General features: G+C 42.3%; 310 protein-coding genes, 2 tRNA genes, 1 other RNA gene and 4 pseudogenes (2 of these 317 cut by a window edge). 131 read left to right on the top strand and 186 right to left on the bottom strand.

What is annotated here, in order from left to right; all coding sequences use genetic code 11:
- Positions 1-224, top strand: the end of a protein-coding gene (locus AC2SLO_RS08230; RefSeq protein ID WP_486543699.1) for an NTP transferase domain-containing protein. It extends 541 nt beyond the left edge of the window; 224 of the gene's 765 nt are visible here — the last part of the coding sequence; the start codon falls outside the window, past its left edge; the stop codon is at positions 222-224.
- Between the two features lie 120 nt (positions 225-344).
- On the opposite strand, the gene AC2SLO_RS08225 is transcribed toward AC2SLO_RS08230, so the two are convergent.
- Complete coding sequence (locus AC2SLO_RS08225; RefSeq protein WP_486543698.1) at positions 345-1,097, bottom strand: YebC/PmpR family DNA-binding transcriptional regulator; 753 nt, start codon at positions 1,095-1,097, stop codon at positions 345-347.
- 381 nt (positions 1,098-1,478) lie between these two features.
- On the opposite strand from AC2SLO_RS08225, the gene AC2SLO_RS08220 reads away from it, so the two are divergent.
- The 4 genes from AC2SLO_RS08220 (at position 1,479) to AC2SLO_RS08205 (ending at position 5,112) form a co-directional block, all read left to right on the top strand.
- A complete protein-coding gene (locus AC2SLO_RS08220) occupies positions 1,479-2,309 on the top strand; it encodes an ion transporter (protein WP_486543697.1) in 831 nt (276 codons plus the stop codon).
- Positions 2,310-2,470: 161 nt separating this feature from the next.
- A complete protein-coding gene (locus tag AC2SLO_RS08215) occupies positions 2,471-3,775 on the top strand; it encodes an ABC1 kinase family protein (RefSeq protein ID WP_486543696.1) in 1,305 nt (434 codons plus the stop codon).
- A gap of 310 nt (positions 3,776-4,085) precedes the next feature.
- Positions 4,086-4,763 (top strand): YoaK family protein, encoded by a 678-nt coding sequence (locus AC2SLO_RS08210; protein ID WP_486543695.1) that lies wholly within the window; start codon positions 4,086-4,088, stop codon positions 4,761-4,763.
- A gap of 70 nt (positions 4,764-4,833) precedes the next feature.
- The gene (locus tag AC2SLO_RS08205) at positions 4,834-5,112 is read left to right on the top strand and encodes a YbfB/YjiJ family MFS transporter (RefSeq protein ID WP_486543713.1); all 279 of its coding nucleotides are present in this window, start codon (positions 4,834-4,836) and stop codon (positions 5,110-5,112) included.
- A gap of 83 nt (positions 5,113-5,195) precedes the next feature.
- Here AC2SLO_RS08205 and AC2SLO_RS08200 read toward each other — a convergent pair whose 3' ends face one another.
- The gene (locus AC2SLO_RS08200) at positions 5,196-5,693 is read right to left on the bottom strand and encodes an Lrp/AsnC family transcriptional regulator (RefSeq protein ID WP_486543694.1); all 498 of its coding nucleotides are present in this window, start codon (positions 5,691-5,693) and stop codon (positions 5,196-5,198) included.
- Positions 5,694-6,074: 381 nt separating this feature from the next.
- Here AC2SLO_RS08200 and leuA point away from each other — a divergent pair, with 381 nt between their 5' ends.
- Positions 6,075-7,829, top strand: a complete 1,755-nt coding sequence (gene leuA / locus AC2SLO_RS08195; RefSeq protein ID WP_486543693.1) for a 2-isopropylmalate synthase — start codon at positions 6,075-6,077, stop codon at positions 7,827-7,829.
- Positions 7,830-7,927: 98 nt separating this feature from the next.
- Here leuA and AC2SLO_RS08190 read toward each other — a convergent pair whose 3' ends face one another.
- The 5 genes from AC2SLO_RS08190 to AC2SLO_RS08170 form a co-directional block, all read right to left on the bottom strand.
- Complete coding sequence (locus tag AC2SLO_RS08190; protein ID WP_486543692.1) at positions 7,928-8,185, bottom strand: YfhL family 4Fe-4S dicluster ferredoxin; 258 nt, start codon at positions 8,183-8,185, stop codon at positions 7,928-7,930.
- Positions 8,186-8,251: 66 nt separating this feature from the next.
- Positions 8,252-9,034, bottom strand: coding sequence for a YdcF family protein (locus AC2SLO_RS08185; protein WP_486543691.1), 783 nt, complete (start codon positions 9,032-9,034; stop codon positions 8,252-8,254).
- 237 nt (positions 9,035-9,271) lie between these two features.
- Entirely contained in the window at positions 9,272-9,673 is a 402-nt protein-coding gene (locus AC2SLO_RS08180) for an ACP-like domain-containing protein (protein WP_486543690.1), read from the bottom strand.
- A 416-nt stretch (positions 9,674-10,089) separates the two neighbouring features.
- Positions 10,090-11,526, bottom strand: a complete 1,437-nt coding sequence (gene trhP / locus AC2SLO_RS08175; protein ID WP_486543689.1) for a prephenate-dependent tRNA uridine(34) hydroxylase TrhP — start codon at positions 11,524-11,526, stop codon at positions 10,090-10,092.
- A 260-nt stretch (positions 11,527-11,786) separates the two neighbouring features.
- Positions 11,787-12,911 carry an S-(hydroxymethyl)glutathione dehydrogenase/class III alcohol dehydrogenase gene (locus AC2SLO_RS08170; protein ID WP_486543688.1) on the bottom strand — a complete coding sequence of 375 codons (1,125 nt, stop codon included), beginning with the start codon at positions 12,909-12,911 and terminating at the stop codon, positions 11,787-11,789.
- A gap of 137 nt (positions 12,912-13,048) precedes the next feature.
- Here AC2SLO_RS08170 and AC2SLO_RS08165 point away from each other — a divergent pair, with 137 nt between their 5' ends.
- On the top strand, positions 13,049-13,933 hold the full coding sequence (locus AC2SLO_RS08165; RefSeq protein WP_486543687.1) for a LysR family transcriptional regulator: 885 nt from the start codon (positions 13,049-13,051) through the stop codon (positions 13,931-13,933).
- 85 nt (positions 13,934-14,018) lie between these two features.
- Here the strand turns inward: AC2SLO_RS08165 and AC2SLO_RS08160 are convergent, their stop codons facing one another.
- The 5 genes from AC2SLO_RS08160 to AC2SLO_RS08140 form a co-directional block, all read right to left on the bottom strand.
- On the bottom strand, positions 14,019-14,906 hold the full coding sequence (locus AC2SLO_RS08160) for a mechanosensitive ion channel family protein (RefSeq protein WP_486543686.1): 888 nt from the start codon (positions 14,904-14,906) through the stop codon (positions 14,019-14,021).
- Positions 14,907-15,091: 185 nt separating this feature from the next.
- The gene (locus AC2SLO_RS08155) at positions 15,092-16,549 is read right to left on the bottom strand and encodes an aminoacyl-histidine dipeptidase (RefSeq protein WP_486543685.1); all 1,458 of its coding nucleotides are present in this window, start codon (positions 16,547-16,549) and stop codon (positions 15,092-15,094) included.
- A 330-nt stretch (positions 16,550-16,879) separates the two neighbouring features.
- Positions 16,880-18,049, bottom strand: a complete 1,170-nt coding sequence (locus AC2SLO_RS08150; protein WP_486543684.1) for a nucleotide sugar dehydrogenase — start codon at positions 18,047-18,049, stop codon at positions 16,880-16,882.
- 298 nt (positions 18,050-18,347) lie between these two features.
- Positions 18,348-18,587, bottom strand: a complete 240-nt coding sequence (locus AC2SLO_RS08145) for a hypothetical protein (protein ID WP_486543683.1) — start codon at positions 18,585-18,587, stop codon at positions 18,348-18,350.
- A gap of 32 nt (positions 18,588-18,619) precedes the next feature.
- A complete protein-coding gene (locus tag AC2SLO_RS08140) occupies positions 18,620-19,132 on the bottom strand; it encodes a DUF305 domain-containing protein (RefSeq protein WP_486543682.1) in 513 nt (170 codons plus the stop codon).
- Positions 19,133-19,329: 197 nt separating this feature from the next.
- Between AC2SLO_RS08140 and AC2SLO_RS08135 the strand changes: the two genes are divergently transcribed.
- The 3 genes from AC2SLO_RS08135 to nhaC all read left to right on the top strand — a co-directional run bounded on the left by AC2SLO_RS08135 (position 19,330) and on the right by nhaC (position 54,661).
- Entirely contained in the window at positions 19,330-19,686 is a 357-nt protein-coding gene (locus AC2SLO_RS08135; RefSeq protein WP_486543681.1) for a hypothetical protein, read from the top strand.
- 632 nt (positions 19,687-20,318) lie between these two features.
- Positions 20,319-52,859 carry a GA-like domain-containing protein gene (locus tag AC2SLO_RS08130; RefSeq protein ID WP_495637064.1) on the top strand — a complete coding sequence of 10,847 codons (32,541 nt, stop codon included), beginning with the start codon at positions 20,319-20,321 and terminating at the stop codon, positions 52,857-52,859.
- Positions 52,860-53,200: 341 nt separating this feature from the next.
- Positions 53,201-54,661: a Na+/H+ antiporter NhaC gene (nhaC, locus tag AC2SLO_RS08125; RefSeq protein WP_486543098.1), complete on the top strand. Its 1,461-nt coding sequence runs from the start codon at positions 53,201-53,203 to the stop codon at positions 54,659-54,661.
- Between the two features lie 546 nt (positions 54,662-55,207).
- Here nhaC and AC2SLO_RS08120 read toward each other — a convergent pair.
- Positions 55,208-56,194 carry a glutathione S-transferase family protein gene (locus AC2SLO_RS08120; protein WP_486543096.1) on the bottom strand — a complete coding sequence of 329 codons (987 nt, stop codon included), beginning with the start codon at positions 56,192-56,194 and terminating at the stop codon, positions 55,208-55,210.
- A 367-nt stretch (positions 56,195-56,561) separates the two neighbouring features.
- Here AC2SLO_RS08120 and potA point away from each other — a divergent pair, with 367 nt between their 5' ends.
- From potA to AC2SLO_RS08100, 4 genes are read left to right on the top strand one after another with little or no spacing between them, the layout of a single operon-like run.
- Positions 56,562-57,710: a spermidine/putrescine ABC transporter ATP-binding protein PotA gene (gene potA, locus AC2SLO_RS08115; protein WP_486543094.1), complete on the top strand. Its 1,149-nt coding sequence runs from the start codon at positions 56,562-56,564 to the stop codon at positions 57,708-57,710.
- Entirely contained in the window at positions 57,703-58,608 is a 906-nt protein-coding gene (potB, locus tag AC2SLO_RS08110) for a spermidine/putrescine ABC transporter permease PotB (RefSeq protein WP_486543092.1), read from the top strand. The genes potA and potB overlap by 8 nt, the downstream gene beginning before the upstream one ends.
- 10 nt (positions 58,609-58,618) lie before the next feature.
- Complete coding sequence (potC, locus tag AC2SLO_RS08105) at positions 58,619-59,395, top strand: spermidine/putrescine ABC transporter permease PotC (protein WP_486543090.1); 777 nt, start codon at positions 58,619-58,621, stop codon at positions 59,393-59,395.
- Between the two features lie 9 nt (positions 59,396-59,404).
- Complete coding sequence (locus tag AC2SLO_RS08100) at positions 59,405-60,565, top strand: ABC transporter substrate-binding protein (protein WP_486543088.1); 1,161 nt, start codon at positions 59,405-59,407, stop codon at positions 60,563-60,565.
- A 33-nt stretch (positions 60,566-60,598) separates the two neighbouring features.
- On the opposite strand, the gene AC2SLO_RS08095 is transcribed toward AC2SLO_RS08100, so the two are convergent.
- Both AC2SLO_RS08095 and AC2SLO_RS08090 read right to left on the bottom strand, forming a co-directional pair.
- Positions 60,599-62,029: a heavy metal sensor histidine kinase gene (locus tag AC2SLO_RS08095; protein WP_486543086.1), complete on the bottom strand. Its 1,431-nt coding sequence runs from the start codon at positions 62,027-62,029 to the stop codon at positions 60,599-60,601.
- Positions 62,029-62,730, bottom strand: a complete 702-nt coding sequence (locus tag AC2SLO_RS08090; RefSeq protein ID WP_486543084.1) for a heavy metal response regulator transcription factor — start codon at positions 62,728-62,730, stop codon at positions 62,029-62,031. Before AC2SLO_RS08090 ends, AC2SLO_RS08095 begins: the two co-directional genes overlap by 1 nt.
- A 257-nt stretch (positions 62,731-62,987) precedes the next feature.
- Between AC2SLO_RS08090 and AC2SLO_RS08085 the strand changes: the two genes are divergently transcribed.
- The 5 genes from AC2SLO_RS08085 (at position 62,988) to AC2SLO_RS08065 (ending at position 67,553) form a co-directional block, all read left to right on the top strand.
- Complete coding sequence (locus AC2SLO_RS08085) at positions 62,988-63,278, top strand: hypothetical protein (RefSeq protein WP_486543082.1); 291 nt, start codon at positions 62,988-62,990, stop codon at positions 63,276-63,278.
- Between the two features lie 38 nt (positions 63,279-63,316).
- A complete protein-coding gene (locus AC2SLO_RS08080; protein ID WP_486543080.1) occupies positions 63,317-63,883 on the top strand; it encodes a c-type cytochrome in 567 nt (188 codons plus the stop codon).
- 171 nt (positions 63,884-64,054) lie between these two features.
- Positions 64,055-64,729, top strand: a complete 675-nt coding sequence (locus tag AC2SLO_RS08075; protein WP_486543078.1) for a DUF411 domain-containing protein — start codon at positions 64,055-64,057, stop codon at positions 64,727-64,729.
- 92 nt (positions 64,730-64,821) lie between these two features.
- Positions 64,822-66,495 carry a copper resistance system multicopper oxidase gene (locus AC2SLO_RS08070; RefSeq protein ID WP_486543076.1) on the top strand — a complete coding sequence of 558 codons (1,674 nt, stop codon included), beginning with the start codon at positions 64,822-64,824 and terminating at the stop codon, positions 66,493-66,495.
- Between the two features lie 32 nt (positions 66,496-66,527).
- Entirely contained in the window at positions 66,528-67,553 is a 1,026-nt protein-coding gene (locus AC2SLO_RS08065; RefSeq protein WP_486543074.1) for a copper resistance protein B, read from the top strand.
- Positions 67,554-68,268: 715 nt separating this feature from the next.
- Here the strand turns inward: AC2SLO_RS08065 and AC2SLO_RS08060 are convergent.
- On the bottom strand, positions 68,269-71,079 hold the full coding sequence (locus tag AC2SLO_RS08060; protein WP_486543072.1) for a TonB-dependent receptor domain-containing protein: 2,811 nt from the start codon (positions 71,077-71,079) through the stop codon (positions 68,269-68,271).
- A gap of 385 nt (positions 71,080-71,464) precedes the next feature.
- Positions 71,465-72,661, bottom strand: a complete 1,197-nt coding sequence (locus AC2SLO_RS08055) for a sugar transporter (protein ID WP_486543070.1) — start codon at positions 72,659-72,661, stop codon at positions 71,465-71,467.
- Positions 72,662-73,015: 354 nt separating this feature from the next.
- Between AC2SLO_RS08055 and AC2SLO_RS08050 the strand changes: the two genes are divergently transcribed.
- The gene (locus AC2SLO_RS08050) at positions 73,016-74,509 is read left to right on the top strand and encodes an MFS transporter (protein WP_486543068.1); all 1,494 of its coding nucleotides are present in this window, start codon (positions 73,016-73,018) and stop codon (positions 74,507-74,509) included.
- A 112-nt stretch (positions 74,510-74,621) separates the two neighbouring features.
- Here AC2SLO_RS08050 and AC2SLO_RS08045 read toward each other — a convergent pair whose 3' ends face one another.
- Both AC2SLO_RS08045 and AC2SLO_RS08040 read right to left on the bottom strand, forming a co-directional pair.
- Positions 74,622-75,275, bottom strand: coding sequence for a response regulator (locus tag AC2SLO_RS08045; RefSeq protein ID WP_486543066.1), 654 nt, complete (start codon positions 75,273-75,275; stop codon positions 74,622-74,624).
- A 51-nt stretch (positions 75,276-75,326) separates the two neighbouring features.
- Positions 75,327-77,315: a histidine kinase gene (locus AC2SLO_RS08040; RefSeq protein WP_486543064.1), complete on the bottom strand. Its 1,989-nt coding sequence runs from the start codon at positions 77,313-77,315 to the stop codon at positions 75,327-75,329.
- 271 nt (positions 77,316-77,586) lie between these two features.
- Between AC2SLO_RS08040 and AC2SLO_RS08035 the strand changes: the two genes are divergently transcribed.
- From AC2SLO_RS08035 to AC2SLO_RS07995, 9 genes are all read left to right on the top strand, one after another.
- Complete coding sequence (locus tag AC2SLO_RS08035) at positions 77,587-78,951, top strand: NarK family nitrate/nitrite MFS transporter (RefSeq protein ID WP_486543062.1); 1,365 nt, start codon at positions 77,587-77,589, stop codon at positions 78,949-78,951.
- Positions 78,952-79,334: 383 nt separating this feature from the next.
- A complete protein-coding gene (locus AC2SLO_RS08030) occupies positions 79,335-83,105 on the top strand; it encodes a nitrate reductase subunit alpha (RefSeq protein ID WP_486543060.1) in 3,771 nt (1,256 codons plus the stop codon).
- A 36-nt stretch (positions 83,106-83,141) separates the two neighbouring features.
- Entirely contained in the window at positions 83,142-84,680 is a 1,539-nt protein-coding gene (narH, locus tag AC2SLO_RS08025; protein ID WP_486543058.1) for a nitrate reductase subunit beta, read from the top strand.
- A 1-nt stretch (position 84,681) separates the two neighbouring features.
- Positions 84,682-85,545, top strand: a complete 864-nt coding sequence (narJ, locus tag AC2SLO_RS08020) for a nitrate reductase molybdenum cofactor assembly chaperone (RefSeq protein WP_486543056.1) — start codon at positions 84,682-84,684, stop codon at positions 85,543-85,545.
- Positions 85,546-85,558: 13 nt separating this feature from the next.
- Positions 85,559-86,284 (top strand): respiratory nitrate reductase subunit gamma, encoded by a 726-nt coding sequence (narI, locus tag AC2SLO_RS08015; protein ID WP_486543054.1) that lies wholly within the window; start codon positions 85,559-85,561, stop codon positions 86,282-86,284.
- 261 nt (positions 86,285-86,545) lie between these two features.
- A complete protein-coding gene (locus tag AC2SLO_RS08010; protein ID WP_486543052.1) occupies positions 86,546-87,727 on the top strand; it encodes a globin domain-containing protein in 1,182 nt (393 codons plus the stop codon).
- Between the two features lie 135 nt (positions 87,728-87,862).
- The gene (locus AC2SLO_RS08005) at positions 87,863-88,816 is read left to right on the top strand and encodes a peptidylprolyl isomerase (protein ID WP_486543050.1); all 954 of its coding nucleotides are present in this window, start codon (positions 87,863-87,865) and stop codon (positions 88,814-88,816) included.
- A gap of 9 nt (positions 88,817-88,825) precedes the next feature.
- Positions 88,826-89,281: a hemerythrin domain-containing protein gene (locus AC2SLO_RS08000; RefSeq protein ID WP_486543048.1), complete on the top strand. Its 456-nt coding sequence runs from the start codon at positions 88,826-88,828 to the stop codon at positions 89,279-89,281.
- Positions 89,282-89,362: 81 nt separating this feature from the next.
- Entirely contained in the window at positions 89,363-89,572 is a 210-nt protein-coding gene (locus tag AC2SLO_RS07995; protein WP_486543046.1) for a TehB-like domain-containing protein, read from the top strand.
- A gap of 88 nt (positions 89,573-89,660) precedes the next feature.
- On the opposite strand, the gene AC2SLO_RS07990 is transcribed toward AC2SLO_RS07995, so the two are convergent.
- A complete protein-coding gene (locus AC2SLO_RS07990; RefSeq protein ID WP_486543044.1) occupies positions 89,661-90,365 on the bottom strand; it encodes a fumarylacetoacetate hydrolase family protein in 705 nt (234 codons plus the stop codon).
- Positions 90,366-91,352: 987 nt separating this feature from the next.
- Between AC2SLO_RS07990 and AC2SLO_RS07985 the strand changes: the two genes are divergently transcribed.
- Together AC2SLO_RS07985 and AC2SLO_RS07980 are read left to right on the top strand one after the other, a co-directional pair.
- The gene (locus AC2SLO_RS07985; RefSeq protein ID WP_486543042.1) at positions 91,353-93,341 is read left to right on the top strand and encodes a hypothetical protein; all 1,989 of its coding nucleotides are present in this window, start codon (positions 91,353-91,355) and stop codon (positions 93,339-93,341) included.
- Between the two features lie 77 nt (positions 93,342-93,418).
- On the top strand, positions 93,419-95,260 hold the full coding sequence (locus AC2SLO_RS07980) for a hypothetical protein (RefSeq protein ID WP_486543040.1): 1,842 nt from the start codon (positions 93,419-93,421) through the stop codon (positions 95,258-95,260).
- A gap of 203 nt (positions 95,261-95,463) precedes the next feature.
- Here the strand turns inward: AC2SLO_RS07980 and AC2SLO_RS07975 are convergent, their stop codons facing one another.
- Positions 95,464-95,901, bottom strand: coding sequence for a cytochrome b (locus tag AC2SLO_RS07975; protein ID WP_486543038.1), 438 nt, complete (start codon positions 95,899-95,901; stop codon positions 95,464-95,466).
- A gap of 431 nt (positions 95,902-96,332) precedes the next feature.
- Here AC2SLO_RS07975 and AC2SLO_RS07970 point away from each other — a divergent pair, with 431 nt between their 5' ends.
- Positions 96,333-96,707, top strand: a complete 375-nt coding sequence (locus AC2SLO_RS07970) for a nuclear transport factor 2 family protein (RefSeq protein WP_486543036.1) — start codon at positions 96,333-96,335, stop codon at positions 96,705-96,707.
- A gap of 211 nt (positions 96,708-96,918) precedes the next feature.
- On the opposite strand, the gene AC2SLO_RS07965 is transcribed toward AC2SLO_RS07970, so the two are convergent.
- The 3 genes from AC2SLO_RS07965 to AC2SLO_RS07955 form a co-directional block, all read right to left on the bottom strand.
- A complete protein-coding gene (locus AC2SLO_RS07965) occupies positions 96,919-97,680 on the bottom strand; it encodes a M48 family metallopeptidase (protein WP_486543034.1) in 762 nt (253 codons plus the stop codon).
- A 19-nt stretch (positions 97,681-97,699) separates the two neighbouring features.
- Positions 97,700-101,032 (bottom strand): type I restriction endonuclease subunit R, encoded by a 3,333-nt coding sequence (locus AC2SLO_RS07960; RefSeq protein ID WP_486543032.1) that lies wholly within the window; start codon positions 101,030-101,032, stop codon positions 97,700-97,702.
- 178 nt (positions 101,033-101,210) lie between these two features.
- Positions 101,211-101,648, bottom strand: a complete 438-nt coding sequence (locus AC2SLO_RS07955) for a hypothetical protein (protein WP_486543030.1) — start codon at positions 101,646-101,648, stop codon at positions 101,211-101,213.
- Positions 101,649-102,115: 467 nt separating this feature from the next.
- On the opposite strand from AC2SLO_RS07955, the gene AC2SLO_RS07950 reads away from it, so the two are divergent.
- Both AC2SLO_RS07950 and AC2SLO_RS07945 read left to right on the top strand, forming a co-directional pair.
- Positions 102,116-102,328, top strand: coding sequence for a hypothetical protein (locus tag AC2SLO_RS07950; protein WP_486543028.1), 213 nt, complete (start codon positions 102,116-102,118; stop codon positions 102,326-102,328).
- A gap of 3 nt (positions 102,329-102,331) precedes the next feature.
- Positions 102,332-103,165 (top strand): hypothetical protein, encoded by an 834-nt coding sequence (locus AC2SLO_RS07945; RefSeq protein WP_486543026.1) that lies wholly within the window; start codon positions 102,332-102,334, stop codon positions 103,163-103,165.
- Positions 103,166-103,490: 325 nt separating this feature from the next.
- Here the strand turns inward: AC2SLO_RS07945 and AC2SLO_RS07940 are convergent, their stop codons facing one another.
- From AC2SLO_RS07940 to AC2SLO_RS07925, 4 genes are all read right to left on the bottom strand, one after another.
- On the bottom strand, positions 103,491-104,726 hold the full coding sequence (locus AC2SLO_RS07940; protein WP_486543024.1) for a DUF6161 domain-containing protein: 1,236 nt from the start codon (positions 104,724-104,726) through the stop codon (positions 103,491-103,493).
- The gene (locus AC2SLO_RS07935; protein ID WP_486543022.1) at positions 104,726-106,015 is read right to left on the bottom strand and encodes a restriction endonuclease subunit S; all 1,290 of its coding nucleotides are present in this window, start codon (positions 106,013-106,015) and stop codon (positions 104,726-104,728) included. Before AC2SLO_RS07935 ends, AC2SLO_RS07940 begins: the two co-directional genes overlap by 1 nt.
- Positions 106,005-107,534 (bottom strand): type I restriction-modification system subunit M, encoded by a 1,530-nt coding sequence (locus AC2SLO_RS07930; RefSeq protein WP_486543020.1) that lies wholly within the window; start codon positions 107,532-107,534, stop codon positions 106,005-106,007. Before AC2SLO_RS07930 ends, AC2SLO_RS07935 begins: the two co-directional genes overlap by 11 nt.
- Positions 107,535-107,857: 323 nt before the next feature.
- Positions 107,858-108,334 (bottom strand): hypothetical protein, encoded by a 477-nt coding sequence (locus AC2SLO_RS07925; protein ID WP_486543018.1) that lies wholly within the window; start codon positions 108,332-108,334, stop codon positions 107,858-107,860.
- A 437-nt stretch (positions 108,335-108,771) separates the two neighbouring features.
- Between AC2SLO_RS07925 and AC2SLO_RS07920 the strand changes: the two genes are divergently transcribed.
- The 3 genes from AC2SLO_RS07920 (at position 108,772) to AC2SLO_RS07910 (ending at position 113,011) form a co-directional block, all read left to right on the top strand.
- The gene (locus AC2SLO_RS07920) at positions 108,772-109,980 is read left to right on the top strand and encodes an alanine racemase (RefSeq protein WP_486543016.1); all 1,209 of its coding nucleotides are present in this window, start codon (positions 108,772-108,774) and stop codon (positions 109,978-109,980) included.
- A complete protein-coding gene (locus tag AC2SLO_RS07915) occupies positions 109,968-111,305 on the top strand; it encodes a D-arabinono-1,4-lactone oxidase (RefSeq protein WP_486543014.1) in 1,338 nt (445 codons plus the stop codon). Before AC2SLO_RS07920 ends, AC2SLO_RS07915 begins: the two co-directional genes overlap by 13 nt.
- 599 nt (positions 111,306-111,904) lie before the next feature.
- On the top strand, positions 111,905-113,011 hold the full coding sequence (locus AC2SLO_RS07910; RefSeq protein ID WP_486543012.1) for a WG repeat-containing protein: 1,107 nt from the start codon (positions 111,905-111,907) through the stop codon (positions 113,009-113,011).
- A 105-nt stretch (positions 113,012-113,116) separates the two neighbouring features.
- On the opposite strand, the gene AC2SLO_RS07905 is transcribed toward AC2SLO_RS07910, so the two are convergent.
- The 5 genes and pseudogenes from AC2SLO_RS07905 to AC2SLO_RS07885 form a co-directional block, all read right to left on the bottom strand.
- A complete protein-coding gene (locus AC2SLO_RS07905; RefSeq protein ID WP_486543010.1) occupies positions 113,117-113,746 on the bottom strand; it encodes a glutathione S-transferase family protein in 630 nt (209 codons plus the stop codon).
- A gap of 26 nt (positions 113,747-113,772) precedes the next feature.
- Entirely contained in the window at positions 113,773-114,450 is a 678-nt protein-coding gene (locus tag AC2SLO_RS07900) for a type 1 glutamine amidotransferase domain-containing protein (RefSeq protein ID WP_486543008.1), read from the bottom strand.
- A 76-nt stretch (positions 114,451-114,526) separates the two neighbouring features.
- Positions 114,527-115,574 (bottom strand): annotated as a pseudogene (curA, locus tag AC2SLO_RS07895) (NADPH-dependent curcumin/dihydrocurcumin reductase).
- Positions 115,575-115,738: 164 nt separating this feature from the next.
- On the bottom strand, positions 115,739-116,947 hold the full coding sequence (locus AC2SLO_RS07890) for an iron-containing alcohol dehydrogenase (protein ID WP_486543006.1): 1,209 nt from the start codon (positions 116,945-116,947) through the stop codon (positions 115,739-115,741).
- Between the two features lie 438 nt (positions 116,948-117,385).
- Positions 117,386-118,000, bottom strand: coding sequence for a TetR/AcrR family transcriptional regulator (locus AC2SLO_RS07885; RefSeq protein ID WP_486543004.1), 615 nt, complete (start codon positions 117,998-118,000; stop codon positions 117,386-117,388).
- 423 nt (positions 118,001-118,423) lie between these two features.
- On the opposite strand from AC2SLO_RS07885, the gene AC2SLO_RS07880 reads away from it, so the two are divergent.
- Positions 118,424-123,298: an NAD-glutamate dehydrogenase gene (locus tag AC2SLO_RS07880; RefSeq protein WP_486543002.1), complete on the top strand. Its 4,875-nt coding sequence runs from the start codon at positions 118,424-118,426 to the stop codon at positions 123,296-123,298.
- Between the two features lie 24 nt (positions 123,299-123,322).
- Positions 123,323-123,529: a hypothetical protein gene (locus AC2SLO_RS07875; RefSeq protein WP_486543000.1), complete on the top strand. Its 207-nt coding sequence runs from the start codon at positions 123,323-123,325 to the stop codon at positions 123,527-123,529.
- A gap of 378 nt (positions 123,530-123,907) precedes the next feature.
- Here AC2SLO_RS07875 and AC2SLO_RS07870 read toward each other — a convergent pair whose 3' ends face one another.
- The 5 genes from AC2SLO_RS07870 to AC2SLO_RS07850 all read right to left on the bottom strand — a co-directional run bounded on the left by AC2SLO_RS07870 (position 123,908) and on the right by AC2SLO_RS07850 (position 135,906).
- Entirely contained in the window at positions 123,908-125,860 is a 1,953-nt protein-coding gene (locus tag AC2SLO_RS07870; protein ID WP_486542998.1) for a DUF3857 domain-containing protein, read from the bottom strand.
- Between the two features lie 268 nt (positions 125,861-126,128).
- Positions 126,129-130,229 (bottom strand): AAA family ATPase, encoded by a 4,101-nt coding sequence (locus tag AC2SLO_RS07865; RefSeq protein ID WP_486542996.1) that lies wholly within the window; start codon positions 130,227-130,229, stop codon positions 126,129-126,131.
- A gap of 311 nt (positions 130,230-130,540) precedes the next feature.
- Positions 130,541-131,878, bottom strand: a complete 1,338-nt coding sequence (locus tag AC2SLO_RS07860) for a reverse transcriptase domain-containing protein (protein ID WP_486542994.1) — start codon at positions 131,876-131,878, stop codon at positions 130,541-130,543.
- A gap of 1,100 nt (positions 131,879-132,978) precedes the next feature.
- Complete coding sequence (locus AC2SLO_RS07855) at positions 132,979-134,091, bottom strand: Fic family protein (protein ID WP_486542992.1); 1,113 nt, start codon at positions 134,089-134,091, stop codon at positions 132,979-132,981.
- 174 nt (positions 134,092-134,265) lie between these two features.
- Positions 134,266-135,906 (bottom strand): exonuclease SbcCD subunit D C-terminal domain-containing protein, encoded by a 1,641-nt coding sequence (locus tag AC2SLO_RS07850; RefSeq protein WP_486542990.1) that lies wholly within the window; start codon positions 135,904-135,906, stop codon positions 134,266-134,268.
- A gap of 249 nt (positions 135,907-136,155) precedes the next feature.
- Between AC2SLO_RS07850 and AC2SLO_RS07845 the strand changes: the two genes are divergently transcribed.
- Together AC2SLO_RS07845 and AC2SLO_RS07840 are read left to right on the top strand one after the other, a co-directional pair.
- On the top strand, positions 136,156-137,343 hold the full coding sequence (locus AC2SLO_RS07845) for a methyltransferase (RefSeq protein WP_486542988.1): 1,188 nt from the start codon (positions 136,156-136,158) through the stop codon (positions 137,341-137,343).
- A gap of 126 nt (positions 137,344-137,469) precedes the next feature.
- On the top strand, positions 137,470-138,060 hold the full coding sequence (locus tag AC2SLO_RS07840; protein WP_486542986.1) for a hypothetical protein: 591 nt from the start codon (positions 137,470-137,472) through the stop codon (positions 138,058-138,060).
- Between the two features lie 164 nt (positions 138,061-138,224).
- Here the strand turns inward: AC2SLO_RS07840 and cysG are convergent, their stop codons facing one another.
- The 5 genes from cysG to AC2SLO_RS07815 form a co-directional block, all read right to left on the bottom strand.
- Entirely contained in the window at positions 138,225-139,691 is a 1,467-nt protein-coding gene (cysG, locus tag AC2SLO_RS07835; protein ID WP_486542984.1) for a siroheme synthase CysG, read from the bottom strand.
- A gap of 196 nt (positions 139,692-139,887) precedes the next feature.
- Positions 139,888-141,107 (bottom strand): IS3 family transposase gene (locus AC2SLO_RS07830; protein ID WP_486541189.1). Its coding sequence is split into 2 segments (ribosomal slippage): positions 139,888-140,771 and positions 140,771-141,107, totalling 1,221 coding nucleotides; the frame shifts between segments, so codons are not numbered across the junction.
- Positions 141,108-141,231: 124 nt separating this feature from the next.
- Positions 141,232-141,876, bottom strand: a complete 645-nt coding sequence (locus AC2SLO_RS07825; RefSeq protein ID WP_486541187.1) for a phosphoadenosine phosphosulfate reductase domain-containing protein — start codon at positions 141,874-141,876, stop codon at positions 141,232-141,234.
- Between the two features lie 77 nt (positions 141,877-141,953).
- Positions 141,954-142,583, bottom strand: a complete 630-nt coding sequence (locus AC2SLO_RS07820; protein ID WP_486541185.1) for a DUF934 domain-containing protein — start codon at positions 142,581-142,583, stop codon at positions 141,954-141,956.
- Positions 142,576-144,258: a nitrite/sulfite reductase gene (locus AC2SLO_RS07815; RefSeq protein ID WP_486541183.1), complete on the bottom strand. Its 1,683-nt coding sequence runs from the start codon at positions 144,256-144,258 to the stop codon at positions 142,576-142,578. The genes AC2SLO_RS07820 and AC2SLO_RS07815 overlap by 8 nt, the downstream gene beginning before the upstream one ends.
- A 189-nt stretch (positions 144,259-144,447) precedes the next feature.
- Here AC2SLO_RS07815 and cls point away from each other — a divergent pair, with 189 nt between their 5' ends.
- Together cls and AC2SLO_RS07805 are read left to right on the top strand one after the other, a co-directional pair.
- Positions 144,448-145,887: a cardiolipin synthase gene (gene cls / locus AC2SLO_RS07810; protein WP_486541181.1), complete on the top strand. Its 1,440-nt coding sequence runs from the start codon at positions 144,448-144,450 to the stop codon at positions 145,885-145,887.
- A gap of 175 nt (positions 145,888-146,062) precedes the next feature.
- Positions 146,063-147,025 carry a WG repeat-containing protein gene (locus AC2SLO_RS07805; RefSeq protein ID WP_486541179.1) on the top strand — a complete coding sequence of 321 codons (963 nt, stop codon included), beginning with the start codon at positions 146,063-146,065 and terminating at the stop codon, positions 147,023-147,025.
- Positions 147,026-147,115: 90 nt separating this feature from the next.
- Here the strand turns inward: AC2SLO_RS07805 and AC2SLO_RS07800 are convergent, their stop codons facing one another.
- The 4 genes from AC2SLO_RS07800 to AC2SLO_RS07785 all read right to left on the bottom strand — a co-directional run bounded on the left by AC2SLO_RS07800 (position 147,116) and on the right by AC2SLO_RS07785 (position 151,471).
- Positions 147,116-147,655, bottom strand: a complete 540-nt coding sequence (locus tag AC2SLO_RS07800) for a hypothetical protein (protein WP_486541177.1) — start codon at positions 147,653-147,655, stop codon at positions 147,116-147,118.
- 275 nt (positions 147,656-147,930) lie between these two features.
- Entirely contained in the window at positions 147,931-149,913 is a 1,983-nt protein-coding gene (locus AC2SLO_RS07795) for a bifunctional metallophosphatase/5'-nucleotidase (protein WP_486541175.1), read from the bottom strand.
- A 228-nt stretch (positions 149,914-150,141) separates the two neighbouring features.
- Positions 150,142-151,029: a universal stress protein gene (locus AC2SLO_RS07790; protein WP_486541173.1), complete on the bottom strand. Its 888-nt coding sequence runs from the start codon at positions 151,027-151,029 to the stop codon at positions 150,142-150,144.
- Between the two features lie 139 nt (positions 151,030-151,168).
- A complete protein-coding gene (locus AC2SLO_RS07785; RefSeq protein WP_486541171.1) occupies positions 151,169-151,471 on the bottom strand; it encodes an ArsR/SmtB family transcription factor in 303 nt (100 codons plus the stop codon).
- A gap of 240 nt (positions 151,472-151,711) precedes the next feature.
- Here AC2SLO_RS07785 and AC2SLO_RS07780 point away from each other — a divergent pair, with 240 nt between their 5' ends.
- The 3 genes from AC2SLO_RS07780 (at position 151,712) to arsH (ending at position 154,516) form a co-directional block, all read left to right on the top strand.
- Positions 151,712-153,016, top strand: a complete 1,305-nt coding sequence (locus AC2SLO_RS07780; protein WP_486541169.1) for an arsenic transporter — start codon at positions 151,712-151,714, stop codon at positions 153,014-153,016.
- A gap of 130 nt (positions 153,017-153,146) precedes the next feature.
- Positions 153,147-153,656 carry an arsenate reductase ArsC gene (locus AC2SLO_RS07775; RefSeq protein WP_486541167.1) on the top strand — a complete coding sequence of 170 codons (510 nt, stop codon included), beginning with the start codon at positions 153,147-153,149 and terminating at the stop codon, positions 153,654-153,656.
- Between the two features lie 104 nt (positions 153,657-153,760).
- Positions 153,761-154,516, top strand: coding sequence for an arsenical resistance protein ArsH (gene arsH, locus AC2SLO_RS07770; protein WP_486541165.1), 756 nt, complete (start codon positions 153,761-153,763; stop codon positions 154,514-154,516).
- A 288-nt stretch (positions 154,517-154,804) separates the two neighbouring features.
- Here arsH and AC2SLO_RS07765 read toward each other — a convergent pair whose 3' ends face one another.
- From AC2SLO_RS07765 to AC2SLO_RS07755, 3 genes are all read right to left on the bottom strand, one after another.
- Positions 154,805-155,548 (bottom strand): proteasome-type protease, encoded by a 744-nt coding sequence (locus tag AC2SLO_RS07765; protein WP_486541163.1) that lies wholly within the window; start codon positions 155,546-155,548, stop codon positions 154,805-154,807.
- 247 nt (positions 155,549-155,795) lie between these two features.
- A complete protein-coding gene (locus AC2SLO_RS07760) occupies positions 155,796-156,581 on the bottom strand; it encodes a transglutaminase family protein (RefSeq protein WP_486541161.1) in 786 nt (261 codons plus the stop codon).
- A 3-nt stretch (positions 156,582-156,584) separates the two neighbouring features.
- Positions 156,585-159,026 (bottom strand): circularly permuted type 2 ATP-grasp protein, encoded by a 2,442-nt coding sequence (locus AC2SLO_RS07755; RefSeq protein WP_486541159.1) that lies wholly within the window; start codon positions 159,024-159,026, stop codon positions 156,585-156,587.
- Positions 159,027-159,331: 305 nt separating this feature from the next.
- On the opposite strand from AC2SLO_RS07755, the gene AC2SLO_RS07750 reads away from it, so the two are divergent.
- Complete coding sequence (locus tag AC2SLO_RS07750) at positions 159,332-160,051, top strand: YidX family protein (protein ID WP_486541157.1); 720 nt, start codon at positions 159,332-159,334, stop codon at positions 160,049-160,051.
- A gap of 163 nt (positions 160,052-160,214) precedes the next feature.
- Here AC2SLO_RS07750 and gdhA read toward each other — a convergent pair whose 3' ends face one another.
- From gdhA to AC2SLO_RS07725, 5 genes are all read right to left on the bottom strand, one after another.
- Positions 160,215-161,561 carry an NADP-specific glutamate dehydrogenase gene (gene gdhA, locus AC2SLO_RS07745; RefSeq protein ID WP_486541155.1) on the bottom strand — a complete coding sequence of 449 codons (1,347 nt, stop codon included), beginning with the start codon at positions 161,559-161,561 and terminating at the stop codon, positions 160,215-160,217.
- Between the two features lie 159 nt (positions 161,562-161,720).
- On the bottom strand, positions 161,721-163,136 hold the full coding sequence (locus tag AC2SLO_RS07740) for a DHA2 family efflux MFS transporter permease subunit (protein ID WP_486541153.1): 1,416 nt from the start codon (positions 163,134-163,136) through the stop codon (positions 161,721-161,723).
- A gap of 147 nt (positions 163,137-163,283) precedes the next feature.
- The gene (locus AC2SLO_RS07735; RefSeq protein WP_486541151.1) at positions 163,284-164,723 is read right to left on the bottom strand and encodes a DHA2 family efflux MFS transporter permease subunit; all 1,440 of its coding nucleotides are present in this window, start codon (positions 164,721-164,723) and stop codon (positions 163,284-163,286) included.
- Between the two features lie 201 nt (positions 164,724-164,924).
- Entirely contained in the window at positions 164,925-165,785 is an 861-nt protein-coding gene (locus AC2SLO_RS07730; protein ID WP_486541150.1) for an alpha/beta fold hydrolase, read from the bottom strand.
- An 80-nt stretch (positions 165,786-165,865) separates the two neighbouring features.
- Positions 165,866-166,141 carry a hypothetical protein gene (locus tag AC2SLO_RS07725; protein ID WP_486541149.1) on the bottom strand — a complete coding sequence of 92 codons (276 nt, stop codon included), beginning with the start codon at positions 166,139-166,141 and terminating at the stop codon, positions 165,866-165,868.
- A 369-nt stretch (positions 166,142-166,510) separates the two neighbouring features.
- On the opposite strand from AC2SLO_RS07725, the gene yghU reads away from it, so the two are divergent.
- The 3 genes from yghU (at position 166,511) to AC2SLO_RS07710 (ending at position 169,588) form a co-directional block, all read left to right on the top strand.
- Complete coding sequence (gene yghU / locus AC2SLO_RS07720) at positions 166,511-167,380, top strand: glutathione-dependent disulfide-bond oxidoreductase (RefSeq protein WP_486541147.1); 870 nt, start codon at positions 166,511-166,513, stop codon at positions 167,378-167,380.
- Between the two features lie 371 nt (positions 167,381-167,751).
- Complete coding sequence (gene csdA / locus AC2SLO_RS07715; protein WP_486541145.1) at positions 167,752-169,263, top strand: DEAD/DEAH box helicase CsdA; 1,512 nt, start codon at positions 167,752-167,754, stop codon at positions 169,261-169,263.
- Positions 169,264-169,420: 157 nt separating this feature from the next.
- Positions 169,421-169,588: a hypothetical protein gene (locus tag AC2SLO_RS07710; protein ID WP_486541143.1), complete on the top strand. Its 168-nt coding sequence runs from the start codon at positions 169,421-169,423 to the stop codon at positions 169,586-169,588.
- Between the two features lie 182 nt (positions 169,589-169,770).
- Here AC2SLO_RS07710 and AC2SLO_RS07705 read toward each other — a convergent pair whose 3' ends face one another.
- Positions 169,771-170,232 (bottom strand): hypothetical protein, encoded by a 462-nt coding sequence (locus AC2SLO_RS07705; protein WP_486541141.1) that lies wholly within the window; start codon positions 170,230-170,232, stop codon positions 169,771-169,773.
- Between the two features lie 40 nt (positions 170,233-170,272).
- Positions 170,273-171,793: an L-serine ammonia-lyase gene (locus AC2SLO_RS07700; RefSeq protein WP_486541139.1), complete on the bottom strand. Its 1,521-nt coding sequence runs from the start codon at positions 171,791-171,793 to the stop codon at positions 170,273-170,275.
- 251 nt (positions 171,794-172,044) lie between these two features.
- Here AC2SLO_RS07700 and AC2SLO_RS07695 point away from each other — a divergent pair, with 251 nt between their 5' ends.
- The 4 genes from AC2SLO_RS07695 (at position 172,045) to AC2SLO_RS07680 (ending at position 176,286) form a co-directional block, all read left to right on the top strand.
- Positions 172,045-172,884, top strand: a complete 840-nt coding sequence (locus tag AC2SLO_RS07695; RefSeq protein WP_486541137.1) for an amino acid ABC transporter substrate-binding protein — start codon at positions 172,045-172,047, stop codon at positions 172,882-172,884.
- Positions 172,881-173,618, top strand: a complete 738-nt coding sequence (locus AC2SLO_RS07690; RefSeq protein ID WP_486541135.1) for an amino acid ABC transporter permease — start codon at positions 172,881-172,883, stop codon at positions 173,616-173,618. The genes AC2SLO_RS07695 and AC2SLO_RS07690 overlap by 4 nt, the downstream gene beginning before the upstream one ends.
- A 39-nt stretch (positions 173,619-173,657) precedes the next feature.
- Complete coding sequence (locus AC2SLO_RS07685) at positions 173,658-174,401, top strand: amino acid ABC transporter ATP-binding protein (protein WP_486541133.1); 744 nt, start codon at positions 173,658-173,660, stop codon at positions 174,399-174,401.
- A 463-nt stretch (positions 174,402-174,864) separates the two neighbouring features.
- On the top strand, positions 174,865-176,286 hold the full coding sequence (locus AC2SLO_RS07680; RefSeq protein ID WP_486541131.1) for an aldehyde dehydrogenase family protein: 1,422 nt from the start codon (positions 174,865-174,867) through the stop codon (positions 176,284-176,286).
- Positions 176,287-176,507: 221 nt separating this feature from the next.
- Here AC2SLO_RS07680 and AC2SLO_RS07675 read toward each other — a convergent pair whose 3' ends face one another.
- The 4 genes from AC2SLO_RS07675 to AC2SLO_RS07660 all read right to left on the bottom strand — a co-directional run bounded on the left by AC2SLO_RS07675 (position 176,508) and on the right by AC2SLO_RS07660 (position 179,836).
- Complete coding sequence (locus tag AC2SLO_RS07675; protein ID WP_486541129.1) at positions 176,508-177,158, bottom strand: anthranilate synthase component II; 651 nt, start codon at positions 177,156-177,158, stop codon at positions 176,508-176,510.
- A gap of 67 nt (positions 177,159-177,225) precedes the next feature.
- Complete coding sequence (locus tag AC2SLO_RS07670; RefSeq protein WP_486541127.1) at positions 177,226-178,653, bottom strand: anthranilate synthase component I family protein; 1,428 nt, start codon at positions 178,651-178,653, stop codon at positions 177,226-177,228.
- 61 nt (positions 178,654-178,714) lie between these two features.
- Positions 178,715-179,023: a Trp family transcriptional regulator gene (locus AC2SLO_RS07665; protein ID WP_486541125.1), complete on the bottom strand. Its 309-nt coding sequence runs from the start codon at positions 179,021-179,023 to the stop codon at positions 178,715-178,717.
- A gap of 207 nt (positions 179,024-179,230) precedes the next feature.
- Positions 179,231-179,836, bottom strand: a complete 606-nt coding sequence (locus AC2SLO_RS07660) for a hypothetical protein (RefSeq protein ID WP_486541123.1) — start codon at positions 179,834-179,836, stop codon at positions 179,231-179,233.
- A 175-nt stretch (positions 179,837-180,011) separates the two neighbouring features.
- On the opposite strand from AC2SLO_RS07660, the gene AC2SLO_RS07655 reads away from it, so the two are divergent.
- Positions 180,012-181,130: a porin gene (locus tag AC2SLO_RS07655; protein WP_486541201.1), complete on the top strand. Its 1,119-nt coding sequence runs from the start codon at positions 180,012-180,014 to the stop codon at positions 181,128-181,130.
- 101 nt (positions 181,131-181,231) lie between these two features.
- Here the strand turns inward: AC2SLO_RS07655 and AC2SLO_RS07650 are convergent, their stop codons facing one another.
- On the bottom strand, positions 181,232-183,493 hold the full coding sequence (locus AC2SLO_RS07650; protein ID WP_486541121.1) for an ornithine decarboxylase: 2,262 nt from the start codon (positions 183,491-183,493) through the stop codon (positions 181,232-181,234).
- 365 nt (positions 183,494-183,858) lie between these two features.
- Between AC2SLO_RS07650 and AC2SLO_RS07645 the strand changes: the two genes are divergently transcribed.
- Together AC2SLO_RS07645 and AC2SLO_RS07640 are read left to right on the top strand one after the other, a co-directional pair.
- Positions 183,859-185,109 carry a DUF819 family protein gene (locus AC2SLO_RS07645; protein WP_486541119.1) on the top strand — a complete coding sequence of 417 codons (1,251 nt, stop codon included), beginning with the start codon at positions 183,859-183,861 and terminating at the stop codon, positions 185,107-185,109.
- Between the two features lie 32 nt (positions 185,110-185,141).
- The gene (locus tag AC2SLO_RS07640) at positions 185,142-185,885 is read left to right on the top strand and encodes a M90 family metallopeptidase (protein ID WP_486541117.1); all 744 of its coding nucleotides are present in this window, start codon (positions 185,142-185,144) and stop codon (positions 185,883-185,885) included.
- Between the two features lie 242 nt (positions 185,886-186,127).
- Here the strand turns inward: AC2SLO_RS07640 and AC2SLO_RS07635 are convergent, their stop codons facing one another.
- Entirely contained in the window at positions 186,128-186,937 is an 810-nt protein-coding gene (locus AC2SLO_RS07635) for a sulfite exporter TauE/SafE family protein (RefSeq protein ID WP_486541115.1), read from the bottom strand.
- Between the two features lie 123 nt (positions 186,938-187,060).
- On the opposite strand from AC2SLO_RS07635, the gene AC2SLO_RS07630 reads away from it, so the two are divergent.
- Positions 187,061-187,432, top strand: coding sequence for a MerR family transcriptional regulator (locus AC2SLO_RS07630; protein ID WP_486541113.1), 372 nt, complete (start codon positions 187,061-187,063; stop codon positions 187,430-187,432).
- Here the strand turns inward: AC2SLO_RS07630 and AC2SLO_RS07625 are convergent.
- The 3 genes and pseudogenes from AC2SLO_RS07625 to AC2SLO_RS07615 form a co-directional block, all read right to left on the bottom strand.
- Positions 187,429-188,142, bottom strand: a pseudogene (locus tag AC2SLO_RS07625) (aspartate/glutamate racemase family protein). The gene AC2SLO_RS07630 and the pseudogene AC2SLO_RS07625 sit on opposite strands and share 4 nt — an antisense overlap.
- 79 nt (positions 188,143-188,221) lie before the next feature.
- A complete protein-coding gene (locus tag AC2SLO_RS07620; RefSeq protein WP_486541111.1) occupies positions 188,222-188,908 on the bottom strand; it encodes a LysE family translocator in 687 nt (228 codons plus the stop codon).
- Between the two features lie 156 nt (positions 188,909-189,064).
- Positions 189,065-189,739 (bottom strand): LysE family translocator, encoded by a 675-nt coding sequence (locus AC2SLO_RS07615; RefSeq protein ID WP_486541109.1) that lies wholly within the window; start codon positions 189,737-189,739, stop codon positions 189,065-189,067.
- A gap of 456 nt (positions 189,740-190,195) precedes the next feature.
- Here AC2SLO_RS07615 and AC2SLO_RS07610 point away from each other — a divergent pair, with 456 nt between their 5' ends.
- A complete protein-coding gene (locus AC2SLO_RS07610; protein WP_486541107.1) occupies positions 190,196-191,629 on the top strand; it encodes an aminotransferase-like domain-containing protein in 1,434 nt (477 codons plus the stop codon).
- 559 nt (positions 191,630-192,188) lie between these two features.
- On the opposite strand, the gene bioD is transcribed toward AC2SLO_RS07610, so the two are convergent.
- From bioD to AC2SLO_RS07560, 10 genes are all read right to left on the bottom strand, one after another.
- A complete protein-coding gene (bioD, locus tag AC2SLO_RS07605) occupies positions 192,189-192,923 on the bottom strand; it encodes a dethiobiotin synthase (RefSeq protein ID WP_486541105.1) in 735 nt (244 codons plus the stop codon).
- Positions 192,924-192,981: 58 nt separating this feature from the next.
- Positions 192,982-194,295, bottom strand: coding sequence for an adenosylmethionine--8-amino-7-oxononanoate transaminase (bioA, locus tag AC2SLO_RS07600; RefSeq protein ID WP_486541103.1), 1,314 nt, complete (start codon positions 194,293-194,295; stop codon positions 192,982-192,984).
- A gap of 312 nt (positions 194,296-194,607) precedes the next feature.
- Positions 194,608-195,321, bottom strand: coding sequence for a DarT1-associated NADAR antitoxin family protein (locus AC2SLO_RS07595; RefSeq protein ID WP_486541101.1), 714 nt, complete (start codon positions 195,319-195,321; stop codon positions 194,608-194,610).
- A gap of 420 nt (positions 195,322-195,741) precedes the next feature.
- Positions 195,742-196,980, bottom strand: a complete 1,239-nt coding sequence (locus AC2SLO_RS07590) for an OmpP1/FadL family transporter (RefSeq protein WP_486541099.1) — start codon at positions 196,978-196,980, stop codon at positions 195,742-195,744.
- A 101-nt stretch (positions 196,981-197,081) separates the two neighbouring features.
- Positions 197,082-198,764 carry an AMP-binding protein gene (locus AC2SLO_RS07585; protein ID WP_486541097.1) on the bottom strand — a complete coding sequence of 561 codons (1,683 nt, stop codon included), beginning with the start codon at positions 198,762-198,764 and terminating at the stop codon, positions 197,082-197,084.
- A gap of 436 nt (positions 198,765-199,200) precedes the next feature.
- Positions 199,201-200,898, bottom strand: a complete 1,698-nt coding sequence (locus AC2SLO_RS07580) for an AMP-binding protein (protein WP_486541095.1) — start codon at positions 200,896-200,898, stop codon at positions 199,201-199,203.
- 330 nt (positions 200,899-201,228) lie between these two features.
- Positions 201,229-202,299, bottom strand: a complete 1,071-nt coding sequence (locus AC2SLO_RS07575) for a CaiB/BaiF CoA transferase family protein (RefSeq protein ID WP_486541093.1) — start codon at positions 202,297-202,299, stop codon at positions 201,229-201,231.
- Positions 202,292-204,463: a 3-hydroxyacyl-CoA dehydrogenase NAD-binding domain-containing protein gene (locus tag AC2SLO_RS07570; protein ID WP_486541091.1), complete on the bottom strand. Its 2,172-nt coding sequence runs from the start codon at positions 204,461-204,463 to the stop codon at positions 202,292-202,294. Before AC2SLO_RS07570 ends, AC2SLO_RS07575 begins: the two co-directional genes overlap by 8 nt.
- Before the next feature lie 101 nt (positions 204,464-204,564).
- Positions 204,565-205,773, bottom strand: a complete 1,209-nt coding sequence (locus AC2SLO_RS07565; RefSeq protein ID WP_486541089.1) for an acetyl-CoA C-acetyltransferase — start codon at positions 205,771-205,773, stop codon at positions 204,565-204,567.
- 151 nt (positions 205,774-205,924) lie between these two features.
- Positions 205,925-207,076, bottom strand: a complete 1,152-nt coding sequence (locus AC2SLO_RS07560) for an acyl-CoA dehydrogenase family protein (protein WP_486541087.1) — start codon at positions 207,074-207,076, stop codon at positions 205,925-205,927.
- A gap of 193 nt (positions 207,077-207,269) precedes the next feature.
- Here AC2SLO_RS07560 and AC2SLO_RS07555 point away from each other — a divergent pair, with 193 nt between their 5' ends.
- The 17 genes from AC2SLO_RS07555 (at position 207,270) to AC2SLO_RS07475 (ending at position 228,474) form a co-directional block, all read left to right on the top strand.
- Positions 207,270-207,926, top strand: coding sequence for a TetR/AcrR family transcriptional regulator (locus tag AC2SLO_RS07555; RefSeq protein WP_486541085.1), 657 nt, complete (start codon positions 207,270-207,272; stop codon positions 207,924-207,926).
- 266 nt (positions 207,927-208,192) lie between these two features.
- Positions 208,193-209,470, top strand: a complete 1,278-nt coding sequence (locus AC2SLO_RS07550; protein WP_486541083.1) for an NRAMP family divalent metal transporter — start codon at positions 208,193-208,195, stop codon at positions 209,468-209,470.
- A 92-nt stretch (positions 209,471-209,562) separates the two neighbouring features.
- Positions 209,563-210,825 carry an NRAMP family divalent metal transporter gene (locus tag AC2SLO_RS07545; protein WP_486541081.1) on the top strand — a complete coding sequence of 421 codons (1,263 nt, stop codon included), beginning with the start codon at positions 209,563-209,565 and terminating at the stop codon, positions 210,823-210,825.
- A 237-nt stretch (positions 210,826-211,062) separates the two neighbouring features.
- A complete protein-coding gene (locus AC2SLO_RS07540) occupies positions 211,063-211,803 on the top strand; it encodes a hypothetical protein (RefSeq protein ID WP_486541079.1) in 741 nt (246 codons plus the stop codon).
- Between the two features lie 97 nt (positions 211,804-211,900).
- Positions 211,901-212,857, top strand: coding sequence for a LysR family transcriptional regulator (locus AC2SLO_RS07535; protein ID WP_486541077.1), 957 nt, complete (start codon positions 211,901-211,903; stop codon positions 212,855-212,857).
- 342 nt (positions 212,858-213,199) lie between these two features.
- On the top strand, positions 213,200-214,093 hold the full coding sequence (prpB, locus tag AC2SLO_RS07530) for a methylisocitrate lyase (RefSeq protein WP_486541075.1): 894 nt from the start codon (positions 213,200-213,202) through the stop codon (positions 214,091-214,093).
- 141 nt (positions 214,094-214,234) lie between these two features.
- Positions 214,235-215,365 (top strand): bifunctional 2-methylcitrate synthase/citrate synthase, encoded by a 1,131-nt coding sequence (gene prpC / locus AC2SLO_RS07525; protein WP_486541073.1) that lies wholly within the window; start codon positions 214,235-214,237, stop codon positions 215,363-215,365.
- Positions 215,366-215,675: 310 nt separating this feature from the next.
- Positions 215,676-218,330, top strand: coding sequence for a Fe/S-dependent 2-methylisocitrate dehydratase AcnD (acnD, locus tag AC2SLO_RS07520; protein ID WP_486541199.1), 2,655 nt, complete (start codon positions 215,676-215,678; stop codon positions 218,328-218,330).
- A gap of 160 nt (positions 218,331-218,490) precedes the next feature.
- Entirely contained in the window at positions 218,491-219,714 is a 1,224-nt protein-coding gene (prpF, locus tag AC2SLO_RS07515; RefSeq protein ID WP_486541071.1) for a 2-methylaconitate cis-trans isomerase PrpF, read from the top strand.
- A 28-nt stretch (positions 219,715-219,742) separates the two neighbouring features.
- Complete coding sequence (locus AC2SLO_RS07510) at positions 219,743-220,285, top strand: GNAT family N-acetyltransferase (RefSeq protein ID WP_486541069.1); 543 nt, start codon at positions 219,743-219,745, stop codon at positions 220,283-220,285.
- A 42-nt stretch (positions 220,286-220,327) separates the two neighbouring features.
- Positions 220,328-220,858: a GNAT family N-acetyltransferase gene (locus AC2SLO_RS07505; protein WP_486541067.1), complete on the top strand. Its 531-nt coding sequence runs from the start codon at positions 220,328-220,330 to the stop codon at positions 220,856-220,858.
- A gap of 17 nt (positions 220,859-220,875) precedes the next feature.
- Positions 220,876-221,376, top strand: coding sequence for a GNAT family N-acetyltransferase (locus AC2SLO_RS07500; protein ID WP_486541065.1), 501 nt, complete (start codon positions 220,876-220,878; stop codon positions 221,374-221,376).
- Positions 221,377-221,735: 359 nt separating this feature from the next.
- Complete coding sequence (locus AC2SLO_RS07495; protein ID WP_486541063.1) at positions 221,736-223,583, top strand: ABC transporter ATP-binding protein; 1,848 nt, start codon at positions 221,736-221,738, stop codon at positions 223,581-223,583.
- A gap of 20 nt (positions 223,584-223,603) precedes the next feature.
- Entirely contained in the window at positions 223,604-224,194 is a 591-nt protein-coding gene (locus tag AC2SLO_RS07490) for a GNAT family N-acetyltransferase (RefSeq protein ID WP_486541061.1), read from the top strand.
- Positions 224,195-224,452: 258 nt separating this feature from the next.
- The gene (locus AC2SLO_RS07485) at positions 224,453-225,790 is read left to right on the top strand and encodes a DUF2868 domain-containing protein (RefSeq protein ID WP_486541059.1); all 1,338 of its coding nucleotides are present in this window, start codon (positions 224,453-224,455) and stop codon (positions 225,788-225,790) included.
- A gap of 19 nt (positions 225,791-225,809) precedes the next feature.
- Positions 225,810-226,754 (top strand): sterol desaturase family protein, encoded by a 945-nt coding sequence (locus tag AC2SLO_RS07480; RefSeq protein WP_486541057.1) that lies wholly within the window; start codon positions 225,810-225,812, stop codon positions 226,752-226,754.
- Between the two features lie 58 nt (positions 226,755-226,812).
- Entirely contained in the window at positions 226,813-228,474 is a 1,662-nt protein-coding gene (locus AC2SLO_RS07475; RefSeq protein WP_486541055.1) for a GTPase/DUF3482 domain-containing protein, read from the top strand.
- Positions 228,475-228,484: 10 nt separating this feature from the next.
- Here AC2SLO_RS07475 and AC2SLO_RS07470 read toward each other — a convergent pair whose 3' ends face one another.
- From AC2SLO_RS07470 to AC2SLO_RS07460, 3 genes are all read right to left on the bottom strand, one after another.
- Complete coding sequence (locus AC2SLO_RS07470; protein ID WP_486541053.1) at positions 228,485-229,480, bottom strand: ArsA family ATPase; 996 nt, start codon at positions 229,478-229,480, stop codon at positions 228,485-228,487.
- A gap of 82 nt (positions 229,481-229,562) precedes the next feature.
- On the bottom strand, positions 229,563-229,829 hold the full coding sequence (locus AC2SLO_RS07465) for a cory-CC-star protein (protein WP_486541051.1): 267 nt from the start codon (positions 229,827-229,829) through the stop codon (positions 229,563-229,565).
- A 220-nt stretch (positions 229,830-230,049) separates the two neighbouring features.
- Positions 230,050-231,717, bottom strand: a complete 1,668-nt coding sequence (locus AC2SLO_RS07460; RefSeq protein ID WP_486541049.1) for a carbon starvation CstA family protein — start codon at positions 231,715-231,717, stop codon at positions 230,050-230,052.
- 586 nt (positions 231,718-232,303) lie between these two features.
- Between AC2SLO_RS07460 and AC2SLO_RS07455 the strand changes: the two genes are divergently transcribed.
- Positions 232,304-232,969, top strand: a complete 666-nt coding sequence (locus AC2SLO_RS07455) for a hypothetical protein (RefSeq protein ID WP_486541047.1) — start codon at positions 232,304-232,306, stop codon at positions 232,967-232,969.
- A gap of 86 nt (positions 232,970-233,055) precedes the next feature.
- Positions 233,056-233,625: a hypoxanthine-guanine phosphoribosyltransferase gene (locus AC2SLO_RS07450; protein ID WP_486541045.1), complete on the top strand. Its 570-nt coding sequence runs from the start codon at positions 233,056-233,058 to the stop codon at positions 233,623-233,625.
- Positions 233,626-233,707: 82 nt separating this feature from the next.
- On the opposite strand, the gene recD is transcribed toward AC2SLO_RS07450, so the two are convergent.
- The 3 genes from recD to AC2SLO_RS07435 all read right to left on the bottom strand — a co-directional run bounded on the left by recD (position 233,708) and on the right by AC2SLO_RS07435 (position 245,151).
- On the bottom strand, positions 233,708-236,056 hold the full coding sequence (recD, locus tag AC2SLO_RS07445) for an exodeoxyribonuclease V subunit alpha (RefSeq protein WP_486541043.1): 2,349 nt from the start codon (positions 236,054-236,056) through the stop codon (positions 233,708-233,710).
- 68 nt (positions 236,057-236,124) lie between these two features.
- Complete coding sequence (locus AC2SLO_RS07440) at positions 236,125-240,555, bottom strand: UvrD-helicase domain-containing protein (protein WP_486541041.1); 4,431 nt, start codon at positions 240,553-240,555, stop codon at positions 236,125-236,127.
- An 87-nt stretch (positions 240,556-240,642) separates the two neighbouring features.
- On the bottom strand, positions 240,643-245,151 hold the full coding sequence (locus AC2SLO_RS07435) for an exodeoxyribonuclease V subunit gamma (protein ID WP_486541039.1): 4,509 nt from the start codon (positions 245,149-245,151) through the stop codon (positions 240,643-240,645).
- 282 nt (positions 245,152-245,433) lie between these two features.
- Between AC2SLO_RS07435 and AC2SLO_RS07430 the strand changes: the two genes are divergently transcribed.
- The gene (locus AC2SLO_RS07430; protein ID WP_486541037.1) at positions 245,434-246,195 is read left to right on the top strand and encodes a hypothetical protein; all 762 of its coding nucleotides are present in this window, start codon (positions 245,434-245,436) and stop codon (positions 246,193-246,195) included.
- A 20-nt stretch (positions 246,196-246,215) separates the two neighbouring features.
- On the opposite strand, the gene truC is transcribed toward AC2SLO_RS07430, so the two are convergent.
- Both truC and ppiC read right to left on the bottom strand, forming a co-directional pair.
- Positions 246,216-247,013 (bottom strand): tRNA pseudouridine(65) synthase TruC, encoded by a 798-nt coding sequence (truC, locus tag AC2SLO_RS07425; RefSeq protein ID WP_486541035.1) that lies wholly within the window; start codon positions 247,011-247,013, stop codon positions 246,216-246,218.
- A gap of 118 nt (positions 247,014-247,131) precedes the next feature.
- Entirely contained in the window at positions 247,132-247,410 is a 279-nt protein-coding gene (gene ppiC / locus AC2SLO_RS07420) for a peptidylprolyl isomerase PpiC (protein ID WP_486541033.1), read from the bottom strand.
- A gap of 144 nt (positions 247,411-247,554) precedes the next feature.
- On the opposite strand from ppiC, the gene AC2SLO_RS07415 reads away from it, so the two are divergent.
- Positions 247,555-247,630: transfer RNA gene (locus tag AC2SLO_RS07415), tRNA-Arg, on the top strand.
- Positions 247,631-247,802: 172 nt separating this feature from the next.
- Here the strand turns inward: AC2SLO_RS07415 and AC2SLO_RS07410 are convergent.
- Together AC2SLO_RS07410 and AC2SLO_RS07405 are read right to left on the bottom strand one after the other, a co-directional pair.
- A pseudogene (locus tag AC2SLO_RS07410) lies at positions 247,803-248,084 on the bottom strand (hypothetical protein); the annotation flags it as partial.
- Between the two features lie 38 nt (positions 248,085-248,122).
- Entirely contained in the window at positions 248,123-249,139 is a 1,017-nt protein-coding gene (locus AC2SLO_RS07405; protein ID WP_486541031.1) for a virulence RhuM family protein/type II toxin-antitoxin system death-on-curing family toxin, read from the bottom strand.
- 885 nt (positions 249,140-250,024) lie between these two features.
- Between AC2SLO_RS07405 and AC2SLO_RS07400 the strand changes: the two genes are divergently transcribed.
- Complete coding sequence (locus tag AC2SLO_RS07400; RefSeq protein ID WP_486541029.1) at positions 250,025-250,657, top strand: class I SAM-dependent methyltransferase; 633 nt, start codon at positions 250,025-250,027, stop codon at positions 250,655-250,657.
- A gap of 19 nt (positions 250,658-250,676) precedes the next feature.
- Here the strand turns inward: AC2SLO_RS07400 and AC2SLO_RS07395 are convergent, their stop codons facing one another.
- The 6 genes from AC2SLO_RS07395 to AC2SLO_RS07370 all read right to left on the bottom strand — a co-directional run bounded on the left by AC2SLO_RS07395 (position 250,677) and on the right by AC2SLO_RS07370 (position 258,229).
- Positions 250,677-251,972, bottom strand: coding sequence for a Y-family DNA polymerase (locus AC2SLO_RS07395; RefSeq protein WP_486541027.1), 1,296 nt, complete (start codon positions 251,970-251,972; stop codon positions 250,677-250,679).
- Between the two features lie 213 nt (positions 251,973-252,185).
- Entirely contained in the window at positions 252,186-252,644 is a 459-nt protein-coding gene (umuD, locus tag AC2SLO_RS07390; RefSeq protein WP_486541025.1) for a translesion error-prone DNA polymerase V autoproteolytic subunit, read from the bottom strand.
- A gap of 234 nt (positions 252,645-252,878) precedes the next feature.
- Positions 252,879-253,442, bottom strand: coding sequence for a biliverdin-producing heme oxygenase (locus AC2SLO_RS07385; protein WP_486541023.1), 564 nt, complete (start codon positions 253,440-253,442; stop codon positions 252,879-252,881).
- Between the two features lie 135 nt (positions 253,443-253,577).
- Complete coding sequence (locus AC2SLO_RS07380; protein WP_486541021.1) at positions 253,578-256,037, bottom strand: TonB-dependent hemoglobin/transferrin/lactoferrin family receptor; 2,460 nt, start codon at positions 256,035-256,037, stop codon at positions 253,578-253,580.
- A 287-nt stretch (positions 256,038-256,324) separates the two neighbouring features.
- Positions 256,325-256,756: a DUF454 family protein gene (locus tag AC2SLO_RS07375; protein ID WP_495637100.1), complete on the bottom strand. Its 432-nt coding sequence runs from the start codon at positions 256,754-256,756 to the stop codon at positions 256,325-256,327.
- Positions 256,757-257,086: 330 nt separating this feature from the next.
- Positions 257,087-258,229, bottom strand: coding sequence for a M14 family metallopeptidase (locus tag AC2SLO_RS07370; RefSeq protein ID WP_486541019.1), 1,143 nt, complete (start codon positions 258,227-258,229; stop codon positions 257,087-257,089).
- A 220-nt stretch (positions 258,230-258,449) separates the two neighbouring features.
- On the opposite strand from AC2SLO_RS07370, the gene dnaE reads away from it, so the two are divergent.
- From dnaE to cysE, 7 genes are all read left to right on the top strand, one after another.
- A complete protein-coding gene (gene dnaE, locus AC2SLO_RS07365) occupies positions 258,450-262,088 on the top strand; it encodes a DNA polymerase III subunit alpha (RefSeq protein WP_486541017.1) in 3,639 nt (1,212 codons plus the stop codon).
- An 884-nt stretch (positions 262,089-262,972) separates the two neighbouring features.
- Positions 262,973-263,677, top strand: coding sequence for a hydrolase (locus AC2SLO_RS07360; protein ID WP_486541015.1), 705 nt, complete (start codon positions 262,973-262,975; stop codon positions 263,675-263,677).
- Between the two features lie 140 nt (positions 263,678-263,817).
- Positions 263,818-264,042 (top strand): DUF1427 family protein, encoded by a 225-nt coding sequence (locus AC2SLO_RS07355; protein ID WP_486541013.1) that lies wholly within the window; start codon positions 263,818-263,820, stop codon positions 264,040-264,042.
- 387 nt (positions 264,043-264,429) lie between these two features.
- The gene (locus AC2SLO_RS07350) at positions 264,430-266,316 is read left to right on the top strand and encodes an amidohydrolase (protein ID WP_486541011.1); all 1,887 of its coding nucleotides are present in this window, start codon (positions 264,430-264,432) and stop codon (positions 266,314-266,316) included.
- Positions 266,317-266,800: 484 nt separating this feature from the next.
- Entirely contained in the window at positions 266,801-267,163 is a 363-nt protein-coding gene (locus tag AC2SLO_RS07345) for an Hpt domain-containing protein (protein ID WP_486541009.1), read from the top strand.
- Positions 267,164-267,214: 51 nt separating this feature from the next.
- On the top strand, positions 267,215-268,150 hold the full coding sequence (locus AC2SLO_RS07340) for an RNA methyltransferase (RefSeq protein WP_486541007.1): 936 nt from the start codon (positions 267,215-267,217) through the stop codon (positions 268,148-268,150).
- Between the two features lie 61 nt (positions 268,151-268,211).
- Positions 268,212-269,114 carry a serine O-acetyltransferase gene (gene cysE, locus AC2SLO_RS07335; RefSeq protein ID WP_486541005.1) on the top strand — a complete coding sequence of 301 codons (903 nt, stop codon included), beginning with the start codon at positions 268,212-268,214 and terminating at the stop codon, positions 269,112-269,114.
- Between the two features lie 80 nt (positions 269,115-269,194).
- On the opposite strand, the gene AC2SLO_RS07330 is transcribed toward cysE, so the two are convergent.
- From AC2SLO_RS07330 to pheA, 6 genes are all read right to left on the bottom strand, one after another.
- Complete coding sequence (locus AC2SLO_RS07330) at positions 269,195-269,812, bottom strand: hypothetical protein (RefSeq protein ID WP_486541003.1); 618 nt, start codon at positions 269,810-269,812, stop codon at positions 269,195-269,197.
- Positions 269,813-269,864: 52 nt separating this feature from the next.
- Entirely contained in the window at positions 269,865-270,227 is a 363-nt protein-coding gene (folB, locus tag AC2SLO_RS07325) for a dihydroneopterin aldolase (protein WP_486541001.1), read from the bottom strand.
- 59 nt (positions 270,228-270,286) lie between these two features.
- Positions 270,287-271,252 (bottom strand): EamA family transporter RarD, encoded by a 966-nt coding sequence (gene rarD / locus AC2SLO_RS07320; RefSeq protein ID WP_486540999.1) that lies wholly within the window; start codon positions 271,250-271,252, stop codon positions 270,287-270,289.
- 171 nt (positions 271,253-271,423) lie between these two features.
- Entirely contained in the window at positions 271,424-273,718 is a 2,295-nt protein-coding gene (locus tag AC2SLO_RS07315; RefSeq protein ID WP_486541195.1) for a bifunctional prephenate dehydrogenase/3-phosphoshikimate 1-carboxyvinyltransferase, read from the bottom strand.
- Between the two features lie 102 nt (positions 273,719-273,820).
- The gene (gene hisC, locus AC2SLO_RS07310) at positions 273,821-274,924 is read right to left on the bottom strand and encodes a histidinol-phosphate transaminase (RefSeq protein WP_486540997.1); all 1,104 of its coding nucleotides are present in this window, start codon (positions 274,922-274,924) and stop codon (positions 273,821-273,823) included.
- A gap of 160 nt (positions 274,925-275,084) precedes the next feature.
- Positions 275,085-276,227, bottom strand: coding sequence for a prephenate dehydratase (pheA, locus tag AC2SLO_RS07305; RefSeq protein ID WP_486541193.1), 1,143 nt, complete (start codon positions 276,225-276,227; stop codon positions 275,085-275,087).
- Between the two features lie 359 nt (positions 276,228-276,586).
- Between pheA and AC2SLO_RS07300 the strand changes: the two genes are divergently transcribed.
- Complete coding sequence (locus AC2SLO_RS07300) at positions 276,587-277,534, top strand: transaldolase (protein WP_486540995.1); 948 nt, start codon at positions 276,587-276,589, stop codon at positions 277,532-277,534.
- A gap of 102 nt (positions 277,535-277,636) precedes the next feature.
- Here the strand turns inward: AC2SLO_RS07300 and AC2SLO_RS07295 are convergent, their stop codons facing one another.
- A complete protein-coding gene (locus AC2SLO_RS07295; protein ID WP_486540993.1) occupies positions 277,637-278,212 on the bottom strand; it encodes an adenine phosphoribosyltransferase in 576 nt (191 codons plus the stop codon).
- A 208-nt stretch (positions 278,213-278,420) separates the two neighbouring features.
- On the opposite strand from AC2SLO_RS07295, the gene AC2SLO_RS07290 reads away from it, so the two are divergent.
- The 3 genes from AC2SLO_RS07290 to AC2SLO_RS07280 all read left to right on the top strand — a co-directional run bounded on the left by AC2SLO_RS07290 (position 278,421) and on the right by AC2SLO_RS07280 (position 280,794).
- Positions 278,421-278,585 carry a rubredoxin gene (locus AC2SLO_RS07290; protein WP_486540991.1) on the top strand — a complete coding sequence of 55 codons (165 nt, stop codon included), beginning with the start codon at positions 278,421-278,423 and terminating at the stop codon, positions 278,583-278,585.
- Positions 278,586-278,656: 71 nt separating this feature from the next.
- The gene (locus AC2SLO_RS07285; protein ID WP_486540989.1) at positions 278,657-279,634 is read left to right on the top strand and encodes an alpha/beta fold hydrolase; all 978 of its coding nucleotides are present in this window, start codon (positions 278,657-278,659) and stop codon (positions 279,632-279,634) included.
- Between the two features lie 149 nt (positions 279,635-279,783).
- Entirely contained in the window at positions 279,784-280,794 is a 1,011-nt protein-coding gene (locus tag AC2SLO_RS07280; RefSeq protein ID WP_486540987.1) for an alpha/beta fold hydrolase, read from the top strand.
- Positions 280,795-280,931: 137 nt separating this feature from the next.
- Here AC2SLO_RS07280 and AC2SLO_RS07275 read toward each other — a convergent pair whose 3' ends face one another.
- The 8 genes from AC2SLO_RS07275 to cysS form a co-directional block, all read right to left on the bottom strand.
- Positions 280,932-281,336 (bottom strand): DUF4377 domain-containing protein, encoded by a 405-nt coding sequence (locus tag AC2SLO_RS07275; protein ID WP_486540985.1) that lies wholly within the window; start codon positions 281,334-281,336, stop codon positions 280,932-280,934.
- Between the two features lie 179 nt (positions 281,337-281,515).
- Complete coding sequence (argJ, locus tag AC2SLO_RS07270) at positions 281,516-282,757, bottom strand: bifunctional glutamate N-acetyltransferase/amino-acid acetyltransferase ArgJ (protein WP_486540983.1); 1,242 nt, start codon at positions 282,755-282,757, stop codon at positions 281,516-281,518.
- 61 nt (positions 282,758-282,818) lie between these two features.
- Positions 282,819-283,634, bottom strand: coding sequence for an exodeoxyribonuclease III (gene xthA, locus AC2SLO_RS07265; RefSeq protein ID WP_486540981.1), 816 nt, complete (start codon positions 283,632-283,634; stop codon positions 282,819-282,821).
- A 115-nt stretch (positions 283,635-283,749) separates the two neighbouring features.
- The gene (pdxH, locus tag AC2SLO_RS07260; RefSeq protein WP_486540979.1) at positions 283,750-284,397 is read right to left on the bottom strand and encodes a pyridoxamine 5'-phosphate oxidase; all 648 of its coding nucleotides are present in this window, start codon (positions 284,395-284,397) and stop codon (positions 283,750-283,752) included.
- Between the two features lie 162 nt (positions 284,398-284,559).
- Positions 284,560-285,918 carry a phosphoglucosamine mutase gene (gene glmM / locus AC2SLO_RS07255; protein WP_486540977.1) on the bottom strand — a complete coding sequence of 453 codons (1,359 nt, stop codon included), beginning with the start codon at positions 285,916-285,918 and terminating at the stop codon, positions 284,560-284,562.
- 275 nt (positions 285,919-286,193) lie between these two features.
- Positions 286,194-287,666 (bottom strand): IMP dehydrogenase, encoded by a 1,473-nt coding sequence (gene guaB, locus AC2SLO_RS07250; RefSeq protein WP_486540975.1) that lies wholly within the window; start codon positions 287,664-287,666, stop codon positions 286,194-286,196.
- Positions 287,667-287,894: 228 nt separating this feature from the next.
- Positions 287,895-289,841 carry a mechanosensitive ion channel family protein gene (locus tag AC2SLO_RS07245; RefSeq protein ID WP_486540973.1) on the bottom strand — a complete coding sequence of 649 codons (1,947 nt, stop codon included), beginning with the start codon at positions 289,839-289,841 and terminating at the stop codon, positions 287,895-287,897.
- A 217-nt stretch (positions 289,842-290,058) separates the two neighbouring features.
- Positions 290,059-291,564 carry a cysteine--tRNA ligase gene (gene cysS, locus AC2SLO_RS07240; RefSeq protein WP_486540971.1) on the bottom strand — a complete coding sequence of 502 codons (1,506 nt, stop codon included), beginning with the start codon at positions 291,562-291,564 and terminating at the stop codon, positions 290,059-290,061.
- Between the two features lie 395 nt (positions 291,565-291,959).
- Between cysS and AC2SLO_RS07235 the strand changes: the two genes are divergently transcribed.
- Positions 291,960-292,568 carry a cob(I)yrinic acid a,c-diamide adenosyltransferase gene (locus AC2SLO_RS07235; RefSeq protein WP_486540969.1) on the top strand — a complete coding sequence of 203 codons (609 nt, stop codon included), beginning with the start codon at positions 291,960-291,962 and terminating at the stop codon, positions 292,566-292,568.
- A gap of 123 nt (positions 292,569-292,691) precedes the next feature.
- Here the strand turns inward: AC2SLO_RS07235 and AC2SLO_RS07230 are convergent, their stop codons facing one another.
- A complete protein-coding gene (locus AC2SLO_RS07230; protein WP_486540967.1) occupies positions 292,692-293,684 on the bottom strand; it encodes a hypothetical protein in 993 nt (330 codons plus the stop codon).
- Between the two features lie 359 nt (positions 293,685-294,043).
- On the opposite strand from AC2SLO_RS07230, the gene AC2SLO_RS07225 reads away from it, so the two are divergent.
- The 8 genes from AC2SLO_RS07225 (at position 294,044) to AC2SLO_RS07190 (ending at position 305,352) form a co-directional block, all read left to right on the top strand.
- The gene (locus tag AC2SLO_RS07225; protein WP_486540965.1) at positions 294,044-294,895 is read left to right on the top strand and encodes a glycerophosphodiester phosphodiesterase; all 852 of its coding nucleotides are present in this window, start codon (positions 294,044-294,046) and stop codon (positions 294,893-294,895) included.
- A 238-nt stretch (positions 294,896-295,133) separates the two neighbouring features.
- Positions 295,134-296,555 (top strand): acyl-CoA desaturase, encoded by a 1,422-nt coding sequence (locus AC2SLO_RS07220; protein WP_486540963.1) that lies wholly within the window; start codon positions 295,134-295,136, stop codon positions 296,553-296,555.
- A 406-nt stretch (positions 296,556-296,961) separates the two neighbouring features.
- Positions 296,962-298,560 carry a protein adenylyltransferase SelO gene (locus AC2SLO_RS07215; RefSeq protein WP_486540961.1) on the top strand — a complete coding sequence of 533 codons (1,599 nt, stop codon included), beginning with the start codon at positions 296,962-296,964 and terminating at the stop codon, positions 298,558-298,560.
- 362 nt (positions 298,561-298,922) lie between these two features.
- Positions 298,923-301,265, top strand: coding sequence for an NADP-dependent malic enzyme (locus tag AC2SLO_RS07210; protein WP_486540959.1), 2,343 nt, complete (start codon positions 298,923-298,925; stop codon positions 301,263-301,265).
- Positions 301,266-301,360: 95 nt separating this feature from the next.
- Entirely contained in the window at positions 301,361-302,599 is a 1,239-nt protein-coding gene (locus AC2SLO_RS07205) for a tRNA nucleotidyltransferase/poly(A) polymerase-related protein (protein WP_486540957.1), read from the top strand.
- Positions 302,600-302,693: 94 nt separating this feature from the next.
- Positions 302,694-302,770, top strand: a tRNA-Ile gene (locus tag AC2SLO_RS07200).
- A gap of 145 nt (positions 302,771-302,915) precedes the next feature.
- Positions 302,916-303,851, top strand: a complete 936-nt coding sequence (locus tag AC2SLO_RS07195; RefSeq protein ID WP_495637094.1) for an IS256 family transposase, variant Zn-binding type — start codon at positions 302,916-302,918, stop codon at positions 303,849-303,851.
- A gap of 199 nt (positions 303,852-304,050) precedes the next feature.
- On the top strand, positions 304,051-305,352 hold the full coding sequence (locus AC2SLO_RS07190; RefSeq protein ID WP_486543871.1) for an IS4 family transposase: 1,302 nt from the start codon (positions 304,051-304,053) through the stop codon (positions 305,350-305,352).
- 51 nt (positions 305,353-305,403) lie between these two features.
- On the opposite strand, the gene AC2SLO_RS07185 is transcribed toward AC2SLO_RS07190, so the two are convergent.
- The 16 genes and pseudogenes from AC2SLO_RS07185 to AC2SLO_RS07110 all read right to left on the bottom strand — a co-directional run bounded on the left by AC2SLO_RS07185 (position 305,404) and on the right by AC2SLO_RS07110 (position 349,035).
- Complete coding sequence (locus AC2SLO_RS07185) at positions 305,404-325,548, bottom strand: Calx-beta domain-containing protein (protein WP_495637063.1); 20,145 nt, start codon at positions 325,546-325,548, stop codon at positions 305,404-305,406.
- 55 nt (positions 325,549-325,603) lie between these two features.
- Positions 325,604-326,527, bottom strand: a complete 924-nt coding sequence (locus AC2SLO_RS07180) for an OmpA family protein (protein WP_495637062.1) — start codon at positions 326,525-326,527, stop codon at positions 325,604-325,606.
- A gap of 861 nt (positions 326,528-327,388) precedes the next feature.
- Positions 327,389-327,625 (bottom strand): annotated as a pseudogene (locus AC2SLO_RS07175) (DDE-type integrase/transposase/recombinase); the annotation flags it as partial.
- Between the two features lie 400 nt (positions 327,626-328,025).
- Positions 328,026-330,440, bottom strand: coding sequence for a TonB-dependent receptor (locus AC2SLO_RS07170; protein ID WP_486541209.1), 2,415 nt, complete (start codon positions 330,438-330,440; stop codon positions 328,026-328,028).
- Positions 330,441-330,688: 248 nt separating this feature from the next.
- The gene (locus tag AC2SLO_RS07165; RefSeq protein WP_486541211.1) at positions 330,689-331,354 is read right to left on the bottom strand and encodes an RraA family protein; all 666 of its coding nucleotides are present in this window, start codon (positions 331,352-331,354) and stop codon (positions 330,689-330,691) included.
- Positions 331,355-331,364: 10 nt separating this feature from the next.
- Positions 331,365-333,602: an IucA/IucC family protein gene (locus AC2SLO_RS07160; RefSeq protein WP_486541213.1), complete on the bottom strand. Its 2,238-nt coding sequence runs from the start codon at positions 333,600-333,602 to the stop codon at positions 331,365-331,367.
- 70 nt (positions 333,603-333,672) lie between these two features.
- Positions 333,673-335,703 carry an IucA/IucC family protein gene (locus AC2SLO_RS07155; protein ID WP_486541215.1) on the bottom strand — a complete coding sequence of 677 codons (2,031 nt, stop codon included), beginning with the start codon at positions 335,701-335,703 and terminating at the stop codon, positions 333,673-333,675.
- 175 nt (positions 335,704-335,878) lie between these two features.
- A complete protein-coding gene (locus AC2SLO_RS07150; protein ID WP_486541217.1) occupies positions 335,879-337,414 on the bottom strand; it encodes an MFS transporter in 1,536 nt (511 codons plus the stop codon).
- Positions 337,415-337,492: 78 nt separating this feature from the next.
- Entirely contained in the window at positions 337,493-338,101 is a 609-nt protein-coding gene (locus AC2SLO_RS07145; protein WP_486541219.1) for a GNAT family N-acetyltransferase, read from the bottom strand.
- A gap of 121 nt (positions 338,102-338,222) precedes the next feature.
- Positions 338,223-339,647 (bottom strand): lysine N(6)-hydroxylase/L-ornithine N(5)-oxygenase family protein, encoded by a 1,425-nt coding sequence (locus AC2SLO_RS07140; protein WP_486541221.1) that lies wholly within the window; start codon positions 339,645-339,647, stop codon positions 338,223-338,225.
- Between the two features lie 48 nt (positions 339,648-339,695).
- Positions 339,696-341,504 carry an IucA/IucC family protein gene (locus AC2SLO_RS07135; RefSeq protein WP_486541223.1) on the bottom strand — a complete coding sequence of 603 codons (1,809 nt, stop codon included), beginning with the start codon at positions 341,502-341,504 and terminating at the stop codon, positions 339,696-339,698.
- Positions 341,505-341,508: 4 nt separating this feature from the next.
- Positions 341,509-343,068: a pyridoxal phosphate-dependent decarboxylase family protein gene (locus tag AC2SLO_RS07130; RefSeq protein WP_486541225.1), complete on the bottom strand. Its 1,560-nt coding sequence runs from the start codon at positions 343,066-343,068 to the stop codon at positions 341,509-341,511.
- A gap of 78 nt (positions 343,069-343,146) precedes the next feature.
- Complete coding sequence (locus AC2SLO_RS07125) at positions 343,147-344,496, bottom strand: diaminobutyrate--2-oxoglutarate transaminase family protein (protein WP_486541227.1); 1,350 nt, start codon at positions 344,494-344,496, stop codon at positions 343,147-343,149.
- A gap of 592 nt (positions 344,497-345,088) precedes the next feature.
- On the bottom strand, positions 345,089-347,179 hold the full coding sequence (gene fhuB, locus AC2SLO_RS07120; RefSeq protein ID WP_486541229.1) for a Fe(3+)-hydroxamate ABC transporter permease FhuB: 2,091 nt from the start codon (positions 347,177-347,179) through the stop codon (positions 345,089-345,091).
- Positions 347,166-348,257 (bottom strand): ABC transporter substrate-binding protein, encoded by a 1,092-nt coding sequence (locus AC2SLO_RS07115; protein WP_486541231.1) that lies wholly within the window; start codon positions 348,255-348,257, stop codon positions 347,166-347,168. Before AC2SLO_RS07115 ends, fhuB begins: the two co-directional genes overlap by 14 nt.
- 13 nt (positions 348,258-348,270) lie before the next feature.
- Positions 348,271-349,035, bottom strand: a complete 765-nt coding sequence (locus tag AC2SLO_RS07110; RefSeq protein ID WP_486541233.1) for an ABC transporter ATP-binding protein — start codon at positions 349,033-349,035, stop codon at positions 348,271-348,273.
- A 224-nt stretch (positions 349,036-349,259) separates the two neighbouring features.
- Between AC2SLO_RS07110 and AC2SLO_RS07105 the strand changes: the two genes are divergently transcribed.
- Positions 349,260-350,606 carry an SIP domain-containing protein gene (locus AC2SLO_RS07105; protein WP_486541235.1) on the top strand — a complete coding sequence of 449 codons (1,347 nt, stop codon included), beginning with the start codon at positions 349,260-349,262 and terminating at the stop codon, positions 350,604-350,606.
- A gap of 100 nt (positions 350,607-350,706) precedes the next feature.
- Here the strand turns inward: AC2SLO_RS07105 and AC2SLO_RS07100 are convergent, their stop codons facing one another.
- The 4 genes from AC2SLO_RS07100 to AC2SLO_RS07085 form a co-directional block, all read right to left on the bottom strand.
- Positions 350,707-351,621, bottom strand: a complete 915-nt coding sequence (locus tag AC2SLO_RS07100; RefSeq protein ID WP_486541237.1) for a lantibiotic ABC transporter permease — start codon at positions 351,619-351,621, stop codon at positions 350,707-350,709.
- A gap of 602 nt (positions 351,622-352,223) precedes the next feature.
- Complete coding sequence (locus AC2SLO_RS07095) at positions 352,224-352,751, bottom strand: peroxiredoxin (RefSeq protein WP_486541239.1); 528 nt, start codon at positions 352,749-352,751, stop codon at positions 352,224-352,226.
- 315 nt (positions 352,752-353,066) lie between these two features.
- Entirely contained in the window at positions 353,067-354,314 is a 1,248-nt protein-coding gene (locus AC2SLO_RS07090; protein WP_486541241.1) for an enoyl-CoA hydratase/isomerase family protein, read from the bottom strand.
- Positions 354,315-354,589: 275 nt separating this feature from the next.
- Positions 354,590-356,260: a fatty acid--CoA ligase gene (locus AC2SLO_RS07085; protein WP_486541243.1), complete on the bottom strand. Its 1,671-nt coding sequence runs from the start codon at positions 356,258-356,260 to the stop codon at positions 354,590-354,592.
- A gap of 323 nt (positions 356,261-356,583) precedes the next feature.
- Between AC2SLO_RS07085 and xseA the strand changes: the two genes are divergently transcribed.
- The 8 genes from xseA to AC2SLO_RS07045 all read left to right on the top strand — a co-directional run bounded on the left by xseA (position 356,584) and on the right by AC2SLO_RS07045 (position 365,145).
- Positions 356,584-358,131 (top strand): exodeoxyribonuclease VII large subunit, encoded by a 1,548-nt coding sequence (xseA, locus tag AC2SLO_RS07080; RefSeq protein WP_486541245.1) that lies wholly within the window; start codon positions 356,584-356,586, stop codon positions 358,129-358,131.
- Between the two features lie 89 nt (positions 358,132-358,220).
- Positions 358,221-358,493 (top strand): exodeoxyribonuclease VII small subunit, encoded by a 273-nt coding sequence (xseB, locus tag AC2SLO_RS07075; RefSeq protein WP_486541247.1) that lies wholly within the window; start codon positions 358,221-358,223, stop codon positions 358,491-358,493.
- A gap of 44 nt (positions 358,494-358,537) precedes the next feature.
- Positions 358,538-359,737 carry a glycerate kinase gene (locus AC2SLO_RS07070; protein ID WP_486541249.1) on the top strand — a complete coding sequence of 400 codons (1,200 nt, stop codon included), beginning with the start codon at positions 358,538-358,540 and terminating at the stop codon, positions 359,735-359,737.
- 219 nt (positions 359,738-359,956) lie between these two features.
- Positions 359,957-360,169 (top strand): hypothetical protein, encoded by a 213-nt coding sequence (locus AC2SLO_RS07065; RefSeq protein ID WP_486541251.1) that lies wholly within the window; start codon positions 359,957-359,959, stop codon positions 360,167-360,169.
- 199 nt (positions 360,170-360,368) lie between these two features.
- Positions 360,369-362,135 (top strand): gamma-glutamyltransferase, encoded by a 1,767-nt coding sequence (gene ggt, locus AC2SLO_RS07060; protein ID WP_486541411.1) that lies wholly within the window; start codon positions 360,369-360,371, stop codon positions 362,133-362,135.
- Positions 362,136-362,245: 110 nt separating this feature from the next.
- On the top strand, positions 362,246-362,464 hold the full coding sequence (locus AC2SLO_RS07055) for a hypothetical protein (RefSeq protein WP_486541253.1): 219 nt from the start codon (positions 362,246-362,248) through the stop codon (positions 362,462-362,464).
- A 111-nt stretch (positions 362,465-362,575) separates the two neighbouring features.
- Positions 362,576-363,454, top strand: coding sequence for a prolipoprotein diacylglyceryl transferase (locus AC2SLO_RS07050; protein ID WP_486541255.1), 879 nt, complete (start codon positions 362,576-362,578; stop codon positions 363,452-363,454).
- A 41-nt stretch (positions 363,455-363,495) separates the two neighbouring features.
- Positions 363,496-365,145 carry a radical SAM protein gene (locus tag AC2SLO_RS07045; protein ID WP_486541257.1) on the top strand — a complete coding sequence of 550 codons (1,650 nt, stop codon included), beginning with the start codon at positions 363,496-363,498 and terminating at the stop codon, positions 365,143-365,145.
- A 101-nt stretch (positions 365,146-365,246) separates the two neighbouring features.
- On the opposite strand, the gene AC2SLO_RS07040 is transcribed toward AC2SLO_RS07045, so the two are convergent.
- The 10 genes from AC2SLO_RS07040 to AC2SLO_RS06995 form a co-directional block, all read right to left on the bottom strand.
- A complete protein-coding gene (locus tag AC2SLO_RS07040; RefSeq protein ID WP_486541259.1) occupies positions 365,247-367,145 on the bottom strand; it encodes a DUF4178 domain-containing protein in 1,899 nt (632 codons plus the stop codon).
- Complete coding sequence (locus tag AC2SLO_RS07035) at positions 367,142-368,173, bottom strand: SPFH domain-containing protein (RefSeq protein WP_486541261.1); 1,032 nt, start codon at positions 368,171-368,173, stop codon at positions 367,142-367,144. The genes AC2SLO_RS07040 and AC2SLO_RS07035 overlap by 4 nt, the downstream gene beginning before the upstream one ends.
- A gap of 135 nt (positions 368,174-368,308) precedes the next feature.
- Positions 368,309-368,716 (bottom strand): DUF350 domain-containing protein, encoded by a 408-nt coding sequence (locus AC2SLO_RS07030; RefSeq protein WP_486541263.1) that lies wholly within the window; start codon positions 368,714-368,716, stop codon positions 368,309-368,311.
- Positions 368,717-369,218: 502 nt separating this feature from the next.
- The gene (locus AC2SLO_RS07025) at positions 369,219-369,791 is read right to left on the bottom strand and encodes an S-adenosylmethionine decarboxylase family protein (RefSeq protein ID WP_486541265.1); all 573 of its coding nucleotides are present in this window, start codon (positions 369,789-369,791) and stop codon (positions 369,219-369,221) included.
- 157 nt (positions 369,792-369,948) lie between these two features.
- Positions 369,949-371,559, bottom strand: a complete 1,611-nt coding sequence (locus tag AC2SLO_RS07020) for a polyamine aminopropyltransferase (RefSeq protein WP_486541267.1) — start codon at positions 371,557-371,559, stop codon at positions 369,949-369,951.
- Between the two features lie 96 nt (positions 371,560-371,655).
- Complete coding sequence (gene msrAB, locus AC2SLO_RS07015; protein ID WP_486541413.1) at positions 371,656-373,347, bottom strand: bifunctional peptide-methionine (S)-S-oxide reductase MsrA/peptide-methionine (R)-S-oxide reductase MsrB; 1,692 nt, start codon at positions 373,345-373,347, stop codon at positions 371,656-371,658.
- 410 nt (positions 373,348-373,757) lie between these two features.
- Positions 373,758-374,639, bottom strand: coding sequence for an ATP-binding cassette domain-containing protein (locus AC2SLO_RS07010; RefSeq protein ID WP_486541269.1), 882 nt, complete (start codon positions 374,637-374,639; stop codon positions 373,758-373,760).
- Positions 374,640-374,709: 70 nt separating this feature from the next.
- Positions 374,710-376,635 carry a glycine betaine ABC transporter substrate-binding protein gene (locus tag AC2SLO_RS07005; RefSeq protein WP_486541415.1) on the bottom strand — a complete coding sequence of 642 codons (1,926 nt, stop codon included), beginning with the start codon at positions 376,633-376,635 and terminating at the stop codon, positions 374,710-374,712.
- A gap of 252 nt (positions 376,636-376,887) precedes the next feature.
- A complete protein-coding gene (arfB, locus tag AC2SLO_RS07000) occupies positions 376,888-377,304 on the bottom strand; it encodes an alternative ribosome rescue aminoacyl-tRNA hydrolase ArfB (RefSeq protein ID WP_486541271.1) in 417 nt (138 codons plus the stop codon).
- Between the two features lie 208 nt (positions 377,305-377,512).
- The gene (locus tag AC2SLO_RS06995; protein WP_486541273.1) at positions 377,513-378,925 is read right to left on the bottom strand and encodes a coniferyl aldehyde dehydrogenase; all 1,413 of its coding nucleotides are present in this window, start codon (positions 378,923-378,925) and stop codon (positions 377,513-377,515) included.
- 347 nt (positions 378,926-379,272) lie between these two features.
- On the opposite strand from AC2SLO_RS06995, the gene lipB reads away from it, so the two are divergent.
- From lipB to AC2SLO_RS06975, 4 genes are all read left to right on the top strand, one after another.
- Positions 379,273-380,121 carry a lipoyl(octanoyl) transferase LipB gene (gene lipB, locus AC2SLO_RS06990; protein ID WP_486541275.1) on the top strand — a complete coding sequence of 283 codons (849 nt, stop codon included), beginning with the start codon at positions 379,273-379,275 and terminating at the stop codon, positions 380,119-380,121.
- Between the two features lie 3 nt (positions 380,122-380,124).
- On the top strand, positions 380,125-380,832 hold the full coding sequence (locus AC2SLO_RS06985; protein ID WP_486541277.1) for a hypothetical protein: 708 nt from the start codon (positions 380,125-380,127) through the stop codon (positions 380,830-380,832).
- A gap of 168 nt (positions 380,833-381,000) precedes the next feature.
- Entirely contained in the window at positions 381,001-382,905 is a 1,905-nt protein-coding gene (gene ilvD / locus AC2SLO_RS06980) for a dihydroxy-acid dehydratase (protein WP_486541279.1), read from the top strand.
- Between the two features lie 236 nt (positions 382,906-383,141).
- Positions 383,142-384,389: a cation:proton antiporter gene (locus AC2SLO_RS06975; protein ID WP_486541281.1), complete on the top strand. Its 1,248-nt coding sequence runs from the start codon at positions 383,142-383,144 to the stop codon at positions 384,387-384,389.
- 65 nt (positions 384,390-384,454) lie between these two features.
- Here the strand turns inward: AC2SLO_RS06975 and AC2SLO_RS06970 are convergent, their stop codons facing one another.
- From AC2SLO_RS06970 to AC2SLO_RS06955, 4 genes are all read right to left on the bottom strand, one after another.
- Entirely contained in the window at positions 384,455-385,816 is a 1,362-nt protein-coding gene (locus AC2SLO_RS06970) for a serine hydrolase domain-containing protein (RefSeq protein ID WP_486541283.1), read from the bottom strand.
- 218 nt (positions 385,817-386,034) lie between these two features.
- Positions 386,035-386,538, bottom strand: coding sequence for a protein tyrosine phosphatase family protein (locus AC2SLO_RS06965; RefSeq protein ID WP_486541285.1), 504 nt, complete (start codon positions 386,536-386,538; stop codon positions 386,035-386,037).
- Positions 386,539-386,621: 83 nt separating this feature from the next.
- Positions 386,622-387,524: a MaoC family dehydratase gene (locus tag AC2SLO_RS06960; protein ID WP_486541287.1), complete on the bottom strand. Its 903-nt coding sequence runs from the start codon at positions 387,522-387,524 to the stop codon at positions 386,622-386,624.
- A 183-nt stretch (positions 387,525-387,707) separates the two neighbouring features.
- Complete coding sequence (locus tag AC2SLO_RS06955) at positions 387,708-389,108, bottom strand: 3-oxoacyl-ACP reductase (RefSeq protein ID WP_486541289.1); 1,401 nt, start codon at positions 389,106-389,108, stop codon at positions 387,708-387,710.
- 782 nt (positions 389,109-389,890) lie between these two features.
- Between AC2SLO_RS06955 and AC2SLO_RS06950 the strand changes: the two genes are divergently transcribed.
- Positions 389,891-391,717: an acetyl-CoA C-acetyltransferase gene (locus AC2SLO_RS06950; RefSeq protein ID WP_486541291.1), complete on the top strand. Its 1,827-nt coding sequence runs from the start codon at positions 389,891-389,893 to the stop codon at positions 391,715-391,717.
- 174 nt (positions 391,718-391,891) lie between these two features.
- On the opposite strand, the gene AC2SLO_RS06945 is transcribed toward AC2SLO_RS06950, so the two are convergent.
- The 8 genes from AC2SLO_RS06945 to rsmG all read right to left on the bottom strand — a co-directional run bounded on the left by AC2SLO_RS06945 (position 391,892) and on the right by rsmG (position 400,445).
- On the bottom strand, positions 391,892-392,242 hold the full coding sequence (locus AC2SLO_RS06945; protein WP_486541293.1) for a PilZ domain-containing protein: 351 nt from the start codon (positions 392,240-392,242) through the stop codon (positions 391,892-391,894).
- Positions 392,243-392,296: 54 nt separating this feature from the next.
- Complete coding sequence (locus AC2SLO_RS06940; protein WP_486541417.1) at positions 392,297-393,424, bottom strand: DNA polymerase III subunit; 1,128 nt, start codon at positions 393,422-393,424, stop codon at positions 392,297-392,299.
- Between the two features lie 60 nt (positions 393,425-393,484).
- Positions 393,485-394,351 carry a 3-deoxy-manno-octulosonate cytidylyltransferase gene (kdsB, locus tag AC2SLO_RS06935; RefSeq protein WP_486541295.1) on the bottom strand — a complete coding sequence of 289 codons (867 nt, stop codon included), beginning with the start codon at positions 394,349-394,351 and terminating at the stop codon, positions 393,485-393,487.
- Positions 394,352-394,407: 56 nt separating this feature from the next.
- A complete protein-coding gene (lpxK, locus tag AC2SLO_RS06930) occupies positions 394,408-395,529 on the bottom strand; it encodes a tetraacyldisaccharide 4'-kinase (RefSeq protein WP_486541297.1) in 1,122 nt (373 codons plus the stop codon).
- A gap of 129 nt (positions 395,530-395,658) precedes the next feature.
- Entirely contained in the window at positions 395,659-397,527 is a 1,869-nt protein-coding gene (gene msbA / locus AC2SLO_RS06925; RefSeq protein ID WP_495637061.1) for a lipid A export permease/ATP-binding protein MsbA, read from the bottom strand.
- Between the two features lie 80 nt (positions 397,528-397,607).
- The gene (locus AC2SLO_RS06920) at positions 397,608-398,666 is read right to left on the bottom strand and encodes a ParB/RepB/Spo0J family partition protein (RefSeq protein WP_486541301.1); all 1,059 of its coding nucleotides are present in this window, start codon (positions 398,664-398,666) and stop codon (positions 397,608-397,610) included.
- 276 nt (positions 398,667-398,942) lie between these two features.
- The gene (locus AC2SLO_RS06915; RefSeq protein ID WP_486541303.1) at positions 398,943-399,713 is read right to left on the bottom strand and encodes a ParA family protein; all 771 of its coding nucleotides are present in this window, start codon (positions 399,711-399,713) and stop codon (positions 398,943-398,945) included.
- A 57-nt stretch (positions 399,714-399,770) separates the two neighbouring features.
- Positions 399,771-400,445: a 16S rRNA (guanine(527)-N(7))-methyltransferase RsmG gene (gene rsmG / locus AC2SLO_RS06910; protein ID WP_486541305.1), complete on the bottom strand. Its 675-nt coding sequence runs from the start codon at positions 400,443-400,445 to the stop codon at positions 399,771-399,773.
- Between the two features lie 178 nt (positions 400,446-400,623).
- On the opposite strand from rsmG, the gene AC2SLO_RS06905 reads away from it, so the two are divergent.
- From AC2SLO_RS06905 to AC2SLO_RS06895, 3 genes are all read left to right on the top strand, one after another.
- Positions 400,624-402,870 carry a Lon protease family protein gene (locus tag AC2SLO_RS06905; protein ID WP_486541307.1) on the top strand — a complete coding sequence of 749 codons (2,247 nt, stop codon included), beginning with the start codon at positions 400,624-400,626 and terminating at the stop codon, positions 402,868-402,870.
- A 232-nt stretch (positions 402,871-403,102) separates the two neighbouring features.
- A complete protein-coding gene (locus AC2SLO_RS06900) occupies positions 403,103-404,167 on the top strand; it encodes a helix-turn-helix transcriptional regulator (RefSeq protein WP_486541309.1) in 1,065 nt (354 codons plus the stop codon).
- Between the two features lie 333 nt (positions 404,168-404,500).
- Positions 404,501-405,190 (top strand): TerD family protein, encoded by a 690-nt coding sequence (locus AC2SLO_RS06895; protein WP_486541311.1) that lies wholly within the window; start codon positions 404,501-404,503, stop codon positions 405,188-405,190.
- Between the two features lie 323 nt (positions 405,191-405,513).
- Here the strand turns inward: AC2SLO_RS06895 and AC2SLO_RS06890 are convergent, their stop codons facing one another.
- The 3 genes from AC2SLO_RS06890 to aceE all read right to left on the bottom strand — a co-directional run bounded on the left by AC2SLO_RS06890 (position 405,514) and on the right by aceE (position 411,406).
- Complete coding sequence (locus tag AC2SLO_RS06890) at positions 405,514-406,509, bottom strand: ion transporter (protein WP_486541313.1); 996 nt, start codon at positions 406,507-406,509, stop codon at positions 405,514-405,516.
- Between the two features lie 176 nt (positions 406,510-406,685).
- Complete coding sequence (locus AC2SLO_RS06885; protein ID WP_486541315.1) at positions 406,686-408,428, bottom strand: 2-oxo acid dehydrogenase subunit E2; 1,743 nt, start codon at positions 408,426-408,428, stop codon at positions 406,686-406,688.
- Positions 408,429-408,580: 152 nt separating this feature from the next.
- The gene (aceE, locus tag AC2SLO_RS06880) at positions 408,581-411,406 is read right to left on the bottom strand and encodes a pyruvate dehydrogenase (acetyl-transferring), homodimeric type (protein ID WP_486541317.1); all 2,826 of its coding nucleotides are present in this window, start codon (positions 411,404-411,406) and stop codon (positions 408,581-408,583) included.
- Positions 411,407-411,984: 578 nt separating this feature from the next.
- Between aceE and AC2SLO_RS06875 the strand changes: the two genes are divergently transcribed.
- Positions 411,985-412,494, top strand: a complete 510-nt coding sequence (locus tag AC2SLO_RS06875) for a hypothetical protein (RefSeq protein ID WP_486541319.1) — start codon at positions 411,985-411,987, stop codon at positions 412,492-412,494.
- Positions 412,495-412,618: 124 nt separating this feature from the next.
- Here the strand turns inward: AC2SLO_RS06875 and zapE are convergent, their stop codons facing one another.
- Both zapE and AC2SLO_RS06865 read right to left on the bottom strand, forming a co-directional pair.
- Positions 412,619-413,728, bottom strand: a complete 1,110-nt coding sequence (gene zapE, locus AC2SLO_RS06870) for a cell division protein ZapE (RefSeq protein ID WP_486541321.1) — start codon at positions 413,726-413,728, stop codon at positions 412,619-412,621.
- 99 nt (positions 413,729-413,827) lie between these two features.
- Positions 413,828-414,493, bottom strand: coding sequence for an alpha/beta hydrolase (locus AC2SLO_RS06865; protein ID WP_486541323.1), 666 nt, complete (start codon positions 414,491-414,493; stop codon positions 413,828-413,830).
- A gap of 297 nt (positions 414,494-414,790) precedes the next feature.
- Between AC2SLO_RS06865 and AC2SLO_RS06860 the strand changes: the two genes are divergently transcribed.
- Positions 414,791-415,174, top strand: a complete 384-nt coding sequence (locus tag AC2SLO_RS06860; RefSeq protein ID WP_486541325.1) for a hypothetical protein — start codon at positions 414,791-414,793, stop codon at positions 415,172-415,174.
- Positions 415,175-415,214: 40 nt separating this feature from the next.
- Here the strand turns inward: AC2SLO_RS06860 and AC2SLO_RS06855 are convergent, their stop codons facing one another.
- The 6 genes from AC2SLO_RS06855 to AC2SLO_RS06830 all read right to left on the bottom strand — a co-directional run bounded on the left by AC2SLO_RS06855 (position 415,215) and on the right by AC2SLO_RS06830 (position 422,697).
- A complete protein-coding gene (locus AC2SLO_RS06855) occupies positions 415,215-416,225 on the bottom strand; it encodes an ABC transporter permease (RefSeq protein ID WP_486541419.1) in 1,011 nt (336 codons plus the stop codon).
- A 93-nt stretch (positions 416,226-416,318) separates the two neighbouring features.
- Positions 416,319-417,389, bottom strand: coding sequence for a microcin C ABC transporter permease YejB (locus tag AC2SLO_RS06850; RefSeq protein WP_486541328.1), 1,071 nt, complete (start codon positions 417,387-417,389; stop codon positions 416,319-416,321).
- A 118-nt stretch (positions 417,390-417,507) separates the two neighbouring features.
- Positions 417,508-418,287, bottom strand: a complete 780-nt coding sequence (gene gloB / locus AC2SLO_RS06845; protein WP_486541329.1) for a hydroxyacylglutathione hydrolase — start codon at positions 418,285-418,287, stop codon at positions 417,508-417,510.
- 226 nt (positions 418,288-418,513) lie between these two features.
- Positions 418,514-420,364, bottom strand: a complete 1,851-nt coding sequence (locus tag AC2SLO_RS06840; protein WP_495637060.1) for an ABC transporter substrate-binding protein — start codon at positions 420,362-420,364, stop codon at positions 418,514-418,516.
- Between the two features lie 32 nt (positions 420,365-420,396).
- Positions 420,397-421,524 carry a 3-phosphoserine/phosphohydroxythreonine transaminase gene (gene serC / locus AC2SLO_RS06835; protein WP_486541331.1) on the bottom strand — a complete coding sequence of 376 codons (1,128 nt, stop codon included), beginning with the start codon at positions 421,522-421,524 and terminating at the stop codon, positions 420,397-420,399.
- A gap of 273 nt (positions 421,525-421,797) precedes the next feature.
- On the bottom strand, positions 421,798-422,697 hold the full coding sequence (locus AC2SLO_RS06830) for a hypothetical protein (protein WP_486541333.1): 900 nt from the start codon (positions 422,695-422,697) through the stop codon (positions 421,798-421,800).
- A 381-nt stretch (positions 422,698-423,078) separates the two neighbouring features.
- On the opposite strand from AC2SLO_RS06830, the gene AC2SLO_RS06825 reads away from it, so the two are divergent.
- Positions 423,079-423,918 (top strand): carbonic anhydrase, encoded by an 840-nt coding sequence (locus tag AC2SLO_RS06825; protein WP_486541335.1) that lies wholly within the window; start codon positions 423,079-423,081, stop codon positions 423,916-423,918.
- A gap of 117 nt (positions 423,919-424,035) precedes the next feature.
- On the opposite strand, the gene AC2SLO_RS06820 is transcribed toward AC2SLO_RS06825, so the two are convergent.
- The 4 genes from AC2SLO_RS06820 to AC2SLO_RS06805 form a co-directional block, all read right to left on the bottom strand.
- Positions 424,036-424,938 carry a MetQ/NlpA family ABC transporter substrate-binding protein gene (locus AC2SLO_RS06820; RefSeq protein ID WP_486541337.1) on the bottom strand — a complete coding sequence of 301 codons (903 nt, stop codon included), beginning with the start codon at positions 424,936-424,938 and terminating at the stop codon, positions 424,036-424,038.
- 56 nt (positions 424,939-424,994) lie between these two features.
- Complete coding sequence (locus AC2SLO_RS06815; protein ID WP_486541339.1) at positions 424,995-425,678, bottom strand: methionine ABC transporter permease; 684 nt, start codon at positions 425,676-425,678, stop codon at positions 424,995-424,997.
- Between the two features lie 3 nt (positions 425,679-425,681).
- Complete coding sequence (locus tag AC2SLO_RS06810; RefSeq protein ID WP_486541341.1) at positions 425,682-426,437, bottom strand: methionine ABC transporter ATP-binding protein; 756 nt, start codon at positions 426,435-426,437, stop codon at positions 425,682-425,684.
- 293 nt (positions 426,438-426,730) lie between these two features.
- Positions 426,731-426,937, bottom strand: coding sequence for a DUF2905 domain-containing protein (locus AC2SLO_RS06805; protein ID WP_486541343.1), 207 nt, complete (start codon positions 426,935-426,937; stop codon positions 426,731-426,733).
- A 263-nt stretch (positions 426,938-427,200) separates the two neighbouring features.
- Here AC2SLO_RS06805 and purD point away from each other — a divergent pair, with 263 nt between their 5' ends.
- Positions 427,201-428,481 carry a phosphoribosylamine--glycine ligase gene (gene purD, locus AC2SLO_RS06800; protein WP_486541345.1) on the top strand — a complete coding sequence of 427 codons (1,281 nt, stop codon included), beginning with the start codon at positions 427,201-427,203 and terminating at the stop codon, positions 428,479-428,481.
- Positions 428,482-428,935: 454 nt separating this feature from the next.
- The gene (locus AC2SLO_RS06795; RefSeq protein WP_486541347.1) at positions 428,936-430,414 is read left to right on the top strand and encodes an ABC1 kinase family protein; all 1,479 of its coding nucleotides are present in this window, start codon (positions 428,936-428,938) and stop codon (positions 430,412-430,414) included.
- A 67-nt stretch (positions 430,415-430,481) separates the two neighbouring features.
- Here AC2SLO_RS06795 and AC2SLO_RS06790 read toward each other — a convergent pair whose 3' ends face one another.
- Positions 430,482-431,255, bottom strand: coding sequence for a class I SAM-dependent methyltransferase (locus tag AC2SLO_RS06790; RefSeq protein ID WP_486541349.1), 774 nt, complete (start codon positions 431,253-431,255; stop codon positions 430,482-430,484).
- Positions 431,256-431,432: 177 nt separating this feature from the next.
- Between AC2SLO_RS06790 and AC2SLO_RS06785 the strand changes: the two genes are divergently transcribed.
- Both AC2SLO_RS06785 and AC2SLO_RS06780 read left to right on the top strand, forming a co-directional pair.
- Positions 431,433-431,624 carry a DNA gyrase inhibitor YacG gene (locus AC2SLO_RS06785; RefSeq protein WP_486541351.1) on the top strand — a complete coding sequence of 64 codons (192 nt, stop codon included), beginning with the start codon at positions 431,433-431,435 and terminating at the stop codon, positions 431,622-431,624.
- Between the two features lie 142 nt (positions 431,625-431,766).
- Positions 431,767-432,954: an aspartate aminotransferase family protein gene (locus tag AC2SLO_RS06780; RefSeq protein ID WP_486541353.1), complete on the top strand. Its 1,188-nt coding sequence runs from the start codon at positions 431,767-431,769 to the stop codon at positions 432,952-432,954.
- A 105-nt stretch (positions 432,955-433,059) separates the two neighbouring features.
- Here the strand turns inward: AC2SLO_RS06780 and ruvA are convergent, their stop codons facing one another.
- From ruvA to AC2SLO_RS06765, 3 genes are all read right to left on the bottom strand, one after another.
- Complete coding sequence (gene ruvA / locus AC2SLO_RS06775; RefSeq protein ID WP_486541355.1) at positions 433,060-433,698, bottom strand: Holliday junction branch migration protein RuvA; 639 nt, start codon at positions 433,696-433,698, stop codon at positions 433,060-433,062.
- 202 nt (positions 433,699-433,900) lie between these two features.
- The gene (locus tag AC2SLO_RS06770; protein WP_486541357.1) at positions 433,901-434,329 is read right to left on the bottom strand and encodes a prolipoprotein diacylglyceryl transferase; all 429 of its coding nucleotides are present in this window, start codon (positions 434,327-434,329) and stop codon (positions 433,901-433,903) included.
- A gap of 144 nt (positions 434,330-434,473) precedes the next feature.
- The gene (locus tag AC2SLO_RS06765) at positions 434,474-435,682 is read right to left on the bottom strand and encodes a phosphoglycerate kinase (RefSeq protein ID WP_486541359.1); all 1,209 of its coding nucleotides are present in this window, start codon (positions 435,680-435,682) and stop codon (positions 434,474-434,476) included.
- A gap of 417 nt (positions 435,683-436,099) precedes the next feature.
- On the opposite strand from AC2SLO_RS06765, the gene AC2SLO_RS06760 reads away from it, so the two are divergent.
- Entirely contained in the window at positions 436,100-436,429 is a 330-nt protein-coding gene (locus tag AC2SLO_RS06760; protein ID WP_486541361.1) for a TraR/DksA family transcriptional regulator, read from the top strand.
- A 116-nt stretch (positions 436,430-436,545) separates the two neighbouring features.
- On the opposite strand, the gene AC2SLO_RS06755 is transcribed toward AC2SLO_RS06760, so the two are convergent.
- On the bottom strand, positions 436,546-437,589 hold the full coding sequence (locus tag AC2SLO_RS06755) for a serine hydrolase (protein ID WP_486541363.1): 1,044 nt from the start codon (positions 437,587-437,589) through the stop codon (positions 436,546-436,548).
- 677 nt (positions 437,590-438,266) lie between these two features.
- On the opposite strand from AC2SLO_RS06755, the gene AC2SLO_RS06750 reads away from it, so the two are divergent.
- Entirely contained in the window at positions 438,267-438,902 is a 636-nt protein-coding gene (locus AC2SLO_RS06750) for a response regulator (RefSeq protein ID WP_486541365.1), read from the top strand.
- A gap of 111 nt (positions 438,903-439,013) precedes the next feature.
- Here AC2SLO_RS06750 and AC2SLO_RS06745 read toward each other — a convergent pair whose 3' ends face one another.
- Positions 439,014-440,501 (bottom strand): S41 family peptidase, encoded by a 1,488-nt coding sequence (locus AC2SLO_RS06745; protein WP_486541367.1) that lies wholly within the window; start codon positions 440,499-440,501, stop codon positions 439,014-439,016.
- A gap of 129 nt (positions 440,502-440,630) precedes the next feature.
- Entirely contained in the window at positions 440,631-442,223 is a 1,593-nt protein-coding gene (gpmI, locus tag AC2SLO_RS06740; protein WP_486541369.1) for a 2,3-bisphosphoglycerate-independent phosphoglycerate mutase, read from the bottom strand.
- A gap of 418 nt (positions 442,224-442,641) precedes the next feature.
- Between gpmI and ssrS the strand changes: the two genes are divergently transcribed.
- Positions 442,642-442,836: non-coding RNA, 6S RNA (ssrS, locus tag AC2SLO_RS06735), on the top strand.
- A gap of 158 nt (positions 442,837-442,994) precedes the next feature.
- Here the strand turns inward: ssrS and AC2SLO_RS06730 are convergent.
- Positions 442,995-443,624 carry an FxsA family protein gene (locus AC2SLO_RS06730; protein ID WP_486541371.1) on the bottom strand — a complete coding sequence of 210 codons (630 nt, stop codon included), beginning with the start codon at positions 443,622-443,624 and terminating at the stop codon, positions 442,995-442,997.
- A gap of 274 nt (positions 443,625-443,898) precedes the next feature.
- On the opposite strand from AC2SLO_RS06730, the gene ruvC reads away from it, so the two are divergent.
- Complete coding sequence (gene ruvC / locus AC2SLO_RS06725; protein ID WP_486541373.1) at positions 443,899-444,483, top strand: crossover junction endodeoxyribonuclease RuvC; 585 nt, start codon at positions 443,899-443,901, stop codon at positions 444,481-444,483.
- 142 nt (positions 444,484-444,625) lie between these two features.
- Here ruvC and AC2SLO_RS06720 read toward each other — a convergent pair whose 3' ends face one another.
- From AC2SLO_RS06720 to AC2SLO_RS06690, 7 genes are all read right to left on the bottom strand, one after another.
- Positions 444,626-445,456 carry an META domain-containing protein gene (locus AC2SLO_RS06720; RefSeq protein ID WP_486541375.1) on the bottom strand — a complete coding sequence of 277 codons (831 nt, stop codon included), beginning with the start codon at positions 445,454-445,456 and terminating at the stop codon, positions 444,626-444,628.
- A 116-nt stretch (positions 445,457-445,572) separates the two neighbouring features.
- Positions 445,573-446,205 carry a glutathione S-transferase family protein gene (locus tag AC2SLO_RS06715; protein WP_486541377.1) on the bottom strand — a complete coding sequence of 211 codons (633 nt, stop codon included), beginning with the start codon at positions 446,203-446,205 and terminating at the stop codon, positions 445,573-445,575.
- Positions 446,206-446,434: 229 nt separating this feature from the next.
- Entirely contained in the window at positions 446,435-447,076 is a 642-nt protein-coding gene (locus AC2SLO_RS06710) for a peroxiredoxin (RefSeq protein WP_486541379.1), read from the bottom strand.
- Positions 447,077-447,344: 268 nt separating this feature from the next.
- Positions 447,345-448,847: a hypothetical protein gene (locus AC2SLO_RS06705; RefSeq protein WP_486541381.1), complete on the bottom strand. Its 1,503-nt coding sequence runs from the start codon at positions 448,845-448,847 to the stop codon at positions 447,345-447,347.
- 424 nt (positions 448,848-449,271) lie between these two features.
- Positions 449,272-449,985, bottom strand: coding sequence for a DUF2057 family protein (locus AC2SLO_RS06700; RefSeq protein WP_486541383.1), 714 nt, complete (start codon positions 449,983-449,985; stop codon positions 449,272-449,274).
- 155 nt (positions 449,986-450,140) lie between these two features.
- Positions 450,141-450,953: a DnaA regulatory inactivator Hda gene (gene hda / locus AC2SLO_RS06695; protein ID WP_486541385.1), complete on the bottom strand. Its 813-nt coding sequence runs from the start codon at positions 450,951-450,953 to the stop codon at positions 450,141-450,143.
- Positions 450,954-451,204: 251 nt separating this feature from the next.
- Entirely contained in the window at positions 451,205-452,305 is a 1,101-nt protein-coding gene (locus AC2SLO_RS06690; RefSeq protein ID WP_486541387.1) for an AI-2E family transporter, read from the bottom strand.
- 616 nt (positions 452,306-452,921) lie between these two features.
- Between AC2SLO_RS06690 and purM the strand changes: the two genes are divergently transcribed.
- Together purM and purN are read left to right on the top strand one after the other, a co-directional pair.
- A complete protein-coding gene (gene purM, locus AC2SLO_RS06685; protein WP_486541389.1) occupies positions 452,922-454,013 on the top strand; it encodes a phosphoribosylformylglycinamidine cyclo-ligase in 1,092 nt (363 codons plus the stop codon).
- 1 nt (position 454,014) lies between these two features.
- Positions 454,015-454,710, top strand: coding sequence for a phosphoribosylglycinamide formyltransferase (gene purN, locus AC2SLO_RS06680; protein ID WP_486541391.1), 696 nt, complete (start codon positions 454,015-454,017; stop codon positions 454,708-454,710).
- A 79-nt stretch (positions 454,711-454,789) separates the two neighbouring features.
- Here purN and AC2SLO_RS06675 read toward each other — a convergent pair whose 3' ends face one another.
- From AC2SLO_RS06675 to AC2SLO_RS06650, 6 genes are all read right to left on the bottom strand, one after another.
- Positions 454,790-455,446 (bottom strand): LysE family translocator, encoded by a 657-nt coding sequence (locus AC2SLO_RS06675; protein WP_486541393.1) that lies wholly within the window; start codon positions 455,444-455,446, stop codon positions 454,790-454,792.
- Between the two features lie 35 nt (positions 455,447-455,481).
- Entirely contained in the window at positions 455,482-456,213 is a 732-nt protein-coding gene (locus tag AC2SLO_RS06670; protein ID WP_486541395.1) for an ABC transporter ATP-binding protein, read from the bottom strand.
- Positions 456,214-456,261: 48 nt separating this feature from the next.
- A complete protein-coding gene (locus AC2SLO_RS06665; RefSeq protein ID WP_486541423.1) occupies positions 456,262-457,227 on the bottom strand; it encodes an ABC transporter substrate-binding protein in 966 nt (321 codons plus the stop codon).
- 108 nt (positions 457,228-457,335) lie between these two features.
- Complete coding sequence (locus AC2SLO_RS06660) at positions 457,336-458,013, bottom strand: ABC transporter permease (protein WP_486541397.1); 678 nt, start codon at positions 458,011-458,013, stop codon at positions 457,336-457,338.
- Positions 458,014-458,631: 618 nt separating this feature from the next.
- Positions 458,632-460,023, bottom strand: a complete 1,392-nt coding sequence (locus AC2SLO_RS06655; RefSeq protein ID WP_486541399.1) for an NAD-dependent succinate-semialdehyde dehydrogenase — start codon at positions 460,021-460,023, stop codon at positions 458,632-458,634.
- Between the two features lie 425 nt (positions 460,024-460,448).
- Positions 460,449-461,373, bottom strand: the 3' portion of a protein-coding gene (locus AC2SLO_RS06650) for a LysR family transcriptional regulator (protein ID WP_486541401.1). Its footprint extends 65 nt past the window's final position; the window shows 925 of its 990 coding nt (coding positions 66-990); the start codon falls outside the window, past its right edge; the stop codon is at positions 460,449-460,451.

The following is a 461,373-nucleotide window of genomic DNA, read 5'->3' as shown; positions in this document are numbered from 1 at the left end:
AGTTTCCAGACGATGAGCAGTCTATTATCGGTCTGCCCATCAATATTGACTATGAGTTATTAAAAAAGTGGCAGCCAATGCTTGCCGGTGATAAAGGTCTGCGTCATTTAATCAGAAGCTTGACTAGTCATGATCTTAGTGTGATTGAGAGTCCCAAGCTTAGTTTAGATATAGATACGCCAGAGCAGTTAGAATTTGCGAGACAAAAAGGTTGGCTAGATTGACTTTCAATTAACATCAGCAAAGACATAACTCTTAAACGAAAGCCGCCCACAATTAAATTAAATTGGGGGCTGCTTTTTTATTGTCATGTGAGCGCCAGGTACACACAAATACGTTATAGATTATTCAGCATCTAATTGTGCTAGGATTTCATCGGAGAAATCAACGTTGGTATGCACATCTTGCACATCGTCTATGTCTTCTAACATATCGATCATCTTCATGACCTTTTCAGCGTCTTCGATATTATCAATAACAGCGCTGGTTGAAGGTGACATGGTGACTTCTGCGTTGCTCGACTCATAGCCTGCTGCATTTAGCGCATCTTTTACCGCCCCGAAGCTTTCAGGTTCTGTAATAACCAATAAGCTTTCGCCGTCATTTTCGATATCAACCGCACCAGCATCTAACGCCACTAGCATGATTTCATCTTCGAGCGATACATCATCAAAAATAATTTCACCGCGCTTGGTGAATAGATACGCCACCGAACCTGCGGTCCCTAAGTTACCATCATATTTGGTAAAGGCGTGACGCACTTCACTTACGGTACGGTTTACGTTATCGGTCATGGTTTCGACCAATACCGCCACACCGCCAACGCCGTAACCTTCATAGGTCAGCTCATCCATTTCGCCGCCTTCTGTGTTGCCGGCGCCGCGCTCAATGGCACGTTTGATAGTGTCTTTGGTCATATTGGCAGACAAGGCTTTTTCTACCGCTGCACGTAAGCGTGGGTTGGTTTCTGGATCTGGATCGCCTTGTTTGGTGGCTGATACCAATTCACGGATGATTTTGGTGAAGATTTTGCCACGTTTGGCATCTTCTTTGGCTTTTTTGTGCTTAATATTTGCCCATTTAGAATGACCCGCCATAATATATTTATCCTTATCAATTACGTTGAAAATATAGGTTAATAAAGCGCTGCGTTAAAATAAGTCTGTTAATAAACACGCCAAGCAGTTAAAGAAATTCATTTAACCATTATGCTCATAGTGCGTTTTGGTTCAGTGGATTTAAAGCCATGTGCTATCAATTATGCATACAAAATAATATGTTTGCCCTCACGATACTGGTCAATAATTGGTCGTGAAAAGGGGGCTAGATTATAGCAGAGATTGACCTGTGATGAGATAGGGTAGTGGTCAACTTAACACACAAAAGACAGTGATAAAAAACAAAGTTTGCGTAAGGGGTAACATTGCTGTTTTAATCACGTATAATGACCCAGTATTATAGACCAGTTACCCGTATTTATGAAAAAAGTTACCTCAAATACGCTAAATAGCTTACGTAATCGTATCCATATCATCATTGAAGGTACAGATACGCCACTTGGTAAGTTATTTGATATCATATTGCTTGTTGCTATTGCAGCCAGTGTAGGCATTGTCATGCTTGATAGTGTGCTGTATCTGCGTTTGCAATTTGGCACGGTGTTTTTCTATGCCGAATGGTTTTTCACAATACTGTTCACCCTAGAATACATACTGCGACTGTTCTCTGCACCCAACCGCTTGCGTTATGCGTTTAGCTTCTTTGGTATCGTTGACTTATTATCCGTGTTGCCGAGTTATTTAAGCCTTATCTTCGGCGGCGTACAGTATCTACTTGTCGTACGTATTCTTCGTATCCTGCGCGTATTTAGGGTATTGAAGCTCAAATCTTATATGCAGCAAGCGGGCTTCTTGGCCGCCGCATTAAAGACCAGCCAACAAAAAATCACCGTGTTCTTTTTATCGCTACTGTTATTGGTGACGATTTTCGGATCGGTTATTTATGTGGTAGAGGGCCCTGAGAACGGATTTACCAGTATTCCAGTTTCTATCTACTGGGCGATTGTGACGCTGACCACGGTAGGCTATGGTGATATGTCACCCAAAACGCCACTGGGTCAGGCGATAGCAAGTATGGTGATGATCACCGGTTACTCGATTATCGCAGTACCGACTGGTATCTTTACCTCCGAGCTTGCCAAAAGCATGCGCCCGCAGTTGCATCCGATTGTTTGTCCGAACTGCGGTAAATTCGGTCATGCCGCCGCTGCTCAGTTTTGTGACCGCTGTGGTCATGACCTGCACATCTAGGTATGCTTTAATCGTATGGCTTTTCTCTATAATAAGTAGGGAGCTTACTATGCGCTATGCAAATATAATGTCGTTAAATACAAATCACCCCCCCCATTATTAAGACAGTCATTTGATTGTATTTAAAGCCTATTCTTTTTTATTAGTAGACTCAAAACCCTATGCAAAATTTATTGAAAAAATCCTTCAATGTTGTGAATCGTGTCCGCCATACTGCCAGTGTGGCGGGATTGTCTGCACTGCGTGTTGCTAAAGGTGAGCGCCCTGATGCAGTATTGCTGCGTGAGACATTTGAGCAATTGGGCACGACGTATATTAAGATAGGTCAGTTTATCGCCAGTACGCCGTCACTGTTTCCGCGTGAATACGTCATTGCCTTTCAAGATTGCCTCGATCAGACCACACCTCTGCCGTATAAATATATTGAGGGCGTGCTAAAAGAAGAGCTGCTTGAAGACGGTCAGAGCCTAGATGACTTTTTCTCAAAAATAGAAGAGAAGCCATTGGCATCGGCCAGTATTGCACAGGTACATGCGGCAACCTTAAAAGATGGCCGTGACGTAGTGCTCAAAGTACAAAAGCCTGGTGTCGGCACTATCATGCAGACAGATTTGGGAGTGCTACATGCAGTGACTAAGGTGATGGAGCGCTTGATGCCGCAGATGCGTTTTGCCAGTATTTCACCAATTATTGATGAGATTCGCACCCGCATGTTGGCGGAAACAGACTTTATTGCAGAAGCGTCTAATATACGCGACTTTCAGCAATTTTTACAGATGACCGGCAACAAAAAAGTCGTTGCGCCTGACGTGGTAGACGAATTAACCACCAAGCGCGTGTTAACCATGAGCCGCTTGCACGGTATCTCTATGGTTGATGAAGTGGCGATGCGTCAATACAGCGCCGACCCTGCTCAAGTGATGGCCGATACGCTAAATACTTGGTTTGCAAGTCTGATGTTCTGTAATAGCTTCCATGCCGATTTGCATGCCGGTAACTTAATGTTATTGACCGATGGTCGTATTGGTTTTATTGACTTTGGTATTGTTGGTAAGCTCAAGCCAGAAAGCTGGCAGGCGTGTATGGGTATGATGCAGGCGCTCCAAAATAATGATTACGTAACTATGGCCAGTTGTATGATTGACATGGGCATGACTTACGAGCGTGAACAGGTGAATCAAGCGCAATTGGCCGCTGATTTGGCAAAAATGATTACCCGTATTATGGCGGAAGATAAGACCTATACCAGTGGCAAGCCATTTAATACCAAAGAGCAGGCAGATGAGCTAAATAAAATGATGCTTGAGATTGTCGAAGTCGGTAAGCGTCATGGCATTCACTTCCCGCGCGACTTTGCCTTATTAACCAAGCAAATGCTGTATTTCGACCGTTTTATGCGTACACTTGCACCGGACATGGATATGTTTACTGATGCCCGAGTCAATTTATTAGGTCAGCCTACTTAGGGCGTGTCCTCATTTTGAAAATGGGGATAAAAATAAGATAAATCGCAGTCAGACAAGGAACATAATGCCGTAAATATCGAGATATTTACCCGTTATTTGAGGCAGTATGACAAGATTTAGCTATTTTTAGCTCATTTAAATGTAATCGTCCGAATTGAGGACACGCCCTAATCTAAGAAAAATATAAATTGTTGAAGTAGCTTAAGTAGCTAAGACTCAAAGTAGGCGATGCGGCTTATAATGAATTAACTTTTTATTTAGAATTCGGATGCACGTTTGATTTAGTACAGACTCTATAAAAGTGGCCCCTATGATAACCAAACTACCCAGATGGATATTAGTAGGCGGGGCGGTACTAGCCTTTAGTGCCGGCTGCGTCAACATCATTGCCCTTAGTGGATTTACCAATCTTTCAGTCTCGCATGTGACCGGTAACGTCAGCCTGTTTTCAGCGGCGATTGCTCAAATGGACTGGTCATCGATTGGCTTTATTGGTGCCTCATTATTATCATTTTTGGCGGGCGCTATCTTAAGTGGCTATCTGGTTGGTCAGCATTCATTGAAACTGGGTCGTCAATATGGAATGGCGTTGTTTGCTGAAGCGTCTTTGCTTTTTTGCAGCTTTTTATTGTTTTTCCATCATGATTATTTTGGTCAGTTATTAGCGGCTATGGCGTGCGGTCTGCAAAATGCGATGGTAGCGACGTACAGTGGCGCCGTTATTCGTACCACTCATTTAACTGGTTTGACCTCAGATATGGGCGCAGCCATTGGTAATTGGCTTGCCGGCCGCAGTGTCAGCAAACCGACATTAGGCTTTCAAGCGGTTATTTGGTATAGCTTCTGTGGTGGCGGTGTAGTAGGCGCTTATGGCTACTTCAAGCTTGGCTATATGGCGATGTTATTACCCATCACCATTGTTTTGTTATCAGCGATTTTCTATCAAGTTGCCTCAAGCCGTTTACCCGAAAAGCGTGAGTTTAAATAGACAGTCTACAGCCGTATGCAGTCATTTAGGAATGTAGCAAAATATAATCGTTATATGAGCCAATGGTTAGATAAATAAGCAGGGGCCGCTAATTTTTAGCCGCTCCTTTATTGGCATCATGTCATTAACGCTGATTTTATTAAAAGATATCAATCCCAAATGTGCCAATTTGTTATTGGGATTGGCGACGGTTATGTATAGCACTGGTCAGTTTGCAGGGCCTATCGTAACGGTCGTGATATCCGGCTCTAATGACGGCTTTAACCCTGGATTGATGGTAGCAGGATTTAGCTTATTGACTGCTTCGGGGCTAATGTTGTTTGTGGTGCTAACAAGAGACCGTCTGTAATCGGGTTGGTCCTAATCAGAACTAATGAGAGCAGATAGAACTGTCTAGTTAAGATTAACTGCCGAATGGATTTAACAAATAGTTTATCTAATAACACCGCGATTGAATACCTCACGCAGCTCAAAACTGGTATGTACTTGACTGACGCCTTCAATACGATTCAGACGGTGTAATAAAAACTCTTCATAATGCGCCATGTCACGGACGACAACCTTTAATAAATAATCCTCGCTACGCCCTGTCACAATACTGCAGCTGACGACCTCATCAAAGCTTTGAATCTTATCTTCAAATTCAGCAAAGCGTTCGGCAGTGTGCCTATCCATACTCACAGCAATAAATATAGCCAAGCGATAGCCCAATTTCTGCGAATCTACCAAGGTATGATAACCCGTGATAATTCCAACTTCCTCTAAACGCTTAATACGTCTGGCACAAGGCGTAGCAGATAAATGAACGGCCTCAGCAATATCTGTGACACTCATGCGCGCATCTTGCTGCAATAAGGTCAGAATTTGTCTGTCTGTGTTATCGATATCATAAGAATTATTATTGCTATTTGATGCAGTGCTTCTAGGCATTTACAGTACTCCGTTAGCCATAAGTAGAGAATTAGTCTAATTTTATGCTAATTATTAGTGATAACATCTAATTATAACTTAAAAAAGGCTTATTTTTGCAGGATTATTTGCTAAAGACTTTGTTATGATAGTCAGCATAGATTAATATATGTCACCTTCTAAAGCTTAAAGTACATTATAAGACGTGTTGTTAAGTCTTGGATGTCAGTATTTAAAAGTACTTAATTTCGCTGACTTAACCGTGACTTTAGATTAATTGACTATAAGATAGGGTGAAAATAGCTGCACTATCTGATTGATAAGATTCAACAAAGATAGCCAAACTGTAAAGCCTAACCCAACCTAATGTAATATAAAATAATAGACCAAAGAGGGCACTCCATGAGCCAAGTTACTAGCCAATCATCATCTGTCGAACCCAAAGTCAAACCAAAATTTGATGCGTTTGATTTCCGTAAATATCAGCCATTTGCGTTTGCGCCAATTTTGCCAGACCGCACTTGGCCGGCTAAGCGTATAGAAAAAGCGCCAATATGGGCGAGTGTTGATTTACGTGATGGTAACCAAGCTCTGATTGATCCGATGACCATTGAGCAAAAAATGCAGTTTTTTAAGCTGCTTGTTGAAGTTGGCTTTAAAGAGATTGAAATTGGTTTCCCATCAGCGGCGCAAGTGGAGTTTGATTTTGCGCGTAAGCTTATTGAGGAAGGTCATATCCCTGATGACGTCACCATTCAGGTATTGGTGCAGGCGCGTGAGCATTTGATTGAGCGTACCTTTGAGGCGTTGGAAGGCGCTCGCCGCGCGGTAGTACATGTGTACAATTCTACGAGCCGAGTACAGCGCGATAAGGTGTATGGTAAGAGCAAAGATGAGATTAAACAGATAGCGATAAGTGGCGCAAAAATGCTTAATGAATATGCTGACAAGCATCCAGATACACAATGGGTATTTCAGTATTCTCCAGAAAGCTTTAGCCAGACTGAAACGGACTTTGCAATTGAAGTATGTGATGCAGTAATAGAAGAATGGCAGCCGCAAAACGGTCGAGAAGTTATTATCAACTTGCCCGCAACCGTTGAGTCTTCAATGCCAAATATTTTTGCCGATCAAGTTGAGTATTTTTGTCGTCACCTAAAACAGCGTAGTGATGTCATCATTAGTTTGCATACTCATAATGATAGAGGAACCGCTATTGCAGCGGCTGAACTTGGCATGCTTGCCGGAGCAGACCGTATTGAGGGTACTTTGCTTGGTAATGGTGAGCGTACGGGTAACATGGACATCATGGTCATGGCGATGAATTTGTTCAGTCAAGGCGTTGACCCAGAGCTTGACTTTAGTGACATGAGTAAAATCGTCAATATAGTCAGTGAGTGTAATAACTTGCCTGTGCATCCTCGTCATCCTTATGTGGGCGAATTGGTATTCACGGCGTTTAGTGGATCGCACCAAGATGCCATTAAAAAATCTTTGGATTATAACGAGAAAAATCACGAAGCGACTCAAAATATCTGGGATGTGGCTTATTTACCCATAGATCCTGCGCATATTGGGCGTAGCTATCAAGATGTGGTACGTATTAATAGCCAGTCTGGTAAAGGCGGTGTGGCTTATATCCTACAGCGTAATTATGGCTTTAACTTGCCGCGCTGGATGCAAATTGACTTTAGCCGCGTAGTACAACAAAAAGCAGAAGACGTGGCACGTGAGCTTAAAAACGAAGAGATTTTGGAGGCATTTGAGACCACTTATCTGCAAAATGATGGCTATGAATTGCTAGACCATAGCGTCAATAACAAAGGCGGTGAAGTCGAGTTTACTGGTCAAATCGTCTTAAACGGTGAGACAGTCGATGTATCAGGAACGGGTAACGGTCCGTTATCCTCGTTCATCGATGGCGTGGCGCGTCATACCGGCAAACAGCTGCACATTATTAACTATTCTGAGCATGCGATTAGCCCACAGCAAGTAAATAATGGTAATGACCAGAATGATGATAAAACCAACGCCAGTGCTGCCGCTTACATTCAGTTGAATGTCGATGGTGAGATTTATTCAGGTATTGGTACGCACACCAGTACGGTGTCGGCAATGCTAAGAGGGGCATTATCTGCCTTATCGCAGGCGGTTTAATTCATCTGTATAGCTGGACACTATAGCTAAATCAATTCATTAATGTATAAAAAAGGCCTATCAATCGACAGGCCTTTTTTGTGCTTAAACTTTGCGGCTTATTTCGCCCAAATTCTTTTGTGCTTTTGTAGCAGCTCTTCATTACTCTCAATACGGTCAGGGTCAGGAATAATGCAGTCAATAGGGCAGACCTTATCGCAGGTTGGTTCATCATAAAAGCCGACACACTCGGTGCATAGATTAGGATCAATCACGTAAGTCTTTTGCCCTCTTTGATCATAACTGATGGCTTCATTCGGGCACTCCGGCTCACAAATATCACAGTTGATACATTCCGAGGTAATTTTAAGGGCCATAGTCGCTGTCTCCTAAATAGGGGCTGCTAACGAATAGATTTTATGGGTAGATTGATATGGATAAGCTTAATATTCACCTAACAACCAACCGCTAATATAAGCAAAATATTCACGGAACCACGCATTATAACGTATCGATAACGGCGTTGGGCTGGCAAGCGGGATGATATTTTTATAGCCTTGATGTTCAGAAATGGCCTTAGAGCGAGGTATGTGAAAGTCGCTGGTGACAATAGCAATTGGATCATTTAGCGCCACACCGTTTTGGATTAATACCATCTGGCTGTATAAGAAGTTTTCATCGGTACTGGTGCTTTCACCCTCAAGCGAGATATGCGACAACGCAATATCATGCTGGTCATACAAGTACTCAGCCATGGCTTGCGCTTCGCTTACAGTCTCACCAATACCGATGCCGCCACTGGTAATCACCACTGCATCGGGCTGTTCTTTGATAAGTGGTGCAGCGGTGTCTAATCGGTTGGCCAAAGTAGGCGTTGGTTTGCCATTTTTAATACCGCCACCGAGGACGATAATAGCATCGACTGGTGCGTAAGCTTCATCTACCTTTTTGATATTGTTATTGAGCGATACCGCAAAAACGATAAAGCTAATCAGCCAAATACTAAAGACTGCCCACAATCCTTTCCACAATATCTTAAGCCCATGACTGTGCGTCAAGATTATTTTAATTCGCGGCCAAAATAGAGCATGAACTAAAAAGATAATACCGATTAAAAAGGGCATAACGGTACCAAAATTAATGCGATTGCTGCCAATTAAGGTGACGCAATCGGTCACTAGAATTAAGCCCACAACGAATAATAAGAGTCGCAATAATTTTGGCATAAGATAAACGCAGAGTTTTGGGTTAAGTTGGATTTGGGTTAAGGTAGATAAGCCTTCAAAAAAGAGACTTGTAAAAAGGGTTAATTAAATAATGCGCCATATTATACGTTAAATAGACAGTGATAGGGGTAATAGGGGAAAAGCAAAAAGCTTGATTACTGAAGTAACCAAGCTTTTTGCTTTTGTATTGAAGAAGATAGGTCATCTGATATAGGATGTCCTAGCTGAAAATAATGATTAACTGCCGCTATTGGCCTGACAATCTTGGAAAATAGTCTTATTGCTTGCATTTGAAATATCGACGTTTTGTGCGAAAAGTGTGTTCTCATCTGAGATACTAGCATTTAAGCGGTAACCATCATCCGAGGTAAATACCAAAGCGTTTTGGCTACTTTCAGATGGGCTGATTTTTAAATGTTTTACATCGCCTTGTGCTTGTTCAAATATAGCCTCAGTGGGTACACCTGATTCATTGAATGCATAATTTACGATGACTGACTTGTCCTGCGCACACTCATAAGAGGCCGCGGCTTGTTGAGGAGTCTGACTATTGGAGGTGGTTTGAGCAGTTTCTGCTGCCATTGCTGATGTACCAAAAATAGTAGATAGACCGAATAATGTAATTGCTAATTTTTTCATAATAACACTCTTCAAAATAAGTCAAAAAGTTCAAATAATTAAATCGCACATCACCTAAGCCCAAACAAATTTAAGTTATACAAAGTTTTAAGTTATTGAATGCTTAGGCCGTAAACCACAATCGTGTTTATTTAAAATCTATTTTAGATAAACCAACGTGTTCTCTGTGATGGCCATTAAATATTAAGTCGATTATTTGAGCAGAAAAACGCAAGCTTTGTAAGGGTGTGTTAAAACGAGAAAACTAACTTGTTGAATTATTTATATGGGGCGTTCTGTGTAAAAAAACGCCCCATATATGACTTAATACTGGCTAATAATACTTTTTAGATATCGAGTGTTTCTATAAAATTGCTAGCCACATTAATTATTTAAATCAATATTGACGCAGAAACTATTTTGGATTAAAAGGCCTTTTAGCTGAAAATAGCCTTTTTTACATTCTTCATGACTAGGGCAAATTGCAGCATATCTTGATCAATGTCTTTGAACGGGTTATTGATTTGTGCTGTCCAGCCAGAGCCTAACGCTGCGTCAATAGGGTTGCCTTTTTTGTCCCACATTTGCTCAAGCTCGTAGGTCAAGTTACCTTTTGGCGTCATGATTTCGATGGTGTCACCGACTTCAAGCTTGTTTTTGATATCAAGCGTGAGACGATCGGTACAGATATCAGTCACTTCAGCCACAAATTGTTGTTGGTCGGTTTTTGAGGCGCCGTATTCGTAGTTTTGATAATCGCTGTGTACATGGCGGCGTAGGAAGCCTTCGGTATAGCCGCGGTTGGCCAGACCATCTAGCGCACCAACTAATGAGTCATCAAATGGCTTGCCGGCCACTGCATCGTCAATGGCTTGACGGTAAACTTGGGCGGTGCGTGCCACATAATAATGCGACTTAGTACGGCCTTCAATCTTTAAAGAATGAACACCCATTTGGGTTAATTCTGGTACCAATTCAACGGCGCGCAAGTCCTTAGAGTTCATGATATAAGTACCATGCTCATCTTCGTACATCGCCATTAGCTCACCAGGGCGATTTTGTTCTTCAAGCAGTACCACCTCATCGCTTGGCGCTTGCACATAATCATCACCCATGACCACATCACCGTTTAAGTTAACGGTCTCGATTTGCTTATCATCTTGCTGAACCTGTTGATTAGGGTCAAAGGTTTGCACCGGTACAATGTCGCCGGTTTCATTTTCTTCAGCTTTGTAAGTGTTATAGCGCCAGCGGCAGGCGTTGGTGCAGGTGCCTTGGTTGGCATCACGTTTGTTGATATAGCCTGACAGCAAGCATCGACCAGAGTAGGCCATACATAGCGCACCGTGAACGAAGACCTCGATTTCCATGCCAGGGACTTCATCGATAATCTGCTTAATCTCTTTTAATGACAATTCGCGTGAGACAATCACACGGCTCACACCCATTTGCTTCCAGAACTTCACGGTTGCCCAGTTCACCGCATTGGCTTGTACCGATAAATGGATTTCCATATCAGGGAAATTCTCACGCACCATCATAATCATGCCAGCATCTGACATAATCAGCGCATCAGGATTCATCTCAATCACAGGGCGGATATCTTCAATAAAGGTTTTGAGCTTGGCGTTATGCGCTTGGATATTGACCACCACATAGAACTTTTTGCCAAGGCTATGCGCATAGTCAATACCGCAGCGCAGATTATCCTCATCGAAGTCATTATTACGCACGCGTAGGCTATAGCGGGCCTGACCGGCATAGACCGCATCGGCGCCATAGGCAAAGGCATACTGCATATTCTTAAAAGTGCCTGCAGGGCAAAGTAGCTCTGGGGTACGCGGGACTTGGGTCATCTGATTGGCTTGAGTCATATTATTACCTATGCTTGAGTCAGAAAGTCGAGTGGGAGTGTGCAAAAAATAACCCTATATTATAGAATATTTGACTGGCTCATTAAATGACTACACCTCTTTTCTATCTCTATTAATGGTCTTTTTACTGACTGAGCTTTAGTTCGTATCTCATTTAATTTTAGAGAAACTAAGTCACCAGAATATTATTAAGACTCTGACATAAAAAAGACCACTTACATCGTATAAGTGGTCTTTTTGACATCTTAAGTATGCCTTATTTAGAAGTTCACAACGCTACGGATGCTCTTACCTTCATGCATCAGTTCAAAGGCTTCATTCACCTCTTCAATTGGCATGGTATGGGTAATAAAGTCCTGTAATGGAATTTCGCCGGCTAGATAACGCTCAACATAACCAGGCAACTCAGTCCGGCCTTTAACACCGCCAAAGGCTGAACCTTTCCAGACGCGGCCGGTTACCAATTGGAACGGGCGGGTTGAAATCTCTTCACCTGCGCCGGCAACACCGATAATAATGGATTCACCCCAACCCTTGTGGCAGCATTCAAGCGCTGAACGCATCACATCAACGTTACCGATACATTCAAATGAATAGTCGACGCCGCCATCGGTTAACTCAATAATGATATCTTGGATAGGGTGGTCGTAGTCTTTTGGATTGATAAGATCAGTTGCACCTAATTTTTTGGCCAGCTCAAATTTGCTTTCATTAATATCGATACCAATAATACGTTTCGCGCCTGCCATAACCGCACCGATAATCGCTGCTAGACCAATGCCGCCAAGACCGAAGATGGCAACGCTTGAACCTTCTTCAACTTTTGCGGTGTTCATCACTGCGCCCATACCGGTAGTCACGCCGCAGCCCAATAAGCACACTTCATCAAGCGGCGCTTCTTTGTTCACCTTAGCCAGTGAAATCTCAGGCAATACGGTATATTCGGAGAACGTTGAGCAGCCCATATAGTGATAAATTGGCTCACCGTCTTTATAGAAGCGAGTCGTACCATCTGGCATCAAGCCTTTGCCTTGGGTTTCGCGAACCGCTGAGCATAGGTTGGTCTTGCCTGAGCGGCACATTTTACAAACGCCGCACTCAGCTGTATATAGTGGAATTACGTGGTCGCCGACTTCAACACTGGTCACGCCTTCGCCAACTTGCTCAACGATACCGCCACCTTCGTGACCTAAAATCGCAGGGAATACACCTTCAGGGTCTGCGCCCGATAGGGTATAAGCATCGGTATGACACACGCCGCTCGCAACTATTCTGACCAATACTTCACCTTTACGCGGCAGCATGACATCGACTTCTTCCATTTTTAGTGGCTCATTTGGGCCCCAAGCGACGGCTGCTTTTGATTTAATAAATTTATCTGACATCGTCTTTCACCTTTTTATGATTAAGCGTTTACTTAACGTTTTATGATTAGTGGGTAGGTACGAATGATTATAGATTATCTCATATTAGATGATAATATGACGCTTTGACAAAAAACTTTTACATAATGGTAATAATCATGAAGTGGGATGGCATCAGCGAATTTGTATACGTGGCAGAATACGAAAGCTTCACTCGTGCGGCAAAAGAGCTCGGCATCTCTATTGCACAAGTAAGCCGGCAAGTAGCTGCATTAGAAAAACGGCTCAATGTTAAACTGCTGTATCGCACTACTCGGAAGATATCTCTGACCGAAGAGGGCCGAATATTTTATGAGCATTGCCGAGCGGTATTAGATGGGCTAGATGTGGCCGAACAAGCGATCAATCGTTTGCACTCTAAGCCGCAAGGTAAGATTAAGCTGACGGCACCGGTGACCTATGGCGAGCAGCAATTATTGCCTCTCATTAATGATTTTATGGTGCAATACCCTGATATAGAGGTGACTGCTTTGTTGAGCAATCAAAAGGTCGACTTGGTAGAAGGTGGTTATGATTTAGCGATACGTATCGGTAAGTTAAGTGACTCGACACTAATGGCAAAAAAGCTTAGTCACCGTACTAATTATATCTGCGCTGCGCCGAGTTATATTGATCGCTATGGCGCACCGCAAAGCCTCAAAGAATTAGGTGGGCATAACTGTCTGCTCGGAAGTCTGGATTATTGGCATTTCAAAGAAGGTGATAAAGAGCGAAATATTCGGGTGAGTGGCAGTATTCGTTATAACAGCGGTTACAGTTTGGTTGATGCGGCACTCAAGGGACTGGGGATTGTGCAATTGCCTGATTATTATGTGCAAAAGTACTTAGAATCTGGAGAATTGGTTAGCCTGCTAGATAATTACCGAGAGTCCGAAGAGGGGATATGGGCAGTATATCCTTATAACAGGCAATTGTCTGCCAAAATTAAACTGTTGATACAGTATTTGCAGCAACATTTGTCAGTGCGTACTAGCCTGCCATAAAAACGCCCTTGTTCATTGGTGTAAACAAGAGCGGTCGGTTTATTAAAGCACATTATTTTAAGATAATCAGGCAGGATGATTTTTATTAATCATTCACCGGTTTGTTGGTAATAGTCACGCCACTGTCTGTGGTTTCTTTATTAATTAAGCTATCTAGACCACTGACATGAATACTGCGCTGCGGGAAGGGGATATCAATCTTATTGTTATCAAGTGCAATTTTGAACTCTTCTAATAGGTCACACTGCATTGCCCACCAGTCATCGTTTGAGGTCCAAACGTTGATGGTTAAATCAACCGAGTTATCACCGAGATTGGTCACACGAATCACAGGCTCTGGGTCAGTAAATGCCATTGGATTGGCTTTTGCTGTGGCTAGCAATACGTCTTTAGCGACTTTAAGGTCCGCATCATAACCGACACCAACAGTGATATCGACGCGGCGATTTGGTAGTGATGTATAGTTAATGATGGCTGATGTGCTGATGTCACTGTTAGGAATGACCACATCATGGTTATTGGTGGTGGTGATATGGGTGTTAATGAGGCTGATGTCTGTGACTGTACCGGTGTAGCTGCTAATTTGCACAAAATCTCCACGTATAAATGGGCGGAAGATAACGATTAAAATCCCAGCAGCAAAGTTAGACAACTGATCTTTTAGTGCCAGACCGACTGCTAACGCTGCACCACCTAAAATGGCCACAACCGAGGTGGTTTGCACGCCAACCTTACTCAATGCAGCCAAGATAACAATAATTAGCAATACGCCATATAATAAGCGTCCTAAAAAGCTAGATACTGTGTCATCTAAATGGCTACGCTGCATAACACGGTTAGCAATATTAACAATCTTGCCCGCAATCCAGCGACCAATCACAAAGATTAATATGGCCAGCGCTACTCTTACGACTAGATCTAAGGCGCTACCTGTTAGTGCAGCGACATCGACCGTAAAGCCTAAAAACTCCATATGTCTTCTCTCTCTATTAGGATAATTATGAAAATGGTTTAGTGATAATAAAAAAGGGACTAATACAATCTTAGCCCCTACATTTATAGATATCATAACATTGACACCTAAGCGTACCAAAATCCAAAACCCATTTGATACGCTCTTTATACGATAAGATGGTTAGCTCCAAATGAACTGATACCTTATTGCTTTAACGAGCCTAGAACAGCAATCAACCACTCCCAGAATTTCTCAACACTTTCAATATTAACCCGCTCATCAGGGGAGTGCGGCATTTCAATGGTCGGGCCAAACGAGACCATTTGCCACTGCGGATAGTTTTGACCTAATAAGCCGCATTCAAGGCCAGCATGAATAACGGTCACATTCGGCTCTTTGCCTAAAATCTTATGACCTTGTTGAATCACCGTATCAGTCAGTCCTAAGTTAGGCGCCGGTTTCCAGCCAGGATATTCCCCGTCTAATAGGACAGTCGCGCCAAAGCTTTCAAACAAGCGCTTCATTCTATCTGCCAAATCATCGCGCGCATCGTCATCTAGTGAACGCAGTAAATTTTGAATCTCTAAATGATTATCCTGCGTCTCAATACGTGCCAAGTTCACTGACGTTTCGACCACACCTTCGGTATCCATGCTCATTCTATCGACACCATTGGGGCACAAACGTAGGGCAGTTAGCAAGGTCTCTTGAGTCTCTGGTGTCCAAACTTGTTTAGGTAAATCAGCTACCTCAAGAGTAACGCTCATTGCGCGGTCTTCTTCTGGTAGACCACGACGAATAATATCAGCTTCTGCCATGATTTGTTCAGTTAATGCAGACGCGTCGGCATCACTGACGAAGATAGCCACAGCTTCACGCGGAATAGCATTACGTAGATTGCCGGCGTTAATAGAGGCGACCTGTAAATTATATGAGGCAGTATCAAGAAGTCTAGACACGATCAGCGCAGCATTACCACGCTGCTTGATGATATCGATACCTGAGTGTCCACCTTTAAGACCGCGGACAGACAAGGTGTATGCTTGTTTAGATGAAGTATCTTGCCAGTTAATTGGCAATCTAAACGTAGCGTCAACACCGCCGGCACAGCCAATACAAATATCCCCAAGCTCCTCGGTATCAAGGTTTAATAGTAAATCGCCTTGTAACCAGCCGCCTTGCAAACCTTTTGCACCGTCCATGCCCGTTTCTTCTGTGGCAGTAAATAAGGCTTCTAATGGACCATGAGCGATGTCGTCAGAAGCTAATATTGCTAACGCAGACGCTGCACCAATGCCATTATCAGCACCAAGAGTAGTCCCATTTGCGGTTACCCATTTAAAGTCTCTTTCTGGATCGATATAAGCCTGAATAGGATCGGTACTAAAGTTATGTTCGCTGTCATCGTTCTTTTGCGCTACCATATCTAAATGGTTTTGCAAAATAACGCCAGGTGCATTTTCCATGCCTTTGCTGGCAGGTTTACGTACTAGCACGTTGCCTACCGCATCACGCTCTGCCCAAAGTCCTAAACGGGCGGCCTCATCGAGTACATATTGCTGCACCGCTTCTTCTTCATAAGAGGGGCGTGGAATTTGAGTCAGTGCCTCGAAGTAGTACCAAACTTTTTGAGGGGCAAGCTGTGATAGGGTATTTGACATAATAAAATCCTAGGTTTGTGATAAGCGGTGATTGGTTAACCGGTTCTTATTTTGATATGTGTCTTCGATTAGATGATAAGCGCATCGAATCGAGTGTTAGCCACCGCTATCATAATTCATAGAAAAAGAGTGATTGAGTGAAAATAGTCATCGATTAAAAGAGGTCTATTTTAGGAGAGGTTTGGCGGGGTTTCAACGAAAAAAGGTTTGAAAGTGTATATATACCTTCAAACCTTTTGTCTGGTTATTTAAGCATTTAACGACTAAAGACTAATATAATCATACTCTATAAGCCATGAGCCATCTGGTTAAGTAGGCGCTTTTTACTTTTTACTCATCACCACCGAAGATATCTCGAGTATAGACTTTATCTAATACGTCTTCTAAGTCACTAGAGAGGCGGTTGGTGACAATCACATCGCTTAACCGTTTGAACTCTTCCAAATCGTTAATAACGCGAGATTTAAAGAATTCAGGCTCATCTAAGACCGGCTCATAAACAATAACCTCAATGCCTTTGGCCTTGATACGTTTCATGACTCCTTGAATCGCTGAGGCTCTAAAGTTATCCGATCCGCTTTTCATTACTAAGCGATAGATACCAACCACGCTAGGATTCATTGCCAAGATAGAGTCGGCGATAAAGTCTTTGCGTGTACGGTTGGAATCTACAATGGCTTTAATAAGATTGTTCGGAACTTGATTATAATTGGCCAATAATTGCTTGGTGTCTTTTGGCAAGCAGTAGCCGCCATAACCAAGAGACGGGTTATTATAATGGTCGCCAATACGCTCATCTAGACAGACGCCCTCGATAATCTGACGTGTATCTAAGCCAAAAGACTGGGCATAAGAGTCAAGCTCATTGAAGTAGGCAACACGCATGGCAAGGTAGGTGTTCGAGAATAGTTTAATGGCTTCAGCTTCAGTAGAGTCGGTAAACAGGACAGGGCAGTCCTTCTTAATCGCGCCCTCAATTAACATATCTGCAAATTGCTTAGCGCGATCTGATTGCTCACCAATCACGATACGAGATGGGTAGAGATTGTCATGTAGCGCTTTACCTTCACGCAAAAACTCAGGCGAGAAGACAATGTTTGGATTATTAAACTTCTCTCGTAGACTGACAGTAAAGCCCACAGGCACAGTTGATTTTATAATGATAACCGCATCAGGATTAATAGCCTTTGCTTGCTGAATCACTGACTCAACGCTTTGGGTATTGAAATAATTGGTTTTGGGATCATAATCTGTGGGCGTAGCAACAATAATAAAATCAGCATCGCTATAAGCCACATTAGCATCTGTTGTCGCTTGGAAGTTTAGGGTTCGATTAGAGAGAAACTCTGATATATCAGCGTCCACAATAGGCGATATCTTGTTATTCAGCATCCCAACTTTTTCTTCAATGATATCAAGAGCAACAACTTCATTATGCTGAGCAAGGATCATGGCGTTAGAGACACCCACGTAACCAATGCCTGCGACTGCGATTTTCATAAACATGCCCTATTTTTATCTTATTTATTATATTTTAACTGCCAACGCCAATGAACATCTAGTAATAGGAATGGATAGCGTAATGGCTGGCGAGTAATGATTATTTCATGATTTTATCGCTAAAATATGACAATAGCGAATAGCGTTTGTTGCAACGCAGGCTAGACACGTATTTTCTTGGATTTTATAAGGCTGCCTATTCAAGATAATAGCTATCAACGAGCATAGTTTGACGCATACGAAAATAGGCTTGGTATTACCAAGCCTATTTATTGTCAAAAATGAGAGTCGTGTCAGATTAATGAAAGCTTAATAGCATCTCTATGTCTCTAACCGTCACATTTTTGAATAACGCTTGCTCATCAACGGGCATACGATTCATATGCTCCTTAATCATCGGGTGTAAGCTGCGAGCAATATCGGTAGTGGATGAATAATATAAGTTAGGATCGGTTTTAATCAGCTTTTGCAAATACTGTTGCACCAAGCGTTTCTTTTTATCATTGTCTAATTCAGGGTTAGCGCTTTTATTTGGCATAAATTACTCCTAATGGTTACCTATAAGGTAGCTTATTCTAACTCAGCGACCAAGTCTTGCATCTCTTTAATTTCACGCTCTTGTGCCTCAATAATATCGTTTGCAAGTTTGCGGACTCTTGGGTCTTCAATATCGGCACGTGAACTGGTTAATATGGCGATAGAGTGGTGGGGAATCATCGCCTTCATCCAATCGACTTGGTTGACAGTTGCTTGCGAGCGGACGCCCCAAATACCTAATGCAAATAGCACCACGCTCAGGCCATAAATCAACAAATTTAGCTTGGTTTTTTTGTACATATTACTCATAAACGCCAGCATTAATATAGCCATACCTGCGCCCATATATAACGCCATATATGCACGGGTCTCACTAAAATAAACGTGATCCCAAGCATAGGTATTAAAATACATCATCACATACATCACCAAAGTTGAAGTAATAACCATCAATGTAAATTTTAAATATGGATTCATGCCATGATTACCCACGCTTGATTTGTCAGAATGAGGTGAGTGAGCAGTCTGTTGCGTTGATTGTGACATATATATCCTTAATTATTATGGTTATGAATATCTTGTATCGAAGATTAAGTATAGCGAGAGGTTCGCGCGTCATTTACCCAAGTTAAGTAAGTGTTATTAACGGAATGTTAATGAGGCTAGTATTATGCACTACCAATACATACACTAAGCTTATACATCTATACCAAAAACAAGACTTATACAACCTAGGAAAAACCATGATTATTGTTGAGTTAAATGAAGGGCGTGAGACGCTGCATGATATTGAAAGAATTTGCGAACATCTGATTGAACATGAAGACCTGTCTAAGGCGATGACTGAGCAGCAACATGATGACATTATGTATATCTTGCGACCCACGTTAGATGCGGACCAAAATGAGACAGAGAAACGCGCACATTGGCAGAGATTGTTAAATGAATTTGTTATAGAAACACTAGATGGCGATAAGCTGCGTTTTCATCGAGATGAAAAGTTCCAAAGACTTTATTTTGGTGATAAAGAAGGGTTTGAAACTATCGAAACCTTGGTTGAGAATGAGAATCCGATTACTGCAAGCAACAGTCGGTTCTAATTAGTAGGCATAAGTTTGTTATTTTAAAGTCATAAACTTATATAAAAAGCGACCAAAGGGTCGCTTTTTCATTGATAACATCACTGTACTAATAAAATGAACATGTGTTTAGTTTTGTTTCTATTTATTCGGTCTATGTAAGCCACCTAGTACAAGGGTTGATCTAAGATATTTTTAATAAATACAGTTATTTACGAATTATAATTTTTCTTCTTTTAATGTGTGTAACTATAGTTGATAGTTAAAATTTAACTTATAATATAGCTTGGATAAGGTAGAATTATATATAGTAATTAACCCCAAGATTACAATATATTTTATTAAAATATGTTTGGTTATTCTAAGGGTATTTCTAGCTCTTATTGGTTCCAGAAGTTGAATAAGAATTATATTAGATTTGTAATTAATATCCTTCTACTTTCTAATAATTAAAAATATATTCCTAAGATAGAGAGTATTTTATTTATTGTACAAATATTCAAATAGACTCCTTAAGGAACACCTTTCAAATTAACTATGTGCATTAACTTGAACTTGTACTAGTTATACCTATCTAGACTGCTAAAGAGCAATCCTATATTCAATTCATATAATTTCAAATTCAAATTTCCATTCTAAAATTAGGGCAAACTATGAAAACCATTATCGTTAAAGTAAATAATGCGACTCAAACAATCGCTGAGCACACTGTTGTTACTCAAGATGGCAAGCCAACTGTCATTAAGGCAGTTCAGAAAGTAAATTACGAGTTGTTCGATGAGGCTACAGGGCGTGCGCCGAATCATATTTTTACCAAACGGGTAGGTGATGACCTTCATGTCTCTATGGAGGATGAAGGCCAAGAAAGCGACCTAATCATCGAAGGGTTCTATGATTATTCCGAGAGTGCATTAATTGGGTTATCTGAAGATGGTCAATATTACTATTACGTTCCAGATTCAGGTGAAGTCATTGATTACGTCACTGAATTGCAAATTGGCGAAATCGAAGGTCAGGCCTTAGGTGGAGAGAGTCAGGTTACTCCATGGTGGGTAGGAGCTAGTGAGTCAGACTTTAATGCATTTCCTTGGTTAGTTGGTCTAGCTGGAGTAGGCATTGTTGGTGCTACTTTGGGAGGGAGTAGTAGTTCGAGTAATGATAATCACACCGATAATTCAAATGCAATTCAGAAAGCAACCGATCTGGTTGAAAAAGCTGAACAGGCCGAGCAAGCTGCCGAAGATGCGCTAAAAGATGCCAATGATGATGGCGTTATTACGCTTGAAGAAAATAAAAAGCTGGAAGAATTAAATCAAGCGGTTACCGATGCCAAAGATGAAGCACAGCAAGCGGTAGACAAGCTTCCAGAGAGTGATGAGAAAACCGAGCTTAACAATCGACTCGAACAGATTGATGGGATAGTTGTGCCTGCGGTTACCGATGCCAATGGTGACGGTGTTGACGATGCGGCAGCACAAGACGTACAAGACGCTATCGACAAGGCAAAAGATGCCGAACAAGCGGCGGAGCAGCAAAAAGACAATGCTGAACAAGATGGGGTGATTACTCCAGAAGAGCAAAAAGACATTATCGATGCTAACCAAGCTGTAGAAGATGCCAAAGCTGACGCGCAAGACAAGATCGATCAGTTGCCACCAAGCAGCACTAAAGAAGACTTTCAAGATCAGCTAGATCAAATTGGCGGCGTTGATGTGCCAGAAGTTAGCGATAGCAACGGCAACGGTATTGATGATGCGCTTGAGAACACAGCAACCGATCTGGTTGAAAAAGCTGAACAGGCCGAGCAAGCTGCCGAAGATGCGCTAAAAGATGCCAATGATGATGGCGTAATTAGCGATACTGAGCAACAGCAGTTAACCGACTTAAACCAAGCCGTTGCTGAGGCTAAAGCTGCCGCACAAGCAGTGGTTGATACGCTACCTGACAGTGATGTGAAATCAGGTTTGAACGAGCGTTTAGATCAGATTGACGGGATTACTGTGGCTGCGGTTACCGATGCCAATGGCGACGGTGTTGACGATGCGGCAGCACAAGACGTACAAGACGCTATCGACAAGGCAAAAGATGCCGAACAAGCGGCGGAGCAGCAAAAAGACAATGCTGAACAAGATGGGGTGATTACTCCAGAAGAGCAAAAAGACATTATCGATGCTAACCAAGCTGTAGAAGATGCCAAAGCTGACGCGCAAGACAAGATCGATCAGTTGCCACCAAGCAGCACTAAAGAAGACTTTCAAGATCAGCTAGATCAAATTGGCGGCGTTGATGTGCCAGAAGTTACTCCGCCTAGTAGGCCAACTGTTGATAGTATTACTAATATTGATACAGATGGCGATGGTGAACCAAACACTACAACCATTGAAGGCCAAGCTGAGCCTGATACTTTGATTAAAATTACTGATATCAATGGTGTTGTTATTGGTGAGACAACTACGGATACTAATGGTAACTATATAGTTACTGTTCCTGCGCTTGATAAAAATGAAAGAGTCGATGTCATATCAACTGATAAAGATAGCAATAAAACTTCTCAATCCACACCCGCAGTAGGTACGGGTGACACCATTGCACCAAATGCACCGACAGTGACTATTGGTAATGGTGATAACACTGTAACCACAGATGAGCTCGACTCAAATGGTGATGTCGAGGTGACCATTATTTTACCTGGTAATGTTCAGGTAGATGACATCTTAACTGTCAATGGTGACAGAGTTTTGGTTACTCAAGATATGCTTGATAATGGCTATGTGACAAGTGTCGCTAAACCTATTGATGGTGAGCAAGTTTCTGTTACTGCAAGTGTTACTGATAAAGCCGGTAATGTATCGGGTTCTGTTACCTCAATAGCCAAAATTGATATAAACAATACTCCATTATTAACGTTTGAGAACACCATTGGCAGCATCACAGAAGATGCAGCAGAGGTAGTTGCAGGCTTAGCAGTGACCAAAGCGGTTGCTTCTGATGAAGATGGCGACACCTTGAGCTATAGCCTAAATAACACTGATGGTTTCTATGAGATTGATGCCAGCAGTGGTGTTGTCACCTTAACTGACGCAGGTGCTGCTCATGTGAACGCCGGTAATGACTTACCAGCGGTTGATGTGACAGTAACTGATGACAGTGGTGCGGCGAATAACACAGCAAGCGGTAGTGAAACACTGCCTGCGACGACTGATGTCAATGATGCGCCAGTATTAACGATTGCAGATGTTGAAGCGCCAGTAGAAGATAGCGCCTCAGCAGGTCAGCTATTAACCACAGCGACAGCGACGGATGAAGATGGTGATGAAGTTACCTTTAGCATCACTGATGGCACAGATCCAAACGGCTACTATGCTATTGATGCAAATACCGGTAACGTAACCTTAACTGACGCGGGCGCTAATGCGGTGAATGCAGGTGAGAACTTACCTGACATACAAATCACTGCAACAGATGGCACTGCTGAAACCCAAGAGACAGCGACTGTTCCAGCGACCACACAGGTGAATGATGCACCGGTATTAACTATCGAGAATATCAACCCACTAACTGAAGATGCCAGTGAAACGGTAGCCGGTGCAGTTGTCGCAACATTTAGCACTGACGATCAAGACGGTGATAGCGTTAATGTTCAGGTCAGTGACACAGATAACTATGCGATAGACGGAAACACTGTAGTGTTAACTGCAGCGGGAGCTGAGTTATTAAATAGTGGTCAAGCATTACCAAGCTTTACGCTGACGCCAAATGACGGTACTGAAGATGGAGCTGCGGTAAACGTCACGCCAGAGTTTAGCTTTGTCAATGATGCGCCGACCATAAGCTTTAAGGACACGATAAGTGAGATTACAGAAGGCGATGCTGTCGCTGGACAAATCATCACCGATGCACAGGGACAAGTTGAAGATGGCGACACCCTAAGCTATAGCCTAAACAACACAGACGGCTTCTATGAAATAGATGCTGTTTCAGGAGTGGTACGTCTAACCGAAGCGGGTGCTGACCATGTCAATGCAGGTAATACCTTACCAGCGGTTGATGTGACTGTGACTGATGACAGTGGGGAAGCCAATAACACAGCCAATAATACTCAAGAGCTTCCAGCGACCACACAGGTGAATGATGCACCGGTACTAACGTTTGAGAACACCATTGGCAGCATCACAGAAGATGCAGCAGAGGTAGTTGCAGGCTTAGCAGTGACCAAAGCGGTTGCTTCTGATGAAGATGGCGACACCTTGAGCTATAGCCTAAATAACACTGATGGTTTCTATGAGATTGATGCCAGCAGTGGTGTTGTCACCTTAACTGACGCAGGTGCTGCTCATGTAAACGCCGGTAATGACTTACCAGCGGTTGATGTGACAGTAACTGATGACAGTGGTGCGGCGAATAACACAGCAAGCGGTAGTGAAACACTGCCTGCGACGACTGATGTCAATGATGCGCCAGTATTAACGATTGCAGATGTTGAAGCGCCAGTAGAAGATAGCGCCTCAGCAGGTCAGCTATTAACCACAGCGACAGCGACGGATGAAGATGGTGATGAAGTTACCTTTAGCATCACTGATGGCACAGATCCAAACGGCTACTATGCTATTGATGCAAATACCGGTAACGTAACCTTAACTGACGCGGGCGCTAATGCGGTGAATGCAGGTGAGAACTTACCTGACATACAAATCACTGCAACAGATGGCACTGCTGAAACCCAAGAGACAGCGACTGTTCCAGCGACCACACAGGTGAATGATGCACCGGTACTAACGTTTGAGAACACCATTGGCAGCATCACAGAAGATGCAGCAGAGGTAGTTGCAGGCTTAGCAGTGACCAAAGCGGTTGCTTCTGATGAAGATGGCGACACCTTGAGCTATAGCCTAAATAACACTGATGGTTTCTATGAGATTGATGCCAGCAGTGGTGTTGTCACCTTAACTGACGCGGGTGCTGCTCATGTGAACGCCGGTAATGACTTACCAGCGGTTGATGTGACAGTAACTGATGACAGTGGTGCGGCGAATAACACAGCAAGCGGTAGTGAAACACTGCCTGCGACGACTGATGTCAATGATGCGCCAGTATTAACGATTGCAGATGTTGAAGCGCCAGTAGAAGATAGCGCCTCAGCAGGTCAGCTATTAACCACAGCGACAGCCACAGATGAAGATGGTGATGAAGTTACCTTTAGCATCACTGATGGCACAGATCCAAACGGCTACTATGCTATTGATGCAAATACCGGTAACGTAACCTTAACTGACGCGGGCGCTAATGCGGTGAATGCAGGTGAGAACTTACCTGACATACAAATCACTGCAACAGATGGCACTGCTGAAACCCAAGAGACAGCGACTGTTCCAGCGACCACACAGGTGAATGATGCACCGGTATTAACTATCGAGAATATCAACCCACTAACTGAAGATGCCAGTGAAACGGTAGCCGGTGCAGTTGTCGCAACATTTAGCACTGACGATCAAGACGGTGATAGCGTTAATGTTCAGGTCAGTGACACAGATAACTATGCGATAGACGGAAACACTGTAGTGTTAACTGCAGCGGGAGCTGAGTTATTAAATAGTGGTCAAGCATTACCAAGCTTTACGCTGACGCCAAATGACGGTACTGAAGATGGAGCTGCGGTAAACGTCACGCCAGAGTTTAGCTTTGTCAATGATGCGCCGACCATAAGCTTTAAGGACACGATAAGTGAGATTACAGAAGGCGATGCTGTCGCTGGACAAATCATCACCGATGCACAGGGACAAGATGAAGATGGCGACACCCTAAGCTATAGCCTAAACAACACAGACGGCTTCTATGAAATAGATGCTGTTTCAGGAGTGGTACGTCTAACCGAAGCGGGTGCTGACCATGTCAATGCAGGTAATACCTTACCAGCGGTTGATGTGACTGTGACTGATGACAGTGGGGAAGCCAATAACACAGCCAATAATACTCAAGAGCTTCCAGCGACCACACAGGTGAATGATGCACCGGTACTAACGTTTGAGAACACCATTGGCAGCATCACAGAAGATGCAGCAGAGGTAGTTGCAGGCTTAGCAGTGACCAAAGCGGTTGCTTCTGATGAAGATGGCGACACCTTGAGCTATAGCCTAAATAACACTGATGGTTTCTATGAGATTGATGCCAGCAGTGGTGTTGTCACCTTAACTGACGCAGGTGCTGCTCATGTGAACGCCGGTAATGACTTACCAGCGGTTGATGTGACAGTAACTGATGACAGTGGTGCGACGAATAACACAGCAAGCGGTAGTGAAACACTGCCTGCGACGACTGATGTCAATGATGCGCCAGTATTAACGATTGCAGATGTTGAAGCGCCAGTAGAAGATAGCGCCTCAGCAGGTCAGCTATTAACCACAGCGACAGCCACAGATGAAGATGGTGATGAAGTTACCTTTAGCATCACTGATGGCACAGATCCAAACGGCTACTATGCTATTGATGCAAATACCGGTAACGTAACCTTAACTGACGCGGGCGCTAATGCGGTGAATGCAGGTGAGAACTTACCTGACATACAAATCACTGCAACAGATGGCACTGCTGAAACCCAAGAGACAGCGACTGTTCCAGCGACCACACAGGTGAATGATGCACCGGTATTAACTATCGAGAATATCAACCCACTAACTGAAGATGCCAGTGAAACGGTAGCCGGTGCAGTTGTCGCAACATTTAGCACTGACGATCAAGACGGTGATAGCGTTAATGTTCAGGTCAGTGACACAGATAACTATGCGATAGACGGAAACACTGTAGTGTTAACTGCAGCGGGAGCTGAGTTATTAAATAGTGGTCAAGCATTACCAAGCTTTACGCTGACGCCAAATGACGGTACTGAAGATGGAGCTGCGGTAAACGTCACGCCAGAGTTTAGCTTTGTCAATGATGCGCCGACCATAAGCTTTAAGGACACGATAAGTGAGATTACAGAAGGCGATGCTGTCGCTGGACAAATCATCACCGATGCACAGGGACAAGATGAAGATGGCGACACCCTAAGCTATAGCCTAAACAACACAGACGGCTTCTATGAAATAGATGCTGTTTCAGGAGTGGTACGTCTAACCGAAGCGGGTGCTGACCATGTCAATGCAGGTAATACCTTACCAGCGGTTGATGTGACTGTGACTGATGACAGTGGGGAAGCCAATAACACAGCCAATAATACTCAAGAGCTTCCAGCGACCACACAGGTGAATGATGCACCGGTACTAACGTTTGAGAACACCATTGGCAGCATCACAGAAGATGCAGCAGAGGTAGTTGCAGGCTTAGCAGTGACCAAAGCGGTTGCTTCTGATGAAGATGGCGACACCTTGAGCTATAGCCTAAATAACACTGATGGTTTCTATGAGATTGATGCCAGCAGTGGTGTTGTCACCTTAACTGACGCGGGTGCTGCTCATGTGAACGCCGGTAATGACTTACCAGCGGTTGATGTGACAGTAACTGATGACAGTGGTGCGGCGAATAACACAGCAAGCGGTAGTGAAACACTGCCTGCGACGACTGATGTCAATGATGCGCCAGTATTAACGATTGCAGATGTTGAAGCGCCAGTAGAAGATAGCGCCTCAGCAGGTCAGCTATTAACCACAGCGACAGCCACAGATGAAGATGGTGATGAAGTTACCTTTAGCATCACTGATGGCACAGATCCAAACGGCTACTATGCTATTGATGCAAATACCGGTAACGTAACCTTAACTGACGCGGGCGCTAATGCGGTGAATGCAGGTGAGAACTTACCTGACATACAAATCACTGCAACAGATGGCACTGCTGAAACCCAAGAGACAGCGACTGTTCCAGCGACCACACAGGTGAATGATGCACCGGTATTAACTATCGAGAATATCAACCCACTAACTGAAGATGCCAGTGAAACGGTAGCCGGTGCAGTTGTCGCAACATTTAGCACTGACGATCAAGACGGTGATAGCGTTAATGTTCAGGTCAGTGACACAGATAACTATGCGATAGACGGAAACACTGTAGTGTTAACTGCAGCGGGAGCTGAGTTATTAAATAGTGGTCAAGCATTACCAAGCTTTACGCTGACGCCAAATGACGGTACTGAAGATGGAGCTGCGGTAAACGTCACGCCAGAGTTTAGCTTTGTCAATGATGCGCCGACCATAAGCTTTAAGGACACGATAAGTGAGATTACAGAAGGCGATGCTGTCGCTGGACAAATCATCACCGATGCACAGGGACAAGATGAAGATGGCGACACCCTAAGCTATAGCCTAAACAACACAGACGGCTTCTATGAAATAGATGCTGTTTCAGGAGTGGTACGTCTAACCGAAGCGGGTGCTGACCATGTCAATGCAGGTAATACCTTACCAGCGGTTGATGTGACTGTGACTGATGACAGTGGGGAAGCCAATAACACAGCCAATAATACTCAAGAGCTTCCAGCGACCACACAGGTGAATGATGCACCGGTACTAACGTTTGAGAACACCATTGGCAGCATCACAGAAGATGCAGCAGAGGTAGTTGCAGGCTTAGCAGTGACCAAAGCGGTTGCTTCTGATGAAGATGGCGACACCTTGAGCTATAGCCTAAATAACACTGATGGTTTCTATGAGATTGATGCCAGCAGTGGTGTTGTCACCTTAACTGACGCAGGTGCTGCTCATGTGAACGCCGGTAATGACTTACCAGCGGTTGATGTGACAGTAACTGATGACAGTGGTGCGGCGAATAACACAGCAAGCGGTAGTGAAACACTGCCTGCGACGACTGATGTCAATGATGCGCCAGTATTAACGATTGCAGATGTTGAAGCGCCAGTAGAAGATAGCGCCTCAGCAGGTCAGCTATTAACCACAGCGACAGCGACGGATGAAGATGGTGATGAAGTTACCTTTAGCATCACTGATGGCACAGATCCAAACGGCTACTATGCTATTGATGCAAATACCGGTAACGTAACCTTAACTGACGCGGGCGCTAATGCGGTGAATGCAGGTGAGAACTTACCTGACATACAAATCACTGCAACAGATGGCACTGCTGAAACCCAAGAGACAGCGACTGTTCCAGCGACCACACAGGTGAATGATGCACCGGTATTAACTATCGAGAATATCAACCCACTAACTGAAGATGCCAGTGAAACGGTAGCCGGTGCAGTTGTCGCAACATTTAGCACTGACGATCAAGACGGTGATAGCGTTAATGTTCAGGTCAGTGACACAGATAACTATGCGATAGACGGAAACACTGTAGTGTTAACTGCAGCGGGAGCTGAGTTATTAAATAGTGGTCAAGCATTACCAAGCTTTACGCTGACGCCAAATGACGGTACTGAAGATGGAGCTGCGGTAAACGTCACGCCAGAGTTTAGCTTTGTCAATGATGCGCCGACCATAAGCTTTAAGGACACGATAAGTGAGATTACAGAAGGCGATGCTGTCGCTGGACAAATCATCACCGATGCACAGGGACAAGATGAAGATGGCGACACCCTAAGCTATAGCCTAAACAACACAGACGGCTTCTATGAAATAGATGCTGTTTCAGGAGTGGTACGTCTAACCGAAGCGGGTGCTGACCATGTCAATGCAGGTAATACCTTACCAGCGGTTGATGTGACTGTGACTGATGACAGTGGGGAAGCCAATAACACAGCCAATAATACTCAAGAGCTTCCAGCGACCACACAGGTGAATGATGCACCGGTACTAACGTTTGAGAACACCATTGGCAGCATCACAGAAGATGCAGCAGAGGTAGTTGCAGGCTTAGCAGTGACCAAAGCGGTTGCTTCTGATGAAGATGGCGACACCTTGAGCTATAGCCTAAATAACACTGATGGTTTCTATGAGATTGATGCCAGCAGTGGTGTTGTCACCTTAACTGACGCAGGTGCTGCTCATGTGAACGCCGGTAATGACTTACCAGCGGTTGATGTGACAGTAACTGATGACAGTGGTGCGGCGAATAACACAGCAAGCGGTAGTGAAACACTGCCTGCGACGACTGATGTCAATGATGCGCCAGTATTAACGATTGCAGATGTTGAAGCGCCAGTAGAAGATAGCGCCTCAGCAGGTCAGCTATTAACCACAGCGACAGCGACGGATGAAGATGGTGATGAAGTTACCTTTAGCATCACTGATGGCACAGATCCAAACGGCTACTATGCTATTGATGCAAATACCGGTAACGTAACCTTAACTGACGCGGGCGCTAATGCGGTGAATGCAGGTGAGAACTTACCTGACATACAAATCACTGCAACAGATGGCACTGCTGAAACCCAAGAGACAGCGACTGTTCCAGCGACCACACAGGTGAATGATGCACCGGTATTAACTATCGAGAATATCAACCCACTAACTGAAGATGCCAGTGAAACGGTAGCCGGTGCAGTTGTCGCAACATTTAGCACTGACGATCAAGACGGTGATAGCGTTAATGTTCAGGTCAGTGACACAGATAACTATGCGATAGACGGAAACACTGTAGTGTTAACTGCAGCGGGAGCTGAGTTATTAAATAGTGGTCAAGCATTACCAAGCTTTACGCTGACGCCAAATGACGGTACTGAAGATGGAGCTGCGGTAAACGTCACGCCAGAGTTTAGCTTTGTCAATGATGCGCCGACCATAAGCTTTAAGGACACCATTACTGATATTACAGAAGACACAGCTATCGCTGGACAAATCATCACCGATGCCGATGGAGAAGATGAAGATGGCGATACCCTAAGCTACAGTTTAAACAACAACACAGACGGCTATTATGAAATAGATGCCGTGTCAGGAGTGGTACGTCTAACCGAAGCGGGTGCTGACTATGTCAATGCAGGTAATAATTTACCAGCGGTTGATGTGACTGTGACTGATGACAGTGGGGAAGCCAATAACACAGCCAATAATACTCAAGAGCTTCCAGCGACCACACAGGTGAATGATGCACCGGTACTAACGTTTGAGAACACCATTGGCAGCATCACAGAAGATGCAGCAGAGGTAGTTGCAGGCTTAGCAGTGACCAAAGCGGTTGCTTCTGATGAAGATGGCGACACCTTGAGCTATAGCCTAAATAACACTGATGGTTTCTATGAGATTGATGCCAGCAGTGGTGTTGTCACCTTAACTGACGCAGGTGCTGCTCATGTAAACGCAGGTAATGACTTACCAGCGGTTGATGTGACAGTAACTGATGACAGTGGTGCGGCGAATAACACAGCAAGCGGTAGTGAAACACTGCCTGCGACGACTGATGTCAATGATGCGCCAGTATTAACGATTGCAGATGTTGAAGCGCCAGTAGAAGATAGCGCCTCAGCAGGTCAGCTATTAACCACAGCGACAGCGACGGATGAAGATGGTGATGAAGTTACCTTTAGCATCACTGATGGCACAGATCCAAACGGCTACTATGCTATTGATGCAAATACCGGTAACGTAACCTTAACTGACGCGGGCGCTAATGCGGTGAATGCAGGTGAGAACTTACCTGACATACAAATCACTGCAACAGATGGCACTGCTGAAACCGAAGGGACAGTGATTGTTCCAGCGACCACACAGGTGAATGATGCACCGGTATTAACTATCGAGAATATCAACCCACTAACTGAAGATGCCAGTGAAACGGTAGCCGGTGCAGTTGTCGCAACATTTAGCACTGACGATCAAGACGGTGATAGCGTTAATGTTCAGGTCAGTGACACAGATAACTATGCGATAGACGGAAACACCGTAGTGTTAACGACAGCGGGAGCTGAGTTATTAAATAGTGGTCAAGCATTACCAAGCTTTACGCTGACGCCAAATGACGGCACTGAAGATGGGGCTGCGGTAAACGTCACGCCAGAGTTTAGCTTTGTCAATGATGCGCCGACCATAAGCTTTAAAGACACCATTACTGATATTACAGAAGACACAGCTATCGCTGGACAAATCATCACCGATGCCGATGGAGAAGATGAAGATGGCGATACGCTAAGCTACAGTTTAAACAACAACACAGACGGCTATTATGAAATAGATGCCGTGTCAGGAGTGGTACGTCTAACCGAAGCGGGTGCTGACTATGTCAATGCAGGTAATAATTTACCAGCGGTTGAGGTGACAGTGACTGATGACAGTGGTGCGTCAGCGACAGGCACACAAGCTGTTCCAGCGACCACACAGGTGAATGATGCACCGGTGTTAACGTTTGAGAACACCATTGACAGCATTACAGAAGATGCAGCAGAGGTAGTTGCAGGCTTAGCAGTGACCAAAGCGGCTGCTTCTGATGAAGATAGCGACACCTTGAGCTATAAACTTAATAACACTGATGGTTTCTATGAGATTGATGCCAGCAGTGGTGTTGTCACCTTAACTGACGCGGGTGCTGCTCATGTGAACGCCGGTAATGACTTACCAGCGGTTGATGTGACAGTAACTGATGACAGTGGTGCGGCGAATAACACAGCAAGCGGTAGTGAAACACTGCCTGCGACGACTGATGTCAATGATGCGCCAGTATTAACGATTGCAGATGTTGAAGCGCCAGTAGAAGATAGCGCCTCAGCAGGTCAGCTATTAACCACAGCGACAGCGACGGATGAAGATGGTGATGAAGTTACCTTTAGCATCACTGATGGCACAGATCCAAACGGCTACTATGCTATTGATGCAAATACCGGTAACGTAACCTTAACCGAAGCGGGCGCTAATGCGGTGAATGCAGGTGAGAACTTACCTGACATACAAATCACTGCAACAGATGGCACTGCTGAAACCGAAGGGACAGCGACTGTTCCAGCGACCACACAGGTGAATGATGCACCGGTGTTAACTATCGAGAATATCAACCCACTAACTGAAGATGCCAGTGAAACGGTAGCCGGTGCAGTTGTCGCAACATTTAGCACTGACGATCAAGACGGTGATAGCGTTAATGTTCAGGTCAGTGACACAGATAACTATGCGATAGACGGAAACACCGTAGTGTTAACGACAGCGGGAGCTGAGTTATTAAATAGTGGTCAAGCATTACCAAGCTTTACGCTGACGCCAAATGACGGCACTGAAGATGGGGCTGCGGTAAACGTCACGCCAGAGTTTAGCTTTGTCAATGATGCGCCGACCATAAGCTTTAAAGACACCATTACTGATATTACAGAAGACACAGCTATCGCTGGACAAATCATCACCGATGCCGATGGAGAAGATGAAGATGGCGACACCCTAAGCTACAGTTTAAACAACAACACAGACGGCTATTATGAAATAGATGCCGTGTCAGGAGTGGTACGTCTAACCGAAGCGGGTGCTGACTATGTCAATGCAGGTAATAATTTACCAGCGGTTGAGGTGACAGTGACTGATGACAGTGGTGCGTCAGCGACAGGCACACAAGCTGTTCCAGCGACCACACAGGTGAATGATGCACCGGTGTTAACGTTTGAGAACACCATTGACAGCATTACAGAAGATGCAGCAGAGGTAGTTGCAGGCTTAGCAGTGACCAAAGCGGCTGCTTCTGATGAAGATAGCGACACCTTGAGCTATAAACTTAATAACACTGATGGTTTCTATGAGATTGATGCCAGCAGTGGTGTTGTCACCTTAACTGACGCGGGTGCTGCTCATGTGAACGCCGGTAATGACTTACCAGCGGTTGATGTGACAGTAACTGATGACAGTGGTGCGGCGAATAACACAGCAAGCGGTAGTGAAACACTGCCTGCGACGACTGATGTCAATGATGCGCCAGTATTAACGATTGCAGATGTTGAAGCGCCAGTAGAAGATAGCGCCTCAGCAGGTCAGCTATTAACCACAGCGACAGCCACAGATGAAGATGGTGATGAAGTTACCTTTAGCATCACTGATGGCACAGATCCAAACGGCTACTATGCTATTGATGCAAATACCGGTAACGTAACCTTAACCGAAGCGGGCGCTAATGCGGTGAATGCAGGTGAGAACTTACCTGACATACAAATCACTGCAACAGATGGCACTGCTGAAACCGAAGGGACAGCGACTGTTCCAGCGACCACACAGGTGAATGATGCACCGGTACTAACGTTTGAGAACACCATTGACAGCATTACAGAAGATGCAGCAGAGGTAGTTGCAGGCTTAGCAGTGACCAAAGCGGCTGCTTCTGATGAAGATGGCGACACCTTGAGCTATAAACTTAATAACACTGATGGTTTCTATGAGATTGATGCCAGCAGTGGTGTTGTCACCTTAACTGACGCGGGTGCTGCTCATGTGAACGCCGGTAATGACTTACCAGCGGTTGATGTGACAGTAACTGATGACAGTGGTGCGGCGAATAACACAGCAAGCGGTAGTGAAACACTGCCTGCGACGACTGATGTCAATGATGCGCCAGTATTAACGATTGCAGATGTTGAAGCGCCAGTAGAAGATAGCGCCTCAGCAGGTCAGCTATTAACCACAGCGACAGCGACGGATGAAGATGGTGATGAAGTTACCTTTAGCATCACTGATGGCACAGATCCAAACGGCTACTATGCTATTGATGCAAATACCGGTAACGTAACCTTAACCGAAGCGGGCGCTAATGCGGTGAATGCAGGTGAGAACTTACCTGACATACAAATCACTGCAACAGATGGCACTGCTGAAACCGAAGGGACAGCGACTGTTCCAGCGACCACACAGGTGAATGATGCACCGGTACTAACGTTTGAGAACACCATTGGCAGCATCACAGAAGATGCAGCAGAGGTAGTTGCAGGCTTAGCAGTGACCAAAGCGGTTGCTTCTGATGAAGATGGCGACACCTTGAGCTATAGCCTAAATAACACTGATGGTTTCTATGAGATTGATGCCAGCAGTGGTGTTGTCACCTTAACTGACGCGGGTGCTGCTCATGTGAACGCCGGTAATGACTTACCAGCGGTTGATGTGACAGTAACTGATGACAGTGGTGCGGCGAATAACACAGCAAGCGGTAGTGAAACACTGCCTGCGACGACTGATGTCAATGATGCGCCAGTATTAACGATTGCAGATGTTGAAGCGCCAGTAGAAGATAGCGCCTCAGCAGGTCAGCTATTAACCACAGCGACAGCCACAGATGAAGATGGTGATGAAGTTACCTTTAGCATCACTGATGGCACAGATCCAAACGGCTACTATGCTATTGATGCAAATACCGGTAACGTAACCTTAACTGACGCGGGCGCTAATGCGGTGAATGCAGGTGAGAACTTACCTGACATACAAATCACTGCAACAGATGGCACTGCTGAAACCGAAGGGACAGTGATTGTTCCAGCGACCACACAGGTGAATGATGCACCGGTATTAACTATCGAGAATATCAACCCACTAACTGAAGATGCCAGTGAAACGGTAGCCGGTGCAGTTGTCGCAACATTTAGCACTGACGATCAAGACGGTGATAGCGTTAATGTTCAGGTCAGTGACACAGATAACTATGCGATAGACGGAAACACCGTAGTGTTAACGACAGCGGGAGCTGAGTTATTAAATAGTGGTCAAGCATTACCAAGCTTTACGCTGACGCCAAATGACGGCACTGAAGATGGGGCTGCGGTAAACGTCACGCCAGAGTTTAGCTTTGTCAATGATGCGCCGACCATAAGCTTTAAAGACACCATTACTGATATTACAGAAGACACAGCTATCGCTGGACAAATCATCACCGATGCCGATGGAGAAGATGAAGATGGCGATACCCTAAGCTACAGTTTAAACAACAACACAGACGGCTATTATGAAATAGATGCCGTGTCAGGAGTGGTACGTCTAACCGAAGCGGGTGCTGACTATGTCAATGCAGGTAATAATTTACCAGCGGTTGAGGTGACAGTGACTGATGACAGTGGTGCGTCAGCGACAGGCACACAAGCTGTTCCAGCGACCACACAGGTGAATGATGCACCGGTGTTAACGTTTGAGAACACCATTGACAGCATTACAGAAGATGCAGCAGAGGTAGTTGCAGGCTTAGCAGTGACCAAAGCGGCTGCTTCTGATGAAGATAGCGACACCTTGAGCTATAAACTTAATAACACTGATGGTTTCTATGAGATTGATGCCAGCAGTGGTGTTGTCACCTTAACTGACGCGGGTGCTGCTCATGTGAACGCCGGTAATGACTTACCAGCGGTTGATGTGACAGTAACTGATGACAGTGGTGCGGCGAATAACACAGCAAGCGGTAGTGAAACACTGCCTGCGACGACTGATGTCAATGATGCGCCAGTATTAACGATTGCAGATGTTGAAGCGCCAGTAGAAGATAGCGCCTCAGCAGGTCAGCTATTAACCACAGCGACAGCGACGGATGAAGATGGTGATGAAGTTACCTTTAGCATCACTGATGGCACAGATCCAAACGGCTACTATGCTATTGATGCAAATACCGGTAACGTAACCTTAACCGAAGCGGGCGCTAATGCGGTGAATGCAGGTGAGAACTTACCTGACATACAAATCACTGCAACAGATGGCACTGCTGAAACCGAAGGGACAGCGACTGTTCCAGCGACCACACAGGTGAATGATGCACCGGTGTTAACTATCGAGAATATCAACCCACTAACTGAAGATGCCAGTGAAACGGTAGCCGGTGCAGTTGTCGCAACATTTAGCACTGACGATCAAGACGGTGATAGCGTTAATGTTCAGGTCAGTGACACAGATAACTATGCGATAGACGGAAACACCGTAGTGTTAACGACAGCGGGAGCTGAGTTATTAAATAGTGGTCAAGCATTACCAAGCTTTACGCTGACGCCAAATGACGGCACTGAAGATGGGGCTGCGGTAAACGTCACGCCAGAGTTTAGCTTTGTCAATGATGCGCCGACCATAAGCTTTAAAGACACCATTACTGATATTACAGAAGACACAGCTATCGCTGGACAAATCATCACCGATGCCGATGGAGAAGATGAAGATGGCGATACGCTAAGCTACAGTTTAAACAACAACACAGACGGCTATTATGAAATAGATGCCGTGTCAGGAGTGGTACGTCTAACCGAAGCGGGTGCTGACTATGTCAATGCAGGTAATAATTTACCAGCGGTTGAGGTGACAGTGACTGATGACAGTGGTGCGTCAGCGACAGGCACACAAGCTGTTCCAGCGACCACACAGGTGAATGATGCACCGGTGTTAACGTTTGAGAACACCATTGACAGCATTACAGAAGATGCAGCAGAGGTAGTTGCAGGCTTAGCAGTGACCAAAGCGGCTGCTTCTGATGAAGATAGCGACACCTTGAGCTATAAACTTAATAACACTGATGGTTTCTATGAGATTGATGCCAGCAGTGGTGTTGTCACCTTAACTGACGCGGGTGCTGCTCATGTGAACGCCGGTAATGACTTACCAGCGGTTGATGTGACAGTAACTGATGACAGTGGTGCGGCGAATAACACAGCAAGCGGTAGTGAAACACTGCCTGCGACGACGGATGTCAATGATGCGCCAGTATTAACGATTGCAGATGTTGAAGCGCCAGTAGAAGATAGCGCCTCAGCAGGTCAGCTATTAACCACAGCGACAGCGACGGATGAAGATGGTGATGAAGTTACCTTTAGCATCACTGATGGCACAGATCCAAACGGCTACTATGCTATTGATGCAAATACCGGTAACGTAACCTTAACCGAAGCGGGCGCTAATGCGGTGAATGCAGGTGAGAACTTACCTGACATACAAATCACTGCAACAGATGGCACTGCTGAAACCGAAGGGACAGCGACTGTTCCAGCGACCACACAGGTGAATGATGCACCGGTACTAACGTTTGAGAACACCATTGACAGCATTACAGAAGATGCAGCAGAGGTAGTTGCAGGCTTAGCAGTGACCAAAGCGGCTGCTTCTGATGAAGATGGCGACACCTTGAGCTATAAACTTAATAACACTGATGGTTTCTATGAGATTGATGCCAGCAGTGGTGTTGTCACCTTAACTGACGCGGGTGCTGCTCATGTGAACGCCGGTAATGACTTACCAGCGGTTGATGTGACAGTAACTGATGACAGTGGTGCGGCGAATAACACAGCAAGCGGTAGTGAAACACTGCCTGCGACGACTGATGTCAATGATGCGCCAGTATTAACGATTGCAGATGTTGAAGCGCCAGTAGAAGATAGCGCCTCAGCAGGTCAGCTATTAACCACAGCGACAGCGACGGATGAAGATGGTGATGAAGTTACCTTTAGCATCACTGATGGCACAGATCCAAACGGCTACTATGCTATTGATGCAAATACCGGTAACGTAACCTTAACCGAAGCGGGCGCTAATGCGGTGAATGCAGGTGAGAACTTACCTGACATACAAATCACTGCAACAGATGGCACTGCTGAAACCGAAGGGACAGCGACTGTTCCAGCGACCACACAGGTGAATGATGCACCGGTACTAACGTTTGAGAACACCATTGGCAGCATCACAGAAGATGCAGCAGAGGTAGTTGCAGGCTTAGCAGTGACCAAAGCGGTTGCTTCTGATGAAGATGGCGACACCTTGAGCTATAGCCTAAATAACACTGATGGTTTCTATGAGATTGATGCCAGCAGTGGTGTTGTCACCTTAACTGACGCAGGTGCTGCTCATGTAAACGCAGGTAATGACTTACCAGCGGTTGATGTGACAGTAACTGATGACAGTGGTGCGGCGAATAACACAGCAAGCGGTAGTGAAACACTGCCTGCGACGACTGATGTCAATGATGCGCCAGTATTAACGATTGCAGATGTTGAAGCGCCAGTAGAAGATAGCGCCTCAGCAGGTCAGCTATTAACCACAGCGACAGCGACGGATGAAGATGGTGATGAAGTTACCTTTAGCATCACTGATGGCACAGATCCAAACGGCTACTATGCTATTGATGCAAATACCGGTAACGTAACCTTAACTGACGCGGGCGCTAATGCGGTGAATGCAGGTGAGAACTTACCTGACATACAAATCACTGCAACAGATGGCACTGCTGAAACCCAAGAGACAGCGACTGTTCCAGCGACCACACAGGTGAATGATGCACCGGTATTAACTATCGAGAATATCAACCCACTAACTGAAGATGCCAGTGAAACGGTAGCCGGTGCAGTTGTCGCAACATTTAGCACTGACGATCAAGACGGTGATAGCGTTAATGTTCAGGTCAGTGACACAGATAACTATGCGATAGACGGAAACACTGTAGTGTTAACTGCAGCGGGAGCTGAGTTATTAAATAGTGGTCAAGCATTACCAAGCTTTACGCTGACGCCAAATGACGGTACTGAAGATGGAGCTGCGGTAAACGTCACGCCAGAGTTTAGCTTTGTCAATGATGCGCCGACCATAAGCTTTAAGGACACGATAAGTGAGATTACAGAAGGCGATGCTGTCGCTGGACAAATCATCACCGATGCACAGGGACAAGATGAAGATGGCGACACCCTAAGCTATAGCCTAAACAACACAGACGGCTTCTATGAAATAGATGCTGTTTCAGGAGTGGTACGTCTAACCGAAGCGGGTGCTGACCATGTCAATGCAGGTAATACCTTACCAGCGGTTGATGTGACTGTGACTGATGACAGTGGGGAAGCCAATAACACAGCCAATAATACTCAAGAGCTTCCAGCGACCACACAGGTGAATGATGCACCGGTACTAACGTTTGAGAACACCATTGGCAGCATCACAGAAGATGCAGCAGAGGTAGTTGCAGGCTTAGCAGTGACCAAAGCGGTTGCTTCTGATGAAGATGGCGACACCTTGAGCTATAGCCTAAATAACACTGATGGTTTCTATGAGATTGATGCCAGCAGTGGTGTTGTCACCTTAACTGACGCAGGTGCTGCTCATGTGAACGCCGGTAATGACTTACCAGCGGTTGATGTGACAGTAACTGATGACAGTGGTGCGGCGAATAACACAGCAAGCGGTAGTGAAACACTGCCTGCGACGACTGATGTCAATGATGCGCCAGTATTAACGATTGCAGATGTTGAAGCGCCAGTAGAAGATAGCGCCTCAGCAGGTCAGCTATTAACCACAGCGACAGCGACGGATGAAGATGGTGATGAAGTTACCTTTAGCATCACTGATGGCACAGATCCAAACGGCTACTATGCTATTGATGCAAATACCGGTAACGTAACCTTAACTGACGCGGGCGCTAATGCGGTGAATGCAGGTGAGAACTTACCTGACATACAAATCACTGCAACAGATGGCACTGCTGAAACCCAAGAGACAGCGACTGTTCCAGCGACCACACAGGTGAATGATGCACCGGTATTAACTATCGAGAATATCAACCCACTAACTGAAGATGCCAGTGAAACGGTAGCCGGTGCAGTTGTCGCAACATTTAGCACTGACGATCAAGACGGTGATAGCGTTAATGTTCAGGTCAGTGACACAGATAACTATGCGATAGACGGAAACACTGTAGTGTTAACTGCAGCGGGAGCTGAGTTATTAAATAGTGGTCAAGCATTACCAAGCTTTACGCTGACGCCAAATGACGGTACTGAAGATGGAGCTGCGGTAAACGTCACGCCAGAGTTTAGCTTTGTCAATGATGCGCCGACCATAAGCTTTAAGGACACGATAAGTGAGATTACAGAAGGCGATGCTGTCGCTGGACAAATCATCACCGATGCACAGGGACAAGATGAAGATGGCGACACCCTAAGCTATAGCCTAAACAACACAGACGGCTTCTATGAAATAGATGCTGTTTCAGGAGTGGTACGTCTAACCGAAGCGGGTGCTGACCATGTCAATGCAGGTAATACCTTACCAGCGGTTGATGTGACTGTGACTGATGACAGTGGGGAAGCCAATAACACAGCCAATAATACTCAAGAGCTTCCAGCGACCACACAGGTGAATGATGCACCGGTACTAACGTTTGAGAACACCATTGGCAGCATCACAGAAGATGCAGCAGAGGTAGTTGCAGGCTTAGCAGTGACCAAAGCGGCTGCTTCTGATGAAGATAGCGACACCTTGAGCTATAAACTTAATAACACTGATGGTTTCTATGAGATTGATGCCAGCAGTGGTGTTGTCACCTTAACTGACGCGGGTGCTGCTCATGTGAACGCCGGTAATGACTTACCAGCGGTTGATGTGACAGTAACTGATGACAGTGGTGCGGCGAATAACACAGCAAGCGGTAGTGAAACACTGCCTGCGACGACTGATGTCAATGATGCGCCAGTATTAACGATTGCAGATGTTGAAGCGCCAGTAGAAGATAGCGCCTCAGCAGGTCAGCTATTAACCACAGCGACAGCGACGGATGAAGATGGTGATGAAGTTACCTTTAGCATCACTGATGGCACAGATCCAAACGGCTACTATGCTATTGATGCAAATACCGGTAACGTAACCTTAACCGAAGCGGGCGCTAATGCGGTGAATGCAGGTGAGAACTTACCTGACATACAAATCACTGCAACAGATGGCACTGCTGAAACCCAAGAGACAGCGACTGTTCCAGCGACCACACAGGTGAATGATGCACCGGTATTAACTATCGAGAATATCAACCCACTAACTGAAGATGCCAGTGAAACGGTAGCCGGTGCAGTTGTCGCAACATTTAGCACTGACGATCAAGACGGTGATAGCGTTAATGTTCAGGTCAGTGACACAGATAACTATGCGATAGACGGAAACACTGTAGTGTTAACTGCAGCGGGAGCTGAGTTATTAAATAGTGGTCAAGCATTACCAAGCTTTACGCTGACGCCAAATGACGGTACTGAAGATGGAGCTGCGGTAAACGTCACGCCAGAGTTTAGCTTTGTCAATGATGCGCCGACCATAAGCTTTAAGGACACGATAAGTGAGATTACAGAAGGCGATGCTGTCGCTGGACAAATCATCACCGATGCACAGGGACAAGATGAAGATGGCGACACCCTAAGCTATAGCCTAAACAACACAGACGGCTTCTATGAAATAGATGCTGTTTCAGGAGTGGTACGTCTAACCGAAGCGGGTGCTGACCATGTCAATGCAGGTAATACCTTACCAGCGGTTGATGTGACTGTGACTGATGACAGTGGGGAAGCCAATAACACAGCCAATAATACTCAAGAGCTTCCAGCGACCACACAGGTGAATGATGCACCGGTACTAACGTTTGAGAACACCATTGGCAGCATCACAGAAGATGCAGCAGAGGTAGTTGCAGGCTTAGCAGTGACCAAAGCGGTTGCTTCTGATGAAGATGGCGACACCTTGAGCTATAGCCTAAATAACACTGATGGTTTCTATGAGATTGATGCCAGCAGTGGTGTTGTCACCTTAACTGACGCAGGTGCTGCTCATGTGAACGCCGGTAATGACTTACCAGCGGTTGATGTGACAGTAACTGATGACAGTGGTGCGGCGAATAACACAGCAAGCGGTAGTGAAACACTGCCTGCGACGACTGATGTCAATGATGCGCCAGTATTAACGATTGCAGATGTTGAAGCGCCAGTAGAAGATAGCGCCTCAGCAGGTCAGCTATTAACCACAGCGACAGCGACGGATGAAGATGGTGATGAAGTTACCTTTAGCATCACTGATGGCACAGATCCAAACGGCTACTATGCTATTGATGCAAATACCGGTAACGTAACCTTAACTGACGCGGGCGCTAATGCGGTGAATGCAGGTGAGAACTTACCTGACATACAAATCACTGCAACAGATGGCACTGCTGAAACCCAAGAGACAGCGACTGTTCCAGCGACCACACAGGTGAATGATGCACCGGTATTAACTATCGAGAATATCAACCCACTAACTGAAGATGCCAGTGAAACGGTAGCCGGTGCAGTTGTCGCAACATTTAGCACTGACGATCAAGACGGTGATAGCGTTAATGTTCAGGTCAGTGACACAGATAACTATGCGATAGACGGAAACACTGTAGTGTTAACTGCAGCGGGAGCTGAGTTATTAAATAGTGGTCAAGCATTACCAAGCTTTACGCTGACGCCAAATGACGGTACTGAAGATGGAGCTGCGGTAAACGTCACGCCAGAGTTTAGCTTTGTCAATGATGCGCCGACCATAAGCTTTAAGGACACGATAAGTGAGATTACAGAAGGCGATGCTGTCGCTGGACAAATCATCACCGATGCACAGGGACAAGATGAAGATGGCGACACCCTAAGCTATAGCCTAAACAACACAGACGGCTTCTATGAAATAGATGCTGTTTCAGGAGTGGTACGTCTAACCGAAGCGGGTGCTGACCATGTCAATGCAGGTAATACCTTACCAGCGGTTGATGTGACTGTGACTGATGACAGTGGGGAAGCCAATAACACAGCCAATAATACTCAAGAGCTTCCAGCGACCACACAGGTGAATGATGCACCGGTACTAACGTTTGAGAACACCATTGGCAGCATCACAGAAGATGCAGCAGAGGTAGTTGCAGGCTTAGCAGTGACCAAAGCGGTTGCTTCTGATGAAGATGGCGACACCTTGAGCTATAGCCTAAATAACACTGATGGTTTCTATGAGATTGATGCCAGCAGTGGTGTTGTCACCTTAACTGACGCAGGTGCTGCTCATGTGAACGCCGGTAATGACTTACCAGCGGTTGATGTGACAGTAACTGATGACAGTGGTGCGGCGAATAACACAGCAAGCGGTAGTGAAACACTGCCTGCGACGACTGATGTCAATGATGCGCCAGTATTAACGATTGCAGATGTTGAAGCGCCAGTAGAAGATAGCGCCTCAGCAGGTCAGCTATTAACCACAGCGACAGCGACGGATGAAGATGGTGATGAAGTTACCTTTAGCATCACTGATGGCACAGATCCAAACGGCTACTATGCTATTGATGCAAATACCGGTAACGTAACCTTAACTGACGCGGGCGCTAATGCGGTGAATGCAGGTGAGAACTTACCTGACATACAAATCACTGCAACAGATGGCACTGCTGAAACCCAAGAGACAGCGACTGTTCCAGCGACCACACAGGTGAATGATGCACCGGTACTAACGTTTGAGAACACCATTGGCAGCATCACAGAAGATGCAGCAGAGGTAGTTGCAGGCTTAGCAGTGACCAAAGCGGTTGCTTCTGATGAAGATGGCGACACCTTGAGCTATAGCCTAAATAACACTGATGGTTTCTATGAGATTGATGCCAGCAGTGGTGTTGTCACCTTAACTGACGCAGGTGCTGCTCATGTAAACGCAGGTAATGACTTACCAGCGGTTGATGTGACAGTAACTGATGACAGTGGTGCGGCGAATAACACAGCAAGCGGTAGTGAAACACTGCCTGCGACGACTGATGTCAATGATGCGCCAGTATTAACGATTGCAGATGTTGAAGCGCCAGTAGAAGATAGCGCCTCAGCAGGTCAGCTATTAACCACAGCGACAGCCACAGATGAAGATGGTGATGAAGTTACCTTTAGCATCACTGATGGCACAGATCCAAACGGCTACTATGCTATTGATGCAAATACCGGTAACGTAACCTTAACTGACGCGGGCGCTAATGCGGTGAATGCAGGTGAGAACTTACCTGACATACAAATCACTGCAACAGATGGCACTGCTGAAACCCAAGAGACAGCGACTGTTCCAGCGACCACACAGGTGAATGATGCACCGGTATTAACTATCGAGAATATCAACCCACTAACTGAAGATGCCAGTGAAACGGTAGCCGGTGCAGTTGTCGCAACATTTAGCACTGACGATCAAGACGGTGATAGCGTTAATGTTCAGGTCAGTGACACAGATAACTATGCGATAGACGGAAACACTGTAGTGTTAACTGCAGCGGGAGCTGAGTTATTAAATAGTGGTCAAGCATTACCAAGCTTTACGCTGACGCCAAATGACGGTACTGAAGATGGAGCTGCGGTAAACGTCACGCCAGAGTTTAGCTTTGTCAATGATGCGCCGACCATAAGCTTTAAGGACACGATAAGTGAGATTACAGAAGGCGATGCTGTCGCTGGACAAATCATCACCGATGCACAGGGACAAGATGAAGATGGCGACACCCTAAGCTATAGCCTAAACAACACAGACGGCTTCTATGAAATAGATGCTGTTTCAGGAGTGGTACGTCTAACCGAAGCGGGTGCTGACCATGTCAATGCAGGTAATACCTTACCAGCGGTTGATGTGACTGTGACTGATGACAGTGGGGAAGCCAATAACACAGCCAATAATACTCAAGAGCTTCCAGCGACCACACAGGTGAATGATGCACCGGTACTAACGTTTGAGAACACCATTGGCAGCATCACAGAAGATGCAGCAGAGGTAGTTGCAGGCTTAGCAGTGACCAAAGCGGTTGCTTCTGATGAAGATGGCGACACCTTGAGCTATAGCCTAAATAACACTGATGGTTTCTATGAGATTGATGCCAGCAGTGGTGTTGTCACCTTAACTGACGCAGGTGCTGCTCATGTGAACGCCGGTAATGACTTACCAGCGGTTGATGTGACAGTAACTGATGACAGTGGTGCGGCGAATAACACAGCAAGCGGTAGTGAAACACTGCCTGCGACGACTGATGTCAATGATGCGCCAGTATTAACGATTGCAGATGTTGAAGCGCCAGTAGAAGATAGCGCCTCAGCAGGTCAGCTATTAACCACAGCGACAGCGACGGATGAAGATGGTGATGAAGTTACCTTTAGCATCACTGATGGCACAGATCCAAACGGCTACTATGCTATTGATGCAAATACCGGTAACGTAACCTTAACTGACGCGGGCGCTAATGCGGTGAATGCAGGTGAGAACTTACCTGACATACAAATCACTGCAACAGATGGCACTGCTGAAACCCAAGAGACAGCGACTGTTCCAGCGACCACACAGGTGAATGATGCACCAACTGCGCCTCATATTACTGATTCAGCGAACTTAGAGCGTGGTCAAGCTGTTGCTGGTGATCTTGTGGCGACTGCATCAGGCTCTACAGATGAAGATGGTGATGAGATTACTTATCAGCTTGAGGCCTCATCTAAAGAAGACTATACCATTAACCCACAAACCGGTGAGATTACGCTAACAGCTGCAGGCGCTGATAAAGTGAATGCTGGGGAAAGCTTAGCGGCTCCGATTGTTAAAGCCAATGATGGTGAGCTTGACAGTCCGGTGACGGTAGGTACGGCACCTAGCATTGTTGATACAACAGTTCCTACTGGTGAAGTAAGAAGTGTTCATATTACTGTAGATGCAAATAATGACGGTTATATCAATTCAAATGAGCTAAATGGTGCTAATTCCACCCAAATTAGAGTTGATTTTGATAGTAAAGTTGAGATTGGAGATATTATAAGCTTAGATTCAAAAAATGACGGCACTTATGACAAGAAAATTGTTGTCACTCCAGAACAAATCAGCCAAGGTTATGTGATATTTAACGGTGTAGATTTACCAACAGAGGGAAATAGTCTAACGGTCAAAGCTGCTATTATTAATGATGAGTCAAATAATACAGTTACTGACCCAGTGGCAGTCGATGACAGTGCTCAGATTGATACGATTGCGCCAACACCAACTATCAGTATTAATGAGATTACAGACGATAACATCATCAATGAAGTAGAGGCACTAGCACCGACTATTAATGTCAGTGGTAATGTTACTGGAGAATTTAGTAAAGGCGACGTGGTCACTCTAACAGTTGGTAACAATACATATATTGGTACACTAGATACAAATGGCAATTACATTATTGATGTTCCTACCTCAATTTTAATTGCTAATAGTACTATTAGTACGACTGTAGCTGCAACAGATACCGCGGGCAACATAGGCAGTGCGTCTAATGATAGAACTTACATTGTGGATACCACAGCGCCAACGATTAATATCAGCATCAAAGATATTACTGGAGATGACATCATCAACAGTGATGAAGCTGTTCAAGACATCACCACTATTAGTGGTGTGGTGTCAGGTGAGTTTAATGTTGATGATACTGTAACCATTACGATTGGTGATAATGAGTACACTACTAAGGTTACCGATGAACAAGGCAACTACAGCGTAGAAATAGAAACAAGTGCACTAGTTTCTAACAACGCTGTGACAGCTAGTATCGGCACAAGCGATGGAGCAGGTAACGTCGCTCGCTCAGAAACTACTCGTGATTACAGCGTAGATACAGAAGCTCCTTCTCCAGCAACCATTGAATTACTAGGAGATGAGAATAACGACAGTATTTTCAATATTAAAGAATTAGGTCAATCAGGCACAATTTCAGCTAAAGTAACTGCACCAGAAGATGCAAAGATTGGCGATACAATTTTAGTTACTGATGGAAATAATAATGAAGTAGCAAAATTAGTAGTTGGAACTGATATTTTGATTAATGGTCAAGCTATAGTTAATGTGCCTATCAACGAAGACGGACAAGCTATAAAAGCAACAGTTAGTATTTCAGATGTTGCTGGAAATACTACGGTAGGAAATACTGAAGAAGCTTTGATTGATATTGATATCAGTAATACAACCGTTTCAATTGATTCAATTTCTGAAGATACTGGCGATAGAAACGATGACTATTTAACTAATGATCGAAACATAGTAATCTCAGGCTCAATTGGAAGTGAATTGAAGAGTGACGAAACCGTTCAAATTAGATTAAATGGCGGTGAGTGGCTGAATGTTACTTACTCAGATTTACAATGGAGCTATGACAATAACGCAATAACTCTTGAAGATGGAACTTATGATTTAGAAGCTCGTATTGTGGATAATGCGGGCAACCAATCAGCTTTCGATAATCAAACACTAATTGTCGATACTCAAGTGACACGACCAAATATAAGTATTGATAGAATTACCGATGATACTGGTGATGCTCATGATTTTGTTACCACAGATGCTACGTTAGAGTTTATGGGTTCCATTGGTGTTGATTTAGCTGAAGATGAACGAGTTCAAATCAGTCTTGATAATGGACAAAATTGGCTTGATACAGTTGTTGAGGGTAGAGAGTGGCGTTATGATAATTCAGGTCAATCTTTATCTGAAGGTGTTCATACCATTAAGGCCAGAGTCATAGACAGTGCGGGTAATCAAAGTGATATTCAGGCCGTTCAGAATATTGAAATTGACCAGAGTATTACCCGTACAACTATTAATATTTCAGGTATTTCTGACGATAATGGTTTAATGGATGATGACTTTATTACAAATGATCAAACCTTAGTGTTATATGGTACTTTGGGTCAAGAATTAGCTCCTGATGAAACGGTTAAAATAAGTGTTTCTGATCTTAATGGGGATGTAACGTGGGTTGATGCCAAAGTAGAAGGTACCAAATGGTCTTATGATAATACTCAGATGATTATACCGCATGATACATATAAGGTGAGTGTCATGATTATGGATCAGGCGGGTAACATAAGTAGTAAAGCCGAGAAAACTATTACAATTGATAATGAGTTTTCCAACCCTACTATTACTATTGACTCCATTAATGACGATACAGGTATAGCTAATGATTTTATCACTTTTGACGATACGCCAATTATAAAAGGTACTCTAAGTTCTGAGCTTAAAGATGATGAGAGGGTACAAGTTAGTTTCGATGGTGGACGCTCTTGGAAACTTGCTGAGGCCACCGGTACAACATGGACATACGATAGTAGTCAGACAGTTATAAGAAGTGGCACTTATGATTTTCGTGCTCGTGTGACTGATGTTGCCGGTAATATCACATCGATTGATAATCAGGCTAAACAAGAAATAGTTATTGATACAACGGTTACTAATACTGATTTAAATATTAGCGGTATCACTGTAGATAGTGGTCTTAGCAACTCAGACTTTATAACCAATAATCAAAACTTGATTATCACTACTACTGTATCGAATACATTGCAAGAAAATGAGAAGGTTCAATTAAAAGTTGATCCAGTTAATGGAGGTGAAGGCAGTAGCTGGATGGATGCCACTTTATATCCTAATGGTGAATGGACTTTAGATTATTCTAATACTACGTTAGCTATGGGCGAATATATGGTTCATGCTCGAGTCATTAATGCTGCTGGGAAAGTAGGGGCTTCCGCCGATCAGTCGCTTACTATTGATACGGAGCTTAGCTCAGCGCCAGATATTTGGATTAAGGGAATATCAGATGATACTGGAACTCCTGATGACTTTATAACAAATGATACCACCTTGACGTTTTTTGGAACTTTAAGCGAACCACTTGATCCTGTTGAATTCGTTGAGGTTAGTATAGATGGCGGTAAAACTTGGTATAAAGCGACTAGTGAAGTTACTACTGATACTAATGGGAATGTAACGAATGTAGAATGGTCCTATATTAATAAAGATATATTGAGTGAAGGTGAATATACGCTTCAAGCTCGTGTGTCCGACTTAGCAGGTAATACTCGTGCGGATAAAGCTAAATCCCAAGTCTTCAAAATACAAACTGAACCTGATCGAATTGATGTGCTTATAGATAGTATCAGTGAAGACACAGGAGCCAATAATGTTGATTTTTATACTAAAGATCAAGAGCTTATATTGAATGGAGATTTAAGCCGTGAACTTAAAACGGGTGAACGACTCGAAATTAGTATTGTTAATGAAAATGATACGCCAAGTTATGTTGAAGTAACTAATTTTACGACCGATGAATCAGGTACCCACTGGCATTATGATAATACTAATAGCACACTTTCAGAAGGCAAATATTCTGTAGATGTTAGAGTGGTTGATAATGTAGGGAATATAAGCGGTTCAGCACAACAAAGTTTAACTATAGATACGACTGTTCTAGTACCAAGTATTACTATTGATAAGGTTACAGAAGACAATGGTGAAGATGGTAGCGATTTTATAACCAATGATAGTACACTGATTTTTTCAGGGAGTTTAGGTACTGAATTTACACATGATGAAATTGCTCAAATTAGTCTTGATGGAGGTAAAACTTGGAATAAAGTCAGCGTGTCTGGTACAACTTGGACATATGATGATACAGGTGAGTCTCTTGCAGATGATGTTTACGAAGTTATAGCGCGCATTGTCGATATTGCGGGCAATGAGCGTCGTTCTGAAACTCAACAGATTAAAATTGACACTCATTCTTCGGGAACATTAATTGATATTACTGGTATAACAGAAGATAACGGTATCAGTGGGTCAGATTTTATTACCAATGATGCTGGGCTAATATTTAAGGGTACTTTAGATGGCAAATTAGCCAGTAATGAGAAGATTCAAATCCAGATTGATGGTGGAGAATGGCAGACTGTCACCGACTACGATGCTACTACTTGGCGTTATGACAATTCTGGAAACAATTTATCGAATGCTGAACACACAGTTAATGTTCGTATCATTGATACAGCTGGTAATATTAGTGGTAAAGATACCCAAATGGTAGTGGTTAAGACTACTCCTGTCACTAATACAACGATAACCATTGATTCAATTAGTGAAGATACGGGTTTATCTCCTACTGACTTTATTACTCAAGATCATTCGCTTGTTTTCTCTGGACATTTAGGGACGTCATTACAAGAAGGAGAGCAGGTACAAATACGATTTAAGATGGGTGCTAACGATTGGGACAATTGGGTAGCGGCTACAACACTTGAGGGTACTAATTGGTCGTATAGCAATCCAAATAGACCTTTTGCAGATGCGACCTACCAAGTACAGGTTAGAGTCAGTGATTTAGCGGGTAATGCTACCCCTGATAATCAAATTGCTACTCAAAAGGTAGTTGTTGATAATGAAACATCTAAAGCCACAATATCTATTGCTGGTATTTCTGAGGATACGGGCATTAGTAGTAATGACTACATTACTAACGATCTAACCCTTGGAATCAGAGGGACAGTTAATAAAGAATTAGCTCCCGATGAGGTGGTTCAAGTGAGTCTTGATAATGGCAAAACTTGGAAAAAAGTTACTTTGAATGGAACAGATTGGAATTATCAACCAACTGAAACTGATTCATCACTACCTGAAGGTGTGAATATAATTAAGTCACGCATTATTGATAATGCAGGTAATATAGCCAGTGTAGTTGAAAAGGCCATTAATATTGATATATCTAAACCCGTATTTGGAGCAGTGTCACAAAATCAGACAATTATTGACAAAGGCAGCGCTTATGGCGGATCTGAAGCCAATACCTTAGGTTATTTTGAAGGTTTAAAAGCTGTGGATAGTTTGCTGGGTACTATTTCAGCAAAAGATAACGCCTCAACCTCAGGTTACAACTCAGGTATCGCAAGTTATTCATGGGATACAAGTGTCGGTACTAGTGACCAACGTAGTTGGTATAAACTTGACCCTAAAACTGGTGAAATATCAATGACCGCACAAGGTATTTCGAGCACAATGAATGACTACGATGATAGTGGTTCTAATGCACTTAATAAATTAACATTACGCGCTAAAGTGACTGATGTAGCGGGCAATGTCAGTTATCAGGATGTCAATTTTGAAGTTGGCAATGTCATCGCTTTAAAACGAGTGGAAGATAAGCTTGATAAAAATGTCGGTTTAACGATTGAGGGTCAGTATGAGCCTTCCACGCCAGATGCAGATAGACAAAAAACTTCAGACCGTGCTGATAAGATACTGGTGGGTATGAATGAGGATGGAACACCATTCACCTCTGGCGCCAATATTGGACGAATTAGTAATAGAGATGTATCAGGGGGTTCAAATGGAGAGTATCGTCCCTCAGTATTTGCTTATGATGGGGATGATTATTTGTTTGTTAGCTCAGATATTCAAGAATATTCTAGAGTTTATATGGGTAGAGGGAAGGATACCGTTAATATTTTGGGTTCTGTGACGGGTACCAATCTTAGCGAAAGTGGGAATACCTCAGCTATTTTCTTAGAACAAGGTAATGATAAATTAAATATCGGTGAAAATACTGATGGCGGTTATATCTTTGCTGGTAGTGGCTCTGACTCGTTGGTTTTTGGGCAACAATTGCAAGGTACTGCTCTGGTAGATTTAGGTAGTAATACCCCATTAGATAGAAATGGAAATATTGCTTTACCATACCAACTATATACTAGTAATAATCTAGGTTCAGATAATAATAGGGATAGTGTAGATGATATAAATACGTTAACCATAAACAGTTATGTTGAAGATGACGTAGTGATACGAGGTGGTGATGGACAAGATAATATCACTATTAGTGAGTTTATCCGAGAGTATGTTCACATAGATTTGGGAGGAGGTAAAAACTCTATCACTGTTGGAAGCTATATCGATGGTTCAGGATCAAATAGAACTTCTATAAAAGCTGGATCGGGTAATGACACCTTAGTCGTTGGTAGTTATATTGACGACTCATCAATAGATTTAGGTAATGGCGATAACAATATTATAGTTAAAGGTAGTACAACAAATACTGTGCGAGATACTACTACTATTACTTTAGGTGATGGTAATGACACAGTCAGTATAGTAGGTAATGGCGATTTGAATAGCACTTCTGGTGAAATTCTAAATTCAACAGTACACCTTGGCGATGGTAATAATACGATTACTGTAGGGTTCCGGCTTGATGGCTCAAGTATAATTTCCGGTAGTGGTAACGACACCTATATTCAAAACCATACCGATTCTGCAATGATAGGTCGTTCTAGTATTAATCTTGGTGATGGAAATAATATCATTCATATGAAAGGGTTAATTTCATCAGATTCATCAGTCATAACTGGAAAAGGTAATGATACCTTTAGTTATGAATATAGAGCGCTAGATGGTAGGGTTGAATTAGGTGCAGGGAACGATACCTTTAACTACAGAGGTGGTGATATGAGTGGTAGCGTGAATGCAGGGGCTGGTAAAGACACCTTTAATTTTACAGGTAGTAGCCAGCAGGTTTGGGCTAATGATACTCCAGGCTTTGAGGTATTTGATATGAAGGGCTCTGGTGGGACCTTACATATTACATTAAGCGATATCACAACTGCTGAAGGTAACAAGGTATTTGTCAACGGTGGTAGTAATGATACAGTTGATGTGACTAATCTAAAATTGAACCAGTCAAATCAAACAGTGACTGACCCATTTGGTAATACAGGTACCTATAATGTATATACGGGATCAGGTAGTGATAATATTTTGTATATAGATACTGACATTACGAATATTATTTAATTGTTATTTTGTTTCACATAAACCGTCCTTAAAAATAGGGCGGTTTTTATTACTAACCCAAAAGCTGCCTAGCTATAATTATATTACGGTTTAAAACGTCAGTTTTTTTAGTCTAACACTTGATAACTCACATAAATTTTTATACCCTTATGACTCTTTTAACCAAACAATTGTCCATTAATAAAACTACTAGATGCATACTCTATTAGAGATAAGGAGTTGAGTTATAGGTACTAATAGTTGCTAAACGCTCAATCATAAGTTGCTATTGTATTTAATAAACTATGGATCCGGCTAAACCTTTTAAGTGTTCAACAGACCCTAAGGAGAACCTATCGGTTATGATCAAAAACAAGCCCTACGATCCTGAGGTAAAGGGCTATAGAGCCTCATCAAACTTTTTATTAGATATTGCCCCTCTTGTACTCACCGCCATGATATTGATGGTGCAGTTCTTCATCTTTAAAGACTTTACCCCTCACATCCCGTTAGCCTGTGGTATCTTAATTACAGCTGTTTTTATGGCAGCGCGTGGTCGTAGTTGGGAGGGTATGGAGTCACGATTTTTACGTGTTATCCGAGTCGGCCTACTAGCTATTATTATACTGATGGGCGTCGGTATGTTAGTCGGCTCTTGGATTATAGCGGGTACCGTGCCGACTATTTTGTATTACGGATTTGACATATTTAGTCCTTCATCCTTTTTAGTTTCGGTTTGTATTATTTGTGCCATTATTTCCATAGCAACGGGCTCTTCATGGGGTACGGTTGGTACAGTCGGTCTGGCAATGATGGGTATCGGAGTAGGGCTGGGTTTACCGCCTGAGTTAACGGGTGGCGCGATTGTATCAGGTGCCTTCTTTGGTGATAAGATGTCGCCACTATCAGACACTACAAATTTAACGCCAGCGGCAGCAGGAATAGATATCTGGGACCATATCAAGGGGTTATTACCAACTACCTTGCCAGCGCTGGTGATTGCACTGGGTTTATATGCTTGGATAGGCAGTAGTTATAGCTCTGACTCAGTAGATATGTCGTCAGTGAGGCAGATGCAGGCTACGCTTTCTGCCAACTACAATATCAGTGTTATAACGCTCTTGCCAGCTGTGGTGGTGATTGGCGCTGCAGTGATGAAATTTCCAGCCATTCCCACTGTATTGATAGGGGTGTTTGTGTCGTCACTCATCGCTTTCTTTTTACAAGGGGTCGGCGTACATGACATCTTTACAGTATTGCAAGATGGTTATGTCAGTAAAACGGGCATAGAGACCGTTGATCAATTACTGACCAAAGGCGGCGTCATGTCGATGACGTGGGTGGTGACGTTGACTATTTTCGCGTTGGCATTTGTTGGCTCTCTTGAGCACTACGGTACCCTAAAGGCCATCATGGCAAAGCTCAACAAAATAGTGAAGACCAGATTCGGTTTGGTAGGGTCGACCTATGCCATCGTATTAGGCGTGGGTACTATCATTGGCGATGTATATACGACGCTTGTGTTACCGGGGCGTTTAATGAAAGACAAATACAAGCAAATGGGCTTTAATCGAACCACCTTGACCCGTACAATCGAGGACGCTGGTACTTTATTATCACCCCTCATTCCTTGGAATATGGGTGGTAGTTATGTTGCGGCAACGTTGGGCGCCGCCACACTCACTTATGCACCGTATGCCTTTGTGTGTTGGATTTCACCGCTGATTGGTTTGCTGTGGCTAGTCCTTAATAAGTTCATTCCACGTGAAGAACCGCAACGCGTCGAGGCGATGGAGAACTTAGTACATCCAGACGCTCGTTAATTTAACTGGGTGTGTTAGTTAAGACATTATTAGATTAATTCATCAAGTCAAGCATAAAAAAGCCACTCTCACTATGAGAGTGGTTTTTTTATACTTGCAGTTTTTGACGGCTTATATTGCATGTTTTATGAAGGTATACGTTATATTATGATAATTAAAACTACTCATTGTAATTTAGTTTTAATTAATAAAATGATTCTTAGTTGCTGATGTTTTTGATACTGGATAATATATCCAATGTCTATAAGGATACTCTTGCTGATAGTACTGCCTGTATCGTTGAGGCTCGGGTCAAAGGTACTAAGTCAAGCATGAGTAATGATATTTTAACGAATGATAATGCTATCAATACACCATCAATCTACTGTTTTATATTAACCAAAAAAACCCAGCTGCGCTATGTGGAGTGGAGCGGCAACTGGGCTGAAGGAAAGGGCTGCTTTTTTTATTAAATCATTATTATGTTTTTATTAAAGGCCATTTATTTTTTAGTATTATTTTATTGAGCCTATTTTTATTGGGTTTTATTTTAATCGTATCAGCGATTTATGCCGATAGCTTTTCACGACCATGTGATGTCATAAAATCAATCTCTGGGCCAACCGGTACGACTAAGGTTGGGTTAATAGTGTCATGGCTTGCATAATAATGGGTTTTGATGTGATCTATATTCACTGTTTCTGCCACGCCCGGTACTTGATACAGGTCGCGTAAATAGCCCCATAGGTTAGGGTAGTCTACGATGCGTCTGATATTACATTTAAAATGACCGACATACACAGGGTCGAAGCGGACTAAAGTCGTGAACAAGCGCCAGTCTGCTTCCGTAATAGTATCCCCAGTTAAGTAACGGCGAGTCGCTAAGCGCGCCTCGATTTTATCCAGTGCTTCAAATAGACTAACCACTGCTTCTTCATACGCTTCTTGGGTAGTTGCAAAGCCTGATTTGTATACACCATTGTTGATATTTGGGTAGATGTAGTCGTTTAGCTCATCAATCTCACTACGTAAATCTTCTGGTAAGAAGTTAACCTCTTTGTTAGCGCCCACGTCATCAAACGCTGAGTTAAACATACGAATGATTTCTGATGATTCGTTGCTTACAATGGTGTTGTTCTTTTTATCCCAAAGCACAGGTACGGTGACTCGGCCGGTATAATCTGATTTCGCTTTGGTATAGATTTGATGCATATAATCAGCATTAAAGATTGGATCAGGGATAACGCCATCACCTTCATTAAATGTCCAACCATGCTCATGCATTAAAGGATGTACGACAGACACTGAAATCATGTCTTCTAGACCTTTTAACTTACGATAAATGAGCGTACGGTGCGCCCAAGGGCAGGCTAATGAAACATAAAGATGGTAACGATTTGGCTCTGCTTTAAATCCCTCAACACCGCTAGGGCCTGCGCTGCCATCAACAGTAACCCAACTTCTAAAGCGAGAGATATCTCGCTGGAAGCGGCCACCGGTTGCTTCTGTATCGTACCACTGGTCGTGCCATTTACCTTCAATTAATAAACCCATGTTGAGCTCCGTAATTAATGTTAGTGACTTCAATAGATTGATATGAATAAATTAAAAAATTAACTTAAAAGTGAGAGTTGTAAAATTATTGTTATGTCTTTTTAATCTCAGCATCTGTATGGTACCCCTTCGTTTGGTAACAATAAACAGGTGTTATGGCAATTAATTGTTCTGATTTTTAGAACACATCCAAATGGTCTGAACGACAGCAATCACCTTATAATAGCTTTATAAACAGCCACACTTGAATAGGCGGTTTGACACACAAATCGCCTAACATAAATGTACCCACATCTGTTGATTTTTGTGACAGGTCATGTACGATAAGCACCTCGCTATTTTACCCCCTTGATATGAGATCGCTGCTATGTCGCTTAACGAATCTTCTGCACACACTTCAGCAAATCCGACAGAAAAAAAGTCATTGCTGCGTATCCGTGGGCTAAATAAAGCCTACGATGATACTCAGATTTTAAAGAGTATCGACTTAGATATTTATGACGGTGAGTTTTTGACCTTATTAGGACCTTCTGGCTGTGGTAAAACCACCTTGCTGCGCCTAATTGGCGGGTTCGAGATGCCAAATGCCGGTACGATGTCACTTGATGGTGTTGATATTACTGGCTTGCCCGCTGAGAAGCGTCCGATTAATACCGTATTTCAGCAGTATGCATTATTTCCGCATATGAATGTGTTTGACAATATTGCGTATGGCCTCAAGCTTAAAAAGGTACCAAAAGCGGAGATTAAAGAGCGTGTGCAAGAGGCGCTAGCCATGGTGCAATTAGAGCATGTCATTAACCGCCGTGCTCAAGATTTATCCGGTGGTCAGCAGCAGCGTGTGGCGATTGCACGCGCGGTAGTGAATCGTCCTAAAATGCTGTTATTGGATGAGCCACTATCTGCACTTGATGCCAAAATGAGGGTGCAAATGCAGTCGGAGCTAAAACGTTTGCAGCGTGAGCTTGGCATTACCTTTGTGTTCGTGACCCACGATCAAGAAGAAGCGCTATCGATGTCAGATAGAATTGCGGTAATGAAAGCAGGTGAGTTCCAGCAAATCGATTCACCCATTCGTATTTATGAGAGTCCGGCGAACTTATTTACCGCAAACTTTATTGGCGAGACCAACTTATTCAAAGCGCGTGTACTTGAGGTGAATGAAAGCCGTATTAAGGTTGAAGTTATCGAACAAAAAGAGGGTTTTCATCCGATACGAGATTTGCCACGTCCGAAGTTTGAGGTGCAAGTGGGGCAGAGTATTAACCTGTTATTACGCCCAGAAGATATCCGAGTCTACTATTTAAACGAAGGCTATGATGGTCTAGTCGGACACGTGATTGATAGTGCGTATAAAGGCAGTACCCTTGATTCGGTGATTGAGCTGCAAAACGGCAATAAGATTAAAGCCTCTGAGTATTTCAATGAAGATGACCCAAACTTTAACTATAAGCTTGGCCAAGAGGTCAGAGTAGACTGGGTCGACGGCTGGGAGTGGATATTGCCTGATGAATAAATCAACCTTACCAACCCCCTCGGCAGTCAATAACAAAAATAGTGGACGTACTTTTCAGCGCGTTACCTTGTTTGTGATATGGGCATGGCTGATTATTTTTGCATTAATTCCTAATATCCTGGTAGTACTGGCAAGTTTTCTGACCCGTGATGACGATACCTTTTTAGCACTGCCTTTGACGTTGGATAGCTATCTACGCTTTGTAGACCCTCTGTATGTCAAAGTGTTTTTGCATTCGCTTAGCATGGCAGCCATTACCACTATTATTTGTTTAATATTAGGCTATCCATTTGCTTGGTTAATTAGCCGTGCCTCCAAACGATGGCAGTCGTTTTTGATGCTGCTATTAATCATTCCATTTTGGACCAACTCTTTAGTGCGTCTGTATGCGGTAAAGCTGATTGTCGCCGCTAACGGTCTGTTAAGTACTGCATTAATTGGTATGGGATTCATAGATGAGCCGTTACAAATTCTGTATACCCAAAAGGCGGTAATCGGCGGGCTAGTTTATTTGTTATTCCCATTTATGGTATTGCCGTTATATGCCGTATTTACTGATTTGCGTGAGGATATTGTCCTCGCATCAAAGGACTTGGGTGCCAATAAATATCAGACCTTTTGGCATATTATCTTGCCATTGACCACACCGGGTATTATCTCGGGCGTGCTGCTAGTATTACTGCCTGCGATGGGCATGTTCTATGTTGCTGATATTTTGGGCGGCTCACGTAACTTACTGGTGGGTAATATTATCAAGTCGCAGTTCTTAGATGCGCGCGATTGGCCATTTGGTGCCGCTGCCAGTGTGTTATTAACACTGACCATGGCGATATTGATAGCCGCTTATTACGCCAGTAGTAAGCGTATCGGCAAAACTGACCATCACGAAGTGACTTAGGGAGTAGGGTATGAGTGGTTTATTTAAATGGCTGGCACGCCTCTATTTAACCCTGATTTATTTGGTGATGTTTGCACCTATCTTGGTGATGGTGGTGTTCTCGTTTAACGCCTCCAAAGTCGGTTATCACTGGGGCGGTTTTAGTTTTAATTGGTATCATGAGCTGTTTAATAACGAGGCAATGATACAAGCTGCGATTAATTCTGTGTTATTGGCGGTGGTCGCCGCAACAGTGACCACAGTGATAGGAGGACTGACCGCCTTATCCTTTCAGCGCTATGACTTCAAAGGCAAAGGCGTACTTAAAAGTTTACTATTTGTGTTAATGATGTCCCCTGAGATTGTTTTAGCGATATCACTGCTCGCGTTATTCTTAATCATAGGCATTGAGCTTGGCTTTGTGACCTTGTTATTGGCTCACATTACCTTTTGTCTGCCCTTTGTGGTGATTACCGTTTCTGCTAGATTGAGCAGCTTAGATAATAGTGTGCTTGAAGCCGCCCGTGATCTGGGCGCCAGTGAATTTACTATGATCCGCACTGTACTAGTACCGATTATCCTGCCTGCGGTGATGGCGGGCTGGGTATTGGCATTTACCTTATCGCTAGATGATGTGGTGGTGTCTACCTTTAATACTGGTGCAAGCTTCGAGATTTTGCCGTTACAGATCTACTCTATGGTTCGGGTAGGGGTCAAGCCTGAAGTCAATGCGGTGGGCACAATTTTATTGGCAGTCTCGTTAGTTGGACTCGTCATTTCACAATTATTGTTACTCAAAAAACGTTAAGGAGCGCATATGTCATCAAATAATGGGTATTCACGCAGACGTTTTTTGGGCATGTCCGGGGCAGGACTTTTAGCCTTATCCGGCCTGAGTTTGACGGCTTGCCAGCCCTCTAACACAGGCTCAAATGGTAATGAATCAGATTCTGACCCATCAGATGCTAATCAGTCCTCAACTAATAACGCATCGGGTAACAATGTAGTCAACGTCTATAACTGGACGGAGTACATCTCCGACAGTGTGCTCAAAGCATTTACCGCTGAGACCGGTATTGATGTTATTTATAGTACCTTTGACTCAAATGAGGCCATGTACGCCAAGCTTAAACTGACTAAGGGTAGTGGCAACTATGATGTTATATTCCCCGGCACTGACTTCGTCGATAAGATGCGAAAAGAGAATCTACTTGAGACGATAGATCATAGTAAATTATCGAACTTTAAGCACTTAAACCAAGCCTTTTTAGATGCTGAATTTGATCCAAGTAATAAATTTAGTGTCCCTTATTTATGGGGGTCATCAGGTATAGCGGTCAATACACAGCGTATAGATAAAGCTTCTATTGCCTCATGGGATGATATATGGCGTCCTGAATATGAAGGCCGCGTCATGCTTATGAATGACTTACGCGATGTCTTTACCATGGGGTTATTAACCTTAGGTTACCCACCAAGTACTCAAGACCCAAACCATATTAAAGCGGCTTATGAAAAGTTATCAAAATTGATGCCCAATGTTCGCACATTCAACTCTGACGCACCACGTATGCCGTTTATGGAAGGGGAGACCTATTTAGGGCTGGCATGGAATGGCGAGGTCATCATGGCTCAAGACCAAGGTATGCCAGAGCTTGATTTTGTCTACCCAAAAGAGGGGGCAATTATGTGGATGGATAATATGGCCATTCCAAAAAATGCCAAGAACCTTGAAAATGCTTATACCTTTATCGATTTTATTTTACGTCCAGAAAATTCAGCCATTATCAGTGAAGAGATTGGCTATGGCACACCCAATAAAGCAGCCATCGCACTCATGCCGGAGGAAATAGCGAATAATCCTATTATCTATCCGCCTGAAGACCAACTCGGTCATGCCTTATTTCGTCAAGATGTAGGCGACGCTACGATGGCGTTGTATCAGCAATACTGGGACCGCTTAAAGGTGGATATGTAGGCGGTTAATCAGAGCTGCGTTTAATTATGGGCATTAGCTGCGGCGCAAAGTAATGGTCATTTCAAATAGCATTGGCTTAATGACGTTAACACTTACCTGACCGTTATGTGCCTTGGCGATTGCTTTGACAATAGACAAGCCCAAGCCGGTACCGGCTTGGGTTTTACTGTTTTTATGATGCCGATAAAAGCGCTCAAATAAGCGATTGGCTTCCGCTTGAGTAATAGGCTCATCAAGCTCATTGCTAATCACAATTGTCACCGTATTTTGCGGTGATAGATTTGACTGGCTAGATGAGTAGGCTTCTATATTAATTGTGCTGTCATTTCTGGCATAGTAAATGGCATTAGACAGTATATTGGCAAATAGACGTTGTAGCAGGCCTTCATCGCCTTTGACGGAGCCATAATTGCCTTGAGTGATAAGGCGAATGTCTCTCTCTTCAGCGATAAATTCATAATACTCCACAAGCTTGGCAAGCAGGCTGTCTAAATTAACCTCTTTTAACTGCGAATCGCTCAGCCCTTTTTGTGTTTTTGCCAATAGCAGCATGTTATTAATCAGCCCAGATAACTGCTCTAATGCGCTATGCTGATGGTGAAGCTGCTCAATGTAGTCCTCAGTACTGCGGGGACGACTTAACATGACTTGAGTTTGGGTACTTAAGCTTGCAATCGGAGTACGCAGCTCATGCGCGATATGGTCAGAGAAGCGTGATAGTGATTCAAAATTGTCTTTTAGCTTATCCATCATCACGTTATACGATTCGGCTAAAGGTCGCAGTTCGCTCGGCATATCACTCACTATAATGCGCTCATCAAGCTGCTCTGTGCTGATGCCTTTCATCTTCTGCACAAAGGTAGAAAGTGGAGAGAAGCCCCAATACACACTTAACGCGGCAACCGATATCAGCAGTAAAGTAATTGCCGCTAAAATTAATCTAAGTTGAAAATTAAACTGATTTAAATATAAATGATGCACATCAATGGGCAGGGTTATTAGATATAACGTCTGCCGATTATTGATGATAATCGCGCGGTAATGTCGCTGCTGTAAGGACAAATCAAACTGCCTGTCGCCATGTTGTTGATATAGGCTGCGAATATCTAGTTTTCGAAATAGCTTATCATTTGACGAGCCGCTGGTATCCGCGCTGGCAGGGTGCGAAAGGGGTTGACCGCTTGTATCAAAGGCGAAAAATTGAATGTCATAATTAAGCCCTGCGCTGTGATTGTGATTGGTACTGTTTTGGATGAGGCTGGCTTGATTTTGCTCATTAGCTGCCTTACGCAGATTGTAGGCTGCATGGGTTAATATCTCGGCATCCATCACCTCAAAGTGCTCACTCACCGAGCGCTGAATCCAAAAATACACCATCACTTGGCTAATCACCACAAATAGGGTGATTAAAAAGATGGTACGCCACAATAGAGATATTCTGGTGCTGATCGGACTACTGGGCATTAAGGCTTATCCTGTGCTGCACTGTCTAAGACCGCTAACTTATAGCCCATACCGCGCACCGTATGAATGAGCTTGGGCTCAAAATCCTCATCAATTTTTAAACGCAGGCGCCGTATAGCCACATCAATGACGTTGGTGTCACTGTCGAAGTTCATATCCCACACTTGAGAAGCAATCACTGAGCGCGGCAGCACTTCGCCCTCTCGCTCCAGCATAAATTGCAGTAGGGCAAACTCTTTTGAAGTCAGCTGAATGGGCGTGTTGCCCCTATGTACTGTGCGCTTGGCAATATCGAGTGTTAAGTCAGCCAGTTCAATTAAAGTACTCTTATAATTGGACTGATTGGCGCGTCTTAGCAAGCTTTTAATACGTACTACCAATTCTGCAAAAGCAAAAGGCTTGGTTAGATAATCATCACCCCCAATCTCAATCCCTTTAATACGGTCTTCCAAATCATCTTTGGCGGTCAAAAATAGTACGGGCGTAATGTGACCGGCGGTGCGGTAGTTTTTTACCAAATCAAACCCGCTAACATCTGGCAACATGACATCCATGATAATCACATTGTAGGTTTCAGACATTAGCGCATGATAGCCGTCCAAACCATTTAGCTTATGGTCAACCAGAAAGCCTGATTCAGTTAGGCCTTTTTCTATGTATTCGCCCAGCGTGACTTCGTCTTCTACTAATAAAATCTTCATGCCTGCCTCATATCTTTGTGCAATCAATAGCTATTTTGCTTCCCTAAGCGCTGTAGGGCATGGTGCTATATTAGAGTATATGCTGCGAGAATAACATCCTGCCGTTTGAAGATGACAAATTTGTAATGTTGGCGTCATGTTGATGTCATTTGCGAACCGATATGATGAGTGTCAGATGGTGTTTTCTTTTTTAAAATGTTCTGTTGCCACACTATTTATCGACCCGCAACAGAAACACATAACTCAAGGCGACTTAAATGAAATCTCTTAAAATTTTATTAGCGGCAACGACTGCTTTCACCATCGCAACCACTGCTATGGCGCATGATCCTAAATTGCATGCCAAAAAAGATCAGATGAACTGTGAAAAAATGGGCAAACACATGCAAATGATGAAAAACATGGACCACAGTAAAATGGATATGAATGATTCGGTAATGAAGTCTATGATGACCAATATGAGCAAGATGAAGCAAATGTATGCCAAACACTGTGTGAGTCAAGGCGACCAGGCTGATAATGTAGATCACGTAGGCATGCAGCACTAATTAATCACCGAGCAAATACTTACAATGAGGGGTAGTAAATGAAGTTTTTGCTAGGGATGGTGAGTGGTTTATTGCTGTTGGCAGTGGGCATGGCGGTCATCGTATTCAGTGGTCGCATCAATATAGGCGCAGATCATGAGCACAGTCCGCTGGTGTATGGTGTGTTAGAAAAAGCGCGTATCCGCTCTATTGAATATGCCAGCCGTGACATTGATGTGCCAAAACTCGATGAAGCAGCAAGCATCAGTGCAGGCGGTGCCGATTATAAAGACATGTGTGCTAGCTGTCATTTATCACCGGGTGTCGAGCAAACGGATTTGAGCACGGGTTTATACCCAAGACCGCCTAACTTTACAGATGCTGATGTTGTCAGCCGTTTTGCTACTGATGCAGGCGCAAGACAAGGCTTTTGGGCCATTAAGCATGGCATTATGGCTTCAGGTATGCCAGCATGGGGTGCGTCGCATGATGACAAACGACTTTGGGATATGGTTGCTTTTATCAGAGAACTGCCAGAGCTTGATAGCAATCAATACTCCATCCTGACCACTCGATTTGATGATGCGATGATGATGGATGCTTTTGACAGTGAGACGGCTCAGTGATATTTGTCAGTGCTATTTATCACCGTGCTGAATGAGTAGATGTTGAATGAGTACCTATGACGCACATGGATAGACGACAATCGCTAGTAGGCATTATCCGTCAATAATAATGCCTATCTTTACCAGTAAGTTTTAGCAACAAGGCCAGTTATAAACTAATAAGGTGACGATATGAAACTAACAGGTCATTATTATTCAGATTTGGATAAAAACTTAACCCATAAAACCACTCGTTGCTATCGCAAACGGGTATTTGGCAGTTCTGTGCTATTTGCCGTTGTGGCCACCTTGTCAGCGTGTAACTCGCCAAGCCAAACCGAGTCCCAGCCTATGGTTGACTCTGCTGCCAACTCACAAACGGTAGAGGCAGAAGTCATGCCAATTCAAGCGAACACACCATTTACTCAAACCACCAGTCACAATCAGCAAAGTACTCCACTGCTCCAAAGCGTCTCTGCCACTGTCTACAAAGATCCTAATTGTGGCTGTTGTACTGAGTGGATAGCCTATGCCGAAGAATCCGGTATGCATGCGTCAGTACAACACCCAGAGAATCTATCTGTATTTAAAGACCGCTATGGTGTGCCGCAGCAGATGCGCTCATGTCACACCACAGTGACCAATGACGGCTATGTGTTTGAAGGGCATATTCCAGCTAAATTTATGGCACAGTTTTTGGATAATCCACCAAGCAAAGCCATTGGCTTGGCCGTACCGAGCATGCCGGTTGGTAGCCCTGGTATGGAATATGAGGGCAAGTTTATGCCGTACAAAGTCTTCCAATTAAACAAAGATGGCTCATATGAAGAATTTGCGGCAGTTGATACGCCCCAGCAGCAACTGTAAATCAAAAAGTACAACTTAAATGACTATCAAATAGCATAATGCATCACATTAAAAAAAATGCATTAGACCACCTCTTTGAATTAGGTTTTCTCATGAATAACATTAATAACGTCAACAGACGTAAGTTTCTCTCTGGCGCAGGACTCGTCGCAGGCTCAGCAATGATTGCGCCTGTGTGGGCGGGCACTGAGTTTAAAGGTGACTATAATCCGGCTGCCAAAGAAGCGCCAATACTAACCGGCAATGAATTTGATTTGTATGTCAGCAAAATACCGGTAGTTATTAATGGGCGAAACACGACAGCGACCTTGATTAATGACTCCCTGCCTGCGCCTACTTTGAAGATGAAAGAGGGCGAGACGGTCACCATTCGTGTGCACAACGAAATGGATGAAACCACCTCAATTCATTGGCATGGGCTGATTGTGCCTTATCAAATGGATGGTGTGCCCGGCATTAGCTTTGATGGTATTCCGCCCAAAAGCACCTTTACTTATACCTTTAAATTGCAGCAATCAGGTACCTATTGGTATCACTCACATTCAGGCTTCCAAGAGCAAACCGGCATGTTTGGTGCGATTGTGATTGAACCCAAAGGCCGTGAGCGTCACCCTGTGTCAGAAGACCATGTTGTTATGTTAAGCGATTGGACATACAAAAATCCGCATACCTTGTTAAAGCTGTTAAAACAGCGCGCTGACTTTGATAACTATCATCTGCCAGATTTTAAAAAGCTATTGTCGGATATTGCCCAAACCGATTTAAAAACGGCGTTGGACAAGCGCAAGATGTGGAATCAGATGCGTATGATGCCCACAGACTTTAGTGATTTGACCGGTGAAAATACCTTTACCTATTTGATAAATGGCAGAGCCTCTGGCGATAGTTGGTATAAAAAGGTTAAAGCGGGTCAAGCGGTAAAACTAAGATTTATTAATGCGTCTGCCCAGACTATTTTTGATGTACGTATTCCGGATCTAAAAATGACGGTAGTTGCCACCGATGGTATTGATGTCGATCCGGTATCTATTGATGATTTTCGTATCGGGGTGGCTGAAACCTTTGATGTCATTGTCAGGCCAACTCAAGATGCGCACACTATTTTTGCTCAAAATGTGGACCGCACCGGTTATGTGACCGCAACCTTAGCGACCAAAGACAATACCCGTGCTGCTGTGCCGACTATGGACGGCGTAGAGTGGTTGACCATGGCGGATATGATGGGGGATATGGAAAATGGCTATCATGCCAAGCACGCCCGCACCGAATATGATTTCAAAACGGATATGCGTGTCGATATGCCACGTACTAACTTAGATGATCCAGGTATTAATTTGCGTAATATTAAGCGCGATGTCTTAACCTACGATCGCTTGCGCAGCGTTGATGAACAAATTTTTGCTGAACAGCGAGCGCCGACCCGTGAAATTGAGCTGCATTTGACTGGCAATATGGAGCGTTATATTTGGGCGTTTGATGGGGTTAAGTTTGCCGATGCGACACCGGTGAATATTAGGCCGGGCGAACGTGCTCGAATCACCTTGGTGAATGACACCATGATGATGCACCCGATGCATTTGCATGGTATGTGGAGCGATATGAGAGCGGCTACCGGTGAGTTTCAGGTGCGAAAACACACCATGTTGGTTCATCCGGCACAAAAGATAAGCTTCGATGTCACAGGTGAAGCGGGCAGATGGGCGTGGCATTGTCATTTGCTGTATCACATGGAAGCTGGCATGTTCCGTGAAGTTGCCGTTATTTAATTTAAGCTTGCAAGTTTGCAAAAGGTAGATCAATGAAAATACATAACACAGGTTGTCACTATCTGGGATTGGCCTCCCTGTTGTATCTAGTGCCTTCACTGGCAATTGCAGCAGAGCCGATGGCTATAATGAACCATGATGATATGGATCACAGCTCGATGGATATGTCAGATATAGATTACGGTTCAATGGATATGTCGGATATGGATCACGGTTCGATGGATATGTCGAATATGGATCACAGCTCGATGGACATGTCGGATATGGATCACAGCTCGATGGACATGTCGGGCATGGATCACGTTTTGATGGACCATGACTCAATGAATATGTCGAATATACAAGGGGGCAAAGCGCCTGCGGATGCGCGCAGCCCTGACTATTCAAACGGAATCGGCTATGGCAAATTCGGTCAACCCATGATGATGGGAGATATGCCAACGTGGGGCGTGTCTGTTTCTGACTTGGGGTATGACTTTGATGAAGACGTGGTTAACTTTGAAGCCGACGCTTGGTATGGTAGTGATGAGAAGCGTCTTCTATTTAAGACTGAAGGCAGCTTCGATACCAAAGACGGCAATGATATTGATAGCTTAACGTCATTATCTTATTGGCAACCGACTGGCATTTTTTGGAATGTGCATACGGGTCTTGCTTATGATACTGCAGTGGATAAACCAGCAATCATGGCAGGTATTGAAGGCACAGCGCCTTATTTTATTGAAACAGATGCCGATATGTATGTGTATTCCGATGGTCAGATTAGGCTAAACGCCGGTGCGGAATATGAATGGCGTTTAAATCAACATTGGGTAGTTATCCCTGAAGCGGAAATAACGGCATTTGTTAAAGATGATGATAAGCAGCACATTGTTAGAGGGGTTAACGAATTAGAAGCCAAAGTGCGACTCACTTATGAGACACTAAACCGTCAAGTAGCGCCTTATATTGGTGTCAGTTATCAAACAGCACTGGGTGCAAACCGAGGACAGCGTAGAGCACATGATGAATCGGTGGATTCAAGTAGTGTGATAGCAGGGTTAAGTTTCTGGTTTTAATCGTTTATTTAGGTATCATCCTAAGTCTCTTTGAAAAGATAAGTCTCTTTGAGAAGAATAGCTGACAGTTTATATCAAAACTAAAAGGCAGTCGTCTGTGTCAGTGATTGGTAATGCACTGAGGTTACGTAGCTTAAAGTTATAAGCGATGACCGAGCCTACCTAATGAATGATGAGCAAGGCCCTAAATTCTGCATAATCTGACTATCAGTTATCAACTTGCCTTCACTATCAACGGTGAATTTAGGAGGAATAGAGTGAAATTTTCCCATATAGTCATCAGAGCATAACGCCTGCTTCCTTTTATAGTCTTGCTCTATGTCTTCTAATGTCATGGTCGAACAACCCGTTATGCTTGCAATCATAACGCATAAAACAACAGGTGAAATCATTTTAATCATCAACAAATTCCTTATAGTCTAGGAAGTCAGGGGCCCTTAAATATTGTTCAGGCTTTGATAAATATTACTCTTGAATTTTTATCTTTTGATAACGATTATCACGAAATTATTTGAGGTACATAGGGTATAAAAAATGGTTATTATTAGCCGACAGTCTTTGAATTAATTAAGTAAAGTTGGTTATGATTACCGGTTCACATTATACCGCAGGTTTTATCGATAAATAAAAAGAGCAGCACTGATTTTATATATTTATCATATATAAAGTCCATGCCACTCTTATGACTGATTGACGCTATAACTATGAAATTATTCTAAAACTTAACATTTAATCCTAACGTGAAGTTACGTCCCATTTGCGGAACATACGGTAGGAACGAATTATGAATATATACTTTCTCATCCAACACGTTATTAGCACGTATTGATAAGGTATAGTCAATATTACGGTAATTACTCTCATAATCGGCACCAAGATTTAATAAATTATAGCCTTCTGTTTTGTTCTCTGTAACAAATCTCGGTTTCATCAATAACGAATTATTCTCATACTGAAGCTTGTTACCGTCCTCATCATACTCCAAAGGCTTGATAGCAATGGTTGACGTAGATACTTTGTTTTGTTCAAAGACGTGACTATAATCCATATTAACTGACCATTTGTCAGTTAGGTGGTTATTGTAGCGAAAGCCTAATCTAGCAGGTGGTACACGCGGTGCATTGGTAGCAGGACGTTTTAAAATATCTGTACCAAGTTTCTTGTAAATAAAATCAACACACCAAGGCATCTCTTCAGGGTCCGACATAAGATCAGCATCGCACCATTCATAGAAGTTGATTTCAGGTGGATTCTCAACTTCAGACATCAAGATACATTCAGATATTCGACCACTTTCTTTTATCTCCTGACCGCTCAAGCCCTGACAGCTATCAGCTAATCCATATATCTCAGGGGTATCAGAGAATATATTTTTCCCAATAATAGGGTCTAATGCACCGATTTTACCGCGCACAAAATCACCAAAGAAAGTCACCTCTTGACTTGGGCTAATGCGATAGGTCAAATCGCCTTCAAGTCCATAAAAATCAGCAGTTGTTTGATTGTAACGGCGCATATATAAGTCGCCAAATTTGGTGATATTCTCATTATAGATATAGTTATCAAAATCATTGTAATAACCACTGATATTATAATCCCAGTTATCACCAAAATATGACAATCCTAGCTCAAAGTTATTTGATCGTTCTTTCTCAAGGTTTTTGTTACCGTATTCAAATGAGTTGGTCGCCAAATGCTTACCGTTATAGTAAAGCTCCATTGGTGAGGGAATACGCTCATTATGAGATGCGGTGAAAGACAAGCGGTAATTTGAATTTAAATCCCATAATACACCACCAGCATAAGATACCGCATTTTCTTCATAGGGGCTTAAATCAGGGTGTTCAGCCTTGGTAGAGTCAAGGGCTGGGAATCCGTTTTTAAGCCATTCTAGTTTACGTTGTAATAATTCTTTGTCATATTTAACGGGTGTTTTTTGTCTTTCCCAGCGCGCTGCGCCCTCAAAGGTGAAGTCGCCAATTTGATATTGCTCCAACCCAAATACACTCAAGTTTTTGTTGGTATGTGGCACAAGTAAATATCGAGGATCGGCCTTAGATGTATCACCCCAGCTGGGTAGATAAGGCACTTCGGCGTTCATATCTTGCTTTTGATATTGGAGGCCGAGCATACCTTGTAGCCCATTGATAGGCGTATGGTAGGCTTCTAATCGACTATTAAAACCTTTGTTTTTGAAAATCGCAGACGCATATCCTCTATCAAGGGTTGGATCAAATCCTTCTGAAATACCTGTGGTACGTTCGGGGTTGCCAGGGTCTTTTTCATCATGATAATAATCGGCATGAGTTAGGCTTAATTTAACTTTATCAATGCCTTTGATGGGGTCTCTTAGCTCACCACGTACATCGTAGCGATCTGAAGTCATATCTACCCAAGGGCCTTTGTGGTTATGATTATGCTCAAAGCCAAATGGATTATCAGTATTGTGTTCATGGCCATGGTCATCTGCATGACCACCCACGTGACAGCCGTCAAAATGAGGGAAGTCGATGATGTCATCGTCATCCATTAAATGCGGATAAGCATTTAGATAATATCGGCCATGAAACCCAGTCTCTGTTGAACCTAGCCAATTGATAAAATGACCATAACAGCTGTCATAATTATGATTGTGACCGGGAATACCATAGACGTCTTCTCGGCGACTATAAGAGGCGCCAAGATAACCTTGATCTCCTATCCATGACAGACCGACGGTACCAACTTTTGATCGATTATAAGCGTCCGGTAAATAATCTAATTTCTTATCTGAATTGAATTCAGGCACTTCGTAATTATTTGCATCTCGGCTTAATCCTTCAACTCGCATGGCAATATGATCACTGAGTGCAAAGGTTGCCCCTGCTGTGGCCAATTTCTCGTTACTGTTGGTGTTATAACGGAGTAGAGCTTCTCCTTCGACCTTATCGCTGAAATTGCCACTGGGCATCTTATCTGGAATACGCTTATCCACCACGTTGACTACGCCTGCTGATGAGGCGGTACCGTACCGTAATGTAGACGGGCCTCGCACTAGCTCGACGCGCTCGGCAAGTAAGGTATCGGTGGCAATCACGTGATCCGGCGATATATTAGACACGTCTATCACGTCTGTACCATTTTGTAAAACTTTGACTCGCACGCCGTCTTGCCCTCGAATCACAGGCGCTGATGAGCCGCCACCAAAGGGATTGCTATGAATGCCAAGCTCTTCAGACAATGCATTACCTAAAGTAGCTGAGCGCTTATTTAACTGCTCACGATTGACCACCACATCACTGGCTTTTTGAGTATTATCGAAGGCCAATGCGCTTGGCCGGCTATGAGTATCGGCTATAACGTTTATGGTATCTAGCTGCGTGATAGGCGCTTGCTCATCTGTATTTAAATTAGCACCAGATGAAGGGTTTGAATCAGAGGGCGGGACATAATCGCTACCTATGGTATTGCTCTGAGCCTGTTGGGCGTGAGCGGTAAGAGAAAGTAGCGTTAACGAGATAGCAAGGGATAACGGATGTTTCTTCATAATTGACCAATTAGTAGACAAGTAATAAAAATAAAAAGCCATCCTTTAGCCCGAGCCGTGTGACTACAGAAACTAAGAATGACGATAGACAAAAGCCACAGTACGGATGAACAACAATGTCAGATTAGTGACAAAGCGTAAGTTACTGTTATAAAATGTTATGTTATAATATAACAATAAAAATGAAACGCAATATTAATTTTTAATTTTTTGATACGGAAGTTAACTAAATCGGAGCTAGAGCTGAAAATCTAACAATAAAAAAGCCAGTCCTAATAAGGGCTGGCATCTAATTGTAGAAGAGAGATATGCTGAATGGAACGCACAGGATTATTTTAATAATTGGTCATACCTATCCTGATTTTATTTTTAGTTAAAAGTTAGCTCAGAGTATATTTGGCATAAAATACCGCTTTGACATAAATAAAATCAGCAACAGTGCTAAAAAGCTTACTGCTGCGCCCACAAAGCCAACGCTAGAAAGAGAAATATGAACCACGGCATAACCACCGATAAGTGCACCTGCACCAATACCTAGATTAATGATACCGGAGAACATCGACATCAGCATATCTTGAGCATGCACATCGACCATCAGTACTTTTGCCTGCGCGGCAATAATCAACAGCATCAATGCCGTACCCCAGATGACAGCATTTAAACTTAAAGCCCAAGGAGAGGCTATCACTGGCAGTAATGCGAGCGTAGAAATCAGCATAACAATGGCGGAGATTATCATTAACAGCGTACTGTGGCGATCCCCCCAACGGCTAAAGATGACACTGCCTAAGATACCGGCACCCCCGAATAGCAGCAGCACAAAGGTTGCAAAGTTTTCACTGATTTCGCCCACTTGACGCATAAACGGCTCGATATACGAGTAGGCGGTGTAATGCGCGGTGAAGACCAAAAATATAAACAAGTATAAGCACACCAAGAGTGGATTTTTAAGCAGCTCTGGTACTTTTCTAAATGAGCCTTGAAATAAACTGGGCAAATTAGGCAGCAGTCTGGCTTGTAGTAAAAATACGACGGACGCTATAACCCCAATAGCACCAAACGTCGCGCGCCAGCCAAACCATTGGCCTATTAAACGTCCAATCGGTACGCCTAATACCATTGCAAGCGACGTTCCTGTCGCCACAACACTAAGCGCAAAGGCCTTCTTGCCCTCAGGTGCTACCCGCAGTGCAATCGCCGCGGTAATTGACCAAAATATCGCATGCGCAAAAGCGATGCCCACACGGCTGATGAGTAAAATATTAAAGCTCCATGCCATGACAGAGAGCACGTGGCTGGCAATGAATAAAGCAAAGATACCAAGCAGCAACCGCTTACGCTCGAAGTTTTTAGTCATGAGCATCAGCGGCAAGGACATGGCCGCCACAATCCATGCGTATATGGTCAGCATCCAGCCGGTTTCGGCCGGCGTAATCGCAAAATCTTGTGCAATATCACTGAGTAACGCCACTGGCACAAATTCAGTGGTATTCATAACAAAGGCACTCACGCCCATTAATATCACCTGAATATACTGAGTTCGGCGGGAGAGTGGCACCTCCGCCTCATTGTGATATGTCATAACGCCCCATACAAAAACGCAATAATAAGTGGCTCAAGATAACAAGGGAATAATAATAAAGAAAGTTGTTCTTTGATAAAAATTAACACATTATATGAGTAGGTGCTTAAGGTAAAGCCAGTCTTAAAGGTTAGGGTTATTGATTCATATATTCTATATCACCCTAAAGTAGTATATAAGCAGACTTTCATACTGCTAACGCCTGATATATCTCTAATAGCATTGCCAGTATATTGATGCTATTACAAGGAGCATGAGTACTAGACTGCCTCAACAGATGATTTGGTACTCAACTAAAATCAAGTTATCACTCTAGTAACCGTGCTTTTGCCACCTTATGTGAGGAGAGATATCATGCATGCAAAAGAGCTGCTTGAACTTGAACGCCGAGATATTAGAGCGCTGCATTATACGTGGATTGCTTTTTTTCTAACCTTTTATGTTTGGTTTAATATGGCACCGTTAGCAACATCTATGTTAGCGACAGAAAATTATTTAACCGATGATCATATCAAACTATTTTTAATTGCAAACGTTGCATTAACCATTCCAGGTCGAGTAGTGGTTGGTATGGCACTTGATAGGTTTGGTCCGCGACGTGTATTCTCAGTCTTAATGGTCGTGATGGCGATACCCACATGGTTCTTCGCCTTTGGTGACTCTGCCATGCAATTATTCGTTTCACGTCTGTTTATGTCGATTGTCGGTGCTGGCTTTGTAGTGGGTATCCATATGACCGCACTTTGGTTTAAGCCAAAAGATATCGGTTTTGCTGAAGGGTTTTACGCCGGTTGGGGTAACTTTGGTTCTGCTGCTGCCGCTATTACTATCCCAACAGTCGCTTTACAGTTTTTTGGTGGTGATGATGGCTGGCGCTGGGCAATTGCCTTATCAGGCTTAATCATGGCAATTTATGGTGTGGCTTATTGGTTTTTAATCACTGACGGTCCGACTGCTGATACTCATAAACGCTCTAGAAAATCAGGGGCACTAGAAGTATCCACATGGCGTGATTTATGGCTTTACTGCCTATTTACTATTCCGCTATATGGTATTTTAGGTGTATTGGTATACCGTACTCAATCGATGGGTTTTTTAGGTGAGACAGGTGCAATCGTTTGTTATGCGGTGATTGCTTTAATAGTAATCTATCAGATTTATAAAGCTTTAAGTGTCAACATCCCGATGCTAAAAGAGGGCATTCCTGAAGATGATAAATACCCATTTACATCTATTGCGGCACTAAACGTGACCTACTTTGCCAACTTCGGTGCTGAGCTTGCAGTGGTGTCTATGTTGCCCATGTTTTTTGCAACAACGTGGGATTTAAATCCGACAACAGCAGGTCTGGTTGCGTCAACTTTTGCTTTTGTTAATCTATGGGCACGTCCGTTAGGTGGCTATATTTCAGATAAAATCGGCAACCGACGTTTGGTCATGCTGATTTATATGTTCGGTATTTGTATTGGCTTTGCGTTAATGGGATTACTCAATGAAAGCTGGCCTTTATTTATTGCTGTCGTATTTACCATTTTATGTTCGGTATTTGTGCAAGGTGCAGAGGGTGCAACCTTTGGTATTATTCCTGCTATCAAACGCCGTCTAACAGGTCAGATATCCGGTATGGCGGGTGCTTATGGTAACGTGGGTGCAGTATTCTACTTGTTCATATTCACATTCGTCAATCCAAACCAGTTCTTCTTTATTATTGCCGGTGGTGCATTTTTATCATGGATAGTTTGCTACTTTTGGTTGAAAGAGCCCGAAAATGCCTTTGGTGACGAATATGCTATGTCATCGGTTGACCGCCGAATTGCAGAAGAAGAAAGATTAGTGAATCAAAAATAATCAGAATTACATTATTTAGTACTAAAAAGTACTTCAATTGAATATGGGCTGAAAGCTAACTTAAATCAAGTTGGCTTTTAGCCCATAGTTTATTTAGAAAGCTATTAATTGGTTATATATTATTGACGGCCCATACGGCCACATCAACACGGGTACGCAGGTTGGTTTTGTTCAAAATATGCTTAACATGCACTTTTACCGTAGACTCTGAAATACCAAGTTCGTTGCCAATCATTTTATTGCTGTGACCTTTGGCAATCATTTTGACCACTTCAAGCTCGCGACCAGTTAGGTTGCTGACGATATCATCAATGTTAGGTGTGCGTAACGCCTGTGCTAATACTGCTGCCAAACGTGAACTCACAACTAGCTCGCCACGTAAAGCTTTTCTTATATCCAGAGCTACTTGAACAGGTTGCATATCTTTAAGCAAATAACCATTTACACCAAGTTTTAACGCATTATGTATATCGTCACCACTGTCAGAGACTGTAAACATCAAAATTTTTGTATTAAAACCTTGCTCATGGATACGCTTAAGTGTGTCCAGCCCGCTTAATCCTGGCATATTTTGATCTAATATAATCAGATCCACTTCGTTATCTTGAAGGTAACTCAGCGCTTCCTCTCCGCTGCCCACATCAGCAACCACATCAAAGTCAGACTCTAAACTCAGCAAATCTGCCATGCCATGTCTTAGCATAGGGTGATCATCGACTAGTAGAATCTTAGCAGGGGATGTTGATGTATATATTTTAGGGCTCATAAGGACTCATATATTTAAGGTGAAAGATAGGAAGTGGTGTCAGTGAATTATTTACTTATTAAAAAAATCTGGAGAAAACTGGGCTTCTATAATCGTACCTTTAGGCGTATTTTCTTTCACGATTAACTGACCACCGAGACTATTTGCACGCTCTTGCATAATCATTAGTCCGTGATGATGGGTCTGATCAAAATCGTGGGAAATCCCCACACCGTTATCTGCTATACGTAGCAAGGTGTCATTGCTATTAGGTACATATTTAAAACTAACATCTACTTGAGTGGCGTTAGCATGCCTACAAATATTTGATAACGCCTCACGAACAATTTGAATGATATTCACTTGCTCTAAAGCGCTTAAGTTCAATGACATCACTTGATTGTTAATATGATAGTTAAAGCCACCTTTTTCGGCAAACTCTTGTACTGAATTGAGCAGGGCCTCGTCAAAGCTATCATCATCTAAACTTAAGCGAAAAGTAACCAATAAATCTCGCAAATGCTGATAGGCTGAATTTAAGCCATCTTTAATATTAACAATAGAATCAGTCAGGGTTGTATAGTCTGGGCTGGTACAGTGGGTGTTATCGAGTCTTTTTTCCAAAATGGCAACCTGAATTTTAAGATACGACAAAGACTGTGCCAGTGAGTCATGCAATTCACGAGCAATGGTAGCACGCTCTTCTAATAAAATAATCTGGTGCTCATGTTGACGCTGTTGAACCAAAAACATAGCGGTGCTAATCAAATTGGTTAAAGCGATGATGGCCTCATTATTGATAGCAATAGGGTCTATTTCAATATGGCTTAACTTATCTTTAGATATATCTGGGTCAGTTATAGGGTTGACAAATACAGTGGTTTCATCTACCAGAGGAATTTTGTTTTTGTCATCTTTCATTGTAGGAGCGGTTGCACGAACTCGAAGTTCACCAAAGAGGATATCACGATGCGCAACTGGATAGCTTTCAATCTCTTTTGCTAGGTTGACATGGCAGGTGTCGCAGGTATTAGACGCACAGATCTCACTAATTTTATTTCCATATATAGCAATGGAATCCTTACTGCCTAATGCATCATATTGTAAGCATAGGGTTAGATTAATTCCCGGAATAATCGCCTCAAAGTCTGAAATGAGACGATTTAGTTGGGTGAGACCAACTTGTTCTGTGGTGAGGTGACGAGCAAAGTCATACAGCAGTGACAGCACCTTATTGGCTTGTGTTAAGTTTACAGTTTTAACGGCAACTTCTTTTTCCAAGGATTTTTGATAAGAGTCTATGGTCGCGGCCATATCGTTGAAAGAGACTGCCAAGCTGTTAAATTCCCTATAGCCGCTGGCAGGAATGCGACTATCTAAATGACCACGCCGAAATTCCTTGGTTGCTTTTATTAGCGAATTTACTGGTCTGAGTACCTTTTGTTTTAGTTCTCTAAGTCCTGCAAGCATGACCAGTACTGCTAAGATTAATGAAAAAAACTGTAAAATCTGCTGCCACTTTTGGCGTTGTTCATTACGATACTGGAGCTGATTGGCTAGATTATCAACGTCAAAAATATAGGTTAAAGAGGCTTGGTAGAAGCTACTCATATCTTGAGATGCCAGCGCTGGCTGTAATATGGTTTGCCACTGATTATCAATTTTTTTAAGCTGCTGATCTATCTCAAAGTCGTTATTTTTGTGATTGTTTTGATATTGATATAAGTCACTTAGGCGGCGCTGCATGTCTTTGATGAGATAGTCGATAGCTTGATGATGATATAGATGTGAATCTTCTGATTGTTTGCTATCAAAGTTGTCATCGGTAAGATCAATAAATTCAGGATAGTCGAAATCTGATGCCAACAAAAAGTTAACACGATAAGTGGCCATTCGAATCGAGCCTGCTGTATTCACAGCTTTAGCATCTTCTTGTGATACCCATGCCAAATATCCACTACTCATTGCTGACATCAAAAATAAAAAGGTAACAGTAATCACTGCCAGCCAAGCACGGGTCGGCAGTGAATCAGATAGCATGTTGCTGACAGTTTTTAGCATAACGGCATAGATCTTAATATCAATGAATACAAACAGTAGTTTAGCTGCGCCTAGAATAGCACTATATTATTTAAAGATAATACTACCAAAGAGGTAGTCACCTTTAGTTAGGTGTATTTACTCCCATTAAGCTACTGTTATAAACCCATATATGCATAGGAATAAACCACATAACCCCTTACTGTTAGTGCTGACATAAATTTATTGTAGCTTGTGTGCCAGCAGGCTATTAAATTTTAAATCAAAGCTATGAATTATAAGGTAGGGAATTATGAGTAACAAAGAGGCACTAAAAGGGGGTAAGGTCATTACTGACTGGCGTCCTGAGATGGAAGATTTTTGGGAGAATGGCGGTAAGCAAGCTGCTAGACGCAACTTATGGATTTCTATTCCCGCTTTATTATTAGCATTTGCGGTATGGATGGTATGGAGTGCGGTTATTGTACGATTACCTGATATAGGTTTTAAGTTTGATCAAGCTCAATTGTTTTGGCTGGCCGCATTACCTGGTCTATCAGGTGCAACGCTGCGTATTTTTTACTCATTTATGGTACCTATCTTTGGAGGACGACGCTGGACAGCAATCTCTACCGCTTCATTACTCATTCCCGCCTTATGGATGGGGTTTGCAGTACAGACTCCAGATACACCGTTTAGCGTGTTTGTCATTATTGCACTGTTATGTGGTTTTGGTGGTGGCAACTTTGCATCCTCGATGTCAAACATCTCTTTTTTCTACCCCAAAGACAAACAAGGTACTGCCCTCGGTTTAAACGCAGGGTTGGGTAATCTTGGTGTTTCTGTGATGCAGTTTTTAATACCTGTAGTTATTGGGTTTGGTGTTTTTGGCGCACTCGGCGGTGCACCACTACTAACTGATACAGGCAAAGAGCTGTATTTGCAAAATGCAGGTTTCGTCTGGGTGCCTTTTATCTTATTAGTTTCAGTGGCAGCTTGGTTTGGTATGAACGACCTATCATCCGCTAAGGCATCATTTAAAGATCAAGCGGTTATCTTTAAGCGTAAACATAACTGGATTATGTGTATCCTTTATATGGCGACATTTGGTTCGTTTATTGGCTTTGCAGCAGCGTTTCCAATGTTGATTAAAACATCTTTTCCAGAAGTGGATGTACTAAAGTTTGCCTTTTTGGGTCCCTTCGTAGGGGCGATTTTCCGTCCATTTGGAGGCTGGATTGCTGATAAGTTTGGTGGGGCAAAAGTTACATTCTGGAATTTTATTGTGATGGTTGTTGCCGTTATTGCGGTGATGTATTTTTTACCAAGTGAAACATCAGCAGGTAGTTTTGTAGGTTATTTTATCTCGTTTATGGTGTTGTTTATTGCAACAGGTATTGGTAATGGTTCTACATTCCGTATGATTCCAGTTATCTTTAGAACATTCCATGAAAAATTAGGTACCAAAGATGTGGTTACTGAATCAAATAAAGAGTCAGCGGCGGTTGTCGGCTTTACCTCTGCATTTGCCGCTTACGGTGCTTTCTTTATTCCTAAGATGTTTGGTTCAAGCTTGGGTGCACAAGGTACGTTTATTAGTTTGATAGTGTTTTATATCGTATGTATTATATTGACATGGTGGTATTACAGCCGTAAGAATGCTGAGTACCCTTCATAGAGCAGTCAATCAAATACTGAATACAATTTTAGTTAGCAGGCGTCACTTTTAAAGTGGCGCTTTTTTTATCTACGGCATAAGTGTATTTAAAATAACAAATAGCCTAAGCATATTCGTAGGGACAATCATTTAGTTACAAGAAAAATTAAAACACTATGTTTAATTTGCCAAAGGTTTGAAAATTTATCGGAATAAAAACTTACTGTCACCTAACCCTAAAGTGGTAGGCAATTGCCTATGTTAGCCAATATTCAGTTTGTATTATCCCACCTACAATACTCAATATCGAATGATATCTATTGCTCATGCATTGACAGCATTAAGGACATAGGCTGCTGCTCTGAGCGTTTTTGTACTGAAGTCTTAACCTAGAGGATAGCAATATGAGCCATTTACTCGACCAATTCCGTTTTTTTAAACGTAAAAAAGGGGAGTTTTCTAACGGCCATGGTGAATTGCGCGATGAGTCGCGTGGATGGGAAGATGGTTACCGTAACCGCTGGCAGTATGACAAAGTGGTGAGATCTACGCATGGCGTAAACTGTACCGGCTCTTGTTCTTGGAAGATCTTTGTTAAAAACGGTCTAGTGACCTGGGAGACGCAGCAAACCGATTATCCACGAACGCGCCCAGACCTACCAAATCATGAACCGCGCGGATGTCCTCGTGGTGCAAGCTATAGCTGGTATATGTACTCAGCCAACCGTGTTAAATATCCAAAAGTGCGTAAGCCATTATTAAAGCTATGGCGTGCAGCCACAGCTCAATATACCGATCCAGTTGATGCATGGGCAAGTATCGTGGAAGACCCGGCCAAAACCGTTGAATACAAATCAAAGCGCGGTATGGGCGGCTTTATTCGTTCTACTTGGAGCGAGGTGAACGAAATCATCGCTGCTAGTAACGTTTACACTGCCAAAACCTATGGCCCTGACCGTATTATTGGTTTCTCACCAATTCCAGCGATGTCTATGGTTAGCTATGCTGCTGGTAGCCGCTATTTGTCGCTCATCGGCGGTGCATGCTTGTCTTTCTATGACTGGTACTGCGACTTACCACCAGCGTCACCGATGACATGGGGTGAGCAAACTGACGTGCCTGAATCAGCAGACTGGTACAACTCAGACTACATTATCGCATGGGGTTCTAACGTACCGCAGACGCGTACGCCTGACGCTCACTTCTTCACTGAGGTGCGTTATAAGGGTACCAAAACAGTCTCTATCACACCTGACTATGCTGAAATCTCAAAGCTAACCGACCTTTGGTTAAACCCAAAACAAGGTACAGATGCAGCTGTGGCTCAAGCGTTCTGTCACGTGATTATAAAAGAGTTTTACCTAAAACAGCCAAGCGATTATTTCATTGACTATGCCAAGCGCTACACTGACATGCCTATATTAGTCATGTTGGAAGAAGATGAAAGCGGTAGTCGTCGTCCGGGCCGTTATCTACGTGCGTCAGACTTGGTTGATGGATTAGGTGAAGAGAACAATCCAGAATGGAAAACCATTGGCCTAAATAACGATGGTGAACTTGTATCACCACTGGGCTCAATAGGTTATCGCTGGGGCGAAAAAGGCAAGTGGAACTTAGAGCAAAAGAGCGGCTCAACGGGTAAAGACATCGACTTAACTCTAAGCCTGAAATCTGATAGCAATGAGCAAGAAGTGTGTGATGTGACCTTTGACTACTTTGGTCATACCGAGCACCCATACTTCACAGCGGTACCAGGTGAGGCGCTACAAGTTAAACGTATTCCATGTAAGACGATTACTTTAGGAGACGGAAGTACTGTCAAAGTTGCAACTGTCTTTGACTTAACTGTTGCCAACCTAGGCGTCGATAACGGTCTAGGCGGCAAGCACGTGACGGACGATTATAACGACCCTACCGTACCTGGCACGCCAGCATGGCAAGAAGTTATCACCGGTTTATCACGTGAAAAAGTTATTCAAGTGGGTCGTGAGTTTGCGGAAAACGCACATAAAACGCATGGTAAATCGATGATTATCATCGGTGCTGGCATGAACCACTGGTATCACCTTGATATGAACTACCGCGGCGTAATTAATATGCTGATGCTATGTGGTTGTATCGGTAAATCAGGTGGCGGCTGGGCGCACTATGTGGGTCAGGAAAAGTTACGTCCTCAGACTGGCTGGTTGCCATTGGCATTTGCTCTAGATTGGCACCGTCCACCACGTCACATGAATGGCACGAGCTTCTTCTACAACCACAGCTCACAGTGGCGTCATGAGACAGTATCGGCGCACGAAATCCTATCGCCTCGTGTGAATAAGAAGTTCTTCCCAGAGCATATGCTTGATTACAACATTCAAGCTGAGCGTGCGGGTTGGTTACCATCAGCGCCTCAGCTCAACCGTAACCCGCTATCTATTGCGGCTGCTGCTAAAGCGCAAGGTAAAGAAATTGAAGAGTATGTCGTGGATTCACTACATGAGGGCAGCTTACGCTTTGCGTGTGAATCACCCGACAATCCTCAAAACTTCCCACGCAATATGTTTATCTGGCGTTCAAACTTACTTGGATCATCAGGAAAGGGTCATGAATACATGCTTGAGTACTTCTTAGGCACCAAAAACGGCCTAATGAGTGAAGAGAATCTACCAGATGGCTTACGTCCTAAAGAAGTGGATTATGTGGAAGAGGGGCCAAAAGGTAAGCTTGATTTGGTAGTAACCCTAGACTTCCGAATGTCGTCAACTTGCTTATATTCAGATATCGTGTTGCCAACTGCAACGTGGTATGAAAAAGATGACATGAACACCTCAGACATGCATCCGTTCATCCACCCATTAACCGCAGCGACTGACCCTGCTTGGGAATCAAAAACAGACTGGGAAATCTATAAAGGTATTGCTAAAGCCTTCTCAGAGGTATCAGTGGGTCACTTAGGTGTTGAAACGGATGTGGTAACACTACCGATGCAACACGATAGCCCAGGCGAATTGGCACAGCCATTTGGCGGTACTGACTGGAAAACAGCTGGCGAAAAACCAGTACCCGGTAAAAACTGCCCAATGATTAAAGTGGTTGAGCGTGATTATCCTAATACGTATGCCAAATATACCTCTCTAGGTCCTGCGCTTGAGAAGTTAGGTAACGGCTCAAAAGGCTTGAACTGGGATATGACCAAAGCAGTCAAAGACTTAGGTGATTTAAACCACCGAGTGACCACGCCGGGTGTATCAGAAGGCCGTCCTCAAATCTTTACTGCCATTGATGCATCAGAAACCATCTTAATGCTAGCACCTGAGACTAACGGTGAGGTAGCTGTAAAAGGTTGGAAAGCATTGGAAGCCTTTACCGGTCGTGAGCACGCACATTTAGCAGCATCGAGTGCACACGAAAAAATTCGTTTTAGAGATATTGTTGCGCAGCCACGTAAGATTATTTCAAGTCCAACTTGGTCTGGTCTAGAATCTGAATCGGTAAGCTATAACGCCGGCTATACCAACGTCCATGAGCTGATTCCTTGGCGCACTATTACTGGTCGTCAGCAATTTTATCAGGATCATCCTTGGATGCAGGCGTTTGGCGAGCAGATGCAGCAGTATCGTCCACCGATTGATACCAAAACCACAGACATCATGAAAGACGCTAAGCCCAACGGTAACAAAGAGATTGTACTGAACTTCTTAACACCGCACCAAAAGTGGGGTATTCACAGTACCTACTCTGAAAACTTGTTAATGCTAACGCTTAGCCGTGGTGGTCCTATTGTTTGGTTGTCAGAAAATGATGCGAAGTCAGCTGGCATTGAGGACAACGATTGGATTGAAGTTTTCAACGTCAACGGTGCGATTACGGCGCGTGCGGTTGTCAGTCAGCGTGTGAAAGATGGCATGACCATGATGTATCATGCGCAAGAGAAACTGGTCAACATTCCAGGCTCTGAGCAGACCGGTACTCGTGGCGGTATTCACAACTCAGTGACCCGTACTATCTTGAAGCCAACGCACATGATTGGTAGCTATGCGCAGCAATCATACGGCTTTAACTACTACGGCACAGTGGGCTGTAACCGTGATGAATTTGTTGTGGTTCGTAAGATGTCGAAAATCGACTGGTTAGAGGACAAGCCAGACGATTCATTACCACAACCATTACCAACGACTTTGGAAGGTTAAGACAACCTTAAACACTTTAATTTGGAGCACACACCCATGAAAATCAGATCACAAGTAGGCATGGTGCTTAACCTCGATAAATGTATCGGTTGTCACACCTGCTCAGTTACCTGTAAGAACGTTTGGACCAGCCGTGAAGGTATGGAATACGCTTGGTTTAATAACGTTGAGTCAAAACCGGGTATTGGTTATCCCAAAGAATGGGAGAACCAAAACAAATGGAAAGGCGGCTGGATCCGTAATGCCAACGGCACGATTAACCCGCGTATCGGCGGTAAATTTAGAGTATTAGCGAACATTTTCGCTAATCCAGATTTACCAGAGATTGATGATTACTATGAGCCGTTTGACTTTGATTATCAGCATTTGCAAACTGCGCCAATTAGCAACCACCAACCGATTGCTCGCCCGCGCTCTGTCATTACTGGTAAGCGTATGCAGAAAATCGAGTGGGGTCCTAACTGGGAGGAAATCTTAGGCTCAGAGTTTGAAAAGCGCCGCCGTGACAAAAACTTCGATAACGTGCAAGCAGATATCTATGGCGAGTATGAAAATACCTTCATGATGTATTTGCCACGTCTGTGTGAGCACTGCTTAAACCCAACCTGTGTCGCGTCTTGCCCAAGTGGTGCAATTTATAAGCGTGAAGAAGACGGCATTGTACTTATTGACCAAGACAAATGCCGTGGCTGGCGTATGTGTATCTCAGGCTGCCCCTACAAGAAGATTTACTATAACTGGAAGTCAGGTAAATCTGAAAAATGTATCTTATGTTATCCACGTATTGAGGCTGGCATGCCAACGGTATGTTCTGAGACCTGTGTTGGCCGTATCCGCTACCTTGGCGTGCTTTTATATGATGCCGATAAGATTGCAGAAGCGGCTGCAACGCCAAACGAGCAAGACTTATATCAAGCGCAGTTGGACGTATTCTTAGATCCAAACGATCCAGAAGTGATCGCTCAAGCATTAAAAGACGGCGTACCACAGTCAGTGATTGATGCGGCTCAAAAATCACCCGTTTATAAACTGGCGATGGATTGGAAACTGGCACTGCCATTACACCCTGAGTACCGTACGCTACCTATGGTGTGGTACGTGCCCCCATTATCACCGATTCAAAACGCAGCAGAAGCAGGCAAAGTAGGCATGGACGGTCTGATTCCAGACGTAGATAGCTTACGTATCCCACTGCGTTATTTGGCCAATATGTTAACCGCTGGTGATGAAGAGCCAGTCCGTATGGCACTAAAACGCCTACTTGCGATGCGTAGCTACAAGCGCATGCAATTGGTTGAGAAGCAAGAAGTACAAAGCATCTTGGATGATGTGGGTTTAACTAAGCTGCAGATCGAAGAGATGTACCGCTACTTAGCGATTGCCAACTATGAAGACCGTTTTGTTATTCCAACGGCACACCGCGAAGAGGCCATGAGCGATGCGTTTGCAGAGCGTAATGGTTGCGGCTTTACCTTTGGTGAAGGCTGCTCAGGCAGTAGCGATACCAGCATGTTCGGTCAGAAGAAGGCCACGCGCCGTGACTTTATTGACACCGTTCAAAAGTGGGAGGTGTAGCATGACAGACGTTATTCAAAAAACACCTTTTGATACCAATGTTGAAGAAAGCGGAACAGCAATGCCAACCATTGCAGACTCTGACATGAAAATCCTTAAAGTATTGAGCCTGCTGATTGATTATCCAACCAACGAGCTGTTTGAAGGTGAAACTCTGGCAATGTCGAAAGATATTGTTAGCACATCACCGCTTATCAGCCCAGAGGTGCGCGCTCAAATCGTAGCCCTCATTGATGAAATGATTGAGATGGGCTCACTTGAGGCACAAGCTCAATACGATGGCTTGTTTGAGCGTGGTCGCTCACTGTCTTTATGGTTGTTTGAACATGTGCACGGCGAATCACGTGACCGCGGGCAGGCCATGGTCGATTTGATGGGTCAGTATGAAGAAGCTGGCTTTGAGATTGATCAAAAAGAGCTGCCTGATTATCTGCCGATGTATTTAGAGTTTTTGGCTTATCAAGCAGCGGTCACTGGCGATGAAATCAAAATCCGTATGGATATCGCTGATGTTAGCCATATCATTGCGCTACTTGCGGCAAGACTCAAAGACAGAGACAGTTTGTATGAAGGCTGTTTTAACGCACTGCTACAAATAGCGGGCAAGCCACTGGATGCAGTGGATGCATTAGAGGAGCAAGTGCAACAAGAGCAGCGTGACGATACGTTTGAAGCCCTGGACCAAGAGTGGGAAGAAGAGGTGGTTGATTTCTTGGGGGCGCAGCAAGAAGAGCGCTGCCCATCAAGCACTCAAAACCTTGCAAAAGGTATTGCGATAGACCGCAATGTGGTGCCACCAAAACAAGTCGATGCCCCTGTGCATTGGGTAGATTTCGATACGTCGAAACCTGTTAAACAGCCTTAAGGAGAGAGAGGACATGAATATTGCAGATCCTGGTGTACAGTCTTTGGCCAACTTAAGCTGGCTACAAATATTTTTATTTGGTATCTATCCATACATTGCATTAGTGGTTGCTATCGTGGGTACATGGGCACGTTTTGACTTGTCACAATACTCATGGAAAACTGGCTCATCTCAGATGCTACGTAGCAAGAACATGCGCCTTGCCAGCAACTTATTCCATGTGGGTATCATTGTTGTTCTGCTGGGTCACTTGGTGGGTATGTTAACGCCGCATTTTATTTATGAGCCGTTTATCAGCGCTGCACATAAGCAAATCCTAGCTGTGGTGGTGGGCGGTATTGCTGGCGTGGCATGCTGGATAGGGATGGTGATATTGATGATACGCCGCTTTACCGATGATCGTATCTCGCATACCTCATCATTTAGTGACAAATTAGTATTGATACTGCTGTTTATCCAGCTCAATCTAGGTCTGATATCTATCTTTACCTCAATGCATCATCTTGATGGCTTGACCATGATGAACCTCGCTGGCTGGGCACAAGATATTACGGTCTTAAGACCTTGGCATGCAGCGGCTCGTATCGAACAAGCAGACCTGATTTATCAGCTGCATATGGCACTGGGTATTACCCTGATTATGATTTTCCCATTCACACGTTTGATTCATATTATCAGTGCACCAGTGTGGTATTTGGGTCGCCGTTATCAGATTGTTAGACAAAAACAATCGCAATAGAAAGCCTTACCAAAGTGATACAGGATTGGGTTGGTAGTATAAGTTTATAACATGAATTTAAAATGAATGTTATGATAAATAGTCGGTAATTTAGATAGGCATCTAATTTATGTCGCTAGTCATCACTAAGCTTGATAGCGACATACTTAACCCACCAACTCATGATTGCATCACTTTTATCGATACGCCTAACCGTTATTGAAACAGATATTAAAACGTTAATAAGCGGCTTATCGATTAGCAATCATTAAGGATATAACGATGGTTTCTCCCAAAACACTAGAGGTTGTTAAAGCAACGGTTCCTGTACTCGAAGAGCATAGCAATACGATTACCACAGTTTTTTATCAGAATATGTTTGCTGAGCACCCTGAGCTACTGGATATCTTTAATGAGACCAACCAAAAGCTTGGGCGACAGCAGACCGCACTAGCGACAACAGTATTGGCAGCGGCTAAACATTTAGAAAACCTAGAAGTGTTATTGCCACAAGTGATGCAAATTGGTCATAAGCACCGTGCATTACAGATTAAACCAGAGCATTATCCAATCGTTGGCCAGCACTTATTGGGCGCGATTAAAGAAGTGCTAGGCGATGTGGCAACCGATGAGATTATCGATGCTTGGGCTGAAGCCTATGACGAGATTGCTTCTGTCTTTATCAAGGTCGAAGCAGATATGTATCAAAACGCCATGTGGTCAGGCTTTGTACCTTTCAAAGTCATTAAGAAAGAAATCACAGGCTCAGATATCGCCGCTTTCACTGTTCAGCCTGAAGAAAATGGCTTCGATGTCAGTAAGCTGCCATTAACAGCCGGTCAATACATTACGGTCAAAACCGACCCTAAAGACAGTGACCATATTGCCTTACGACATTACTCATTGTATTCAGTCGATAGTAGCGGCGGTCTAAAATTTGCGGTACGCCGTGATAATAAAGACGAACATCGTGGACTGGTATCCAACCACTTGCACGACAACGTTGAAGTTGGCGACACCTTATATCTCTCAGCGCCAGCAGGCGACTTTGAGCTTAATCAGTCACTGATTGAGCAAAATGATGTGCCACTAGCACTTATTAGTGCGGGCGTAGGCATCACACCCGTACTTGCCATGTTAGAGGTGCAGGTTAAAACCAATCCTAAGCGTCCTATTATCTGGGCTTATGCCTGCCAAAATCAGGAGCACTATGCCTTTGATGAGCGTGTGAATGCGTTGCTTGAGCAAGCAGAGCAGGTTCAGAAAAACACGTTTTATTCTGAAGACAATCAGCGCTTAGATGAGACGTGGCTAAAAACATTACCCAATCCTGCTGATGTCTATGTGTGCGGTTCGATGACCTTTATGGACAGTATGATTGATGGGCTAATGACGTTAGAGCACAGTGGTGACAATATACATTATGAGCCATTTGGTCCAAAAATGAGCCTAAGCGCAAGATAAACCAATTTACTAAATAATCATTAAAGCTGTTCACTTATACAGCGCCATTATAAAGCCGACTAAGCGTTAAATGCAGGATAAAGCATTCATTGCCCAATCGGCTTTGTGGTGGATTATGACTCAATGGAGTACAACATGACGGCAACGACTTACGATCCAAGACAAGCGGCTGATGACAACATTCGTATTATGCCAACCTCTGATGATTTGAAGAAACCACATTCAGATCAAGAGTTTATCGAAAAAGCATTGGCCGAAGAGCGTAGTAATCATAAAAACCTGATTGCTTCTAGCCGTGAAGAGTTGCCTACCGTGACTGTCAATGGCGTGATGATTGACAAGCAAGTTATTGCTCAAGAATTGCAGTATCACCCAGCACCGACCAAAGAAGATGCATTGTTCCTAGCGACTCAAGCCTTAGTAGTGCGTGAGCTACTAAAAGATGCGGTGCATAATGATGAGTCACTTGGCCAAGACGCTTGGGATAGCAACGAAGAACAAGCCATTTCAGATTTGATTGATAAAAATGTAAACGCAGCCACACCTGAAAATGAGGTGTGTGAGCGTTACTACGAGCAAAATAAATCTGATTATAAAACCGCACCGATTATGTCGGTACGTCATATCTTGCTAGCCAGTCTTCCTGAAGATGGCGAGGAGCGCTTGGCACTTAAAAAGCAAGCATACGAGCTGATTGAGCAAATCAAAAACAGCAATAACCCTAGTGCTGAGTTTATTGAATTGGCTCGCCAGTATTCAGCATGCCCATCAAAAGAGCAGGGCGGAGAGCTGGGTGTACTTAGCCAAGGTCAAACGGTTCCAGAATTTGAGTCTGTGGTATTTACTATGGATGAGGGGTTAGCACCAAGTCCTGTCGAGACCCGTTATGGTTTTCATATTGTCGATGTGATGGATAAGCAGCCGGGTGTTCAGCTTAACTACTTGCAAGCCAAACCTGCTATTGCTAATAAACTGGCGCAGCAAGCCTTCCATCATGGGCTATGTGATTATCTATATGCGCTTGCTGAGCAAGCGGATATTGATGGCATTCAAATGGAGCTTTCTCAAGAAAACGTATACCGAGGTTAAAGGACAACCATGAAACGCATCGAACAACTTCAGCCATTATCCCGAGAGCATCATCAAAGACTGGTAATTTCTCGGCATGCCAAAGAATGCGCCAATGACGTTGAAGAGATAGCCAAGCATTGGACGGCGCTCACCGAATATGTGAATCATAATATGAGCAATCACTTGAAAGTAGAAGATGATTTGATATTGGCCAAGCTGGCTGCTTATGAGTCTGAGCATCCAGAAGTAGCAGAGGTTATGGCGGAAATTGAGGCGCATCACAGCAAGCTATACGAGCTAGTAAATACGCCGAGCCTAAGTGCGTCACACGTACAAGAGTTTGCAACGCTGCTATATGATCACATTCGCTATGAAGAGCGTGAGCTGTTTCCTTTGGCACAACAGCTTCTGTCCGAGCAGGAGCTACAGGCGATATATGATGCCAGCTCTGCAAATGTGAAGCGTGAAGATGAAAACCGCTAATTAATCAGTGTTCGACAACGGTTCAATAGCGATTAACCGTTAATGATTAGTCAATAAGCGAGCAATTTATAAGGAAGTATTATGAGTCATATCGTGATTCCTAGCCTTTGGCGTACCAAACGCTCTACGCCATTTTTCACCAAAGAAAATGTGCCACCGCCATTATTAACGCATCACAATACAGCCGCTGGTATCTTCGGTCAGATATGGGTGATGCAAGGCACGGTAATCTTTTATGGTTTTGCTGATGAGCAAGCGACTGAACCTGAGAAAAAAATTGTGTTTAGTTAATGCTGTTAACAAAAACAAAGTCTGTCCAATTGAGTAGGATAAAAATTTGATCAGACATAATTTTTATAGATTTCTGTGATTATAACGGCTACGTAATATTAACCGTAATACTGCTAAGTCCATCAATATGTGCCGTCATGATATCGCCGACATTAACCGGACCAACACCTGCCGGCGTACCCGTCATAATTAAATCTCCCGGTTTTAATTCAAAAAGCTCAGATAAGCGAGATATTACTTCCGATACACTCCAAATAAGATGTTTTAAATCACTATCCTGACGAATTTCATTGTTGACCTTTAACTGAATATGACCTGATGTTAACTCGCCAGAATCTATAATCGGTGTCAACTCGCCAATGGGGGCAGCATAATCGAAAGCCTTACCAATCTCCCATGGGCGACCTTTTTCCCGCATATTTGCCTGCAAATCACGACGAGTCATATCTAGCCCAATGGCATAGCCATAGATAGCCTTCTTTGCCTCTTCTACAGAGATATTTTTAGCACTTTGGCCAATTGCCACAACAAGCTCAGCTTCATAATGGTAGTTTTTAGTGAGTGGCGGATAGGGGATGGGTATAATGCCATCTTTTGCAGCAGCAACAACAGAGTCGGCATCTCCTGGTTTACAGAAGAAAAAAGGCGGCTCACGATCAGGGTCAGACCCCATTTCGCGGGCATGCTCTGCATAATTACGCCCGACACAATAGACGCGGCGAACAGGGAAGGTGTCTTCGCTCCCTTTAACAGCTAGAGCTGCGGGTTCTGCCGGTTCGATAATATAAGCCATCAAATACTCCTTTTATTCTTAATTAAATATTAGGGCGTGTCCTCATTTTGAAAATGGTGATAAAAATAAGATAAATCGCAGTCAGACAAGGAAAATAATGCGGTAAATATCGAGATATTTACCCGTTACTTGAGGCAGTATGACAAGATTTAGCTATTTTTAGTCCATTTAAATGTAATCGTACGGATTGAGGACACGCCCTAGATACATCAGCGGTATAGATTGGCTAGTATAAAGCCATTCACCTAGAATACAGCACATCAAAATTATTATTGTCTTGAAATAGCCTAAGCAAATAAAAGCTATTTATACAGTAAAGGTTCTTTTTGACACTAATCGAAACATTATAATAACTATTACTTCTATAGTATTCATATGACTGTAAGTGGGCATGTTTAAGACAAAATCGACAACCGCCGTTTGGTTATGCTGATTTATATGTTTGGTATTATTCCTGCTATTAAACGCCGTTTAACCGGTCAGAATAAATGCGATAGCAAGCTTAGAGTAACGAGGGGGCGGGGCAGTAACAGCACGGTTAGATTTGAAAAGTCGCATATATTCCTCCGATACATGAACACGTCATTGGTTCTTATAACATTCATTTAAAATGAATCTTTAAGATGTATATTAAATGAATCTTTTAATTAAATCGACAGCTTTTGACTTAACAATGAGTGATTTTTAGCACCAATAAGTTACTTTTTTTAATTAACTTTTGTAAACCTTTGTGCTAGCAGGGTATTAGGATTTATTTCAAATAACGAGGAGTGAGGACAGGTTTCAAAAAAAGGGGAGAAGTCCTTTAAAACTAGGTAACCCAAATTTTTCTACAATGTAATCTTCTGTATTTTTACTAAATAAGGTACTATCTATCATCAGTTATCTATTTGCAAAACATCATTAGATAATCACAATGCTCTAAACAGTCAATTAACTCATATTCAAGAAAACGTATATCCCCATATTAATAGGAAGCACTGTGTTATGACTCATCTAGACAAAGTATCTAAACCCATCATACCATCGTTATTTAAAATGAGTCAATCAAATAGACTGTTATCTTTAGCTCTGCATAGTGCAGTTATCGGTAGTGCGGCGCTGGCTTTGAGTGCATGTCAATCAACTCCGAATATGACCACAGCATCGCAAACATCACCAATCATCGACTTTAGTGTTGCAGATACTCAAGCCAATCGAGCACAAAGTCATCTCTTCAATACTGGAATCGACGCGAATAATGCAAATTACGAGCGTTTGTTTGACCAAGCGCAGTATCCTAATGGAGATAATCTCGCCAAGCAAAAGCTGGTGTCGGCCATACGTCAGCATTTGGCCACTGAGCATGTGGCAGTTGCAAAAGCCAAGTATCATCTGTCACCGCTGGTTAATCCCGATAGCATTGATGCAGGCTCAAGTAGCTTGTTTCAGACTGCCATTGAGGTGATTGCTTATCAAGAATCTATGAAAGAGGACGATTACGACAGCTATGACGATGAAGACTTTGAGGATTATGAAGACACAGAGGAGTATGAATACGATGAAAATGCTTATGATTGCAATAATGAAGTGTGCATAGTAGATGTTTTAGAACTTGCAGAGACTGACGATGATATAGAGCTGGCTCAGGATGAATGTAATATCTGTGATGACGACTATGAATCCTTTGATGCCTATGAAGAGGTTTATGCTGAGGAAGAGTATAACTATGAAGAAGAATATGCTTATGAAGATTTAGAGGAATATGACGACGAGTCAGATTATGATAAAGCGTTAGGTTCAATCAAAAGTGTCAAACCATCGAGCATCTTTGAAGCGTATGAAGCGGTTCAATTGGCCAAGCAAAACAATGAAAGTGCTGGAGACAGTGACAACATGGCAGACTCAGGCATTTTAAATTTGATGCTGGGTATGATGCAAAAGACACCAGAGCAACTTGACGCTCGCAATGCCTATCAAATGCGCTATTTAACCCTTAATAGCGTCAGCCAATATCAACCAAATCAGCGACAATTCAAAAGCGTCTATAGTTATGACTATGCAGCGCCAACCGTGAGTGCCTCGTTTCAGTTGCCAGTAGCATTGGATTTTGATACAAGCCGATTAATCATTGACGCCTCAGCATTTATGCCGTTGATGGCTTTGGTTAGTCCCGAAAACACACCGCTACCAAATGAGATGGTATCGCATACAGTCGATATTGGATTGCCAGAGGTGGTCACAGAACAGATACCGTCAGCGGTTATCTATGATGCGACTATCAGTGCGGTGCAAGCCAGTCTCGCTGAGCTAGACCCTAAGCTGTTCAGCCTAATAGACATAAGCGGTGATGATTTTGCCAAGCAAGTTGGCGCAGCTCAAGGCATCAAAGTGTATTTTGGCAGTCACCAAACAGGCGAGGTGGTTGGCAAAATATTCAAGCATGTCAGCCAAAGCCTAGAGCAGCATGTTGATGCCAATCCCACTCAATATCCTGATGGTGCATTGCTCAAGAGTGCCATACGTAAAGTTCAGCTGTATAACAAGGGATATCAGAGCGATGATGTTGGCAGCCTATTGCAACTAATTGAAGCCATTATGCCCATCTCATTTAACCAAGTGAACTATTACTATTTAGACAGTGCAGGGCAATTACTGGGCAAGCAGCAACGTATCTATATGGGAAGCAACTTGGCCGATATGCAAGTGACCACGCTGAACCAGATACGTTACGACCATAAGAGCTATCAGTCACATAGTTTAAAGCCACTACTTGAACAGTCCTTTGGCGATGCAGCACCCAAGCCAATCGATGGCAATGCATGGCTCAAAAATAAAAAACAGAAGCAAGATAAAATTGATATAGCCCGTGAAGCCCGCTATGTATACTTTAATGATGAGAACGAGAGCTTTGCGAGCTATGATGTTGAGAAGTATGACCTTGAAAGCGACGACCTCGAAAGCAGCAATAATGACGATATAAGCCTTGAGTATTGAGTAGGCAATAAGCCATAACATTATTGACGACTCAAATAAAACAACTACAAAACCAAAAGTGCTATCAAGGACATCTAATGACTTCTAATAATCATTCAAAAACACGAACCAAAGCTTTTAGCCACACAACTTCAAATACCAAAGTATGGGCTACCAAAACTCTGCCTTTATCAATGACTATGTTGGCAGGCTGTTTAATACTTGCAGGTTGTCAGACAACCGCAGTCAGTCAAACCTCTAATAACACGCCAGCGATGGCTAAAAGTACGCTGCAAAAAGCACTACAAAAGCAGCGTATGAGCGCATTTAGCTATCACAGTGATGTAAAAATTAAACACAGTAAGCCGGTTAACAATGCAGGTGATGCGCCAATTACCTCAAAGTATTTGGATACGTATTGTGAAGACACTCACGACGCGTCTTATGTTGAACTACTCGAGCAGGCGGATGAACAAGGCAAGGATATCGACTCTGCCGAATTCGCCACACAGCGTAATACGATTAAGAGTGAGTACTTGGCATGTAGTGAAGCGTATGAAGCTTGGGTGGCCAACAAAGCATCTGAATATAATGATTACGAATACTATGAGTATGATGACCAAGATGATACGGAATTTGATACTGACACAGAGTTCGAGACGGACTCTGAGTTAAGTGCTGAGTTTGACAGTGAGGATGGCTATGTAATAAATGCGGATAACGCTGATGATATTGATGACGTTGAAAGTGAGCAACAGCCTGTCTCGCCTTATTATCAAGACATATTTGATAACTTTGATGACAAGCCAAAAGTTTTGGATGCCAAAAAATCAAAGCTACTCAATGAATATCTGCTAAAGCCATTGTCTATCAATGCACAAGGTAGTTATCAGCCGGCAGCAGGCAAGTTTACGATGCTAACCAGTGCGCAGTACTTCGCCCGTAATAATCGTATGACTATCAATCAGCCGATATACTTTGATGCCAGTACGGGTAGCTTGTATCTATGGGCAGATACTTTTGCGTTTATAACATCAGAATACTTAGACGAAAAACTAGGCACATCTTGGCAAAATAAATGGCTTAAGCTCATCCTAAATGACGGCACATTACCGAGCGGGTTTGGCCACTCCTTAATTAAAGCGCACTTTGAAGCGATGGATCGCATTTATGATTCAGCACCGACTGCGCAGTTTGATATGGTGCCTTCATCACAATTAACATCGGTACTGCCTAATCTCGATGAACAGCGATTTAAGCCAATGGCATCCTCTCGCCAAATCGTTCGCCGCGTGCAGACGCCGCAAGAGTTTAAGCAGTATCATCAGGATTATCTGACGACACTGTACGATATTATTGCTGCGCGATATCCGCAATTGGTTGTCGATACTGACGAAGCACAATCTGATTATTCAGCAATTGATGATCAAAGGTTTACCAGTAAGGCTTTGGTTGAGAAGATACTCATGCAAATGAAAGCCTTGATTGATATGGAAGCCGATAGACGCGTTTACGGTGCCATGATTGGGGAAGACAGTATCGAAGATGAGACCACCCAATTAACCGGCTCAATTCAAGAGCTATACGGGCTGGATAACCGCGGTCAGATAAAATGGAAGCATACACACAATCAAACGGCCAATGTACAGTCTAATGACGGTGTGACCTTTGATGTTATGCAGCGATATGAGCCGTTGTCATCGAGCAATATAGACTTCCCAAATCTACCTAAAGACAGACAACAGCCTAATGAGAGCAACACCGTTGACGTCAGAGAATATCAGCGTGATTTAGTCGCTCGCTACAAGCAGGGCGAGGGCACTGCTATCGGAAAGTTATTGTTCCAAGGTTTCTTCGATGCTTTAACCTCATTATCTGACGCATCTGATTATGATGTTGATGAAGAGAATGATAGCGATACAGTTGATATGGATAATTAAATTGTTGTTTTTTGGCTGGCTAGAATCAACCTAATCAGTCAATAAATATCTGATTATTCAATAAAAAGTCCCGTATTAATATACTTAATACGGGGCTTTTGTTTATATTAATATGAGCTATGGCAGTGGCTATATCCACATTCTTTTAAATACGTTCACTTTGTCTTTTAGATAATGAAAGACACCACCCAATACATGAATAATTAATAACGCAAAAAAACTTTTCCCAGTGCTTCATGAATATCATAAAGGCTATCAAACACCGCTTTATTAGGGCCGAGCAGTAGTGGGAAATCTACCATTCCAAATAGTGTAACCGGATTGCCTTTAGCGTTACTAATAATCCATCCCAAAATGGATTGTAAAAAGATTAAGATAAACAATAAGATGTGAACTGCTTTTTCGATAATATACTGCCATGATTTTGGTGAATTAATCGAAGGCGGTGTCTTGCTGGTATTTAAGAGTCGCACAAACACTCGGATACAGCCAAAAATTAACAGCAACGCACCAAGCGAGACATGTAAATCCTTATAATCTGCCAAAAAATAGCAACCAATCATCAAGACTGCGACAATATGATGCAACCAAATCATCGAAGTGGGATATTTGGTGTAAGCGATGTCTTTAGTATTGCTCATTGCCGTCACTTAATCTTTGAAGGTTTATCATTTAGATACTAAGAACCTGTATTCACAAGCTATAATTGGCTCTTTTTGCCTAAAACAAGCCACTACTTTGTTAAAATTCGGCTCGAATAGAATGACTATTCAACCCAATTTTGCCTCGTATTGTCTCATTTTATTCTAAAAATAACCTAACTGTAGCTTATGAATACAGGTTCTAAAAACGTTATGAATGCTTTTATGCTTATGAGATGGGTTTATCTAATTGTAGAAATGGTAGGATGGGAGTTATGAGTTAAAGAATTGGCTTCATCAATATTGACTAAATATGATATTAACAGTGCATTATGACTGTGCTGTTAATTAGAATTAAAAAAGGGCAGCTGTATATAAGAAGGCTACCAATCTGAGAATTAATACTAAATAATAGGTAAGGGGAGACACATATGAATACGGCATTACACGATAAAATTAACGAACTTGAGCAGCAGCGTTTTAATTATTTATTAAACAAACAGTATGATGAATTTGCGGCCATGTGTGACGAAGAGCTACGTTATGTGCATAGTAATGGTGCAATTGATGACCTAGGTTCTTATATAAAGCAGCTAAAGTCGGGCTTTTATGAGTATCAAGAGCTGGATTATCAGATAGGCAATGTCATCGATATGCAGGAATATGTGATGGCAACGGGCGACTTTTTTGCCAAAGTATTGGTCGATGGACAGCCGCGTACTCTAAAAAACCGCACTGTTTCTGTTTGGAAAAAACAGGGCGACCAATACAAGTTCTTTATGTATCAAGGTACGCCATTTGAATAAGTTGTTTAGATAACTTTTGATATATGGAGCACTGTTTAGGATACAAAATGACAGTGCTCTTTCATCTAGGCTGCTGATTTTAACGGACTAATCATTCTTACTTTGTTGGATGCAAAGAACAAGTCAGACAGATAATAAGTGAGGGTTAATGACAGCATCACTGAGTGTTTTAGCTTATCCACCGAAAAGTCTATTGGTAATAGCTGCTCTACTACTCATTCAAATAAAACTCAGCCATACCGTCGAGCTGAGTTTTTATTTGTCTCCAGTTAGGCATGACTTGGGTAAGTAATCGCCAAAATCGCTCACTGTGGTTATGCTCTGCAATATGACACAGTTCATGCAATATGACGTAATCAATACATTCTTTTGGCGCTTTGACCAAATGCGGATTAAGGACCAAGTTACCTTGAGCTGAGCAGCTGCCCCATTGTTTCTTCATGGTTAACAGCTTAAAGGGTGGGGGTGAGCTTACCCAGCTTGCTTTGGGTAATACAGTATTTAGACGTTCATCAAATACGACCTTCGCCTTTTGTTGATACCAGTCATTAAGCAGTGACTTTGCTTGTTTGGCACGTTCATCTGCATCATCGATAGCTTCATTAAGGGTCACTGTAAGCTTACCACGCATCAGCTTAACGTTAGGTGCCTCATCAGGATTAACAACCACTTTAAGCATGTAACGCCTTCCCAAATAAAATTGAGTTTCGCCACTGACATAACGTCTTGGTAGTACATCATTGGTCTGACTTTTGAAGTCTTGTAGATGCTGCCAGATCCACCGAGCACGCTTTTGAACAGACGATTCAATAAAGTCATCCGTTGTATGCGGCGGCACAATGACTTCTACGCGCTCATCAGGGTGTACCTTGATACGCAGCTTACGGGCATTGTCTTTATGTACCAAGGTATAGGCAATCTGATGCTCACCGTAATATAATATCTGAGCTTGATGATTTTTATCGTTATTCATGAGTTATCAGTCGTCATCATTAGCTTCTCGATAGACCCAGACGCGCGATATTAATCACTTCATCTGCCAGCTGTTTCGCATTGTCCATTCCGATTGCTTTAAACAACATCGGAATGAGCTTTAAGCGAATGTCTTTTTCCATCTGAGCAGGATTTAATGAGTTCTCGTTAACCGCTGTATTCACCGCTTCGTCGATGTCAAAAGCGTATTTGACCATGGTTTCTTCATCAAGTCCGTTATCAGACAGATACTCGGCATCAAACAGATGTTTAAATAAACCAAAGTACGCCTGCGCATGTTTGTTGTGTTTACCCGATTCATCAACAAACCTATTAGGCACATCAGGCATATTGCGCTCTTTTACGTCTTGCTCAAAGTCCGCAAACATCATGTATTGTTTGACAGGGGCATCAAACATAGCTTTGGCTTCTTCGATAGCCTGTTTTAACAGCTTGGAGAAGTGCTCCTGAGCATAAGGGTCATCCGCCAAGTCTTGCTCAATCATTTTGGTCACACGACTGGTAATCTTATCGGTCTGGTTGCGTGCTTCAGCGTCACTCATCTGCTCAGGCTTGATGTCTTTACCTAAGTTATTCACCAGATAAGCACCTTCTGGCTCTTTGACTTCAAGACCTGCGATATGTTTATTAAGTAGGTTCCGGATATCCTCTTCATACTCATCAAAGTTAATGGTCTCATTGGCATCTTCACGCACTTGTCTACGTAGCTCGACAAAGGCTTTTAAGTCTTGTTTATATTTATCTCGCTTACCGTCAAAAGCAGGATCTTCAAAGTAGGAGGCAGATTGTAGCGCCACTTTCATGGCATTACTAAACTCGGTTAAGGCCGCATAAAAGTCATCACGCTTTTTAAGATTGGCATCGACAATCACACCCTCTCTTTCTTGCATTTTTGGCGATAACGACTGACGCAGTGCTTGACCGTCTTGCTTGTTACGGACTTCGGAGAAGATGCCCCAGACCTTTTTGTGTAGCATGGGCAGTTTCTTGTATTCAGTATCCATATCACGATACATGCCTGCCAAATCATCGATATCAAAGCCGCCTTGCGTACGCTCTGCTAAGTCTTGATACTTCTCAATAGTGGTATCCAGCTCTTTTAAGATGCCTCGATAATCAATCAAATACCCAAACTGCTTCTTTTCATGCAGTCGGTTTACTCGCGCTATTGCTTGAATCAGGTTATGACTTTTGAGCGGTTTATCGATATACAGCACGGTGTTTTTTGGTTCATCAAAGCCGGTTAACAGCTTATCGACCACTATCATAATATCTGGGCCATCGTCTTTACCAAAGGCGTCGATAATGTCTTTGGTATAGGTGGTGTCATCCATGCCGTATTTGGGCGCGACATTCTCCTGCCACCAGTTTTGGACAATATCTTTGCTTTCTGCATCGACCACTTCATGACCTTCACGGGTGTCAGGGGGTGACATAGCGACCACAGAGGTGACTTTGCCAATCGCATCGAGAGCTTGCTTGTAGCGAATGGCCGAGGCTTTGGAATCACATGCCAGCTGACCTTTTAAACCCAGCTGCTTAAAGTTTTGAAAATGATCAGAGATATCATGCGCAATCAGTTCAATACGACCTTCAACTTGATAGACTTGACCTTTACGAGAAAACTTACGTTTTAAGTCCGTTTTTTGATCTATGGTTAGCTTTTGGGTAATGCGGTCAAACCACTTGTCTATCGCCGCATCATTGGTATTAAGCTCAGGTATGCGCTCTTCATAGAGTAGGGGCGTCACCGTCTTGTCGGCTACGGCTTGCTGCATAGTATAGGAGTGGATAATCTTACCAAACTTGTTTTCGGTTTTATCGTCTTTGAGTAGCGGCGTACCGGTAAAGGCAACAAAAGCGGCATTAGGCAACGCTTCCTGCATACGAATATTATTCTCACCATTTTGACTACGGTGACCTTCATCGACAAGTACAATAATATTTTCACTAGGGTTGTAAAACTCATCATATTTGGCCGCAGCACTAAATTTATTGATGATAGAGAACACGATACGCTCGTTACTCTTCCCGACTTTTTTTGCCAAGTCACGACCGGACAGTGCTTTAGCAAGGCGACGGTCTTTGTCGCTAAGTGCACCAGCTGAGATAAAAGTACGCGCAATCTGGTTTTCCAAATCAATACGATCAGTCACCACAAACACACGGCATTTAGCCAGCTCTGGCATCCATATCAGTGCTTTGGATAAAAACACCATGGTAAATGACTTACCACTGCCTGTGGTATGCCAGATAACACCACCCTCACGGCTACCTTTGCTGTCGATTTGACTGACTCGCTTAACCAGTGCTTTAATGCCGAATACTTGCTGATAGCGCGCCACAATCTTGCCCGCTTTATTATCAAATAAGGTATAAAAGCGGGTCATATCCAGCAGCCTATCAGGACGAAGTAGGCTAATAATTAATCGGTCTTGATCGGTCACTGTCAACTCACCGGCGTCAATCAGTGAATCATACTCATGCCTATCGCTAGCTTGACGATGAGCGAACAGGGTTTGTAATCCATCCTCGTCTATACACTCATTTTTAAGACGTTGAAACTCAGCTTCACTAATCTCCTCTTCAATCCATTTCGACCAAAATTTCTCAGGGGTATGACAGGTCGCATACAAACCCTCATAGCCATTAACTACCAATAGCAATTGGCTATAAGCAAACAGATGCGGAATGTACTTTTGACCTTGATTGCGCAGATGCTGTGAGATGGCTTGGCTATTGGTAGATTGATTGGGGTGATTAGAGTCAGGGCGTTTGGCTTCTATCACCACCAGTGGCAGACCATTCACAAAGCAGACAATATCAGGTATCACATTACCGGTAGCATCAGTGTTTTGTACCACCATCTCTTCAGTGACGTGATAAGCGTTATTATCGATGTTTTCCCAGTCGATTAACTGAATGGTCGGCGAAGTGCGTTTACCCTCAATAAACTCAGTCACACTCACGCCATATACCAATGCATCGTATATTTTTTCATTCGCTTGCACTAAGCCTAAGTTCATCTGCGGATTAAGCTCGCTTATGATTTTATCAATGCTTTTATTTGATAAGTGATGACGCTTACCCTCAAACATAAAAGTTTGCTGACTTAAAAACTCACGCAGCACAGGCAATAGCATTACTTGGTTAGTGCTAATTGTCGTGCTGCCAGTATTGGTGCTTGTCGCTTGAGCATTTAGTTTGGACTGGCGCAGCATCAAGCACTGCTCAGGCGATAGGTAGCGATAACCCAAAGTCATTAATAGGGTTAACGCAGGAATCTTGGCGCTAAACTCCTCTTTAAAGTTAATGCTTGGGTTGGTGTGCATATCAATATCAAGTCCCGAATAAATTATCATCAATTACTAGCACTGCGCTCAACGCTGGTAGGGCTGGGTCGGTGTGCTTAGGTGTGTTATTCTCATTATCTCTAAATGAACCGCTTTAAACAATGTGTCCTTATACAAGGTGTCCCCAAGTGACGCTTTTATCGTGCGCATCAATGGCTTATCTCGACAGCCGTCTATCCAGCCAATAATAACAACCGGCACATATTACACCACTTACGACAATAATCGTCAGCAGTATAATGTCATCAACCGATACGCTGCTGCCACGTCTGCTAAACAACAGCGGCGACAGCCCATAGACAAAGCCGCTAACCAGCACAGTCACCAGACTAAGCTTGCCAAATACTTTTAGCAACGTCAGGTAAATAAAAAATGGAATATAAACCAATATATAGAAGAAATAAAATACATATAGCGTTTTGACAAAGCTGATAAGCTCTGCGCTAAAGGGCAGCTCAAGGCTCTGTATCAGGCTATCAAACTGCAGACTAATGACATAAGCGATAGCGAGCACGAGCGCACCCACCAAAGGCGGTATAAAGAATTTATTAACAGTATTAACGACAGTTTTGAGACGGTTCTTTTTAGTGGGCAAGTTAGGTCATCCTTGATTTGTTTAATGCCTAGATTTATTTAAGATAAGCAAGCGTACCTTATCATAATATTTATGTGACGATATAGCCAAAAGCACGATGTCTATAAGTCACTATTCAGAGCGTATAGCACTGCCTAAGTAGCCAATCCCGCTTTTCGCTATATCTGCTTGCTTATACTCGGCGTTGGCTAAGTGTTGGCATGTCTCTTGCTTCGCGTAGCCACGCCAGCACTTGCCACCGCAAATCGCCTATTCAAGCAGTATACCGCTGCAATCGGGGCTAAACCGCACCTAAGGCAAAGTTTGCAGCTACAAATTCAAAAGGTTTAACAAGTAGTTTTTTTAAAATTTACTTTAATTATTCTGCAATGACACACAAAATTAATATTGCTTGTTGCCCCAAATAGTAGTGTAATAGCTAAGATATATGAATACCATCGTAGAATATATTTATAAAGGAGATGGATATGAAAAATTCAAGAGAACGTAACTTCATAGAAAAAGCATTTGGAATTAATAAACCGAAGGTTAAGTTAAGTCGTAATGGTAAGCTCTTAATTGATGAATATGGAAATGTTAGATCTAACTACAATAATCCAGAAGTGAGAGCTAAATTAGAAAGCCAAATATCAATACAAGCAAAAATGTCATCACTGTCGCCTGCTTATGAAGACAGTTAAACTATGGCTGTTCTCGTTGTTCTTTTAATTCTCTTGCTTGGGTATAGAATAAACGCAAAGGTAGATGAAAAGAACTACAAACTAAAGCGAAGTTCTGGTTGGGTTTCATATGTCATGCTAGGTGCTGATGGTGCAATTTCAGTTGCCATAGCTAGTTCAGTGTTAGTAATGATATATATTATTCTTTTATTTATAGGTAGCCTACTATCGTGGGATATACTTAATTTAAACGTGTTTGAACCTCATATAATAACGCTTATTAATAACAGTTACGTAAAACTAATTTTCGGTCTTATAGTCTTGATAGCGTCTTTGATCGTTAATGAAATACGTTTGAACCTACTAGATGCCGCACCAGATTTAAGTGCTTTAAAAAAGTTAGATGGCATGATGAGCATTATCATAACAGCGCTTGAAAACTCTTCCTATCTCAAAATATCTCTTAGTTCAGGCAAGGTGTATGTCGGTGTCTTACTCAAAGAAGACTTTAAGAGTGGACCTGATGAAACCTTGATTATATTACCTATGTTAAGTGGATACCGTGCCAAAGAAAACCTACATATGCACTTAGACTGTAATTATTTAGAGGTCTATCTAAAACATGGCATTGTTAAGAAAACATCTAAAGGCATCTGTTACAATCCAGAACGTGCTGATAAGGCTTCAATGCTGATTCCTGTAAGCGAGATTGAGTCAATATCGTTTTTTGATATCAATATGTATCAGGACTTTAAAATAGGTAGTGACACTGTTGACCAGTTTAGATCTCTTCAAACACCAGAGCCAGACTCACCTATACACTTTGATATTATGAATTATCTCTGTAGAAATAAATAGCAATTTCCAATGTTTTAAATACCATTTGATTACACATCCAACCTATTTGGCAGTCCAACCTAATTCATAATTACAGCCTATAAATATTACAGTCAAATTCGGATTATTTTTATGGGGCGTCATAGTGCCCTGTTACCATTTTTGAAATGCAGTATAGACTTTGGTGAATAATTTTCTGGACTTCATACTCATCACTGTGTGCAAACTTCTATAATTTTAAACGGTAGGGTGCGCCCAGCCAGCGCACCATTAAGCGTGTTATGTTTATCGGTGCGCGGGGCGCAACCTACGCAACTAAAGCGGAATAGTTGCTAGTCTCATATAATCAGTTTTTCGAAGATGATGCTTTTATAATTTCATGTAAGCCTGGCATGGCAGGGCTAGAGTCGCCAGAAATCAATCCCGAATCTACACGACTAAATAAGGACTGTAATACAATATTACGAGCATCGCTATCAAAGCTTTCGTTTTCGTGTGTCAACGATAAATACAGATAAGTCAGTTGTTCGCGCTCTTCTGCATCACGCTGCAAATGATAAGAGCTAAACACCATTTTCGAAATTGATTTGATTGCAAAAGCATATATAGATAGTACAGTAATGAATAGTAAAACACCTTGTAAGCTATCCATACTGATAGGTGTACCTTGTGATTGAACCCATATATAAAATAAAATACCAAAACCTAAAATGCCTATGAAAAGAATACCCGCAAGAATCCAAGCCCAGCGGTTACCTAACTTATTATATTCGTTTGCTTTAGTTCTCCAGTAGTTTGCCGCAGGTTCTAAACGTAACTTTTCCCTGTAGGTATCCTCAAGGTTATTAATTTTATCCTGCCACCCTTCATACTGGTGATTGAGTCTAGAGTTATATTCTTCATTATCTTCGTAGATTTCAGCCTTTATATCTAGAAGACTATTTTTTAAGTCAACAATTGATTCTTTTTCGAAATCAACTCTATTTTTAAGTAAATTTTTATCCTGAATCTGGAATTCAAAGGCTAATAGGTACCCTTTTAAAGCATTAAAGTTATTTATTTCTACATTATTTGTACTTTCAAAAAAAGCTTTTAAGAAATAGTCCGCAATATTTACACTTAACGATTGTGAAACCTCTAAAGCTTTTAACCAGATTGGATTTTTAGAATATATCCAGTTTTCAACTCTAACAGAATTTATTTCTGACTCAATATCTGAAATAATTTCGTACCTTTTAAGGTTAAAACCTTCTTTGTCAGTACCAAAGTTGCTCTTTTCTAGAGTAGTATGGTTTAAATTATCTAATAAATTTTTAAAATACAGCCCATTCAAAATAGTTTTATCGAAAAGATCTAACTCAATGTAACTTGAGTTATTAGCAGGGTCAGTCTCATATTGAATATTTATAAGTTCATTGCTATCAACAGAGTTACTTAAAGTATGCCAATAACTTGCCTCTTCTCTTAAAAAGCGAATAAACTCTAAATGAGTTTTAAAGTTATAGACAGCATTGGTAGAATCTTTAATACTTATAACGGAACGATTCTTATCCGCCATTTTTTTTAAGTCTGATAATTCCATCAATCCACCTTCACCCGAACTTTCCCTGTCAACAACACTTGCATTAATGCCTTTTTTTCTTGCTTTAAATCTGCAAGCTGTTGTTCAAGTAATTCGATTTCTTTATCGGAACTGGTTAATACCGCAGCGATTTTTTGTTGTTCTTCAAAGCTAGGCATAGCAATAAAACATTTACTAACGTGAGAAGGTCCAAAATTAAGTTGAGCCGAACCAGTAATCTGTCTTCTAATTTGGTTTTTAAATAGAGGAGACATCATAAAGTATCGCAAATACTCTAAGCTAGCTTGAATGTTTTCTTTAACCTTAAAACGCATTGTGCTTGTATTCATGCAAAGAGGTAGGTGATCCTCTTTTAAAAAACCAATTTTCTCATCAAATCTATCAACTGATATACCAGAACAGGCGATAATTAAATCTCCCGCATCTGCAAGAAAGTGCTTATATGGACCATAGGCTTGCTCATTAGAAATGTGGGTATTAGTATTTGATAAATCTACTTTAGAGTCTTGAATATTAGTACCATTCAGAAGTTTAACGCCCTCACGAGTAAACTGACTTTTTCGAACACCAGGACCTTCTTGAAACCAAAAGTACTCTAGGAATAAGGATAAATCCCAGTCGTTTGGTAAAGGTCCTAGTTTTCTCTCAGCGAAACCATCTCTAATACCAAAGCCACTATTAGACTGTACTAAACGCTTTTTACCGGTCAGCAACTGCTGCATTAACGATTTTTTCTGCTGTTTGCTGTTGTCAATCAAACGCTCAGTGGTTGTAATTGCTTTATCCCAAGTTGATAGAATTTTGGCGATTTTTTGTTGTTCAGTTAGGGGTGGAAGTAATACTGGTAATTCCTTGACTAAAGTTCCACTTAAATTACTTTGACCAGCTGAGTTACTCCAATTACGGATTCTTTCGTATAAAGAGCCTAAGTAATTAAAATAGAATAAAGGGCTATGATTTTTCTTTAATTGAATAGTTGCACAATTTTGGTTTGTACTTGCTTCAAAGTTCAAAAGTGCAACTTGACCTCTTGTTTTTCCTTGACCAATCATAGCCATCAATAGTGTACCCTTAGGCACTAATTTAGCTGATGAATTATTTAATCCATCACTAGTTATAAACTCTTGAACATCTTCAAAATTTAGAACGCAGTTTTGAACTTCTGTAGTTCGTATCCAAGGTATATTGCCATTATCCCAATACTTAGGTTCTTTTCGGCTAGGTGTACCGCCCGATGAAATAGTGGCAATATCGCCTAACTTTTTAACCTCCCATCCACTAGGCACCATAACCAAGCTCCTTAAGATAACTATCCATCTCAGTCTCTAAGCTGGCAAGCTCAGCCTTAAGTGCCAAACGCTCCTCACGTACCGCCATTAAGTCAATCTCCGCCTCAGGCTCAAAGGTATCGACATAACGAGGGATGTTTAAATTAAAGTCGTTCTCTTTTATCTCATCAAAGCTGGCAACATACGCATATTTATCAATGAACGCACGTTTATGATACGCATCTACGATTTTTGCTAAGTTCTCATCGGTCAGCTTATTTTGATTTGAGCCAGAGTCATACTCACGACTGGCATCGATAAACAGTACAGAGTCATCAGTTTTGTTCCTCTTAAATATCAAAATCGCCGCTGGAATACCCGTACCAAAGAACAGCTTTTCAGGTAAACCAATCACTGTGTCTAATAAATTTTCCTCAATCAACTGTTGACGGATTTTACCCTCACTAGAGCCACGAAACAGCACCCCATGCGGTACGACCACACCCATACGACCTGTATCTTTCTTTAGGGTTTCAATCATATGAGTGATAAACGCATAATCACCTTTGGTCTTAGGCGGTAACCCCCGATGGAAGCGTCCATAAGGATCATCTTGCGCCGTATCATAGCCCCATTTGCTTAGCGAAAAAGGTGGGTTGGCAGTGACCACATCAAAATGAAGCAAGTTGTCCTTATCATCAACCAATAACGGATGGCGTAATGTATCGCCCCATTCGATACGGTGATTGTCCTCCCCATGCAAAAACATATTCATCTTTGCCAATGCCCATGTCGAACCAATGGCTTCTTGACCAAATAGCTCATAGTTTTTTGAGCCAGAGTTTTTGCGTACCATAGCGCCGCATTTTATCAATAGCGACCCCGATCCGCAGGCAGGATCACAAATGGCATCACCCTCAGTAGGCTCAAGTAGGGTGGCCAGTAAGGTAGACACCTCGGGCGGCGTATAGAACTCGCCAGCACTAGCACCAGAATCCGCGGCGAAATGCTTAATCAAGAATTCGTAAGCATTACCAATCACATCAAGGCTACCCACACGCGATGGACTAAGGTTCATCACCTCTTTACCGAAGTCCTCAAGCAAGTGGCGTAGTAGCTCGTTTTTCTTCTTCTCATTACCTAGCTTATCAGTGTTAAAGCTAATATCTTGGAAGACATTTTTAAGCTTATTGCCATTGGCTTCCTCTATTGCATGTAGCGCTTCATCGATACGCTGACCATTACCAGGTTGGTGCCGCTTTTCATACAAGTCCCAAAAGCTAGCGCCATCAGGGAGTACAAAGCGTTGGTTTGACATGAGCTCTTTAACCACCTCAGCATCTTCATATTCTGCCATTAAGCTGTTGTACTCATCTCGGTACACATCGGATAAATACTTCAAAAATAGCATGGTTAAGATAAAGTCTTTGTACGTGTCGGCGCTAATCACACCGCGGAAGGTATCACAGGCATTCCAGACGGCTTTGTTAATCTCGGATTGACTGATTTGGGTACTAGTATGTAAATCGGTGACGGTCATGTAATGATATTTCCTTAAACGAACTAAGTGTTAATGATTGATTAGGGCGTGTGGAATATTCGACCATGGCACTGGCGGCGACTATTTTTTAGTCAATATGCAGTGAAATTTTTGACGCTTAGTCATTCTAAGTTAGACAATTTCGCAATATATTGGTAAAAAAGAGTCCCGCCCCGCAGGGCTGATGCTAAAATCGCCCCAGACGTTGTTGCAAACCTAGTCAAGGTCTAGACATTAACTACGGTTTACGCCTAGTCTGAAACAATTTTAGCTATCAGCAGTGCTAATTTGCGAATGTTCCACACGCCCTAATATAGGAATTATTATTGACTCAACGCCTCATAGCAAGACTCTAACGTCATGGTCACTTTGGCAATAGGGCGGAAATTCTGATCTGAATAAGAATAAATAAGGGTGTAATTGTTCGCAAGCATGAACTCATGAGGAATATAATAATCAATACAAGCGTTTTGAAGTACCTCTTTTGAAGACAGCTCCTGTGCAATGGCTGCTTTATCTTCATCATTAAAAGGGATAGTATAGATTGCCTCAAAGTTACCCAAATAAGGCGTCATCATTGCGCTATACATTTGGATAAAGCTATTCAGATTTGTTGGCAAGGATTGTGCATATTGATTCGTGGTGTATCTAAAAAACTCTGTCACCAAAGCCTCGTCATCTATATATACATAGTTCTCGTCAACCAGACCGATAGATTTTAACGTTTGATCGACATCCGATTCAGCAATCGCAGTATGGCAGGTAAATAGGCTGAATAAAAACAAACATCCCTTTTTCATTGCATGGTCCAATTATGTAGTTATTAAACAGGTATTGGGTCATCATTTATCAAGCGGTTTATCAGGCGGCTTATAGAATAAATAACAGGGTTTGCCTATGATAAGCGACAGCACCGCTTTAGTCTATGTTTAGAAGAATATTGAAAGCCGAAGACAGTTATCCACATTGTGCATAAAAATTCGAGGCTCAGTGGTAGAGAGATAAGATTGAGGCTTTACTTAAGTGACACAACGACAGTTAGCGCTTGTTTGTGTAATTGCTGTACTAATAAATATTGACAACAAAAAGCGCTTTATAAGGGTATTTTATGATGTCAATCGTATTTAATGGAAAAAGCCCTAAAGCTTATGTAGGAAAAACATTTATTTTTTAGTATCATGCTTAAGCAACAATATAAACACTAGTCTGTGTTTTAGAATCATAAAAGGACCGTAAAATGGATTTTACGAAAATAACCCCACCTAATGCCCCCAGTGCGTGGCTCGATATGGACGCACTTGACCACAATATTAAGCAGGTCAATCGACAAACCAAAGCCGTTCATCTGCGCCTAGCTACCAAGTCAATTCGCTCTCTTGACGTTCTTAACTATATCCGTGATAAATCGCCGCATTTTATAGGGCTGATGTCTTATGCTGCCGATGAATCGCTGTATCTATTGCAAAATGGATTCGACAATATTCTCTGCGCGTATCCTACGATAGATGTCCAAAGCGTGGTTCAAACTTTTGAATATACGCAGCAAGGCGCGACCATGGTGTGGATGGTAGATCGCCCTGAGCAAGTAGACCTGTTAAGCCAAGTAGCCAGAGAGCACAATACAACCATTGAGGTATGTTTGGATATTAATATGTCCATGCCGCTGCCTAAGCTGTATTTTGGCACCAAGCGCTCGGCGCTCATGAACAAAAAAGATGTTAAGAATTTACTCAAATATATCAATAATCATCGTCACATCAAAGTAGCAGCACTCATGGGCTATGAGGCTCAAATTGCTGGTCTTCCAGAGCATCTACCGGGCAAAACCATGCTCAGCCCTGCTATCAAAATGCTCAAACAGCGCTCTAAAAAACAAGTCAGTCAGCGCCGTGGGTCACTGGTCAAATGGATTGCTAAGCAAGGCTATGACTTAAAGATTGTCAATGGCGGCGGTAGTGGCAGTATGGATTTCACGTCTAGTCAGCCAGAAGTGACAGAGATTACCGTGGGCTCTGCTTATTATAAGCCGGCTTACTTTGATTATATGGACAGTATGAATGAGTATAAGCCTGCAGCAGGTTTTGTATTGCCAGTAACCCGCCAGCCTGAGAAGAAGGTCATAACTTGTCACGGTGGCGGCTTTATCGCATCAGGCGCAACCGGTATAGACAAAGCGCCTGTGGTGCAGCACCCCAAAGGACTATCTATCTTATCGGATGAAGGGTATGGCGAGGTGCAGACACCCTTTGCTGTAGATATAAAGCAGAGGCCAAATGGGCAAGTGCCGGCAATCGGCTCATATGTCTGGTGTCGTCATGCGAAGGCAGGCGAGCTGTGTGAGCACTTTAATGAGCTGGTTTGCTACCGCAATTCACAAACTGTAATGGCAGAAGGATCTGCCCGTACTATGACAACGTATCGAGGAGAGGGAAAGTGTTTTCATTAAAACAGTGGCAAAGCAGTAATCATTGGGAGAATTGGGTCAGTTACGTCACTGCCGAGCCAGAACAAAAGCTGACACCATCGTCGGTCGAAGAGCTACAACAGATTATTAAAACAGCGCGCGCAGAGAATAAGCGAGTACGAGTTACTGGTGCGGCGCATTCATTTAGTGGCTGCGCCAAGCCTGAAGAGATAGCAGTTAGCTTGCATAACATGCGTGGTCTAATCTCTGTTGATAAAGAGAATAAGCTTGCGACCTTGCATGCCGGCACTTATTTATATGAGATCGGTGAGGCACTAGGAGAGTATGGCTTTGCGCTTGAGAATATGGGTGATGTGCAAGCACAGACTATTGCTGGCGCTGCCAGTACGGCGACGCATGGCACCGGTATTACTCTAGGTTCTATTGCCAATCAGGTCGTGGCGTGGGAATGGGTAGATGGGCGCGGTGAAGTGCATACGCATAGACGCGGTGACCCAAAAACCGATGAGCTGGGCAATGCGCTGCATGCAAGTCTGGGTATGCTTGGTGTATTTACCAAGTTGACCATTAAGGTGGTTGATTTGTATGGTCTACGCGAATCAAATGAGCGGTTAGAGTTTAAAGAAGGGCTGGGAGGGTTTCATGATGCCGCACGAAGCCATAGACATATGGAATGGTTTTTATTCCCTGGTACCAACAAGCTACAGCAAAAGACCTTATCAGTGATACCACCGCAGCCGATGAAGCGCAGTCAAAAAATTAAAGATGGCTTTGACAGCATAGTGACTTTAAACGGTGCCTTTTACTTGTTATCAGAAATAGCACGCATGAATCCTAAATTGACCAAAAAGGTTAGCCAAATATCTGCAAACTCTATCCCGAACACGTACCGTGAAGGCTATAGCTATGAGGTTTTCCCGACGCCGCGTGGGGTAAAGTTTAACGAGTCTGAGTACTTTATTAAACTATCAGACTTTGATGCCTGTATCACCGAGGTCAATGATATTTTGCTCGCTGATAATAAAAACTCGCATTTCCCAATTGAGGTGCGCACCCACAAAGGCGAGACTGGTATGCTAAGCCCGACTCAAGGCGAGGACTGTGCGGTATTGTCCTTTCACGTCTATAAAGGCATCGACAGTGAGCCGCTGTTTAACTGGGTCTATGAATATATGAAAAAATGGCAGGGCAGGCCGCATTGGGGTAAGGTCAATAAGCTAACCACTGATGAGTTGCACGCCTTATATCCTAATTTAAACCGCTTCTTGCAAATTCGTAGCGAGTACGACCCTGACAATGTGTTTATGAACACTTGGTTTGAACAGAAATTTTTTAACAAAAGATAGCGCTCTGATAGCCAATTAGCTAAAGGAATAAGCCCTTATATTAGAAAGCCTGATTTATCTATCAGGGCCTTCTTTAGGGCGTGTGGAACATTCGACCATGGCACTGGCGGCGACTATTTTTTAGTCAATATGCAGTGAAATTTTTGACGCTTAGTCATTCTAAGTTAGACAATTTCGCAAACTATTGGCAAAAAAGAGTCCCGCCCCTGAGAACGGATTAAGCAAAGCACTGCTTTGCCCGTTCGCAAGGCGAGAGCTGTGCTCGAGTGAGGCTGATGCTAAAATCGCCCCAGACGTTGTTGCAAACCTAGTCAAGGTCTAGACATTAACGACGGTTTACGCCTAAGTCTGAAACAATTTTAGCTATCAGCAGTGCTAATTTGCGAATGTTCCACACGCCCTAGTATTGCTTAATTGAAATAAATTAATAAGAGGGTGGCTTACACACTCTATTTCTGTTATTTTTATTATGATAGGCGAAGCAGGCGTACGCTGAGTATGTGCTTCGTCTTTTTTTTAGCAAAATTTCTGTTCGCTAAACAGTATTTAGTTTCGATTGCTTTATCCATTCTCAAGACACCCGTAACACTCAATATATTATGATGCCAAAATCTGTCAATAACCGACGCATGACTTTTAAATTCAACAAGGGCCCTGCTTATGCAGTCGCTCTCAAAGTACTGGCCATCAGTGCCAGTCTTGGCGCGCTTAGCACGCCTGCTTATGCCTGTCAGATTCCCAAAAGCTATTACTCCAATGTGTTTTGTACTGCCAGTGACAGCTATTATTTGGCACTAAAGGACTCTGGTCAGCCAGTCGCCTTGATTAATAAGCAAGGGCGTAGAGTGGCGGATTTATCACGCTATAATGCTGTGGATGTCAGCAAAATTAATAGTGGCCTGTTGCCAGTACAAAGAATGGGGCGTGTGGGCTATGTCAATATGTCTGGCCGCGAAGTGATTCCTGCGATTTACGATATGATTAGAGGTGACAATCAGACCAAGGGTTGGTCACGAGCGGTGAGTAATAACCGTATTGTGGTCAAAAAGGGCGGCAAATTTGGGGTCATTGACACCAATAACCGTGTTATTGTGCCGTTTTCGTCCAATTACCAAAGCATCAGCGACTATACCAATAACCTCGCTAGAGTGAGTACTCGCAATGGCGTTCAGTGGTTTGATAATCAGGGTAAGCCAACTGCGGGACCGAATAGGCCCATTGTTGCTGCCAGTCGACCTGCACCTACGCCCGCGCCGACAGTGAGCCATGACTTGAAGCCTGTGACTCGTACGCCGGCTGCTGTCGTTCGCTCAGAGCCGGCATCTACTGCGGTTATTGAGCGACCGATGCCAAGCTCGATGGGCAGAGAAGTAGAAGTGTGGCAACCGGAGAAGCGTGATGGTAAATGGGGTTTTGTGAATAGAAACAGCGTACCTATGATTACCTTCTCTTTTAATCAGGTCATGCCTTTCTCTGAGGGTCTTGCCGGCGTGCGTATGGATGATAAATGGGGCTTTGTGAATTTGGCAGGCGAGCTGGTCATTCCTTTTGATTATAATGAGTCGGCCGTTAACCGCAGTAGAGACGCGACGTATAAAGGCGCTCAGCCGTTCGTCTTCACTGGTGGCAAGGCTTGGGTGGGCAATGCTGCAAATGGAGCGCAGATGTGTATTAACCTAGAGGGTAGATATGTCAGCTGCCAGTAGAACGCCTGTTTGCCGATACTAAAGAAAACGAGCTTGCGTAAAAAAGCAGACCCATTTTAATGAGTCTGCTTTTTTTAACGCTATATAAGTGATATCAAATGCCCATTACTTTGACGTATCGTACTTCGCCTCAAGCTCTAAAGCACGTTGGTGGCTCTCAAGCTTGGCCAAGTTTTGTGCATAGGCTTTGATATTTGGATACTCATCCAACAAGCCGCGTTGATCAAGCATAATTAAATCAAAGGACAGCATAAAATCAGCACCGGTTAGTTTATCGCCAACGATGTAGCTTTTACCCTCTAACTCATCGTTTAAGTAGCTAAGCAAATTATGCTTCTCTTTAGCGATATAACCGTTCAAGAAGTCATTATCAGTCACACCAGCTGATTGAGTAAATAGCTCAAGCAATAAAGGAACCATCAGCGAGCTTTCTGAAAAGTCCATCCATTGCAAGTAGCGTGCATAATCTTTGCTATCGATAGCAGGGCGCAGACGATCAGCATCAAATCGCTCAATCAATACTTGGGTAATGGCGCCTGATTCAGCAATCACTTGACCATCAAGCTCAATAACAGGCGACTTACCCAGTGGATGAATCTCTTTTAAGCTTTCAGGCGCTAAGTGAGTCTCCGCATTACGCTGGTAGCTGACCACGTCATAAGGCTGACCCAATTCTTCAAGTAGCCATAAGATACGTAGCGAGCGTGATTGATTTAAATGATGTAAGGTAATCATAAAATAATTCCGAGTAGAGGTATTAATTAAGCTTGTAGTTTTTTGATTAAGCGTTTGGCAACGTCTTCAGATGAAGCAGGGTTTTGACCAGTTATTAGTAGGCCATCTTCTACCACATATGACTGCCAATCCGCGCCTTTCTCATACTTACCGCCATTGTCTTGCAGTGCATCTTCTAATAAAAACGGCACCACGTCAGTCAGACCAACGGCCTGTTCTTCGGTATTACTAAAGCCGGTTACTTTCTTATCTTTTACTAAATACTCACCACTGACTTTTACATTTTTAAGTGCCGCAGGCGCATGGCAAACGAAGGCTACTGGCTTATCGGTATTTACAAAGTCTTCAATTAATGAGATTGATTTTTCATCAACTGCTAAGTCCCACATTGGGCCATGACCGCCTGGGTAGAATACCGCATCATAATCGGCAGCATTGATATCAGCCAGTTTATGAGTGGTCGCTAATTGCTCTTTTGCCGCAGTGTCTTGCTTAAGGCGCTCGGTAAATTCAGTCTGAGCGTCTGGCATATTGCTGTTTGGATCAAGGGGTGGTTGACCGCCGGCAGGTGAGGCCAAAGTAATATCTGCACCGGCCTCTTTAAATGCATAGTATGGAGCAGCAAATTCTTCTAACCAAAAGCCAGTTTTCTTACCAGTATCGGCAAGACGTTCGTGTGAGGTTAATACCATTAAGATTTTCATAATTATCCTTCTCATCTCTTCTTATGTAACTGCTTATGCCCAGTGATGTGTGTTAAGCGCCATGTTGCTTCTCGGGTTACTCTGGATCAGCAACTTTAACTACGGTCTTACCGAAGTTATTACCCTCTAGCATATCGACAAAGCCTTGTGACGCATTGCCTAGACCCTCAACGACGTGCTCTTTGGTTTTTACTTTGCCCTCAGAGACCCATTTACCCATGGTTTGCAAAAACTCTGGGAAGTGATCACCATATTCTTCAAAGATAATAAAGCCTTTAACGGTTAAGCGCTGTCTTAAGATAGTGCTCATCAGTAAGCTTAAACGGTCTTTACCATCTGGCAGCTCAGTTTGATTGTAGTGTGCGGCAAGGCCACATACTGGAATACGTGCATGGGCATTGAGTAGTGGTAATACCGCATCAAACACACGGCCACCGACGTTTTCATAATAGATGTCAATGCCGTCAGGACATGCTGCGGCTAACTGCGCTTCAAAATCGTCAGCGCGGTGATTAATACAAGCATCGAAGCCTAATTCTTCAACCGCGTATTTGCATTTATCTGCACTACCGGCAACACCGACAACTCTTAGGTCATGTAGTTTACCTACTTGACCGACCGTTGCACCCACAGGGCCTGTTGCTGCCGCTACCACTAAGGTTTCGCCTGCTTTTGGTTTACCGATATCAGTGAGACCCATATAGCCTGTGAATCCTGGCATACCAAGTACGCCCAAGCCATATGATGGATTGGTCATGTCGTTGGTTAATTTATAAACGCCCTCGCCATTGCTGACGCAGTAGTCTTGCCAGCCTGAATAAGCAATGACGATATCGCCTTTGCTAAAGCCATCTACATTAGATTCGACCACTTGAGAGACGGTCGCGCCTAACATCACATCACCCACGGCTAGCGGGTCAGCGTAGCTTTTGGCATCGCTCATGGCCACGCATATAAGGGTCAAGTGATAGATATAAGGTGCGCAGTAGCATCTCATTATCGCCGGCACTAGGAATCTCTGAGGTTGTTAGTTCAAAGTTATCATCAACTGGCTTACCCTGTGGACGGCTGGCAAGTTTAACTTGACGGTTGGTGTTATTTGATTGAATTTTGTCAAAACTCATGGTTTTTATCCTTATTATTTATAGTATTTCTTATATGAATTGTACGGAGTAACCAGCACCCTGCTAATTGGCTCAATGGTCATTGTAGGTCAGCCAATTAGCAGGTCTGTCGTGCTTTTGTTGGACTATGCACAAGTCTAGTAACAGTGCCTAACGTATTTCTATTAAGCTTGTGCAGCACGTTGTAAGATACGGCGTGATACTTCTAAATCATTGGCTTTATGTTCACCAAGCTTAGTCATACCATGTGCTTTTAGCTGGTTAACGATAGGTTCAATCGCAGTATCATCTAAATCAGCATCCGCAAGATTGATAGGCAATCCTAACTCTTTAAAGAAGCTTTCAGTACGTACAATCGCTTCTTCAATCACAGCATCGTCGTCTTTACTATCATCAGCATTGATGTTCCAAACTTGACGTGCATATTGAAGTAGCTTGTCTTTTTTGCTGTCTTTTAATTCACGCATTAATGAAGGAAGTACGATAGTCAACGTACGGGCATGGTCAATACTGTGTAATGAGGTTAGCTCGTGGCCAATCATGTGTGTGGTCCAATCTTGAGGCACGCCAGTACCGATTAGGCCGTTTAATGCCATAGTTGCAGTCCACATGATGTTTTTACGTACTTCTAAATCATCTGGGTTTGCTTTAACGGCTCTACCTTCACTGATAAGAATTTTTAGTAAGCTCTCTGCAAAGGCGTCTTGTACTTTAGCATTCACTGGGTATGTTAAATACTGTTCCATCACATGTACAAAGGCATCAGCCACGCCATTCATCACTTGACGCTCAGGAAGCGTTAAGGTTTTGGTAGGATCTAAAATTGAGAACTTAGGATAGGCGAGTGGGTTGCCAAACGGAAGTTTTGCTTGACGTTCGCTATAGTTGATTACGCCGCCTGAGTTCATTTCAGAACCGGTTGCAGGAATGGTCAAAACCGCACCCAAATCAACCGCTGAATCAATATCTTTGGTATAGCTGGTTAGGGCATCCCATGCTTGATCACGAGAGACAGTGCCATCTTCTTCTTTTAGATGAGAAACCAACGCCACAAATTTACTGCCATCAATTACTGAACCACCACCGACTGCTAAGATAAAGTCGATGTTGTTTTCATTAACCATATCTGCTGCTTTCATTAGTGTGGTGAACTCAGGATTTGGCTCAATACCACCAAACTCAAACACTTCACGAGCGTTCTCACCAGTATTAAGGGCGTCTTTTACTTCATCTAAAGTACCAGTACGTTTGGCTGAGCCACCGCCGTAAGTGATTAAAACACGGGCATCGTTAGGCACTAGGTTTGATAATTCTTTGATTTGACCTTCACCGAAGACAATGCGAACTGGGTTGTAGTATTGAAAATTGTTCATAAAAAATCCTTAAGATTTGGGTTGATTCTAAAATAAGCTTTTATTAAAGGGGCTTGATAGCTTTGTCTGTCACTAAAACCAGTTGCGGTATGTAGTAGACGGCTTTGCTAGTCATCAACTGACAATGCTATGAAGAGATAGCTATCTATAACATAGCTGCTTATCATATTGTCGGTATAATACATTATTAATAGACCGGTCGGCTAGTGGCTTTACAAAACGACATAATTAACGTTCTATTGTTGAGCGTCAATCAGGTAGAACAGAAGTCAGTATAGATTGATAGAGCAGATGATAATGTGACATTAAGTCTAATTAGCCTGCTTAGTCAATTAGGCTAAGTGTGAGGGGTTAAGCTGATAGGTTAAGCGAGAAAAGTTAACAGATAAAGACAAGGAATACGTTATTCGGCTGGCAAGTTAATCCCAAAATATGAGATTAATGGCCAAGCTCAGAGGTAGTCATCTGCCATACTTCAGTCAGTGAGTCATTAGAGCGACTGGTCTTGGCAATCAGACTGGCGCCAAGCCATGCATAATACCAACGTTTAGCAATACTCTCTGCCGCAATATCTTCGGTTTTGGGTATTGAGCCATCTTCCCAGCCATCTTTGATTTGCTCGCTAATCCAGTTGATAGTTTGCATATAGCCGCCGGCCAATGCCTCACGCATCGGGTCTGAGATATCAGATACTTCACCACTTAGCTTAACGACTAAGCACTTCTCATGGTCGCAGCCATTTTGCTGAGTGTTATACCAGTATTGAAAATAGTTATATAGCTTTTGCTGAGCGCTGATATCTTCGCCAGATATAGACTCAAGACGGCTTTTATAATACTCAAAGTAGCCTTTGATAATGGCTTCACCAAACGCCTCTTTAGAGGCAAAATAATGATAGAACGAGCCCTTAGGCACGCCAGCGGTGTCTAAAATTTGCTTAATACCGACTGCAGTAAAGCCTTTATTGGCAAGCAATTGGTAGCCAGTTGCCAATAAGTGGGATTTTGTATCTCCTACAGGGGCGTGTAAAAAATCCGAGTTATTGGAGCTCATAATCGTGTCCTTAAATTAAACACTTTTATTGATAAAGGTGTTTATGCAATAGAGTGATAGTTGTTAATTTATGGGGTAAATAAGAATTTTCAAGATAGTAGAGTTTAGACGAATCGTTTATTAACTAACCATTTTAACATAATAAGCAGTTGTATAATCAGCTATAAAGATTTACAAAGGTAAGCAGTAATTTGGCACTATCTGAGTAATTCGACAATTTCAAGAACAGTTTGTTTGCTAACCCCCTACTAATAATTATGATTGGGCGGGGTATTGATGAAACATTGTTAAACGCTTTAGTATCAACCGAACACGGAGTAGAATCTAGACCTAAAGCTCATGTAATTATGGCTCTATAATAATTTGTTTTTATAACTAATAATCAAAAAACCAAACAATAAACAATCAACAAAGGGATCTCTAATGAAAAACACGCTTTCTTTAGGCGCTGAACGTCTTGAAAATATAAGCAATATTGCCTGCGGCTATGTCAGTAAAGACAAAGAGCTGCTACAAGACTTTATTTCTGTCTATTATCGAAGCCTAGCCGCACGTGCTGCCGAGCGCGAGTCTGATGTCGACTTAGCCGGCATGGCGCTTCACCATTTTGTGTTATTAAAATCCTATCAAGACAATCAGCCCGCACTAAGATTATTTAACCCAAGCGTGGAGGAGCAGCATTTCCACAGTAGCCGTACTGTGCTGCAATTGGTTGCTTACAATAGGCCGTTCTTAGTGGATACACTCACCATGTGTATTGAAGCGGAAGGTCTAGAAGTGCACCGTATTCACAATACCATTGTTGATATCGAGCGAAATGATGCGGGCGAAATCACCGGTATTGAAGATGTACAAGATAGCGATACTCGCTATTTTTCATTAGTGCACTGCGAGATTGAGCGTACCGATGATCAGACCATGGAGGATCTGGGTAATACTATTAAAGATAGGATATCTACCTTAGATACCGTGGTTGGCGATTGGCAAGCCATGCGCAGTAAACTTAAGCAGATTACTGATGAGCTTGATATGGTACCTGTGCCAGAGGTCTATCATAGCGCGCAAGAGATTAAAGCGTTTTTAGAGTGGATTGCCAATGACAACTTTATCTTCTTAGGCTTTAGAGAGTACCGTATTGAAGGGGGTGAAAACTTACACCCTAAAGATATCGATGCGTCAACAGGATTATCTGCCGATGCCGCAGCGACTATTGATTTGATTTCGGTAGCTAATAGCGGTTTGGGATTATTAAATGGCGTGACCAAAGACACCCCGTCAAGAAGCTTTGCACAGCTGCCAGATAGCTTAAAAGCCTTAATCATCATGCCGCGCGTGGTTCTGCTGTCTAAATCTAGCCAACAATCACCGATTCATCGTCCGGTGTATATGGATTTTCTAGGGATTCATAAATATGATGAATCAGGCCGTCTGATTGGCGAATACCGCTTTATTGGTCTATTAACCTCACAAGCGTATCAGCTTAGCGTACAGCAAATCCCATTACTGCGCGAAAAAGCCAACAAAATCATGGAGCAGGCTGATTTCCCTAAAAATGGCTATAACTATCACAAGTACATGCACATCATTAATACCTTGCCACGTGATGACTTATTCCAGGCAAGTATTGATGAGCTGTATCCGATTGTTTCAGGCATTGCCCAGTTAAAAGACAAAAAGCGTTTACGTCTGTTTAGTCGTGTCGATCATTATCAGCGCTTTGTATCCTGTCTCGTTTATATTCCACGTGATAAATTCAACACCAACATGCGCTTGAAGGTACAGCAAGCATTGGTGGATGCCTTTAATGGGACCTCTTCTGGATTTACTACGGAATTTGATGAATCGTACCATGCCCGCGTGCACGTGCATGTGCGTACTGAGCCAGGTCAAGTCAATGAGGTCGATTTAGAACAGTTAGAAGATGAGCTCAATGGCTTAATGGAAGATTGGAGCGATCAGTATCAACAAGTGATGGTAGCAGCCTTAGGTGAGCAAAAAGCCAATAGCCTACTAAAACGTTATTTGAATACCATTCCTGCTGCTTATAAAGAGCGCTTTGATGTGCGCACTGGTGTGGCAGATACCAAGCGTCTGGCCTCATTAAGTGACAGCAATCCAATGATTTGGAAGCTGTATCAGTCAACTGGCGATGACAGTAATCAGCTGCATCTTAAGTTATACGGTCTTAATCAGCCGACAATCTTGTCTAATATCCTACCGATTTTAGAGAACTTCGGTGTGCTGGTGGTTTCTGCGCAAACCTACGAGTTTGATGTTCCTGAGCAGCCAATGTGGCTACAAGAGTATGAGCTGACACTGCACAATGCAAAAACCATTGATTTAGCTGTTGTGCGTGAGCAATTTGAAGATAGCTTGGCGCAAATTTGGGCAGGGCGAGTAGAGAGTGACTCACTAAATGAGCTTGTGTTAGCGACTCGTTTGGGGACTTTTGAAGTGGTGGTACTGCGTGCATTAATGCGATATATACGACAAGCCAAAGCACCATTCTCAAGTCAATATATTCAGCAGACTTTGGTGAAAAATGGCGACATCGCAGTGATGATTGCGGACTTATTTGATGCACGTATGAACCCTGAGTACTCAGAGGACGTGCGAGCAGACAAGTCGCAAGCCTGCCAAGAGCAATTAAAATCGGCGCTGGCCAAGGTAGAGAGCTTAGATGAAGATAGAATTTTGCGATGGTACTTAGATTTAATTAACGCCATGTTGCGTACCAACTTCTATCAACGTGATAATGAGGGTAATCGTAAAGATAGACTGTCCTTTAAGTTTGCCGCCGATAAGATACCAAACCTTCCTAAGCCAAAACCTATGTTCGAGATTTTCGTCTACTCACCACGTGTTGAAGCCATTCATTTACGCGGCGGTAAAGTGGCACGTGGCGGCCTGCGTTGGTCAGATCGTATGGAAGACTTCCGCACCGAAGTATTGGGTCTGGTGAAAGCACAAATGGTCAAAAATGCGGTCATTGTGCCAGTAGGTTCAAAAGGTGGCTTTATTGTTAAGCAAAAAAGTCCTGCTGATGGCCGAGAAGCGTTCCAAAAAGAGGGTATTGAATGTTATCAAACCTTCTTACGCGGTATGCTTGATGTGACTGATAACTTAGTCGATGGTGAGGTCGTACACCCAGACAACACTGTGCGTCACGATGAAGATGATCCATATCTAGTTGTGGCAGCCGATAAAGGCACCGCTAGCTTCTCAGACATTGCCAACGGCGTGGCGGCAGAATATGGCTTCTGGCTTGATGATGCGTTTGCCTCAGGCGGTTCGGTCGGTTATGACCACAAAGCGATGGGTATCACTGCCCGCGGTGCTTGGGAGTCGGTCAAACGTCACTTTAGAATGCTTGGCCTTGATATCCAAAATAAAGATGACTTTACCGTGGTCGGTATCGGCGATATGAGTGGTGACGTGTTCGGTAACGGCATGCTGTTATCAAAGCATATCAAACTACAAGCCGCCTTTAACCATCTGCATATCTTTATCGACCCGAATCCCGACACTCAGGCGTCATACGAAGAACGTGAGCGTCTGTTTAATCTACCGCGCTCAACGTGGGATGATTATAACAAGTCATTGATTAGCCAAGGTGGCAGCGTATTCTCTCGCTCGGATAAGTCCATTAGCATTACCGATGAGATGAAAGAAGCGTTTGATATCGAGGAAGACAGCCTAACACCGAACGAGCTGATTAGCCGTCTATTAACTGCACCGGTTGATTTGATTTGGAATGGTGGTATCGGTACTTATGTGAAGAGCCGTGAAGAGAGTCATGCCGATGTGGGCGACCGTGCTAATGATGCGGTGCGCGTTAACGGTGAAGATGTGCGCTCTAAAGTATTTGGTGAGGGGGGTAACTTAGGCTGCACGCAGCAAGGCCGTATTGAATATGCTTTACACGGTGGCCCTGATGGTAAGGGTGGTCATTTATATACTGATGCTATCGATAACTCAGGCGGCGTAAACTGTTCGGACCATGAAGTTAATATCAAAATCTTACTTGGCAAAGTGGTCGAGCAGGGTGATATGACCACTAAACAGCGCAACGACTTGTTAAAGAGTATGACCGATGAAGTGGCGCAACTGGTACTACGTCAAAACTACTTGCAGCCACAAGCGCTAGAGCTTAGCCATTTAGATGGTGCAGATAATCTAACCGATCATAAGCGTATTATTGATTATCTAGAGGCGCAAGGTCGTCTTGATAGAGCGATTGAGTTCCTGCCTAGCGATGAGGTTATTGAGCAGCGCATGAAAGCGGGTACAGGCATGAGCCGTCCTGAGCTTGCGGTTATCTTGGCTTATGGCAAAATGTGGGTGTATGAGCAGCTATTAGAGTCAGACTTACCTGACGATTCGTACTTTGTGAATGAGCTGCGCAAGTATTTCCCAGATGAGCTGGCAAGTCGCTTCTTTGATGAGATGACTCGTCACCGTTTACACCGTGAAATTATCAGTACTTATTTGACCAACAGTGTGGTTAATCGCCTTGGTATTGAAGCTATCTTCCGTCTGTTTGAAGAGACCAATCAAGGTGTAGCCACTTTAATCCGCGCTTATGCGATTGTACGCGATATTTTTCAAGTAACCGACAGTTGGAAGACGCTTGAATCGCTGGATAATGAAGTTGATGCGGTCACTTTACTACAGTTAGAGATGCGCATCCGGGCGGTGTTAGAGCAAGGTATCGTATGGCTAGTCAATGCCTTTGGTAGTGACTTGCAAGTGGCATCAACTATTGATCGCTTCAAAAATGGCGTCTCTGAATTAACCCAGTCGCAAGGTATTATTGCGCAGCAGTTTGAAGCGCATTTAAAAGAAGATGTATCAGAGCTAACCGATTTAGGTCTAGAGAAGACGCAAGCACAAAGCTTTGCTATACTGCCATACGCTATCGATGCCCTCGATACAGCTTTATTAGCTGAGCAGTATGATCGTCCGGTGGATGAGATTGCGGAGCTGTATTTTGAGGTGTATCAGAACTTGCATATTGACTGGTTAATGCTGCAAGTTGAGCATCTACCGCAGCAAGACCACTGGGACAGACGTGCTCGCTATGCGCTGCTAAATGAGCTGACACGTAGCCTGCGTCAGATGATGAATAAACTGTTGTCGCAAGAAAAGCCAGCTGATGCACTTGAGCAATGGCAACAAGCGCATCAGCAATCTATTCAAGATATGGCCAATCAGATGTCTAAGCTCAATGGTACAGAAGTTGGTTTATCAGCGTTATCAGTGATGATTAGCGAGATTAACAAGCTGATTTCTGAATAATTCACGTCAGTTAAAGGATTCATAATGCAAAAATTGAAAGCTAAAGAAAAATTTGCGGTTATTTTTGCCTTCGGTGTGTTGGGTATTCTTGGTTTTGGCCTAGTTTACAATGATAGCGATGTTGGTGATAAAGTCGAAAGCATGGATACGGACTACGTTGTTGCTAATGAACAGCGCTCTGATCAGGTTGACCAAAGTCGTTTAACTCAACCAAACCAAACCAAGCAATGACTAATCAATCGACTAATAATAGCCAAACGGTCACTGTTAGTAGCAGTCAGTAGATTAGGGTTTAATACCACTCTGGTGAATAACCCTTTAAGATGCAAATTCATGTATGCAAAAGCCACGCTAATAGCGTGGCTTTTGTTTGTTATAACAATCAAAGTATTCAGCTGCCCCAATTTCTTTAGGATTATCTCTAAAGAGAATTAATCCTTAATCATAGAACACCCTGCACCGCTAATCTGACTGTGCCCACCTGATATCTTTTCTACTTTTATTTGAGTCAGTATTCGCTCTTTTAAGCTCTGTACGTGCGAAATTATCCCAATTAGCTTGCCTTCGGCTTGCAGGTTGGTCAAGGTATTTTACGTTTTAATCTGTTTTCTACGGGTTAGCTCCCACCAAATTATAGACGACTGGACGTTTAAAATCCCGATGAATTTGATTGTTGAGTTCTTGTAGTGCACCGTATTTACTAGCAGGTATAATTGGCTGTTCCCATTTAAACGCTAAGTTTCGGCTAACTGTAATTTCATTGTCACCACGTTTATATTGAACTGTATAATCAGCCAACTCATTACTAAAATTAATATTTTTAGGTATTCTAGTAATCTCAATGTTATTGGGTATTTTATAATGCCAAGTTGAGCTAAATATGGCATTGGGTAATATCATAGCTGTGTTACGAGAAGACGTTGTTGTCCAGTAATTGAGTAAGTTTGGCGTCATATTTAAACTTGCGCCAGCTCCAAGGGGTAAAACAAACGCCAGAGATTCTTTATTATCATAGACATCTGTCAACTGATAGTGTGTGGTGGTAATAAAGGGTTTTGTTAGGTCTTGAGGATCACTAAAACTCAAACTACCTTCACCAATTTGATTGGATTCCTGTAAATAATTTTTCATTATTTGATGGCCCATACTTGGCTGCACACCTTTTAACCTTTGTCTTGAAAGGATATCAAGGCTGCCCCGATATTGGGTTACATTCGTACCTTTTGCTCCACCATCTGCTAATATTTCAATGTTAATTTCTTCATCTGAGCGATTGTCCTGAGTTTGCAAAGGCAACGTAACCAACTCACCTTGTTCCTGAGCATTGTGGGTTATTAGTGCAGGTTTACCAGTTTCCATATCGGCAAGGCTGCCAAAAGGGGCTAGACCAATGGTTGAATCCACATATTTATCAAACTCAGGAATGTAAGTTATCACATGGTCAAAGGTACCTGGCATTGTTGCTACCTTAGGAACATCATAAAAACTATTACTGATACCCACCAATACGGGAACACTTTTTATCCCTTTGGCAGCAAGTAAGGCTTCTAGCAATACAACATGATCCTTACAATCCCCATAACGATTGGCTAGTACATCTGAAGCCTGATGAGGAACAAGTGAACCATTACCAAGATAAACGGCAACATAACGAATATTACGACTCACCCAATTATAAAGCGCTTCAGCTTGCGCAAGTTTATTCTTAGGATTAATATCTTGTGTGATGGCATCTGCTTGCTGTTGAATTTCTGGGGTAACTTGAGCTTTCTTTATGTGATTATTGTAGTAACTATTAGCCACATCGTTGTAGCCTTTAAGATTGGAGGCAAATATGTGGGGTAAGGTTCTAATCGTATAGGCACTTTTAGGTTCCGGTAGTTGCGCAGTATGATTATCAAGCGATAATTGCCAAGTTTCAGTGTGTTTATCTGAACTATGGTTAACTATCAAGCCTTCATCTTGTATTTGTAGATGTAAACTTTTTGGAGCGCTAATAGTATAGTTTGATCGGATGATTTCAGCAGACGGGTCTATGATTTCGATTATATTTATTTGTTTATCAAGTAAGGGCTTGCGATGCACTTTTTGCTTTAATACTAAGGTATCCCCAATACTGGTATCGGCATATACCACAGTTTTGACTTTATTTTGATTAAACATGGGCGCATAGGTGCTGCTAGCAGCTTGGCTGGTAATAATTTTATCGGGCGTTACTGGGATTTTGCGTCCATCTGCTTTTTGAGTGTAAGCCTCAACAATATCTAAGGTTTCATAATCAGGATTATATTCTAGTGGGATTTGGCTACCATATTCTACTCCCTGCTGATCATTAATTTTTAGCTTTAAATCAGATTGAATGTCTATTGTTGAATCTGGATTGATTTGGTAGGAGATATTTTTTTCTAAAATAGATTGCGAGGGTTGATAGTTAGCCGTTAGAGTTTGGTTAGACTGAATCTCTAAATTTGGTTCTTGTGGTGTTGTTATGGCATAAACATTCGTAGAACAAATCAATGCTATTGAGAGTTTTAAAACAGTGCCGTTGAATGGATGTTTCATAATGGGCTTCCGAATAACAGAGTCTATTGACCATAATAAAAATGCTATAAAGTTCTATACTGTCCTTTTAACTCTCTTATTAGACCTTTTTCGAAACTAAAAATACAATTAGCCAAGAAAAATACCTAAAGAATCTAAAAAGTAGCAAGATAGACAGAGATCTATTAAAAAAGGTCAAAAAATACTTTATATAAGAATTAACTTTAAAAATCAATACTTTAAGAAATTATACCAGTTTTATGAAATGGCATATAATATCTTAAGTGCGCTAACTTCCCATAGCGTAACACCCTGCACCAACAATCTTGCTGTACCCACCAGATATTTTATCAACTTTAATTTGAGTTAATATACGCTCTTTTAAACTCTGTACGTGCGAAATTATCCCAATTAGCTTGCCTTCGGCTTGCAGGTTGGTCAAGGTATCAAGAGCAATATCGAGTGATTCCTCATCAAGCGTACCAAATCCTTCATCCAAAAATAACGAGTCTACGCTGATATTTTGACTCGCCATTTTGGACAATCCAAGCGCCAACGCCAAACTAATAATAAATCCTTCACCGCCCGACAAATTCTTGGTACTACGAATCTCGCCACCTTGATAGTCATCAATGACGTTTAGCTCTAGCGGATTTTCCTCATCACGGGTAAGCAGGTAACGGTCACTCATCTTTTTAAGCTGGGTATTGGCGTTACTGACCATGATTTGGAAGGTCAAACCTTGCGCAAAGGTGCGATATTTTTTGCCATCAGCCGACCCAATGAGCTCACGTAAATTACGCCAAACTGCAAATGATTGTTGTTGCGCTTTAATTGCCTCAAGTTGTGCCTGTTGATTGGCTTTATTGGCTTCATTGTCTTTAAGCTTCTGTTCAAGTGCACCGATTTGTTTATTAAGCTCTGATATCTCACCGTCTATTGCTAACAGTTTGGTCGTAAGTGTAGCTTTAACGGTTTCATTATCTTCATAGTCTTCACCATGCTCAACTAATGGATTAGCCAGTTTTTCTTCAAGTTGCTTTTTGGTATCCTCAAGTCTATGTTGCGCAATTTTTAAATCACTGTCTATCTGCTGTTGTTGTCTGGCTAATGCCTCACGAGTCTCACGCTCTAACATGGCCTCTTTAAACTCACTTTCATCGGCAAAATCATTGTCTTTTAACAAACCAGCGAACACAGTTTGTTGCTGGTCTAACTTTTCACTGGTTTCTGCTATTACTTTATCCAGTTTTAACCCTTGTTGCTTAAGTTGTTCGATACGCTGTTGGTTATTATTATAGTGTTCTTTCACTTTAGATAGCGTTAGTCTGGCATTATCCATTGTCAAACGTAGGCGTTTATCAATGGCGTCTATGTCGGCAACTACATAAGCAGGAGCTTCTTCGTTGTTGTTTTTATCAATACCATCAACATCCTCAACACTGGGCACCTTAATATTAAGCTCACTAACCATCTTCTGATAGTGCGTTTGTCTGTTGCCTTGTAGTGTTGTTAGCTTAGCTTGCAAATCATTAATTGCAGTAGATAAAGAATCGCGTTCACTTTGCAACTGTTCAAGCTGACCCACTAAGCTTTTGATTTTGATAGCACTATTGCTGATTTCACTGTTAAGCGATTGGCTAAGTTTTCGATGTTTGTCATAGTCCTTTTGAAGTTGTTGCATTCCTCTACAATAGTTGCGCAGAGTTTCTATATACGTTTCAGACTCAAGTGGGGTTAGAACTTGTTTATTCGTTATAGAGTCACTTAATTCATCCAATTTAGTAGCAAGGATTGTCCACTTATCCTTATCATCACCCTTATAGGGACTGGCTAAATGACGGATAGACTGAATCAAACGCTCAATCTCTGTAAAATTACTCTCGATATAAGCGTCATCACTGGCAACTTGTTGTTGACTCAGTTTAATCTTAGTTTCGATATCATTTATTTCTTGCAAAGCAGAGTGGGCGTTATCTTGCAAAGCTTTAAGTGCCGTTTCGCTTTGGTTAATGTCGTGCATTAACCTATCGTTATCATCAAGCACCGTGTTTAGCGAGTCCTTTTGCGATGATAAATTTTGCATAACACTTTGCAATAGTGATATCAAGTCATCGGCTGTCGCTTTAATATTTATTAGCGCTTTGTTAGAGATATCACTAGCAGGTTTATCAAAATCAGGCTTATTTAAATCAGCTTCCAAAGTCTTTTGCGATTCATTGAGTTGCGTCACTAATGAATATTTATCAAAAATCTCTACAAGCTTAGGGCTAACGTTATTTAATCGTTGTTTAAAGGTCGCTATCTGTGATGCATTATCAACGACTAATTTTGATACTTGAGCTAACTGCTCACTCAACTGTTTTTGATATCCGTTCAGCTCATTTTTTGAAGTTGCCAAATTAATTTTATCTTCAGCAATAAGCCTCTCGATATCCTTAATTTCAATCGATAATTCAGCTAAACGGTTTTTAAGTTCAGCAATGGGTGAGGGCTTATCCAAACCATCTTGTGACGTGTTTTCTAACAACGGATGATTGCTCGCATAAGGATGCTCAAGCGACCCACACAGCGGACAAGGTTCATCGTGTTGCAACAAATCAATAAAATCTTCAAGCTTAGCGACTTGTTGCAATAGCTCTAAATTGCTCTTTTTATCCTCATACTCGGTATTCAGTCTATCTAGCGTTTGTTCATTCGTCTCAATACGCTGCTGAAACTTATCAATCTTGGCTTGACTACTCGGTAGCAAAGAAAGAGACGCTTGCACTTGTGAGGTAAGCTCACCTATTTGACTAAATTGCGCACGAATTTCACTAAGCTGTTTGTCACTTTGTTCGATATGGTTTAGTTGATGACGTAGCGATTGTACAGTTTGCCCTTGTAATAAATTACGATGTTGTGCCTTTAAAGATTCAACCTCTTGTTTTTTACGTTCAATTTGAGCATCCGCTTGTTGCTGGCTACTCTTTAGCGTTTGAAGTTTCTGGGTTAACTGCGCCAAGTCACTCAACGTCTGACTTCTATTTAACGCCTTATCCGCATTATTGCTTAACAAGCTTTTAATCTGCTTCCCAAGCTGATGAAATGACTCAATATGGCTGACAAGTTGCTCATGATGCGAGTGAGTAGCAAGATAATCGGTTGCTTGATCCAGCTGAGTCTGCAATTGCGCTTGATTAATTTTAGATGTATTTATAGAAGCATTTAACGCATCAATATTGGTGGTCAGCGAATCATAACGAGTCTTTTGGTCATCCAAACGCTGTTGAGTCTGCAAAATTTGACCATTGAGTCCCCTTATATCACCAATTAGAGGTTGTGCTTTCTCATACTGATCAGACGCCTTTTGCTCAGCTGATAGGGCATGGTCTAAATCAACTTTATTTTGGCTAAGCTGACCCTCAGCCTCCGTCAAATCTTTTTTACATTGATGCTGGTCTGATTTTACACTTTCCAATTGCTGACGATAGATCACCAGTTGATTAAAATCATTACTAATCTCAAGCGCCTTATTCGCCTTATCCAAACGTTTGGCATCCGCAGTAAATTCCAACTTCGCTTGCTCAGCATTCTGCACATCTTGCTGATACTGTCTTTGCTTAGCTTGCAAATCCGCAACCGCATCCAGCCACTTAATTTGCGCCTCAAACCCTGCCTGCGTGGCTTTCTTACTATCTAGCTCACCACTCTTAGTGCCAATCGTCTCTCGATACTCCGCCTCGGTATTGGCATCTAACAGCGACAAACTATTTGCCACCGCTTGCATCCGCTCAAGTTCTTCTTTCTCGATACGAAACTTCTCATGCACGTTTTTAGAGATATCAGCATAAATTTCGGTGCCGGTAATCTTCTCTAAAATATCAGCACGTTCGTCCGCTTTTGCTTTTAAAAATGCTGAAAAACTGCCCTGTGCCAGCAAAATAGAGCGGGTAAACTGCGAAAAGTCCATTGACGTCAGCTCAATAATTTTTTTCTTAGTCTTCGTAATAGAGCTTTCTAATATTTCATCTCCTTTTGAAGGGTCATTAAGGTTAACCTTAGCCACTTCATGTGTCGCACTTTGCAAATTACCATCAGACTTACCATACGCTCGGCGTTGACCCCAACGGCATCGGTACTGCGCCCCGTTCAACTCAATTACCACTTCGGCATAACATTCCCCCGTTTGCCGTGTCATCACATCATTGGTCGACGTAATCTCACCAAGGCGAGGGGTCGCCCCATACAGCGCCAAACAAATGGCATCCAAAATAGTGGTCTTACCCGCACCCGTCTGCCCCGTAATGGCAAAAATTCCTTCATTCACAAACGCCGAATCGCTAAAGTCGATACGCCATTCGCCCTTCAAGGAATTCAAATTTTTAAGTCGTAGTTCCATTAGGCGCATGATGGTGTCTTATAAATAATATTTGAAATTAGAAGTTAAAAGGGTGCTTTGAAGTTAATCAGGATTGGTAGCTAATCTCGCTTTCCGTTCCTATCTTGTCATCTTACAGGGGCGAGCACTAAAGCCAGAGTCGTTCCTGACTCAGCGATAACGCCTCTAGCTAAGTGCTCGCACCCTGTAAGCTAACAAGGATATACACTACAATCGAGGCTAAACCGCTCCTTCGATTTGACGTTAGCTTATAACTCAAAGGTTATTTAATATAGCTACTTTGTTAGTGGTTGATAGGGTGCGCCCTACGGTTTGAATTCTTATTTCACACCAAAAAAGAACATCTTCTTACTATTCGAACCAATTTTTTCAAATTCTATATTTAAGTTATCTGTAATTAATTTTTTTCTAGCCATCTTAGAAGCTTTGTTTAGCTCTCTATCAAATTTCTTACCATTTACAGCTAATTCCTTGCTGTAAAAGTTTGTATAACCTGAAATTAACGAATTAAGATAGTCACTGAAGTCCAAATAGTTTGCACGATGTCCAAACGCTCGTTTTATTTTAGTTATTGAGTCAAAGCTATTGATCCTACCTATCGCTCTATCAAAAACTGGTTGTGGTATATGTCTTTGATATGTATTTAATTTAGAAGAGTATGCTATATCAAATCCTAGATAGGAAAAGCGCTGCTTATTACCGTGAATTTCTGTCTTTGATTCACCATAATTTTTCTCGATAGCTAAACCAATATTTCTTAGGTTAGTTTGCACATGTTCTTTTAGTTGACTAGCTTTATTATAGGAATCACTAAAAATTAAAAAGTCATCTGCGTATCGTATGTATGGAATATTATTCTTAACTATCAGATTGTCGAATTCGTGCAAGTACATCGAAGAACATAATGAGGCGATAGGCATACCTTGACGCACACCTTTACCAGCAAGCTCATTCAGATATGTTTGAATTAATTTCTCATGCTTTCTGTCTCCGTATTCTAACTTCGCATCGCAATACACGAAACTTTTGAATATATCTACTAGCTCCTTATCTTCTGTTAGACCTAAGAATTCCTTTTCAAATTTCGTGACAGCAATTTCTCTATTAATATTATCGAAGAATTTAACTACATCAGCTTTTAAGACGTATTTATACTTGTTCCGATATTCTATGACATCATCTAAAGCCTTACGTATTCCATATATAGTTTTTTTTGATAGTTGTCCACTATCATTAAATATGTCAATAGTCTTTGTATTAATATCTTTATTTAAGGCATGGTCAAACTCACAAAACTTATTATAAATTTTTTTATAGTAAGCTTTAAGGTATTGAATAAATAGTCGTTGTAGGACTCTATCTTGTACTGAAGGAACACAAACCAGACGTGTATTCTCTACCGTCAAAGATGATTTTCTAAGACAATTAGTTTTTGGAAGTATGATAGGTGTTAGTGACTCACAATGATATTGACACTTAGCTAACTTAATGCATATAGCGTCTAAAGTAGAATCATTAAAAGAATGTTTATAGTCATTGATAGATATATAATTAGAATGGTAGATATTATCAGCTTTGAGCTTATTTTTAGATAATAATTTGAGTTGTTCTTTGAAGTGTTTACGAACGTAAGATGAGAATTTAACCTTGTCTGTCATAACAGTCTCCCTTGCTTCTATTTAACCAAACCTTTTGCAAAAAACTATATTTAATTTATATGAAAATAGTTTATGTAAAAGGTCTAATCACTAGACAGTTATGACGAAGGTGCAGTGCTACACGCAATCTATGAGCTAGCTTACTTAAGCGTTGACCGAGGTCGCCACTTATGCATATCGTACTTTTGAGCCAGTACGACACATAGCTGTCATATGGTGTGACAAGCTCATAAATAATAACTTTACAATTTATTAAATTGTTGACGTTATTTTGAGCTATTGCCACTAAATCTGCGATTTTGATACGGATTATTTCACTGTTATATATTAACACAAATGCGTGCGCAATTGTTATCAATACTGCTACAAATATGTATATTTCTGTAACAAAAGGAGCTGTTAGCGATAGTGCGCCGTTTATCAGCACCACTCTTTCGAGCCATGTAAGTGGTTCGATGAGTTTATTTAACAGTAAAACTGATTTCGATATACCTGCCATGTCATCACCATTTGATATTATTTCGTCCTTTTGAGTGTATGGTAGCAAGGGCAAAAGTGCTACACGCAATCTATGAGCTAGCTTACTTAAGCGTTGACCGAGGTCGCCACTTATGCATATCGTACTTTTGAGCCAGTACGACACATAGCTGTCATATGGTGTGACAAGCTCATAAATAATAACTTTACAATTTGTTAAATTGTTGACGTTATTTTGAGCTGTGTTAATTATAGCATTAAAGTTAAAGCCTATGAATAAAATTTAGCAACATTAAGCTGGGCTTTCAGCCCAGCAGATTAATTATATCAGCTTCATTCGTAATCCATATCTAAACTGTCCATCATACCATTGCACCCCCAACCAGTAGGATAACTCCCAATTTAAATAAACCTATGAATGGTCGGACATTCCAAACTAATCTACTTAAAATACGTTTAACAAGTAATAAATTTTATTATGTAAAAGGTGCGCGGGGCGCACCCTACGGGAACTATAATTAACTTTAATCCGCATCCACCATCTCACTTTTCGACTTTCTTTGACCAAAATCTAAGTTAATATCAATACCCAAGTTTGCATTCTTATGTTATTGCTGGTGATATTAAAATTGATGGGGCAAACGATATTTTCTAGCTTTGCGCTCGCCGCTGGCGACTAATAAATCTTGCTGAACTAAAGCGTTTAGGTAGCGTCTGACGGTAGAGGCGGATTTGCGTATCAAGATTTGAGCGTCACTATTACTAATACTCGAATTTGTCTGTAAGAATTCGCTAATCAACAAATAGGCTTGTTTTTCGTTGTCAGTCAGTTTACTTAATTTATCGCTCACTATATCAACTTTATCGCCCATTTCGCTATCTTTATCGCTCAAATCATCATTCTTATCGCTCATTTCTACCGATTTATCGCTCACATCAGTGGTTTTGGCGTTATCAGGATTATAGCTAACGTCTTTATCAGTACCCTCATTAGTGTAGGCATTGACCATATTCAAAATAGCATCAAGCATAAACTCAATAAACACAGTGCAGTTATTGGCTTTATCTGCGAGCCCTAGTACTCTATAATATTGTGCTTGGTTTTCATAGACAATCGTCTCTACTGGCAACCATGCAAACACAGGGTTTTGAAGACTTAATAATACGGTTTGCCACAACCTACCCATGCGTCCATTTCCATCACTAAAGGGATGTATGACTTCAATTTCATAGTGCATCACCGCACTTTTTATTAAAATAGGCGTGTCCTCGGTTTTTGCCCAGTTAAATAAATCCGTCATGAGCTTAGGGACAAACTGTGGGCGTGCTCCCATATGGATAAGGTTGCCTGAACTGTCATAGATGCCAATATCGCTTTGTCGCCATTCCCCTGAATAATCTGCCAAGCCCTTTGTCATCATCCCATGTGCGGTTAAAAAATCATTGATGCTATAAGGGTCAAAGTTTAAGATTTGCTCATACGCATCATAGGCGTTTTTAACCTCTTGAATTTCTTTAGGGTTGCCAAGCACCCGTTTACCGTTGATAATATCAGTCACTTGCGCTAGTGTTAATGAGTTATTTTCTATGGCTAATGAAGACTGAATAGAACGCAGACGATTGTCTTTTCTTAGGTGCAGTTGCCTTTCATAGGCTACTTCTAATCGTCCTATCTGTTGTGAGATTAGCACGATTTGATTAAGCATGGTATTGGTGAGGGTAAAGGGCGGTTTCATAGCATATCCAAATTTTACAACCTGTATGTATGTTTATATTGGTTGGGGTTTTATAGGATAAACCATCAGGGTGTTATTTACGAGTTAAGAGTATTTAAGACGACTAGATGCGGTGTTGATAAGCGTTAATTAGTTTTCTTGAAGATTTGACTGTTTAAATACGTCTTACTCAATTCAAACCTCACCCGAATTAACATCCTCATGAGTCGCTTCATGCAATATCTGCTGATAAGCATCCCGAAGCTCATCCTTTTGTGACTCAGAGATATCATGCACCGTCATACAGCGCTCAAAAACTTCCATCACATTCAGGTCCTGTAGCGTCTCAGTGCTATCTTGAGCTTCTAAAACTTTATTATAATTATTGGGATTGGGGGTTTTAAGCGCTACCAGTAATGTATCTTCAATCAACTCGCTTACTAATTCTTTAAAGTTACTAACGATTTCATTACCTTCATAGATAACTTCCAACCATATAACCTCATCTTTCGGTAGCGCATTTATGGACTGCTCAATATGAGTCATATCTCCTTTAATCTGCATTAACTTTTGAAAAGTAGGGATGGGTATAGAGGTAATCTGCATCTGCTTATCGTGATCGTGATAAACAAGAGTAGGCGAATCGATGCCATTTGTATCAAAGCTATCTATATAAAAACTATCTACATTAGCTGGATCAGTTGTAATAGTTTCAGTCGGGATTTCTTCAGACAATTTATCGGTATTATCTTGCTCGTTTTCACTTTCATTAAGTTCATCATCAAGACCTGCAAACAAATCATCAATAAATAGAGCGTCTTGATTTTTAAGTTTAGGCTTAACCGATGTTTTTGAGCGCGTTTCAGAAGTAGATATTTCTGACGTAGATGTTTGTAAAACTGGTGTGATAACAGTTTCATTTGGCTTAGTTGTTAACTGTTGACTATCCTCAAAACGCTCATCTATCGAGTCGCCAAACCGAATCAATAAAACTTGCTTTTGTTGGCGAGCCTCCCCAAAACCCATTGGAATCGGCGAACCACTATATCGAATGTGCTCACGTCCACCGACACGTTGTGGTACATGCAAATGACCAAGCGCCACATAATCAAAACAGTCTGCAAACATATCAGCTGATATTTTACCCAATGAGCCAACGTATAAATTGCGAACTCCGTCATCATCTGTGGTACGTCCATTTGATGCAAACAGGTGACCGGTAGCAATAATCGGAATATGACGTTGGTATTGTTCAGTAAGCTTATCTTGTTGGGCTTTGGCAATTTCTGCCACGCCATCGTAATGGGCTTTGATACCTTCAATGACTTTGCTGTCTTTATCACTATCAGATTCACCAGCACGGCTACTGCGCACATCACGATCACGCAGATAAGGGACAGCAGTTATGATACAACAGGGAGTGCCTTCGCTATCATTGAGGGTCAACACCTCGGCTTCTAAATCCTCACAAGCTGTTCCGACGACATGCACATTTAAGAACTTTAATATATTGCTGGGCGCATCAAGAAAGGTAGGGGAGTCGTGATTGCCTGCAACGATGATGATATGTTGACAGACTGAATGCGCAACCCGTCCCAAAAATTCATAATACAGCGATTGTGCTCGATTGCTCGGTGTCATGTTATCGAATATATCACCTGCGACAATAAGAACATCGACTTGATAGCGGCTGATTGAGTCTTCTAACCATGCTAAAAAAGCCTCAAATTCCTCATAGCGCATCTGACCATATAAGCGACGACCTAAATGCCAGTCTGAGGTGTGCAGTATGGTTAAAGGTTTTGGAGGGGTAGACGGTTCGGTGGACTTTGACATATAGAGTATTACAACGCTTAAGTAGTTTAGAGGATGACTTAATCAACAAAAGATTTAGGATGAAATAATCATACCATAAATAGTTTTAAGCAGGCTTATAAGCAGCTTTAAGAAGTTGATATGCTATTTCTTAACATCTTTATAAGAAGGTTGCTAACAATTTTGAATACTTACCTTCTGGTGTTGCGAAGTTGGCTCGTCAATAGTGTATGATATGGCCATCAAATTAATAAGTGAAAGGCATAATAAGTGTTAGAACCAACAAAGCAGTATGTAAAGTGGCAAGAGAACGGATCAGAGCATCAAGCACGCTGGCTATCGCAAAGCGGCTATGATGCACCAAAACGTATGGTAATTATTGATGATACGACAACAGCAGGTGAGGCTTATCGCTTAGCGAATGCTGGCACGTCTATGCTATGGAGAGGTGATTTTCAAAACGCTAAACAGCTTATTCAAGCGCTACAAAGACGTATTGACCGTAATGAGCTGCGCAAAAGTGAGAAAGCAGCCAAAAAAGCGGCTCAAAATGAAAGTGGTTCAAATCAGACTTTAGATTCAGAGGCTTTACCGAATCTATTCCATAAAAATCGTTTGGCTCAAAGTCAGCGCTCTCGAATATTAAGCCGTCTGCTTTTACAGTTGGATGCTGGATATATTAGTCAATTACGCCGCACGCCTGATGTGAGTGCTGCATGTACTGCTGCTTTTGGTGAACTGAATGAATCGTGCGTATTGTCTTTACGCGAGTTACAAGGGGCATTAGGTGCAGCGCAGTGGCGTAAAAAAGGTGTACCTGTTAAAGCCTTGGGGGTATCGGTTCACCCGCACTATGGTGTGTTTGCACCCACTCGCCAAGAATATGTGCAATTGCTGCTTGATGCACCGCTACCTGACAGTCGTAATATTGCTTATGACATTGGTACTGGCACAGGATTACTGGCCATTGTACTTGCCAAACGTGGCTTTAATCAGATCATAGCGACGGACTTAAGCCCTCGAGCGTTGGACTGCGCTCAGGATAATTTGAATCGTTTAGAGTTAGCGAACGTGCAATTGCAACAGGCGGACTTATTCCCAACAGATGCGCCTGCTGCCGACTTAATCGTCTGTAACCCACCTTGGATACCGGCTAAGCCAAGCTCACCATTAGAGTATGCTATTTATGATGCGAACAGTACCATGCTACGTGGGTTTTTGATGGGTGCAAAGCAGCACCTAGCAGAAAATGGCGAGGTTTGGTTGGTTCTGTCTGATTTAGCAGAGCACCTTAAATTACGAACGCGTGAAGAGTTATTAGGTTGGTTTGAAGAGGCTGGATTGACAGTAAAATATCGACTAGATACTGAACCGACGCATAGTAAAAGCCAAGATGAAAATGATCCGCTATATGTAGCACGAAGTGCTGAGGTCACTTCGCTATGGTGTTTGGTTTAATTTTAATTTGTTTAAACCTAATTGTAGTATATTTTCTTCGTATTTCCATGATTAATTCAAATTAGACAGTTAGTATAAAAACATCATCTAATGATAGAAGCAATCATTTAATACTGAGGAATAACGATGTCATCCGCTACAACCAAGAAATCAACGCTTAAGGATAAATCTGTCGAAAATAGAAATTCTATCGATGGGTCAGCAAGAACTATTAACCTACTTAAAACCAGTGTGGATAAAACACCCTCTAACATAAGATCAGTTGAAATATTTAATTATAATACAATCAGTGAAAGCTCGCGCATTATTAGTTGTTATGCGCTATTAGGTGGTGGAGTAGGTGGGCTGGTGCTATGGTTAGTTATTTCATTAATAGCCATGTACCCTTGGTTTGCAGTGCTACCGTTTGCATTCATTGGTGGATCAGTGATTGGCTTTATTCCTTCACTTATCACTGCGATGATACTGCTTAAGCGCAAAACCATTCTTAATCATCCTTCTAAATGGATTGAACTCTTTATCATTGGTGCTGTAGTTTGCGCTCTGTATTCAGTGATTTTAATAATTGTATCAAGCTATTTGAATGCGATTCCTTTACTGGAAGGTTTTTCAGATCTAATCTTTATTGCATTGGCGATGGCTGGTATAGGTGGTATTAGTAGTTTTATAATTGGTGGTTTTGTGTTTCCAAGACAGTCGTATTGCGTTAATAAGTAGAAGGTGCATTATCAATTCATTAATTTAATGCCTTAAAAATATGTCTAAACTTTTGATTGAAAATACAGATAAAACTTAATTTTGAAATTAAGAAAAACATATTATGGAACGCCTTCTAATTTAAATTAAAAGGCGTTTCTTGTTTTAGCAGTATAGCTAAGACTTTAAACCATATTTAGCGCATGTGCCTGCTGATCCGTATCCGCAATGTGCTCACCATACCACGCCAACTCATCATGCAGTTTTGCCACTTCACCGACGATTAGCAGAGCAGGGGTAGGTAGGGGATTGGCGTCATGTTTGGCAACGATGTCTTGAAGTGTGCCCGTCACGACTTGCTGTGTCGGAAGGCTGGCTTGGGATATGATGGCGATAGGGGTATCAGCATCTCGTCCTGCATCCATTAATCCTTTTGTTAAGCGCTCGATTGAATGTAGTCCCATATAAAACACTATTGTCTCATTGGGATTAGTCAATGAGTCAAAGCCATTATTAGGCTCTCCAGATTTTAAGAAGCCTGTGACAAAACGCACCGATTGTGAGTGATCACGGTGGGTAAGCGGTATACCAGTATAGCAAGCGGCGGCGCCGGCTGCGGTAATACCAGGTACGACTTGATAGGGAATATTTGCTGCACGTAGCGCTTGTATTTCTTCACCGCCACGTCCAAATACAAACGGGTCACCTCCTTTTAGGCGCACCACACGCTTACCAGATTGCGCTGCATTGATCATGAGTTGATTAATGCCTTGTTGAGCCACCGCATGATTGCTGCGTTTTTTACCAACAAAGACTTTATCAGCATCACGTCGGCATAAATCAAGCACCTCAGCGGATACCAACGCATCATAATAAACGATATCGGCTTGTTGCATTAAGCGTAAAGCTTTGAAGGTCAAAAGCTCAGGATCACCAGGACCTGCACCAACGATGTACACTTCACCCACAGGCTGCACTTTAGTTTGCTCGCCATCGTCTTGCTTATTTGATAACTGCTGATGGGTTTGCTCTAGCTGTTGCTTTAGTGCTTGCTTTGCATCCGAAGTACGACCGGCAAACATAAGCTCGCTGACTTTACCTTCAAATGCTTTTTCCCAAAACTGACGACGACCAGTAAGCGTCGGAATCTTAGACTTTACCTCATCGCGCATATCACCAGCGAGCTTGGCTAATCTTCCGTAGCCTTGTGGAATTAAGGTCTCTAAGCGGGCACGTGTTAGGCGAGTAAGTACTGGCGCTTTACCGTTAGACGATATCCCAATCACAATTGGACTTCTATCAACAATGGCTGGGAAGATAAAGTCACATAGTGGCGGCGTATCGACCACGTTAACAGGTATGTTTAGCGCCTTACAATCGGCATATACTTGGTGATTTAAGGCCTCATCGTCTGTACCCGCTATGACAATACGCTTGCCGGTTAGATACTGCTTATCGTATTCGGCAGTAATGAGCTGGTGCTTGTCATCATTAAGTAGCTCACGAATCTCATGGCTAATCTCTGGCGCAACAATAGTTATATGCGCGCCGGCACGTGACAGCAGGTCTGCTTTACGTTGAGCGACTTCGCCGCCACCCACAATTAATACGGGCTGATCTGTTAGTTTGAAAAACAAAGGAAAGGTATTCATAATCGGTATACTGTTTATTATAAGATGCCCTCATTATGGCGTATTAGCCGCCAACAAGTATGGAAGGATTTGATATTACTTAATTCAAGATTGTCATAACAGGCTATTAACTAAGCTATTTTATGAATTTATTGTCTCGTCCTAAAATAGGTTGATGATTTAAAACAAGCCAGATACCCCGTGTATCTGGTTTTTTCTATGCAGAACACCCATAACTTTGATGAAACTCGAAAGGCGTTCTCATATTCAAACTTAAATGCGGTCTCATATGATTATAAATATAAACCGACTCATCAACGAGCACTCTTAGCTCATCTAACGTATTACACTGATGAATTAAAAACTCATCCTTTAAAATGCCATTAACGCGTTCAGCTAAAGCATTTTGATAACAGTCATAGCCATCTGTCATAGACGGTCTAATGTTGTTCTTCTCAAGCACGTCTTGATACTCTTTAGCACAATACTGTAAACCTCTATCAGAATGATGAATGGCATCATGCTGATAGCATCTTGATCTAACCGACATATCTAATGCTTTAACCACTTCACCAACTGGCATCGTATCACTGACATGATAGCCCATAATTCGTCTTGAATAAGCATCTGTCACTAAAGATAGATAATGCGTACCTTGCCTTGAGCGCACATAGGTTATATCTGCAACTAAGGTTTGTTCTGGTCTGACAGGCGCTGGTGCGTCTTTCGTTAAGTTAGGATGCTTTTTCATCCAGTGCTTGCTAAACGTCGTTTTAGTATAGCTTCGTCTAGGCTTTACTAATAGTTTGTGCACTCGTAGATAGTCAAAGAATGCATCACGACCCATCTTTATCTTTTGTGCGATAAGTTTAGGTTTGATCAGCCAGTATAGCTTTCTGCCACCTAATCGAGGCATAAACATTCGATAGTCTTGTACCCACTGCTTGATACAAGATAGCTCTTGCGCTCTTTTATAACGACGCTCCCGATACTGGTAAATAGCTTGAGGGCTGATGTTTAATATACGACATCCTTCGGCTAGACTCATTTGCTTGTCTTCTTTGAGTTGCCAGAGGATGTCGTAGGTGACTTTTTTATTTTGTTGACTCCGTTTGTACTCTCTAGCGCTTCAACTATCTTGCCAAGTAGTAGCGTACGTTTTTTTTCATCAGCCAGTTGTCGCTCAAGTCTTTTTATGATTTGGGCTGGGGTTTCTTTGTGTGGCATTCTTAGGCTCTTTGGCGGTGTATTCCAGTCTAATGTACCATGTTTCCTAAGCCAAGTTAGGACGGTACTACGTCCTTGTATGCCATAGTGCTTTTGGGCTTGTTTGTAGGTCATGTCGCCTTTTTCTACTTGCCCTACCACAGCTAATTTAAAGCCTAGTGTGTAATCTTTCTGTGTTCGTTTAATCCTTGATCTTTCTGCTTTGTCCATTTATAAGCTTCCTTTTCGTAAACTTATTTTAGGACGGGACATAATGATAAAAAAAGCCGCTTAACTTGGGTTAAGCAGCTTTTTATACAATACAGTAAGAGAGGTTATAGCACAGTAAAAGAAATTACAGCTGAGTATGTAGACCACACTCACGGTTCTCTTCTACTTTGGTCGGATCAAAATAACGCTTTTCATCCGGCAAACCATGTTTGGCAATATAATCCAACTGATCTTGTTTTGACCAATGATAGATAGGCGCCACCTTTAGGATACCTTGAGAACTGCGACTTAAGATATCAAGCGATTTACGAAAATCGGTTTGATCACCTCGAATACCGGTTATCCAAGTATCTGGTTTGAACTCATCCAATGCTTTTTGGAAAGGATCAATTTTTACCAGCTTAGTAAATAGCTCATGATCATCATCGTTAGGTGTCGGAATACCTTCACGGCGAAACTGCTGTAATCGCTCAGTTTCTTCTGGATGACGCACATGCAGATTCAGCTTTAATAAATCTGTAACTCTTTGTGCATATTCCAAAGTAGGGTCTACGTTATATCCCGTATCTACCCATAGCACAGGAATATCGGGAATAACTTGAGTAACCAAATGCAAAATAGCAGCGGTATGGGGACGAAAGTTAGTCGTCAATATTGGATTCTCTGCATGCTCTGCTACCCACTCTACAATCTGAGTGGGTGTTTTGCCTTGCAACTGATGATTATAATCATCAATATCCAAGCTTTGAGTCAATGTAGGCTGTGACATAGTAGTCCCTTAATATGGACAAATTTAAATGTTTAGTGCTGTATGGTAAAAGACAAGCGCTTATTCAAACCAAACGCTTATCTAAACATGGGTAATTGACTGGCTACGCTACCGTCGTATGAGGAGGGGAGAGCGCTAAATAGGAACTCAATATTCTCTGTCAGCTTATCATCAGCAATGACAAAAGTATCCACGCCAGCACGCTTTAAATAGGCGATTTGATCAAGGCCAAAGTCGCCAGTGATACGAATTTCACCTGTAAAACCTTGCTGACGTAAATGGCGGGCCTGACTAAAGCTTCGTCCATCAACAAAAGAGGGTTGATATAAGACAATTAAGTCAAGATTATGAAGCAGTGTGCGGTCCGCGTCTTTGCAAGCTTGTAGTAAATCATCAAGCTGCTCAGTACTGACATCAGTATCCGCCCATAAACCTATACGACTTGAGCGCGTTGCAATTAAAGCTAATAGCTCACTTAATAAGCCTGTCGGCATACTTGAGCTAGCTGATTTAGCATTTTCTCGTGACCCAACCACTTCATTAAAAGGCAGTATCACATCTAAGCGCTCTTCTTTATGAAGTAGCTCACTGAGATGGATGCTTTTGATCGCCACAGACTCTGGAAGCTCAGGCGTCTCGATGGCATACCAGCTGTCGTCAGAGGTTATGTTGACAGCGTCATTATTTAAGACATGATAATTACCCATATACTGCCTCCTTGAAGGGTTTGATACCCACACGTTGTACGAAGTCAGCAAAAGGCTCGGTGCTATCGCCCTCGACATGACGCTGATCGGTATAGACGTTTAAAATTTTCTCAAGTGTTGGCGCGACCTCTTCTGTCGCAACTGAGCGACCAAGGATGTTGCCAAGACGGGTGTCCTTCTTCGAGCTACCACCTAGGCTTATTTGATACCAATGTTCGCCTTTTTTATCGACACCCAAGATACCGATATCGCCAACATGGTGATGAGCGCAGGCATTCATACAGCCAGACATATTGAGCTGAATATCACCTAAGTCATACAGATAATCTAAGTTATCAAAGTGCTTCTCGATTTGCTCAGCGATGTTGTAAGTGGTGGCGTTCGCCAGCGAGCACAAATCAAAACCTGGACAAACAATCATATCGGTTAAAGTACCAATATTTGGACGCGCAAGATTGATTTCAGTTAATGCCTCCCATAGTGCATATAGATCGGTCTCTTTTACATCAGCAAAAACTAAGTTTTGTTGATGGGTTGCTCTAATTTCACCGAAGCTATAGCTATCAGCAAGATCGGCAATGCGATCAAGTTGATACTCCGTGACATCACCTGCCGGTACATATTTACCGTCTACCAGTCCTGCCTTTAAGGACACTATGACTGCCCGATAGCCTGCCACTTTATGAGCGACCGTATTACGAGAATACCAGTCAGCAAAGGCCTTTTCTTGCAAATGCTTGTTAAGCTCAGTTTTGCTCGCTAGCTCATCAATATTGTCATAATCAAATTCTGGGAAGTAGCTTTTGGCAGTGTCAAAGTTGTCTTCGGTCAGCGTCAAAGGCCCATCTTTGGTGAAGGATTCCCACTCTTTTTCGACTAATTTGCCAAATTCCCTAGCGCCCATACTGTCTACTAGGATTTTGATACGGGCTTTATATTTATTATCACGACGTCCATGTAAGTTATACACACGTAAGATGGCATCTAAATAGCTTAATAGATGCTGACGCGGCAAAAATTCACGGATGGTTTTACCGATAATGGGGGTACGACCTAGACCACCACCAACAATCACCTCAAAGCCGATCTCACCTTCTTCATTTTTTATCACGTGTAAACCGATATCATGGACCTGAGTGGCTGCACGGTCCTCATAAGTACCAATCACCGCAATTTTGAACTTACGCGGTAGGAAGGCAAATTCAGGATGGAAAGTTGACCACTGACGGATAATTTCGCAATAAGGACGGGGGTCTTCAATCTCATTGGCATTAACGCCTGCATAAGGATCAGTAGTCGTATTTCGGATACAGTTACCAGATGTTTGAATCGCATGCATCTGTACCGAAGCCAATTCAGCTAGGATATCAGGCACTTCTTCAAGCTTCGGCCAGTTTAATTGTAAGTTAGTACGTGTGGTAAAGTGTCCATAACCGCGGTCATATTTACGAGTAATCTCTGCAAGCTTACGAATTTGGTAGCTTGCCATAAGGCCATAAGGTACGGCGATACGTAACATGGGCGCATGACGCTGGATATATAGGCCATTTTGCAGGCGCAGTGGCAAATATTGCTCTTCGGGTAATTCTCCCGCTAGGAAACGACGAGTTTGATCGCGAAATTGCTCAACTCGCTCGTCAACCATGGCTTGGTCCGCATGAGTGTATTTGTACATAATTAATATGCCTTTAGATAAATAAAAATCATGGCCTTATAGTACCTATGCTTCAGGTCTTTTATAAATTCATATCTGACATATACATATACAAAGTAGGCATAGGTTAATAATAAGAGGCTTCTTAAGCCTATGAATATCCTATAATAGGTATAAAAAACTTTGTTTACTTTTACTTAGGCGTTATTTATGTTACTAAACCTCCTATTAACCTTACATTTTCTGCTTTGGCTAGTTATCTCATTACGGGTACTGGCCCGTCATGACTTATCATCACCGGCGCGCCTTGCTTGGATGGTGGTTCTGTTTATCTTGCCCTATGCAGGCGTGATTGTATATTGGATGTTCGGTGAGGTGCATTTAGGGCTTAACTTTAATTATCGCAACGATCATATTAAACAGCAGCTATATGACAATTTTCCGGATATTTTTGGCAACGACAGTACTCTAAAAGAGGTAGTGAAACGAGAACATCAACCTGCCTTGGCCTATGCCTCTGCAGTGACAGGATTTAAGACCACCTTAGGTAACAAGGCAGAGTTAATGGCAGATGCAAAGGCAACGCAAGAACGAATGATTGCCGACTTTGATGCCGCTACCGATCATATCCATGTAATGTACTACATCTGGTTAGAGGATGGTATGGGTACAGCGGTTGCCGAAGCCTTGATTCGTGCGGCAACGCGTGGAGTCAAATGCCGAGCGATGGCAGATGGAATGGGGTCACGCCACTTAATACGCTCTAATCTTTGGCAGCGTATGAAAGATGCTGGGGTTGAGATGAGTGTTGCTCTACCGATTAGTAATATCATAAAGGTTATCTTATTTAGCCGTATTGATTTGCGTAATCACCGCAAGATTACTGTTATCGATGGCAAGATTGGTTATGTGGGTAGCCGTAATAGCGCCGACCCTGAGTTTCGGGTTAAGCCAAAGTACGCGCCTTGGGTCGATATTATGCTAAGGGTAGAAGGCCCAGTGGTTGCTCAAAATCAGATGTTATTTGCCAGAGATTGGCTAATGGAGAATCCAGAGACACCTCTTGATAGCTTCCCTTATATCATTAATCCGCAGCAATATGGCTATCCGGCACAAGTATTCGCCGATGGTCCCAGTCAGCGTCAAGGCACAACGCCGCAGTTTTTAAGTACCTTGATGAGTCAAGCTCAGCACAGTCTCATTATCTCAACCCCTTATTTTGTGCCTGACCATACCCTGATTAACATGATATGCGCTGCTGCCTATCGTGGGGTAGAGGTGACGATGATATTCCCCAAAAAGAATGACTCCTTTATTGTCGCCGCCACCAGTCACAGTTATTACTATCAGTTGCTAGAAGCTGGCGTAAAAGTCTATGAATATAAGCCTGGACTATTACACGCTAAGACACTTACAGTTGACGGTCAGATTAGTCTCATCGGCTCGACCAATTTAGACTTACGCAGTTTTGATTTGAATTATGAAAATAACATGCTTTTTTATGATCAAGGCCTAACCGCTGAAATCGTCAAACGTCAATATCAATATATTGAAGACTCTGACGAGGTCAGCAGTGCACAGGTCAGAGACTGGCCGTTATATTACCGAATTTGGAACAACATTGTGGCAACCATGGGGCCGGTTCTATAGCTTTTAGAGTATCTATATACCAATTAGAAGATGAATTGCCCTTTGGTGGTTTTATTATTGACGATTATCAAAAAACTTTGTTTAATTAAACCAAGGTTAATAAAATTTTTACTATAAAATTAATAAAACTAATCATATTTCCCTCATGCTCTCACCTCCAAAAGGAGTTTGTCCCATGCCAGAAACGTCCTCTTCCTTTATTAAGCTCATCCCTTTATTTGCTATATTAGGCGGTATATTTATTGCATTGCCTGCTCAGGCTTATGAAGAGTGTAAACCACCCAAAGCCAAGTATGCACAAATAGACTGTACGTCTGACAAAAACTACTTTATTGGTTCTGATAAAAACTATAATCGCCAAGCTTTATTAAATAAACAGGGTAAGGCGGTCGCAAACCTAAAAGGATATGATTACGTCAGTTGGACGATTAGTGAGGGCGTCTTTGCAGTAGAGAAAAACGGCAAAGTCGGCTATATGAATACACAAGGTAAATTGGTCGTACCCACCATCTATGACAACTTAATTGATCCTAATGACAAATACGATGAATCTTGGGCCAATGACGTGTCAGAAGGTCGTATTGTGGTGGCTAAAAATGGTAAATATGGCATTATTGATACCTCAAATAGGGTAGTGCTACCATTTACTAGCAAATATAGCAGCATTGAAGGCATGACTGAGGGTATGGCGCCTATTATGTCTAAGTCTGGCAAATGGGGCTTCTTAAACAAGGACGGTAAAGAAGTAATACCGCCTAAGTATGAAGGTATTGACGGAGATTTTGGTGGTGTATATGGGTTTAGACAAGGCCTAGCAGGCGTGTATGACGGTAAGAAATGGGGCTTTATTACTAAGACAGGTAAAGTAGCTGTTCCGTTTGTATACGATGAAATCAGATCTTTTAGTGAAGGTCTTGCTGGCGCGCTAAAAAATGGCAAATGGGGCTTTATTAATGGTGCGAATAAAACCATCATTCCCTTCCAGTATTCTGATAAGAATGTAGAGCGTTATAGTGTGAACTATATGGGTGCTAATTACTTTGTATTTAATGATGGGATTGCTGAGGTAGCGACGATAAATGATAAGACGGTATGTATCAACAAGTCTGCCAAGAAAGTCGCTTGTCCTAGCTATTAGTCTTATTGACGCTCTTTCTAAATCTATATCCCCTAAACACCCTCCATGCCAAAGGCAGAAACAAGACAGTGGTTCGATGGTTTAAATTGGCTATTTAAGTCGACGATAATCGCCTTTTAATGAGGCATCTTGCGCGCAATACTGAGTTAATGCCTGTGGGTTATTACTGTCTATAGATAGAAGGTGGTCTTTAAAGCGGAAGAATACCAAACCATCTTCTTCGCTTTGTGAAGTAGCGTTCTTGTTGACCGGCGCAGTATAAACAACACCGTGTAAGGCATCATGACCCATTAAACTGGCAGTGGCTTGATATTGGCAATTGGGGGTGGTGTTACCTTGAGTGCCGATAGTAATGGTAATGTCTTTGGCTGGTACCAACAAGCCATGAGTCGATACCTCAATCACCACGCCCTGATATTCATTATTCATGACCTGATGGCTTGGGTTGATATACAGACCGGCAATCTTAGTCGCGGCCTTCTTGTCCATCTTGGTTTGCGTAAGCGGCTGCTGATCGGCAGGTTTGGCATTAGAGTTTGGCAATATCTGACAGCCTAACAATGAGCTGGCAAGTAGCGCACCAAGAAAATAAAGCTTTACATAACCGTTCTGTTTGACCATTCGACTCATATCTATACCGCCTTGTATAACACCGCAATGTAACTATCATTTGCCCATATTATGCCATAATCTTACTTATTAATCTTCCCTAAGCTCTTTATTGGATATGAGTTTTAGGTGTTAATATCAAAATTTAGCAGGACAATAAGCCCTTTATATTCGTTTTATTTACTACGAATGGTTTTTACAGGCGCTCATCTAACTTGAGTTTAATAAAAAGCACCTGATTTAATCAGGTGCTTTTTATTGCATATAGAGTATTAATCGACTAAAAACATCCTTTATTAAGGATTAAGCATTTTTCCATCAGCGGTAATGACTGTTTTATGAGAATACTCATCACGGTGAGGACGTTCGATAGTACCCACTTTGCTGACATAATCAATAAAAGACTGCGTGTATAAAAGCTTGGTGTCTTCAACCTTGCTCTTATCGGCAAAGATAGGACCTAGCGTTGTATAACCGTCGCGGCCTTCGGCAATATAGTCATTGGTGACCATTACATAGGTTTTATTTAAATCAATATTAGACCACATACCCGTTTTACGATCGCGCACTTCAACATTACGAACACGATTGCCTTTAGCTTGGGTTAAATCTAAGTCCCAGCGCAAGCCATCGGCATAAGGATGTGAGCCAGATGAGCCATCCATTTCTAAATGGTTTGAAATTGCATCTTCTAAGGTATCGATAACTTGTTGACCGGTGATATCAAGATTAACCAGTGTATTACCGAATGGCAGCAGGGTATAAGCATCGTTATACGTTAAGTTGCCTGCTGGAATCGTTGTACGTACGCCGCCTGCATTTTGTAGTGCGAAGTCTGCACGTAACGCACCATCTAAGAATGCCTTTGCAACGACTTGCGCAATATCGCTGCCTCGAGCACTGTTAGCCGTATCCTCACATCCAGCAATGTCTGCTGAGCGTGTGGTGCCTGGAACACGCACCAAACATAGCGCTTGATTAGACTGTCCGATTTTCTTGGATAAATTATCATCTAGAGCATTGGTATAAGTTGCTAACACACTAGCGGCTTGCTCATTTTCCTTAAATGGTACGATAAGGTCTTTGCTTAAAAAATCTACCTTACCGTCTAATAAACGCTGTAGTAAGCTTTGATTGTTTTGGGCATCTAATGGCTCGAACGCAGATGTTGACTCGTTGTATTTCTCAAACGTTTCCGCCACAGGAATAATGGCTGAGCCCTGACAGTTAAGTACTTTACCTTGATCGTCAAAGCTGATATCCATTAAGCCAACCGCTTTTGTATACTCCCATGCTTGACCGATACAGACAGTATCACCGTCCTTATTGGACGTCACAGTAGGATACTCACCCTGTGCGCCAAAATTATCATCTGCAGAGGCGCCGTAGCGTGTGAAATCACCTAACAAGGTATGAGAGTCACCGCCAATGATAACGTCTACGCCTGAGAGTTCAGTGGCTAACTGCTTGTCATTGTCATAGGTGTAATGCGTTAATAAAACAATATGCTTAACGCCTTTATTCTGCAGCTCATTAATATAGTTCTGAGCGGTTGTTTTCTCATCAAGGAACTCAGTTGTACTTAAAGGACGAGAAGAGTTTTTAGTTTTACCGGCAATGTCTATCCCGATAATACCCACTTGCACACCCTCTTTGGTGGTTTTAATAACATAAGGCTTAATGTAATCATCCGCTTGGCTCGCAGCTAATGGAGTGCCAAGAGCGGGCTTAACGTTTGCCCCTAAAATTGGTGTATTACAATTGGTCGTATTGCCTTCGGTACCGTTTAATCTATCAATAAATGTCTTTAAGCCCTCGTCACCTTCATCAAACTCGTGATTACCAAGGCTAAACGCATCAAAACAGATGGTATTCATCATGTCAGCGTCAGCATTGCCTTTATAAAAGCTAAAGTAACGAGTGCCTGTAATGGCATCACCGGCATGTAGTTTTAAGAAGTTTCCATTTCCGTAGGTTGCTTCTAACTCATTGAAGACCGTTTTAATACGTGCAAAACCACCTCGGTCAGCACGATAAGTAGATCCATCAATGACAAAGCTTTGTTTGCCCTCAGGCTCTAGATGTGAATGATGGTCGTTAATATGAGCGATGGTTAGATTAATGGGTTTTACGGTTGTATCCGCTGGTGAGTCTTGTAAAGGACGATAGCCATCCGAGTCATCGTCATTACAGCCGCTTAGTAATAGAGCTGAGGTTAAGGTAAGTGCGCTTATAAGAGCGGAGTGTTTTATTGAATTATTTTTTTTATTAATTATCATATTGGTCACTTTTTCCTAAATGGAGTCTAATTAAAGGAGGAACTCTTAACTAGGCAGATTTTGAAGAATAAGCATGACAAAATGATGAAACAAATAGATACGTTGTTTAAATACTTATGAAATAAAGGTAATAGAAAGTATATAAAAAAGCCCTGAATATCTTGTTCAGGGCTTTTATGTTGTTTAATCAACAGTGTTATGTTATTTAATAATGATCTTAAAAGGATTCTATCTTAATAGGATAACTGGAGCTGTGGTTTTTGATAATAGCTTGGTTGTGGTGCTACCCACAAAGAATTGGCGTAATTTTGAATGACCATAGGCGCCAATCACGAATAAACTAATTTCATTTTCTCGGCGAAATGCGGTTAATGCCGATACCACATCGTTATGACCATCGGCTTTGCTCTTAATAGTATGCGCTGTGACATCTAGACCGGCATCATTCATTTTCTTCTGTGCTTTATATAAGGCCGTCTCGTACTCGGTCTCTTTGTGATCGACCATAACGATATGACCTTTTAAGGTTTTGGCGATTTCATTTTGGCAAATAAGATCAACTGCTTTCTTAGCGGTTGGACTGCCATCGAACGCTAACATATATGAATCAGGTTTTATAAACGCCTCCGAGCAGACCATAATCGGACGATGCACCGCACGAACAACACTTTCAATTTGACTACCAATATTGACTCTATCATTCTGATGGTCCTGACCACGGCGACCTAAAATAATTACCCGAGTGTCATTAACAAAATGCTCAATCGCTGGCAGTAACTTACTACGGCGTAGATGCATTTGTACTTGAACGTTGCTGTTGGTTTTTAGGATATGTTCTTTTGCGTCTTCTACCAGTGCTTCACCATGCTTATTGGCGATGCGTGCTGTTTGCTCATCAAGTAACGTAAGCTCGCGCATCAGATGCTTACGACTGTCCATACCAATGGCGCCGCTTAAGTCATGACGATTGGATTTAGGCACATCAATCACGTGCAGCAAAGATATAGGTAAGTTCAATTCACTACCATACCAAGCGGCGTAGTCACAGACAGATTCGGTCACATTTGAGCCATCAATACAAGCCAACACAGTGTTATTCAAAGCAGGTTTAAGCATGGTGCTGTCCTCTTAATTATCAGTTTAAAACGTTATGGGGTAGTTAGTTATCTGTTCTTATTGTTATTCGGTTTTAGTAATAAAGAAGGAAAATATTTGTTCATATAATTTATTTTTGTGATTCCTATATGCACTTTATTTATGAGCAGCTTTTTTCGGAGGCTATTGGAATATCACTTTCTATACTATTAATCACATCAAGGCACCAATTCGGCATATCTTGATTGATACCATACCACATCCAATTTCCACGGCGCTCACAGTGAACCAGACCTGCCTTTTTAAGATGGCTTAAATGACGTGAGATGGTAGGCTGTGGCTGTTCCAACTGAGTCGTTAAATCACAAACACATAAAGAGTCATGATGCTTTAACTGCATAATCAGATTAAGCCGAGTTGGGTCTGCTAAGGCCTTAAAAAATAAAACAGGCTGCATTGTCATATACCTCTTATATTTTGATGCTATTGTTATCGGTTAAAGCAGCTTGCTAAAGAATAATGATATTAAACTGTATTCGCTTATCCGAATATAGTACAATTAAATGCACCCAATCACTGTAATAGAATGGTAGCACACCGCCTCTATATCTACTATCTACCGCTGAGTAGATAGAGTGTCTATCCTTTAATTATGGTCAATACTTATTCAAGAGTTAATCGCTAACCTGAAGTTGAGTTTACCATGCTTATTGCCGCGCTAATTTTTATCATTACTCTCATATTGGTTATCTGGCAGCCCCGCGGGTTAGGTATCGGTGTTAGCGCTACCTTTGGCGCATTACTAGCGCTGCTGGCAGGCGTAATTCAAATCAGTGATATCCCTGTTGTGTGGGATATCGTATGGAATGCGACCTTTGCCTTTATTGCTATTATTATTATTAGCTTATTGCTTGATCAGGCTGGATTCTTTGAATGGGTAGCACTACATGTGGCACGTATGGGCGGTGGTAGTGCCACAAAGCTGTTTGCATTGATTGTACTGCTTGGTGCCGTGGTGGCTGCATTATTTGCTAACGATGGCGCTGCGCTCATCTTAACGCCTATTGTAATAGCCATGCTGCTAAAGATGCGTGTCTCTGCAGCAACGACACTGGCCTTTATTATGGCGGCGGGTTTTATTGCTGATACAGCAAGCCTGCCGTTGGTGGTCTCCAATTTGGTAAACATTGTTTCGGCTGATTTCTTTAATATCTCTTTTGATCGTTATGCTCAAGTAATGGTGCCGGTCAATATCGTATCGGTCCTTAGCTCACTGGCTGTCCTGTATTTCTTTTATCATAAAGATATTCCAAAGTCATATAACGTGGGTAGTCTGCCGCAGCCGCATACAGCGATTAAAGACAGTACTACCTTCTATATGGGATGGGTAGTATTAGCGGCATTGCTGATGGGGTTCTTCGTGTTAGAGCCAATGGGTATTCCTATTAGTGCCATTGCTGGAGTAGGGGCGCTGGTGCTGGTTGTAACCGCGATAATGAATAAGAAGCTGTCTGTCACCAATGTGCTTAAAGATGCGCCGTGGCAAGTGGTTATATTCTCTCTGGGTATGTATCTGGTGGTTTATGGCCTTAAAAATGAAGGGCTAACCACGTATCTGACCTCAGGACTTGAAGCTTTGGGTCATCAAGGTATTTGGACTGCGACCATTGGCACTGGCTTTATGTCGGCTGGCTTGTCATCGATTATGAATAATATGCCGACGGTTTTGATGCAGTCATTAGCGATTGCCGATATCAATCAAGCCAATATGGCTGAGCCGGAGCTGATCAAACAAGCCATGGTCTATGCCAATGTGATTGGCTCTGACTTAGGGCCTAAAATTACGCCGATTGGATCATTGGCTACCTTACTATGGCTGCACGTACTGGCAACTAAAGAGGTGAATATTACTTGGGGCTATTACTTTAAGGTAGGTATTATATTAACCACGCCGGTACTACTAACTACTTTGGTCGCTTTAGCGATTTGGCTACCTGTGGTCAGTTAAAGCAGGCAGACTAAAATTATAGAGTAGTTATTAACTATCACACGAATGATAAAAATAGCCTAAGCAAATTAAAGTAACTTAATCTAAATAAGCAACATCAACCTTCAATCAAACACGAAGCCAAAATCTTATGACACTACCAATAAACATCCTATATATATGTACCCATAACCGTTGCCGCAGTGCCTTATTTGAGGCGATAACCAATCAAAATGGTTATAAAGAGGGGCAACAAAGACTCATTGCCAAGAGTGCAGGCAGTGCGCCGGCGGGTGAGGTGCATCCTTTGACTTTAAAATATCTCAAGCAGGCAGGCTATTCGGTAGATGGCTTAACCAGTAATTCTTGGGAGGATGCAGAGTATATGGGTGACTTTGAGCCTGATCTGTTAGTGACGGTTTGTGATAACGCCGCTGGCGAGAGTTGCCCAATATGGTTAGGACAATTGCCTGAATTGACCAAGCTGCATTGGGGGTTAAGCGATCCATCAAAGAACACTGCAAATGAGGCACAGACCGAGCAGAATTTCATTAATACCATCGATATTATCGAGAAGAGGGTTCAAAAGTTAATGCAGGTTGCAGACTTACCCGCTAGTGAGCGAAAAGCTGCATTATCAAAGCTGAGTGATATCAGCTAAGCCTAGCTATTTTTGTGATATATAAACGATAAAATAGCCTAAGCAAAGAAGCTATTAACCTTGTAATGCCAAGTTAAAAATCTAAATCAATATCGAGCAAAACTATGTCGAATAACAACTCAAATCCAATATCAGATTTACCAAATATTCAAGAACAAGCGTTCAAGATACCAAGCATAGACCACTTTAAAGCGCCTCATTCTACACACAAGCCAAAGTTTGTCTTATTGTATGGCTCACTGCGTGAAGTCTCCTATAGCCGGTTACTGATCGAGGACTGCGCCCGTATTCTGACTGCTATGGGGGCTGAAGTTAAGATATTTAATCCGGCTGGACTGCCGCTACCTGATAGTGAAGAGGTGAGCCATCCTAAAGTTGTAGAATTACGTGAACTAGTACAGTGGTGTGAGGGAATGGTCTGGTGCTCACCTGAACGTCACGGTGCCATGACCGGCATTATGAAAGCACAAATTGACTGGATTCCACTCTCGGTGGGGGCAGTACGTCCCACTCAAGGTAAGACCTTAGCGGTGATGCAGGTCAATGGCGGTTCGCAATCTTTTAATACCGTTAATCAACTGCGTATTCTTGGACGCTGGATGCGAATGTTAACCATACCCAATCAATCTTCTGTGCCAAAAGCCTTCTTAGAGTTTGAAGATCAAGTAGACGTTCAGGGCAATACCATTAAGCGTATGAAGCCATCTGGCTATTACTTGCGTGTGGTAGACGTGCTAGAAGAGCTGGTACGCTTTACCTTGCTAACACGTGATCATGCAGAGTATTTGGTAGACAGATACTCAGAACGAGTAGAGAGCGCAGAAGAGTTGATGAAGCGTGTTAACCAAAAAGCTCTTTAAACAAAGGAATCTAAGTTACATAAATAGCCTAAGCAATTAAAAATTTTCTAATAATTAACTTAATACTAGCAGTTATAGAATATAAACTTACAGCTAAATTAAAAATCATTTTTATATAATAACCAATTGAACTTAAAAAACCCGTTCTCAACTTATTAAAATTCACTGTAGGCTGGTGCTTTTAGGTCAGCAAACAAGATCTTTAATAGGAAATGCTATGTTAAAACAACAGTCTACGTCAAGAGTTGAGAATGAGGTGCTTAAATTATTATAGGGCAATCACACTCTCTAAACTTTCCAATAATCTTCAGGATAGTCTGGTAGACTCAATAATATGCTAGATAAGGCTTCAGACCATAGTTTGCTCAACTCGCTATAATACTCATCGTTTTCACATATACGGCGAATAACAGGTTTCTTAAAATTGTCATTTTTGTAAATAACCATATCAATGGGCATACCCACTGATAAGTTTGAGCGTATGGTCGAATCAAAAGATAGCATAAGCGCTTGGGCAGCATGATGTAAATCTATATCGAACTTAACCGACCGATCTAAAATAGGTTTGCCGTATTTACTTTCCCCTAACTGAAAAAATGGGGTATCTTCGGACGCGCGAATACAGTTACCTTCTGGGTAAATCATATACAACTCTGACTTTTGTCCTTTAATCTGACCCCCTAATAAGAAGGTACTATCAAATGTGGAGCTAACATTGTCATTGGCAACACTGCGAGATTTGGCAATGACCTCACGTACTAACTCGCCAACCATCTCGGCGGCGTCAAACAGCGTTAATACTGTCAGTAAATTTTGATCAAGGCGTTGATAAATTGCATTTTGCAGTTTGGTAAAAACGGCTTGCGATGTCGCAAGGCTACCAGCCGTTTGAATCACAATACTTCTTTCACCGTCGATACCATATGAATATAACTTACGGAATGTTGAGATATGGTCAACACCGGCATTTGTACGAGTGTCACTTGCGAAGACCATACCGTCTTTTATTCTTAATGCAGCACAATATGTCATATAAATCCTAATAATAGAGTAGGGGGTAAGGGGCTAACTGCTAGGTTTTAAGTGCACAATTAAGGAATTTAGCTATAAAACGCTATCACAACGCTATAAAACTTAGTTGAAATAGATAAGTGTACTCTAAGGCACGCTAAAGCATATAAACTGAAGCGCATTTTAATCAAATTTAAATAATTTAATAGCCAATATTTGTTAGTTATTGTATGTTCAGTCGTTCTAGAGTTAAGTGCTAGCATCACTTTTAATTTATACGATTAACCATTACTTGACTGTAAAGATTTTCATAACCACCACCGATACGGACACCGCGAACGGGGGCTGCATCAAGATAGTCACGCCCTATAGCCACATAAACATGATTACTAGGCGTAAATAATTGGTTTGAGATATCAAAGGTATACCAATATCCATCTAGGTACGCTTCAGCCCAAGCGTGACTTGACATATGATTTTGATCAGGATCATAAATATAACCAGACACATAGCGCGCTGGAATGAGAAAGTCTCTTAGGCAACCTAAAAACACATGAGTATGGTCCTGACAAACACCCGCACCTATCTCAAAACTTTCTTTAGCAATCGTACCAACATGCGTTACATTAGGCGTGTAGGGCATTTGAGAAATGAGCGCCTTTGCAAACTCTTTAAGACTGTCATGATTCGGTGAAGTCAAATAAGGTGAAGCGAATTCACGCATTTCTGGTGAGCAAAAAGTGAGCGGTGTTTGAACGGTGAACAGTAAATAAGGAATCTCTCCAGTATCTTGTATGCTTTGAGTTGACGTATCAATTTCAACGACGCCAGATGCTTGCATCTGTAAATTATCATGCAACTCATTACGACTTAATGTGAACCAAGTATTGCCAAAGCCATCCTTTAAAGAGGTGGCAAGTTTCGGTAACATTACCGTCCATTCATGCACCGTTTGATGAGGTAAATGCATCGGCGACATTCTTATATATTGCACACTACGCTGAGCAAGCTCTGCATAATAATAATTCGTTTGATGATTAATATTGAGTTTCATAGTCTATACACCTTGCTGTAGTAAAGAGTTGAATTCTTGGCTTAATTGACTGTATTCATCATATGCTTGTGACTGCATTAATTGATTGGTCAATCGAATCAGCTCTCTCCATCGTGTATTTTGCGGTAAGTTGTTCACACACTCTTTAAAGTGGATACAGATATTAGTAACCTCTTCGCCCAACAACACCATACGTTCTAACTCTTCAAAGTAGCGACCCAGTTGCCAAAAGCAGGCGACCGTGGGATGCTCTTGCTTCATAGCAGCGTTACATGCCTTAAGCTGAAGGGTTGCCGCACGGTACGTGCCAGCACTTGAAAGGCGCTTAATTAAGTTATATAACTCAGCAGTATCTTTACCAAGCACACCTTTTGCTTCTTGAACATTGGCTTCAATCGCCTCGATAACACTTGGTATTTTTACGCTTTCTAAATCTTGCAATACACCTAGTATGGCGGACTTTGCGTTGTAATAATCGTTTTGCGAACTATCAGCATTAAAGCCTAGATGATCGACAAGTTTATTGATATCGGTATCATTTAGCTCATTTTTGATGAGTTTATTCATTACCGCATCGTAATAGTGCAATCGTTCACTATATCTACCTAACCAAACAAGATGATTGGCAGTAGACAGTAGCAGTATCATTGGTGCATCATCATTACTCTCATAACCCACTTCAACAGGATACGCGGTCACATTGCGATAGGTATGACGTGCCGCAATCGAGTCAATAATTAAATCTTTAGTGTCATTTTGCTGACTGCTATTGTTTGATACGCTAACAGAGTCATCGACAATCCAAGTATCTTTTACACCGCCACCTTGAGATGAGTTAACCACCAGCGATCCTTCAACCATTGCAACCCGAGTTAGACCCCCTGGGACAATGCCTACACTATTATCGCCATGGCTTAAGATAAAGGGACGTAGGTCAATGTGACGTGGAGATACCCCATCAGCTACAGTAGTAGGGTTGGTTGACAATGAAATAGTCGGCTGCGCCACAAATCCTGCTGGATTATCAAGTAAACGCTTACGATAATCCTCAATCTCTTGCTTAGTGGACGTCGGACCAATGAGCATGCCATACCCACCAGAGCCTTGAGTCTCTTTGACCACCAGTTTGTCAAGATTGCTCAACACATATTTGAGATCATCAGGCTTGCGACATTGGTAGGTAGTGACATTAGGCAGAATCGGATCTTCATCGAGATAAAACTTAATCATGTCGGGTACAAACGGATATAACCCTTTGTCATCTGCGACACCGGTACCTGGAGCATTGACAATGACTACATTGCCTGCACGGTAGGCGCTCATTAATCCTGAAACCCCTAGTATCGAATCAGACTTAAAGGCGAGGGGATCTAAAAAAGGATCATCAATACGGCGATAAATAATATCAACCTGTACTTTCCCGCGAATACCTTGCATGTACACCTTGCTATCTTCAACGATTAAATCGTAGCCGTGAACTAAGGGGACGTGCATCTCATTTGCTAAATAGGCATGCTCATAATAAGCACTGTTAAATCTGCCCGGTGTTAAAATAACGATTTGGGGATCGTACTTATCTGTAGAGCTTGCCAAACAAGCTTTAAGACGCTGCGGATAATCATCAACGCTTAAGACAGAAGCATTATGATATAGCTCTGGCAGTAGCATTTTGGATATGTTACGACTTTCAAGCATATAAGACACACCAGATGGGGTGCGCAAATTGTCTTCTAACACACAGAATTTGCCATCTTCATCACGAATTAAGTCGATACCACTGATATGCGAATAGATAGGTTTGTCTAATTTGATGTTCATCATCCACGGCTCATAGCAGCCACTGGCATAGACGTAAGAGTCTGGTACGACGCCAGCTTTCATAATATGCTGCTCATGATAAATATCATCCAAGAACATATTCAGCGCATTTATTCGCTGTTTGCAGCCTTTTTCAACCGTTTGCCATTCACTTAGACTGATTATCCTTGGGATGATATCAAAAGGTATCATCCGTTCAATATTTTGCGCATCGCTATAGACTGTAAAAGTAACGCCTTTTCTATAGAATATATCGGCCGCTTTGTCATTATACTGAGTCAGCTCATCAAGATTAGAGCTTTCTAACCAGTCACCTACTTTCTTAGCGACATCGCGATACTCTGATTCACTGGCTTTGACTTCATCATAGCTAGGTCGCTTAAAAAATTCAGTTGGATAATGCGACTGAGTCTGCGATTGGGTTTGAGACTGATCTTGTGATTGTCTTTGCGATTGATTCTGACTTTGCGACTGGCCTTCAGAATGAGATGTGTCTGTATCGTTTACACTGAAATTGCCGTTTGAATCGGGGATGCTATCAGGGATAACTGAATCAGGATAGTCTGAACGTGAAGTAGACTGATTTTGAGACTGAATACTATTTTTTGAAGATGCTTTTGAAGACATAATTAACTTCCTTTAAAGTCTAAAGCTTTTGTATCCTTACTTATTCATTATTAATATTATAATATCGTTTAAAGTAAGGAAAATCTAACATTGTTTAGGATATTTGCGTTTAGGCTCTTTGCCTTAGTATCAATATTGCATGCAAATTTCATTCCAAATATTGTTTTAAAATAGCCAGTAGTAAAAATTAAGATCGCAATACCCTAATATGGACGAAATATAAATGCTTAGCCTTTATAAAATATTAGTCATAATGTCACAATAATAGTATGACAGTGATTCTCAACTAGCACCAAAGGAGTATGATGTTAAACACAAACTATAAATCGGATTGTTTAAATACTCTAAGTTTTAAAGCCACACTTATAATGATGATTACCATATCAACTCTATTTATGAGTAGTTGTGTATCTATAATTAAAAATAATATTGCAAATATCGATACTAGTTATGATGATGTGACAACAGATGTTATTCGTAATTTTGGATATCCGATGTATCAAGGAGTAAGGCAAAAGGGCATGGTATTAATGGGGGATAAATATTCCTACTTAATTTCATCAGGTGACGAGGAACTTGAGCGGTTAATGACATTAGACTCTCATAACGTACAATTAAAACAACCTATTTTTGTTGATAAATACCCTGACAATAGCGTCAGAATAACCTTCAATGTCAAATTTACACCGTCATCTGATGATTTTAAAACAATGGCACACTCAGATTTTGAGTCGCTATGTCTTAATAATGATACGAACGTGCAAAATCTTTTAACGATTCAGTCGAATTTGGAATTAGTGTACGAGTGCCAACTGCATTTAGAAGGCGGTATGTACCAGCCATTAGCAACTGTTCAAGGCAGTTATAAATTGGATGACGGTATTGCAGCGAACATTCGATCGTTAAATAATGAAAGACTGCCAAACCAAGCTGAAGTAGGGGTGATTCCTAGGGGAGTGGTCGTAGAAGCTATTAATATCCCTCTACAACTATTAATCATAGGCAAGAATCTGGGCGGGTTATAATAGAACGACTGAATGATTATTTACTATTGAAAAACTCTGCACTCCTAAAGCGACTAGGTCATAAAGTTATAAAGAAGTATACATAAAAAAGTGAGCGATTAAACGCTCACTTTCAATTTTCAAATACTTTACAATATGAACACCCTAATTTATAGAATAGGTATTAGTTCAATATGCCATAGGCGATCAACGCATTTGCCACTCGCTTATATCCTGCGATATTAGCACCTGACATATAGTCAATGCAGTCATCACAACTAAACCCATATTCTTCAGCGGCAGCAGCCGAATCATCATGGATATTTTTCATAATAATTTGCAGCTGCTCGTCCACTTCATGGAAAGGACGGTACTGACGTACTGAGTTTTGAGACATCTCTAAACCAGATACGGCAACCCCGCCAGCATTTGCCGCTTTACCAGGGGCGTAATGCATCTTTTTCTCACGTACATAGTCGATGGCAGCAGCATCTAATGGCATGTTTGCGCCCTCTACCACGTAACGGATGCCATGCTCATACATATTCTTGGCATCGGCTTCTGTTACTTCATTTTGGGTGGCACAAGGGATAGCAATATCACCATCAAATTGCCATGGTTTTTGACCAGCTAGCCATTCACCGCCAAATTTCTCAACATATTCTTGTAGAGGTTTTCGGTTGCTCTTTTGCTGTTTAACCCATTCAATTTTCTCTTGGTTAAAGCCGTCAGCATCATACAAAGTACCTTTTGAATCAGACAAAGTGATGACTTTAGCGCCTAAGTTAAAGGCTTTTTCGGCTGCATGAACGGCAACGTTACCGGCACCAGAGACAAGAACTGTTTTATCGACAATCTTATCGTTACGTGCATTAAGCATGTTTTGTAAGAAGTACACAGCACCATAACCTGTGGCTTCTAAGCGACCTAAACTACCACCAAAGCCAACGCCTTTACCGGTCAATACACCGGTATATTCATGGCTTAAGTTTTTGTACATGGCAAACATATAGCTAACTTCTTTACCGCTGACACCAATATCACCTGCCGGCACATCCATATCTTTACCGATATAGTGGTGTAATTCACGGATAAAGGCATAACAGAAACGGCGTATCTCATTGTCTGATTTACCGTGAGGGTCAAAGTCAGAACCGCCTTTGGCTCCGCCCATCGGTAGACCGGTTAGCGCATTTTTGAAGATTTGTTCAAAACCTAAAAATTTTAACACTGATTCGTTAACGGTCGGGTGGAAGCGGATACCGCCTTTGTAAGGGCCTAGAGCATTATTAAATTGAACGCGCCAGCCTCGGTTGATTTGTACATTGCCGTTATCATCTTCCCAATTTATTCGAAAGCTAATAATACGGTCAGGCTCGGTCAGGCGTTCAAAAACTTTATATTTCGCATAGTTCGGATCACGATCATAAACAACGTCAATAGTGCTCGCTACCTCTTTAACTGCCTGAATAAATTCAGGTTGATGCGGATAACGTTCTTCAATGCGTTTAATGACGTCTTGCATGCTCATAAGCCCTTCCTTATTTAATCAAAGTACTACAGTGAAAATAACGTCAGTATAATTATCTGATCGACTATGAAAATTACCTGAAAGTTAATAAAAATTCAATAAACTTATCAATACGCATCGACCTATAACTTATATTTTTAACAATGTCTTAGTATTCGTTTAGTATAAACCCTCACCATCTTGTGGCTTTAGACGCAAGAAGTGGAAACCAGTTAAGATAGTAAAAATGCCTAAGATATAAAAAGTCGTATGGAAGGCAGTTAATGTCTCAAAATCAAAGCGATCATTAAACACAGACAGCAATGTTGCGCCTAATGCCAAGCCAAAACTGATGGCTAATTGTTGGTTAACCGTCATCAAGCTATTACCGCTACTGGTTTCCGGACCTTCTAAATCACCAATAGTAATCGTGTTCATAGCGCCAAATTGTAGCGAGTTACAGGCCCCCATAATGAATAGCACGGGTAGGAACCAGTACCAAGCGATAGAAGGGTTAAACTGCGCCAGCACAATAATAAGACCACCCATAAAGAAGGTGTTCACGATAAGCACTCGGCGATAGCTGAATTTTTTAACGATGGGGCTAATGAATGGTTTGATTAAAATAGCACCGGCTGCAATTGGGGTTAATAACCAGCCTGCCTGCGATGGGGTATAATGGAAAACTACCTGTAATAGTAATGGCAGCAAGTAGGGGATAGCACTGATACCCAGACGCGTAAATAAGTTACCAGCAATACCGACTCGGAAGGTGCGAACTGAGAACAAAGATAATGGAAATATCGCGTCTGACTTTTTACGGCGCGCATGAGCGACATATAATCCCAATAGCACGATTGAAACCACTGCCAAACCAAGACTTAAGCTCTCTTGGCCCGAGCGAGATATCATTTCTACCGCTAAAGTTAATAAGGCAGCGGCTAAAGCAAATAATATAAATCCTGTCCAATCTAACTTGCCAGCCTTCTCGGTGAAGTCAGGGATAAGTTTAAAGGCTAGCGCCAGTCCTATTAACCCCATAGGTACGTTGATTAAGAAAATCCAGTGCCAGCTTGCGTATTCAACCAAATAACCACCGATTAAGGGACCAATAAGCGGCGCAACTAAGGCAGGAATTAACGCATAGTTCATAACCGTTAATAACTTGCTACGTGGATAGGATTTAACCAATACCAAACGTGCAACTGGTGTCATCATCGCGCCGCCAATACCTTGGACTACCCGGAAGGCAACCAACGTTGATAGATTGGGCGAGAAGGCGCACAGCACAGAGCCTAAACAGAAGATGATAACTGCTAATAAGAATATTTTGCGTGTACCAAATTTATCTGCCAAAAATCCGCTGACTGGAATAAAGATAGCCAGAGTTAGGGCGTAACTAATAATTGTCCACTGCATTTTGAGCGGGGAGGCATCTAAAGCGACTGCCATCTGCGGTAAGGCCGTGTTTAAAATAGTCGAGTCCAAAATTTGCATAAATAAGGCAACAGCAAGGACGGCTGGTAACCATTTTTCTTGTATAGGACTCAATATAGAGTTTGAAAAATCTTGAGAGTTAGGTGAGGTTTCTGACATAGGACGTCCAAAGGATGTGTTATCTGAGAGTAAGGGTTATCAAAATTATAGGAACTATTCATACAACTACGCTAGACAACCACAACCTATTCAAACAATACTCACGCTCATTAACCTAATTTTGTGAACCCAGTGAACAGCATATGCTTAATACATACCCTGGCCATCATCAGAATTAAGGCGTAAGAAATAGAGACCCGAGAGAATGGTCGTGATGCCCATTACCCAAAAGGTGCTGCTAAAGGCCAGTGTGGTCTCAAAGTTAAAGCGGTCACTAAAGACAACCAACACTGCTGCCCCAAAGGCCAAACCAAAGCTCATCGCGAGCTGCTGGTTAACGGCCATTAAGCTATTGCCGCTACTGGTCTGTGTGCCTTTAAGGTCGCCAATAGTAATAGTATTCATCGCACTAAACTGTAATGAGTTACAACCACCCATAATGAATAGTACAGGCGCGAGCCAATACCACGGCATTGTGGCGTCGAAATAACCGATAGAGATAATTAGTAGACCGAGCAAGGTAGTGTTTGCCACCAAGACTTTACGATAAGTAAATTTGCGAATAATTTTACTAACCCAAGGCTTTACTGTCATTGAGCCGGCAGCAATGGGCATTAGTAACCAGCCTGCCTGCGACGGCGTATAACCAAAGGCAACCTGTAGTAACAACGGCATTAAATAGGGCACCGCACTGATACCTAAGCGGGTAAATAAGTTACCCGTAATGCCAACCTTGAAGGTACGTATAGAGAATAACGACAACGGGAATAACGGTGACTTAACACGCTTAGCATGCCAAACATAAACGCCCAATAGCGCAATACCAATAATAATCATGGTGACACCTAGCAAGGTATCTTCTGGTCTAGAGACCATCTCAACCGCCAAGGTTAATAAAGCGGCTGCAAAAGCGAATAATCCAAATCCAGTCCAGTCAAATTTAGCGACCAGTTCGGTTAAGTTAGGAACAAATTTAACCCCGATAATCAGACCTAGAATACCCATCGGGATATTAATCAAAAATATCCAAGGCCAACTGGCGTACTGTACGATATAACCGCCCAATAATGGACCAATTAACGGTGCAATCAGCGCAGGTATTACTGCATAGTTCATAACCGTTAGTAATTTATTGCGCGGATAAGACTTAAACAAGATAAGTCGCGCAACTGGCGTCATCATTGCACCACCAATACCTTGCAGTACTCGAGAGGCTACTAAGAAATCCAGTGTCGGTGATAACGCGCACAGTAAAGAGCCGAGCACAAAGATAACAATTGAAGAGAAAAACACCTTACGGGTGCCATATTTATCTGCTAAAAATCCGCTCACCGGAATAAAAATTGCCAAGGTTAACGCATAGCTAATAACTGCCCACTGCATTTTTATAGGTGATTCGCCAAGTGCGATGGCCATTTTGGGTAATGCGGTATTTAAAATAGTCGCATCCAAAATTTGCATGAACAAAGCTACTGCCATCACAAAGGGCAGGAATTTGTACTGCGAAGGAGTAAGCGTCACCTTAGGTTCTGTGCTATTCGTTGACGTTTGGGTTACGGGCGCTTCTTGGGCTGAATTATTAGACATAAGATTGCGACCTAATGGTTTAAGGCTGTTTATTTATCGGTAAACATAGCAAGGCCACATATTATCATGAAGCCTGCCCGCAATATTTAGTGTTAATGTTAGTGAGCTTACACTTTGGATTGAAACTTTAAATGACTTTTTTATTTCAAAATTTGCATATAAACCTGGTATTTAACTTTGGAATTTTATTAATCATCCCATTTAATCAGTAATTGCCCCTAAGCGAACACTGATAGCGTCGATTATTTTATCTGGTCTTTTAACCCAAATGCCGTGCTGATTGCCTTTAAGATCAGCATCAAGCTTAACTCTAATAATTTTAGAATGTGCACATAGTTCGGCTAGGTGTTTGGTAGCTGATAAGGGCGCATAATCATCCCCTATAATATTGATATATAGTCCATGACCTTTGCTACTGTCCATTTTCTGGGTGATAAAATCAAATTTACCAGTGAGCGCAGTTCGGCACCAATTTTGCATCATAGTTTTGGCTTCACGCTCTCCCATACCTATCTTATAACCTGGCAGAAATCCATATAAGCTTATCAAAGATTGAATCACGGCAACCGCCGACAATATCCTAATACGTCCACGACCTTTCCAGCTTTTATAATAGGTACTACCACAAGCGATACCTATAACAGGTACATTGTGAATGGCAGAATAAATAGTACCAAGATGCCCACCTAGACTATGACCTATTAAAACGATATCATTGTCAGGCGTATGGTCTTTGGCTATTTGAACTAAATCATGCACAAAATGATTCACCAGCTCATCGTAGCCATAATCAATGCCACGTTTTATATGTGGCGTATTTTCACCGCAATTTGGATAATCGGCACTGATAACAGTAAACCCTTTTTCAGTTAAACCATTTATAAGCTTGCTATATTTTCGTAAGGGAACGCCTACTGCATTTAGAAATATGATGGTTATTTTTGATGCTTTATCGATTAATGCTTGGTTTGAGCTGAGTTCAGTCGATTCAGTTGATAAGGAAGATATTTTTACGTTGACAGGGTAGGCGCCATTAGTAGTTTCAAATAGAAAACTGCTCATAGTAGATTGTCCTTAATCTTGTTTTAAGCAATCATAGCATTATAAAATTCATAATTAAGATAATTTATTACTCAATCGCATTAATATACTTTAAAAACCCCCTGTCTTAGGAGACTTATGTACAAGCCAGCATTATTATCAAGGTTGTCAGATTGATCATATACTCGTACTAAACCAGATTTCAGCAAGAACATACTTTTTACTGCTTGGCCTTTGCTATAAATACGCTGGTTCTTATCAAATTTGATTAGCGGTAATTTTGGTAATGGATTGATTGACTCAATGAGTTTAGTGATATGTCGCTCATTCATATCAGGAAAATACAGCGAGAATAGCTCTTTTAAATAATTATCCATTACTATCAATTCCTTGTGTGGAGCTTATCAATAAAATTTAGTATAGCTACTCGGCACTGTAGCTATTTATTTTCTAAATCAGTTAATAAAGATGCCATTAAAATAAACTAATTAGGACTTACGCAAAATACGATTTCACGGATTTAAAAGCGACTGGTTATTATTTATGGGGCGTCTGGCTCAACCTCTAGAGGATTCTTAATAATTACCAGTTGTCATAAAATCTACTCGTGCTAAGGTCTTACAAATGAGCTTACTAACTATTCAAAACAATTGGTTTAAAAAACTGTACTGCTTTTGATGTATTGAGAGACTATCATCCTATAATAGTATTGCTAACAGATCGTTAATAAAAATTAGGACAAAATTATGAACACCACTTCTATTAATGAATCAAACAAACAGTCAAGTAATCAGACCACTATTAGCAATACCGACTATACACTGCCAAAAGTATGGCAGCCTGTTGAAGGCAATGGTGGTAAGTTTGCCAATACAAACAAGTCAACGGCGGGTGCTCGCCAGAAGCAAACCTTGCCTGTGGGTGATAAGCCCTTACAGCTGTATTCACTGAACACGCCTAATGGTGTGAAGGTGAATATTTTATTAGAGGAGTTGGCAGAGTTAGGTATTCAAGGAGCGGCGTACGATGCCTATAAAATAGATATTATGGAGGGCGATCAATTTGGGTCTGATTTTGTCGATATCAACCCTAACTCGAAGATTCCCGCTTTGGTTGACTATAGTGACAAACAACATCCAGTGAAATTATTTGAATCGGGTGCTATCTTAATGTATTTGGCAGATAAGTTTCAGAATTTTGCCCCTGATGCCTCGGATAAAAAGAAGCATGCTACCTTTTTAAGCTGGGTAATGTGGCAAATGGCGAGTGCGCCTTATGTGGGCGGCGGCTTTGGTCACTTCTTTAACTATGCACCGTATCCGATGCAGTATCCGATTGATCGCTTTACGATGGAGACTAAGCGTCAGTTAGACCTACTAGATAAGCATCTGGCCAATAACGAGTACATGATTGGTGATGGAGATGATAACTATAGTATCGTCGATATGCTTATTTGGCCATGGTATGGTCGTTTGGTACTAGATGAGTCGTACGAGCGAGCAGGGGAGTTCTTACAAGTAGATGAGTATACGCATCTACAGCAATGGGCGAAGCAAATTGCGAGCCGTCCCGCCGTTCAGCGAGCGGTTAACCTTGAGCTTAAGCCTTTATCATGAAGGGCGTTAAGCATGTATAAAGAGACGTAGGTGGATGTTTTTAAAGATAATTTTAAAATAATCCACCTATTTAAAATTGTTGTGTTATACTAGCGCCTTGCTGATTGATAACATCGCCCGCAATTGTCGTCTGGAGAAGACACCTTTTAAAATTGTTGCCGATGATTTTGTTATTAGCCTAACGAATGACATATTGTCATGCTTAGCTAATATACTCACGGTAACAACCACCAAAATACGTCGTTAACCTGTACATTGGATGTACTGCTTAATCGAACGCTTATCTGTGTTGTGCCTAAAACCTTAACCGATCATTTCTGCCATCAGCATTGGCAACCTATTCGTGACGGTAATTTAATGGACACACATTTATGTCAAATTTAGACACCCTTCTTAACACTGCTGCAGACGAAGCCCAAGGTATTATTAAAGCTGATGATGATTTAAGCTTTGTAGACCTAGAGCTAGCGCCAGAATTAATCGATGCGCTTACCGCTAGTGGCTACACCATGCCTACCCCAATTCAAGCACAAGCTATTCCACCTGCTATGGCCGGTCGTGACTTATTACTGTCTGCCCAAACCGGTAGTGGTAAAACAGCTGCTTTCGTATTGCCGATGCTTGATAAAATCATTCGTGAAAAAGCAACCAACAAAGTTGTGCATACTGTTATTCTAACGCCGACCCGTGAACTTGCTAACCAAGTTAGCGACAGCGTTCGTCAGTATAGCTCAAAAACTCGTAACATCTTTAGTGTGCCTCTAGTAGGCGGCGCGCCTTACGGCGGTCAAATTCGTGCACTTAATAAAGGTGTTCAAGTTATTATTGCAACGCCAGGTCGTTTCATCGATCACATGAACTCAGGTCGTATCGACTTATCAGAACTAGACATTCTAATTCTTGATGAAGCCGATCGCATGTTAGACATGGGCTTTGCAGACGATATCGAAAAAGTAATGTCAGCGGCACCAAAAACCCGTCAAACTATTATGTGTTCTGCAACTTGGGATGGTCCAGTAGGTAAAATCGCTGCCAGTTTCACCAACAACCCAGAACGTATCGATATTAAAGCAGAAACGAAGCATATTGATGAGTCTGTGTATTATGCAGATGATTTTAATCATAAAAACCGTCTTCTAGATGCACTATTGACTCAAAAAGATGTGAATCAAGCGATTATCTTCGCTGCTACCAAACGTAGCTGTGAGACATTAGCTAAGAGCCTAAAAGAGCAGGGCCATAAAGCCAGCTTCTTACATGGTGATTTACCACAAGCCAAGCGTAGCCGCATCATTAATGATGTGAAAGCGGGAAAAATCACTATCCTAGTAGCAACTGACGTTGCTGCTCGTGGTATTGATGTGAGCGGTATTACTCACGTATTCAACTATGACTTACCACGTCAAACAGAAGATTATGTGCATCGCATCGGTCGTAGTGGTCGTGCCGGCCGTACCGGTATTGCAATCAACATCTGTAGTATCGATGACCGTCCACAACTTGAAGCCATCAACCGTTATTTAAAACGTACGATGTCAGTAGAAGAAATCGAGGGCATGGAGCCTAAGAAAAACACTAAAGATATGAAAGTTGGTAGTGGTGCCGGTCGTGGTCGTGGCGGTAATCGCCGCGGTGGTAACGGTGGTGGTCAACGCCGTGGTGGAAACGCTGGCGGTGGCTATCGTGGTAAAACAGGCGATAACGCTTCTGGCGAAAAACGTGGTGCAGGCGCAGGTACGGGTCGTCCGAGTGGCAAGCCAGCCGGTCGCCGCTTCGGTGGTAAACCTGCCGGTGCAGGTACTGGCAAACCAGGTGGCCAACGCCGCAGTGGACCAGCTCGCTCAGGCGAAGGCCGTCCAGCCCGCCGTAGCAACAATGGCTAGTTAATCGGCTCATACTGATTAACCGGTTATAAAAAAGACCAACTTTAACGAGTTGGTCTTTTTTTATGCCTGATAGATAATAAGGCTTACGGTTAACAGGGAACCCATTTAACTCGCTACTGATAAACCATATATTATGAAGTGAGCTTATTTATGTATGTTGGGTGTTCAAAGTGTGCCTTATTTTGTAATCAACAATAAATATTCGATTCCAGGTGCGATGGCGCAAGCGGATTTTGAAAATGCGTTGAGGCAGATTTATCAAGAATCGTTAGATAGTGCTATAGGGGTTAATGCTACTAGCTGTAATATTAAAGGCAAATAGTAGCTCCTATTAAATCAACAACCTTTCTAGATAAGATGACTGTCTGAATCACTTTTAGAAAGCACCTCCCAGATGATGCCAAACTTTTTGCATCATCTATTACTAGAATTTTTACCTGAATACTTTAACTGGTTTTGCAACAACAGTTGATTGATGATGTATCTGCTTCTAACTGACTGTCATTACTCTATCTTAGAAGTCCAACTAGCCTGCCTATCAATCACTATAAAAATTAGCTTAATCACGACTAAGCTATATAACAGGAGGTAAAGACCAAACCAAAGAATATAGTTCCAATTTTTAGCAATAAAAACAGTTGAGTAACTGATACTGATGAAGGGCGCCGTTTCCATTAATCCTAGCAGCATGGATGATAATATGAGCCAAAAAAGAAAGAGGGTGTATTGAACACCCTCCCATGAAGACTTGATAAGTGCGGTACCACAAAATGTGATTAATAACAGAAAGCTGCTAATGATAACTAAAATAAAAACAGAGCCGCCAGTGCCTTGCAACTGTGAGATTTGATATAAATCATCTTCTACAATATAAGATGAAATAGTTAATCCGCCACCAGACTCAACGTAGAGGCTGGTTATAAATAACAGCAACGTTAATAGCACCAAGCCTAATCTTAATACCATAAATATGGAAACCCTTAAAGTATGACCCAGCTAGAGCAGCCTAACACTGCGGATAACCCACACCGACCTCAACCATCTCAATACGTGAGTCATCAATGCTGCCATCTTTAGGGTTATAAGCATGCACAGCTAACCCGCCCATAGCAGTCTCTTTATATTTATCCATCATGTCCTCTCCAGTCGCTTTCATCGTAGCGATTGCCTTATCTAATGAGACATGATGCTCGCCATCACCACGCGCGGCAAGTCGCGCTGCGTTAATAGCTTTCACCGCAGCCATCGCATTACGCTCAATACAAGGTACTTGAACCAGCCCGCCGATAGGGTCACAGGTTAAGCCTAAATTATGCTCAATGCCAATTTCTGCCGCATTAGTAGACTGCTCAGGCGTTAATCCCAGTACTTCTGCAAGACCTGATGCCGCCATAGCACATGCAGAGCCAACTTCACCCTGACAGCCGACTTCTGCGCCAGAGATAGAAGCATTTTCTTTGATAATAGTGCCAATCGCTGCTGCAGCCAGTAAGAATTTCCGAGCGCCTTGTTGACTGTAACCAGGAATAAAGTCGCGATAATAATGCATCACTGCAGGGATAATGCCAGCCGCGCCATTTGTCGGTGCAGTGACCACACGGCCGCCATTGGCATTCTCTTCATTGACAGCTAGCGCATATAAATCGACCCAGTCCATCGCCATTAATTTATCTGAATCATTACGAATATCTTTTTGTTCTTGTAACAACTCTTGATGCAGTTTTTTAGCACGGCGTCTTACCTTTAGACCACCTGGCAGAATACCTTCGCCGTTACAGCCGTTGCGCACGCACTCTTGCATCACATTCCAGACTGCATCTAAATGCCCATTGATAGCAGTTTCGTCGCGAATTGCTAATTCGTTTGCCATCATTACTTCGCTGATACTTAGATTATGGGCTTCACACTGATTCAATAATTGCTGACCCGTTTTAAATGGATAGGGTACACGGCTATCGCTAGTAATGGCGACACTGTCAGCAGAGGTGTCTGATTCAAGCTTGATACCTAAGGTATCATCTAAGATGTCTTTTGTTGCTTGTTGGCTGCTGGTCGTATATTCATCTTCAGTAGCAACAAAACCGCCACCAATAGAGTAATAGATACGGCTTATTTGTTCACCATCTTGAGTAAAAGCCGTAAAGCTCAAACCATTTGGGTGATGTGGCAAATTTGTCTGCGGGTGCCACACAATATCGGTATCGTAGTCAAAGCGTAGCGGGTAGCTATGCGCCAAATCTAAAGTCTTTTCGTTAAAGACCGGCGCCAGATAATCGGCGACTTTGGTGGTATCAATATTGTCCGCTTTAAAGCCAAGTAAACCAAGGATACAGGCGGTATCGGTCGCGTGCCCTTTACCAGTAGATGCTAACGAGCCGAATAAGTCCACTTGAATGCGGCTAATCTCTTCTAAGGAATAGTGCTTAGCGACCTCATCAATGAACCTACCAGCGGCGACCATAGGCCCCATGGTATGTGAGCTTGATGGACCAATACCAATTTTGAACATATCAAATAAACTAATCATTTTTGCTGCATCCTTAACTATTATTCTGTATTTATATATACAAATATTGATGATTATTATAACTAATTGTTGGCAGTAACGATAATGCTTTAGTTATTTAGGGTTCGTCCTTATCTTAAGTTAGTAGGTGTATGGTAATGTTGCTGTCGTGGATCGCTCGTAATTTGTTACAATATGCCTAATTGGCTGTCAGTTACCGGTAAGGATTTGGGCAGCTTATCTTTTATTTGTCTAATATTGAAGGACAGTTTATGAAATTTTCAGCATTTAGAAATATAACCACAATTGCTGCAGGCGCCGTATTGCTTGCTGCTTGCAATCAAAGCCCATCTACGGATACCGAAACGGCAGCAGACGCTACATCGAACAGCAGCTCAGATTTACTGGAGCGTATCACCAATGGTGGCACCATTAATGTGGGCACAGAAGGTACATACCCTCCTTATACTTTCCATGATGAGCAAAACAATTTAACCGGCTATGACGTTGAGGTTACTCGCGCTGTAGCGGATAAGCTTGGGGTAACGGTCGATTTTAAAGAAACCCAGTGGGATGCGATGCTTGCCGGCCTAGATGCTAAGCGCTTTGATATGGTGGCTAACCAAGTGGCATTGACCACACCTGAGCGCCGAGCGAAGTATGATATCTCTGAGCCTTATAACTGGTCTGGTGCTGCAGTATTGGCACCTAAGTCAGACAGCCGTTTTAACTCTTGGGAATCATTGAAAGGATTAAAATCAGCCCAATCACTAAGCAGTAACTACGGTGAGTTGGCTCAGAAATATGAAGCAGAAGTCGTACCTGTTGACGGTATGGCTCAAGCGATTGAGCTGGTTAAACAGGGCCGTGCTGATGTTACGTTAAATGACCAATTGGCGATTCTTGATTACTTAAATAAATTCCCAAACAGTGATCTTGAAATAAAACTGGTTGCACCAGCCGAAGAGAAAAATGGCTCAGGTATTGTGATGTTAAAAGGCAATGACGCAGTATTAGACAAAGTGAATGAGGCCATGACCGAACTTCACGAAGATGGTACATTGACCCGCTTAAGCGAAAAATACTTCGGTGCGGACGTTAGCAAAAAATGATGTCATCACTGCTAACCGCTTTAAAAAGTCTGCTCGCCATGCTGCCCTTTATGTCGCCTGCGCGGGCTGAGATTGTGGTGCAGTCTTTTTGGCCGATGCTAAAAGGGGCTATTTACTACTCAATACCACTGGCGATTGCGTCGTTTATTATTGGAATGTGTATTGCACTAGTAGTAGCACTGATTCGCATTGTGCCACGCAATGCATTATGGCATAAGATTGCGTATCGCTTCGCACGGGTGTATGTGTCTGCGATTCGCGGTACGCCAATGTTGGTCCAGCTGTTTATCATTTTCTACGGTCTGCCCAGTATTGGAGTGAAGCTCGAGCCATTCCCTGCAGCAATCATTGCTTTCTCACTAAATATTGGTGCTTATGCCTCTGAAACAGTGCGTGCGTCTATATTATCGATACCTAAAGGCCAATGGGAAGCTGGCTCGACAGTTGGGCTTACCTACTTGCAGACCTTTCGTCATGTTATCTTGCCGCAAGCGTTGAGAGTATCTGTGCCGCCGCTGTCTAACACCTTTATCAGTTTGGTCAAAGATACGTCATTGGCCTCGCTTATTTTAGTAACAGAGATGTTTAAGCAAGCGCAGATTATTACGGCGCGTAACTACGAGTTTATGCTGGTGTATACCGAGGCTGCGCTAATTTATTGGGTTATTTGTCTGCTATTAAGCACCGCGCAAAGCCGAATAGAAACCCGTTTGGAACGCTATGTGGCCAAGTAAGCAGCATTGATGCGAAATAGTGTTTATCAGGATAAGACAATGATAAAAATAACCAATATCCAAAAAGCCTTTGCTGATAACGAAGTATTAAAAGGCATTGACTTAAATATCGAAAAGGGCAGTGTGGTGGTCATACTCGGGCCTTCTGGCTCTGGTAAAACCACCTTTTTAAGATGTCTCAATGCGCTTGAAGTACCAGAGAAGGGCGTTATTGAATTCACAGACGACAGCTTAAAAGTTGATTTTGAGGCTAATCCATCTAAACAGCTAATGCGCAAACTTCAAAAAAAATCTGGCATGGTGTTTCAATCGTATAATCTATTCCCTCATAAAACAGCGTTAGAAAACCTTATGTTAGGGCCGGTGGTCGCTCAAGGTAAAGACAAACAAGAAACTCGGCAAAAGGCGTTAAAACTCCTTGATAAGGTAGGTCTTTCAGACAAAGTAGATTTATATCCCTTTCAATTATCAGGTGGTCAACAACAGCGAGTGGGGATTGCACGAGCCCTTGCAATAGAGCCTGATTTATTATTGTTTGATGAACCCACTTCTGCACTAGATCCAGAGCTGGTCAATGAGGTATTAAAAACCATGCAACAGCTCGCAGCTGAAGGTTGGACAATGGTTGTTGTGACCCATGAAATTAACTTTGCTCGTAATGTCGCTGATGTGGTGATGTTAATGGAAGATGGCTATGTCGTTGAAGTCGGTCCACCTGAGCAACTGTTTGAGCACTCTAAACATCCTCGAACCAGAGCGTTTTTACAGCGTATTAAGGTTTAGTGAAGATTTCATTCATAAATTGAGTTATTTGACAGATTGTACTAAATAGTAAAGTTGGATTATCAACTGATGCCCTTAAACGGTATTTGATAATATGATGACAAACAGACGAAATGGATTTCGTCTTAATAAACTGGATACATAGTTAGTTTGACTAACGTCACACTTCGAATACCAACACTTCAACTAAAATCTCAAGTTATCCGCCTTATTCCCTCCATAACTTATTAACAAAACCTTTTAATAGCAGGATTGCTCTTACTTTAAGCTCTGAAGACATTAGGTAAGTAATATTTATTAAAATATTTTAACGCCAACTTGCAAATCTTTAATATACGTCCTTGACTCTTAGAGCTTATACTATTGTGTACCGGATATTAAATTTTTCGGTATAACGTTAAGATATATTTATTAATATTTAAAAAAAGAACTGATTAATTAATAAAAATAAGGATTTTACAATATGAAAGAGTATAAATTAATTATTAATGGAAATTTAGTCGATACCACTGACTATTTTGATGTAATAAACCCAGCTGATAAATCTGTTGTTGCGCGAGCTCCATTAGCGACTGAAAAAGAGTTAAATGACGCTGTTGCTGCTGCAAAAGAAGCTTTTCCTAGTTGGTCGGCGTTGGAACATTCAGAGCGTCGTGAGATGTTATTAAAGCTTGCTGATGCGGTTGAAGAGAATGCCGATGAGTTGAAAACTCTACTAACCAAGGAACAGGGTAAACCATTAAAAGGGTTTGGTGATTTAGGTGCAGGATTTGAGTTTGATATGACTCTAAACTGGATCCGTACGACAGCAGATTTTGAATTACAGCCTGAAATTATTGAGGACAATGATACTTATAGAGTAGAGGTACACCATAAACCGTTAGGTGTTGTCGGCTCTATCACACCATGGAACTTCCCTTTAATGATTAGCATATGGCACATCATTCCGGCTATGCTAGCAGGTAATACTGTAGTAATGAAACCCTCAGAAATGACGCCTTTAACTATGCTGCGCTTTGGAGAAATTGCTCAAAAAGTTCTTCCTCCTGGTGTGCTAAATATTGTTTCGGGTGCAGGTGAGCTTGGTTCATTTATAACAGGTCATGAAGATATACGTAAAATTGTATTTACGGGCTCCACTCCTACGGGTAAAGCTATCATGAAAAGTGCCTCAGGTAACTTAAAACGATTAACGCTCGAGCTTGGTGGTAATGATGCTGGTATCGTGTTGGACGATGTGGATGTTGAAGAAGTCGCTCCTAAGATTTTCGGTTCTTCATTTATCAACAACGGACAAACTTGTGCTGCACTAAAACGTTTATACGTGCACGAATCTGTACATGATGAGTTATGTGAAGCGCTTACTAAGATCGCAACTAGTATGAAAAATGGTAACGGTTTAGAGGATGATACCGACTTAGGCCCCCTTCAAAACGAAAAGCAACTTAATATTGTTAAAGATCTCGCGGAAGATGCCAAGAAACAAGGGGCAACTTTCCTTTGTGGTGGTGAAATCGTTAATGAAGAAGGTTTCTTCTATCCACCAACACTGGTTAGCAATATTAAAGACGGTACTAAACTGGTGGATACTGAACAGTTCGGTCCTATATTACCCATTATTAAATTTAGCACCATTGAAGAAGCTCTTGAGGGTGCAAATGGCCTTGAGATTGGCCTTGGAGGTTCTGTTTGGTCAAAAGATCTGGTTAAAGCCAATGAAGTCGCTGAGAAAATGGAATGTGGTACAGTTTGGATTAACAACCATGCTGCGGTATTACCGATAGCGCCTTTTGGGGGTGTCAAGCAGTCAGGTTTCGGTGTTGAATTTGGTGAAGAAGGGTTAGCTGAATACACTTCTGTTCACACGATTCATACTTATAAATAATTCATTTATGATTCGATGGCTTTTTTTGTTGATCGTTTTAAATCATTGAATTGTTTTTAAATAAAAAAGGGTTAGTGCCTTTAGGCACTAACCCTTTTTTATTTTGCCTCAACCCCTGTCTAAATGATAAAGAAAGAGAAAAAAAGGTTAGTCAATCCAGAAAATTGTCAGGCATTAGAGCGTTATTTTTCTGTATGAGATATACGTTTTTCTGCTTGTCATTACTTTTGCAGTAAAAAGTTTGCCAATAATCTTTTAGCGCCTTCAGTAGCAAAGGACTCTGGGTGGAATTGAACGCCTTGAATAGGGTAGTCTTTATGACGCAGCCCCATAATTTCCTCACCATTCTTCACGCACTCTATTAAGCTTTGATTGGCATAAGCCTCATTAGAGACAACAGAGGTAACCTCTAGGCACTGAGGTAAAGTATCGGCTTTGACCATCAATGAATGATAACGCATGATGTCGATGTCTTGTGGCAAACCATTATAAACACCTTGTTGATTATGACGAATAGGGGAGGTTTTACCATGCATGGGCACGCCAGCACGTATCACATCTCCACCGAACACATGGGCAATGCCTTGCATACCTAAGCACACGCCTAATAGTGGTATGGTTGGGCCAAGCTCACGAATTACTTCAGCGCAAACACCAAAATAGGCTGGGTCATCTGGAGAGCCTGGGCCAGGGGAAATAATAATGCGATCGTAATTGGCATTTTTTATATCCTCTAAGCTGACCTCATTGTTACGCTTGACCGTTACTTGAGCCGCACTGTTTTGTGCCAATTCTGTCTGTAATATTTCGCCCACATATTGATATAAATTAAAGGTAAATGAGTCGTAGTTGTCTATGATAAGTACATTCATGGGTAGTCCTTGAAGATTTAGCTGTGTCTTTTTTTAACACTAAGATTTGGGTTGATTGAGAGTCAGGTTAGCTATTTGAACCCTCTTTATTGATAAAACTATCTAGTACCACTTTCATCGCAGATAATTTGCGCTGAATCTCCAAATACTCATCTTCAGGGTTTGAGTCATAGACGTTACCCCCGCAAGTTTGCGCATATGCCGTTTCGCCATTGATAAATAGACTGCGAATAGGAATTGCAAAAATACAGTCACCATTGAAATTAAATGAACCAAGCGCACCGCCGTAAGCACCGCGGCCATCGGGTTCTAATTCGTTAATAATTTTAATCGCTTCAATCTTTGGCGCACCTGATAACGTGCCAGCAGGAAAGTTGCTTGCCAATGCAGTAAACATATCCTCGTCTGGATGCAAAATACCCACAATCTCAGAGGAGATGTGTTGTACGTGTGAATAGCGTTTGATATCCATCAAGTTGCGGACTTTTACGGTACCAAAACGTGCCACTCGGCCAATGTCATTGCGGTGTAAATCAACCAGCATGTTGTGCTCGGCAATCTCTTTGGCATCGTTTAGTAGGGCACGAGCAAGTTGACGGTCTTCCACCTCATCTTTGCCACGCTTGGCGGTACCTGCCAGCGGGTAGGTTTCCATCTCACCTTGACGTAAGCGGAATAATAACTCAGGTGAGGCACCGATAATGCGCTGCTCGCCAAATTTCATAAAGTACATGTGCGGTGACGGATTCACCTGACGCAGCTTTTCATAGATAGGAATATGATCGCCGCTGATTTTATAGTTAGACTTAAACCCCACCTCGCACTGGAAGATACGCCCTGAGATAATATCTTCTTTAACCTGCATAACCGCTTTGGCATGCTGCTCGCGGCTCATTCCATCGCCTAAGAACTCAATATCCGGGTCAGTGTAGGCTGGCACCTCTTGTTGTAATAGCGCCTGAACCTTCTCAACACGGTTGTCTTGTTGCTCGGTTGGATAATAGAAATAGAAGATTTCACCGGTCATCTTATCGAGCGTCAGCCCATCTAAATAGACACCAAACTTAAAAGCTTCAAAATGCTCACTGGCTTTGGCATTCAAGCTTGGCTCAAAAAAGTTAACGCTGTCATAACCAAGATAACCAACGAGCCCGCCAGTCTGCTCACGGGCGATAACATGCTGCGGGGTAATGGTGCGTAGTAGTTGATACGGATTTTCGGTTGTAAAGTCAGTTACCTCACCGTTTTTATTATCAGTAATACGTAGGGTGTTACGATCAGGAGCGGCTACCGTCATTATTGGCGAGAAGCCAATCGCATGATGACGTGCCATATGACCTTCTGCGCCCAAAGACTCAAGCAAATAACAGGTATCAAACTCGGCTTCAATACGCTTAAACAGCTCAAAGAAGTCAATATCTTGGGTAAGCTTGATACGTATGGGTTTACTTGGAATATTAATAGGATGTGGCTGATTAGAAGTCGCTGTACTCATAAAGAATGTCCAAAATAGTGGCTAAAGTATTTAAATTTAAGGGTTAACCTATTAATTGTTATTAGGTACCTTTTGCATCGGGTTTGCTCTGTCGGTGCGTGGTCAATAATTTATAAATAGCATTATTATCTTGCTGCTGTAAGGCTTTAGCGCCTCGTGATACGGTAGCAATACCAACTCCTAATTGCTGCGAGATAGCGCGCTGGGTGATGCCTTGCTCTAATAAATCAAAGATACGAATACGATTGGCAATGTCTTGTTGCTCTTTGTCCGTCAGTAGCGCAGACAATACCGCATCAATCTCCTCATCTTGTGTAAGCTGAGATAAATGGGTCAGTAGGCTTTGATACGCTAAATTATGGGTTGTCATAATAAATCACTGTCTGTTAAATTTAATCAAAGATAGATATCTCTCGTCGTTATGTTTCAGTATTCTAGTACAGTAGTACGATAATGTAAACCTTAAATATCATAAATAGTTGATATATAGATGGGATATAGGCGCCATAAAAAAGGCAACCGTATTGGCTGCCTTAATGTTACTAATCTGTCTATACAGAGCAGGTAGCCTATCTACTTATTTTACGCAGCTTGAATCGAAGTCTTCATTGATTAAGATAGTGCGGCTGATACGACCTTGCTCATCTTTTTCATAATCGATAATAACCGGACGCCCTAAATCAGGGTCACAATTGGCTACCAAGATTTTTGGCGTCACATAGCGCATGCTGACGATATGAGCATCGTCAGGGATGCTAGCAGCGTTTTTAAACCAGTTTTTGTTTAAGCTATCAAAAGATTCGCCATAGAAGTCATCTCCATAGGCGAATAACTCATTACTTTGTGCCAAAAAGCAGCGGTTTGTTTGATCCAATGACGATAACGGCTTAGGAGTGCGCTCATATAGATTGACCCACGTATTGTCTAAACCATATTTCTGGCCTTGTGCGGTAAGCTTGGTTAAATCGCAGCTGCCAGCCTGAAATGCAGCACTGATGTCTTTAATTTCTGCAGCACTAAACGCTTTCGGCTTACTTGGTGCGACTTTTATTGTGGTGGATGAGGTAGAGGCGGGCGTGTTAATAGCGCCTTCAGATGGGGTGTTTGGCGTGGTGGCGCAGCCTGTCATTGCCAATAATAGCGGAGCATAACTGAGATAGTGCAAAGCATTAGGATAGTTCATGGATGATTCTCAACAACAGATTTAAACAGATACAGTCTGCGAACGACTAGACAATAAAATGGCATAATTATACTCAATAGCAGACTTTTTTGTGATTTATTAAAGGCGCTTTGGTTATAAAGCTTCTATATTTACATGTTATGATGAATTTTTGTTGCCTTTTATATTTATATTAATGAGTTGTCTTATGAAAAAGCAGGTTCTCGTTTCCGCTCTTACATGTTTATGCGCTTCACTTACCCATGCTGAGCCCAATTTATATGGCCGAATTTTTATGATTGGGGATTATAGCGACAATGAATTTGACAGTAATAATGACCGTCAATTAGGTAATGTACGCGGTGATGTCGACGAAGATAACTTTGAAATCAGCTCACATAAATCGGTTATTGGCTTAGAGGGCTCTGAACCAATGACTGCGACAACCGATGTGGTGTATAAGCTTGAGTATCAAGTCGATGTGGATGGTGACAGTGATACACTAGAGCATCGCACCACCTATCTGGGTTTAAGTAATAAAAACTATGGTGATGTCTTGGTGGGCCGTTATTTCTCGCCAGTGGATCAGATTAATAATGTAAGTGTAACCCAAGGTTATTGGGATAATCTAGGTACTACTGCATTACCGAGTGATAGTCGCCGGGTTGAAGCGCTGAATATGATAGATGCACCGCCTCGTGTGTCAAACTCAGTGACGTGGATGTCGCCTGAGTATGACAATCTACCGCTTAAATTTGTGGCTATGTATGTAGCCAATGAGACCTTCGATGACGAAGGCGGTGATGAGGGTTACGGGGGTGCGATTACCTTTGATCAAGGTAAAGGATTAACGGCCAGTATCGGTTATGATAAAGATATTGAGCTTGCCGGAGACTTGGTACGCGGCACGGTCACTTATGACTTGAGTAAAGTGACAAAGTTGCCAGTGACTTTGGGCGCTTTATATCAGCAAGCAGATTATGATAACCACTCGAAAAAAGAGAAGGGCTATGTGCTAAGCGCTAATATGGATGTCGATCGCTTCTCGCGACCGGCGACCGTCTATGTACAATACAACAACAGCTCAAACTTAGATGGTGTGGATAATGCCGACTCTGAGCAGGTTGTAGTCGGTGGTACTTACAATATCCGCAAAAATATCGTTGCTCACGCTTATGCCGGTTACAACAGCGCTGATGATGTGACAGGCGTGGTAGATATCACTCAAGATGCCAATGGTAATGAGCGGTTTATAACTGCCAACGGTGATACAGAGGTGCTAGCCATTGGCGCTGGCTTGCAGTACTTTTTCTAAAAGCAGCACACAGTATAAGTAATATAAAATAAGCAATATAATATAGGCACTTAGAACTCTAAGTGCCTATATTATTGTCAATCAGACTCATTCAATACATATTACACATGACCAAAGGGGGTTAATGCCTCTTGTCTGTCTTCAAAAGTCGCCGGATCATCGTAAGGATCGGCAGGCTCAGGCTCTTTAAACGGTGGCTCAGAAGATTCAATAGAGGGATCCTTCAGCACATACGCCCATGCCTGTTTGCGACCATTTTGGTCATATTCCCAGTAAACGCCTTGTACTTCTGGCTCAAACCCTGGCAGTGAGTTAACCCCTTCCTCGAGCGCCAAGAAGTAATCCAGAACGGCGCCGTCCCAAACCTCCCCAGGTACAATACAGTAAACGCCTGGCGGATAGGGAAGCGCACCTTCCATCGCAATACGGCCCTTAATTCTTGCTAATGGCACCAACTCGATATCATTACGGATAAAGGCATTATGTGCATCAAAGGCACGCATTGCAAACTTAGGACGGTGCTCACGTTTGAACATCTGCTGCTGCAATAGGTTTAGCTTATGTTTGGCATAAAAATCATGCAGACGCTGACACAGCTCATTGATACCTAAGCTGCGATATTGCGGATACGCTTTAGCCAATGACGGCAATACTTCACTCACTGGGCTATTTGACTTAATATGTGCCTCAAAACGCACAATACGTGCTACCAGATGTTGGAACTTCGCTAAAGTCTCAGCAGGGGTTAACAAGAATAAGATAGAGTTTAAATCCGCTTTCTCAGGAATGACCGAGCTTTCACGTAGATAATGCGCCAGTAATGGGGCTGGCACGCCGGTTTCTTCATATTCGCCAGTATCCATATTGATACCCGGTGTGGTCAATAACAGCTTACATGGGTCGATAAAGTACTGTTTGTCAGAATACTGTTCGAAATCATGCCAGCGATCACCTTCTTTAAATTCAAAGAAACGGATGTCATTGGCGATTTGCTCAGTTTCATAGTCCTGCCATAGCTTGCCATCAATTGTTGGCGGTACAAAAGGTTTTATCATGGTGCAAGTATCAAGCAGCATTTTACGTGCTTCAATACCACCGACAACGCACTCATGCCACATACGTTGACCAGCCTTGCCCTCATGCATTTTGGCATTAACATCTAATGAAGCAAACAGCGGATAAAAGGGGCTGGTTGAGACATGCATCATAAATGAATTGTTAAAGCGCTTATGGTTTACATAACGTGCCTGTCCACTGATATGGTTGTCTTTTTTGTGAATTTGCGACGCTTGTGAGAAGCCTGCTTGCTGCTTATGCACCGATTGTGTGACGATAATACCCGGATCTTCTGGGGTTAACTCAAGTAATAAGGGGGAGCAATCACGCATCATTGGAATAAACTGCTCATAACCTACCCAAGCACTGTCAAATAGGATGTAATCACATAAATGACCAATCTTATCGACCACTTGGCGCGCGTTATAAATAGTACCATCATAGGTACCAAGCTGAATCACCGCCAAACGAAATGGACGCTTCGCATCAGCACGCTCAGGTGCTACCTCTTTAATACGCTCGCGAATCTCTGCCTCATCGAAGCAGTGTGAGGCAATACCACCAATCAAACCATACGCATTGCGGTCAGTCTCAAGATAGACAGCGGTGCCGCCACTCATCGACAGTGCACTTTGATAAACAGACTTATGATTATTACGATCAAATAATACCAAATCGCCATGAGCAACCAATGCCCCAATGGCGATTTTGTTCGATGACGATGTACCATTTAAAACAAAGTAAGTTTTATCGGCGTTAAATACTTTTGCCGCATGCGCCTGTGCTTGAAAAGCAGGACCTTCATGGATTAGCAAATCACCTAAACCTACGTCTGCATTACACGAGTCGGCACGGAATAACGTCTCTCCGAAGTATAAGAAGAAGCGACGACCTGAAGGATGACGACGAAAGAATTGACCGCCTTGGTGACCGGGGCAATCAAAAGCAGCATTACCGTAGTCAGTATATTCTCTCAAAGCTTGAAAGAAAGGCGGGTCTAGAGTTTCTATATAATGAGCCGCGGCAGCATTCACTAATTGCCCGTTATAGTATTTTTGGTCATCTGCAAGCTCCAGCACACCGTATACATGCGGCAGCCATTCATCGGGTACACTATCACCATATTTGATCGCCACAAAAATAGGAATGGTAAAGCCTAAGTCTTCAATCTCAGCATGTGCGGTCGGCAAATCTTCCATGGTGACCACAATGGCTGCAATATTGGTAAAATCAGTGGCTTCAACTTCCGTCAGACGGTAGTTACAGTTAAGTGCATAGTCGATGCCTTCGCTGACGGCTATCTTCATTATAAAATCCTTTGGTTCTTCAATTTAAAAATGGGCTTAAACATATCTTATAGGGATTAGTGTATTATTTCCAACCCGTCATTGTTTGATAGTTATTTAATAGCTAGGTATAAGATGGCTAACAAAAGTTATTTATCAAATGCTTAGCTGCTTTGGATGACCATTTTACGCTAAATAAATTACCGATTTATAGCTATATATGGTCTTATCGACATAAAGATTGGCCGGCTAGTTAAGTACGCTGATTTGTTACGGCTCATAGAGCACTTCTTTATACTGACCTGTTTTTTTATGCTACCTTTATACCTTATTTTTGACCATATTATTATTACTTTTGTACGCTTAGTTTCCGCTGGAGTCAGCACATGTCCGACGCATCAACGTTTATAACGGCTATCGATAGCTTGCCATTAGCCTTTGGCGTTATTATGGCGATTATTGGCTTGGTATTTTATACCCAAGGATTACCGGGTAAATTTTGGCGCCGATTTTATGCGGTACTGCCCGGTATTGTCTTGTGCTGCTTTATTCCGGCCATATTAAACAGCGTAGGCGTATTTGCCGATGGCATTGGCTCACAAATCTACGGCTTTACAGCGACTTATCTATTACCTGCCAGCTTATTATTAATGACACTTTCAATGGATGTGCCGAAGATTTTGGGTTTGGGCTGGAAAGCAATTGCTATGTTTTTGGCAGCGAGTTTTGCCATTATCATTAGCGGTCCGATTAGTCTCGGTATTGCCAAATGGATATCGCCTCAGATGTTTATGGACGATACGCTATGGCGCGGATTCTCGGCAGTGGCAGGTAGCTGGATTGGCGATGCAGCGAACCAAGCCGCGATGAAGGAGCTGTTTGGTGTCAGCGATGATTTGTTTGGCATGATGATACTGGTTGATACTACCAATGCATCAATATGGCTATTGGCCATCTTAGTTATGGCCAAACACAGTGCCAAGATTGACCGTTTATTGAAAGCAGATACCGGTAGTATTGATAAAGTTGTCGCGGCGGTAGAGAGCTATGAGCGAGAAAATGCACGACCTGCCAGCCTAAATGACTTAATGACCATGTTTGGTCTATGCTTTGCTATGGTAGGCCTTGCGCATTTTATAGGTGGTAAAATTGCAGATTACTTTGCGCCATATTCGTGGGCGGTACAGTATAGTTTTGCAAGTTCGTTCTTTTGGATGGTGGTGATAATTACCCTAATCGGTATTTGCTTTTCATTCACCAAGATACGCAGGCTAGACCACATTGGTGCCTCAAAGGTCGGTACAGTATTTATCTTTGTATTAATCGCCGCTATCGGTATGCAGATTAACCTGAATGGCTTAGTATCGCAGTGGCGACTGCTGCTCATAGGCTTATTATGGATGAGTATCCATGTGATGATTATCTTTATGGTGGCCAGACTTATTCGAGCGCCTTTTTTCTTCTTGGCAGTCGGCTCTAATGCCAATACTGGCGGCGCATCTTCAGCACCTATTGTGGCAACAGCGTTTCATCCGTCTCTGGCACCAGTCGGGGTATTCTTAGGTATTTTGGGCTATGCGGTCGGTACGGTGGGCGGCTATGTTTGCACCCAATTGATGCGCTTGGTAGTTGGGTAAGCCGGATAAGCAAATAATTAAAGGACAGTACTATGTTTGGCTTGATTAAAGATTGGCGAGAGCAGTGGATATTAGAGCATAGCCCGTGTACGGAAGATGACTGGCGCAAAATCGCTGGCAAGATAGCCATATTAGATAGGCTTAGCGATGAGGATTTAGTGCGATTAATAGATTTGGCGACGCTATTCTTGCATGACAAATCTATCTCTGGGGTACAGGGTTTTGAGGTCACTGATATTATGCGTCAATCGATTGCGCTACAAGCCTGTCTACCTATCCTGAATCTAGGTATTGAATGGTATAAAGGTTGGTCATCTATTCTAATTTACCCCAATACCTATATTAGCGAAACGACGACGACCGATGAGATGGGCATTGTGCATCAAGGGCATCAACACCGCAGCGGCGAGGCATGGCTTAAAGGCCCAGTGATTCTATCGTGGGAGGATGTAGAAGATGCTGGCAAGCGTGATGGGCATAATGTAGTTATTCATGAATTTGTGCATAAGCTAGATATGCTAAACGGCCGTGCGAATGGCTTTCCGCCGATACAGTCAGATATGGACCCTAGCGAATGGACCAAGGTTATGGAGGAAGGGTTCGCTGATTTTCAGCACAATCCTAAAGCCGGTATCGATGATTATGGCGCCACTAATCCTGCTGAATTTTTTGCGGTATTAAGTGAAGTATTTTTTGAAAGGCCGCAGGATTTACTCAATGCATTCCCTGATATTTACCAGTTAATGGTTGAGTTTTTTAAGCAAGTTCCGTTGTAAATTCATTCAGTCTTTATCTTAAACCGAGTTCGGGATAAGGGCTGTTGTAAACCATTGTATTTATTTAAATTTAAAACCCATCCCCAACCCCTCCTTTAAAAAAGAAAGGAAGCCAAACCTTTCAAAGTTAAAGAAAAGGGTCATCTATTGGACAATGGTTAAATGGATTGGCTGGCACGGTGATGTTGTATTTTTCAGCGATGTTATTGACGTATGACGCTAAAAAAGGGTTAAGAGTTCATTCAAAACATTGAATACAGTAACTTAATACTTAACAACACACATATCACCCCTAAAATTTGTTTAAGTCTTTTATTTGGTAAGTTGTGCGAAACGTTCGCACCTATGGGTACCATGATTACGCTAGATAAGGTGACCAAAACTAATGCAGGTAAATATATATATCCTAAGCTGTAAGTTATGACGTTGATACTTTGTGGACTTGAAAAGAGATAACCAAAAGTTGCTAAGGTAATGGCTACAAAACCTATTGCAGAAGAGGTTCCGATGGCTTTTTTTAAATCTATATTGTTATAAGTAAGATAAAGTATCGTGAAAAAAGCGCCCCCAACAGAAATAAGCGCTGAAATTATGCCAATACAGACCCCGCTAATTATTGAAGAAAATCCCAGCATAGGCTTCTCTTTTGACTTAGGTTGCCAGTTTGAAAACATTTTCACCGCAACAATCATCATAAAAAAAGCAAAAAATAACGCAAGATATTTTCCGTCTATATTAATGGAGATTATTATGCCAATTAAAGAACCAACGGCGATACTAGGGCTAACCAACTTAACAATACGCCAAAGCACAGCGCCTTTTCCATGGTGCGAATAGGCACTTGTGGCTGTAATCGGCAATGAGCAAGCCAGTGAAGTACCTAGAGCCATTTGCATAATATTATCTTTATCCATACCTTGGTAGGTAAAAATTGAGACAAGTAGGGGCACTAAAATACCCCCGCCCCCAACGCCTAAAAGCCCTGATAAAAAACCCACTACTGCGCCTAATGACACATACATCATTAAATAAAAAATTAAATCCATATCCATTTTAACACCTTAAAATGACCCAATATGCGTTCAGGCACTATAAAAAACTTGACTTGTAGCAGTCTACAACCTAAAGTCAACTTCAAGTCAAGCTCTTTTTTTATTATATAGAAGGTTTAAGATATGGACATCGGAGAGGTCGCTAAAGAAACGGGGTTAACGCCAGCGACATTAAGATATTATGAAAAATTTGGTCTCATTCACTCCATTGGACGCAATGGGTTACGAAGGGTGTTTGCTGAGAGTGTCGTCAAGAAGCTGAAACTTATTATTTTGCTTAAAAACAATTGCTTTACATTACATGAAATAAAAGAGATGGCGGATAGAGACCAAGTTGACCGTGAGTTTATATCAGTAAAAGCAGAAGAGATAAGTGGTAGGATTCAAGAGTTAACAGTGGTTTATAATACTCTAAACCATATTGTACAGTGTCCCGAGCAAGACCACTTTAACTGTGATAGTTTTAAGAAGTTGTTAAATACGCAAGATGCTTAACCTACATATCCAAGCAAAAACTGAACCCCAGCATTCGCATGAATCTGAGTCGTATCAAAAACAGGAATTGGACTATCCTCTGGCTTAATTAATAGTCCAATTTCAGTACAGCCTAAAATCACACCTTGAGCGCCTTGCTTAGCCAAGTCATTTATTACCTCAATATAGTACTCATGAGATTCGTTTAATAACTGACCTTGGCAAAGCTCGTTATAAATTATGTCATGAATTTTGTCTTGCGCCTTTGATTCAGGAACTAGCACCGTTAATCCTGCATCTATAAGTCGTTGTTGGTAAAAGTGTGGCTCATTATTCATCGTAAACTTGGTTCCCAGTAGCGCCACCGTTTTTAGCTTCTGATTTAAGATAGCTTGTGCCGTTGCATCAGCGATGTGAATCAACGGTAAATCGACTGCTAGTTGCACTTGCTCAGCAACTTTGTGCATGGTGTTAGTTGCTATTAATAATCCTTCCACGCCAGCACGCTTTAAGCGTAGTCCACTATCGATAAGTATGTCGGCTAGTTCGTTCCAGTCATCTTTAGCTTGTAGGTCAGCGATAGGGGCAAAGTCCAAACTGTGCAGGATAATATCAGCGGAATGCAATCCGCTAAGCTCCTCATTAACGCCTTGATTAATGAGTTAATAATACGTTTGTGTACTCTCCCAACTCATTCCACCGATAATGCCCAATGTTTTTTGAGTTCTCATATTTTAATCCTGTTTTAAATTATTCTAATAGTTAAGGATGTTATCATTAATACAACTAAGCTTAAAATAATTAACCAACCTAAATCCATAAAGTAACCGCACAATATAAAGTCATTACCACTATGATGATATGAATCAGTTTCATTAACTTAGGATTATGTACTAAACGCCGCAACCATTGCCCGCCAGCTGCCCATACGGCTATAGATAAAAGACTTACGATCATACACAATATTATTAATGGCCAATTCTCCAACCATGCGTATTTTGCGCCAGTATCCTCAGTATGTATTAGTGCAATACTGGGTAGCATGACCGTCATTGTCCAAGTCTTTGGATTTAACCATTGAAACAACGCTGCTTGCCAAAAGGTAAGATGCAGTTCTCCAAATTTATTTTTAATCTTTGCATCCGCATTCCCAGAAGACTCAAGTTGCAAAGCCTCAGTGACCATCGCACTAAAGTCACTAATCGCCATTTGATAAGTTAACCATAATAGATATGCCGTACCCAATATTTTTATACCTAACATAAGGGTAGGGTGGTCAACGACGATAGCGGCCATCCCCCAATAGCTTAACCACGTCATCACGCCTGCACCAAACGTTATGCCTAATACGTGACCTCGACAGCCCCATAACCCTTTTTTGATACCACCATGCAATAGCATTAAATTATTTGGCCCCGGAGTTATGGAGTTGATAAGTATAAATACGGCTAAAGCAAAAACGCTACCTTCTAGTCCAGTCATCATATTGGTTAACATCGGTTAATATAACTCCAAGTATGCGGGAAAATTAACAAATATTATGTATTATCATTTAATAGTTATAGAGATATTTTAACGAAATTAGTCTAATTTTAGGGTTACAAACTTAATTTTTTAATCTCCCTAGAAAACCGAATCGTTACAATTACCGACCTACATCCATAAGGCAAGCGCACAATAAACAACCATCAATACGATAATGACATGCACTATTCTCATTATTAAAGGCCTTTTAACCAGTCTTCTCAATTGCTGCCCACCTGCTGACCAAAAGCTAATACAGGTTAAATTAATCGCCATACACATTAAGAGTAGGGGCCAGTTATTGAGTCCAAACTTTAATTGTCCCATCTGAACCGCAAACACTTTGCTACTCAAAATAGCCAAAGTAGGGGCGACCATAGTCATCGTCCACGCCTTGGGATTTAACCACTGAAACAGCACAGCCTCCCAAAAACTTAACGGTAACTCTCCAAAACGTTGCTTATTGGCGATATCTCCATCCTTGCTTTCTAGCGCTAATCTCACTATCTCCGCAAAGTTACTTTTGGCCATATGGTAAGCCAGCCATAACAAATAGCTCGTTCCCAATATTTTAATTATCAGCATCATAGTAGGGTGATTAACAATGACGGCTGCCATACCCCAATAACTCAGCCACAACATAATACCGACACCAAAACTAACACCCAGCAGATGCCAACGGCATCCCCAATAGCCCCGTTTAAGACCACCTTGCAAAAGCATAATATTGTTTGGGCCAGGTGTAATTGAGTTGATTATCATAAGCACGGCTAAAGCTATAACACTACCCTCAATGGTCATCATATCTAATTCCCTTAATAGCTAAGACCTAAACACCACGTATTATTTCAAATCCGTTTAAACGAGCTATATAGCCTATTACCAAGACAATACCTATACAAAATAAATAACAGTTAACAAAGTGTACTGATAAATAAATCATGACAATTTTTTAGAGAAAAATAATTTTAGAAATCTTTGTGAATTAATAATCTATACAGTATCAATACAGTCATTAAAAGTGCCTATAAAGTGTTAAGATTAATGTTCAATACAGTTCAATTTAACTATCTATTAGATTCACACTATTTAAAGCTAATAATGAGTTTGAAATAACCATATTTTAAAGAACCATATTCTTAAAACCACAACCATAAAAACCATAGGCTTAATAACCGTAGTCTTAACAACCATAGGCTTAATAACCGTAGTCTTAACAACCATAGATATAAAACCGTATTCATAAATATGGACAAAGTCATGTCAGAAACTTATACCCTTAATCCACGCTTAACCAAAACAGAAGCCATCATCGAATGGATCAATAAGCGCATTGAATGGCACGTTTACAAGACAAATCAGCGGGTGCCTTCGGTCAGGAAATTAGCGAAATTATTAGGGGTTTCAAGTTTTACCGTGTCGCAAGCTTATGAGCAATTGGTGGCTACTAATGTATTAACGGCCAAGCAAGGCTCGGGCTATTATGTGAATACCCAAATTATTGAGGAAACCCTGACCGCAGAAAGCATAAAAGAAGTAGATAAGAATCCTGAGATTGATACAAAGTGGTTAGTACGACAAATGTTCAGCAAAACGCCACTAGATAGAGCCCCTGGTTCAGGCGTTTTGCCATTGGAGTGGGTACGAAATGATAAAATGGAATGGGCAATACGGCAGATTGCCAAGCAAGCGGATGACTTCATATATGACTACGGAGATATACAGGGTTTCCTACCCTTAAGACAGCAACTGGTTCAATATTTGGGTCAGTTAGGCATGCAAACGACCCCTGATCATGTCATTACCACCGCTGGTATTTCTCAAGCCGTGTTAATAGTTTCTCAAGTGTTGTTAAGCGAAGGGGATACCGTACTCGTTGATGAGCCGGGTTGGTTTTGGCTATCGAGTAGCTTACAGCGTCAAGGACTGAAGGTAGTGAGCGTAAGGCGTGATCATCAAGGGCCTGACATTGAACAAATGACTCAAATATTTGAACGTCATCGTCCTAAGATGTATTTAACCAACAGCGTGCTTCACAATCCAACGTCTTATAATCTGCATCCTGCACGAGTGTATCAAGTGCTCAACCTTATTCACAAATACGATGCTTATATCTTTGAAGATGATTTGTACGCCGCCTTATTACCCGAGGACAATGCGCTGAGGTATTCTAGTCTAGATCAGTTTGAACGGGTATTTTATGCTACGGGATTTTCTAAATATATGGCATCGGGTTGGCGAGTCGGGATGTTGGTTTGTCCTGATAAATTCATTGATGAGGTCATTGGCGTAAAAACGTTAAGTAATATGACAACGCCAGAGTTTGGCGAGAGAGTGATACATAAGCTCTGGACGCATGGCGAGAGCCGTCGCCAACTCAAGAAGCTACAACAACATCTATATACGACCCATCAACAGCTTCGTCAAAAACTGACCACTATGGAACTTGAATATCCTGAACACACGCAGGCAGGGATGTTTGTTTGGATTAATGCCAAATGTGATACCGCAAAGCTTGCCCTTAAAGCGCATAATGACGGCTGGCTTATAGCACTGGGGCAATTGTTTAACCCAAATGGTGAATATTCGACACACCTACGCTTAAACGTTGCGACAACCAGTGATGAGTTTTTGCAGTGGTTAGAGAGGAATATATCTGATACGAAGGGTTATATCTCTGATGCCAAAAAATAGTGAACACACAATTTGAAGCTAATCCTGCCTTCCGCTTCTATCTTACTTACCCACTGGAGCGGTGTCTAATAGCTAAAAGTGTTCCTGTTATCTCGATACCACTTTAAGCTAAGTCACCGCAACCAGTGGTCAAGCAAGTATATCCTCTTCAGAAAATCCCCTTTAAGCGATTTTCTCTACGCCCCTAAAATTGCAATGCAATTTTTAACGGGTCTCAGGGCTAAGACGCTCCTTCGAGTTAACGTTTAACGTTCGATTGAATCTACGAATCATTTAATCTGAAAAAAATACAAACTTAAACCCAATTATCCAGTTTTAAATAAGGCACTTGTTCAAAGTTTTTGGTGATATTTTCTTCTAAATCTATACTGCGGATACAGCTTTGCGACTGGCTAAATATTTTGGGGGTAGTGCCCAGTTTTGGTTAAACTTACAATTGACCTATGAACTAAGGCTGATTGAAAGTCAGAACCCATCCTTTTTAGATAGTATTGAGCCTAATGAATATGCTTGATGCTATTAATCTATAAATTGTATTAATAAGTTAACTCCGTAACTCCTAAATCAAACGCTCGGCATAGCTATCAAGAGAAGAATTGCGGTCTGAATCTGTCATATCACCTGTATTAATTCCTAATTTATTAGGCAAATCAACCCAATAAGTATCAGGATAATTCTTAGCTAAGTAAGACTGTAAATAATTTTTGGTGCTATCCACAATCTCTACGTCAGGCTCATAATTAGACGCTAAATGTTTGTCAGGTTGCCAATGATTATAAAGGATAGCATGTAAGTGTAGTGAACGAGATTTGATAGCCTCAATGCTCATTAGCGTATGATTAATACTACCCAATCTGCCAGAAGTGACCAAAATAACAGGATAATTTTGAGAGGCAATATAATCCAAAGTTAATAACGAGTCAGTAAGTGGCACCATAAGCCCACCAGCGCCTTCTAAGACCACAATGTCATATTCTTGTTTCAGCGTATTGGTAACATTAGTAATGTATTCAGGCTCAATTATTTTATTTTCAAGTTTTGATGCTAAATGGGGCGAAGCGGGTTTTTGGAATACATAGGGACAAGTCGTCATGTCTTTATCACGAGACTGTAAGTCTATGCCCATCATTTCTCTATGCGTCATAATATCTTCAGCGATGCCGTCACACCCTGTTTGCACCAACTTTTGAGTGATGACTCTACAGCCTTTTTGATGTAAAACTCTCGCTAAGCTACCAGTAGCAATAGTTTTACCAATATCTGTATCAATCCCTGTTATAAAATACACACTCATAATTTCATTAATCCAATATTATAATCAAAGACCTATTCGCTATAGGATACTCTAGACTTTAAAGCGACTGAAAATAACTCGTTAGTACCTGCATTAACCTATCACATAACAATAGAACTTCATCATCCGTTATAATAATTGGTGGCATAATATAGACCAACTTTCCAAAGGGTCTGATCCAAACCTTTTTTTCAATCAACAAACGCTGAAACCTTGGCATATCAACGGCTTCATGCAACTCAATAACGCCAATAGATCCAAGGATGCGCACATCTGCAACCTGATCAAAAGCTATCAATGGTTGCAAATATTGATTAAGTTGCTGTTCAATATGTAACGCCCGTTTAGGATAATCATGCTCAATAATGAGCTCAATTGACGCCAAGGCCACAGAGCAGGCGAGGGGATTGCCCATAAACGTAGGGCCATGCATTAAAGCAGGATATTCGCTACTGGCAATGCTTTCAGCAACGTGACGCTGACACAATGTCACAGCAAAGGTCATATAGCCACCCGTCAGCGCTTTACCTACTGTCATAATATCAGGTGAAATATCTGCATACTCGCATGCAAACATCTTACCAGTACGCCCAAAACCTGTTGCAATCTCATCGGCAATTAACAAAATGTCGTAGTCATCACATAATTTACGTAGCAGCGTTAAATACTCAGGATTGTAAAACCGCATACCGCCAGCACCTTGAACCACGGGCTCTATAATAAAAGCGGCTATATTTTGCTGATTTTGTTCAAAAAAGTCTGCTAATTGATTTTTAATATCATCATCTAAAGGTGTCTCAAATCCAGATTGAGGCTTATCAATAAATAGCTGTATTGGCAACTGTTTGCCGTAGATATTGTGCATACCTGTAACAGGATCACAAATACTCATAGCATGCCAAGTGTCGCCATAATAGCCAGATCGGGTGGTCGCTATTTTATTGCGTTCTGGTTTATGTTGCGCCAATTGATACTGTAGTGCCATTTTTAGGGCAACTTCAACCGCTATACTGCCGCTATCTGCATAGAATATTGCATCGAGACCATTAGGTACTATAGTAAGAAGTTTTTGACCCAAATCAATGGCAGGCTGATGTGTAAGGCCGCCAAACATGACATGAGCCATATTAGACAATTGAGCGGTAATAGCAGTATTTAATTTAGGGTGATTATAGCCGTGAATTGCTGCCCACCAAGATGACATGCCATCAATAAGTTGTTCACCAGATTTTGTATAAAGATACACATCATCAGCGTGATCAATGACTATGTTTGGATATTGCGGTGGCAATGTTGCGTACGGATGCCAGAGATGATTTTGATCAAAGTCATTAAAGCTTTGGTCAGACAAATTAGAATTATTATTTGGCATAGTATTAGATAAATAGTTATCAAAAAGTGATTGTAGAAAACAAAAACGAAAATGAAAAACTTATATGTTAGCATCAATTTATAGACAGAATATAGTCAACAAGATGATTAATAGAGTCTTAAGTCAATTGTATTGAAATTTCTAAAAGCAATTAGTTTCTTTTCGCATAATGTATATTATGTTAAATAAGAAATATAAGCCTAATAGTCGCTGATTTATTCTTGCGCTTTTGAGGTACGCTTTAGATAAGAGACACGTAATTCATGCACAAACATTTTCAAAGAGTCTCACCTTATTATAAATAATCAGCTATCAAAACCACCCTTCTTCCAATAGATGCTCTGTATTACTTAAATCAAACCTAGCAACCAGATCATAAAACGTCCCTGGATCTTCGATACCGTCTAATAGTTCGCGTTTATGCAGAGCCACGAACATCGCTAGCGAATAGGCAGGACAATGAACATTCTTTTTTGGGTTAAATGAGATGTCTGTAAAGGCTTGATACTGAAGCACTTCTTCATGTAGTTGTGGATTTTGTTTTAGCGCATTGACATACAGCCAGTCATAAAAGGCAGTTAAAGGCTCTAAGCCCCAAACCATACCAAAGTAATCATAACCTGTTATATCACCTGAATTAATCAGACGCTCGTCTTTTTTGGCCTGTCTTGGCGCGGTATCTAATAAATCAACGAAGGGTCCACCTTTTGTAAAGACTTTGCTGGCTTGATAGGCATTTTCAACGCTATACTGCTTGCCATCTTCTTCATTGGTTATCTTTAGGCTATCTGGGCTAAGCGGAAAGCTCAACTTATTGCCTGACTTGCTAGACAGCTCCAATACATTCTTAAAGCCATATTTCTTTTTAATGACTCGGTGCAGATCGTTGATAGTCTTTTTCTTCTGTCGAGTGGCAAACCCCACATGATGCTCAATTCTAACCATGTCAGTTTTTACAAGGCTGTCACTGCCGACTCTTGGCATGAATACTGGTTTTTGTTCTGTAGGGGTTGGTGCTAGTTCCATAACGAGGTGCCTTTAGCTTTAATGCTTGGTATCAATAAATAAATATTATGTCATCTTAGCGAGGCAGTTTAGCGTATTCTGAGCGATTAATCTTGTGGCATTTCTTAAGTCTATAGTAAAAAGTCAAAAAACGTAATCATTATAAAAGTCTGATTAAATTTTGAATAACTACTAAGGTGGCTGTATTTGCATAACGCGGGGCAACTACCCTACTTTTAATATTCCTGTACAAATACAGCCAAACTAAGTGCTATTCAAATAGTATTCAGATGATGAAATATTCTTTGAAACTGTTATTTCTACATCTAAATGGTGAAATTGCTACGTATTTAACAATACTATTTTCTATGATCCAATTTTAATGTTAACAATACTTTTGGTATTCATTCTAAAGAATGATCATGGCAGCTTAGTATTCAGCTATTTTGAAGCGTATTCTAATTTCATACCGACCACATAAGCATCGTTATCTTCAAACTTACCCATAGGTGCTTTGGTTGAAGATAACTGAGTATCTGCATCACCTAACATAAGATATTTACCACCTAACGCAACAGACCATTCTGGAGTAACATTATATTTAGCACCCAAACCAATGCTGTAATAGCCTTCAGCGGGACCTAGTACTGTGACAGGATTACCAGCGCCTTTATCCCAACCAATTGTTCCAGAGATCGCAAGTGCTGGAGATAAGCGCTTACCCAAGCCTAACTCAATCATATAAGAATCATCTGAGTAGGCAACTAAAGGCGCTTTAGCAGTTTGAGCTAGTGTCTTAACATTCTTTTCTAATAAAGGCGGCGTGATTTCAAAGCTTCCCCAAGGTACCCAGCGCGCCTTTGCCGTCAATAACGTTGTAGGGTTAAGACCAGTTTGAAAATCAATATTTATAGATTCTGGTAATTCCAGCGCCGCATGTTCATCGGTACGCGATACTAATCCAAGTTGCTGAAGTTGAGGGTTGAAATTCACATAATCAATAGCTGGCATATGTTCACCAAACTTGACATCATGCTTTATCTTGGAACGATAGGTTATAGCCGCTTTTAAGCCAATCTCAGGCTTGACGAAAGCTGCGCCAACCATATAACCATATTCTTGATCTTTTGGGAGATATAAATTATAACCATTAATAAGTGATAAGTTTTTTAAATTGCCAGATGTTTCACCGCTCGCTAAATTTAACTTACCTTCAAGCTTGCTTAGGACAGGACCACCATACAGTCTAAAATTATCATGTTGGCCAAGCTTAAAGTTCACTAAACCTGTAAAAGTATCAGACTTTACACTTGCTTTGGTATGGACATCTCCATTCACCAAAGGGTTGTTATCACCTTCTACTTCAATTTCGGCACCAAAGGGCTGATCATAAAAAACCCCAACACTAACTTTATCGTTTATATCAGTTTTTACACCATACCCATAGCCGTTATAGTCTTGAGCAACACCCTCATATTTTCTAGTAACGCCATTATCTGTATATTCACCATCGGTTTCAGGGCTAATACGATAAGCACTAGCGTAGGCATAAGTACCTTCTTTAGTAAACTCAGCACTAGGTTGACCAGAGCGATCAAGACCAGCAGCGCCAGCGATTGAAGCGAAAGACACTAATGCTAAAGCACTAGCAAGTTGATTAAGAGTGAAAGTTTTTGACATTGTACATTCTCCATTGCAGTATTATTAGCCACATCCATTGCGACTAAATGAGGGTAAATAACAACATATTTACCTGATTAGAATCATTGTTTAACTATCTATTATTTATTGCTTAACGTTCGTAATTTATGTCTTAATATTTTACCGACAGTAGACTTAGGTAACTCATCGATAAATTCAATATAACGTGGACATTTATAGCCAGCTAGATTTTTCTTACAGAACTCGTAAACCTCTTTTTCCGTTAAGCTCTTATCGTCTTTAACGATAAATACTTTGACTGATTCACCTTGGGACTCGTCATCTACACCCACTACAGAGCACTCTCTTACTTTAGGATGCATTTCAACGACACTTTCAACTTCATTGGGATAGACGTTAAAGCCACTCACAATAATCATGTCTTTTTTTCTATCAAAGAGTTTGACATATCCCTTTTCATCGATAGATCCAACATCCCCTGTTTTAAGGTAACCATCTTTGGTAAAAAACTTACTATTATCGAGGTTATGATAGCCGGAGATAACATTACCGCCTTTGATGACAATCTCACCAATCTCGCCAATACCTAGCGGATTCTCATTATCATCATAGATTTTAAGATCGATACCACATAACGGAATACCTATCGACCCCGTAAATTCCTTATTCGTTAAGGGGTTTGCAGTGCCAACGCCGAGTGTTTCTGACATCCCCCACCCTTCAATAATAGGGACGCCTGTTGCTTCATACCATTTTCTCGCCATTTCAGGTGTCGCTGCCATCCCTCCAGCCAATGAAAGCTTAAGCTGGGAGAAATCAATATCTTTAAATTTTGGATGTAAAAGTAATGCGTGAAATAAGGTATTAACGGCAGGAAACAAATTTACCGGCTCTTTACTTAATAGCTTGACAAAGGCATCAATATCCCTTGGGTTAGTGACGAGTAGAAGGTGTTGTCCTTTACGTATTCCTAAGAAAGATATGATTAAGGCAAAAATATGATACATCGGCAGAGCAACTACACACGTAAGCTGGCCCATATTATTTAAATCATCATATATTGGATTAAACCATTCGTCGTACTGTTTGGTCCCATATACCACATTGCGATGACTAATTAATATACCTTTAGCAACACCTGTAGTCCCGCCGGTATACTGAATCATCGCTAAGTCATCAGGCTTTGGTTGAGGGCGGGTATATTTTAGATTATTGGACTCATTTAAAATGGATTTAAAGTGAAGTACGGCATATTCAGAAGTGGTCTTGATATGGTATTTAGGTACCATTTTTTTGACATATTTAGCCGCAAAGTTAACAATTGCGCCCTTGGTAGTACCAAGCATATCCCCTATTGAACTTACGACGACGGTTTTAACTGGGGTCTTTTCAATGATACTATCCATAGAATGGCAAAATGGCTCTAAAATAAAGATCATTTTGGCATCAGAATCTATAAGTTGATGTTTAAGTTCACGAGGAGTATAAAGAGGATTGACTAAAGTCAGTACCATACCGGCTCTTAGTGCTCCAATAACTATGGGTAGATACTGATGTACATTAGGCATCATGACCGCAATGACTGAACCTTCAGGTAGTCCAGTACTTTGTATCCATGCAGCTATGTTACGAGACATCTGATCGACTTGTTTATAAGAGTAAGATACGTCCATATTGGTCATGAATTTATCTTTAGCAAACTCATTTAACGATTTTTCAAATAGATCGATCAGAGTATCATTATCAAAGGGTACGTCAGCGGCAACACCTTCAGGGTAGTTCTGGGTCCAAAATTTATCCATTATTCACCTTCCATTGGTAATTAAGCTTAATTAAGCTCGCCTCTTCAGTGAGGCAAATGTAATGTCAAACCTTCATAAATTTATGTCTTTATAAGACATAAATTTATGAAATTGTGCAACTTCTTTATAATAGCCAAAAAACGATGTTTTTACACTATTTTTTTTAAGATATTTAATAAAAATATATTAATATTTTTTATAATTAAAGTTAGCATCAGTAGGAAATTAATTCACAAATTTCGATGAATTAATTGTATATAGCTCCTAACCCTTTCGATTATAAAATATAAAAAAGGAGCTAAATTTAATGAAAAAAATTAGCCCCTTTACATGATATGAATGTATATTCACAACCTATTACTGGCTTTTTTTCTAAATCCCTATTTACTTTAGCTTCTAAATATAGGTTAAAAAATATAAAATGATAATATTAAATTTAAGCCTTTTCAGCTACGTCTTGACTCTCTGAACGAAGTTGATGTCTTAGAATCTTACCAACAGTAGACTTCGGAAGTTCATCTAAAAACTCGATATGACGTGGGCGTTTATAGCCAGCAAGGTTCTTTTTACAGAACTCATGTATCTCATTTTTAGTTAAGCTTGGGTCGTCTTTAACTATAAAAACTTTGACTGACTGACCTTGTGAGTCACTATCAACACCGACTACAGAGCATTCTCTTACTTTAGGATGCATTTCTACGACACTTTCAACTTCATTCGGGTAGACATTAAAACCACTCACGATAAGCATGTCTTTTTTTCTGTCATATAATTTGACATACCCTTTCTCATCAATAGCGCCCACATCACCAGTTTTAAGATAACCATCTTTTGTGAAAAACTGACTATTATCGAGATTGTGATAGCCTGAAATGACATTTCCACCTTTAATAACAATCTCACCGACTTCACCAATATCAAGCGGATTTTCATCTTCATCATAGATTTTGAGATCTATGCCACAGATTGGCATGCCTATTGAGCCTGTAAACTCTGTATTTGATAAGGGGTTAGCTGTCCCTACTCCAAGCGTTTCTGACATGCCCCAGCCTTCAATAATAGGGACACCTGTGGTTTCCTGCCATTTTCTCGCCATTTCAGGGGTCGCCGCCATACCGCCTGCTAAAGAAAGCTTAAGCTGGGAGAAATCAATATCATTAAATTTAGGATGTAATAGTAGGGCATGGAATAAAGTATTTACTGCTGGTAGCAAATGTACAGGCTCTTTACTAAGCAGTTTTACAAAGGCATCAATATCCCTTGGATTGGTGACTAGCAAAAGATGTTGACCAGTGCGTAAGCCTAGTAAAGATATAATAAATGCAAATATATGGTACATCGGTAATGCAACGACACAAGTTAGTTGATCCTTACTATTTAGACCCTTATGAATTGGCTTAAACCATTCATCATATTGCTTAGTACCATAAACAACATTGCGATGACTAATTAAAATCCCTTTTGCAACACCAGTGGTACCTCCTGTGTATTGAATCATAGCCAAGTCATCGGGCTTAATATCAGGACGAGTGTATGTCATCTTTTTAGATTGTTTCAAAAGAGTTTTGAATTCTAAAACTTGATGATTTGAATTGGATTTAATGTGATATTTAGGCACCATTTTTTTGATATGTTTGGCTGCTAAATTTATTAGGGTACCTTTCGCAGTGCCAAGCATATCGCCTATGGTGCTAACGACGACCGTTTTAACAGGCGTTTTTTCAATAATATTATCAAGACTATGACAAAAAGGCTCTAAAATAAACAGCATTTTGGCATCGGAATCAATAAGCTGATGCTTAAGCTCACGCGGGGTATACAAAGGATTAACTAGTGTCAAAACCATACCAGCACGAAGCGCCCCTATTACAATAGGTAGGTACTGATTCACATTAGGCATCATGATAGCTACGGTTGAACCCTGAGGAAGACCAGTACTTTGAATCCAAGAAGCAATCGAATGAGACATCTGATCAACTTGAGCATAGCTGTATGACACATCCAAGTTTGTCATAAATTTATTTTTAGCAAACTTAGTTAAAATACTATCAAAAAAATCAATGAGAGTTTCATTATCGAAAGGAATATCAGCGGAAACACCTTCAGGATAATTATTGGTCCAAAATTTAGTCATCGTTAACCTTCCGTGGGCTATTAATTAGAGTCTCGAATAAGAGGTACTCAGTAATTTTATTTAAACGTGTAAATCTATAGGTTATATTGACATTTAATTCATACTGCCTATAAAAATAAACAACGTTGCGAATATAATTTAAGGACAAGCCTCTAGGAGTAAGGCGGAATGATCGGCCTTACAAAAAGTTTAGGTATGAAAAGTTTGTAAATATAATAAAAATGTATAGTGAGTTATGATAAAACAGTATTAAAGTAGCTCTAGAACGTTTAATTAAAACAAGATGTAAAGCTACTTTAACCTTAATGCCATCCCTAGCTAACCTCTAACCTAGCTTACGACTTGCCATCCTGCTGTCGCCCCATATTCGTCCTGATGAGCAAAAAGAGGATGATTTTGAGCCTCTGCAAGCGTTAAAACTGGAGTTACGCACACATCCACCTGCTCAAAAAGACTTGACCAGTGTGATAAGGGTTGACTTGCAAACGTTTCAGTAATGGTCTGCATTGCTGATCGACTTTCAGGCATATTTGGTAAAACACCACGTTGCCAATGCGTATTTTTTAAATCTGGAAGATCTAAAACGTTGCATAACCCTTGCCAAAACTTTAACTCAAGAGAACCGACCGCCATATATCTATCGTCTTTGGTTTTATAAAGACGATAACAAGGCAGTAAGCCGCCTAAGAAGTCATGCTGCGGAGCCGGTTTCTTACCTGACATCTGTTCAATCAATTTACCAGTTGCTTTTGGCATGACTAGATGATTGTACAAACTGTGAGTCATGCTGGTGTTAATGTGTCTACCTTTACCGGTATTTTTCGCAGCAATCACAGCCGCTAAAAGTGCGATAACGGCCGTATCACTTCCACCTGCTAGATCTGCAAACTGCACATTAGGCATCGCTTGATCACCGTCGGATGATTTAAGCTGATCTAGCACACCACTTAGCGCCATAAAGTTAATATCATGTCCTGCTTTATTGCTCCAATCATGGTTAACATCATCACCTTCAGTGACGCCGTAACCCGTAATAGATACAATAACCAGTTTGGGGTTAATGTCATGCAAAGTAGTTGCATCCAATCCCATGCCTTCTAAGACGCCTGGACGGAAACTATCTAGCATAACATCTGCATTTTTGAGATGCTCTTTAATAGTAGCAATGCCTTCTGGATCACGGAAATCGACTTTGAGTGTCGTTTTTCCGTGATTTAAAGCATTGAATAGCTCACCAAATGCACGCGCAGGATCACCATTCATAGGTTCAATTTTGACAATTTCTGCACCTAGATCTGCAAGTAATCTGGTTGCAAAGGGTCCAGGTAGGTTGCGAGTTAAGTCAACAACCTTTAAACCTTGCAAACAGTAAGCCATTGGATTTGATAACTTGCTAGTCATCGTTAAACTCCTGATTAGCATCCGCCATCTTAACTAAAATAGCAGCAGGCTCAAAACGTTCACCATGAGCAGCAGCTAATTCGCGACTACGTTCGACAAATCGCTTAACGCCAATCGAGTTAATAAATTGTAGCGTGCCGCCTTGATTTGGCGCGAAACCCCACCCAAAGATTGAGCCTACGTTAGCATCCGCAACTGAGCGGACAACATTTTCTTCATAGCACTTAGCCGTTTCATTGGCTTGTACGTATAGCAGGCGATCTACTAAATCTTGTTGCGACGGTTGCTCATCTTTTGTTGGATACAGGTCAGTTAATTCAGGCCACAAGTGTTTTTCACCATTTTCAGGATAATCATAAAATCCTTTACCAACCTTTTTACCTTCACGACCTAACTCTTGGACCATTTTTTCAATCACTGGTTGAGCAGGATGCGCGGTAAAAGTCTTACCTTCCGCTTCTAAAGCTCGTTTAGCCTGCTGCATAACGTGTAATGACAGACTTAATGACACTTCATCTTGTAGTGCTAAAGGAGGCATTGGCATACCAGATTTCATACCTGCCACTTCAATACTGCGTGGATGAATACCTTCACCTAGCATTGCAATGCCTTCAGATACATAAGTACCAAATACGCGTGATGTATAGAAGCCGCGGCTGTCATTTACCACAATTGGCGTTTTTGAAATTTGACCCACAAAATCGAAGCTTTTTGCTAATGTGGCATCGTCTGTCTTTTCACCAACGATAATCTCGACCAATGGCATTTTATCAACAGGTGAGAAGAAGTGCAGACCGATAAACTGATTGGGTCGTTTGCTGGCTTGTGCCAACTGAGTGATCGGTAGCGTTGAGGTATTAGACGCATAAATTGCTGTTTCTGGAATGACAGCTTCTGCATTACGGGTACATTCGGCTTTAATATCAATGTCTTCAAATACCGCTTCAATAATTAAATCGCAGCCCTCTAAATCGTCATAAGATACTGTGGTCTCGATACGTGATAACAAGGCCTCTTTTTTCTCTTGGTTTGAACGGCCACGGCTGATAGCTTTGTCTAGCAAATTGGTCGAATAGCTCTTTCCTTTTTCGGCACCTTCGATACTGGTATCTAATAGGACGACATCAATACCTGCTTTAGCTGAAACATAGGCAATACCAGCACCCATCATACCGGCACCTAGAATACCAACCTTGCTAACTTTAGATCTCTCAAACCCTTCAGGTCGTGATTGACCTTTTTTGATATTGTTCAGCTGCTTCCACAAGGTGTTAATCATGTTAGTAGATTCAGGAGACAATGCACAAGCGACAAAATAACGAGACTCAATTTCAAGTCCATTATCAATATCTACTAAGCAGCCTTCAAACACACATGACATGATATGAACAATTGCAGGATAATTGCCATGTGATTTTTGATTTGCCATAGCAGGTGCAATCGAGAAAACCTGTGCAACTTTAGGATGCTTACTATCACCACCGGGTATTTTAAACCCTTTTTGATCCCAAGGCTGACTAACTTTAGGGTTATCTTTAATCCATTGTTTTGCTTGAGCAAGCATATCTTCTTTGTCGCTAGCAACCGCATTCAATAGACCGATTTCAAGCGCTTGCTGTGGACGTAGCTCTTTGCCTTGGGTCATCATCTCTAACGCTTTTTGAATACCAACAATGCGTGGTAAACGCTGAGTACCGCCACCACCGGGTAGCAAGCCAAGTTTAACTTCTGGCAATCCAATTTTTGTTTTTGGTGAATCAACGGCAATACGATAATGACAGGCTAAAGCCAGCTCCAAACCGCCACCTAAGGCCGTACCAGTAAGAGCAGCAGCAACAGGCTTACCCGCTTTCTCAAGTTTACGTAGACTGGTTTTCAAGTCTTCGACCAAATCAAAAGCTTGTTCAGCAGTTTCAATTTCTGCCAGTTGGTCAATATCAGCACCGACCACAAAGGTAGATTTTCCAGAGGTTAAGATCAAACCTTTGGCTTCTTCGTCCGTAATAAAAGCATCAGTTAAAGAGGCAAAAGCTTCATTAAAGCCCTCACCAATAACATTCATTTTACGATCTGTTTGATCGATAGTAACCGTAACAACACCGTTGTCAGCTTCTGCTGTAAAGTTATTTAGGTCGTTAATGGCCTTTACGCTAGCTATACTCATTTTATATCCTTATTCATTATGCGCTAATTCAATATGCGTACGTGATTTCCATGTCTTGGATTCACTAAATATTAGGGTCAAGCTCTTAGACACGTTTAATATTACACACGCTCAATAATAGTTGCGATACCCATACCACCACCAACACATAGTGTAATCATGGCGGTATTTAAGTCACGACGTTCAAGTTCATCTAGTACCGTTGTCACTAGCATCGCTCCAGTAGCACCTAAGGGATGTCCCATAGCAATAGCGCCGCCATTAACATTGACTTTATCAAGCGACACACCTAAGTCTAAAGCTGTATTCATTGGAACGACAGCAAACGCTTCGTTAATTTCCCATAAATCAATGTCACTGGCCGTCATACCCGCTTTAAGAAGTGCTTTCTGACACGCTGGCGTTGGACCTGTTAACATAATAGTTGGTTCAGAACCGATGACTGAAGCCATAGTGATCTTAGCACGCGGTTTAAGGTTTGCTTTTTCGCCTGCCGCTTTGCTACCGACTAAGCATAGTGCCGAGCCGTCTACAATACCTGATGAGTTACCTGCATGATGGACATGATTTACTTTTTCGATAGTGGTATATTTATCAAGTATCACACTATCAAAGCCCATTTTACCAGGCATAATAAAGGAGGGATTTAGACCCGCTAAGGTCTCAACGGAAGTATTAGGACGGATGGTCTCATCTTTATCCAATAACAGCATACCGTTAATATCCGTTACTGGAACGACGGACTTATCATAATAGCCCTTCTCCCAAGCAGCAGCGGCTCTTTTATGAGATTCAGTAGCAAAGGCATCAACGTCTTCACGCGTAAAACCACGTAACGTTGCAATAGCATCTGCGCCAACACCTTGGGGTACAAATTGCGTTGCATCATTAACACGGGGATCCATATACCAAGCCCCACCGTCTGAACCCATAGGTACACGGCTCATTGATTCTACACCGCCAGCCACAACCATATCTTCCACACCAGACATAACTTTAGTAGCGGCTAAGTTGATAGACTCTAAGCCTGATGCACAAAAACGAGATAGTGTAACGCCTGCCACACTTTCATCCCAATCAGCATCAATAATTGCAATACGGGCGATATCAGAACCTTGCTCACCCACAGGAGTAACACAACCTAATACCAGATCATCGACCAAACTGGTATCAAGATCATGACGTTTCTGCATCTCTTTTAATAGGGTGCGCACCAACCATATTGGCGTTGCTTGATGTAGTGAACCCTCTTTTTTACCTTTGCCACGTGGTGTACGAATGGCATCATAGATATAGGCAACTTCAGTCATATAAATCCTTTTTTAAATCCGTTTAAATTGTTTAAAATCGTTTATGAAATTTTGTAAGCGACACGTTTCAATCGCTTACAAAATTAGCGATGTAGCACCATGCTAATAAGTCTGAAAACTTTCATAAAAACTTACTAGAAAGCTTTAATGATTACATAAAGCGTGATGCAAGCTCTTTCATGATCTCATTGGTGCCACCGTAGATTTTCTGGACTCTTGAATCAGCATACATCCGCGCAATTGGGTACTCACTCATATAGCCATAACCACCAAATAATTGCAAGCATTCATCCATGACGTTGCACTGTTTTTCAGTTACCCAGTATTTAATTAATGATGCCTGAGGTGCTGTTAATTTGCCTTCTATCATCGCTTCAATAGCAGAGTCACATAATGCTTTCACTGCTAAATAGTCTGCTTGAACTTCGGCAAGCTTAAAGCGGGTATTTTGGAACTTCCAAATTGGGCGACCAAATGCTTCACGCTGTTTAACGTAATCTAAAGTAAGCTCTAAAGCTAGTTTGATAGCACCACAACCGCTTAATGCAATAATGAGACGCTCTTGAGGCAGTTCTTGCATCATTTGGATAAATCCAAGACCTTCAACGCCACCAAGTACATTTTTTTGAGGTACACGTACATTACTAAAGAATAACTCTGAAGTATCTTGTGCAGATAAGCCGGTTTTCTTAAGATTGCGTCCCCGCTCAAAACCTTCAAGCCCATCTGTTTCAACGCCGATAAGTGAAACGCCCTGAGCACCCTTTTCACGGTCAGTTTTACAGGCTAGTATAATTAAGTTGGCGTGTTGACCGTTAGTAATAAATGTTTTTGAACCGTTGATAATATAATCATCACCATCTTTAACGGCATACGTTTTAATGGCTTGTAGATCTGAACCTGTTGTCGGTTCAGTCATAGCGATTGCGCCAACAAATTCACCCGTTGCCATTTTTGGTAGCCATGCTTTTTTCTGCTCTTCAGTACCATGCTTCAAAATATAAGGGGCAACGATACCAGAGTGAACCATACCACCAAATCCAGCTTGGTTAGCTTGAGCCTGAGCAAGAAGAATCGCTGCTTCGTGACCGAAGTCACCACCGCCGCCGCCGTACTCTTCTGGCATTGATGCACATAAGAAGCCCATTTCACCCGCTTCATTCCATGCTTCACGATCGATCATACCGTTCTCACGCCATTGCTCGTCTTTATCTTCCCAACTTTGGAACAACTTTAAGGCACTGTCATATACCATTTCATGTTCTTCAGTCATCCAATTGCTTTTAAACGTATCAATAGCCATTTCGTTAATCCTTAACCCATAAATTAGTTTATTGTATTAATGGTAATAATTATTACCAAAAATGATTACAATAGATTTGGAGCAAAACTCATATCTATCATTACTTACCGTTCAATATTACAAAAGTTTATTTTGCTAAGCAATCACTAGCTATAAAATAGTAATTATAATTACTATTAATTAAGGGGCTTTAATGAAAACAACTCAACATGATCATCATGACACTCTATTAAATGAAAAAGCGTTAGCACCTTTATCAAAAATTCGTCCTGCGACCCTTGATAAAATAGAAAAAGCGGTTCACGAGTTATTTGCTGGCGCCAATGCTCAAGATGTCACAATGATTCAAATCGCTAATGCAGCAAATGTCTCATTGCAGACCTTATATAAATACTTTGGCGATAAGCACACGGTATTCCAAACGATTATGGATATCGTACTTGGGCGGCTTGCGAACCGAATGATGGATCATCTACAAGGTATTGATAGTGTTAAAGAGCGTCTGAGAAAAACCTTGTGGGTTTGTTTTGATTTTGTGGACTCTCATCCTGATGCTGTGATGGTCTTAACCTCTGTATCTACCTCAGATATTCGCAAAATATCTATTTACGAAAATAAAGAGCTGATTGATGCCTTTACCAGTGTTTTAGCTGACGGTCAACGTCGAGGGGTGCTTAATGATAAAGTACCGCTTTATGTCTTATTTGATGTGTTTATGGGATTTGTGATGCGTATTGGTACCATGCAGGTCATTCGTCACTCACCAATGCCGTTGACTGAAAACTTTGATGACTTATTCTCCATGTTATGGCGTGCTATCTCTAAGCCTGATATTGATACAAAAAGTTAAGCTTATACAAAAAATAATTTATAAGATTACCTAACTATTTTTGCAATTATCGATTGACGATTTATTGTGCTCACGTTATATAATACCCCTTCGTTTTTTTGATAGGCATGTTGCCATTTTAATCAAACTCAATTTTTTTAATTTTATAAACACACATTATTAATGAGTTCTTTGACATCACTCGTTAAGTTATAGATGTACTTAACGACTGATACCAGCTGTAATGGTAAACAGATCTTATTATCAACTGACTCATAGATGAAATTATGAAGAGAGTTATTCATGCAACTAAAGAGGATTTAAACATCAAAAAGAAGGATAAACTAAGCTGGCGTATCTTTGGCCCAGGGATACTATTAGCAAGCGGTGCCGTCGGTGGCTCTCATCTCATTTCATCTACTCAGGCTGGTGCCATCTATGGTTGGCAATTGGCGATTATAATTATTCTAGCGAACTTTTTTAAATATCCTTTTTTCAGATTTAGTACAGATTACGTCTATGACAAAGGCGAGTCATTAATTGCAGGATATGCCAGAAAGTCGCCAGTTTATTTGTGGGTTTACACTATTTTAATGATTGGATCTGCCGTCATTAGTGTGGGTGCCGTTACCCTACTATGCTCTGTTATTTTGGGGTTTATGATTCCAGAGCAATTTACGCCATCTGCTACTCTATTATCAATAATCGTCATAGGGGTGTCATGGTTGATGTTAATTGTCGGTCATTACAAGCTGCTAGACCGTTTTAACAAGTGGATTATGGCATCGCTAATTATTACCACCTTGATTACAGTCATTATTGCAGCGGGGAATCCTACTCCAATTGCACCAGATTTCGTTGCCATGTCACCTTGGAATATGGCTTCTTTAGGATTTATAGTGGCGTTAATGGGCTGGATGCCAGCGCCATTAGAGTTTGCTGCTATTACCTCGATGTGGACCGCTGAAAAAGTTAAAACGGATCAGACAACTTACTATCAAGGTTTGGTTGATTTTAATGCCGGCTATATTTTTAGTGCTATTTTAGGTCTGTGTTTTTTAGCCTTAGGCGTCTTTGTTCAATACGGTTCAGGTGTTGAGATTAAAATTCAGGGCGGTGACTATGTCACCCAGTTAATCAATATGTACACCGCCACCATCGGTGACTGGTCAAGATTATTGGTTGCCTTTGTGGCATTCATGGTAATGTTTGGCACGACGATTACCTTAATTGATGGCTATGGTCGAGCCCTTGCAGAGTCTACCCGTCTCATTAAAGGTGAATCAAAGGTAAGCGACCCGCAAATCCTATTTTGGACCAGTTATTCTGTTATTGGTTCATTAATTATTATTGTCTTCTTCAAAGGTCAGTTAGGGTCTATGTTGAAGTTTGCCATGATTACGGCGTTTTGTTTTGCGCCAATCTTTGGTTGGCTGAATTATAGCTTAATTAAGAGCGAGCAAAAGCTGTCTAAATCAATGACGTTTTATACTATAGCTGGGCTACTATTCTTAGCCGCGGTTGCCCTATTATTTGTAGTACAGTTGTTAGGTTTTATCGAATAACCCGCTTATAACCCTCTTATGTCAAAGCAATCAGGCGACTTATACTACCTTGTCTTTCACACAATCCAACCTTAACTTAAAGGCATTATGTTATGACTCACCCTAATTCAGCAGCGTCTACTGCACACTCTGAAAATGTACGATGGCGCACTTTTGGACCAGGAATCTTATTGGCAACAGCTGCTATTGGCGGCTCACACCTTATATCCTCAACGCAGGCAGGGGCGATTTATGGCTGGCAATTGGCGATAATGATAATACTAGCTAACTTTTTTAAGTATCCATTCTTTAAGTTTGGCACAGATTATGTCTATGAAACAGGTGAGTCATTAGTTGCTGGTTATGCCAAAAAGTCGCCAGTTTATTTATGGGCGTTTTTTATACTGTCTTTAGCGGCTTCTGTGATTAGTACAGGTGCGGTAGCGCTCATTGCAGCTACTATTTTAGGATTTATGTTGCCTGAAAATCTAGGAATATCCACCACAATTTTGTCTTTGATCGTCATGGGTGTGTCTTGGTTAATCCTAATTTTAGGTCATTATAAAATGCTTGATAGAGTGACCAAATTAATCATGGTGGCATTAACTATAGCAACCTTGGCTGCTGTAATCATTGCCGCTGGCAAGCCTACAGTGATGGCGCCTGATTTTGTCGCGCCCTCCCCTTGGAACATGGCGACACTTGGCTTTATAGTAGCGTTAATGGGATGGATGCCCGCGCCATTAGAATTCTCTGCGATCAATTCAATGTGGATATCAGCTAAAGTAGAAGCAGATCACACAACACATCGTCAGGGTCTGGTTGACTTCAATGTGGGCTTCATTTCTACTGCGCTTTTAGCGTTAGTATTTTTGGCGTTAGGTGTCTTTGTACAATATGGCACTGGGGTCGAGATTCAGACACAAGGTGGTGCGTATATTAGCCAGTTGATCAGCATGTACACCGCTACTATTGGTGAGTGGTCAAGACTTTTAGTGGCCTTTGTGGCCTTCATGGTGATGTTTGGTACGACGATCACTTGCGCAGATGGCTATGGCCGAATTAATGCAGAAAGTTGGCGTTTAATTAAAAATGACGTCAAAATGGATGAAAAGCAGCTTTTATTTTGGATCACCTACACCGCTGTTGGCGGGTTCATCATCATTACATTCTTTACCGGTCAGCTTGGTGCAATGCTGAAGTTTGCTATGATTTCTGCCTTCGTTTCAGCCCCTATTTTTGGATGGCTTAATTACTCATTGGCAAAAAATCATCAGAATCTTTCCCCTAGTATGAAATTATATAGTATTGCAGGCTTGATCTTTTTAGGTGGTATCGCATTGTTATTTATGGCTCAATTATTAAAGATCATTTAATGGGCTAATATATAGGGTTATTTGCAAGACTCATAAATAAGGGCTGTTTGATGACAGCCCTTATTTATGAAGTACTGTCTATTGTTTTAGGTCACTGTATTAAATAGTTGTGGTGCATCGCAGCTATTTCATTGTATATTTGCTTATGCAATCTTTAATCTGCATTTTACTTTTAAAAGGAATTGCTTTTAATAGCAATAGTAACATGCCGGTTTTTACAGGGAGTTTAAGAATTAAATGAAAATTATTAAAGCTAACTCTAATTACTCGAAACATCAAGTTGGTGTTCGTTTATTACACAGGAACCGTCATTTATTATCCGGTTTCTTTATATTATTTGCAGCACTAGGGTGTGATACACAAAGTAATCACCATAAAAGTCAAACTGTGCCCATTGAATTTGAAAATTGGCAGGGTGTGATTCAGGATGCTTATAACGATTTATCTAACGATGAGCAGCAGTTACTGAGTCGTTATATGCAGCGTATGCAATTAAGTGACGCTCAACAACAAGGCGCTACAACTCAAGTCACTATTGACGAGGCCATTGAACAGCAGCGCAAATATGAAGAATTGCACCCGAATAATCCTATAGGTCAGAAGACGGATGAAAACAGGGAGTTACAACGGGATCAATACCCTATTACTTTACTGCCTTATAAACCGAGTGACACTGATACTTTAAATAACGTAAAACTGTCTTTTGTTATGACGAATAAGAGTAATGTCCCTGTTAATGGCTTTAAAGGGACGTTAATGCTTAACCATCCTGATTTTGCAAAACCTAAACCCGTGGTTATATCGCTGGTAAACTTCGACCCACCTCTGGCACCCAATGCGAACTATGAGTTCGACGCTGACGTTAATATTTCCGATGCCAAAGTATATGAGGCGATCAAACATCCTCAAAATATCAGCATAGAGGTCACTAAGGGCAGTTTAACCTTAAAAGATGGGCACACAATGGATTTTGAATAAGCTATTTTTAATAGTAGCTATCATAAACAGCAGCTATAGCTATTTTAGGTCAATAAAGCGGGTTCTTGATAATTATCGGCACCTTTAAGAGAAGTTAATGCAATTAAAAAGATTAAAAGCATTTCATACTGTGGCGCAACTAGGAAGCTTTAGTGAAGCAATTGATGTTACGGGGCTTTCACAGCCGACATTAAGCCGGCTAATTAAGCAGCTTGAGGAGAATATTGGAGTAGAGCTTATCGATCGCTATCATCGCCCTCTGGAGCTGACCCCTGCTGGAGCATTCTTTTATGAAAAGGTTGATTCTATATTAAGGGAGCTTGACAGTAGCGTAACTCTTACTCAAAAACTGGCTTATCCACCTGACAACCTAAACATAGGCTTTGTCCCTTCAGTGTTATACGGCCTACTCCCTACCGTGATTTCAAGGTTAAAGCTGCGTTTACCTAGTTTAGATATTCATCTAAAAGATATCAGCTCATTCAGACAAGTTGACGCATTAAAAGCGGGTGAAATTGATGTCGGTTTCGGGCGTTTTGCACATGATGATGCTAATTTAAACCAGATATTATTGCGTCATGAGCGTTATGTAGCCGCTTTACCTAAGACACATGAATTAGCAAACCAGAGTGATATTCACCTCAAGCAATTACAAGATAGCCGTATAATCTTATATCACCAGACGCATCTGCCTGTATCCAATGTATCCATTACAGTTTCTGATAATAACGATGCGCCTTTATTGATTAGTGAGCCTTTACTGCATCTATTTTCAAAACAGTCAGCTTTACCCCACCATACTACTTCAGTTAGTGATATACAGGTTGCATTAGGTCTTGTAGCAGCAGGTGAAGGGATAACCTTGGTGCCTGATAGTCTTAAATCGGTACGTTCAGATCAAATTAACTACCGCTCATTAATCCATGAAGATGCAACCTCTCCTATATATCTTTGTGCGCTACAAGCGCCCACACATCCCGCATTTTCAATACTTTTAGACGTTGTATATGATATATATGAAGAACGCGGTATTACCTATCGGCGGATAAAGTAGTCAGATTTTAATTGTAACTAAATATAAATTAAATTTAATTAAGTTTAAGGTTTTAATTTCATGTTCTGAATAATAATGCTTCGGAATCACTCAAATACGAATTTAAGTATTTAAAAAATAAATAATTTTAATTTATATTAAATAATAATAAATATTAACTTATTATTATTTAGCTAGCTCAATAGTCTAACCTCTTTTATCTAATTCATTTTGCAGGTACTCTACCAATATTCTACTTCTATTTTAAATTTATGGATATATATCCTATTAATTAATTTTCTAGTAGCTATCATTAATTTGAAAAAGAGTTATTCTAACTCACATACAATAAAAGGAATGCCCATGAGTACTGAATCTGCTGGCAAGCGCTTTCGTAATGCCATCTCTGAACAAACGACTAATAATCAACCGCTACAAATCGTCGGCACTATCAATGCTTATACAGCAATGATGGCGACTCAAGTTGGTCACAAGGCAATATATTTATCGGGTGCTGGTGTAGCGAATGCCTCTTATGGACTGCCTGATTTAGGTATGACCAGCTTAGACAATGTATTAGAAGATGCCAGCCGTATTACCAATGCGGTACAAACGCCGCTATTAGTCGACATCGACACTGGTTGGGGCGGTGCTTTTAATATCTCCCAAACCATCAAAAAGATGGAAAAAGCAGGCGTGGCAGCTGTTCATATCGAAGACCAAGTGGCACAAAAACGCTGTGGTCATCGTCCTAATAAAGAAATCGTGTCTACCAGTGAAATGGTGGATCGTCTAAAAGCGGCTCTTGATGCCAAAGTAGATCCTGACTTTGTGGTTATGGCGCGAACAGATGCGTTATCTGTTGAAGGATTAGAGGCAGCTGTTGAACGTGCCGTTGCTTTTGAAGAAGCTGGCGCAGATATGATTTTCGCAGAAGCGTTAACTGATATTGAGATGTATCGCAAGTTTACCGACGTGTTAAATATTCCAGTATTGGCTAACATGACAGAGTTTGGACAAACGGATCTGTATACGACTGAACAGTTATTTAATGTCGGTGTTGAAATGGTGCTCTACCCACTATCAGCTTTCCGTGCGATGAATAAAGCGGCGCTCAATGTTTATCAACATCTACTTGATGACGGTACTCAGGAAAATGTCGTCGACACTATGCAAACCCGTATGGAATTATATGATTTCTTAAACTATCATGAATTTGAGCGGAAGCTTGACGAGCTATTTGCTCAGAAGAAGTAATGTTTATCAAAACTAGTCTAAAAAGATATTTGATATCAATCAAAAGTCTTATATAACATATTTTTATATAGCTAATAGTTTTAGTACCATTTATCACTATAATATCTACACTAACGCAACCTAAATTTAAAGGAAAGTATCATGGCAGCAGGCAAGCAACTATCAGGCGCAGGTTTACGTGGACAAATTGCTGGACAAACCTCACTATCTACGGTTGGTAAATCCGGATCAGGATTAACTTATCGTGGATATGATGTCAAAGATTTAGCAGAAAATTGCATCTTTGAAGAAGTGGCTTATCTATTATTATATGGTGAGCTTCCTACTCAGACACAACTTGATGACTATAAAGCAGAGCTCAAAAAGTTACGTGACTTACCGCAAGCTTTAAAGGATGTATTAGAGCGTATACCTCAATCTGCACACCCGATGGATGTGTTAAGAACGGGTTGTTCAATGCTAGGTAATTTAGAGCCTGAAGAAAGCTTTGATCAACAGCTTGATAAAACCAATCGTATGTTGTCCGCTTTCCCAGCAATTATCAATTATTGGTATCGTTTCAGCCATAATGGTGAAAAAATCGATTGTATGACTGATGCTGAAACGCTTGGTGGTCATTTCTTACAATTGCTTAAAGGTGAGAAGCCAAGCGAATTGCATGAGCGCGTAATGAATGTGTCTTTAATTCTATATGCTGAGCATGAATTCAACGCTTCTACGTTTACTGCCCGTGTTTGTGCCTCTACTCTATCGGATCTTTTCTCTTGTATTACTGGGGCAATCGGTACGCTACGTGGACCTTTACACGGTGGTGCTAACGAAGCCGCTATGGAGTTGATTGAAGGCTTTGAGTCTCCTGAAGCTGCTGAATCAGGCTTGATGGGCATGCTAGAGCGTAAAGAAAAGATTATGGGCTTTGGTCATGCTATTTATAGTGATTCTGATCCTCGTAATGTCATTATTAAGCAATGGGCTGAAAAATTAGCCGCAGATGTGGGTGATGACGTGTTATACCCTGTATCAGTAAGATGTGAAGAAGTAATGTGGCGTGAGAAGAAACTATTCTGTAACGCTGATTTCTTCCATGCGTCAACTTATAACTTTATGGGCATACCAACGAAATTGTTCACGCCAATATTCGTTTGTTCACGCTTAACTGGCTGGGCAGCTCATGTGTTTGAGCAACGTTCTAACAACCGCATTATTCGCCCAAGTGCCGAATATATTGGTGAAGAACCAAGAGAAGTGCCCCCTATCGCTGAGCGTGGTTAATACTCTCTAAATTGGTAAAAAGGCTTCATCTTTATTATAAAATATTATGAGGATGCGGCCTTTTTAATTTTTAATACGCACTATTTCATCATCTAATACCTAGTCTATAAATCAACCGATATAAACCCTACAAACAGAACTAAATGACAATGACGTTATAGCTTAACGAGCTTATCGATATATATTAAATAGTTTTTATAAATATCTTATAAATCATATTAAATTTGCAATGAGTTTCATATTATTCTAAGGACAGCCAACTATGCCAAATCCCAATCAGCCCGTTCTCACTCACAAACACCCACAACCAATGAATTCCGACTTCAAAAAACCATTACCTCTGCCTAATGGTGAAGACAGTGGGTTATATTATTTTGACGTTGAACAAGCGGTTAATGATATTGAACCTGGTGCCTATGCCAAGCTACCTTTTAGCTCAAAGGTATTATGTGAAAATTTAGTACGTCGTTGCCCGCCAGAAGATTTAACCGAAGCCCTTTCGCAACATATTTATCGTAAGCAAGATCTAGATTTTCCTTGGTATCCAGCGCGTGTTGTTTGCCATGATATCTTAGGACAAACGGCATTTGTGGATCTTGCAGGTTTGCGAGATGCTATCGCTGAAGAAGGAGGTGACCCATCAAAAGTAAACCCAATCGTTCCTACTCAGCTTATTGTTGACCATTCATTAGCGGTTGAACATGCAGGCTATGAAGAGAATGCTTTTGAGAAAAACCGTGCGATTGAAGAACGTCGTAACGAAGATCGTTTCCATTTTATCAATTGGTGTGAATATGCCTTTGATAATGTCAACGTTGTGCCTCCCGGCAACGGTATTATGCACCAAATTAATTTAGAAAAAATGTCTCCTGTGATCCAAGTAATTGCGGATAAAGCGGATGGTAAACCCGTTGCTTATCCAGACACTTTAGTCGGTACGGACAGTCATACTCCAATGGTTGATGCTCTTGGCGTTATCTCAATTGGCGTGGGTGGATTAGAAGCTGAAAGCGTTATGTTAGGTAACCCTTCTTACATGCGTTTGCCTAATATCGTTGGTCTAAATTTAACAGGTAAATTACAGCCGGGTATAACGGGTACTGATTTAGTACTAGCCATGACCGAGTTCCTACGTAACGAAGGGGTTGTATCCGCGTATGTTGAATGCTTTGGAGACGGCGCAAGAAGTCTGTCAGTAGGCGATAGAGCGTCAATATCGAATATGACACCTGAATATGGTGCAACTGCCGTCATGTTCTCAATTGATGAGCAAACCATTGATTATTTACGTCTAACGGGTCGTACTGAACAACAAATTAGTGTTGTTGAAGCATATGCTAAGCAAACTGGGTTATGGGCAGACGGCATGAAAGATGCTGAATATGACCGTGTATTAAATTTTGATTTATCAAAAGTGGTGCGTAATATCGCAGGGCCTTCACGTCCGCATGCCCGTGTTTCTACCACTGATTTAGCGGAAGTCGGTATTGCTCACGCTGCTGACCAACCGCTTGTTGAGCCAGAAGATGGATTGATGCCTGATGGTGCCGTAATTATTGCTGCCATTACCAGTTGTACCAATACCTCAAATCCACGCAATATGATTGCAGCGGGTATCGTTGCCCGTAATGCGTTAGAGAAAGGTTTGGTTCGTAAGCCTTGGGTGAAGTCTTCATTAGCACCCGGATCAAAAGCGGTAAAACTGTACTTAGAAGAGGCTAATTTACTGCCCGATCTACAGCAACTTGGCTTTGATGTGGTTGCTTTTGCCTGTACGACTTGTAATGGTATGAGTGGCGCCTTAGAACCAGAAATCCAGCAAGAAATCATTGACCGTGATCTATTCTCTACAGCCGTATTATCGGGTAACCGTAACTTTGACGGTCGCATTCATCCCTATGCAAAACAAGCCTTCCTTGCTTCTCCACCATTGGTAGTGGCTTATGCAATAGCGGGTACCATTCGTTTTGATATCGAAAAAGACTCATTAGGTAAAGATAAAGAGGGCAATGATGTCTATCTAAAAGACATTTGGTTTGATGATGCCGAAGTTGATGCGATTGTTGCCTCTGCGGTGAAGCCTGAGCAATATAACAAAGTTTATATCCCCATGTTTGACGAAGGTATTGTCGATGCAGAACGTCATGATGCTATTACCAATCCACAGTACAACTGGCGTGAGATGAGTACGTATATCCGTCGCCCACCCTACTGGGAAGGCACAATGGCTGAAGCCAATAAGCTTAAAGGCATGCGTCCGCTAGCGGTATTGGGTGATAACATTACTACCGACCATATGTCGCCTTCTAATGCTATTATGCCTGATAGCGCCGCTGGCGAATATTTAGATAAAATGGGACTACCTGCTGAGGATTATAATTCTTACGCTACGCACCGTGGTGATCATTTAACCGCTCAACGTGCTACATTTGCTAATCCTAAACTATTAAACGAGATGGTACGGGATGACAAGGGCGAGGTGATTCAAGGTTCACTTGCTCGAGTAGAGCCTGAAGGTGAGGTGATGCGTATGTGGGAAGCCATTGAAACCTATATGACTCGTAAACAGCCCCTTATCATAATTGCTGGTGATGGCTATGGTCAAGGTTCAAGCCGAGACTGGGCTGCTAAAGGCGTTCGTTTAGCAGGGGTAGAATGCGTGGTCGCTGAAGATTTTGAACGTATCCATCGTCAAAACTTAGTAGGAATGGGCGCCCTTCCCGTTCAATTTAAAGAGGGTACTACCCGTAAGACGTTAAATATTGATGGTTCTGAAGTATTTGATATTGAGGGCGAAGTATCAGCTGGTGGTGAGATGACCCTTGTTATTCATCGTACTGACGGTACAGTTGATAAAACGCCAGTAATTTGCCGCTTAGATACGGCAGATGAACTTAAAATGTACAATTCCGGTGGTATGCTACAGCGCTTTGCTAAAGAGTTTTTGGAAGGTAGTGTGGCTTAATTTGAATTCATAATGAGCTTATAAGTCGCATTTGACTAAGCGCACAAGTCACTACTCATTGTGCTTGTGCGTTTTTTTATTAAAAATTTTTGAAAACAAACAACTACCCTAAAACTAAAATTTATATCTAAAGCTATAAACTCTATTTAGGAAAACTATTATGACACAACATGTATTCACCCCCCAAATACCTGTCCCCGCCACCTATATGCGTGGTGGCACCTCAAAAGGGGTGTTTTTCAATCTAAATGATTTACCTGAACGCTGTCAGCAACATGGCAAAGCTCGAGATAATTTCTTATTAAGAGTTATCGGTAGCCCAGACCCTTATGGTAAGCAAATCGACGGCTTAGGCAATGGTTCATCAAGTACATCTAAGACCGTTATCCTATCAAAGTCTGATAAAGACGGTCACGATGTTAACTACCTATTTGGACAGGTCAATATTAGCAAACCTATGATTGATTGGGCCGGTAACTGCGGTAACTTAACGGCCGCTGTTGGGGCGTGTGCGATTAATATGGGCTTGGTAGATGCAGATAAAGTAGCCGCTAGTATCGATACTGGTATTTGTGAGGTTAATATTTGGCAGCAAAATATCAATAAAACCATTATCGCCCATGTGCCTGTCTATCAAGACAAACAAGGCGATGTACAAGTTCAAGAAACGGGTGATTTTGAATTAGATGGCGTCACCTTCCCTGCCGCTGAAGTTAAAATTGAATTTATTGATCCGGTTGATGCATCAAGCGCAATGTTCCCTACGGGTAACTTGGTGGATGACTTTGATTTATCAGGTTGTGGTCTAGATAAAGCGGGTGTTCAAGCGACGTTTATCAATGCCGGCATTCCTACCATCTTTATGAATGCTGAGGATTTAGGCTTTACAGGCACAGAACTGCAACCTGATGTTAATAGTAATTCAGAGCTACAAACTAGACTTGAGAAAATCCGAGCTAAAGGTGGTGTGGCGATGGGTATATTTAAGGATGTCAGCGAGGCTGAAAAGAGCCAACATATTCCAAAAATCGCTTGGGTTGCTCCAGCACAAAGCTATACGGCCTCAAGTGGTAAAGCCGTTGATAAACAGGACATTGATTTGGTGGTACGCGCCATGAGTATGGGGCAATTACACCACGCCATGATGGGTACAGCAGCGGTAGCCATTGCTGCGGCAGCAACCACGCAAGGCACGTTAGTAAATAAAGCAGCTGGCGGTGGTAATTTGTCAGAAGTTCGTTTTGGTCATCCATCAGGCACACTACTCGTGGGCGGTAAAACAGAACAAGTGAATGGTCGCTGGCAAGCTAAAAAGGTATCTATGAGCCGCTCTGCTCGCCGAATTATGGTGGGTGAAGTGTTTGTACCTGCCGATAGCTTCTAAACCCTAAACTCTCAGAAAAGAAAAGAACATGTTCATTAAAAAAATAGATAACAACCTCACGCTGGCTCTGATTCACCCCAGCTTTGCCGAGCCCTTATATGCAATCGTCGACGAGCAGCGTATTGAATTGTCTACCTTTCTACCTTGGGTAGCACAGGTAAAAGACGCCTCTTTTCTTGCGGAATTTGCGACCAATATGCTGTATGCTTATGCCAAAGGTGAGGCGGTGACCTGCGCTATGCTTTATGACAATGAGGCAGTTGGCATTATCGGTATCAACTCAATCGACACCAGTTTGCAAAAAACTAATTTAGGCTATTGGTTAAGCCAGCATTACCGAGGTCGTGGCATTGTTACCAAAGCTACCCAAGCGATGATGGATATTGCGTTTAATGATTATGGGTTAACCAAAATTGAGATTAAAGCTGCTGTTAATAATCATGCCAGCCGTGCTGTTGCCGAGCGTTTAGGCTTTACTTTAGAGGGCGTTATTACCCAAGATGAAAACGTCAATGGTGCACTGCTTGATAAAGCAGTTTATGGGTTACATAAACAGGTTTTACTGGTTTAAATAGTTAGCGAACACTTTCAGACAAGTCAAAGGATTTGAGTCATGTTTACTAGAAAAATAGATGATGAGTTATCTCTTGCCTTAGTGCAATCCAGCTTTGCTAAAGACTATTTACGTATCATTGCACCCAATCAAGCAGACTTTGCAACATTTTTGCCGTGGGCATCCGCAGAGCTGACCGAAGACTTTTTCTTAGGATACGTAAACAAGTCGTTGCACAGTTATGCAGAGGGTAGTACGCTCCCCTGCTCTATTTTTTATCAAGGCAAGCTAGTAGGTAATATTGATTTTCATCAGATAGACCCGTCTCTTAAAAAGGCCAAAATCGGCTATTGGCTTGACCCTAACTTTAGAGGTCGTGGCATTATCACCAAAAGCGTACAGGCGTTGATTGATATTGGCTTTAATGAGATGGGACTAACTAAGATTGAGATTTGGGCGATTACTGAGAATAAAGACAGCCGAGCAGTGGCAGAGCGTTTGGGCTTTACGCAAGAGGCGATTATCACTCAAGACAGTATCGTGGCTGACAAGCTATATGATAAAGCAGGTTATGGGTTAAAAAAACCATAGAAACAAGGTTAGACAATATGCTAATAAGACAATTAGTATCAAAAGATTCCGAAGCGTATTATGCTTTGAGGCTGGAAGCTCTACAAAACCATCCAGACAGTTTTGGTTCAAGTTTCGAGGAAGAAAGTTCCCAAACAGCCCAAAGATATGAAGAAAGCTTTGCGACGCCAACTTACGTTTTTAATTTTGGGGCTTTAGAAGATGATGAGCTTATGGGTATGGTCACATTAGTAAAAGAGAGTTTGTTGAAATTAAGCCACCGTGCGAACATCGTTGCAATGTACGTTAAACCTAACAAACGAGGGTCTGGCATTGGCAAAGCGTTGCTAAATACTGCTATTGAAAAAGCACGCTCAATTGATGGTATAGAACAGATTTATTTAACGGTTGTCACGACCAATGCCCCTGCTAAAAATCTGTATAGTTCGCTGGGTTTTAAAGTATTTGGGTATGAGAAACATGCGCTAAAATATCAAGACACGTATTACGATGAGGAACATATGGTGTTGTTTGTGTAGTTATAATATGACAATCCAAATATTTTAAATTACAGGATCTGTTGAATACTCGCAAAATAGACATTGGGCTATCTCTTGTCCTATAAGTAAGAAGTTTGCTTTTGTGAGAGGGACGAGCACTGAGCTGAGCTTTTAAAGACAAACAGGGTATTGACCCGCATATTTCGATGGTTATAAATGCTCGGTGTCGAGGCTAGTTTTTTAAAGCCTTTGCTTGTTATATTTACCGCTTCCTACTTACACGCCTCACCCACAACACTTACTTTATACATTTTTATGCTATAGCGGTAATGGCGAACTGGTTAGAATAAGGTCAACCACACCGTGACCTTGTACCTATTATCAATAAAAGAAATGTTATGGCCTCACCTCCCAAACGTGTTCCGCTTGACCTAAAGCCACCCTCCAAACCCAAAGACCGTGGTCGCCTGCTTTGGTATATCCTAAAGCGATTGGCGGTGTTCGCCCGTCCCTATCGCACGCTGTTTATATTAACCTTGATATTAACGGTACTAGGCTCATTTACGGCTCAGGTTAATGCTTTCGTACTGCAATATACGATTGACTCTTTAACCGGTATCACGGACTTGCCTGACCCTTGGGTCGAAGGCCTCAAGCTATTAACACTAATTAGTTCGGTACTATTGGTTAAAGAGATCCTTAATGTATTCATCACCTTTGGTCAGCGCTATTTTGGTGAACGTATTCGAATCAACCTGTCACGTGATTTATCACAAAAAGTGGTTGAACGAATTTTGACCTACAAAATGGCGTTTTATACCAGTGATGAAAATGCCAGTGGTAAGCTGCAGACCCGTATCGACTTGGGTGTGGGCAGCTTGACGCAGTTGGTACAGAACTTCTTTATCGATATGCTGCCGCTGTTTGCCAGTGCCATCGTATCCTTGATTATTATGTTTAATGCCAACTTCTGGGTGGGCATGGTCGGCCTGATTATTGTGCCGATTTACTTCTTTGTCAGTCAAAAACAGGCCAATCGCTTACAAGGTTTTCGTAAGCAGATGCGCCAATACCGTGAGACCAAAAGTGGGCTAGTTATCTCAATTATTGACTCTATCACGGTTATTAAATCTTTTGTGCGTGAGCCAATCGAGTCTAATAAGCACTGGGAAATCCAAAAAGATATGACAACCAATCAGCTTCGTATTCGCAGTATTGCGTTTATGTATAATGCTGGCAAGAGCTTTATTGAACAGATTGGCGTGGTGGTCATTATCGTCTTGACTGCCTACTTTGTGCTAAATGGTCAGATGACCATTGGTGCGATTATGTTCCATGTGCTGTTATTCCAAAACGTCGCTGCCCCTATTCGTGAGCTTCACCGTATTTATGACCAGATTAATAATGCCCTAACCTATGCAGAAGGTTTCTTCGATATTCTAGATGACGATGATGCCATTGAGAGCGAAGGTGAGATTGAGTGTACTGATCTTAAAGGCCATATTGAGCTTAAAGATGTCAACTTCTCTTACCCTAATGGCAAAAAAGCGCTACATGATGTGAGCTTTGAGATTCACCCGAATCGCATTACTGCTTTAGTTGGCCTAAGCGGCGCAGGTAAAAGCACCATTATTAATCTACTGGTTAAATTCTATGACCCAAGTAGTGGTACAATCTGCCTAGATGGTCGTAATTTAAACGATTACAGTACCCATAATCTGCGTGAACAAATTGGTCTGGTACTACAGAAAAACCATATTTTTTCTGGTACCATCGCTGACAATATTCGCTATGGTAATATGGATGCCACTGATGAAGAGATTATTGAGGCGGCCAAGCAGGCCTCTATTCATGATCAAATCGTCGGTATGCCAGAGGGTTATAATAGCGAGGCGAAGATGCTTTCAGGCGGTCAGCAGCAGCGTATTGCACTGGCACGTATGTTCCTAAAAGACCCACCGATTGTATTCTTGGATGAGCCTACTGCAAGCCTTGATGCGATTGCCACGCAGCAGATTAAGAAAAGTTTAGACTTAATCAAAAAAGACCGTACCGTTATTATTGTCTCGCATAATATCTCGCAAATTATTGATGCCGATGACCTAATCGTTATTGATGATGGCCGTGTGGTTGAGACTGGTACCCATGAAGAGCTGTATGCGAAGCACGGCGCTTATTATGATATCTTTAACGCCATGTCAGACAGCTTAAACTTAGATAAAATTAGCCAGACATTAAATGGCTAATCATCGATAAGACCCGTACTATGAGTGTTAGTTTTTCTATAAAAAAGTTCGATGAGCTAAGCACCATTGATGTGTATTATATCTTGCAGGCACGTGCTCAGATCTTTGTGGTCGAACAGCACTGCGCCTATCAAGATATTGATGATTTGGACTTAGATTCGCTGCATTTGGTGGCGCATAAAAACAAAATGTTAATTGGCTACTGCCGGATTATACCGCCTGGTGTTGCTGAATCCGCCACTATTAGCGCACCGCATCCCAATACCCGTATTGGGCGTGTGCTAGTATTGCCTGAGCATCGCGGTAGTGGGCTGGCACGTCAGATAATGACACGTGCAATTAAGCATTGCCGTAGCAAATATGGCAAGGAACCCATTGATATCGCTGCTCAAACCTACTTGATTGATTTTTATCAATCGCTTGGGTTTAAAGCGGTGGGCGAGCCTTATTATGAAGACGGTCTCGAGCATATTGATATGGTATTGCAAGAGCCGAAACGTAAGGTTGCCTTACCTGCGGTGAGTAATATTAGTGCTAAAAGTGTGCTGATTAATCTGCTGCTATTAATCGTTGCGGTTGGGATTATCGGTATGCTTTATTTGCTGATATAGACTCATTGCTAGCGGTTTATAAATAAGCTGCTGATTAATAATTAATAGGTGAAATTAAGGCCTCTAAAACCTATCACTCCCACTGGATTGATAGGTTTTTTAATGTCATATACTAGTAGCAAGTCACATTGCTGTCACAACTTAGCGGTTTTTTGAGTACAATAGATACATTCATTCTTTGATTTATCATTTACTATCTGTACTCTTAATTAGACGCTGCCACCAATCGTACAGTGCCATTAGACAAGTAGGACCATCATGCTATCAAAACAAGACCAATTGACGGAGCTGGTACGTAAGCTTGAGACTGGAAATCATGTGTTTGCGACAGATCCGCTGCTGATTACCGAAAAGATGCAAAGTGAAGAGGGCTCAAACCTACAAAAGCTGCATCGCCGAGCGGAACGTATTGATAGCAATAATGCATTGGCAAATATCCTTAGTAAAATTGATGGCCGTATCAAAGGCATTATTTTAGTAATGAGTATCTTGTGGTGTGTTTCAGGCTTTCTGGGGCTGTTTACCCTGCTGCAAGCCAATGTAGTGAACTTCTTTTATGTGTTGGTCTGTCTACTTGGGTTTCACACCGTAATGCTGCTTGGCTGGCTTGTTTTTACCTTGATTAATCGTGGGAGCCAGTCACCAAGTATTATTACGAGCTTTATCAGTCCTAAGGCATTAATCCGTGGTAAAGATGATGTGACTCAAGCAGCGGTTGAGCTTTATACTCAACAACTGCATCATACTGGTATGCGTTGGTATCTAAGTAAGTTTAGCCATCAGCTGTGGCTTGCGACCTTAACGGGGATGCTGTTTGCGATTATCTTTTTGCTGATTGTGCGTCAATATAGCTTTAGTTGGGAGTCGACTTTACTGTCTAATGAGGCATTAATGGGTTTAACCCATGCGCTTGGTTGGCTACCGAGTATGGTTGGCTTTAATGTGCCCGATGCGGATGCCATTACTCAGAGCCGATTGGCAACAGAAGCTATGCCTCTATCTATTGCCAGACAATGGGCCAGTTTACTTATCGGCAGCCTACTTATGTACGGCATCGTGCCACGGGCGATTGCATGGGCATTTTGTGCGCTGATGTTTAATCGTCAAAAAATGAAGCTCGATATCAATCAGCCTTATTATCAAAAAATACTAAACTTTTGGCAACGCAAAGTGATTGATGAGGATGATTTTGTAGAGAAAGTTCAGCCCGTCGCTCTTGTCGCAAAAGTTGCTCATGGCCGCAAACTGGTCGCATTATTAGAATATCCACATTCGGACAATACTTGGTATCATCATGCCGGTAGCGAGTTTTCTGATAATAATATTGAGAATTTTGGTATTGTCGATGATCGCGATGATATGGATAAACTGCTTAACTATTTGCAGATGCATGACGTACAGGTATTGCTTGGCATTCACGCTAGTGCCTTACCTGACCGCGGAACGATGCGCAAATTAGATAAGATTGCCACGCAGGCCAAACACGGTCTCATTGTACAACTGCTAGATAATACGGATGAATCAACAGACGATAGTGTACGCAGACAACAGTGGCAAACAGCCTTGGCGGAGCGTAATATCGGTCTGGTAACATAATTTAAAATAGAGAATGAACATGGATAGTATCGCTGGGCAATTGGATGCCCTAAAAGAGCAGATTAATCATAGTATTATTAATATTAGCCCTGAGGGCATTCAGCCTTTATTAATACGCATCCTGCCTGAACACTGGCAAGAATGGCTACTACCTTTGTTAGGCGGCCCCTTTCTGCTGGTGTTTATTGCAGAATGGATATATCAAAAACGTCATAACCATACCCAAAGCTTCAGTCTGCGCCGTGCAGTTACTAATTTTAACTTAGGCGGCTCGTATATTGCCTTTGAGATGGTGATTCAGGCGTTAGTGGTGCTGCCAATTTGTCTGTGGTTATATCAATTTCGACTGTTTACAATTGAGGTTAATTGGTTCACTGCCCTACCTGTATTTTTGGCAGTAGAGTTTTGCTATTACTGGTTCCACCGTGCCTCGCACCGCACGAACTGGTTTTGGTCGGCGCATATCGTGCACCATACCGATGATAGGATGAATTTATCGACGGCCATGCGTCAGAGTCTACTGTACTCTGTCACTGGCTGGTGGCTGTTTTTCACGCCTTTAATGCTGCTTGGCGTGCATCCGGTCTGGGTGTTCTTCTTTTATGCACTAGATTTGGTTTATCAGTTCTTTATCCATACCGAAACCGTGGGTAAACTGCCAAAATGGGTAGAATATATTTTTGATACGCCCTCAAATCACCGTGCTCACCATGGCATGAATGCTGATTATATTGATAAAAATTATGGTGGCGTACTCATCATATTTGACCGCTGGTTCGGCACTTACGTCGAAGAAGATACCGTAAATAACCCTGTACGTTATGGCGCTTATGGTGAAGTCAGTAATGATAGTATGTTTAGTCTGATATTTTCGTTTTTTGCTCGTATGTGGGTTAAGTTCTTTACGGTCAAGGGACTGAAAAATAAGATTAAAGCCTTTATCGGCCCACCAAGCACCTTATAATTTAAAATAGACTCACTTTCAACAGTCCCTTTTATTTATTCATATATTTGAGCTTTTTATGACTACCCAAAATAATCAAAATCCACAATCATCATCAGGCGGATTATTCAGCGATAAGGCATTTAACTCTGATGCGAATACGCCGCCTTCTCAGCACAGTCAGTCAAACAATCAGCCCGTACAAACCCGTACAGACTCACAGACCGCTGAGATAAACCATACTGACCTTGAAACGTTGGCAGAAAACACGTCTGGCAAAAGCATGAGTGATTATATCCATAATATTCCGCAAAAGACGCTGGCAGGTGGCGAGCCATTAAAACTAGCCGTCGTCGGTCATACCAATACTGGTAAGACCTCTATTTTGCGTACTTTACTGCGTGATATGTATTTTGGTGAAGTCAAAAATGAGGCGGCCACTACCCGCCATGTCGAGCGCGCGCTGATTAGCGATAGTCAAACGGGTGAATCTTTGGTGGCACTATTTGATACTCCAGGTCTAGAAGACGCTTCGGGGTTAATGGATTGGCTTGAGGATAATACGGCTAGTCGCCGTGATGGTATTGAGCGTTTGCAGCAGTTCTTAGCCAGTGATATTGCAAAAAGTGATGCACAAGACGGTAGTACGACTAGCCATTTAGACGATTATTCCCAAGAAGCCAAGGTGATTCGTCAATTACTGGCCAGTGATATGGCGATTTACGTGATTGATGCGCGTGAGCCTGTGTTGGGTAAATATAAAGACGAGCTGGCAATATTATCTTGGTCGGCCATTCCCGTGATGCCTGTGTTTAATTTTACTGATAGTCAAGATGCCAATATCAGCGACTGGCAGACCATGCTGGCACGTCGTAACCTGCATATTTCAACGCGCTTTGATTCGGTGGCCTTTGAATTCGAAGATGAGATGACGCTTTGGCAGAATCTTGCCACCATGCTGACACATCCTGAGATTTTAAATCAGCTGATTGAGCGTCGCCGTGAAGATTGGGCGCAGCTGTATGAACAGGCAAGCATTATCATTGCTCACTTTTTGTTAGAAGTCGGCGCTTATGTGCGTGAGATTGATGAGGATGATGACCCATTGCCGGTCTTGACTGAGATGCAAGAAGCAGTGCGTCAGTCTGAGCGCGCGATGCAGAGTAAATTGCTAAATCTATATAAGTTTTATGACAATACAGCGGTGGTTACCCCGCTTGAGCTTAATGAATATCAACAAGATCCATTCGACCCTGAATTATTAAAAAGCTACGGCTTGCGTACCACATCAGGAGCTGCTGCTGGCGCGTTATTAGGCTTAGGTATTGATGCCGCTGCGCTAGGTACAACATTAGGACTGGGCGCGGCTATTGGCGGTATCGCAGGCGGCATACTATCAAATACCAGTAGCATCGCTGATAAGTTAAGCGGCGTAAAGCGATTGTATATTGATCCAGCAACCCTAACTTTATTGGCAACGCGCTCGCTAGATTTATTGGCTTCACTGCGTCACCGTGGTCATGCAGCCACAGAAGATACGCCCATTACGGAGCTGCAAGAAACAACAACGCCGCCTTGGGACCCGAATAAATTACCTAGCGAGCTCAAAAAAGCACGTGGTAAACCGCAGTGGAGCGGTCTATCTAGTGGCAAAAGTGATGTCGCGGCAGAACTCAGAGCAGATGCTGCATGGTCACTATCCGATAAATTAAAACGCTCTAGACAGGAAGATAAACAGTAGCGCTCTTATTCTAAATAAGTCTTTCAAGCGCATCGACACCACGAATATCAGACGGCTGCAAATATACCTCATATAATGGATACGCTCCAAAGAACTGCTTGATATCTGCAAGCAGTCTTTGCTGGCGGGCTGCTCTATTTTTCCAGAAATCGTCACTTTGCTGCGGGGAAATTAGCTGATTAACCACCAATGCCGCCGGTGCCAAATGCGCCTCAGTTAATTGCTTAGCGGATCGGCGCGTCTCCTCTATCGGTAAATTATCTGCGGTTAATACCAATATCACAGCCGTTTTTGAACGGTCCTGCAATAACGCACCTGCTTTTTGGAATAATGCCTTGCGCTTATTGAGCACATCGACAGCTTGTTGCCATTTGTCGACCGGCTTTGCATCAGCAAAGGGATTGGTTAATGCGGATTTTGGCTTGTGTGGGCGTAAATTATCGGCTGCGCCTTTTAACTTGGCTTGACGGCGCTGCTGAGTCAGCAAACCATCCGTCCATGCCTCCATCATCTCAGGTAGCATCAGTAGCCGTAAGGTATGCCCTGTCGGTGCCGTATCAAAAATGATATGCTCATACATATCACTTTCTAAGGTATCCACCAAATAACGACAAATAGCCTCAAGCATGGCCGCCTCTTGCGCGCCTGGTGCACTTTTTGACAGCTGTAGATGCTGCTTAATCTTCGGCATCATGTCAGGATTGGCATAGCTGCTGATAGTACGCTCTACCCGAGCAAAGTGCTCATCGATAATAATAGCTGGATCCAACTCTAACGCATCAAGATTCGGTGTCAGTGCGGTAATGGAATGACTCAAAGATTGGTTAAACACGTCACCTAGACTGTGTGCTGGATCGGTTGAGATAACCAAGGTTTTTTCACCGCGCGCGGAAAACTGAGAGGCTAGCGCAGCCGCTGTTGTGGTTTTGCCAACGCCGCCTTTACCGCCAATAAATATAATAGGTGTTTGCTTTAATTGATTAACCAAGTGGGACAATGTTTGCATAGGATATAACTTATGTTTATTGTGTATAAGAAAGGCTTTTGATAGATAAGGGTTAAGTGTTAAATGTCTTCTTCATTAATGGCTAGCAACAGCCGCCATGCTGTAGTGGACAGCGCGGCATTCCCATACGAATATGCCAGTCGTGGAATTTCTCTAAAAATATAGGTTGCAGCTCTAAAGTATAAAAGCTGGCAGGATTATCGATACCAAGACTCTCTGAGAATAGCAGTAACATAAATAAATCTTCTTCATCACGAGCCGCACGTGCTAGAGTCTGACGGTATGGCGCATGATAAAACTCATTTAACCCCTCAACAAATCGCTTCCATAAGCCTGGTTCAATACCCATCGTATCCTCGCAGATTGAATTATTTGCTCTGATTTATTCTAGTGATAATTTATCTTGTTTCGTTTCATTATATTAGAATTTACCGTTAGCTGCTGACTTTCGGTTGGTTCCTTCTTTTATTCTAATTTTCATGATTGTTGGATACTAATTTCGTGCAACAAAAAACGCTAACCTAAGTCAGCGTTTTTTTGATTATTATCAATGACTATTTCCTAATAACTTAGACTCTATGTTGGCGCCATTCACGACGTAATACAGAGAAGCTCTCAAAAGTTACCAATACAGTGGCAATCAAGATAATAATGTCTAGAATGATAAGTAACCAGTTACCATCGGTATAGAAGCTCTTCAGTTGTAGAATCAGTGCAAAGATTGCCATGATTAACAAAAATGACAATGGCGCTAAGGTATACCAAACGGTTCTACCTTTACGTAACAAGATAACCGTGACAATCATTAGTGTCAATGCCGCCATTAATTGGTTGGTTGTACCAAATAGTGGCCAGATTAACATACCGCCTGACCCATCAATACCACCAGCACCAAAGGCAATTAATAGACAGCTACCCACGGCAAGTAATGTCGCTACCACACCTTTTCTAAGCACTGGCAAGTTGTAAACCTCACCAAACTCTTGGAAAATATAGCGCTGTAGACGCACCCCTGTATCCATTGTAGTGCCCGCGAATAAGGCGGCCATTACCGTTAAGATAGTTTGCGATAACACTACCTCAACACCCATACCAGCATTTAAGATCGCCGCGCCACCATCGATAAAGGCACCGACTGAACCATCACCGAACTTTTGATAGACGGCTTCCCAGTCGCCTAAAGTGGCGAAACCTGCGGTTGCTGCTAATATTGCGCCTAAGGCTAATAGACCTTCACCGACTGCACCGAAATAACCAACAAAGCGCACATCTTGCTCTTTATCAATCTGTTTTGAGGTGGTACCGGTTGCGACCAATCCGTGGAAACCAGATATCGCACCACAGGCTACAGTTACGAATAGTAGCGGTATAATCGATGGCGTATTAACTGGCAAGTTATGGTTAATTGCAGGCGCTACAACGTCTGGTGTTGCAATTAAAATCGCACCATATAGCAAAATCAAACCAACAAACAACTGCAAACCATTTATATAATCACGAGGCTGCAATAACATCCAAACGGGTAACAACGAGGCGACCGCTGCGTAGATGAATAAGAATAGAATCCATACCGCATTGTCAGGTAAACCCATGATGGTTTCTGGAATCACAATCGGGAACAGGGTGCCTAAATAGATAAGGCCATACAGCGCAATCACACCAAGTAAAGATACCAAAGGCAGATTCATCTTAAAGCGGTAAATACATTGCCCGATAATAAAGGCCACTACCAAAGCGCCCCATACTGGCAACACAGCGGTTGGTGTTTTGATCATCATGTTAGCGATAACTACGCCGAACACCGCATTTACCATCAATAGCAGTAAGAAGATGACGACCATCATAAGTGCACGAACGCGGCCACCCATCACAGAGCCGGCAATTGAGCCAATAGACTGACCTTTGTTGCGCATACTGGCCCAAACCGCAGACATATCATGAATACCGGCCATAAAAATAGTGCCAAATACCACCCATAATACAGCCGGTACCCAGCCCCAAATAACAGCGATTGCAGGGCCAATAATAGGTGCTGCACCTGCTACTGAGGTAAAGTGATGCCCCCATAATACGTACTTATTGGTTGGTACATAATCAATCCCATCTTTCATCGTATGGGCAGGCGTGAGCGTAGAATCATCTAGCCCCAAAATATGTTTTGCAAAATATCTGGAGTAAAATAAATAGCCACATAGCATAGCTAATACCCCAAACAGTAAAATAATTGCACTGTTCATCTGTCGCTCCTTGGACATTCTAAATTTGTCATAACCTCATTGCAGCAACCCATCTTTCTTGACTTACAAGACAGATGTTGCATCTAAAAGCTAATAAAATTTAATGGGATTGCGGTAAAGTGAAAGATAAGCTCTAAACATCCTAATATTTATAACAGCATCCTTACTAAATGGTTAAAGCTTAATAACGCATTATAAAGAATAATAGTAGGCTTAACCATTACCGTATTAGGGTGATACTTGAAAAAATATAGTATCTTAGACCTGCTCTATTAATCGTATCTATACTATTTGCTGGCTAGTGCAATCATAGCTAAAGCATGGATATTGATTTAACAGTATTTATTTATTGCACAGAATAAAATTTTGTCTTTTAAACATCTTGAACAAACTGATAAGAATATATATGCTATTAAACCTTAAAGTCACTTAAAATTAAGTAGCTGTGCTATTTGAATGCTATTATCAATTCTCGATAAGAGCATTTAGTCACATTCAAACTTACTAATATATTGCCGTTAATTTTTTGCAACGGTGCTCGACACACCCTACCTTATTTTTCAGTACTGTCATAAAAGGATTTAACATGACTAAATATTTCGGATTCAAACCAACAGACAAGCTTTCAAACATGATCGATCAGGCTGAACAAACCATTCAGTCAAACAGTGACGAACCTTACTATCCACTGCGTAACGATATCTCACACCAGATTGGTCATGAAATTATCGATAGTTTGTTGGTTAATCTAATCAGCGTAATTCCTGATGAAGAACGCAAAGCAAAAATGAAAGGCATCGTCAACAAAATTGAGGGCGTAACCGACACTATGCTGAATATCTTACTTGGCAAAGACAGCAATAAAGAGGTCATGCCAAACTTTGATTATCTAAAAAATGAAACGGTTCATGAAGATAAGAATGGTGAGATGCGTATTGGCTTCGTTCTAGATGACGCGACTGCAAAAACAATTAATGATGGCTTTGATTCAGTAACTGAAGACTCAGTTGATAAAGAAAAATTGCAAGCAGCGTTAATGGCCATGAATCATGCAGTAATTGATCACTTTATTACTCGTTTTTCTGAGACCTTGCCACTGGGAATGTTCAAGCGTAAATCAATACCTGTCGCCAAAGCGGGAATTAATAAAGCACTTGAAATGGCTATCAATAAATTGTTCCCACAATTGCCACTTGATTCTTTAAACCGTCTGGTCGCCTTTTATAAGCCATTTATTTTTGAAAAGAAATAATATTTAGCCGTTATTGTTAACGAGATTGGCTCAAATTCGCGAATCCTGCTAAAATAACGCCTTTTACATCAAGATGTGACGCTATTATGAGCCAAATCAGCAACCAAGAAATCGAAAAAACACTGCGTAACTCAGAATGCTTAATCAGTAGTATTGAAGTCGCTGCTGCCTATGAGCGTTTGGCTGCCCAGTTAAACCTGCATTACGCCGGTCTTAATCCTATCGTGATGGTCGTGATGAATGGTGGATTAATTCCAGCCGGTCAACTTTTGACCCATCTAACCTTCTATCACCGTATGCATTATATTCATGCGACGCGCTACCGTGATAACCAAGGTACTAATGATTTGATGTGGGCATTTAAGCCAGATGTAGATATCGAAGGCGAGCATGTGTTGTTGATTGATGATATTTTTGATGAAGGCATCACTCTAAAGGCCATCGTTGAAGAGCTCAAGAAAGAAAACCCAGCGTCAGTTGACTGCTGTGTATTACTGAATAAAAATCATGATCGCAAAGTAAAAGGCTTTGAAGTTGACTTTGTTGGTTTAGATGTTGATGATAGATACGTCTATGGCTGTGGTATGGACTTCCATGGTTATCTGCGTCATCTGCCAGGCATCTATGCTATTAAAGAAGATAAAATCCCGAATTAAATAAACCTCTTAACCAAATAGATTTTATTTAATTAAAAAGCACCTAATCACTAGGTGCTTTTTTATATCTAAACTTTGGGGATTACGAAGAATACGAAGAACTTACTTTGTGCTGATCAAATTGTAGTGCTAGACCAGTATAACGCTGCGTCGGCGTCTGGACAGCCTTTTGTAAGGCATGCTTGGTGCTGTAAATACTCACCTTTTGCTTTGCACGGGTTACCGCGGTATAAATCAGTTCTTTGCTAAGCAGTCGACTGTTGCTGTTATCAAAGGTAATTGCAACATGATCAAACTCGGATCCCTGCGACTTGTGAATGGTCATCGCATAAGCAGTGGCTATCAGCTCATCATTTAACAAATTGACGGCAATGCCTTGGGTTTTATTCTCAAAGAATACTTCGAGACGACTGCCCTCACCTTTCTGCTGTGTCTGCAAGCAAATTCCTATATCTCCGTTGAATAGATCCAGTTCGTAATTGTTCTGTAGAACCATAACCGGTCTACCATGAAACCAAGGGCTTTTACCCAAAGGTAGCTTCAATTCCGTCATATGCCACCGAGTCAGGTAATCATTGATATTGTGATCACCCCACTCTCCGTTGTGCCCTGCTGTTAATATACGAAATTTATTAAACTCGTTCATAAGCTCTGAAATTGTATTGCTTACTTTTGTTGGCACAGATTTCGCTATTGGATTTATCAGTTGTAAATGAATTTTTTTTATATATAAGGTGTAATTTTGGGTTAATTTTGACAATATTTCTTTATTGCTTAGGCTATTTACTAATTGAGTATTAGAAGATACTTCCTTGTTTGCCTCTGTTCCAGAGTCTATAGAATTACCGCTTTGAATATTCACGCTTTGGAACTTTAATGCTTCATCGTTGTTTAATAATTGCCACACTTGATGCATATCTGCAACGCTTTTATTAATTTCAGTAGCCAATTTACCAATACCAGAATCCGCATGGAAACGACGGCTCTCGGTCAGTTGGGCATGAACCGGTTGTAGCGCATCGATACGGCACAAATCAGAGAGCACCGCCCCAGCATCTACTGCAGCTAGTTGATTGGCATCACCTAATAAAATCAGGCGAGCGCCTGGCTTAATAGCACTAACCAGATAGTTAGCAAGCTCCACCCCAAGCATTGACGCTTCATCGACAATAACGATATCTTCACCCAAAGGGTTACCAGCATGGTAACGCGGTCTACCGTCTCTACCAATACCGAGCAAGCGATGAATGGTCTTCGCTTCTTGTAGCTGTACTTCCACTTGCGCACTATCTAAAGCTTCTTGTAGTGACTCTTGCATACGCTGCGCGGCCTTCCCTGTGGGTGCCGATAAGGCAAGTCCAGCGCTGTCTGTGCTAAACCGAATGGCTGCGCCCTCCCCTAACGCTTGCTTTGCATTACTGGCTGCTTGGGCCTGCTGTAAAGCAATAACCAATTGCGCCACAGTATAAGTCTTACCGGTACCTGGCCCCCCAGTGATGATACTAAATGCATTTTCATTGGCGACTTTAACTGCCTGCACCTGCTGAACATTAAGATTATCAGGAATATTAATATCTAATGGCTTAATAGACTGATTTAGGATGTTTTTTATGGTTTTCGTAAGGTTGAACTCCGCCTGCCAAGTGCGGTGTAGCCAAAAAATGATTTCGGTTTTTTGATTTATTTGACTGGTTTGATAGATGATGGGTGTTTGTTTTGAAATTATATTATTTTTGCTTAGGCTATTTTCTTTTTCTGTTTGTTGTATTAATAGTTGGGTAAAAAGCGGATGCTTATCGATATGCTGGATGAATTTGCTTAGGCTATTTTCTGTATTTGCTTCCCCTGAAACCTTCACTTTATTATTATAAAGCTGCATTAACTCAAATAACTGCTGGACCAGTTTAAAACGTTCAACCAACTGTGCTTTATTGCTATTAGACAGATTTAACTGCAACCACAGCTGTGTGCCACGAGTGATTAAAATATTCAGTAAATTGAAGATAGGGTCACCGTTATCGAACTGTAACAGCTCACTCTCATTGTCACCTTGATTTTGTGTCACAGCTGCCAAAGCTGTGGCGCTATCAATCAAATCAAACAAAGGTGCGGCCAAGCTCTGTAATACATCGTGCTGCCAACCGTAAAGCGTCGCAACCTTACCCTCTACCCTACCTTGTAAGGCTAATTCACACTCTTCTTGGCGTAGCGTTAAAACGGTATGCCCTTCTTCCAATTGTTTAGCGAGCACCATAAATATGGCTTTAAACAGATAACTGTCAGTCTCTACCAATTGTGCTGAGGTAGTCGTATCGCTTGGCTGAACATAAGCGGAATAAGTCTGAGCTCGGCGCTGTAAAATGTAGTCACTAATTGTGCCCGCCCAGCTCTCTTCAACACGAGTGTTAGCAGTATTATTATTGGTTTTCATTAAGTTATCAGACCTATAAATGGAGTTAAAATTTAAATCGTAATGGCTAAGAGCAATAGCTGACCTTACTACTGAGGCTTACCGAACAGCTCGTCCAATGCTTTGACGAACTCAATGGGAATATCCCAAGTAACCAGTCCATAGCGAGTATTACTGCCAGCGCCTTGAGTCTCTGCTGAAGGACTATAAGCCCCTCGTAAAAACACATACTCAACAGGACCTAAATACTTGGCCTCATTGCCTTTATAGTCAGCAATGCGCATGGATAAAAAGCGGTGCAGCGCCACTTGGTAAATCGCCGCTTGCAACCAGTAGCCGGCTTTGCTCATGGCCAACTTTAAGGTAGCTTCATCGTAATTGCTTAGGCTATCTCCTAAAAAGTTACTCTTATAATCCACCACATAAAACTTGCCAGCATGCTCATAAACCAAGTCAATTTCACCGCGCAGATAACGGTATAATTGGCTACTACTTTGGGCAGTTAAACGGATGTGTTTGTCAGTCTCATAGGGCAAATGCTTCTCAAACAGGGTGTTAATCTGCTGCGCTTTAAAGGTTTCAGATAATCCCATATTAAAGCCCATCTCTGCAAAACGCTGCTTAGATGAGATATCTACCAGCTTCTGTCCTGATGCAAGTAAGGGGGTATGCAGCACCTCATTAATCCATGTTATTAACGCTTGGTGCTGAAGCCCTTGCTCATCAATGTTGTAATTTTTACTATTAGCGCCTTGTCTACTACCCTCTAAAATACGCTTTTGATACGCCACACTGGCATATACCAAAGGCAGCTGGTAGCCACTGACTGCTCTATCTATGACTGCCGGCCACTGCTCAGGGTCCGTGAAATGAATCTTCTCAAATATCTCATGCAAAAACGTACCGGCATTAGCGCCTTTCACAAAGCTAAAACGAATGTCATCTACCGCTTTAATGGGTATATTATGATCGTCTGCCTGAGCACTTATAGCGGTATCGGACTCACTAATATCAATATAGGTAGCATCATCGATACGCTCATCAACCACAGCCATTGCCTGTGTTGACTCATCTAATTGACGTGCTAAAGCCGTAAAGCTGGTCTTGGCCCAACCATAGAAATAATTGACCCGCATCACATCCGAGAAGTCGTCGTATTTAATAGGCTCTATATCAGCCTCACCTTTAATAGCCTGCACGCTGTCTTGTGGGTTCTGAGTTTTAGTTTTAGCATAGTTGTCTTCATAAAACTCATGCACTTTTTGCCCACGCACCATACCTATTGTGTTTTTAAGCCTATCAGGTAGCTCAAACTTTGGCTCGGTTGAGTCAAACCAATAAAATACTGGCTTTAAATCAAACCCTTTCTTATCCTTGGGGTCTTGTAGCACGACATAAAGCAGCTCACTGGCACGGGTAAAAGCCACATAACCAAGACGACGAAACTCCTCGAAATCCTCCTGAGTCTCGATATCGGTGTAATAGCCTAGCGTGGTGGCGGAGTCTTTCACCGGTGAAAAGCGGCGCTGATTACCGGATGAGCGTGCCAAAGTATTGGCCGCTTGTTGGGCGTTATACAGATACAAGCCGTAGTCTTCTTTATTGCCCGACTTGCGACTGGCACTTCCCATACCTAGCACATAGACGATGGGAAACTCCAAACCTTTTGATTTATGAATGGTCATCAGCTGCACACCAGACTCTGTAGGCAGTGGATACTGTTTGGCCCAGTCACTGTTGGGCGCAGCATCTATGTTTTGTCTAAACCATGCCAGCAGCTCATGTTCACCCATACCAATACCATATTGCGCCAAGATATCCATCACATGGCGCAAATCCATGATATATCGATCGCCTTCAGGGTGGGCAGCTAAAGCCTGCCAAACGCCTTGGGGCTGTACTGGGCTTTTATCTAGTAAATAATGCATGGCCGATAAAATGCCAAAGTTTTGCCAGCGCTGAGCCCCTTCTTTAAGATAGCTGATAAAGTCTTGATAGCTTTTTTTGCTAGTATCAGCAAAGCTATCGTTACTGCTAACAATCCCTTTAACAGGCATCTCATCGCTTTGTGCAATGCCGGACTCATGATCAGTCATCATGGCTTTGACTTCTTGAATGCTCAGACCATACAGATGACTGGTCAGCACCCGATTGATCATGTCATGACGGTATGGATAGAGCATGGCACTAAGCAGAGCTGCCACGTCTTCGGCCATAATGGTCTCAAAAATACTGACATCACTGGTAGTCAAAGTAGGCACATTTAATTTGACCAGTTCATTTTCTACCTGTTTTAAATCTTTTTTGGCACGTGCCAACACCCCGATGTCGCTAGGCTGAATAGGCTTTCCTTTTAGGGTCTGACCACTGTTTAATAAAGCGGCAATATGACGGGCCGTGACTTCATGCTCATCGTATTCAAGATCATTATCATAAGGCAGATGCAGTAAGCTCACAGGTTTTGTAGAGAGCACGTCGGTGACTATATCAGGCTTAACTACTGATGGATCGTCTTGTGCAGAGGCCTGATTGCTTTCTAATTCATTAAACCAAGACAGTTGCTTCTCTAACTTGTCGGCAGTAATGTGTTGATAGTAAATTTGACTACCTAATTCAGCAAATTTATTGTCACCCGTTGCCGGTATCGGCCTGCCAAACCAGCAGTTTAATGCCTCAATAACCCCTTCATTGGAACGGCGATTAGTATCTAACGTCCACAGGCTACTTTTATCAAATTGAGACTTCATGTAGTTGTAGTTGGCCACATCGCCACCGCGGAATCCATAAATAGCCTGCTTTGGATCACCTACCAGTAGCAAAAACTCTTGATTGGACTTGCTGCTAGTAGACTGCTTATCACTCTTTGCCTGCTGACGCTTACTCTTTGGCAAATAGATATTTTCAATCATAATGGCCTGCTCGCCATTGATATCCTGCGACTCATCAATAAGTGCGACTGGGTAGTGATGACGAATGTAACGTGCCAACTTTTCACCCTGACGACCGGTTAATGCCTGATTGAGACGAACCATCTGTAGGCTAAAGGTAGTCTCACCACGCTCTTCTAAAATTACCGGTAATCTCTCGCGAACTGCCAATACGATATGACGGTTTAGATTGGCCAGTAATAATAAAACATGCTGATTTAGACCATACATCTGATCCATAATTACCATTAATTGGCTGATGGTCTCTAGCTCAAAAAAAGTTTGGTGCTGCTTTTCTTTGTTCTTATTAAAGTTCTTTATTTTTCCGTCTTCATTAGGAAACTGAGCGTCTCTTAATGACCCTAGCAGCTTCTTAGCATCTGCACTTAAGTGGCTTTCAAAATTCAAACCTCTTTCGGAGATTACCTCATGAATCTCATTAATATACTCAAATCGAGTGTGTAAACTAGATCGACCATTAAACCCTTGTGACTTTCTATAATCAGGATTTAAATACGGCTTAATATCGCTCAAGTCCAGCTGAGAAAACGCTTCTATTAGCTCCTCAAATCCAGCAAAGTCAAAAGCTTCATTCAGCGATACATCATCAATGGGTGCAGAAATAAAGTTAAGCGAGCGATTCACATACGACTTATGATCGCCAACTGCCGTCAGTTTACCTTGCTGCTCCATTAGGGCATACAGTTTCGGCTGCTCATGATACAAACGGCTTTGAAACTGACGCAACTCATCATGAATAATGCTATCGGTCACCTGCTCAATACTACTGTCTTCGATAATCGCCATGCCTTGCTGATGACCCGTCTCACTGCTGTATTCCGCTAACCATTTTTGCGCCAAACTATCGAGTGTGCCCACAAACAATTTATCGAGCGTGGTTAATACCAATGCGGTGCGGCGAATGGCGTCTGTCATCGGATAACTATACACATGATCTAACAAATAACCCACCAAGTGAAGGTTAATTGGGTCCTGCATGATGTCATCAAGACCAGCAAACTTAGCCTGTTCTATTAACCAATTGTCACGAGCTGTTTTGGCAGTGGCTTTTTGCTCTGCCTCTTGCTGTTTGTCATGCTCTATGTCTTGATTCAGTTCATCGGCCCCGAGACTAACCTTTTTTGCATCTTCCTCTGTCTGATTGTCCTTACTGCCCTCAGGGGTGACTTGCAAGATAGCTGGGTATAAATTTTCTTTATTAGCTAGATCTGCACTTAGGTTATTGACCCATTGCAATAATTGATAGAAATTCACCAAACGATCATGAATACGCTGACGCATTTCTGCCGCTGCCGCGCGAGTAAAAGTGGTAGCAATGATTTGTTCAGGTGCACGCCGCGCTTCTATAAGCAAGCGCAGTACAATACCGGTTAACGTCCACGTTTTACCCGTCCCTGCTGAGGCCTCAATAAGGTGGCGGCCACTTAAAGCGACATCGACTGCAGGTACCACCTCTTTATTGTCCGGCTGATGTGCTCGAGTAGGTGCATCTGTGGTAACGGATGCCTCCTCATCTTGCTGTGAGGTTGGATAAGATGGGTATAATTTATTGGTATCGGTCATGTCTGTCATAAGGGGATATGCTTTTATTATTATCTATAAAGCCAAAGGGGCTGATCAAATCATCAAGAGATTAGCTTTAGCAAAATTAGTTTAAATTTAGCCTTCTAATCCATCAAGCGCAGCAAACATAGGCTCATACAAAGGCTGAGCCAAGGCTGTTAAAGAAGCCGTTAATGCCTTAAACGCATCTTGATCGCGTAGAATATATTGCCAAATGGCATGTTGCGAGCAAGTATCATATATCGTATCTGACGTATAATTTGGGAATAGCCACTCTGAGAAATCACCTCGTTTTGGCCAATAATCAGCACTCTCTTCTTCTTGAGCTTTTAGGCAATTGTCCAAATAACCAAGTGCATACTCTGGCAATAAGGTAAGCGGTACTTGACCCGATAGCTTGGCGAAAACGGCCCATTTAATCAGCTCAATCACAGCATCTTCATAAACAACAGGACTTAGCTTATAGGCAGTCGCTTTTTCAAGCTTTTTAACTTTAGTGCCTGACTTATTAAAACGCCAAATACTCATGCCGTCATTTAGCGCCACCTGCTCAGCTGTGGTGCGTCTAGCCACCTGCCAATACAGATGGGATAACCAAAACTTAAGCAAATGTCTGGGGCTAGCGGAGTTAGGCAAGATATTAAACCAGTGCTTAGGCGACTGCTTGGCATACGACACGCCTGAATTTAGATATGCGCCATCTTCATTAACCTGTATCGGTACCATACCTTTAATCTTAATCGTTTTCGGCAAAAAGGATAACAGTGTAGTCTCCCCTTTTTGATTAAACACACTTGCCAGTTCAATCTGTACGGGATGCTCGATAATGGGCGTAATAATTGGCAGCTCTGTGTTCGATTCTTCAATATCAACACCATTAACAATCAATTGTTCTTTAAAAGCCTTACACTGTTGTTGTAGCTTTTGCTGTTGATTGGGCAAGGTAGTATGGCGGGCTACCCCCGCAGGCATTATTTTTTGATACAGTAAAATTGGCCTGTCTTGAGATTTCGTGTCTACCTGACTCTCCGAATTATCCGAATCATCTAAGCTATCTGACTGATTAGCGACTGAAGCATTGGCTAATTCATGAATTAAATAGTCTTTAATCTGATAGGTGGTCAAGTTATCCAAAAACAGCGGCTCTTGGTTCGCCATTGCCTCCTCACCCTGTACGATATGCACCTGTTGTGTGCGCAAAAAGGCTTTGGCTGGGTGACGCACTTGATAAGCCAACACCCCTTCAACATCAATCTCACCAATATCAAATAAGGCTTGAGCCAAGGCTTTATTTTGTTCATTTGGATCTAGTTTGGCATCAATCGCTAATAAGTCATTCAGAGCGTCCAAGTTTTGAGAGTTGATATCTCCTAATTGACCTAACCCACTGCCTAATAGCTGAGCGATTGCCTGATAATGGGCTTGATTCGGTAATTTGACCAACTGCGGATGTTCGCTAGAGTCTCTAGATTTTAGAGTGTGAAACACTGCCTGCCACAAAGGTGCTGGCGGGAACTGACGCTGCTGAGCCAGTTTGGTTTTTTGCATTGCTTTATCTAATATACCCTCTAAAGCATCAAAATCAGAAGGCTCTTTATTCGAGTCGTTTAAGTCAGTCGATGCTGCCTGCTGATTTGAGTCTTTATTTTTAATGCTTAGGCTATTTTCTCGTAAGGGTTCATGCTCTTTTAAACTCGTCTCAGACTCACTATCTTCTACCGCTTGCTCAAACAAACGCTTATCAAAAGGCAATGCTGGATGCTCGGTAACCAGCCACTGTTTGACCAGCTTAGGCAGATGACGTTTTAGACTTTCGGTGGTTGGGTCTACCAATTCTGGTAGACTATCGAGCGAATTGACCTGCCATTGCACCTCCCCTTGCAAGAATTGCAATAGCTCGCTGACTGGGTTGGCCGGCAAGTGCTCGTGGGTATCGGTCAGGCTTTGACCGTTATAAAATATCCAGCAAGCACTGCGCGCGCACAATAAGGCATCCAAGAACGCCCCATTGTCATCGTCCTCACTCACTCGGTCACCGCGGCGTGAAATAGTCGCTTTCATCAAATCATAACGATTATCACGGTCACGCGCTGGGAACTCAGAGAGGTTCATATTGAGCATGACCACCAAATCAAACGGCACATTTCTCAACGCCCCGAAGCGGCCGAAGGTAATCACGCCAGTTGGCTCAGCACTCACTTGCTGACTTTCAAGCTCCGCCTCAATACTATCGAGCATAAAGCTTAGCTTTAGCGGTAATTGCTCAACTCTCGCCAGCCTTTGCTCAACTTCTCGGTTATCGGAGTTATCACTACTGGCATATTGTCTATAATGACGGTTGGCGCGCAGGCTCGACTTAAAGCCGTTCATGGCGTTATAAATGGCGCGCATACTGCGGGTCTGGTCCACATCACCAAAATAACGATGAATCACTTGGCGCTCAATTTGATCGAGCCAATCCTCAGCTTTTAACTTTTGTTTGTGGTCATCACGGCGGGCAAGCAGGCCACTATAAATGCGGCACAGCGCTTCAATAATAGGCGCATCATTAAGACTTACCTCAGACAATGGCAAGCTCATCTCAGCAATCGCCGTACTTGGCCATTGCTGCGTCTCAAGCGGATACAGGCAGTCGCTCATTTGCGCTTCGGGCATAATTAGCCCCAAGGTTAATCTGTCTAACGCTTGGGCAAAGCTAAAGCGGTAATCAAAGTCATTACCATCTAACGTCTGCTTCAGATGCCACTCGTCAAAACCACGAATAAAGCCCGCCTCAACCAATAAATCACAGCCACGGCTCATCTGATCATGGGTCAAACCAAAGCTTTCGTATAGTGGCGGCAGCATTAACCAGTCTAATACTTCAGCAGCTTCAAAGCGGGCGCTGTCACTACCAAGTAGCTTATAGAACCCAATAATCGCCTCCCATAATTGACGAATGGAGGCATCAACCACACCCGTTACCTTTGCTGGTAGAGTCAGGCCATCTTGACCTTTACCATTAACAAAGATTGAGCTAATTAACGCATAATGACGCTCTACATCGGGTAGTAGCACCACGATATCTGAAATGTGACGCTTTTTTGCACCAGGCGGTAATGGCTCATTCAACCAGCGCCCAATCATAATGCGCAGCACCTCAAGTTGACGCTGCAGACTGTGGCACGAATGAATGCTTAGGCTATTATCTTGAGACGACATTGACCACAGGCGCTCTTTTTCAAAGCGTTTATTCTCAAGTACCTCATCTTCATACCAAGCAGCCGTGTCTAGATTCTTATCATTATCATGAGTGCTCGTTTCTGTATCCGTGTTACCATCAGAACTTAGTTCAATGTGATCACTAATGGCTTGTGACACTTTAACTGCAGTCGCTTGCTGCGTTGAGCGTTCATCAAGCATCAACACATCATTTTGCAAGCGTCTTAATAAACTGGGGCTGTTTTGGGTTTGAGAAGCTGAATCTTGATCAAAGTCATTGATAAAATCCTCAGACAACTCAACGTCAAAATTATCCTGCCAATCCACAACCGCATCTTTATACAGCTCATTACCGGACAAATTAGCGAGCATGGCAAAGGTGTCTCGGGACTGCTTGCCCAGACGCGATAACAGACTATGCCCATAGTCACGTAAAAACACGCTTTCAGGGTTAATAATTTGCTGACGCTGTAACCACGACTTATCGACGATGTCCGCCCAAAACAGCTTAGAAGGGTTGTAGTGCAGTAACGTGATATCCATGTAAAGAGATAGACGCTGCAAAAAATCAAGCTCAGTCTGTGGCAGCTGCTGAATGGTAAAAATACGCAGTACTTTGGGTAACTGTTCGCGCTCGCCAGCCTTATCGCTCTCTAAAGCTTCCCAAAAGCTCTTTTCTAATTCAGCACGATACTGATGCACATCAGCGAACAGGTGCGACCACAGATAACGCTGAGCTGCTTCCAACTCAACATAATGATCAACCAACCATTCTGGGGTGCCGCGTGCATATTTATCAAAGTGCAAAGCTAAGGTATCTTTTTCTGCAATCAATGTGTCCACATCAAGTGGCTTATTATCCGACCACAGACTTAACCAATCCTCACGGTGGGTCAAATAACGGTTAAACACTCGTGCCAAATCACTTGCCAGCTGCCAAATCCTTGCATCTTGCTGCGCCTTATCCGGCTCAACGCCTTCTTGTGGCTCATCAATTAATGACGACAGCAGCGGATACACGGGATGCTTATCATCCTCGATAATAGTTTGCTGATAATAAGTGAGATAACCAAACAGACGCCACTGCATCACAGTCGGTGACAGCACCGCTACTTCAGGCACATTGAGCACAGTCTCATCAGGGTTATTTTGCAGTAGATAAGCATTGTGGCGACTTAACACATCTTGCATCAGCGTCCACTGATATTGACCCCAGAACTTAGTCATCACAAGGGTGCTGATACCAGCACGGCTAGCAATGGTTTTATCGAGCCAATCGCCCAAAACCATTGACGGCACAATAACCACAAAGGGATCAAAAATAGACTGCTGCACAGATTGATATTCGACCAGCAGTTCATCGACTAAGTTTTCGGTGCGATGCGATTGGATAATCTTGAACATAGAGGGTTTTTCTTTTTTTAGATGTTTTATAAGGAGCTGTGGGTATAAGCATAACTGATTATTTGCTTAAGAAAACCCTTGATTAATTTTAAACGTCAGCAACTGTCGTAAGTATTGCCATCAGAACCATTTCAGCGACTGATAAAGTCAATATAAGACCGCTTTACTATGTTTACTCAAGTAACAAAACTTTCACCTAACGCCATTGTGCGATAAGCTGTAGCTTATTCGCCTAAAATGACCATTCTCTCTCATCCATACCGACCTACTGAGCCTTGCTTTATGAAACGCTTACACAAACCTTTGTCTTTTTACCTGCTATTGGTCGTTGGATTAATCGTGCTGATCATTGCAGTGCTATTTAGCATTTTATGGTATCAAAATCAGCATATATCGCATCCACTGCCATTCACAGACAGTGATAATATTTCGGTCAGTGAGAATGCAGGATCTACCCAATCTAATCAAACCATTCACATTGTTGTCCGTGCAAACCTTGAGCCATCTTTGGATTCCATTATCAACAAATTCAATGAGTATTATCCGCATATCACCACCCATGTGAGCTATGTGGGCGCAGATGAGCTACCAGATTATGTGCGTAGTCACTCGCCGGTACACGTTGTGATTAGTGATGCCGATGCGATAGAGGGTTTATATCATCGTCAGTCTAATCGTTCTAATGACACGCTAGAGACTCAGGTAGATGAGATACCTTTTGATTTTGCATCATTAAAGACCCAGACGGCAAACGCTGAGCAAACAAAGTCTATTAAGATTCAGGGGTATATCTTGGATTCAGACAGTCATGTCTCGAGCCCTGTAGCGGACAATGAGCCAGTAGCGGGGAACAATTCAGCGACGGATTTATTTAAGCGCTTCTTGCTAGCCAGCAGTGTGCAAAAACGGCTACAGTCATCCAAGCTTGATGGCGCATCTATGCTTGACAGTATAGAGAACGATGACAATACCGTAGATGAACTGTTTAACAAAAACGCTGACTCTGATGTTAAGGGTGTGTCGATGAAAGGGATTTTTGAGTAACTATTATAGTCAGCGAACTACTAAAATATTACGGCGTTAAGCTTAGCGTTATCTACCCAATCAAACGCATCCAAGATGCGGTTCCATTGATCATCGAATCCCGCTTTTAATAATAACGGCTCACCGGTAACGGGATGATCAAGTGCTAAAGTCTGAGCGTGTAACATCATGCGCGTGCAATCATATTGAGTACGGAAAAATTTATTGTGGCGTCCATCGCCGTAGCTAGTATCTCCTACTATCGGGTGAAACAGATGTCTCATGTGACGACGCAGCTGATGTTTTCGCCCAGTTTCAGGCATTAAGCGTATTAGACTATAACGGCTGGTATTGTGCTTTTTTGATACGGCAAATGGCAGCTCAATTTGGGCTAAGCTCTGCCAATGAGTCACTGCTTGTTGAGCAGGTTTGTCTAAATCAGCAAATTTATCAGCGATGGCATCCGGCTTAAAGCTTAACGCATAATCAACGGTGCCTTTTTCTGGCATAAAGCCGCGCACCACAGCCAAATACTGCTTAGCAACTCTGCGTTCAGTGAAGGCTTCGGTGATGCTGCGAGCCACAGCAGAGCTCTTAGCGAATAATAATACGCCCGAGGTTGGTCTATCTAATCTGTGTACCGGAAATACATGACAACCTACAGCATCACGGGTGAGCTGCATAGCAAAGCGCGTCTCCCCTTTATCAAGCCAACTGCGATGCACCAATAGACCCGCTTCTTTATTGATGGCTACTAGATGCTCATCTTCATAGACAATCTCTATCGGGTTATCTATTTGTGTATCTGTTTGACTATCAGTGCCGCTTTCAATATCCATCTTTATCCATTTTTTCATTGCTTCAATTTTAGATAGATTTGCTTTGAAACCTATCCTTATCTTTACTGTCTTAAATACATAGCCTTTACCATCAAGCCTTTGGCTTTGGCTCTAGCGCTTAGTTTCTGTAAAGTACCTTAACCACATGCCACCCAAACTTGGTTTTTACTAAATGCGGAGTTAAAAGCTCGCCATTAAAGCAGACTTTATCAAATGCTGTCACCATTTGGCCTTTTCTAAATTCACCTAAATCGCCGCCCTTTTTACCGGATGGGCATGTAGAGTGCTTCTTGGCTAGCACATCAAAATGTGCACCTTTTTTCAGCTTGGTAATAATCTCTTCAGCCAGTTCTTTGTCTTTTACTAAAATATGTAATGCGCTAGCGGTGCGTGCCATGATGTAAACCCTTCATAAATATCGATTATGGCGGTATTATAGCACTAGTCACTTATAGTACGGATGCTACGCTTATAAAAGTGGGGCAAACACCTGATTAATTATGATAAAATAATTCTCCTTTCTATCTCCATTTCAATCTATGCGCTTATAGCTCAACAGGACAGAGCAGTCGCCTCCTAAGCGATCGATCGGGGTTCGAGTCCCTGTGGGCGCACCAATCAATGTACTTTGGAATAACCTCGTGTAACTATCCCCTAAAATAACACAGCTCAAACGTAGAATTTCTTATAAAACACCCATAAGGAGTTTTGATATGAGCAAACGAATGACTGAGACTCAAATAGTATCGATATTAAAATAAGCTGATGCAGTGTTACCCGCTAAAGAGCTGTACCGTAAGTACGTGAGGCTCTATCCGTGGCGTGCTCACTAGCTTTATTAAGCTGTTTGACCAGTTGTTTAATAAACTCGCGTTCTGGATCTTGTGGAAATAATCGACAAAACTTGTCCCATTCATCCGCTTGAGTGCGTTGTACGTAATCAAGTGCATCACGCTCATACAAGGCGGTTTCACGATGATAGCCTGAGTTCGTGCCTTGTACCCAGCCATTGGCCACCATCTTATTGATGATGTCATTTTGAAAGGTTGATTCCCGCGTGATATCCGTCATGGTTCGTCCGTTTGGTTGTTTTGTTTATCGCAAATGTGTTAAATCGTATTTTCAAGTGACAGCATATTCATAATTAGCTTAATAAGCGTCTCTTTTTGGTCGGGGTCAGACTCTGCAACAAGTAACGTCAGTGCAGCAAGTCCTGTATCATTAATCACCATATCGCCCTGACTATTCAGCAGGCGATGATTGCGGTGCAAAAAGTCCACAAACATAAACGCACCACTTCGCTTGTTGCCATCGGTAAACGGATGATTCTTAACCATAAAATACAATAGATGTGCTGCCTTGCTCTCAATAGAGGGGTATGCAGGCTCGCCAAATACCGTTTGTTCAAGCGTACCTAGCACACTTGCCAGCCCATCACCCCGAGGGTTTGCAAACAGCTCGGTCGCCTCACCCTTATCCATAAGCTGTGCTTTTAACTCATTTAACATTGCCATTGCCTCATCAGGGCTTGGCAACACACCGCCCACCTCAACATCTGGCTCATCGAGCAAACCCTCATCATAACGCTGCAACCACAAAAAGGTTTGCGTATAACGACTGATAATCTCCACCAGTCCGCGCCCCTCATCCGTCTTTAACGCTGGGCTTTGTGCTGTCTTCTTAATCAATACCAATGCTTGTTGCAACTCATCTGCATTTTTCTCAAAGCGCTGTTTATCTATGATATAACCTTGCTGTAAGTATTCCTTTAAACGATTGGTCGCCCATATCCGAAACTGCGTACCTTTCTTAGAATTTACCCGATAGCCTACCGAGATAATCGCATCTAAATTATAAAAACGAATCTTACGCCGTACCTGTCGATTGCCTTCTTGACGAACTACCGAGGATTCCTCGGTAGTTGCTTTTTCATCCAGCTCACCTTCTTTATAAATATTCCTCAGATGCAAGCCAATCGTATCGGTATCTTTATCAAAAAGAGTCGCCAACTGTGCTTGAGATAGCCACAACGTCTCTTTCTCTAAGCGAATCTCTATATTCGCTTGCCCATCGTCCAATTCATAAATTTCAATGCTTGCGCCATCCGTCTTATGGTTATTTGTCATCCTTTGCGCCTGTTTTAGGGTTTATAAACACTGTTCTGTCGACAGCTGTGATTTTTGTGATATTTTTGACACCATTTTATCCGTAGCCAATCCTGCCCTTAGCCACCATCTCTTTGATGATGTCGTTTTGAAAGGTTGATACACGCGTTATGTCGGTCATGGTTTATCAATTATCTTTTAAAATTTGAGAAGGGTCGCGAAGGTCTGTATTAGAGACAGTACTGCTTCACTGTCTTATCTACTCTTAATACATTTCGCATTCATACAAAGCAGGCCTGTTACTTCTTAAAACATTCTTTATATATTCCATAATTTATATAGAGGAACAAGACATAAAGTCCTGTAAATCCAAGCAAACTAGTGATGTTGATATGTTGACGTTGAAAATCACCCACAATCATAACGAATAGCAGTAAAAAACTCGGTAATAGATAGCGCAGGTACCTGTTTGACCAGAAACGAGCAGATATTACTGAATAACCTAGCACGAAAATAAATAAGATTAACTTAATACGAATAAACTCCATGGCTTTTGTTAAATACGATGACTAAACGCTATCAACATATCATAAGTGTACTATCTTTCTAATATCGTAAAACGCAAACTTATAAAGGGACACTGAAATCTCTTCATTTATTATGACTAGTGAAGGTATTATGCTACCTCCTTTTTATAATCGTCATGTTTCTTCCATAAGCTTACCCACTTAGAGTGGCGTTTGCGGCGGTTGATGCCTCGAATTTTGCGATATCTTGTCTTATGTTGCTTCATAGCTTATGCTTTAATATTCAATATCGTATGCTGCTACACCAAGGCTCATTAAATCAAAATATAGTAGAGTCTCACCTTGACATGTTGGGGGTTTAATATGCAGGTAGATAAATATGAAAACCACAGAGACTCTAAACTACTATAACCAAAACGCTAAAACTTATAGAGAGCAAACGAAAAATCTCCGAACTAATGATTTGTGTGATCAGTTTGTTTACCAGTTGCCATTTCATCTCGGTATTCCTCATCATGTCTTAGATGTGGGCTGTGGCTCTGGTCGAGATGCTTTTTGGATCTCCAATAGATATGCGATGAATGTTACCGCTATCGATGGTAGCTCAGAGATGATTAAGATTAATAAGAAAAACTATAAGCTCAGTGAGGTTAAGTGGCTAAACGTCCTGTTTGATGAGATTAAAGTCCAAGGTTGGGAAGATAAGTACACGGGGATCTGGGCTTGCGCCTCTTTATTGCATGTTCCTTTTAAATCACTGCCTTACCTGATGATGGATTTAATCAAAACCTTAAAATTCGAGGGCATTATGTACGCCTCTTTTAAGCATTGCACGGGTGAGAGAATGGACGGAGAGCGCTTTTTCTGTGATATGAATGAAGAGCGATTGTTAGAGGTGCTGCATCAGCTTTATGTTGTTTGTACGATTGAGTATGATTGCTGGATTACCTCTGATCTAAGAGAGAATCGAGATGATGAATGGTTTAATGTGATGATGACGAAAAAGGCTTAGGTCAATTCAATTGACCACCTTATTTCGCCACAATCACATCACTCACTCTGGTTGTATAACAAGGGCTTAATAACTCACGACTCATCTGCCACCCCTGTGCCTCCTTTATCCCCTCACTGGCTATAAACAGAGCGCTTTGCTGATGCCGGTCTGCTTGGTACTTGCTATTTAGCTCATCCATCACCGCCATAAGTGCCTGTTTTTTATTATAAGCTTCAGCATCAACGCCTGCACTAAATAAATCCAGCTGCACCTCATCATACTGACAAATGCCTGACAGCATAACCCCTGCTTTTGCATAACGAATGTTGTCTTTGTAAATCTTTGCCATTACTGCTCTAGCTGCTGTAACTAGATCTCTAGTATCCGCAGTTGGTGTTTCAAACTGATATTGACCTGATATGGGTGTGTATTTCTCGTTTTTATTAAATGCACTGTTTTTAGCAAATACAGTCATAAAGCGACATACGCTGTTTTGCTGACGCAGTTTATTAGCAGCACGTGCGGCATGTGCGCATACTGCTTCTGCCAAATCATTTTGCGACGTGATACGTGTTGAGAAAGATCGGGATGAGATGATTTGCTTTTTGGGCTCAATGGTTGCAATATCGAGACAAGGTTGTCCGTTTAGCTCTAGGCATGTTCGCTCTAATACCACGCCAAAGTGCTGACGTATTTTTTTAGGCTCACAAATTGCCAGTTGGTATACGGTCTCAACCCCCATTGCTTTGAGTCTGTTTTTATAACGCCTGCCTACGCCCCATACCTCACCGACATCTGTAATCTGCATCAGTCGCCTAATCCATCTTGAATTGGTTAATACACATATTCCTCTAGTAGCGGGGTATTTCTTAGCAGCATAGTTAGCTAACTTCGCTAGTGTCTTTGTTTCTCCAATTCCCACACCAACCGAAATACCTGTATACATCTCAACGATTTGCTTAATCTTTTTGGCATAGGCATCTAAATCTTGCATAGCCACTGGATAATCTGCCAAATATAAAAAGGCTTCATCAATCGAATACACCTCAACCGTAGGACACAGCGACTCCAAGGTGCTCATCACTCGGTGTGACATATCTGCATACAGCGCATAATTTGAGCTAAACACTGCAACGTCATGTTGAGTACAAAAGTCTTTGACTTGATAATAAGGCACGGCCATTTTAATGCCTAAGGCTTTAGCTTCTGGTGAGCGCGCCACCACGCAGCCGTCATTGTTAGATAAAACAACAACAGGTTTGTTTTTAAGGTCAGGTCTAAACAGCTTTTCGCAGGAAGCGTAAAAGCTATTGCAATCAATCAGAGCATACATAGGCTAGTTTCAATCTAATTGATACTAAGGATAATGAATAAAGAGCTTTTGTAGAATAAGCCTCTCACCAAATAGATACATCACTAAGATAGCAGAATTGAGTAAGGAATGAGTAGATCTAACAAATGATTTGCGACGAGGATTGTCGCTTAACACTTAAAAAGATAAGATGAAAGGCTGTGATTGATAGATAATGAGGGTCAGATATTTAGTTTAGAAGTCAAAACGTCGCTGTTGACCACGGCCACGCTTCACTTCGCGGATGATGTTTTTGACCACACCGAATACTTCAAACTCAATGTCATCACTTAAAGGAATATCATCAAAGTCATCGTTATAAGCCACCAACTTAGGCTCTGGCTCAAGACACAGCTCTTTGACCGTAAACTCACCGTTAACAGCACAAACAATGATGTCACAATGCTGCGCCTCAAGGCTTCGGTCGACAACGAGTAAATCTTCTGGATAAATACCAGCATCTATCATAGATAACCCGCCAGCGCGAACCAAGAAGGTGGCATTGGGATGACTGATACATAGCTCGTTAAGGTCAATGCTGGCTTCTATATAGCCCGATGCAGGCGAAGGAAAGCCTGCCGGTACCTTTTCGATAAAGTATGGCAACGGGCTGTATCTTGACGGGTGTAGTTTGCCTAGTATTTTGGTGGTCATGGTGTTTTGGCTTATTAATTGGAGTGTAAAGAATATATAGTATCAGGTCACATCTATTACATTAATAATAATCACTAATAGTTTATACTCAAAATACTATTTGGCAGCTTGGTTCCACTAAAGTGGTGTTTTCAATTTGGGGGCATTTCCCTCCTTATGGGTATTTTAAAAGAAGTTCTACGTTTAAGCTGTGTTATTTTAGGGGATAGTTACACCTAAACTGGCCTAATATCATCAGGCATATACTTGATGGATTACTCGTTTGAAAAATGCGAATGCATCTTCAGACCCTTGTAACGCTTGCTGACGCTGTTCTGATGTCAACTCTAAACCATCTAGCTGCTCTTTAAATTTGCGCCAATGTCTCATTCGACCCTCTTCATGCGCAGCCAAATGCCTTGCTCCATAACACTCACTTAGATTAAGATTTTGTGCTTCTTTATACAAAATTGCTGCACCCAAATTTGAGCCTTCAGCACAATAAAGCCAGCCAATAGCCTCAAAACCATTAGGATCTGGCTGCTCCTCAGCTATTGAAACCGGACTAACGTTAAGGTCTTGCATGTCCTTAGCGACTTGATCTAAGCGTGACAGATGACTCAGACCTTCGATTTTATCGTTCCAATCAAGGTCGTCATAAATAGGCTTTAGAACCTCGTGAAAGACATTTTGTGCCTGCAAAAATCTACTATAATTCTCAACAGATGCAAACGGATGCATAGATAAAACGAGCGCATCTACACTATCATGTGTTTGACGGGAATGCCTTTTTAATGCATCACTAAGCGGTAAGTTCATAATAGGTCCTCTTATATATATCGCTTATATTAAAAGCGTGTTGTTGTTTTTGGATATGAGTGTTCTTGAATGTTATGATGCCGTGTGCAAAGTTATCCTGCCTTGCACAAGACTGTACTGATTAAGGCTTATTCGCTAAAACTCGTACGTTAGACCCACCTTATAATTCCTACCTGGTGCTGTGAATCTCTCAATACCAACGCCTTTATCATCTACCATAGAATTGACGTTTAATTCTGCCAATGAGCGTAGGCTGTCCCACGGAACATATTTGGTATCAAATACGTTAAATATCCCTGCTGACAGTTTTAAGTGTGAGCCTATTTTTTTACTGCCATAGACATCATAGACGTATGCTGATTTGGACTTATCAATATGTTCGTAAGGTGCTATATACCCCTTAGCAGGTGAATTAAAGCCATTGGATTCTAAATTAACAACCTTTGCATCGTTAGCATGCTTTCTGCCTAAATACCTTAGGTTTCCTGATAATTGCCAATCTTTTTCAGAAGATTCATAGCCTATCCCTAACGTCGCATTCAACGGCTGAGTAGCCAGTAGGTTGGTTCCTTTATCACTTTTATCTTTGGCATAATTTAAATGAGCAAATAGCTTGATATCGCCTTGTGCATCCACCATTTGTCCAACATCCCACGTGCCGCCCAAACGTATACCATACGTCTTTGCATCACCGATATTTTTAGCGCCAATCAGATTGATTGTGTGCGGGGAACATATGGGCTCACCAGTCCAAGAATCTTCGTAGCATCTTTCTTGTTCTTCTTGATAATTTAATAAGCTAATAAAGTCGCTATATTTCGTATAAAAACCAGTGGCTTTAAAACTAAAGTCTTTAAAATCACCTGCCAAACTTAATTCGTGGTTAAGTGACTTCTCAGGCTTTAGATGAACATTAGGCGTTAAATTGTTTCCCATCATCTCAAATGCGGAGTACATTTGGCTCGTCGCAGGCGCCATAAAACCTGTCGACACTTGATACTGCGCTTGCAAGTCAGGGGTTAGTTCGTAATTAACGGAGAACATTCCGCCCACGTTATCCATTTTTTTATTGTGATCAAATTCACCGTTTTCGTAGGCAATACGCACAGGATAATATTTGCTTGATTTTTCAAGCCCTTTTTTATTAATCTCGTCCATATAGGGCTGATAGTTATAATTGTCATACCGAATGCCAAGTACTGTATCTAGCTTATCGGTAAGATTAATCTTGTCCTGAATAGCGATATTGAATACATCTTGTTTAACCGATGGACCAAGGAAATCGTACCAAGATTCGGCTACACCCGAAGAAGGAATAAATGATTCCTCTAATATAAGCTTGTGATCTTTTTTTGCATACTTTGTATTTGCTGAAAATGTATGCGTACCGAACTTTTCAGTTTGTACAGGAAAGCTGCTCGCCGCGATACTTAGCTGTAAAGTCCTATCCTTTTGAGGACGATGCTTTAAACCGTCTATTAAGTAATTATCCGTCCCCCACTCTTGGCTATAGGTTTCTGTATTTGCCGCGGCTTCAACCTTCTGATAGGTTAGATTGGTATCTATTTGGTCGATTAATTGACTAGCAGAAGTAAGGTATCTATGACTGATGCCATAACTTTCTAAATCGACGTTGTCTTTACCGATTCTTGGTGAATAGAGCTTTCTTGAAAAGTTATTAGACAGCGTATCTGTTTTTTGCTTTGTGACATGAAAGCCCAACCTATTCTCTTCATTCAAATTGATATACAGTTTCGCTAACGCCGCCTCTGTCTCATAAGTCAAGGGATCAGGTAGTATCGCTGCTCTATTGTCTTTATAGCCGGTGGATGGATAGGCATAGTCTGGATCATTTAGAAAGTCGTATGCAGGATTAAGCTTCTTTTTTTCAAAATCTATCATCCGATGATTTTTTGTTTCATGGCCTCTACGATGAACATAGTTAATCAAGGCCTCAATTTTGTCATTTTTTCCCGCAAGACCTATAGCTTTACTAAACTCTTCATTGCTGCTGCTGTAGCCCGTTTTGACATAGCCGCCTATTTGCTCGTTAGGCTTTATTAAGTCATTAGGATCTTTTGTCTTGAAATTTACCGCCCCACCCATTGCACCGCTGCCTGAGTTGAAAGAGTCAGACCCGACCTCAAATCCTACCTCGGACAAAATCTCTACATCAGGAGACAATCGACCTTCAAACATATAGCCATAGGCTGAAAATATCTCATTGACCTGCTTGTCCGGTAAGCTGACACCATCTAAGTTCAAGGCCACTCTATTGCCATCCACCCCTCTGATAGCAAAGCCATTATTCCCATATCTGCCGGCATCAGCCACACTAATATCTGGGTTATAACGCACCAAGTCCTCATGACTATCGATTAGATTATCTGCTATTGTTTTTGTGGTTTTTATATTGTCTGCGACTGTTATGGATGGCTGTTCATTGGCATAAACGTCAATGGCTTCCAAGCTAGCAACAGGGGTATCTACCTCTTGCTCAGGCTCTTGGTTAAGCGTATCAGCCATTGCTGATTGATACATACAAAGACTAATAGCAATACTTAATAAGGTTCTAGATTTTGTAATAGCAGACATGTGAGGTGACTGCTCCTTAATTAAGGTTACGCGCATTTTAAACGTCCTGTAAGAAAATTGAGCACCATTTTGTGCTGATTAATACTGCCCTTAAATAAAAACTGCCCTTAAATAAAATAAACGTATCAACTGTTAACATTGCTGATAACTTCAGAATATAATATGACATTTATAATACATTGTAAATAATAATCATTCTCATCTAATAAAAATATTTGCTCCTCGAATATTTTAGATAAATACCTCTAAGTCTATAAAAGCAAGTATTCGTTGAAAGTAGCTAAGGATTATGCATCCGGTAATCGGGACATCCAAACAGCAACGGTGAGACAAACAAGAGTCGTTAGCCAAGCCAGCCAATACCAATTATCAGATAATCGGTAAAACAACATTCCGCAAGAAACAGCCATCATCGACCAAGCCAGATATTTTGCACGGCGGGGAATAGCGCGATGCTGCTGCCAGTTAAGTACTATTTTGCCAAATACCTTATGATTAAGAAGCCAGTGATTAAACTTGACGGATCCTTTGGCCCAACAGGCAGCAGTAAGTAAGATAAAGGGAGTGGTAGGTAGCACTGGAAGAACAATTCCGATTAGACCTAATAGAAAAAAAACAGAGCCTAGAAACATGAAGATTAGGCGAACCACACGGTTATGGTGTATTTGATTGTGGGCTACTTCTTTTTGTAACGTCGGTTGCTTGGAAGAGGAATGCATATTGTCCATAAAAAAGCAGCTCGATAATCATGCGGTAGATAGCAGTTATTCACCAAGTTCCTAGTTATCTAACTAAAGCATAGATAAATAGAGACTTAGCATTAAATTATAAATGATAATCATTATTACTAGCAAGCAAAAATTTAGATTCCCCGATTTTAAAGTCTTGGTGTGTCATAGTAGCTCCTTTATCTTCAAATCTGATTACTCGTTAATAATAATAAATGTTGAGCACAATCATCATGGCTTATTTGATTTATTGCAACGAAAAAGCCCTCCAATCTAAGCTTAGAGGGCTTTAATATTTTATGAATGACTCAAGCTAATAAACTAGCGCAGCTCATCTACCATAGCAAGCATCGCCACTAATGATGCCTCACCCAATTTCATTGAACGCTCCGGCGACCAGCCTGTCTCTGCATTAGGCGCATTAGCATTGTCTTTAAATGGCATCTCTAACGTATTGGCCAGACAGTCAAAGCGCTCAGCCACCCAGTTAGTGGCTACCGTCATATTGGCCTCACCGGGTGCATCAATCTCATAACCGTATTCAGTCTGAAAGTCAGCGCTGGCCAGTTTCAATACATCAGAGAACTTCTCACGCAGTTGTGCCAGTCGGCTATCGTAACTTGGCGTGCCTTGCGAGCCAGCTAAGAACACATAAGGCAGCGCCTCATCACCGTGCACATCATAAAACAGATCGACACCTGTCTTCTCCATTTTATTAATGACATGATACACCTCAGGGCTTCTCTCTAGACTCGGATCTTGCCATTCACGGTTTAAGTTAGCACCGACGGCATTGGTACGTAGATGTCCGCGCACGCTGCCATCTGGATTCATATTGGGCACAATATAGAAGTTGGCTTTCTCTAACAATAATTTGGCAGTGGTATTGTCACTGTCTAATAAGCTATATAGCAGACCCTCTATCAGCCACTCTGCCATGGTCTCACCCGGATGCTGGCGAGCAATTATCCAAATATTACGTTTATTTTCTTGATTTTCAGTACTGTCATCGCTGACTTTTACCAAGGTCAAATCACGTTTATCAAGCGTCTCACCCAAGTGCTCTAAGGTCACCAATGGATGAGTTTGAACGGCGGCCAACAAATCTTGATGACGCTCATAGCTATACGGCGCAAAGTAGGCAATCTGAATAGAGTCATAATCAAGCTCAACCTCGATGCTAAGCTTGCCACCTTGATAAGTGGTGGGCAGACGGAACCAATAATCACGGTCGTAGGAAGCAACCGCTTGATAATCCTCCCAACCTTCTACATACGAGGACTCACCAGCATTCAAAATATTAAGCACATATTGCTCGCCAACATCACCAGTCAGTCGAAAGTTAAACCACTGAAAAAACTCATCGCCAAAGTCGGGACTGATTTTTAACTGAATGTCTTTTTTATCTTCTAAACTGATAACTTCGATATTACCAGCATCAAAATTAGCGGTGATATGCATCATATTTCCTTAATAAATTTAAATTATTTTTTATACATATGGGGTAACATCATAAAGTGTAACACCTCGCTTGACTATGGCTCAATATGGCTAAAAATGCTATAGTTACCCTCTTACTTTTTGGCTTGTTTAATACAAATAATCCGCATCTTTCTAGCGCTATACTCTACACAGCGTAGCTCCACAGTCTCATCTCTATCTTAATTAGTTAATCAGGTCGTTTATGGCGTTTGTACATCTTGGTATTCACAGCGAATTTTCTATTACGGATTCTATTATCCGTATCAAACCTATGGTCAAGGCTGCCGCCGCTGACGGACAGATGGCGCTGGCACTGACAGATTTATCCAATTTGTATGCCACCGTTAAGTTTTACCGTGCCTGCCTAGATGCCGGTATCAAGCCTATTATTGGCGCTGAGATTATTCTGGATGATGAGAACACACGCTTAACGCTGCTGGCGATGAATAATGAGGGTTATCAGAGTATTACCCGTATTGTCTCATTAGGCTTTACCGAAGGTCGAATGAACCCTGAAAATAGAGGCACGCCCATTGTTAGCAAAGAGCATCTGTTAGCAAATAGCGAGGGCGTGATTGTTTTATTCACCGAAAAATCCGATGTCGGTCAAGCTTTAACAGGTTCTAACCCAGAACGTGCGGATCAGCTGATTACTGACTATCAAGACACATTTGGCGACCGTTTATACTTTGCCATTAAGCGTACCAATCGCCCTGGCGAAGATGCCTTTATTTATCAAGCCATTACTATTGGTGGCAAGCATGGCATTCCAATTGTTGCCCATAATGATGTGCGTTTTTTAAATGAAGAAGATTTTGATGCTCACGAAGCGCGTGTGTGTATTGCTACCTCTTATGTATTAGCGGACCCTAATCGCCCGCGCAATTATTCAAACCAGCAATACTTGAAAACACAGCAGCAGATGGAAACTTTGTTTGCTGATATTCCGCAAGTTATTGCTAACACCATTAGCCTTGCACAGCGCTGTAATGTGACCCTGACTTTGGGTATTAATGTATTGCCAGAATTCCCCATACCTAAAGGCGAGACAATTGAAACCTTCTTCCGCGGAGAGTCGGAGCGCGGCTTGGATGCGCGTCTAGATAAGCTTTATCCTGTTGAGGAGCGCGATGACACTTGGCCAGAGATTCGTAAGCCTTATGACGAGCGCTTAAACCATGAGCTAAATATCATCTTGGAGATGGGATTCCCCGGCTACTTCTTAATCGTTATGGACTTTATCCGCTGGGCCAAGGCCAATGGCGTGCCAGTAGGCCCAGGTCGTGGTTCGGGTGCCGGCTCGCTTGTGGCTTATGCGTTAAACATTACCGATTTAGACCCGCTGCATTACGACTTACTGTTTGAGCGCTTTTTAAACCCTGAACGTGTGTCCATGCCCGATTTTGATATCGACTTCTGTATTGAAGGCCGTGACCGCGTGATTGAATATGTGGCCAGTCAATATGGCCGTGAAGCGGTATCGCAGATTATTACCTTTGGTACCATGGCTGCAAAAGCGGTGGTGCGTGACGTGGCACGCGTGCAAAGTAAGTCATACGGTCTAGCGGATAAGATATCGAAGCTTATTCCAAAGACACCGGGTATTTCATTACAAGATGCGGTATTAGAAGAGCCACAACTCAAAGACTTACTGTCTAATCCAGATAATATGGATTATGAAGATGCCAATGAGATTTGGGAGATGGCGATTAAGCTTGAGGGTATCACCCGTAATGTCGGTAAACATGCTGGTGGTGTACTCATTGCACCTAACAAAATCACCGATTTTAGTGCCATTTATTGTGATGAAGAAGGTCACCGTGTCAGTCAATACGATAAAGACGATGTTGAGGCCGTTGGTCTGGTTAAGTTTGACTTCTTAGGCCTACGTAACTTGACTGTTATTAATGCGGCAGTGAAGAACATCAATGAACGACGTGCCCGCGAAAACAAGCCAGCTTTAGAGCTTGAAGATTTGCCGCTTGATGATAAAAACGCCTATAAATTGTTGCAGGATGCTAAGACCACAGCGGTATTCCAGTTAGAAAGCTCGGGTATGAAAAAGTACCTTGCTAAGCTTCAGCCCACCAATATTGAAGACGTTATTGCTATGTGTGCGTTATATCGTCCCGGCCCATTAGATGCTGGCATGGTAGAGATGTACATTGACCGCAAACATGGCCGTGAGGAAGTGGTCTACGATCATCCGAACTTAGAGCCTATTTTAGAGAATACCAACGGCGTTATTGTCTACCAAGAACAGGTAATGCAAATCTCGCAGGTCATGGCAGGCTACAGCTTAGGCGGTGCTGATATGCTACGCCGTGCAATGGGTAAGAAAAAGCCGGAAGAGATGGCCAAACAGCGCGATATCTTTGTAACCGGTGCCACAAATCAAGGCATCGACCCCGTGATATCCGGCGGTGTATTTGACTTGATGGAGAAGTTCGCCGGTTACGGGTTTAACAAATCGCACTCGGCAGCTTATGGCGTACTCGCTTATCAAACCGCCTATTTAAAATATTACTACCCTGCTGAGTTTATGGCAGCGGTTCTGACCTCGGATATGAACAACACCGACAACGTGGTGTTCTTCATTAATGATTGCCGTGAGAACTTTGATTTAACAGTTGATAATCCTTCAGTAAACCGCAGTGAATGGCATTTTGTAGCTGATAGTCCGACCAATATTATTTATGGCCTAGGCGCAATTAAAGGCGTTGGTGAAGGTGCGGTTGAATCTATCGTACAAGCCCGCAGTAGCGGCGGTAAGTTTACCGATTTATATGACTTTTGCCGCCGCGTCGATATCAAAAAGGTCAATAAGCGTACGTTAGAGGCATTAATTAAATCTGGCTGTTTTGACGATTTTGCTATTACGCTACGTCCTGATTTAGACGCCGATCAGCGTCATCAGATTCGCGGTGCGCTAATGGTACAGCTACCAAGTGCTGTGCAGGCTGCTGAGCAAGAGCGCCAGAATAATGAAATGGGCATGATGGATTTGTTTAGTGAAGTCGATAATGCCACTACTGCACCGCCTCTACCGACTGGAAGCAATCTGATTTGGGGAGACAAACACCGTCTTAAAGCCGAAAAGGACACCTTAGGGCTTTATCTAACCGGTCACCCTATTGATCAGTATCGTAAAGAGGTCGCGGTTTATACCTCCAATGCGCGTTTGGATAATTTATCAGACACCGGCTATAACGGCAACACTATGTTTGCTGGCTTGATTATGGATATCGCTAACTTCGGTAACCGCTGTGTGATTACCCTAGATGACGGTACTGCCCGTTTAGAGGTCAGCTGCTATGCTGAGCGCTTTAACCGAATCAAAGACAAGCTTAAAGTTGACGAAGTGATTGTTATCAAAGGGGGTATTCGTGACCGTGATGGGCGCTTGTTTGCTCGATTAGATAATGCGTATACACTCCTTGAATGCCGCCAGCGTTGGGTGAAGAAAGTCAGTATTAAGATTCATAGCCAAGATATACAGCTGCTCGACTCCCTACAGCCGCTACTTAAGCCGGCTCAGCTAGATAGCATACCCAATCTATCTGCGCCTGCGTTTGAAGAGGATATGGATGCAAAAGGCTCAACAGATGCCTACTATAATGATAGCGTGGCCTATGATGAGTCAGGTAATATGCTAGCACCGACCGCCGCCTCTACTTATCAGAACGATGGCTGTATACCCATTGCGTTAAATGTCTATACAGAGTTTGCTATTGCAAATGTTGCATTAAATGATGACTGGCGTTTGTATCCTACTGATGACAACTTAATGCAGCTAAGCAATATTGTTCCTGATGAGAACTTATACTTCCATTACTCTTAGCTATACAGCAAAGATAAGACTAAAACAGCTACTATCGGCTCCAATCTCTTACTTAAACCATATCCTGCTTAAGCATTGACTCAGTGCTTAAGCTTTTTTTACGCTTTTTTTAGATAATAACCCTTTATAGGCCACGCTTATCCAATATTTAGAGGAATTCTACTACCTTCTACTCTCTTTACTCGTTTGTATGCCAATTTTTAGCGTTATTTATATCTCTGCAACCCTAAGTTTTGTTGTTCTAATATTAACAAGTTAGCAGGCTCAAGTGGCTAATAATTGAAAAAATCTCAGTATTTATACTTGTTTAGAGGTATATGGAAGCAAAATATAAATTAGTTAAATGATTAAAGGTGAATAGAATTACTAAACAATTCTCGTTATTTATTTGGTCGAAATATTCTATGAGGCGATTTTATAATACTAATTGCCATCATAGTTTCAGCATTATACTGTTTAATAATTCTAAATAACACAATCTAGATAAATTGTAAAATAATAAAACATTAAACGTCACTATTATTTAATTAATCGTATTAATAACAATTTTCGAAGATGAATAATTTAATAATAAAAATCGCTAATATTCTTAAATTAACATGGTTTACTTTGTGTTACAACGCCTGTATAAGTCTTGATTCGCCTAATTTACGATAATATACTATCTCGCAACAGAGCTTAACAGGCTATTGCATGAGTCATTCTCAAAATAGTGTTAAGTTCTTATTTTAGTTAAGCTAACCTATTTAATAGCTGCTTGCTTAACTAATTAATTTAAATGTAGTAACGTTTGCTTATATACATTTTTTATCGCTTTTATAAATGATAACTAATTAATTTTATAAAAGTTTAATAATCCCAATAATAAAATAGGAATAACGACCATGACTAAGTCTAACGCATTATTAGAACTATTAACTCCTGACAACTGTCAAGTTATCTTTATCGATCAGCAACCACAAATGGCTTTTGGCGTACAGTCTATTGACCGTCAAACTCTAAAAAACAACGTTGTTGGTCTAGCTAAAGCAGCTAAAGTTTTCAATATCCCAACAACTATTACAACCGTTGAGACTGCAAGCTTCTCTGGTAACACGCTTCCAGAACTATTAGAAGTCTTCCCAGACAACGATCTTCTTGAGCGTAGCTCAATGAACTCTTGGGACGATCAAAACGTTCGTGATGCTTTAGCAGAAAATGCTAAAAATGGTCGTAAAAAGATTGTTGTTTCAGGCCTATGGACTGAAGTATGTAACCTATCTTTTGCTCTATCTTGCCTACAAGACACTGACTACGAAATCTATATGGTAGCTGACGCATCAGGCGGTACTACTGCTGAAGCGCATCAGTGGGCAATGGAGCGTATGCTTCAAGTGGGCGTTGTTCCTGTAACTTGGCAGCAAGTTCTTCTTGAATGGCAACGTGACTGGGCTAACAAGACCACTTATGATGCAGTAATGGACATCGTACGTGAGCATTCTGGTGCTTATGGTATGGGTGTTGACTATGCTTACACTATGGTTCATAAAGCGCCTGCACGTTTTGCAGCGAAAAACACCATTGGCCCAAACCCAGCACCTAAAAAATAATAAGATTTAACTAATGACTAGTTACTCTTATTTATTAGGTTAAAAAAGGATTAATCGAGTTGAACTGTGACGTTATTTTATAACACTTAGTTTTGCTTGGTTAATCCTTTAACGTTTTAATAGCATAGAGATTATAAATTATGAAAATTTATATCTATTCACTCATTGTCGGTATTGTTGTAGGCGTTATTTACAACCTCGTTAACGTCCGCTCACCTGCTCCTCCAACATGGGCGCTGGTTGGCTTATTAGGTATGCTTATTGGTGAACAGGCCATTCCGTTTGCAAAACAGCATTTTTTTAATAATGCTACGACGACTCAACAAACCACACAAACCTCATCTGATGTTGATAATAACCATTAATAAACCGAGTCAAACAGACGTTAGAAACTATCCTGTTAGTTAAAAATAAATTGTATTGGGTAGCTTTCTAAAGCCATGATTCAAGTTCGACCTATATTTACCTTTTTTAATGATATTGTGTCATTACTGTTAAACGTAACGCTAAGCCGCTCTTTAACATGACATTACAGCTAATTTTAGCTTTGTATGTGTTTGGCAGTGTTATGTAACATCTAAATCTTCCTTCTTGTATGACAACAATATTTTATATACGATTTATTCGGGTAATACCTAAATAATAAGGATAAGTATTTGCCCCGATGACGATAAATCTATAAATAAAAAAGTTAATCCATAGGCAATTTTTTATCCCAATCTAATTGGTATTCATTTTAATAGGACAGTATTATGACTTCTCCTGACATTATTTATTATAACGGTAATATAACAACACTCGATACCGCTAACCCTACAGCTACCGCAGTTGCTATCAAGGATGGCCGCTTTACTAAAGTCGGTACTGATTCAGAAGTACTTGACCTTGCGGGAAGCAATACCAAATCAATCAACCTAAAAGGCCGCAGTGTACTGCCGGGTCTTTTTGATAACCATACTCACGTTATCCGTGGTGGTCTAAACTACAATATGGAACTACGTTGGGACGGCGTTCGTACATTAGCAGATGCTATGGCGATGCTAAAACAGCAAGTAGATAACACGCCGGCTCCTCAGTGGGTTCGCGTTGTTGGTGGTTTCACTGAAAACCAGTTTGCTGAAAAACGTCTACCCACACTTGACGAAATCAATGCAGTTGCCCCAGATACTCCAGTATTCATTCTACATTTATATGACCGTGCGTTACTAAACGCAGCTGCACTACGTTCAGTAGGCTATACAAAAGATACACCAGAACCACCAGGTGGTGAGATTCAGCGTGATGCTAACGGTAATCCAACAGGTTTACTACTAGCAAAACCAAACGCAAGTATCCTTTATGCAACGCTTGCTAAAGGCCCAAAACTTCCATTTGATTATCAGCTCAACTCTACCCGTCACTTTATGCGTGAACTTAACCGCTTAGGTGTGACTGGTATTATTGACGCAGGTGGTGGTTCTCAAAACTTCCCAGACGATTATGAAGTCGTACAAAAGCTTCATGAAGAAGATCAGTTAACGGTTCGTATGGCTTATAACTTATTTACCCAAAAGCCAAACGAAGAGAAAGAAGACTTCTTAAACTGGACCTCTTCTGTTACCTATAAACAAGGTGATGACTACTTCCGTCACAACGGCGCAGGCGAGATGCTTGTTTATTCAGCAGCCGACTTTGAAGACTTCCGTCAGCCACGTCCTGAAATGCCAGCAAATATGGAAGAAGACCTTGAAGAAGTTATCCGTATCTTGGCTCAGAACAAATGGCCATGGCGTCTACACGCAACATATGATGAAACCATTGAGCGTGCGCTAAATGTTTATGAAAAAGTAAACGAAGAGATTCCATTCGAAGGTTTAAACTGGTTCTTTGACCATGCTGAGACTATTTCTCAAAGAAACATCGATCGTATCGCAGCATTAGGCGGTGGTATTGCAGTTCAGCATCGTATGGCTTACCAAGGTGAGTACTTCGCTGAGCGTTATGGTACTGCAGCCGCTTCTAACACCCCACCTATTAAGCAAATGCTTGATAGCGGTGTAAAAGTATCTGCCGGTACGGACGCGACACGTGTTGCCTCTTATAACCCATGGGTATCTCTATCATGGCTAATCAGTGGTCAAACTGTTGGCGGCATGCAGCTTTATGATCAAGACAACCTATTAGACCGCGAGACAGCTCTACGTATGTGGACTGAGAAAGTTGCCTGGTTTACAAACGAGGAAGGCAAACGTGGCCGTATCGAAGAAGGTCATTTAGCTGACTTTATCGTACCGAATAAAGACTTTTTCAAAGTGCCAGAAAATGAGATTCCTTACTTAACCTCTGATCTAACCGTTGTTGGTGGTAAGCCTGTATTCGGCGCTGGTGAGTTTTCTGACTATGACTCTCCAATACCCCCAGCAATGCCAGACTGGTCGCCAGTTAATCAATATGGCGGTTATGCTGCTTGGGGTGACCCAGAAGGTGCTGGTAAAAACTCTCTTGCTCCTCAAGGTGCTGCTATGGCCGCTTCTTGTGGTTGTTCAAGTGCGTGCGCTTTACATGGTCACAATCATGCTAAAGCTTGGAAATCTAATGCCCCTGTATCAAACATGAAAGATTTCTTCGGCGCGTTCGGTTGTTCTTGCTGGGCGGTATAAACTGCTAGTCTTTGGCTTTATGCGTTAAAGTGAAGCTAATTAAACCACAGCTTATAAAGCTTAGTAATAAAAAGAAGCCCGCTAAATCTAGCGGGCTTCTTTTTTTGATGGTGTGTCAAAAAGTATGCTGATTAAAATTTAAACAATTTTGAAGCTTTGAAAACCATATAGAATCAGGGAACTTAGCCTAAACTTCCTATTGACTTTTAGCGCCAGCATACTATTTAGAACACCATCCTTTTTTGTCTGTTATTTATAAACCTCTTATGTGATTAGCCTCTATTGTGTCCCTTAGGTAACATCAGCCGCTCTAGAACGCTTGGGCATAGATTTTACAATCATTTTTCATTAAACTTGCTTACGGCAATTTTTACTAACAACATAATGATATCTTTATTGTACGCCAACTTCGGCAACAGCTCCTCAATTGAGTAGCTTACTTAATATACAGCCGCAATCAAAACTCATCTGGAAACTATCACTTATGACCGGCCGGCCTCCTACTCTTAGCAAGCATATAGATGATAACGTCTTTTATGAGATGAAGACGCTACTTGCTGAGGACTTTGCTCCATTACTTAATGAATATCTGCATAATAGCGCGCATTACTTTCAACAATTGACCCAAGCAATCGCTGATAAGCAAATACATACTGCGTTAGATATTGCACACACTTTAAAGGGTGCCAGTTTAAATTTGGGACTACATAGATTGACTGCGCTGTGCCAACAGATTGAAGACGCTCTTCATCAGCAGCACTCACAAAAATTAGATAAGTTACTGACTCTCATCAAAGATGAAATAGACGGCTCTAATACAGAAATTTATCACCGCTTGAATACCTAATCATCAATCTATAACCAGCTACCTTTTTTGTTTTATAACTGTTGAGACTCTATGACTGCTCCGAATAAATCACTAACGATTAATAATTCCTCTAACCATCAGAATCACTCTAACCAAGCAGATGATGACGCCCCTTTATTGGACGATTGGCTTACAAACATTCGGATTGTCATGGTCAATACCACTTTGCCAGCAAATATTGGGTCAGCAGCCAGAGCCATGCTCACCATGGGCTTAACTGACTTGTTCGTGGTTAACCCTAAGCATCCTATTGATGATACTAGTATCTCCCATGCTGCCGGTGCAAAAGGTGTATTAGATGATTGTCAGGTCGTAGAGACACTTGAACAAGCCATTGCAGATTGCCAATTGGTATTTGCCGCCAGTAGTCGCCAGCGCCACATTCCGCGTCCTGTGGTGACACCAGATCAAGCTGCTCAGCTGATTTTGCAACGTCACAGTCTAATTGATGCCACTAAGACTGATAGCACAGGCCATACAAAAGTGGCTGTATTGTTCGGACGTGAAGACCGAGGCCTTACCAATGATGAGCTGGCGTTAGCAGACTATCATATTCAAATTGATGCCAATCCTAACTATCCTGTATTAAATGTGGCCTCAGCGGTACAGGTGATTTCTAGTTTCTTTTATAGCCGGTTTTTGCAGCATGAACAGCAAATTATTGCTGATGGTTCTGAGAGTATTGAAAACGTTGAGGTCGGTCAGTCATATCAAAACCAGCCGGTTATTGATATTATGCTAAGACAGCTTTGGGACACGCCAGCGATCAACCAACAACAAAAGCTAAGCCTACAATCTCGCATTATTGAACTCATGCATACGCTAAATTTGGTTGAAAGCACAGATACTCAAGCGCTTAGAGACTTGCCTAGCAGATTATCAAGACTGCTTTCACGACTGCAATTAGACCAAAAAGAATATGAATTATTAAATGCTATTATTGCCAAAGTGGCACTTAGACTCTAGAATTAAAGGTTATCTAAGCTTTTGCTTGTTATATCCCAATACCTAACCATAAGATATCGCTATGAGAATCATTAAAGCCATTCGTAAAGCCAAATCATCATTACAAGAAGATATCTCTGCCGTATTTAGCCGCGACCCTGCAGCGCGCAATAGCGTAGAGGTACTTTTGACCTATCCAGGTATCCATGCGCTTATTATGCATCGCGGCGCACATTATCTATGGCAAAAAGATTATAAGTTTTGTGCGCGCGCCTTATCTTATGGTTCACGTATGGTGACGGGTATTGAGATACACCCCGCGGCTCAAATTGGCCGTCGCTTTTTTATTGATCACGGTATGGGTGTGGTGATTGGAGAAACGGCTAAAATTGGAGATGATGTCACGCTATATCATGGCGTCACGTTAGGTGGTGTATCGCTAGGTCAAGGCAAACGTCATCCGACGTTAGAGGACGGCGTGATTGTGGGTGCCGGTGCTAAGGTACTCGGTCCATTTACAGTTGGCAAAAACGCGAAAATCGGCTCGAATGCAGTAGTGGTCAAAGAAGTGCCTGAAGAAGCCACTATGGTCGGTAGTGCGGCACGTATGATTGCCCCTGTCTCAAACGAGGCTCAAGAACAAAGCCTAGTAGAGGCTGAGAAGCAAAACGCCAATAATAAACAGTCTGATGAGGAGTGTTTATCTTGCCCAGATGACGCTTTGGTAGAAAAAGAGCGTAAACATAACCGAGACCAATATGAAAAACGCTTGTCTGAGCGCTTAGACTTTAGTGCTTACGGCCTTAATCCTAATTCAGAAGACCCCGTTGCTGAAGCCTTTACCAAGGTACTAAACCATATCCAGCAATCGGAAACCCGTATCAGCGAGTTACAGGACGCTATCTGCAAACTTGATCCTAGCTTTAAGCCAAAAGACTGCCATAAAATCAGCGCCGATGAATTAGAAGACGTTATTAATAACTAATTAAGCATTGTTAAAAGCAGGATCTTATCAAAAACCTTATTAAAGCGAACGGCACAATTATAAAGCCATAGATCATCGGCTCATAAATAGTTTAATTCTATCAACTCATTTATCCCTACCCATTCATGCTTTTTGAATGGGTAGCGCTCCGCAATAGCAATCAGTTCTGATTGTTCATTCTTAATGCCAAGTACATCAATATCGATAATTACCTGACGGTTTTTAGGCTCTTTGATATTGTCAATCACATCAACCACATCTTGCTTAATCAGCTTTTGTGCTGCATAAAAGTCATGCTGAATATTCTTCTCAATAACCTTAGTCGTTTTGATGACCTCACCTAGATTTGCAGTCACATCAGAGGCATCAAACACTAGATAGCCGCATTGATTGGTATAATCCGGCTTAGGATTATCAGGCGTCGCTGTATAATCAGGGTTTATGAACTCGGTTGACCATATCGTCTGTGAGCATAAATCAGCCAATGCTTCTCTAGCCTGTGCTAAATGCGCTGAGGCATTCTGATTACTACCCAATGCTACCAAATAGCCCTGTATATGACGCCCTGTTTTTAGAGTACATAGCTTTTTGATAGATTTAATAGCGGTTAGGATATTTGAATTATCTAGATGGGCGTTATTAGACTGATTACTTATGCTTAGGCTATTTTTTTGGCTGGCTGGCTGCTGATGGTTCATGTTCCCTATTCCTCTTCTGCCCTATCTTTACTCTCAGCTCACGCAATGACGACTAATTGGCCGTGCGCACAATATGAACCGCTACTGCATCTGCCTGCTCAATGGCTGTTGGCTTAGCCACCGTTACTTCAACCTCAGTGGTGTTATATTTCTCTAAAATATTTGTCGCAATCAATTCAGCCAGTCGTTCAATCAATAACGCTTTGGTGTCTTGGCACCAAGCAGTAATGTCATCACACACTTCTTTATAATTAATAGCATGAGTGAGATCATCGGTATTGGCCGCTTCACTGATATCGGTTGTCATTGTCACATCAATGACTAAAGGCTGAGTGATTGCACGTTCCCAATCAAAAACACCAATGATAGCATCAACCTTTAACCCTATGATTTTTACTTTATCTGCTTTACTCATGTCATCTCACTTTATCAAAAGAGTGGATAGCGATTCGCCATACACTAAGCATCTATCTGTTATGCATTATTTTGTTTAGGGGCCATTTTTTTAAGGACTTTACTGGGTCGATTACGCCACAAATCGATACTAAACAAAGCCAGTCCCAGCCAAATGAGTCCAAATATAATCAACCGGTGACTGTCAAAAGGCTCACGATAATAAAACACCGCCAAGAAGAAAATAATGGTTGGTGTTAAATAATTCATAAAACTAATGATACTGTACGCCACCATTTTAGTAGATTTATTAAATAGCAACAGTGGTATTAAAGTGATTGGGCCTGCCAGCATCAAGAACCAAATATTATCACTCCACCAAAAGGACAGATTTGAGCTCACCACATCTGAGGTCATAAACCACCAAATGCATATAGGCACCAATAAAGCAGTCTCTAAAAATAGCGCATCCAGCGCTTGTAGCGGAGTACGCCGCTGCATGACCCCATAAACGCTGAAGGACATTGCCAAAATCAGCGATACCCACGGCAAGCTACCAAGCATAACGACCTGAATAAGTACCGAAGATATGGCAAAGCCGACCGCTATCCACTGTAAAAGACGCAAGCGCTCCTGTAAAAACACCAAGGATAATAAAATACCCACCAAGGGGCTGATGAAATAACCGAGACTGGCTTCTAGAATTTGATTGGCATTAACCGCCCATACGTAAGTCAGCCAATTGGCGGCGATAATCAGGCTGGATATAAAGGTAATAACAATAAGGCGAGGGTTTTGCTTAATGGTAGTAAGCCATTGCCAGCGCTTGGTCAATATCAGTACCAAACTTAAACACACGAAGGTCCAGACAATACGATGACCGATAATTTCGACCGCATTGTATTCGCCTAACTGTTTAAAATAGAAAGGAAAACAGCCCCATATTGAAAAGGCCAATAAGGCAGTAATAATACCTTTGTTAGTGGTTTTGACAACGACGGGTTTTGGCTTTGGAGTGTTGCCATTGGTAGGCGTGGCTAGTGACATAACAATTATCCTAAGGATTTATTTATAACACTAAATCCTTTCTTTAAAGGCTATTACCTGAGTAGATCAGATTGCTAAAAATTACTGAAAAACAAAGCCATCCTTAAAGCGGATGGCCTTAAATAATTATCGACCTAATTTAACTAAGTTTAATCACAAGATGCGATTCATTTATTGGGTCTTTATCGTCATACCTATCTTATTGGCTAGGTCAGCAAACCCTGGGAAGCTGGTATTAACCGTTTCAACACCTTGGATAGTTATGGTGTCGTTGGCTCGCAGACTTGCCACAGAGAAGCTCATCGCAATACGGTGGTCATGATGTGAATATATTTCACCGCCACCAAATACAGGCTCATGCGACTGACCATCGCCTTTACCTTCGATAGTAATACCGTCGTCAGTCACCGTACAGTCTACGCCTAATTGGGTTAACCCATCTGCCATGACCGCAATACGATCTGACTCTTTAACACGCAGCTCTTTAGCACCGGTTAAGACGGTCTGACCTTGCGCACAGCTGGCCGCCACAAACAGGACTGGGAACTCATCAATCGCTAGAGGGACCAATTCTTCTGGAATAGCAATGCCTTTTAATTGAGCTGATTTAATTGTAATATCTGCAACCGGTTCGCCGCCCACAAAGGTCTCATTACTTAGCGTAATATCAGCACCCATTAGTTTTAAGATATCGATGACACCGGTACGGGTTGGGTTCATACCCACTTTGGCAATGGTAATCTCACTGTCTTTGGCAATAGAGCCAGCTACCATAAAGAAGGCGGCTGAAGAGATATCCGCGGGCACTGCAATGTCACAAGCGGTTAGTTTACCACCGCCCTCGACGCTGATTTTATTACCCTCAACCTGCACCTCATAACCAAAGGCTTTTAGCATACGCTCGGTATGATCACGGCTTACTTCTGGCTGAATAACCGTCGTCGTACCTTCCGCCCAAAGCCCAGCTAAAATCAGGCAGGATTTTACTTGTGCAGAGGCCACAGGCAACTCGTAAGTAATACCATGTAACCTGCTACCACGCTTATCGCTACCGGTAATGCTAATTGGTGCAGTACCACGCTCGCCGGTGGTCTGTAATGTCGCACCCATTTCACGCAAAGGCTTGGCCACTCGCTCCATTGGTCGTTTTGAAAGACTGGCATCCCCAGTTAATACACTGTCAAATTTCTGTGCAGCTAAGATGCCAGATAATAGACGCATTGTAGTGCCTGAGTTACCCATATACAAAGGCGTATGACTTGGCTTTAATCCATTGATACCAACACCATGGATGGTCACTTCACCATTTTCAGGACCTTCGATGGTCACGCCCATATCTCTAAAAGCTTGCAACGTGGCAAGTGCGTCTTCCCCTTCTAGAAATCCAGTGACTCGAGTAATGCCTTCAGCTAAGCTCCCAAACATAATACTGCGGTGTGATATCGACTTATCACCTGGTACTTCAATGGTGCCATTAATAGTAGAGCTTGGGGTAATAATGTATGCGCTAGAGGCATTATTTGAAGTCGCCATAGAGTTATCCGAATTAGAAAGTTCTGTTAGTTTTTTAGTATAAGGGGTACTGGTCAGCATATGACCGAAGTGTTTTCTTGCTGATTGTGCTCGGCCTAATAGACCTAGCAGCTGAGTCGAGTCTTCTGTGTCTATAATCTCACGTAAGTTACTTAAATAACTGCCATATTCATCAAGCGCTTTAAGCAATGCCGGCTTATTGGCAATAAAAATATCATGCCACATTAATGGATCGCTTGCGGCAATACGGGTGAAGTCCCTAAACCCGCCTGCCGCATAGCGAAATATATCCATATTGTCATCGTGACTTGCCAGCTGCTCAACCAGATTGAAAGCTAACAAGTGCGGTAAATGACTGGTATAAGCCAACACTGCATCGTGATGCGCCACCTCCATTTTCATCACCGTGGCGCCTACCGCCTGCCACAATGCTGATATCTTTTGAATAGCACTTAGCGTAGTAGAATCAAGCTCACAAATAATAATATTATGGTCAACAAACAAGGTCGCCAGACGCGCGTTAAATCCCGACTGCTCTGCGCCGGCTATAGGATGCGCAGGCACAAATCCGCTCGGTAGGTCAGTGAATACCTCTTTGGCTGCATCGACCACATTTTGCTTGGTGCTACTGACATCGCTAATAATACAAGTCTTGGAGATTAAGCCTTGTTCCATAGCCTGATGAATGTCTTTAAAGACGGCTTTCACTGCTTTGACGGGTACAGCAATGATAATACAATCACTATCCATAATGACATCGCTAAGCGTATCACTACCGGCATCAATCACAGACGCATCTAACGCAGCATGAATGCTAGGCAGATGTCTATCGACAGCGACCAGTCTGGTCGACAAATTTCTGTCTCTAATTGCTTGAGCCAAACTGGCACCAATAAGCCCCAGACCGACCACACATACCTGTTCGAACAAAATTGCCACTTCACCTATCTCGCTTAATGATTGTATGGGCTATCTATGTGCTGTGTTCTATTTATTATAATCTAGAGAAATATCACACAGGCTATGTATTATCTATTATAAAGACTCTAGCGTATCTCTTAGAGTATCGATTAGGCGAGTATTGTCCTCTGGCGTACCGACTGTAATGCGCAGCCATTCATCCAGCCCATAACCACTAAGGGGTCTGACAATAATACCCTGCTCTAATAAAGATTGATAAATACCGTTGGCATCACCGACATTGACCATCACAAAGTTGGCATAGGAGGGCACAAACGCCAGTCCTAACGCATCAAACTGCTTACATAACCAGCGCTTTTGTCCATCGTTGAGCTTATACACTTCTTTAATAAAATCTTGGTCACTTAGCGCGGCTACTGCTGCTGATTGAGCCAGTACGCTGACATTAAATGGCTGACGCACGCGGTTTAGCAAACCTGCAATATCAGGATGACTTAGCGCATAACCCACTCTCAACGCAGCCAGTCCATATGCCTTAGAGAATGTACGGACAATAATCACATTATCAAACTCATCGATTAATGCGCGATTATTACTCTCTGGACTGTATTCAATATAAGCTTCATCCAACACGACCAGTATATGCTCAGGTACTTGAGACACAAATTCTTTTACCGCATCGCTTGTTAACAAAGTACCCGTTGGGTTATTTGGGTTCGCAATAAATACAAGGCGCGCATTGGGTGTGTCTTGAACTGCCGTGAGCATCGCATCTAAGTCATGCCCATAACGGTTGGCGGGTACTTCTACGCCGGTTGCGCCCAATATTTTGGCGACCATTGGATAAACGATAAAGCCATATTGACTGTATATAATCGCGTCATCACTGTTTACAAAGGTGCGCGCGATGATATCTAGCAAATCATTAGAGCCATTACCCAAGGTTACTTGCTTGATATTGGTATCGGTAAACTCGGATATCGCTTGTTTTAACGCATACGCATTGGCATCGGGATATCGCGACAATTTCCCTAACTTCTCGGTAATAGACAAAGTCACGTAAGGCGAGCAGCCCAAAGGGTTCTCATTGCTGGCAAGCTTGAGCACATCACTGACATCATACTCACGGGTAAGCTCTTCAACAGACTTGCCCGACTCGTAAGCCTGAAGCTGCAAAATGCTATCGTAAGCTGGGGTAGTAAAGGATTGTTGACTCATGATGACACCTAATTTATATGCAAATAATGCGTATGTTTAACAACTGAAAAAACAAGCTAAGTTAAAATAAGAGAGCATTAAGCTAAGCGGCTCCTTAAAATAGATGGCTTTAGCTTTAATCAAAGCCATCGCTTAACCTGCCTTAATCTCAACTACAGCCTTAAATAACCGCTTGTGGATATGAGCCTAGAATGCGTACGTCTCTGACCATTGGGCGAATCTCTTCGATCGCCGCACGCACATTTTCATCTTCGATATGACCTTCCATATCAATAAAGAACACGTACGCCCATTTGTTTGGACGCTCTGGGCGGGTTTCGATACTGGTCATTGATACGCCATGCTTAGATAGCGGTTTTAAGATTTCGATAAGCGCACCGGCTTTGTTATGGGCAGACACCAAGATTGAGGTCTTATCATGACCTGATGGTGCAATCTCTTCGCGGCCAATAATCAAGAAGCGGGTGGTGTTGTTTGGATTGTCTTCAATATTCTCATGCAGCTTATGCAGACCATATTCAGCCACTGCCACATCACCGGCAATCGCTGCTGAATGCCACTCGTTTTTTAGACGGCGTGCTGCTTCACCATTACTGGATACTTGCACACGCTCTACATTAGGATAATTCACATCAAGCCAATGACGGCACTGGGCAAGTGACTGCTGATGCGAGTAGATACGGCTTAAACTCTCTACTTTGGTATGCTCAGCCACTAAGAAGTTCTGATGAATTGGCAACTCTACCTCACCGATAATTTTAAGTGTTGAGCTTAAGAAGCCATCAAGGGTGTGGTTCACTACTCCTTCAGATGAGTTCTCAACCGGTACCACGCCATACATGGCAGAGCCGGCTTCTACTTCACGGAATACATCCGTAATAGTGGTTAACGGTACGGTGGTTGAGGCTTTACCAAAATGCTTAAGTGCAGCAGCGTGAGTAAAGGTGCCAACGGGACCTAAGAAGGCAATCTTTTGAGGCGCCTCTAAGTCAAGGCACACTGACATGATTTCACGAAACAGGCGTGCCATTTTCTCATTGCTAATGGGGCTGTCTGACACCTCATTACGCTTCATAATGTTTTTGAGCACTTGTGCTTCGCGCTCTGGACGATAAAAAATAGGATTTGATTCTGCTTCGTCGGCATTTTCTTTTTTAAATACCGCGACTTCTTGGGCAAGTTTGGCACGATTGCTAATAAGCTGTAAAATCTCACCATCTACTTGGTCAATCTTGTGACGTAGTGTTTCAAGCGTATTGGTCGGTACAGTACTTGCGCTTGAGTGATTGCTATTATTTGCCATTTCATTACCAGTATTATTGTCGTTATTCATTGACGAAGTCATAAAAAAGCCTATAGGTCATGTTATGATATTTGGAGATGTTACAGGTCGTAAAAAGTTAACTATAACAAACTTACGCCCTGTTAAGATAGCGTCGTTTAGACACAGCGTACTGTTTTAACTCAAAATACGCCAATATGCGGCTTAAGCCATTGATTTTGCCATATTCTGTGTCTTATTCATCGGTTAATGCTATGGCTAGTTTAATACGCTAACCGTTTTAACGCTAGGGGTTATCGTTTAGTTTAAACGTTAACATAGTCTCGAATGATAATACCCTTAAAAATTTTAATCCCCTGACAATAATTTAGGAATACATGATGAGTGCCTTATCACAATTACAAACCATGACCACCATTGTTGCAGACACCGGTGACTTAAGCGCCATTGCTCGCTTAAAGCCTGTTGATGCCACAACCAACCCCAGTCTCATCACTAAAGCACTCACCCACCCTGATAAGCAGGCCATGTTATCAGATACCCTAAATCGCTTCTCTGATCGCGGCGATAGCATGATTGATAATGTCATTGATAATCTGACGATTCAAGTCGGTACCGATATCCTAAAACTTATCGAAGGACGTGTATCAACCGAAGTCGATGCCCGTTTATCTTATGATACTGAGGCGACAATCGCCAAAGCGCATGAATTTATGGATGCTTATGCCCGTGCTGGTGTCGATAAAGACCGTATTTTGATTAAAATTGCAGCCACATGGCAAGGTATTAAAGCCGCAGAACAGCTTGAAAAAAAAGGCATTCACTGTAATCTAACTCTTATCTTTGGTCAGCATCAAGCGGTTGCTTGTGCCGATGCAGGTGTGACCCTTATCTCGCCATTCGTGGGCCGTATTCTGGATTGGCAAAAGCGTGAACAGAACCGTCAAAGCATTCCGGTTAGCGATGACATGGGCGTACAATCGGTTAAACGTACTTATCAATACTACAAGCAGCACGGTTATAAAACCCAAGTGATGGGCGCAAGCTTTAGAAGTGTCGATCAAATCTTAGCATTGGCAGGCTGTGACTTATTAACCATTGCACCAGATTTACTTGATCAATTAGCGGCATTAGATACCCATGTTGAGCAGCAACTGTCTGCCGATATGGTTAGCGATACTATGCCACGAGTGAGCTTAACTGCGGATGAATTTAACACCGCGTATGAACAAGACAGCATCACTCAGCACTTACTACCAAAAGGTATAGACGGATTTATTAATGCCCGTGACGAGCTTGCAAAAGCGTTACAACAACTTAGCAAATAATTGACTGAGCTGATTTAATAGACAAAAAAACTCTATGCAATGCGTAGAGTTTTTTTGTGCATTATTTCAGTAAACTTTTAATTAAATAGCTATTGAATTAGCTTAGCCTTCTAAAACCGTGTAAACAGGTACCGGAAATTTATCATGTAAATCAACCAAGTCTAACAATACCAACACGCCAACAACATCGTGACCCGCTTCTTTGCATAAATGATAGGCAGTGTTTAATGTGCCCCCTGTCGCCAGAATATCATCTACCAACAACACTTTAGAGGCACTAAGCCCCTCTTGAATCTCTAACGTGTCACTACCGTACTCTAACGCATAAGATTTATTGGCCACGGGTGGCGGTAGCTTACCAGGTTTACGCAGTAGCATCATGCCTTTGCCCAAACGTCCTGCAAGTAGGCTGGCAAACACAAAGCCGCGCGCTTCAATAGCAACCAGACAATCCACTTCATCTAATAGACCTTCTGGCAGTGCATCGAGTAGAGCATCAATCACCGCACCCACATGATTTAGCAATAACGGAGTAATGTCATAAAAATTAATACCCCGCTTTGGAAAATCAGGCACCATACGAATGGCCTGCCAAAGAGGATGTTGCTTTTGATTTTGCTGAGCGTCAGCACTTAATGAAGCGTCTAAAGAAGGCGTTGCAGTCGCTTGATTACTCATAATTAAATCCGGCAGTGATTGGGTAATACCTCGTATTCTAGCATAACTGACAGCAATGCCCATTACCGCTTGTTAACCAATGCTGCCTTCTATTTGAGTACGCACTCTAATACGAGTTTGCTATAAATTCAGCGATACGGTGCGTCCAGTTTTTGCTATAATCACTGCCCTAAATATAGTTTAACCGTCATCAATATGGAGCGATGTCATGAAAAAATGGGAATGTATTGTTTGCGGCTGGGTCTATGATGAGGCGCTTGGGTGCCCTGAAGAAGGTATTGCGCCGGGCACTAAATGGGAAGACATTCCTGATGACTGGACCTGCCCTGAATGCGGTGTCGGTAAGCTTGATTTTGAAATGCTTGAGATTTAAGCCTTAACACCGCATAATAAACCGGCTACTCTATGCTTAGCCTACCATTGTCTAAAAGGACTTATGACCTCATGTCAACTGCTATCACCCACCTAGCTAAATTACCGCCTTATGATTGGTATCCCTCTCCGATATCTGACTTGATGCAACAAGCCATCATTGCGGTATCAGACGACATTGAGCTATGTGTTGAGGTAGGCGGTAATCCAGACAATCCACCACTGCTATTGATTATGGGGCTTGCTTCTCAGCTGATATTTTGGCCAGAGAACTTTATAAAGCGTTTAATTGATGCCGGCTTCTTTGTCATCCGTTTTGATAATCGTGACATAGGTTTATCAACCAAAATATGCCGTAAAGACTTACCGCGTGTTAATACTCTCTCTGCTATGCTCAAGATGCAACTAGGTCTCGATAACTCGAAGACTCCAGTACCATATCGCTTAGAGGATTTAGCAGATGATACGGCAAACCTTATCAAAGCATTAAACCTATGTCAGGTACACGTTTTGGGCGCGTCTATGGGCGGTATTATTGCACAGATATTAGCAGCCAAATATCCGCACCTTATTAATAAACTGGCGCTTATTTTCTCAACCAATAACCGTCCGATGCTTGCACCGCCACGCCCTAAACAGTTATATACATTAATCAAACGTCCGAAAAGCTATGACGAAGAAGATATCGTCGAACATGGAAAATGGTTTATTAATACTGTGGGCTCACAAGGTCATATAGACGAGCAAGCGGTAGCCGATATGGCACGGCTCAGATATCAGCGCTGTTTCTATCCAGCTGGTAGCTTGCAGCAACTGACGGCTATCTTAATGACAGGCTCTATCCAGTCATACAGTAAAGAGATTAAAGCACCGACGCTCATTATGCATGGCAGCAATGATGGCTTACTACCGATATCACATGGCAAGGCGGTTGCTAAAGACATTCCTAACGCAGTCTTCAAACCCATTAATGGCATGTCGCATGATTTGCCTGAATATTTTCAGCCATTTATTGTCAAACAGCTTAAAAAGCATATGCTCGATACTTAACGCATATTCTTTCTTTTTGGTCAGTGATAGTCTTATCTTACTCTATTCCCTGCCTGAATCCTGCTGTCATCAAACTGACATTAACCTAGTCTAGTCTTAATAAATCGGTCATACACCTTTTAATTCTCAACGCCTCTAGGTTCTTGTCCATGCCCAAATCTGATAAGCCTTATCAAATTAAAAGCAAACCCTCTAAATACGCTGAATTCATGCAAGCATATAAAATCAAGACGCCAAAATATAAGTTCTATCTAGAACGTGGCGGTCATAAAGAAGACCCCATTATTTTATTAATTATGGGCTTAGGTGCGCAGTCCTTAGTCTGGTCAAATGTGTTTTGCAAACGCTTAATTGAGTCGGGCTTTCAAGTCATCCGCTTTGATAACCGCGATATTGGTAAATCTAGCAAGCTCAAGCATAAGAACAAGCTGACCAAAGACTATCAAACCATCGGTAAGCAGTTAAAACTACTGTCTAAATTTAAACTCGGACTGCCGTTAAAGCTTGATGAGACAGCTATCCCCTATACTCTGTTTGATATGGGTGAAGATGTAAATCAGCTATTAAATGCGTTAGATATTGAGCAGTGCCATGTACTTGGGATGTCGATGGGCGGTATGATTGCTCAAATTATGGCAGCTAAGTATCCGCATCGTGTCAGCAAACTTGGCTTATTGGCCACCAGTAATAACAAACCCTTCTTGCCGGCACCGAAATTTGATGCATTAAGAGCGTTGACCAAACCCATGCCAGACAATAAAGACCCTGAAGTTATTATTGAAAACAACATACATCTATATCGTACGATTGGCTCACCTGACTTCTTTGATGAAAATAGAGCCAAACGACGTGCCAAGCTGCTATTTGAACGTCGCTTTTATCCAAAAGGAGTATCACGCCAATTACTCGCGGTGCTCGCTACAGGCTCTTTAGTCGAACTAGACCGTTTAATTAAGCAGCCAACGCTTATTGTACATGGCACACATGACCGACTCCTGCCCCCTGCTCACGGTCAAAGTCTGGCCAAGACTATATCGCATGCTAACTTTAAGCTTATTCCAGGTTTGGGGCATGATATCCCCTACCCGCTTGCACGATATCTAGCAGATTTATTTGCTGAACACTTTAAAGCATCTTCTAATTATCAACTCACAGCTTAGACTTTTATCATTGAAGTTTGCATAAATATCAGACGTAAAAAAAGAGTATCTGAATTTCAGATACTCTTTTTTATTTGATTACTTAGACTGTACTCAAAACAAATTTATTTTAAGTCATATAAAGTAATGTTAATAAATTAAAGCTGTTCAGAAGTTTTAGATAAAACTTCGTTTAGGATCCATACCGGTTTAACAACACCTGTTTCTTCGTTTACAACTGCTTCTTGACGAACATCTAATAAATAGCGGTAGCCTGGCTCATAAGTGAAACCTTGGATATCACCAGATAGCGTGTTGTAGTTTTTCTGGAATGGTTGACGGAACTGTAAGCATTCGCCTTCTACCATAGTACCGTTAGCAGCAGGTACTTCACATACTGCTTTGTTTGGATCAACTTCAATTTTGAAACTTGGGATATCGATAACTTTAACAACTGTCGCTTCGCCATCGACAATCATAGCGCGCTCATCGTTAAGTTGAGTCGTATTACAACCAGTTAATGCAACAGCCGCTAGAACAACAGAAGATAATAAATATTTCATAAAAGACCTCTAAAATTAAAAGTTAAGATGAATAATGCCCAAATACAACAATGGCTAGATAGTTCTCGAATCTGACACAATTATAAAAGAGTTCCAGTCTTGCTATCTATAACTAGTTTGTAACCTTACGTTAAGAATATTAGCAAACGCAGTGACTTTGTACAGCGAGCGCACGTTAATTAACTTCTATAATCCGCATTAATACTCACATACTCATGCGATAAATCACAGGTATATACCGTATCAGACGCGCCACCAAGCCCTAAGTCAATATTAATGGTAATCTCAGGACGGCTCATGACTTCTTGCCCTCGCTCTTCGGTGTAGGTGGCATCCAATTGACCGCGAGTACAGATAGCCACATCATCTAAAGTGACGCTGACTTGATCTGCCTCAAGGTTTTTTGCACCCGAATAACCGACAGCGGCGATAATACGCCCCCAGTTAGGGTCACTTGCAAAAAACGCCGTTTTAACCAGTGGTGAGTGCGCCACCGCATAAGCGACATCGCAGCAATCCTCAGTAGTCTTGCCGCCGCTTACCTTAACCGTAATAAACTTCGTTGCCCCTTCACCATCACGAACAATGAGAGTAGCTAGGCGCACAAAGACTTGTCTTAAGGCATCAAATAACGATTCATAATGTGGATGCTGTTTTGAGTCAATCAAATTAGCCGCATCATCACCGGTCGCTATTAAGACACAGCAATCATTAGTCGAGGTATCTCCATCGATAGTAATACGGTTAAATGATTGATTAGTTAATTCAATCAGCATCTCTTGTAATAGCGAACGAGCAACTGGCGCATCGGTTGCAACGTAACCAAGCATAGTCGCCATATTCGGACGAATCATACCTGCACCTTTTGAGATACCAGTCACATGATAAGTCAGCCCATCAGCCACTTGTACATGAGTACTGGCAAGCTTTGGTACGGTATCTGTGGTACGAATAGCATTGGCAGCTGCTAACCAATTATCCGGCCCCAAATTATCTAGGCAACGCTCAAGACTATCGATAATAGCATCGCTATTTAATACTTCACCAATCACGCCAGTTGAGAACGGCAGCACTTGTTTAGGGTCTACTTGCGTTTTATCGGCAAGTGCTTGGCAGGTCGCTGCCGCACGCTGATAACCATCGCTACCAGTTGCCGCATTGGCATTACCGGTATTAATCAGCAGATAACGAGGCGCATTATCAGTGGCATTTAACGCCTCTAAATGCTCTCTAACAATATGCACCGGCGCTGCACAGCATTTATTGGTGGTTGTGACACACACGGTGGCTGCAGACTCCTTTAAACGAAAGACCACGAGGTCGTCGCGATTTTTATAGCGTACGCCAGCGGCAGTAATACCAATATCAACGCCTTTAATAGCATAAATCGTCTCGGGGGGTGCAATATTTCCTACTGGCATAACCGTCCTCATAACTCTGATTATTGATAAAATCAAACACTTAACTAGTCAAATTTGACACCTAAAACTTAAACGAGGCCCAAATCGGTGCGTGGTCAGATGGCTTTTCCATCGCACGTAACTCGTAGCTGATACCGGCATCCGTACATTTATCTTTGATGTCTGCAGTGCAAAGAATATGATCAATACGCAGGCCACGCTTTGGATCATCGTTGAAGCCGCGACTGCGGTAATCAAACCAGCTAAACATCTCGTTAGAGTCCGGATAATGTAGACGATACGTATCAAATAGCTCACGGCTCATCAGCGCACTATACCACTCGCGCTCTTCTGGTAAGAATGACGTTTTGCCTTGGCTTAGCCAGCGCTTGGCATTTTTCTCACCGATACCAATATCAGTATCTTCTGGGGCAATATTCATATCACCCATGATAATGAGCGTTCTGCCCTCGGCTTTAAGCGCATCAATATAATGATTTAAAGACGCATAAAAATCACGTTTCATCGGAAACTTGGTCTCGTGTTTGCGACTCTCCCCTTGTGGAAAGTAGCCATTTAATACATCAACTTCTTGGCCATCGAATACGTAGCGGGCATGAATAAAGCGCTTTTGGGTGTCATCATCGTCATCAGGAAAGCCTTTATGAACATAAATAGGCGCCACTTTCGAGACCAAAGCCACACCGTAATGGGCTTTTTGTCCAAAGTATTCAACGTGATAACCCAAGGACTCAACCAATTCTAACGGAAACTGCTCATCATGTACCTTGGTCTCTTGCAGTCCCATCACATCTGGATCAATAATGTCTCGTACAGCTTCCAATTGATGCTGTCGCGCGCGAATACCATTAATATTAAAACTTACAAAACGGGTCATAAACGTACAATCCTAAAATTTAAATGTCACACAATTAAGTGCCAGCCATTGTGCTAGCATTGATCTTTATCGTTATATTTATAATGCCTACATGAAAGCCGGCTTGAAATCCTGTCTAAGGCAATAAACGTGTTGTCAACCATTTGCTGCCTTGCTCGGGCTGAGTATACAGTATTCTATCATGCAATCGGTTAGCGCCGCCCTGCCAGAACTCAACCTCTTGTACTGTAATTTCATAACCACCCCAAAAATCTGGGGTTGGTACAGTACTGCCCTCAGGGTATTGCTGCTTTAAATCAGCAAATTTTTGATCCATAACCGCACGGCTAGCAACCTCACCACTTTGAGGCTGACTGACCCAAGCGCCTATCTGACTCTCGTAAGGTCGCTTTTGGAAATAAGCATCCGTTTTCTCGCGTGATATCTTCTCAATACTGCCACGCAGTCTAATTTGACGCTGCATATCATGCCAAAAGAACAGCACTTCAGCATGCGGATTTTGCTCAATATCCTGACCTTTATGGCTTAAATAGTTAGTATAAAAAACAATACCCGACTCGGTTATCTCGCGCATTAAAACCGTACGCACCGCAGGCATGTTATCTGAACCACATGTCGCCAAGCTCATTGCATAAGGTTCAGGTACTTTTGCTTCAATGGCTTCATTGACCCAATGCTCAAGCAGTTCAAAAGGTGAGTCAGGTAAGCCACTTTCATTTAACTTGCCTTTCTCATAAGACAGTCTTTGATCGGTAAAGTCCATAATCAGCCTTTAATTCTTATTGAGTTAACTTTTATGTATTGATATGAATGAATACGACTATCAATATTCGAGACGATTAGATTAAACAATGCACCTAGCCCAATTAATCGTAGCGGATAGCAGCTTGTACTCTATGGTGTCTTTGTATTTAAACAGTGCGTATTACGACATGGCGGCTTTAACTTTATCGGCAAGTTCTTGAGTCAGTTTTTGACATTCGTTATCATTATCAAGCTCTACCATCACACGAATTAATGGCTCAGTACCTGACTTACGAATCAATAAACGACCACGCCCCTCAATACTCTTTGTCGCTTCGTTAAAAACCTCGACCAATTCTGGGAATTCATACGGATCTTTCATCTCGTCAAGGCGCACATTGACCAAACACTGAGGCAATAATTTAAAGCCTTCCATTAATTGGCTTAATGATTGCTTGGTTTGTGCCATAACTGCCAATACTTGTAGCCCTGCAATGATGGCATCACCAGTGCGGCTTTTATCTAGACACAAAATATGGCCTGATGGCTCGCCGCCTAATATCCAGCCATTACTATCAAGGCCCTGCATCACGTATCTATCACCTACTTTAGCACGCTCAAGTGGAATACCTTCTGATTCTAAAGCCAATTGCAGACCCATATTACTCATTTGGGTACCCACAACACCGGCAGCTTTCTTTTCCGCTTTGGTTGCTAAGATATATAAGATACCGTCGCCATCGACCAGTTTACCGTGCTCATCGACCATAACAATACGGTCACCATCGCCATCTAAGGCAATACCTACATCAGCTTTATTTTCAACGACTGCACTTTGTAGAGACTCAGGATGCGTTGATCCGCACTCGTCGTTGATGTTCACGCCATCTGGCTTATTATGAATCGCAACAACTTCAGCGCCAAGCTCTCTTAACACACGAGGGCCCACGCTATAGCCTGAACCATTTGCACAATCAATAACGATTTTTAGGTTAGATAAGTCGTATTGATAAGGGAAACTGCCTTTACAAAACTCGATATAACGGCCTTTGGCATCATTAATACGATAATGCTTACCTAGATTTGCAGGGTTTTCTTGAGTGTAATCGGCATGATTTTCAACGATACCACTTTTTAACTTATCGTTGATGGCATCTTGCATCTCATTGCTGAGCTTACGCCCATCTGCTGAGAAAAACTTAATACCATTATCATAAAAAGGATTATGCGAGGCTGAAATTACCACACCCGCATTGGCATGGAAACTGCGTGTTAAATGGGCAATAGCAGGCGTCGGCAACGGGCCAATCATATGTACATCAACGCCTGCTGAGTTGAATCCTGCTTGTAGAGCTGCTTCGATAACATAACCCGATAAACGCGTGTCTTTTCCTATCACCACACTTGGTTTTTTCTTTGGATTTGGATTCTTTTCTACCAAGACTTGACCCGTCACATAACCAAGCTTTAAAACAAAATCAGGTGTGATTGGAAACTTACCAAAAAGACCACGAATACCATCTGTACCAAAATAACTCATAAACACCTCAAATTATGACAAATAAATCATATAGTTTTATATAAAAAACATTCCCCTAATATACTACAAAAAAAAGACCAAAAGATATTCTCTTTTGGTCTTTTACTTCGTTTAAATCAATATTTAACTTATACAAATAGCAGGGTAATTCTTAAAAAGTTAGACAAAAATTAATACCCGCTCAAGAACCAGAAAATATGCTTAAACTATCAATAAAAACAGCACAGCGCCTACACGCTGCTTTTATCAATGACTATTTGCCTAACTAAAGCGACTTATTGTACGCGATAGTTCGGTGCTTCTTTGGTAATCTGCACGTCATGTACGTGAGACTCTTTCATACCCGCAGAAGTCACTTTAATGAACTGCGGCTTAGTACGCATCTCATCGATGGTAGCAGAACCGGTATAACCCATTGATGAGCGTAAGCCACCTATCATTTGGTTTACAATACCGCTAACTGGGCCTTTGTAAGGCACACGGCCTTCGATACCCTCTGGTACTAATTTCTCAACACCGTCTTTGGCGTCTTGGAAGTAACGGTCAGATGAACCATTAGAGCCAGACATTGCCCCCAAGCTACCCATACCGCGGTATGCTTTGTAGTATCGGCCTTGAAATAGCTCAACTTCACCTGGCGCTTCTTCTGTACCGGCTAATAATGAACCAACCATGATGCATGATGCGCCTGCAACGATGGCTTTTGCCATATCACCTGAAAAGCGGATACCGCCGTCAGCGATTAGTGGAATACTGTCTTTAAGGGCGGATGCCACGTTATCAATTGCAGAGATTTGCGGTACACCAACGCCTGCGATAATACGAGTGGTACAAATTGAACCTGGGCCAATACCTACTTTCACAGCGTTAGCGCCAGCGTCACGCAATGCTAATGCAGCATCACCAGTGGCGATGTTACCGCCGATAACTTGAATGTGTGGGTAGTTCTTTTTAACCCAAGCAACCTTATCAATCACGCCTTTTGAATGACCATGCGCTGTATCCACAACAATCACGTCAACTTCGGCTTCTACTAAGGCCTCAACGCGTGCTTCTGTATCAGCACCAGTACCAACCGCAGCACCAACACGCAAACGACCTTGTGAGTCTTTACAAGCATTTGGGTTGTTTTCTGCTTTGTTGAAATCATTAACGGTAATCATGCCTTTTAGGGCAAAGTTATCATCAACAACCAATACCTTTTCGATACGGTGCTCGTGAAGCAATTTTTTGATATTCTCGTTGCTCTCACCTTCTTTAACGGTCACAAGCTTATCTTGCGGCGTCATAACATTGCTAACAGGCTGGTTGTGATTGGTCTCAAAACGCACGTCACGATGAGTCACAATACCTACCACCTGTCCGCTGCCTGACTCCACAACCGGTACACCAGAGATATTGTTTTCATGAGTGATGCGCAATAGCTCGCCAACACTAATATCCGGCGTTACCGTGATAGGATCAACAACAGTACCCGCTTCGAATTTCTTTACGCGGCGTACTTGCATTGTCTGACGGTCGATATCCATATTTTTATGCACAATCCCCATACCGCCAAGCTGTGCCATAGTAATGGCCATTTCAGACTCAGTTACGGTGTCCATAGCTGCTGAAATAATCGGTAGATTAAGACTGATATCTTCGGTCAAACGGGTGGTTAATGACGCAGTTTTAGGAAGCACATTAGAATATGCTGGCAGGAGTAATACATCATCAAAAGTTAGGGCATCATCTACGATTCGCAACATACAAACCTCTTGGCTGGGAGAAATTAGCAGCGTATTATAACAAAATATTCAGTCATGTGAGTTACTGAATTCATCCTGTTAGCACTGCTAAGTAATTGAAATGTAACCATCCATAACTGGTGGTAATACAAATTATTATCTATTTATCATATACCCAACCATCGGTTAGGTATCCTGTTAATTTGTATTGATATAAGGGCATCTATTGGTTATTTCAATGCGTTTATTTTAATGAGCTCTTGGCGATAATGTAATACGATCAGTTGGCAAGTAGTCGCCTTGCTCGTTATTTAAGTAATCCAGCATCTGTCTGCGTACATCACAGCTTAAGTCCCACGCATCAAGCGGGCCTTCAGCACTGACTTTACCGCGCAGCTTAATGGTACTTTCAGTCACGTCAGTTACCTGAAGGTCAGGCTCAGTTTCATTATCCCAAAGCTCATTGGCCTTGGTAAATTCAATAAACTTCTGTTTAATCGCCTCAATATCTGCACCGTAATCCACGTATAGATAAACCGCATACGTTTGACTGGTAGTGGTGTGCGACCAGTTTTCTATAATTTCTGTCACGAAGTGCTTCATAGGCACAATTAAGCGTCTGTTATCCCATGTTTGCAGCACCGCATAGGTGTATCTTAAATCCTCAACTTCAGACCAAATACCGTCAATCATCACAGTATCACCAATACGTACCGGCTGAGTAACCGCGACTTGAAACCCTGCAATAATATTACCCAGTGTCGGCTGCGCTGCAATACCGATTACTGCACCGGCAATACCTGCTGAGGTTAATAAGGTTTTACCAAGTCCTTCTAAATCAGTAAACTCCGCTAGACTGATCCAAAAGCCGCCCATGACAATCACAAAGATAAAAATGCGTCTGAATATGGACACGTAGGTCATGCGCTCGCGGCGAATAATAAACTCTTCCTCATCAAGCGCATCAATTTGATAATCTTGATAACGGTTGGCAAAAAAGTTAATAGTGCGAATACCCAACCATAAGGCACTTATTACCAGTCCAATCCAAATAATAGGCCGCAGCGAGGTTGCCATGGCATCTATTTTAGGGAAGCTGCCTGATACCAAGGCAAACATCATTGAAAAGCTAATAAAGACGGTTAACGGAGCCGTAATTTTGCTAAATAAGTCGGTAACACCTCTACCTTGTAAGGACAGCTCATCATGCCCGCCCTCTTTTAGCTTTTTATCAGAATAGGCTGTGGTTAGCTTGGCTGCGCCCTTACTCATCATCAGACCAAGTCCCATGGTCAGCACCATAAACAGCAGGATGCCGAATATTTCCCACAGTTTTAGACTGAAAATCTCTATAGACAACCAGTCTGGCAAATAACGCTCAAATTGAGCGGGTTTGTGAATATCATACAAAGCTTCAATATTCATCACCGTCTGTGATGAAAACACCCAAACTGGTGCTTGACCTTCTACTTTAACTCGCTCTAAATGAATCGGCACACTGCGATTTTTATAATCGATAGAACCAAGCTTAATTGAACGCCTTGGCACCCCATGAATAGGATTATTACTGCCTATCGAAGGTTCAACCAATCCATCTGCCCGATCTGGCATTTCATCGAAAACGTACAAATCTTTTTCAGTTAATAGATAATCAAGCTTTCTGACTAATTCTGAAGCGAGGTTAACTTGTTGGGTGTCGGCAATTGAATTAAGATTAAGAGCGTAGGCTGCCAGAGCGAAATCATTTTGTAGATTGGCGGTATTAAAAAACTCTAACGTGGCCAGTGGTGTCTCTAGATTGGGCGGGATGGCAGGTGTCGGTAGGCCGGTGTTTAGCTCATTAACCACATAATAAGCTTCATTATATTCACCAGTTAACTCTGTATTGGCTTGAAGTTTACGGGTAGGATACCGCGTCTCCTTTTCGCCCTCTTCCTTGATTTGTTGCTTAATATAACCAACCAAGGTCTCGGGTTGCTCGCTAATAGTATCAGCATCTGTGTAGGTATTATCAGCCCGTGAAGTAGATACCAAACTCTCATTATCTGAGCTACCTTGGGCAGCGCTGACCTCAGCGTTAGCAGCAGATAATCCAGTAATCGTCATCATCGTTAGCAACAGGACTACTACCCATGTTGGCATGCGATTAACGCGCGAGGTTTGGCTATTTTCGACTGGCTTTAAATGAGTATCCATACCTACCTTTGCTATCTACTGCTGCTATCTGCTGCTTAATAAGTTCATACGGCGCCATACCCATTTAGATAAAATAATGCGCCTTAATAAAAATTGTTATAAAAAAGCCTGCCCCACAAGTGAGCAGGCTAGTTAACCAACCTTTCAACGGTCTAAATCTTAACCGGACTATTTAAAGAATGAAAGTCTTAAATGGTTCACATTTTAACCGAGCCGATTAAGTACGGCGCCACGTAGTACCATTTTTGCCATCTTCAAGCTCAATACCAGCGCTTTGTAGTTGATCACGGACTGCATCAGCACGGGCAAAGTCTTTATTGGCTTTGGCATCTAGACGCTCTTGAATGAGAGCATCAATTTCCGAATCACTTAGTTGACCTTCTGCTGCTGCACCGATTTGTGCTTGCAAAAACTCAGTCGGATTTAATTGACCTAGATTGAGCACGCCTGCTAAATCGCGAAGGGTCTGGGTTAATACTTTTAATTGTGCTGCTGTTTCATCAGAGCCCGCTTCACGTGCCAGTTTATTCACTTCTTTGGCTAAGCTAAATAGCACGCTTAACGCCAAAGAAGTATTAAAGTCATCGTTCATGGCCTGAATAAAGTCAGCGACATATTGTGCTTGATTAGCATCAATATCGGCGCTGTTTAGATTCGCATCGGTCAATACCGCATCGGCTGCTTTTAATGCTTGGTAGATACGGGTTAGACCAGAATGCGCTTCTTTTAATGCTGCATCAGAGAAGTTCACCTGACTGCGATAATGGCTCGATAAAATAAAGAAGCGAATGGTTTCTGGATGGAAGGTTTCCATCACATCGCGAATGGTGAAGAAGTTGCCCAAAGATTTAGACATCTTCTCACCATCGACGTTAATAAAGCCGACGTGCATCCAGTTTTTGGCATAGGTGCATCCAGTTGCCGCTTCCGATTGTGCAATCTCATTTTCATGGTGCGGGAACTGTAGGTCATGACCACCGCCATGAATATCAAAGCTGTCGCCTAAACACTTTGTTGACATCGCTGAGCATTCAATATGCCAACCTGGACGTCCGCCACCCCAGTTTGATTCCCACTGCGGCTCGCCCACTTTGGCCGCTTTCCAAAGCACAAAGTCAAACGGATTCTTTTTGTCGTTATCAACATCGACACGTGAGCCTGCTTGTAAGTCCTCAAGCTTACGCTTAGATAATTTACCATAGCCATCAAATGACTCAACGGCATAATACACATCGCCATTAGACGCAGCATAAGCATGGTCTTTTTGCTCAAGCGTGCCAATCATAGTCAGCATATCATCGATATGATCGGTAGCGCGTGGCTCAAAATCAGGATCCATACAACCTAAAGCCGCCGCATCTTCGTGCATGGCTTTGGTAAACCGGGTGGTTAATTCACCAATCGCTTCTCCATTCTCATTCGCGCGGGCGATAATCTTGTCATCAATATCAGTAATATTGCGCACATAGGTTACGTCATAACCCAAATGACGCATCCAGCGAGTAATCACGTCAAAGGCAACCATGACACGGGCATGGCCAATATGGCAATAGTCATAAACCGTCATACCACACACGTACATGCCCACTTTTCCGGCCTCTAATGGCTCAAATTTGCGCTTTTTGGTCGTCATCGAATCGTATATTTTGAGCGCGGCCTGATTTTTTGCCATTTGCTGCGCTAATGGCTCAGAGATTTGAATTATTTTGGCATCTGCGGACATATTGAAAACCTTAAATTTAACTGACTGAAGATTAAGACAATTGTTTTTATTAAACGATGCTCTAAATATGAGGCATTCGTTATTGATAACAAGACATATAATGGATAATAAAGCCTGTATTTTGTGAGAGTCATCTTACCTAAGCTTGCCTAAAATTGCTATATTTCATGGCCATAGAGTATGATAGCTTACGTAGTCAGATAAAGAAGACTCAGCTCGTTGATAAAGCTTTGATGATTTAAGTCCCTGTTGTAAACCCTATATTCCTATACTATAGACCCTTTAATGAATCACCGCCACAAACCGTCTATATACCCTAATAATCACTATAAAATAGACCCCTAGCGGTCAGACAATTAACCGGCTAATTACCGAACAATCTTGGAGAAACACCCATGGGTAACCGACTCACTAAAATCTACACCCGTACCGGCGATGATGGCACAACCGGCCTTGCCAATGGCGACCGCGCCAGTAAAGCTGACCAAACTTTTGTGGTCATGGGCGATGTGGATGAGCTAAACGCTCATATCGGTATGATAGCCGCATATGCCAACACGTTAGCTGATAAGGGTGTTGCAGACTGCAATCCATCGTTAGACGATATCTTACAGACTATCAGTATTGTTCAGCACTTACTATTTAATGTGGGTGGCGAGCTTGCGATGCCTGAGTACAAAGGCATTGATGAGGCGCATATCGATTGGATTGAAAGTGAGATTGATGTATTAAACAAACAGCTTCCTGCGCTGAAAGACTTTATCTTGCCAGCAGGCTCAACGTTGGTTAGCCAAGTGCACATTGCCCGCACCGTCTGTCGCCGTGCTGAGCGCCAAGGTGTGCGTCTAAAATCGGATAATCCAGATGCTATTTCGCCAAGCGCGCTTAAGCTATTAAACCGCTTATCAGATTGGTTGTTTGTGCTTTCAAGATATTGCGCAAAAATTGAGCACTCAAGCGAAGTCCTGTGGAATAAGACCATCTTAGACAGATTCGCTAAATAAACTGTCGTTTATGCTCTCTTAAAGCAGCCTGTGGAACTAGCCGCTTAAAAATAGCCCAAAAAGCCCTCTATTCAATAGAGGGCTTTTTTATCGTTACAGTATCAGATCAGTATAGATAAAGGCTTAGTAAGTGCCTTCTTCTTCAATGATAACCATCTCGATTCGCTCATCTTCTGGCACTTTCATCGGCTCTTTTGGCTCTTGCGGTTTTGCAGGCTTGCTTGGTGTATTTAACCCTACAACTTCGTTGTCATTGTTGTCTGTATTACGCTTTGGAGTATTAATCGGAGCCGGCGCTTCTGCCCTTGGATTAGGCTCTGGTTGCGGCTCACTATGCTGCTGAGCCGGCGTGTGTTGTCTTTGCTCAGGCTCAGGACGGACTCTTGGCTCTTGACGTAATCTTGGCTCTGATGGTAATGCAGGCTCAGATCTTGGCTTAACCGTTGCAGGACCAGCACGACTCGCATCTAGCGCAGATTGGAACTGGGATCTGGCGATAATATCAGATGCCGCTGTCAATATCGCAGGCTGTCCAACCACACGTGCAGCAGACTGACCGCCTTGCATACCGACCACGTAGTTGAAGTTATTGCTAACGAGCATATTGTTGTTCAAAGTAATATTTTGAGACTGCAAATAGCTACCTAAATCGCCGTCGCCTTCTAATCTCTGATACGCTTTATTAGCACGAATCACATCTTTATTAGGTACCGTTAAACTAAGGCTTGCATTACAAGTGACCATACCGTTGGCATTGGCACCTTGTAGCATGGTCGGATTGGCCACATCAATTAAGATAGAACCCACAGCATTGTTTGCATTTGAATAGCTTAAACTTGCATTTGCACGCTCAGCATAGCTATTAAACAGTGCTTGAGTTTGCGAGCCAACGCTGGCTTTGACAGATTGGGTTAGCTGAGTTAATGCGATGGGGTCATTACACTGAATAGCAGGAGCAGTATCTGCTGCGTTTTCATTTTCAGCAACGACAACTTGATTCTCATCTGAGCTCGCCTCTTGCTTTTTGCTACAAGACACTGCTGTAATACCGCAAAGTAATGCGACACTTACCAGACCAGTGTGACGAGAAACACTATCAAAACTTAACTTCATCATAACCTCTTAGATTATTCGCATATAAAGATGCCAATAACTCAATTTATCAATAACTCATTTGTGATTGTTCAAACATGAACGGAGCACTCGATTGGCAGTTGCTCAATAACTTAGGATAACGCAGGGTTAGTCCATTATTACGTTAGTCGCTCAACAACAATCTTAAACATTAAAGCGTACACGTTTGGGGATAAAGTAGGTATATTACCCATATCGAGCCGTATTATACGCCAAATTAATAGCTTTTGTTAATTAGTATTACTGTAAGCGTACTTAAATTCGCCATTCTGTATCTTTATATTAACTCGCAGTAAATTCAATCAACTCATCCTCTATTTCAATCCATTTAAGAGTTCAAAATGTCTACCCTATCGTTAAATCAGATGCTTGATATCTATCCCTCTTTCCTATTAGGTCATCGCGGTGCACGTGGAGAGAGGTTCGAAAATAGTTATCTTGGGTTTGAATACACACACCGCTTAAGTCAATTTTCAAAGAATAAACTGATTGGCATTGAGTTTGATGTTCAATTAACCAAGGATAATAAGTTGGCGGTTTTTCATGATGACTCTCTGCTTAGGCTATTTAAACGACAAGCTTGGGTCAATCAGTCTGCTTATAATGAGATAAAGCGTTTAACGGCAGGTCCACATGCCATTATTCTTCTTGAGGATATTCTGCCAGTATTGAGCGGTTATAAACGGGTTGAGCTTGAGATTAAGACCCATCACCGTACGCATCATAGTGAGTTGATAAAGGCACTAAATCAAACTCTAAGCCAACCCCATTTTAATGAAACAGTCCTTACTTTGACCAGTTTTGATATTAAGCTGCACGAATTAATGAGCACTCATAGATTTTTAAAGCATTTTTCTCGTGGGTTATTGGTTGAGCTTGATGAGCGTTATGCAAAAAAGCAGGCTAACGAGCTTTCCTGCCAGCTGCCAAACCCAGATACGCTTGATTTGAATATGCCCACCTCTACATCGCAGCCCTTAAATCAAACCGCAAATATTGCTAGGCGCCTTGGCTGTACAGGTGTGGGCTTATATCATCCTTTATATAATGACAAGATGATGCAGCTTTTTAAACGTGCGAACTTAACCACCAGTGCATGGACGGTAAATAGTATCGATGAAGCTAAACGCCTGGTTACATTGGGCGTTGACTATATTATCACCGATTATCCGACTTTGTTTTTGGCATCTTAAAGCAATTGCTTGTTTGTTACGGCTCTTTGTAACTGGCGTATATAACACGTAAAAAATGAGCTGAGTTAAAAAATACCAGTGAATGAGTGTTCACTTTAATATTATTATCGGGTATTCTATTAGCATACTACTCATCTATAATGGTTACTTCTAGATTTATGACAGCACTATAAGCGATTGATTGCTGATTGCCCTTAGATTTAGAGTTTACCGCTATAAAGCAAGGAATGCCTCGAAAATGTACCACAACACGTCTACCGCCCTAACTCCCTTACACAAGCTACGTAACCTCCGTGATTTATCTCTGAATATAGCCAGTAAGGCAATATATCAAAGTGGCCAAGTATTACAGCAGTTACCGGATATCATCGATACGTTACGCACCCATGTCTCTTTTTCCAATACTCAACCCTTAGTATCGCGCCTAGGCTCTGACCCAAAGAGTACGGCAGATGCGTTAGGTGTTGACCCTGAACAAGAGCGTGCCTTTCAACAAGCACCTATTAATTGGGTACCGGCCATCGTCTTGACGGCCACCCCAATTGCAGCAGCGATTATCACGCCTTGGTATCTAGCAACGCATCGTGTCAGCGCACCCACTTGGGGTGTCTTTGCAGCGGTCGGTGTTTGGACTGGCCTGAGTATCACCGCAGGCTATCACCGATTAATGTCGCATCGCACCTATAAAGCGCACCCTATCGTTCGCAACTTCTTTTTGGTGGGTGCAACCCTGGCTGTTCAAGGCTCTGCTTTTGACTGGTGTTCGGGGCATCGTACCCATCACCGCCATGTCGATGATCCGATGGATGATCCGTATTCGGCCAAACGCGGCTTTTGGTTTAGTCACATTGGCTGGATGTTAAAAAACTACCCAAGCGGACAGTTTGATTATAAAAATATTCCAGATTTAACTAAGGATAAGGTGCTGCAAATTCAGCATAAATATTATGGCCTATGGGTCGTCGCTGCAAATGTGGGACTGATTGGCACTATCGGTTGGTTAATCGGTGATGTCTGGGGTACGCTGCTACTGGCTGGACTGTTGCGCTTGGTGATTAATCATCACCTTACCTTCTTTATCAACTCTTTATGCCATATGTATGGTACCCGCCCGTATACCGACACCAATAGCGCCCGTGATAACTTCTTATTGGCTATCCCAACGTGGGGGGAGGGCTATCATAATTACCATCACTTCTTCCAATACGACTACCGGAATGGTGTGAAATGGTGGCAATATGACCCAACTAAATGGGTCATCGCAGCTTTAGCAAAACTTGGCCTAGCCTCTGACTTACGTGTCGTTGATGACACAACCATTAAGCATGCCGAGATCACGATGAAGTTTAAGCACGCACAGCAAAAGCTTGCGCCGATTACTGATGAAAAAGGCTTGCTGATTGACAACAACTTACCACGCAGCTTACAACGCTTTAGTGACCGCATTAAGTTTGAGCAAGACTTATTTAAACAAACCGTCCAAGAATGGCAAGCTTTAAAAACCAAAGCGGTTCAGATGAAAAAGGGAGAATTTTCTGACAGATTGCATGAAGTCGATGAGATGCTAAAACATCAGTATCAATTGATTGAGCAGCGTATTAAAAAGCATGACCGAAATCTTAAAAAAACTTTTCACAGCATTGGTTATACGCCTGCTTAAAGTGCTTTATGCATCAAATAACTATTATAAGAAATAATAAGATTAGCAGTATTCTGACTTAAGCTATGTGACTTATAGATAGGTAGTAAATACCACCTTACCCTTTGCCTGACTTATGGTCAGGTTGAAGGGTTTTTTTATGCCCTCATTCCACAGCAAACTCTGTTACCACAATACTAAAATAGAACGTAGCGTAGATTTAAATGGGTGAAAACCATCACTTTTCAATTGTTTGCTGACGCTATATAACAATAACATTCTACCCCTACTTGTTACTGCCAAGCTTTGTTATCATCTCTCTCAATGCTACTCTTTACTAAAAATAATTTGTTTATTCAACAACTTACTTTTGCTATCACACGCACATTGCCAATCAATATATCCTACAAAAGCTGATATAAATATTATGAAATTTGAAAACAGTTACGCCAAACTTGACCCTCGCTTGTATAACAAACAACCACCTACCCCACTTAGTAACCCCAAAGCTGGACACTTCAATCCAATAGTTGCAAGCCAAATTGGCTGGGATGACGACCAAGACTTAATAGATAATTGGGTCAATATCTTGTCAGGTCATTATGTGCCGGATGGATTTGAGCCATTATCTATGGCCTATGCTGGGCATCAGTTTGGTCAATGGGCAGGTCAGTTAGGTGATGGTCGCGGCTTATTGATGGCTCAAGTTCGTAATAAACAAGACCAATTGACTGATTTACATCTCAAAGGCGCAGGCCTTACCCCCTACTCTCGTATGGGAGATGGTCGAGCGGTTTTGCGCAGTACCATTCGTGAATATTTATGCGGCCATGCCATGTCATCACTGGGTATTCGCTCATCAAACGCACTGGGCTTTATCACCTCAGATACACCGGTACGCCGAGAGACTATGGAACAAGGCGCTGCATTAATGCGCGTGGCAGATACACACATTCGCTTAGGTCATGTCGAATGGATTGCAAGCTTTGCGCCAGACTTATTAGGCGGCTTTACCAAGTATATGATTGAAACATATTATCCTGAGCTGACCGATTCTGACACACCAGTAACAGATTTTATCTCTGCTGTGGTCGAGCGCACCGCGGCTATGATTGCCGATTGGCAGTTACTTGGTTTTGCGCATGGTGTAATGAATACAGATAACTTATCAATCACTGGCACCACGATTGATTATGGGCCTTTTGGTTTCTTAGAACGCTTTGATCCAGGCTGGATTAATAACCACTCAGACCATACAGGACGTTATACCTATCAAAATCAGCCAGCTATCGGGCATTGGAATTTGAATGTGTGGATGATGCATTTTATGCAGCTATCTGGAAAAACTGTCATTGGCGACAAACAAGAGACCATTAGTAGAGAGACCTTGGCAGACTGTTTATCGCATTATGAAACAAGCTTTATGCAGCATTATCAGCAAGGCGTGTGCCGTAAAATGGGCTTGCCTTGGGAAGGCTTAAATGATGCAAACAGTCCAGATTATCTGTCTTTAGAACAGTCGAATGCAACTCCAGATGCGGATGATATTAATGGTACATTAAGACTGGCCTTTGACTTCTTACAGTTTGTAGAAGATAACAAGCTTGATTATACCAACAGCTTTAGAGCGCTGATTGCTGTTCTTGATGCAGACAATCATGCTTATGAAGCTCAGCTACTAGCAAATATCAACCATGAACTTGATGCTGAATCATTACAAAAATGGCAGCAGTGGCAAGATAAATATACCGCTCATGTGAGTCAGCAGATTAGCAAAACAGGCTTGCTACACGATTCAAACGATGTGGTTATTAATATTTTAAAAAACAATAACCCAGTGTATGTGCTGCGTAATGCGATGGCACAGCGGGCGATTACACAGGCAGAATCAGGTAATTTTGCTGAAGTGGACCGCTTATTTCAGTTACTGACCACACCTTATGAAGTGCAAGACACAGCAACGGATGCGGATATCACACCACCGGCTAAAGATGCAAGACCTATAGTGATTAGCTGCTCTTCTTAATCATAAGCAATCGCTAGAGAAAATAAGTGCGGATTACCCATAAAAAATCTAATCGACATCGCACTTTCCTATTAAAGCCGTCCATCTGTACTATAAACAAGGGTGGTATGGACGCTTATAAAAAAACTTAATTGACGAGGCCTGCTTTAAACGCTAAGGTAACTAACGTTATCAAACCCACTACATGGGTGACGTACACCGATATATCGCCCAGATGTAGCGTATTGGTAATGATGATGATTTAAATGCGCTTTGGTTCTATGGTTTACACCTATAATAATGCTAAAATACAGTGGTTAAGTACACCACTTTTGAGTCTCCATTCGTGGATTTCCTTTTTCAAGATATAATTGGTCTTAAACATGAGCGACAATACTTCTAATACCCCATCAATGCCTGCAGAGAATGACTTCAATGCGATGAATCAAGAGCAGTTTGAACAATCTGCCTTGCATTACCATGAATTCCCTGTCCCTGGTAAAATCTCTGTCACACCTACCAAACAAATTGCTAACCAGCATGATTTAGCACTGGCTTATTCGCCTGGTGTGGCTGTGCCATGTTTAGAGATTCAGCGCGATCCTAAGCTTGCTGCAAAATACACTGCCCGTAACAACCTAGTTGGTGTGATTACAAATGGTACTGCAGTACTTGGTCTGGGTAATATTGGCCCATTGGCATCGAAGCCTGTGATGGAAGGTAAAGGCGTATTATTCAAAAAATTCGCTGGTATCGACGTTTTCGATATCGAAGTTGCCCAAAATGATCCTGATAAATTCATCGAAGCCGTTGCTGCCTTAGAGCCAACTTTCGGTGGTATTAACCTAGAAGACATTAAAGCCCCTGAATGTTTCAAAATTGAGCGTGAACTGCGTGAGCGCATGAATATTCCGGTATTCCATGATGATCAACATGGTACCTCTATCATCGTTGGTGCGGCCCTAATTAATGCACTACAGCTTATTGATAAGAAAATCGAGGACATTAAAGTTGTGTGTTCAGGTGCCGGTGCAGCAGCCATCTCTTGTCTAGACCTAATCTGTGCCTTAGGTGTACAACGATCAAACATCTACGTTGCAGACTCGCGCGGTATTATTTCAACCAAACGTGAAAACCTAGACGAAACCAAACAGCGTTATGCGCGTGACACAGACGCCACATCAATCAATGATGTGATGGACGATGCGGATATGTTCCTAGGCTTATCAATGCCAGGTCTATTAACCGCAGATATGGTGAAGCGTATGGCGCGTGACCCAATTATCTTTGCGTTAGCCAACCCAACGCCTGAGATTATGCCAGAGCTTGCGCATGCCATCCGTGATGACATAATCATGGCCACTGGCCGCTCTGATTATCCTAACCAAGTTAACAACGCCTTATGTTTCCCATATATCTTCCGCGGTGCGTTAGATGTTGGCGCGACTACCGTTAACGAAGAGATGAAGATTGCGTGTGTACATGCTATTGCAGCTATGGCACATGTTGAAGCAACACCGCTACAAGGTCAAAAATACGTCGATACCAGCAAGAGCTTTGGTAGAGAATATCTAATCCCTGGACCACTTGAGCCAAATCTAATCATTGAAATTGCATCTGCTGTTGCTAAAGCGGCGATGGATTCTGGCGTTGCTACTCTGCCAATTGAGAACTTTGCGGCCTATCGTCAGAAGTTGTCTGCCTTTGTATACAACTCTGCATTTGTCATGAAGCCTCTATTTGCTCGTGCCAAAGAAGATCCAAAACGCATCGTATACTGTGAAGGTGAAGATCCAGACGTTCTACGTGCGGTTCAAGTTGTGGTTGATGAAGGCCTAGCCAAACCAATTCTAGTAGGTCGCCCTGCTATTATTGAATCACAAATTAGTGCCTTGAGCCTACGTTTAAAAGCTGGCGATAACATTGAAATCGTTAACCAAGATAACGATCCTCGCTACAGAGATTACTGGCAGTTCTACTACGAGCAAAACAAACGCAAAGGTGTGAGTATTGAACTGGCTCGTCGTGATGTCCGCCGTAAGACAACTCTTATTGGCTCTTTATTGGTCGAAAAAGGCGATGCAGATGGTATGATTTGTGGTACGTTCAGTCACTACAATCTACACTTAGACTATGTACGCCGTGTGATTGGCCGTCTAGATGCTGTGAGCGACTTCTATTCAATGAATGCGGTATTGATGCAAGATCGTAGTCTATTCATTGCTGATACTTACATCCACGAAGACCCAACTGCAGAGCAATTGGCTGAAATGACTGTATTGGCCGTGAATCAAATGCGCCGCTTCGGTATCACGCCACGCGTTGCGCTACTATCACATTCAAACTTCGGTACCTCTAGCCGTGACAGTGCAGTGAAAATGCGTAAAGTGTTTGAGCTGTTGACTGAAATGGACGTTGACTTCGAATTTGATGGTGAGATGCATGGTGATGCAGCACTTGACGATGTGATTCGTCGTCATGACTTCCCGCACAGCGTATTAAGTGGCCCTGCTAACCTATTGATTATGCCAACGCTAGATGCGGCTAACATTGCCTTTAACCTAGTTAAAACTGCAACCAGTAGCGCATCAATTGGACCTATCTTATTGGGTGCAAGCAAACCAGTTCATATCTTAACGCCTTCAGCAACAGCACGCCGTATCGTGAATATGACAGCTCTTGCGGTTACCGAAGCTCAAGATATCGAAGCAGAAACGAAAGAGTAAATGATTGAATCGACCGACAAGTAGTTGAATACAAAGAAGCCAGCCTTGTTGCTGGCTTTTTTTAAACTTTATTTTGCTAGAGCTAGAGGCTAAATATGCAAGTATATGTTGTTGGCGGCGCTGTCCGAGATAAGCTTTTAAAACGTCGATATACCGATAAAGACTTTGTGGTAGTCGGTGCAACACCTGAGCAAATGCTTGATGCTGGATTCATTCAGGTGGGTGCAGACTTCCCTGTGTTTTTGCATCCAAAGACCAAAGAAGAGTACGCCTTAGCGCGCACTGAGCGTAAGTCGGGTAAAGGCTATAAAGGCTTTGAGGTCTATGCTGCACCTGAAGTAACTATAGAGGAAGACCTACTGCGCCGTGATTTAACCATCAATGCTATGGCTATTGAAGTCAATGGACTCAATGACGACACCCCAAAGACGGGTGAAGTTATTGACCCATATGGCGGCGTGGAGGACATAAACAATAAAGTACTGCGTCATGTCTCTGAAGCCTTTAGTGAGGACCCATTGCGTGTATTACGAATTGCTCGGTTTTACGGCCGCTTTTATCAGCCGCAGGCAGAACAAAGCTTTATTATCGCTCCTGAAACATTGGCGTTGATAGACAGCATTAATCAGACAGATGAGCTACATCACTTAACGGCTGAGCGAGTATGGCAAGAGACCAGTCGTGCGCTTATGCAGGGGAGCCCGCAAGCGTATTTTGACTGCCTGTATCAAGTAGGCTCCCTGCCCCATGTCATGCCTAATCTTGCTGCTGCTTGGCAACATGATGAAGCGACTAAACAATTTATCTGCCGTGCTTTAGCGCTTTCAGGACAGTTAAATCTGCCTTTGCATCAGCGCTGGACACTATTAATGTTATCTTTTGCCGCGGATGCCATTACTAGCCCGTTATACGAGCAGCTAGGCGTACAGGGCAATATGTTAGATATTTTAGAGCACACTGCCGCGGATATTAATGCATGGTCTGACAAGCAAAAAGCGGTGGGCAATCAATTAAAAGTACCGAAGAAAGTGACTCAATTCGCGCAAACATATAACCAATGCTATCCCTATTTGCTTAAGTATAATCAGCTTACGGCAGAGAATATTGCAGTACTTATTGGCATGACCAAAGCCGATAAAGATATGAGTACCCTATCTGAGATATTGGCTTTACATCATGTTGCCAAAACTGCCTATCAGCAGTTTGAGTTTGAGACGTTTGTTGAAGCGTATAAGCAAGTGACGATTCAAGATATTGATAGCAGTCTGCAAGGCAGCGATATTGGTGAAGCCCTAAATGTGGCTCGGATTGATTCTATTGCGAAAACTTTATAAAAAGTTGCACTAAATACTCATCTTACCCTTGCAAATTTATAATTTTCGGGTAATATAATGCGTCTAATCAAGCAAGTTCAAATGCTTACTATTAGGGCCCATAGCTCAGTTGGTTAGAGCAGAGGACTCATAATCCTTTGGTCGTAGGTTCAAGTCCTACTGGGCCCACCATATTTTAATTCAAGGCTTACCGTCATATTCGGTAAGCCTTTTTTGTGTCTAAGACTATTAACCTATTATTAAGACATTTTGGTGTAATGGACAAAATTCAGGCTGAGACCCCCTTTAAAGCTATATACTATAAGTATTTGCAAGGATTGAAAGCCATGAATCAAAAAACTGCCCTTTTTGTGGTGAAAAACACACGAAAAAGAATGGTTATAAATCAGGGAAACAGCAGTACAAATGCCTTGTTTGTAATCGGCAGTTTTTAGGTGGCAGGCGGCTCAATAATACAACTTTGTGGCAAGAATATACTCAAGGTAAACAGACTTATAAACAACTTGCTCATAAGTATGGCTGTAGCATAAAGACCATACAAAGGCGACTAGATACTATTGAGATAAAGTCACTTAATAAGCTACCTACTCGTGCCAACATAGTGATGGACACGACCTACTTTGGTAGAACATTTGGCTTAATGGTATTTCTCGACTATACAAGCAAAGCGGTATTACACCACCGTATTATTCACTATGAGACCAACGCTCTGTATAAACTGGGAATAGAGCATATAAAATCACAAGGCATTGATATCACTAGCATTACTTGCGATGGAAGACGAGGTCTTAATGCTTTGTTTAAAGATATACCGATACAAATGTGCCAGTTTCATCAGCTACAGATCATCACTCGATACTTAACTCGTAGGCCTCAAAATATCGCAAGTATTGCACTTAGACAGCTAGCTTTAAATATAAAGGATTATGATAAGACAACGTTCATTCAGGACTTGGATAGATGGTATTTAACTCATGAGGACTACTTAAATGAACGTAGTACCAATATAGATACTGGTAAGACTTGGTACACCCATAAGCGTCTTAGAAGTGCCTATAGAAGCTTGCGAGTAAATAGTGATTGGTTATTCACTTATAGAGAATTAGATGACTTAAACATTCCAAATACAACTAATTCTCTAGAAGGTTTGTTTAGCGAGTTAAAACGCCAATTAAGCAGTCATAATGGGCTCAATAAACAACGTAAGCTTAAGTTTATTAACAACTTTTTAATGACATACTCTGCAGGTTAGCCTGAATTTTGTCCATTAGAGACTAACCGCTCGTTTTTAGCCTGAATTTTGTCCATTACACCGACATTTTAAACCTTACTTTTTAGTGTATAGAAAAAGAAAAAACGCCTCCCTAAGGAGTAATGCCAGTCAGTTAAGGCAAAAACCCGAAGAAAAGTAATAAAATAGCCCATCTAATAAGTAGACGGGCTATTTTACTATGAGACTACAAGAAGCTATTAATGAGACGCATAAAAGGATCCCAGACACCCTAGAACAATTTAGTGAATTAATAGACCCTGACTGGATACAGCAGGCCTTAGAATATACAGGCAAAGCGAGCATTAGAAGGCGGAAGCTACCAGCCGAACACGTTGTTTGGCTAGTCATCGGTACAGCCTTATATCGAAACCGTTCCATCTGGTATATCACAGAGCAAATGCGGCTTAATCTAGACTCACAGGCCTGCGTACCCAGTGCTGTTGTACAAGCAAGACAACGCCTCGGGCATGAACCTCTAAAGCAGCTATTTCATCAACTAAGTGCTCACTACCAAACGGAATCACTAGCCCAGCAACAAGACTTCATGGGACTTAGCGTCCAAGCCGTAGATGGAGTCGTATACTCATTGCCATACACCGATGAGAACCTTCAGCACTTTAGCTCAAGCAAAGGTAGGACCAAAGAGGCGCCTTATCCACAAATGCGTTCGGTATGCCTTATCAATACTGACACACATGAGATCATTGACACAACTCTTGGAGATATGGGTCAAGGAGAGATCACTTTAGCTCGTCAACTAAACGTTCAAGACAACAGTATTACGCTCTTTGATAGAGCCTATTTCTCAGCAGACTTACTTATTAGTTGGCAACAAACTTATCCAAACAGTCACTGGCTCATGCGGGCTAAAGATAATCTGCGTTACAGTGTGATTAAAACCTTTAGTGCAGGGGACTACTGGATACAAATGCCCGTTTCTCCTCAGGCTCAAAAGAAAAATCCAAACCTACCCGATACGTGGCAAGCTCGATTAATTGAGTGTAGTTATGAGGGTAAGACAAGACGATACATAACCTCTTTAATAGATGATAAACGCTTTACTAAGGATAAAGTGGTACAGCTGTACTTGCAGCGCTGGGAGATTGAGATGGCGTATCGAGAAATTAAGCCTGATCTACAGCAGGGGCTATTATTAAGAAGTAAGCTACCACAGCTTGTGTTACAAGAGTTCTGGGGGCTTATGATTGCTTATAATCTAATAAGACGTTTGATGCGCTATATGGCAGTTAGAGCTAAGGTTAGCCCTCTACGAATTAGCTTTCACATGGCGTCTATTACGATTGTTGATCTGTTACGGTTTGCGCCTTTACAGGCTGTAGGTCTCTTCCCTAAGCTGTTAGATGCACTTTTAGAGGAGGGGAGATTGTTTGTCATTCCTGAGCGCAGAAAGCGATCTTGTGCGAGGGTGGTTAAGGGTAAACCACAAAAATATCCAAAAAAAAATACCAGTCAGCGTTAACTGACTGGCATTATCCCTAAGGAGACGCTTTTATTAATTTTAACTTAATTATTATAGTATCGTTGCCGTATTATCAATATCCAAGTAAACTTTAACTGATCCAGCCTCAAACATATTATAGCCTGCTTGATCGCTTCTATCACTTTCAGTAAAGCCTTGTAAGTTGATAGTATCACCCTTGTCAGCATTAATAAAGATTTTATCCCCTAGGGCACCATTACCATCTTTAGTTAAACGCTGAACTAGTTCTTCCGTTACCGTTAGAGTCTGAGAGTTATCGTCAACTAGATCTATAATCTCAAGCTCACGTGTTGTTACTCGATTTAAGAATCCAGTTAAGTCGGCATCCCCAACATAAGATTCAAATCTTACGGTATCAACACCTCCATTACCATCAATTAATCTATCCTCCAAATCTACAATAAAGATATCATTACCGGATCCACCATACATGGAATCAGCACCTTTGTTACCTTGCAAGACATCATCTCCTGCACGTCCAGATAGCAAATCGTCTGAATCATTGCTACCAACTATAACATTATCACTAGTATCACCATATAAACTAGTACTATTACGATACTCGATATCAACTACTGATTTGACAGTAAATCCACCATCAGTTAGTGAATAATTAAATTTAGCTTTGGAATTATCCAGAGTTACAGAAACAGCATTGGCATCAATAATAGTACCAACTGCTCCAAATTCGAGATCAGTGGCACCATCAAACTTAGTTGATTTACGTGTATTATCATTCGCTATCAAGGTTGAAGCATCAATGGTAACTGTTCCAGTTTGATTAGTAATAATAAAGTCATTGCTAGAATTTAGGCGATAAACGTCAAGCAACTGCTCAGATGAGACCAAATCACCATCCTCATCACGAACGTTGAAATAGATAGGCTCTTTATACCCTAATATAGTTCCAGCAGTTTGGTAGCTATATTGACCTTTACTATAAGCAGTACCATCTGTTTTGACACCATCTTCAAAGTGAACATAGAAGATACCACCAGTTAGTTTAGAAGGAGCTGTCAGCAAGTGTTGAGATGCATCATATGTGAAACTTGAGCTTTCATCTGCTTTAACAGTATTAGTATCTCTATCATATTCGAATGTGACGCCACCCACAGTTACTGATACAAAATCACCATCATCTGCACCCAAACCACCTACAAAGCCTGGAGAAGCACCGTCAATCAGACTTCTATCTGGTGAGATTGGGCTAGGCAAAGAACTCAATAATTGTTTTGCTAGATTACTGAAATCCGCTTGCTGGGCATCTAAATCTTGCCCTGACTCGCCATCAAAAGCAATAGGATCTAGAGTTGAAGCATTTACATTTTTAGAGACCCCCATGGCATAGGCAAATGCAGTAATATTATTTAAACTTAACCAGTCAGTCCATTCTTTCTCTTCTCCAGACTGAATACCCATATCATCTGAATCTGCAGACCCACTACCATTACCGGTTCTAATATTCCCACCTAATCCTTCATTGTCATAGTCATAGTCATAGTTTGTAGTTTGACCGAAAGTAGGCTTACCATCAGTTAAGAAATAAGATCGCTGAAAATCAGCACCCACAATAGCCCCAGGTTTTGTTGTAAATAGCTGTTTAGCAACATATAAGGCATCATCATAATTTGTGCCCCCACCAGATTGATAAGTAAACATGTTATCAACTGCCTCTTGTGCTGTAATCCAATTGCTGCCTAGTACTTCTTTAGCAGTTGTATCAAAATCAATAATTTGAAAACGAGCACTACCGATTGAATCGTAGGCATCTATCAATTCAAGCATGGCCTTCTGAGTAACTTCCAATCTATCTAAAACTCTAACAACTTGAGGAGTTTCACCTATTTTACTTGAATCATAAGTAGTTTGATAAACGCCAACTTCTGATTCTGTGATAACACTACCACCTATTTCGTAGTTAACAGTATCATAATTGTATACCATGACATTCCCGTTATCCGTATAATTACCAGACTTTAATTTACCGTTATCTAGATATAATGGATAATCATTATTATTACTTGTCAGAACAAGGTTTCCATCAACATTGAAATCCACAGACTGATCATCTCTTAAGCTATAGTGAGCATAGCCACCTAAACCATCTTCAATTAGAGGGTCGCCACTAGCTGCGTACATCTTAATACCAGTTGTATATACATCCGCAGTACTGTCTTCTGGCAACTCAACTAGCTTAGTACTACCATCTGGTAATTTCTCAAAAAGAGGGAACTCATCAACAACATCTGACTTAGATGACATACTACCTGAAGTATCTAAAATAATTTGTACATTGGCTGTGACAGGCTCAAGTAATATCGTCTCCTTACCTTCAGCAACAGTTGGCCGATCATCCTCTACAAATACACTTATTGGTTTAGCAATAGATCCATCTATACCGTCACTCACTACTGTGCTGAATTGTAGCTCTAGGACGTCTTCACCATGATTTTTAGGGTGGTCAATTGCATGTAACAAGCTAACAGAATAAGGTGCTTCATAGTTACCATCTGCATTTATTGAACTCTTTGCAACTTCGATGGTCATGACATCAACTTCTTGACCATCAACATTAGCTTTGCCTTTCAGCATTCTATCTGCAGCTACCCATTCCCAAGTCACTGGATTACCTTGTACGGTAACACCAGGGCCTGTTGGCTCAATGGTAAAGTCATTTGGATCAAAGTTATCAACGTCTGTAAAGGTAATGATGCCACCTGTATCTGTCGCTGAGTCTGTTTGATCATCTTTAAGCTCCTTGTACTTCTCTTCAGCTGCAGCTCTTCCTATCTTCAAGGCTTCTTCTGCAGTTGCAACTGCGTCTATAAAGTCTTGATTAAACGGATCAGATGCAAGGTTATTTTTCGCTGTCTTAACTGCTTGTAATTCAGCAACCAGATCGCCATTAACAGCTTCTTTAAACACGTCATCAGCTTCATTATAGCTCACGTCATCTTTAATACCATCGGCTGCAGATGTAGAAGCCGTTAAACCTTCTTCTGATACGCGGGTTGAAGTAATCTCAAGTATTTGCGGTGCATCATTATTACCTTGGATTGTAACATCAAGCTTAGCAATATCTTCAAGCAAGTCACCGTTTTTAAGTGTTGATCCATCACCAATAGTGTAATTAAAGCTATCTGTTAGTGTTGTAGCTTCAACTATATTTCCTTCACTATCCGTATATTTCTCATTTAGCTTTTGCACTGCTTCCAGATCGTTATTAATCTTATAGGTATAAGATCCATCAGCAGCAATGGTCAAAGTACCGTACAGACCAGCAATGGTTGTTGTACCAGAAACGGTTTCTTCTGTTCCAGCACCTTCTTCAGCACCCGTTCTGATAGAAGTCACTTTAACTGGAGGACCATTTTTATCATCAGCAACGTCATTGATACCTCCACCAGTAATCACGTTACCTACTGCATCTACAGTTTTCTCAGACTGAGTAAATGTATCATCAGTAATGTCGTCAGGAGTACCATTATCATCTACAAGTGTATAAGTACCTCCTTCCTCAATGGCAATATTAGCATCATCATTAGCAGTGATATCGTCGTTAGTAATGGCAGCAATGCCTGTACCTTTCTCAATAACGGCATTATCACTTGCATTAGATAAAACAACATTGAATGTTTCTGCAACCTCCCAAACCCTATCTCTAGTCACTTCAATAGTCACTTCCTGGGTTTGTGTAACCACACCAGTTTGAGGATCAGTAACGCTATCAGTAGGCTCGAAAGTTAACGTATCTTGATCAGCCGTATAGTCATTAGCAGCTGTTGCTGTTCCATCAACGGTTTTCCAATCGACTGTAACTTTGTCTTGTGCTTCACCAGTCAATGTCACAGTAAAGGTAATCTTAGTTGTTGCACCTGGGTCATTAGGATCTGGATTGCCCTCTTCAACTTTAATATCATCAATTGTGAGTTTAGGTTTCACATCATTATCTACAATAGTTGTTCTAACAGTATCTTTGTTAGTATCAACTGTAGTAGCTTCAAATCCACCAGCTGAAGGATTGCTAATAGAAACTTCATAAGTCTCATTACCTTCATATACTGAATCATCTTCTGCACTAACAATGAAATCAATTGATGATTTACCTTTAGGAATGGTTACCGTTGTAGTTGTTGTTACTACATCATTAGCATCAGCAGTTAAGTCATTACCATTCGCCTTATAGGTATAAGTAATATCAACTGTCATGTCATCAGCTGCCACTATTGGCTGACCATTTTCATCTCTGATAGTGACTGTATAAGTCGCTTCTTTACCTTCATTAACATTGATTGCACCAGTAAGCTCAACAGTTACACCATCCTTAGGATTGGTTGGGTCTGTGCCATCCTCATCTTTAATAGTACCTGTACCAGAGTCTGATACTGAATCTTTAGAGACAGTTACAATAGTTGTTTCACCATCATCAGTCAGGTTATCATCAATAGTTGGATAACTAACTTTAAACTCAGTAACTCCTGCTGGCACAGTTATCTTACCAGTTGTAGCATTGTAGGATACACCCTCGGTAAATTCTAAGTTTGCAGCGGCAGCATAATAATCTTTATTGACAGTTGCAGTACCATCCACAATCGTAAAGTCATAAACTTCATCTTTATCACTTTCCGAAACTTTAATGGTATGGGTTAATTTGTTACCTTCTATAGCTTCAGCAACTGAAACATCAATACTAACCTGATCATCGTCAAGAATAGTACCAGTATCATTATCTACATTGATATCATAACCAGTGCTATTGGCAGACTTAGAAATGTTTAATTTAATAGCTTCTGGCTGTTCAGTTAATGAGTCATCTTTAGGTGTAATAATAATTTCAGGAGCCTCTTCAGAGCCAGCTGCTATTGATACCTCAATACCATTATCAAAGAAGTCTTGAATATCATAAGGGTCTGTCAACTCTTTGTTAACGCCATCTTTATCTGTATATGTTATCTTTTCGATATCATCAGCCACTACAATAGAGTCTTGGTCATCAGGCTTCACATTTACAATAAGGGCTTCATTACTTGTTTTGCCATTATCAATAAACACTTTGAACTGCAAAGAGTCATCAGCACCCTCAGTTGCTTCATCTATCGTCGTTGTGATGCTAACCACTGGTTTGTCGCCTTCTTCCTCTTCACCGTCATTATTTGCTTCATCCTTGATAACGCTTGTATCATTTGGCACAGTGATGTCATAACCTGTTTGTTCGGAGGTTGCTACATCAGGTTTGCTGATGTCTAATTGAAGATCTTCGGATTGCTCATAAATGTCATCATCTTTAGGCGTTATAACAATTTCAGGTGCTTTGTCGTTACCTGCGAGGATTAGAACATTGATGCCATCATCATAAAATGCTTGAATATCAGCTAACTCTGTTAACTTAACAATATTACCACTTACATCAGTATAGCTAATCGTTCCAATATCCTCAGCGCTTACACCATCAGCATTATTTGGTTTAACATTAACAATACTGTCTTCTTCACTAGTTTTACCATTAGTGATAGACACTTCGAATACTAACGAATTACCTGCTCCTTCTGTAGCTACTGGCGTTGTTGCTTCAATACTAACCACTGGTTTGTCGCCCTCGGTGGGGTTACCGTCTGCATCGGCTTCGTCTTTGATCACGCCGGTGGCTTCTGTACTCTCGCCTAAGTCAGCACCGACTGGGTTGCTGATCTCTAGAACCACGTCTTCTGCTTGCTCATAGATGTCGTCGTCTTTTGGTGTGAGCTTGATTACAGGGGCGGTTGTTGACCCTGCTGGGATAAGCACGCTTACGCCGTTCTCTAAGAAGTTAGCAATCTCTTCTGCAGTCTCAAGCACGACCGCTTTACCGTCTACATCGGTGTATTCAATCTTGTCGATGTCTTCTGGCTCAATGCTGCTGTTGTTGCCTAGTTTTACATTAACGGTGGTGTCGTCATTGCTTGGGTTGGTTTGACTGACTTCAAATTCAAGCGCTGTGCCTTCGCCCTCGACGGCTTCGGCAACGGTCGCGTTAATGTTCACTTTAGGCTTGTCGCCCTGTTCTGGGTTGCCGTCTGCATCCGCTTCGTCTTTGATCACACCGGTGGCACTTGGGGTGCCAATGGCGGCATTGGTTGGGTTGCTGATCTCTAAGATGGCGTCTTCTGATTGCTCATACACACTGTCGTCTGCTGGGGTCAGCTTGATCGCTGGCGCTTCTTTGCTGCCCGCTGGAATCAAGACGGTTACTCCGTCCGTGAAGAACGCTTCAATGGCGGCAGGATCTGTTAGAGTTACTTCTGTGCCTGTCTCATCGGTGTAAACCACTTGTTTGATGTCAGAGGGGTCAATGTCATTATCCGCACCAAACTTAACGTCGACGCTGCTGTCCAGTTCGCTTAGGTTGTTTTGACTGACCACATATTCAAGGGCGGTCTCTTCGCCCTCGATGGCCTCGGCAACGGTCGCGGCAATGCTAACCACGGGTTTGTCGCCGTCGGTGGCATCGCTTGGGTCGTCAGGGTTGTTCGGGTTGTCGTCATTGTTTGACTGGTCTTCGTCTAGTATCGCTGCGATATCGGTATCTGTGCCTAATTTGGCATTAACCACGTCAGATAGCGTCATGCTAAATTCTTCTGACTTCTCGTAGATGGTGTCATCTAGCGGTACGATGGTAAACGTCGGTACGATGCTAGAGCCTGCGGGTATCGTGACTTCAACACCGGCTAAAGCGTCGTCTACTGTGATTTGCTTAACGGTGCCATCACCGTCTGTGAAGGTAATCGATTGTATGTCTTCTGCTTCAATCGCTCCTAGGTTTAGGGTTACGGTGCCTTTAGTGTCAAGTTCAGTGGCACCCTCTAGGGTCACTTCAAAGACGATGGCGTCATCCACAGCGCCTTCAACGGCTTGTTTGTCGCTGGCCGCTAAATTAAGGGTGGGTTTGTCGCCCTCGGTGGGGTTACCGTCTGCATCGGCTTCGTCTTTGATCACGCCAGTGGCTTCTGTACTCTCGCCTAAGTCAGCACCGACTGGGTTGCTGATCTCTAGAACCACGTCTTCTGCTTGCTCATAGATGTCGTCGTCTTTTGGTGTGAGCTTGATTACAGGGGCGGTTGTTGACCCTGCTGGGATAAGCACGCTTACGCCGTTCTCTAAGAAGTCAGCGATGTCGGCAGGAGTCTCAAGGACGACCGCTTTACCGTCTACATCGGTGTATTCAATTTTGTCGATGTCTTCTGGCTCAATGCTGCTGTTATTGCTTAGTTTTACATTAACGGTGGTGTCGTCATTGCTTGGGTTGGTTTGACTGACCTCAAATTCAAGCGCTGTACCTTCGCCCTCGACGGCCTCAGCAACGGTCGCGTTAATGTTCACTTTAGGCTTGTCGCCCTGTTCTGGGTTGCCGTCTGCATCCGCTTCGTCTTTGATTACACCGGTGGTACTTGGGGTACCAATGGCGGCATTGGTTGGGTTGCTGATCTCTAAGATGGCGTCTTCTGATTGCTCATACACACTGTCGTCTGCTGGGGTCAGCTTGATCGCTGGCGCTTCTTTGCTGCCCGCTGGAATCAAGACGGTTACTCCGTCCGTGAAGAACGCTTCAATGGCGGCAGGATCTGTTAAGACAACAAGGTTACCGTTAACGTCGGTGTATTCAATTTGCTTAACGTCTGTTGGGTCAATGTCATTATCCGCACCAAACGTAACGTCGACGCTGCTATCTAGTTCGCTTAGGTTGTTTTGACTAACCACATATTCAAGGGCGGTCTCTTCGCCCTCGACGGCCTCGGCAACGGTCGCGGCAATGCTAACCACGGGTTTGTCGCCGTCGGTGGCATCGCTTGGGTCGTCAGGGTTGTTCGGGTTGTCGTCATTGTTTGACTGGTCTTCGTCTAGTATCGCCGCAGTGTCGGTATCTGTGCCTAATTTGGCATTAACCACGTCAGATAGCGTCATGCTAAATTCTTCTGACTTCTCGTAGATGGTGTCATCTAGCGGTACGATGGTAAACGTCGGTACGATGCTAGAGCCTGCGGGTATCGTGACTTCAACACCGGCTAAAGCGTCGTCTACTGTGATTTGCTTAACGGTGCCATCACCGTCTGTGAAGGTAATCGATTGTATGTCTTCTGCTTCAATCGCTCCTAGGTTTAGGGTTACGGTGCCTTTAGTGTCAAGTTCAGTGGCACCCTCTAGGGTCACTTCAAAGACGATGGCGTCATCCACAGCGCCTTCAACGGCTTGTTTGTCGCTGGCCGCTAAATTAAGGGTGGGTTTGTCGCCCTCGGTGGGGTTACCGTCTGCATCGGCTTCGTCTTTGATCACGCCAGTGGCTTCTGTACTCTCGCCTAAGTCAGCACCGTCTGGGTTGCTGATCTCTAGAACCACGTCTTCTGCTTGCTCATAGATGTCGTCGTCTTTTGGTGTGAGCTTGATCACAGGGGCGGTTGTTGACCCTGCTGGGATAAGCACGCTTACGCCGTTCTCTAAGAAGTCAGCGATGTCGTCAGGAGTCTCAAGGACGACCGCATTACCGTCTACATCGGTGTATTCAATCTTGTCGATGTCTTCTGGCTCAATGCTGCTGTTGTTGCCTAGTTTTACATTAACGGTGGTGTCGTCATTGCTTGGGTTGGTTTGACTGACTTCAAATTCAAGCGCTGTACCTTCGCCCTCGACGGCTTCGGCAACGGTCGCGTTAATGTTCACTTTAGGCTTGTCGCCCTGTTCTGGGTTGCCGTCTGCATCTGCTTCGTCTTTGATCACACCGGTGGCACTTGGGGTACCAATGGCGGCATTGGTTGGGTTGCTGATCTCTAAGATGGCGTCTTCTGATTGCTCATAGACACTGTCGTCTGCTGGGGTCAGCTTGATCGCTGGCGCTTCTTTGCTGCCCGCTGGAATCAAGACGGTTACTCCGTCCGTGAAGAACGCTTCAATGTCGGCAGGATCCGTTAGAGTTACTTCTGTGCCTGTCTCATCGGTGTAAACCACTTGTTTGATGTCTGTTGGGTCAATGTCATTATCCGCACCAAACTTAACGTCGACGCTGCTGTCTAGTTCGCTTAGGTTGTTTTGACTGACCACATATTCAAGGGCAGTCTCTTCGCCCTCGATGGCCTCGGCAACGGTCGCGGCAATGCTAACCACGGGTTTGTCGCCGTCGGTGGCATCGCTTGGGTCGTCAGGGTTGTTCGGGTTGTCGTCATTGTTTGACTGGTCTTCGTCTAGTATCACACCTTTTGCGGTCGGAGTACCTAACTTAGCATTGGTTGGATTGCTGATCTCAAGTACCATGTCTTCTGATACTTCGTAAACACTGTCGTCATCTACCGTTACTGTAATGGCTGGGGCTGATGTTTCTCCCGCTGCGATTAATACACTATCGCCATTGGTCAAGAAGTTTGCAATAGCTGCTTGGTCGCCCAATGTCACTTGAGTACCATCTGCTTTGGTATAGCTGATTGAGGCAATATCTTCAGGTTCAATGGTACTTCCAGTGCCAAGTTTAACATTGACAGTAGTGTCAAGTTCACTAAGCTTATCTTGCGATACTGTAAATACTAATATGTTATCAATACCTTCAACAGCTTGTGCATCAGTGGCTTCAATACTAACCACTGGTTTGTCGCCCTCGGTGGGGTTACCGTCTGCATCGGCTTCGTCTTTGATCACGCCGGTGGCTTCTGTACTCTCGCCTAAGTCAGCACCGACTGGGTTGCTGATCTCTAGAACCACGTCTTCTGCTTGCTCATAGATGTCGTCGTCTTTTGGTGTGAGCTTGATTACAGGGGCGGTTGTTGACCCTGCTGGGATAAGCACGCTTACGCCGTTCTCTAAGAAGTTAGCAATCTCTTCTGCTGTCTCAAGCACGACCGCTTTACCGTCTACATCGGTGTATTCAATCTTGTCGATGTCTTCTGGCTCAATGCTGCTGTTGTTGCCTAGTTTTACATTAACGGTGGTGTCGTCATTGCTTGGGTTGGTTTGACTCACTTCAAATTCAAGCGCTGTACCTTCGCCCTCGACGGCTTCGGCAACGGTCGCGTTAATGTTCACTTTAGGCTTGTCGCCCTGTTCTAGGTTGCCGTCTGCATCGGCTTCGTCTTTGATCACACCGGTGGCACTTGGGGTACCAATGGCGGCATTGGTTGGGTTGCTGATCTCTAAGATGGCGTCTTCTGATTGCTCATACACACTGTCGTCTGCTGGGGTCAGCTTGATCGCTGGCGCTTCTTTGCTGCCCGCTGGAATCAAGACGGTTACTCCGTCCGTGAAGAACGCTTCAATGTCGGCCGCTTCTGTTAAGACAACAAGGTTACCGTTAACGTCGGTGTATTCAATTTGCTTAACGTCTGTTGGGTCAATGTCATTATCCGCACCAAACTTAACGTCGACGCTGCTGTCCAGTTCGCTTAGGTTGTTTTGACTGACCACATATTCAAGGGCGGTCTCTTCGCCCTCGACGGCCTCAGCAACGGTCGCGGCAATGCTAACCACGGGTTTGTCGCCGTCGGTGGCATCGCTTGGGTCGTCAGGGTTGTTCGGGTTGTCGTCATTGTTTGACTGGTCTTCGTCTAGTATCGCCGCAGTGTCGGTATCTGTGCCTAATTTGGCATTAACCACGTCAGATAGCGTCATGCTAAATTCTTCTGACTTCTCGTAGATGGTGTCATCTAGCGGTACGATGGTAAACGTCGGTACGATGCTAGAGCCTGCGGGTATCGTGACTTCAACACCGGCTAAGGCGTCGTCTACTGTGATTTGCTTAACGGTGCCGTCACCGTCTGTGAAGGTAATCGATTGTATGTCTTCTGCTTCAATCGCTCCTAGGTTTAGGGTTACGGTACCTTTAGTGTCAAGTTCAGTGGCACCCTCTAGGGTCACTTCAAAGACGATGGCGTCATCAACAGCGCCTTCAACGGCTTGTTTGTCGCTGGCCGCTAAATTAAGGGTGGATTTGTCGCCCTCGGTGGGGTTACCGTCTGCATCGGCTTCGTCTTTGATCACGCCGGTGGCTTCTGTGCTCTCGCCTAAGTCAGCACCGACTGGGTTGCTGATCTCTAGAACCACGTCTTCTGCTTGCTCATAGATGTCGTCGTCTTTTGGTGTGAGCTTGATCACAGGGGCGGTTGTTGACCCTGCTGGGATAAGCACGCTTACGCCGTTCTCTAAGAAGTCAGCGATGTCGGCAGGAGTCTCAAGGACGACCGCTTTACCGTCTACATCGGTGTATTCAATTTTGTCGATGTCTTCTGGCTCAATGCTGCTGTTATTGCTTAGTTTTACATTAACGGTGGTGTCGTCATTGCTTGGGTTGGTTTGACTGACCTCAAATTCAAGCGCTGTACCTTCGCCCTCGACGGCCTCAGCAACGGTCGCGTTAATGTTCACTTTAGGCTTGTCGCCCTGTTCTGGGTTGCCGTCTGCATCCGCTTCGTCTTTGATTACACCGGTGGTACTTGGGGTACCAATGGCGGCATTGGTTGGGTTGCTGATCTCTAAGATGGCGTCTTCTGATTGCTCATACACACTGTCGTCTGCTGGGGTCAGCTTGATCGCTGGCGCTTCTTTGCTGCCCGCTGGAATCAAGACGGTTACTCCGTCCGTGAAGAACGCTTCAATGGCGGCAGGATCTGTTAAGACAACAAGGTTACCGTTAACGTCGGTGTATTCAATTTGCTTAACGTCTGTTGGGTCAATGTCATTATCCGCACCAAACGTAACGTCGACGCTGCTATCTAGTTCGCTTAGGTTGTTTTGACTAACCACATATTCAAGGGCGGTCTCTTCGCCCTCGACGGCCTCGGCAACGGTCGCGGCAATGCTAACCACGGGTTTGTCGCCGTCGGTGGCATCGCTTGGGTCGTCAGGGTTGTTCGGGTTGTCGTCATTGTTTGACTGGTCTTCGTCTAGTATCGCCGCAGTGTCGGTATCTGTGCCTAATTTGGCATTAACCACGTCAGATAGCGTCATGCTAAATTCTTCTGACTTCTCGTAGATGGTGTCATCTAGCGGTACGATGGTAAACGTCGGTACGATGCTAGAGCCTGCGGGTATCGTGACTTCAACACCGGCTAAAGCGTCGTCTACTGTGATTTGCTTAACGGTGCCATCACCGTCTGTGAAGGTAATCGATTGTATGTCTTCTGCTTCAATCGCTCCTAGGTTTAGGGTTACGGTGCCTTTAGTGTCAAGTTCAGTGGCACCCTCTAGGGTCACTTCAAAGACGATGGCGTCATCCACAGCGCCTTCAACGGCTTGTTTGTCGCTGGCCGCTAAATTAAGGGTGGGTTTGTCGCCCTCGGTGGGGTTACCGTCTGCATCGGCTTCGTCTTTGATCACGCCAGTGGCTTCTGTACTCTCGCCTAAGTCAGCACCGACTGGGTTGCTGATCTCTAGAACCACGTCTTCTGCTTGCTCATAGATGTCGTCGTCTTTTGGTGTGAGCTTGATTACAGGGGCGGTTGTTGACCCTGCTGGGATAAGCACGCTTACGCCGTTCTCTAAGAAGTTAGCAATCTCTTCTGCTGTCTCAAGCACGACCGCTTTACCGTCTACATCGGTGTATTCAATCTTGTCGATGTCTTCTGGCTCAATGCTGCTGTTGTTGCCTAGTTTTACATTAACGGTGGTGTCGTCATTGCTTGGGTTGGTTTGACTCACTTCAAATTCAAGCGCTGTACCTTCGCCCTCGACGGCTTCGGCAACGGTCGCGTTAATGTTCACTTTAGGCTTGTCGCCCTGTTCTGGGTTGCCGTCTGCATCCGCTTCGTCTTTGATCACACCGGTGGCACTTGGGGTGCCAATGGCGGCATTGGTTGGGTTGCTGATCTCTAAGATGGCGTCTTCTGATTGCTCATACACACTGTCGTCTGCTGGGGTCAGCTTGATCGCTGGCGCTTCTTTGCTGCCCGCTGGAATCAAGACGGTTACTCCGTCCGTGAAGAACGCTTCAATGGCGGCAGGATCTGTTAGAGTTACTTCTGTGCCTGTCTCATCGGTGTAAACCACTTGTTTGATGTCTGTTGGGTCAATGTCATTATCCGCACCAAACTTAACGTCGACGCTGCTGTCCAGTTCGCTTAGGTTGTTTTGACTGACCACATATTCAAGGGCGGTCTCTTCGCCCTCGATGGCCTCGGCAACGGTCGCGGCAATGCTAACCACGGGTTTGTCGCCGTCGGTGGCATCGCTTGGGTCGTCAGGGTTGTTCGGGTTGTCGTCATTGTTTGACTGGTCTTCGTCTAGTATCGCTGCGATATCGGTATCTGTGCCTAATTTGGCATTAACCACGTCAGATAGCGTCATGCTAAATTCTTCTGACTTCTCGTAGATGGTGTCATCTAGCGGTACGATGGTAAACGTCGGTACGATGCTAGAGCCTGCGGGTATCGTGACTTCAACACCGGCTAAAGCGTCGTCTACTGTGATTTGCTTAACGGTGCCATCACCGTCTGTGAAGGTAATCGATTGTATGTCTTCTGCTTCAATCGCTCCTAGGTTTAGGGTTACGGTGCCTTTAGTGTCAAGTTCAGTGGCACCCTCTAGGGTCACTTCAAAGACGATGGCGTCATCCACAGCGCCTTCAACGGCTTGTTTGTCGCTGGCCGCTAAATTAAGGGTGGGTTTGTCGCCCTCGGTGGGGTTACCGTCTGCATCGGCTTCGTCTTTGATCACGCCGGTGGCTTCTGTACTCTCGCCTAAGTCAGCACCGACTGGGTTGCTGATCTCTAGAACCACGTCTTCTGCTTGCTCATAGATGTCGTCGTCTTTTGGTGTGAGCTTGATTACAGGGGCGGTTGTTGACCCTGCTGGGATAAGCACGCTTACGCCGTTCTCTAAGAAGTTAGCAATCTCTTCTGCTGTCTCAAGCACGACCGCTTTACCGTCTACATCGGTGTATTCAATCTTGTCGATGTCTTCTGGCTCAATGCTGCTGTTGTTGCCTAGTTTTACATTAACGGTGGTGTCGTCATTGCTTGGGTTGGTTTGACTCACTTCAAATTCAAGCGCTGTACCTTCGCCCTCGACGGCTTCGGCAACGGTCGCGTTAATGTTCACTTTAGGCTTGTCGCCCTGTTCTAGGTTGCCGTCTGCATCGGCTTCGTCTTTGATCACACCGGTGGCACTTGGGGTACCAATGGCGGCATTGGTTGGGTTGCTGATCTCTAAGATGGCGTCTTCTGATTGCTCATACACACTGTCGTCTGCTGGGGTCAGCTTGATCGCTGGCGCTTCTTTGCTGCCCGCTGGAATCAAGACGGTTACTCCGTCCGTGAAGAACGCTTCAATGTCGGCCGCTTCTGTTAAGACAACAAGGTTACCGTTAACGTCGGTGTATTCAATTTGCTTAACGTCTGTTGGGTCAATGTCATTATCCGCACCAAACTTAACGTCGACGCTGCTGTCCAGTTCGCTTAGGTTGTTTTGACTGACCACATATTCAAGGGCGGTCTCTTCGCCCTCGACGGCCTCAGCAACGGTCGCGGCAATGCTAACCACGGGTTTGTCGCCGTCGGTGGCATCGCTTGGGTCGTCAGGGTTGTTCGGGTTGTCGTCATTGTTTGACTGGTCTTCGTCTAGTATCGCCGCAGTGTCGGTATCTGTGCCTAATTTGGCATTAACCACGTCAGATAGCGTCATGCTAAATTCTTCTGACTTCTCGTAGATGGTGTCATCTAGCGGTACGATGGTAAACGTCGGTACGATGCTAGAGCCTGCGGGTATCGTGACTTCAACACCGGCTAAGGCGTCGTCTACTGTGATTTGCTTAACGGTGCCGTCACCGTCTGTGAAGGTAATCGATTGTATGTCTTCTGCTTCAATCGCTCCTAGGTTTAGGGTTACGGTACCTTTAGTGTCAAGTTCAGTGGCACCCTCTAGGGTCACTTCAAAGACGATGGCGTCATCAACAGCGCCTTCAACGGCTTGTTTGTCGCTGGCCGCTAAATTAAGGGTGGATTTGTCGCCCTCGGTGGGGTTACCGTCTGCATCGGCTTCGTCTTTGATCACGCCGGTGGCTTCTGTGCTCTCGCCTAAGTCAGCACCGACTGGGTTGCTGATCTCTAGAACCACGTCTTCTGCTTGCTCATAGATGTCGTCGTCTTTTGGTGTGAGCTTGATCACAGGGGCGGTTGTTGACCCTGCTGGGATAAGCACGCTTACGCCGTTCTCTAAGAAGTCAGCGATGTCGGCAGGAGTCTCAAGGACGACCGCTTTACCGTCTACATCGGTGTATTCAATTTTGTCGATGTCTTCTGGCTCAATGCTGCTGTTATTGCTTAGTTTTACATTAACGGTGGTGTCGTCATTGCTTGGGTTGGTTTGACTGACCTCAAATTCAAGCGCTGTACCTTCGCCCTCGACGGCCTCAGCAACGGTCGCGTTAATGTTCACTTTAGGCTTGTCGCCCTGTTCTGGGTTGCCGTCTGCATCCGCTTCGTCTTTGATTACACCGGTGGTACTTGGGGTACCAATGGCGGCATTGGTTGGGTTGCTGATCTCTAAGATGGCGTCTTCTGATTGCTCATACACACTGTCGTCTGCTGGGGTCAGCTTGATCGCTGGCGCTTCTTTGCTGCCCGCTGGAATCAAGACGGTTACTCCGTCCGTGAAGAACGCTTCAATGGCGGCAGGATCTGTTAAGACAACAAGGTTACCGTTAACGTCGGTGTATTCAATTTGCTTAACGTCTGTTGGGTCAATGTCATTATCCGCACCAAACGTAACGTCGACGCTGCTATCTAGTTCGCTTAGGTTGTTTTGACTAACCACATATTCAAGGGCGGTCTCTTCGCCCTCGACGGCCTCGGCAACGGTCGCGGCAATGCTAACCACGGGTTTGTCGCCGTCGGTGGCATCGCTTGGGTCGTCAGGGTTGTTCGGGTTGTCGTCATTGTTTGACTGGTCTTCGTCTAGTATCGCCGCAGTGTCGGTATCTGTGCCTAATTTGGCATTAACCACGTCAGATAGCGTCATGCTAAATTCTTCTGACTTCTCGTAGATGGTGTCATCTAGCGGTACGATGGTAAACGTCGGTACGATGCTAGAGCCTGCGGGTATCGTGACTTCAACACCGGCTAAGGCGTCGTCTACTGTGATTTGCTTAACGGTGCCGTCACCGTCTGTGAAGGTAATCGATTGTATGTCTTCTGCTTCAATCGCTCCTAGGTTTAGGGTTACGGTACCTTTAGTGTCAAGTTCAGTGGCACCCTCTAGGGTCACTTCAAAGACGATGGCGTCATCAACAGCGCCTTCAACGGCTTGTTTGTCGCTGGCCGCTAAATTAAGGGTGGGTTTGTCGCCCTCGGTGGGGTTACCGTCTGCATCGGCTTCGTCTTTGATCACGCCGGTGGCTTCTGTGCTCTCGCCTAAGTCAGCACCGACTGGGTTGCTGATCTCTAGAACCACGTCTTCTGCTTGCTCATAGATGTCGTCGTCTTTTGGTGTGAGCTTGATCACAGGGGCGGTTGTTGACCCTGCTGGGATAAGCACGCTTACGCCGTTCTCTAAGAAGTCAGCGATGTCGGCAGGAGTCTCAAGGACGACCGCTTTACCGTCTACATCGGTGTATTCAATTTTGTCGATGTCTTCTGGCTCAATGCTGCTGTTGTTGCCTAGTTTTACATTAACGGTGGTGTCGTCATTGCTTGGGTTGGTTTGACTGACCTCAAATTCAAGCGCTGTACCTTCGCCCTCGACGGCCTCGGCAACGGTCGCTTTAATGTTCACTTTAGGCTTGTCGCCCTGTTCTGGGTTGCCGTCTGCATCCGCTTCGTCTTTGATTACACCGGTGGCACTTGGGGTACCAATGGCGGCATTGGTTGGGTTGCTGATCTCTAAGATGGCGTCTTCTGATTGCTCATAGACACTGTCGTCTGCTGGGGTCAGCTTGATCGCTGGCGCTTCTTTGCTGCCCGCTGGAATCAAGACGGTTACTCCGTCCGTGAAGAACGCTTCAATGGCGGCAGGATCTGTTAGAGTTACTTCTGTGCCTGTCTCATCGGTGTAAACCACTTGTTTGATGTCTGTTGGGTCAATGTCATTATCCGCACCAAACTTAACGTCGACGCTGCTGTCTAGTTCGCTTAGGTTGTTTTGACTGACCACATATTCAAGGGCGGTCTCTTCGCCCTCGACGGCCTCAGCAACGGTCGCGGCAATGCTAACCACGGGTTTGTCGCCGTCGGTGGCATCGCTTGGGTCGTCAGGGTTGTTCGGGTTGTCGTCATTGTTTGACTGGTCTTCGTCTAGTATCGCCGCAGTGTCGGTATCTGTGCCTAATTTGGCATTAACCACGTCAGATAGCGTCATGCTAAATTCTTCTGACTTCTCGTAGATGGTGTCATCTAGCGGTACGATGGTAAACGTCGGTACGATGCTAGAGCCTGCGGGTATCGTGACTTCAACACCGGCTAAGGCGTCGTCTACTGTGATTTGCTTAACGGTGCCGTCACCGTCTGTGAAGGTAATCGATTGTATGTCTTCTGCTTCAATCGCTCCTAGGTTTAGGGTTACGGTACCTTTAGTGTCAAGTTCAGTGGCACCCTCTAGGGTCACTTCAAAGACGATTGAATCATTCGCTTTACCTTCAACTGCTTCTTTATCAGTGGCTACTAGGTTAAGTACTGGCTTATCACCTTCTGTATTACTGCCATCATTTGGATCAGTCGGGTTATCAGACTCATCCGTGATCACCCCTGCACCTGTGTCCGCTAAGTTAAGACCATTGTCACCTGTGAGTGTTCCCTCTAAAGTGAATGTCTCGCTGACTTCATAGATGTCATCTGGTATTGTCGCAACCGTCGCTTTAAGCGCTGTTACGCCCGCGAGTACGGTATAACTACCATCTGGATTTGCTGCGATGGTTTGTTCAGCGCCTGCATCATCTATGTATGTCACAACCAGTGGTGGGGTGATATCTCCAGCTTCTGCTGTGTTGGTATCACCATCAAAGTTTGGCGTTAAGCTGAGTGTGGTGTCGCTGCCAACTGCTTTATCTAAGCTGATGTCAAAGACTAAGTCTTCACCTTCAATTGCTGTCGCATCACTAACGTTAAATGCTGGCTTATCACCGTCATGTGGATTACTTGGATCCGTTGGGTTTTTGTTCTCATCAAAGATAGTGCCTATGGCAGTATCTTTGGCTGCATTAACAGTTGCTTTATCAGCACTGACAATAACCATGTCTAGCCTTTCTGCGACTTCATAGATGCCATCGTCTTTAGCAGTCAAAGTAATGGTAGGCATCACAGTCGCACCCGCTGGAATAACTACGTCAAAACCTGCTGTGGCCTGATCATAGGTTATTTCAGTTAGTATGATGCTGCCATCTGCATTAGTGACGGTAATGACAATCGTGTCTTCGATATCAGCTACGTCAATATCTTTTGGATCAAGCTTGACCTTCACTGTGGTAGCAAAGTTGCTATGTTTGTCCTGCTCGATGGTGAACAACAGCTTGTTGTCACCCTTTACTTTGCTATCAGCAACCTCTAATGCTTCAGGATTTGTAGCAACAATGCTAACGGCTGGTAACTCATCCATACGACCGTTAATAGTAATCTTAAGCGTCGCTGTGGTCGTATCGCCATCTGCATCAGTAATGGTGTATTCAATACTGTCTGTTAGCGTGTCATCATCATTAAGCTTATTAACCGCATCATTAGTGTTATCTAGCGTATAGGTGTAACTGCCATCTTTATTGATGGTGATTGTGCCGTATTCAAGCGCTTTATCAGCAATTGGCGTAACCGCAGGGGTGCCTTGGCCATCTTCACCGAAGCTGTCATTGGTTAATATTGTGCCTATCGCAGTATTGTTAGCATCGTCTTCTTTAACTGAGTTGCTATCATCATTAGCTTTTGGCGTGTTATCAGTAATTGCTACATCTAGTGTGTCTGTACCTGTCTTACCTTTACTATCAGTAACGACAATCTTTATACTGTCTATAACAGGCGCATCTGTGGTGTGATTCTGTACTTCTGGATCGTAAGTGTACGTAACCTCACCAGTTTTTGCGTTGTAGCCTGTAATAACAAGCTCACCCTTACCTGTGGTGATTGTGGTCTCCGGAATATTACCATTAGCATCAACTGAAATGTCTGTACCAGCAACGCTAATATTAGTAACCGTCACTGCTGGATCTTTAGTAACCTTAAAGCTACCCTCTACTGGGCCATCACCCTCATAAACTGTTTTATCGCCTGTACCTTTTGGGTTTTCTGATGTAGCAGGATTGCCCTCGTCGACAGGACTGTTTGGATTATTAGGATCTACAGGAGCTGGGTTGGTTGGTTGATTTGGCGGAATGACGACAGAAGGAATCTGCTGATAATCCACTGTAATAGTCGCAGGGTCCGATGTATTACCTGCTTTATCTGATATAACGTAATCAATCGGCGTTGGATCTTTACTAAACCCTTCTTCTGGAGTAAAGGTTACTTTACCTTCACCATTAACGGTCCATGTACCCTCACCTAGTACGTTAATTGGTTGGTCTGTTGCTTTGCCTGTGGCAGGGTCGATTAGTTGTACACTACTTGGATCAAGATCGCCGTCTGGATCTGTATCGTTACCCAATACGTCAACAACTATCTTACCTACAGGGGCGGTTATTACGTCATCATTGGCAATAGGTGCACTGTCTTGAACAACTGGCGGCGTATAATCATCATCATCGTCATTAATTAAAAATGGTACCAGTCCAAGACCTAGCCACCATGGAAATCCAGCAGGCGCTGTGATCCACAAAGGTACCAACAATTCTTCACCGCCCAAGGCCTGACCTTCAGCAGCACCGACTTCTAACTGGGTTACATAGTCATATACTTCACCCGTATCGGGGATATAGTGATAATAATTACCATCCTCAGCAATACCGATCAATGCCTGACTATTATCAGCATCTTCATCTATCTGATTGGCTTCATCTTGCTTTTTGGTCGTCTTATAAAAGCCTTCAATAATTAAGTCTGTCTCTTTACCTTCACGTTCAAATGAGACATGTAGGTCATTATTGACACGTCTGGTAATAACATGGTTGGGAGCACGTCCTATAGATTCATCAAAGAATTCATAATTGACATTTTGAATGGCCTTAATAACATCCGGCTGTCCATCTTTAGTAACTGCCGCTATTTCTTGTATGGTTTCTTTATTGTTATGTACTTTTACGATCACTGTTTTCATGCTGTATACCTAATTTCTTTATGTATGTATTTATATTATCGACACAGAGAATTATCTATTTGTCTAGTATTTGATTGCCGTTTTGATCAATATGGACGCGCTCTTTAATAACCGCTATCGTGCGTCGATTTAACTGACGTCCTTCTGCTGTTTTATTAGTTGCTCTTGGTCGTTGTTCGCCATAACCAATAGTAGTTAATCTATCCGGTGAGATGTCATAGTTGCTGATTAATAAGTATTTAATTGCGTTGGCACGGCGCTCAGACAGTTTTTGGTTATAAGCATCACTGGCATTACTGTCGGTATGGCCTTCAATGGTTGCTGTAGTATTGGTGTACTTATTCATAAAGTCTGCAAGCTGCTCAACCTCATTATAAAATTGTGGCTTAACAATGGCCTTATCGTTATCAAATAAGACTTCCAGCTCAATACTGACTTCTTTTTCTAAAACTGGAGCAGGCTTAGGTTTTGCAGGTGGGGTGGGTTCAACCGAAGGGCAATTAGGGACAACTCGAGTGATTTGATGCGCTTGATACTTTTTATCATTCAAATAATCTAATGCTTTGTTATTTTCAATCTCTTGAATGGTCGAGTTACCTTCATTATCAACATCAACGTAGAAAAAATAATTGTTATTAGCAGCAAGATTGAACTCAATACTATTTGCTAACAGATCATTATTTTTTAGCCCAGTAACTTGCGCACTTAGACGATTGATACCAGCGCAAGAGTAAACTTGGGTATAGCTTCCTGGTTGCAAACTGACTTGAAAGCGATCATTGATAGCGATATTGGCACTGGTCTGTTCTGAATCGTCATCAAAGGGTCTAACAAAAAAAACACTCACACTGTCATCAGGTATCGGGGTTTTTATTAAGGTTTCTGCGTTTGCTCCCGATTGCAGTTGCCATCTTACATGACCAACTGCTTTATTGTTTGTGTTATTTATAATACTTACAGCATGTGCTTCCATTGCCATAGCACTAAGGGCTAGTATTGCTATTGATGAAAGTATTTTATTGAAGGTCATGACTAACAGTTCCTGTCTTAAGTTAAAGACTTTGATTCATTGAAAAAAAAGAATGAGAGGATGGTCTTAAGGTAATTTAATGGCTTAAACCATTTTTTGATAAGCTTATTTTGAATGCGTTTATTTAGAGAATAATAATTGAATGATTGAGAATTAGAGGATCAGAGGATCAGAGGATCAGAGGATCAGAGGATCAGAGGATCAGAGGATCAGAGGATCAGAGGATCAGAGAATACGATGACTTATCATAACCACAATCGTATAAAGCGAAAGTTTATACTCCATCTTGCTTAATGACCTTACTATGACAGCAATCTGTATCATCTCCGTCAAAACATACCTCTAAGTATGGATCAAAATAGAAGATAATAGTACTAATTTTTGGCTTACCACCAGAAATATATTACAAACTATATTTCTCGTTCAGTTATACGATTTAAAAATAGATGGAGCATTTTAATCAATTATATACACTTATCTTTCAACCACTTTAATTCTTATTAACTGGTAATAAAACGCTGAATAAAAAGTTCAAAAAACCCTCACTTACTAGTGCTTAAATTTTTAACTCTATAATACTAGCCTAATGTTGAGTAATCAACGCATGATTTCATATTTCTTGGATAATGTATGTTGTCAAATCCGTACACCTAACCTTGGGAGATTATAATCACGCTGCCTGACAGTAATAATCGAACCATACCTGTCTTGGCGGAAGCTTTCTATTGGCGCTTTATCATATGAGAGAGGATAAGTAAGTGTCTGAGGACACATAACCGAGTGCATGGTGGAAGGCTATGCCTGTAGAGGGTTGCCACGACGTGACATTGAGCCTATGAAGCCATGTTTTTGGATTATTTTACGATAATTATCGTTACAGTATTGACTGCTCTATCTGAATGTACGATAAGCACGTTTGTTACTAATCACCATCATTAAGGCCTTACACACCAAATTAGCTATCATGCGCTTATTCATGGCGTAACCGACCACTTCTTTGGTGTACAAATTTTTTACTCCAGCCAAATACAACCAGCCCTGCTGTGTTCAAACGTAGGTGAGCGATGTTGAAGTAGCAACTCACTCGAACACAGCTCTCGCCTTGCATTGCTACCTAACTGAAGTAAAACACTTTCCGTTATAGTCGGGGCGGTTTAAATATCTCATGCTTATATCTTTCAAACTATTCATTGGCTTGTAATATACGGAAATCCATAATTTTTAGTGCCGACTTTTGTTAGGTAGCGGCGAGAAAGCTAGAGCTTGTGCAATTAGAGCAACTGTTTCATGAGCATATCCATTACTAGAATAATGAGCGTACTCGACTCAAATTAAAAGAACTGAGCCTGTATAATACAGAACTCAGTCCTTGTTTTAAATTAAAACGACCAACATTTGTAGGTCAGTTCATCACCGCCCTCTTTTTTATGAATAATCTCAATTAAGATTAGTAGTCGATGGTATAACTGATACCATAAGTCGTACCTTGTGAGGGTAGACGATTCATAGCTCCATAGGTCGTCTGATGATAAACGTTCAAGTAGTCTTTATTTAGTAAGTTGTACACCCCGTAATCGACTGTGCCTTGTCCTTTAGGCAGTTTCACCTGACCTACCAAATCAAAGGTAGCATAGCCTGATACTTCATTTGCCTTGGCATCAGGGTCTTTGCGCTGATCTTTATAAGCTTTGTCTGTGCCATCAATAGCCAGTGCTTGCAAGCGGATATTACTACCATTGTTGAAGTTATATTGCGCATAGGCCGTGCCTTTAAACGGTGATATACGATCCGCACCAAGCTCTAACCAGTCGCCATCTTTTTTGTATTGACCACGCGTATAAGCTAATGTTCCACCCAGTTGCCAGTTGTCACTTAACTTTTGGCTAATAGAAGCTTCTGCTCCGTAGACACGTTCATCGGTATCCACAACCTCAACCGTATAATTATCTGTAAATCGAACGGTTTTGTCCGATTCATTATAAAATCCGCTCAACTTAGCATTGGTATTACCGTGCGTGCCTTGCCACCCAAGCTCATAGTTATCCACTTCAATCGGCTGCACATTATCTGAGTTAACAACGAAGCCTGAACGAACATCACGTAGGGCACGCTGGATATCAGCAGTAGTAAAGCCTTGTGAAAAGTTGGCAAAGATTTGATCTTCTGGCGTAATCTGATAGCTGGTGCCGACATTAAATAAGGTTTTATGATGGTCAGTATCACCAGCTTCTACTCTGCTTGCTTGGTAATCAATACCATATGCATTTGCTACAGGGGCAATACGGGGGTCGTGAAAATACTCTTCTAGTATCTGCTCATAAATGGGGGTAAAGCTATCGGTATCTGATTTGAGCTTTTGATAACGTACCCCTGCGCTAGCATGCCACTTATCTGTAAAATCTATATCAGCGTTGACAAATGCACCAATTTTATCAATAGTCGTATCTGGCCCACCATAGTAAGTACGGCCATTGGGTTCAGCTACTAAACCATTGCTGGCCATAAATTTATTTAAATCTTGACCATAATAAGTCTGCTCACTTTCTTCACGCTCATAATCTGCGCCATAGCTTATAAGTGTTGGCATATCTTTGATATCAAGCTCAGTTTGCATGGCGGCGCGTACACCCTTCACTTCGATATCTGCTTCTGACTGTGTCGCAATCACAGCGGCACCTGCTAACTTTTTCAGCGTATCTCTATCAGTTAACCCATTGGCTACCCATTCACCGATTGCCTGAGTGCTTGCGTCTTTACCAGATGGATAAAACCGTCCTTTTTCATCTCTATAATACCCCGTAATACTTAGATTAGAGTTTAGAAAGTCATTATTATTATAGTTCAGGTTAACTGAGGTTTTACGGGTTCTTGGCTCATGTTTAATATGCGCCCCATCGATAGCACGCAGTGAAGGTGTAGCACCAAATAACACTTCTAAATTATCGCCATAATCTGGGCCATAATCTGTGTCTTGTTCATCATTGTAATAAGTAACAGCTAAGTTTAGGGTTTGCGATTCATCAATATTTGCCCCCACATTCGCATTCACACTAAGCGACTGTGTATCTTGCTGATCGGTCTGGTTAACATCTGGGCTAATACGATTGCCATGACTATCAAATTGCCCGCCCTTGTCCTCATAATCAACATCTAAGCGCCCCCAGATATTATCACCACCATAGGCTAGAGTTTGACCGACATTATAGCCTAGTGAATCAGAGTCAAAATCGCGAGCAGCGCTCATACCGATACGAGTTTGACCTTGAAACCCCTCTCCTTCCACCGACTTGGTTACCAAGTTAATGAGGCCGCCTGCAGCGCCTGACCCATAAATACTGGTTGCCCCTGATAGTACTTCTACTCGCTCAAGTTGCGCCGGATCAATACTATTTAGCTCTCGTGATAAATTACGTGACCCTGTTAATGGCACACCGTTTAATAAAAATTGAACTGGTCTACCATGCATGGTGGTGCCATAGTTACTTGTTCCACCACTACTGGTACCCAAGCTTGGGATTAATTGTGCCAATATATCACCGGTGGTACGGCTGCCCACAGCTTGAGCATGTATATCCTTTTCTCTAATAACCTGAGTCACCGCCGGCATTTCACTGATTTTTTGTGCAAGTACCGTCCCTGTTTTTGCGAATCCTGTTACCACCACCGTATCAAGTGTCGCACTTGGAATATCTGCCGCTTCCTCAGCTGATAAGTTAGTGACTTTAGCTGCATTAGTGGTCATCGAATTTGATTGAGAAGTCGTATCATTTTGAGCTGAGGTAACATTCGCATCAGTTTGTGCATAAAGCTGCTGACTAATACATAAACTTAGAACAGATAATGCAAGGTGATGATTCTTCATGGAATAATTTCCTCTTGTTGAGCTTATTAAGTTTTGCTGGCAGATAATCGACTGACCAACCAAAGTTATCTTTTAATCGCAACCTGTCCTTCCGAGATTAAAACCAATAAAGCAGGTTGCTAAATACTGTTACAATTAATACTATTTGAATGAAAAAGGTATTAAATACGTAATCTTAAATACAAAAGCTATTCTAAATGATAATCATTATTAATTCTATAGTTTTATGAAACATTTTGGCAATTTCTTTAATTCTTGTTATCAGCTTCTAGTTTTTTAACCAGCTGATCCATTTCATTATTTTGATAAGCACTCATAAATAATTGCAGTTTTGCGTCGTCTTTTTGCTGCTTTTGTTGACACCTTCTAAGTAAAGAGTGTGCAAGTGGTAATGGCAGGATAAACACCCCATCATTATCCATCACTGCCACATCTCCTGAACTTATAGCAATCGTCTTGCTATCACCTATTTGGTAGTTCAAATCACAATGTATCTCACCCTGTTCACCCTGAGATTTATAGGTAGTCAAAGCACTAACCCCCGTTGCAAACACAGGAAAATCCAGTTGCTTCAGTGCCATAGAATCTGTCACTTTTCCTAATACGATGACCGCACTTAACTGCTCATATATGGCAGCACAAGTGCGTAAAGCCCCCCAACATGCTTTATCCCCTAATATCTGTGCATCAATACACAACACGTCATTGGGGTGTGCCAATCGTAATGCTTTATTAATTACGTCGGTATTGTCTGAATTCAGACGTACCGTTACCACTCGACCCGCTAGACCTTGAGTGCAGGCTTGCAGTGGCGTTATTCCAGCTAAATATCCCTCTTCAGTGAGATGACCTATGGTTGAACTATCAATCTTTCGATACGCAGCAACAAGCGAGTCTATGGCAGAATTTGTCATTTCTTTGTCCTTAATTTTTGCTATGCGTCTGAGGTTGACGATCACTAAGCGCCTGTACGGATATGGGATTTGTCACCACACTCTCACCTGCTGGCATACTGCCATGTGCTTGTTGCCCTCTTTCAATGACAGGCAACATTAAAGTTTTATGTGGATAAAACGGGCTGTCTAACAAGTTCTGCTTAAGTACCTGGTATTGATCGTCATCAAAATCTAACTGTTCCAGTGTTTGCTCTATTATTTCTCTCACTGTTGCCCACAACCTAACCTCAGCCAAATCATAATGAGCTGCTAAAGATTCAATAATGGCACGAATATTCACCAATATACCCAAGGACTGTAAATAAAATATCAATGCCTCAGGGGTATCTCTGTATAATCTATTTCTAAAATTAGGCGGGCTTAGATACTGGGGATCATGTATTTGATGCCGAGCAAGCCAAGGTAGATGAATACGTACCGAATCATGATCACGTAATAACAGCCCATTAAATTGATTGTCTTTTATGACCATAATCACATTTTGGCCGTGTAACTCAGGCACAAATCCAAGACGGATGCAGCGCAGCATAGTGCCCAAAAATACCTGACAAAGATTGACAAAGCAGTTCATAACACGTGCCTGCGTGCTACTCATTTGGTCATTTTGGTACTGAGAATCTATACCTTCTTGCTCTATATCTGTATCTATTTGATAATTGTCAAAACCCTCTAACAGCTCATCAAAAATATGGTGAGAGGTATGTTGCTGATGCACCAACATACCTAAGCTTGCCATGGGCAATAGACGCACAGAATCATCGCATAACTCATTGGGCAGACAACGTATCAACACCCCTAAATGAGTGGGCTTTTCTTGATAAAAGCTTGGGTTAGTTGAGCTTTTATTATGACGGTGTTCAGGCGGCATATAACCCCACCACATACGCTCATCCCATAGCCACATTTGTTGACCTAAAACATCATCACGAAGCTGGGCTTGTGCTATCAATGCTTGGTTTTTTTCTGCATTGATAAGCTTTAAAGCTGGCAAGTATCGCTTGGAATTTAACGCATATATTCCTAGTGGTAATTTGATGCTATAGGGCGTATTGGTGCATAACAACATACTTCGCATGGATGAGCTTGCATGACTTACCAGCTGATTAAAGCGTAGCTTAACTACTGTTGTTTTTGATAAATCCTCACTAAAAAACGCCTCAATTTCATTTGCCATTTGCCAAGGGTGTACAGGAATCGCAATATGGCTATCAAGCACCCCTCGCGCTTGTAACTCCTGCTCTAAGCTTTGGTATTGCTGCGGATTAAGTAGGTATTGTGCAGGTGTCTTACTATTTTCACTTTGCTCTAATACAGCAGAAAACATAAGGTGGTTTTTATCCACTGCCACCCAATTCAGATAAATAGGCTGACCAAACTCAGCCATGTATTGCTGATAATCCTGCTGATTAAATCCAAGCTTACCCTTGGCTAAAGGATGAAAAGGCCGGTCTGTCAAAGACGCCCACTGTTCAGAGGCAATAAGGCTTTGATACCAATGCTCTTGGTTATAGACCAACGAGGTTATATCCGCTTGCGCTGACCACTGTAGTGCCAAAAATGAAGCTTTTAAGCTCTCTTTTAATTTGAGGACTCCCCCCTCTGGTAGCGTATCTTCTGCATTATCCATGGCTAATAATAACAGCGACAGCAATAGCTCAGCTGAGTCAATCACCTGAAACTGCCTATCAAACATAGTATCAGTTTGAGCCATATTATTGTCTGAGTTGTTCATCTCAGCACCCGCCCCCTCCTTTATGTAAGGGTTGGAGTCCGAGTACAAAACAGGCAAACAAGCCTCCTTTAATTGCCACGTTGAATTGTACCGCGAATGAATCAACAGCAGTAACTGTTCATCATTAGGCAACTTAATAACCACCAATGGTGTATCATTTTTACATAGTGCATCGGTAAACTCTTTATTATAAGTTGCCGTCAGTTGATGCAGCTGGACATATACATCCTCTTGATTATCAGAATAACAGAGATTATTGTTTTTAATTTTCTGAGTCGGTTGCTTAGTAAGTTTCTGAGTAAGTTGCTGGGATAGTTCTGCGATATATTCATGGCTATTGGTTAATATGACATCGTCAGAATTTAACCATTGTTCAAGTTGGCAACACTCTAGTAATTGATTTATCAATCGCCACTGTGCAGTTTCTATAGCCATTAAATGATTTTTTGTTTGTACTGGAAATAAGCTCAACATCACATTCATCTCTTTCGCAATCAATAATAAGGGGTCTTTTGGTTATGGATTTATATTGCTGGCAGCATTCCTACTCACTACTTACCACTTTATATAGTGGATTATTGATATATTTAATGGGGAATACCGCATCACCAAACAGACGCCTTTTGGCCAAAGACTCTATACGTGTTTGCTCAGCAAAGACATCAAATAACTTATAGCGGGCGTGATGCTCTGGATGGGCGTGTTGATAATTTTGGATACACTGTGCCACCTGTTGCCAAAACTGCTGCTCTGGATAGTCATAATGTGTTTGCATAAAAATAGCCATATCTGCAAAGGCAACAAAAAATAAACACGCTACTGTCATATCACGAATACCGTCAGTATCCTCAGTTTCGATAAACGAACCTCTGTTCAAGGCCGCATGCGCAGCAGGTAAGCTGTAGAATTGGGGACGCAAATCTTGTCTTGTCAGATGCTCAGGGGAATAACGAATACCATCATGCAAATCTTTTAATAACACTTTAATCGGATAGCCATTTTCGTGTACCAATACAATATTTTGTGCATGACATTCAAGTGCGACACCATGAGCAAATAACATATGAATAATAGGCAATGTCGTTACCTTAATCAGTTGCTTAATCCAACTCTCCATACCATATTGTTGTATCCAAGGGTCTATAAGCAAACTGCCGTCAGCGTTAATATAACTGACTCCGTTTAAAGGATAAGCTTGCTGATTGGCTTCTAAATACTGGCTGACATTTTCTCGCCAAATTGCACCAAGTCCACCATAAATATCTGGATGTTGATAGCCTTGTCCACGTAACGTCTCATGATCCAAACTGATACCCATCGTCTCTCCCAAAAATGCAATATTTAGTGACTGTGCTGTCTCATCTTCTGCAATTAATTGGTTAAGCCATTGGGTCACTATGGCAGCGTTCATCACCGTATGCTTGGCAAGTATCCGAGTACTAGAAGTATTAATTAGATGCATACTTAGTTTCAGATAAGGCTTATCCTCCGACAGCATCGTCAGTGACCGTATCGACTGCTGAGCGTGATAGGTTGCTGACGTTGGACCCAAATAAATAACCTTCTGAGTATTCAATAAAGGCTGAAGGGCATAAATAAGTGTATTTTGCCATTGCCAAGGATGTGCGGGGATCAAGCCATAATCATTCTCATCATCAACCACGTCTTTTAGCTTATCCGTCAACTTATAATAATCATTATCGCCCAAATACTGCTTTATCCACTGGTTAATAGCCAACGATTCAACACTATTACTTACCAGTAAACTACGCTCTACCGCTAACCATACAACAGGCACATCATGGGCAAACTCAGGGCCATACTGATAATTATCACTTATATTAAACCCAATACGTGATTTAAAGCAGGGATGATAGGGATGCCCTGCCATCAAGTAGCCCTCCAATTGAGGATAAGTCAATATATTAATATCAGTAGGCATAAAAGGGGTCATTGCTTGCGCCTGTATTTCATTGATTAAGGTATGACGCAGCTCTTTAATAAAAGAATTTACTAGCTTGGGTGACTGATCATCTGCTGTATTGGTTTGGTTTGGATAAACAGAAGAGGCTCTAATATTTAATATAATGTCATTAATAATGCCCTCTAATGTTGCCGGTTGCTTCTCCTCTTGCTGTACACGCATCACGTCTACGTCGTTAAAGCGAATCAAATCAAAGCTATAATGGATATAACCTTCAGCCACATAGCTAATATCATTAGATGCCTTAATAATAAAAGTGTGTAGCGTATTGGAATGTAAAGCATTGGTTTCACTTGATGCTACCGGGCTGTGCTGATAATCCAAAATATCTTCAAACAATAACGCTTGTAATAATTGTTTGATGACACGCTGTTCTATCTGCTGCATCTGTATCTTAGACAATACTCTCGGCACTTCTGGCTGTACACCCGCCCTACTATTATCAAACGTACTACTGTCCTCTTTGGTTTGCTTTAAATCATGCTTTATTAGCTGGGTTTGCCAAGGCCAAGTTGCCTTTAAGAAATATGTAGATTGCTGCTCATGTTTATCAACACTTTTTGAAATGCTAGTAAGCGATGATTGTTGCATGGATAACTCCCTAATTAACTTTATGAAGACAGGTTCGTGCCTCATTTATTTTGTTTTGATTTAATGTTTTTTTGATTTAATGTTTTCCTAATAAACAATAATAAAAATACTAATGATAACTATTTATATCTATAAGCGATAAAATGCTAATCATGACTTTAACTATAAAAACTAACTAGGGTAATTTACGTGCGGAAATGAAGGTTACTAACAGCATAACCGCCAGCCCTAAAAAGACCTCTTGCATAGATGCTATTAGCGGATTAGATAATAGATCAGGTAACCCATTAGGAAATATACTGGTAATCAAGTCAGCCATACTTAAACTTGGTAAGAGGTGAGCCAACAGACCCAGTCCGCCACCATTGATATATAAGGTTGCTAGGGTGATAAAGATTGTTGATATAATGCGTCTACTGATGTTATTTAGCGCTGCACCATCCGTCACCAGATGCTTATCCAAACTGCCTAGCCCTACGGTTGTGGTTGGCAAATAAGCCAGTCCCACACCCACACCATGTATACTCATAATCAGCATAATCAGCCATATATTAGGCGCAAATAAGCAAACAGCGAGCAGTAACATTGCTACACCACTAATGATGACACCCGCACTACCAATGCTTCTAGCGCCATATCTATCAACAACTTTACCAGCAATATGAGTCGTAATACTGGCAATTAAGGTTGCCACCATTAACACCAGACCTGTCCACATCGCACTTTTATGCATCACCTCTTGGATAATAATAGGAAGGAATAAGAGCCCCATCATCAATCCAAGTGTTTGGGTGATACTTAAAATAATGCTATGCAAATACGTTTTATTAGCAAACAAACTCACATTAAGTAACGGACTTGAATGCTTACGCTCATAACGCCACCAAATCCCAGCAGTCACAAAAAATGCAACCACATACATCCCTTGAATAAAGCCATTCGATGCGCCAATCTCTAGATGCGACTTTAACGCATTGAGCCATAATGTTAGTGCCATCAGCCATACAACTAAAGCAATAAAACCTGCCATATCAAATGACCTATCTCTATATTGCTCTTTTTGAGTCTGTGACTCAGGCAATGATGGCATCCACCATACCGCCATAGCGACCACCAGTACGCTAAGCGGTAGCGTTATAGCAAATAAAGTCCACCACTCAAAATGTGCCACTAAATAAGCACCCACTAAGGGACCTATGGCTAAGGACAACATAATCACAATGCCCCACAATGCCATAACGCGGCCCTGCTTGTTACTTGGATATATTTGGTACAATAGACCTATTGATAACGGAATAATCAAACCACCTGCCAGCCCTTGAATGGCTCTTGCCACAATAATAAAAGCCATACTGGTTGCCAACATACCTGCAAGCGACCCTGCCATAAATCCGATAATAGCAACGACATATATCCGCTTAAAATCAAAGACTCTACTCAAGTAACCGCTGAGCATTAACCCCACACTCATCGCTAGCACATAACCATTTAATACCCAGCCACCCATCACAATATCCACTGAAAACACAGACATAAATACAGGAATAGCAGGATTTAAAGCACTATTACTAAAGCTAACCACCGTACCCCCTAGCAATAAGATCCAAAGTACACGCCGTACTTGGCTGTCACCTAGCGACTCAGGGTGGCTATTTTGGGATGAGGGGCGCTTCTTAGAGGATAAGGGGCGCTGCTTTAAAAGATTTGTCATGATAAGATTTCAGTACCAATAGAATGCAAGAGTATTGGAGCAAATTAAAAAATAAGCACTGCTCACTTTAGCTTGACATCAAGAACCTGAGGTTTCGCCATAAAAACCTAAATAGCCTCTAGAATCATAAAACTCATCACGATGACAAAAATAAAGAGCTGCCTTTTTTTCAGGCATATCAGCCAAGCGCTGAATTTTATAAGCAAAGCTATCTGCCACCCATTTATACACCTCAATTTTACTATCAGGTTCGGTGACAATCTTTTTAGCATCAGTATGCTCAAAAATAAATCGCGATATCATCATTCCTATCGGTCTTAAATAACCCCGTCCCACAGTATCTGATTCACCGAGTAAAATGTGCCATCCCATATCGGTGGGTTTTGCTTTGTAGTATAAAGACAATCGATCACGATAAGTTTCGTAAATCTCGGTATAACCAATGGGTTTGTTATCACATAATATAATGTAGAGACGCTGATGGTCATCGACAATCATTTTCTCAAAATGCACCTTTAATAGTGGCATTGGCAAATGTAGTTGCCACTGATCCACTACATGTTCTGCATGCATCCAGCGGTACAATAAAGACATATCCTCAGGATAATTTACGGGACGTAAGCCAAACTGTTTTTGATTGACATGAACGGAGAACGTATCGGGTAGACTTTGAGCAATGCTTGGCATATATACGGTCCTATAACTGATATATCATTAATAAAAATCTGAATAAATGGTTAGGTTCAAAAGTATTTTGTTAATACGCTTATGATTTAAGATAGCCTATTTAGGGTTCGCTATTTAAAGACTAACTACTCAACGATGATTGGTTCTGTGAAACACCAAATCCTTGAAATACGGTAAGTGCTTCGGTGTCATATACCTGCTCCCCTTGTAATTGATTAATAATATATCCTGCCCGATACGCGCCTAGACCCAAATCTGGTGCACCTATACCATGTGAATGAATTTCCTGATTTTGTACAAAAACTTGCCCCACTACCCCACTCTCTAGAGCGTCTTGCTGTTTGTGTTGTTGTGTTTGCAGTTGCATAGCGTCTTTAAATACCAAGGTATAATCTAAATTAATCTTAGGTTGCTCAAACTCATCATATTCAATATCTGACTGTAAAGGACCTAAACAGCTGGGGAGTCCATGACGATAGCCTGTACCAGCAATCACGCAGTCATATTGAGCTATGAACTGACGCTTCTGCTCACGCTGGTTTATAGTTAATTCTAGTTTTATATCACGAGTATTTTCATCGTCAGAACCAGAGTTCACAGTTTTTGCATCCATCACTTCACAGTGTGCAAGCAAGTTTGAATAGGTTGGCTGATTAGCAATACTACGCTCATAAAGCCGGATATAAATATCTCTAATCGTGCTAAACCCCATACCCTTATAAAGAAGATCTTGTTTTTTTAATACAGAATACTTGGTGCTATCTGGCAAATGATAAAAATAATCGGTATAAGCAGGGCTAAAATGCTCAAGCCCTAATGGAGAGTACTCCATTGGGAAAAAACCCGCTGAACGGGTCAACCAATCTAACTGGAACCTTGTCTGACCATGCACATCAAACTGCTGATCTAACAAAGCTCGATACACTTCAGCAGAAGACTGCCCCGAGCCCAATACCAATACCTTAGGCTGAGTATCTGACTGGTTTATTTGCTCATAATTGAAGTGATTTGTAAAGTTTGCTGTATGCATACAGCGGTGTGGAGCTTTGTCTGCTAGTGGCTGTAATACCGCTGGTAAAGTAGCTTGCGTGCCTGTGCCAATGACTATATTTTTGGCATGATAGGTTTTAATGTCTCCTTGTTCATAGACACGCACGATATATCCTGTCCGATCCTCCATGCGTGTAACATCTTGTACCTGAGCATCGAATACCAAACTGTCTAACTGCCCCGCTACCCATTGGCAATAGTGATTATATTCTTGACGGAAAATCTTAAAATCCTCAAGAAAATAAAATTTTAATAAGCGGTGATGGTGATGCAAATAGTTTAAAAAACTATACCGACTAGTGGGGTCAATGAGTGTCACCAAATCTGCCATAAACGGAACCTGCAAGGTGGTGTGTGGCAAGATCATTCCCTTATGCCAATCAAAGTTTGGCTTTTGCTCAAAAAACTTGCCCGTTAATGTTGGCTGTTTATCTAATAACGCCGCCAAACTTAAATTAAATGGCCCAACACCTATTCCAATAAGATCTAACATCATTCACCCCACATTTATTATTTTATGAACGTTATTTATAATCTAGTTACTTTAGCTGGCCACTAATGGGTTCGGGATATCAACATAAACTGACTGTGTTTCTACAGGTGCCGTTAATTCATCTAACGCATATAACCGTGTCAATAAATTTCCCTTGAAAGGTAAAGTAGGACTACGTAATAGCAAGTCAAACAATGAGCGATGTGGATACTGCTGTTCAAGTGTCATCAGACATTGCTTGAATTGCTCCAAAAGCATATCTTCACTTACCAAGCCTGTACGGGCAATAGCAGTAATTAAACCAAAGATACTATTACCGACTAAATAATAGACCACTCGTGAATCTGCAAAATCTTCAGGAATCACACACTCCGCTTCACTGATAAGTTGCGGATTGGCATCAACCAAGGCCCCCGCATACTCAGCAATATAACCAAAGCCCTGATTGTCACGTGCCCAAAACTTAGTGGGATAACCGTCTTTTAATTCAATTAGACTATTTTGCTGATGCACCTCAAAACCTATGCCTTGCTCATAATACATCTGAATAAGTGGCACAAAACCAACCTGTAAATAAGTATCAAACCACTGGCGTGCAATTTGTGGTAGAGGCTCATTGGTGCGCTTATGAATACCTTTAAATAAAGTGGCAAAGCGGTTGGTCAGACGCATTGGATGGTCTTGGCTCAAGCTTGCTAAATTAGTAACAGAGGACTTAGCGTCAAAAGGATTGTCACGTAAAATACAGATGGTTTCATTGACAATAGAGCCATCTATAGTTAGAGCAATCCAAGCAGGATCATTGAGCACCTCTATACTGGGGTATTGAGTTTTTAATTGTTTACCATAATCGCTACGCCATATACGGCAAGCGTGCATTCCTCGGTAGCATTCTTTAGGTAAGTTAATACGCACTGAATTGGTAATAGCAACCGACAACGACACTTTAAACATCCAAGGTGCCTTAAAGGCAGCCAACGTACGTACTGATGTGGTTGGGTGTAAATACCATCCCATCTCACCCATATCAAACAATTCGCCATGCTCAAGCAAACGCTGATACCACTCTTCTTGTTGCAAAAATCTTGCCTGCCATGGATGTAAAGGTAATAGCTTATAATGGGGATATTGCTCAAGTAACGCATGCTGATAAGGACTCATACTATTAGCGTCACTAGTCATATTATCAATAAGCTTCGCTTTTAATGCCTCACTTATACTATCCCCATCGACAAAATCTTCAGCAATATACTTTGGATCTACCAACCAGTAATGTAGCTGAGTTCGGCTTTGTGTCTCTGGTGCATATTTTGCCCACTCTTTATCATAGAACCCCGCCCTGCCCTTGGGCGTTGGGTGCATAGCATGACCATAGATTAGGTTTTGCTCTGTTTCTATAAAATCCAAATCCTCTTCCACAATGTCATCAATCTCATCGCTACGATGTGCCAGAATAGTTTGTAGTCCCTCATAACTCTCAAGCCAGCGTTTCATCACTCCATTGCCGTCAAGTGTACTGCCATCCCTAGCCGTTTCTTTGTTTTGACGATAAGTTAAGTCTTCAATAATTAAAGCGGCAAGGCTGGCAGGTGCCAATTTCTCCCACGAGCTTTGTTTTAAAATAGAAGGGGTGTCTGCTAGGCGGTGTTGACCCAACTGACTTACATTATCTAAGGCAACTGCCATAGTGATGTTGAGAGGTTCAAGTATGAACACTAAAATAGGCTTGCCCTGACCCAGTTGTTTTTGCTGTGTCGTTTGTTGCGGGCTATCAATCACTTTGCCTAGTTGTGTTTCAAACGCATACGCATTAATTAGGTTTTGAAGTACTAATCTATCGAGTGTTTTTTGTTGAATCATCTCTTTATCCTTCAGATTTTTTTAAATTGTTTTTATCAGTATTGTTTTCATTAATAATCACTTGCCCGATTGTGCTGATATCATCCAAAATATTTTTGATATCCGATACCTTTGTTTCAGGATTTAAAATCGTAAACTTAAGGCAAAATTGCTGTTTATATTCAGTCGTCGCGATATTAGCCTGATTATTAATCAGTAACTGCTGAGCGATTTTTCTATTTAACACCGTTAATACATCCCTTGATGGCTGTTTATCTGTAGCTGCTATGGGCTGTAGTTTTAATGAGTTAACATGACTTAATTCTATTTGATGCGGAAAATAATAGAACAGGACGCTACTGATTAAAGGTTTTTGAACCAGAACAAAATCTGGATGCATTTCAATCACATCAGCTGCTTGCTGAGCAGTATCAATACACTGATCAATAAGCCTGCCATAACCATCCGTCCCTAACAAATCTAGGGCCAGCCAAAGTTTTAAAGCATCAAACCGACGTGTGGTTTGCAATGAATAGGTCACCAAATTAGGGATATTGTCTTGATCATCATCGCTTGGATTTAAATAATCACTGTGTTGACGGATACTTTTAAAATGATGTTTGTCTTTTAACAGAAATGCGCCACAGCTTATTGGTAAGAAAAAGTGTTTGTGAAAATCAAGAGTGATTGAATCTGCTTGATCAATGCCTTCAATCCAATCTTGATATCGTTGTGACAAAAGCAATGCCCCACCCCATGCCGCATCAACATGTAACCAAATATCATGTTGCTGGCAAAGACCTGCTATAGTTGGCAAAGGGTCTATTGCCCCTGCATCTGTTGTCCCTGCCGTTGCTACAATAGCTATGATGTTGCCAGCACCATACCTCTGAATTTTTGAATTTAGATCTTCAATATCCATTACCCCCTTTTCATCAGTGGCAATGGTTTTTACCGAATTTCTTCCCAGCCCTAATAAGTTGGCATTTTTGGCAATTGAAAAGTGAGCTTGGTCTGAACATAAAATAAATGCTGGTGTTTGCCCAGTAAGACCGTCTCGCTGAATATCAATACCTTGCTTTTGATAAAAGCAATTGCGTGCCAATAGTAACCCCATCAAATTACTCTGAGTGCCCCCACTGGTAAATACTCCACCAAACTCATTATCCTTCTCAGTTCCTGCTTGAGCCTGAAAACCACATAACTGACATAACCAGTCAATAAGTTTTTGCTCAATATAAGTAGCCGCCGGACTTTGATTCCATGAATCCATACTTTGGTTGGTGGCTGAAATAATAAGCTCAGCAATTTGACCAACAACCAAAGTCGGTGGATGCAAATGCGCCAGACAATGGGTATGAGATGTTGCGACACAATTAGGAAGCAGTTGCTGTTCTATATCTTCAAATATTGCCTGCATATCACGTCCTTGGGATGTGATATTTAAATTAAGTGCGTCTTTTAATTGTCCACAATCCCCTCCTAAATATAGGTTGTTTTTATCCAGCCATTGCTTAATCAAACGACCAGCTTGCTGGATATCGGCAAGGTATTGTGCACTGCTTTTATGGGTTAAAATTTGCAAAACATTCCTCATTATCGGCTATAGGGCTGTCACGACTATATAAGTGTTGAAATAAGATATTATTCTCGATGCCCATTTTTAGCGGGTATCTTTTAGGGCCTTCTGTAATTTTTGTAAAACCTGGTTTAACTCAGATTCCGTAATATTCAATGGGGGTAGAAAACGAAGCACTGACCCCATACGTCCACCTTTTTCAATGACTAAACCTTGCTTGAAGCAAGCTTGCTGAATTTTTGCAGCCATCTCTCCATCTGCAGGATGACTACCATCAGCTTGTTCTTGTGATTGTGGATTAACAATCTCCATTCCAATCATCAACCCTTTACCCCGCACATCACCAATACGTGGCTCACTTTGTTGTAGCTGTTGTAATTGGGTCATAAACCAATCACCCATTGACGCCGCTTGCCCTGCCATATCGTTATCTTTTAAATAGTTCAAGGTAGCAAGCCCTGTAGCCATCGCTAATTGATTGCCTCTAAAGGTTCCAGAGTGATTACCTGCCTGCCATTTGTCATATTGTTTCTTGATGCCCAATACGGCTAATGGCAATCCACCACCAATTGCTTTTGACATCACAATCATATCGGGATCAATATCTGCATGCTGATAGGCAAACCAACGTCCTGTGCGGCAGAATCCTGTTTGCACTTCATCTATAATTAACAAGATATCAAGCTCTTTAGTAACTTTACGGACGTGTTTTAACCATTCAATAGGCGCTGGATTTACGCCGCCTTCCCCTTGTATTACCTCTAAAATCACTGCTGCTGGCTTCGTAACCCCACTTTCAACGTCGGTCAAAAAGTTTTCAAAATACGCCATATGGGCATCCAAGCTTTGCTGTTGAGGCAATCCAAATGCACTGCGGTAAGTATTGGGATAAGGTAAAAACTGTACCTGCCCCATCAATCCTTCCACCCCTTGCTTGGGATTAAGATTGCCTGTGACCGCCAGTGCCCCATGTGTCATACCGTGATACCCCCCGCTAAAGCTAATAATGCCTGAGCGTCCTGTTACTTTTTTAGCAAGCTTAAGTGCCGCTTCTACTGCATCAGCTCCTGTAGGACCACAAAACTGCAAGCGATACTCTGCGTCATCAGTCGCCAAAAGCTTATACACAAACTCGCTAAACTCATCTTTTAGGGGTGTGGTGATATCTAAAGTATGCATAGGCATATCACTGTCTAATAACTGCTTGATACTTTCAGTTACTACAGGATGGTTGTGCCCCAATGCCAATGTTCCCGCACCCGACAAACAATCAATATATTTATTACCTTCAACATCTGTAATCCATGCACCTTTCGCAGACGCAATAGCAAAGGGCAATTTACGAGGGTAGCTTAGTACCTCAGATTCAAATTGATGCTGACGATGTAGATAACTTTGGTTGTTTCTTTTTTTTGCTGATAAAGACAGATACATAATGAATCCCATATGGTTTTAGCAAATTATGGTTTTGATAACTTTGGCTCGAATGAACTTATGGATAAGTCAGTCATACGCTTTTTTTATGAAAATAAAATCTTCTTAACATTAGGGCGTGTCCTCAATTCGTACGATTACATTTAAATGAGCTAAAAATAGCTAAATCTTGTCATACTGCGATTTATCTTATTTTTATCACCATTTTCAAAATGAGGACGCGCCCTAATCAAAAAAGGATATTTATGATGTTACTCATAAACATCCTTTTTATTGTAATGATAATCATTATCAATTGTTGAATGTATTTTCACTTACATTGCATCTGCTGTCAACCAAAGATTGGATTATTTTTTTAGAAAAGTAAAGAGAGTTAATCTCTACTAACTTATTGATATTAAATAACTAATTATTATAGTAAGCGTCAGGAAAGAAAACCAAATTAAACTCATTTTAGGCCAAATGGGAGCGCCCATTTACTTGGATAAAATCTGAGACTGTCAGCGACCGCAGGCTTCTTATTGGCAAAACTGCGGCCGCTGCGTGCTGTCTTATTAACACGGTCAGTTAGGCTTTGGGTGAGCTATTGTCATTATGAGTGTACCGTACTGCGGCGAATGAGCCATATAAAGTAAAGCCCGCCTATAATGGCGGCAATAGTGCCCGCCGGTAACTCATAAGGGAAGATAATATAACGGCCTATCCAGTCGGCCAGCACCATCACCCCTGCACCCAATAAGGCTGCTAATGGCAACTGTTTTTCAAGTTGAACAGCGCCCAAAGAGGTCGCTAAATGCGGCACCATTAGTCCAATAAAGCTCAGTGGACCTACCGCCAAAGTACTGACTGTACTAAGCGCAGCAACCACAATTAATAGTGCCAACCTATAAGCGCTCACCTTAACGCCTAAGCTACGGGCAACCGGATCGCCTAGCCCCAATATGCGTAAAGGCTTAATCAGGAACATACTGAGCGTTACAAGAATCGCAGCAGATACAATCAAATACCAGACAGTCTCTGGACTGGCGCTATAGGTCGTGCCAGATAACCAACTGAGCATGGCTTCAAGCCTTGGGTCACCAGAGAGTTTTACCATGCTCATGACGCCATCCATCATAGCGGCAATTCCGATACCGACCAGTAATAAATAAGCAGGCGTGACTTTACGTGCCAGCCAAATAATGAGCAGCAACACTAACATCGCCCCTGCTAATCCCGAACCGACCAAACTCAGGGCACCTGCTTTGACACCCAACATAGGCAATAATAAAAACCCAGTAATCACGCCCAAAGCCGCACCTGAGCTAATACCTAGCACCTCAGGGCTGGCCATTGGGTTTCGAGTCAACGTTTGTAATAAGACCCCTGCTGTCGCTAACATCACGCCAGTAGCAGCAGCACTGAAGGTACGCGGCAATCGGTATTGACTGGTTAACGCCCAATCGGTACTTAATGTAATACCTGAGATGTCTTTTACCCATATGCTGACAACCGCAATCAGCAGCAGCAATCCCACTATCCAAAGATGCCAGCTAATTGCTTTACGCTGCGGGCTTAGCATAGGGGTAATCGGCGCCACACCCTGACGTCTTTGACGTAAAATAAGCCAAATAATCAGTGGTGCGCCTAAAATACCGGTGATAGAACCTGCCGGTATCGGCATACCAAGCACAGGCTCTAAAAGCAGCCCTACATTACTGGTGAGCCAAAGTAATAAAGCACCGAATCCAAAGGCTGCGATCAATCTACGCCCAATATGAGCAATACCTAATGCATTAACCAAACTGGCAGCAGCCAGACCAATAAATCCAATCAAGCCCACTTCACTAATGACCAGCGCCGTCACGATAGCAGCGATGCCAATCACCACCAAGCGCAAAGCATTAATAGGCACTCCCAGCCGCTTCGCTTGCATATCATCAAGACTCATCAGCGTTAATGGCTTTAATAAAGGCACGCTAAGAGCCAGTAATACGGCGGTTGTAATTGCCAGTTTCACACTGGTATGCCAGTTATTCTGAGTCAAAAACCCTGCTGCCCAAGACAACACACCCACACTGCGCTCGGTAAAAAACAGCACCAAGGTACTGGCCATAGAGGCCAATAAAATATTGACCACTAGACCGGCTAATACTAATATCAGCGGATTAAACCGACTCGGTGCCGACAAGCTAAAGACCAAGGCTAAGCTAAATAAAGCACCAACAAAGGCAATCCAAACACCACCATAAATGGCCAAGCTTGGCACAAACAAGGTAGCGACCAATAAGGCTAATTGAGCGCCTGTACCAATGGCCAAGGTGGTATCAGAGGCAAGTGGGTTTTTTACCAGTTGCTGTAATAGCACACTGACCACACCCAGCAGACCCCCTGCCAATAAAGCCACGACACTGGTTGCAACCAGTTTTAACTGTATTGCCATGTCCGCAACATCAAGCGAAAAGCTTGGTTTGAACAGATCCATTAAGGGCTGTGACCACAGTGTGTTGATTAAGACAGCACTACTAGCACCAATGCCAAGCAGCAATAACAATAACAATGCCCAAGCCCGCCAATGCTTAACCTCCACTGCTGATGACAAAGATGAGGCGGTAAGCGTGGTATCTGCCACTGCTTGTGTTTGAGACGATTGAGACTTTTTATGAGTAGTTTCTGGGGTAGGTTGACGGTTATTTGATGTCATGCGCGCGGCCTCCAACTAAAGTTGCTGAGGCAAGATTCTCTGCCAAGCTTGTGAGTGATGCCATACCACCATAAATCCATATCGGCGGCAAAATAGTCATACAGCGACTATTGGCAGAGGTACTAGGATTGACACCATACCCCAAACGCTGCCAAACCAAACTGTCTTGGATTTGTTGCTGCGTTATTGGATTAAGCGGCCTAATTATCAACAAACACACATCAGAATCAAGCTGGGTGAGATCCCCCATTTGGATGGGCACAAACCCCCAACTATTGCCTTTATCCAGCGCCACCAACTGAAGATCCATTTGATTGAGCACCGCATTAAATAAGCTATTGTTTGAATACATCCTCATATTATTGGCATCAACAAACTGAACGACAGCAAACTTTTTGACCGCAGGATATCGCTGCTGTAGTTGCTTTGCTGCCTGCTCAATACGCCGCTGACTCTCATCGATATAATGCTCTGCTTGTGCTGGATTATTAATCAGCGTGCCAAGCTCACGAGTCGGCGCTGCATAATTAGACCACTGAGCAGTGTCATCTTGACTGGCAAACATTACCGACTGAGCTGGGACGTCCCCATATACCCCACGTGAGTGCTCATAAAAAAAGTTATCTATGATTAAATCGACAGGCAACTGCGCTGCAAGCTCAGCATTTGGTAGGTAGCGTATACCTAAATCATGCACAGAATCTGGTAGTTTAGGTTCAGCGACCCATTGATCCCAGACCCGGATATCTCCAGTCGCAATGGGTGGGTAACCCATGGCTGTCAGCGTTGCTGCTACGCCCCAATCGGGTGACACCACATTAAGCTTAGCAGCATCTGTCCTAACTGAAGCGGCATGCGATTCCGCTTGTTCTGGGGCCGGATCCGCCCTACTATCGGTTTGAGCGCAGCCTGCTAATGCTAAAGCAGCACAGCCAAATGTGAGCAGCTGTTTAATAGCGGTGTATTTGGTAGTGATAAGGGAGGGTAATCTAGCTTTAGTGAGACCGTAAGTAAAGGTAGTTGGCGTATCTGGAGCAGCTTTATTAGGGGTAGAGGGCCTGTTATGAGAAAAATACATAGGGACTTTCATACTACACCACTGCCACAGGTTGACCATTAACTGGATGGGTTAATAGCTGCATATCCACATTAAAGATATCTTTTAGCACGTGGGGCTGCATGATATTGACCACTGTATCATCGTGGCATATATGACCTGCTTTGAGTGCGATGATACGATCCGCATATTGAGCAGCAAGATTAATATCATGCACAATCATAACCACACCTAAGCCTTGTGCATTCACCAGATCTCTGATCAGCGCCATCACCTCTACCTGATAGCGAATATCCAATGCCGCCAGTGGCTCATCCAATAATAAATACTGTGTATCTTGAGCCAAACACATCGCTAACCATACCCGTGCCCGCTCACCGCCTGATAAGGTAGAGACAATACGATCAGCAAAGGGACTAACTTGAGTTAAGCGCATCGCTTCATTGACTTTGTCACGGTCTGTTTTGCTAGGTTTTTGCAGCCACTTTTGATGCGGATAGCGCCCTAACATCACAAGCTCACTGACAGTAAAAGAGGCGGCATCAGGCAATTGCTGCGGCAAATAAGCCAGCTTTTTTGCTAAATCCTTATTCCCATAAGCACTAAGCGGCATATCATCCAAACTTAATGACCCTGCACTAGGTGACATCTCACCGGCCAACGCTTTAATTAAAGTGGTTTTTCCCGACCCATTATGTCCAACTAATGTCACCAATTGATTGGGAACAATCTGACAATGAATATCGTCTAATAAGGTATTGCCTTGCCGAGTAATAGAAAGCTGTTGGGCTTGTAACATAGAATTGCCGTATATAAAATAAAGTGAGCAGAAATAAAGCGATACGAGATATATTCATCTAATCGATGTATTATACATTATGAATGATAATAAAAACAATTCTCATTATTATGGAGTCCCTAGTACTGAGCTCTATAGTAATGCTCTATAGTAATGATAATCATTATCTATTATAATTAACCAAATAACAGACGACTCCACACACACGCTTATCGAGAGATTGTATGTCCAAAACCATCAATTCCCCAAGCACACTTTCAGATGTTCATCATCACTCACTGACGCCTATTAATCATCCCGAAGCACAGCATATCCTCAATCATATTAATGAAGAGCATACTGAAGATTTGTCTGACTTAATACGTGTGTTCCATCAGCTACAACCATCACAGCTGCAAGACGCTCAGATAGAGTTGATTCAAATCTATCAGCAAGGATTTGATATTCAGGCACAGCTAGCCACCGATACCTCAGCAAAGCTTTGTTATTTTATTGCCTTTGACTCCCCTATCGAGCGCATAGAGGAGTTACAGCTACAATTTTTGCTGCTTAAACAAAAAGCAGATAAACGAATTGGCAAACAGACCATCAAACTAACCGATAAGTACTTTGAGGTAAAAGAGCGCTATTATGTGACTAAGAATATGCTGCGCTTGGTCATACGCCCATTATCACAACCTCTTGAAAACAAGCAGCAGGACGAGCAGCATGATGACCCTCACCATCAGCCACAGCTAGTAGATACGGTGCCAATTCAAGAGGCTGGGTATGCCTACTTATTTGATTTAGCGACTTTTGACCCTGTTTCATTTGAACCGGTAACTAACCGCACTATTACTGCGAATACCGATACTGTAGATATTGAGCATTCGGCAGTCACATCCGACCAGTCTGCAACCACAAAAGACACTGCGAATAAAAAAGCTAAAGTTCGCCAACACTGTTATTACACCTTGCGTAAGGCATACCAAAACGAGAGCGACTCTAGTAAATCATTGGCATGGATTGATATTTTTATTCATGGTGATACGCCAGGCGGAAACTGGGCGATGGGACTACAAGCAGGAGACATCATCAAAACCAAACGTGAGATCCCAGAGAAACTGACTCATCTGGGTGTGCTTGATAGTGGCACAAACACCCTTTCAACAACTGATGCAAAAGTCAGTGACGATAACGTGCCAACGCGCTGTCTATTGATTGCTGATGAAACCTCAATACCCACAGTAGCGAGATTATTAGAGCTTTGGGCACATCCCACACCGCCGCTGATTATTTGTACTACGCAAGACCCGGCAGATCAAGATTACCTTGAGCAAGCTGACCTCAGCGACACTCTAACCGCTAGACCTATTATCTTGCCACTTAAGACGAATGAGGAGGATTTTGAGACATTGGCTAGACGTATTGACGCCTATTTGGCAGATTATTTAAATGAAAACCCCACACATATACACCGAGTATGGGGTGCTCTTGAAGCCAGCACCACCAAGCAGTTACGCCGACTATTACAGTCAAGATTGGGGCTGACACGCTCAGAGGTAGTTATTAAGGTTTATTGGCGCCGCTAGAGCGAATGTATGCTCACCTAAGTGACCAAATGAAATCATCAAGCACATGGTACGCAGTATTAAAGAACAACATGACATCAGCCTCTACCCTACTACTCCCTTACTTGAGGCGATGGCGCTTGACCATATACTTGCCCAATAACGGCAAACAAAACGCAGGTAACTGATACGCACCCAATAGTGGTAAAAACAATGCACCCATGAACGGAACAGTGATGGTATAAGCAAGCAATACATTACGACCACCGCACACTACTGCCGCCACAATGGCGTTTTCATAGCCAAAACGTCGATAGACAAAATAGGCACTAAAATAGAAGAACAGTGCCAAAACCGAGCTTAACATCAATAATGACAGCGCCTCCCAAGGATTGTTATCAAATGTCTGACGAAACCCTGCCATGAGACCTAGTGGAAATAAAAGCAGCAGCAAAATATTAAACTGAGCTATTTTTGGATAATAGCGCGCCAAAGTAGCTGGTGCAATAAGACGGCGTGCCACTACTGCAAGCAGTATAGGCATTACGATATATATCACCAAGCGCTTGAAGTAAGTTACCAGATCCAAATGGGCGTCTGTATCACCCAATAGCCATAGCACTGCCAGTAAGGTAACCGGCATCACCAAAGTAGCAGCAATGGTTTTAGCCATAGCTAATAGCGCATCAAAGCCCACCGCATTAACCAGCGCACCACTCCCAAACAAAGGCGCAGTGGCCGCTAACCCTGCTATGACCAGTAGCAAATCACCATGTACACCGATCAGATAAGCAATAGAGACTAATAATAGAGTCAAGCCAGCACTTTGCAGTACAGCAAAAACCCAAACATAACGGCTAATGATACGCTTCAATAATGCGCCTTGATCGATACCTAGTAAGGTAAAAAACATTAAAAAGAACAGTACTTCTGGCAAATAAGCCAAGACCCTATTGGATAGTTCAGGTGAGATAAAGCCCACGACAGCACACAGTGGCATAATTAGGGTGCTATGACATGCAATAAAACGAAGCATGGGCCTTTACTTCCTCTAAAAAAACAGCTTAATATTATATCAAACATCGTGAGTTATATTAGACATCGTTAGTATTAGACGTTGATAATTAAATTGTTACGTATTTTTGAGTATAAACACGGTTTAGCTTAGGGCGTGTGGAACATTCGCAAATTAGCACTGCTGATATCTAAAATTGTTTCAGACTAGGCGTAAACCGTAGTTAATGTCTAGACCTTGACTAGGTTTGCAACAACGTCTGGGGCGATTTTAGCATCAGCCTCACTCGAGCACAGCTCTCGCCTTGCGAACGGGCAAAGCAGTGCTTTGCTTAATCCGTTCTCAGGGGCGGGACTCTTTTTTACCAAAATATTGCGAAATTGTCTAACTTAGAATGACTAAGCGTCAAAAATTTCACTGCATATTGACTAAAAAATAGTCGCCGCCAGTGCCATGGTCGAATGTTCCACACGCCCTAAACTTTTTTGCAATAATTGTCCTAAAACCATCCATCATAAAAAAACTGCACCGCTCTCATATGAAAGCGATGCAGTTTGCAGAATTATTAAAACAATCAGTATTAAAACTTAATGGCTAAGCCATTTAAGCACTTATTAGCCTCATTACTTCTGACTTTTTAGATACTCTAATATAGTATCAGCATCAGACACTTCGAACGGATCGGTTGGGCAGTTGTCGCCGTAACCTGGCTCAACAAACATTTTCTTGATTTCTTTGTTATCGACAACCATCGAATAACGCCATGAGCGCATGCCAAAGCCTAGGTTGCTCTTATCAACTAACATACCCATTTTACGAGTGAACTCGCCATTGCCGTCAGGTAGTAAGAATACTTTTTCACGGCCTTGTTTTAGTCCCCACTGATACATAACGAACGCATCGTTTACTGATACACAAACCACTTCGTCCACGCCTAGCGCTTTGAACTCATCATAAAGCTCTTCGTAGCGGGGTAAATGGCTGGTTGAACAGGTTGGGGTGAATGCGCCAGGTAATGAGAATACCACTACTTTTTTATTAGCAAATAGCTCATCTGTGGTTAAGTCATACCATTTGAATGGGTTTTCTCCACCGATAGACTCATCACGAACACGGGTTTTAAAGGTGACGTCAGGGACATGAGTAATCATTATTATCTCCAAATTAAATTATTGTGTTTTTGTTCTCGAACCTCTTAGATTATATATTAACAGTTATACCAATCGTTGTTCAAACCTTTAACGACGACACCTTTAAGATATCAGATTTCTAATCACTTCGACGGAATGCTTAGTAGCTTTTTGGTTAGTATAAAATACAAAACCATATCTTTTGACCAAACTTTATTTGCAACGTCGTTTCTGCTAGATATTCAGTAAATATTGTTTAAATTTAACCATTCGATTCACAACAAAAAAGAGAATAGTAAATTTACTATTCCCTTTTTCAACCAACAAGTATTAGACCTACTCTAAATCTTCGAAGTGTCCTCGAATATACGCCTGCCCTTCACTATCTAAACATTCATCGAGCGTTCGGCTCCACTGTGGGTTTCGATCTTTATCAATTAATAACGCACGCACCCCTTCACTGAAATCAGGATAGATCACACAATGCAGTGCCACATTGGCCTCTAATGCCATGACCTCTGATAGTGATAAATTATGCGCACGCTGATACATCTCATAAGTAATTGCTTTGGTTACGGGACAGCCGTAACGGTAATTACCGACTGCTGCTTTAAACCAATCGCTATCGGCGCATTTAGGGAAAAATTTCTCAAGCTCACTGTCTGATTGCAAAATAGCATCAATTTTATCTAGGCCACCATAATTCATTAGCCGCTGAATTGAGGGCATAAACTTTGCGACATTGCTTGGTGCAAACTCGATGCTTTTGCTAGATTCGATGCTAAATTTATTTAGAGTATTTGTGGCAACATTATGCAGCTTAGCTCTTAGATTTTTTATATTCTTCTCAGCAAGCGCACTACTCCAGTCAGCTTCGCACAAACAGCGTAGCATGACATCAAAATCTTGGCTGCTGGCTTTAAAGTCAGCCAAGTTACACAGTAAAGCATCATTAGCATTGGCATCCGCACCGGTTAATCCCATAAACAAACCGGTCTTGGCTGGGAATCTTTGTAAAAACCAGCTGCCTGTCGCATCAGGGAACAGCCCAATATTCACCTCTGGCATGGCAGCGCGGGTAGTCTCAGTCACAATACGGTGGCTACTGCTGCTCAGTATGCCCATACCGCCGCCCATCACAATACCACTACCCCAAATGATAATTGGCTTATAATACTCATGCATTTGGGTATCAAGATGGTACTCATTGGCAAAGAAGGCCACTGCTTCAGGCGGTGCAATGCCCTCACCGTCCCATTGCTGGCGTGCTTGATACAATTGGCGAATATCGCCGCCCGCACATAAGGCACGCTCGCCTGCCCCGCGCACTACAACTGCAACCAAATCTTGCTTATTCTCCCATAACGCCAGTTGCTCACTCATCAGCTGACACATCTGGGTGGTCAGCGCATTCAATGATTTTTCACGGTTTAGAGTAATCAGACCTATCTGTAAGTCATCTTTAATAGGAATCAGCTCAAACAATACTTCCTGCTCTGTGATAGATGCAGATGACTGCGATGACACCGCGATATCAGTAGCCTCTTTGCCCTTGGCTACTGAACTTTTGTTATTAGTTTGCATGTGAATATTTGCCCCAGTTTAAATAGCTTTATTTGTATTAAAGGATAAAACTGATGATTGTTTGAATAAATTTACGACTTAATAATGAGGTTATTTAACTTCTCATAACCTCTCTGAATGTGATAACTGCCCATTATCAGACACATTTTTAATAGGGGGCTATACTAGCATATTGGCTTTTATACAAAAAGCCGCAGCATCACTACCACGGCTTATAAATATTACTCAAGGGTTCAAACATCAGCTTAATAAAGCCAGTTGAATTTAAAAAAACCTTAAATAGTCGTTTGACCCGCGAACATCTCACGCATCAGCTTTTTATCATGCTTACCGACCGATGTTTTAGGTAAATCATCAACAATCTTATACTGCTCTGGCACACCATACTTAGGAATCATGCCTTTTTCAGCAGCTTTTTCGGCAATGGCTTTGATATCCTCAACCGTCACATCCTGACAGTTAGGCTTCAACACAATTGCCGCCAGTGGACGCTCGCCCCACTTCTCATTACGTACACCAATCACTGCCACATCAGCGACTGCAGGATGCAAGGATAAAATGGTCTCAATCTCTAAGGAAGATATCCATTCACCACCCGACTTAATCACATCTTTTAGACGGTCGGTGATTTTTAACGTGCCATCTTCGGTCATAAACGCAATATCTTCAGTATGCATATAGCTGCCGACCCATAGCTCATCACCGGCATCGGCATTTTTGAAGTAGCTTTGAGTGAGCCAAGGCGCACGTAACACAAGCTCGCCGGTTTGCTTACCGTCTTGTGGCAGAGCATTACCGTCGCCATCCCAAATTTTGGCTTCTACCATAATCACAGGCTTACCAGTCAAGCTGCGGCGTTTGGCATCTTCCTCAAGGCTCAGCTCTGGATCATCTGATCTAAATTCAGTCAAACTTATCAGCGGTGCAGTCTCTGACATGCCATAACCAGTATAAACCTCGATACCTGCCGATAACGCCGTTTGTGCCAAGCCCTCAGATAAGCGTGACCCACCAATAATCATCTTTAGACCATTAAAGCGCTTGCCTTCTGCATCAGCTTGCTTAAGTAGCATCTGCAAAATCGTCGGTACACAGTGAGTAATACTCACCTTTTCGGTTTCAATTAGCTTAAGCATCACATCAGGCGCATAACGACCCGGATAAACCTGCTTCATACCGAGCATGGTTGCGGTATAAGGAAAACCCCACGCCAGCACATGGAACATCGGCGTCATCGGCATATACACATCACCAAGTACTAAGCCTTGCTTCTGTGGCAATACACCCAAAGTTGCCGCTTCTGCTAATGCATGCAACACCAACTGACGGTGACTAAAGAAAACACCTTTTGGATTACCTGTGGTACCAGATGTATAAAAAGTAGTCGCGATGGTATTTTCATCAAAGTCTTGAAACTCAAACTCATCACTGGCATCGGCAAGCAGCGCTTCATATTCACCAAGCAAACGCTCCTGATTGATACCAAACACCCCCTCACTGCTGGTGCCATTGTCATCAAGCCAAATGATATGCTCAATAGATGAGTTCTCAAACTGATAATCCTTCACCATCGGCGCAAACTCAGAGTTTAGCAGTAACACTTTCGGCTTGGCATGGTTGATGGTGTACAGCACTTTCTCTGGGGACAATCGAATATTAACGGTCTGTAGCACATACTGCGACATCGGAATCGCAAAGTAAGATTCCAAAAAGCGGTGACTGTCCCAGTCCATAACCGCAATCACGTCGCCTTTCTCAAGATTTAGACCATCCAATACATTTGCAAGCTTCGCAATACGCGTAAACAGCTCGCTATAGGTCATGCGTTTTTTATCCGCATAAACAATTTCTTCATTCTGAGAGGTGACTTTTGAGCGGTTTAATAACTGCTTAATGGTAAGAGGGAAGTTATAGGCTTGCGGGGCGGCGTTATAGTTATTTATCATTTTAAAGTCCTTTTTTGAGGAGTATATAATCGGTTGTTGTCATACATCCACTGTAATACATTCAGGCTTTTATTTCTATAACAGACTGAAAAAGCAGATGAAATTTATTGCAAAGTTTACCATTAGGCTACCTATTTTTGACGCGCTTCATCACTTCTAACATAGAATAACTATCCCTTTCTCACTTCAAATATAATCAATTGATAATGGCAACTTACCACAACCAAAAGTTGAGATTGATGTCATACTGGCTATAATACCCTTCTGCTTACTAAACAAGCATAATAATTATAAAATCCACCTCTCTGATACAGACTGATACTATGCCTAAGCCAGACTTATCTCGCCTCGACTCTCTCCCATCAGCTGACACAGGCTTTGATGCCGAAAAATTTGACAGCGATGAGCTAATTGATCCTGTAGCCGATGAGTTAGAAAACACCGTACTCAGACTCAGCGATTATCTGGCAGCGGTTGAGCTGGTGGTCAAAGAAACTTTTAGCCACAGCGTTTGGGTTAAAGCGGAGATTCGTAACTTGTCCAGCAAGGGCGGGCATTATTACTTTGAACTGGCCGAAAAAGACGACGATGGCAAAGTTATCGCCAGTTGCCGAGGTAACTTATGGCGATTTAAAGCGGCACGTGTATTGGCTAAGTTTGAACGTGCTACTGGTATGGCGTTAGAGCGTGACGTTACTGTTCTACTTAATGTAACAGCAAACTTCCATCCGCTCTACGGGTTTTCATTAACCATTAATGACATTGATCCCAGTTATACCTTAGGTGACTTGGCTCGCCAATATGCAGCCATGTTGGAACGACTTAGCGCTGAAGGCCTACTCAGCTTAAACAAGCAAGTGCCTACCCCATTTGATATTGAGCATGTGTTGGTTATTGCGCCCGAAAAGGCTGCTGGACTTGGCGACTTCCGAGCCGATGCCGATACGCTGCAGCGCACCGGTGCTTGTCACTTCCACTATCATTATGCCACATTCCAAGGCAATCATGCGCCCAAAGAGATACGTCACGCCATTACCAAAGGCATGCTCACCTTTAAAAAAGAATACGATTGCCTGCCCGATGTCATGGTGATTATTCGTGGCGGCGGTGCAGTTGGCGACCTAGCCTATCTGAACGATTATGAATTAGCTGCTTTGGTTGCCGAACAGCCTATTCCTGTATGGGTTGGTATCGGTCATGAACGTGACAGTGTCATTTTAGATGAGATTGCGCATACCAGTTTTGACACGCCATCAAAGGTGATTGCCGGTATCGTTAATCACCTTGCCAGCCTGATGCAGCGTACTCAAGGCTATGCTGATGCCATTCAGCGTATTAGCCAACAACAGTTAACTCATGCGGCTATAAGTACCGAGCGTCAATTCTCATCCATCCAAAGTCTAAGCACCCATAACCTGCAGCGTTGGCAACATCTAAGTGACCGCCATTTTCATAGCATTGAGCAACATGCCAAGTTTCAATTGCGTGAAGCAAGCATGACAACCGAATCCAACTTGCAGCGTATTCAGCAAATGAGCTATAGCCACTTATCACGTGCCAGTACTTCGATTGATGCACTGCATCAAACCACCAAAGAAAGCAGTCGTAAGCTGCTTTCTGATGCCGCCCAACAAGTGCGTTATTATCAGCAAGTGGTCTTAATTCAAAACCCTGCCCGCCTGCTTGACCAAGGTTATGCCTTTGTTCAAAACTCAGAAGATAAATACCTAAACTCAGTCGCTAGCGTTGAAAAAGGTGACTTTATTAAAGTGGCCATGAGCGACGGTGAGTTAAATGCAGTGGTTTATGCTGTCAATAAATATCCAGATGCGGATACGGATACGGATTCTACCGAAACTGACCAGAGTTAAACCCAAGCTACAATCTGCTTCACTTTTATATTGATTTTTAATCTACCCTCTCAAAACATATTAACTTTTATCATTATAAGGATTCTATTATGGCCACACGTACTCGTAAAAAAGCGACCCCAAAAACATTCAAAGACGCCTATCAAATTCTAAAAACCAATGCCGAAGAATTACAAAACTCAAATGAGCCCGACATCGACAACCTGATGAATACAGTTGAGCAGTCCATCGCCGCTTATAAAGTATGTCAAGCACGTATTGAAGCGGTACAACAAGCGCTTGATGCCGCTTTTGACGAAGAGGTTGTAGAAGATGAGCCTAGTCAGGATGATGCGACTGAAACTGAGAGTTCAGCTGAGTAATCTGACTTGCTGTTATAGATAAACCTGTAAAGCTAAGGCGCTTAATGAATATTCTAATCGCACCAGACTCATTTAAAGAAAGCCTAGACGCTATTGATGTCTGTAACGCTATTAAAGAAGGCTTTAGCCAGGTTTATCCTAATGCAGAATATCACTTATTGCCACTGGCTGACGGCGGAGAAGGTACTTCAAGTGTCTTATCCTATGTATTAGACGGCGAGTGGCAACAACTTAAAGTGCATGACCCTTTGATGCGGCCCATCACTGCCAAATACTTTTTAACTGATGATGGTATGGCGATTATTGAAGTCGCTGAAGCATGCGGATTGCACTTATTAACACCAAGTGAGCGCAATCCATTGATTACGACCACTTACGGTGTCGGTGAAATGATAGCGAATGCCATTGGCAAAGGCGCCACGCAACTGCTTATTGGGCTTGGTGGTAGTGCGACCAACGATGCAGGTATTGGCATGTTACAAGCGTTAGGGGTCAAAATATCTGGCGCTAATGGCAATCTGTTAAGTGCAGGCGGTGCAAATCTTATTGATATTCACACTATCGACCTCTCAAGTTTAAAAGACTTACTGTCTACTGCTAAAATTACGGTGGCTTGTGATGTGACCAGTCCACTGTGTGGCCCTACTGGCGCAAGTCATGTGTTTGGTCCGCAAAAAGGCGCCTCTTCTGATGACGTGCTCCATTTGGATAAAGCGCTGGCTCATTTTGCGTCTGTGACAGAATCTGTTGCTGTTAGTTCAACTGGCGCTCACAACATCAACGCAAACTGTGACAAGGTTGAGGGCGCAGGTGCAGCAGGTGGCTTAGGTTTTGCATTTATGGCTTACTGCCAAGCCGAATTAAAATCAGGATTTGATACGATTGCTGAAGCTATTCAACTAGACCAGCACTTAGCGAATGCTGACTTAGTCATTACCGGTGAAGGTAAACTTGATGCTCAAACTGCTATGGGTAAAGTCGCCAGTGGTGTAGCATTTCGAGCCAAAGCTATTGACCCGAGCCTGCCTGTTATGGCTATTTGTGGAAGCGTTGATCGTAACTTGAGTGCTCAAAACCACACCGAAAGCCCAGTTTTTGATAACGCACCATTTGACGTTGTTCTACCTAGTATTCAAAAGCTTGATAAATTAGAAAATATACTGGCAGGCGCTTACTCTAATGTGGCGCAAACGGCTTATCAGCTGGCCACTTGCTTGAAGCTAGGACAACACTTTAATCGCTGAAATAATTTAAAATTCACATAAATACATAGGATAACTCTGAAACTTAAGAAGCCTAAACTTTTATTATCCACCTTATTAGTAACAACTGTTACCGTCACTGGCTATAACTTTACACATATAGGCTGCTGCTAACTTAGGTAATGTAGATGTAAAAAAATTACCATCAGCTGCTTATCTTCACCATCGTTAACAATACAACCTCATCACAAGCCCATTCTAATGCTACAGTTATTACTGACATCAATATCTTTGAAAAAGGGTCTAAACGGATTGATGCAGGATGCCAAAGCATTTAATGGTAACACTCAGTCTATTTACCAGTCCTTTAATTATTCAATCGATAAAGCCAGAAGCGATATGACAGAGCCTCTTGAACGTGTACTAAATGCTAAAGATGCGACCCAATATCCAGAGCTTGCACATGATATCTAGATATTATGTATTGTTGAAATTGATTGAGAACAAGGAATCAACAAGCAAAATCAAGACTATGATTAATAAACCAGCCACTCAACAAGCAGGCCACTCAACAAGGAAGTGAGAAAACAAAATGACTATTAATAAAGCAAATTCAAAAATCCATCCTCACAAGAGACTTATCATCACAACTTTAATCAGTTTAAGCTTGGGGATGACCACGCTGGCCAGTGCTGAAGTAAAGCCATTAGAGATATCTGAAACCAAAACTTATAAAGCGCTCAGCACATCGGAGCAACAGGCGATGACGCAAGGTCAATCTTCAGCAGACGTTGCCATATTTTCACCAGATGCTATTCATCATCCATTATGGGCCAAAAATGGCATGGTAGCCGCGCAAGAAGCTTTGGCCTCAGAAGTTGGCCTGCAAATCTTAAAAGACGGTGGTAATGCAGTCGATGCTGCAGTTGCTGTCGGCTTCGCTTTAGCAGTCACGCTACCACGTGCTGGTAACATTGGTGGGGGCGGCTTTATGATGATTTATGATGCCAAAACAGGTAAAACGGTTGCTCTAGATTATCGTGAAAAAGCCCCTGTTAAAGCCTATAAAGATATGTATTTAGGGGCAGATGGTGAAGCAGATTCAGAGCTTTCACGCTTCCATGGCTTGGCCGTTGGTGTACCAGGCACAGTCGCAGGTTTGGTCACCGCTCTTGAGCAGTTTGGTACGATGCCGCTTGACAAAGTGATGGCGCCATCGATAGATTTGGCCGAAAACGGTATCGAAGTGACGCCGGGGCTTGCTGATTCATTAAATGCATTAGAAGATAGACTCAAAAAATGGCCAAGCAGTGCTAAGATTTTCTTTAAGCCTGATGGCAGCGCTTACGAGGTTGGTGAGCGTTTTCATCAGCCTGAGCTTGCCGAATCTTTAAAGCGCATTGCGACACAAGGCGCAACTGGATTCTATCAAGGTAAAACCGCTCAGCAAATCGTGAAAGCTGTTAATGACGCAGGCGGTATCATGAGTATGCAAGATTTTGCAGATTACAAAGCTGTAATGCGTGACCCTGTTCGCGGTACCTATCGTGGCTATGAGATTGCTTCAATGCCGCCGCCGTCCTCTGGTGGCGCTCATATCGTACAGATTCTCAATATATTAGAAGGCTACCCGCTTAAAGATTACGGCCACAATAGCGCCCAAACCATTCACCTTATGTCAGAGGCGATGCAGTTAGCTTATGCCGACCGTGCAGAGTATTTAGGTGATGCAGACTTTGTGGATGTGCCTTTGACTGGCATTACATCTAAGGCGTATGCACAGCAATTAAGGTCTAAAATCAATCCTGATAAAGCCACACCAGCAAGCCAACTCAAACCTAACAATCCAATGCCGTATGAAAGTGAAGAAACCACTCACTTCTCCATCGTCGATAAAGACGGTAATGCGGTTGCCAACACCTATACTTTAAACTTCTCTTACGGCACGGGCTTGGTCGCTGAAGGCACAGGTATTCTGCTAAATAACGAGATGGATGACTTCTCGGCTAAGCCGGGTACTGCTAATGCTTATGGGTTATTAGGTAATGAAGCCAATGCCGTTGCCGCTAGTAAGCGCCCTTTATCGTCAATGAGTCCAACGATTGTATTCAAAAACAGTCAGCCATACATTGTTACGGGCAGTCCAGGTGGTAGCCGTATTATTACCACAGTGACTCAGGTGATCTCAAACGTCATCGACCACGATATGAATATCGCTGAAGCCACTCATGCACCGCGTATCCATGATCAGTGGATGCCTGATGAAATTCGTATTGAAAAAGCCTTAAATGTAGATACAATCAATAAACTCAAATCGATGGGACATACCATCACACCAAAATCTACAATGGGTTCTACTCAATCGATTATGGTGACGCCTGAGGGCAAATATGGCTCGACAGATCCTAGACGTGTTGATTCAGCAGTCGTTGGTTATTGATAATATGGTTCATTAAAGCGCCTATGCGTTTAACATAACTGTCATTGAGAAGGGTCTGTTATTATCACTAAAATACGTTAATATAACCCTATTGTTAATAGGGAGTAAATATGAGTGATATTATCTCTTTTTTAATCGTTGGGTTAATGGGGCTTGCACAGATACTATTGCTAGTGGCTATTGTGTTTGCTCTCATAGGTTATGTTAGTAAGCAAAAAACTGAACAGACCAAATATTATGAGAAAGCAGCCAAATTCTTGCTCGCCTATACATTATTTGGTGTGGTCGGGCTGGGCAGTTGCTTCGGTCTAATCTTGTTAAGTGGTTAAAACCTGACATGCCCATAAATTAAGTCATTATCAGTAATCACTCTATTTGAACCAAACTAATGATTCATTAATTTTGACTGGCCAATTGACACTATTAAACTGGATAGCTGCATGGTATTTGCCTATACGCCTTTATCGCCACAGACTGCTCACATACTGCATTTTATATTTGAGTGGCTTGCTTTATTGGTCGGTGTGCAGAGCTATCGTCTCATAAAAAAGCATCAAGTAAATAAAAGTCAGGCCAAACAGCAAGTCCTACCCGCATCGCACAGCACCCCTACTACTCAGTCCGCCATTATTCAAAAAATCGATACTCAACAAGCTAACGTCCAACATGCTAGCCTACTGTCTAAAGGCAATTTTGCGGTCGCCTTAGGCTGTATTTTAGGTGCTGCAGTCGGCAATAAGCTATTATTCTTAATCGAAGTACCACAAGCTTGGGCGCAATTTGGCTGGTTATCATTAGCGCTCGGTCAGACTATTGTCGGCGGCATGATGGGTGGTCTAATTGGTATTGAGATTGCCAAAAAACTGGCAGGCATCAAACATTCGACAGGGGATTTATTTATCATCCCCTTTTGTTTAGGTTTAATCGTCGGCCGAATAGGTTGTTTTTTGGCAGGACTTAATGACGGTACTTTTGGCGTAGCCACTGGCCTACCGTGGGGAATAGATTTCGGTGATGGCATATTGCGCCATCCCACACAGGTTTATGACATGCTATGGGCTGTGACCATGCTGCTCTTTTTTTACATGACCTACCCCAAATTAAAACCTGTCAGCGGGCTTAGCTTTAAGTTATTGTTTGTCAGTTATATGCTATGGCGCTTATTCATAGATGGCTTCAAACCTGTGCCCTACGCTTATTGGCTCGGCCTATCTGGCATTCAGTGGGCGTGTATACTAGCGCTAATTGTCTATAGCCCTTGGGTTATTAGAGATATCAGAAAGCTATATGCTTATTATCATCATCCATTAATCGCTTAACCCAGTTATTTTTATCTTTTTATTTAAGGCAGTCTCCGCTTATGTCTCGCAAAAATCGCCCTTATGAGTTTTACGATACCACAAGCTCCGTTTGCGCTACCTGCTTGTACCCTGTAGAAGCCAAGGTTATCTTTAAAAATGATCAGGTTTATATGGATAAATGGTGCCCCACTCATGGCAAAGAGCGGGTGCTTATTATGGATGATGTGGACTATTATCGCAGCTGCCGCGAAGTCTATGTTAAACGTCCTGAGATGCCTGAATACTTTGCTACGCCCATGCAATATGGCTGTCCTTACGACTGCGGACTGTGTCCTGACCATATGCAGCACTCTTGTCTAAGTATTGTTGAAATCACCGATGTGTGTAATCTAGATTGCCCAGTATGCTTTGCCGATTCGGGCATGAGCCGTGAAGCCAATTTGCCTCACCTCTCTTATCAACATAAGTCTCTTGATACCGTCAAAGCCATGCTAGATACTGTCGTGGCTTGTGAGGGTGAGCCTGACGTGGTGCAATTATCCGGCGGCGAGCCAACCATGCACCCGCAGCTGTTTGAGATATTGGATTATATGCAGACGCTGCCTATTCGCCATATTATGATTAATACCAATGGTATTCGATTGGCCAAAGAGCCTGAGTTTGTGGCAAAGCTTGCTGACTATGCGTATCGCCTCAAGCAGGCCCCTAGCAATAAAACGCCCAAAGCGCAGCAACCGAATAAAGTCCAAGGATTAGAGATTTATCTTCAATTTGACTCGCTTGATGATGCCCATATGCAGGCACTGCGCGGCGCAAAACTGGCCAAAATTCATCAACAAGCATTGGCCAACTTAGAGCAGCATAATCTGTCGACCACCTTAGTTGCCACCATTAAGAAGGGACTTAATGACACGCAGCTGGGCAATATTATTAAGCATGGTCTTCAATATCGCTGCGTACGTGGGGTGAGTTTTCAGCCACTCTCAGAATCGGGGCGCGTAGCATTAGACGAGGCGATGCTTGATAGCAGTAAACAGCGTCTAACCGTCTCAGAGCTGCGCCGTAAAATTGCCGAACAGTCGACTGTCTTCACTTTGCAAGATATCGTGCCTGTGCCTTGTAATCCCGATACGCTAGCCATGGGTTATGCATTGAAGACTTATGATGATGCATCTACGCCGAATAAGACTTCCACAAATACTGCACAAGCTCACGTTGCACCACTCACCCGCTATCTGACCCCAGATATTATTATGAATGGTGGTGGTAATACCATCTTATTTGAGCAAAACCCAGAGGTACAAGCTCAAGCAAAACAGCAACTATTTAAAGTATTAAGCACCAACCATTCCCCAGAATCGCAAGCGGACTGCTTATCTGAATTACTGTGCTGCTTACCTAAAATTGATGCGCCGCATTTAAGTTACGATAACGTATTTCGAGTTATGATTGTACAGTTTATGGATGCTCAAAACTTAGATATCCGAGCATTAAAAAAGTCCTGCATTCACTTTGCGCAGCCTGATGGTAAGATGATTCCTTTTGAAAGCTTTAACCTATTTTACCGCGATGACAGACAGCATAAACTGGCTGAAATTCGGCAAACACTGTCTAAAGGTTTTGCTGCAAGACAAGCTACTTCGGAGTTGACCATGGGCAATCAGTCTACTGACAATAATGATAATCGAATTCAAATAAAATCGTTATAAGCGCTGTATACCCATGATTAATTAATGATTAAAGTCGATTAATAAAAAAGGGTGAATCATTTAATGACTCACCCTTTTTATTTTGGAGATTGAATTATCCCTTACTTATGGGACCCGCCTGAGCTATAGCCCGTGCGGCCGCTGCTGCCACCGCTATTGCTACTACCGCCACCAAAGCCGCCTGGAATGATGATTAGACCACCACCGCCACGTGTCGTTGCTGCTTCTTCATCTGGATTTGGCCCAGTTGCTGCAGGCCTTGAAGCGGCACCAATCATAAAGCTTACAATCAGTGCCAGTACAATAATGACCACAGAAAGGCCTTTTACGCCCGCTGAATGGTAGCTAAACGGACTGGTAACAACCTCTTCACTGACGTCATTTTTCTCGGATTCACTTGCCCTAAAATAAACGATGTAAATCAAAATAGCACCAATAATACCGACAATCAGTGAACCACCAGCCAAAATCCAAACAGCCACTTGCAAAATAGCATGCCAAGTGAGCATACCTTTTAGGCTGCCTTCATTAGTAAAGCCATGGCGCGCTAAATCTGCATCATTTTGACTCAGATAGCTACCAAACCACTGCTCAAGCTTGCTATAAGGCACTGGCTTAGCATGCGTGTAAGTAATTTCACGCTCAGTTTGCTCCGATGTAATGAGCTCATCGCCATTGGTATAATCAATCAGTAAATCGCTGTCATCAGTCTTAACTTGCCAGTTAAAGGCACCCATCGCAAAAGTAACACGATTGCGATAACCTAAGTCCACTTGGCGCCACTGCTTATCGTTATAGATGAGCTGGCCACGTTCAGCTACTGGCATTTCACTTAATACTCGTGCAACATACCAGCCGCTAGACTCCTCAGATAGCCATAAGAAACCATCTGTTAAGCTATATAGCAGATATTCTGTCCAAGAGGCGAATTCTCCCACCTCTTGTAAGCGCATAATACCGATAACCACATAATCATGATAGCCATCAGCCTCTGCTCGCTTGGTATCAGTTATGGCAAATTCACCAACATCAATAATATCTGCTGCAGAAATACGCGCTTTAGCACCCAGCGGCAAGCTACTCTCGAAGTGCTGCATTGCCGAATGCATGGCAATAAGCTCAGCTTTACTGCCACTCAATTTGCTTTCGCTATGACAAGCTGGGCACACTAAATATTCGGTGGCGCCTGCCACATAAGGTATCGGGCTACCACAATTGGGACAATCAATTTTGCTAAGCGCAATCGAATCACCTGATCCTGCAGAAGATGATTGACTGACTTGCTCATTAATCTGCCTGTCATCTTTAAGCATCTGCATATTCAGTGCGCCAAGCTCTATTGCCTGCCCTTGATGCACCACAGGAGAAGAGTCTGGACCCTCCTCTGCATAATCTAAGGTAATAAAATCACGTTTATACTGAGCATCAATAACCCAAGTTTGCCAGCCTTCACCGACCACAAAAGGCAGCTCGCCTTCGCCAGCAATAGCATAAGCCTCACGTCTATCATTGACCTGATAAACGGTGTCTTTAAAATTGACGTTATCATTAATCGCCAAATCATCATAAGCGGGTAATTGACTCGTCTCACCCTGTCCAATCGTTAAACTATACTGACCTAATGCTTCAGACAACCAGCCACTACGTCCATCGGCAAACTGTACATACCACTCGTTCCACACGCCTTGTCCATACTGCAACTGGACACGACCAATCACAGCAAAATCGCTTGATTCAAAACGACCCACACTACCGACTTGTAGTGGCGAGTAATCCTCAATCGTTAGCGACTGCTTGCCTTGAGCTTTGAGCGCATCGCCTTCACGCAGCACTGTGGTCTGGCAATATTCACATACCGCCATTACTGAGCCTGGTGAGGCAAATTCTACCGGCGCACCACAAGATGGACAAGCTGCCGTAAACGTCAATACATTGAAGTTACTGGGCAGCTTGGGCGCTGGTTTTTTGTCGCTATTAGCTGGGGTGTTTTTATCTATCATTGAGTCAACTGAGTTAGAATCTTCGTTTTCGCCTCATCATAATCTGCTTGGCTGATAAGACCTTGGTCAAGTAATCCTTTTAGCTGGCTAAGTTTCGCTGTAAAGTCAGCTGCATCTTGTTGCGGCGCTGCTTGCTGTTGTGCGGCTTGTTGTGGCTGCTGTTGCTCAGCTTTAGGTGCCATTGCCTCACTCATCACCTGACCCATGTTCATACCAACGCCTAGACCGGCACCGATACCTGCCATACCGCCTTCGTTTTTGGCGGCATGTTGAATCGCTTCGGCCGTTTGATAACGAGTATAGGCATCCATATCACCAATCATACCCATTGAAATACGCTTATCCAATGTTTTCTGTAGCTCTTCTGGCAATGATACGTTTTCGACCACAAACGATTCGATTGATAAACCATATTTAGCAAAATCAGGCTGTAGCTCTTTTTTTACTTCATCGCCCATCAGTCCTTGGTTTGCCGCTAAGTCAATAAACGCTACCTGGCTTTTACCCAAGCCTGACGCCAAATCCGAAACGATTAAGTTACGCAGCTGTGGTTCGATTTGCTCTGCACGGTAGCCGTCATTCATACCAGTAATGGTCTGATAGAACTGAGTCACGTCGTTAATTTTGTACGAATACATACCAAAGGCACGCAAGCGAACCATACCAAAATCTGAATCACGTACAGTCACTGGCTGCGCTGTGCCCCATTTACGGCCTTGCTGCAGGCGAGTGCTGAAGAACAACACATCAGATTTAAATGGAGAATCAAAACCCATGCGCCAGTTTCTTAAGTTGGTCATAACCGGTAAGGTTTCGGTTGTCAGCTCATAACGCCCAGCAGTAAAGATATCAGCGATTTGACCTTCGTTAATGAACACCGCCACTTGCCCATCACGTACGGTTAATGAAGCACCACTTTGGATTTCATTATCCGCCATAGGGAACTTCCACATTAATACATCGTCATCTTGCCAATCCCACTCGATGGCATCAATAAATTGCTTTTTAATAAAACTTCTAAGACCCATGATCTCTATCCTTTGTATTGATTTATAAAATTTCTATCGTTGACTGTTCCGACTGATATTTAAGCATGTAGTGCATGTCTGCCATCAGTCATTCATTATGAATTTCTTTTAATATGTTTAGGGCGTGTCCTGCTTTTAAGATAAAATACCGGCATTAATAATACCCAGTACCAGTCCGCTAATACCTAATAAACCGCCAACGGCCACATTGTTTAGTCGAATATGCTCTGGCACATTACCAATGACTTTAACCATAATAAAATAGCCGGCAATCTGTACTACCATAGCGATAGCGCTCCAAATGATAAACGCCATAAATCCGGTGTTATAAATGGCGCTGGCCGCTAAAGGCAGTGAGAAGCCAATCATTGTTCCGCCAAAGCTAATGGCAGCAGCGCCTGAGCCTTTGCGGATGAGGGCGATTTCATCATAAGGAGTGATGGCCATATAAATGACGGCAAACAAAATCAGCATCACCACACTACCACCAAAGTAGAAGGCGTAGTAAAGGAGTTCGGTTTGTAAACTGTCAATAGTCTGCATGTATTATGTCCTAAGCTTTTTACTTATTTTAAAGGTAGGTTTTAGAACCTGTATTCATAAGCTACAGTTATGGTATTTTTAGAATAAAATGAGACAATACGAGGCAAAATTGGGTTGAATAGTCATTCTATTCGAGCCGAATTTTAACAAAGTAGTGGCTTGTTTTAGGCAAAAAGAGCCAATTATAGCTTGTGAATACAGGTTCTTAGATATAAGCATGTTTATATATCACTATGAGCGCCTAAATATTTAGCTTACTACCTATCAAAATAAGTCTAAAAAATAAGTAAAAGAGGCTAAATAAAAAAGGGTCGAATAATTGACAGCTTAACACTGCCTATTGAGATTAAGCAACATGCTAGCTAGGATATTCACTTGCTAACTATCAGATAAGCACGAGATATAGATAAGCACCAGATAGCCATTAGATAAAATCATCCCTGCTTTGGCTAGCTACTTTATATCAGTGACCCTTACTATATACTAAAGTAATTACAATGATTTACTGTTGAAAGTTGTTCGGAATCTGATGCTGTCGTGAAACACTGTTAACATGGTGCTGCTTTGGCTCAAATAGCTGCAAACAGGCATTAAATAAAGCATCTGCTTTTGAGCTATTCTCATTAGCCACATTACATACATAGACATCCATGGTCACCGTCTGATATTCGCCCCAAGTGTGCAAGCATAAGTGTGATTCAGCAAGCAATAAGGTTAACGTCACGCCACTGGTTTGCGTCTGAGTAGTTGATTCCTCACTGACATTCTTTAAATCAGTCTTATCCTGCTCATCACCTTCGGCTACGTACTGTTCAAACTCATGTACTGCTTGACCAACCAAGGTTAACCCTGCCTGCTCTACCGCCTCAGTTAATAAGCGCAATAATGGCTGGGTGCTGGTTAATAACTCGGGGGCGCACTGACATTGCCAAAATTCTGCCAAAATATGCTTACCTGTCATCGGATTGGATTCTGGATGAGACGGATGGCTTACTTGGCTTAGGTTGGCATTGGCATTGGTATTGGTATCGGCGTTGGTATTAGCATCGTTTTTAATGCTTAGGCTATTTTTCATTTAATCACTTAGTTTTATTTTTACTATTGCTATCTACTAGCATTCATCAACCTTACTATAGGCTATCGAGTTCTAGCAAATTTTGTTTGATGAATGCTAAAACCCCCCTCACTTTCATCGCTCTCTTTTGCCTATTAATACTACCTGCTGGACTGCCCTATTCATCTGACCAGTCTTGCACATAATAATGCACCAGTATTTGCTTATCTAAGGTGTTGGGCTCAACCTCAATCGGCTGCATATCTGGCGGGAAGGTAAACATCTCACGGCTGACAGAGGGAGTTAAAAAGGCCATTGGTAAATCATAGTGGGTAGGTGGCACAAAGGTCGTATTCGGACTGCCTACAATAAATCCCCACTCGCCAAAAGAGGGCACATAAGCATGGTACGGTGTGGTCTTAAACCCTGAGACTTGTAACGTCTTATCAATTGACCAGAATGATTTTGGTGCATAATAAGGTGAGGTCGACTGCACCACCACCAGTCCTTCCCCCGTTAAATGGTCATTGACCAAATGATACATTGGCTCAGAATACAGCTTGGCTAAGCTATAGTGTGACGGGTCCGGTAAATCGATAATAATGGCATCAAATGTGTCTTCATTGTCCTCAAGCCACTTATAAGCATCAGCGTTAATCACACTCACTTTTGGATCATTAAGCGAATTATTATTAAGCTTTTGAAATCTTGGCGTATTGGCAAAAAACTGCGTCATCTTTGGGTCTAAATCAACCAAAGTAATATGATTGACCGTATCATACTTTAGAACCTCACGCGCCGCCATCCCATCACCGCCGCCCAAAATAAGCACATCCAGTTTCGGCTTGGTCGCTTTGGTGCTATCGCTTAACTTTTGCATAATCGGATGCACTAAGGCTTCGTGATAGCGGTATTCATCTCGAGTAGAAAACTGCAAGTTGCCATTTAAAAACAGCTGTAAATGGCCGCTCTTTTCGGTAACAATCAAACGCTGATACGGAGAATTGGTCGCAAAGATAACCGGCGCTTTAAATAGCTTTTGTTCCGATAGTCCCACCAAACGATCAGCGAAGATTAAGCCTATCAGCAGCAATATCATTGCTACCAGAATACGCATAATCAGCCGGCTTCTTATTTTGGCATGTGTCGCACGCTGCTGTTTTTGCTCACTAATACTTAACCCTTGAGTCGCAAGCACTGCCACTTTAGGGTAAAAATGCCAAGCTGTCCAACCGGCAACCATTACGTTCAAAATACCAAACAACACCGCTGATCGAGCCAGACCTAACATAGGCGCTAGCACTAATGGAAACAGCAAAGACACGGCTAAAGCGCCTAGATAATCAAAGGTAAGTACTCGGCTGACCAGCTCATGAAAGGCTTGTTTTTGCGAATTAAAAATGCGCATTACCAGTGGGATTTCCATACCCACCAAGGTACCAATACAGACCACCAGCGCATATAGGATCGTCTTAAACGTTGGTAGCCATGCAAATGCCAAAAACAGTCCGATAGCTGATAGACCACCGACTAACCCAACCAATATTTCAATCTCGATAAAGCGCTGTAACACCTTATCTTCAGGCACATATTTGGATAAATGTGAGCCGATACCCATCGCAAATAGATAAGTACCAATGATGGTCGAAAACTGTAGAACAGAATCGCCGAGCACATAGCTTGCTAAAGCCCCAGCAATTAACTCATAGGCTAGACCACAGGAGGCAACGATAAATACCGACAACACCAGCAATGAGTCGGTTTGCAACCGCTTAAACGACAACTTCATAACGTAATCACAACGTATTCATAACTCACTATTTCTTATTATTTGACTGATTGCTACATGGTTTATTGTTATATAGACCGGTTGTCATTAGACTTATTATTTGACCTTAACTTGGTCGACAAACACGCCATAGCCAGATTGTGGCATCTTATCCACAGGAATAAACTGCAACGCCCCACCATTAATACAATAGCGTAGCCCTGTTTTGTCTTTTGGACCATCATTAAACACATGACCTAAGTGCGAGTCTGCTACTCGTGAGCGCACTTCGGTACGCACCATATTATACGCATTATCTTCATGCTCAGTAATCACTTCAGGCGCAATCGGCTGCCAAAAGCTTGGCCAGCCACAGCCTGAATCATACTTATGGGTCGATAAAAATAACGGCTCACCGCTAACCACATCTACATAAATGCCAGGCGCAAATAAATGATCGTACTCATGGCTAAAGGCACGCTCGGTACCTGCCTTTTGGGTAATCTCATATTGTGATTTGGTCAGGGTGTTTTTTAATGCGTTTTTATCAAAATTGGCATAGCGTTTGGGATCTAACGCTTCAGCTATTGTATTGGCTGGCGCAAGTTTGGCTGTTTTGCTACTTGGTTGAATCTTATCATCGGCTAAACTGATATCAATATGACAATAGCCATTAGGGTTTTTGGCCAAATAATCTTGATGATACTCTTCGGCTAATGAGAAGTTTTGTAATGGCTTATTCTCTACTACAATCGGCTTGCTGTACTTTGACTCAATGGAGTGTAGCGCTTGTTCAACCACCGCTTTATCACTCGCATCAGTGTAATAAATACCAGTACGATATTGTACACCTCTATCATTGCCTTGTTTATTTAAACTGGTCGGATCGATAACACGCAAATAATACTTTAAAACCGTTTCCAAATCGATTTTATCGGCGTCATAGACCACTTTAACGGTCTCAGCGTGACCTGAGCCGGCTATCACTTGTTCATAGCTGGGATCTTGGTATTTAGGATTGCCATTGGCATAACCAGAAATCGCATCCACTACCCCATCGACCCGCTCCATATAGGCTTCTAATCCCCAAAAGCAGCCACCGGCCAAATAAATGGTCTTGGTATTAATCGGTGCACCATCAGAATTGTAATAGACACCATTTTTATTATTAGGCGCATCTGATTTGGCGCTTTGGCTAGACTCAACCCCTGCTTGAGCCGGTTTGGCTTTGCTGTTTTTAAGATCTGCAAAGTCATTGTCGGCGTTTTCCGCCAAAGCATAAGCCTGCTCTTCAGTCAGATTACCTTTAATCAGACGCACTAAATTGCCCTGCTTATCCAAAATTGCCCAACTTGGATACACTTGCACACCCATCTGTTTAATTAAGTTGCCTGAGTTATCAATCAATACTGGCAGCTGCGGATAATCTGTCTGCACGCCAGCATACCACTGGGTAAAATCTGCTGACTCTTTTTCATTTAGATGACCAGGACTGGCGACCGTCACCACGTTCAGCCCCGCAAAGGCGGCATCTTTACGCCAAGTTTCAGTCTCCTCAAGTGTCCCTAAGCACAGCGGACACCAACTTGCCCAAAACTTCACTAAGGTCGGTTTGGTCGGGTCTAGTACATCTGCCCCAGTATTGCCCAGTCCTTCAGTCAACTGCGGTAAGGCATTTAATTGATTGAGCACATCTGTGGGCAGCATATCACGGCTGGTTTTGCCACTGTTAGCAGTTTGGGTACTGTGCGCTGAACGGTTGTCTGGATTGACATTGCCACAGGCTGGTAATAGGCTGGTGCTAAGCATCACTGTCGCTATTAACACTATTGATTTGCTTGCTTTGGTTTTAGATTTAGCTTGATTGTTTATTATCATGGTAGGCTTTACTGTCTATTTAGTTTTCATTGTTATGAATGCTTTATATTACATTTAAATGGGTGTTTGGTTTTATGTTTAAGAGGATATTTGATGCCGTGTTTAATGAGTTATGTCGCTGGTATCTTCATTACACTTAACACTATTGCGTAGACAGTATAGTATAAAGAAAATAGCGCCTAATAGGGTATAAAAAAATGATACAGTGATGACTGTTATTGTTGCTAAAGATTGTAATCTGAACACAAAATTGTAGGCTGGATACAACAAAACAGCAGGGCTTGTAAACATTACTTAAAGACACCTGACTTAAAGACATCTTTACTAATTTTGGATTTATACTATCCTTTCGCCACCATAAAGCGCTCAACATAGGCATCAGCGGGATTGTCCTGCAATTGCTGCGGTGTACCGGTTTGTACCAGACGACCGCCATTTAAGATACTAATGCGACTGCCGAGCTTAACTGCTTCATCAATATCATGGGTAATAAACACGATGGTTTTGTTCAGCTTGTGCTGCAGCTCAAGCAATTGATCTTGCAGCTGACCTCGTATTAATGGATCAAGCGCTGAGAAAGCCTCATCCATTAAGATAATCGGTGTATTTACTGCTAATGCACGTGCCAAACCAACTCGCTGCTGCATACCGCCTGAGAGTTCATCAGGATAACTGTTCTCTACACCCTCTAACCCGACTTCATTGAGCCAATACCGCGCTATCTCGTGACGCTCAGATTTTGGCATCTTACGAACTCGCAACCCATAAGCCACATTCTGAATCACCGTCATGTGTGGTACTAGACCAAAGTGCTGAAATACCATACTAACATTATTTTGGCGAAACTGTTGCAGCGGCTTATCGCTGAGACTAAGCACATTTATCACATTAGGCTGATCGGCTAACTGCTCAGCACTGTCTAAATAATCAGGCGTACCTACGCTATGCTGAGTATCTATCCAAATTTTGCCCTCTGTGGGGTCAATCAGACGATTGATATGGCGAATCAAGGTTGATTTACCTGAGCCTGATAACCCCATAATACAGTGCAGCTCACCCGCCTCAATGCTGAGATTAATATCGTATAACCCCACCGAATAGCCGGTTTGCTCACGCAGCTCCCTACTACTCATGCCTTGTTCTAAGAGCTTTAGCGCTTGTTCAGCTTTATTGGGACTGACATCAAAGACTTTGCTGACGTTTTCTAATCGAATGTGGCTCATAGCGGTGTTCTTTTTATCAATTAAGTTGTTTTTATATTCTAATTTTCAGCTTATTTTATGCTTAGATGGTTTAGTTTTTATTATGATGACGCAGTTCATCACGTGCGCGTCGTCCTTGACCAAAGGCTTGAGTAATGCGGTCAATAATAATCGCCATAATCACAATCGCTGTCCCTGCCTGAAGGCCTTGACCAATATTTAACGTCTGAATCGATTGCAGTACATCCTCGCCAAGCCCTGGCGCACCAATCATAGAAGCCAATACGACCATCGACAACGACATCATTACGGCTTGGTTAATACCGGCCATAATACTGGGCAGCGCTTGCGGCAATTTAATCCAAATTAGCAGTTGTTTATGATTACTACCAAAAGAGCGCCCAGCCTCTACCATCTCATGCGGCACTTGCTTGATGCCCAGCATGGTCAGGCGAATTAACGGCGGCAGCGCATAGATAACGGTCGCAAATAATGCCGGTACTTTACCGATACCAAATAGCATTAACACCGGAATCAAATACACAAAGCTTGGCATGGTCTGCATCACATCGAGCACCGGCGTGACTATACGGCGCAAACGATTGCTACCGGCCATCAATATACCTATCGGAATGCCGATTACCATGGTAACAATCACTGAGACAATCAGTAGCGCTAAGGTCTGTACTAATGCTGACCACAGTCCAAATGCACCGATTAAAAACAGCCCTATCGCACAGGTCGCTGCAAACCACAGCTTGCGAGTTGCTAGCCAGCCCAGCAGCGCCACTAGTCCAATAATCAGCCAAGGCGGCACTATCGTCATTAACCTTTCTATCGGCAGCAATAAATAGGTTAACGTTACTTGGCTAATCGAGCGAAAGATATCGCCGAAGTTTTGAACCACATAACTGAGCGAGTCATTTAATTGATTTTCAAATGACCACTTCGGGAACCAGCTAAAGGCGGCGGCATCACTATTAATAGCGTCATTACCCTCACTATCGACTGCAGGACCGTCTAAAGACACACTAAGCGCTGCGGCTAATTTTTGTGCTGCCTCAGGGGTTAGCCACTGTTGCCACAGTTGTGGGTTTTGTTGCAAAAATAGCTTAGCTTGTTCCTCCCCACTGCGTTTGTTTTCACTCATCTCCAAAATAGCACTATTTAACGTATCTGGAGTAAATTGCACCTTCTTAAAGGCGGTGGCCAGTTCTGGATAATTATTTATAAAAGGCGTAGAGACAGCAACCCCTAAGTTTGATACGGGGAAACCTGATACACAATCTGTCTGACTGTTCGCATCCAGTAGCTTATCCCAACACTGCTCATCGTGTTTGGCAAAAGGGATTTCGGCAAAGTCATATTTGGCCATCAGGCCCGTTGGCTGCCAATAATAAAACAGCAATGGTTTACGCTGCTCAAAGGCGGACGATATGGCTGCATCTAATGCTGCACCGGTACCAGGGTGTACATTATTAAACTTAACCCCATCACTATTGGCTGTGGTCAAACCAGTATTTTTAAGCAAATGAGTATTAAATACTTCACAAGTCCAACCAGTTGGGCAGTTTAAGAAACGGGCATTAGATGGGTTTTCAGGATCAGTAAACAGATGGGCGTATTTGGGCAGGTCTTGATAACTTTTAAGCCCAGGATTATCCTCAATCACATAATTTGGCACATACCAGCCTTGAGTTGCTCCGCCCTCTAGAGTATCACCTATCACCGCCGCCTTACCTGAAGCAATCGCCTGTTCCATAATTGGCGATCGCCCTACCCATTGCTCACCAATCACTTGTATGTCATTTTGCGATAGCGCACTCTCTAGCGCCGGCCCAGTACCTGGCACTAACTCAGTATCACAGCCATAACCATCTTCTGCAATCATTTGCAGCACCGAGGATATGAATTGACCACTCTCCCACGTTAATGAGCCAAACTTAACCGGTGCACTGTCTGCCTCACCGCAAGCTGCCATGGCCGGTGTTGACCAAAATGACAAGCACAAGAGCATTAAGCCTAATAAGGAGAAAGGTTTAGAAAAACGTTTGGATGATGAGTAATGTGCGCGCAAGAGAATACCTATTTTTATTATTATAGTTTGTGGTCGTCAATGATATTAAACGATAAAAGCTAATACTGATTATGCCCTTAATCGCCTGTCTTGGTTATACCTCACTCCAACAAAAATTACCAATGCAGAATGTATTTCGAGACAGCTTTAACCCTTATTACTAGGATAATGTCTGTTTATTTAATTGTCTATTTAATCCAAGCTCACCTTACCACGTAACACCTTAGTTCTACCACGTTGAACTTTATTATCAGTGCGTCTGCGCTTAGCATTACGGCTTGGTTTGGTTGGGCGTCGGGTTTTATTGACTTCGGTGCCCTTTAAGATAAAAGCTTTTAAACGTTCGATAGCATCAAGCTTATTACGTTCCTGCGTACGATATTGCTGCGCTTTGATAATTAACACGCCGTCTTTGGTAATCCGGCTGTCTTTGCTATCAAGTAGTCGCTGCTTGAGGGCATCACTCAGGCTTGACGCATTGATATCAAACCGTAGGTGAATCGCGGACGATACTTTATTCACATTTTGCCCGCCGGCGCCTTGGGCACGCATCGGATTAAGCTCTACCTCTTTGTCACTTAGCTCAATACTGTTACTGATAAAAATCATGGTTCTCCTTAAAGCATAAGCTTATTATTTTGCGTTGAATTATAAATGATACGGCTTTTAATATTCGATTACTAACCTCTGGCTTAACTGTCTATATGTCATATGAATAAACAGATAGCCAATAGCCAGTAATCAAAAAGCCCTTCTATAATAGAAGGGCTCATGTTGGTATCACTGTTTATTTAATGCAGCGGTTTGGTTAAAGCGTTTATTTATTTAAAAATTTCAAACCTTTTCTAAACAACTTGCTATACGGCGGTAGCATAATGCCCATTGCATTGAGTTTAGATTGGACAAACACAGGCTTCATATGACTGAGACGCTCAAAACCCCATTTGCCATGATAAGCGCCTGTGCCTGAATGGCCAACACCCCCAAATGGCAGCTCATGCTGTGCCACATGCATAATCACCTCATTAATGGCGACACCTCCCGATACCGTGTGTTGACGAACAAAATCAATCTCATTGCTGTCTTCGCCGAACACATATAAGGCCAATGGTCGAGCACGGCTATTCACAAACTCAACGGCATCACGCACACCATTTACATGTACTAATGGCACAATCGGACCAAACAACTCGTCTTGCATCACATCAGCGTCTGTATCCGGATTCACCACAACGACTGGCGGCATCAAGCGGCTTTCTGGATTGGCAGGCACGTCCGTTAAAGGCACCACTTGCTCTTTTGGCAAGGCGTCAAGATAGCCTTGCAAACGATCAAAGTGACCGCTATCAATAATACGGGTATAATCATTATTGTTGTTGATTTTTGGATAATGCTTTTTGACCCACTCTTTAGCTAATTTCACAAACTTGCTATGTAGTGACGAGTTAATGAGCACATAATCCGGTGCGATACAGGTTTGACCAGCATTTAAGGTTTTACCCATCATAACGCGGTTCACCACATTTTCTAAATTGGCATCATCCAATACGATAACTGGCGATTTACCACCAAGCTCTAGTGTTACAGGCGTTAAGTTCTTGGCAGCAGCAGCCATGATTTTTTTGCCGACACTTGTAGAGCCAGTGTAAAGCATATGATCAAATGGTAATTCACTAAATGCCACCGCGATATCCACATCCCCGACCACAATCGATATCAAATCTGATGAGAAGTACTCGCTAACCGCCTCGGCAAAGGCTTCAGCAAATAAAGGCGCTGACTCGCTCATTTTAACCATGATACGGTTGCCGGCAGTCAAAGCATCAATCATAGGGCCGACAGATAAAAACAGTGGATAGTTCCAAGGCACCATAATGCCCACTAGGCCTAACGGCTGTGGCTGAATCTCGTTATGAGCTGGACGATATAAGGTAGAAATACCAGAACGACGCGTTTTCATCCAAGATTTGCCGTGTTTTTTGGCATGCGCAATGCCTTGAAAACTTGGGAATAGTTCGGCAAAGCTAGTTTCGTCTTTACTGCGGTTACCAAAGTCTTGATTTATGGCATCTGTAAAGCGCTGCTTATTTTCACTAAGCATGAGCTCTAAACTGTCTAACGACGCTTCTCTATCGGCCCAAGTGGTGATGGGCTTTTTGCGTGTTAAGGCAAGCATATGCTCGAATTGTGCTTGCAATTGAGCTTTTGTGGTAATAATACTTTGACTCATTCAAATATCCTTTTTGATGTTGACTACTTTATAAGCTAATAGATTCTCTGCTTAATAATATAATTATACACACAGACTCCAAACCTTAATAAATGCAAATCTATACATTTATTTAAAAGTTTAAAATAGCATAAAAAAGACCGGACTTGTGCTTTAAATAGTTCAAAATAGCCTGCAAGGGTTAATGCGGCTCACCAGGTAGTATACGTGCAAAGCTTCTTTGTAATATATTAGGCTTAAAAACTGCCAGATAACAATCATATTGTAACAATGGTATTTCTTTTCACTATAGCGGGCTCTGTAGACGCATGATATGCTATAACTCTTCTATAAAACAATCGCTGATTATGACTTCAAATATTACCAAAATAAAAACCGTCGCAGACACCACGGCTAATACACGCCAGCCTACCTTACAAGTGCGTACGCTAATCAATGCAGACTATGAAAGTACGCATGCTGATATGCTGCGTATTACCCTAGATCGCATTGAGAAAAAGAAGCAAGGCATTGTGACTCCCGATGAGCTTTGGATTGTCGAGCACAATGATGTGTACACCTTGGGTCAAGCTGGCAAGGAAGAGCATATCTTATCTCGTGGCAACACCCCTATCATTCAAACTGACCGAGGTGGTCAAGTTACTTGGCATGGCACTGGGCAGCTAGTGATGTACTGGCTGATTGACTTAAACAACACTGGCTGGACCGTGCGCGACCTAGTCTCTCATGCCGAGCAAAGCATTGAAGATGTGCTAAATACGGCGCTACAATCACAGCCTACCAGTCAGGAGTTCTACGCCAAAGCGCGTAAAGAGGCTCCTGGTGTCTATATCTATAATCGTGAAGAGCTTATGCTAGGTAAGATTGCCTCGCTTGGCTTTAAGATCAAACATGGCTTTAGCTATCATGGTATTGCGCTGAACTTAAGCTGCGATTTATCGGCTTTTAATGCCATTAATCCTTGCGGCTACGCGGGTATGCAGATGCTTAGATTGGCGGACTTTGTTGATTTGGCTCAAGCAGATGCCAATGACCCAACAGTACCGGCAGGTCTAGATATTCTACCTAACACCATCACTGAGTTTCAGATTACCCAAAACCTTCTTGATAATATTATGCAGCGAGAAGCTGGCACAATTAAGCTGCGCAAAGCAGCAGATAATGTAACAAGCCATGCAACAGAACATAAGAGTTGATATATGCTCCCTACTGATACGACGGATAATAATACGACAGTCAATAATGACACAGCGGACACGGAAACAAATACTGCTAAGCCCAATGACATTATGGCAGACCCAAACACACTGGTTTTAAATCAAATCATCGCAGATACCGAAACGCCGTGGCAGATACATAACTGTAAGATTATTGATAAAAGCATCACTCAGGATGAAAAACTGCCCTTTATTTATCACTATGATGCACTACCCGATGATATTAAAGCACTGCATCAATTAACCCCTGACCTTTTAAAGCAGTTTCAAACCCCCATGTATGCTAGTGAGGCAGCCGAATTATTAAAGCTTCCTGCCGATATCATTAAAACGCCATGGCAGGTCAAAGTGACTGGTACGCTAGTGATGTTCTGCGAGCGTCTACAAATTGCTCTGCGCTTAAAGTTTACCAATACTGCCAAAGCCCGTGATCCTGTTTATACTCAAACCGCAGAAGATGCCTTAAAAGCAGCGATGCAGAAATGGCACTTTTATGGTGACGTGTTTGTGATTAATAAAAGCAGCCGTCCGTTGGTAATGACACTTGATGAGCAGTGGATACATATTCCGCGCCTTGATGAATACCAAGTATTGCCGGCAGAATACGCGTTGTCTGCTTTAGCTTTATTAGAGGAACAAAAGTCCTCACTACCCCAACTCTCTGAAGCCATTGAACTACGCCTTGTTTAACGCTCGTCTTTGGTTAAGCTTTATATTATGTCAATAGAATCATAATATTAGTTTATACTTGATGAATATTTTTTGCTTTTACCAAAATCGCATTTATACGTTACAATGACTATTACCTATTCAATGTCTACAATAAACGCCTATCCCTAAGACAAAAAAGGATGTTATATGCAATACCGCTCTAAGACCTCTACCTCAGGCCGTAATATGGCAGGCGCCCGTGCTCTATGGCGCGCTACTGGCATGACTGATGGTGATTTTGACAAACCGATTATTGCCATTGCTAACTCATTTACTCAATTCGTTCCAGGTCACGTTCACCTAAAGGATATGGGTCAATTGGTCGCACGCGAAATCGAAAGAGTCGGCGGCGTTGCTAAAGAATTCAACACTATCGCTGTCGATGACGGTATTGCCATGGGTCACAGCGGTATGCTGTACTCGCTACCAAGCCGTGATTTAATCGCTGACTCTGTCGAATATATGGTGAACGCTCACTGCGCAGATGCGTTAGTGTGTATCTCAAACTGCGACAAAATCACCCCAGGTATGTTAATGGCTGCCATGCGCCTAAACATCCCAGTTATCTTTGTATCTGGCGGTCCGATGGAAGCAGGTAAAGTATTGGCGGAAGATTTAGCGCCAAGCCACAACCTTGATGCACCAGTGAATGAGGATGGTAAAAAAATCCGTAAGCTTGATCTTGTCGATGCCATGATTGATGCTGCTGACGACAATGTAAGCGATGCGGATGTGTTAGAGATTGAACGCTCAGCTTGCCCAACTTGTGGTTCATGTTCAGGTATGTTTACCGCTAACTCGATGAACTGCTTGACTGAAGCTTTAGGTTTATCACTGCCAGGTAACGGCTCATTGCTAGCGACTCACGCCAAGCGTGAAGCTCTATTTTTAGAGGCCGGTCGTCGTATTGTGGATTTAGCTAAGCGCCGCTATGAACAAGACGATGAGTCAGTTCTACCCCGCTCTATTGCCACCAAACAAGCATTTGAAAATGCAATGAGTCTTGATATCGCGATGGGCGGTTCGACCAATACAATTCTGCATTTATTAGCGGCAGCGCACGAAGCAGAAGTTGACTTTAAGATGGCTGATATTGATCAGTTAAGTCGCCGCGTGCCATGTTTATCAAAAGTTGCACCAGCAACTCAAAAATATCATATGGAAGATGTGCATCGCGCCGGTGGTGTATTGGCGATTTTGGCCGAGCTTAACCGTGCCGGCCTACTTCATACAGACCTGCCAACCGTTCACGCCAAAACCTTGCAAGAAGCACTTGAGATGTGGGATGTGATGAATACAGAACATCCAAACCATGAAGCTGCTCGTGATTTATATATTGCAGCGCCGGGTGGCGTACGTACTACTCAAGCATTCTCGCAAAATAAAGCATGGTCTAATCTTGACTTAAACCGTGAGTCTGGCTGTATCCGCTCTGTTGAAAATGCTTACTCAACTGATGGTGGTCTAGCCGTACTGTTCGGTAATATTGCCGAGCGCGGCTGTGTAGTCAAAACGGCAGGGGTTGACGATAGCATCCTAACCTTTACCGGCCGTGCACGTGTGTTTGAATCACAAGATTCTGCAGTAGAAGCTATTTTGGCGGATAAAGTAGTCGCCGGTGACATCGTCATCATTCGCTACGAAGGCCCTAAAGGTGGCCCTGGTATGCAAGAGATGCTCTATCCGACTTCTTATTTGAAATCAAAAGGCTTGGGCAAAGAGTGTGCTTTATTAACCGACGGTCGTTTCTCTGGTGGTACTTCTGGATTATCCATCGGTCATGCCAGCCCAGAAGCCGCTGAAGGTGGTGCTATTGGTCTTGTGAACGAAGGCGATACCATTCATATCGACATTCCAAACCGTACCATTAACTTGGAGGTCTCTGATAGTGAACTTGCTCGCCGCCGTGAAGAAATGGAGGCACGTGGTAGCAAAGCATGGAAACCTGTCAGCCGTGAACGTCATGTGACTCCAGCGCTGCGTGCTTATGCAGCAATGACCACCAGTGCTGATACTGGCGCAGTACGTGATGTGAGTCAAGTTGAGCGTTAATCAGGACGGATTAACCTGACCACTTTTATTGCTCAGTACACTTATGATAAAAAGTCAGCTTCGGCTGGCTTTTTTATTGCTGTCTGTTTTACCAAAATATAACGCTTAGTGCTGCTCGTTTACCTAAATAGGATGTTAAGTGTCTGTGTATTCAGTCATCATTTTGCTCTCATTATTTTCGTCTAAATCTAGCTAAACACTCCTACTTTCTTTCACGACTGAGACATTGAACACCCATGATTGAAAACTATAACCAATTCTTACTCGTTTGCGGTATCGCTTTTTTATTCGGTGCTCTAGCGCCTGTGCTACTAAAACGTATTCCAGTATCGCTGCCCATGCTGCAGGTGAGCTTCGGCTTACTGATGGGGTATTTTTGGACCTCGCTGCCTTTTTTAAATCCGGTAGAAAATGGCTTTTTGGTTGAGAAGATATGTGAGCTCGTGGTATTGGTGTCTTTAGTTGGTGCGGGTATTAAGATTGATACACCGCTAAAGTATAAGAATTGGCGCCCGACCTTAAGGCTTTTATTGGTCACTATGCCCATTTGTATCGTGATCATGGCAGCACTGGGTTATTACGTCTTTAGCTTAAGCTTAGCGGCATCCCTTTTATTAGGCGCAGTATTAGCGCCCACCGATCCGGTATTGGCATCGAGTATCCAAGTTGGGCCGCCAAACTCAGGCTCAGAGGATACCTCAAGATTTACCTTAACCTCCGAAGCGGGATTAAACGACGGCTTGGCCTTCCCATTTGTGTATCTTGCCATCAAGATTGCAGAACACTATGGCAAGGCTGACGGCTGGTCATCAGAGCTGTTATTCGATTGGTTATTACATGATGTGCTATGGAAAATTGCCGCCGGTACTCTAGTTGGTGTGTTAGTCGGTAAAATAATGGCAAAACTTGTGTTTGGCAAAAATGCTGAGAATACCATCATGTCTCAAGGCTACGTGGTCATTGCCTTGACACTATTGGCTTACGGCATTGCTGAATTCATTCATGGTTACGGCTTTATCTCCGTATTTGTCGCCGCTTTTGCGTTCCGCCGCAGTGAGCATGGTCACAAATATCACAGCGCCTTACATGACTTCTCTGAGCAATCTGAAGGGCTACTCATGTCATTGGTATTGGTCGTCTTTGGTATGGCACTGGGTCAAGGATTAGACTCTGGGGTTGAGCTCACTTGGCAAGTATATGCGGTCAGCCTATTGTGCTTATTTGCTATCCGCCCTATTGCCGGCTGGATTGGACTAAGCGGACTACAAATCCCTCATCAAGAGCGTTTTATCATTTCAAGCTTAGGCATTCGAGGTATTGGCTCATTTTATTATTTGGCCTATGCGCTGAACAAAGATGTGTTTGCACTTGATGATGCCACAGACTTATGGCTTATCTGCGGTATGGTCATATTAATATCCATCTTCTTACATGGTATCAGTGCGCCAATGCTGCTTAAACGCGCCAATATTATAAAGACATAGAGAGTATTCCGCTCTATGTCTCTTTACCTGAATGGCTATAGGACTTATTTCTCGAAAAGGATGGGCTATAGCCAGTCCATCATCGCTTCGATAATAGCAAACTGGCGCACATCGGTGCTCATTGTCACATCATAGTTATGTACGTAAGCGACAGCTAGGTTTCGCTCGGTATCACACCAAGCCACCGACCCGTTATACCCCATATGACCAAAGGCATGCTTTAGGTTCTCTTGCGACTGGCAGCGGCTAAATAATCGATGATAACCAAGACGCCAGTGCATACTCTTCGGTGCATCAGCCGCCATTATCGCATCTTGTCCTTCGACGTATATTGTCGATAGCTTATTAAATATCTCAGGACGAATTAAAGTCTTACCTTGCCATACGCCTTTATTGGCCAGCATTGCATACATGGTTGCCAATGCCTTTGCCGATGCCACATTATTAGCGGCAGGTATCTTCGCCATTAACGCATCTGCTCTGTAATAATCGAGCCCCTGACGACCTGTCGGCTCAAGCGCGTGTCTGAAATCCTGCACGTTAATACTGCGCATATCAAAATATAGCTTGGCTATCTCTAGCGTTTTAAGCGCAGGTTTCGCACCTACTGCTTTTGCATTGCCATCATCTGTATTTGATAATTGTTGCCAGCACTGAAAACTAGGCAAGCTTTGATACGCCGCTATAACGTCTTGTGTATCATTACGCAGCATCGGCTTAGCACTGCGAGATTTTGTTTGATGCTTGGCCTCCTTCTTTTCAGTATTTACTTGAATACGAGTGTCAAAATCATTAAAGTTTTTGGCCAATGTCGCAACCTGACCAACTTTTGACTCAGGTACACCAAAGTACAGACCATCTTTAATCCCTAGTGGCTTAGCTAAATAAGTCTCTAGCGCTTCGTTAAGAGGCAGGTTTGTCACCTTCTCTACCAAACCGCCTAGCACCCATCCAGAGACTAGAGCGCTATAAGCACTCTGTGCTTTTTCATTCTCTGGCTTTTTGGCTGGCATCTGCTCGACCCTGCTGAGCATTAACGTCCAATCGAGCATATCTTCAGCAGACTCGGTCACTGACTGCACATCAAACAGACCAGCTCTGTGGGTTAATGCATCTTTGACGGTAATCGACTGCTTATTATTTTGCGCAAACTCAGGCCAATACGCGGCAATAGGCGATTCATAGTCAATCATCTCTTGTGATGCCAAGATATGAATCAGCGTCATCAACACGCCTTTACCGGTCGAAAAATTTAAGGACAGCGTATCTGAGCTCCATTCTTGATAAGGAGTCGCTTTACCCACGCTTACCTCAGCGATAATGTTGCTCTTATGATAGACCACTACCGATCCACCTGCCGGCGCGTCGTCTAATTGTAGCGAGCTTATGAGATCAGATAGTCTGTCTTCAATATTTTGAGTTTGCATAAATACCTCTTTTATTTTTATAATTTAAGATTAGCATTCAGCCATTATAGATAATTATTATCAATGATAGATACTAAACCAGCGACCTTTATAATTGTAACCGTTATAACCAAAAAGACATCCATATTGGATGTCTTTCTAGATAACTTTTTTTAGTACATCGACGACAAGCATAGGTGTTTAGTACGGATGCAAGCCATTAATATAGAAGCATTGGCTTAACGAGGTACCAAAAGGCGCATACGCACCTCTTCTTCTAAACTTGTTAAACCGTGATCCTTACCTCTTTGTAAAGCGGTATCTAACTTACGACCACGTAGCCAACCTGCTCTTAATGCCACGCAAGCGCCAACACGGTTACCAGAACCGCAGTGCAACAAGGTCTTCTTGCCATGATGCGCACGTAACGCTTTATCAAACTCAAGCAAGTTTACCTGCTTTAAATCATCAGCGCCTGAGATTGGCAAATGAGTGTACTGTATACCATGAGCTTCTACTTCTGACTTCTCATCGAACGTCAGCTCACTTTCAGGCTGGAGATTGATGATATGCTCGATACCCGCTTCTGCTGCTTTCGCAACTTTTTCAGGTGTCAGCTTACCTGTGACAACCGTATTGGCATCCGGAAACTTAGCATTATCAAAGCTTTCTGCTAAGGCATCTTGTAAAGACTGAGGTTGTTGCTCTTCTTGGCTTTCGGATTGTTGGCGCTCATCTGCCATGTTTGCTCCTTAGTAGTCGTGAGTAAGTGACAGCATCTAATACCTATATAGTGAATAAACTATGCTAAATAATCATCATTAGTCTATTTTTCAAGCTTTTTGATAACGCCTGCTAAATGCGGCTTGTCATTTTTGGCACTATATAAATCAAAGCTGACTTCACCAGACTCATCTAGCTGACGTAAGTTATCACCGATAAGCTCAACTTCTGATGGCAATAAAATTGGTAGTTTAAAGGCCACATCAACAGTATAGGCTTCTGGTAAATCCATTAAGCTTAAGCATTTTGCTTTAGACCACATACCATGAGCAATTGCTTTCGGGAAACCAAAGGCTTTAGCAGTCACTGCATGTAAATGAATCAAGTTAAAGTCGCCAGAGATCTTGGCATAACGACGGCCGATGTCTTCTGGCACAGCAAAGATACTGTGCATATCGTCCTGCTCTGCTTTTGGCTTTTCATTAACTGTTTTTGGCTTCTTATCTTTACCAACGCTGTCTGTTTTTTGACGTGACAGATAAGTCGATGTACCTTCCCAAATCAGCTCATCACCGTTATGCACTTCGGTGACAAAATCAAACTGTTTGCCTTTATCATGGTCACGCAAATTAGCAAAGCTGACCGACATAGATACGACTTCAGAGTCTGCAATACGGCGATGCTGAGTCACAGAGTTCTCAACGTGTACTAGACCTAACATGGCAAACGGGAACGCTTCATCAACCATCATATTCATCTGTAGCGCTTGTGATAACACGGCAAAATAAGTTGGTGGCACTTGCCCAGTATTGGCAAAGCCGCAAATACGGCGATAGTCTTGAAGATTTGACTGATCGATTTTTAATTCATCAACGGTGTAAGTTGCTTCCGGTAAGGTGTCTTTTTTACCTTTTGGCTTTGTGCTCACAACAGGTAATAAAGATTTGATGATTTTGCCATAGGTTTTATGGGCTTCCGGTAGACTATTAAAATTACGGGTGGTCATATGAAATCCTTTTTTCTCAATGAAATATTCTGTCAATATTAATATGACAAAAAGAGCCATCAACTTTGATGGCTCTTTTATTGCTTAAGATAAGTGGCAGGCCTAAAAGAAATCAAATAATTGATATTCAAGCATTACGCCACTTACCCATCTCTTAGGCTTAATTTATCTGAAAAGCAGATATTAAGCGCCAAGCAAGCTTTGGCCACAAACACGTACGATGTTGCCATTTACGCCGCCAGAGGCAGGTGATACTAACCATGCTGCTGTTTCAGCAACGTCTACTGGTAAACCACCTTGGCTCATAGAGTTCATACGACGACCCGCTTCACGGATAGCCAGTGGAATAGCTGCTGTCATTTGTGTTTCGATAAAGCCTGGAGCAACGGCGTTGATTGTGATTGCTTTGCCGTCTGCTTTTAGCTTTCTTGCTGTCGCTTGTACCAGACCAATAACGCCCGCTTTAGAGGTTGCATAGTTGGTTTGACCTAAGTTACCAGCGATACCTGAGATTGATGACACACAAACGATACTTGCATTGTCGTTTAATACGTCATGGTCAAATAGGTAATCGTTAATCATTGCGATACTTTGCAAGTTGATATCGATAACCATATTCCACTGCTTATCATCCATATTTGCAAGTGTCTTATCACGAGTCACACCGGCGTTATGGATAATACCGTCTAAGCCATTACGCTTAGCTGCTGCTTCTGCGATTTTCTCACCAGCGTCATCTGCAGTGATGTCTACGGCTAAAGTAGAACCACCAATTTCGCCTGCTACTTTTTGTAAGTCAGCTTGCTGAGGTGGAATATCTAGGCAGATAACATGAGCGCCATCACGGGCCAATACGCGAGCCATTGACTCACCGATACCACGGCTAGCACCAGTTACTAGAACCGTTTTACCAGCAAGAGGTTTTGACCAATCTACTTGCTCAGCATCACCAGCACCAACACGTACCACTTGGCCTGATACATAGGCAGAACGTGCAGATACGAAGAAACGTAGTGTCGAATCTAAGTTGGCTTCTTCGCCTTCACTCACATAAATGACTTGAGCCGTGATACCTTTTTTGAATTCTTTACCAACCGACTTCACAAAGCCTTCTAAAGCACGCTGTGATAAAGTTGAACCGATACGTTTGCACTCTTCTGGTGGACGACCGATAACAATAACGCGGCCTGATTGCTCAACTTGACGAGCCACAGGATGGAAGAAATCATACATCTCTTTAAGATCAGGAGCATGTGCGATATTAGTCGCATCAAAGATTAATACTTTGTATTTATCGCTATGACCTTCGCTGTCTTTTGACTCAATACCAGCGCTGTCTAACGCATCTTTGTTTGGGTCTTGACCAGCAACATACACTTCAGCGTGTAGATCATTTAAGGTCTTGGCAACCGCTTCACTTACACGACTGTCTTCACCTGATGCCGAACCGAATAATACGCTACCACGCACTACTTTTTGACCTGGCTCAAAACGGTCTAACTGTACAGGTAAAGGTAGGCCTAGGTTTTTAGCTACTTTCTTACCTAAAGGCGACTGTACAAACTCTCCATAGCGATCTGACATAAAAACTCCTGATTTATTTGATTGTTTATGTTAATTACTTACTGGTAATGCTAATTTTTTTCGTTAGCGCGTGCTGACCATACTCTAATAATTATATCACTAACGACAATAATGATGATAAATCATCAACTTTTCAAATTTAATAGCATGGATTAAATGGAAAACCGCGACTGAGCAGTTCATATTTTTATTAAGGAGCAGTTAGACTGATTCCTCATTTATAAAATGATAACAGCATTGAGTCTCTATATTATATAGAATGCCCTTATCTACAAATGATTGGTCCCTTAGGTAATGACATTAAGCTACTGTCTTCGCTTAACTTAGCAAATAATTATCATACCGAGATAATATACTTAGACCCATAAGCCAAGATTGCCTATTATGGCTGATATGCTAAAATCAAACCTAAGGTTATGAATAAACCCAGCAACGATAACATTATATTATTATAGAACAATATTCACCATAATGTTTATATAACAATGTTAAAATTACCACATGAAGATTACTACTCTTTAAGTAAGCATTGTTTTAATGTTCGTTGTTACGGACGTAGCATTGTTTAATGATAAATTAAATGGGATTATAGTCTTAATGCATAGAGGTCATTGTTAGTGCTTGTTAGTAATTACTATTATCCATACTCACTGATACTTTACTCACTGGTACTTTTTAATGCATTAAACCCTCTAAACCCTATTTTTTTAGACACATATTAAAATCTCTGTGCCAATAAAATCTGTGCCAATAAAAATTGATGTTAAACATAAGGATATTAAATGAGCAATTCTAACCAACCAAAAAATGATTCTGCCGTAACCTCAACTGTTGTGAGCAAGGGTGGTAAGTCATTATTAGATGAAAATACCAATAACTCAGCCAATGAGCAAACTGAACAAGCAGACTTCTCAGAGCTTCAAAGCGAGGTCGTTTCCTCACCAAAAACTCATGCTGATGAAGTGATTATTGAAGACAGGGCTGCTAAGCAAAAAATCATCGAAAATGCGAAAGCCGAAGCTGAGCAAGAAGACAATATGTCAGCAGACGAGTCTAATGATGATGCGGCAAAAGACAGCTCAAAAACGAACAGCAAAGAAAAAGAGTCTCCTAAACAAAGCAGCGACAAAAAAGACGCTAAAGCGGATAAAAAAGAAGACGACAAAAAATCTGCTGACGATTCAGCGGCTAGCAAGAAACAAGATAATCAGCCAAACACTGCATCTAAATCAGAGACTGAAAGTAAGGACACTGATAATAAAGATAAAGCAGCTGGCACTAAACCCACGCCTAAAAAGGAAGCTTCAATGTCTAACTCTTCTAACAACTCAACTCGCCGCGTTGCCATCTTAGGTGGTAACCGCATCCCATTCGCACGCTCAAATGGTCCCTATGCTGATGCCAGCAATATTGACATGCTAAGCGCCGCATTAAATGGGCTTGTTGAACGTTATGAATTACAAGGCGAGCGTGTTGGTGAAGTTGTGGCCGGTGCTGTATTAAAGCTTAGCCGCGATTTAAACCTAACGCGTGAGTCTGCATTGAATACAGCGCTTGATCCACAAACGCCTGCTTATGATATCTCACAAGCTTGTGGTACTGGTCTACAAGCGACTTTCGCTTCTGCAAACAAAATTGCACTAGGTATTATCGATTCAGCCATTACCGGTGGTGTTGATACCACATCTGACGCGCCTATCGCTGTTGGTGACGGCCTACGTAAAGCCCTAATCAAACTTGGTGCAGCAAAAACAAACAAGCAACGTTTAAGCGCTCTAACTAGCATCAATCCTAAAGAGCTTATCGATGCACCACAAAATGGCGAGCCACGTACTGGCATGTCAATGGGCGAACACCAAGCGGTAACAGCACTTGAGTGGAACATCAGCCGTGAAGCACAAGATGAGCTAGCAGTTAAGAGCCATCATAACCTAGCACGCGCTTATGACGAAGGTTTCTTCGATGACCTTATCACCCCATACAAAGGTCTAACCCGCGATAACAACCTACGTCCAGATTCTTCACTTGAGAAGTTAGCAACTCTAAAACCTGTATTTGGTAAGCGTAATGCGAACCCAACGATGACAGCTGCTAACTCTACGCCACTAACTGATGGTGCATCTTGTGTATTATTAGGTACAGACGAGTGGGCTGAAGCTCATGGTCTCAAGCCACTGGCTTATATCGTACATCAAGAAACTGCTGCTGTAGACTTCATCGGTAAAGATGGCGTTAAAGAAGGTTTATTGATGGCACCTGCGTATGCAGTACCACGTATGCTTGAGCGAGCTGGCCTGACACTACAAGACTTCGATTTCTATGAAATCCATGAAGCCTTCGCGTCACAAGTATTGTCTACTTTGGCTGCTTGGGAAGATGAGACTTTCTGTAAAGAGCGTCTAGGTCTTGATGCACCGCTAGGTTCAATTGATCGTAGCAAGCTTAACGTTAATGGTTCATCATTAGCGGCAGGTCACCCATTTGCAGCAACCGGTGGTCGTATTTTAGCCACTGCTGCTAAATTACTTGACCAAAAAGGTTCAGGCCGTGCACTCATCTCTATCTGTGCTGCTGGTGGCCAAGGCGTAACCTGTATTCTTGAAAAATAAGTCGCCTATATTACTGGTTATCTGACCAATAATGGTTAACTTATAAGCATAAAAAAGAGCTCTTAATGAGCTCTTTTTTTCGTCTGTAAGTTTTAATATCTGCAATCTTGATATTAGACACTTTGCTTTATTAGATATGATTACCCTAGATAATAATCTATTAGATAATAGACACTACATGGTATAAGTGGCTTGCAAAGAGTCTGTCATGCCCGCGTTAGCTAAACGCTGTTCGATATCCTCGTTTAAGCTCTGCCCCAACTTGTTATCTGCTATCTGAATGGCAATACCCTTAGGCCTGCCTGCTTGCGATTTTGTATTAATCCAAACCACATGCCCACTAATAGCAATATCTGCTTTTGCATCTGGCAAGCGGATAAGAACGCTAGCACTATCACCCAACTGATACTGGCTACTAGCGACCGGAATAAACACCGCCCCGCCCATAACAAAAGGAAGATAGCTTGCATATAGCTGCTGCACATCTTCAATATCGTAGTGTAATAATGGCTCTGTTTGTATCACAGCTATGTTACTTTCTCCTAATAGCAGAATAATCCCTATCCGCTATGTCACTCATTATAGGACTGCCAATGCAGACATAATGCGATTATAAGCGAATTTGTCTTGTACATTTTGATGAATCGCTTGCTTAATATCATTCATCACTAACATCACCTGTTGTATGGCATCTAACTTAAGCGCTATTACACTGTCATAGCCCTCTAGATTTAAGTCTTGCTGTAAGGCAGGTATGCCCATACTTTGACGACTAAAATCCATCAACATAAATTCTGATAATCGAATAAAACTCTCTAGACTTAATGTCTTTTGCCAGTAGTCGCTAGCAGCAATGCTACTTCGCTTACCAACCCGCATTGCCAGCCATGCTTTAATCCACGTCTCCCGATAGGCATACCAATCGCAGCTTAGCATATCCAACGCTGCTAAAGGCGCGCCATTGGCAAGCTTTAGTGCCTGCTCAATTTGCTGCTGCATATCGTTATCATTTTGCACATTTACCAAACCCTGAGCACGTATGGCTTGAGTAAGATAAGCTTTTACGCTGTCTGCTTGTATATGATCGATGGCCACTTGCTGCACTCGGCTTTTAATAGTGGGCAGTAGTTTGGTCGCCATATCGGTAATTAATAATAGATGGATGCCCTCTCTGGGCTCTTCTAATGTCTTTAACAAGGCATTAGCCGCAGCAACCGTCATTGTGTCTGCATTATCAATCACACACACGCGTCGTCCCATACTACCTTGACTAATAAAGGGCTGCAACTCCCTAATATCATCGACTTTTATTGAGGACTTAGCAGGCTTTTTAGTATCACTATCCTTCGCGCTTTTTTTACTCTTTGTACGAGTTTTACTATTAGCCGTATCGTTTGACTCATCATCACTGCTGACTAGCAGACTCGATATCGGCAATACTTGCAAATCAGGATGCGTCCCTGACATCAGCCACTGACAGCTTTGACACTGCCCACAAGCACCTTCGGGATGATCTAGGCGATTGTCACACAAAAGCCATGCCACAAATCGCCAGACAAAAGCCCGCTTACCAATACCTTGCATACCAGCAAATAGCAGTCCATGAGGCAGGCGTTCATAACGGGCAATCAAATGCTGCCACGTCTGCTGCTGCCATGGCAATATGGGCGCAAAATATACGTCGGTTAAGCCATCCTCTGGATGCATCATAGTAGTGCCTGTTATGTTATCGAAAGGAGTCTCTGTCTTACTCTAAACTATTGGGCTTTATTGTAGCTCGCTAATAGGCATTTGATTTAATCGCTCTAAATCTTGCTGCGTATCCACTCCTACCGGTAATTGTAGCGCTGCTTTAGTAATGGCAATTTTACCTCCGTTTTCAAGCACACGTAGCTGCTCTAAACTCTCTAATCCTTCTAATGTACCTTTAGGCCATTGAACAAAATCTTGCAATAAGCGTACCCGATAAGCGTAAATACCTAAGTGGCGGTTGGCACTGTTTGGCACATTGAAATGAGGAGCATGTGATGAGTCAGATTCAGAGTTGTTATCGTCTTGATTATGCAACTGCTGTTTATTAGCCAGTGCCATCGCATGGGCGCGATCACAAGGAATAGGCGCTCGACTAAAGTATAACGCATGACCTAAGCTGTCTGTGACGACCTTAACCGCTGATGGGCGTAAAAACTCTTCATGCGTTAAAATAGGCTCATATAAAGTAGACATCACACAATCTGGCTTATCGATTAACAGATCCTTGACCTGCTCTAATAACTGCGCCGGTATCAGCGGCTCATCGCCCTGCATGTTTACCACAATATCATCCGCATCCCAGCCTTTAATACGGGCTACTTCACTGAGTCTGTCTGTTCCTGATTCATGAGCAGCATCTGTCATCACCACATCATAACCGGCTTCTCGGCACACATTGGCAATACCTTCATCATCGGTCGCAATACACAAATCATCTGCAAAGGTTGCCTGACTTGCCTTTTCCGCTACCCACAATATCATTGGCTTACCATGAATCTTTAACAGCGGCTTACCGGGTAGTCGGGTACTTCTAAGGCGTGCAGGAATAACAATATGTACTTTTGATAGTGATGAAGTCAATGTAGACTTAGTAACACTCATGATAAGTCTCTCTTATTATATGATTAAAAATATATCGATAAGCCTATGATATTTATTTACTCTATCCCTAAGGCGTTAATCTGCTTCATTAAAGTGTGATAGCAATTTTCTGATAGCGTGGCACGTACCGGTAATACCCAAATAGATAACTGATGTAAAGAGGTGTTATTAGCGACCAAAGGCTCAATTTTTACTGCATCTTTTGAAGTAATCACAATTGGATAATCGGTTAACGTATCTAAATCACTGACTGCAAAATTATGATGATCTGGCATCGGCTTTTCGATGACCTTAAATCCTAGATGGCGTAATGTATCAAAAAAACGTTTTGGGTAGCCAATGCCACTGACTGCATATACCGTTTTTTGATTATTGGCAGAGCTGATATTTAAGCTCTGAGATGGACTGTAAGTATAATTATGATTTCTAGCACTGTTATTCAACGGCTGCAACGGTGCAGGTGCCAAGCGCATCATCAAGGGCTTATCAGGTTGGTTGGCTACGGTTGATGCCTCGGTTGCTGTCGCCTGATGATAGATAACTGTCGCTTCTTTTAGACGACTAATTGGCTCACGTAAAAACCCAGTCGGCAGCAGCTGCTTATTACCAAACCCCCTATCACTATCGACCACTATCCATTCAATATCGCGTTGTAGCTTATAGTGTTGCAGGCCATCATCGGCGATAATTAATTGTGTCTCTGGTGCATGCTGTAATACGCACTCAATGGCAAGTTGACGATTTGGGCAGACTACCATTGCAACGCCTGTCTCTCGCACAATTAAGCAAGGTTCATCACCCACTTGGCTTGGCTGACTATCTTCGGTAACCAATGCTGGCATGAGGGACTCGTCGCCGCCATAACCTCGACTGATAACCCCGACTTTAATATTCTGCTGCTGTAAATACTGTACCAGCTCAATAATCAGCGGCGTCTTACCACTACCACCCACCGTGATATTGCCAATAATCATAACCGGTACAGGCGCACGATAGCTTGACAGCAGCTTTGATTGATACAGCTGACGTTTTACAAAAGTGACACCGCCATATAAGGCGCTTAATGGCCATAGCAACCAAAGCCACCTCGCTTGCTGTTGCCAAGCCTGAACTAAACCAAGCTCTATACTAGACTCAGATTTGGTAGGCTTATTTGTCTGCTGCGAACTTGTTGTCATAATAATTGCTATTAAAGGCGGGTTATAAGAGTTTCAGATAGTTTATAATAATAAGGCAGCTTAGATAACCCAAACTGCCTTCCTACTTATTATGTTATTATGAATACTACAAATCACAAATCATAACGCTTATAAACCGTTATTTTCTTGTGTATTGTATTGGCTTTCCGCAAAGTCTCTATCATACATTTGCTTGTATTGACCACCGAGTGCCATCAACTCATCATGACTACCTGATTCGACAATACGCCCTTTATCTAATACGACAATCTTATCAGCAGAATCAATCGTGGTTAGACGATGCGCGATGACCAAAGTGGTTCTGTCTTTCATCACATTCTCTAACGCTTGCTGAATATAATACTCAGACTCATTATCTAGCGCACTTGTCGCCTCATCTAAAATGAGTATCGGGGCATCTTTTAGTAACGCACGTACGATAGAGAGACGCTGACGCTGACCCCCTGAAAGCTGCAGACCTTCTGCACCAATTGAGCTATCGTAGCCATTCGGCAAATTCATAATAAAGTCGTGTGCAAAGGCCGCTTTTGCTGCAGCTATAACCTCTTCTTCTGATTTAGAAGCCAAATCGCCATAAGCAATGTTGCTTCGTACTGTCTCATTAAACAGCACAACTTGCTGATTGACCATAGCAATCTGTGAACGTAATGAGGTTAACGAGATATCATTAATCGGTAAGCCATCGATATAGATGGTACCACTGGTCGGGCTAAAGGTACGGGTTAATAAATTAACCAAGGTCGTTTTACCAGCGCCGCTTTTACCCACAAAAGCAACCGTCTCTCCTTCTTTAACCGTTAAATTAAAATCAGCCAAAGCTACCGTACCATCGGGATACCGCAAAGACACATTTTCAAAACGAATGTTACCCTTAACAGTACCTGCGGCGACCCCAACATCTTCTTCTTCTGGCTCATCTAATAAGTCAAATATGGACTTACCCGCAGCGATGCCTCTTTGCAGCTTTTGGTTCACATCTGTTAACGAGCGAACTGGTTTACTTAGTAAGCCTGCGGCCGTTAGATAGGAAATAAATTCACCGGCTGTGGTATCAGCAATGACTTCTGGACGCAGCGCTAGCCAAATTACAATCGACAAGGCTAGCGCCATTAATAACTGAACTGCTGGAGTGTTAATACTACTGGTGATGACTATCTTCATACCCTGTTTCAGGTTTTTAAACGACGCTTTGTTAAAACGCTGTTTTTCATAGTCCTGACCGCCGTAATTCTTCACAACCTGATAGCCAGTAATCACCTCATTGGTGATATGGCTCACATCGCCCATAGTTTTTTGAATACCTTTAGACAATGAAAGGTATCGTTTTGACGCAATTCGAATCAGCCACAGAATAGGCGGTAATACTAAAAACAGAATAAGCGTCAAGCGCCAGTTTGAATACAGCAAAAACCCAAGTAATCCAACAACCGTCAGTCCATCACGCAGCATAATTTTTAAAGAATCGGTGCTGGCTGCAGTAACCTGTTCGACATCAAAGATAAGCTTGGAGGAAATTGTTCCAGAAGGATTGGCCAGATAAAAAGAGTTGGGCAGTGTCAGTAGTTTATTAAACACTTCCACACGCATCTCATAGACTAAGTTACGTGAAACAAAAGCCGCAAAATAATTACCCAAAAATGAGCCGATGCCCCTAACAAAGAATAGCAGGACGATTAAGAAAGGAAATATATTTCGCTGAGTTTGGGTGCCATCATTGATAGCATCTGTAATAAACTGAATGAGTTTGGCAATGCCGACTTCTGTCGCTGAGTTAATCGCAAACCCAAGTATGGTGAGCAAGATTGCCCACCAGTAGGGTTTGACATACTTTAATAATCTAAAGTAAGTTTGGGTATGAGTGATTTCTGGTCGATCGGCTTTTGACGGTTTATTTAATGATGAGGGCTGACCTACATCAAGCTTTTTACCAGAGGTAGGCGCGGACGATGCGTCTTTATCTGCAGAAACTGTCATCATATGCCCTTTTTAAATTTATATACTTTCCACTATCTTACAGTCGAATCATTACTAGATTATTTAAGCAATTACTTAAGTAGTTACTTAAAATGCTGCAATAAAGCATCAAGCTCTTCTGGACTATGAAAGAAAATCTCCATACTGCCCTTGCCGCCTTTTTTCTGCTTTAATTTTACCGTCGCGCCCAAATATTCTGATAACTGCTGATTTAGCTTATCAATCTCTATGTTGTCCTGACCCTTTATGGTTTTTTGGGTTTTCTCAGGATTTAAAATAGATTTCACCAGCTTTTCAGCCTCACGAACCGTCATAGAGTTTTCTATGATTTTATCAGCGATAACTGGCTGCTGCTCGGAAGATAAAGACAATAGCGCACGTGCATGACCCATATCCAAATGGCCTTCACTTAAATGCTGTTTTACATCTTCATGTAAGTGATTCAATCTCAATAAGTTAGATACCGTGGTACGCGCCTTGCCCACCACTTCAGCAATCATCGCATGACTCATACCAAATTCAGTATGAAAACGCTGTAATGCAGCGGCTTGCTCAATTACTGATAAGTCTTCACGCTGAATGTTCTCAATAAGCGCTAAGGCAATGGCAAGCTCATCAGATAAAGCACGTTCAATGGCAGGGATTGTCGTTTGACCGGCCATTTTAGCAGCACGCCAGCGGCGCTCACCGGCAATAATCTCATGGGTAATGCTGTCAGATGCTTTTTCTTCAGAGGCAAGTAACGGGCGAATCACGATCGGCTGCATAACACCGTGCTGCTTAATCGATGAAGCCAGCTCCGCCAATGCCGTCTCACTCATATCACGTCTGGGCTGATATTTACCTGCCTGCAACCGCTCTACACTCATTTGGACTAACGTCATCTCTTCATCAGAGATGTCACTTGCCACAGTCTCTTTAGCGACAGCAGCTTTGCTTGTAACAGGCTTCTTTCTAGCAACTGGTTTTTTAGCTACAGCGGCAGTAGGCTTTGCTGGTTCAGAGGACGGCTCGCTTGTTTCTTCACGCGCAGTTTGCACGTCATCACGCAAGGCAGCAGCTGTGATTGCTTTTTCTTTTTTAATAGACCCGAGTAGAGCATCTAACCCTCGGTTTGCAGCTAATCCACGCTTCTTTGCCATGTTGGTTTTCCTCTACTACCCGCTACCTGATCTATAAAGTTAATAGTTTACAATATTTTATTACTATAAAACCAAAGATGATGATGTATTTGTTACCCGACTTCAGGGGAGGTTCATTTTAATGAATTGTGCGAAGCTTGCAAGGGCAATCATCACTTATTCTGATGTTAATTTAACACCTCGCCAATAAGCCTAACAAATTCGGACATACTTTTACACTTACCAAGCCGTTAAAATGGCCTAATCTAATTTAGTTAGCCTGTGGTTCATTGCTTACTACGAGTCAGTGGCGCGCTGCTTGCTTTGACGAATAATTTCAGTCGCAAGTTTACGATACGCCTGCGCCCCTTTTGAGCTTTTCTCATAATCAAGAACGGGCATACCGTGCGCCGGCGCTTCTGCCAATCGAATATTGCGCGGGATAATGGTCTTAAACATCAAATCACCAAAATGCGCCTCTAATTCTGCAGAGACATCATTTGCAAGTGTATTGCGTGAATCAAATAATGTTCTTAATACGCCTCGGATATGTAGCTGTGGATTAAGCTCTTTTAATCGATCAATTGTCTGTGATAAGTCTGCGAGACCTTCAAGCGCATAATACTCACACTGCATCGGAATAATGACGCCTTGAGTCGCCACCATAGCATTAATGGTCAGCAGGTTAAGGCTTGGCGCACAATCAATAATAATATAATCATAACCCTGCATTGACTGCATCGCCGTCTCTAGCAATAGATGACTGTCACTTTTACCCATTAAGGTGATATCAATACCAGATAAATCGCGGTTCGCACCCACGACATCAAAACCTGCCGGACTAGGATAAGTGGCGTCTTTTAAGCTCACCCCATCAAGCAGTACATCGGCAATACTTAATTCAAGCTCACGCTTATCAAGGCCAGTACCTGTGGTGGCATTGCCTTGAGGGTCTAGATCTATCAGCAACACTTTTTTGCGTCTGCCAGCCAAGCTTGAAGCCAAGTTTACCGCCGTAGTTGTCTTACCTACACCACCTTTTTGGTTTGCAATTGCCAGAATTTCCATAGTGTTACTCTTGTTACCTCAATAAAAGCAGGTTGGTTTAAAAGTTAATGAATTAAGTTAGATTTTTCTATTGAGCTCAGTTAAATGTCTGGTCTCATTTAGATAAGGGACACTCAGCGGTATATTGGTGATATCCCAATCTTGTTTTAGGCCTTCAGTATCTGCATCATCAGGAACCAGACCCTTCATCGCTTGTAACCAGCCATTGACTGCCATTCTAGGTGCAGAAGCTGCCACAAAATCACTCAAGCTGGCAAAAGCGCGTGAGGTAACTACATCGAATTTCTCAGACTCTTCTGGATTAAAGTTTTCAATACGACTGGCAACCGGTGTGACATTGGTTAATCCAAGCTCACTAACAGACTGTTTGATAAAGCGGATTTTCTTTTGATTGCTGTCTAATACCGTAATGTCACGCTCTGGCTGACATATTGCGACGACCACACCAGGCAGACCTGCCCCAGTCCCAATATCAAGCAATCGACCTGACTTAAGATACGGTAAAATTGCTAAGCAATCGATAATATGCTTTGTTAACGCCTCTTCAGGCTGTTTAATCGCGGTTAGGTTATAAGCCTTATTCCAAAACAGTAGCTTATCTAAATACAGCAGCAGACTACGGCGCTGCTCTTCACTCACCTCAATCTTTAATTGAGTAATGGCATAAAGCAAGCGCTTATCAAGGGTATCTAGTTGATTGTTTATGACATTAAATTTAGCGTTATTCATCATCTTATCAGCACTCTACTGTATTACAATATACTCGAACCGTATCTTTTAACAAGCCAAGCAGCATAGCGAGTCATTATAACACGTTCACGATTTTTTTAGATGGTATCGCGACTTTATCATGCGATATACTCAATAATAATTTTCACACTTTGCTTTGCTTTTCAACATTGAGTTAACTATGTCTAACCCTTCCAAAAACCATTATAAACCGTCTATTAAACATAAAAATACCGTAACCCAAATCAAGCAGCGCTGTAAAGTTGGCGTCTCTAAATTAAAAAAATACACAGACAGCACTACCCTGCCCGCCTCAACCAAACTGGCCCCAAAAGCCAAATTAGATTTCGGCCAAAACCGTGCGGTACATGCTATAAAAACAGCCTTCGATATTCCTGCTACCGGCTATCATGTGTTTGCGGTTGGAGAAAATGGACTGGGTAAGAGCACTTTTATTACCCGTTATTTACAGCAGCAAGGACATAAACAATCAGCGCTTTGTGATTGGGTGTACGCACATAATTTTTACAATCCCTTACACCCCTTAGCGATATCCCTACCTCCTAAGGCTGCACCAGAGTTACAGCACCAATTATTGATGATATGGCAAACGCTCACGCGGGTTTTAAATACGAGCGTCTTAAATAATAGCGAAGCATCTTATGAGCAAACCGCCAAGCAAACGCTGGCCCCTTTATATCAAAAACTAACTAAAACCTACGCAGATAATCCCAAACTCCTTAATTACCTAAAAGCAATGCAAGAGGATATGATTGCCAATGCTGCGCTCATTGCAGAGGGAGATGATAAGCGATTTTCGGTGGACAATCAGCGCCTATTACCTGACCGCTATTGCTTAAATATCATGGTCAGTCAAGCCAACACAACAACGCAGGTGCGACTACGCCATACTCGTGATGCTGCGCCTATTATTTTTGAGCCGTATCCTAAGCTCACTAATCTGATAGGCTGTATTGGGCAGACTCTACAATCTGGTAGTACCCTGTCTAACCATATGATGATTGAAGCAGGTGCGTTACATCAGGCCAATGGTGGCTATCTATTAATAGAGGCCAGTCATTTAGCTGAGCATCTTGACGCATGGCAAGCGCTGAAACGCACTCTGCAATCTCGCAGGCTTACCCTATCTAATTATCGCCAAACTGACGCTTTAGGCGGTATTGGTTTGCAACCTGAACCCATTCCTTTAAATCTAAAGGTAATTTTATTGGGCGATCCGGATTTATATGATCAATTTGCCGAACGTGATTTGGAGTTTAACGCGACCTTTAAGATACGGGCTGATTTTCATGATGAGGTCAGCCGCACTCATGCTCATGAAGTCGCGATGAGCTCAAGAATGGTAGATATCATTGCTAAATATGACTTAAATCATTTCGACAATACTGCTCAAGCGGTTGTTATGGAGTATTTAAGCTTACAATGTGAAGATCAGAACAAGCTTAGCCTGCATACCGATCGCCTTATACAATTAATGCTAGAGGCAAATCGCCATGCCAATACGGAAAAATTAAATTTGGTTAGTGCAGAGCATATCAAGCAAGCACTTACCGATATTACTTACCGCGCGGGCTACTTAAAAGAGCTGTATTTGCAAGAGATTACCGATGGGCAGCAGCTTATCAGTACCAGCGGCAAAGCAGTCGGTCAGATTAACGCCTTAACCATAGTTGATTATGCGGATAGTGAGTTTGGCATACCTGCCCTATTAACCGCTGTGGTTCAGCACAGTGTTGGCTCAGGTGATATATTAGATATTGAGCGTGATGTTGAGCTTGGCGGTAGTTTACACGCCAAAGGTATGCTCATTATGAACAGTTATCTGCGCGCTTTATTTAGCCCCTATCATCCACTCAATTTCACCGCATCACTGGCATTTGAGCAAAGTTACGCGCATATTGATGGCGATAGTGCGACTCTTGCCGAAGCCTGTGCGCTGTTGTCTGCTCTTGCCGGCGCGCCTATCGCTCAGTCTTTAGCGATTACCGGCTCCATGAATCAGTTGGGCCGCGTGCAAGCAGTTGGTGGCATTAATGCTAAGATTGCTGGCTTCTTTGACGCTTGCTCACACCAAGGTCTGTCCGGTCATCAAGGGGTGATTTTACCGCATGCCAATATTTCTCAGTTAATGCTTCGAGATGATATTATTGAAGCCGTTAAATCCAAGAAGTTTCATATCTATGGCGTTAAGACCTTAAGTGAAGCGTTAACTATTTTGGCAGATATTGCGGTTGATACCACCACCAAAAAAGGGCACTACCGCAAATCAAGTTTGTTTGGCAAAATTATTAAAAATCTTAAGAAGTGGGAAGAGCAATTAAATCCGCCAGAAGGTGATACGAATGACACATCCGATACGTCTACCAATGAGACACAGCGCTTAAAATCGAATACAGATAAAAAATAATCACTCATGCCTTTGATATTTGTTTGATGACTTTGTGTCTATAGTTGAGTGATAAGCGATAAAATATGCTATTTTTAGCTTTATTATAATATATTTAGTATTATTTCTAATCAGTCGCGTGGTCACTATTCTAGGTCGCCACGTATCATCGCCCTCACTTTAAGCTGGTATTGATAAGCAATATAGACGTAGAGTTGGGCTGTTATAAATTACATAATAAATGATGACTAATATGACGATGAGCAAGGACAATACCTCACAGACTGCTGCCATGCCGAAGCCGCCTACCAATAGTACGGCCACCACCGCCAGACAGTGGGAACTGCTAAACCTGTTAGAACGTGGTAGTTGGCGCGGTACCCATCATTTACATGAGCAGCTGCGTCTGGCCAATTTCGATGTCAGCTTACGTACTGTACAGCGAGATTTGAATGCACTGTCCAAACGCTTTCCTATCGAAAAAAACAATGCCAATCCCCAAGGTTGGCGCTGGAAAGAAGATGCCCCAGTACAAAGCTTGCCGCATATGAATCTATCTCAAGCGGTAGCCTTTAACATGGTCGAGGCTAATTTAGCCCAGCTATTGCCGCCAGCTATTTTAGATGAATTATTCCCGTGGTTTGATTTGGCACGTCGTCAGTTAAAAGACAGCAAAATCACTCACAACTGGCTTGATCGCGTACGTATTGAACCGGCAACGCAGCCGCTTATTGCGCCTAAAATTTGTCGCGACTGTAAGGACGCCATTTATCAAGCGATTTTCCACGAATGTCAGATTAGCGCGCGCTATACCCGCCGCAATAAAGACGAGCCTGGCGAATATCAGCTTAACCCTATAGCCATTGTGCAGCGCGGTGTGGTGATTTATCTGCTGGCAACTAAAGTTGGCGATGCTGAGCAAATTATTCGCACCTTTGCCCTACACCGTTTTACGGAAGTAACCGTAGAGGAAACCAAAGCGGTAATTCCGGCAGGCTTTAATTTAGAAGCCTATCTAGATTCTGGCGGTATGGGGTTCGCGCATTATCTATTCAAAGACTTACCTAATCATGGCAAAAACACCAAGATAAAACTGGTATTCAATGGTAAAGCCGGTACCAGCTTGACGGAAAGCCAGTTAAGCGATGATCAAGTGGTCACTGAAGACACTGAGAATAATACCCAGACCATTATCGCCACTGTTAATCTAACCTCGCAATTGGTATGGTGGCTGCGCGGCTTTGGCAAAAAGCTGACCATTATTGAGCCAGAAATACTGTCTCATGCAGTGAAACAAGACGAGCATTTTGATCAATAAGCTGATATTCAAATGCACATCCGATTATTTAAAGTTGAACTGATTAGGGTAATTACCTAAATATAGCACTGCCCTAGTCGGCCGACCGATATTAAAATGTTATAATCTTTGTCACTATCTTAGAACCTGTATTCACAAGCTATAATTGGCTCTTTTTGCCTAAAACAAGCCACTACTTTGTTAAAATTCGGCTCGAATAGAATGACTATTCAACCCAATTTTGCCTCGTATTGTCTCATTTTATTCTAAAAATACCATAACTGTAGCTTATGAATACAGGTTCTTATAAAAACAATCATCATCTTTATCCTTATGATTAATTAGGAGTTCTACTTGGCCGCTTCAAACCATACTGCCGCAGACACAACAGCTAACCAACCTATTGACAGTAGCCCTTTATCAACTGACGCTGCGCCTTTATCAAATTTACTCAGTGAACTCTCTATTCGAGGGAATAGCTTACTATTTGGTCTGAACTTCAAATATACCGAAGTTACCAAAAAAGGGTTTATTAATCGCCTAAAGAAAAATAAAGAAACCATGGATATTGATTTATCTTGTGTGATATTCGATGATAAATTACAAGTGGTCGATACGGTATGGTTTAAACAATTACGCGACGAATCTTCCGCAGTACGCCATCAAGGCGATAGCTTAGACGGTAAGGATCGCGGCGCAACTGCTGAGCTTGACCGCAATGTCGATGTTGAAACCATCGAGATTAGATTACCTCGCTTAGCTCAAAATGCCGAGCACATTGCTCTATTAGTATCTAGCTATAAAGGGCATCCGCTTAATAAGCTTGAGCGTGGCAATATCTATATTAGCGATGATGAAGGCAATGAAATTTACGCCTCAGATTTGACCTTATTAGGTACTGATAGCAGCGCATTATGTGTGGCGGTACTAAGCCGAGAGTTGGGCGAATGGCGCTTTACGGTCAAAGATTTACCGTTAACCGGCACTGATATGGACGACATGGCAAAGCAAGTTAGCAAAGACTTGGCTCGCATATACGCTTAGGGTCTACTTTTAGTCGTTTGACTTAGATATCGAAGCACTGAGATATTGAAGTATTAAAATCAAACAAACCGGCCGAGAAACACTAGGGCGTATCTTCATTTTGAAAATGGTGATAAAAATAAGATAAATCGCAGTCAGACAAAGAAAGTAATGCCGTAAATATCGAGATATTTACCCGTTAGTTGAGGCAGTATGACAAGATTTAGCTATTTTTAGCCCATTTAAATGTAATCGTACGAATTGAGGACACGCCCTATAACAATAGTATTTCTCGGCCGGTTAATGTTTAAACTGATTAACTTATCACTTGATAGATTTCTAGCTTATAAATGCTCACCACAGTGTGGGCAATAGTTTTTCTTATCAAGCTCCGCTAAGCGGTCTTCATACTCTTTCTCACGTAACAGCTGCGTAATCACTTCATCTGCTTGGTCTTTGTTGAGTCCAAGCTCACGTCTGATTTGATCAATTTTGTATTTGTCTTTGGTCAAATCCATATGCTCATCTTCAAGCAATAACTCGCGAAAGCGCTGCTCTAACTGCTCTCTACGCTGATCAAGCTCAGACGCCAAACCAGAGGCTAGGATACCGGCCGGTAATGCGGCTAGACCAACACCCAAGATAGTAATCACCGCCCCCAAGAATTTGCCCATAGTGGTCACAGGAATAACATCACCATAACCAACCGTGGTCAATGTTACCACCGCCCACCACATCGACTTCGGAATCGACTCAAACACCTCAGGCTGGGCTTGGTTTTCAACCACATAAATACCACTTGAGGCCGTAACAATCATGATAATTAGAATAAAGACAACCGCTTTAAACGATTCTTTTTCTTTGTGCAGCACGATTAACAAAATTCGCATTGCCGCAAAATAACGGGTTAGTTTGAGCAGTCTAAACAGTCTTAATACCCTTAAGAAGCGTAAATCAAAGGTAACAAAATAGTTCACAAAGGCGGGCAAGATTGAGATGATATCAATGATTGCCCCTGGACTTTTCATCCAATTCCAGCGTCGCCTCCAATGCGGAATACTCGGATCTTTGTCCGCATCACGCTCTACAATTGCCCATAAACGCAGCAAATACTCTATTGTAAAAATCGCAATTGAGAAATTCTCGAACGCAGTAAAAAGTGCTTGGTTAGGAAAGTATATACGGTCTACCGACTCAGCAATCACAGCAGATACATTCAGTAGAATTAGAATAATTAAAAACTTATCAAAAAATCGGCTCAATGGCGTTTGATAAGCTTCATTTTCAATAATGTCATAAATTCTGTTTCGGAACTGTTGGTACATCTGATTTTTAATCATATTACGCTAACTAGGTTGTCCACGAAGCACTATATTATAGAGGACAGATGGCGGTTATACTAATACCTTTACCAAAAAAGCTTGGCTAACCTCATAGATATAAAAAACCTCTGACTGGATTATCCAATCAGAGGTTTTAGATATTTATGATTTTCTAAAAGTTAAAGCATTTACTGTTATAGTAAAATGCGACGTGGATCTGCCAATAACTTCGCAATATAGCGGGTAAATACTGCTGCATCTGCACCGTTAATCACACGGTGGTCATAAGACAAGGATAAAGGCAACATTAGACGTGGTTCAAACGTGCCCTTCTGCTCATCCCAGCGCGGCTGCATGGTAGCCTCTGACACACCTAGAATACCAACTTGTGGCCAGTTAACTAGCGGCGTAAAGTAGGTACCGCCTAAGTTTCCTTGGCTAGAGATGGTAAAGCTTGCGCCTTGTAAATCTTTAGTGCCCAGTTTCTTATCACGCGCTTTAGCAGCAAGTTCGCCGATTTCAATGGCAATCTGCTTGATGCCTTTATCTTGAGCATTTTTGATAACTGGCACAATCAAGCCATCATCGGTCGCCACAGCAATACCCATATTCACTGACTTTCTAATGTGAATTTGAGTATTATCATCGCTTAAATGACTGTTAAATTTAGGATATTGCAGTAGCGCATAAGCAGTCGCTTTAACAATAAAGGCCAAGATAGTTAAACCAACACCTTCAGCTTTAAATTCAGGCTTAAGCTCTTTACGCAGCGCCTCAGTATCCGTAATATCTGACAAGTCAAACTGAGTAACCTGTGGTAAATACGTATTATAGTTAAGCTGCGGTATTGACACTTTTTGTAGACGACTTAAGTCTTGCGTCTCAATCTCGCCCCAAATCTCTGTGTTACTCATATCCGGTAGTGACGGTAGACCAGAACCCGTACTTACGGCAGCAGAGGTAGCTGTTGTCTCTTTTTTCATGTGCGATTTAACGTAATCAAACACATCTTCTTTTAAGATACGCTCATTAATCGCACTACCCTCAACTTGAGTAATATCAACGCCTAGCTGACGTGCCAACTTACGTACTGCAGGACCGGCATAAACATCGGCTAACTTACCATTAACTTCTGCTTCGCTTAACTTGGCTTGAGATTTTGAGCTACCTTTTGAACCAGCACTGGCTTTCGGAGCAAGCTTAGCCGCTTGAACGTCTGATTTAGCACTGCTTTCTGGTTTTTTAGTACCGTTACTTGATTTTGACTCTTTTTGCGCAGGTTTCTGCTCTAATTTCTTATTATCACCTTTTGAGTCGTTGCCTTTTATAACAATATAATCTTGACCATTGGCCACAGTATCGCCCGCTGAGATTAAAATTTCTTCAACAGTACCGGCGACTGGTGATGGTACTTCTACCGATGCTTTATCAGACTCAACCAATAACAGCGACTGCTCAGCCTCTATGCTATCACCTACGCTGACCATGATTTCGGCAATTTCTGCTTCATCCACACCTAAATCTGGTAAGGCATAAGTGACTGTCTCGCCAGAACCGGATGGCGCATCGTCCGTATCATCCTCTTGCTCGTCATCACTTGAGGTCGCCTCTGACTTGCTATCTGATTCAGCTTGCGCCTCATCATTGTCATAAGCTGCATCAGATTCACCAGCATCAGCGTTTATATCATCGCTACTCTGCTCTGAACCGCTATCGGCACCAAGCTCAATTAGAACTACACCTTCACTAACTGAATCACCAACTGAAACGTTGATAGCAGTCACTGTACCACTGGCTGAACTTGGTACTTCAACCGCTGCTTTGTCAGATTCTAATAGTACAATATTATCGTTTTCATCAATGGTATCACCCACTGAGACGAGAATTTCACTCACCTCAGCACTTTCTACTCCCAAATCGGGCACTTTAATTTCCATTTTTTTCTCCAGCTTTTATGAGTATCTGTTTTATTTATAGATATTTTTATTTATAGACAATAGATAGCCTCTGTTGTTAACGGATACTTATGCAAGCTTAATAGATTTGATTTAACTATAAGCTTACATAAGCCCGAATAACTTAATGTCGATTATTCTTCAATATCGTCATCGTTCAACAGCGATGCATCTGCTTTGTCTTCTGCACGACCTTCAGTATCAATCTCATCATCCTCTTCTTCCACATACTCTGGAACTGGATTTGGGTTGATCTCTGTTGGTGCTGGAGCATCTGGGAAATGGTCAAAGTGTGGCTGCTGCTGCCATGCCGGTGGCTGATCAACATCAATACCTAAGCTGGTAATCGCATCTTTCACTAACCGCATATCCACTTCGCCTTCATCGGCTAAGCGTTTAAGCGTAGCAACAACGATATGTTCAGCATTTACATGAAAGAAGTTACGTAGCTGCTCACGGCTATCAGAACGACCAAAACCATCAGTACCTAACGTGGTGTAAGGACGGCTATCTGGTAACCAGCCTCTGATTTGTTCTGCATAATTGCGCATATAATCTGTTGCAGCAACCACGACACCTTCATGTTTGGCTAATTGTTCAGTTACCCAAGGCACTTTTTCTTCTTCCATTGGGTGCAAGCGGTTGTAGTCATCACACGCCATACCGTCACGGGTTAATTCGTTAAAGCTGGTCACACTCCAAACGTTCGCACTGACATTAAACTCTTCTTGTAAGATACGTGCTGCTCTTTGAACTTCACGTAAAATCACCCCTGAGGCTAATAACTGTACATGGGCGCTGCCTTGAGCATTGCTGTTGTCTTCTAACAGATACATACCACGCTTAATACCCTCTTCTACGCCCTCTGGCATCGCAGGTTGCTCGTAGTTTTCGTTCATCAAGGTAATGTAGTAATAAATACGCTCACCCTCTGCGTACATGCGGCGTAATCCATCATGAATAATCACTGCTAACTCATAGCCAAAGCATGGGTCATAAGACACACAGTTAGGCACCGTACTAAATAGGATATGTGAATGACCATCTTGGTGCTGTAGACCCTCACCATTTAAAGTCGTGCGACCGGCTGTACCGCCTAGTAAGAAGCCTTGAGCCTGACAATCACCTGCCGCCCATGCTAGATCGCCTACGCGTTGGAAACCGAACATTGAGTAGTAAATATAAAGCGGAATCATTGGTAAAGCGTTAACTGAATAACTGGTCGCAAGCGCAATCCACGCACTCATCGCACCGGCCTCGTTAATGCCCTCTTCTAACATATGGCCGTCTTTGGCTTCTTTATAACCCATCAAGGCATCGCTGTCCTCTGGGGTATAGGTTTGACCGGCAGAAGAATAAATACCGAACTGACGGAACATACCTTCTAGACCAAAGGTACGCGCCTCATCAGGTACAATAGGTACCACACGGTCTTGGATATCTTTATTTTTTAACATCGCAGCAAGCAGACGACCAAATACCATTGTCGTTGATTGCTCTTTACCGTTACTACCTTTTAAGATTCTATCGAAGATAGATAAATCAGGAATATTTAGTGGAATATGACCACTACGGCGGTTAGGCAAATGACCACCTAATGACTCACGGCGACCACGCAGATATTTCATTTCTGCAGAATCTTCATGAGGACGATAAAAAGGTAGCGTCTCTAACTCTTCATCAGTGAAAGGTAGATCAAAACGGTCACGAAAATAAACCAGACCTTCTTTATCAATCTTCTTGATTTGGTGCGCTTTGTTTAACGCTTGCGCTTGAGCAGATAATCCATAGCCTTTAACGGTTTTCACAAGTACAACCGTTGGTTGACCTTTGGTTTTCATGGCTTCACTAAAGGCGGTGTAAACCTTAATTGGGTCATGACCACCACGGTTTAGACGCACAATATCGTCATCTGTTAACTGTTCAGCCATCTCTTCAAGCTCTGGGTATTTACCAAAGAACTCTTTACGTACGAAAGCACCATCACGGGCTTCATACAGCTGATATTCACCATCAACCGTCTCTTCCATACGTTTTTTAAGTACACCGGTGTAGTCTTTATCAAGCAAGCTATCCCATCGGCCGCCCCAAATGACTTTAATCACACGCCAGCCAGCACCGCGGAATACAGATTCAAGCTCTTGAATAATTTTACCGTTACCACGAACCGGGCCATCTAAGCGCTGTAAATTACAGTTCACCACCCAGATTAGGTTGTCTAATTTTTCACGGCCAGCTAATGATATAGCACCCAAGCTTTCTGGCTCATCGGTTTCACCATCGCCTAAGAATGACCAAATTTTACGGCCTTCATCTTTAAGCAGACCACGGTTAATCAGATATTTATCAACGTGGGCATGGTAGATAGACATGATGGGCCCAAGACCCATAGACACGGTTGGGAATTGCCAATAATCTGGCATTAAGTAAGGATGCGGGTAACTGGATAAACCTTTGCCGCCTACTTCACGGCGGAAGTTAACCAACTGCTCTTCGGTCAAACGGCCCTCTAAGAAAGAACGGGCATAGATACCCGGTGCTGAGTGACCTTGATAATAGATCATATCGCCACCGAAATGATCGCTAGCAGCACGGAAGAAGTGGTTAAAACCTGTTTCATATAGGGTGGCACTTGAGGCAAATGTTGCTAGGTGACCCCCTAAGTCATCATCATTTTGATTAGCACGCATCACCATTGCTAGCGCGTTATAGCGAATCAAAGCACGAATCTTACGTTCGATACCTAGATCGCCTGGATAAGTCGGCTCATCTTCTACCGGAATCGTATTGACGTAAGCAGTATCTAGACGGTTGAATGGCAGACCTTCTTGAACTGCCATGTTATAAAGTGCTTTTAGTAAGAACTGAGCACGGTCTTTATCGGCATGTTTGATGACTGATTCAAAGGCATCAAGCCATTCCTGAGTTTCAGTGCCATCCACGTCATTGTAGTAATTCATACTTATTATCCCTGAGTTTTAATTGTAGAGTGTGCCCATCTCATTATTTATGACACCTCTTTAGCATTCTAAATCATACAAAGTGCTAATTTGAGTTAACGCATGTAACGACCTCAGTATAACGTCAAAGTATAGCCTTTATCTATTGCCTCAATTAAATGGCAATTGCATAAGTATTTAGTTAATAAATATTGAATATACTAATATCATCATTATTATCACCTTTAGGCTAAAAAATAATGTAGATAAAGCAATCAAGTGCTGTCACTCACAACCTCTATTGACATAAATGACTTGAGCATCTGCAAATATCGTCGGCTTTACACTCAAGACATCTCGCTTTGCTTTAGGGTTTGTAATAAAATTGAATTAAGAAACAGGTATTATGACCATACCTAGCCTAGCAGCCGGCAGCCTAAATAATAAGTATTATTGATGGTTAAGGCACTTATCATGAGCGAGTTGGATTAGTTGATCTATCACCTAATACTCCGTTTTTAGACACCAAAGTTGCCCATATACATTGAAGATATATGCAGCTTTTGAGCGTGTTAACGAGTATTAAAAAGGAGTTTATCTTGACCGCAGTTAATTCAAGGCTAATGAGATTTATTACCGCCCCGAAGAGTAAGTTATTAACCTATACCTTGCTAAGCAGCAGCACTTTTTTCTGCCTTTTTTCTGCCCAACCTGCTAAAGCAGACGACGCTCTAAAAATGAGCTTAACCGCAGGGAAAATCGTGGTTAACAGTGCAGGACAACGGGTTTATATACCGGTTAATACCGCAAAGGTCGGCACCGTTATTCAGTATAGAGCGACCTATAACAACATGCTTGACCGCCCTATTCAAAACACCACCGTTACTCTGCCCATTCCTGCCAATACTGAATTTACCGGTGAAGCTTATCCGCCTAGTGTGCAAGGCTCTGTTGATTATCATAACTATACCGATATCCCATTAATGAGAATTGTGAAGGGTAGAATGGAAAAAGTTCCGTTTTCAGAATATAAATCATTGCGTTGGGATATCAAACTTATTCCCGCTCACAAAGCTATTAATGTGTCATTTAATACCATCGTCAATTAATTTTATTTCTAACAAAATTTATTAATAGACAGCCTAAAGCAATACCAGTAAAAAACAGACAAATAAAAAGGTTGATTTAGCACATGCTAAATCAACCTTTTTATTTGATTAGACTAATATATCTTTATTGAGGCGCTTGCTGAACATCCAAACGATGCTCAAGCTTTAAGTAATCCTCAGACTGCATCTCAAGTAGACGTGACCGAGTACGCTCAATTTCGAACGCCAGCTTTTCACCTTGATACAAGTCTAATATCGTCTGTTCTGCTCGAATCAGCAGCTTCACACGGCGATCATAAAACTCATCAACCATATAAATAAAGCGGCGAGTCGGATCACGCAACACATCACTTAATGCCGGTACATTATCTACCAAGACAGTCGTGAAGTTATTAGCAATCTCAATAAAGTCATTAGCCGAGCGTGGCTCCATACACAATTGACGAAAGTCACAATACAGCACTGTTTTTGTGCGCGCATTGATTTTAATCATACGACCATTAACCTCAATAGGCTCTTCTGAGACTTTCTGATTATTAGACAGTGCGGTAAAGCGGTTAACCAGCCAATGGCTATTTTCTTTAGTCAGCGGCGATTTATACAGCTCAGCTTGTTGTAACAGACGCAGACGGTAATCAATACCCGAATCAATATTCATCACCGTGGTGTGTTTTTCAAGCTCAGCGACTGCCGGCATGAAGCGATCACGGTGTAACCCGTCCTTATAGAGACCTGATGGCTCAATATTGGAAGTCGCCACCAAGGTAATGCCGCGTCTAAATAGCATGGTGAATAAATCACCCAATATCATCGCATCTGAGACGTTAGAGACGAAGAACTCATCAAAGCAGATTAATACCGCTTCTTTATGAATAATATCTGCCACTTTCTCAAGTGGATCGCTACTGCCTTGCAACTGATTGAGCTCTTTGTGTACTCGCTGCATAAAGTGGTGAAAGTGCATACGCATTTTACGCTGTAGTGGTACAGACTCAAAAAACATGTCCATCATCCATGTTTTACCACGTCCTACTCCGCCCCACATATATAACCCTTTTGGCGGTGTCGGCTCAGACTTAAAAAAGCCAAACAGACCTTTTTTCTCTTCAGTATTTTCAAGTAACTGATGATAGACACCATTGAGATACGTCATTGCTTCATGTTGAATAGGATCGTGATTAAACTCTTCAGTTGCAACCGCTGCTTCATATTTTTGTATTGGCGTTTTATTCATGTGGCTTAACCATTCCCTTAAACTGATGACTCATAAATGTCGTATGTATTCATTAATAATCTTAGTGTATTAACCTATGTGCAACTCAAACCGCTAACTCTAAACCGCATATTGCTCAAGTAACGACTTGATCTCAGTTAGACGGCCATGGAAAAAGTGTCCTGCGCCTTCAACAATATGCACTTCAATCTGCTTGTCATCCGCGAACTGCTGCATACAGCTTGGGCTAATGACTCTATCTGCATCGCCGTATATTTGAATGGTCTTTTTGGTCGGCAACGCAACGTCGGTGGCATCATTATTCTCAACCGATGGCGCCATCAATACCACTTTGATAATTTCCATATCATCTAAGCCCCAAATGTGCGGCGTTACCATCACTTGCTCGGCCACACGAGCGGTAATATATCCACCAAATGAAAAACCGCCAAGCCATAGTTTTCTGGCCGGTGTCTTTTGGCTAATCCATTGCAGCACAGCCATTGCATCGTCAATCTCGCCTTTGGCATAGTCATGCTCACCGGTTGACTTCCCTGCCCCGCGGAAGTTAAAACGAACCACATGCATGCCTTCATCGCGGGCAAAATTAAATAAGGTAGTGACCACTTTGTTCTTCATAGTGCCATCATATAATGGATTCGGATGACACAGTAAGGCCACAGCTTTGGTATCTGGATCTTCTGGATTCTCATTTTGCCATAACGCTTCAACTTCAAGTTTGCCAGCAGGACCGTCAATAAGTAATGTTTCTGTTTTCTTTGTCATAATAATGGCTTATTTTTATCGAGTGAAATGGTTTTATGTATCAAAAATAATGGCTATATTTTCTACTTTAAAGGCATAGCACTTTGAATGAGACTGCTATATTAGCAAAACTAAAATAAAAGGGGGTAACCCTCTGTTAACCGGTGGCGTGATTGAATTTAGCTCTTGTCTGTTATGTTACATTGCCGAAACAAGCTCAACACTTTTATCCTACATCTTAGCGTTTATGACACTATAATCCTTTATAATGGCGTAAGCTAATAACGGATCATTAACATACTTTTTTGAAGGTTAACCATGACTATCTCTGTATCAAACACAACAACCAAACTAACGACTTTAGGGTTTTTGGCCGCTGCTACGCTAGCTCTTGCGGCCTGTCAGTCAACACCGACTGCGCCCGTAATGCAGCGTGCAAACTCTACCTTTGAAACCACAGGTATTGGCAAAACCAAAGTACAGGCTCAAGAAAATGCTTTAGCCAGTGCGAGTAAGACCTGTGGTCGCCGTCAACCAATTATCCTAACCGATAAGGTAACCTATAATGGCGTATTTGATGAGCGTACCGGCCGTATGATTGACCAAGTAGGTTCTATCGCAGGCGTTGTCCTTGGTTCTGGTAAGCCAGATTTATCACGTGATGATGACTTTGAATACACCATCAACTTCCGTTGCCAGTAATGTGAAACAGCGGCAATAATTAATATAGAACTATCTGAATCTAACCCCTTGGATCGAACGCATCACGCAAGGCTTCACCAATAAATATCAACAGTGATAACACAATGGTTAAGCTAAAAAATGCCGATAAGGCCAACCAAGGGGCATCTAGGTTATTCTTGCCTTGTGTCATCAGCTCGCCCAATGAGGGTGAGCCTGGTGGTAGCCCGTAGCCTAAAAAATCCAGCGAGGTGAGTGCAATAATATTAGCAGTCAAAATAAACGGCAGCTGCGATAAGCTTGATGCTAGCGCATTGGGCAGAATATGACGCAGCATAATACGTGTATCTGACACACCTAAATTACGTGCTGCTCTGACATAATCAAAATTACGTGCTCGCAAAAACTCCGCTCTAACCAGTCCCACCAAACTCATCCAACCAAATAACAGCATTAGGCCGAATAATACCCAAACGCTTGGGCTAAATAAGCTCACTAGAATAATAATCATAAACAGCTGCGGCAGCCCTGCCCACACTTCCATAAAGCGTTGACCAATTAAATCAAGCCAACCTCCAAAATAGCCTTGTACTGCTCCGAGCACGATCCCAATCAGTGACCCTGCTATCGTCAGTGCTAAACCAAACAACAAGGAGATACGCATACCATATAAAATACGGGCAAGCACATCACGGCCTGTATCATCGGTACCGAGCCAGTTAGCCGCATTAGGCGGTGCAGGATAAGGCTGTGCAATCTCCACGCTAGGTGTCTGATCAGCAAACTCGATGGGCGGCATGACCATAAAGCCTGACTTTTCAATCATCTGTCTAACCGCAGGGTCTTTATAATTGGCTTCGGTTTCAAACACACCGCCAAAAGCTGTTTCTGAATAGGCCTTAAAAACAGGGAAATACCAGTCATTTTGATATTTAACAACTAAGGGTTTGTCATTGGCGACAAAATTAGCACCCATACAGATAACGAATATGATAAGAAACAATCCTAGCGCAATAACGCCCAGTTTGTTTCTTTTAAAGCGGTTAAGACGTGCGCGCCACACAGGGTTAATCCAAGAGGGTTTGGTCACCTCAGATGCAGGATTGTTCACATTATTGTTATTTGGTGGGTTTGCATTTGGCGTATTTGAGGTTGCTGTCATCGATTAGCGCCCCTCAAAGTCAATTCTAGGGTCAATCAGATGGTAGCTGATATCGCTGATAAGCTGTAGTAACAACCCTACTAAGGTAAAGATAAATAAGGTACCAAAGATAACCGGATAATCACGCTGTTGAATTGCCTCAAAGCCAAGCAGTCCAAGACCATCTAATTTAAATATGATTTCAATCAAGAAATTACCGGTAAAAAAGATACCCACAATAGCGGCAGGCACGCCAGCAGTCATAATGAGCATGGCATTGCGAAACACATGACCATATAATACGCGGTTACCGCTAACCCCTTTGGCTCTAGCAGTTAGCACATATTGTTTGGATAGCTCTTCCATAAAGCTAAATTTGGTCAGGTAAGTCAGCCCTGCAAAACCGCCAACTGTACTGGCAATCAATGGCAGCGCCAAATGCCAAAAGTAATCTTTAATCTTACCAAGAGCGCTAAGCTGATCGAAGTTCTCGGAGACGAGACCTTGCAAAGGGAATAGCTGCCAATAGCTACCACCAGCAAATAACACTAACAAAATAACCCCGAATACAAAAACTGGTACAGCATGACCCACAGCCAACATGACCGCGGTTAATTTGTCCATGCCCGAACCATTATGCATGGCTTTATAAATACCCAGTGGTATGGCAATCAGGTAAATCAGCAGCGTACTCCAAAGCCCTAACGATATCGACACAGGCAGTTTATCGATAATGAGTTCAGTAACCGGCTTGCCTTTGAAGAATGACTCACCAAAATCTAAACGGGCATAACTTTTTATCATCAGCCAGAACCGTTCATGTGCCGGCTTGTCAAATCCATATTGAGTTTTGATGGCTTCTACCATCTCATCAGACAGACCTCGCGAGCCGCGATAACCACTTTCTTCTAGGCCGTTTTTGCTACTCATTTGGGTGCCTACAGCATCCCCGAATACTTGTGCCTGCTCAATCTGAGCGATTTGCTGCTCAACAGGACCACCCGGTGCGGCTTGCACTAAGACAAAGTTAGCCAATAAAATCAAAAATAGCGTCGGTATAATCAGCAATAGACGTTTTAAAATATAACGACCCATAATGTTAAATCCTAACTGTATTGCCTATCTGATTATCGCTGCCATCGATGGCAGCGACCCGCTTTTGATATTAAACACTGGTTATTTTTAAGTCTAAAGAACCTGATTTATTTAGACGTTAAAAGTTATCTTTAAGCGAACGCAGCGCACTAAACACGGTCAATGGCTTGGTATCTGGTAAGGCTTGCTGCTTGCTGGCACCTTCAATCACGCTCTCTTCATCGGTACGCAAAAATACGTTAACCTGTCTTTCATGCTCTAGGGTGACGGGCAGTGATGCCTTACCTGCTGCAGTCATCTCTTCAACTTCTACCAACGTTTGCTGCATGACTCTATTGTCAGGCTCAATCGTCAAGCCAAATTTAAGATTGGCTGCGGTATATTCGTGAGCTGGATAAAATAAGCTCTCTTTGGGTAGTTTATTAAAGCGCTTTAAACTGTCGAATAACTGCTCGATGGTCCCAGTAAAGACACGTCCGCAGCCAGCACTAAATAAGGTATCCCCACAGAATACTTGCTTTTGACCGTCTTTTTCTAAGATATAGGCCAGATGATGCTCAGTATGCCCAGGCACTGCCCAAACTTGAGTGGAGTAACCCCACACATTAATAGAGCTGCCCTCTTTGACCACTTGATCTGGGTTGACGCTGTGCTCTGCGCCTGCAACCACATGGGTCATGGGGAACAATTCACGTAGCTCAGCCACACCGCCAATGTGATCATGGTGGTGGTGAGTAATCCAAATTGCTGTCAAATCCAGATCATACTCTTTAATGTATTGAGCTACCGGACCTGCTTGACCCGGATCTACCACAATCGCTTGTTTATTCGTATCGTTGACTAATGCCCAAACATAGTTATCTGTAAACGTTCGAATAGGCGTGATAATTAAGCTCATACCGCTTCCTGTTAATTAAATGTATTTTAGACGGCTTATAATACCACCTCTGACGCATGATGTGACCTGCCGGCTTAGATTGTTATAGCCCCTATTTATAGCAGTTATCTATTTAAAGCGCTTATCTATTTAGCTTATAGGTGCTTGCTTATATAGTGTTTTTTAGATATTGTCTTTTAATTATTGAACCCTTTAACTGTGGTTTAATAAGTTATTTAACAACCCTCTAGTGCAAATAATTAGTCACTTTATTCTCAGCTGCTTTATCCACCCACCAATAATCTATACCGATGGCATTGTCGGGCAAATCTTCAACATGACGGTATTTATCCCAATAAGCCACTCGGGTACGCGATGTGCCGTACATGGGGACAATATAATAGCCTGCCCGTAGTAGTCGATCTAAGACCTTGGTGTAAAGGACAATCTCCTCACGGCTTTTCGCATAAGTCAGCTTGGCAATGACCTCATCAATGGCTTCATTTTTGATGCCGCTATAATTATTGTTGCCGATCTCATCTGCCGACGCACTGCCCCACAGATAACTTTGTTCACTGCCCGGTGATAAGCTTTGCGGAAAGCTGGCCATAATCATATCGTAATCAAAACGGCGAAGACGCTCCAAATATTGCGGCTGATCCACCAAACGAATAGAGGCATCAAACCCTAATCTTTTTAGATTGCGTACATAAGGTAAAAACACTCGGCTGAGCTTGTCACTGCCCAATAATATCTCAAGCTTGGCCAGCTCACCATTTGGCTGATACAGCTTCATATCTTGATAATAGAATCCGGCATCTAATAGCTTTTGACGTGCTCGCAGTAACGCTTCACGGTGATAACCTTGTCCATCTGACTTAGCCAACTGCCACTCTTGTACTGCCGCTTGCCTTTGAATCGGTTCAAGCTTGGGCAGTAATGGCCTTAGTACTGCCATCTCTTGGCTATCCGGCTTACCCGTTGCTGCCAATTCTGAGCCATAAAAATAGCTATCCAAACGCTCATACTGATTATAAAACAACGTCTTATTCATCAGCTCAAAATCAAACGCCTCGGTCAGCGCTTGTCGTACACGAATATCCGAGAAGATATCGTGACGCAGATTCATCACGATACCTTGCATCACCACAGGCGTGGTGGTCACAATCTCTTCTTTATTAATCAGTCCCGCTTTGACTGCCGGAAAATTATAAGCCGTAGCCCACTTTCTGGCTACACTCTCTTGACGGAACTGATACTGACCGACTTTAAAGCCCTCTAAAGCGGTCTCTTCATTACCGTAATAAATGTATTTAATAAAATCAAAATTAAAGCGCCCTTTATTGGCCATGATATTTTGGCCCCAATAATTAGGGTCACGCTGATAAGTGACACTTCGCCCCTCTTGCAGCTTTGCAATCTTATAAGGTCCACTACCGAGCAGCGGTTTTAGGGTCAACGTATCGAAGTATTTATCAACTGAGTCTTTACCAAAAATAGGAAACTGGCCAACTATTAGCAGAATTTCTTTATTATCATCAGATTTGAAATAAAACTTAGCCCGATGCTTATCCAGTGCCTCGACTCTATCAATGGAGCCCAGATAACTACGAATGTGCATCGGTCCTTTAGTCAATAACGCATCGAAAGTAGCTTTCACATCATCGCTAGTCACTGGCGTGCCATCCCAGAACTTCGCTTTTGGATGAATATGATAAATCACCCAACTGGTGTCATCCGTGTCGTAGGTGACTTTTTCTGCCAACTGTGGATATATCACATATGACTCATCTAACGAGCTGGTCATCAAAGTATCATACAGATACTGTGTACCCGACATGGCAACACCAGTGGTCATCCATGGATTGGCACTATTAAACGTCCCTATCGCTGCCAATGACAATGTACCGCCTTTGGGCGCCTTTGGATTGGCATACGGTAAATGAGTCACGCCGGTATAAGAAGCACTACTGTTCTGCGCCAGTGCTGTCACGGTAATCGGGTCAGCAGCCGCATTTTGCGCAGCCATGCTTAACACACCTGACAGCAAAGTCGCTGCCATAATGGTGTATTTAAACTTGCTAACCCAGTGACTCATTTATTTCTCCGAAAATCCGTATCGAGATTATCCTAAGCGTGCTTTTTAGCAAATGCTGTCATAAAGTCGCATAAGACTTGAACAGACTCAAGGCTCACCGCATTATAAATACTGGCCCGCATGCCGCCCACATCGCGGTGACCTTTTAGATTAAGCAGTCCGGCTTGCTCTGCTTCAGATAGGAAGGCTGCATCTAAACTGCTGTCTTTTAAAGTAAAGGGCACATTCATAATAGAGCGATATCGGGTGTCCACATTATTTTGATAAAAATCAGTGTCATCAATGGTTTTATAAAGCAGCTCTGCCTTTTGATGATTGTGCTTCGACATGGCCTCTAAACCGCCCTGCTCCTCTAACCATTCAAATACCAGTCCTGCTAAGTACCAAGAGTACGTCGCTGGCGTGTTAAGCATCGAATCCTTATTGGCCTGATTGGCATAATCCATTAATGCAGGGCACCATTTGCTCGCTTTACCAATCAGATCTTCACGCACAATCACAATAACCAAACCTGCTGGACCGATATTCTTTTGCGCGCCGGCATAAAGCAGACCAAACTTGGACACATCAACTGGCTCAGATAAGATACAAGAGGACATATCAGCGATAATCGGTGCATCAACCTCTGGCGTCTCGAATATTTGCACCCCGTGGATGGTTTCATTGGCACAATAGTGGAAATACCGCGCGCCCTCAGTCAACTGCCAATCCCTTCTGTCTGGAACGGTTGTGAAATTTGAGTCTTTGCTTGAAGCCACCTCATTAACCTCACCTAAGCCAAGAGCAGCATAGCGCTTCGCCTCTTTGATGGCTTTGCCTGACCACGCTCCTGTGGTTAGATAATCAGCGGTGCCCTTATCGGTCAATAAATTAAGCGGAATGGCTGAGAATTGCAACGTCGCACCGCCTTGTAAGAACAATACCTTGTAGTTGTCTGGTATTTGCATTAAGCGGCGTAAGCTTTGCTCTGCACGTCCTGCAACACCCACATAGTCACTGCTACGGTGACTCATTTCCATCACTGACACACCCTTGCCATGCCAATCTAGCATTTCGGCCTGCGCCTTTAATAGAACCTCGGTCGGTAACGAGGCAGGACCGGCACAAAAGTTATGTAAACGGTGCAAACTTTCAGTTGATGTTGAAGGATGGTTACTCATAATGTTCCTACTAAAAATAAGAATAAGGGGAAATGCAGCGTCTACTGTCCATTACAAAAGATGATTTACCGTCTTTTATAATAGACAATAGCGCTATAAGTATAATACAAACCGATATTAGATAAATAGCGCTAATAGCTTGATATCCGCTACTGTACAGTATGGATAATTATTCGCGTTTGATGACCGATTGATTAAAGAAAGGTTTTAGAGAAGATAATTTTATAGGAAATAATGGAAAATTAGCTAAATAGCGGATAGTAGCACGATGAATTAGTTATCGTTTAACAACTGCCACAACACCTTTTTCTGGCGGCTATCGGCTAGCATGTCTGCCAATGATGGCGTCGATACCATTTGATTGACCTCTATACCTTTAGGCAAATCGGTTAGTGCTGCCACCTTAACTTTGTCTGTTTTGGCTAGGCAGAAGATAAATCCGGCTACACTGGCATTGGCAGATTCTTTGTCCATAATGCCTTCACAGATTGGGAATTTCTGATGCTGCGGCTTAAGCGATAGTGCATTTAATAGGCTATCCCATAACTGGGAGACAGCCGCATCACTTTCACTTAAAGCTTTGGCATTGACCAGTAGCACCCAATTTTGATAATGAACACCCAGAATATCAAAGGCATCCACCAACTCTATCTTGGTTTTTTTGTTTTCAGCCGCCGCTTCTTGCGCTTCCGCATCAGGGATAATTTTTTCTTTTAACGCAGCAATCGGGTTGTGGTGTAACTTCTCACGGCTTTGATGCGGATTAGATTCAGGCTGACCCTCTCTTTGCTCAACAGTTGGTTGCTGATATTGCAGGCTGGATAAACCATTTGCCGATTGATTAGACTCAACTGTTGGATTTAAAGAAGGCTGCGTAGAAGACGGACCCTGATTCCACCCAGATAATGCTGAGGGGTCTGACGTTGTTTGCTCGCCTGCCACTGGCTGCTGCGAGTCATTCAGTCTATAAGTCTGCGCCATCTGCAGGCGGCTTTGCTGCTTAGAAATCGCTTCATAATCAACACTGCGTGTTGGTGTGTCACGCTGTACCCAAATATCAAGACCCATTAACGCCATGATGTGACGCTGCTGAGCCAGTACAGGCGATACTTCAGCCGTCAACGCATTATCAAACGTTGGTTGTTGCTGAGAGTTGGGCATTGATGCGGGCATACTATCAGATATCATAAAGTGTCAAAATCAGCAGTTAATAAAACGTCCTTAAGCGTAGCAGCAGTTTAACAAAATTCGGCCCAAAACTCGATTTTATTTATCGCTATATTAGCGGCGACCTCTTTTAGCGTTAATTACTTAACGTTTTTAAATAGTTAAACATTACACAAAACTCACACAAATGCCATAACTGTCTGACCACTCACTGACCTTACTTCTTATTAAATAGCGATAATAATAGTACGGATACCCTTGTATACTGCCATTGTCTTCTAACCTAACAATTGTAGATATTTCAGTAAGTACTGCTACTTACGCTAATTTCTCATCATTTATAAACAGCACGATTTTATTAATTTACTTATTTCAGGATGAAATACCATGAACCACACTACTCTTTCGACCATTACGCTTGCTCTTATCGCCTCATTGGGACTTAGTGCTTGTAACAACACCCAACCTTTACAACACTCCCCCGCAAACAGCTCGTCAGTGACGACTGACCATAAGCAGTCTAACGCTCATGATGACTCACATGAAGCCACTTGGGGCTACACCGGTAATATGGGTCCAGAATATTGGGGTGATGTCCATGGTAATGAGACTTGCTCAATCGGCAAACAGCAGTCGCCTATTAATATTACTCGTGTTTTAAGCAGTACTGATGCAGCGCCTAGTATCAGCTTTGGCGTTTCTGATATAGAGATTAGTCATAACGGACACACTATTGTTTATACGCCAAAAAGCGGCAATAACACCACGCTTATCAATGGTGAAACTTTCACCTTACTCCAATTCCACTATCATGCGCCAAGTGAGCACCAATTTGCTGGTGTTAATTATCCTGCCGAAGTTCATTTTGTCCATGCCAATGCGGCAGGCGAGTTAGCCGTTATCGGTGTCATGTTAAATCCAACGTCAGCCACCAATGCATTAGGCAATCTGACACAGATTAGTAAAATCGTCACTCAAACTGACGAACCTGCTTTAGTGACTGGCGTTGACTTAACCACATTACTGCCAATGCACAGCAGCTTTTATAACTATGCCGGCTCATTGACTACCCCGCCGTGTTCAGAACAAGTGCAATGGTTTGTTGCGGATAAGCCATTAGCAGTTTCAAGTACTGAGCTTGCCATGCTTAGCCAACTGTATACGGGTAATAATCGCCCTATCCAGCAACAAGGCGATAGACAAGTTATCCGTTTAGACAGCAAATAAATCTTTATCTACAAATAAGGTGATGGATTATTTTTTATAAAATAATCCATCACCTATAAAAAAACCTAGCAATTGCTAGGTTTTTTTATGCTTAAAGACATAAAGTCCTATTAAACATTACTGAGGCGCATTCTCACCTGTTGTTTCGGCTTCGCCTTCTTGCTCTTCACCCCAAATCTTAGGATATTTGTAGCCTGGGAAGGTTTCGTGAGCATACGTCTTGAAGCTTGGTGAATTATAAGCTGCTTCTACATCTTTCACCCATTTCGCATCTTTGTCTTCTGCACGAACCGCTGACCAGTTCACATAAGCAAAGCTTTTTTCTTGGTATAACGCATCTGTTAAGTTAATACCTGCGTCTGTCGCATAGTTACCATTGATAACGGCAAAGTCTACTTCGTCACGAGCACGTGGCAATTGAGCGGCTTCTAATTCAACGATATCGATGTTCATTGGGTTAGTAGCAATATCAGACTTAGATGCAGTTAATGGATCAACGTTATCTTTTAATGTAATCCAGCCTAAGTCATTCATCATAACCAATGCACGCGCAAAGTTACTTGGATCGTTTGGCGCAGATACCTTCATACCATCATAAGCATCTTCTAATGAAGTCTTTTTACCTGAGTAGATGCCTAGTGGTGCGGTCGGTACTTGGAATACTTCAACCAAATCAAGGTTATTTTCTGCTTTGAACGTATCTAAGTAAGGCTTATGCTGGAAGATATTGATGTCTAAATCACCTTCCGCTAGCGCCAAGTTTGGACGTACGTAATCAGTAAAAGTGGTTAGCTTCACTTCGTAACCTTGGGCTTCTAGCTCACCTTTTACTTGGTCACGAACCATATCAGCGAAATCGCCTTCAGTGGTACCGATCACAATACTGGTTTTCTCGTCTGATGCGGCAATGCTTTCATCTGCTGCATTGTCATTGCTACTACAACCAACCAATACCAAACCTGAAACACCAGCTACAGCTGCAGCGGCTAAAACGTTACGACGGATTTGTGCTAAATTCATGACATCTTCCTTTTATTAAAAGTCATATCTTACGGATTGAAAATCTAATTGCTTAATTAACGCTTATCTAATTTTGTCGCAAGCCAGTTACCCAAACCTTGAATACCAATCACCATCACTGACAACATAACGACAATAAATATCATTACTTCGGTTTGATAACGGTAGTAACCATAACGAATCGCGAGGTCACCCAGACCGCCACCGCCAATCATACCGGCTGCCGCTGAATATGACAGCAAACTAATACATAAAATAGTCACTGACAGGACGAGACCTGAACGTGCTTCGGTTAACAGCACTTTAATAATAGTCATCGGACTGGCGCCCATCGACTCACTAGCCTCAACAATACCACGTGGTACTTCGCGTAAGTTTTGCTCGACAAGACGTGCAAAATAAAACGAGCCTGCAATAGCCAATACCAAGGATGCTGCAACCGGTCCGATACTGGTGCCAATTAACGACTTAGTAAACGGACTCATTGCAATCATCAAGATGACAAAGGGGAATGCGCGCATAAAGTTGGTAACGCCGCCCAATATGGCATACAGCGATCTATTTTGTAGAAGCTGCTTATCACTGGTCAAAAACAAAAACACACCAAACAAACCACCGATAATAATGGCTGCTGTGGTCGAAATACCAAGCATGACAAAAGTGTCGATAGTCGCTTGCCAAATCTCTTTTCGAAGTTCCCATAGACGGGCGTAGGCATCATTAAAAGTCACTGCTAACATTGTTTAATCCTCCTGAACTAGGCCGCTGCCAATTTCAGTGTTCGCGATAATTTGACCATCAACAATCTCAGCCACCTCTAATAAATGCCCATTGTGTAACAGCGCTGCGCGGTTACAAATGCGGCGAATCACACTCATTTCGTGAGTTACGATAACGATTGTCACCCCTAATCTTTTATTCACTTCTTTTAATGTGCTTAGTAGCGCCCGCGTTGTCGCAGGGTCAAGCGCACTGGTTGGCTCATCCGCCAATAGCACTTTTGGATTCGGTGCAATCGCGCGTGCAATACCCACACGCTGCTTTTGGCCGCCAGATAGCTGCGCTGGATAATGATTGGCTCTGTCCGTTAAATTGACAATCTCCAAGCACTCCATAACCCGCTCATATATGTTATTTTTGGCGTAGCCGGATACTTTAAGATTAAAGGCCACATTCTCAAAAACAGTGCGGTTTGACATCAAATTAAATTGCTGAAAAATCATGCCCACATTATGGCGCGCCACACGTAGCTGCTTAGCATTCAGACTGGTTAATACCTCGCCATCAATGGTTACTGTACCCCCATCTGGACGCTCTAACAGATTCATCAGGCGCAGCAATGTTGACTTGCCCGCACCTGAATAGCCCATCAAACCAAAAATCTCACCTTGTTTAATGTTTAGTGAGATAGGCTCGACAGCTGTAAACCAATGCAGTTTGCCATCTTTTTGAGTCTGAAATTTTTTATATACTTGATCTAAAACAATCATATCTTTCATGGCAGTTATCTTAAATATTAAATTTACAGCTTGAAGGGTCGCGCAAAAGCAAGAGGACATACACAATTTGATACGTGAAGTTACGCAAATTGTGAAACGCAGTAATATAGCATACTGCACTTAGAATGGCATACACTTATACAAAATATTCTCATGCCGGTGTGGAATATTAGCCGCTAAAAGACTGCTTAGTTTAGAACTTAAAAGGTTAAATTAGCCTAAAAATTCAAGATGACTACCGATGCTCAATTACAGCGTAATGGGTATTAATTAATATAATGAAGGGCAATCTATTAGCGATTAAATAAATTAAGCAAAATACTAAGTACCAAGCTCACCACAATCATGGTCACAATGGGAAAGTAGACGCGGGTATTGCCCGATTCATAACGGATATCACCAGGCAATTTGCCAAACCAAGACAAAGCACTTGGAAATAAAGTCCAAATCAATCCGATAACAACAAGCATAACTCCGATGATTATGAGTATTTTTGGCATATTTACACCTTTTAAAAGCTCGCATTTGAGCGGTTCATTTTTAATTCATCCCTTATTATACCGATTGCATCCCTATACATTGGTATTAAAATAAATTCCTTGTTATTAAAATGAATTCTAAGGCTCGTTCATTCACTTTTAACTAAAGAGCAAGCAACAAAGCTGCCCCCTATACGGCAGAGTTTGATAAAATAGCAGGATTCTTTATTAACGATTCGATTTTCATCAAGTAAATTAAACTATAAAGCGAACAAGGGTTTTCTATGAATATTTTAGTGATTGGTTCTGGCGGTCGTGAACATGCACTTGCTTGGCAATGTGCAAAAGACAACAATGTTGACACCGTCTATGTGGCCAATGGCAACGCAGGTACAACTCAAGAACCAAAATGTAAAAATATTGACCTTGATACCACCAATCACGATGCGGTAATCCAGTTTTGTCAAAACAATACTGTGGAGTTAGTGGTTGTTGGCCCAGAAGCGCCGCTAGTAGCAGGTCTGGTAGATGATTGTAATAAGGCAAACATCGCAGCTTGGGGACCCACTGCATATTGTGCTCAGTTAGAAGGCTCAAAAACCTTTGCTAAAGAATTCATGTTAGCAAACAACATTCCAACCGCTAAATACCAAGGCTTTACCGATATCGAAGCAGCCAAAGCATACGTTAATGAAAATGGCGCACCTATCGTGGTTAAAGCAGACGGTCTTGCTGCTGGTAAAGGCGTTATTGTAGCCGAGACCGTTGAGCAGGCGCATGAAGCCATTGAAGATATGCTAGGTGACAACAAGTTTGGTGATGCCGGTAGCCGTGTGGTAATAGAGCAGTTTTTACAAGGCGAAGAAGCCAGCTTTATTTGCATGATTGATGGCGACAATATCCTACCAATGGCGACAAGCCAAGACCACAAACGTATCGGCGAAGGCGATACCGGTCCTAATACTGGCGGTATGGGTGCCTACTCCCCTGCCCCAGTCGTTACCGATGAGGTTCATCAAAAGGTCATGAGCCAAGTTATTGAGCCCGTGGTTAAGGCTATGAAAGACGCCGGTCACCCTTACACAGGATTTTTGTATGCTGGTCTTATGATTGATGAAAATAATGACCCATACGTGATTGAGTTTAATTGTCGCTTTGGCGATCCAGAAACTCAGCCAATTATGATGCGCCTGCAAAGCTCATTAGTAGAGCTGATTCAACAAGGCGTTGCTGGCAAACTACCAAAAGAGGCGAAGTGGGATGACCGCGCAGCATTAGGCATTGTACTGGCATCTAAGGGCTATCCTGAAAGTTCATCAAAAGGTGATGTGATTACTGGTCTACCGCCATTAGGTGACGACGATACGGTTAAAGTCTTCCATGCCGGCACTAAGCACGATGGCAAGCATGTGGTAACCAATGGTGGCCGTGTATTATGTGTAACCGCATTAGGTGATACCATTGCAAACGCACAGCGTGCCGCTTTAGAGGGTGCTGCTTCTATTCAGTTTGATGGTGCACATTATCGCCGTGACATCGGTTACCGTGCACTAAATCGTGGCTAACTAGTCATTGATTTACTAATCAGATGTTTCTTTAGCTTAAAGGAATATATGTTATAAAAAGAGCGGTCTATCTTTATATTGCAGCTTTTTGTCTTATAAATAATAGATTGCTTTTTTTAAATTGGTTTATCTAAATTAGACAGTTACAGACGCATCTATTGTCAACTAATAGAGCTACAGGCAATACGCTGTTTTAGCGCTTAGGCTATACAAGGGTTTCGTGATACTCTATCTTCAAATGACAATTACAATGTTTAACTGTGCGTCAGTTGCTTCTCGGTTAACAGACTACTTAGCAGCTTAATTTAATGCTATTATCGACCATAGCGATGCGGTATCGTCACTAATAACCTATTAAAATTAATACTCTATTATTAGTGCCAATCCTAATTACTTATATTGCTGTGCAGGTAGGTTTTATGCTGCAGAGCACTATTTCCAATATGGCTTAATCATGTCAAATTCATCAACACCCGTACCAACACAAGAACAAGAACCAGACAGTACTCAAGGTCAAACTGGCTCAGTGCCTACCGAAATGAGTGAGCTCAAAACTTCTCGATTAGACAGACGTCTATCCATTGCCAAAACGTCGCTTAATTTAGGCCGACGCTGGGCGGGTAATAGCTTTGGTGGCTTGTTCTTGAGCAAAGAAGCCAAGGCTTCACGTAATCAAGCCTTTATGAAAGAGCAAGCCGCTTATCTAGCAGATGAATTGGGTAAATTAAAGGGCTCTGTGGTCAAGATTGGTCAAATGTTGGCATTGTATGGCGAGCACTTTTTACATCCTGAAATCACAGCTGCCCTGCACCGTTTAAATGACAGCACTGCTAGCCTATCATGGGCTGTGGTTGAAAGAGCACTGCTTGACCAATTGGGTCAACAGCGGTTAGATGAGCTAGAGGTTTCGCATACCCCTATCGGTACCGCTTCTCTTGCACAAGTCCATCGTGCGACTATTAAAGCTACCGGTCAGCAAGTGGTATTAAAAGTTCAATATCCTGGCGTTGCAGATGCAATAGACTCAGATTTAAGCTTATTTAAGCACCTGCTTAAAGTTACCAATGCCGTTCCTCAAACTAAGGCGCTTGATGAGTGGTTTAATGAAATTAGCGATTTGCTCAAAGTTGAGGTCGATTACAAAGCAGAGGCGGCAACGACTCAGCGCTTCCACCAGCGTCTAAAAGAAGATGAGCGCTATGTGGTACCTCAAGTTTTTGAAGCCTACTCTACTGATAGAGTCTTATGCTTAAGCTATGAAGAAGGTGTACCGGTTACGGATGCCAATTTACAAGCGTTATCACAGCAGCGCCGTGATAATCTGGGTAAAGCGGCAATTGACATTATGCTCAATGAGATATTCGTTTGGGGTGAGATGCAAACTGACCCTAACTTCGGTAACTATCTAATTCGCTCAGAGCCTGTCGATAAGCCTGATGGCAAGGACAAATTAATCTTATTAGATTTTGGTGCGATGCGTCAGTTTGATGATCATCTGCTCAAGATTGCTCGCAATCTTATGCTGGCAGGCTTCTATTATGACAAGCAGTCAATGATGGACTCGATGACTGGCTATGAGTTCTTTGATACTATGACCCAAGAGTCTAAAGCCAATATGGCCGATGTTTTCTTATTAGCGACCGAGCCATTTAGAGCGCCGACGTCACTGAATGAGACAGCCAATGAGCTTGTCGATGATGAAGGTTATTATCACTGGGCAGACAGCAACTTACACAGAAGACTAATGGAAACGTCTGGTAGCGCCATGCAATCACGTGAATTCAGCCTACCGCCTAAAGAGTTTATGTTTATTAGCCGTAAATTCATTGGTGCCTATACTTTCTTAACTGTGCTAGATGCGCGTACCAATACTTATGATACTATTAGTAAATTTGTGCCAATTAACATGACCTCAGACCCTCATGTTAATTAGTCTTATTTATGCATTAAATTATAAAAAAGAGACCTTAACAAGGTCTCTTTTTTTATGCAATTAGCGCTTACTTAATAGACGCTTTTAACTCATCCGATATCCAATTATCAAAGTGTGTCACATAGCCTTCAGGTTTTACGATATCTAACTGCCAACATATCTCGCCTCGTGCCAAATACTTAATTTCAAAATGGGTGCGGCGACTCTCTTTAGGAATCTCACTTTTTTGAGTGGGCAGATGCCAAGTATTTAACGCTTGCTCATACGCGTTATCAATATAGTCTGTAATATTACTGGCCAATACCACCTTGCCTTTTGCTTTTAATCGAGACACTAAAAACTCAAAAAACGGCATATTAAGCCACTGCTGATTGGGGTTTTTAGGTTCAGGATTGGGATACAACAAATAGATCATATCCACACTTTTTGGTGGCAGTGCATACACACAATAAGGGATAGCGTCTGCATGAACCGCAAGCAAGTTATCAAGCTCGACCACCTCTTTAACTACCGAGTCCACCAGTCCAGCAAATGCAGTAAATTTATTCTGAGTTCGCTCAATGGCAATCAGGTCATGCTGCGGATTTTGTTTTGCATATAGACAAGCATGCATGCCTTTACCTGCCCCAATCTCCACAACCAGTGGACGCTCATCGGCCGATTTATCAATCACAAAACTTGGTAATACAAAATCTCGCGGCGGATTAAGCTTCTCTGGTTTAAATTGACGCGCCTTGTCATGACTCACCTGAATATCATGGCTAACCTGCCCATTAATAGTTGATGAGGACTCAGCCAGTACAGAGGGCTTGACTTGCTTAGGGAATTGAGAGTTAGACATAGTATTGCACACACTTGGTTAAATGGGGAATGGAGGAAATAAAATACCTTTAGCATGACATACTAAGCATGATAACTTTATGGACGGTGCCATATTAGGACTAACGCTCTCATGCTATAATTTAATGACTTATTATAACATTCTATAAAGCCACCTATTATTTTAAGACACTTATTTATGACTAATCAGACTGTTTCCACACACAAAACCTACCCTTGCCCGCAGTGCCAAAAGCCAACTGTCTGGCAAGATAATCCTTATAAACCCTTTTGCAGTGATCGCTGCAAGCTTATAGATTTGGGTGCATGGGCCAATGAAGATTACCGCATGCCCGCACATGATTCGCCATTTTCACAAGAATTAGAATAAAAGTTTTTTTGCTAGCAATAGACGACTTATACTCTAATAATCTATGCTTTAATGACTTGTGCTCTATCAACAGACACCAAACACTTAGCACCACCCTTTATCTCTCTTAATTCTATTCTCCATTTATCATAAAGGTCTTACTATGTCAGCGTCTCACTCTTATATCATGCCTACCTATGCACCGCAGCCTATCAGTTTTGAGCGTGGCGAAGGCAGTTGGCTTTATACCTCTGATAATACAGCCTATCTGGATGCATTAACCGGTATCGCTGTTTGCGGTCTGGGTCATTGCCACCCTGATGTGACCAAAGCCATTCAAGAACAAGCAGCGACTTTGGTGCATACCAGTAATTTATTCAAAATAGACTGGCAAGAAAAAGCAGCCGAATCGCTATGTACTGCAGCTGGAATGGATAGCGTATTTTTTGCAAATAGTGGCGCTGAAGCCAATGAAGCAGCATTAAAGATGGCACGTTTATATGGTCATAATAAAGGATTCAAACAGCCTAAAGTGATTGTCATGGAGCATGCGTTTCATGGCCGTACCTTATTGACGGTTTCTGCGACAGCAAATCCCAAAGCGCGCGCCGGTTTCTTTACCTTGGATAATGACTTTATTCGTGTACCTTTCGGTGATGTTGAGGCTATTAATCAGGCCGCTGCAGAACATGATGATATTACCGCCGTTTTTCTAGAACCTATTCAAGGTGAAGGCGGCTTAAATACCGCAAAAGATGGTTTTAATTATTTAGATCAAGTGCGCTCTATTTGTGATAAAAATGACTGGTTATTTATGCTAGATGAGGTTCAAACAGGTAATGGTCGTACCGGTAAGTACTTTGCCTATCAGCACAGCAATGCTAAGCCTGATGTGTTATCAACCGCTAAAGGCTTAGGCAATGGGTTCCCTATTGGTGCCTGTATGGTCAGTGGCCGTGCTCGTGACCTATTCCAAGCTGGCAGTCATGGCTCTACCTATGGCGGTACACCTTTAGGTAGCCGCGTGGTGCACAGCGTATATAACGTTTTACGTAATACAGACATCATGCAAAATGCCACTACTGAAGGAGATTACATTCAAAGCAGCCTACAAAACGAGCTTGGCTCTTTGGGCGTAACCACTCGTGGTCATGGTATGATGATCGGTGTTGTACTACCTGAAGACACAGATTGCAGCAACTTAGTGAATGATGCGCGTATCGATGAACAGCTTATCTTAAACGTCACTGGTGGTCATGTGGTTCGCCTACTGCCGCCGCTTAACTTATCCCGTACTGAAAGTGATCAGGTGGTTGAGCGATTAATCAGAGTCATCAAAGCCACGCTATAACAAGTTCACATAGCTAAAAAAAAGCGTCATAGCAGCTAATTTAATAAGCTGTTATGACGCCTTTTTAATGTATTAATATTAACCGCTCATCTACTCTAAACTTAATTAAAAGCTAGACAACTGACGCAGGGTTAGTTTCAGTAAGCCTTGAGTATTAACAATATCCTGCCCTGCTTCTGTCTCACGCGCAGCTTTAATCGCAGCTTGCGCTTCTTTATCGCGGTAGCCTAGACTAATAAGTGCTGATTCTACTTCTGCTAATATAATGCCTTCGTTAGCAGCGACGCCTCTTGCTTTTGCAACCTCAGGTGTTACATCGAATAAGGTACCGATGGTATCAATGTTATCAAATTTACCTTTTAGCTCAATGAGCAAACGCTGTGCGGTCTTTTTACCAATACCTGGTACTTTCACCAAAGCTGCTTCATTATCACTCTCAACGCAGTGCTTTAACTCCGGTGCTGACATGGTCGACATCATCGCCAACGCCATTTTTGCGCCGACGCCATTAATACGAATTAATTGACGAAACACATCACGCTCACTTTGATTCAAAAAACCATATAACAATTGTGCATCTTCACGTACATGCAAATGTGTCCATAATACGGCTGGCACATCTAAATGCAGCTGACAAAAATCTGGCAATGGTAATTCTACTTCATAGCCCACCCCAGATGCAGTCATAATACATGCCACGGGTGCAGATAAATGGCACACTCTACCTTCAATAAGTCCAATCATAATCGCTATTCTAATTCCTAATAGTAAGTCTTGGTATTATAACAAAGATAGCCGTTTGCTTTTCATAAACCCCAGTTTTAAAACCGATAGTACACCCATAAAAAAAGCCCTGAATAATCAAGGCTCTTTTTATGATAATAATGATAGTGATATTATTTATTGTTTAACGTTCAACAAGCAATAAATCAACTATCAATAGTTATTAGTACTGCTGATCTTCGTCTACGGCTTCTGAAACTGCTGGGTCAGCTTGTAAATCAGTGTCTGCTTTAGAGGCAGCACTGTTAGCTAAATCATTTGCACCCTCTGATACGGCGTCAGCACCATTAGAAACTGCATTAGATGCACCTTCAACAGCAGAGTTTGCGCCATCGCCAATTGCTTCACCAGCATTAACAGCTGCGCCTGATACTACTGCACCAGCAGTTTGAGCACCGTCAACAGCTGATTCACCTAGGCTACTAGCTGTTTCGCCAGCACTATTTGCTGCATCAGTGATATCATTACCAGCGCTTTCAGCAGTTGATTCAACAGCGCCTTGATCAGCAGCTTCCTCAGTTTGTTGGCTACATGCAGTCATAGCGAATGTACCAGCGATAAGACTCGCTACTAACAGTTTACGGTTTAGCATAAAAACTCCTTGAATGTGATAATCATATTTTTCAACATTTTAATGAGGATATCGTTAAAACACAAGTAATAATTCGTAACTTAGGTTAAGTTTTTCTAATAATTTTGGTAATTTATATAGAATATTTGTATCATTTACATGATATTATAAAGAGCTATTGGCTTCTAATGCAGCAACGGCAGGCAATGTTTTACCTTCAACGAATTCTAAGAAAGCTCCACCGCCTGTTGACATATAGCTAACCCCATCTTCGATACCAAACTTATGGATTGCTGATAAGGTATCACCACCACCGGCAATTGAGAAGCCTTCGCTGTCTCTCACTGCTTCTGCTAATAAACGGGTACCTTCTGCAAACGCATCTACTTCGAATACGCCTACTGGACCATTCCATAAGATAGTAGCTGCATTTTTGACGCACTCAAAAATATGTGTTGCACCTTCAGCAGCGATATCCAGAATCATCTCATCATCGCCGACTTCATCTAGACTACGTTTAATCGGAGTCGCTGAGGCAAGCGAATTGATGAAATCATCAAAGTTTATTTCATTTTTATTAGCCACTACCACGTGCTCTGGTAATAAAATATCTGTTTGGGTCATGATGCTTTTTGCTGTATCAATCATATCAGCTTCATAAAGCGACGCACCCACAGAGTGGCCTTCTGCGGCGATAAAGGTATTGGCAATACCACCGCCCACGATAATTTGATCACAAATTTTCGCTAAGCTGATTAATACATCCAGTTTTGTAGATACCTTAGAACCACCGACAATGGCTACTAATGGCTTCTTAGGTTTATTTAGTGCTTTTTCTAGTGCATCCAACTCAGCGGCTAATAAAGGACCGGCACAAACCACTTTACCTGATTTGGCTGCAGCAGTAATCACACCTTCTGTCGACGCTTGCGCTCTGTGCGCTGTGCCAAATGCATCCATAACGAATACATCACATAGATCTGCATAATGCTGTGATAAGGTTTCGCTGTTCTTTTTCTCGCCCACATTAAAACGAACGTTTTCTAATAAAACTACCTCACCTGGCTCAACATTGACCGCTTGTTCTGCATATTCTTTATTAAGCGATACCATTTTGCCCAGCTTCTCTGATAAATAATCGGCTACCGGCTGTAATGAATATTTCTCTTCATATTCGCCTTCTTTTGGGCGACCTAAATGTGAACAAACCAACACTGCTGCACCTTTTTCAAGCGCCAGCTTAATTGTTGGAAGACTAGACTGTAATCGAGCATCGTTAGCAATTTTGCTATTTTGAATAGGCACATTTAAATCTTCACGAATTAATACTGTTTTGCCCGATAAGTCTTGGTTTTCCATTCTAGCGAAGTTCATGCCGTTACCTTTAATCAATAAGAGTTAAGTGGTTGAGATTAACGTTGTACAAGATTTGGGGGATTTTAGCATATTTTTTAGGCTAACTTTGAGTCTCAACGGCAAATTTTACGTTATTGTGGCTGCCCTCACGCTTACCGTCTGTAAACCATTTTCTTAATAATAAATGCTATTATAATAAACATAAGCCATCAGCATATTTTTAATACTGACCTGTTATTTTATTCTCATCAAACGATTAAATAATAAAACCCATACCCTTCCAATCTGCATCGGACTTTAATCGAACATTGCGACTATTTGTAAAACAGTCGTGCGATGTTGACTGCTTATATTGATATTAAACCAGTATAAGCGGATGATATGCCTAATAACAAATAAAGGTTGGAAGAGAATTAACTTTATAGGAGAAGTATCATGAGTAGAGATTTTACCAAAGCCCAAGCGCGTTTATTAGAGCTTGAGCAAGAGTATCAAAACCGTATCGACAAAATCGAAGACCACATTCATAATCCGCAAGACGATTTAAATGAGCATTGGGACGACCAAGCCATTTCTATGCGGGAAAACGACATGCGTAAACGTCTGTTACTAGAAGCGCAGCAAGGTCTAACCTATGTCAAAAATGCATTAAGCCGTATCGAAAATGGTACTTATGGCGAGTGCACTGTTTGCGGCGAAGAGATTGAAGAGAAGCGATTAGAAGCCGTTCCTTACGCCACCTTATGTATGGAACACGCCTCATAAGTGGTTGATTTAGACTAAATAAATCGTTTGAACAATAAAAAAGAGCCCTAATTTAAATTAGGGCTCTTTTTTATTGTTCTAGTATTGAGTGTTTAGTACTAAATCCTCAAGAATGCTTAGATAGAACGACGTAACGCTAGATTATTTAGGATAGTCTCTGCATCTTTCCAGCGCGTGGATGAGCTGTTCGCACCCAATAATACAATGATAGCTGGACGATTATTCACACGGGTCTCCATAACCACACAACGGCCCGCTTCATTGATAAAGCCTGTTTTTGAGATACCGATTGGGTAGTTACCATCACGAACTAAGTAGCTGGTATTACGCGCAGGATACGTACGGTTACCCGCTGAATAGTTAGCCACAAAGAAGTCATAGTCGCGAGTGGTTGAGAAACGACGGATTACTTCATATTGACCAGCTGCCTGTACCATTTTTGCTAAATCAGCTGGTGAGGCAACATTACGCTTATCAAGACCCGTTGGATCACCAAAGAAAGCGGTCGACATACCTAAGGCACTTGCCTTTCGGTTCATATCACGCATAAAGGCATCATAGCCACCTGGATAATGTCTGGCCAGTGTTTTAGCCGCTGGGTTCTCAGACTTCATTAGTGTCATTAATAGCAGTTCGGCACGGTTCATGCGATCGCCTGCTTTTAGACGAGAACTGGCACGTTTAGGACCAACGAAATCAACTGGATCAAGAACGATCTCTTCACGCATGTCCAAACCCGCATCGAGTACGACCATAGCAGTCATCAGCTTAGTAATTGAGGCAATTGGACGTGCTACTTGTGCGTTTTTCTCATACAGTGGCTTACCTGTTTCAACATCCATAACCAACACACCACGTGAGCCGGTTGAGATTGGCAGGGTATCATAGAAGCTTGAGTTGCTGCTAAAGTTACTTGGGGTATTGAAGGTCTGTGCTGACGAGTTGCCGACATTACCATTATCTATACGGCGTATTTTATTGCCATTTGAATACATGATAGTGCGGGCCTCTGATAAGCCACCTGCATTGCCCCAGCTCACTTTGGCTTTACCAGGTTCTGCAATGGTCAACGCAGCATTAGATGCTGAGCTTACGGTACCCAGACCCAATGCGATGCAGACAAAGATAAAGGTTTTATTGAAAGATTTATTTATGCTCATGTGTCATCCCATTTGAGTCGTTAAAATAATAAAAGAATGTAGTAATTGGAGTACCTATCATTTGAGTAGCGCACCGTTATCTCATAGATAATCAATATAGCTACTTGAGCGGTCGGTGCTCACATGGAAAATTGATACAAGTAAACGCAAATTTTATAAATCTCGTCAATAACTCAGTGTTCCGATATTTATTTTGACGAATATATTAGATATTTCACTTAATAGATATATAATCACGCTATACATTTTATGTAAGGGTTGTGTTACTTAGTATTAAGGGCTTATAAATAACAAAATAGATACTCTTGATAACCTCATTTGCTTACCAACCCCCTCTATAGTACGGGTATCAATCCATATTATTCCAAGTTCATAAATAGATAGCAAGTCTGATAGCAGGGGCTAATGAAGCCTGCTACACAATGTCTACCCTCTACTTATCAATGAGGAAATTCATTAATAAAAAAGATATGAACTAATACCTTGATAAACTATATTAATACTTAATCTAACCCGTATGTCAATTATCTTAACACCATTTACAATACGCGTTAAGTACTAATTCTCAAGTATACGCTGCTGTTAAGGTGTGTTGTCAATTCAAAACAAACCATTTACGATGCAGCAACATAAAGATACTGGTATGATTACTTCAAAAGACTTTTGGATACATAATTATGATTAAAGTATTGGTAGTAGACGACCACGATTTAGTGAGAATGGGCATTAGCCGAATGCTAGCAGATGATCCTGAAATACAGGTCATTGGAGAAGCAGATAGCGGCGAAGAAGCGATAAGAATGGTTCGCTCTCTTGCGCCTGATGTGGTGTTACTCGACGTTAATATGCCTAATATTGGCGGTGTGGAAACAACAAAGCGTTTGCGTCAATTCAATGATAAAGTCAAGATATTGGCCGTCAGCAGTGTATCTACTCAGCCCTACCCCTCTATGCTCCTTAAAGCAGGCGTGAACGGCTATATCACCAAAGGTACACCCTTAGTAGAGATGATTAAAGCTATTAAGAAAGTACATCAAGGTAGTAAGTACTTTAGTAGTGATGTCGCAGAGCAATTGGCAGATATGCTATTGACCGATAATGAAGAGTCTCCCTTTGACCGTTTGAGCGAGCGAGAAAAGCAGGTCGCTATGATGGTGGTTAACTGCCAAAGTCCGCAACAAATCGCCGATCAGTTATTCGTAAGTGTTAAAACAGTTAATACCTATCGTTATCGTATTTTTGAGAAGGTTGGAGTGGACAGTGATGTTAAACTGACTCATCTAGCCATGCGTCATGGTTTAATCACTCCTTAGGCCATGACAAGTAAAATTTTAGCTTAATTGTATTTAGCTTAGCAGCATAACCTCAATGCTTAAGCCGGTTTACTTTGACCTCTCTGACTCAGTTATTAACTTTTAAAATCATTAATAGTCATCAATAACTGAGATGCCATTGAGTTCGTCATCAAATTTAATACCGATTGGGCGATCTTGTTTTAACAAAATACTCACTGCCTTTTGCTGCCAATCTTCACCGTTATGGGCGAAGACCACATTAGGTATCACCCCAACGCCATCAATAGGCTCACCTTGAGCACTGCGATATTCGGCCACTGTCAGCTTTATTGCACCGCCTGATTTAAGCGGAATCACCTCTTGAACAGTGCCCTTACCAAAGCTTTTCTCACCGAGTACCTTCGCACGATTATTACTCTTGAGGCTTGTCGCAAGCACTTCTGCTGCTGATGCAGAATAGCGATTTTGCAATATCACTACCGGTAGATCTGATAAATAAGGGGTGCCATTAGGGTTAATCACTTGACTGCTATTGGTTCGGTTTCTAACCTGAATAAGTCCTTTATCGGCAATAAACAAACTGGCGATATCAATGGCTGAAGACAGCACACCACCAGGATTGTTTCTAACATCAAGAACAACACCGGTAATCGGTTCACCAGTTTCTTTCAGCGCCTTAATTAGCTGATCTTTTGAGCCATTTTGGAACACTGGTAGCCGTACAATAGCGATGCTGTTTTGTACCTGAACATCCAGCTTATTATTAGTCGATAGATTTCGCTGCAACATCACATTACGCTTAAGACCACGTCGAGTTGCGACGGTTACTTGCACTTGTGAACCTGCAATGCCCGATAACAGTTGCTCGATATCTTGAGGCTGCATATCAGGAGTCAGCTCAGCACGCTTAATACGTAGCAGACGTTCACCGACTTTAATACCCGCCTTATTAGCAGAAGATTGGGGTGCCACGCTATCCACTACCCACTCATCTATCGAATTATCAAAGTCAACCGTGATGCCAACTTGACCAATCTCCCCATCCGTAAAACTACGTAAGTTTTCATAGTTCTCTGGCGTGAGGTATTCTGCATGACTGTCTAGCTTTTCGAGCATGCCGGTGATAGCGTTCTGAAATAAAGCCTCATCATTGACAGGTCGCACAAAGTCGTGACGAACCACATCAATGACTTCGACAAAAGTCTCAATCGTTTCAGGAGAAATAGCGTTTAAAGGAACATGTCTGATATCCAGATTGCCTGAGCTATTATCAAGGTCGCTGTCATCTATTTCATTATCAATGTTATCAATATTGGTATCGCTACTCTCGAGGATGGCACCCTCGTCAATCTCTTCAATAGCATCTTCATTAGCGACGGCATCGATATCATCACAATCATCAACACATTCTGGCACATGACTATCAAAACTACCTGCTATCAGTCCCGAACGAGGATTGGAGGATGAAAGATTACTATTCGCCATTGTTTGTTTGATATTCATTGACACCGGCAAGGCGGCTTGCGAAATGCTAGACAATCCCACCAGGCATACTAAGCCTAATGCTTTATTAAAACGAGCCAGACCGGTAATAGACGTTGGCTGACTTGTAGCCATGTAAGAGATCAACGCCTTATTTTCAGACGCAGTAGAGCCCTTGTTTCCAGACACCAGACTATGAAGAGAATGATAACAACTCATGATGGACTCTACCTAGATTGAAATAATTTAAGATTAAACCCATAGTTACTGAGCTTGCAGCAAGTCAACACCCGTCATCTCTTTAGGTACAGGAAGACCCATTAAGCTAAGAATGGTCGGTGCAACATCACTTAACTTACCGCCCTCACGTACCGATACTTTCTTATCGCCAACATAGATAAGCGGCACCTGCTCAGTGGTATGCTGAGTATGTACTTGGCCGCTATCATAGTCTTGCATCTGCTCACAGTTACCATGATCCGCTGTAATCAGCATATGACCACCTGCTTTAATAACCGCGTCAGCGACTTCACCAACCGCGGTATCTAACACCTCAACCGCTTTAACTGCCGCATCAAAATTACCGGTGTGACCGACCATATCACCGTTAGCATAGTTTACGATTAGCACATCATACTTGCCAGAACCAATCGCCTCGACCAAGTTTTTGGTCACTTCAGGTGCGCTCATCTCCGGCTTTAAATCATAGGTGTCAACATCAGGAGATGGAATCAAGATACGAGATTCACCTTTGTATTCATCTTCCCGACCACCGCTAAAGAAGAAGGTCACATGTGCAAACTTCTCTGTCTCTGCAATTCTAAGCTGAGTTTTATCATTGTTTTGCAGATACTCGCCCAACGTATTTTGCAAAGCAGTCGGCGCATAGGCCACTAATGTTTTAGGGTTAGCCGCTAACTCATCAGAATAATGAGTCATCATTACAAAGGCCGATAATAATGGCTGCTTTTTGCGAGCAAAGCCTGAGAACTCATGATCTGGCAGAATAAACGCTTGGCTAAGCTCACGCGCTCTGTCTGCACGGAAATTCATAAAGATAACGGCATCATTGTCATCAATGGTAATAGGCGTCTCACCATGTTCAATGACCGTGGTTGGGTTCACAAACTCATCGGTCTCACGAGATTTATAAGCAGCTTGTACTGCACCATCTGCACGGGTTGCCATACGCTCTGCTTTACCTAAGGTCATTAGGTCATAAGCTTTTTGAACACGATCCCAACGATTGTCTCTATCCATCGCATAGTAGCGACCAATGATGCTAACAATCTGTACTTTGGTTTCGTAGTGAGCGTTTAAGTTATTTAGATAATCACGCAGACGTTTGATATATTTATCTGCAGATTTGGGCGGTGTATCACGGCCATCTAAGAAGCAATGCACATAGACGTTTTTCGCACCGTGAACCACTGCGGCATGACACATGGCTTCGATATGGTCTTGATGCGCATGTACGCCGCCGTCAGACAATAAGCCCATAATATGCACATTACCGCCCGCCTCTTTCGCTGCATTTAAGGCATCAACGATGGCAAGGTTCTTATAAAAATCACGGTTTTTGATATCACGTGAAATACGTGTTGAATCTTGAAAAAGCACACGGCCAGCGCCAAGGTTCATGTGACCCACTTCTGAGTTACCGAACTGACCATCTGGTAAACCCACGTCTTCACCTGAACCAGACACTAGACCATGTGGATACATTTTATTAATACGGTCTAAATTTGGCGTATTGGCAGCAGCGACTGCGTTATCGCGTTCATCCTCACGATACCCAAAACCATCTAGAATCATTAGCACGTGTGGAATCTTTTTGTTCGTATCTACTGCTACCATTTATTCTCTCTCCAGTTATTTTGCTAAATTGCTTAATACTCTTCGTAAATAACGATGCTTAAACTGGGCATCGCTCACTTAAAATTTATTTGCCTAATTGTACCACACAAGCCCATTTATCTTTAATTTAAGATTTGTTTGAGTATAAAACCTATCTATTGAGCACACTTCGACAGATGATTTAATAAAGGTCTGTTGAACATTCAAATGTGGAGCTGGCGGAGGCTGTTTTTTAGGCAACATGCAGTAAAGTTTTTGACGAAGAGTCTTCTAAGTTAGACCAGCTTTTAAAATATTGGGCAATATATTGACAATTTTATTGCTTCAAATTTGTATTAACAGCTCACCGATATTTACTTAGCATTACAAAGTCGCCACTATTAGGTTTGCATCTGTCTTTTATTTTATATAGAATATTTAGACTCTGAAGTGTTCGCCAGTAGATGTTATTCCCTGAGCCGATAATGCACTAAATGGATGTGCTATCTACTGTTTTATTGTGTATGCCTGCACTGCTTGCAGTGACTCAGGAAACCTTAAGAGACAGTGACGCATCCGCCCTGAACTTCACGGTTCATGGGTCCCCATCTTACAGCGGCACTTCGGTTCTTATTTTAGTAATCCATAATCGTAAATCATACTGGCCTGATGGCATAAAACGATATCGTTGTAAAATTAGGCAGTTTTTATGTGATTACTTACCCCCCAATAAAAAGCTCTTTTACTAATGTAGTAAAAGAGCTTTTTTGTGCCAACTGTTTGACTTGTATCTTATTCGTCATTGGCCGGCTTTTTAAGCTTCTTAACGTCTTTTATTACAGGCTTAGCTGACCCATCAACCGTGGTGTTTTGTTTAAACACATTACCAAATGGATTACCGCTGTCTGAACCTGGTTTGCCGCCAAATGGACTTTGAGAGCCGAACGGATTGTTACCACCAAACGGGTTTTGCCCGCCAGCGCCGCCCATACCCCCAAATGGACTTTGACCGCCCATTTGTTTAGCCATCATCTCCATCATTTTCTGCTGATTATTCATCACATAGTCATTGGCTAGAGATTTTAGCTTCTTTTGTACCGGAGGTAATATGACCAACAAAGCTAATAAATCAGACAGCAGACCAGGAATTAATAGCAATAAGCCACCCACTGCCATACCAATCGTTTTAATGATTTGATTCTCAGGTGGACGCATCGCTGGATTCATCATCCCACCGGCTTTCATCTGTTGAGCCATAGGATTAAGCGTTGTCATACCACGGCGTATCAAGGTGAGACCGATGACAGCAGCGGCGATAAACCAGAAAAACACCCACCAACCGCTGATAAACTGGGCAACTAAATACCACAGCAACATCTCAATAATAAACCATACGATGGCAATGCCAACTATTTGACCCATAATGTGTCATCCTATTTTGATTTGATAATAAATTTAATAATAAAGTGTTAAATTCGATTTGTATTATGTATATGGGGATGGCTTGCTATACTATCAAATCTTAAACCAACTTTGTAATTGATTCAGACCCGCAGCCAAATTTAGCGCTATTATAAGCGAAACCACAGATTCTACCTACCGTAAATATATAGACTTTTTAAAGCGGCTCAAAGCGGTATAGACAGACAGATTGATTGACTACTAGAAATTTATAAATAAGGCAACACAGAGCACTATGGCAATAATTATTGGTATCGATCCCGGCTCAAGAATGACAGGTTATGGCATTATTCATCAAAAAGGTGACACCTTACGCTATCTCGATGCAGGCACCATACGTACAGAAACCAAAGAGATGCCGGAACGTTTAAAGCGCATCTTTAATGGCATCACTCGTATTACGCAGTATCATCTAAAATATGCAGAAGAACCCATTTACGCCGGTGTTGAACAGGTATTTATGGCAGAAAATCCCGATTCTGCATTAAAGCTCGGTCAAGCGCGAGGCGCCGCCATTGCCGCTTTAGTTGCTCTAGATTTGGAAGTATCAGAATATACAGCTAGGCAAATCAAACAGGCCGTTTGTGGCTATGGTGCCGCGGATAAAAACCAGGTTCAAGAAATGGTTTGCCGAATTCTAAAACTCGATGTGATGCCACAACAAGATGCTGCGGATGGTCTAGCCTGTGCTATCTGTCATGCGCATTCTAGTCATTCTATGAACAAACTGGTGATGAATAGTGCCTTACGTGGCCGCGGCACATCAAAGAAAAAAGGACGTTGGCGTCTTAGCGAAGAGGACTTAAACAATTTAAAATAGTTTTGATTCACAATTAGCGTAGCGTTAAACAGAAATTTTAAAAAAAGGCAGGTGCCTATCTACGCGCTCTGCCTTTTTAAGCTCTACCTTTTTAAATAGTTAAGAGAGTCTCATTGGGCTTCAATCGACTTAACCTTCGAGATTACTTATCTTCAACCACACCGCTTTCTACTGCCATATCAAATACATAAACGAACTGCTTACCTTTGACGTCAGCAGGGTCAACAACAAAGCGTTTAAGGCGTACTATCTGCTCTAAGCGACTGTCATGAGTATATCCTTCAATCTCACCAACGAATAACTCCCAATCACCGAAACCCTTTTTAATGCCTTTGCCATCATAATAAACAGGGCGTACTCTTAGGCAAGTTTGAGCGCTGCCGTCTGGGCACATCTGCTGTTCATTATCAATCTCCCAATAAACGGTATCGCCTCTTTGCCCATATCGTGCTTCAGGCGTTTGTACACCCTGCCATACCAAGGTATTGCCGTTTTCATTAACTTGTTTAAGAATCGGCTTATCACCAACTGTGTGGCTAAGGGTACTAATACCGCTCATAGAATTCACTAACTGATTTTCTGCATTACTTAACTCTTCATCTAGGCATAGCATTGCGGTACTCATGATTTGCCCCACTTTCATCACATTTGAATCCAGTGTGTATCCTGCACCCATTGAGTTACAACCCGTACTAAAGCTAATTGCATTCCCCTCTGTTTGCGTGCTAAATTTGATGTAAACATCATCTTTAAAGCTATTTAATGATTTAATAGGTTTATTCTGTTTATCTGTCGCTTGCATCAATTGCCAATTATAATCAGATAGCTGAGATTGTTTAATATTTATCACCGTTTTTGCACCACGCTGCACAGAAGGTTGTGTTGACTTGGCTTCGGTATGAGTTTGCGTACTTTGACAGCCTGTCATCACAAGAGTCGTTGCAAGGGCTGCTAAAGCCAAAGGTTTAAACATATTTCCTCCTAAAATGACCGTTAGTGGGTCTAAAGACTAACTTACCCGCTAACAGTGATTATTATAAATAACATCAAATTATTGATAATAATTTTATTTTCTAGCGTCTTTGCTGTTTATTTCTTTTTGAAACCAAATTGCTCGTCCATCTGTTTATAGAAGCGTGCAATACCCTTACCATGCGAGGTCGGATCAAATTTTAATAAACGACCAAAATCTAGTCCAATATATAGCACAATATCAGCATAGGTCAGCTGATCGCCTAACAAGTATTCTTTTTGCTGCAAAATATTGTCGAAATACGGCAACGCTTTAATCGCACGCTGTACAGACTTTGCTCCCATTTCCGGCACTTGGTCAATGCGGTGCGCTTTGGACGGATGAGTGTGCTGAAAGGCCAACATAAAGTTATATAACACTTCAAATTCAGCTGTACGGCGCAAAGATGCAACTTGCGCACGCTGCACCACATCATTGCCCATAATTGAGCGCTCTCCATAGACGCGGTCCAGATACTCACAAATAGCCTGTGAATCATTTAATACAGTGCCATCATCTAATACCAAAACAGGCAGCAACTGTAATGGGTTTATCTTGGTAAACGCTTCGGTTAGATGCTCACCTTTTGCCATATCAATATCAATGACATCAATATCATCGATGTCGTCAATATTAATGCCTTTCGCCTGCATCAATAGCACTACTTTACGAGGATTTGGCGCCTTTCGTGTTAGGTATAATTTTTTCATTACAAGCTCCTTTTGATTTATTTACCGCTTTCCACTTTGTTATTACCTATAATTATCGCTTATTTTAGTTAACCACTACTGCTAATTTTTATAACACTATATTGCTATATTACCACTTGTTAGAACGCGCACAAAAAAGCCTCACAGTAATCATACAGTGAGACTTTTTGCATCAAACCAATCAATTAGCATGCGGCGTCAATTCTAAATTAGACACAGCGCTAAGGCATTATTTGTTGGGTGCAGGCGTGGTGCGTAAGTAAGGTTTAATTTCAGTAAAGCCTTTTGGATAATCTTTTTCTGAGATATCTTCTGTCTTGATGCTTGGTGGAATGATAACGTCATCGCCCTCTTTCCAGTCAACAGGCGTTGCAACGTTATACTCATCTGTTAACTGTAGAGCATCAATTGCACGAAGGATTTCATCAAAGTTACGACCCACGCTTGCAGGATACGTTAGAATCAAACGAACTTTCTTTTTTGGATCGATAATAAATACGCTACGTACTGTGTGCGTTGTTGCCGCATTTGGGTGAATCATATCGTAGAGTTCAGCGACTTTTTTGTTTTCATCACCAATAATTGGAAAGTTCATTGGCGTGCCTTGCGTCTCACCAATGTCGTTTGACCATGCTTTGTGATCTTCGACATTATCAACAGAGATACAAATTGGCTTCACACCCCTCTTTTGAAACTCACCGTTTAATGCGGCTGCACGGCCAAGCTCAGTGGTACATACTGGCGTAAAGTCAGCTGGATGTGAAAAGAAAACAACCCAGTTATCGCCTGCCCAATCGTAAAAATTAATATCACCTTCTGTGGTTGGTGCATCAAAGTTTGGTGCATCATCACCTAGACGTAAATGAGCCATCTGTTCATCCTTATTTTTGTTTATTTATTAATATCAATCATACCACACGCAATCTTAAATGATACGCTTGTCATAATAGTAACAAAACAAATGGGGTAAAACTAGAGCTCCACCAAACTCACACAAAAAACGTCCTTATACCCAATTATCGAGTATAAGAACGCTTTTCTTTTACGACTTATGATTGACTGTCTCTTTAGCTTACATATCTAAATTCAATGCTTTTGAATAACCAATCCTAAGAAATAAACTTTTAGAAAACATCTCCTTAGAAAACACCTTCGATTGGGTTACCAAAGTCATTCAAGGTTGTGGCTCTAGAGTCAACATATAAGTCATTATAGTAGCTCTCATCCCCAGCCACACGGCCAACCTGAGAGACTTTGATGTAGTTCTCAATTCTACCAAGTTTGGTTAAGCCATCATTAAAGCTAAAAGCAGCGACAGTAACATCATCACCAACGTTAATTGGGTTTGATAAAGTTACCAAGAACGAGCGGGTTGAGCTTTCTTTGTCAAAACCTAAATCTTGTACATAAGCACCCTTAAACCATGAAGGGGTGATAACGCGGTCTACCCCTTCAGGACCACTGGCGGTTTTAACCTCAACTAAGAAGCTAACCACAGGGAATTCACCATAATAATCTTTTAAACCCACGTTTTTGACATGTAGCGCAGTAGAACCTGCAAAACCTTTTGCTTTCATGCCAGATACAGTCATATAAGGCTGTAAGTCTAGCTCTTGTGTCAATAATGGTGCGTTCATATCCACATTTTCGGCAGGCTTAGGCGTGGGTGCCACAAAGCTCCAATCTGGCGCGGAGGTGTCCACTGAGTCAGCTGGGTTGCTATACATGCTGACACGCACTTCATTTTTGATAGGTACAAAGGCGCGCCATGCAGTTGGCGTCGACCAAGTGCCGTTTAACAGACAATGCTGCTGTGTACCTGTCATATTCACTGCACGGAAACCGTAACTCGCTTCACCGGTATAACCGGCTGTCACGTTATAAGGACCGATATTTTGACCCACATTCCAAGACAGGGAATAAGAAGCTTGCCCGCCTATTTGACGCGCCAACGAATACGCAATCCCCGTGCTACCAGTACCGGTCGTACCATTCGAACCACCAGAAATATTACCACCTAAATTAATACTGGTTGTTTCTGTTTGGCTGCCATTAACAGAGATATTAATCGTCTGTGTTTTTGCTGTGGTCTGTGTGAGCGGAATGTCGCCGTTGGTTTGATTGTAAGTAGACACGGTGCCCACAGGTAGCCAGTTATCAGTCACTCGGTAAACCACCGTACGGCGATCTTCTAACGCATTACACACAGGGTTTGGATTAAGCACATTGGCTTTAAGATGGTCTGAGCCGTGCGTCACTTTAATAATAGGCAGCTTAGGATTTAGCTTTGGTGTTTGTGGATAAGTCTCGATTTTGGTGCCCGAGTTTGGCATTACAGCATAAGCCGCTACCGGGCCGACGGTGTTGTTATTTTTTGTCAGTAAAATGGAATTATTTGCAGGGTTGTTAAAGTCTGTTTCTAAAATCTTAGAAGGCGTTACCATACCTTCTAAATAATTGCCATGGGTGAGACGCTCAAGTTTATTAGCCTCTGAAGATGTCGCAGCAAGCGCTGATACCGAAAGGCTCAGGCTTAAAATACCTAAGCTAACCGTAACTTGCCGAGCGCTCTTAATACTCTGCTTAACCAACGTCCCTTGCCCTTGCGTCTCTTTTGTTGCTACTTTTTGAATCGTATTCATAATAAGCTCACCCCTTAAGTTATAAACGTGGTCTATAAATATGAAGGCTATAGCGTAATGATGATTCAATAATAGAGATGTTATGCTATATGGCTCACGGCTTGCTATTTACTTTCATGGCTTGCTATTTACTTAAAGTCCACCGTTATGAATATCATTACCCTAGAACTTTGCCCTTATTTACCTTGATTACATAGTGAAAGATTCTAAAAACCCATGTAACCATTTGATTAGGTTAGATAATTTTTATTACAAACTGGTTAAAATTAACAATATAGTTACAAAAAATAGCGTAAGACAAACAAATTCTGAAAATAAAAAAAGCCCCTATTAACCTCTTCTAACTTAAGGCTAATAGGGGCTTTTGTTGTCTAAACTTAGTACTTAAAACTAGTTTAGCTAAGCACTATTCGACAATAGTAATTTATTGGTCAACCCACTGACGAATCTTTTCACGCTCTTGAGGTGATGCTTGTAACCAAAGCTGCATAAAATTGTCTAACGTATTGGCGTTGGCTGGCGCATTATTGCTATTGCTACGAGCGGGGGTAGATACGGCAGCAACAGGTGCTGAAACAGTGCGGTTATTACTGACAGTCGTAGTTGATGGCTGTGAGTTAATCGCTGCAATCGCTCTTTGATTATCAGCCTGGGCATCACCTCCACCGAAGATTGAGGTAATACCTGAGAATAAACCACCGCTGCTATCTGAACCCTGAGCTTCAGCGATAACATTCGAGCCTTTTACAACCGCTAATGTTGGTGCTTTAGCATACTCCTTAGCCTCTTCATACTTCTCAGGTTGCCCTGGCATGGTCAAACGATAGGTTTGATTGTCCTGCATGTCTGCTGTTACAGTGACATTCGCTGAGTGAAGATAGTCATGCTCATCATGGCGCAGATCATATAACCGATCATATTTAGCCGTTATGACATGTTTACCAGGCTGCAATGTAAAGTCCTTTTTAAAGGCTTGAAACGGGCTTGAATTAAAAGTTTGGCCATTTATAGCGGTAACTTTAATATTTTCGTCCACTTTCAAACTAACTTCAGCATGCGCTACAGCGGCCGTTAGCAAGCTAATACTACAAAATACTGTTAATTGTCTAAATATACTTTTGTTTGAGTTGTTTATCATAATCAAAGACCTTAGGTTCCAATAATATTTGAGTAATTCGTTTATATGGCGTGGTTAAATAACTTACTTATTAATAAATTTTGGATTAAATTTAAATTATATAGATAAATCAAAAGTTAGTCTAAAATGAATAAGGTATGCATTGAAGAACAATATTAAAAGTTAAAACTCATATTATCGCGATACGTCCCATTCTCCTCGGACTTCGATAAATAATCTTTCTGCGCTTCTTGATGAATGTCTTCAAGCTCCGCCATTAATGTGTGTTCATCAATCATAGCAATGGCTTCACTAATAATCGCTTTTGACACATGAGCGCGATTAAGATTAGAGAATAGCGGCTGAATTGCCTGTAGCACATCTAACATACCGCCAATACGGTGCGGCCCTTCATTAAGTAAATGCTCAGTAATTCGAGAGTCAAACTGCCACCCTCTACGGCGCATCACCGATTCAAGCATGGCCTTTCTATCGGCAATATCATGACCTTCTGGTACTCGAAATGCAGGCGACTGAATCAAGCGAGTTAATAAATCTGGCAGCTCAAAAGGCAGATTTGCCGCCGGTGTTTTGGCGGCAAAAATAAGCTGCCCCTGTCCTTCACGGCTACGATTAATTAGATGGAAAATAGCTTCTTGCCAGTCGCGTCTATTACGAATAGCTTCCAAATCATCAATGGCTACCAAATCAAAGCTTTCTAATGAGGCAAGCACCCCGACATCAGTGCTAATCAGTTCTTTTAAAGACAAACAAATGGCCGTTTTACCCATCTCCATATACGATTCGCATATGGCAGATAAAAGATGGGTTTTTCCAGTTGCTGCACTACCGTAGATATACATTTGACCAATTAAGCCAATATGTAGTTGACGTACAGCATCGATTAAAGTCGACCAGCCTGGCCCCGAAAAATCGCTCAGGCTAGCATCTCTCTTAACTTCCAGATTTAAACTTAATTGATTTGTCATCAGGCTAGTATCTCGGCTCGATATATCTCTTCATAACGCATATTTATACCACAATTTTGATAACAATAATATGTCATTAGTGGGCAATGCTTTATTAAGTCAAGCATGTTATCAATAAAATAACGCATTAAACGCTGTCGTTAGTTTGGCTATTGCCCAGTCTTAAATGTCATTTTAATGAATGGCTACCCTCGTGGTAGCCATACTGGTTATTGCGATACGCTGTCATAAACCTTTTATTAAAAAGATGCTTATCTAAATAAACGGTACTGTTTTCTGCCTTTATAAAACTCTGTCTTTTTATAGGCTTCATAAGCGTGGTGGAACAGCACATTCAAAATAGCGGATACCGGCAGAGCAATTAACATACCCACAAAGCCCATTAAGGCGGCACCTGCCAACACAGAGAAGATAACCCACAATGGGGATAAACCAATCTTATCGCCAAGCAATAATGGCTGAAGAACATATCCTTCAACAGCCTGACCAACCAAAAAGGCACCGACGATTAAGCCTAACTGTAGCCAATCAAGGCCAAATTGGAATAGACCCGCAATAATGGCAGCAATAAAGCCAATACCAAAGCCTAGATAAGGTACAAAGCTTGCAACACCTGCGACCATACCGATAATCAAGCCAAGCTCTAAGCCAATAAGCTGTAGCTGTACCGCATACACCACACCAAGCAAGATCATCACAAGTAGCTGACCTTTGATAAACGCCATAAGCGCTTCATCACAGTCATGAGCAATCTCAACAATCTTATCTGCACTGGCTGCAGGTAGTGCTTGACGCCACGTTCTTAAGCGCTCATCCCAATTGAATAAGAAGTAGAAGGTCAAAATAGGCACCAATACCACAAGCCCTGCATTATTAATAACTGTCATGCCTGAGCTTAGCACCTGAACGGCTAGAGATTGTGCATCCTCGACATTGTAGTTCTCATTTAAGTACTCAATGAATGTATTAGAGACGATTTGGCTATCAAGTGGTGGTAAATTAAAGCGGCTAAACTGATTGATCCAAGTACGTACTTCCTCATTGTACCACTGCACCATTCTAGGCGCATACTCCCAGCCTGCTTGCAGCTGAAGCCAAAGCATTGGAATAAGCCACCATAATAAGACACCCAATCCCACACAAATCACAGCGTAAACAACAATAATCGACAGCCAGCGCGGAACATATCGCGACATTCTAGTGACAAGTGGATTGAATAAATATGCCAAAATAAAAGCACAAACAAACGGGATAATGACGGGAATTAATAAATAAATTAAATATAAAAACACCACCATGGCTACCACGATAGCCAGTCGTTTGAAGAAAGGATCTATATTTGCAACCTGCATATTTATTCTCTTTATTGAAGTCACAACGAAACACTTTTCGTTATGCAATGAATCATTAACAAACGCCCTCTACACTCTAGATACATTATCGCTAAATATATAGCTTGATATTGATATAGATAAGATGGGCCACCGAGCTAATAGTAAACTGTTTAATAGATCTAGTGACTTGTTCGTTATCCAGTTTAATAACGGTTCAAGTCAACGGTCGTTTAAATCAGACTCAAATTAACGATTAATTAAACTCTAATCATTAATGACTGTTGAATTTAATAGTTACTTAAATTTATCTCATAGTTGTAACTATGATACGGTTTATTAGAGTAAAGCTTAACTAAATTTTAGTCATTTTTTGTTTTTAAGCATAATAAATCCACGTTTCATTTTGCGCACTATGTGTTTTTGCGTATAATGCCAACACACAATTTTTGTTCGCTAAGATGCTATAATTACCCGCCATACTTAGTAACATTTTTTGGCAGCTTTATTTTAGTAATCATGTAGAGGCTAAAATCCTTTAACTCGCTGGTTATTAATCTTAAGTTTGCCGCTATCGTTATTTAAATACTCCAATGTGTCATACCCCACACATTTGCTTATAAGGTCTGCTGCTACCATGAGCCATCCAAATTCTAATGCTTCTACTAATTCAACCACCAAAGCCAATACCACGTCTTTGAGCTACAAAGATGCGGGCGTCGATATCGATGCAGGTGATGCCCTAGTACAGCGCATTAAATCTGTTGCCAAAGCCACTACCCGCTCTGAAGTTGTTGGCGGTCTTGGCGGCTTCGGTGCCCTATGCCGTATCCCGAAAGGCTATGAGTCACCACTATTGGTATCAGGTACTGACGGCGTGGGTACTAAGCTGAAGCTTGCCCTACAATTAAATCGTCATGACACCATTGGTATCGACTTAGTCGCTATGTGTGTGAACGATCTGCTTGTGTGCGGTGCAGAGCCTTTATTCTTCCTAGATTACTATGCTACAGGTAAGCTTGATGTCGATACCGCAGCAGATGTGGTCACTGGTATTGGTGAAGGTTGCAAACAATCAAACTGTGCGCTAATCGGCGGTGAAACTGCTGAGATGCCGGGTATGTATCAAGATGACGACTATGATTTAGCGGGCTTCTGCGTGGGCGTGGTTGAAGAAGCAGAAGTTATCACGGGCGAAAACGTTGCTGAGGGTGATGTACTGATAGGTATTACTTCAAGTGGCGCGCACTCAAATGGCTACTCACTTATTCGTAAAGTTATCGAAGTCAGCGGCGTTGATATTGCTAACTCTGATGAAACCTTAGATGGCAAGCCTATTGCTGATGCGCTAATGGCACCGACTAAGATTTATGTAAAAGCCATTCAAGCGCTACAAAAACAGATTGGTAATGGCAAACTACACGCCATGTCACATATCACCGGCGGCGGCTTCACTGAAAACTTACCACGCGTATTACCAGAAACACTTGCAGCAAAAATTGACACTAATAGCTGGGAGATGCCTGAGCTATTTAACTGGTTACAAAAGCACGGTAATATCGAGCAATCAGAGATGTACCGTACCTTTAACTGCGGTGTTGGCTTTGTGGTCGTTGTACCAGCAGACGTAGCGGAACAAGCTGTGGATATCTTAAATGATGCGGGTGAAACAGCCTTTAAACTAGGCAAAATCATCACTCGTGCTGATACTGCTGTGGTGTACGCTTAATATGTTATTAGACTCATCTACCAAAGCTTTGAAAGTCGCGGTCTTGGTCTCTGGCAGTGGCAGCAATCTGCAAGTCTTGATTGATGCCATGCAGGCTGGTAGCTTGCCAATTGAGATTGTGGGCATTATTAGCAATGTCAAAGAAGCCTATGCGGTAACGCGTGCACAGCAAGCGGATATTAATACAGCAGTGTTCTCTCACATTACTGAGGGCGAGAATGCTGGCAAGCGTATGGGGATAAAGACGTTTGAACGTCATGCCAGCGCTCAGCTAAACGAATGGCAGCCTGATTTAATCGTACTTGCCGGCTTTATGCGTGTGCTTAGTGCTGATTTTATCAATGCTGCTCCTGCACCTATGATTAATTTGCATCCATCTTTGTTGCCTAAGTACAAAGGCCTCGATACACATCAGCGTGTATTAGAGTCAGATGACTGTCATCATGGCTGTAGTGTGCATGTGGTAACTGCAGAGCTTGATGCCGGTCAAGTATTGACACAGGCTATGCTAAGTGTTGATAAAAACGAATCTGCGACCGACCTGCAAAAGCGCGTACAAAAGCTTGAGCATCAAATCTTGCCTTGGACTATCTTGTTAATTGCCAAAGGGGTGTTAGATATCGAAGCCATTAATACGCAAGTAGAACCTGTCCCCTACTTGCCGACGTTGCCTTTGAAGCTTTGGCTAGACAGCTAATTTGTTCTCTCTGTCTGTCGTATTACAAATAAGAAAGCCCAAGTCTAAGACTTGGGCTTTCTTATTTGTATTAGCCAATTTAAGGCTTGGCTGTCATTAATTTAACGCCCAAGCCAATAAACACTATACCGCTGATTTTGTTAAGCAACGTTTCGATGGCTGGATTGGCTCTAAGCTTACTGCTAAAGACAGAGGCCAATAGTACGACACTGAGACACCAAATCAAACTGGTGGCCGCAAATGTCAGTCCCAACATCAAAAACGATACCATACCATTCGCGTAAGTTGAATCAATAAACTGCGGAAAAAAGGCAAGAAAAAACAGTGCGACTTTTGGGTTAAACACATTGGTCAACACCCCTTGCTTATAAATTTGCACAAAGCTTAACGCTTTATTACGCGCTGTAGGGCTAATATTAGCATCTAGACTCTCTGCCACAAGTGCGGTTTGCTTGGTTATTAGCATTTTAATACCCAGATAACATAAATACAGTGCACCGATGTATTTTACAGTCATAAACGCCAGAGGATAATTGGATAACAGCACTGATAATCCTAAAGCAGCCAGCACCGTATGTACCAAAATCCCTGAAATAATCCCTAAAGCAGAAAGCAGTCCTGCTTCCCTACCTTGCGCAATACTGCGCATAATAATGTATAACGTGTCTGTACCAGGTGTTAGATTTAACAGCACGCAGGCAGCAATAAATCCCCAGTAGTTTTCAATCCCGAACATGACTGCTTCCTAAGAATGAGTTATACATAAGTCGCTTAGGCCTGAATCGCTACCAATATCTGCTTCTTTAACGCCAAATACTCTTGGCTGTCCAAAAAGCCCTCTGTTTTGGGAATGGCAAACTTCTCAGTAAATTGCGCGGGTGCACCTTTTAAGACATATAGATAATCAGATAAATAGATTGCCTCGTCAATATCATGAGTAATAATCAGACAAGTCAGCTCTAAGCGTTTTTGCAGTTTACCAAACCAATGATACATCTCATCTTTGGTCACAAAATCTAACGCAGAAAAGGGCTCATCCAACAGCATAATAGGATTGTCACTTAGATAAGTACGCAACAAGGCTGCTCTTTGACGCTGCCCGCCTGATAAGGTTTGCGGGTATTGATGTTCTAGTCCTTCTAAACCAAAATGCACCAGTTGCGGATTGACAATATTTGCAATCTTCGCTTTACTGTATCCCTTTAGAGTCAAGGGCAACGCAATGTTATCAAAAACGGTTTTAAACGGCAGCAGTAAGTCTTTTTGTAGCATATAGCCAACGGTGCCTGCCTGCCCCGTGGTCTCTTTGCCGTTGATAAATACTTTGCCGCTACTGGGCACTAGCAGACCGGCAGCGATATTAAACAAGGTAGTCTTACCCACTCCGCTAGCACCCACGATACTAACGATGTCATTTTTGGCGACGGTAATTGTTAAGTCTTCAAATATCGGCTTTTGTTCAAAGGCATAGGTAATGCCTTCTAATACCAATACATTTTCCATAATCAACGCAGCTCTTTAATAGGGCGAATAAGCTTTATATGAGTGTACTTATAAATAGTCATTACTCACACCTGCTTGCGGTTCTAGTGGCTTATCAATCAGCCCATTTTGATATACCCAATCAAAGAATCTGTCCCAGCGGTCATAATCAAATTTACCCCACTCTCCATCGTCATCTAAGTAATATGAGGAAACATATTTTTGGCTGGCTATTGCAAGCTCTTTATTGGTCTCAGGGGCATATTTGACTAAGATTTCTGCACTTTCTTCTGGGTGCTCAGCGGCATAGGTATAGCCTTGTTTGATAGCAGCCAATGCCTTTTTGGCCAACTCTGGTTTATTGGCTAAAAGATCATTGTTGGCAATAATCACTGGCGAATAGTAATCAAAAGCGGGCTCGTAATCTTTCAGATAGAAAAAATCGGTGTCCACCCCTTGAAGGTCAGCATGTATGCCATCCCAACCATAAAAAGCTAAAATATAATCAAACTGATTCATACGTAGTGCTACGCTCGCATCGGTGGCTTCGCCTGGGATTTTCACCAAGTCATTACCCACAATATGCGCTACTGTCGCATCATCGATTAGGTCTTCCCATGTTGAATAACGCTTACCATTTAAGTCCTTAGGTGACTGCGCCCCTAACGATTTTAATGCTAACAATCCTGATGTATTGTGTTGAAGTATTGCGGCCACTGCGGTTATAGGAACATCCTTTTCGAGACGCTTCACCATATTTGGCTGAAAATATATCCCGAAATCAGCACGCTTATTAGCCACTAACGTTGATGCACTGTCTTCGCTTGGCTGGACAATTTTCACATCCAGACCCTGTTCTGTAAAATAACCTTTATCTTGTGCCACATACAGACCGGTGTGATTGGTATTGGGCACCCAATCTAGTGAAATAACAAACTCCGTAAGCGGCTCGCCATTTTTTGCGGTTTTAGTGTCTGATTTGGGCTGACAGGCACTAAGGGCAAGCAGTGCAATAACAGCCAGTAACACAGCCATACCTATATAAGTACGACTTTGCTTTTGCTGATTAAAACAATTAAAAGAGATAAAAGAGATAAATGACACAGTAAACCACCTTAATAAATGAAGAAAAAACAGAAAAATCTATAAAAAGTTATGCTTAAGTACCCGTTTCTCAAGCCATTTTACTAGGCCAATGAGAAGCACAGTCAAAAAGCTAATCAGAAAAATGACCGCAAACATACTGTCCAAATCATACGACTTGCGTACTCGAGTCATATAGACCCCTAGCCCATGATAGCCGCCTAACCATTCTGCAATCACGGCGGAGATAAGCGCATAAGACAATGCCACTTTCAGTCCGGTAAAAAAAGAGCCCATCGCAGAGGGAATCTTAAGATGGCGATACAACTGATACTTAGAAGCTTGCATCGATTTGAACAGATTAAGATGTTCACGACTGACCGATTGATAACCATCAATCAAGGCAATGGTAATCGGAAAGAAGACCGCTAATATCACCAGCACAACTTTGGGCGTTATACCGTAGCCAAGCCAAATAATAAGCAGCGGTGCAATCGCAATGGTTGGAATGGTTTGATTAAGCAGAATAACCGGATAAACCAGCTCTTTTACCGTTTTAGATAAATCCATACAAATCGACAAAACAAAGCTAATAATTAGACCGATTGCGGTGCCGATAAAGGCCGTTGCCAATGTATATTTGGCATGCTCCATCAGCAATGGAAAGTCTTCTACAAAAGCCCATGCAATCTGCAAGGGCGAAGGTAATAGATAGTCTGGAATGAGCTCAAACTGCACACAAAGCTGCCATCCTAACAATATTAGAATCACTAAAATATAATTTCGCAGGGTACTGAGTAAATTACGACTCACATAAGCTGTTTTTTTGATTAGATTACTCATTACCGCTATTCTCAGTTTGGCTAATAATCATTCTTTATAATGCGTTAAATGATGGTTGTTAAGATTCTAGCAAAATTAGGGCTAGGAGTTGAACTTAATTCGCTGATGCCAACTCTAAGGGGAAGTCATACCTACTTACACTGAGCGATAGACAAGAGATAAGGGCCTGTATAGAATTCATTTATTAGAACTGCTGATAGCTACAATCGTTCTAGATTAGGCGTCAATCGACGATAATGTCTAGACCTTAGCTAGATTTACAACGACATCTAGGGCGATTTTAGCATCAGCCTTGCAGGACAGGACTATTTTCTGCCCTCTCTTAGTCTAAAATAGACGCTTAGAACAACTGAGCTTACTATTTTATGCGTCGAGATGACTAAAAAGTAGTCTATGTCAGTTCCGTAAATGAATTCTAAACAGGCCCTAATATATCGCATAAAAAAGCCCCCGATAACGTGTATCGAGGGCTTTACCGTCAAGAATATAAATCTATAAAGCTAGACCGAATGATTAAACAGGTGCTTTGTTAATCACAAACAATGTTTTCTCATTCACAAACTCTTTCATACCAGAGCCGCCATGCTCACGACCATAACCAGAGTTTTTAACGCCTCCAAATGGCAACAGTGGATTTACTAGACCGTAACCATTAATGTTAACCATACCGGTGTCAAAGTACTTCGTAGCCAATTCGATAGCTTTGTCTTCATCTTTAGTGAAGATACCGCCACCAAGACCATAACGGCTATCGTTTGCAATACGCATAGCATCGTCTGTATCTTTTGCACGAATTAGCGCAACTGCTGGGCCAAATAGCTCGTCATCATAGGCAGGCTGACCTGGCTCTACATTCTCTAGAATAGTTGGTGGGAAAAAGTTACCTGTTGAACCTTCAGGAACTTGACCACAAACAGTTTTCTTAGCACCTTTGTCGACACTTTCTTGCACTTGTTTCTCGATTGTCTCGACTTGCTGCTTCATTGATAAGGGACCAATATCAGTTGAGTCATCCATTGGATCGCCGATTTTGTATGATTCAAACTCTTTAATCAGCTTCTCACGGAACTCATCATAAACGCTGTCGACAACCACAAAGCGTTTAGCGGCCACACAGGTCTCACCATTGTTATATAAACGTGCATAAGCACACGTCTTAACAGTAAGATCTAAATCAGCATCATCTAATACGATGAACGCGTCATTTGAACCAAGCTCCATCACTGTCTTCTTCAACACTTTAGCTGCTTGCTGAGCAACAATTTTACCTGCACCATCACTACCCGTTAAAGTAACGCCGCGTACTTTGTCATTATTGATGATTTTCTCTGACTGATCATGGTTAATGATTAGTGCGCGGAATAGTGCGTTAGGTAAGTCAGAGTCATGTAAGATCTTTTCAATAACTTGACCAGATTCTGTCACGTTTGACGCATGCTTTAACAAAATAGCATTACCAGCCATTAAGTTGGCAATGGTGTAGCGGAATACTTGGTACGCAGGATAGTTCCAAGGCTGAATACCATAAATGATACCGATAGGCTGATAAGTAACGATACCCTTATCCATACCTTCTACTTCTCGGATATCATCCGCTAAGTGATCAGGACCTGTTTGAGCCGTAAAGTCACAAATACCTTTACAAATATCTACTTCTTGCAAGCTTTGTTGATAAGTTTTACCACGTTCTCTGGTCATCACTTCAGCAAGCTCTTCTTTGTGCTTCATTAGTGACTCACCAATAGAATTAATCACTTTGGCACGCTCATCTAATGATTTCAAACGCCAATCTAGAAACGCTTCATGACATTCATTAATAATCTGATCAACTTCGTCCTGAGTCATATAATCATAAGATTTGATGTCTTCATTGGTATATGGGTTTACTGTTGTAATATCTACCATGATTATTATCCTTATTTTTAACGTATTTAATTGAGAAGGTAGCTACAGACAAGGTAGCCATAACCTGATGACGCTATTTTTATTGGCATCAATAGAAGGTAAATATAACGTCCCTCTAAATTACCATCGTGACTCTTGTTATTCTTGTTATGATAATTCGACTATATATTTTTATGTGCAAAACCTTGTTATTGATAACTATTTACCGGTTACATTTATAAGAATAACAGCTAGGCTGATAATGTCATTTAATGAGCTGTAATCAACTGTAAGTAATGTATTAATTTCCCTAATTTATTTCGGGCTCTGTAAAGAGCCTAATCACAGCTAATATAATATAAGTATACAGAGCACGTTTTCGGTGCCTATTGGTGTCTATTAAGGCATATAATCTATTAGTGCCTATTAGGGCATATAATAAGTCACTAAAATAAATGGCTTATCATCGGAATCTCGTCTTCATTGATTTCTTCATCAGCGACCACCTGGCGCGCTACATGCATGATTAATTGACGTAGCCATCTGTGTGCTGGATGATGCTGTAACAATGGCGACCATGCCATCGTTAGCTCAAACTCTGGTATAAAGAACGGTGGCTCTTTTAAGACAATGCTGTCATTGGTCGCTTGCATACGTGCTACTCGAGTCGGCAAAGTGGCAATTAAATCCTTGTTCGCAGCGAGCATTGCTGGCATCTGATAATGACGGGTAAAGACACTAATTTGACGCTTTTGACCCAAACGTTGTAATGCTTGGTCAATAGACCCTAGACCGCCTGATTTATCCGGATTAACCCCAAAGCCTACACCCATACCGGTTTTGGATACCCAAACATGTTGTGCTTTTAGATAGTTCTTGAGGTTAAAACGGTGCGCATACGGGCTGTCTGCTGACAACAGGCAGCTAAACGTATCACGCCATACCAATACTTGGTGAAAGCTTTGCGGAATCTCATTAAAGCGGTTGATTGCTAAGTCAACTCGCCCCTGCTCCATGTCACGGTAGGACACATCTGACGGGGTTAAGAAATCCAAAATAACGTTCGGGGCTTCAGAGCGCAGCGCTTTTACTAAGCGCGGAACCAAGGTTGCCTCAGCGTAATCTGAGGTCATAATACGGAACACTCGTGACGTGCTATAAGGACGAAACTCCGTACGTGGCTCAAGCAGCTGAGTAAGCTCCGCTAAGATTTCCCGTACTCTTGGTTGTAATTCTAATGCCCGCTCTGTTGGCGTCATACCCTCTGATGAGCGAACCAATAAAGGGTCATTAAATAGCTTACGCAATCGGCGTAAAATATTACTCATGGCTGGCTGGGTAATACCCAATTGCTCAGCGGCACGCGTGACA

Source organism: Psychrobacter sp. CX14 (genome assembly GCF_057396205.2).
The sequence above is the reverse complement of the archived record's forward strand: the minus strand, read 5'-3'. Positions and strand labels throughout refer to the sequence as shown.

Coding starts and splice junctions, on each gene's coding strand:
- AC2SLO_RS06905 (WP_486541307.1), top strand. CDS start 400,624: ATGTCTAACCCTTCCAAAAACCATTATAAACCGTCTATTAAACATAAA.
- AC2SLO_RS07795 (WP_486541175.1), bottom strand. CDS start 149,913: ATGATAATTAATAAAAAAAATAATTCAATAAAACACTCCGCTCTTATA.
- pdxH (WP_486540979.1), bottom strand. CDS start 284,397: ATGGACTTTACCGATCAAAGACTGTCTTATGAGAAAGGCAAGTTAAAT.
- AC2SLO_RS07730 (WP_486541150.1), bottom strand. CDS start 165,785: ATGAGCAGTTTTCTATTTGAAACTACTAATGGCGCCTACCCTGTCAAC.
- AC2SLO_RS07480 (WP_486541057.1), top strand. CDS start 225,810: ATGGATAGTATCGCTGGGCAATTGGATGCCCTAAAAGAGCAGATTAAT.
- hda (WP_486541385.1), bottom strand. CDS start 450,953: ATGACAAATCAATTAAGTTTAAATCTGGAAGTTAAGAGAGATGCTAGC.
- AC2SLO_RS07225 (WP_486540965.1), top strand. CDS start 294,044: ATGTCTACCCTATCGTTAAATCAGATGCTTGATATCTATCCCTCTTTC.
- prpF (WP_486541071.1), top strand. CDS start 218,491: ATGACACAACATGTATTCACCCCCCAAATACCTGTCCCCGCCACCTAT.
- AC2SLO_RS07685 (WP_486541133.1), top strand. CDS start 173,658: ATGATAAAAATAACCAATATCCAAAAAGCCTTTGCTGATAACGAAGTA.
- AC2SLO_RS07635 (WP_486541115.1), bottom strand. CDS start 186,937: ATGGATATGGATTTAATTTTTTATTTAATGATGTATGTGTCATTAGGC.
- aceE (WP_486541317.1), bottom strand. CDS start 411,406: ATGAATTACTACAATGACGTGGATGGCACTGAAACTCAGGAATGGCTT.
- nhaC (WP_486543098.1), top strand. CDS start 53,201: ATGATCAAAAACAAGCCCTACGATCCTGAGGTAAAGGGCTATAGAGCC.
- AC2SLO_RS08180 (WP_486543690.1), bottom strand. CDS start 9,673: ATGAAAAAATTAGCAATTACATTATTCGGTCTATCTACTATTTTTGGT.
- AC2SLO_RS07935 (WP_486543022.1), bottom strand. CDS start 106,015: ATGGTGCCTAGTGGATGGGAGGTTAAAAAGTTAGGCGATATTGCCACT.
- AC2SLO_RS07450 (WP_486541045.1), top strand. CDS start 233,056: ATGAGCCAAATCAGCAACCAAGAAATCGAAAAAACACTGCGTAACTCA.
- AC2SLO_RS07630 (WP_486541113.1), top strand. CDS start 187,061: ATGGACATCGGAGAGGTCGCTAAAGAAACGGGGTTAACGCCAGCGACA.
- ruvC (WP_486541373.1), top strand. CDS start 443,899: ATGGCAATAATTATTGGTATCGATCCCGGCTCAAGAATGACAGGTTAT.
- AC2SLO_RS07785 (WP_486541171.1), bottom strand. CDS start 151,471: ATGACAATGCAGCCTGTTTTATTTTTTAAGGCCTTAGCAGACCCAACT.
- AC2SLO_RS07040 (WP_486541259.1), bottom strand. CDS start 367,145: ATGATAGATAAAAACACCCCAGCTAATAGCGACAAAAAACCAGCGCCC.
- AC2SLO_RS07535 (WP_486541077.1), top strand. CDS start 211,901: ATGCAATTAAAAAGATTAAAAGCATTTCATACTGTGGCGCAACTAGGA.
- AC2SLO_RS07210 (WP_486540959.1), top strand. CDS start 298,923: ATGAGCGACAATACTTCTAATACCCCATCAATGCCTGCAGAGAATGAC.
- AC2SLO_RS07960 (WP_486543032.1), bottom strand. CDS start 101,032: ATGCACACCAACCCAAGCATTAACTTTAAAGAGGAGTTTAGCGCCAAG.
- AC2SLO_RS06940 (WP_486541417.1), bottom strand. CDS start 393,424: ATGCATCCAGAGGATGGCTTAACCGACGTATATTTTGCGCCCATATTG.
- AC2SLO_RS07945 (WP_486543026.1), top strand. CDS start 102,332: ATGGCTGTTCTCGTTGTTCTTTTAATTCTCTTGCTTGGGTATAGAATA.
- AC2SLO_RS06860 (WP_486541325.1), top strand. CDS start 414,791: ATGACTATCTCTGTATCAAACACAACAACCAAACTAACGACTTTAGGG.
- AC2SLO_RS07855 (WP_486542992.1), bottom strand. CDS start 134,091: ATGAAACCGCCCTTTACCCTCACCAATACCATGCTTAATCAAATCGTG.
- AC2SLO_RS08130 (WP_495637064.1), top strand. CDS start 20,319: ATGAAAACCATTATCGTTAAAGTAAATAATGCGACTCAAACAATCGCT.
- AC2SLO_RS08190 (WP_486543692.1), bottom strand. CDS start 8,185: ATGGCCCTTAAAATTACCTCGGAATGTATCAACTGTGATATTTGTGAG.
- AC2SLO_RS06795 (WP_486541347.1), top strand. CDS start 428,936: ATGTCAAATTCATCAACACCCGTACCAACACAAGAACAAGAACCAGAC.
- cysE (WP_486541005.1), top strand. CDS start 268,212: ATGAGAATCATTAAAGCCATTCGTAAAGCCAAATCATCATTACAAGAA.
- AC2SLO_RS06865 (WP_486541323.1), bottom strand. CDS start 414,493: ATGACAAAGAAAACAGAAACATTACTTATTGACGGTCCTGCTGGCAAA.
- AC2SLO_RS08045 (WP_486543066.1), bottom strand. CDS start 75,275: ATGAGCCCTAAAATATATACATCAACATCCCCTGCTAAGATTCTACTA.
- AC2SLO_RS08220 (WP_486543697.1), top strand. CDS start 1,479: ATGAAAAAAGTTACCTCAAATACGCTAAATAGCTTACGTAATCGTATC.
- AC2SLO_RS06655 (WP_486541399.1), bottom strand. CDS start 460,023: ATGGTAGATATTACAACAGTAAACCCATATACCAATGAAGACATCAAA.
- AC2SLO_RS07345 (WP_486541009.1), top strand. CDS start 266,801: ATGACCGGCCGGCCTCCTACTCTTAGCAAGCATATAGATGATAACGTC.
- AC2SLO_RS07230 (WP_486540967.1), bottom strand. CDS start 293,684: ATGATGAAGTTAAGTTTTGATAGTGTTTCTCGTCACACTGGTCTGGTA.
- AC2SLO_RS07010 (WP_486541269.1), bottom strand. CDS start 374,639: ATGAGCCACATTCGATTAGAAAACGTCAGCAAAGTCTTTGATGTCAGT.
- AC2SLO_RS07735 (WP_486541151.1), bottom strand. CDS start 164,723: ATGTCTAATAATTCAGCCCAAGAAGCGCCCGTAACCCAAACGTCAACG.
- AC2SLO_RS07100 (WP_486541237.1), bottom strand. CDS start 351,621: ATGCTTCGTTTTATTGCATGTCATAGCACCCTAATTATGCCACTGTGT.
- AC2SLO_RS07380 (WP_486541021.1), bottom strand. CDS start 256,037: ATGTCTGCTATTACAAAATCTAGAACCTTATTAAGTATTGCTATTAGT.
- AC2SLO_RS07470 (WP_486541053.1), bottom strand. CDS start 229,480: ATGCAAACATTGTCCCACTTGGTTAATCAATTAAAGCAAACACCTATT.
- AC2SLO_RS06670 (WP_486541395.1), bottom strand. CDS start 456,213: ATGGAAAATGTATTGGTATTAGAAGGCATTACCTATGCCTTTGAACAA.
- guaB (WP_486540975.1), bottom strand. CDS start 287,666: ATGTTGCGAATCGTAGATGATGCCCTAACTTTTGATGATGTATTACTC.
- AC2SLO_RS07890 (WP_486543006.1), bottom strand. CDS start 116,947: ATGAACAATTTTCAATACTACAACCCAGTTCGCATTGTCTTCGGTGAA.
- arsH (WP_486541165.1), top strand. CDS start 153,761: ATGTCGAATAACAACTCAAATCCAATATCAGATTTACCAAATATTCAA.
- AC2SLO_RS07680 (WP_486541131.1), top strand. CDS start 174,865: ATGAAAGAGTATAAATTAATTATTAATGGAAATTTAGTCGATACCACT.
- AC2SLO_RS08095 (WP_486543086.1), bottom strand. CDS start 62,029: ATGCCCAGTAGTCCGATCAGCACCAGAATATCTCTATTGTGGCGTACC.
- ppiC (WP_486541033.1), bottom strand. CDS start 247,410: ATGGCACGCACCGCTAGCGCATTACATATTTTAGTAAAAGACAAAGAA.
- AC2SLO_RS07030 (WP_486541263.1), bottom strand. CDS start 368,716: ATGCAGACTATTGACAGTTTACAAACCGAACTCCTTTACTACGCCTTC.
- AC2SLO_RS07280 (WP_486540987.1), top strand. CDS start 279,784: ATGCCCAAATCTGATAAGCCTTATCAAATTAAAAGCAAACCCTCTAAA.
- AC2SLO_RS08100 (WP_486543088.1), top strand. CDS start 59,405: ATGTCATCAAATAATGGGTATTCACGCAGACGTTTTTTGGGCATGTCC.
- argJ (WP_486540983.1), bottom strand. CDS start 282,757: ATGCCAGTAGGAAATATTGCACCCCCCGAGACGATTTATGCTATTAAA.
- AC2SLO_RS08185 (WP_486543691.1), bottom strand. CDS start 9,034: ATGCCAAAATTATTGCGACTCTTATTATTCGTTGTGGGCTTAATTCTA.
- AC2SLO_RS07580 (WP_486541095.1), bottom strand. CDS start 200,898: ATGACTAAATTTTGGACCAATAATTATCCTGAAGGTGTTTCCGCTGAT.
- AC2SLO_RS07180 (WP_495637062.1), bottom strand. CDS start 326,527: ATGGCAATGGAAGCACATGCTGTAAGTATTATAAATAACACAAACAAT.
- bioD (WP_486541105.1), bottom strand. CDS start 192,923: ATGAGTGTGTATTTTATAACAGGGATTGATACAGATATTGGTAAAACT.
- AC2SLO_RS07205 (WP_486540957.1), top strand. CDS start 301,361: ATGCAAGTATATGTTGTTGGCGGCGCTGTCCGAGATAAGCTTTTAAAA.
- AC2SLO_RS07435 (WP_486541039.1), bottom strand. CDS start 245,151: ATGTTCAAGATTATCCAATCGCATCGCACCGAAAACTTAGTCGATGAA.
- AC2SLO_RS08050 (WP_486543068.1), top strand. CDS start 73,016: ATGCATGCAAAAGAGCTGCTTGAACTTGAACGCCGAGATATTAGAGCG.
- AC2SLO_RS07910 (WP_486543012.1), top strand. CDS start 111,905: ATGATGCCAAAATCTGTCAATAACCGACGCATGACTTTTAAATTCAAC.
- AC2SLO_RS07190 (WP_486543871.1), top strand. CDS start 304,051: ATGAGACTACAAGAAGCTATTAATGAGACGCATAAAAGGATCCCAGAC.
- AC2SLO_RS07475 (WP_486541055.1), top strand. CDS start 226,813: ATGACTACCCAAAATAATCAAAATCCACAATCATCATCAGGCGGATTA.
- AC2SLO_RS06770 (WP_486541357.1), bottom strand. CDS start 434,329: ATGCTAAACCGTAAACTGTTAGTAGCGAGTCTTATCGCTGGTACATTC.
- AC2SLO_RS06750 (WP_486541365.1), top strand. CDS start 438,267: ATGATTAAAGTATTGGTAGTAGACGACCACGATTTAGTGAGAATGGGC.
- AC2SLO_RS08160 (WP_486543686.1), bottom strand. CDS start 14,906: ATGGAGTTTTTAGGCTTTACGGTCGATGTCGCTGCACTAACAGGTAGC.
- fhuB (WP_486541229.1), bottom strand. CDS start 347,179: ATGACATCAAATAACCGTCAACCTACCCCAGAAACTACTCATAAAAAG.
- lipB (WP_486541275.1), top strand. CDS start 379,273: ATGACTTCAAATATTACCAAAATAAAAACCGTCGCAGACACCACGGCT.
- AC2SLO_RS07505 (WP_486541067.1), top strand. CDS start 220,328: ATGTTTACTAGAAAAATAGATGATGAGTTATCTCTTGCCTTAGTGCAA.
- AC2SLO_RS07815 (WP_486541183.1), bottom strand. CDS start 144,258: ATGTACAAATACACTCATGCGGACCAAGCCATGGTTGACGAGCGAGTT.
- ggt (WP_486541411.1), top strand. CDS start 360,369: ATGACCACGCTGGCCAGTGCTGAAGTAAAGCCATTAGAGATATCTGAA.
- AC2SLO_RS07285 (WP_486540989.1), top strand. CDS start 278,657: ATGTCAACTGCTATCACCCACCTAGCTAAATTACCGCCTTATGATTGG.
- AC2SLO_RS07220 (WP_486540963.1), top strand. CDS start 295,134: ATGTACCACAACACGTCTACCGCCCTAACTCCCTTACACAAGCTACGT.
- AC2SLO_RS08165 (WP_486543687.1), top strand. CDS start 13,049: ATGAAGTGGGATGGCATCAGCGAATTTGTATACGTGGCAGAATACGAA.
- AC2SLO_RS07640 (WP_486541117.1), top strand. CDS start 185,142: ATGTTTGGCTTGATTAAAGATTGGCGAGAGCAGTGGATATTAGAGCAT.
- AC2SLO_RS07020 (WP_486541267.1), bottom strand. CDS start 371,559: ATGAAGTTGTCGTTTAAGCGGTTGCAAACCGACTCATTGCTGGTGTTG.
- AC2SLO_RS08030 (WP_486543060.1), top strand. CDS start 79,335: ATGAGCCATTTACTCGACCAATTCCGTTTTTTTAAACGTAAAAAAGGG.
- AC2SLO_RS06810 (WP_486541341.1), bottom strand. CDS start 426,437: ATGAAAGATATGATTGTTTTAGATCAAGTATATAAAAAATTTCAGACT.
- AC2SLO_RS07860 (WP_486542994.1), bottom strand. CDS start 131,878: ATGACAGACAAGGTTAAATTCTCATCTTACGTTCGTAAACACTTCAAA.
- AC2SLO_RS07115 (WP_486541231.1), bottom strand. CDS start 348,257: ATGTATTTTTCTCATAACAGGCCCTCTACCCCTAATAAAGCTGCTCCA.
- AC2SLO_RS08145 (WP_486543683.1), bottom strand. CDS start 18,587: ATGCCAAATAAAAGCGCTAACCCTGAATTAGACAATGATAAAAAGAAA.
- AC2SLO_RS07705 (WP_486541141.1), bottom strand. CDS start 170,232: ATGGTATTAAGATTAGGCTTGGTGCTATTAACGTTGCTGTTATTTATA.
- AC2SLO_RS07595 (WP_486541101.1), bottom strand. CDS start 195,321: ATGGAACTAGCACCAACCCCTACAGAACAAAAACCAGTATTCATGCCA.
- AC2SLO_RS07385 (WP_486541023.1), bottom strand. CDS start 253,442: ATGAACTTACCGCTTAGTGATGCATTAAAAAGGCATTCCCGTCAAACA.
- cls (WP_486541181.1), top strand. CDS start 144,448: ATGTTACTAAACCTCCTATTAACCTTACATTTTCTGCTTTGGCTAGTT.
- purN (WP_486541391.1), top strand. CDS start 454,015: ATGTTATTAGACTCATCTACCAAAGCTTTGAAAGTCGCGGTCTTGGTC.
- hisC (WP_486540997.1), bottom strand. CDS start 274,924: ATGAGTCAACAATCCTTTACTACCCCAGCTTACGATAGCATTTTGCAG.
- AC2SLO_RS07760 (WP_486541161.1), bottom strand. CDS start 156,581: ATGAAACTCAATATTAATCATCAAACGAATTATTATTATGCAGAGCTT.
- csdA (WP_486541145.1), top strand. CDS start 167,752: ATGTCAAATTTAGACACCCTTCTTAACACTGCTGCAGACGAAGCCCAA.
- ruvA (WP_486541355.1), bottom strand. CDS start 433,698: ATGATTGGACTTATTGAAGGTAGAGTGTGCCATTTATCTGCACCCGTG.
- purM (WP_486541389.1), top strand. CDS start 452,922: ATGAGCCATCCAAATTCTAATGCTTCTACTAATTCAACCACCAAAGCC.
- AC2SLO_RS07545 (WP_486541081.1), top strand. CDS start 209,563: ATGACTCACCCTAATTCAGCAGCGTCTACTGCACACTCTGAAAATGTA.
- AC2SLO_RS06755 (WP_486541363.1), bottom strand. CDS start 437,589: ATGAGCATAAATAAATCTTTCAATAAAACCTTTATCTTTGTCTGCATC.
- AC2SLO_RS07800 (WP_486541177.1), bottom strand. CDS start 147,655: ATGAGTCGAATGGTCAAACAGAACGGTTATGTAAAGCTTTATTTTCTT.
- potB (WP_486543092.1), top strand. CDS start 57,703: ATGAATAAATCAACCTTACCAACCCCCTCGGCAGTCAATAACAAAAAT.
- AC2SLO_RS06985 (WP_486541277.1), top strand. CDS start 380,125: ATGCTCCCTACTGATACGACGGATAATAATACGACAGTCAATAATGAC.
- purD (WP_486541345.1), top strand. CDS start 427,201: ATGAATATTTTAGTGATTGGTTCTGGCGGTCGTGAACATGCACTTGCT.
- AC2SLO_RS07375 (WP_495637100.1), bottom strand. CDS start 256,756: ATGCATTCCTCTTCCAAGCAACCGACGTTACAAAAAGAAGTAGCCCAC.
- cysS (WP_486540971.1), bottom strand. CDS start 291,564: ATGTCCGCAGATGCCAAAATAATTCAAATCTCTGAGCCATTAGCGCAG.
- AC2SLO_RS07145 (WP_486541219.1), bottom strand. CDS start 338,101: ATGCCAAGCATTGCTCAAAGTCTACCCGATACGTTCTCCGTTCATGTC.
- arfB (WP_486541271.1), bottom strand. CDS start 377,304: ATGATTTTTATCAGTAACAGTATTGAGCTAAGTGACAAAGAGGTAGAG.
- AC2SLO_RS06745 (WP_486541367.1), bottom strand. CDS start 440,501: ATGGCTACAAGTCAGCCAACGTCTATTACCGGTCTGGCTCGTTTTAAT.
- AC2SLO_RS07540 (WP_486541079.1), top strand. CDS start 211,063: ATGAAAATTATTAAAGCTAACTCTAATTACTCGAAACATCAAGTTGGT.
- AC2SLO_RS06975 (WP_486541281.1), top strand. CDS start 383,142: ATGATTGAAAACTATAACCAATTCTTACTCGTTTGCGGTATCGCTTTT.
- AC2SLO_RS07980 (WP_486543040.1), top strand. CDS start 93,419: ATGACTTCTAATAATCATTCAAAAACACGAACCAAAGCTTTTAGCCAC.
- AC2SLO_RS07620 (WP_486541111.1), bottom strand. CDS start 188,908: ATGTTAACCAATATGATGACTGGACTAGAAGGTAGCGTTTTTGCTTTA.
- AC2SLO_RS07615 (WP_486541109.1), bottom strand. CDS start 189,739: ATGATGACCATTGAGGGTAGTGTTATAGCTTTAGCCGTGCTTATGATA.
- AC2SLO_RS07675 (WP_486541129.1), bottom strand. CDS start 177,158: ATGAATGTACTTATCATAGACAACTACGACTCATTTACCTTTAATTTA.
- AC2SLO_RS07495 (WP_486541063.1), top strand. CDS start 221,736: ATGGCCTCACCTCCCAAACGTGTTCCGCTTGACCTAAAGCCACCCTCC.
- AC2SLO_RS07570 (WP_486541091.1), bottom strand. CDS start 204,463: ATGAGTATAGCTAGCGTAAAGGCCATTAACGACCTAAATAACTTTACA.
- AC2SLO_RS08080 (WP_486543080.1), top strand. CDS start 63,317: ATGAAGTTTTTGCTAGGGATGGTGAGTGGTTTATTGCTGTTGGCAGTG.
- AC2SLO_RS07340 (WP_486541007.1), top strand. CDS start 267,215: ATGACTGCTCCGAATAAATCACTAACGATTAATAATTCCTCTAACCAT.
- cysG (WP_486542984.1), bottom strand. CDS start 139,691: ATGAATACCTTTCCTTTGTTTTTCAAACTAACAGATCAGCCCGTATTA.
- AC2SLO_RS07590 (WP_486541099.1), bottom strand. CDS start 196,980: ATGTCAAAAACTTTCACTCTTAATCAACTTGCTAGTGCTTTAGCATTA.
- AC2SLO_RS08120 (WP_486543096.1), bottom strand. CDS start 56,194: ATGGGTTTATTAATTGAAGGTAAATGGCACGACCAGTGGTACGATACA.
- AC2SLO_RS07965 (WP_486543034.1), bottom strand. CDS start 97,680: ATGAATAACGATAAAAATCATCAAGCTCAGATATTATATTACGGTGAG.
- AC2SLO_RS08065 (WP_486543074.1), top strand. CDS start 66,528: ATGAAAATACATAACACAGGTTGTCACTATCTGGGATTGGCCTCCCTG.
- AC2SLO_RS06705 (WP_486541381.1), bottom strand. CDS start 448,847: ATGAATACGATTCAAAAAGTAGCAACAAAAGAGACGCAAGGGCAAGGG.
- AC2SLO_RS07035 (WP_486541261.1), bottom strand. CDS start 368,173: ATGGGTCTTAGAAGTTTTATTAAAAAGCAATTTATTGATGCCATCGAG.
- AC2SLO_RS07065 (WP_486541251.1), top strand. CDS start 359,957: ATGCTACAGTTATTACTGACATCAATATCTTTGAAAAAGGGTCTAAAC.
- AC2SLO_RS08070 (WP_486543076.1), top strand. CDS start 64,822: ATGAATAACATTAATAACGTCAACAGACGTAAGTTTCTCTCTGGCGCA.
- AC2SLO_RS07840 (WP_486542986.1), top strand. CDS start 137,470: ATGTCATCCGCTACAACCAAGAAATCAACGCTTAAGGATAAATCTGTC.
- msrAB (WP_486541413.1), bottom strand. CDS start 373,347: ATGCTTAGCACCAGCCTATTACCAGCCTGTGGCAATGTCAATCCAGAC.
- AC2SLO_RS07395 (WP_486541027.1), bottom strand. CDS start 251,972: ATGTATGCTCTGATTGATTGCAATAGCTTTTACGCTTCCTGCGAAAAG.
- AC2SLO_RS07560 (WP_486541087.1), bottom strand. CDS start 207,076: ATGGCTATTGATACGTTTAAAAGCAATTGGATGACTGAAGAACATGAA.
- AC2SLO_RS06765 (WP_486541359.1), bottom strand. CDS start 435,682: ATGAACTTCGCTAGAATGGAAAACCAAGACTTATCGGGCAAAACAGTA.
- AC2SLO_RS07490 (WP_486541061.1), top strand. CDS start 223,604: ATGAGTGTTAGTTTTTCTATAAAAAAGTTCGATGAGCTAAGCACCATT.
- AC2SLO_RS07755 (WP_486541159.1), bottom strand. CDS start 159,026: ATGTCTTCAAAAGCATCTTCAAAAAATAGTATTCAGTCTCAAAATCAG.
- recD (WP_486541043.1), bottom strand. CDS start 236,056: ATGAAAACCAATAATAATACTGCTAACACTCGTGTTGAAGAGAGCTGG.
- narH (WP_486543058.1), top strand. CDS start 83,142: ATGAAAATCAGATCACAAGTAGGCATGGTGCTTAACCTCGATAAATGT.
- AC2SLO_RS07790 (WP_486541173.1), bottom strand. CDS start 151,029: ATGCTTAAACCTGCTTTGAATAACACTGTGTTGGCTTGTATTGATGGC.
- AC2SLO_RS06780 (WP_486541353.1), top strand. CDS start 431,767: ATGTCAGCGTCTCACTCTTATATCATGCCTACCTATGCACCGCAGCCT.
- umuD (WP_486541025.1), bottom strand. CDS start 252,644: ATGACCACCAAAATACTAGGCAAACTACACCCGTCAAGATACAGCCCG.
- rsmG (WP_486541305.1), bottom strand. CDS start 400,445: ATGATGAATAACGCTAAATTTAATGTCATAAACAATCAACTAGATACC.
- AC2SLO_RS07985 (WP_486543042.1), top strand. CDS start 91,353: ATGACTCATCTAGACAAAGTATCTAAACCCATCATACCATCGTTATTT.
- prpC (WP_486541073.1), top strand. CDS start 214,235: ATGGCAGCAGGCAAGCAACTATCAGGCGCAGGTTTACGTGGACAAATT.
- AC2SLO_RS06840 (WP_495637060.1), bottom strand. CDS start 420,364: ATGAGTCACTGGGTTAGCAAGTTTAAATACACCATTATGGCAGCGACT.
- AC2SLO_RS07875 (WP_486543000.1), top strand. CDS start 123,323: ATGCAAAAATTGAAAGCTAAAGAAAAATTTGCGGTTATTTTTGCCTTC.
- prpB (WP_486541075.1), top strand. CDS start 213,200: ATGAGTACTGAATCTGCTGGCAAGCGCTTTCGTAATGCCATCTCTGAA.
- AC2SLO_RS07550 (WP_486541083.1), top strand. CDS start 208,193: ATGAAGAGAGTTATTCATGCAACTAAAGAGGATTTAAACATCAAAAAG.
- gdhA (WP_486541155.1), bottom strand. CDS start 161,561: ATGAGCATGCAAGACGTCATTAAACGCATTGAAGAACGTTATCCGCAT.
- msbA (WP_495637061.1), bottom strand. CDS start 397,527: ATGATGACAGTTTCTGCAGATAAAGACGCATCGTCCGCGCCTACCTCT.
- AC2SLO_RS07055 (WP_486541253.1), top strand. CDS start 362,246: ATGAGTGATATTATCTCTTTTTTAATCGTTGGGTTAATGGGGCTTGCA.
- AC2SLO_RS06720 (WP_486541375.1), bottom strand. CDS start 445,456: ATGTTTAAACCTTTGGCTTTAGCAGCCCTTGCAACGACTCTTGTGATG.
- AC2SLO_RS07025 (WP_486541265.1), bottom strand. CDS start 369,791: ATGAAAAATAGCCTAAGCATTAAAAACGATGCTAATACCAACGCCGAT.
- AC2SLO_RS08055 (WP_486543070.1), bottom strand. CDS start 72,661: ATGACATATCACAATGAGGCGGAGGTGCCACTCTCCCGCCGAACTCAG.
- glmM (WP_486540977.1), bottom strand. CDS start 285,918: ATGAGTTATTTTGGTACAGATGGTATTCGTGGTCTTTTTGGTAAGTTT.
- AC2SLO_RS07400 (WP_486541029.1), top strand. CDS start 250,025: ATGAAAACCACAGAGACTCTAAACTACTATAACCAAAACGCTAAAACT.
- truC (WP_486541035.1), bottom strand. CDS start 247,013: ATGGATATTGAAAGCGGCACTGATAGTCAAACAGATACACAAATAGAT.
- gloB (WP_486541329.1), bottom strand. CDS start 418,287: ATGAGCTTAATTATCACGCCTATTCGAACGTTTACAGATAACTATGTT.
- AC2SLO_RS07950 (WP_486543028.1), top strand. CDS start 102,116: ATGAAAAATTCAAGAGAACGTAACTTCATAGAAAAAGCATTTGGAATT.
- AC2SLO_RS07050 (WP_486541255.1), top strand. CDS start 362,576: ATGGTATTTGCCTATACGCCTTTATCGCCACAGACTGCTCACATACTG.
- AC2SLO_RS07300 (WP_486540995.1), top strand. CDS start 276,587: ATGAGTGCCTTATCACAATTACAAACCATGACCACCATTGTTGCAGAC.
- AC2SLO_RS08090 (WP_486543084.1), bottom strand. CDS start 62,730: ATGAAGATTTTATTAGTAGAAGACGAAGTCACGCTGGGCGAATACATA.
- AC2SLO_RS07655 (WP_486541201.1), top strand. CDS start 180,012: ATGAGTTGTCTTATGAAAAAGCAGGTTCTCGTTTCCGCTCTTACATGT.
- AC2SLO_RS06730 (WP_486541371.1), bottom strand. CDS start 443,624: ATGGGTCAAATAGTTGGCATTGCCATCGTATGGTTTATTATTGAGATG.
- AC2SLO_RS06715 (WP_486541377.1), bottom strand. CDS start 446,205: ATGAAAAAATTATACCTAACACGAAAGGCGCCAAATCCTCGTAAAGTA.
- AC2SLO_RS07070 (WP_486541249.1), top strand. CDS start 358,538: ATGAATATTCTAATCGCACCAGACTCATTTAAAGAAAGCCTAGACGCT.
- AC2SLO_RS07125 (WP_486541227.1), bottom strand. CDS start 344,496: ATGTATCTGTCTTTATCAGCAAAAAAAAGAAACAACCAAAGTTATCTA.
- AC2SLO_RS06820 (WP_486541337.1), bottom strand. CDS start 424,938: ATGAATTTAGCACAAATCCGTCGTAACGTTTTAGCCGCTGCAGCTGTA.
- AC2SLO_RS07085 (WP_486541243.1), bottom strand. CDS start 356,260: ATGATAAATAACTATAACGCCGCCCCGCAAGCCTATAACTTCCCTCTT.
- AC2SLO_RS07355 (WP_486541013.1), top strand. CDS start 263,818: ATGAAAATTTATATCTATTCACTCATTGTCGGTATTGTTGTAGGCGTT.
- lpxK (WP_486541297.1), bottom strand. CDS start 395,529: ATGACAACAAGTTCGCAGCAGACAAATAAGCCTACCAAATCTGAGTCT.
- AC2SLO_RS07090 (WP_486541241.1), bottom strand. CDS start 354,314: ATGCAAACTAATAACAAAAGTTCAGTAGCCAAGGGCAAAGAGGCTACT.
- AC2SLO_RS06950 (WP_486541291.1), top strand. CDS start 389,891: ATGAGCAATTCTAACCAACCAAAAAATGATTCTGCCGTAACCTCAACT.
- xseB (WP_486541247.1), top strand. CDS start 358,221: ATGGCCACACGTACTCGTAAAAAAGCGACCCCAAAAACATTCAAAGAC.
- gpmI (WP_486541369.1), bottom strand. CDS start 442,223: ATGGTAGCAGTAGATACGAACAAAAAGATTCCACACGTGCTAATGATT.
- AC2SLO_RS08140 (WP_486543682.1), bottom strand. CDS start 19,132: ATGTCACAATCAACGCAACAGACTGCTCACTCACCTCATTCTGACAAA.
- AC2SLO_RS08035 (WP_486543062.1), top strand. CDS start 77,587: ATGAGTAACAAAGAGGCACTAAAAGGGGGTAAGGTCATTACTGACTGG.
- AC2SLO_RS07235 (WP_486540969.1), top strand. CDS start 291,960: ATGGGTAACCGACTCACTAAAATCTACACCCGTACCGGCGATGATGGC.
- AC2SLO_RS07850 (WP_486542990.1), bottom strand. CDS start 135,906: ATGTCAAAGTCCACCGAACCGTCTACCCCTCCAAAACCTTTAACCATA.
- AC2SLO_RS06830 (WP_486541333.1), bottom strand. CDS start 422,697: ATGCCCGCATCAATGCCCAACTCTCAGCAACAACCAACGTTTGATAAT.
- AC2SLO_RS07440 (WP_486541041.1), bottom strand. CDS start 240,555: ATGACAGACATGACCGATACCAATAAATTATACCCATCTTATCCAACC.
- AC2SLO_RS06805 (WP_486541343.1), bottom strand. CDS start 426,937: ATGCCAAAAATACTCATAATCATCGGAGTTATGCTTGTTGTTATCGGA.
- pheA (WP_486541193.1), bottom strand. CDS start 276,227: ATGGCAAATAATAGCAATCACTCAAGCGCAAGTACTGTACCGACCAAT.
- AC2SLO_RS07695 (WP_486541137.1), top strand. CDS start 172,045: ATGAAATTTTCAGCATTTAGAAATATAACCACAATTGCTGCAGGCGCC.
- AC2SLO_RS07485 (WP_486541059.1), top strand. CDS start 224,453: ATGCTATCAAAACAAGACCAATTGACGGAGCTGGTACGTAAGCTTGAG.
- bioA (WP_486541103.1), bottom strand. CDS start 194,295: ATGCCAAATAATAATTCTAATTTGTCTGACCAAAGCTTTAATGACTTT.
- xseA (WP_486541245.1), top strand. CDS start 356,584: ATGCCTAAGCCAGACTTATCTCGCCTCGACTCTCTCCCATCAGCTGAC.
- AC2SLO_RS07140 (WP_486541221.1), bottom strand. CDS start 339,647: ATGATGTTAGATCTTATTGGAATAGGTGTTGGGCCATTTAATTTAAGT.
- AC2SLO_RS07430 (WP_486541037.1), top strand. CDS start 245,434: ATGAAACGCTTACACAAACCTTTGTCTTTTTACCTGCTATTGGTCGTT.
- AC2SLO_RS07165 (WP_486541211.1), bottom strand. CDS start 331,354: ATGACAAATTCTGCCATAGACTCGCTTGTTGCTGCGTATCGAAAGATT.
- AC2SLO_RS07460 (WP_486541049.1), bottom strand. CDS start 231,717: ATGAACAGTGCAATTATTTTACTGTTTGGGGTATTAGCTATGCTATGT.
- AC2SLO_RS07575 (WP_486541093.1), bottom strand. CDS start 202,299: ATGACTAGCAAGTTATCAAATCCAATGGCTTACTGTTTGCAAGGTTTA.
- AC2SLO_RS06785 (WP_486541351.1), top strand. CDS start 431,433: ATGACTAATCAGACTGTTTCCACACACAAAACCTACCCTTGCCCGCAG.
- AC2SLO_RS07825 (WP_486541187.1), bottom strand. CDS start 141,876: ATGTCACAGCCTACATTGACTCAAAGCTTGGATATTGATGATTATAAT.
- AC2SLO_RS07805 (WP_486541179.1), top strand. CDS start 146,063: ATGCCAGAAACGTCCTCTTCCTTTATTAAGCTCATCCCTTTATTTGCT.
- AC2SLO_RS07650 (WP_486541121.1), bottom strand. CDS start 183,493: ATGAAGATAGCCGTCAGCGAAGGCATCGACTATGCACTTAACTGTAAC.
- AC2SLO_RS06885 (WP_486541315.1), bottom strand. CDS start 408,428: ATGGAAATTAAAGTGCCCGATTTGGGAGTAGAAAGTGCTGAGGTGAGT.
- AC2SLO_RS07610 (WP_486541107.1), top strand. CDS start 190,196: ATGTCAGAAACTTATACCCTTAATCCACGCTTAACCAAAACAGAAGCC.
- AC2SLO_RS06690 (WP_486541387.1), bottom strand. CDS start 452,305: ATGCAGGTTGCAAATATAGATCCTTTCTTCAAACGACTGGCTATCGTG.
- AC2SLO_RS07880 (WP_486543002.1), top strand. CDS start 118,424: ATGAAAAACACGCTTTCTTTAGGCGCTGAACGTCTTGAAAATATAAGC.
- AC2SLO_RS06900 (WP_486541309.1), top strand. CDS start 403,103: ATGACGATGAGCAAGGACAATACCTCACAGACTGCTGCCATGCCGAAG.
- AC2SLO_RS08040 (WP_486543064.1), bottom strand. CDS start 77,315: ATGCTAAAAACTGTCAGCAACATGCTATCTGATTCACTGCCGACCCGT.
- dnaE (WP_486541017.1), top strand. CDS start 258,450: ATGGCGTTTGTACATCTTGGTATTCACAGCGAATTTTCTATTACGGAT.
- AC2SLO_RS07330 (WP_486541003.1), bottom strand. CDS start 269,812: ATGAACCATCAGCAGCCAGCCAGCCAAAAAAATAGCCTAAGCATAAGT.
- AC2SLO_RS08200 (WP_486543694.1), bottom strand. CDS start 5,693: ATGCCTAGAAGCACTGCATCAAATAGCAATAATAATTCTTATGATATC.
- AC2SLO_RS06675 (WP_486541393.1), bottom strand. CDS start 455,446: ATGTTCGGGATTGAAAACTACTGGGGATTTATTGCTGCCTGCGTGCTG.
- AC2SLO_RS07645 (WP_486541119.1), top strand. CDS start 183,859: ATGTCCGACGCATCAACGTTTATAACGGCTATCGATAGCTTGCCATTA.
- AC2SLO_RS07740 (WP_486541153.1), bottom strand. CDS start 163,136: ATGTCAGAAACCTCACCTAACTCTCAAGATTTTTCAAACTCTATATTG.
- AC2SLO_RS07925 (WP_486543018.1), bottom strand. CDS start 108,334: ATGAAAAAGGGATGTTTGTTTTTATTCAGCCTATTTACCTGCCATACT.
- AC2SLO_RS08150 (WP_486543684.1), bottom strand. CDS start 18,049: ATGAAAATCGCAGTCGCAGGCATTGGTTACGTGGGTGTCTCTAACGCC.
- AC2SLO_RS07725 (WP_486541149.1), bottom strand. CDS start 166,141: ATGGATAATTATTTAAAAGAGCTATTCTCGCTGTATTTTCCTGATATG.
- AC2SLO_RS08155 (WP_486543685.1), bottom strand. CDS start 16,549: ATGTCAAATACCCTATCACAGCTTGCCCCTCAAAAAGTTTGGTACTAC.
- AC2SLO_RS07510 (WP_486541069.1), top strand. CDS start 219,743: ATGTTCATTAAAAAAATAGATAACAACCTCACGCTGGCTCTGATTCAC.
- AC2SLO_RS08210 (WP_486543695.1), top strand. CDS start 4,086: ATGATAACCAAACTACCCAGATGGATATTAGTAGGCGGGGCGGTACTA.
- AC2SLO_RS06920 (WP_486541301.1), bottom strand. CDS start 398,666: ATGGCAAAGAAGCGTGGATTAGCTGCAAACCGAGGGTTAGATGCTCTA.
- AC2SLO_RS07780 (WP_486541169.1), top strand. CDS start 151,712: ATGCTTATTGCCGCGCTAATTTTTATCATTACTCTCATATTGGTTATC.
- AC2SLO_RS07405 (WP_486541031.1), bottom strand. CDS start 249,139: ATGACAAATAACCATAAGACGGATGGCGCAAGCATTGAAATTTATGAA.
- AC2SLO_RS07105 (WP_486541235.1), top strand. CDS start 349,260: ATGTCCAAAACCATCAATTCCCCAAGCACACTTTCAGATGTTCATCAT.
- AC2SLO_RS07160 (WP_486541213.1), bottom strand. CDS start 333,602: ATGTTGAGCTTATTTCCAGTACAAACAAAAAATCATTTAATGGCTATA.
- AC2SLO_RS08225 (WP_486543698.1), bottom strand. CDS start 1,097: ATGGCGGGTCATTCTAAATGGGCAAATATTAAGCACAAAAAAGCCAAA.
- AC2SLO_RS07290 (WP_486540991.1), top strand. CDS start 278,421: ATGAAAAAATGGGAATGTATTGTTTGCGGCTGGGTCTATGATGAGGCG.
- folB (WP_486541001.1), bottom strand. CDS start 270,227: ATGAGTAAAGCAGATAAAGTAAAAATCATAGGGTTAAAGGTTGATGCT.
- kdsB (WP_486541295.1), bottom strand. CDS start 394,351: ATGAGTGTTACTAAGTCTACATTGACTTCATCACTATCAAAAGTACAT.
- AC2SLO_RS07155 (WP_486541215.1), bottom strand. CDS start 335,703: ATGCAACAATCATCGCTTACTAGCATTTCAAAAAGTGTTGATAAACAT.
- AC2SLO_RS08005 (WP_486543050.1), top strand. CDS start 87,863: ATGACGGCAACGACTTACGATCCAAGACAAGCGGCTGATGACAACATT.
- AC2SLO_RS07215 (WP_486540961.1), top strand. CDS start 296,962: ATGAAATTTGAAAACAGTTACGCCAAACTTGACCCTCGCTTGTATAAC.
- AC2SLO_RS07710 (WP_486541143.1), top strand. CDS start 169,421: ATGTTGGGTGTTCAAAGTGTGCCTTATTTTGTAATCAACAATAAATAT.
- narJ (WP_486543056.1), top strand. CDS start 84,682: ATGACAGACGTTATTCAAAAAACACCTTTTGATACCAATGTTGAAGAA.
- AC2SLO_RS07930 (WP_486543020.1), bottom strand. CDS start 107,534: ATGACCGTCACCGATTTACATACTAGTACCCAAATCAGTCAATCCGAG.
- AC2SLO_RS06700 (WP_486541383.1), bottom strand. CDS start 449,985: ATGATAAACAACTCAAACAAAAGTATATTTAGACAATTAACAGTATTT.
- AC2SLO_RS07900 (WP_486543008.1), bottom strand. CDS start 114,450: ATGAAAATCTTAATGGTATTAACCTCACACGAACGTCTTGCCGATACT.
- AC2SLO_RS07150 (WP_486541217.1), bottom strand. CDS start 337,414: ATGACAAATCTTTTAAAGCAGCGCCCCTTATCCTCTAAGAAGCGCCCC.
- AC2SLO_RS06995 (WP_486541273.1), bottom strand. CDS start 378,925: ATGAGTCAAAGTATTATTACCACAAAAGCTCAATTGCAAGCACAATTC.
- AC2SLO_RS07690 (WP_486541135.1), top strand. CDS start 172,881: ATGATGTCATCACTGCTAACCGCTTTAAAAAGTCTGCTCGCCATGCTG.
- AC2SLO_RS08215 (WP_486543696.1), top strand. CDS start 2,471: ATGCAAAATTTATTGAAAAAATCCTTCAATGTTGTGAATCGTGTCCGC.
- AC2SLO_RS06825 (WP_486541335.1), top strand. CDS start 423,079: ATGAACCACACTACTCTTTCGACCATTACGCTTGCTCTTATCGCCTCA.
- AC2SLO_RS07110 (WP_486541233.1), bottom strand. CDS start 349,035: ATGTTACAAGCCCAACAGCTTTCTATTACTCGGCAAGGCAATACCTTA.
- AC2SLO_RS07045 (WP_486541257.1), top strand. CDS start 363,496: ATGTCTCGCAAAAATCGCCCTTATGAGTTTTACGATACCACAAGCTCC.
- AC2SLO_RS06665 (WP_486541423.1), bottom strand. CDS start 457,227: ATGGCTGTGTTACTGGCTGTTATTGCACTGCTTGCCCTTAGTGCCTGT.
- AC2SLO_RS07660 (WP_486541123.1), bottom strand. CDS start 179,836: ATGAACTATCCTAATGCTTTGCACTATCTCAGTTATGCTCCGCTATTA.
- AC2SLO_RS07565 (WP_486541089.1), bottom strand. CDS start 205,773: ATGACTGAAGTTGCCTATATCTATGATGCCATTCGTACACCACGTGGC.
- AC2SLO_RS06850 (WP_486541328.1), bottom strand. CDS start 417,389: ATGGGTCGTTATATTTTAAAACGTCTATTGCTGATTATACCGACGCTA.
- rarD (WP_486540999.1), bottom strand. CDS start 271,252: ATGTCACTAGCCACGCCTACCAATGGCAACACTCCAAAGCCAAAACCC.
- AC2SLO_RS06915 (WP_486541303.1), bottom strand. CDS start 399,713: ATGGAAATTCTGGCAATTGCAAACCAAAAAGGTGGTGTAGGTAAGACA.
- AC2SLO_RS08170 (WP_486543688.1), bottom strand. CDS start 12,911: ATGTCAGATAAATTTATTAAATCAAAAGCAGCCGTCGCTTGGGGCCCA.
- AC2SLO_RS07295 (WP_486540993.1), bottom strand. CDS start 278,212: ATGAGTAATCAAGCGACTGCAACGCCTTCTTTAGACGCTTCATTAAGT.
- AC2SLO_RS06790 (WP_486541349.1), bottom strand. CDS start 431,255: ATGTCTAACTCTCAATTCCCTAAGCAAGTCAAGCCCTCTGTACTGGCT.
- AC2SLO_RS07455 (WP_486541047.1), top strand. CDS start 232,304: ATGACTAAATATTTCGGATTCAAACCAACAGACAAGCTTTCAAACATG.
- AC2SLO_RS06965 (WP_486541285.1), bottom strand. CDS start 386,538: ATGGCAGATGAGCGCCAACAATCCGAAAGCCAAGAAGAGCAACAACCT.
- AC2SLO_RS08000 (WP_486543048.1), top strand. CDS start 88,826: ATGAAACGCATCGAACAACTTCAGCCATTATCCCGAGAGCATCATCAA.
- trhP (WP_486543689.1), bottom strand. CDS start 11,526: ATGACTCAAGCCAATCAGATGACCCAAGTCCCGCGTACCCCAGAGCTA.
- AC2SLO_RS07920 (WP_486543016.1), top strand. CDS start 108,772: ATGGATTTTACGAAAATAACCCCACCTAATGCCCCCAGTGCGTGGCTC.
- AC2SLO_RS07995 (WP_486543046.1), top strand. CDS start 89,363: ATGAGTCATATCGTGATTCCTAGCCTTTGGCGTACCAAACGCTCTACG.
- AC2SLO_RS07095 (WP_486541239.1), bottom strand. CDS start 352,751: ATGATTACTCATGTCCCTGACGTCACCTTTAAAACCCGTGTTCGTGAT.
- AC2SLO_RS07940 (WP_486543024.1), bottom strand. CDS start 104,726: ATGGAATTATCAGACTTAAAAAAAATGGCGGATAAGAATCGTTCCGTT.
- AC2SLO_RS07865 (WP_486542996.1), bottom strand. CDS start 130,229: ATGCGCCTAATGGAACTACGACTTAAAAATTTGAATTCCTTGAAGGGC.
- AC2SLO_RS06760 (WP_486541361.1), top strand. CDS start 436,100: ATGAGTAGAGATTTTACCAAAGCCCAAGCGCGTTTATTAGAGCTTGAG.
- AC2SLO_RS07885 (WP_486543004.1), bottom strand. CDS start 118,000: ATGAGCTCCAATAACTCGGATTTTTTACACGCCCCTGTAGGAGATACA.
- AC2SLO_RS07905 (WP_486543010.1), bottom strand. CDS start 113,746: ATGATTACCTTACATCATTTAAATCAATCACGCTCGCTACGTATCTTA.
- AC2SLO_RS08135 (WP_486543681.1), top strand. CDS start 19,330: ATGATTATTGTTGAGTTAAATGAAGGGCGTGAGACGCTGCATGATATT.
- AC2SLO_RS06710 (WP_486541379.1), bottom strand. CDS start 447,076: ATGGCTCATTTACGTCTAGGTGATGATGCACCAAACTTTGATGCACCA.
- leuA (WP_486543693.1), top strand. CDS start 6,075: ATGAGCCAAGTTACTAGCCAATCATCATCTGTCGAACCCAAAGTCAAA.
- yghU (WP_486541147.1), top strand. CDS start 166,511: ATGAACACCACTTCTATTAATGAATCAAACAAACAGTCAAGTAATCAG.
- AC2SLO_RS06890 (WP_486541313.1), bottom strand. CDS start 406,509: ATGATTAAAAATCAGATGTACCAACAGTTCCGAAACAGAATTTATGAC.
- AC2SLO_RS08060 (WP_486543072.1), bottom strand. CDS start 71,079: ATGAAGAAACATCCGTTATCCCTTGCTATCTCGTTAACGCTACTTTCT.
- ilvD (WP_486541279.1), top strand. CDS start 381,001: ATGCAATACCGCTCTAAGACCTCTACCTCAGGCCGTAATATGGCAGGC.
- AC2SLO_RS07990 (WP_486543044.1), bottom strand. CDS start 90,365: ATGGCTTATATTATCGAACCGGCAGAACCCGCAGCTCTAGCTGTTAAA.
- AC2SLO_RS07975 (WP_486543038.1), bottom strand. CDS start 95,901: ATGAGCAATACTAAAGACATCGCTTACACCAAATATCCCACTTCGATG.
- AC2SLO_RS07970 (WP_486543036.1), top strand. CDS start 96,333: ATGAATACGGCATTACACGATAAAATTAACGAACTTGAGCAGCAGCGT.
- AC2SLO_RS07665 (WP_486541125.1), bottom strand. CDS start 179,023: ATGACAACCCATAATTTAGCGTATCAAAGCCTACTGACCCATTTATCT.
- AC2SLO_RS07670 (WP_486541127.1), bottom strand. CDS start 178,653: ATGAGTACAGCGACTTCTAATCAGCCACATCCTATTAATATTCCAAGT.
- AC2SLO_RS07750 (WP_486541157.1), top strand. CDS start 159,332: ATGTTAAACACAAACTATAAATCGGATTGTTTAAATACTCTAAGTTTT.
- AC2SLO_RS07765 (WP_486541163.1), bottom strand. CDS start 155,548: ATGACATATTGTGCTGCATTAAGAATAAAAGACGGTATGGTCTTCGCA.
- AC2SLO_RS06955 (WP_486541289.1), bottom strand. CDS start 389,108: ATGTCAGATCGCTATGGAGAGTTTGTACAGTCGCCTTTAGGTAAGAAA.
- AC2SLO_RS07700 (WP_486541139.1), bottom strand. CDS start 171,793: ATGATTAGTTTATTTGATATGTTCAAAATTGGTATTGGTCCATCAAGC.
- AC2SLO_RS07350 (WP_486541011.1), top strand. CDS start 264,430: ATGACTTCTCCTGACATTATTTATTATAACGGTAATATAACAACACTC.
- zapE (WP_486541321.1), bottom strand. CDS start 413,728: ATGAATAAAACGCCAATACAAAAATATGAAGCAGCGGTTGCAACTGAA.
- AC2SLO_RS08075 (WP_486543078.1), top strand. CDS start 64,055: ATGAAACTAACAGGTCATTATTATTCAGATTTGGATAAAAACTTAACC.
- AC2SLO_RS06970 (WP_486541283.1), bottom strand. CDS start 385,816: ATGCAAACTCAAAATATTGAAGACAGACTATCTGATCTCATAAGCTCG.
- acnD (WP_486541199.1), top strand. CDS start 215,676: ATGAATTCCGACTTCAAAAAACCATTACCTCTGCCTAATGGTGAAGAC.
- potA (WP_486543094.1), top strand. CDS start 56,562: ATGTCGCTTAACGAATCTTCTGCACACACTTCAGCAAATCCGACAGAA.
- AC2SLO_RS07275 (WP_486540985.1), bottom strand. CDS start 281,336: ATGAAATATTTATTATCTTCTGTTGTTCTAGCGGCTGTTGCATTAACT.
- AC2SLO_RS07360 (WP_486541015.1), top strand. CDS start 262,973: ATGACTAAGTCTAACGCATTATTAGAACTATTAACTCCTGACAACTGT.
- AC2SLO_RS07775 (WP_486541167.1), top strand. CDS start 153,147: ATGACACTACCAATAAACATCCTATATATATGTACCCATAACCGTTGC.
- AC2SLO_RS07005 (WP_486541415.1), bottom strand. CDS start 376,635: ATGCTCTTGTGCTTGTCATTTTGGTCAACACCGGCCATGGCAGCTTGC.
- xthA (WP_486540981.1), bottom strand. CDS start 283,634: ATGACCCGTTTTGTAAGTTTTAATATTAATGGTATTCGCGCGCGACAG.
- AC2SLO_RS08085 (WP_486543082.1), top strand. CDS start 62,988: ATGAAATCTCTTAAAATTTTATTAGCGGCAACGACTGCTTTCACCATC.
- AC2SLO_RS07245 (WP_486540973.1), bottom strand. CDS start 289,841: ATGGATACTCATTTAAAGCCAGTCGAAAATAGCCAAACCTCGCGCGTT.
- AC2SLO_RS08010 (WP_486543052.1), top strand. CDS start 86,546: ATGGTTTCTCCCAAAACACTAGAGGTTGTTAAAGCAACGGTTCCTGTA.
- AC2SLO_RS07500 (WP_486541065.1), top strand. CDS start 220,876: ATGCTAATAAGACAATTAGTATCAAAAGATTCCGAAGCGTATTATGCT.
- AC2SLO_RS06815 (WP_486541339.1), bottom strand. CDS start 425,678: ATGTTAGCAGTGACTTTTAATGATGCCTACGCCCGTCTATGGGAACTT.
- AC2SLO_RS07555 (WP_486541085.1), top strand. CDS start 207,270: ATGAAAACAACTCAACATGATCATCATGACACTCTATTAAATGAAAAA.
- AC2SLO_RS07870 (WP_486542998.1), bottom strand. CDS start 125,860: ATGAAACATCCATTCAACGGCACTGTTTTAAAACTCTCAATAGCATTG.
- AC2SLO_RS07370 (WP_486541019.1), bottom strand. CDS start 258,229: ATGATGCATATCACCGCTAATTTTGATGCTGGTAATATCGAAGTTATC.
- narI (WP_486543054.1), top strand. CDS start 85,559: ATGAATATTGCAGATCCTGGTGTACAGTCTTTGGCCAACTTAAGCTGG.
- AC2SLO_RS07820 (WP_486541185.1), bottom strand. CDS start 142,583: ATGGGTAATTATCATGTCTTAAATAATGACGCTGTCAACATAACCTCT.
- AC2SLO_RS07465 (WP_486541051.1), bottom strand. CDS start 229,829: ATGGGTATTGAACCAGGCTTATGGAAGCGATTTGTTGAGGGGTTAAAT.
- AC2SLO_RS06960 (WP_486541287.1), bottom strand. CDS start 387,524: ATGACCACCCGTAATTTTAATAGTCTACCGGAAGCCCATAAAACCTAT.
- AC2SLO_RS07170 (WP_486541209.1), bottom strand. CDS start 330,440: ATGAAGAATCATCACCTTGCATTATCTGTTCTAAGTTTATGTATTAGT.
- AC2SLO_RS07585 (WP_486541097.1), bottom strand. CDS start 198,764: ATGGATAAATTTTGGACCCAGAACTACCCTGAAGGTGTTGCCGCTGAC.
- AC2SLO_RS07135 (WP_486541223.1), bottom strand. CDS start 341,504: ATGATTCAACAAAAAACACTCGATAGATTAGTACTTCAAAACCTAATT.
- potC (WP_486543090.1), top strand. CDS start 58,619: ATGAGTGGTTTATTTAAATGGCTGGCACGCCTCTATTTAACCCTGATT.
- serC (WP_486541331.1), bottom strand. CDS start 421,524: ATGAGTAACCATCCTTCAACATCAACTGAAAGTTTGCACCGTTTACAT.
- AC2SLO_RS07185 (WP_495637063.1), bottom strand. CDS start 325,548: ATGAAAACAGTGATCGTAAAAGTACATAACAATAAAGAAACCATACAA.